The organism is Streptomyces nodosus, from assembly GCF_008704995.1.
Taxonomy (GTDB): Bacteria; Actinomycetota; Actinomycetes; order Streptomycetales; family Streptomycetaceae; genus Streptomyces; species Streptomyces nodosus.
In genome coordinates this window covers 114,799-570,153 of sequence record NZ_CP023747.1, presented here as the reverse complement: position 1 = coordinate 570,153, position 455,355 = coordinate 114,799, and the positions used below count along the sequence as shown (strand labels likewise).

The following is a 455,355-nucleotide window of genomic DNA, read 5'->3' as shown; positions in this document are numbered from 1 at the left end:
ATCCTGAAGAACCGCAGAGCAGGCGATACCCACACGGCGTGGAATCTGCCCCATCTGCAAAGTGCCGAGTCGCTGACCCTCACCAGCAGGCACTTCGGCGACGGGGACCCCCTTCCGCTGGAGCACTGCCTCAAGAACATCGGCGGCGACAACCTGTCCCCCCACCTGGCCTGGACCCCGCCGCCGGCCGGCACCGCCCAACTCCTCCTGGTCATGGAGGACATCGACGTCCCCATAGCCAAGCCCGCCGTTCACTGCGTCGCCCTGATCGACCCGGCAGCCCGAGAGCTGGTGCCCGGTGCCCTCGACGCACGGCAGCCGGCCGCCGGAGTTCAGGTGTTGCGCTCCAGCATCGGTCGCGGATACCACGGCCCCGGACCCATCAAAGGCCACGGGCCGCACCGCTACATCTTCCAGCTGTTCGCCCTCGCCACCCGCGTGGAAAGCACCCCCGGCACAGCGCAACCGAACCGGGTACGGCCCCGCGCCCTCCTGCCCGCCATCACCGCACCCGTCCTCGCCCGCGGCCGACTGACCGGCACCTTCGAACGCTGACCCCGGCCCCGGGCCCGCACCCATGCAGCGTGCCCAGGGCTGGAGACCCAGGCACCCAGGCCATCTCGGCTCATGCCTCGCGGCCGCCCTCATCATCCTCGTCCGGGTGGACGGTCGCCGGGTCACGCAGCGGGCGCGGGCGCGGGCGCCGAACCGTCAGGCGGGCTGGACGGTGACGGTGCAGAGGCGTTTGGTGGCCCGGGTCAGGGCTACGTACAAGTCCCTTTCCCCACCGGGGCGGGCCATGATGATCTCCCCGGGGTTCATGACGACGACCCCGTCGAATTCCAGACCGCGCGCTTCGGACGCCGGCACGACGCGTGCGTGGTGAGCTACGCCCTGGGCCGTCAGTTCGCTCACCCTGGTGTCCGCGCAGATCACTCCCAGAAGCTCACCCGGGTGCGCGGTGCTCTGGGCGCGGAGTTCCTGGACGACGGCGGTGACCAACCCGTCCGGGGGTGTGGTCGTGGTGCGAGGGCTCTCACCGCTTCGCAGCGACCGTGTGGGTTTCTGGTCCGGAGCGATCCGCGTGAGCAGGTCCCGGACGCTCTCCAGGATCGCCTGCGTGGTGCGGTAGCTGACGGTCAGGCTGTGCAGTTTGAACCTCGGTCCGAGGTGCGGGCTCAGTGCTTCCTTCCAGTCGCACGCTGTCGTGACCGGGCCTGCCTGGGCGAAGTCACCCACCAGCGTCATCGCCCTTGCCGGGCAGCGGCGTACGATCATCCGCCACTGCATGGCGGTCAGTTCCTGCGCCTCGTCGACGACGACGTGCCCGTACGTCCGCTCGGGAGGGCCGTCGACCAGGTTCGCCGCCTCGTCCAGCAACGGCACATCGGCATCGGTCCACGGGTCGTCAGGGCCGCGCAGCAGAAGGGACCGCTCCTGCGCGGTCAGGCGGGGCAGGCGCTCGGCGAGAGCGTCGGCGTCCGTCAGGAGCGCCTTCACGAGGTCACCGGGTACCAGCCGCGGCCACAACACCTCGACCGCTCGGTCGACACCGGCGTCGTCGAGGAGATCGGCTCGGATGGCGTCCAGGTCCAGCTCATGGACCGGGTCTGAGTCGGCCGCACCTTCGGCACGGCGCTGGTCGGCGCCCGTGAACCGGTCGAGGTTGATGCCCGTCATCCTTTCGGAATCGGCGTCGATCTGCTCCAGGAGGTCGCCCATGTCTCGTTGCATCGCATCGGTGATGGCGTCGACCAAGAGCTCTTTGAACACCTGGCGCGCGGAGTTGTGTCCCGGTACGGCGGTCACGGCGGCGTCGCGTGCCGTGGCGACTTCCTCGCGGGAGAGGTGAACCAGTTCCTGTCCGACCCGCACGGTGAAGTCACCGGCGGGGGCTTGGTGGACGCGCAGCAGGCCGGCCAAGGCGTCGGCGAGGTCGGAGCTGCCCTTCAGACGCGCCGTATCGAGCGGGCCCGCCGTGTCCGTGGACACTCCGGCCAGTTCCTGGCAGGTCGCCAGGACGACATCGTTCTCGCCGAGCGAGGGAAGGACCTGGGAGATGTAGTCGAGGAAGCGGGCGTTCGGGCCCACCACCAGGACACCCTCCTCCGCGGCGCGCGGGAACGCGTACAGGACGTAGGCCGCCCGGTGCAGGGCGACCACCGTCTTGCCCGTGCCGGGTCCGCCCTGCACCACGGTCACCCCGCGGTGGGCGGAACGGACGATCTCGTCCTGCTCGGCCTGCAGCGTCGCGACGGCCGCGTGCATCCTGCCCGTACGCCGTGCCGACAGAGCCTCGGTCAACGGGCCGTCCCCCACGACGTCCTCGTCGGTCGGGGCGGTCCCGTCCAGCAGTTCGTCGCTCACCGAGACGACCGTGCGCTCCTCGAGGCGCAGGTGCCGACGCCGCCGCAGGTCCATCGGGTGGACCGGTGTCGCCTCGTAGAAGGGCCGCGCCGCGTTCGCGCGCCAGTCCACGAGCAGAGGCAGGTCATCCTCCTCCGTATGCAGTCCGATCCGCCCGATGCGCAGAGCCGTGCCGTCCGTCCAGTCGATGCGCCCGAAGACCAGCCCCTTTTCGGCGCCCTCCAGCCGGCCGATTTCCTTGGCCAGACGCTCGGCGGCGATTTCTCTCTCGTATGCCTCACCGGCGCTGTCCGCCGGGGCCTTCAGCACACTCGCTCGATGCACTCGCGCCTCGGAAAGCCGCTCGGTGAGCAACTCATACAAGGAGGACACATAATCCTGCTCCGATTCAACCGCACGCACAGCGGGATCATTCATTTTCGACAACAGGGGGCTCCTTCGATTCGAGCCACACCATACGGTCAAAGTTCCATAAAGGTAAGTCTTGACTTACTTGTTGAAACTATGTCCCTACGACTGAATCCATGACGGCTGGCCGCCGTATTACGCATCATGCATTCCGCCGTTCCTATATCGCTAATTGCGCTCCCGATGCCCGCCTCCCCTATGGGCGGGCCAGCCCTTGGATGCCGGCGATATTTTCCCGCGCTCGGAAAGTGGGGGGAGATCCGCCGCGACGCCCGGCGACAGGCTTGTCCATGCCCGAACCATCGCCTGCGCGGCCCGGAGCATCCTGATGTGGACGTGACAGCGCCACCCTAGAAAGGTGGCTCCAGGGAGTACCCGTCTTCGCGGAGAAGGGCGGATTCGGGCTTCGATTCGGCGGCCCGCTGCTCAGCCACTGTGGGGTGGGCGGCGATAGCCTCGGCCGCCCTGCCTTGCCGGACCAGGACCTCGAACAGTTCCTCCCGTGCCTCGATCGTGCCGAGGTCCCGCAGTTCAGCGGCGGCGGCAGAGAGGTGGCCGGCGGTGCTGAGGAGGCCGGCCTTGACGATACGGGGGTCGGTCCAGGGGTCCGGGTGGGCTTCGGCCAAGGCGATCGCCTCGTCGGTGCGGCCGAGGCCGGCGAGGGCGAAGGCCCGCCACCAGTGCTGGAACTCTTCGTGACCATGGTGGGGCACGGTAAGGGGGTGCTCCAGGAGGCGGAGCAGTTCCTCAGGGCGGTCGAGGAGCGGGTAGACGAGTGGGGCCAGGAGGTTGGAGCAGTCGTACCAGCTGAAGCCGGGTTCGGCCACGGCGATCGCGTCGTCCAGACGGCCGTCCCGTAGCAAGGCCGAGGAGAGCCAGGCCCGGTACCCGACCCAGTCGTCAGCGGCGATGGCGTCACGCATCACAGTCTCGGCTTCATGGGCCCGGCCGTGGTCGCGAAGGGCGCCGGCGTAGATGTGCAGGACGGTGTGTGCGTCCTGTCCGGTGGCCAGCTCGCGTAGCTCGTCGAGCCGGTGGTGACGTGCCAGCAGTTCGGCATAGGCGGTGAGGGTGTTCAGGGTGAGGTAGGAATTCTCGACTATGTCCTGGCCGAGGATCCGGATCGCCTCGTCGGCGCGGCCTGCGCGCTCAAGCACCCGGGCCTGGAGTTCCTGCGCGTCCGAGCAGGAGTAGTCCCACCGGCCCTCGTCGCGGGCTCGCCGCGCGGCTTCGGCGTGCGGGGCGATCAACTCCAGCACCCGCTCGTCACGGTCCTGACCCTCTGTGATCTCCACCAGGACCGACCGGATCCACGACTCACCGATGTGCGGGACGAGCAGGTCGATGGCCTCGTCGACGCGCCCTGCCTTGGCGAGCAGCTCGGCGAAGTCGCGGTGTTCGGTCCTCGAGGTGCGGCCTGCTTCGTCGGGACGGACCAGATCCCGGGCCTCCTCCGTCCGGCCCGCCCGGAGCAGGATGTCGGCCTTCGCCCACAGGGCGGGCCGCCACCCGGTTATGACGAACGGCTCCATCACCTCCAGCGCCCGTCCGAACTCCCCCGCCCGGCACAGCTCCTCCACCGCGCTCTCCGCGCAGAACCACTCGCCGCGTTCCGCCGCTGCCCGGATCACCAGGTCCAGGTGACCGTGCTCCAGCAGGAGCCCCACCCTTCTCGGAGCAATGCCGCGATTGTTGCTCGCCTGCCAGACAAGATCGTCCATGTCCATGGCCGAAAGCGTAGAAGTAGCCACTGACATGCCGCCGAGGGGCGTTCGACCGGTCGGCTCGACTTACGCGGGGCAACAGCCCCCGTCACCCCGCCCCGGGCGGACGCATGACATTTGACGACAACTCATAGCCGCCTCCTCAACGAGAGCCCACCCGTACCGGGGCCCTACAAACGTTCGCCCGGGACGGCGAGATAGGCCTTCCGGAGTTGGCTGAGCACCGGGTGCTCCGTGGCCATCGGCACATCATCGACGGCGGACAGCGCCCGCACCCCGATCGTCGTGTTGGTGGCGAACGCGGCGTGCATACCCCGGGCTTCCGCGAGAGTCACGGGCATGGTGCGGTGCTCCCCGGACCGCTGGAGCAGCGCCATCGTCACGCCGGGCAGCACGTCGGCCTCCGGCCAGACGACGCCGTCCGCGTCGATGAAGCCCACATTCCATGTCGCGCCCTCCGACACACGGTCGTCCGGCCCGATGAACAGCGCATCGTCGTAGCCGTCCAGCAGCGCCGAACGCCGTGCGTGCAGAGCGCCGAAGAGGCCTGTGTGCTTGACCGCGGGCACATCCCGCTCGTAGCGGACGGACTTCACGCGCAGCGGCGGCATCGGCAGGCGGCCGGCCGGGCGCACGGTCACGAGGACGCCGGGGTGGTCCGCCCTGTCGGGGTGCCCCACCTCCACGGCCGGATCGAAGACGGTCACCCGCACGACGAACGAGCCCGTCAGATCACCGGCGGCCTGGCGCACGTACGCGCGGACCTGCTCCGGGTCCAGCTCCGCGCCCATCACCGTCCGGCAGTCCCTGACGAGGCGTTCAAGATGGAGGCCGAGGCCGCGCACGCGCTGATCGTCCACACGCATCGAGGTGAAGTGGCCGTAGTTCGTCAACGCCAGAGTCAGCAGGGCATCGGGGGTGACAGGTCGTCCGTTCAGCGTCGCCATGGGCATCAGGATGGCAGCAGCCGGCCATCGCGGAGCACGGCGAGGTGTCCCGCCGTGTCGATAGGTTTACTTCCATGAGATCACCCCAGGCAGATGTGCATCATTCGGCTTCGTCCTGGCGGCAGCCCTGTCCTCCGCCGGCCTCCGACGAGCGCAGCATGCTGGTCGAAAAGATCGCCAAGCGCATCCTGGCTCTCGGTGAGGGCCGCCTGCTCGTGGGAGTCGACGGTTTCACCGCCGCCGGGAAGACGAGCTTCGGGCATGAACTGGCCGAGTGGATCAGTGCTGCGGGGCGACCGGTGCTCCGGGCGACCCTGGACGACTTCAAGAAGCCCTGGCGGGACCGGCACCTCTATGACCGGGAATCCGGCGAGGGGTACTACCGCAACGCATACGACCTGTTCGTTGGACGACACACAAATGGCGGCCGGAACTACTGTTGGACCTGATCGAGCAGGCCGGACTGCGCCCGGTTGCCGAGCTTCGGCTGCCTGCGGACGAGCAAAGCGGGCCGGGCCTGGTAATCATGGCCAAACGCCCCGGCTGAGGGCCGGGCACCGGCGGCGGCACAGGGCGCCATACCGGGGTCCGTCACCTGGCGCCTACCGCTATTTTGTGAGTGCTTCCCACTGGTCCCGGGTCGGGCCGTCGTGTTTCGGTGTGAAGTCCGGGTGGGCGGTCAGCCAGGCGGTGATGTGCTGGTCCACCTCGTCGGTGCCGTAGGCCTCCTCGGCTGATCGCAGGAGATGGCGTACCTGGGCCCGGGCTCGCATGACGACGGGATCGTCGAAGGCGCAGGCGGCCCGGGCGGCAGCGCGTCGATCTGCGGGTGGTGCGCCTTCGGCGAGGCGTTGCCCGTCGGCTCGGTCGGCCTTGACCTGCGCGTCGAACCACGGGCGGAGGGCCTTTGTTGTCCACATGTGGTAGCCCATGGGGTCCGCGGCGATCTGGTCGACCTGGCCGGCGAGGTGCTGGGCGGCAAGCAGACAGAGGGCCGCGCCATGACCGAAGGTGGGATTGGTGTGGATGAGGCTGTCCCCGGCGTTGACCAGGCCGGTGACGAGGGGCCCGTCGTCGTCGGCGAGGGCGGTCCAGCGGTTGTCCAGGCCGGCCATCGCCAGCACGGCGGAGCGCGGTTCGGGGGCCAGGCCGAGCCAGGCGGCGGTCGCGGGGAAGCGGCGAGCGACGGCCTCGAACACGGCAGGGTCGGTGAGCGCGCCGCGGGTCGGGTCACCCGTGGAGAGCACCAGGCTCACGGCGAAGGTGCCGTTGTCGGAAGGGAAGACGCCGGCGAGCGCGAACGGCGCGGCCGAACCGGTCTTCACCCGCCCGGGATCGCGTGGACCGTCGGCGCGCAGGCGGTACCAGCGGCACACATAGGCGATCCCGGTGCGGTGGCTGTCGACCACGGGCGGGCGGCAGCCGGCCGCGGCCAGCCAGGCGGGCACCGGCGAGCGCCGACCCGATGCATCCACGACGAGGTCCGCCTGGTGCGTTTCCGAGCCCACCTGCACCCCGGTGACCCGGGCAGGACGGCCCTCCCGGAAGGTGAGGGCGCGCACCCGGCAGCCCTGCCGCACCTCGACGGTGGGTTCGCGCCGCACGGCCGCGGTCAGGGCGGCCTCCAGCACGATGCGGCGGGTGCGCAGGGTCACCAGGTCCTCATCGCCTGCCCTGTGCGGCGGGCGCTCATCGAACCAGTCGAACTCGTGGTACTCCCGTGCTCCCCGGGCCAGCAGGTCCGTGTAGACGTCGGGGGCCTCAGCGCGCAACACGGTGCGGACGGGCGCGAGCAGCGAGTGGGGCTGGACGGACTGCGGGACCCGGGGCCTGTCCCAGTGGAAGAAGTCCCGGTCCAGGTCCTCTCCGGCCCTCCGCGCGTCCTGTTCGAACAATGTGACCCTGTGGCCTCGTCGGCCGAGCATGAGCGCCGTCCCCAGCCCGCTGATACCCCCACCGATCACCGCAACCCGCGCCACCGATCTCCCCTTCGCGTCCTGTTGCGGAACGAGCCTAATGACTGACGATCTCCAGTCCGCAATCGGCGTTGTCGTCCGTGGTGGTGCGGGGGCGGCCCGGTCTCACCGCGGGCGAGCGAATCGGTCGAGGGCTCCGAGGACATGGGCGCGGGTCGTGTCGCTGGCCAGGTGGCCCGCGTCTCCGACGACGACCAGCTCCGCGTCGGGCCACGCCCGGGCGAGTTCCCACGCTGTGTCCAGCGGGCCTCCCATGTCGCGGCTGCCGTGGACCAGTACGCCGGGGATGCCGGTCAGACGGTGGGCGTCGCGGAGCAGGGCGCCTTCCTCCAGCCACGCGCCGTGGGAGAAGAAGTGGGAGCAGATCCGGACCAGGGCCAGTCGCGCGGTCGGAGGGCGGTCACCGAACGGATTGGAGTCGCCGTTCGTCTCACCGGACAGGACCGCGTCCTCCCAGGCGCACCAGTCGGCCGTGGCCTTCTCCCGTACCGCGGCGTCCGGGTGTTCCATGAGACGTGCGTAGGCCGCGACGACGTCACCGTCCCGCGGAGTGCCGGGGGCTCCCGCCAGGAAGCGCTCCCACTGCTCGGGGAAGAAGCGGCCCACGCCCCGGTAGAGCCAGTCGATCTCCGAGCGCCTGGTGGTGGTGACGGCGGCGATGACGATCTCCGACACCCGCTCCGGGTAGGTCTCGGCGTAGGCCAGGAGCAGCGTGGAACCCCATGAGCCGCCGTACAACAACCAGCGGTCGATGCCCAGATGCTCCCGCAGCCGCTCCATGTCGGCGATCAGATGCGGGGTGGTGTTGTGCCGCATGTCGGTCGCCGGGTCGCTCGCGTGAGGGGTGCTGCGGCCACAGCCGCGCTGGTCGAACAGGACGACCCGGTACCGGTCCGGGTCGAAGAACTGGCGCGCCCTGGGCCCGCACCCCGAGCCTGGACCGCCGTGCACGACGAGTGCGGGCTTGCCGTCCGGATTACCGCAGACCTCCCAGTACACGAGGTTGCCGTCGCCGACGTCGAGCATCCCCTTCTCGTACGGCTCGACCGGCGGATACAGCTCACCCATCTCCAGACCTCCCGACAACCGAATTCGCCGACACGGACAAGGACTTGTAGTAGACAGCATGGCCGAGCCGACACCGCCGATCCACCGGAAACCCGAGGCCTCGTCGCTCGCCGGAGCCCCGTTGTCAGTGCCGGGTGAAAGACTGCCTGGCATGATCGAACCGAACCCGAAAGCGGACCTCCTCCGTTACCTTCAGGAGGCCCGGAACGCCCTGCTGTGGAAGCTCGACGGACTCTCGGAGTACGACGTCCGCCGCCCGTTCACCCCCACGGGCACGAACCTGTTGGGGCTGGTCAAACATGTCGCCGGCGTGGAGCTGGGGTATTTCGGTGACACATTCGGACGGCCGTTCTTCGACAAGCAGCCGCCGCACTGGTGGTACACGGAGGACTCGGAACCCAACTCGGACATGTGGGCCACCGCGGACGAGTCGCGTGAGGAGATCGTCGAGCTGTACCACCAGGCGTGGGAACATTCCGACAGTACGATCGCGGCGCTGAGCCTTGACGCGATCGGTCACGTGCCGTGGTGGCCGGAGGACCGCCGCGAGGTGACGCTGCACCACATCCTGGTGCGCGTGACCTCCGACACTCAGAGGCACGCAGGCCACGCCGACATCGTGCGAGAACTCATCGACGGATCCGTCGGCCATACGCGGGGCAAGGACGACATGCCACCAGGGGATCAGGCATGGTGGGAGGGCCACCGGAGCCGACTGGAGCGCGTGGCACGAGAAGTCGGTAACGGCTGACGCGCCATGTCCGACCTCGACAGCCAGGTCCCCTACTGGGATGCCGCCGCGGCCACCAAGACGTTCACCCACCCGCTCCATCTGCCCTGGCTCGACAGGGCCGGCAGGCACGCCGCGATACTCGACTATGGATGCGGCTACGGCCGCATCATGAAGGAACTCGAGCAGCGCGGCTTCAGCGACCTCACGGGCGTCGACGCCTCACCGGCAATGATCAGCCGGGCACGCCGTCTGCACCCCGCCATGCGCTGTGCCGCCCTGGACGCACCACCTGCCACGCCCTACCCGGACGCAAGCTTCGACGCCGTTCTGCTCTTCGCCGTGCTGACCTGCATTCCCGGCGATGAAGCCCAACACCGGTTGATCGCCGAGCTGAACCGCGTCCTCAAGCCCGGTGGGATCCTCTACATCAGTGATCTTCTGCTGCAGGACGACGAACGCAACCGCAGCCGCTACGACCGCCATGCTGATCACTACGGCAGCTATGGCGTGTTCGAAACCGGTGACGGTGCGGTATGCCGCCATCACCCCCGCGAGTGGTTCTCCACCCTGCTCGCCGAGTTCCGGACCACCGACACCCGGACCATCACGGTGTCCACCATGAACGGTCACGAGTCGACGGGGATCCAGATCCTCGCCCGTAAGCTCATATCGGCATGAGCGCAGTGCGGCAGTGGGCTGCTCCTGCCTTCCGCGTACCGCCGGCGGGGACACCGGCTGGGGGTGTCCCCGCCCGACGCCCGGTCACTTCCAGGTCATGTTGATCTCACGCTCGAAACTGACGTACCCGGCGCGCCGGAAGGCGTTCGCCATCGGGACGTTGCCGAGATCCGTGGACGCACGGATGCGGGGGACGCCCTGCCGCGCGAGAACGCGGGTGCCCTCGGCGAGGATGTCGGCGATGTAGCCGTTGCCGCGGTGTGCGGGCAGCACCGCGATATAGGCGATGATCGGGTTGTAGCCGTTGTGGGCCGGGATGACGAATCCCACGGGCTCTCCCTGGGGCAGGGTCGCGATACGCCACCAGTCACGCGGGCTGGTGTAGCGCGCGAGTTCGTCCTCGTAGTGCCTGACGGCCGTCTCATGGGCGGACATCCTGGTCAGGTCGTCACGGCTGTGTGCGTCCAGGGTGCCGTCCAGTACCGAGGTCATCAGGGCCACGAGATCCTGGGCGTCATGGGCCGGCTGGAACACAAGGCGCTCGCCGGGCTCTGGAACCGGGGATTCCGGACGCCATTCCAGGCGTAGTCGCTCGACGAAGAGCTGGGCACCGGTCCGTTCCAGCACCGTCATGCGATCTTCGACGGCTCGTCTGACCGCCGCGTCCTCCCGCCAGTCCGGCGGGACGAAACGGCTGTACTCAGGTGGACGCGCCCCGTTCGGGAGGCCGGCAGCCATTGCGGTGTGCAGAAGCCGCACCCCTATGTCCAAGCGATCGGGTTCCGTGCTGCGGTCGTCGATGTCGACGACGTCGAGGATCTGCGGTGTGTCGCTGCCCGGCCGGCTCCACCAGGCTGCCCTGGCCAGCAGACGGTCACCGCGCAGGGCGACCCACATCCACTCCGGACGTCGGCGACCGTTGGCGAGGTCGTCCGCCAGTTCTTTGTTGAGGACGTAAGGGAGCCGGGAGAACAGGTCGAGTTCTTCGCGTCCGGCGATCGGACGCATGGTCAGTTCGTTCGTTTTCACGGTCGAGTCACGCTCCGGTGAAGGCGCCCGTCCGCTCCGGGGTCAGAGGCGGTCCGTACCTCGGGAGGACACAAGCGCGGTGATCATGGCGATCATGGGCTTATCCCTCCTCTCGCGTCCATGGCCCCTCAACCTTCGTGGCGGGGGTCCCGCAGTAACGTCTATCCAACCGCAGCCCTTGCCCGCAAACCCTTTTCGATCTCCCTGCTCCCGACAGCGCCGAGCACGCCCCAGGTCCGGGCCCGCGGAGCAGTGCCCGGTGCGTGCCCGGCTGTTCGGGCCCGCACCGGGCGGTGTGCGGTGGCGTCAGTTGGGGAGGGCGGCGAGCCAGTCGGTCAGCAGACGGTTGACTTCGGCGGGGCGTTCCTGCTGGATCCAGTGGCCGCAGCCGTCGAGGAGGTGGGAGGAGACAAGGCCCGGCAGTGTGACGGGGTAGGCCTCGATCGCGGCGGCCAGCCAGGTCGTGGAGGCGTCCTGGCCGCCGCCGATGAACAGGGACGGCTGGGTGATGGGGGCGTTGTCGAAGGCGACGAGGTCCTCCCAGTCGCGGTCCATGTTCCGATAGCGGTTGAGTGCCCCGGTCATGCCGGTGCGTTCGAACTCCCCGGCGTAGACGTCGAGGTCCCTTTCGCTGAGCCAGGCGGGCAGCCGGCCGGCGGGGAACCGGTCACGCAGCATCCCGCCCTTGCTGACGAAGTGCGGATCGGGCGCGCCGGGTGCGGGCATGGTGTCGGCGGAGAGGGCCGCGTAGAAGCCGGAGAGCCAGCCGCGGACGTCGGGTTCGATCTCGGCCTCGGCGCGGCCCGGCTCCTGGAAGTACGAGACGTAGATCTCCTCGTCCCCGCCCATGCCGGCGAAGATGTCGCTGGGGCGGGGGCCGCCGCGCGGGGCGTAGGGAACGCTCAGCAGTGCCACGGCCCGGAAGACCTCCGGCCTGAGCAGGGCGGAGTTCGCGGCGATGGTGGCGCCCCAGTCATGGCCGACGATCACCGCCGATTCCTCACCCAGGGCGTGCACCACGGCGACGTTGTCCTCCACCAGGGCGCGCATCCGGTACGCGTCCGTGGCGTCGGGCTTGGAGGAGCGCCCGTAACCACGGACGTCGATGGCGACCGCGCGGTATCCGGCCGCCGCGAGCACCGGCAGCTGGTGGCGCCAGGAGTACCAGGATTCCGGGAACCCGTGGACGAGCAGCACCAGCGGCCCGCTTCCCTGTTCCACGAGGTGGATCCGGCCTCCCGGCGTGGACACCAGCCGGTGTGTGATCTCCGTGGCGTGCTGCGACATGTCTCTGCTCCCAGGGTCGTCGGTCTGCCGGCCGCGCGGACGGCCCGCTTCTGCCGTTCTGCCGGTTCAACGCCGATCCTGCGGAAGAACCTGCCCGGGAGCCGAGTCCATTTGCTGATTCCGCAAGCCCGGCCTTCGGCACCGGCACCGGCACCGGCACCGGCACCGGCACCGGCACCGGCAGCTACGGCGACGGCGACGGCGACGGCCCCCCGCCTCGGCAGGGGGCCGTCGTCGATCCGTTCGCGGTCAGCGGCGGGTCCGTAACCAGATGATCACCAGGGTGACCGCGCCGCTGCCGAGGCTGTACGACGCTCCCCGGATCACCTGCCGGTGAACGGTCCGACCGTACTTTCGCGGCCATTCCCGCAGGTGGTGGGCCATACGGGAGAATGAGGTCTTCAGCTTGCCACTGTGCACTTGGCATCCTTCTCACAAGAGATACGTGGGCTGCTGTGGTGCAGGAGCCCCTTCCGGCGGCCGGCCTCGGAGACCTCAGCGGCGGGTGAAGTCGTGCAGCTGGTCGGCCAATCGGCGGTCGGGGCGCCGGACGATGATGCAGGAGCCGGTCTTGACGGTGGCCAGGCGGTCGACCTCCATCTCAAGGCCCCCGGTCGGGGCGCCGGCCAGGCTGGAGCCGTTCCTGCGGACATACAGCGCGACGGCTTCCAGGATGGCGAGGAAGGCCTCGTCGGGCGCCTCGGCACCGAGGACGTCGTGGGTGACCTCGTGCAGCCAGTGCTGGGCCTCGCGGGTCTCGCCCAGCCCCAGGTGGTGCAGATGGAGGCAGTACGCGGCGGCGCGGTGGCCGGCCCCGGCGGCGAGCTGCCACCAGAACTGGGCGCTTTCGCGGTGGTCGGTCAGATGGAGGAGGCAGGCGAAGACCAGGGCACCGTCGACGTCCAGATGGGGGTCGTCGGCGGGGGCGTCGGGTTCCTGGGCGAGGCGGTCGACGTGTTCGGCGGCGTCGGGCTTGTTCAGGATCCAACGGCACACCTCATATGACCCTCAAAAAACATTACTCTGCGATCTTTTTTGTAAGCGGAACGTGATCACCGAGTTGGGTCAGGAGTCGGGAAACGGGCCCTGAGCTGCAGCGGTGGAGACCGACGCGAAGGTTGTTTTTTCAAGAACCGTCGGACTCGTGGCACACATCACACGATGCCTGACCTTGCCCGGACATCTCGTGAGCGCAAGCCATCACGGACGGCCGGGAACGCGCGAACCCGATCCCCCGTCACCCCGGCGAGCGAAGCAAGGCGTTGAAGGGCTCGCCGGCCGCGCGGAACCGATGGTGCTCACCGCCGGGGCAGCGGGGACAGACGCAGGTCAGGTCTGCCGTCCGGGCCCGGGTGCACGGTGGCCCGGACCCGGTAGACCTGCTCCAGGAGGCGTGGGGTGAGAACCGTGGCGGGAGGGCCGGCCGCGACCACCCGGCCGGCGTCCAGGAGCACCAATCGGTCGCAGTAGCGGGCCGCCAGGTCGAGTTCATGGAGCGCCGCGACGACCGTGGCGTCGGTGCGCGAGAGCAACTCCATGAGGCCGAGCCGGTGGCTGATGTCCAGATGGTTGGTGGGTTCGTCGAGCAGCACCACGGGGGTCTGCTGGGCCAGCGCCCGGGCGATGTTCACCCGTTGCCGTTCGCCGCCGGACAGTCCGGCCCAGGACCGTTCGGCGAGCGCCGTCACCTCCATCGCCGCCATGGCCTGTCCGACCGCCCGGACGTCCTCGTCGGTGGTGGCCGAGCGTCCGCGGTGCGGGGCCCGGCCCAGCATGACGACCTCCGACACGGTCGTGTCGACGTCCGAGGCGGTCTCCTGGGCGACGAAGGCCAGCCGGCGGGCGACCTCACGCCTCTTCAGGGCCGCGACGTCGGATCCGTCCAGCAGGGCGTGCCCGGAGGTGGGGCGGCGCAGCCCGGCGAGCAGACGCAGCACGGTGGACTTGCCCGAGCCGTTCGGCCCGATCAGCCCGGTGAAGCACCCCGGCGGCACGTCGAAGGAGACGTCGTCGACGACCGTGCGGCCGCTTGCCGCCCACTCCAGCGAGCGCGCCGCGCACGCGATCCCCGGGCCCCTCACGGCGCGGCCGTTCGTCTGCGCAGCAACGCCGCGAAGGCCGGAACACCGATGAGCGCGGTGAGCACGCCGACCGGCATCTCCCCGGCACCGAAGGCGCTGCGCGCGGCCGTGTCCGCCCAGATCAGAAAGACCGCCCCGAGCAGTGCCGAGGACGGCAGCAGCACCCGGTGCGGCGCCCTGTTGAGCATCCGCGCCGCGTGCGGGACCAGCAGGCCGACGAACCCGATGGCGCCGCTGGCCGCGACGAGGGAGCCGGTGACGACGGCCGTCGTCCCGTACAGCACCAGCTCGGTGCGGGGCGGCGAGAAGCCCAGGGTCGAGGCGGTCTCCCGGCCGAAGGCGAGTGCGTCGAGACGGCGGGCGTACAGCAGACAGACCAGCAGGCCGGCCGCGGTGGTCGCGGTGCACACGCCCACCGAGGTCCAGTCGGCGGAGGCCAGCGAGCCGAGCAGCCAGAACGTCACCGCCCTGGTGCGTTCGGCGTCGCCGGAGCGGACGACGACAAGGCTGGTGAGCGCGCTGAACAGCTGGGAGGCGACGACACCCGACAGCACCACCTTGGTGGCGGAGCCGAGCGAGCGGCCCAGCAGGAGCAGGACGCAGCCGAAGGCCGCCATCGCGCCGGCGAAGGCCCCGGCGGGCAGGCCGAGGCCACCGAAGCCGAGCACCAGGACCAGTACGGCCCCGGTGGACGCGCCGGCCGACACCCCGAGGAGATAGGGGTCGGCCAGCGGATTGCGGGTCACGGCCTGCAGGACCGTGCCGCACACCGCGAGTCCCGCCCCCACCAGCGCGGCCAGCAGGACGCGCGGCAGCCGCAGGTTCCACACGATGCTGTCCCGCAGCGGAGGCAGCGCCTCCCAGGGCGCTCCGAGATGGGCGCCGATGCTGCGGGCCACGTCCAGCGGCGGTATGTCGGCGCTGCCCGTACCGACGGCGACGAGCATGGACAGCGGCAGCAGAGCACCGCAGCCGACGAGGACGAGCACGCCCCGCCGACGGCCTGCCCCGGTGACGGCAGTGGTCATCGGCGGGCGAACACCACATAGTCGTCGAGGTACTGCCAGACCGTTCCCGCCTCGGTGAAGCCCGCGGTGCGCAGGGCCGACAGATGGAAGTGGAGCGGCGCCGGCGGCTGCGGCGGACGGTCCGCGAACCGCTGCTCTCGTTCGGCGGCGAGCGGGGGCATGCCCGGCTGCGCCACCGCGAGTTCGTACCAGTCGTCCCAGGTGTCGGCACCGGCGGCGAACGTGGTGCGCTGCACCTCGGCGTCGTGCCGCTCGGACAGCGCGCCCAGGGTCTGGTGCTCGGGCCCGTAGCGCAGATGGTCGGCGTTGAGGAAGACCGCGCCCGGCGGCAGCAGGTCGGCCAGCGCGGTGTAGGCACGCAGCAGTTGGGTGGGGGAGAGCCAGTGCAGGGCGGTGGAGGAGACGACGGCGTCGAACCTCTCTCCGGCCAGCGGTTCGGCCCAGTCGGCGCGTACGAGGTCGGTGTCCACGACGGTCGCCCGGTCGCCGTGCTCCGCGAGCACCTCACCGGCTATGCGCAGCAGCACGGGGTCGTAGTCGACGGCCGTGACCCGCGCCCCGGGGAAGGCGCGCAGGACACGGTCGGCCAGGGAGCCGGGGCCGCAGGCGAGGTCCAGCACATGGAACGACTCGGGCAGGGCAAGGCGCAGTACGTCCAGCATCGACTGGAAGCGCAGCTCCCGGTGGGCGACGTAGGCGGATTGCTGGGCGTCCCAGCGCTCCAGGAGAACGCGCGGGGGCAGAGCGGTGGTGTCGGTCATGCAGATGTCCTTCGAACGGGTGGGGACGGGACGGGGGCGGTGTCAGCCGTAGAGGGCGGCCAGTCCCTTGCTGACCTCCTCCGCCAGGCTGACGCTGCGGATGGAGGGGTCCATGGCCGAACCGGGCACCACGATGAAGCGGTTGTGGCGCACGGCGTCGAGCTGCGAGGTGACGGGATGGGAGCGCAGGAACCGCTTCTTCGCCTCGGCGCTGTCCCCGTCCCCTCCGCGGGTCAGATCCGCCAGCACGATGACGTCCGGGTCACGCTCGGCGATCTTCTCCCAGTTGCCCGCCGGCCACTTCTGATGGATGTCGTCGAAGGCGTTGTCCACCCCCACCAGTTCGCTGACCGTCGAGGGCAGCCCGCCGTGCCCGGCGATATAGGGCGTGGTGGTGCCGGAGTAGTACCACATCACCTTCGCACCGGTGTTCTTCGGCGCCTCGCGCACCGCCCGGTCGAGCCGGACGCGCAGATCCTTGACCGTCCTCTCCCCGCGCTTCTCGACGCCGAAGATGGTGGCGATGTCCTCGATCTCGTCGAAGACGGCGTCGAAACGCACCTCGCCGGGCGTCAGTTCGGGTTTCTCGCAGTCATGGGCGGAGAGGTAGGCCGGCACACCGAGCTTCTTCCAGCCGGCGCGGGGGCCCGCCGCCTCGTCGGCGTATGCCGAGGAGAGCGTGGAGTACAGGAAGTCCGGCTCCTCGGCGAGGACGGCCTCATGGCTGGGGTACTGCTTGGCGAGCACCGGAACCTTCCGGTACTCCGCGGCCAGTGAGGGGAGCACGGGATCCGTCTGGTAGGAGGTGCCGGCCATCCGGTCGGCCAGCCCCAGGCTGAGCATGATCTCCGTGGCGTTCTGCTCCAGGGAGACGGCTCGCTCAGGGGGAGCGGGCACCCTCGTGCTGAGACCGCAGCTGGTCGTGACCGTGCCGGAGGGCCGTGCCGCGTCCGGGGTCCCCGGGGAGGCCGTGTTGCTCGCACCGCAGGCGGCGAGTCCGGGGAGCAGCAGGCAGGCGCCGAGCAACCCCTTAATGCGAATGGTTTTCATATTCGAGAAAGATAGCCGCGGCGGCGAGCGTGGCCGGACCGCTCCGGCGGTCCGTCCCCGCAGGTGTCATGGTGTGCGGCATTCCCTGGCTCCCCGTCAGTCGCCCTCCCTCGCAATGGCGTTGATGGAGCGACGCCCCCGTGGCCGGAGCGTGTGCGGCCGGGCCGGCCAGCCGGGATGTGCGCAACGTCACTCGACCTCGGCATGCTTCGGAGGGGTCGGGGGAGGGGTTGGGGTCACCGAACCGGGGTCGCCGACAGTCTTGACGAGTACACGACGGCGACGAAGAATGGCACACCGTTCGTGACAACGTTGTCCGACCCTCCAGGAGGCCATTCCGTCATGAACCGCTCCCGACAGCTTCGTGCCGCGGGGACGATGGTGGCTGCGGCCCTGCTGATGTTCGCCGCGCTCGTCTCTCCCGCGCCCCCGGCAGCCGCCCAGCAGGGTGACCTCGTCGATCTGGTCAATCCGTTCATCGGGACGGAGAACGAGGGCAACACCTTCCCCGGCGCGGCCGTGCCCTTCGGCATGGTGCAGCTCTCGCCGGACACCGGCCACAACACCGGCTACGACTATGCCCAGGACCACATCCGCGGCTTCTCCCTGGTACACCTCTCCGGCGTTGGCTGCGGGCTCGGCGGTGACCTGCCGGTGCTGCCGACCGTCGGTGACGTCACGGAGACGGACTACGCGAAGTACGCGGCCTCCTTCCGCCACGACGACGAGCAGGCGAGCCCCGGCTACTACCGGGTCGGCCTGTCCTCCGGGATCACGGCCGAGCTGACGGCGAGCACCCGCACCGGGGTGCAGCGCTACACCTTCCCGGCCACCGACAAGGCCAACGTCCTGCTGAACGCGGGCCAGGCACTGCACCAGACGCTCTCCACGAAGGTGGAGATCCTGGACAGCCGCACCGTACGCACCGCCATCACCGGCCAGGGCTTCTGCCAGGACACCCGGCCCTACACCGTCTACACGCTCACCCGTTTCGACCGGCCCTTCACCGCGTACGGCACCTGGGACGGCACCAAGGTCACCGCCGGTTCCACGGCCGGCCCCGGCGGCGCCTACCTCCGCTTCGACACCACCAGGAAGCGCACGGTCGAGGCGACGACCGCGCTGTCCTACGTCGACGCCTCCGGTGCGGCGGGCAACCTGCGCGCCGAGGGCGGCCGTTCCTTCGACGTCGTGCGACAGGCGGCGCGGCGGGCCTGGGAGGACCGGCTCGGCGACATACGCGTCCAGGGCGGCGACGCCACCGTACGCCGCACCTTCTACTCGGCGCTGTACCGCTCGTTCCTGGCGCCCAACGTGGGCAGCGACACCGACGGCCGCTACACCGGATGGGACCAGCGCGTCCACCGCACCCAGGGCTTCACGTACTACCAGAACTGGTCGCTGTGGGACACCTACCGCACCCAGGCCCAGTTCCTGGCGCTGCTCGCGCCCGGTGAGGCCCGGGACATGGCCATCTCGGTGATCCGGGTCGCCGAGGAGAGCGGCTGGCTGCCCAAGTGGGGCTACGGCACCGTCGAGACCAACATCATGACCGGCGACCCCGTCACCCCCTACCTGACCAACGCCTACCAGCAGGGCCTGCTCAAGGGGTACGAGGAGCGGGCGTACCAGGCACTGAAGAAGAACGCCGACGGCGTGCCGCCCGCCGGTTCCCCCGCCGTGGGCCGCGAGGCGAACCAGGAGTACCTCCACAACGGCTTCGCCCCCTACCTCGCGAACCGGCCGCACGCGAAGCCCGGTGACTCGGACTACGACCACGGGGCCTCGGCGACCCTGGAGTACGCCCTGTCGGACGCGATGCTCGCCCAGATGGCCCGCTCGCTCGGCCACCGGGCGGACGCCGACCGGTACGCCGCCCGCTCCCGCAACTACCGCAATGTCTTCGACCCCTCGACCGGCTTCTTCCGCGCCCGCGACGCCTCCGGCGCCTTCACCGGACCGGCCGACCCGGCGCAGAGTGTCGGCTTCCACGAGGGCACCTCCTGGCAGTACCAGTGGCTCGTGCCGCAGGACCTGCCCGGCATGACCGACCTCATCGGAGGCAGGCAGGCCGCCAACGACCGCCTCGACGCCTTCTTCGCCTACGACCAGCTTCTGAAGGACCCGGTGAAGACCACCCGCGAGGTGTGGGTCAACGGCGCCTACGACTACTACAACGCCGACAAGTACAACCCGCAGAACGAACCCGACCTCATCGCCCCGTACACCTATCTCTCCACGGGGCAGCCCTGGAAGACCACCGACGTGGTGCACGCCGCGCTCACCCTGTTCACCGACGAGCCGACCGGAATGACCGGCAACGACGACCTGGGCACCATGTCCGCCTGGAACGTGCTGTCCGCCATCGGACTGTTCCCGGTGCAGCCCGGCTACCCCACCTGGGGCCTGACCACGCCCGTCTTCGACCGTGTCGACCTGCGGCTGGACCGCCGCTACCACCCGGGCGGACACCTCACGATCAATGCTCCGGGAACCTCCGACTCCAACCGCTACATCCAGAAGGTCCGCACCGACGCATCGCCCTACGACCGGACCTATCTGACCACCGGCGCACTGCGCGGACTGCGCTCGATCGACTACACGGTCGGTCCCCGGCCCTCGACCTGGGGCACCTCTACACAGGCCGCACCGCCCGCCCTGAAGTGACGACGCCTCACCGACCGTAGGCGCACGCCCCGGCCGATCAGCCGCGGGCGATCCGCCTGGACCCCGGTGCGCACGCCCCGGCCACGACCGATCACCGGTCCCTGGCCGGGGCACCTGCCGGTCCCCGGGCGGCGCTCCGGCGGGCGGGACCGCTCGGGGCGCAGCCCCCGGAGACCATGCCGGAGGGGCCGCGGACGCCGCCGCGGACGCCGTCAGCCTTCCTCCGCACCGCCCGTACGGTCGCTCCTGTGCCGGGGGAGGCGGTGCGCCGTGACCGGCCGGCCGCCGATGAGATGCTCCGACAGGATCGTGACGGCAGCCGCCGCGTCCACCCGCCCGTACCAGACGTCGTCGGGCTGCACACTGACCACCGGCGCCTGGTTGCAGGGGAACTGGCACCCCGTCTGCGTCACCAGGACGTCGTCGTCGCCCAGCCCGTGCTCCGTCAGCCGCCGCACGAGCGCGGCCAGGGTCTCGTCCGCGCCCTTGGCCGTACAGCGCGGCCCGCGGCACACCAGGACCTGGTGCCGGTGGCCGGGGACCTCGTTCCAGGCCGCGGAGGTCAGGCCGGGCTCCGCACCGGTGATCGGCTTGACCTCCGCCGCCACGGTCACGGCGTCCGCGGCGGCGGCGAGCCGGGTGGCGACGAGCAGAGCGGGGCGGTGGCCGACGCGCTCCCGCCACCAGTGCGCCGCGATCCGCCGCAGCCATGAGTGGCCCGGACCCGAGGCTCCCAGACGGATCCCGATCAGTACGACGGTCTCCGTCCCCGCGTCGGCCAGCCTGGTCAGCTCGGCCGACAGGGACGGGTCGCCCTGCTGCAGGAACGCCGTTGTGGCGCCCAGGGGTGCGGCCGCCCCGAGCAGCTCGGCCCTGCGGTCGGCCTCCGTGAGGGACATGCCGACCAGGACCGTGGCCCGGTCCCGGTCGGGCGCCGCGGGGGCGTTCGTACGGTCACGGCTCATGACGCGGCCCTTCGGGAAGCAGTCCGTTCCACCGGATGTGCGGTCTGTCGTGCCGGGGATGCCGCTCCACGGTCGCGTCGACCCGGTAGACACGCGCGATCGTCTCCGAGGTGAGCACCTCGCGCGCGGGCCCATGGGCGACCAGGCGGCCGTCGAACAGCACGGCGATCTCGTCGCAGTACGCCGCGGCCAGTTCGAGGTCGTGCAGGGCCGCGACGGTGGTGATGCCGAGTCCGCGCACGGTTTCCAGGAAGCCGATCTGATGGCGCAGGTCCAGGTGGTTGGTGGGCTCGTCCAGCAGAAGCACCCCGGGTTCCTGCGCCAGGGCCCGCGCGAGCTGGACCCGCTGGCGCTCCCCGCCGGACAGGGACGCCCAGGTCCTGTCGAGCAGCCCGCCGACGGCGACAGTGGTGACGGCGTCGCCGATCACGGACCGCTCGCGGTCGGCGGCGGAGCCCGCGGGGACGGGCCAGCGGCCGCGGTGCGGAGTGCGCCCCAGCTCGATGACCTGACGGGCCGTCAGCGGCAGTGTGGTGTCGGCCTGCTGCTCCATGAACGCCACCCGGCGCGCCCGTCGGCGGGCCGAGAGGGCGTACAGATCACCGCCGTCGAGGAGGACCCGGCCCGTCTGCGGCCGGCGCAGACCGGCGAGGGCCCGCAGCAGCGTCGTCTTGCCGGCACCGTTCGGCCCGAGCAGTCCCGTCGTCCTGCCGGGGGCGAAGCCCAGCCGCACATCCGTCAGCAAGGTGGCGTCGTCGATCCGCACGCCGACGTCCTCGGCCCGCAGCACCACCGGGTCCCTGCCGGTCATGACCGGCCCCCCGCGGTGGACCCGTTGCGTCCCTGGAGCCACAGCAGCCATGCGAAGAACGGCGCGCCCAGTCCGGCGGTGACGATGCCGACCGGTATCTCCCGGTCGCTGAGCACCGAACGCGCCACGATGTCACTGCCCACCAGCAGCGACGCGCCGAGCAGCGCCGACATCGGCAGCAGCAGGGCATGGCGCGGGCCGCAGACCAGGCGGACGACATGCGGTACGACCAGGCCGACGAATCCGATGACCCCGGTGTGGGCGACCAGACACGCGGTCACCAGCGCGGCCGTGGCGATCAGGGCCCAGCGGACACGTTCGACAGGGACGCCGAAGGAGCGGGCCGCGGTCTCACCGAACGCGAACGCGTCCAGGTCCCGGGCGGCCGTGACCATGACCAGCGTGCCGAGGACGGCCACCGCGGTCAGGAAGAGCGCCGTGTGCCACCGCACGCCGGCCACCGAGCCCAGCGTCCACTCCATGACGCCCCGCGCGGCATCGCGGTCGCCGAGGACCAGCACCACGAACGAGGTGTACGCGGCGCACATCTGCCCCACCGCGATACCGGCCAGCACGGTCCGAGCGGCCGGCAGGGACCAGGTGCGCGCACCGGCCAGGGTCAGCACGACGACCACCGCGAGCAGGGCGCCCACGAAGGCGGCCGCCGAGAGCGCGCCGGTGGCCGCGGCGCCGGTGGCTCCGACGCCGAGGACGATCACGGTGACCGCGCCGACGGCCGCCCCGTCGGAGATTCCGAGCAGATAGGGGTCTGCCAGATCGTTCCCCGTCAGGGTCTGCAGCACCGCGCCGCACATCGCGAGGCCCGCGCCCGTCGCCGCGGCCCCCAGGACCCGGGGCAGCCGCAGCTGCCAGACGATCTGGTCGTCCAGCAGCGTGACCGGGGCGCTGCCGAGGCCGAGCCGGCGCAGGACTACGTCGGCCACCACGCCCGGCGGCTCATGGACGGATCCCACGGCGAGGCCGGCCAGGGCGACGGCCGGCAGCAGGACCGCAGCGACGGCCAGGGCCACCGCCGCACGACTCGGGCCTGCCGGCCGTGCGGCGATGCGGTCGGCCGCGGTCATGAACGCGGGTGCACCTTGCTGAGACCGGCCGAGAGCCGGGCGGCGCCGTCGGCGAGCAGTACACCGGGTGTCGTCTCGGAGAACGGCACGACCACGAAGGCATGGTGCCGGACAGCCGTGAGCTTGCTCAGCACAGGATCGTGCTCCAGATAGTCGATCTTGGACTGTGCGGTGTCCCGGTCGGCGTCCGCGAGCACGATGACGTCCGGGTCCGCGGCGATCACCTTCTCCCAGCTCGCGTGCTGCCAGCCACCGGGCAGCGCGCCGAAGACGTTGCGGGCGCCTACGGCGTCGAGCAGCAGCTGGGGGCCGCCGTGGCCGGCACCGACGTAGGGGGTCTTGGTGTCCGAGTCGTACCAGAACACCTTCAGGCCCTTGCCCGCCGCCGTGGCCTCGAGCGCGGAGAGCTGCCGCTTCTGCTCCTTCTGGAGGGCGGCCGCACGCGGCGCGACACCGAAGACCTCGGCGACGTCGGCCAGTTCGTCCCACACCGTCTGGAAGGACGGCGGCGGCGCCTGCTTGCCGCCGGGGCAGCCGAGCCTCGACAGATACGACGCGATGCCCTCGGTTCTCAGCTCCGCCTGAGTGCCCGCCACCTTGTCGGTGAACGCGCTGGAGTAGGAGGCGTAGAGGAAGTCCGGGTGCGCCGCCAGGAGCTTTTCCTTGCTCGGGTACTCCTTGGCCAGCACCGGGACGCTGTCGTAGGCCGCCTTCCACTTCGCCGGGATAGCGTCGTCCAGGTAGGCCGTTCCGGCCATCCGGGACTCCAGGCCGAGTGCCAGGGCCACTTCGGTGGCGCCCTGGTTCAGGGTGACCAGCCGGTTGGGGGGTGCCGCGACGGTCGTGGTGACGCCGCAGCTGCTCACGCTCACCGGCGCGGGCCGGCCGCTCCCGGACGTGGCGGCGGACTCGTCGGCCGCGGGTGCGCCCGTGCAGGCGCCGAGCGCACCGACGAGCAGGAGCGCCGCGGCGGCGAGACCGGAGCGCGCCGAACGCACCGGACGCGTGGGACGCGTGGGACGTATGGACCGTCGAGATCGAAACGGACGCAGGGGACCGCTGGGCACGTGTTCTCCAAAACCCTCGTGGAACATGTCGCGCCGTGACCGGTCTCCTGGCTTCTGCATCGACATTCCACGGCCGGCCTTCCCGGACGGCTCGTTCCCGATCCACCCAGTGGCCCCGACCGCTCCGTGGAGCGGTCGGCGAGGGCCGCGGAACTCCGCAGCTACAGTGGCGAGGGCCGCACCGGCTTTCGACCGGTTTCCCGTACACCACGGCGGCGACACGCTATCAGCCCCGTGCTGCGGCCACCGGATCAGGCGGCCTCCTCCAGGTCGGCCTCGCGCCGCACGGGACGCTCCGGCACCGTCCGGCTCCGGCCCGGCAGCAGCAACAGCCCCATTCCCAGGACGAGACCCAGCGAGGGCAGCACCGGGAAGCGACCCTCGTACGCGAATCCCTGCACGGCGAAGCGGGACAGGGCGGCGACGTTCACGGCGAGGCCGAGCCACAGCGGCCAGGAGCGGCGCAGACCGGCATCCGGGCGGGTCCGTTCGTACAGCGTGGCCAGCTTCCGCTCCAGCGGTCGCAGCGCCGCCGCGAGACCGGCGAGCACAAGCCCGAGCACCAGCAGCCACGGCACCCGCAGCGCCCACCACCCGGCGGACCCGAAGACGGGCTCGGGCGCGAGGTCGGTCAGGTAGAACGCGGCGGCCACGACCAGCACCGGCAGCATGTGCCACAGATACAGCGTCAGGCTCGCACCGCCGACCGGCCGCACCAGACGCCACACCCACGCGCGGTCCAGAAGCCTCCGCACGGCTGGCGCGACCAGCAGACACACGCCGGTCTGGGCCACCACCCACGCCAGCATCGCCAGCGACGGCGGGTCGGTGTTGCTGGGCGTCTGCCCCGTCACAAGGATCAGACTGACCGGGAACGGCCCGAGACCGACCAGCGCCGCGAACGCCGCCCCACCGCCCACCGCCATCGCGGCCGGCACCCGCCGACGACGCGTCAGCAGACCGTCCCGCCAGCAGAAGCCCAACTGATAGGCCACGCCCCACACCAGGACGTAGTTGACCAGACCGGCAAACGGCGCGTGCACCGTCACCACCAGCACCCCGACGGCCGCGGCCCCCATGCCCATGACCACGGCGGCGCGCAGCCCCCAGCGCCGATGTGCCGCATACAGCGGCGGCGTCAGGGCACTGAGCAGCAGGTACACCGGAAGGAACCAGAACTGCATGCCCATCGCCCAGCCCACGAGCGCAAGCGTGCCCGCATCCACACCGACCGCCGCACAGATCCCGACGGCGAGCAGCACAAGACCGCTGTAGGCGCCCGCCGGAAGCAGCAGCCGCAACGACCGCCGTCCCACCCAGCCGGCCGCGGAACCACCCGCCGCGCGCGCCCGCGACCAGGAGCCCCCCGCGGCGTGACCGCCGGCCAGGAAGAACAGCGGCATGATCTGAAAGCCCAGAGTCAGCCACTGCGTCCAAGGGACCGTCGCCAACAACTCGGGCGCGGTGATCCGTCCGTCGCTCTCCCGGACCAGGCCGGTGATCAGCCAGTGGCCGAGCACCACCAGGACGATCGCCCACGCACGCAAGAAGTCGACATAACGGTCTCTGCCCATGCTCGTCATGCTGCCGCACACCCGGGCGGCAGCATGACGAGAACTCCGCACCGCAACCAATCCGTGCCCGCCACGACACCCGGAGGGGTGGCCGACGGCTGTTCGCCGACGACGCCAAGTCCCCTGCCCACGACGGGAATCCACGGGGGGGCGCTCGACGCTTTCTCCCTCGAACCCTGAAGCGGTGAGCCATGGCCGCCTGACAAAGTAATTCCGTCCGCTACGACAGGTACCGAGGAGCTTCCCCCATGACCGCCCGTTTCAAGGACAAGGTCGTCGTCGTCACCGGCGCGGGATCCGGCATCGGCCGGGCCGGCGCCAGGGCTTTCGCCCGTGAGGGCGCCACCGTGGTCGCCGCCGGCGCCCGGCTCGAGTCCATCGAGGAGACCGTGCGACTCGTCGACGAGGAGGACGGCGGCACCGCCGAAGCGGTCGTCGCCGACGTCACCCGGCCCGAGGACATGGAGCGTCTGGTCCGCACCACGGTGGAGCGCCACGGCGGCCTGCATATCGCGCACAACAACGCCGGCGTCTTCGGCAAACCCACCCCGGTCGGCGATCTGGACCTGGCGGTGTGGCACTCCGTGCTGGACGTCAATCTGAACGGTGTCCTGCACAGCATGCAGCAGGAGATCGCCCATATGCGGGCCAACGGCGGCGGCGTCATCGTCAACACCGCGTCCAACATCGGCTATCACGGCCGCCGCCCCGGCATGGCCGCCTACGCCGCCTCCAAGGCCGCCGTGAGCACCCTCACCCGGGTCGCCGCCCTGGACCACATCAAGGACAACGTACGTATCAACGCGGTGAGCCCCGGCGCCACCGACACCGGCATGTCGCTGCGCCCCGGGGAGACCGACACCGACCGCGCGGCCCGACTGGCCACGACAGTGCCGATCGCCCGCGTCGCCACCACCGACGAGATCGTGGCCGCGGTGCTCTGGCTCGCCTCCGACGAGTCCAGCTTCGTCGTCGGCCACGACCTCGTCGTCGACGGCGGCGTCACCAGCTGATCCCGCCACGGCCACGATCGGGACCGACCCTTTGTCCCACCACCTGATCACAGCTTCGGTCAGAGCATCAGCAGCAGCCGTGTGTTCGGTACGAGCTTCCGGTTCACGCTGGTGCTCTGCACGAAGATCGTGAAGTCGTCGTTGTGGTCCGGCTTGACGCGGATCTCCACGTCCGGCAGGCCGAGCATGGCTCGGGCCTCGGGCCCCGTGTACACCCGGTCCGACTTCTTCTCCAGCACCGCGATCTGCTTCCGCGCCTGGATCTTCTCCGACTTGCTCAGCTGGTAGAACGCACCACCGGTACGGTAGGTGTGCCCGCACTCGATGACCCAGTCCCGTATCGCCGCGTCGCGAGCCACCGGGATCAGCTGGTACGCCGACGGATTCACCGGGGTGAGGCCGGCCGCCTTGATGGTGTCCTTGTTGACCGTGTCCGCACCCGTGGAGAACACCGCCCGCGAGCCCCGGATGCCCTGTGTGCGGCCCACCATGAAATTCTCGGTGGCCTGCCGGATGACCTGCCCGGCCTCCTCCAGACCCCGTGTGCTCGTGGCGTCCCAGATGGCGATGTTGTCCCTCGGGAAACCGCACTGCATGGCCTCGCGCTTGCCCATCTGGTCCGGCACCAGGACGGCCAGCGTCCAGTTGTCCTGCTGAGTCTCGATCATCTCGGCCACGGCCTTGACCAGGCCGCGTTGATCCCTGGTAGGGGCATCCGGGGAGCGATGACTCGCGTTCTCCTGCCCGTCGGTGAGCACGAACGTCAAAAAGCTGTGGTCGCCGTACAGTTGAGCCGTCTGCGCCAGCTCCCGCTGCGACTTCAGCGCGGCCGCCAGCAGAGCCGTCATTCCACCGACCCGGTACAGCTGCTTCAGCGACGGCATCCGCAGCACGTCCTTGTCGTAGATGACGCACTCCACCGTGTCCGCGAAGACGTACACCGTGACGCGGGTCTCCTGGTCCAGCTCCCTGGACCGGCGGGCAAGGTAGGCGATCTGCTGGTCGGCGACTTCGACGACCTTGCGGCTCAGATGCGACATGGACGAACTGGCGTCCAGCACAAGAGCGACGTGATTGATGTAGTTCTGGTATCCGGACATGACAGCGCCCCCTCTTTCCGACTCGATGCTTCTACCGTCTCACCCACCACTGACAATCGATCAGGACCGCTCCCCACTCACGATCGACGAGCGTCGCGGAGTAGAGGAGGGCGATCCCCTGTACTTCGACTACGTCCTGATCACCACAGGGCCTGTCCGCTGACCTGAGCTCGGCGGTGCTTCAGGCCGGAGGGCGGCGGGTAGATGCCGGCACGGGTGCCGCCGAGGACCGGGGGCGGGCCGGGCACGGTGGACGAAGGGGGAGCTCATGTCCGACGAGCTGGTGCGGTTCGAGCTGGGGGAGGGCTCGGCCGGGGTCTATGTGGAACTGGCGGAGGACGACTCCGGGGTGGAACGGGTACGGCGGCGCAGCGGCGCGCGGTCGGACGCGGTGGACGGGTTCGAGAACGGCCTGGACCAGATCCGTGACGTGGCGGCCCGCACACTGCGGCGGATCACCTCGATGCCGGCCGCACCGTCGACGGTGGAGCTGGAGTTCGGGGTGAAGTTCAGCGTGGAGGCGGGCGCGGTCATCGCCCGGACCGGCGTCGAGGGGCACCTGAAGGTGAAGGTGGTCTGGGAGAACGCCGCTCTGCGACGGCGGGCGGGGCAGGACGAGGACGACGAGGACGACGAGGACGACGAGGACGACGAGGGCGGTGAGACGACCGGGGCGGGGGACGCCACCGGGGCGGCGCACGCGACCGGAAACAGCGCCGGAGCCGGCACCGGAGTCTGATTCGGCTCCCGGCGTCGTCTCGCCGTCGGAGTCGGCGTCCGACCCGGCGCGGGGTCACTTCGCCGTCGATGGCGGCGACTGCCCCCGCGGCACGGTCACTTCGGCATCGGATCCGTCGGTTTGACCGCCACCGGGTCCGCACCGGCCGGCTTCCGGCGCATGGGAGCCACCCTCGTGTGCGGTGCCGGTGCCGTCACGACCTCAGGGGGCGTCGCCTCCTCCACCGGACTCGGCCCGGCCCCGATCCGTTCCAGCTGGCTCCGGTACAGCGTCGTGCGGCCGGTGACGGACTGCGCGCACAGCACCGCCAGGATGCCGGGGCCGAGGAGCGAGGCGTCGCCCAGCATCTCCGCCACCATCACCAGGACCCCGAGCGGAGCATGGGCCACGGAGCCCAGACAGGCCGCCATCCCCACCGCCACCGGGACGAGCGGACTGTGGGGAGCGATGCCGAGCGGCTCTGCCAGCCGCCACAACGCCGCGCCCACACCGGCGCCCACCACCATGCCCGGACCGAAGATGCCGCCCGACCCGCCGGAGCCGACCGTCAGCGCCGTACCCACGATCTTCGCCAGCGGCAGCGCGAGTACCACGGCCAGCGGCAGACCCAGCAGCAACTGCCGTTGTGTCACCGCCTCCATCAGGCCGTACCCGGTGCCCAGCACCCCCGGCACCAGCAACCCCAGCCCGCCCACCAGCAGCGCCCCGACCGTCGGCGCCGCGATCCGGGTGAGCAGCCCGCGCGCCCGTTTCTCCACCCGTGTGTGCACCGCGTAGAAACACGCCGTGAACAGTCGCCCGGCGCCGCCCGCGACCACGCCCACCACCGCCACCACGGCGAACTCGCCCACAGTGCTGACCGCCTGGCCCGGGTGGCTGCCCAGTACCGGGGTGAATCCGAAGCAGGCGCCGAACACCAGCCAGCCCGCGACGGAGGCGATGAGCGCCTTCGGCAGCACCTTGGCGTCCATGCCCCTGCGGTACAGCAGCTCCGCCCCGAGCAGTGCCCCGCCGAGCGGAGCCCGGAAGATCGCGCCCACTCCCGAGGCGAGCCCGATCACCAGTGCCGTACGAGCCTGCTCCCGCGACATACCGGTGCGCCGGGCGATGACGGAGCCGAACGCCGCCGAGATCTGCGCGGCCGGTCCCTCCGTGCCCCCCGAGCCGCCGGAGCCGAGGGTCAGGGCCGACGCCACGAGCTTCACCACCGTCACCCGGCCGCGCATGCCCGTCGGGTCGTGGTGGGCGGCAGCGATGGCGGCGTCCGTGCCGTGACCGCGCGCCTCGGGCGCCAGCCAGAGGGCGAACACCGTGGCGGTCAGGGCACCGCCCGCCGCCACCAGCGGCACCAGCCACGGCCGGTCGGAGCCCGCCAGCGTACGGAACCCGCCCTCCGCCGACGTCCGGTAGGGCCGGTAACCGGCCACGGATTCCAGCAGCCAGCCGGTGCACAGATGCAGCAGCCCGAACAGTGCCGCGGCGCCCAGCCCCGCCACGGCGCCGATGAGGACGGCGGGCACCACCCAGCGTGCCGTCGAGTCGTCCCTGTCGTCGCCGGGCAGCAGTCGAGCGCCCCAGGACCGTAACGACCGGCGCCATGACCGCACTGCCGCACCACGCGCCCCCGTCTCCACCTGAGCACTCCCGCCGGCCGACATCGTCACCACCTCAGAGGGTGACGGTCGGCCGGTGTCAAGGTCAACCTCCCCGCCCGGATGGGGGATGACGGCGCGTCAGGATGACGACAACCCCTCGCACAACCGTCCAATACCGCCCGAAGGAACCCATGGGCCGCGCCCGAATCACGGGCTGACCTGCCCACGTTCCTCTGGTTATCCTCAAAGTGGGTGCAACGGACAGTCATGGTGTGGCGGCGACCTATGGGGGGCTGAGAGCGATGCCGAGCGGGGCGGGTGAGAGCACGGCGGACATGCCGGATCTGACGGGACTGCCCCTGGAGGAGATCCTGGACGGCACCGATTCGGCGCTGTCCGAGGCGTTGCGCCGCGTGCTGCGCCAACTGGCCGGCGAGGAGGCCCCGGTGGCCGCCTACGACTCCGGAGGCGACACCGCGGAAGGTCCCGGACGAGTCACCACCCCGGCCCCGTGAAGCCGGCCGACGGCGCCGACCCCGGCCGGTGGCCCGACGACCTCCTCGACGTCGCGGCCCTGCGCACGTCCGGCACGCGCCCGCTGCCCTTCCGGGAGTTCGTCGTCAAGGTGCACAGCCGCTGCAACCTCGCCTGCACCTACTGCTATGTCTACGAGGCCGCCGACCAACTCTGGCGGGCCCAGCCGCACACCATGTCGCCGCGCACCGCCGAACAGGTGTGCAGTCGCATCGCCGAACACGCCGAACGCCACCGGCCCGCCTCCGTGCGGGTCATCCTGCACGGAGGCGAACCGCTGCTGGCCGGCGTCCCGCTGCTCCGTGAGATGACCCGCACCCTGCGCAGGCTCATGCCCGGCGGCACCGAGACGGACGTCGTCATCCAGACCAACGGCACCCTGCTCGACACGGACGTGCTGCGTCTGTGCCACGAGGAGGACATCAGGATCGCGGTCAGCCTCGACGGCACCGCCGAGGTCCACGACCGCACCCGCCGTGACCACGCCGGACGCGGCAGCCACGCCCGGGTCGCCGGCGCGCTGCGGCGGCTGGCCGCGCCCGAGCACCGCCGCGTGTGGGCCGGCGTACTGTGCACCGTCGACGTCACCGCCGACCCGCTCGCCACCTATGAGCACCTGCTGTCGTACGACCCGCCGTCCGTCCGTCTCCTGCTGCCCCTCGGCAACTGGACGAACCGCCCACCGGGCCGCCCCGAGGACCCCACCGAGACTCCTTACGGCCAGTGGCTCGCCACCGTCTTCGACCGCTGGTACACGGCCCCCGGACCACCGGTGCGCATCGCGTTCTTCGAGTCGGTCCTCGACCTCCTGCTCGGCGGCGTCACCCGCACCGAGACCATCGGCGGGGCCCCCTCCCAGCTCGCCGTGGTCGACACGGACGGCGCGCTCACCCTCTCCGACCAGCTGAAATCGGCGTACGAAGGGGCCGACCGCAGTGGCCTGGACGTCTACCGCCACACGTTCGACGCGCTGCTGGACCACCCCGGGGTGGTGGCCCGGCAACTGGCGGCGAACGGGCTGGCCGCACAGTGCCGGGCCTGCCCGGTCGGCGCGGTCTGCGGCGGCGGCCACTACCCGCACCGCTACCGCGCCGACAACGGCTACCTCAACCCGTCCGTGTACTGCCCGGACCTGATGGCGCTGATCCGGCATGTGGCCGATGTCCTCCGGGCCGACCTCGACCGAGCCGGCGGAGTGCGCCCTTGACGCCCGGCCGCCCGGCCGCAGCAGCGGCCCCACCCGCATTGACGCTGCCCCACGACCTGTGGCGGCAGATCGCCCGTGGGACACCGGACGCCGACACCCTGCGCCTGCTGCGCACCGCCCGCGCCGGCCGCAATCTGCTGCTGTTGCGGGCCGTGCACCACGCCTCCCGTGCTGCCCCGGGCCGGGCGGGCCGGGACTCCGGCACCGCCACGGCCCTCCTCGCCGCCGTACGCCGCCGGGCACCCGCCGTCTTCGACACACTCGTCATGGACCCCGCCGCCGGGATCGTGCTCGCCGAAGCCGTACGCAACGGCCACGGCGATCCGGTGGCCGTGCTCGCGGCGGTCGCCGGACACCGGGCGGGCCTTCCCTTCCGGCTGGAGGTTCCGGTGCGCCACGGCACCGTCGAACTGCCCGGCCTGGGCCGCGCCGGCCTGGATCCCGGCGCGAGCACCGCGCGTCTGGAGCGCGGCCCGCACGGCCCGACCACCGTGACCGCCCCCGGCACGCCCGGCGCGGTCCTGATACCCGACCCGCCGGCGGAGCGCGCGCCCGGCTGGGAGCCGGTGCCACGCGTCCGTCTCACGGCGCCGCGCCCGGACGCGGCGCCGGTGATACGCCTCGATTCCCACGATTCCCTGGACCTCGGCGTCCCCCGCGCCCTCGGCCCGCAGGAACTGGCGCGCTGGCGTGACCGGCTCGGCGCGGCCTGGGAGGTGCTCGCCGTCCGCCATCCCGAGCGCGCGGACGCGGTACGCGCCACCGTGCGCGCCGTCGTGCCCCTCGATCCGCGGCGGCCCCGCGGCACACGCGGCGCCTGGCTGAGCGCCTCCTTCAGCGACGCCTTCGGTCTCGTCGCCCTCGCCCCGCTGGACGACCCGGCCGAACTCGCCGCCGCGCTCGTCCATGAGACACAGCACTCCCTGCTGTACGCCCTCCAGGACCTCACCCGGCTGCTCCACGCCCGCCCCGGTGCGCGCGGGCCCGCGCCCTGGAGCGACCGGCCCCGCCCGCCGTCGGCACTGCTCCAGGGCGCCGTCGCGTTCCTGGTGACCGCCGCGTTCTGGCGCCGGGAGGCCGCTCTCGGCGATCGGGCGGCCGCCGCGCCGTACGAGCGGTGGCGGCGCACCGCCCACCTGGCCTGCGACGAACTGGAGCGCGGCGGCTGGCTCACCGAGCACGGACACCGGCTCCTGGACGCCCTGCGGGACGTGCTCGCCGATTGGGCGGCCATGCCCGCACGCGGAGGGTGACGAGAGGACCCGGCGCCCCGGAATCAGATCGGCGGCGGCTCGATGTCGCACTCGGCGCGGATGCCGGCCGCGGCGCCCCGGCTCTCCGGATGGTCCGGGCCGAGCGTCGCGAGATAGCGCCGCTGCACCGAGGCGAGCAGCTCCTCACCCGCCTCCGCCGCGTCCGTCGCGATCATGTCCAGGGCCACATTGGTCAGCGCGGCCAGTGTCCCCGGGTGCCGGTCCCCGTAACGGGCCCGGAGTTTTTGGGCGCACTCCTCGCCCAGCGCCCGCGCCGCCGCCGGGTCGCCGCCCAGTGCCAGGTCGGTGGCGAGGTTCACCCGGGCGAGCAGCAGCCAGGGGTGATCGTCCGGGAGCGCGGAGGCGAGGGCCGCCACCGTCTCCTCGTCGACCCGGCGGGCCTCGGCGTGCCGCTGGGCGGCGCGCAGGGCCGCCCCGTGATCGACGCCCGCCACGCCCGTCAGCGGGTGCCGTGGGCCGAGCACCGCCCGGTAGCGGTGCAGGGCCTCGGCGCTGTGCTCGAGCGCCCGCTCCGGGGCGCCGGTCAGCCGCAGGTCGTTGGAGATGTTCGTCAGTGCCGCCAGGGTGTCGATGTGGTCCGGGCCGAAATGCAGGCGGTACTGCTCCAGCGACTCCCGCGCCAGGGCGAGCCCCTGCTCCAGCTCGCCCGCCTTGCGGCAGGTCACCGACATGTTCTTGATGGCGCGCAGCGTGTGCGGGTGCTGGTCGCCGTACTGTTCGCGATACCGGGCCAGCGTGCTCGTCTGGAGGATCAGCGCGTCCGCGTACCGGCCGCACTCGCGCAGGTCGCGGGCGACGTTGTTGATCGAGAACAGCGTCGAGCGGGCCGTGGGACCCAGGAGTTCCAGGCGGGCGTCGTGGATGCGCTGGTCGAGCGCGAGCGCCTCCTCGTACAGGCCGTTGACGCGCAGGCTGACGCTGTAGTTGTGACCGACGGTCAGGACGTGCGGGCTCTGGTCGCCATGGCGTCCGACACTGCGGTCGTAGGCCTCGCGGTCGAGGGCCAGCGCCTCGGTGAAGCGGCCCGCAGCGCGCAGATCGGCGGCCCTGGCACCGGCCACGGTGAGGGTGAACTCGTCGTTCTCGCCCAGGGTGGCGCGCAGCCGCCTGAGCACCTCCTCGTTGATCCGCCGCGACTCGTCGAACTCGGCCAGCTGCCAGTGGGCGCTCGCCTGCTGACGGCGCGCCCAGAGGGTCTGGACGTGATCGGGGCCCAGCGTGGTGTGCCAGACCTCGGCGACCCGGCGGGCCAGCTGGGCGGCGCCCTGGAAGTCACCGCGGGCGATGACGTAGCCGAGGATGTTCAGCGCCGTGTCGCGGGCCTCGGCGTCCCCGCAGTGCAGCAGGCCGGACGGTTCGAGGTGGGGCAGGATGTCGGCATAGTTGCGCCAGTTCTGCGGGCGCTGGGAGTCCCCGGGGTCGTGTGCGCCGATGATCTGATGGACCAGATGACGCAGCCGGGTGGCCTCGTCGGCGGACAGCTCGTCGCGCAGGACGCCGCCGAGCAGCCGGTGCACCTGGAGCGTGCCGGTGGCGGGGTTGACGGTCAGCAGCGAGTACTGGTTGATGGCCCGGATCGCCCGGCCCCGGGCCAGCTCGTCGCGGGCGACGGGGGCGAGGTCGTCGGGCAGGTTCAGCAGCCGGGCGTCGCGCAGGAAGGACTGGGCGATGGGCTCCGGGCCGAAGAAGGCGAGCAGCCGCAGTAGTTCGAGCGCCTGCGGGTGCCGCGCGCGCAGCAGGTCCACCGAGGTGCGCCAGGTGGCCGCGACGGGCCGGACGCCGGACGCCGAGGGTTCCTCCAGCACCTCCCTGCGGCGGTGCTCCAGCAGGTCCAGATAGGAGGCGGTGTCGATGCCGGAGTGGGCCAGTGCCGCGACCGAGTGCTCGAGCGCCAGCGGCAGGTCGCCCAGCGCCTCGGCGAGCCGTTCCGCCTCCTCACGACTGGTCCACGGGGTGCGCCGGCGCAGGAACCCGATGCTCTCCTCCCGGCTGAACACGTCCATCTGCAGGGCGTGGACCCGCTCGGCCCAGCCGGAGTGCCGGGACGTCACCAGTACATGGCCCGCCCCGTCCGGCACGCCGAGCAGCGAGGGGATGTACGGCACCACGTCCTCGGGCGCTCCGGCGTTGTCCATCACCAGCAGCCAGCGCCTGAACGGGGTGCCGGTGGACATCGCCGCCAGCACCCGGTCCACGGGGTCACCGGGACCGTCGGCCGCCACGCCGAAGTCCGGTACCAGGGAGGCGAGTTGCTCTCGGATCACGGCGGGCTGCTCGGCGTCGATCCACCAGATCCGCTCGTACTCGGTGTGGTGGCGGTGGACGTACTCCACGGCAAGCCGGGTCTTGCCGACCCCGCCCATCCCGTACAGGGCGTACGGCAGCACGGCCACCCGGTCGTCCGAGTTCAGCACGGCCCGCAGCCGGTCGAGCTCCTCCTCCCGGCCGGTGAAGTAGGAGGCCTGCGGCAGCGGCATGGTCCGCGGCAGCCGGGCAGGCAGCGGCGGCCGTGCCGGGGCGCCGCTTCCGTGCTCATCCGGCCGATCGACGCCCGGAGCCGGGTGCGTCGTACGGGACGAGGCGGGATCCATCGACACGACCTCCATGTGCTGAGCCGATTCCCTGAAGGGAGGAGTGGCGGCCGCCTCCGGAGCGCCCGGTGCGGCGGACCGACGCCCGCTTTCCTCCCCGTCACCCGCCGTCGCCAAAGACGAGTGCGCCCGTACGCGGGCCAGTGCGCCTCCGTAGGCCGGTCCGAGCGCCGCCAGGGCCGGCGCCGCCGCCGACAGCAGTTCGTGGTCGGCGGCGCCCAGGGCGGCCCCGTCCAGTTCGCCGGGCGCGGCCACCAGAGTGCCGAGGAGACCGGAGCGCGCGCCCATCGCCCGTCCGGCGACGGCCGACACCTGCTGAAGCGTACGCAGCGTCTCGGTCCGTCCCAGGCCGTGCAGGAGCCGCTCGCGCACGCCGTCCAGGAACTCGTAGCGCGGGCCGCCGCCGCCCGTGCCGGCGTGCGCCGCCAGCAGGCCGCCGAGCAGGATCTCCGCGAACGGCAGCGGTCCGGCCGCCCGGCCCAGCAGGCGCTGCACCGCACCCACCACCTCCGGCCGCAGCGGCACCATCGCGAGCTGTGCGGCCAGCCGTCGCGCCTGGGGGGAGGCGTTGCGCAGGAAACGGCGTACCGCCTGCTCGGCGGAGACCGGCCGCGGCCGGTGGTCCGGGGCGAGCGGCGGCAGACACTCCGGTGCCAGTCCCTGCCCGTCCACGAGCAGGGCGGTCACATCGCTGTGCGCCCGGGCCTCGCCCGTCACCATGCGCGCCCAGCCCGCGAACCAGGCGGTCTCCAGCTCCAGCACCGGTACCGGCAGCGCGTCGGGGTGCACCCAGCGTTTGTTGTGGTGCAGCAGGAGGAGAGCGTTGGGCAGCCCGGGCGCCACGGCGCGCACCCGCAGGTCGCGGGGGACCGCCTCGCACAGGTCCCACAGCCGGCTGGGCAGCGGCTGGAGCACCGCCACGGGCGCGTGCCGTGCCCAGCGGTGGAGCAGCCGGGGCACGCTGCCGGACGCCCAGGCGTCGCCCACGCAGTCGCTCATCAGCAGCACCAGCCGGCGCCCCTGCGGGTGGAGCAGTTCGCCGGGGTCGCGGGCGGGGCCGCCCCGCTCCGAGCGCAGCCGCGCCGACTTCCCGCCACGGGTGTCCAGCCACCAGATCCGTACGTCGGCGAAGGCGCCCTGGCGGCGCAGGAGTTCGGCGAGCTCCTGCGCGACGCCCCGCCACAGTGCCATCGACACGCTGTGCTCGACGACCAGGGCGACCTCGAACCACCGGTCCGGCACATCCACCAGCACCGGGCTCCACCGGCCCAGCTCGGCCGACCTGACCGCGGTCCGCTCCTCGTCCAGGGCGTGGCGGAGACGTGAGGGGACCCGGCGGTTGAACGGGCGCAGGGTCCGGGCGAAACGGAGGGGGTCGCGCAGGACGCCGGGGCGGGTGTCGGTGTCGAACAGCAGTGGGACACCGGTCGTCGAGCCGACCGGGGAACCCATGTCGTGCAGCGGCCCGCGGTTCAGGCGCGCGGCGGCCGTCCCGAGCAGGGAAGCCGAGGCGAGCGCGTCTGCCGCGTCACGCCGGGGCCGCACCGGCTCCGACCCGCCGGATCCGTCCGGTCCGTCCGGTCCGTCGGGGCGGGGCGGCGTGTCGACCGCCGGGGGCTCAGGGGCGGGTCCCGGCGCATCGGACAGGACAGGCCAGGGGGGCGCCCCCGACGGCAGATCGTCGACCGCCGGGGGAGTGCCCGCGGTCTCCGGGGCGCTCGTGGTGTCCGCGGCGCCCGGCATGCCCGGAGCACTCCCGGCGCTCGCCGTCGACGCATCAGCCGGCGCACCGTGCTCCGACAGCACGCCCCCGGCCGCCCCGATGCGGTCCGTCAGCCAGAGCGCCTCCGCCCACTCACGTGCCGTCGGCGCCCGGCCCGCCCGGCCGGTCATGGCGAGGAGTCCGTCGCCAGGCTGCGCCACAGCGCGGCCCGTAACTGCGTCCAGGACGCCTCGTCGGCGTCGGCGGCGCCGTTCGTCAGCATGTGCACGGTGTTCAGGAGCTGGTCGGCGGCGAGTGAGCCTTCGCCGCGCTCCTTCAGGAATGAGCGGACCAATTGCCGGGTGCGCGGATCCGGTTGCGACCCGAAGTGCGCCTCGACCATCGCGGCCAGCCGTTCCTCGTCCGGAACGGCGAGCTCGACCTCCAGGCACCTGCGGCGGAAGGCGGGGGAGAAGGCCCGTTCCCCGTTGCTCGTGATCACCACGATCGGGAACTCCGAGCAGCGCACCCGGCCGTCGCGCACCACGACCGGCGAGCCGTGGTCGGCCGTGCCGACACGCGCCTCACGGCGGGACTGACCCAGCCGCTCCAGCTCCCTGATGCGGAACTCGCCCTCCTCGAAGATGTGCAGCAGGTCGTTGGGCAGGTCGATGTCGCTCTTGTCCAGCTCGTCCACGAGCAGCACGCGCGGCCGCTTCCAGGGCAGCAGCGCCGTGCCGAGCGGACCGAGCGTCAGATAGCGGCCCACATCGGGCAGCGGCCCGCGCTCCGTGCCGGGAGCCGCCGCCACGGGTGTGTCCTGCACCCGGCCGATCGCGTCGTAGTCGTACAGCCCGTCGCGCAGGGTGGTGCGGCTGACCACCGGCCACCACAGCACCCGGCCCAGGCCCAGTTCGGCGGCGATCTGGTGGGCCAGGCTGGACTTCCCGGTGCCCGGCTGCCCGGTGACCAGCAGCGGACGGCGCAGCTGGATCGCGGCGTTGATGACGTCGACGACGGCGTGGTCCAGGGTGCCGGCCCGGCGTGAGCCCAGCTTGCGCTCGACGTCCGTGTGGTCGCCCGGGGCGGGGATGTCGAGCGGCGGGATGTCGGTGTCCGGCCTGAAGCGTCGCCACGGCGGCGGGGAAGGCAACCGGGGCAGCGGATCGGACGGCGCGTGCTGCGCGCCGGTGTCCCGGAACACCCACCAGGCCGGAGGACGGGGATGCCGCGCCTCACGCTGGTCGGTCGACTCCCCGGTCATGGTGGCCACCCCCGGTCCGCGGATGCCCGAGCGCGGCCTCCGCCCCCTCCAGTCCGTCTTGGCTGTCCCACACTAGGGTGACGTGGCGATGCAGGTCCAGCGTCACCGCTGACCCGTAGCCGCTTGGACCGACGCCCCGCAGATGTCGTACCCGGTCCGGCAGCGCATCCAACCTTCCGGCCAGCACTTTCCACAACTGCGGCCCGGCTTCCGCGTGATGGCCCCGTCGGCGCAGCGCGACGATGGCGGGGATGCCGACTTCGAGCAGGACGTACACCGGGTCCGCTGCCAGGTCGCCGTCCCACTGCGGGGGCTCCAGCAGCACGAAGCAGAACGGGGTCTCGCCGTCGCGCAACTCGGTGAGCAGGTCGTACGGGGCGAGAACGCCGTCCGGCGCGACATACCGCACGGCGGGTGCCTCGAAGCCCCCGTCCGGGTTCGACCGCAGCCACGCCAGGCGCCGGTGCAGCGCGGGCCACCAGTACCGCTTGTGGAACCGGTCCCGACTGCGCACCAGCACCGTGTGATCGGCTCCGATCGGCCGCGCCACCGAACCCGCCGGGCGCACCGGGAACTGATCCACGTCCAGCCACAGCAGCGGCCTGGGCAGCAGGAACTCCACGCGCAGCCCCGCGCTCAGCTCACCCAGCCGCTCCAGCACGCTCTCGTGCAGCGCGGCGACCGTCTCCTCCAGCGCGCCGCGCGAGGTCACCCGGCAGTCGGCCAGCAGCGAGCTCGGCCCCTCCCGGGTGGCCAGCAGCCAGCCCCGTAGGTGGTACACGTCGGGGGCGGCCGGGTGCGCCACGATCTCCACCAGCAGGCGGGAGGGGGCGAAGGGCCGCCCCACACGTGCCGCCTCCCGGGCCCGGACCTGCTGGAGCGCCTCCTGCGGGCAGCCGATGTGATGCGCCACCTTGTCGCTCCAGGCTCGCAACTCCGCCTCCAGCAAAGACTGTTGGGTCACGGCGACGGCCTCGACGAAGGACAGCAGCGGGTGCGCCTCGGCCGCCGGTACGAGCGCGTCCTCCAGCGCGTCGAGCAGCGCCTCCAGCGCCTCGGGTCCGTCGGTGTCCCCGTCGACCGGTGGCAGGAACGGCAGGAAGGGCAGGGCGAGGGGCCCGAGACGGGTGCCGGGAGCGCGCGCCCCGAGCAGGGTGCGCAACTCGTCGCGCTCGCCGGGCGTGAGCAGCCTCTCCGGGTACAGCCGCAGATACATCTGCTCGACCGCGGCCCATGCCAGGGTGCCGGTACGCCCGCTGCCGAGCGTGTCGAGATAGAAGCGCAGGCCCTCCGGGTAGCGGTCGCACTCCCGCAGCGTCGCATAGAGGTCCTCCCGGGGGATTCCCGACGGCCTCTCGGACTCCAGCGGCCCGAACCGCTCGGTGAACGCCTCCGCGGACCGCCGCAGCGGACGCGGGTGGGCGAGTCCTGGGATGTGGGTGATGAGACCGGCCAGCTCCCAGAACAGATCCGCACGCGGGGTGTAGGCACCCGTCATGACGTCGGCCCGGGTGCGCCGCGCAGCCGCAGGACGACCCGCTCGAAATCCCGCATGGGCAGCGAGCCTCGCTCGTACCAGCGCAGCGCGGCGGCGAGCCGGTCGATGCCGTCCGCGTACTGCAGGCACAGCTCGACGACCCCGCGCACATCCTCGATCAGCACCGGAGACCGCTCGGCGAGATCGAAGATCTCGTCGCCGGTGTCACGCAGCACGCTCTCGCGGCGCTGCGGGTCGCGCATGCTCGGCACCTTGACCAGGGCGGTGGTCAGTTCGCGATCGGCGCCCGGCGGCCAGCCGGGCACGGGCGCGGGATCGCCGTGCAGGGCGTCGCCCAGCAGCGGGCAGTAGCGCACGACGGCCTCGACCGGGATCATCCAGGCGACACGCGATGCGGCGGGGCGACGAGCGGCCACGACGATGCCGATGACGTCCCCGTGCTCGTCGACGACACCCGCCCCGCTGTATCCGCCGCGCACCTGCCCGTCCGCCTGGTCCGGGCTGTCCAGCTGGACCCAGTCCGGGCTCAGCCCGCCCGCCCCGAGCAGCCGGGCGGCCACCCAGATGCCGGGACCGGCGGACGAGGCCTGACCGAAGACCCGCACACCCCGGCCCCGGGCGGGACCGCACGGCCGCAGCCGCGCCGGGACGCAGTCGGCCGGCGCCGGACCGCCCAGTGCGAGCACCGCGACGTCCGCGCGTTCCCGGTCGGGCGGCGCCCAGCCCTGCGGCAGCACCCAGCCGTACGACACATCAGCGGTCAGGGATCCCGGGTGGTCGACGACGAGGCGCCGTCCCCCCGGACTCTCCTGTTCCGCCAGTCCCAGTGCTTCCTGCACGACATGAGCACATGTCAGCACCCGTCCCCCGTCCACCAGAACACCCGATCCCACCGGTGTGTTGTCCGCGCCGAGAATCCGGACACGCCATGAGTCCTCGATCGACTGCGACACCCCGCGCCCCGTTCGCTCCGTCTTTGCACGATGTTGACAGACAACCGCTACTGGTAACAGTTGTGCGCCCGAATCCGGCATCCGGTCTCCAGGCACTCGGAGAAGCGCCGCCGCATGCGACGAGCACAGCCCCGTCCCGGTGTGGTGCCCCGTGACGGGACCGCCCACGCACCCGCGGCGCCCCGCCCGCTGCGGTCAATGTGCGGAGAAGCCCCGTCGACCCGCTGTGGGCGCAGCCGGGGGAGGGTTGGGCGTCTGCCCGTGGAAGCAGCGTCGTCATCCTGGAAGGTACTGGCCGGCCGAACCGTGAGGCTGTGGACCCGGCTCGTCGGTGGCGGTCGCCCTGATCTCAGGCGGGAGCCGCGGATGCCGCGAGGCCGCGGACATGGTCGAGGAACCCGGCGAGGGCCAGATCGAACGCCGCGTCGGCACGGCGCCCGCCGCCGACGGCGGCAAGCGCACGCTCGAGCAGGGGAGTCGACCCGTCCGGAGCGGGCTGCCACATGCTCTCCGGCGCGGCGAGATCCAGCGCCGAGCCCAGCACCAGGTTGTCCAGAGCGGTGATCACCGGCATCACGTCCGCCATCGCGAAGCCGGCCTCGATCAGCAGTTCCACGGCCCGCTCGTACTGCACCAGCACCTCGGGCGAGGCCACCTGAGACATCGTCAGCAGCGGGATCGAGCGGGGGTGTTCGGCGAAGGCGGCGCGGTAGGACCGGGCCCATGCCTCCAGCGCGCGGTCCCAGGGGCGCAGTTCGAGTGTGGAGGCGTCGATCGTCTCGGCGATACGGCTCCGCAGCAACTCGATGATTCCGGCGCGCCCCTCCACATGGTGGTACACGGAGGCGGTCTGGACCCCGAGGGCCCGGGCGATCTGGGGCACGCTGAAGTCGCCGTGGCTGTCGACCAACGCCAGTGCCGTTGCGCCGATCCGGTCCCTGTCGAGAAGGGCCTTGCTGGGCCGCGGCATCGCCGGTCCTCTCTCATGATCAGAAAAAAGGGTCTTCTCAGAGCGTAGCCGTGCGGGCTACAGTGCCGAAACCATCAGCCTTTAGGTTTACGGCTCGAGTGCCGGACCTGCCCCGGCCGCCGCAGAAGGGCACCTTTATGACAACCACCCCCGCGCCCGCAGCGGCCCCGGCACCGACCCTGCGTTCCGGCACGCTCGGCACCGCCGACATCGCCTTCTTCGTCGTCTCCGCCGCGGCGCCGCTCACGGTCATGGCCGGAGTGGCGCCGCTGGGCCTGCTCATCGGCGGCATCGGTGCGCCCGCGGGATATCTGGTGGCCGGCATCACCCTGACGATCTTCGCGGTGGGCTTCACCACCATGAGCCGTCATGTGCGCAACGGCGGCGGCTTCTACGCCTACATATCCCGGGGGCTGGGCCGCCCCGCCGGTTTCGGCGCGGCACTGCTCGCCCTGCTCGGCTACCTGGCCATGAACATCGGCGTCTACGGCCTGCTCGGCTCGGCGACGCACGACACCCTGCTGTCGCTCTTCGGCGTCGACGTGCCCTGGCCGGTCATCGCCCTGCTCGGGGTCGTGGTCATCTGGTACGGCGGTTTCCGCTCCATCGACTTCGGCGCCAAAGTGCTGGGCGTGCTGCTGCTGGGGGAGACCGCCATCCTGTTCCTGCTCGCCGTGGCGGTGCTGGCCAGAGGCGGCGCGCACGGCCTGTCCCTGCACTCCTTCGCCCCCGGCAACCTGACCACCGGTGGCATGCCCGGAGTCCTGTCCATGGCCTTCGCCGCCTTCACCGGATTCGAGTCCACCGTCATCTACCGCCGTGAGGCGAAGCACGCCGACCGGACCATTCCCCGTGCCACCTATGCCGCCGTCGCCTTCCTCGGCCTGTTCTACACGTTCATCGTGTGGATGATCATCCAGGCGTTCGGTGACAAGCAGGTCATCGCGACCGCGGCCAAGGACCCGACGGGACTGTTCTTCTCCGCGATCACCACCTATGTCGGCCCCTGGGCCGCCGACGCGATGCATGTGATGATCGTGACCAGCCTGATCGCCTCGTTGCTGGCCTTCCACAACGCCACCAACCGATACGGCCTGGCCATGGCGGAGGAAGGCGTGCTGCCCCGCTCGCTCGGCCGGATCCACTTTCGGCACCGCTCCCCTTACATCGCCGGTATCGCACAGAGCGTGCTCGCCGTCGTCGTGGTCGCCGGCTTCGCCGCCGCCGGAGCCGATCCGTACACGCGGCTCCTGCTGTGGGTGAACACCCCTGGCGTTCTCGGCCTGATCACGCTGCAACTGCTGGCCGCGCTCGCGGTGCCCCTCTTCTTCCGCCGCATCACACACGGCGAGGGCACCCTGCGCACCGTCGTCGCCCCGGCCCTGGCCACCCTGCTGCTGGGCGCCGCGCTCTGCCTGGTCATCGCCCACATCGACCTGCTGACCGGGGCCTCCGACTCCGTCAACCTGGTGCTGATCCTGCTGATCCCGGCGGTCTTCGTGGCCGGCCTCGGCTACGCCCTGCGGGTCCGCTCGCGCCGGCCGCACATCTACGCCGCCTTCGCCGCGGACCCGGCCGAGGACCCCGGCGCCCGTGCCGACAGCCGGAACGCGGGGCCCGCGGACTCCGTGCTGCCGGCCACCACGCCCTGACGGCGCCACTCCACGCGGACCGGCTCCGAACGAACCGCATTCACCTCCCCATCCGTACTCCCGCTAGGAACCCCCATGTCCGTCGCCCCGGATGTCATCGTCCTCGCCTCCCGAATCCACACCCTCGACCCCGGCCGGCCGCAGGCCACCGCCGTGGCCGTGCGGGACGGATTGATCACCGCGGTGGGCGACGAGGCCGAGGCACGGCACTGGCGCGGACCGGGCACCGAGGTGGTGGACCTCGGTGACGCCACCGTCGTTCCCGGACTCGTCGACGGACACAGCCACCCCGTGCTCGGTCTCGACCTCGCCACCGGAACCGACCTGTCCGGGGTGCGCGACCTCGACGGGCTGCGCACCGCACTCGCCGGCGCCGAGCGCATCGACGGCTGGATCCTCGGCTGGGGACTGGACCACAACGCCTTCGGCGGCCACCCGGTCCACCGCGACATCCTCGAGGCCGCCCTCGGTCCCGACACTCCCGTCTTCATCCGCCTCTACGACGGCCACTCCGCACTGGCCAGCGGTGCCGCCCTGCGCGCCGCCGGCGTGACCGGGGCGCGCTCCTTCGCCCAGCGCGCCACCGTGGTCTGCGACCCCGACGGCATCCCCACCGGACACCTGATCGAGCACGCCGCGATGGACCTGGTCGTCGCCGTGATGCCGAGGCGGCCCTTTGCCGAGCGTCGTGACGCGCTCCATGCGCTGCTGTCCGACATGGCCGCGTCCGGACTGACGGGTGCGCATGTGATGGACGCCGCCGGCGATGTGCTCGATCTGCTGTGCGCCGTCGAGGAGCGCCACGGGCAGGTCCCGCTGCGGCTGCGACTGCACCCCTGGTGCATGCCGGGCATCGACAAGGACGGCCTGGACGAACTGGTCGCCCTACAGGCCACGGCCGGACGCAACTGGCTGGTCGGCGGCGTCAAGTTCTTCATCGACGGCACCGTCGAGGGCGGCTCCGCCTGGCTGGAGCACCCCGACTGCCACGGACAGAGCCGCGACGCGCTCTGGCTCGACCCCGCCGACTACACCGCGGCCGTCCACCATCTGCACGCGGCGGGGGTCCGCACCGCCACCCACGCCATCGGCGACGCGGGCGTGCGCCATGTCCTCGACACCGTCGCCGCGCTCGGCGCCGACGCCCGGATGCGGCACCGGATCGAGCACATCGAGACGCTTCCCTACGAACAAGCGGCCCGCTTCGCCGAGTTGGGCGTCATCGCATCGATGCAGCCCACGCATTCCGCCTACACCCGGGCGGACCACACCGACGAATGGTCCACCAGGGTCGGCGCCGAGCGCGCCCGGCGGGCCTGGATCTGCCGTACCCTGCGCGACACCGGCGTGGTGCTGGCCCTCGGCTCCGACTGGCCGATCGCCCGCTTCGACGCCCGCGAGATCCTCGCCTACGCCCAGCTGCGCCGTCACCCCGGTACCGACATCACGCCCGTCTGCCCGGAACAGGCGCTCACCCCGCTCATGGCGTTGGAGGGTTACACCACCCATGCCGCGATAGCGGCCGGAGAAGCGCACCGCGCCGGACGCATCGCGCGCGGCCTGCGGGCCGATCTCACCGCGTTCGCCCTGGACCCGCTCATCACCCCGTCGGACGACATCGCGCAGAGCCCGGTCCCGCTCACCATGTCGAACGGCCGTATCACCCACCGCGCCTGACGCCGGCACAGGACCCGACGTCGCACCCGCTCCGTCCGGGTCGCCCTCCACGCTCGTCACCGGCCCGACCGGAGGTGCTGCGTGAGCCGGTCCACACCGTGCGTGCGCCGGGTGCGGCCCATGGACGGTGTGAGGCCGGCGTCGTTCTCACCCGACTGATCGCCCGTCTCACGGAGACAGCATTGTGTCGCCCGTCACAATAATGCATTATTATTGGAGTTCGGGACGGGGCGGCGAGAGCGTGAGGCGGCGGGAGCGGCAATGGACGAGCAGAGGGAGCGCATCCTGCGTGCGGCGGCCGAGGTGCTGGCTGAACGAGGCTTCGACGCAGGCCGGTTGCGCGACGTCGCCACGACGTCCGGTGTGTCCATCGGCGCGCTGCAGCACTACTTCGAGACCCGTGACACCCTCTTCCGCGAAGCCTTCGCCTGGTCGATCGACGATCTGATCCAGCGCTGGCGGGCGGCGGCCGCCGACGCGAGCAGTGCCTGGCGCCGCCTGGAACTGCTTGTCACGGCACTCACCACCGATCCCACCCTCACCCGGCGCTGCGCCACCTGGACCGAGTTCTGCGCGAGCGCCTCCCGGCGCGAGGAGCTGCGCGCGGGCGTGCACCGGGTTCATACCGAGTGGCAGGCGCTGGTCCGCGAGATCGTCCACCAAGGCGTGCAGAACGAGGAGTTCCACCCCGCCGTCCCCGCCGACCTCGCCGTCGGGTCGCTGGTGGCCCTGGTCGACGGCTGCGACATGGCGGTGGCGTCCGGATCCGGGCTCACCGCCGAACGCTACGCCGAGCTGATCCTCGGCACCGCCCGCGTCCTGCTCGGCGTACGCGCCTAGGTTCCGGAGAGGACATTCCATGGGAGTGCGGTTCCCCCACCTGTTCAGCCCGCTTCGGATAGGCCAGGTGACGGTGCGCAACCGGATCCTGTCCTCGGGCCACGACACGGTCCTGGTCAGGGACGGCGAGGTCACCGAGGAACTGATCGCCTACCACGAAGCCCGCGCGGAAGGCGGCGTCGGCCTGATCGTGCTCCAGGTCTCGGGTGTGCACGAGTCCGCCCGCTACACCACCCATGTGCTCATGGCCACGGACGACGCGTGTGTCCCCGGGTATGCCAGGCTCGCGCAGGCGGTGCACCGGCACGGAGCGAAGGTCTTCGGCCAGCTCTTCCACCCCGGCCGGGAGATCCTGGAGTCCGAGGACGGCAGCGCACCGGTCGCCTGGGCGCCCTCCGCGACGCCGAGCGAGCGCTTCCATGTCATGCCGCGCGCCATGACCGAGGCCGAGATCCGCGAAGTCCTCGACGGCTACGGCCAGGCGGCCCGCCGACTGCGGGAGGCCGGGCTGGACGGCGTGGAGATCGTCGCCAGCCATGGCTACCTGCCGGCGCAGTTCCTCAATCCCGAGGTGAACCTCCGCGACGACGGCTGGGGCGGGGACCGGCAGGGCCGGATACGTTTCCTGCGCGAGGCGCTGCGCAGCGCCCGGAAGGGAGCAGGAGACGGCTTCGTGGTCGGCCTGCGCATCTCCGGCGACGAACTGAGCCACGACGGCCTCGGCAGTGAACTGGTGCTCCAGTCCGTCGCCGAACTCGACGCCGAAGGACTTGTCGACTATGTCTCGGTGTGTGCGGGCAGCTCGTCCAGCCTGTCCGGGGCCCAGCACATCGCCCCGCCCATGTTCCAGCCCGCCGGCTACACCGCGCCGCTCGCCGCCCGGGTGCGCGCCGTCGTCGGCGTCCCCGTGATGGTGGCCGGGCGGATCAACCAGCCGCAGGAAGCAGAGCAGATCGTCGCAGCGGGGCAGGCGGACGCCTGCGCGATGACCAGGGCCCTGATCTGCGACCCGGATCTGCCGGCCAAGGCCGCGGACGACCGCGCCGAGGAGATCCGCGCCTGCATCGGCTGCAACCAGGCCTGCATCGGCCACTTCCAGCTCGGCTACCCGATCTCCTGCATCCAGCACCCGGAGACCGGCCGGGAGCGCCGCTTCGGAGTACTGCCGACGATCACACGGCGCAAGAAGGTGCTGGTGGTCGGCGGCGGACCCGCCGGTCTGAAGGCCGCGGCCGTGGCCGCGGCACGCGGTCACGAGGTGGAACTGCATGAGGCAGGACGACGCCTCGGGGGTCAGGTGCTCCTCGCGCAACTGCTGCCCGGCCGCGCCGAGTTCGGCGGCGCGGTCACCAATCTCGAGGGTGAGGCGCGACGCGCGGGAGCCCGCATCCTGGTGGGCTCACGGATGGACGGACCGGCCCTTGCCGCTGCGGCACCGGACGCCGTGGTGCTCGCGACCGGCGCACGCCCCCGCCACCCACGGCTGGAGTTGATCGACGATCCCGTGGTGCTCGACGCATGGTCGGTGATCCGCGGCGGCGAGGTGCCGCGCGGACGGATCGTGGTGGCGGACTGGCGTGGCGACTGGATCGGCCTGGGCGTCGCTCTCCAACTCGCAAGCAGGCGCAGGAAGGTGACGCTGTGCGTCACGGGCTTCGCGGCCGGCGAGCACCTGCAGCAGTACGTACGTGGGGCCATGCTGGCCCAGGCGGTACGGGCGCGGATCGAGATCGTGCCCAATGTACGGCTCTACGGAGCCGACAGCGACACCGTGTACCTCCAGCACACCCTCACCGAGGAGCCGGTGCTGCTCGAAGGGGTCGCGGGTACCGTCCTCGCACAGGGGCACGACCCGGTCAACGACCTCGACCCCGTCGCCTCCGGTGTCCCGGCCGATCGTGTCTTCGCCGCAGGGGACTGCCTCACCCCTCGCACCGTGGAGGAAGCAGTACTGGAGGGCCTGACGGTGGCCGCCGGGCTCTGACGCCCTCGTGCCCGTGAACAGTGCCCTCGCGTGCATCGACCGCCGGTGAATGCTCAGCGCGCTCGAGCCGTCCCCGTCCGTGCCCGCCGGTCGGCTGCCCCGAGGTGATCGACTTCGCGCTCGGGCGGCGGGTCCGGGCAGGGCTCCGGCGCCGTCGCCGACATGCCTGCGCCAAGAGCGCCCCCGACACCGTCCGTGATCCATTCGTCGGCCCGGCGCGGAAGGCCGCATAGTGGAAGAGAGCAGCCGGGTGGGAGCGCCATGCGCCATTCCGAAGTATTCAGCCAGGGGTTCGACCCAGCTCGGGTGCATTCCGGCGGACTGTGGCCGGACGAATTGCTGGTGGCCGGGGTGCGGGTGGACGCCTTGGGCCGTATCGCCCACTGGGACGCTGCGGCGGAGGCGCTGCTCGGCTATCCCGCGTCGGAGGTGCTGGGCAGCCGGGGCGAGATGCTCGCCCCGACGTCCCGCTTCCCCCGCGTCGAGTCACTGATGGAGCGGATCACCACCGGGCCTGCCACGACGGGCCCGTGCACGGCGCGGCACCGGGACGGGCGGCCGGTGGAGCTCGCGGCATGGACCTACCGGGTTCCGGAGACCCCCGGCGCCGGCGGTGATGTGTTCGCGTTCCTCGTGGCTGTCTCCGCAGTGCTGGAGATGCGGGTGTCGCGTGCCCTCCTGGACGGTCTGTGCGGCCAATCGCCCATCGGGCTGGCCGCCTTCGACAGCGATCTGCGCTATCTGCAGGTCAACACCGCCCTGGAAGCGATCAACGGCGTGCCCGAGGCCGAGCACCTCGGTAAGCGGCTGCATGAAGTGTTGCCGGACATCAACTGCGCCGAGATGGAGACCGTGATGCGGCGGGTGCTGGACACCGGCGAGTCCGCGGTCGACTTCCGTGTGACGGGCCGCACCCCGGCGACCGGGCTCGAGGACCGGGTGTGGTCCTGCTCCCACTTCCGGCTGGAAGACACCCGGAAACGCCCGTTCGGCGTCGCCATCTCGGTGGTCGACATCACCGCACGGGTCAGGGCCGAGCAGGCTGCCGCGGAGAGCCACCGGCGGCTCGACCTGCTCAACGAGGCCGCGGCGAGTATCGGCACCACCCTGGACATGCGGCGGACCGCGCAGGAACTGGCCGATGTGGCGCTGCGCGGTTTCGCCGACATCGCCACCGTGGACCTGATGGTGACGGCCGCCGACGATGCCGCTGCGACGTTCGGCAGTGATCCGGCCGGCGGCATCGCGGTACGGCGGCTCGGCAAAGCCCCGGCCCGGGGATCGCCGGAGGCCGATGTCCTCGCCCCGCTGGGCGCGACCCTGCACTATCCGCCGGACGCACCGTATGTGCAGGCCATCAGGCGCCGGGACCCCTTCGTGGTCGCCGAGGTGGACGAGCGGGCCATCACCGCCTCCTCCTGCCACACCGGCGCCGTCCGGCAGCTGCGCGAGCTGGGGGTGCACTCCCTGCTGATGGTTCCGTTGCTCGCCCGTGGCAAGGTGCTGGGAGCGACCACCTTCTACCGCGCGGCCCCCGCCCGGTCCTTCTCACCCGACGATGTCGCCCTCGCCCGCGACATGGCCTCCCGCGCGGCCGTCTATCTGGACAACGCCCGCCTGTACACCCGCGAGCACGACACGGCGGTGACGCTGCAACGCAGCCTGCTGCCCCACCGGCTGGCGCCCCCGCCCGGCATCGAGGTCGCCCACTGCTACCGGCCCGCGAGCGACATCAACGAGGTCGGCGGTGACTGGTACGACGTCGTCGGGATGAGCGGCGGACGGGCGGCCCTGGTCGTCGGGGACGTCATGGGACACGGCATCACGGCCGCGGCGGTGATGGGGCAGCTGCGCAGCGCCGTGCGGACGCTCGCCCGACTGGCGCTGCCCCCGGAGCAGCTGCTCCGCGAGCTCGACGCCGGCATGGCGGACCTTCCTGGCGCGCCCCTGGCCACCTGCACCTATGCGGTCTGCGACCCGGCAGCCGGCTCCTGCTCGATCACCCGGGCCGGCCATCCTCCACCGGCCGTCATCCACCCCGACGGCACCGCCGAACTGCTGGAACTGCCCGCCGGGGCGCCGCTGGGAGTCGGCGGCATCGACTTCGTCCCGATCGAGCTGCCGCTGCCCCCGGGCAGCATCCTCATCCTCTACACCGACGGCCTCGTGGAGGCCCGCTGCGCGGACCTCGACCAGCGACTGACCCAGCTCCGCGACGTACTGACCGCCCACTCCACGCTGCCCCTGGACAGTCTCAGCCGGACCGTGATGAACCGGCTGGCCCCCGCACCCGACGACGACGTGGCCCTGCTGCTCGCCCGGATCAGCCCATGGGAGCCGTACAGGTGAGCGGCCGGAGGCGACGGTGGCCGCCTCCGTGTCGCGCCGCCGGGTACCCGGGCGGAGGTCCGCGGAGCTCAGGCCGGTCGGTCAGGACATCTCGTGCATCCGGCTGATCTCACTGGTCTGCTGTGCGATCACCTCGGTCGCCATCTCCTCGACCTGCACATTGTTGCCGTTCGACAGCACCGAGGTGGCCATGGTGATCGCGCCCTCATGGTGCGTGATCATGAGTTTCAGGAACAGCTCGTCGAAGGCCGCCCCCCGCGCCGCGCGCAGTTGCCCCAGTTGTGCCTCGGTCGCCATGCCGGGCATCGCGGCGTGGTCGTGGTGGTGGTGATCCGAGCCCGTGCCGCCACTCGGGTCCGCCGTCCCACCGTGGTTCTTCAACCACCCCTTCATGGCGTCGATTTCAGGACCCTGACCTGCCGCGATGCGTGAGGCGATGCGCTTCACACCGCCCGACTTCGCCTGGTGCGCGGCGAGTTCGGTCATCACCAGGGCCTGGCCGTGGTGCGTGATCATCATCTGGACGTACTCGAAGTCCGCCGCGTCGGGGGAGTCGTCGGGCAGTTCGTCCGCGGCCTCCTCGGCGGAAAGGGTCCGGGCGGGCTCACCGGGCTTGCCGGGCGCGATCACCGAGGGGCCCGGCGCGCTCCTCGTCGCCGGGGCGTCCGCGCCCGACTCGCACCCGCTGACGGCGAGGGCGACCAGGGCGAGCGTGGCGATCGCCCGCCACCTGACAAGACCAAAGACTTTCGCGCCGACTGCATTGCCATCTTTTGATCTGTACATGGAAAGTACGATACTGCCGGTGTCGGTGAACCGTTCCCTTGTGAACGGAGACCAGGGAGGAAACAGTGATCCTGTTGAACAGTCCCCGAACACGGCCGAGACACCTGGCAGTCGTGACGGCCGCCATCGGCCTGCTGGCCGCGCTGCTCACGGCCGCTCCGGCCGTCGCGACGCCCGACCCCGGCGACGCAGGCACCGCGCCTCAGCGTGTGTCCAAGAGCGCTGCGGCCGAGACCAGAACGGCCGTCTCCACGGGCGAGATACCGGCCCAGGACGAGATCGTCCACTCCGACAACATCAAACACCTCGTCAACATCCCCAAGGACGCCCTGCCGGACATCAACTCCGACCTCGCCTTCCAGGGCAAGTACGCATTCGCCGGCAACTACGACGGCTTCCGCATCTTCGACATCAGCAACCCGAAGGCGCCCAGGACGGTCTCCCAGGTGCTGTGCCCGGGGTCGCAGAACGACGTCTCCGTCTCCGGGAACCTGCTGTTCCTGTCCACCGACTCCTCACGCAGCGACAACTCCTGCTCGAGCACGGCGCAGCCCGCGACCGAGAAGTCGTCGTGGGAGGGCATGAAGATCTTCGACATCAGCGACAAGAAGAACCCGAAGTACGTCGCGGCCGTCGAGACCAACTGCGGCTCACACACCCATTCCCTCGTCCCGCACGGCCGCAACGTCTACATCTACGTCTCCTCGTACTCGCCGAGCCCGTCGTTCCCCGACTGCGGGCCCCCGCACGACGGCATCTCGATCGTCAAGGTGCCGCGCGACGCCCCCCAGAAGGCCGCGGTCGTCAACTTCGCGGTCCTCTTCCCGGGTGACGGCCCCGACGGCGGGGGCAACCCCGGCGCGCCCACCAACCCGGGTGTCTCCAAGACGACCGGCTGCCACGACATCACCGTGCTGCCGTCGCAGGACCTGGCCGCCGGTGCCTGCATGGGCGACGGCATCCTGATGTCCATCAAGGACCCGGAGCACCCGAAGGTCATCGACCAGGTCCAGGACAACGTCAACTTCGCGTTCTGGCACTCGGCGACCTTCAACCAGACCGCGAAGAAGGTCGTCTTCACCGACGAACTCGGCGGCGGAGGCGCCGCGACCTGCAACGCGGCCACCGGCCCGAACCGCGGAGCCGACGGCATCTACGACATCGTCGGCAAGGGCGACCACCGCAAGCTCGTCTTCCGCGGCTACTTCAAGATCCCCCGGTACCAGGCGGACACCGAGAACTGTGTCGCCCACAACGGCTCGCTGATCCCGGTCAAGGGCCGCGACATCATGGTCCAGGCCTGGTACCAGGGCGGCGTCTCGGTCTGGGACTTCACCGACTCCACGAAGCCGAAGGAGATCGGCTACTTCGAGCGCGGCCCGCTCAGCACGGACACGCTGGCCGTGGGCGGCTCCTGGTCCGCGTACTACTACAACGGCTACATCTACTCGAACGACATCGCCAAGGGCTTCGATGTGCTCAAGCTCAGCGACCGGCGCACCGACCCGGCCGGAAAGATCCACCTGGACCAGCTGAACGTCCAGACCCAGCCCGACTACTTCGACTGACCCGGCAAGGCTCCGCCGGTCTCCGGGCCCAGGAACCCGGAGGCCGGCTCAGGCACCAGGGCACCGGTCCCGCCGGGCGACTCGTCGCCCGGCGGGACTCCCGGCTCCCGGCCCGGACTCCGCCGTGGCCCACAGGCACCGCGTACGCCGAGGTCAGTACAGCGGGATACTCCCCACGTGGGACGCGGGCCCATCCGGCCGTCCGGCACCGTGTTGCCGGTGAAAGCAAGCCGCTCTGCACGCCGTGCCTTCCTCGTGGTCCATGTGGTCGCCTCCGCCAGTTGGCTCGGCCTCACCCTCGGGCTGCTCGCACTGGGGATCAACGCGACCGTCATACGGTCCGCCGTGACCGTGGAGGGTTCGGTCCGCGCCATGAAGCTCTTCGCCGACTGGCTAGTGCTCCCCGTCGCGGTGCTTACCCTTCTCAGCGGCCTGGTGCTGTCCCTGGCCACCCCATGGGGGCTGGCGCGGCACCGCTGGGTCTACACCAAGTTCTGGCTGACCCTGGCCACGATCACCGCCACGGTCCTCGCGCTGCGCCCCGGAGTGAACTCGGCCGTCGAGGCCGTCGCCCTCGGCGGGCAACTGCCCGGCGCCCGCGGAGTTCTGATGGGTCCGATCGTCTCCCTGACCGCATATGTCTTCATGACGGTGATCTCGGTCCTGAAACCCTGGGGCCTGACCCGCCGCGGCCGACGGCAACGCGCGGCTGCTCGCCCCCATCGGGATCACCCGGTACGAGTGGCCACCAGGGACACGCGGGTTGCCGGTCGCTGAGCCGCGCTCCTGGCCTGAGGTGATGGTCGGCCTCGGTGTCCGTCTCGCCCTCACCGGGAACGACATGTGACCACGGATACGCGACACGCAGCGTGGTGATCTCAGGCGGTCTCGGGGGCGAGCCGCCGGGACCGGTGCAGGGCGGTAGCCGCGGACAACACGACCGGGGTCGCGGCAAGTGCGAAGCACAAGGGCAGCGGGAAGCGGCCCACCAAGAGCCCAGTGGCGGCGGTGGCCCCCGACGAACCGGCGTTGACACCGGTGTTGACCCATGCGCCCGCCTTGGTGCGGGTGGCCGGACCGGCGCACTCATCGGCGATCAGATAGGCGGTGGTGATGGCCGGGGCGACGAACAGTCCGCCGAGCGCCGCCCACCCGATGAGCACGTAGGGATGGGGCGAAAGCCCCGTCATGGCCAGGGTCAGCCCCATGCCCGCTGCGAGGAATGCCAGCCGCAGCCTGCTCGGGGCGCGCCAGGGGACGGCGCCGTAGACCAGGCCGCCGATCGCACTGCCCCCGGAGAGCGCGGCCAGGGCCCAGGCGACCGCCTCAGGGTATTGGTGTTCGTCGGCGAAGGCGATCACCAGGAGATCGAACGCTCCCAGACACATGCCCACCGCGGCTGCGACGACGATCGCCTGACGCAGCCCGGGTCCGCCTCGCAGCGGCTGCACATCGGAGACGAGTCCCTCTGACGGCGCGGGCCCGGCGGGAGCCTTCTCGGGACCGACCCAGCCGCGGACCGCCGGAGACGAGATCAGGGCGAGTGAGCCGGTCAGTACGAGTGCGGCGCTCACCGCAAGACCGACCGATGGCGCCGCGACCTGCACCAGCAGTCCCACCAGCAGCGGTCCGGTGACAAAGAGGAGTTCCTCGGCGACCGCGTCCAGACTGTACGCACGCTGCAACAGCCGCCGGTCGGGAACCAAGCCGCTCCACAACGTCCGCATCACCGGGCCGAGCGGCGGCGTACACGCGCCGGCAGACACCGCCAAGCCGCCCAGCAGAATGCCTGAGGCACCGGGCCACGAGGTCGCGAAAGCCAGCACGGTCAGCAACAGCGCGTAGACGGCGGCCATGGGGGGCAGAACTCGGCGCGGCCCGTACCGGTCGACCAGCCCGGCACGGGCCGGCGAGAGAAAGACACTGGTCAGCCCGAACAGAGCCATGACGGTGCCGGACACGGCATAGGAGCCGGTGGCCTCTTTGACCGCCAGCACCAGCGACAAAGAGACCATTCCATAGGAAAGCCGGCCCAGCAACGCCGCACCGAATGTGCGGCAGGCGTGGCGGATGCGCAGCACAGCCGCATACGAAGGGGCCGCGGAAGACAAAGACAAGATCATGTTCCTTGGAGACAGCGCCGGACTGAGGGCGCTCACACGTACATGGGCAGCGAGAGCCGCGCCCGGTGGGCGCAGCCGGCACTGGCTCCTATGCACGGAAGAGGAACATGCGGGCACCGTAGCAGACCATGGGGCAGGCCGGGCAGCTCGCGTCCGCACAGGGCGCGGGCTGCAGAGAGCACATCACAGTGCCGCGGTCCAGCCGCCGTCGACGGTCAGGGTGTGGCCGGTGACGTAGGAGGACGCCGGGGAGGCGAGGAAGACGACTGCGCCGCTGAGGTCGTCCGGTTCGCCGACTCTGCCGAGGGGGATGTGGCCGTCCACGATCCGCGCCTCTGTCTCCGGGGTGGGGAGCAGGTCGGAGGTCATGGTGGTGCGCATATAGCCGGGGGCGATGGAGTTGACGCGGATGCCGTACGGGCCCCACTCGTAGGCCATGTTCCTGGTGACATGGACGACGGCTGCCTTGGAGGCGTCGTACACCGAGGAGCGCTCACCGTCCACGACCAGGCCGCCGATGGAGGAGAGGTTGATGATGCGTCCGTGACCACGCCGGCGCATGGCCCGGGCGGCGCGCTGCGCGGTGAAGTAGGTGCCGCGGAGGTTGATCGAGAGGGTGGTGTCGAACTCCTCCGGGGTGGCCTCCAGCGCGCTGTTGCGCAGGGAGACGCCCGCGTTGTTGACGAGGATGTCGGGGCTGTCGCCGCCCGCTTCCAGTGTGTCGAAGGCGGCGTCGATACTCGCCTTGGAGGTGACGTCGAGTGCCAGCGGCACGCAGTCCAGGCCGTGTTCTCGCAGCTGGTCGCAGGCGGTCACGGCGGCCTCGTGGCTGATGTCCGAGGCGACGAGGCGGGCTCCGGCCCGGCCGAGCGCCAGGGCCTGGGCCAGGCCGAGGCCACCGGCCGCGCCGGTGACCAGGGCGGTCCGGCCGGTGAGGGAGAAGAGGGAGTGCACGGTGGCGTCGCTGCCCCGCATGGGCGGGTCCTTCCTGGAGGAGCCTAGAGGCCGTAGTCGGTGAGGATGGTGACGACCTGCTGGGAGTCGTGCAGTACGTGCTCGCGGATATGCGCGTCGGCGGTGGCGGCGTCGCCGTCGGCGATGGCCGCGGCGAGCGGGCGGTGGTCGACGCCGGTCCAGTCGGGGGTCTGCACCACCTTGGAGCAGAAGTACCACTGGCGCAGTGCGAGATTGAAGTGGATCTCGGCGCTGGTGATCAGGTAGTCGTTGCGTGTCATCCGGTAGAGGCTGCGGTGGAACGCCGCGTCCAGATCGATGCATTCCTGGAGGTCGGTGGTGCGGAACTGCCGCTCGGCCAGGGCGGCCAGGTCCTCCTTCTCCGCCCTGGAGCCGCGGGTGCAGGCCAAGGTGGCCGCCAGGCCCTCGAGTTGCAGCCTCAGCTCCATGACGGAGCGGGAGTCCTTCAGCGCGATCTCGGTGGCGAACGTTCCGCTGCGCGGGAAGATCACGACAAGCTGCTCGAACTCCAGTCGCCGGATCGCCTCCCGTACCGGCGAGGCGCCGAGCTGGAGGCTGCTGCGCAGTTCCGCCTCGCTGAGCCGCTCGCCGGGCATGATCTCGCATCTGACCAGCCGCGAGCGCAGGGCCGCGTGGGCCGACTCGCTGAGCAGGTTCGGAGCTCCGGCCTCGGCTTTGGCCGCATGCTTGCCAGGGACGTACGCAGGACGCACAGTGTCCAACCCTCTCTGTGGACGGCGCCGCCGGACAGGCCGGCGGCACCACCAAATGGATGACGGGGAAAGGCTATTCGCCGGCGGTGGAGGCCCGCAGTGGCTGCCCTTCGGGGCGGTCGGCCAGCAGGTCGTCGATCACTGTCGAAATGCCGTTCTCCACGGTGCAGGCGTAGTCGCCGACGGAGTACTCGCCGCCGAGCACCTCGACCACCTCGAGCTGCACACCGTTGACACTGAGTGCGGATCCCAGCTCGAGCCGGGCCGGGCCGAAGCACTTGTTCCGCAGGACGAAGTCCTTGGAGGTGTCGCGGGAGACGATCTCGAAGGTCTTGAACCCCGGGCCGTTGGCCTCCGGGAGGGCGTGTACCTGGAGGTGCGGGTAGAGCGCCATGTCGGCCCACGCCTCGTTGGAGTATCCGTCCTGGGGCTCCATCGAGATGCCGAAGATCTGCTGGCCCGCGCGGCGCACGCTTCCGGCCACCCGGCTTGTGGAGTCGGTGAGTTGGATCTCCCCGTAGTGCTTGGGGTAGCCCCACACCTCCCGTCCGAAGGCGACGCTCCAGGGCTGGTCCTCGTACTCGAAGTAGTAGTTCACCCCGGTGTGGTCCCCGTAGCGGACCGGGATGACGACCCCGGAGTCGTAGAAGGAACCCGGAGTCGCGTTGGCGAAGTCCGCGATCTGCACCACAAAACGGTCGTCGGCCAGCTCGAAGGGGGTCGGCTCCAGCAGTTCCCGGAGGTTGTCGGCGTCGCCCTTGCAGTACACCGAGAGGCTGCGCAGGTTCTCCGACCAGTAGGGCTGATCGCCGCTGGGGTATCCGAGGTAGGTGAAGAAGTCCCGGACGTCGTAGTTCTGCTTCATCGTCAACTCCAATAGAAAAAAGGGTCAGTCCCGGCCGGCTTCATGGATCCGGCGGAGGAACGTCTTCAACTCCGGGGTGGCGGGCTCGTCGAAGATCTGCTCCGGGCGTCCCTCCTCCAGGATCGATCCCTGGTGGAGGAAGCAGATCTTGGAGGAGATCTCCCGGGCGAAGGACATCTCGTGGGTGGTCATCATCATGGTGATGCCGTCAGCGGCCAGTTCGCGGACCAGGTTCAGCACCTCGATCACCAGCTCCGGGTCGAGCGCGGAGGTGATCTCGTCCAGCAGCAGTACCTCGGGACGCATCAGCATGGCGCGGGCGATGGCCACCCGCTGCTGCTGGCCGCCCGAGAGCTGGTCGGGGTAGGCCTCGGCCTTCTCCCGGAGCCCGACCCGCTCCAGCATCGCCCGGGCGTCGGCCTCCGCCTGCTCCTTGGAGGCGATGCCGGCCCTGACGGGGGTGAGGGTGCAGTTGCGCAGGACCGTCATGTGCGGGAAGAGGTTGTAGCTCTGGAAGACGATGCCCACCCGGCGGCGCAGCCCGACCAGGTCCACGCCCTCGCCCGAGATGACGTCCCCGGCGAGCGAGATGTGTCCGCCCTGGATCGGCTCGAGGCCGTTGACGCAGCGCAGCAGGGTGGACTTGCCGGAGCCGGAGGCCCCGATGAGCGTGACCACGTCGTGCCGGGCGACGGCGAGGTCCACCTCGTCGAGCACGGTGTGGTCGCCGTATCTCTTGGTGACGTGGTCCAGCAGGACAAAGGGTTCTGTCATGGCTCAGACTCTCTTCAGCTTTGTGCCGGAGCGTGCCAGCAGGTAGTCGACGAAGCGGGTCTGCGGGATGGTGATGAGCACGAAGACGAAGCACACCGCGGTCACCGCGGAGAGGTTGAAGTCGTTCGCCGAGTAGATCTTGGCCTGGCTGAACGCGTCGATGATCCCGACGACGATCACCAGGGCTGTGTCCTTCTGCAGGCCGATGAACTGGCTCAGCATCGGCGCGGCGATGTTCCTGGCCATCTGCGGAAGGATCACGAACCGGTAGACGTCGGGCTGGGAGAGTCCCATGGAGAGCGCCGCGGAGGTCTGCCCCTTGTTGATGGACTCGATGCCGGCCCGGTACAGCTCGGCGTTGTAGGCGCTGTACGTCATGGCCAGCGCGACGATCGCATAGACGATCGGGTCGCCCTTGCTGAGCACCGGCACATCGGTGAGCGGCAGGCCGAAGCAGACCAGGTAGATCAGCACGACCGAGGGGATACCGCGGAAGACGTCGATATAGGCGATGCACAGCGCCCGGACCGGCCAGAACCCCTTTCCGGGAAGCAGCCGCCCGACGGCCAGCAGCAGCCCGAAGAGCATGGCGAGCAGCTGGGCCCCGACCGCGATCTCGATGTTGATGACCAGCGCCCCGAAGATGTCGCCGAGGCTCTTGGTCATATAGGAGACGTTGAAGAAGGTCTTCTGCACGGCGCCGTCGTTGGTGAAGACCAGAAGCCCCGCCAGGGCGGCGACGGCGACGAAGCCGGTCAGTCCCAGCGAGGAGACCGACGCGTCCCGCGACCGGGAGGCGGCGACCCGCGCCTCGGCGTACCGTCCCTCCGCCCACTCCCGCTCCGACTGCTTGCTGCGGCTGTAGGAGAGGAGGAAGGGCCCGCCCAGCACCAGCACCGGGAGTACGACGCCGAGCAGCAGGTGCAGCGGCTGGGAGCGGCTGACCGCGGCGCCCGTGAACTGGTAGCACAGCACGGTCGCCAGCAGGGCGAGGACCCCGGCGGCGCCCAGATAACCGGAGGTGGCCAGCGGGGCGGCGGGCGTGGGCTCCGCGGCGGTGGTCTGCGATCTCATGGCCCCGGCCTTCGTGCCGGGCGCTCTGGTGGCCATGATCACGCGCTCCAGTCCGGCAGCCCGTGGGGGTCGCCGCCCAGGATCGGGTTGAGCCACTTCTTCATGATCGCGTCGAGGGTGCCGTCCTTCTTCATGTCGGCGAGGATCTGGTCCACGACCTTCACATTGGGTGAGCCCTTGGAGAAGAGCGCCGCCACATTGCCGCCGACCGGGTACTTGCCGATCACTTCGAGCTTGCCGTCCGAGTTCGCGGCCCTCGGCATGACGGTGGCGGTGTCGTTGAGCGCCGCGTCGATCTGGCCCGCCAGCACGGCGTTGAAGAGGTCGTCGTTGGAGTTGAACACCCGCACCTGCTTGGGCTTGAGGGTGCTGTTCACATAGTTCAGCTGCACCGACCCGGCGAGCACCCCGACCGTCGCGTTCTTGATCGAGGACGGGGTGAGGGAGGAGCCCTTCTTGACCAGGACGCCCGTCTCATAGGTGTTGTACGGGGCGGAGAAATCCACCGCCCGGCGCCGTTCGGGGGTGTCGTAGATGTCCCAGAGGGCGAAATCGAAGTTGGACGTCTTGGCGGTCACCAGAGCTTCGAAGGAGGCGTTGACGAGCTTGATCTTCTTGAGCCCGGCCCGGTTGGCGATCTCCGCGTCCAGGCAGTACATATAGCCGCCGTCGACGGAGTCGAGCGTGTTCCCGCGGTAGCCGGCCGGGTAGGGGAGCGATGCGGCCACGGTCAGCGCACCGCTCTCCCGGGTGTCCATCTTGTGTACCTTCGGGTTCTTTGTGATCGCGCAGTCCCCGAAGGGATGGTCCCCCTGCGCGCTCCCCGAACCCTGCGTGCTGGAGCAGCCGGTGAGGGCGAGCAGCCCCGCGGCCACCGCGGCGGCGCTGCCGCGCCAAAGCGACTTCTTCACTAGAACCTCGTCTCGTGGGGCCGTTTCCGGCGACATCGGAGCAACCGACGCCAAGCCCCCGACGTCAGTGGAATTTCACTGACATGTCAGTGAACTGGGCGTGACGCTACCGAACACCTCTTCCGCTTGACCAGACCCGCGCGACGACTTTTTGCCTTGAGCGGACCGAAGCCTTTCGGTGGCCCCTCGTACGCAATGCCTTGTTCTGCTGTGCCGCACTTCGGCGGCCGAACCCCGGAACCGGCCTGACGCACCGTCAATTCCTGATCGGAAAAGGCCAGTTCCGCGAGGGGCGGTCCGCCGCCCCGCTAGCGCGCCGCAGCCTCCAGTGCCGCGATCCGGCGGTCGTGGAAGCGGCTGAGCACCAGCACCGAGACGGTGGCCCCGATCAGCGCGCAGAACATGTCCCACTGGGTGTCCCACACATCGCCCTGAGTGGCGAGGAACGCGTCCGCGTCATGGCCGCCGATCACGGCCGCCGCCCACTCGAACAGCTCGAAGAGCGCGCTGAACGCGAGACATGCGCACACCGTGAGCGGCGCCAGCCAGCGGCTGCCGCGGAGCGGTGAGGTACGGCTGAGCAGTTCCCGTACCAGCACGGCGGGCACGAACCCCTGCATCAGATGGCCCAGCCGGTCGTACGGATTGCGGTGGAGGCCGAAGACGTCCCGGATCCAGTCGCCGAGGGGTACCTGCGCGTAGGTGTAGTGGCCGCCCGTCGCCAGCACCAGCGCATGCACGACGAGCAGACAGCACAGCAGGTCGGTGAGCGGGAAACGCCGCCAGGCCAGCACGACCAGCGGCAGCCCGACGATCACCCACACGGTCTCCAGCAGCCAGGTGACGCGGTCCCGCGGGGCCCAGCCCGACACGATCAGCCCGGCCACCACGATCCCGGCGAGCAGGACGGGCGGAACGCGCCAGGGGGTGGAGCGTGCCGGGGCGGACGGGGCGGGTGCGGACAGGGTCGGGTCGGACACGGGCGGACTCCTCGCCGTAGGGCGCTCCTCACCACAGGAGCGTGACAGGACCCTCATCCTGATGCGGCGCCGGTACGGCGGCATGAGTACCGCTACTCAACCCGTTCTGGGGGCCCGACGCCGGACCCCGCCGGACAGAACCTAGGCGAGCCCCTCCGCCACGACGGCCAGGGCCGAGCGCACGGTCGCTGTCAGCCCGTCCCGGGCCGTGGCCGGATCGGCGGGTTCGTCGACGGTGCGCCAGGCGTGGTGCTCGACCGCCGCGCGCAGGGCCGCGTTGAACATCGCTGCCTGGATGGCCGGCCGTAGGGCGTCGGCAGGCAGCCCGGCACGTTCGGCGAGGGCGCGGGCGAACGCCGGCTCGGCCTCGTCGTAGGTCTGCAGCCAGACCGCGCGCAGATCGGGTTCGGTGCGGGTCAGCCGTACCAGCGCACCGACGGTGTCGCGGTCGGGGTCGCCGAGAAGGCTCTCGCGGTTCGCGAGCTCCCGATCGAAGACCTCGCCGAGGGGTTCACCGGGGCGCCACTGCCGCAGACAGGCGACGATGGCATCGATGCCTGCCGAGAACAGCGGCCGTACACAACTCTCCTTGTTCGGGAAGTAGCGCCAGACCTTCCGCGCGGACACGCCGGCCGCCGTCCCGATCTGCTCCCCCGTGGTCGCCGCCACGCCTTGGGCCACGAACAGGCCGACGGCGGCCCGGGCGATCTCCAGACGCACTTCGGCCCTGCGTGCCTCGGTCAGCGGCGGTCGTCCCGTACGGCCGTGGGGTGCGCTCATCTGTCCCTCCGGATCAGGCGATCGCTCTCGGACCGCACGTCCTGAATTCTCCTCCATGACTTAATGTCACTGACAGACAATAAGTCGTAGGGTGTGGAGACGCATCGGGCAGTCGCCCGGTCACCACGGTCATGAGCAGGAGCACTTCATGGACAGCGGGCTCGACGGGCGCAGCGTCATCGTCACCGGGGCGGGATCGGGCATCGGGCGTGCGGCGGCTGTGATGTTCGCCGCGGAGGGGGCGCGGGTCGTGGTCGCCGACCTTGATGCCGAGGGCGCGCGGAAGGTCGTCCGGGAGATCGAAGGGGCGGGCGGCACCGCTGTCGCCGTGGTGGGCGATCTGAGTGATCAGGCGGTCGTCGACCAGGTGGTGAGGGAGGCCGTCGAGCGCTTCGGCGGTGTGGACGTGCTGGTGAACAACGCCGGCGTCATGGACCGCATGTCGGCGCCGGCGGACGTCAGCGACGACGAGTGGGAGCGTGTGATCCGGGTCAACCTGACCGCTCCCTTCCTGCTCACACGGGCGGTGCTGCCGCACATGCTGAAGGCGGGGAGGGGCGCCATCGTGAACACCGCCTCCGAGGCCGGCCTGCGCGGCAGCGCCGCGGGCGCCGCGTACACCGCGTCGAAGCACGCAGTGGTGGGCCTGACGAAGAACCTTGCGGTCATGTACCGCAAGCAGGGTGTCCGCGCCAACGCCATCGCCCCGGGCGGCACCCGGACCGGTATCACGGTGGACGCCGAGCCGGGTGCCCACGGGCCGGCGGCCATCAGCCCGTACTTCGTCAACACGGGCAGGGTGGCCGAGGCCGACGAACAGGCGGCCGCCATGGTGTTCCTCGCCTCGGACGCCGCGAGCAACATCAATGGTGTGATCCTGCCGGTCGACGACGGCTGGTCGGCGGTCTGACATGCCGCGCAGCCGGTGCGGCCCCGGCGCCGGGACGCCTCCGGACCCGCCCTTGAGGCTGCGGAGGCGTGGAGACGGCGGCCTTCATCGAGATCGCCCCGCCCGCGGAGGCAGATCAGCGGCGAATGACCGGAAGCGTGAGACTGCTCGGATGTTCCGGCCCGTGGTGCACGGTGTTGACCGCCGACACCATGTCCGCCGCGCTCTCGGCGGAGATCTCCCCACCGGTGTTGGTGTTGCGGTCATAGCGCGGGAAGTTGCTGCTGGACACCTCGAGGCGGATGCGGTGGCCCGGCAGGAACACATTCGATGTGGCGGCCATCTCGATCGTGACCTCGTAAACCGTGCCCGGCTCCATCAGGCGCGGAGCTTCGAGTGACTCTCGGTACCGCATGCGCTGGATGCCCTCGCACAACAGGATCGCCCGGCCGTCGGGATGGACGTCGACGAGCTTTCCGGTGAAGTCGGTGTCCCGTGCGGAGGACGAGACATGGAGCGTCACGGACACATGTCCCGTGACCTCGATCGGCTCGTCGAGTACCGGACCCGTGAAACAGAGGACGTCCTCGCGCGCCTCGACAGTGGACTGGTCGGAGGGACCGGCGTGGACCGTCTGGTCGAGGGCGAGGATGGCACCGCCCACGCTGGGAACGGGGCGCAGCGGGTTGTAGAGATAGGAGTCGCGCTGCTCCGCCGGCGCCGGGGACAGGGCCAGCGTGCCCCCGCCGGCGGCGGTGTTCGCAGGACCGTCCGCCGACAGATGGAAGTCCGTGTAGGCGGTGTCCGGCAGCGGCCACGCGGTCTCGTCGCGCCACTGGTCGATGCCCATGACGAAAATGCGCACCGGAGGGATGCCGTCCAGGGCGGTCGTGTCCCCCTTGACCCAGTGGTCGAGGAACGCGCGATGCGCCGTCGTCAGGTCGGCGTAGCGCATGCCGGCGGCGGGCCCGAACTGCCGGTCGGGGAAGTCACCGGTGACGAATTCCGGGGCGTGCCCCCAGGGGCCGATGATGAGCCGCTGTCCGTCACGGGCATCGGCATGTGCGGCGCGCGAGCGCATGCCGGTATGGGCGCGAAGCGTCTCGGTGAGAAAGGTGTCGTACCAGCCGGCGATGCTCAGGGCCGGGACTTCCACCCGCTCGAGGCGTTCGAGCGGTGAATACGCCTTCCAGTAGTCGTCGCGCGAGGGGTGGGCGAAAACCTCGGCGAGCCACGGCGCATGTCTGTGCAGCACGGGGTGGTACGAGGTGGGCAGGACCTCTGTCAGCGCCGACCCCGACGCGAGAATCCTCGCCACCTCCTCCAGATCCGAGAGGACGGACAGGTCCCCGTCGGCGAGATCACGCCTGAGCTTGTTGAACACGATGAGGCTGACCCAGCACAGCGACGTGTCCAGGGACATCGCGCCGCCGGGCGAGTACCAGTGCGCGCGATAGAAGTCAGCCGACGCCTGCGCCGTCGCGATGGCTTTCAGACCTTCGACCCCGGTCGCCGCAACCGCCCACTGCACCATCCCCATATAGGACTGGCCCCACATGCCGACGTCACCGTTGCACCAGGGCTGTTCGCGGAGCCAGCGGATCGTGTCGGCACCGTCCTCCCCATCTCCGGCATACGGATAAAACATGTCCTCCGAATGGAAGGTGCCCCGCGTCTCCTGCCGAACGATCGCATATCCCGCCTCCAGGAATGAGTACATGTTCGGATCGCTCGAGTAGATCAGCTGGCTGTCATCCTTTCCGTAGGGCGTACGGATGAGAATGACGGGCACCGGCTCCTCATGACGAGGGCGCCAGATGTTGGCGCTGAGCCGGGTGCCGTCACGCACGGGGATCTGTGCGTCGATTTCCAGGGTGTACGACGGTGCCATGGAGGAATTCCTGTGGGAGAAAGGGCGGTCAGGAGAGAAAGAAGGTCGGTTCAGCGCGGCGAGCGAACAGCCATGTCGACATGGCGACCGTCGTGCGTCGGGCCGTCGTCCATGCCGTACCGTGCCGCGTGCGCTGTGCGACCTCGCAAAGACTCGGGGCTCCCCGTGGGGGAGGGTCAAGGCCGCCCAACCCGTTGTTTCCCCCCTCAGGGGAGGGGCTCGCACGGTCCGTCCCTCTCTCTTCCGCCCCGTGCGACAGCCGTGTCCCGCTTCCGGATCAGGAGGACGTGTGACCCGGATCCATGCCGCTCCGGGTGTGGAAGACGGGCCAGCCGATCTCGGTGACCCAGGCGTCCTCGTCGTTGGTGTCGGCCGGACCGGTCAGATAGGTCTCCCGGATCGGGCCCGGTGTGGAGATCTCATGACGTGCGACATGCGAACCCAGCGCGGCATAGGCGCGGTCGATCGAGGAGTGCCCGCCCTGGTGGGTGACCACGCACAGTTCGGCGGTGGGGCACAGCAGCGGGACGACACGCCCCAGCGGTCGGATCCGGTCGGTGGTCGGGACGAACACCGTCGCCTGGCCGGCACCTTCGGTGAAGATGCCGTCCTCGTACAGCCCGACCACCGGCCCCTGCACCGCGGCGCCCGCGGCGCGCAACGCGGCCGTCAGCTCCGCGGTCGCCCCCCGGAACCATGGTGTGACGGTGGCGGTGTCGACCTCGGCCTGGATCGCGGCCCCGGCGGCCGCGCGAGCGACACGGAACCGCACCCGGCTCGTGTCCGGATCCGGCTTCAGCAGAGCGGTGAGGCTCGCCGCCGCGGCCTGCATCCGCTGAAGATCACCGATCAGCCGGGACAGATGCTCCTGGAGCAGTGCCGTGCGCCTCTCCACGCTGGGCGCGTCCAGCAGAGCGCGAATGTGATCCAGAGGGAGGTCGAGATCTCGGAACCGCTTGATCAGAAGCGCGTCGCCGATCTGCTCCACCCTGTATCTGCGGTACCCGGTCACCTCGTCCACCTCGGCCGGTACCAGCAGCCCGACCCGGTGATAGTGCCGCAGCGCCTTGACGCCGAGGTGGGTGGCCCGGGAAAAATCACCGATGGTCAAGGTGCTCATACCGTGCAGTATGCGCCCTCCCCCGGGGGAGGGTTTCGACGTGCGTGGGACTTGAGGTCGCCCGGACGGTCATCCGGAGGATTCAGATGTCGCCGGCCTCCGGCAGCGCGACATACCGGCAGACCACAGAAAGGACCTCCCCCCATGACAGCCTCGCTTCTCACCGGCGTGCTCGCGGAGAACTTCCGTGCGACCAACGCCCTCGACCTCGACGCGATCGTCGACACCTTCGCGGACGACGCCTTCATCACCGACGCCTCCCGGGAGATCACCGGGAAGGCGGCCATCCGCGCCTTCCTGGCCAAGGAGATCGTGGGCGACAAGGTCACCTACGAGGTCACCGAGGTGCGCGAGCACCATGGACAGATCATCGTGCGCGCCGTCACCGACGGCACCTTCGACAAGTCCCGGCTGCCCGACCCGGTGATCCTCACCCACTACTTCCAGGTGCGCGACGACCAGATCACCTCACAGATCACCGTCCTGCTCAAGCCCTCCCAGTACTGACCGACCCATGGAAACGACCGTATGAGCACCACATCTCCTCAGCCCTCCCGCTACGCCCTCGACCCCGAACTCGCCGACGCCTTCAGCGCACCCCGCCCGGCCGTCGCCCGCGGGGACTGGGCAAAGCTGCGTGAACTCGGCACAGCGGGCCAGGCGTACATGGCCACCCTGGACCCGGCCTCCACCGGCGTCACCCGCACCCGCCACAGCACCCCCGCCGCCGACGGCGCCGCACTCGAACTGCGCTGGTACCGCCCCCGTGAGGCCACCCCCGGCCCGGCCGTGCTCTATGTGCACGGCGGGGGCATGATCCTCGGCAGCCTGGACGCCTACGACCGACTGCTCGGCTGGTACGCCGAGCAGTCCCGGGTGCCCTTTCTCTCCGTCGGCTACCGGCCCGCACCCGAGTCCACCGGCACCGCACTGGCCGAAGACGTCTACACCGGACTGCGCTGGCTGAACCAGCACGCCCCCGAACTGGACGTCGACCCCCATCGGATCGCCGTCATGGCCGACAGCGGGGGCGGCGCCCCGGCCGCGGGCGCCACCCTGCTCGCCCGCGAACGGAAGCTGCCCATCGCCCGGCAGATCCTCATCTATCCGATGCTCGACGACCGCACCGTGAACCCCGACCCGGCGCTCGACGCGGTCGCGCCCTGGAAGTACGACAACAACGCGACCGCCTGGGGCGCCGTCCTCGGCGACCGAGCCGGGACCGACCGGGTCTCACCCGTCGAGGCACCCGCCCGGCTCACCGACGCGACGGCCCTCCCGGCCGCCTACCTCGAGACCGGCGATCTGGACATCTTCCGCACGGAAGTCATCCGCTACGCTGCCACGCTCGCCGCCGCGGGAGTACCGGTCGAACTCCATGTCCACCCCGGCGCGCCCCATGGCTTCGACCGCCTCGCCCCCGACGCCGCGGTGACCCGCCGCGCCCACCGGGACCGGCTCCGGGTGATCGCCACGCTGTAGCCGCCGCTGCCACCATCCGCGGCGGGCCTGGCGCGGATGGTGGCGGGGCCAAGCAGACCCAGGCAGGTCGGCTGCACCTGGTGCGGCTGCCGTTGTACCGGCGAGCTGCGAACGCGATGAATTGCATCTGACGCAACACTGCCGCACTGTTCACTCTCGCGACCGAACTCCCCGCCGTCATCCTCGCCCGGACACTCGGTGTCCACATCAAGGTCGCCGTCCAGTGGCAGCAGGCATCCACCGGGGGGCTGGGCCGCCTACGCCGCCGACGTCAGTCGACGGACGAGGCCGACATGACACCAGAGGAGGGCCAGTCCAGAACAGTCAACTCAGGCCACTGCTCTCGCCACCGCGCTGCCTTGGCCTCATAAACTGCCCGCGGAGCCAGCACCGGGTTCGGCCGAACGACCAGGTTGAACACGTCCGAAAGACCATGCGGCGCATACACGCGCCACCGGCCGTCAGTCTCCAACCGGACTCCCAGACAGCACGTCGTCGCAGCGAAACTGTCGATCGCCGCCTCAGTGGAGTCATATGGCGGACACGCCACTGCGAACTTGTCCTCATACCAGAGGTGAACCCGGGCCTCGTTCCGGATCTCAACCTCTGCCGGGAGGTCGGCGAAGACCTCCTTGCCGGTCTTGATCACGACATCTTCTGCTTCCCAGGACAGATCGTTGGCATCGAAGTAGAAGACGTCGTAGTCCTTGATGCCGCTGGTCGGTGGTCTGTCCGTGGCCACGTTCCACACGGTCTGAAACAGGCATCCAGCGGTCACATACCACCCAGGCAGACCCAACGTGGCAGTCCGCGCCAGCACCTCCGTCAACACGTCGTTACGCGATAGCACCACATGCAGGGACTCGAGCTGCTCGTCGAGAGGGAGTCGGCTGATCACCATCCCTGCCTACCACAACTCGCCCAGGGCCACGGCCGATCCACTTCGCGCAACCCCTCCCTGCTGTTTCGACGACTTCGTCGATCCCACCGAAAAACTCAGGCGTCACGAGCAAAACCAGCTGGGAGGCTGTTTTCATGATGGACAAAGCGTGTCCGACGCAACACCGCGCAGGCGCAGGAGACTTCGGTGTCCGCTGATCGCTGCCCCGGAAAGGCGGCCGTGTCCTCCTCGAGGACGACCGGGCTGCACCGGCCCGTTATCATCCCGGGATGACGCAGCAACCCCTCCCGGCCGAGCGGCGGCGCCCGAACGAGGGGCCGAAGGCTGCCGCCCGCAATCGGGCCGCCCTCATCGCTGCCGCTCGGGAGATCTACGCGGAGTCGGGCCTGCAGGCTCCGCTGTCCGCGATCGCACGCCGGGCCGGCGTCGGTCAGGGCGTCCTGTACCGGCACTTCCCCGACCGGGCGGCCGTGGCGATCGCCGTACTGGAGGAGAACGTCCGGCAGATCGAACAGGCGGCGGCTGCGGACGGCGCGGACATCGCTCAGATGCTCGGTGTGCTGACCTGGCACCAGACGGAGTCGACCGCTTTCGTCAGTGTTCTGCACACCGACGGTGCGGGCGGTCGCTCCGGCACCCCCGCCTATGCCTCGGCCCTGTCCCGCCGGGTCGAGCAGGCCTTGCGGAGACATCTGCCGGACGGGCATCGGCTGGCTGCCCGGCCCGAGGATCTCATGATCGCCGTAGGCATGGTCTCCGGTGCCGCTCTCGGCCCCACCCGGGAGCAGCGGGAGCGCCGGGCGCTGGCGGCTTGGCGGCTGCTGGGTGTCGAGGTGGGACCGGTGCGGCCCTTCGAAGGGTGAACGGAGGCGGTGTCAACCGCCGTTGGACTGCCGAATCCCCTTCGCCAGGGCGTCGAAGGTGTACAGATAGCCGCCCGCAGGCCCGCTGACGGTCATATAGGCCTGGGTGCCGCCGGGAGTGATGGCCACATTGGTCGCCGATGTGAGTCCTTCCGCGGCACGGGCGGGCACCTCGACGGTCGCCAGGCGCTCACCGTTCTTGCTGTACACCGCCATCGCGGGCCGGCCGTGCAGGGCCTGGTAGAGGTTCCCGCGCGCGTCCACGGCGATCGAGTCGGTCTGCGCGATCCCGCCGTCGACCCGGATGGCGATATGCCGGGAGACCGCTCGGCCCTTGCCGTCGAGGAGGAGATAGGAGATGCGGTTCTGCGTCAGCTCGCTGAACCACAGGCCCCGGTAGTCCACGTCGAACGAGATGCCGTTCGGCGCCGCCAGTCCGTCCGCCAGGACGGTGGCGTCCTTCCCGTCGCGGTCGATGCGCACCACACGGCCCTTCGCCACGCCCTCGGACATACCGCGTGAGTCGCTGATGTAGAGGTTGCCCTCCTGGTCGAAGGCGAGGTCGTCGGGGTTCATCGGCGCTCCGTCGACCTCGCCGGAGAAGAAGGTCCGTGGATCGCTGCCGTCCGGGGCCAGACTCACGATGTCCCCGTGGGAGAAGTCGGTCAGATAGACACGCCCGTCGTGCGGGCTGAACTGGGCCGAGGTGTAGGTGCCGCGGTCGTCGGTGTGAAACTCCCGCGAGGTCTTCCTGCGGATGTCGACGCGCAGCACCTTCGGCTCGCCGGCGGGCGCGGTGACGTCGACGACGAGCAGTTTGCCGTCCTCGTCGAAGACCGGCCCCTCCAGCAGGGTCATCCCGGTCTTCGGGTGCACCGTGGTCAGTTGCATCACCTGCCGCGCGCGGATGGTCCTCTCCCCGCCGGCGCCGGCTGCCGTGTCCACGGCGGAACCCACGGTCTTCGCACCGCACCCGGTGAGGGCCAGCAGGCCGATCGCGGTGAGCCCGGCGAGGGAACGGATCGGGAGTCGTCGCATCAAGTCACTCTTCCTGTCCGAAGGTGTGCGGACGGAAACCCCGCACCAACCGGACAGCGTTGTCCGGTCCTTGTTACCGTAGTGCATGCCTGCTCAAATCCGTTGCCTCCCTGGGCAGTTCACGGACGAGACGGCCCCTTTGCAGCGAACCGGAAGGAACAAGGTCCCCCCACATGGCGAATTCACAGGAGTGGTCGGTCGAGGCGCTCGCCGACCTGCGGGAGCGTTACCGGGCCGAACGGGAGCGGCGGGTACGGCCCGACGGCGTCCGGCAGTATCTCGCCGCCGCGGAGTTCGGTTACTACGCCGATGACCCGTACGCAGGAGAGACGGCCGAACGCGAGCCGCTGCGGGACAGGGTGGACGTCGCGGTCGTCGGCGGAGGCTTCGGCGGCATCCTCGCCGGGGCACGGCTGCGCCGGCAGGGGGTCGAGCGCGTCCGCGTCATCGAGACGGGCGGCGACTTCGGAGGGACCTGGTACTGGAACCGCTACCCCGGCATCCACTGCGACATCGAGTCGCACGTATATCTGCCGATGCTCGACGAAACGGGGTACGTCCCGGAGTGGAAGTACGCTCCCGGTGAGGAGATCCGCCGCCACGCGGTACGGATCGCGGAGCAGTTCGACCTTTACCGGGACGCCCTGTTCTCCACCGCGGTCACGGCTCTGACCTGGGACGACGCCACCGAGACATGGATCGTCACGACCGACCGGGGCGACGAGTTCCGGGCGACGTACGTCGTCACGGCCACCGGAACCCTGTCCGAACTGAAGCTCCCCGGCATCCCCGGTATCGAGAGCTTCAAGGGCCACACCTTCCACACCTCACGCTGGGACTACGCCTACACCGGCGGCACCCCGGACGGCGGTCTCGCCCGCCTCGCGGACAAACGCGTGGGCGTCGTGGGCACCGGCGCCACCGGCATCCAGGTCGTCCCGAAGCTCGCCGAGGGCGCCCAGCACCTCTATGTCTTTCAGCGCACCCCCTCCACCGTGGATGTGCGAGCCAACCGGCGCACCACCGCGCAGGACGTCGGCGCCGACCACGACGGCTGGGCGCGCGAGCGCCGCGACAACTTCCTGCGCATCGTCTCCGGCGAAGCCGCCGAGGCCGACCTCGTGGCCGACCAGTGGACCCGGTCGGCCGGCCTCCTGGAGAAGCTCCTGCCGAGCTTCCGCCGACACGGCGACCGGGCGGCCTTCGAAGCGGCCTACGAGGCCGCGGACGCCGCCAAGATGAACGACATCCGCGCCCGGGTCGAGCAGATCGTCACCGACCCGGGGACGGCGGAGAAGCTCAAGCCCTGGTACCGGTACGCCTGCAAGCGCCCCACCTTCTCCGATCTGTACCTCCAGGCGTTCAACCGCGACAACGTCACCCTGGTCGACACCGCGGACTCCCACGGCATCGAGCGGGTGACCGAGCGCGGTGTCGTCGTCGGCGACACCGAGTACGAACTCGACTGCCTGGTCTTCGCCACCGGCTTCTCCGTGGGCGCGTCCGGCATCCACTCGGGCAGACTGCCCGTCCACGGCCGGAACGGCGTCCAACTCCAGGACGTGTGGCGGAAACGGGGGCCGCGCACCCTGCACGGTCTCACCAGCAACGGCTTCCCGAACCTGATCCAGCTGGGCGGCGTCCAGAGCACCAGCAGCGTCAATTACACGCATGTACTGGACGAGCACGCCGTCCACGCGGCGGCCCTGATCGCCGCCGCCGAGGCCGAGGGCGCCCTGGTCGAGCCGTCCTGCGAGGCCGAGGACGCCTGGGTCACCGCCCTGGCCGAGGGCGCGGCCGACCATGAGTGGTTCCACGCCGAGTGCACCCCCGGCTACTACAACGCCGAGGGACGCGGCCGTCCGAACGGTCCGACCGCCTACCCCCACGGTGCGTTCGCCTTCCACGACCTGCTGAGGAAGTGGCGGGCGGCGTCCCTGGGCGAGATCCTCCACACCAGGACCGTCGCCCTCGACTAGTGGTAGTGCCCCGGCAGGCGACGTTCGCCCCGTCACGACGTCGGCATGCCCCCTGCTCGACTGCGCTCGCGCGGGGGCCCCACGACGCCGCTCCTTGACGGGCGACGTTGCCTGCCGCGGCGCCAGGGGACATCCTCGCCTTCCCCCTGCCCGCGCTGTTTCCGCTCAGGATCCGTCCCATATCCCCAGACGCTTGAGCCTGCGCTGCCGGAGCCGCTCCGACGCTGCCACGAGGCCGAAGACGAGTCCCATGACCAGCCCGCCGATCACGGGGAACAGGAGATTGTCAGGCTCCTCCTCGTCCGACACCAGCCAGAAGAAGAAGGTGAAGAAGAGCGTGGGAGGCAGGGCCGTGTACAGACCGGCCTTGATCGGGTGCCGGCCCACCCACTTCTGGAACCGAGTCGGACGCCGTTGCCCGCCCAGAACCCGATCCAGAGCCCAGAACGCACGCGCCAGAGACCGCCACCATTTCCCCACGGCAGAAGGATAGGGCAGCCGATCTGCTGTTCGAACCGGTGCACAGACGCCACCGTTCGAAGCGAACGAGGCCGCGCAGCCGGGCCATCAGCCGAACGGCTGGGCCATGGGCTTCGCGTCGGAGTCGTAGACCAGTTCAGCAAGCTGGATGAGGAAGCCGTATTTCGCCAGACGCCCCTGGATGCGAAGGAAGTATGACCGGCTGGAGCATATGAAGATCTCTCGACGGCGCACCTTCCACAAGCTGTCCTCATAGGTGTTCACCGCATACCGGAGAGCCGCCTCCGCTTCTTCCGCGCTGCCTTCGAACTCCGCAATGGTCCGCGCGTCACAATTCAGCTCTCCGACACCTTCGACAGGCACGGCCAGCACGATCCACCGGGGCATCCCGCGACCAGTTCCTTCCCCCTCGGCGCCGCTCTGCCGCGACACGCACAGGTCAGTGTGACAGGCGAGAAGTGAGGCTGGACCGCCACCACTCAGCCGGGCGGGCGGCGGCGGGTGTGCAGCGCCAGTACCAGGCAAGCGGTGGTCGCGATGATGGCGAGTGCGGCGGGCAGCCGTGCATAGGAGGTACCCGCGACCGGCGCCTGGGCGGCCAACAGCACCACCGCCGTCGCGGCGGCGGCCGCCAGTGCGGGGGTCGCCCGCGGCTGGCCGGTCGGGGCGGTGACACCGGCTGTCCATGTGTCGGTGACGAGCAGATAGGCGAGCAGCAGGGCGGCGATGCAGACGACCAGCCAGACCGCGGGTCCGGTGGCCGCCGCGACCGCGATCGCCGCGGCAGGCAGCACGGTCGTCCTGCGGCGGGCCGCGACGGTCCGCCAGCGCATGGAGGTCTGGACGGGGCGCGCGTCGACCATCGGAGCGGCCCACCACGCGGCCGCCGCCGCCCCGAGCATCAGCACCCTGACCGGCGGCGGTGCGTGCAGGACGGCCGGCGGATTGCAGGCGGCGACCGCGAGGGCCGTTCCCAGCAGTCGGTCGGTGATGCGCGAGGTGAGCCGTGCCATGAGCCGGCCGGCTCGGCTGTCGTCGGCGCGCGGGCCCGGCCGGGCGAACCGGGCGGAGGCGTCGGTCATCGGGCCCCTCCGTGGATGCGGGTGCGCAGCAGTGGCGCAAGGGCGAGGTCGAGGGTCTCGCCGGGCCGGTGGGCCACGACCGCGATGCCGCGTTCCACGAGGGCGAAGCGCATGGCGTCGCGGTCGGCCCGCCACAGCCGCAGCGCGAGTCCGCTCTCGGTGTCGCCGGGTTCCACGATCGGGTCGCCGGTGGGGATCTCGACCACGATCATCGGGTTGGCCCGCCCGCGCACCTGGTGCAGGACGTCGAAGATCCGCTGGTCGGTCAGCGGTGTGATGACATACACCAGCGCGCCTTCGGGCAACGCGGGCGGTGGGAGCCGGCTGAGGCCCGCCGTGCGGTACGCGCGGTCCTTGCGGCACTCGAGCACGCTCTCGACGATGCGGTAGAAGTACCCCTGGCCGCTGCCCGGTTGCAGCCAGCGGGTGGCGCCACCGACCGACACCACGCCGACCCGGTCGTGGGTGCGCAGATAGGCGCGGACCAGCCCGGCAGCGGCCCGGAAGGTCTCGTCGAGCGAGGACGCGCCGGTGACCGGATCGACCACGTCGGTGAGCACGTCCAGCAGCACCACGGTGTCGGCGGTGCGCTCCGCGGCGAACTGGTGGACCTGCAGGGTGCCGCGGCGGGTGGTGGCCGGCCAGTGGATCCGGCGCTGCCGTTCGCCGCGCACATACGGGTGCACGCCGGTGACCTCGACGCCCTCGCCGCGCTGCACGGCGGTGTGCTCGCCGAGCCGCTGCGGCAGCCGGACCGGGATGGGCGTGAGGCCGGCGTGTTCGGGCACCGGGAAGACGGCGATCTCGCCGAGTTCGGCCCGCACACTGAGGCGCGCCAGGCCGCCGCGGTCGTAGAGGTCGACGTCGACCGTGCCGAGCGTCCAGCGGCCCCAGCGCTGCGCGGTCAGGACGAGATCGACGCGGTGCGGGCCGACCGCGAGGTGGTCGAGCCGGACCCCGTGACCGAGAGTGACGCCGGGGTCCAGGCGGCCGGCCTCACCGTCGTAGGCCACCGCGATCCGCACCGTCACCTGCTCGCCCTCGAAGCACCGCCGCGGCGCCACCTCGACCTCGGCCGTCACCGCGTCCGGGCGCCGCCCGCTCGGCAGGGCGAGGGCGAGCAGCACCAGGGGCCCGGCGGCGAGAGCAAGCACCCAGGGCCGCCCGGTGACCAGCGCGGCGGACAGCGCGACAACGGCCAATGTGCCCAGCCGCAACGCGCGTTCACCGGGGCGCCAGCCGGGCGGGGGCGGCGGCGGGGGTTCGGCGGTCACCTCCTGGCGGCCGTCCAGGGCCCGTCGGACGGCGGCGGCCGCTCTGGAGGCCGGCACGGGCTTCGTCATGATGCGACCGGCGTGCGCGGCAGGGTCTGCGGGGCGGGCACGGACTGCGTGATCTCGCGGATCACGTCGTCGCCGTCGATCTGCCGGACCCACAGCTCCGGCTTGAGGGTGACACGGTGTGCGAGGGCCGGCACCGCCACGGACTTGACGTCCTCCGGGGTCGCATAGTCCCGCAGGTCAAGGACGGCACGGGCACGGGCGAGCTGCACCAGGGCCAGGCCGCCGCGCGGCGAGGCACCGACCTGGATGTGCGGGTGGGACCGGGTGGCGCCGACCAGCGCGACGACATACTCCAGCAGGTCGTCGTCCACCTCGACGCGTTCGACGGCGGCCCGCATGGCCAGCACCTCGCCCGGCCCGCTGAGCGTGCGCAGCACCGCCTCGGGCGCTGCCCGATCGACCCGCGCGCGCAGCAGGCCGGCCTCCTGGGACGCCGTCAGATAGCCCATCCGCACCCGCAGCAGGAACCGGTCGAGCTGGGCCTCCGGCAGGGTGTATGTGCCCTCGTACTCGATGGGGTTGGCGGTGGCGACGACCACGAAGGGCTCCGGCAGCGACCGGGTGCTTCCGTCGATGGACACCTGGGACTCGGCCATCGCCTCCAGCAGCGCGGCCTGGGTCTTGGGCGGGGTGCGGTTGATCTCGTCGGCGAGCAGCAGATGGGTGAAGACCGGTCCGGGCCGGAAGACCATGTCGGCGGTCCGCTGGTCGTAGAACGGGGCGCCGGTGACATCGGAGGGCAGCAGATCGGGGGTGAACTGGATGCGGCGGAAGTCCAGGCCGAGGGTGGTGGCGAAGGAGCGGGCCAGCAGCGTCTTCCCGAGACCCGGCAGATCCTCGATGAGGACATGGCCACCGGCGAGGATGCCGAGCATGACCAGCTCCAGTGGTTCCGGCTTGCCGACCACCGCCGTGCGGATCTCGTCGAGCACGGCCGCGGCCCGTTCGCCCGCCTGTCGCGGCGTCAGGGTGTCGTGGTCCGGGGTGGGCTGCGGGCTGGTCACGGTCGGATCCTCACGGGGTGGGGTCGGAATGTGCGGGCCGCGGGGTCGGCCGCGGCGCCACCGGTCACAGCGCTTCCAGGCGATCGAGCAGGGAGCGCAGGACGGGCTCGGGGAGAGTGGGCCCCGGAGCGGTCGCCTCCGGATCGATCCACGGCCATAGCTCGGCGCCGACCAATGCCTGGGCCCGCTGCGGGTCGCGGTACATCGCCACGCCGTGCCGTTCGGCCAGCCGGGCGGCGAACAGCCGCTGCAACTGCGGCCGCATGACGGTGCGGAGGTGCGCCTCGCCGTCGTCCCCGAGGGTGCCGGCCACGATGCGATGCCACTCACCGAGCGCCGGGGCCCGGCCGGCCAGCAGGCGCACCGGCCTGCGGTGTCCGCTGTCCTGGGCGGCACCGCCCGCGGCATAGCGCCCCAGGGCCAGCGCGACAGCGGTGATCAGGGCGAGGCCGGTGGCGGCCGCGGCGACACCGTCGGCCAGGGCGAGCAGCACTTCGGACGCGACGGCGACGGTGCCCAGTACGGCCAGCGAGTGCCGTACCGAACCGGGTGCCCGCAGCACGGAGTTGACCGAGTTCCGGATCCATGTGGGCGCCCTCACGTGGCATCCGCCACGGCTTCGGGACCATGCGCCCCCGAGCGCAGGCCGTGAGCGATCTCGTCGAGCGCGGCCGCTGCCCGGTCACGGTGGCCGCCGTCCATCGGGTGCGTGGAGTAACGGGCCTCGCGGAACAGGGCGGTGAGTTCGGCGGCGGCCGCCCGCGCGGGCAGGCCACCGGCGACGGCCCGCTCCAGCAGGTCCTGCGGGCTGTCCGAGGCGCGCCGGGCCACACCGGAGTCGGCGAGCGACTCCTCCATCGCGGCGTAGCAGGCGATGACGGCTGCGCGGGTGTCGGTTCCGTCCAGCAGGGCGCGTTGCCCGGAGTCCACGGCCTGGGCCAGGCGTTCCTGCTCGTCGTCGAGCGTCGCGTACGTCGCCGTGACCTCGGGTGCCGTCGGCCGGGTCAGATATCGCCACAGGTACAGCCCGGCGAGCACGACGGTCACGGCGAGCAGGGCGATGCCGAGACCGAGCAGAATGCGCGTCAGCCCGAAGTGCACGTTGTGGCCGCTGTGTTCGAAACCCGGTGTGGGCGGCGAGGTGAACCCCTGGCCCTGCTGTGCGGGGGGAAGCCGGAAGGGCCCGTCGCCGTCCCCGTCGTGGCTGCCGGACGAACCGAACCGGTGCAGGAACAGGATGAGCAGCGGGACGATCAGCGATGCGGCCAGCAGGAATCGGCCCATGCTGTCCACCAACCGCTGTTCCACCGGGTTGAGTTCCTGGCGGGCGCCGACCTGCTCCAGGTACTTCCCGCGCAGTGCGATGCCGCCGAGGAGTGACAGCAGGGCGAGGCCGACCACCAGGACGGGGTTGCCGCCGAGCGGCCCGCGGCCCTTGACGAACAGATCCGTGCCGGGGTGCAGCAGCAGTGCTCCCAGGGCGGCTCCACCCACGACCAGAACGCTCAACGAGGCCTGTGCGGCGCCGATCCTGCCGTGTCGCCGTCGCCCACCCGCCGTGCGCTCCCGCCCCACCACCGCCCCCTCCCAGCGACCGGCAGCTTCGCACACCCGTCTTCGGCGATCAAGAAGATCAAAACGCAACCCCACGGACGATCCGGATCCGAACTGCTCCGCAAGATGATTTTCCGTCAGCGACCCTTCTTTCCTCGTCACAGGCTCGAATGATGCATTCATGCTGGTCGTGTGACCGAGTGGTGAAAACGAGTCTCTGTCGCTCCCCGGTGAACTTTTTGCCGCCACCGCATCGTTGATGATGGGTGATCGGAAAGCGCCCGGGGGCGTACCCCGGGAGGCACACTCAGGCACGAAGAAGGATCATGAACACGGTCACTGCCAGCGACAACTACACCGTCTCGGTCTTGCAACGGCTCTCGGAGAGAGGCGATCGTGACGCGATCGTCGCGGGGGAGCGGCGGATCAGCGGTGCCGAGGCCGTCAGCACGGCCCTGCGCTTCGCCGCGGCTTTACGGGGCAGCGGTCTGGTGGAGGGAGACGGAGTAGCGCTGTTCGTGGAGAACACCCCGGAAGCGCTGCTGTTCCAGCTGGCCATTCATTTCTCGGGCTGTCGACTGGTCTTCGTCCCGCCGGAGCCCGGCAACGGCGAACTGGAAGCCTTGATCCAGCGCGCTGACGTCAAGATGCTCCTGTTCGACCCGGTCTTCGAGGAGCGGACCCGGCGGATCACCGGCCGGATCGACATTCCGCATGTTCTCAGCATCGGCGCATGCTCGAGTGCGTCCGACTTCCTGGCGGCAGCGTCCAGCATCGCCGGCTGCTCGCTCGGTGAGGCCGCCGACGGCCGCCATATCGCGACGCTTCTCTACACGGGCGGTACCACCGGACTGCCCAAGCTGGTCGTCCACCGCAACGGCTACTACGGCCTCTACGCACAGGCCGCGACCGCGTACGCCGCCGATGCCTCGGCCGACGACGCGTTGCTGATATGCACGCTGGTGACACACACCAGCGGCCATGGCGCCTTCCTGGTGGGCGTACTGAGCGGCCATACCGTCGTGCTGCTGAGGACGTTCGACGCCGGCGCGGCCCTGGCCGCGATGGAGAGCGAGCGTGTCACCAGGATGATGGTGGTGACACCCATGCTGTACGAGCTGCTCGACCACCCGGACTGCCGCGCCGGGCGATTCCCGGCGCTGTCGACCCTCCACTACACCGGGGCGGCCGCTTCCCCCGCACGTCTGAGGCAGGCGATCGAACGCTTCGGTCCGGTACTGCACCAGATCTATGGAGCGTCCGAGAACGGGCTTGTCAGCGAGCTGACCCCGCAGGAGCACGATCTCCGACGGCCCGAGTCCCTGACCAGCTGCGGGCGTCCAGGGCCCGGAGTCGAGGTGGAGCTGCGGAACGACGAGGGCAAGCCGGTGGCCCGAGGAGAGGTCGGCGAGCTGTATGTGCGCAGCCGTACGGTCATGGAGGGCTACTGGAACGACCCGGAACGTACCGCGGAGGTGCTCGACGCGGAGGGCTGGTTCCGCAGTGGAGACCTCGGGCGCCAGGACGAGGACGGCTATCTGTACCTGGTCGACCGGGCGCGGGACATCATCGTGACGGGCAGTACCGCCGACAACGTCTATTCCCGGCTGCTCGACGACTTCCTCACCGCACAGCCCGCCGTCAAGGAGGCCGCGGCCATCGGTCTGCCCGGCGACGACGACAAGGAGGCCGTGCATGTCGTCCTGGTGCCCGATGACCCTGCCGACGCCCCGGACCTCTCCGAGCTGACGCGCGAGATCGTCGACGCCCTCGGAGACCTCTATGCGCCCGCCTCCTACTCGATCACCGACTCCCTCCCCCGGACGACCGTGGGCAAGACCGACAAGAAGGCCCTCCGCGCGACCCTGCTGAAGACCCGCGCGTAGCCCCCCGACGGCCTCGCCCGAAGCCGCCGTCGCCGGGCCCCCGCGCCGGGCGACGGCAGCTTCGGGCACGGGGCTCGGTGCCCGTGAACAGACTGATCGCGGAGTAGTTTGTTCATGGACACCGAGCCGGGCTCCACCACCTTGGGATCGTGCGCATGAGCGATATCTATCCGTTCCTGGCGGTCGACGATGTCGACGCCGCCGTCGAGTTCTACGCGCAGGCGTTCGGCGCCATCGAGGAGGGCGAGCGCGTGCGTGCTCCTGACGGGCCGCAGGTGGCAGTCCTCTCCATCGCAGGCAATCGCCTCGGCGTGGCGACCGAGGCGCCGGAGCTCGGCACCCCGAGCCCGCAGACGCTGGGAGCGACGACGGTACGGATCTCCCTCGACGTCGATGATCCCGACACGGTCGCCGCGCAGGCGGTCGCCGCCGGCGCGCGCGAGATGTTCCCGGTCGCCGACCAGCCGTACGGGATGCGCCAGGGCCGTGTGGTCGACCCGTTCGGCCACCACTGGCTCATCGGCCGCCACCTCTGAGCGGTCACCCGCCGGGCGACCATGGCTGCGGTGGGCGGCGCGCTGATCTGCAGGCGACGCCCGAAGCCGTTCCGGCAGGGGTTTTCTACTCGAAGAACTTCAGGCCCCATCCGGTGTCGGTGTTCGGCCCGGGGACGTTGGCCCGGCTGTAGGTGACGCCGCCCCACCAGCAGAAGGTGCCCGTGTACCAGTAGCGGTTGTCCCACGTGTACGGCGTTCCCTTCGGGACCGCGTGAAACATCAGGGGGAACGTCGGGCCTGCGGGCGGGCTGGTGGCGATGTCGCCGTCGAGCAGGACGAAACTGTGGTGTCCTGGGCCGTTGACGTACAGGGTGGGGTCCCAGCCGGGCATCATCGTCGCGGCGTCGGAGCCGAACAGGCAGCCGTTCGACTTGTACCAGTCCCATACGTAGGTGGGGTCACCGCCGGACCGCAGCCTCAGGTCGGCCAGACAGTACCGGTCGCTCCAACTGCCGTTGGCGGAGTACACGATGTGCAACCGGCCGTCGGGATCCTTGATGGCTTCCGGGCCCTCGTTGATGAACGGGTTGCCGACCACCCGCTCCCAGCTCTCCCGCGGCTGCGAGATGATGTACCGCGCCCCGGTCGGCGTGGTCGGGCTGCTCATCCGGGCGATGTAGAGGTTCTGCTCGACATCGGTGTCGCCCTCCCATCCCGACCAGACGAACCAGCGCTGCCCGGAGAAGGTGAACATGGTCCCGTCGATCGCCCATTTGTCGTCCGGCAGGGCGAGTTGCGTCTCGGCCGTGTACCCGCTGTCCGGGGAGGCGGAGCTGATGACGAACATCCGGTGGTTCGCTCCGACCCCGGCCGTGAAGTAGATGTAGTAGCGGCCACCGTCCCTCACCAGCTCCGGAGCCCAGACCTCTCCGCGGCCACGGGTGTCCGACCAGACCTGCCGGGCGGGCGCCGCCGCGAGCGTGTCCGTCGACGCGGCCTGCCGGACGGCGATGCCCGCGCCGGTCGACTGCACGGATACATAGGTGCTTCCGACACGGATCACACTCGGGTCCGCCGCACGCAGCGCCGTCTGGCTCGCCCGGGCCGGCCCGACGGAGGTCAGTGAGATCGCGGCAGCCAGGACCGCGGCCAGGGCGAAGACCACGGCGCTGTACAGACCTCGGAGAGCCTTCATGCTCCTCTTCCCCTGCTCGGCCTCAGCCTCGGCTTCGGAGTGGACCCGGTACGAGCGGTCTACGGCGCCGCGTCGAGCAGGTCGAGGGCGCTCTGCTGGCGTGCCGCGTCCAGCTTGTCGACCGGTCCCGACCAGCGCAGTCCGTACTGGTCGAGGGCGTTCCGGTCGCTCGTGTGGGCTCGGTCCGCCTGGCGTCGCAGATAGGTGGTGTACGGATGGTCCGGCAGCGCCGCGTTGAGCTTGCCCAGACCGCGCACATGGGCCCCCTTGAAGGACGGCCCGTCGCCGCCGCAGTCGCCGCTCTCGCACGGGTCCCGCAGGATGCCGTCGGCGGTGTGCAGGGAGGAGTTCGTGGTCGCGGCGTCGGCGATCTGCCGAGCGCGGGTGAGCAGCGCACCGTCGCCCGTCGCCCGGTTCAGCTCGGTGAGCGCACCGAGCAGCACACCCTGGTTGTACGACCACACGGGCTGGCCGTTGTTGCGGCAGGTGGACAGGTCTATGCCGTCGTTGACCAGGTTGGAGCCGTTGATCATGCCGGTGCCCTGGAACCAGGACCAGCCGGCGCGGGCCCGGTCGAGATAGGTGGTGTCACCCGGGACGCGATTGTGCAGGGCGGCGCTGAGCTGGATGTAGAGGGAGTTGGCGATGGCGTTCTTGTATGTCTTCGCCGTACTCCACCACACTCCGCCGCCACAGGTGCCGTCCCAGTAGGCGGCCATATGGTCGGCGTCGGCGCGGGCGGTGTTCAGGTAGCGGCTGTCACCGGTCAGGTCGTACGCGGCGATCCACGCGAGCCCCCACCAGCCGGTGTCGTCGATGTACTCGTTGCGGAACTGCCCGCCCTGTGCGTTCAGATTCCGGTCGTATGTGCGGGAGATCGCGTACGAGTAACTGCCCATCCCTGACACACGGATGTTGTCGATGACGGCGGTCAGGGCGTTCGCGGAGTTCCACCAGCCGGTGGTGTCGAACAAGCCGGTCGAGTTGTTGTAGAAGGCCATCAGACCGGTGGCCGCCGCGGTACGCCGGTCGCCGGCGTTCCATGTGACGCGGGCCCATGCCGTGCAGGCGATCTCGGCGCGGTCACCGGCCTTGCCGCAGGCGCGCAGCGCACCGACGCCCTGATTGTTCCAGTCGTCGACGTTGTACATGAGGGTGCGCCAGCCCCGTTGCCCGGAAGGGACGGTGGTGTCACCGAGCTTGCTGCCGGAACTCCAGGTGCGGCCGCCGTCGAAGGAGCGGTCGAGCCAGACCTCGTCGCCCGGGTCGCCGTTGTCGATGGACGCCCAGCCCATCGCGTCGTTGTCGTCGAGGTGGAGGGCGATCGACCGCCCGTAGAGGGCCGCGGTGACCGGGACGCGGTCGCCGGGGGAGAGGGCGGGATCACGCGCGTCGCAGTATCTGTTGCAGACGGTCGCGGTGACAGCGGTGCCTGCGGCGGACGCCGACTGCGGGGCGAGGCCTGCGAGAAGCGCGAGGGCGAACGCCGCCGCCCCGCCGGCGAGAAGCCTCGCCCTTCGGGACCTTCGTACTGGAGTCATGGGGCCTCCGCGTCGACGCAAGGTGTGAGAGCGCTCTCAGAAACTAGTGAAGCGGAGCGGGGGCGTCAATGGGTTTGTCATGTACGGGAGTTGAGGATCGGGCGTGCGGTGTTCGAGTGCCGGACTTCCGGGTGCCTATGCGAGGCCACCGTTGCTCATCAGCAGCTGACCGTTGATCCACCCGCCTTCCTTGGAACACAGGAAGGCCACCAGATGCGCGGTGTCCTGCGGAGTGCCCAGCCGGCCGAGCGGGGTGCTGCGGACGCAGTGCTCACGGACCTCTTCGAGCATCCAGCCGGTGTCGACCGGCCCGGGATTGATCACGTTGGCGGTCACGCCGAGGTGGGCGAGTTCATGGGCGGCGGCCAGTGTGATGCGGTCCAGAGCCCCCTTGCTCGCCCCGTAGGGCAGGTTGCCGACGGTGTGATCACTCGTGAGGCTGACGATCCGACCGGTTCCCCGTTCTGCGGCGAAGCGGCGTCCGAACTCGCGGATGAGCAGCCAGGTGGCGCGCGCGTTGACGGCGAAGTGCCGGTCGAAACTCTCGACGGTGGTGTCGAGCAGCCCGGAGTCGACGGACTCGCAGTGGCTCATCACCAGCGCGGTGACCCTGCCCATCCGCTGTCCGACCTCGTCGAAGACGCGTGCCGGGGTGTCCGGGTCGGCGAGATCCGCCTCGATCGCGATGGTGGACGCACCGTGCTCGGCCAGAGCTCGGCCGATCGCTTCGGTCGCGCCGGGCTCACTGCCCCAGCTCATACGGTCGTCGTAGGGGGTCCAGTAGGTGAAGGCGATGTCCCAGCCCGCTGCGGCCAGCCGACCAGCGATGCCGGCACCGATGCCGACGGTGCGGCCCACCCCGGTGATCAGCGCGAGCGGGCGGCCAGCCGGAGAACCCGGTCCGCAGGCGGGCTGGTCATGATCGGCGTTCGTCGTCACGGTCCGGAATGGTCCACCAACGGCACCGCAGCGTCAATCGTTTTCCTACGACGCCGCGGCAGACGACAGCGACAGGCGGCACATGCTGCCCAGCCCGGAGGAACAGCGATCACACGAGTGTCCGGTCAGCGGCGGATGAGGCCGAGTTCGGTGGCGGTGGCGACGGCGGCGGTGCGGGAGTCGACGTCGAGTTTGACGTAGATGCGGGCCAGATGGGACTTGACCGTTCCTTCGGTCAGATGGAGGCGGTTGCCGACGGCCTGGTTGGACAGGCCCTCGGCGACCAGGGCGAGCACCTCGGTCTCGCGCCGGGTCAGGGAGGTGCCAGGGGTGCGCAGCCGGTTCATCAGTCGGTCCGCGACGGTGGGTGCCAGTGTGGTGCGGCCTGCCGCAGCGGTGCGTACCGCGGTGGCCAGGTCTTCGGGCGGGGCGTCCTTGAGGAGGTAGCCGGTGGCGCCGGCCTCGATGGCCGGGAGGGTGTCGGCGTCGGTGTCGTAGGTGGTGACGATCAGTACGCGGGGGGCGTGCGATCGGGCGGTGATCCGGGCGGTGGCTTCGGCGCCGCCCATGCCCTTGCCGAACTGGAGGTCCATGAGGACGACGTCGATGTCGCCTTCGGCGGCGCGGGTGACGGCGTCCTCGGCGGTGGCGGCTTCGGCCACGACGACGAGGCCGGGCTCGGTTTCCAGTACGGCGCGCAGTCCGGCCCGTACGACGGGGTGGTCGTCGGCCAGGAGCAGACGGATGGGGGCGTCGGTCACGGGCGGGCCTCGGGCTCGGTCTCGGCGGGCGGGATGAGGGGAATCCGGGCTGCCAGGGCGGCGCCCTGGCCGGGGGCGGATGTGACGAAGAGGGTGCCGCCGAGGGCACGCATGCGGGCACGCATGGCGGGCAGCCCGAACCCGCCGGTCTCGGGGCCGGGGGCGGGCAGGCGGTCAGGGTCGAAGCCGCGTCCGTCGTCGACGACGTCGAGGGTGACCTGGTCGCCGAGGTAGCCGAGTGTGACCTCGGCGGTGGTGGCCTCGGCATGGCGGACGGTGTTCGCCAGGGCGGACTGGGCGATGCGCAGCAGCGCGACCTCGTGCGTGGTCGCAAGCGGTGCGGGGTCGCCGGTGAGGTGGAAGCGTGCGGTGAGCCGGTGCCGGGCGGACGTGGTGGCGCACAGGCGTTCCAGGGCGTCGGCCAGGGTGGTGCCTTCCAGGGCGGGTGGAGTGAGGGCGGCGACGAAGCGGCGGGCCTCGGCGAGGTCGTCGACGGCGGCCTGCCGTGCCTGGTCGACATAGCGGGCCGCGTTCTCCGGGGCGTGGGGCAGAGATCGTTCGGCGGCGCGCAGCAGCAGCTGGATGCTGGACAGCCCCTGGGCGAGGGTGTCGTGGATCTCGCGGGCCAGGCGTTCGCGTTCGGCCAGCACCCCGGCGGTGTGCTGGGCGGCGGCCAGGTCGGCACGGGCGGCGGTGAGTTCCTCGATCAGTCTGCGGCGGTGTTCGCTTTCCCGGTACAGGGCCTGGTAGCCCCACACCACCGCGACCGCCACGGCGGCCCCGAGCGCGGGGCCGATGGCCATGGCGGGGCTGAAGGAGTGCTGGTGGGCGGCGAAACCGGCGATGGCCGCCGCTGCGGTGGCGGCCACGGCGGCCAGGCCGACGCGGCGGGGCAGCAGGTGGAGCTGGAGGAAGTACAGCGGGAAGGCCACCCAGACGGCGTCGGGGGACAGGGCCAGCAGTACCAGCCACACGGCCCCCACGGCGGCCAGCCACCAGGCGGCGGCAGGCCGGGAGGAGCGGATGCGGGGGAGGAGCGGTCCGGCTGCGTACACCAGTCCGCACGCCGTCGCCACCGCGACGATCACCCCGGCATCGGGCCGGCCGGCGGTCAGGGCACGGCCGGCAGCCAGGGCGAGCAGACCGATGACCAGCAGGTGCAGGCACCAGGCAAGGGCCCGGGTGGTGGGGGTCAGAACGGGGGCAGCGGTGTTCACAGTGCCTCCCAGGCTACGGAGGCAGGATCCTCGGCGCCTCCATCGAAAGTTAGAACCCGTGCGCCGTCTTTCGGCCCGCGAAGTGCCGTCCTGAGCCGGACGCGCACGCAGGGGGCCGGCCGCGACGGTGGAGCCATACCGCCTCCACCGCTGGAAAGGACGGGCAAGGCCGTGTTTGTCGCCTGGAGAGATCTGAAGTTCGCCAAGGGGCGCTTCACCCTGATGGGAACCGTCATCGTACTGATCACCCTGCTGGTCGGTCTGCTGTCCGGACTGACGGCCGGACTGGCTCGGCAGAACGTCTCCGCGATCACGGGACTGCCCGCCGACAAGATCGCCTTCCAGGCTCCCAGCGGCGGTCAGGACCTGTCGTACACCGATTCCACCGTCACCGAGCAGCAGTGGCAGCAGTGGTCCAGGACCCCCGGTGTCGAAGGCGCCGAACCGCTGGGGATCAGCACCGTCAAGGCCACCGCCGGAGACAAGGGCACCGCCGTCTCCGCCTTCGGCGTCCGGCCAGGCTCCCGCCTCGCCCCGGCAAGCGGCACGATCGACAACGCGTCGGTGGTGCTGTCCACCGGGGCCGCCGCCGGCCTCGGCGTCAAAGCCGGCGACATGCTCACCCTGGCCGGGCAGCGAGTGAAGGTGGCCGCCGTGCGGGGCGACGCCTGGTTCAGCCACACCCCGGTCGTCTGGACCAGCCTGCACACCTGGCAGAAGACGGCGCCGCCCACCGATGGCAAAGAGGGCCCGACCGCCACGGTCATCGCCCTGAACATCACCTCCGAGGCCGATGCGGCGGCGGCCGACCAGCAGGCCGGCACCAGGACCCTCTCCATCGACGACTCGCTGTCCGCGATCGGCTCCTACACCTCCGAGAACGGCTCGCTGCAACTGATGCGCGGCTTCCTGTTCGCCATCTCCGCACTCGTCATCGGGGCCTTCTTCACGGTGTGGACCATCCAGCGCAGCAGTGATGTCGCCGTCCTCAAGGCACTCGGCGCCTCCACCGCCAACCTCCTCAAGGACGCCCTCGGCCAGGCCGTCGTGCTGCTCGCCGGCGGCACCCTGGTCGGCACCGGCATCGCCGCAGCCGTCGGAGCACTGGTGGCCGGCTCAGCCGTTCCGTTCCTCCTCACCCCCGCCACCGTCCTGCTCCCGGCCGCCGTGACGATCACCCTCGGTGCTCTCGGAGCCGCCCTCTCCATCCGCCGCATCACCTCCGTCGACCCGCTGACCGCCCTGGGGAGCGCCCGATGAGCCTGGACCTGACCGACATCACCCTCACCTACCCCGACGGCGACACCCGCCTGACCGCTCTCGACAGGGTCAGCCTGAAGGTCCCCAAGGGCAGCCTGACCGCCGTGGTCGGCCCCTCCGGCTCCGGCAAGTCCAGCCTCCTGGCCGTCGCCGCCACCCTGATCACTCCCGACGCCGGCACCGTCACCCTCGACGGCACTTCCACCACCGGTCTGAGCCGAGGCGAGCTCACCGACCTGCGCCGTCACAAGATCGGCATCGTCTTCCAGCAGCCCAATCTCATCGCCTCGCTCACCGCGGCCGAACAACTGCAGGTCATGGCACAGCTCGACGGCCGAAAGCCTCGCACCGCCCGCAACCGGGCCCTGGAACTCCTTGAATCGGTCGGACTGGCAGACCAGGCCGACCGCCGGCCCCACCAGCTCTCCGGCGGCCAGCGCCAGCGCGTCAACATCGCCCGCGCCCTCATGAACGGCCCCACCGTCCTGCTGGTGGACGAACCCACCAGCGCCCTCGACCATGAACGCGGCGCCGCCGTCATCGACCTGATCACCCGCCTCACCCACCAGCAGTGCGCCGCCACCGTCCTCGTCACCCACGACCGCACCCACCTCACCGCCGTCGACCGGATCGCCGAGGTTCACGACGGAAGGCTCAGCCTCCCGGCGGCCGTGGCGACCTGACGGTGGAGAAGGACGCCTGCGCGCCGGCACGGGGCGGCGAAGCGGCGAGGGGGTCAGGCGCCGGGCCGCGGGACCGGCGACAGGGGTGGGCGGTGGTCGCGGAAGAACTCGGTGATGTCGTGGGCCAGCAGGCCGGGTTCTTCGTGGGCGGCGAAGTGTCCGCCCCGGGGCATTCCCGTGTAGCGCGTGACGTTGTATGTGCGCTCGGCCCAGCTCCGCGGCGGCCGGCTCAGGTCGGCGGGGAACAGGGCGACGGCGGTAGGCACGTCCACCCGTTCCACTCGCCGGGTCAGGCCGCGCGCGTACTCGTAGTAGGGGCGGAACGACGTGGAGATCGTGCCGGTGAACCAGTAGAGGGAGGCCTGGGTCAGCAGGAAGTCGTCGCTGAAGCGGGCGGACAGGTCGCCTCCGCAGTCGCTCCACGCGCGGTACTTCTCGACGAGCCAGGCGAGCAGGCCGGTAGGTGAGTCGGCCAGGCCCTGGCTCAAGGTGAGGGGGCGGGTGCTCTGCTGGTGCTGGTAGCCGCCCTCCTGCGCCAGCCAGGCTGCCACGGAGTCGAGGTGGTCCTGCTCTTGCGGGGTGAGGCCGGCCGCGTCATAGGCGGCCGGGGCGGCCACGGCCGTCAGATGGATGCCGACGAGCGCCTCGGGGTGGGCCTCGGCGAGCCGGGAGGTGACACCGGCGCCCAGGTCCCCGCCGTGCGCCGCGTACCGCTCGAAGCCGAGTTCGTCGTGCATCAGCCGGTGCCAGAGGTCATGGGTCTGCTCGGCGTCGGTGAGCGCGGGCCGCTGGGGCGAGAACGCGAATCCGGGCAGCGAGGGGACGATCACGGTGAAGGCGTCCTCGGCTGCTCCTCCGTACCGGGAAGGGGTGGCCAACCGGTCGGCGAGGGCGGTGAGCTCGAGGAAGGAGCTGGGCCAGCCGTGGGTGAGGACGATCGGTAGCGCGTCCGGGTGTTCGCCGTCGAACCGGAGGTAGTGCACGGGTGTTCCGCCGAGGTCGGAGAAGCGGGAGGGAAGGGCGTTGATGGCGGCCTCGTGGGCTCGCCAGTCGTAGCCGTCGGCCCAGTACGCGGCGAGACGGCGGAGTTCCCCCGGGTCGGTCCCGGCCTCCCAGCCGCTGACCGGCCAGGGCTCGGCCCATCGAGTGGCCCTCAACCGAGCGCGGAGCTCATTGAGTTCGTCGTCACTCACCGCGATCACGGGCGGGCTGCTCGGCATGAGGTCTCCTTGGTGTGCTGCTGGAACGGCGTCGTTGTGGGGACCCACGGGAACTCCCCGTGAGAGCCTCGCGGGCACGGAGCAAGCGCGGCAACCGCGTTCAGGTGTCCCGACCGGTGAGCGGAGGGAGGGCCTGCGCGATCGCGGCATGTGTGGCCTCCCGCGGCTCCGGCTCCGTCGCGAGGAGCGCATGCATGATCAGCCCTTCGAGCAGGGCGTCCAGACGGCCCGCGATCTCCGGCCCGGTGAAGCGGGACAGAACGGCCCGGCTGTCCCTGGTCCACTTCTGTGTGAGCGCGCGCAGAGCGGGATCACGCAGAGCCGCCAGGTGCAGTTCGAAGCCCAGGACCGCACTGCGGCGCCGGGACGGACCTCCCTGTACGAGTTCCACCAGGACCTCGATCAGGTCCTCGCGCGCTTCCACCTCCGTGAAGAGGCTCTCGAACTCCGCAGTTCGCTGCTCGACGTACCAGTCGAATGCCTGCGCCTGAAGCTCGGCCAGGCTCGAGAAGTGGTAGGTGACCGACCCCAAGGGCACATCCGCGCGTGCGGCGACCTTCCGGTGTGTGATGCCGGCCGCCCCCTCCGCCACGAGGACATCGAGAGCGGCGTCCAGAATGCGCGTCCTGCGCTCCGGATCATGTCGACGAACCCGCCTCGCGCCGGAGGTCTCCCCAAGTTCCACCTCGTTCATAAGAACAAATGTACACCGCTAAAGAACGGATGTACTTATCCGGCCTGCGAGAGCAATCTCATCGTTCGCGCCTCGGACGCGACGGGGTGCACGGGGGCGTGGTGTGTACACGACCGGGGACTCGCCGGTGTGCGGTTCAGGGGCCGCAAGTTCATCTGGTCTCCACGTGATCGTCGGGCGTACGTCCGACCCGTTGTACAAAGTGCCGTTTCGACGCCGTGTCATCGAGCGCCGGCACTCACGGACCCACGAAAGAACCGCACCGTGTCCCTGCACATCCTTGCCCGTTCGAGGGCTCAGGTCCGGCCGACGCCGGGCACCTTGCTGGCAGGGGCGGCGCTGGCGGTCTTCATCGCCTTCGCGGGGCCCGTGCCTTCCGCGGCCGCGCACCCGTTCGGTCCGCCGTCCACGGCCGAAGTCAGCGTCCAGGGTTCTCGTCTTCTGCTCGCCTGGAACACCGACAAGCTGGACTGGGTGACGCTCGGCCAGTCACTCGGGATCTTCAAGGGTCAGGGTGGCAGCGGGAGTTCCCCGGGGCTGTCGTTCGAGCAGAGACTGCAACGGTCCCCGGCTGTCCGGGCCTATCTGCTCGAGCACATCGCGGTCGCTCAGGCAGGCCGGCCCTGCCGGGGGACCGTGGTCGGGGAGATGAAGGACTTCCTTGCCCAAGGGGCTCAGCTCGCCTTCGACTGCCCGGCCCCCGGGGTCGAGGTGGACGTCACGATCAGCGCCCTCACGGACCTCCACCCGGCGTATCGGACCATGCTCACCTCACAGGGCCCGGCCGAGCCGCAGCAGGCGCTGTTCACCTCTGCCGAGCCCACCACACACATACGGTTCACGGCCTCCGGCGGAGGCGTTCGCAGGACGGTCGCGGTCTTCTCCGTCGGCACTCTCGCCGCCGCCCTGGCCATCGGCGGGTGGGTCTTTTGGCGCTCACGGCGCCGGACGGCTGCCCCCTCCGGCGACACCACCATCACGGGACACGGCTTCCCCGCCGTGTCCCCGGCAACCCCGAACGGCCCGGGCGGCGAAGCCGTGACGACCGCCGACACCGGCACAGGCACCAGGAGTAACGCATGACAGGCGTCGGGAGTCTCGACAACCACCTGATAGCCCTTTTCGACGGACACGCGCTCTTCTGGGTCGCCTTGGTCGTCGCGCTCGGCGTCGGCGCCGCTCATGCCGTCGCCCCCGGCCACGGCAAGAGCATCACCGCCGCATACCTGGTGGGAACACGGGGGCGATACAAGGACGCGGCGCGCCTCGGCGTGATCGTCGCCACCATGCACACCTTCTCGGTGCTGGTGCTCGCGCTGCTGTGGGTGGGCGTCAGCAGCACGGCGATCAGCACCAAGACCGCCACCGCATGGATGCAGGCCGCGGCGGGCGCGATCGTGGCGATCGTGGGGGTGGGCCTGATCTACCGGCATCTCCGCGGCCGTGGACATGCCCACGGACACAGCCACGACCATGCGCACGGTCACGGCCACTCCCATGGGCATTCCCACGGGCATGGCCATGAGCATGGGCACTCCCACGGACACCACGACCACGAGCACGGGCATGGGCACTCCCACGCACACCACGACCACGACCACGAGCATGGGCATGGGCATGGGGATTCCCCCGCACACCACGACCACGAGACGACGGCGCAGGATGGCACCGCCCACGCCCACCACCACGTGGAGCAGCTGACGAATCCATGGTCCCGCCAGGGCCTGGTGGCGCTGGCGCTCTCGGGCGGGCTGCTGCCGTCGCCGTCGGCATTCCTGATCTTTGTGAGTGGTCTGCTGACGGGCCGTGCACTCGGCGCCCTGGCCATCGTGATCACGTTCGGTGTCGGGATGGCGCTGACCCTCACGGGCGTCGGGGTGGCCACCATCCGCGGTTTCACCCTCATGGAGAGACAGTTCCGTGGCCGGACGGCCGCTGCCAGGCTCAGGTCCTGGACCCCGCTTCTGGCCGGTCTGGCGGTGGTGACGGCGGGGTGTCTCTATGTCTTCGCCGCGGTGTCCACCCTGACGGACGACGGGGACGACCTGGCTCCGGCCTCCAGCACGGCGACGCTGCCATAGCGCTCGGCTCGACCGACTCGGCTCGACCGGGTCGGGGGTGAACAGGCCTCGTCCGCTGTCATCGGACAGGCGCGGACCCCGGCCCGCGCGGCAGCAGAGCCACGGTCAGGGCCGGCACGGTGGCGAGGATCAGCCACGGGACGGCGGGCGGGAGCCCCATGCCGAGCAGGGACCCGGTGGCCGAGCTGCCGAGGAGCACGATCAGGCCGGAGACGGAGGACAGCGCCCCCGTGTAGAGCCCGATGCGCCCCTCCTTCGCCAGGTCGGGCACCCACGCCCGGGCGGCGGGCACGATCAGCATCTGGCCGAGCGTGAGCAGGACGACGTACCCGGCGGCGGGCAGCAGACCCGCGAGACCCGTCCAGCCCGCCGGTCGCGCGGCCGCCACGACCGCGAACCCGGCAGCGACCAGCAGCAGCCCGGCGGCCATGGAGCGGCGCAGGTCGAGCCGGTCGCTCGCCCATCTGGCGACCGGGAGCTGCGCGAACACGACCAGCAGGGACGACAGGGCGAACAGCCAGGCCAGCGGAGCCTGCGAACCCGTCGCTCGTTCGACCTCGTCCGGCAGGGCGAGATAGAGCTGGTTGTAGGCGAGCAGATAGCTTCCGTAGGCGCAGCACAGCGCCAGGAAGCGGCGGTGGCGCAGCAGTTCGCGCACTCCGCTCCCTTCCCGCGACCGCGTTCGGCCGGGGATGTGCCGCGGCATCAGCCACGCGTGACCGGCGAGGACGAGCACGAAGACCCCGGCACCGGCGAGGCACGCGGTGCGGAAGTCCACGGCGAGCAGCAGGCCGCCGAGCAAGGGACCCACGAAGGCACCGGCCTGGCCCGCGGCGGAGAACAGGGCCAGGACGCGGGTCCGTGAGCCATTGCCCTCTTCTTCCCACACCACCGCCTGCCGTGCCACTTCCGACTCCACGGCCGGGGAGAACAGTGCGGCGGCGAAACCGATCAGCAGCACCGCGCCGATCACCGCCCAGGTCTCCTTCGCGAGCCCCAGCCAGAGGAACCCGGCGATCCGCAGCACACAGCCGCCCAGGACGGCCGGCCGCACGCCGTACCGGTCGATGAGCCGGCCTCCGACCACGAACAGGCCCTGCTGGCTGAAGGTTCTGAGGCCCAGCACCAGGCCGACCGTCCAGCCCGCCATGCCGATCGCCGTGCCCAGATGGTCGGCGAGAAACGGCAGCACGGCGAAGAAGCCGATGTTGAAGGCGAGTTGGGTCAGGATCAGCAGCCGCAGCAGTGGCGAGAGGTGCTTCCAGATGGGTTTGTGCGGCGGTCTGCGGCGGCCGGTGCCGGGGCGCTTGGTCAGGAGGCGGGAGAACACGTCGGCCATCAACAGGTCAGATCCGTCGGGGGGTGCCGGTGGGAGAGGAGGTCAGGGCGGTGTGCCGGGTCGGCTCGGGCTGCGGCGCGGCGGGTCCGGGCCCGCCGCGCCGCACGGGCCGCCGTTTCGGCCACGGTCGGGGCCGGGGCAGCCGTGCCCCGCCCGCCGCCGTGACAGCCAGCGCGCCCAGCAGGGCGAGCACGGTGGCGGGCGCCAGGACCGTCCAGGGGGCGCGCTCGACATAGGGCTGGTTCTCGGCGAGCAACAGGCCCCACTCGGGGGAGGGCGGCTGGGAGCCCAGGCCCAGGAAGCCGAGCGCGGCGAGGCTCAGGGCGATTCCGGGCAGTCGGAGCAGGGCGTGACGGACGACGGGCGGCAGGACGGCGGGGAGCAGTTCGTGCCAGAACAGGTATCCCGGTCCCGCGCCGAACGCACGCGTCGCGGTCAGGTGAACGGTCGCGCGCTCCTGTTGCAGAAGGGCGGAGGTGTGCGCGGCCAGCGGCGACCAGGCGACGACGGCCACGGCCAGCGCCGGTGTCCACGGTCCGCCGCCCGCGACCCCGGTGACGAGCAGAGCGGCCAGTACGGGCGGTACGGAGTTGACCGTGTCGACCAGCGGCCCGGACAACCGGGGCAGCAGGCCGAAGAGTACGCCGCCCACCAGGGCGACCGCACTCACGGCGAGGGCGATGCCGAGCGTGTTCGGCGCGCCGTGCGCGATACGGGCCAGCACATCCCGGCCGAGGGCGTCGGTGCCGAACGGATGTGCGGCGGACGGGGCCTGGAGGCGGGCGGTGGTGTCCAGGGCGAGCGGGTCGCGGGGCAGGCCGAGAGCGATCACGGCGGCGAGCAGCAGCCCGTAGACGAGGGGAGTGAAACGTGGCGCGGGCTGGGTGGGCCGGTGCAGGGAGTGCAGGGCGCCGTCGCGCAGCGCGGGCCCGATCAGCCCTCGCATCCCCGTGCGTGCCAGCAGAGTGGCCGCGGTCGCGAGGATCATGAGCATCAGCGTGCCGGTCTGCAGTACGGGCAGATCCTGCGCGAGGGCGGCACGCAGGGTGAGCCGCCCGAGTCCCGGGATGTCGAAGATCTGCTCCACGGCGACCGATCCCCCGGTCAAACCGACCATGAACAGCCCCAGGTTGGGCAGCAGCGCGGGCGCACAGCGGCGCAGTGCCTTGCGGACCAACGATGTCGGCGGCACCCCGCGGGCGGCGGCGGCCAGGGCCCACGGTTCGGTGAACGCGGCGGGCAGCAGGTCGTCCAGCATCCGTCCGAGGACCGCGCCCACGGGCAGACCGAGGGCCAGCGAGGGCAGCAGCATCCACCGGGGGCCGTACCAGCCGAGCGCGGGCAGCCAGCCCAGCTGTACGCCGATGACGGAGGCCAGCACGGAGGCGACGAGGAACTCGGGCAGTGCGGCCAGCATCGCGGATCCGGTGCCGCCGGGCCGGCGCCCGCCGAGCTGTCCCCGTGAGCCCGGCCGGAGGGTGCGCGCACACACCACGCCCACCGTGACGGCGGCGACGACGAGGGCGCCGGCCATCAGCAGCAGGGACGCTCCCAGAGCCTGGAGCACGGCCGGAAGCACCTCGGTGTCCGACACCCAGGACCGTCCGGCGTCCGCGTGCAGCAGCCCGCCCAGCCAGTGTCCGAGCAGCGCCGACGGGCCGTCGTCCAGGCCGAGGCCCTCCCGGATGGCGCGCAGTGTCTCGGGGGTCGGGTCCCGCTCGACCGAGCGGGCCTTGAGCACGGTCAGGGCGGGGTCGGTGCGCGAGAGCCAGGGCAGCAGACCGATCGCGCACACCAGGGCGGCCATGAGCACGGCTCGCCACAGCAGCGTGAGGCCGCCGCCCCGCACGAGCGTGCGCAGGGCGGCGGTGACTCGGTTCCTGACGGGAGTGGTCGCGGACCTCAGAGCCGGGTCCCGATGCCGACGAGATCACGTTCGTAGGGGTCGAGCAGGGTGCCCTTGACGGATGCGCCGACGCCGGTGACGACCTTCAGATGCACCAGCGGGATCACCGCGTCCGTGCCGAGGATCGCGGCTTCCGCCTTCATCGCCGCGTCCTGCCGCTTGACGGGGTCGGACTCGGTCTGGGCGGCGGCGACCAGCCGGTCCACGCTCTTGTCGCACAGGCGCGACAGGTTGTACGAGCCTTCGCAGGTGTAGTCACCGGCCAGGACGGTGACCGGGTCACCGGTGTCGAGCATCATGTTGCGGGAGGCGACGGAGGCGTCGAACTTCCCGGCCAGCAGGTCGCTTTCGAGACGCGCGTAGGCCCGCACCTCCAGCTTCACCGTGAACCCGGCCTTCTTCAGCTGCTGCTGGAGGACCTGGGCGGCCTCGGGCAGCTCGGGCCGGTCGTTGTAGGTGGCGAGGGTGATGCTCCTGCCCTGGGGGTCGGCGGCCTTCGCCCGGCCGGTCGGCTCGGTCCGCTTCCCGGCCGCCCAGCTCAGGGCGGGGCCGTAGAGACCCTGGGCGGGCTCGGCGTATCCCTCGTACACACCCTCGGCGACCGCGGAGGCGTCGACGGCCTTGCGCGCGGCGGCCCGCAGCCCCGCGTCCTTGAAGACGCCTGTCCTGGTGTTGAGGTACAGGCTGGTGTTCCGTGCGGTGTCGACCTCGTGGACGGTGTTCTTGTCCAGAGCGGTCACCTGTGCGACGGGGATCGCCTCGGCGATGTCCACATCACCGGTGCGCAGCGCGTTGGCGCGGGCGGTGCCGTCGGAGACGAACTTCGCGTCGACACCGGACGCCTGGGCACGGCCGCCCCAGTAGTCGTCGAAGCGGTCCAGGGAGGCCGCCGTGGCACCGGTGATCCTGGTGAGCTCGAAGGGGCCGGTGGCGGTGCCGACCGGGTTCACCTTGCCGTCCTTGCCGTACGCCTTCGAGGAGAACACCGCGAGACTGGGGTTGCTCAGCCGCAGCGGCAGCACCGGATCGGCCTCGGCGGTGCTGACCTCGACCCGGTTGTCGCCGACGGCCTCGGCGGTCAGCTTCACTCCGGAGACGGCGGACGGCGCCGGGTCGGCCCCGGCGGTGTGGGTGAGGGCGGAGGCGACGGCTTCGGCGGTGACATCGGTGCCGTCCTGGAACTTCGCGTCCCGCAGCGTGAACACCCAGTTCTTGCCGCTCTTGTCGCTGCTCCAGGACTCGGCGAGCCCGGGTACGGCGCTGCCGTTGGCGTCCAGCCTGGTCAGCCCCTCGGTGACGCCGAGCCGCGAGAGGTCGAAGGCGTCCTGGCCGTACGGGGAGTAGTTCTCCGCCGGCGGGAACGCGAGGGCGACGCGCAGACGTCGTTCCTTGCCGGAGTCACGGGAGTCCGAGGACGAGTCGTTGCCGGCGGAGGAGAAGCAGCCGGAGAGCAAGGGGGCGAGCAACAGCCCGGCTATCAGCCGTGGACGGGGAGATCTCATGTTCCTGGTTCTTGTCTTTCCTGGGAGCCCGGCTGTCGACCGACCGCCAGTCCATCCGATATGAATATCATATTCACTTAGTGAAAGGGATCTCGAAGTGCACGACGCCGCTGCCGCCGCCGGGCACCTCCTCCCGCTCGTCGCACACGACCTTGCCCAGCGTCTGCCACAGGCCCATGGCGCCGGGTGAGTGCGGATAGGTGTGCAGATACACGGACCGGTAGCCGCCGTCCGCCCGGGCGAAGTCCATCAGCCCGTCCACTAGTCGCCGGGCCAGCCCGCGTCGGCGGTGCTCCGGGCGTATGTACACCCGCCGCAGCTGAGCGGTCTCGCCCGACGGATACCGCTCGGCCAGCCACCGCGGGTTCGGTGGATGCTCGGGCCCGCGCGCATCGAGCGCGGCCGTGCCGACCACCGTCCCGTCCCGCTCGTCCACCGCGACCAGCAGGGTGTGCCGGGACGAGGTGAGATAGAAGGACTCCGGGTCGATGATGTCGGCGTGCCATCGCGGCACATATCCGGTGCCGAAGTCGCGATAAACCGTGTCGAGCATCACGGCCCGCGCCCCGTCGAGGTCTGCGGCCGTGGCTGTTCTGATGCAGTAGGAGCGCACCTGCGCATCATATGCAGTAATTTCCGGGTCGCCGGTGGTCTGCATATGACGGTGAGATGAAGCTGTCGGACCCGACGGGGCAGTGGGGCCCTCGACTTTCAGGCGTGATCGACCAGTTGGGCGTGTCCGTGCCGACGTGCGCAGTGGGCGCAGCAGAAGAACTGGCCGTCCGTCGCTTGAAGGCCGTGGCCGAGGATGCGGCATCCGCAGTTGTCGCAGGTGGGAGCGATCCGCTGGGCCGCACACTCGAGGCTGTCGAAGGTATGGGTGCCGTCGGCCGTCCTCACTTCGAACGCCATCTCGTAGTCGTTGCTGCAGACCTCGCAAACTGCCATGAACCTTCGCTCCTTGCTGTGCCGTGCCGGTGGGCCCGGTCGCCGGGTGGGTGGCGGCTGCTTCCTGCTGTGTTCCACCTGGCACCCGCCCGGGATCGGGCGGCCCCCGGGAATCACTCCGACAGACCCACGCCGCCCCGGCCGGCAGCCCCGGTCCATGACGGCCGGGTACGGTTCCGGTGGTCTCTGCGCACCCTGGTCGGAGCGCTGCCGGGACGGAGGCGGCTGATGGACGGTTGCCGCTTTCGTCCTGTGACCACAAGGTGCACGACCGGCAGAACGAGAACTCGGGGTTCAAGGAGCAAGGGTGAACGTTGGTGTGCAGCGTGGTGCGATCGCTGCCGTGCAAGTGCTCGGCCTCGCTGTGTGGTTTTCCATATCGGCGGTGGTGCCGAGCCTGCGGATCGACTGGGGGCTCACGGCCGGCGGCGCGGTGTGGCTGACAGCCTCCGTTCAGTTCGGGTTCGTCGCCGGGGCCCTGGCATCGACAGCCCTGAACCTGGCCGACCGGATCCCGCCCCAGCGTCTGCTCGCCGCCAGTGCCGCGGCGGCCGCAGCATGCACCGTGGTGCTGGCTCTTTTCGTCGATCAGCTCGCCGCCGCCGTCCCGCTGCGTTTCCTGACCGGCATGTTCCTGGCCGGGGTCTACCCGATCGGTATGAAACTCATGGCCTCCTGGGCCGGCAGCGCCGGGCGGGGCATGACCATGGGCGTCCTCATCGCCGCCCTCACCCTTGGCTCCACCTTTCCCCACCTCATCGCCGGGATGGGCGTACTGCCGTGGCGCGGCGTTCTGCTCGCCGCCGCAGGAGCCGGACTTCTGGGTTCCGTCACCGCCTTGGCGTTCGTCCGGCTCGGCCCCCATGCGGCGCCGTCCGCCCCCGTTCGCAACGCCCGTTACGCGCTCACCATGTTCACCGAGCGTGGGCCGCGCCTGGCCAGCCTCGGCTACTTCGGGCACATGTGGGAGCTCTACGCCCTGTGGACCTGGATCCCGTCCTTCCTCCTGGCGACCGACGCTGCCGAAGGACTCCCCGTTTCGGTGGAGACGGCGGTGTTCCTCACGATGGGTCTCGGCGGAGTGATCGGCTGTCTGCTCGGCGGCTGGGGCGCCGACCGCTTCGGCCGTCCTTCCGCCGCCCTGACGGCACTTGTTCTCAGCGGCCTGTGCTGCCTGCTCTCTCCCTTCCTCTTCCACGCCTCGCCGGCGATCCTGCTGGCCTTCTGCACACTGTGGGGCGCCGCCGTGATCGCGGACTCCGGGGTGTTCTCGACCTCCCTCAGCGAAGTCGCCGATCAGCGTTATGTCGGAACGGCCCTCACCGCCCAGACCGCGATCGGGTTCGCCCTCACCGCCGTCAGTATCCAACTCACCCCCTTGGTCGCCGAGGCCACCGGCTGGCGTTACGCCTTCCTCCTTCTGGCACCCGGTCCCCTGGCGGGCGCCCTCGCCATGCGCGCCCTTGGCAGCCGTGCCAGACCCATGGTTCTCTCCCCGCAGGGCAACGCCTGACGCCCGGCGTTCGGACGCGCTCCCGGATGACGGGTACCGGGCGCCTTCGCAGTGAGGAGACGGGCGGGCAGCGCGCCTCGACTGCGGCCGGGGGTGTCAACGGCTGAGCACGTCGTCCCAGACGTTCCCACGGTTGGCCCAGGTCCACAGCCATCGCCGCAGTGAGTGGGACGCATGGCGCAGGCCGTCGTGGGGACGCCGACCCCATGTGGGATCCCAGCCCCCGGCGTCGTGGAGCAGCACCGGGTTGCCGACGGCGAGCAGCGAGACGTACCACTCCATCGAGCAGCCGCCTGAGGTCAGATGGAGCCACGACGCCGGCAGCCCTTGCAGGCGTTGGCGTTCGTGGGTGCGAACTGCGGAGGGCCAGTCGACCGGGTGGAACGGTGTGCGATTGCCGTCGGTCAAGGAGGCAAGACCGCTCTCGGGTCCGAAGCCCCCGTTGCCGACCTCGGTGTAGAGGCGCCGGAGCAAACCGGGCAGCGGTCGCCCGATGCGGCTCTCGGCGTGCTCAACCTCCGTCAGGGTGATCGCATGAACCGGGACCCTACCGAGAGGCTCAGTCCGTCCTCCGAAGCCGTCGAAGGCAGATGAGAGCAGGCCAGTCAGCAACGCCGTACAACCCCCAACGCCCCTTGATCGTCAAGGGGGTGTGGCCCGGCGTGGGCCGCTGACCGGCGACCACGCCGACCGCGTGACCTGACCGTCTCTCACCTGGAGATGACATGAGAGCTGACTCCGTCCGCCGCGCACTGCGGCTCGGAGCCTGTACGACGCTCGCCGCCGGACTCGTCACCCTGGGGCTCACCACCGCTCCCGCGTTCGCCGAGACCGAGCCGGAGACCGACCAACTCTGGATCACCGCCCCGTACGAGCCGACCCTGCCGCTCGGCATCGACGGCGGGGCACCGCTGATCCGCACGCTCGATGTCAGGCTCAACCACGACAACGACCACATCAGGGTGACCGACGGCCGGCTCACCGTGGACGCCTCCGGCATCGCCGGGGTCGCCGAGATCACCTGGCCGGACAACTGCACGCCGAGCGGCGCGACCGCGGTCTGCGACGTGCCCGAGGTGCCGGTGACCGGAAACACCGGCGGCGAGGTGCGTCTCAAGGTCCGCGCGGCCGACGGAGCGGCCGTCGGGGCGCGGGGCCGCATAACCTTCGAGGCGACGGCCACCGGCGGCTCGGACGGTACGCTCACCGCCCCCCGGGACAGCTTCGGCACCACGGTCACGGTCGCGTCGGGACCCGACCTCGCGCTCACGGCCGGCGACGACATCGAGCACGCCCGGCCCGGCAGCAGGCAGACGCTCCCGTTCACGCTCACCAACCACGGCAACGAGACCGCGCACGGCTTCACCATCAGGGTGACGGCCTCGTACGGGGTGCGGTACGTCAACCGGTACGACGCCTGCGTCTACACGACGTCGAGCGGGGACGCGTACGCCCCGATGTCGTACGCGAACTGCACCTTCGACCAGGATCTGGCCCCGGGAGCCTCCTTCGAACTGCCCGAGCCGCTGCGAATCGCGCTCAACCGGCACGCGCTACAGGAGCGGGTGGACATCTTGGCGCAGCCGGTCGGCGCGACCGACCTGGGGGGTTACGACGACTACGTGGCCCTGCAGATCGGCGCCGACAACACCGCCGACTTCTCGGTGACCGGCGCGGCGGTCACGGGCGCCGCGGGCGAGACGGTCACCGCGTCGCTCACCTTCAGGAACAACGGGCCCGGCTGGCTGGGCAATCCCGTCTCCGGGGACCCGGTCGCCGTGGTCCGGCTGATCGTTCCGCCCGGCACCACGGTCACGGGCGTGCCGGAGGGCTGCCTCCCGCGAGCCCTGTCCGGCGACGCCTACTACCAGGGCCGTACGGGCGCCCCGCGCTACGATTGCCGGCTGCCGTACTGGGTGCTGGAGAACACGGAGCACTCCTTCGCCTTCAAGCTCCGGATCGACACGGTGGTGCCCTCAGCGACAGGTGAGGTCAGCATCCATCCCCCGTTCGGCGAGTTCCGCCACGACCCGGACCTGACGAACAACACGGCCGTCCTCACCGTGAACTAGCGTCCGCCGGCGCCCGAAGGCACCTCTGCCTCAGCGCGCCGCACGGGTCACCTCCGCGAACTGGCCACCGCCTACGCGATCTCTCCGCGTCGATGGCCGGTTCGCGGAACATTCCACTGCGGGCCGAGCAGCCCGTCAATCAGCGGGCACGGCAACCACTTCAAACCGCGCACCCTAGCCGAGCTTCCGCAGCACCTCGGCGATGTTGGCCCGGTACGTCCGCAGCGCCGCGCCCGTACGGCGTGCCAGAGCTCAACCGTACGGTGACGGCGCTTGCAGGTGACGTCTGCGACGGCGGTGGCCCGCTCCCGCTGCGAATGACGGGTGTTGCCGTCGCTGTCCCGCTGCCAGGCGTCGTCCGTGTAGGCCGCGGCGGGGCCGGGGTAGCGGGCGAATCCCTGTGCTGCCACACAGCGGGACCAGACATCCCAGGCCTCACGGACGCGCGGGTCGCGCTTGACCGCCCTGTCGACCTCGGTCGCCCGTCTGCCGGCGTAGAGCCAGTCCCGCGTGACGTCGATGCCACGCATCAGCCGCCGGGTCGCGTCGGCGTTGCAGGTGGGCCAATCCGCATATTCGGCGCACGACACCCAGCCGCCACCCCCGCCACCCCATGGCCAGGGATGCTAGCGGGCAACGCGCACACGGTCGGCCCAGCCCCCGCAACTGATCGGCTCCGGCGCCGGGCACGCGCACGAAGCGGGCCCTGGTACTTCCTCCGCCGCTGCATCCCCTGAACCGACCGCTACGAAATGCAAGCAGATGATTAAGGAATGGAGGGTCCGATGGGCGAACTCCGGACCTTCGGACGGCCCACTGCACCCTGACCGGTGTCGGGGGGAGGCGGACGTCGCCGTCGCCGTATCCATGCATACGGTGGAGGAGTCCTGTGCATGCAGCATGCTGCCGCCTCCGCGGTGGCAGGACCGGGGACGGGGGAGGCCGGGGCTCACCTGGTCGGTCGGACCGTCGGCGAGGCCGTGCGGTCGGCGGAGGGCGCCCCGTGCCCCGGGCCGTGACCGCCCGCCTGCTCGGCCGTGCGGGCGATGTTGCGGGCCATGCCGCCGAAGACGACGGCGTGGAAGGGGGAGACGCTCCACCAGTAGGCCTGGCCGAGCAGTCCGTGCGGGTGGAACAGGGCGCGCTGGCGGTAGCGGGTCCGCCCCCTGTCGTCGACGCCGGCGCGCATCTCCAGCCAGGCCAGTCCGGGCAGCCGCATTTCCGCGCGCAGCCGCAGCAGCCGGCCCGGCTCGATCTCCTCCACCCGCCAGAAGTCCACCGAGTCGCCCACGCGCAGCCGGTGCGCGTCCCGGCGTCCGCGGCGCATTCCCACGCCTCCCACGAGCCGGTCGGCGATGCCCCGCACGGACCAGGCCAGAGGGAAGGAGTACCAGCCGTTCTCCCCGCCGATGCCCTCGATCACCCGCCACAGGGCCTCGGGTGGGGCGTCGACCGTGCGTTCCCGTAGGTCGGTGTAGAGGCTTCCGCCCGCCCAGTCGGGGTCGGTGGGTAGCGGGTCGCTGGGGGCGCCGGGTACCGAGGCGGAGGACCAGCGGGTGGCGACTTCCGCATCCTGTACGCGCTTGAGCGCAAGCCGTACCGCCTCGTCGAAACCGATGGGGTGGCCGGGCGGGTCGGGAACGTACCGGGTGATGTCGTTCTCCCGGCACACCACCTCGTGCCGCAGCGACTCCGTCAGCGGCCGGGCGATGGACGCGGGGACCGGGGTGACCAGACCGACCCAGTAGCTGGACAGGCGGGGGGTCAGCACCGGCACCGGCAGGATGACCCGGCGGGGCAGCCCGGCGACCGCCGCGTAGCGGACCATCATGTCCTGGTACGTCAGCACGTCGGGCCCGCCGACATCGAAGGTGCGGTTCACATCCGAAGGCATCTGGGCGCTGCCCACCAGCAGGCGCAGCACGTCCCGGACCGCCACCGGCTGGATGCGGGTGCGCACCCAGGTCGGTGTGACCATCACCGGCAGCCGCTCGGTCAGGTAGCGCAGCATCTCGAAGGACGCCGAGCCTGAGCCGATGATCACTGCGGCGCGCAGCACCGTCGTGGGCACCCCGCTCTCCAACAGGATGCGCCCGACCTCGGACCGGGAGCGCAGATGAGGCGACAGTTCCCGCTCGGGTACCCCGGCCGGGGCCAGCCCGCCGAGGTAGACGATGCGGCGCACGCCGGTGTCGGCGGCCTGCGCGCCGAAGACACGGGCGCTCTCGCGGTCCGTGTCCTCGAAGCCGCGTCCGGTGCCGATCGCGTGCACCAGGTAGTAGGCCACGGCGACCTCCCGCATCGCGGCCCCGACCGAGGCGGGGTCGGTGACGTCCCCACGGACCACCTCCACCTGGTCGGCCCAGGGGTGGTCGCGCAGTTTCCCGGGAGAGCGGGCCAGGCAGCGAACCCGGAATCCGGCGGCGAGCAGTTCGGGCACCAGCCGCCCGCCGATATAGCCGCTGGCCCCGGTCACCAGGCACAGCGGCCGGTCGGCCGTCGTCTCCATGGCCTCTCCTCTCCCGGGGGACATTCGGCCGTCGCACCGCACGTGGATGCGGCCCGGCCGCGACCTGCGAGTACCCCGGTACGAGCTGCTCGCGCGTCGCCCTGACCGCCGTCCTGGCAGCCGTCCTGGTCGTCCCCGGCGAATGCCCTCCCCGCCGGACCTCAAGCGCGATCCCGGGCCTGCTTGAAGCGGGCCAAGCCCTCCGCCAGGGACACCACCGGCTCGGGGTAACCGGTCCTCGAGCGCTCCTGCGCCGGAAGTCTCCACGGCTCGTGCACGACGGCCCCCTTCACGTCCGCCAGTTCCTCCACCCAGCGCCGCACATAGGATCCGTCCGGGTCGTATCGCTTGCCCTGGGCGACGGGGTTGAGCACCCGGTTGGGCCGGGTGTCGGTGCCCGTACCGGCCATCCACTGCCAGTTCAGCTGATTGTTCGCCACGTCGCCGTCGACCAGCAGGTCCAGGAAGTGCCGGGCGCCCACCCGCCAGTCGATGTACAGCGTCTTGGTGAGGAAGCTCGCCGCCAGCAGCCGGCCCCGGTTGTGCATCCAGCCCTCCTGGCGCAGCTGCCGCATCGCCGCGTCCACCACCGGATAGCCGGTGCGGCCATCCCGCCACGCCTCGGCATCCGCCTCCGCCCGCTTCCCCCGGCGCCACCGGTCGTGGCGGGTGCGGTAGTCGCGTACGGCGGCGTCGGGGCGTGCGGCGAGCACCTGACGGTTGAAGTCGCGCCAGGCGATCTGCCGTACGAACGCCTCCGCCCCCGCGCCGCCGGCCCTGCCGGCCCGGTACACCACCTCGACCGGCGACAGTGTGCCGAAGTGAAGGTGGGGGGAGAGCCGGGAGGTGGCGTCGCCCGCCAGGTCGTCGTGCCGTTCCGCATAGGCGTCCACGCCGGAGCGCAGCCACGCGGCGAGCCTGCGCCGCCCCTCCGTCTCGCCGCCCGCGCACAGCCCCGGCGACACGCCGCTCACCTCGCCGCGCTCCGGCAGCGAAGCGGAGCCCACCTCCTCCGGCACGGTGATCGCGCGCGGTGCGTCCAGCACGTCCCGCAGGCCCTGGGCGGACCAGCGCCGGTAGTACGGGGTGAACACCGCGAAGTGGTCGGAGGAGGCCGGCGTCACCGCGCCCGGCGCCACGGCGGTGCTCACCGTGTCGTGCACATACAGACGCCGCCCCTCGGCCTCCAGCGCCCGGCGCAGCCGCCGTTCGCGCGCGATCGCGAAGGCACTCACATCGCCCGCCATGTGCACCTCCTCGGCGTCCGCCTCGGTGGCCACCCGGCACACCTCCATGACCGTTTCGCCCTCGCGTAGCACCAGTCGGCCGCCCCGTTGCCGTAGCCGCGCGTCCAGGTCCCCCAGGCAGTCGGCGAGGAAGGCGAGCCGGTTCGGCGCGGCGAAACCCGCTGCGTCCACGGACCGGTCACGTACGAACAGCGGTACCACCCGGCGTCCTCCCCGCAGGGCCGCGCGCAGCGGCGGGTGGTCCGACAGTCGCAGATCGCAGGTGAACACGACGATCGAGGTCCGCATGGGGCTCCCGCTTCCGGTGGGGTCACCCTCGGATGGTTTCGCGCCGTCGGCCGGTGCCGGGTGCGACGGGCCGCCGATGGTCCCCCATTCGGGTGCCCGGGGGCCGAGGCCGAGCGGAAGCCGGGTCACGGCGGACGCAGCGGTGCGGTGGATGTGTTAGGTGAGGGGCGTGACGGGGCCCGCCTGGCGGAAACAGAGGTGCAGGCGTCGCAGGTACCCGTCGAAGGACTCTTCCGCAGGCCAGGTCTGATAGGCGGTGATCGTGGCGGCCAGCGCGAGGTTCAGCTGCAGGATGGGAGTCAGGTCGTCGGAGCCGGTGACGCGGGACTCCACCCAGTGCCTCAGATCATTGAAGAACTGCTCGCCGAACCTCTGGGCCGACTGTGCGAAGGCGGGCGACTGCGCCTTGAGACGACGCTGCAGCGGCATGCGGTCGCGCAGGCTCTCGCAGAACCCCGTCAGGATCGCGGTGAGCGAGTCCCAGAGTGGTTCGTCCGCAGGACGGTCGTCCATCAGGGCCTGCCAGTTGAGCCGCTCCTCGGGATCCTGATCCAGGACCGCGGCATCCTTGCCGGCGAAGTAGTTGAAGAAGGTGGCGCGCGAGACATTCGCCGCTGCCGCGATCTGCTCGACCGTCGTGGCCTCGTAGCCCTGCTCGTCGAAGAGCCGTAGGGCGGCGGACCGGATGGCGCGCCAGGTCGCCAGTTTTTTGCGCTCGCGCAGGTTCATGGTTCCTCCCACGAGCCCATCGTACGTCCCACTTCCTGGACGAGTGCATTTTTGGATCCGTCTAACTTTCATGGTTAGAGTGAATGCGGCGCCACGGACCTGAACCTGCACCCTCTACTACCTGGAGTCTGCCCGTGAAAGTCGTCCTCTTCGGTGCGTCCGGCATGGTCGGACAGGGCGTACTGCGCGCCTGTCTCCTCGACCCCGCCGTCACGCGTGTCCTGGTGGTGGTCCGCAACCCGCTGGGCGTCAGCCATCCCAAGCTGCAGGAAGTCATCCATCAGGACTTCACCGACCTGTCCGCCATCTCCGAACAACTGGCCGGTCACGACGCCTGCTTCTACTGCCTCGGCATCTCCTCCGCCGGCCGTAGCGAGGCCGAGTACACCCGCATCACCTACGACTACGCCCTCGCCGCCGCACGTGCCGTGTCCGTGTCCAACCCCGGACTGACCTTCACCTACGTCTCGGGAGAGGGCACCGACAGCAGCGAACAGGGCCGGACCATGTGGGGCCGCGTCAAGGGCCGCACCGAGAACGCCCTGCTGGCCATGCCGATGGACGCGTACATGTTCCGCCCCGCCTATATCCGCCCCCACCACGGAGCAGTCTCCAGGACGCCGTCGTACCGGGTGCTCTACGCCCTCACCTCCTGGCTCTACCCGCTGCTGCACCGCCTCGCTCCCCGCCACACCACAACGACCGAACACATCGGCCGCGCCATGCTCGCCGTCACCCGTCCCGGAGCGGTCGAGCAGCGGATCCTGTACAGCCCGGACATCAACCGGCTGGGCGGCGGGAGCGGGACCGCCGAGAAGGCCGGGTGATCGACCGTCTCACCATCACGGCGACACGACCCATGTATGCACTCGTCACACAATCACCTGAGGAAGAACGACATGGCTTCTCATTCCGCTGTCTCCCCCCAGGAAGCCGCCGACCGGCTGGCCATCCGTGAACTGATCGACGCCTACGCCCATTGCGCGGACCGCCGCGACGCGAAGGGCCAGATGGCGCTCTTCACCCCCGACACCCGCTTCCTCGTGTTCATGGACGCCACGGCTGCCGAGCCGACTCAGGAGCTGCACGGCCGCGACTCGCTGGCCCCGGTCTTCGACAATCTGAACACGTACGAGACCACCACTCACTTCAACGGGCAGAGCACGGTCTCGCTGGACGGAGCCCGGGCGACGGCCGAGAGCTATTGCCTGGCGCATCACCTGTCGGTGGGTGAGGACGGGCAGCGTAGGCTGATGATCGCCTCTATCCGCTATCTCGACGAACTCGTCAAGCAGGACGGCGGGTGGCTGTTCGCGGTACGCAGACTGATGGTCGACTGGACCGAGACCCGACCCTCCGCCGCCTGACCCGGTCGAGCCCCGGCCGCCGAGTTCGTGCCGTCGAAGTCCGCTCGTAGGATGAGGTGTCTTGACGGCGGGTGCACGGTAGGGAGGCTGTGGATGCTGGCAGCTGTTGCCGATTCGCCCGGACCACTCGCCGAGGTCCTGGCCCTACGTGATGTGGACGGGCCTGCGGCTCCCGGTAGGGGTGAGGTCGTGGTGCGTATGGTCGCGTCGACCGTCAACCCGTCGGACGAGGTCACTGTCTCGGGTGCCTACGGGTCGCGGACGTCGTTTCCCATGGTCCCGGGGTTCGAGGGCGTCGGTGTGATCGACGCTGCCGGTCCGGGGGTGCCTGCTGCGGCAGTGGGCCGGCGAGTCCTGCCGCTGGGGTCCCCCGGGGCCTGGCAGCAGTACAAGCGACTCCACTACTCCTGGTGTGTTCCTGTACCGGACGACCTTCCCGATGAGGTGGCCTGCTTCGCCTACATCAACCCCTTGACGGCCGTGACGATGATCGAGCGGTTCTGCCCACCGGGCGTGCGGAATGTGGTGGTCACAGCGGCGACATCGGCCATCGCCCGGCACCTGGCGGAACTCCTGACCGATCGTGGTGTCACACCCGTCGGGGTCGTGCGGGGAACGCCGGGGCGGAGGGTGGCCGAGCCGTCCCGGTGGCGGGCCGTGATCCGGACCAACGAGCCCGGGTGGCGCGAACGGCTGCGGGCAGTGATCGGTCCTGAAGGGGTCGACGTGGCCTTCGACTGTGTCGGTGGCGGCGTAGGCGAGGAGGTGTTCACGCTGACGGCCGCCGACGGCGTGTTCGTCCACTACGGCCTGCTGTCGGGAACGCCGCTCTCGGTGGAGTGCCTCACCGGCCGGAGGGACGTACGGGTGGAGCTCTTCCGTCTGCGTGACACCGTCCACAAGGACGGCGGGCAGCACCTGTCCGGGCTGTTCGCACCGGTCTTCGAGGGGCTGCGCCACGGACGCCTGCGCACGGCCGTCGGAAAACGCGTCGGGCTCAGCGACCTCACGGGTCACCTGACAAACCCGGCAGCCGGACATGCGGGGAAGATCCTCATCGACCTGCAGAGCTGACCACCGGGAGCCCGAGTCACGGCAACGAGCGTGTGAGCCACACCACTTCACCACTGGTGTCGTCCGGCGTTGAATCTCATCGTGCCAGGCGTGGCGTCATTGCCGACGTCAGCTGACGGGCACTCAGGGGGACCTGTAAATGAACTAACGTTTAGCCCCCATGTTCTGATCAATGCGAGGCGGAGAGTGACCACCGTGAATCGGTTCATACTTCCCGATGAGTCCGTGCTTCGGGCCCGGGAGAAGCTCGTTCTCGACCACTTCCGTGACGAGGTCGCACAGGACTGGGACGCCACTCTGTCCACTTTTCCGCACCCGCACTACGAACTCATCGCATCGATGCAGGTACACGACGGCGATGCCGAAGTGCGCGCGTACTACGACGAAACGCGCGTCGCGTTTCCTGATCAACGTCACGAAATCATCGCGTTCCGTCATAGCGTCGACGCCGTCATTGTGGAGTTCTGGCTTCTGGGCACACACCTCGGCCCCCTCGGTAAGATCCCGCCGACCGGCGCCACTCATCGCACGCGCATGAACGCGTACTTCATCTTCGACGAGAACGAGAACCTCGTGACCGAGCGGATCTACTTCGATCAGCTGAGCGTTCTCAAGCAATTGGTCGCGGGGGTGGACAGGCGCAGGCCGAGCGGTCTGCTCAAGCTCGTCCGGATGCTCAGGGGTGTCCTTTCCGCGACCGGTGGAAGTGCTGACCCGCGGCTTACCGACACGACAGAGCCCGACTTCGTCGCAAGGCTCTAGGAGTGCGCCCGGCCCGCACACGAGTCCGAACCGAGATCGTACGGAACTCGACTCCTCCCCAGGCAGACCCAACCCTAGAGGTCAGCATCCGAGGGGGAGCCGGAATGAGACGTGTGGGCGGGGCGGTGTGCCTGGCGTTGGGTCTCACCATGGTGAGTGGGTGCAGCCCTCCCGACCTGCCGCTCGTGGCGGTGCGAAACGGGGGCCACAGGCAGTCGGTGGCCGAACTACGGCCGTGTGACGGGGGCGAGACGCTTTCTGGGATGCGTCTGGGGAGCTGGACACCTGAAGAAGGCGAAGCCGCGCTCGAAGACGACAGCGGATGGGAGGCATGGGGAGCGACAAACCGTGGAGGTGTCGTCTTCCCGATCTTCTTCCCACCACCCGAATGGCGCGTGCAAACCTTCGGCAGACAGGCACTGCTGCCCGGACGGACCTATGCGCTGGCCTTCCACGGGTCCGGCGGTTACATGGCACATGTCTACTTCACCGCCGATGACCTCGCCTCCCTCCGGCCGGGCCAGGTCTGGGCCGACGGCCGGGCCATGAGCACCAAGGACTTCGACGAACTCGTCGACGACAAGTGCTGACGGGCATCACGGTCGTCACCGTCACTTCGACAGCAAGCTTGCCTTGAATCCAGGTTCCAGAAAGTGGACGGCTCTTGGTGGAGAACGGCGGCTGCTGTATAACAGCCCCATGAATCACAAGCCTTTGGTGCGACGCCTGGTCATCGACCTGTGCCGACGCCCGGCTTCGTGTTGTCGCTGATCGCTGATCGCTTGATCCCGCGTCGCTGACGCGCCCCACCAGCCGGTGTCGTCTTTCGACGGCGCCGTCTCCTGTCGCACCCTTGGGTGCTTCCTCTGGGCTGTCCGGCCTTTGCCGACCCCAACTGCTCGTCTCCCGGTGCCTTCTGGAGCCTGCCCCGTGTCCACGACACCCTCCGTGCCAGAAACCGATCCCACCACCCCGACAACTGACAGACCTTCCGTACGGCGTCGTTCCCGCGTCCCGGAACGCGTCGCCCATGTCGCCCTGCCACTCGGCTCGCTTCTGCTGTTTCTCCTCCTGTGGCAGGCGCTGGCGGCGAGCGGAGCGTGGAGCGAGACGCTGGTTCCGCCGCCCACGAAGGTGTGGGACGCGTTCGTCGACCTGTCCACGACGCACCACGGCGTACGGGGCTACAACGGCACCACGCTCATCGAGCACCTGGGTATCAGCCTGCGGCGCATCGCGCTCGGCGCCGGGATCGGCATCGCCGCCGGGCTGGTCTTCGGACTGCTCATGGGCACCGTCGGCTGGGTGCGCTCGTTGTTCGAGCCCTGGATCACCTTCCTGCGGACGCTGCCACCGCTGGCGTATTTCTCGCTCCTCATCATCTGGCTGGGCATCGACGAGGAGCCGAAGATCACGCTGCTCGCGGTGGCCGCCTTCCCGCCGGTGGCCGTGTCCACCACGACCGCCGTGGCCGCCGTACCGACGAGCCTGGTCGAGGCGGCCCGCGCGCTCGGCGGGTCGCGATGGGACGTGGTCAGGGACGTCATCGTGCCGTCCGCGCTGCCGGAGACGCTCACCGGTGTCCGGCTGGCGGTCGGCGTCGCCTACTCCTCCCTCGTCGCCGCCGAACTGGTCAACGGGCTGCCCGGCATCGGCGGCATGGTGAAGGACGCCGCCAACTACAACAACACTCCCGTGGTGCTCGTCGGCATCATCGCCATCGGTGTCTCCGGCCTGGTCATCGACGCACTGCTGCTGCGGCTGGAACGTACGGTCGTTCCGTGGCGCGGTCGCGCATAACCGCACCCCCTGCCCTCACACAGAAACGGCCCCGCCATGTCCCGTCCCTCCCGCCGCCTGCTGCTCGCGGGTGCCCTCGCCGCCGCCTCCGCCGCCGTCACCGGCTGCTCCTCCGGCAGCGAGGGGTCCTCGTCCGACGGCTCCAGGAGACTCCGCATCGGATACTTCGCCTTTCCCAGCGGCGACCTGATCGTGAAGCACAAGAGGCTGCTGGAGAAGGCCTTGCCGGACCACAAGATCTCGTGGATCAAGTTCGACTCCGGAGCAGGCGTCAACCAGGCCTTCATCGGCAACTCCCTCGACATCGCCGCCCTGGGGTCGAGCCCGTTCGCCCGTGGGGTGTCCGGGAGTTCGCCCATCCCGTACAAGGTCGCGTGGATCCTGGACGTGGCAGGCGAGAACGAGGCGCTCGTGGCACGCAAGGGCACCGGGATAACCGATGTGGCAGGTCTCAAGGGGAAGAAGATCGCCACCCCGTTCGCGTCCACCTCGCACTACAGCCTGCTGGCGGCGCTGGAGAAGGCGGGCCTCAAGCCGGCCGACGTCCAGCTCGTCGACCTCCAGCCGCAGCCGATTCTCGCCGCGTGGCAGCGCGGTGACATCGACGCCGCGTACGTCTGGCTGCCCACTCTCGACGAACTCCGCAAGACCGGAACGCAGGTGACCAGCAGCAAGGAGATCGGTGCGGCCGGGAAGCCCACCCTCGACCTGGCCGTAGTGTCGGACGAACTGATCTCCCGGGATCCGCAGGCGATCGACGCCTGGCGCAAGGCAGAGGCTGAGGCGTTGCGGCTGCTGAAGTCCGACCCCGACGGCTCGGTCAAGGCCGTCTCGTCCGAACTGAACATCAGCGAGGCGGACGCCAAGGCGCAGCTCGCGCAAGGGGTGTTTCTCACCCCGCAGCAGGTGGCCTCCGCGGATTGGCTGGGCACCGGATCCGACTCCGACCCGGGCAGATTGCTGACCTACGTCACTGACACGGCCCGGTTCCTGGCCGATCAGAGACAGATCGACACCGCGCCGTCCGCGGCTGTCGTCCGTAAGGCGTTCTATCTTGAGGGGCTTTCCGATGTCCTCAAGTGAGATCACGAAGACAGCCGAGGACCCCCGGACCTCGCAGTCCGCTTCCATCCGGATCGAGCACGTCACTCATGCGTACGGCGGCGTCACCGCCGTCGGCCCCGTCGATCTGACCGTCCGGCCCGGTGAGTTCCTCGTCCTGGTGGGCGCCTCCGGCTGCGGCAAGAGCACCCTGCTGCGGCTGATCGCCGGATTCGAGCAGCCCACCCACGGCTCGGTGCGGGTGTCCGGCACCGCACCACGGCCCGGCAAGTCGGCCGGGGTCGTGTTCCAGACACCGCGGCTGTTCCCGTGGCGGACCGTGCGGGGCAACCTCGACCTGGCGCTGCGGTACGCGGGCGTCGACTGGGCCCAAAGGCCCACGCGGCGCGCCGAGTTGCTGGCGCGGGTCGGTCTGGAGGGCACCGCGGAACGGCGCATCTGGGAGATCTCCGGTGGCCAGCAGCAGCGTGTTGCCATAGCCCGGGCGCTGGCCGCCGAGAACCCGCTGTTCCTGCTCGACGAGCCGTTCGCCGCGCTGGACGCGCTGACCCGGGAACGGCTTCAGGAGGACCTCCGCCGGGTGACCGCGCAGACCGGGCGGACCACGGTGTTCGTGACGCACTCGGCCGACGAGGCGGTGTTCCTCGGCTCCCGAGTCGTCGTACTGACCAAGGGCCCCGGGACCGTGGCACTGGAACTGCCGATCACCCTGCCGCGCGACGACGTCGACGCCGACGAGCTGCGCGAGTCAAGGGAGTTCAACGAACTGCGGGTGCGGGTCGCCCACGCCGTGAAGACCGCCGCCGCAGCCTGACACCCGTAGGACGGACTGAGAAAGGACACCCACATGAGCATCTTCGGAGACCAGCCGACACTGACACGGCTGCCGATCACCGAGCTCGGCCCGCGCTTCGGCGCCGAGATCCACGGCATCGACCTCGGCAGCCTCGACGACGAACAGGTCCTCGCGCTCCGGGAGGCACTCGTCAGATACAAGGTGCTCTTCGTCCGCGGCCAGGACGGGTTCGACGACGCCGCGCAGATCGAGTTCGGCCGGCGGCTGGGCGAGGTCACCGTGGGACACCCGGTCCATGACTCCGGCGACGTGGCCCCCGAGGTGTACTCCCTGGACAGCCAGGACAACGGATTCGCCGATGTGTGGCACACGGATGTGACGTTCGTGGAGCGGCCGCCGGCGATCTCGGTGCTGCGGGCCGTGGTGCTGCCGCCCAGCGGCGGCGACACCAACTGGGCCGACAGCCAGCTCGCCTACGAGTCACTGTCACCGGGCCTGCGGACGCACCTCGACACCCTCACCGCCGTCCACGACGGCACCCGCGAGTTCGGCTACTACCTGGCCCAGCGCCGACAGGGCCGAGGCAATCTATGGGAAGGCGAGGTGTTCACCGAGCTGAAGCCGGTGGAGCACCCGGTCGTGCGGGTACATCCCGAGAGCGGACGCAAGGGCCTGTTCGTGAACCCCGGCTTCACCTCGCACATCGTCGGCGTCTCGGAGCACGAGAGCCGGGGCATCCTCGACATCCTCTACGCCCATCTCACCAAGCCCGAACACGTCGTACGCCATCGCTGGCGGCCCGGGGACGTCGCCCTGTGGGACAACCGGAGCACGTCCCACTACGCCAACCGCGACTACGGCGACCAGCACCGCGTCATGCACCGCATCACACTGCGCGGGGACACCCCGGTGGGCCCCGGCACCACCCGTCATGTGAAAGCCGAGAGGGTGTCAATCTAACCGGCTCTCCCGGCGGTTGAGCGGCCACCGCCGCGCGCGCTCGTCCCCCATCGGTGATCACCCCGGCCGCGTCCCCGGGGTGTGGCCCCCGAGGGCGACACCCTCGCCTTCCAGGTGACCGCGGGCAGCGAGGGGCCCTCGGCCTTCTCCATGGGCGCCAGCGACTTCAGCGAGCACGCGGCGCGAGGACTGCGCCCGGGGGACCTGGCGATGGTCGCCGTACCGGCCAGTGCCTCGACGCACCGCTACGTCCCCCGGCTGCTGCGAGCGCTCGGCGACCCCGGCGTCGTGGTGCCCGTGCACCGGGACGACTTCGAGAGGTCGCTGGACCTGCCGCCGAGCCCCGACCCGTCGGCGGACGTCGAGGCTTTCATCGCGCAGGTCCGCCGCGAGTCCCCCGTGGCGCGCGTCGTCGTCCCCGACTACCGCACCGTCTACGGCGCGGACATGCGTCCGACGTCCTGACCGCGCCCGAGGGCGGTCGGGCCCCACGGTGCCGTCGACGCCCCCGCACAGGAGGTCCGCGTGGACCGTACAGGCGTGCGCGCACCGTGTACCCGGACTGGGACGGGGTCGCCGACGAGCAGGTCGCTGCCCTCAAACAGGGGCCGGGGCAGACCGACGTCCATGTCAGTGCGCTGATGGACGAGTTGACGGTGTCCTCCGGGGAACCGTTCGCCGCCCGCCTGCGGACGCTGCCGGGGTTGCCACGGGCGAACGCGATGGTGCGCACGGTCCATCCGCAGGTGGGAGAAGTACTGTTGGCGTACGAAACGCTCGGCCTGCCCGCCGACGACGACCAGCAACTCGTCGTCCACCTGTCGGCCGACGGCGCGAGCGCCGCCGCACTTGACCGCCTCACCGGCCGCCGTCCCGGCGTTCTGCGGGCGGTCTGAACCGTACTGCCGACGCGTGCCGCCGACGAGCCGCACCCCGCCGCCGTCGACCGGTCCCGAAGAGGGGAACCGCGGTTTCCCGTACGGCGGCGGGCGCACGCCCGAGTCCCCCGACTCGCGAGCCGGCCCTGGAGCCTGCCATGGGGAGACCGTGACCTGCCGGACGCCGGATACCGGCGCACGAGCCGCACCCTGCGGCGGCCGACGCCGCTCTTCGGGGTGTCGAGGTCGGCCGCCGACCGCGGCACCGGCCACCTCGCGGCGCCGCTCGCGCTCCACCCGCGCAAGCGGTTCCGCAAGGACATCGTGCTGAAGGTGAACGGCACCCCGCTCCCGACCCGCGACCACACCGTCACCGAGCAGCCGAAGAACCATCGGGTCAGGTACGGTCCCGGACCGGTCGGCGAACCGCTCTCACGATGTGCGGTCGAGGAGGAAACCGACAAGTAGCTCCAACTCCCGTACCGCCACCGGGTCCAGCCGTATGCCGTCCAGGCAGGCCCGGGCCGCGTTCAGTTGCTCCCGCGCCTCCGCACGAGCCGCGGCCCGCCCGCCGGCCTCGTCGACGAGCAGGGCCGCCCGGGACGCGGCCGCCCCTTCCAACGGCTCGGTACCCTCCAGCAGTACGGCCAGTTCACGGGCGGCCGGGCCGTTCCCGGTGAGCGCGGCGAGTACCGGATAAGTCTTCTTCCGTTGCCGCAGATCACTGTGGACGGGTTTGCCGGTCACCTGCGGATCGCCCCAGATGCCGAGCAGGTCGTCCACGATCTGGAAGGCGATCCCCAGGTGCCGGCCGGCCCGGTCGAGTGCCGTGACCGTCTCCGCGGGGGCTTCGCCCAGTTCGGCGCCGAGTGCGGCGGCGCACCCGAGGAGGGAGCCGGTCTTGTGCTCGACCATGACCCGGTAGCCTGCCGGTCCCACCGCGGTGGGACCGCTCCAGGGCAGGGACTCGAAGCGCAGATCGTCGGCCTGGCCCCGTACCAGCAGGGTGAGGGCCAGACACAGCCGCCGTACCGCCGAGGGCGCCCGGTCTCCCGGCGTCTCGGCGAGGCTGCGCACGGCGAGGGCGTGCAGGGCGTCCCCGGCCAGCACCGCGGGCCCGACGCCGTAGGAGCGCCACACCGCGGCGCGCCGGCGTCGTACCGGGTCGCCGTCCATGATGTCGTCGTGCACCAGGGAGAAGGCGTGCACCAGTTCCACGGCGACCGCCGCGGGCCCCGCCACCTTCCCGTCCGCGCCGACCGCCTCGGCCGAGAGCACGGCGAGGGCCTGCCGTAACCCCTTCCCCTCGGACGCCGCAGGATCGGGATCGCCGTTCGTGTCGCGCCAGCCCAGGGCGTACGCCGCCATCTCACCGGTCCACGGGTCGAGCCGCCCGACCGCCTCCACCAGCCCTGGACGTACCAACTCCCGGCAACGCGCCAGCACTTCCACCGCAGACCCCGCCACCGCGGAAGCCGGCCCCGCGCCCTTGCCGGGCGGCACAGCCACCCGCACCGGCCCTACGGTCGCGGTACCCGAGGCGCGGGCGGCCGGCGCCCGCAACGCGCCGCTCACCGCAGACCCGCCACATCGGCCACCGCAAGCGCCTCCGCACGCGATGCGGAGAATCCCGCCGCCCCCGCACGCCCCCGCTCCTCGGGCAAAGGTCCCACACCCAGTTCGGCGGCGGCCTTCTCCACCATCTCCCGTGCGTGACGCAGCCCTATGCCCGCCAGCAGACCCCGCAGCTCCACAAGATCCGCCTCCGTCTGCGCGGACCCACGCCCGAGCCGGGCAAGCGTTTTGGTGAGCCCGAGCCGGGACAGCGCCGTGCCCCGCGGCTCCGTCATGTCGCCGAACTCCTTTAAAGCCCGCGCGTACCACTCACGGGCCTCCTCGTAACGCCCCGCCCGGTACAGGACGTTGCCGCGCATCTTGTGGTTGAAGGCCAGGGCACCGCGAAGGTTCATCGCCGTACAGGCATCCTCGGCCCGGGACAGCAGTGACAGGGCGTACTCCACCTTCCCGTCACGCACGGAGACCACATCGGCCATGCCCCGCAGCGCCCACGCCCAGCCGCGCATGTCCTCGGCCCGCTCGGCGATCCCGGCGGCCTCCTCGAACAAAGTCAGGGCCCGGTCGTAGGCACCGTTGTTCCGGTGCATCTGCGCGATCCCCTCCAGCGCCCACACCGTGTGCCGGGCCTCACCCCGTCGTCGAGCTTCGGCCAGCAGTTGCTCGTGCAGTTCCTCCACCGCCGCGTAGTCACCCTGGATACGCCCCGTCTCCGCGAGCCCGGCCAGCGAATACCCGCGTACGACGACATCACCGCCCTGCTCACCCCACTCGGCCGCCAGCCGCAGCAGCCGGTACGCCAGCCGGAACGCGCCCCGCTGCCGGGCCAGGGTGCCGCCGCTCCACAACGCCCATGCCATCGCCCCCGCATGGTTCGCCGCGCGGGCGGCGCGATAGCTGGCCTTCCACGCCCGGTCGGCCTCCGCCGTCCGCCCCAGCCGCCGGTACGCCTCGGCGACCGCGAGTCCGCAACGCGCCGTCTCCCGCAGATCACCGGCCTCCTCGGCGGCCCGCAGTTCCTCCAGCCCCCGGGCGAGGACGTCCGGCAAAGGCGCGTTGACCGACAGGGACCCCAGCGCCCCCTGGTACTCCGCGGCCGACGCCTTCGCCCGGCCGCCTTCCTCCGCTGCTGCCACGACTCCGACTGCCGCCTGGTCTGCCCGACCCGGCATACGCCCACCTCCGGACCGCTCGTTGTTGATCACGACAACCGTCAAGACGCCCCCGGGGACGGGGGGTTCCGGAAACGGAGCGATGTCGTCCGACAGACGGGCGCCGCGTCGTCCTCAAGTGCCGTCCGCCCCCGCCCGGTCCCCCTGCAGAGGGACCGGACAGCGAGCCTTCCGGCTGACGGGAGCCCTCACGGCCTTGGGAACGCGCCGATTCCCCGATAGGGGCGGGGCGTTGAAGGCGGCCGCTCAGCGTCGGGCCGCACGACGAACCCGACGACGGCTCGACGAAGCAGCCCCGAAGTGCTCCGAGGCCGCCGACGGCACCGAGGTCATGGACCTGGTCGACCGGCATCGCCCCGACCTCGTACTGATGGACATCCGCATGCCGCGGATGGACGGACTGGCCACCACCGAGGTCCTGCGCCGGCGTCTTGACCCACCGCAGGTACTGATCCTGACCACGTTCACCACGGACGGCTACATCCTGCGCGCCCCGGCCGCCGGCGCCGTTCTCTACCGACTGACCGAGTCCGGTCTGGAACTGGAGCCGGTCCTGAAGGCGCTCGGGCTGTGGGGGCTCCGGTTCATGGCCGAGGAACGGCCGGACGACGCCTTCCGGGCGCAGTGGCTGGCCTACGCCCCGGCGTGGTTCACCACCGACGACGAGCCGGACGCCCCGCCCGTGGTCATCCAACTCGTCGCGTCCGGCGAGTCGGCCGTCATCGAGCTGCGGAACGGCCGGGTCCACACCAGGCTCGGCCGCGCCACCGACCCGGACCTCGTCCTGGACGGACCGCCCCGTGCCGTCCTCGGTCTGCTCAGCGGTCTGATCGATCTCGAACGCGCTGGTCGGCTCGGCATGTCCGCCACCGGCCGACGGGACCTGCTCACCCGCCTCTGTCCGGTCGCACAGGACCGGGCGCATGCTGAGGATGACGTCCTCGGCTGAGCCCCGACGCGTAGTCAGGCCTCAGGTCTCGGATCGAGGTCCGGGGCGGCCGGGCCCTACGCGGGCTCGGGGGCGGTGCGGGCCCGCAGGATTCCCTCGACGCCGTCCAGGAACGTCTCGGAGATCAGCTGCGGATCGAAGAGGCAGCCGGCCGCCATCGCGCCGTCTCTGAGCATGACGAACTGCCGGCCGGCGGCCTCGGCGGGTGCGTCGCCGGTCTGCGCGAGCAGGTCGGTGACGGTGTCCAGGAACCACTGACGGTGGGCGAGTACCGCCCGGTGGACGGGGTGGTCGCGATCGGGATACTCGGCCACCGCGTTGAGGAACGCGCATCCGCGGAACCCGGGTGACCGGATGCCCTCCACGATGGACCGGGCGACGTCACGGACTCGATCGGCCGGGGGTCGTCCGCCCGCTCGGGCGATGGCGTCCACCTGCCCACGGATCGCCCGGTCGACCTGGTCGAGGTAGGCGAGGATGAGGCTTTCCTTGCCGGAGAAGTGCCGGTACAGCGTGGCGCGGGTCACCTGCGCCTCCGAGGTGATCCGGTCGATGCCGACGGAGTGGATCCCCTCCGAGTAGAAGATCTCGGTCGCCTTGCCGAGCAGACGCGACCGCGCCTCGGAGGTGCTGCCGCCTTCTGTGCTCCCACTCATGCGGATCAGCATACCAAGCCCCTGAGGGAGAACGTTCGGTCTTGACAGTGACGCGGCCGGTCGTCTTGAGTGTGAAGCAGACCGAACGTTCTCCCTCATGGATTGCGCTACTCCACCGCGCCCGAAAGGCACACCCGTGAAAACCCTGGAAGCTCGCACCGTCACGGCCTCTTTGGCTCTGCGCAAGCTGTACTTCGCCCGCTTCGCCTTCGCCGCCGTATGGGCGGCCCTGCTGTTCGCGACGGCCTCGGCGCTGCGTCCGCCGAGCGTGGCGCTTCTGGTGATCTACCCCCTGTTCGATGTGACCGCCGCCATCGTCGATGTCCGTACCGCAAGGACGAAGGGCGGCGCGGTCACCGGCCTGTACACCAACATCGTGATCAGCTCGCTGGCGGGCATAGGCCTGGCGGTCGCCGTCACGTCCGGTATCCCGGCCGTCCTGCGGGTGTGGGGACTGTGGGCGATCACCGCTGGACTCGTGCAACTGGCCGTAGGGGCGGTCCGCCGCCGACTGGGAGGGCAGTGGCCGATGATTGCCAGCGGGGCCATCTCTGCCGTGGCGGGCACGTCGTTCGTCGTCCAGGCCGGCAAGGAGAACGCCTCCCTGGGGGGCCTCGCGGGCTATGCGTTCCTGGGTGGCGTCTTCTTTCTGATCTCCGCACTGCGTCTGAAGGGCGCGGACGGGGAGGGATGACCGGGCGCCACGAACGCGACGCGCGACGCCTCAGTCACCTCGGCCCAGCTGTCGCCCCGGCACCGAGTGAGCGCGGCATGGCCTGAGGCCGGAGGGCGGGGACCGCAGCGTCGCGCATACGCCGTCGACGCTGCGGGCTTCGCGGCGGTCCCGGGGTCGGGAAACCGGTCGGAAGTACGGTCACGGACTGCGCGGACCTTGCTTCGGGCCGGTGCCGGGAACAGCGTGGAACTCCAGGCTGGGGACATGCCGGACGAAGACCTCCCGCCGACGCTTCATGTAGCGGGCCTGACCGAGAAATACGGTCGCCGCGGCAAGTCGGCCCTGGCCTGCGGGCTCAGTGAGCCGACAGCCGGCTCGCGCCGGTCCCACACCGTTACGGTCACACCGTTCTGTTGCGATGCATCGTATTGAGCAAATACAGTGTATCGACATGAGACATCGTATCGCCGTGGTCGGAAGCGGCCCTGCGGGCCTTACCCTCGCCCGTGTCCTGCACCGCCATGGCTACCCCGTCACCGTCCTCGAACGCGATCCCGCTCCTGACGCCCGCCCCCCTGGCGGCACGCTGGACCTGCACGAAGGGCTGGGCCAACGCGCGCTGGACAAGGCGGGGCTGCTGGCGGAGTTCCAGGCGCTGTCCCGCCCCGAGGGGCAGGCCATGCGCATCCTGGACCCGCACGGGACCGTCCTTCGCGACTGGCGACCCCGTCCGGACGACCGGGCCCATCCCGAGATCGACCGCGGGCAACTCCGTGACCTGCTGCTCGGCCCCCTCGATGTCCAGTGGGGTCGGGGAGTGGCACAGGTGCTACCGGGGACCCGGGACGGCGCACTGGTCCATTTCGCGGACGGGCGGCAGGAGGCCTTCGACCTCGTGGTCGGCGCGGACGGCGCCTGGTCCCGGGTCCGCCCTGCGGTCTCGTCGGTGACGCCGCACTACACCGGCGTCACCTTGGTCGAGACCTCCCTCGACGATGTCGACACCCGCCACCCTGACCTCGCCCGGTTGATCGGCGACGGTTCCATGGCCGTGTACGGCGTGAACCGAGCTCTTGTCGCCCAGCGCAACAGCGGCGGCCACGTCAAGGTGTACGTTCAGCTCCGCGCGCCGCTGGACTGGCACACGAACCTGGATCTGACCGACGTCGAGGCCGTGCGCTCGAGCCTGCTGGCTCGGTTCGACGGCTGGGCTGCCCCCGTCCTCGGCCTCCTCCGGCACGGCACCGCCTTCGTCCACCGCCCCCTCTTCGTGTTGCCCGTGTCCCACACCTGGACCCACGTCCCCGGGGTGACGCTCCTGGGCGACGCCGCCCATCTGATGCCCCCGTTGGGGGCGGGCGCGAACCTCGCGATGCTGGAAGGCGCCGAACTCGCCGAGTCCATCGCCACCGGCCCTGGAGATCTGGACGAGGCCGTCCTCGCCTTCGAGGAACAGATGTGGGCACGGGCCGGCCAATGGGCGAAGATGACGATGGCCGGCCTGGAACGCCTGGTGAGCCCGGACCCCGCCGAAGCCCTCGCCCTCTTCGACCAAGTCCAGCCATCCTGACCGCCGTTCTTACTCGCGGTTGAGCTCGTGGTACGCGCGAAAGTCGAAGAAGCGTAGGCCGTTGTCGAGTGCTCCAGACCTGATCTCTTGCAAGGTCCAGGGGTGGCCGGAACAGTCGTCGGTCGCCACGCCTCCGTGCTCTAGCAACAGCTCGACCAGTTGGTGAACCTCTGTGGTGCCGTCGATCCGTCCGGAGATGTCAATCTGCACTGCCCAGGCGGGGCGATGCCCGACGGCCGCTTCGAGGGCCGTCACGTCGTCGGGATCCCAGTCGGAGAAGAGGCGGCCGGTCTGCTCATCGTCGACCTCGAGGTAGAGGTCGCCCTCCAGAGTCCAGGGATCGCGCTGCCCGGGCAGATGCCGATCGAGCGACGCGACGGCCTCGGCACGCTCACCCGCAGGGAACACGAACACACTGCGCATGGAGTGGATCGTAGGCGTGCAACTCCTCAGCGACCACGGACATTGACTGGGCATTGGTCACGAGATCAACGGTCGGTCCACGATCGTTGAGTGCACCTCGTCTGAAGGCGTTGTCCTCATCGGCGTCATGCCAAATGAGTTGGAGCACGTACTCACCGCCCTGAAGCGGGGCTGGAGTCAGCGGGCGGGCAGCTGCTGCTCTGCCCAGATGGCCTTGCCGTGGCTGGTGTAGCGACTTCCCCAGCGCTGTGCGAGTTGTGCGACGAGGAACAGCCCGCGGCCTCCTTCGTCGGTCAGCAGGGCCCTGCGCAGCCGCGGCTGAGTCTGGCTCGGGTCGGAGATCTCGCAGATCAGCGTCTTGTCCCTGATCAGCCGCAGGCCCACCGGGCCGCCCGCGTAGCGGATGGAGTTGGTCACCAGCTCGCTGACGACCAGCTCGGTGGTGAACGCGAGTTCGTCCAGCTGCCAGGCGGCCAGCTGGATGGTGACCGCGTCCCTCGCTCGGCTCACCGCCTCCGGGTCGGCCGGGAACTCCCAGGCGGCGGTGGACCCCAGGGGCAGGCCGTACAGCCGGGCGACCAGCAGGGCCACCTCGTGCTCGGCTGCCTGGGGCAGCAGTTGCCGCAGCACAGCGTGCCCGGTCTGCGCCGGTGACCGGTCCTCACGCGCGGCGGCCTGCACCTGGTCGCGGAGCTGCCGCATTCGCTCCTCGGTGCCGTCCTCGCGATGGGCCAGCAGCTTGTCGGTGTAGAAGGCCAGCAGCATCCCCGGCTCCATCACCTGTTCCACCGACTCGAACGGCGGGCCGCCCACCCCCAGCGGCGGTCCCGGCTTGACCTGCGCGAAGCAGGCCGGCTGTCCGGGGACGGACAGCACCGGCGGCGGGTGACCGGCGCTGGCGATCGTGCACAGTCCGGTGATCGGGTCGTGCACCGCGTAGACGCAGGTGGCGCCGAGGACGCTGCCGAGCCTGCGCCCCGCGGGCGGGACCGACGCCGCCCGCCCTGCCTGCGACAGCCGGGTGACCAGGTCGTCGAGGTGGGTCAGCAGTTCGTCAGGAGGCAGGTCCATGTCGGACAGGGTCTGTATGGCGGTGCGCAACTGCCCCATGGCCGCCGCCGCCTCCACGCCGTGCCCCGGCACGTCGCCCACCACGAACGCCACCCGGCACGAGGACAGTGGGATCACGTCGAACCAGGTCCCGCCGATCCCCGTCGCGGTGTTGGCCGGCACATAGGTCCCGGCCGCGTCCGCCGCGCTGACCTGGACGTCTGCTTGCGGCAGCAGGCTCCGCTGCAGGATCTCGGCAGTACGGCGCTCGCGGGTGTAACGCCTGGCGTTGTCCAGACTGAACGCGGCCCGGGCGCCGATCTGGGCCCCCAGCGTCGCATCGTCCCGGCCGAAACGCGCCCGGGTGCCACACCGCCACAGCACCGCCGCGCCCAGCAGCCGCCCGCGAGCCTGCAGTGGCATGATCAGCAGCGATGTCGCCGCGTCCGGCAGCACCTGGCGACATCCCTCGGCGTCGTCGGCCAGCGCGGCCCGCAGCTCGGACAGATCCGGCACGGCCACCGCGTGGCGATGGTAGACCGGCTCGCGCCCCGGACCCCGGACCCGCAGCAAGGCCCCGGCCGGCAGCAGCTCGGCCGGCCAGGAACCGGCCACTGCGGCCCGCCGCAGCGGCTCCCCGAGGGTGAAGTCACCGGGTTCCTCACCCAGCAGCGCCGCCTCCGCCAGGTCGATCGCCGCCAGATCCCCGTACTCGGGTACCAGCACCCTGGCCAGCCCCTCGGCGGTGGCGACGATGTCCAGCGGACCCAGCAGCAGCTTCTCGGCCCCGTCGACCAGAGCCTGCCGGCGTTGCGCCTGGTGGCGTTCGGTGACGTCACGGAAGAGGACCGCGACGCCGGTGCAGCGGCCGTCGCGGTCCTCCAGCCGCAGCGCCGACAGGGAGATGATGCGCTCCTGCTCGGGAGCCGTGCGGTAGCGGGCCCGGAGCACCTGGTCGGTCACCGGCACCCCGGTCTGCGCGACCCACCGCAACTGCTTCTCGACGGCCCCGGCGTCCTGCGGGACCAGCACCTCGTCCAGGGCGGCCCCCGGCGGTCCGGCGCCGGCGTCGGCGGGCCGACCGACGGCACCCGGAGGGTGGTTGCTTCGCACGATCCGCAGATCCGGGTCGTGCAGCACCAGCCCGATCGCGGTCTGCCCGGACAGTGCGCGCACCAGCTCCTGGTCCTGCTCCCGCTCCGTGGCCACCGCCTCCGGCACCGCCCACACCAGACACTGAGCCCCCAGACCGCCGCCCAGCGGCAGCACCTTCAGGCGCACTTTCACCGCCGGGCCGCCACTGCGGCGAAGCATCGCCCGGCCGTCGCGCGAGAGCATCCCGCGGCCCGACCCGGCGGCGAGAAAGTCGGTGAGCGGCCTGCCGATCAGATCCTTGCCCTGCGCGCCGAGCAGCTCACCGACGCCCGGCGTGCACGCCAGCACCGTCCCGTAGCTGTCCAGCATCAGCGCCGCGCCGTCGTCCGGTGGCCGCCCGGCCACATCGGGCACAGGCTTCGTACTCGTACGCCTCACCCCCTGCACAGGTGGTGGTCTCCTTTCATTGAACCCGCCCGCGCCTGTCACCGGCATCCCGAGAACGGAGCGCCGTGACCATGGCCCGGAAGCGTCATCAGCACCGCGTGTCCATGCGCAGGAGCGTGGAGTGTCATGCGTACCGGGGACGGCCCTGAGGACTGCCGCCGGCGCGGTCACGTCAGTGGCCTCACCGCGGACATGGCCCGCCGTCCGGCGTTCACTTCACAGGTTGCCGATGGAGGGGAGCTGCACCTCCGTCCACGCCGATCACACGATCACGTCATGGTCAGGAGCGAACCGGAGTCGGGTCGACCGGCGACAGCTCGGTACGCGAGTTCACTCGCTCCCGGGCTTCGGGGGGCAGATCCGGGCGAGCAACAGGGCCACGTCGTCGTCGGGCGCGGGGGCGAGCCCGTCCATCACGGCCTGGCTGAGGCCGTCCAGCGGCAGCCCGGCGTTGGCGCTCAGCACGTCCAGGAGCTGGGTCAGACGCTGGTCGATGTCCGCGCAGCGGGCCTCGACGAGGCCGTCGGTGTAGAGAACGAGCATGCTGCCCGGGGGCAGCGTCAGCTCGGTCGGGACGAAGTCGATGCCGCCGACTCCCAGCGGCGCCCCGGCCGGCAGTTCCAGCAGTTCGGCGGTGCCGTCGTCCCGGACGACGGCCGGTGGCAGATGACCTGCCCGAGTGATCGAGCAGGAGCCGGCCGCCGGGTCGCAGACCGCGTAGGTGCAGGTGGCCAGGGCCGCGTCGGGAAGGTCCGCCAGACCGGTGTCGAGCTGCCGCAGCAACTGTCCAGGGGGCAGGGCAAGACGGGCGAGCGCCTGCATCGCGCTGCGCAGCTGACCCATCGTGGCCGCGGCTGCGATCCCGTGTCCCATGACGTCTCCGACAGCCAGGGCGGCCCGGCCTTCGGGCATCGCCACGACGTCGTACCAGTCGCCGCCGACTTCGTTGACGTCGCTCGCGGGCCGGTAGCAGTGGGCGACCTCGATCCCGGGCGGGGGAGTCAGCTGTTGCGGCAGCAGGCTGCGCTGCAGCGTCACCGCCGTCTCGTGTTCGCGGGCGTACAGGTGGGCGTTGTCGAGGTGGACTGCCGCGCGGGACGCTATGTCGCGGGCGAGCGTCACGTCATCGGACGAGAAACGCCTGGCCGGGAACTCCCGGAAGAGCGTGGTCACCCCCAGTACCCTGCCGCGGGCGAGCAGCGGCACCATCAACAGGGAGTACACCCCCAGCTCGCGAAGCTGCCGGACCGCGGAGGTGTGGCAGGAGGGGGCGGTGATGGTGTGCTCGTCCACCTCGGCGACCACGAAGGGTTCCCGACGCGCTACGGCCTGCGCGTACGGTGCATCCGCCGGATAGTGCAGGATCGCGCCCAGCGGGGCGAGGGCCCGGGCCGCAGGCGAGCCCCGGGCCGGGGCCTTGCCGAGCCGCTGCACCACGATGCCGCCGGTCAGGTCCCTGTCGGATTCCGCGGTGGCGTCGTCGACGACACCCGCTATCAGGTCCACGGTGGCGATGTCGGCGAGCCCGCGCAGCACCACGTCGGCCAGCTCCTGTGCGGTCTGTCGCATGTCCAGGGTGGTGCCGACGCGGGTGCTGGCCTCGTTGAGCAGGTCGAGTCGCCGGCGGCTCGCTGCGGCCGCCTGCTCGGCCCGGAGCCGTGCGGTGATGTCGACAACCGAGGCGCCGACGCCGAAGGGGTGCCCCCAAGCGTCCTCCAGACGGAAGTAGGAGCAGGACCACATCCGGTCCTCGTACGGGGTCGCCGGGGTGCGGCCCGTCGCGCGGAAGTCGACCACGGGCTCGCCGGTGTCCAGCACCCGCTCCATCACGGACTCCACCTCGGCGCCGTTCACCTCGGGCAGCACCTCGGACAGCCGCCGACCGAGGTGCCTGACCTCGGGCACGCCGTTGATCGTCTCCAGGGCGGTGTTGACATGCAGATAGCGCAGTTCGCTGTCGAAGGCGGACAGTCCGATCGGCGAGTGGCGGAACAACCCGTCCAGGACGGCGTGGGGCACCCGCGTCCTCAACACCGCGGAGACGTCCACAAGGAACGCGAGTACGTCGCCGCTGTCCGGGACCCGGTAGGTCCACACCGCGAGCTCCACCAGATGCCCGTCCCGGTGCCGCGCCGTACACCGCCCCGTCGTGGCACCGCCGACGGCGACCCGCTCCAGCAGCGACGCGGCCCCGGAGCCGCCTTCCGCTCGGACGAGCAGCTCACCCCGGCTGCCCAGCACCTCCGACGCCGGGTAGCCGAGCAGGGCCTCGGCCGCCGCATCCCAGCGGACGATGCGGCCCAAGGCGTCCAGCTGCATTCCGGCTACCGGCAGTTCGTCCGGCTGCGAACCACTCGGGCACACCTGCGCCGGGGCGGCCGCCTCGTCGAATTTCTCGGGATGGCGCATGGGGGCTCCTCCCGGACAGCTCTCCATCCACTATGCAACTTTTCGCGCAATGGCCGCGATGTGATGGATGCCCCTGGCGGACGAGGGCGAGGTCATCCGGGTGTCGGCGCGGACCAGGGGAGATCCGGTGCCGTGCCTGGGCGGCGCGGGGACGGCCAGGTGCCGACCGAGCCGCTCGGCTACCGCCACCACCTCGTCGCCGTCCCCGACCTCCGCCAGAGTCGACGGCTGAACCCGCTCCAGCAGCATCGCGAACCGCTCGTCATCGCGCCCATGCAGCAGCACAGCATCGCACCCGCCCCACGCAACGAACGCCCGCCCGCGCAGCGGCTGCCGAGGCTGGCTGTCGATCCCAAGGGGTGTGTGGGAGATCCCGCCTACGATGGCGGCACGCTGCTGAAGTCCCGCGCGCTGACGCTCCTTGGAGCGGATGACCTGCGCAAGGCTGTCCACCGCGTCCTGGACGTCTTCTCCGAGGCTGCGGAACTCGATCGTCACAGCATGGATCCCGCCCGGTGGCGGAATGCGTCGGGTGCCGAGCGACGGAACTCAGTGGGTGGAAACCGGCTCGGACGACGGCTGCCACTCCCGCCTGAGCAGCCCGTAGACCCACGAGTCGGAGACGTCGCCGTTGACGACGCAGTCCTCCCGCAACGTCCCCTCACGCACGAAGCCGAGCTTCTCCAGCACGCGGGCAGAAGCCACATTGCGCGTATCGGCCTCGGCTTGGACGCGATTCAGGTCCAGCGTGTCGAACGCCCACCCCAGCAGAGCGCGCGCGGCCTCGGTCGCGTAGCCCTGGCCCCACGCTGCATCGTCGTAGCAGTAGCCGAGTGACGCACTGCGGAAGTCCGGATTCCAACTGTTCAGGGTGCACCAGCCGATGAATGCCCCGTCGGAGATACGATCCACGGCCAACCGTGCCCCGGTGCCCTCCTGTTCCATCCGCCGGCAAGCGGTGATGAACACCTCGGCGCGCGAGCGTTCGGTCCATGGTGGCGAGTCCCAGTAGCGCAGGATGTGGGCGCTGCTCTGCAGTGCGAAGAGGCCGTTCGCATCCGCGTCTTCGAAGGCACGCAGTCGAAGACGAGCGGTGCGCAACGAGGGGGTGGGCAGCGACGCCCTCATGTTCCCTCCCTGGTCGGTGGCCGACCAATCAGACATCCGATGCGGGTCACTCGCAACGGGTTTTCCCGGCGGGCCGGCAGACGTGTCCGCTCATCGGCGCGACCGAGCGCCCCCAGGGGGTGGCAGCTGAGGTGGTGTGCCGCTTGAGCTTCAGACGGACGTTGTTGATGTTGCTGGGAGCGACTCCGGCACCCCGGCCGGGTCACGGCGTGCGATGACCTGGGTGGCTTGTGTCTGGATCAGCATGACGGGGCTCCCGTTGCCTTCATGCCGTTCAGGCTAGGAAGCCGGGGGAGTGGTGTGCACCGGCCGAAAGTACGGAGAATCCTTGGGCGACTTCAGCCGTACGCGCCTGAGGGGTTGGGGGTGATCCCGGCTGCGGCCAGGGCCTCACGTAAGTCGCGTGAGCGGTAGCAGGGCCGTTCATCTCGGCGCAGCCATTGACTTGACAACGAGACCCGTCCGCGGAGCCGATCAGCCGGACGGCGTGAGTGAAGACCACATCCCGAACCACTGCTCGGCGCCCCACGCCTCGAACCGTTCCAGCTCGGTGAACCCCAGCTTGGCCGCGAGGCGCATCGAGCGGGCGTTCGCGGTCTGGGTGTAGAGCACCACCGGCTCACCGGGCAGCGCGCCGGCAAACCAGTCCAGTGCCGCTGTGCACGCCTCGGTTGCGTAGCCGTGTCCCCACGTCTCGGGCAGGAACAGGTAGCCGAGTTCGGTTTCCCCGGCCTCCGGCAGGCGGTTACTCGGGCGCTCGGGGGTGTGCGGTTTGAGCTGGACCGTGCCGATCATTGCTCCGTCGAGCTCGACCACGAACCAGCCACGGCGCTGCCCAGGCACCTCGGGCACCGTGCGTTCAAGCTCGGCGCGCGGTCGAGGGCCGCCAAGATAGGTGTTCACCTCTGGCGAAGCGTTCAGCTCGATGACCGCCGCGCGGTCCCGGGCCTCGGACTCGCGGAGTACGAGCCGCTCGGTCTTGATCGGAGCAGGTGGCCAGGCGAGGGCTCGGTGGTCGGTCATGCCGGCCAACCTAACGAGCAGGCTCAGAAGCGATCAAGACTCCCCGACCGATCAACCCACCGACCCGGGCCTCGCCCGCACCGACGGCGCCGGGCCCTACAGGCCATGTCTGAGGTTCGCTGACGTCGGTTTTCGTTCACGAGGTGGGGACAGTGTCCGCCGCTCCGTGGAAGGGCTGTCGATATGGTCCGCGGAGTGCGGCTGTCGTCCGCGTGCGCGGCGGTTGGGTGCGGGGGTCGTGAGGGCGGCGAGGCAGGCGACGACGAGGGCGATGCCCAACCAGCCGACGGTGGGGAGGCGTTCCCCGACGACCAGGACGGCGAGGACGGCCGCGACGGCCGGTTCGAGCAGCGACAGGGTGGTGGCGGTGCTGGCAGGTACGTGGGCGAGGCCCCAGCCGAAGAGGAGGTAGCCGGCGAACATGGGGACGAGCGCCATGTAGAGGCCGACGGAGGTGTTGGCCCAGGAGGAGAGGAGCGGTGCGCCCGTGACGAGGAGGACGGGAGAAAGGAGCAGTCCGCCGAGTCCGAAGACTGCGCCCATCGCGGCCCGGGAGGCGATCTCGCGGGTGATGAGCCGGTGGGCGGCCCAGGAGTAGAGGGCGTACGTCGCTGCTGCGACCAGGCCGAGGCCGATGCCCAGCAGCGTGCCGGTCGTGGAGCTGTGGCTGGTGCCATCGGTAGCCTGGGCGGCTTCGGCGACGCAGAGCAGGGCCGTGCCGAGCAGGCCGAGGGCGGCAGCTAGCAGCCACCGGGGCGTGAGCCGGCGGCCGTCCACGACGCGCTCGATCAGGGCCGAGGCCAGCGGGGCGGTGCCGATGGATACAACCGTGCCGACGGCGACTCCGGCCAGGCGCATGGAGCTGTAGAAGGCCAGGGGGTAGACCGCCACCGAGACGGCACCGAGCAGCACCGTGCCGCGCCGGTCCCGCAACCGGGAGGCGTGATGGCGGATCTGAGGGGCGGCGATCAGGGCCTGGAGCAGTCCACCGAGGCCCATGGCGACGGCCCCGATCGCGAGCGGGCCGACGTCCGGGGCGAAGGTGGCGGCCGTACCGGTCGTGCCCCAGAGCACAGAGGCGGCCAGCACGCACAGGGCCCCCGTTCCCGTGGATTTGCCGCGAGTGGTGCCCGTCACAGTCGGTCCAGCAGGACCGCGGCCATCGAGCGGGCGTGCTGAAGGCGCTCGCCGTCGCCTTCCAGGCCGGCACGGGCCATCGCGCCCTCGAGCAGGAAGGAGAGATGCTCGGCCGTCGCGCGGGCCTTGTCGGGCCGGCCGGGCAGCAGTTGTTCCAGGTGGCCGACGATCAGGTGCTCCACCTGCTCCTTGTGCGCGCGAACCACGGCGCGGCCCTCGTCCCCGGCGGGAAGCTCGGCGGCGGCGTTGAGCAGCCCGCAGCCGCGGAAGCCGTGCTCGTACGCGAAGGCCGCATGATCGGCGTACGCGTCGAACACCGCCAGCACACCCTCGCGCGGGCCGTCGGCGGACTCCAGGCGCGCCCGGTACAGGCCGAGCCACTCCTCGTGCCGGGCGTCCAGGTAGGCCCGGACGAGGTCGGCCTTGGAGGAGAAGTTGTTGTACAGGCTCATCTTCGCCACGCCGGCCTCGGCCGTGATCGTGTCGATACCGGTCGCTGCCACACCGTCGGCGTAGAAGCGCCGGGCCGCCGCCGCCAGGAGCCGTTCCCTGGCAGGCCGCCGCCGTCCACTCTCCAGAGCGCTCACGTCAGTGCCACCGCCACACTCCAAACTAGGTAGGTCGGTCTACCTAGATTAGGTGACGTGCGGGCATCGTGGAAGCCGGAGCGCCGAGTTCCCGTGGAGAATCCACGCGCGCGGCGGGAGCCGTCGACGGCCGCGCCCCCGTCGGGCGGTCGGCGCCCGCGCAGGCCCGCATTACCCGCGCAGGCCCGCGCGCACGATGCGGCAGCGCGCGCGTCTGTCTCAGCGCTCGCCCTGCACGTCCCCGAGCGTGGACGCGGCGACCGTGTCGCCGTGGGCGAAGTCGCCCGGCGGAATGCCCGGGTGGTGCGCGTCGGGCGGCGGGGCCGGTGCCGAGTCGGCCCCGAGCGTGAGACGGGAGACGATCCGGTAGCGGTCGCCGCGGTAGAGCGAGTGGACGTATTCCACCGGACGTCCGTGCGTATCGGTGGTCAGACGCTCGAAGAGCAGCGCGGGGGAGAGCTCCGGCACATCGAGCACCTCCGCCTCGGCGCGGGTCACCACCGTGGGCTCGATCGCCTGGGTCGCCTCGCTCACATGGACTCCGTGGTGGCTGCGCAGATGCTCGTACAGGTCGCCGTTCTCCAGTTCCCGGGCGGTGAGACCGGGGACCAGGGCAGCCGGGATGTGCAGATGCTCGATCGCCATCGGGGAGCCGTCCACCAGGCGCAGCCGGGCCACATAGACGATCTCCGCGGCGGGGGAGAGGCGCAGCCTGCGGCCCACCCGGGCTCCCGCCGGCACCGTCGTGAACTCCAGCAGCCGGCTCGACCAGGCGCCCGCGGCCTGCGGCACGCTCAGCGAGTGGTGGCCCGGCACCAGTTCCTGGGTGATCTTGTCCGGGGCGACGAACACACCGCGCCCGTGCTCCCGGACGAGGACACCGGCGGTGACCAGTTCGTCCACTGCGGCCCGCAGGGTGGGCCGGGACACCTCGAGTTGCGCGCACAGGGTCCGCTCCGAGGGGATCGCGTCCCCCGGTCGGCGTTCCTCGACCATCTCCAGTACGGCGTCGCGGACCCGCTCCCGCTTGAGCACACCGCCGGACGGTTCTCTGTCGCCCATCGCGTCGTCCCCCTTCCGGCCGCCCATGCGGCGCTCGCAGATGACCAGTTGCCGTTATGCCGCTCCCAACATCGCACTGGTCAAGACGATTTTACGTCCACTGGTCAAGTGATGGACGGGGCTGCGGCCCGCTCATCGCCGGAAACTCCTTTGTTTGCAGGGGACTTGACGGCCCGACCGGGCCATGCCAACTTTTCATCACCAAGAGGTGACCTGTCCAGTTGTCAACTGGTTATGAGCCCGCCAGGCTGGTTGGTTCCCTGCTCCATGCCCTCCACGAGTCCTCCGAGGTGAACCGTGAAGTTCCGCTTGCTGGCCGGTGCGTCCGTCCTCACCGCTGCCCTCGCCCTCAGCGGCTGCTCCGGCGGCTCCGACGACGCGTCCGGCGACGGCAAGTCCGAGCTGACCGTCTGGCTGATGCGCGACAGCGTCTCCGCCGCCTTCCAGAAGGAGTTCACCACCGCGTTCGCCGCGGCCCATCCCGACATCGCCCTGAAGATCCAGATCCAGGAGTGGGACGGCATCGGCCAGAAGGTCACCGCCGCTCTGGCCAGCAACGACGCACCCGATGTCATCGAGGTCGGCAACACCCAGGTCGCCCAGTACGCCCAGAGCGGTGGGCTGGCCGACCTCACCGAGAAGAAGACCGACCTGGACGGCGGCACCTGGCTCAAGGGACTGGCCGAGCCCGGCTCCTGGGAGGGCAGGCAGTACGGCATCCCGTACTACGCGGCCAACCGCGTGGTGGTGTACCGCAAGGACCTCTTCCAGCAGGCCGGCATCGACCCGGCCGCGATCAGGACCCGGGACCAGTGGATCGCCGCGACGCGGAAGCTGGACAAGGGCGACCAGCAGGGCATCTACCTCACCGGTCAGACCTGGTACGCCCTGGCCGGGTTCATCTGGGACGAGGGCGGCGACCTGGCGGTGCGGGACGGCGACAAGTGGAAGGGTGCCCTCGACACCCCGCAGGCACTGGCCGGGATGGAGTTCTACAAGAAGCTCCAGGCGCTCGGCAAGGGTCCCAAGGATGCCGACGAGGCCAACCCGCCGCAGGCCGAGGTCATGGCCAAGGGCAAGGTCGCCCAGATCGTCGCCGTCCCCGGCAACGCCAAGGTCGTCGTCGAGCAGAACCCCGCGCTCAAGGGCAAGCTCGGCTTCTTCCCGATCCCGGGCAAGACTGCCGACAAGCCCGGCGCGGTCTTCACCGGCGGCTCCGACCTCGTCGTCCCGGTCGCCTCCCGGCACCAGGACGCCGCCTACACCTTCGTGAAGGAACTGACCGGCGACACCTGGCAGAAGAAGCTCGCCCTCGCCATGAGCTATGTGCCGAACAAGACCTCCCTCGCCTCCGCCGTGGCCTCCGACCCCGGCGCCGCCGCCATGGCCGTGGGCGCCGCCGAGGGCCACGCCACGCCCAACACGCCTGGCTGGGCCGCCGTCGAGGCCGAGAACCCCGTCAAGGACTACATGACCGCCACCCTCACCGGCCACGACATGAAGCGGGAGGCGACGAAGGCGTCCGAGGAGATGACCCGGGCGATGAACAGCGCCTCCTGACCCCGCCCGCCGCCCGCCGCCCGGCCCTCGGCGCCGCCCGGCCCGTACGAGAGGAGGAGCCGTGTCAGCCGTTCGAGAACGTGCCGTTCCCCGGTCCGCCCGGCCCCACCGGCCCCGGGCGGACGGCCGACCGCCGGCCGCCCGCCGCGCCGCCCGCGAGCGCGGCGGCCCCTGGCCCTACCTGCTGGTGGCACCCGCCGTCCTCGGTATGCTCTATCTGCTGGTCTACCCGCTCGCCCGGGCCGTGCTGATCTCCTTCCAGGACTTCCGCCTGCGCCAGCTCATCATGGGCGACGCCGAGTTCGTCGGCTTCGCCAACTACCGGACACTGCTGACCGATCCGCGCTTCTGGACGGTGGTGCGCCGCACGTTCCTCTTCATGGCCGTCAACGTCGTCCTCATCATGGTGATCGGCCTGCTCGTCGCGCTGATGACCCAGCGGCTCGGCCGCCTGTGGCGCGTGGCCGTACTCAGCTCGCTCGTCCTGGCCTGGGCGATGCCCGTGGTCGCGGCCACCACTGTCTTCCAGTGGCTCTTCCACTCCGAGTTCGGCGTCGTCAACTGGGCACTGACCTCCCTGGGTTTCGGCTCCTTCGAGCGGTACCCGTGGTTCGCCCACGGCACGGCGGCCTTCGCCATCCTCGTCCTGCTCGTGGTGTGGCAGTCGGTGCCGTTCGCCGCCATCACCCTGTACTCGGCGCTCACCACCGTCCCCGCCGAACTGCACGAGTCCGCCCGCATCGACGGCGCCGGCGCCTTCCGCGTCCTCAGGTCGGTCACCCTCCCGATGATCCGGCCGATCGTGATGCTCGTCCTGTGCCTGGAGGTGATCTGGACCTTCAAGGCGTTCGTGCAGATCTGGGTGATGACCCGGGGCGGACCCGGCGACGCCACCACCATCCTGCCCGTCTACGCGGTACAGACCGCCCTGTCCAGCCAGCGCTACGACCTCGGCTCGGCGGCCTCGATGGTCACCGTCATCCTCATGTCGGGCGTCCTGGCCCTGTACCTCCGCCAGATGTTCCGCCAGGAGGACGAGCTGTGAGTGCCGTCGGCCGCCCCGGTGCGGCGCCCCGCCGCGAAGCCACCCGCCGGCTGCGCCGCCTGCCGCTCCACGCGGGCGCCGCGCTCACCGTGGCGATCTGTCTGTTCCCCGTCTACTGGATGGTCACCACCGCCTTCAAACCGTCCCGCGACATCCAGTCCACCGACCCGCAGTTCCTCCCGCGCACCTGGACACTGGAGCACTTCCGCACCGCCGTCCAGGCCGACGGCTTCGCCCAGTTCTGGCGCAACAGCCTCCTGGTCACCGCCGGCGCGGTCCTGCTCTCTCTGGTCGTCGCCCTGGCCGCGGCGTTCGCCGTCGCCCGTATGCGCTGGCGCGGACGCCGGCAGTTCGTCCTGGCCGTCTTCATCGCCCAGATGGCGCCGTGGGAATCGCTGATCATCCCGATCTACATCATCGCCCGCGACACCGGCATGCTCGACCGGCTCCTCACCCTCACCCTGGTCTACTTCATGATCACGCTGCCGTTCACCGTCATCGTGCTGCGCGGCTTCATGACCACCATCCCGCCGGAACTGGAGGAGGCCGCCCAGGTCGACGGCTGCAACCGGTTCCAGGCGTTCCGGCGCATCGCCTTCCCCCTGCTCGCCCCAGGACTGATGGCCACCTCCCTCTTCGGATTCATCACCGCCTGGAACGAGTTCGCCTACGCCAACTTCCTCATCATCAAGAACCAGGACCAGCGCACCCTGCCCGTCTGGCTCTCCTCCTTCCAGGACACCTTCGGCACCGACTGGGGCGCCACCATGGCCGCCTCCACCCTCTTCGCCCTGCCCGCCCTCGTCATCTTCCTGGCCCTCCAGCGCCACGTCACCTCCGGCCTCGCCTCCGGCGCCGTCAAGGGCTGAGCGCCCCGCGCCACCCCGTCGGCCACGCCCTCCCGCCGGCCGGGGACCCGCCCGTGCACCGCACCCGCCCGCGCCCCCTCCCTCCCGGAAGGCCGCTCACCCGTGCCCTCATCCCGTCGTGAACAGGCTCTCCTGCCCCGGCCCACCCGGATCGCCCCGCGCTCCGGCCACTTCGCCCTCGACGCCCGTACCACCGTGCGCGCCCCCGGCGAGGCCGAGGGCGCCGCCGACCTGCTGCGCACCCTGCTGACCCCCACCACCGGCCTGCCCCTGGCCCCCTCGCCGTCCGGCGCCATCACCCTCTCCGTCGACCCGACCCTCGCCGGCCTCGGAGCGGAGGGGTACGGACTGACCGTCTCCCCGCACTGCGTGCTGCTGCGCGCCGCCACCCCCGCGGGACTGCTGCACGGCGTGCAGACCCTGCGCCAGCTCCTGCCGGCCGAGGTGCTCGATCCGGCCGCCGTCCGCCGGGAGTACTGGGAACTGCCCTGCGTGGAGATCACCGACGTACCCCGCCACTCCTGGCGCGGCCTCATGATCGATGTGGCCCGCCACTTCCACGACGCCGCCACCCTGCGCCGCCACGTCGACCTGCTCGCCCTGCACAAGCTCAACGTCCTCCATCTGCACCTCACCGACGACCAGGGCTGGCGGATGCCCGTCGCCTCCCACCCCCGCCTCACCACCGTCGGCGCCCACCGCGCCGAGACGGTCAACGGGCCCGATGTCTCCACCGGCTTCGACGGCCGCCCCCACGGCGGCGCGTACACCCGCGCCGAACTCACCGGCCTCGTCGCCTACGCGGCCCGGCGCGGAGTCTGCGTGGTCCCGGAGATAGAGATGCCCGGCCATGTCCGCGCCGCCCTCGCCGCCTACCCGCACCTCGGCAACCACCCCGACCGCACCCTCGACGTGTGGACCCGCTGGGGGGTGTGCGACAGCGTCCTCGGCGTCCACGACGAAGTGCTCGACTTCTGCCGGGCCGTACTCGCCGAGGTGATGGAGGTCTTCCCCTCGCCCTATATCCACCTCGGCGGGGACGAGTGCCCCACCACCGAATGGGAGCACAGCCCCGCCGCCCGTGCCCGCGCCGCCGCGGAAGGGCTGCCCGGCCCCGCCGCACTCCACGGCTGGCTGCTGGGCCAGGCCGGCGCCTTCCTCAGCCGGCACGGCCGGCGCCCCGTCGCCTGGGCCGAGGAGGGAACGTCCCTGCCGCCCGGCTTCACGGCGATGAGCTGGCGCGACCCCGCCCACGCCAACGACGCCCTGCGCCGCGGCCACGACGTCGTCCTCACCCACCACCGCACCACCTACCTCGACTACGCCCAGGACGACGCCCCCGACGGACCGCCCGCCCAGCCGGGCCCCGTCGTCGACCTGCGTGCCGTCCACCGCGGCGACCCCGCACCGGAGCCGCCCGCCATGAACGGCGGCCGGATCCTCGGCACCCAGGCGCAGATCTGGACGGAGTTCGCCCCCACCGCCGCCGACCTGGACCGGCTCGCCTACCCACGGCTGTGCGCCCTGGCCGACCGCGCCTGGACCGGACCCACCGACTGGCCGGACTTCACCACCCGGCTCACCGCGCACCTCGCCCGGCTGGCCGCCCTCGGCGTCCGCCACCACCCCCTCACCACGCCGCGCACGACGGCGGCGCCCGCCGGTACAGCGCCCTCCGCACGACCCCCCGCACGACCCTCCGTATGACATCCACCCGATCGCACCCGGAGAGGATCCCCGTGACCAGCAACGAGAACCGGCCGACCGGACCACGCCGCGCCCGGCTGCGCACCGCCGCGGCCGCCGTCGCCACCCTCCTCGGCGCCACCGCCCTGGCCACCCTGCCCGGCACCGCCGGCGCCGCCGGCGAACTGACGGTGCAGTACCGCACCAGCGCCACCGGAGCCACCGCCGACCAGAGCGAACCCTGGCTGAAGGTGAAGAACACCGGCCCCGCCGCCCTGCCGCTCAGCGAGATCAGACTGCGCTACTACTTCAAGTCCGACTCGGCCGCCGCCTCCTACACCTACGCCTGTTCCTGGGCGGTGAAGGGCTGCGCCAACATCACCGGCACCTTCGGCACCCTCGCCAACCCCACCGACACCGCCGACCGCTACCTGGAGATCGGCTTCACCTCCGGCGCAGGATCCCTCGCCCCCGGCACCGACACCGGAGACATGCAGCTGCGCTTCTACCAGTCCAGCTGGCAGCCCCTGCGGCAGAGCGACGACTACTCCTTCAGCGCCACCCAGACCTCCTACGGCGACTGGACCAAGGTCACCGCCACCCGCTCCGGCTCCCTGGTCTGGGGCGACGCCCCCGCAGGCAACACGCCCACCGACCCGCCGACCACCGAGCCGCCCACCGACCCGCCGGGCGGCTCGGGCACCCTGTGGGACGACTTCAGCTACGGCTCCTACACCGACCCCGCGATCTCCGCCCACGGCTGGTCGGTCCGCTCCAACTCCGGCGGACCCGGAGTCCCCGGCGCCACCTGGGATCCGGCCGACGTCACCTTCCCGAGCAGCGGCGGCACCACCGTCATGAACCTGAAGACCTCCACCAACGGCACCGCCTCCGGCACCAAGCAGACCGAGGTGCTCACCAAGGCCACCAAGTTCAAGAACGGCACCTACGCGGCCCGCGTCAAGTTCGCCGACGCCCCCACCTCCGGCCCCGACGGCGACCACCTGGTCCAGACGTTCTTCACCATCAACGACCTCAAGGCGCCGATGGCCGACGACTACTCCGAGTACGACTTCGAGTATCTGCCCAACGGCGGCTGGGGCGAGCCGTCCAGCATCCTGTACACCACCTCCTGGGAGACCTACAACCCCGACCCGTGGGTGGCGGTCAACCAGCACACCGAGGGCCGGCAGAGCTACGACGGCTGGCACGATCTGATGCTGACCATCGACAACCGCGCCATCACGTACTACGTCGACGGGCAGCTGTTCGGCACGCACGACGCCGCATACCTGCCCGAGCGCCCGATGTCGATCAACTTCAACCAGTGGCTGATCGACCTGGACGGCCAGACGTCCACCACCCCGCGGGCCTACCAGGAGCAGGTCGACTACGTCCTGCACGCCAAGGACCAGGTACTCACCCCCGCACAGGTCAGCGCCAAGGTCGCCGCCTACCGGTCGGCCGGCACCGCTTTCGAGGACACGGTCCCCGCGAGCTGAACCCGCCCCGTCGGGCCGGCCGCACCACCCGGACACGGCCGGCCCGCGCATCGCCACCGCCCCGACCCCGCACCGGTACTTCGGCGTGTGTGTGGGGGACTGGCTTGAACAGGCATTCCTGTCAGTAGGCGTCCGGTTCGTCGGATTCATCGAGTAGCCGGGCTGCGAGATCGTCGGACCATTCCAGGGCCCATGCTCGGAGAGCGGAGATCGCGGCGTCGTCGAGACCGTAGGCGGCGAAGGCTTCGTCGTCGGTCCACTCGGCTCCGGCGAGGTTCGCCTGCAGATCTTCGAGCTCGAAGCGGCCGCGGGCGTGCCTGCGGCCGAATTCTTCGAGATCGGTGGTGTTCCAGCGGCGGGACGCCGCGAACACATCGATGAGGTCGCGCGGCGCTCCACGGTCGGCAAGCGCACGTACCTTGGTCCCGATCACATCTTCCTCCGCCAGGACGGGCCCGTATCGGCTCTGGGCGACCGGCCGCCAGAAGACCTCCTTGAGGATGTCGACCTCGCACTCCTGCCCGGTGGCCGGGTCGGACACTGTGAAGCGGGCGGACAAGGGGGCGGTCTCCAGCGCCTGCACGTTCCAGCCGCGGGCCTCCAGGCCGGCGCGGACCACGGCAGCGATGTCGGTCATGGGTGCCGGGTTCTCGGTGGCGACATCGAGGTCCTGGCTCGGGCGGTTCACGAGGCGGTGCGCCCGTACGGCGTACCCGCCGGTGAGAACCAGGGGATACGGGGAGCCGAGCGCGATCACATCCGCCAGGAGCCGCGTGTGCAGCTCCGGCATGTCCGTCACGCGGCTGCCCGGGTGCGGGAGGCGAGCTGGGGGAAGGCGTCCTCCCACACGGCGCGCACGGTGCGGCCGACGAGGGTGCGCAGTACCGGCCACAGCTGGAGGAGCAGGTCCTGGTTGAGGTAGCGGGGCAGGTCGTCGCGCAGGCCCTCGTGCAGGACGGTGCGGTACAGGCCCATGCGCTGGCGAGGATTGCCCAGGTCGTACGAGGTCATCCCCGACCAGGCCATGTGCAGGGGCAGCTCGACGACCCCCTGGGTGGGGCCGTGCAGCTCGTCCAGCGACTCCGGCAGACGCAGTCGGAACTTCTGCCGGTACAGCGCGAGGTCCTCGGCGACCGGGCCCGCGAGGTCCGGCGTGGGTGCGGCGTGCTGAGTGCTGGAGGACATGAGTCCATTATGGCCGCCGGAGAAGCGGTGAGGGCCACGATGCGCGAGTCCGGCGGGGCGATGTGCCGGCGCCGGGCAGGGGCGTCGGGTTCGGCCTGTCGATCATCCCGGCAATGACCGCCGCCTACCGTGCGCTGCCACCGAACAAGATCCCCGACGCCACCCCGCAACTCAACGCCCTCCAACGCGTTGACGGAGCGATCGGCACCGCCGTGCTCACCGTCGTCCTCGACGATCAACTCCGCCACCGTCCCACGCCCGCCGGGGAGGTCGGCCGATTCGGGATCACGTTCCTCCGGGCGCTCGCGATCACGATCGCCGCCGCCATCCCGGCCATCCTGCTCGCCCACACCGAACGCCGCGTCCTCCGCCGCGCCCACGCGTCCAAGCCCGGGGAGGCCGCCGACACCAGCCACTGACCCCCCAGCTCATGTGGGTGGTAGTGATCACGTGGAACGATCGTCACATGGTCACGCGCCGCCTGCGGTAGCGCGCCGTGCCACGAACACGAACTCCCTGCCCGGCCGGTCGGGTGCGTCGCGTACGTCCTCGACGACGAAGCCGTGCTCGTGCAAGTCCCGCTCGATCTCTGTACGTTCGCGGAAGCGCAGTGTCGATTCCGAGATCAGTACGTCCCCGTCCGCAGCGAACACGTGCGTACCGCGGAAGCTCACCAGCGGCAGGCTGACGTCCGTCAGCTCGGCCCAGGTCTCGACGTGGCCGACGCCCGGGATGTCCGTCATGCGGTACGTGGTCTCGCGTGTCCACTCCGCCCATTCCTCCCACACGCGCCGCGCCGGATCGCGTGTCTCGAAGACAAGCCGCCCGCCGGGCCGCAGTGCCTGGTACGCGCCGCGCAGCGTCGTGCGCCACGCCTGCGGATCGGCGATCGCCTGGGCGACGTTCCCGGTCATCGTCACCAGGTCGATCTGCAGGGGCGGCAGGTCCCCCGCGTCGCCGTCGAGCCAGCGCACCCGCTCCGCGCCCGGCTTGCCGCGCGCGACGTCGACGGACGCCCGCGCGGGATCGATCCCGGTGACCGTGATCCCGCGCTCGGCGAGCAGCAGCGCGAACACGCCCGTACCGCACCCGATGTCCAGCACGGACCGTGCCCCGAACTCCTCCGCCATCGCGAGGTACGCGTCGAGGTCGCTGCGGTCCGGGTCGAGTGGGTCGTAGAGGGCGGCGAGGCGCGGATGCCCGAAAGCTGCGTCAACCATGGAGGCGAACATATGTGGCCTCAAGCCCGCGCGGCCACTGCTTTTCGGGTCACGGCGCCAGGCGGGCGCGGCGAAGTGCGCCACTGAAAAGGACGCTTGCTAGTGGGGCGGCTCAGTGTTCGAGACATCGACGTCGTCGAAGAGCGCCAGCATCCGACCCAGCACCCGGAGGCAGGCGGCGACATCCGTGTCGGTGAGGTCGCCGGCCGCCCGGCGCAGCAGGGCGTGCTCGCGGGCGGCTATGGCCGTGATCGCCGCGTGGCCGTCGTCAGTCAGCCGGATCAGCGAGGAACGCTGATGCGCGGGGTTCGGGATGCTCTCGACGAGCTTCCTCGCGGCGGCGTCATTGACCATCCGCTGCACGAACTGGCGGCTCAGCGACTGGGCTCGGCCCATCTGGGGGACGGTCATGGGCCCGTGCTCGCGCAGCAGGTCCAGCACGGCGCGTACGCCGACGGAGAGCCCCTGGGTGGCGTCCAGCTCGATCTTTCGCTGGACGCGACGGTAGAGCGGTCCGACGAGGGCGAAGACCTCCATCAGCCGTTCCGGGAGCTCTTCGGGAGAGAGGGCGCGGTCGGTCTCGGTCACTGAACCATGATGACACCCCGGTTGCCATACTGGCGACAGATGTGACACCTTGGTTGTCATGAGTGAGATGTCGATATCCCCGTCGGCCACCGCCTCCACGTCCATGTTCGACACCTACGCGTCAGAGGACGGCCCCCTCGCCTATCGGGACGTCGGCCCTCGCGACGGCCGGCCGGTGGTGCTGCTGCACAGCGGCTTCGCGGACCACACACAGTTCGAGAACCTGATCCCCGGCCTGGCGGCCGCGGGCTTCCGGGTCATCGCCCCCGACGCCCGCGGCCATGGCTTCTCCGCGAACGCGAGCAGACCCTTCCGGCAGGCCGACGACCTTGCCGCGCTGCTGCGGCACCTCGGTCGCGGCACTCCGGCAACCCTGGTCGGCGTCTCCATGGGCGGGCTCATCGCCATCGACACCGCGATCGAGCACCCCGGACTTGTCCGAGCTCTTGTCGTCAGCGGCCGCGGCGTCGGCGAACCCGACATCAGCGACCCGTGGTGTGCCGCACACCAGGAGGCCCAGGCCAACGCCCTTGCCGCGGGCGACATCCCCGGCTGGCTGGCGAGCGTCACCCAGTGGGTACCGGGCCCCTCCCGCACGCTCCACGACGTCGACCCCGAAATCGTGCGTCACGTACGGGAGATGGCGATGCGCACTCTTATGAAGCACACTCCGGACGAGCCGAACCACTGCCTTCCGGTCGAAGACGTGGCTTCCCGCGCCAGAGACATCACCGTCCCGGTCCTGGCCGTCAACGGCGCCCTGGACGCACGCGGTTGCCTCAGCACCGTCACTGCCCTGATGGAGACCGTCCCTGACGGTCGCAGCACGCGGCTGGACGGTGCCGCCCACTACACGACTATGGAGCAGCCGGAGGAATTCACCCGGATCCTCCTGGACTTCCTGCGGGAGGTATACGCCTCGGAGTGCTAGCTGTCGCTGGCCATGACGTTGGTGGCGCTGTTGCGGAGGCGTGAGGCCGGAGGAGGGTCGCCGACGGCGGTCCGAGGCCGGTGGCTGGCGCGCCTGGGCATCGATCACCGCCGGTTCCTCGACCCCGACGGCTCTGCCCATCGGCACCCGACGAAACGGATCGTGCCCCGCTGTCCGGGTCACGTGGTCCACCTGGACGCCAAGAAGGTCGGGCGCGCCCCCGACGGCGGCGGACGGCGGGCTCACGGACGCAACTCCGAACAGCTCGGAGTCGGGCCGGGTGAGGGCGATCTCCACGCCTCGCTTGCCCGCCTTCCGGCAGTTGGCGAGGTCGACGGGGGAGAGGGAGTTCGAGGGAGTGCTGTCGCAGAGTGACGTGCCGTTGCCGCATCACCGCGTGATCCCGTTTTTAAGTTAATTAGCAATTAATATTGACAGGTCTGAGGGGTCTGGGCACAGTTTCCGCCGTGGCACCAGCGCCCGGCCGACCGGAGCGAGGTGCCCCCTACCCCCAACTCCCGGGAGAACTCAGTGGCTTCGCATCGTGCAGGGATGGCGCGAGTGCGGCGGACCGCGGTGGCGCTCGGCGCCGTGGTACTGGTCGGGTCGATGGTCCCGGCGGCACACGCCGCGGACGACCAGGGCGCGCCGCAGTACTACGACAGCGGCCTCGCCCCCACGCCGTACATGGGATGGAACACCTACTACGGGCTCGGCGCCCCGACGGAGGACCAGGTCAAGAAGGTCGCCGACCACCTCGTCAGCAGCGGGCTGCGCGACAGCGGTTACGACATCGTCTGGCTGGACGGCGGCTGGCAGGCGGACCAGCCGCGCGACCCGAGGACGGGCCAGCTGGTCGCCCACCCCACACGCTTCCCGTCCGGCATCCCCGCCCTGGTGACGTACCTTCACCGGCGCGGCCTCAAGGCCGGTATCTACACCGACGCGGGTGAGTACGACGGCGGCACCTGGTGCGGCCTGGGCAGCCGCGGCCACTACGAGCAGGACGCCCGCCAGTTCGCCGGGTGGAAGGTCGACGCCATCAAGGTGGACTTCCTGTGCGGCATCGGCGCCGGGCTCGACCCGGGCCCGGCCTTCAAGGAGTTCAGCGACGCCGTCGCCAGGTCGGGGCGGAAGATGCTGCTCAACCTGTGCAATCCGCTCACCGACGACTGGGGCATGCCGCACACCCCCGAGCAGGACGCACACAACACCTATGTCCACGGCCCGACCACCGCCGACTCCTGGCGCACCGGCACCGACATCGCCTGGGGCACCCCGACGGCGGGGGAGTGGCCGAACGTCCTGCGCAACATGGACGCCAACGCCTGGCACCCCGAGGCGCAGGGCCCCGGCCACTGGAACGACCCGGACTACCTCATCCCCATGCGCAAGCTCGCCGAGGGCGGCCATGAGCTGACGCAGGAGGAGTCCACCACGCAGTTCGTGATGTGGGCCGAGATGGCTTCGCCGCTGATGCTCGGCAGCGACCCGCGCACCCTTCCGCAGTCGATGATCGACACCCTGCGCAACCCCGAGATCATCGCCGTCGACCAGGACCCCCTGGGCATCCAGGGCGTCCGCGTGGCGACGGACTCCACCGGCGACGTCTACAGCAAGGTGCTCCAGGGCGCGGGCAGGCGGGCGGTCGTCCTCCTCAACCGCTCCGACCAGGCGCGGCAGCGCACGGTGACCTTCGCCGACGCCGGGCTGACCGGCGAGGTCGCGGTGCGCGACCTGAGGGCCCGCACCTCGCGCGGCACCTTCAGCGGCTCGTACTCGGTAAGCGTCCCGGCGCACGGCACCGCCCTCCTGGAGCTGACCGGCACCGACGACGCCCCGGGCGCCCGGCTGCCCGGCCGCTCGTCGGCAAGCCCCGCGCTGGTACGGGACGGTGACACCCTGACCGTCTTCACCCGCGGCACGGACGGGACCCTGCGCGCGGTGACCGCACACGGCGGTGACTGGTCCAGGGCCCGGACCACCGACCTGGGCGGCCCGACGCGGGGCCGTGTCCTCGGCCAGCCCGCCGCGTACGCCTCTGCCGGCGGCCGGATCGACGTCTTCGTCCGCGGCACCGACGACACCGCCTACCGGCGTGTGTACGCGAACGGGCGCTGGGGCCGCTGGCAGAGCCTCGGCGGCACGCTGACGGACGCGCCGACCGCGGCCTTCGCGGGGCCGGACGACTGGACGCTGTTCGCACGCGGCGCGGACGGCACGCTGCGGTCCCGCGGCCCGGCCACCGGCTGGAGCTCGCTGGGCGCGCCGCAGGACCGCCCGTTCCACGGGCGCCCTTCGGCGGTCGTGGACGACGCCGGGCGGCTGCATGTGGCCGTGCGCACCGCCGACGACGCGGTGTGGTGGCGGTTCCGCGACACCTCCGGCGGATGGTCGCGGTGGACGGCCCTGGGCGGCACGGTCAGCGGCAGCCCGACGCTGGTGGCCTCCGGCGGCACGGTGCATCTGTACGCCCGCGCCGGTGACTACACGCTCTGGACGCGCAGATGGACCGCGTCCGGCGACTGGGCCGGCTGGAGCAGGAACGGCGACTTCGCCAGCGGTGCCTTCGACGGCGCTCTCGGCGGCGTCGCGGCACCAGACGGCGGTGTACTCGTCGCCTTCCGCGGGGTGGACGGCCGCGTCCACCAGACCGGGTTCTGAGCCCGCGCGATCACCTCGTTCCACCCGGCATCGACGGGTGCGCCTCCGGGCCTGGCCGGGCCAGAGACTCACCTTCCGGAAATAAATTAGTAATTATTCTTGACGGTGTCCGGACCCTGCGGCAGGCTGTGCCTGCCGCAGCCCGGAGCCGGGCCGTCAGGGGGCCTCAGCTCCGTTCCATGGGCACTTAGGGAGCGCACAGATGACCGCCTTCAACGCCACCCGCCGCGGATTCCTCACCGGGGCGGGCGCAATCGGCGCCGGCGCGCTGCTCAGCGGCTGCGTCACCCAGACCCCGTCCGCCTCCGCAGGAAAGTCCGGCGGGCCGGTGACCCTCCAGTCCAACCTCTCCTCCCCGCAGGCGAAGACCGCGATGCAGGCGATCGTCGCCGCCTTCGACAAGCGCGGCGACGCCAGGGCGGAGCTCAACACCGTCGCCTCGGAGACGTTCCGCACCCAGCTGCCGACCTACCTCACCTCCGCCAACCCCCCGGACGTCTACACCTGGTACCCCGGCTCCGTCGCCGAGTCCTACGCCGAGAAGGACCTGTTGCTCGGCCTCGACGACATCTGGGAGAAGCCGGAGCTCTCCGGTTACTCCGACGCGCTGAAGACCCTGTGCACCTCGCCCTCCAGCAGCAAGAAGGTCTTCGTGCCCACCAGTTACTACTGGTGGGGCATGTTCTACCGGAAGTCCAACTTCGCGAAGTGGGACGTGCGGGAGCCCAGGACCTGGGACGAGTTCCTCGACCTGTGCGACAAGCTCAAGAGCAAGGGCGTCGCCCCGATCGGCCTCGGTGCCGGAGGCGACACCCCGTGGGTCGCCTCCGCCTGGTTCGACTACCTCGACATCCGCGTCAACGGCGCCACCTACCACCGCGAACTCCTCGCAGGCAAGCACCGTTTCGACGACCCCGAGATCCGCAAGGTCTTCGACAAGTGGGACGAGGTCCGGCCCTACTTCGACCCCGACGGCACGGCCATCCCCTTCCAGGACGCCACCACCGCCCTGCTCCAGGGCCGCACCGGCATGATGCTCATCGGCACCTTCTTCGCCGACGCCGCCCCCAAGAACGCCCTGGACGACCTGGACTTCTTCCAGTTCCCCATCATCGACCCGAAGGTGCCGGTCGCCGAAGAGGCCCCCACCGACGGCTACTTCGCCAGCGCCCGCACCAAGCGCGCCGACGACGCCAAGGAACTGCTGCGTTACCTGGCCACCGCCGAGGCACAGGAGCTCTACCTCAAGAGCTCCTCCGGCACCACGCTGCCCACGCACCCCGACGCCAAGGACGCCGGCACCCCACTGGTCCTCAAGGGCCGAAAGCTCATCGAGGGCGCCGCCGACCTCACCCAGTTCTTCAACCGCGACTCCAGCGACGCCCTCCAGCCGACCGCCGACACGGCGCTGGTGCACTACCTGGCCAAGCCCAAGGAGATCGGCTCGATCCTCACCACCTGGCAGCGCGGCGCGCAGAAGATCTGGAGCCGGTGACGATGGCGCCGACCGGCTCCGCACGACGGCCCGGAGCCACCCGGGTGCCCCCGGTGGTCCTGGCCTTCGTCCTCGTCCCGCTGCTCGCCGAGGCGTTCTGGGTGTTCTGGCCGGCCCTCCAGGGCTTCTCCCTCTCCCTGACGTCCTGGGACGGCCTGTCGGCACCGACCTTCGTCGGCCTCGGCAACTTCAGCGAGATGCTGCACGACACGGTCTTCCGCACCGCCGCGATCAACACGGTGCTGTGGCTGCTGCTCTTCGGCGGGCTCTCCGCCGCCCTCGGCCTCGGCGCCGCGCTGCTGCTCCAGCAGGAGCGGCGCGGCATCGGGTTCTACCGGGCGGCGCTCTTCCTGCCCGTGGTCTTCTCACTGGTCGCCACCGCGCTGGTGTGGCAGGCCATGTACCAGCCGGACGGCCTGATCAACCATGTGCTCCAGGCCGTCGGTCTCGGCGGCTGGAAGCACGCCTGGCTCGCCGACCAGGACACCGCCTTCTACGCGGTCATCGTGCCCGCGCTGTGGCGCCAGGTCGGCTATGTCATGGTGCTGTATCTGGCCGGCCTCAAGGGCATCGACCCCGTACTGTACGAGGCGGCCAAGGTCGACGGCGCCACCCGCGTCCAGCAGTTCCGGCACATCACACTGCCGCAGCTGCGCAGCGTCAACGCGGTCGTCCTGTCGGTCATTGTCATCGACTCGCTGCGCTCGTTCGACGTGGTGTGGGCGCTCACCCGCGGCGGCCCGTACCACTCCTCCGAACTGCTGAGCACCTATATGTACTCCACCGCGTTCCAGTCGCTGCGCCTGGGATACGGCTCCGCGCTCGCCGTCGTCATCTTCGTGCTGGCCTTCGGCGTCATCGTGAGCTACCTCGTGCGCGCCTTCCGGGAGGCCGACTGATGACCGCCACCCGCACCACGGCGCACATCGAGACCACCGAGGCCGCGGCACCCCACCGCCCCGCGCCCCGCGGCCGCGCCCTGCGCACCACCGGCTTCCATCTGACCGCCGGACTGCTGTCCGCGCTGTGGCTGCTGCCGATCGTCCTGGTGCTCCTCACCAGCACCCGCACGTTCGACGACATCGCCGCACACGGTGTCGGCAGCCGGCCGCACTCGTTCACCCTCGACGGCTTCCGGCAGGCGTGGGTGGACGGCGGCCAACAGCGCGCCCTCATCAACAGCATGCTGGTCACCGTCCCCACCGTGCTGCTCTCGCTCGGCCTTGCCTCCATGGCGGCCTTCGCGCTCAGCCGCTACGCCCTGCCCTTCCGGCGCGTCCTGCTGCTGCTCATGCTCGGCGGCAATCTGCTGCCCCCGCAGATCCTGCTGATCCCGGTCTCCAAACTCAGCGAACTGCTCGGCATCTACGACCGGTTGTACGCCCTGATCGGCGTGCAGGTCGGCTTCGGCGTAGGCTTCTACGTCTTCGTCCTGCACGGGTTCATGAGGGCCATCCCCGCAGAGATCCAGCAGGCCGCCGTCATCGACGGCGCGAACCCGTGGCAGATCTACCGGCGGGTCGTTCTGCCGCTGGCCCGCCCGGCGCTGGCCGCGCTGAGCGCGCTGTCGTTCACCTGGATCTTCAACGACCTGCTGTGGGCCATCACGGTGCTGCGCACCGAGGACCGGATGCCCGTCACCGCCTCGCTGATCGGACTCCAGGGCCAGTACGTGTCCATGTGGAACGTCATCGCGGCCGGCTCGGTGATCGCCGCCGCCCCGACGGTGGCCGTCTTCCTCCGCTTCCAGCGCCACTTCGTGGCCGGACTCAACCTCGGAGCCGTCAAGTGACCGCGCACGACGACCGGTGGCTGCTGCGCACCGACACCACCACCTACGCCGTCACCCTCGGCGGCGACGGCCGCTGGGCCGAGCTCGCCGCCTGGGGGCCGCACGGCGCCGAGGACGGGCCCTCGCCCCTGGAACGGTCCCGCCGCACCCACTTCATCACCCCCGCGGACACCGCCCCGGCCGAGTACATCCCCTACGGGCTGCGACCGTTCACCGGCGCCGACCTGATCGCCTCCCGTCCCGGCGGCGACCGCGGCAGCTGGTGGCGCTTCACCGGGGCCGCACAGGACCAGGACCGGGCACTGCGCCTGGAGTTCACCGACGACCTCCTCGGCCTGCGCACGACCCTCCACTACCGGACGGTGCCCGGCACCGATGTCGTCCTGCGCTGGACGGAGCTCACCTGCACCGGCGAAACCGAGGTGCGCCTGGAACGCTTCGACTCCGCGGCCGTCAACGTCCCCGTCCAGGGCGGCGCGCGGCTGACCTACCTGGCCGGACAGTGGTCGCAGGAGTTCCAGCTCAAGGACGTGCGCCTGGAGCGTGGCCGCTTCGAGACGGAGAGCACCCAGGGCTCGGCCGGGCACGCCTATCACCCCTGGCTCGCGATCCAGGACGCCGCCGCCCCCGCCGAGGGCGCCACCCCCACCTACGGGATCGCCCTGGAATGGTCCGGCAACTGGCGGATCACCGCCGACGCCGAGCCCGGCGGCTCCGTACGGGTGCGCGCCGGCCGCGTACCCCATGAGGGCGCGGTCCGCCTCGCCCCCGGAGCCACCCTCGTCACCCCCCGGCTCGCCTGCGCCTTCAGCCCCGACGGGCTCGGCGGGCTGGCCCGAGTGTGGCACCGCTACGAGCGGCACCTCACCGGCGCGCGCATCGACCGGCCCCGCAAGGTCCTCTACAACTCATGGGAGGCCACCGGCTTCGACGTGGACGCCGCCGGCCAACTGGAGCTCGCCAGGACCGCCGCAGAACTGGGCGCCGAGCTCTTCGTCGTCGACGACGGCTGGTTCACCGGACGCCCCGACGACCGCGGAGGGCTCGGCGACTGGGACCCGGACCCGGCCGAATTCCCCGGCGGCTTCGACCGGTTCGTCGAGGACGTCCGCGCCCTCGGCCTGGACTTCGGCCTGTGGGTGGAACCCGAGGGCATCAGCCCCCGCTCCGGGCTCTACGCCGAGCACCCCGAGTGGGTGTACCGGATCGACGGCCGCCCCGCCACGCTGGTCCGCAACCAGCTCCTGCTCGACCTCGGCCGCGAGGACGTCCAGGACTTCGTGACCGGCACCCTCGACCGGCTGCTGGACTCCCATGCCGTCAGCTACCTCAAGTGGGACATGAACCGGCCGCCCACCGAGCGCGGCCGCCCCGGCCACCCGGCCGGGCCCGACCCCGAACTCCACGACCTCGACGCCGCCCATGTCGCCGGCTACCTCCGCGTCCTGGACCATCTGCGCACCGCCCACCCGCACGTCACCGTCGAGGGCTGCGCCGGCGGCGGCGCCCGCGTCGAACACGCCACCCTCGCCCGCACCGACGTGGTGTGGCCCAGCGACAACACCGCGCCCCTGGACCGGCTGCGCATCCAGTACGGCTACCTCCACGCCCATGCCCCGCACACCATGAGCTCCTGGGTCACCGACGCCCCCGGCATCTTCGACCCCCGGCCCCGCTCGCTGGCCTTCCGCTTCGTCAGCTCCCTCACCGGCGTCCTCGGCATCGGCGCCGACATCCGCCGCTGGACGCCGGAGCAGCGCGCCGAGGCGGCACGCTGGATCGCCCGCTACAAGGAGATCCGCGACGTCGTCCACCACGGCGAGGTCCATCTGCTGGGCAGCCCCGAAGACCCGACGTGCGGCATCCAGTACGAGGAACCGGGCAGCGCCCGCCTGGTGGTGGCCGCATGGAACACCGGCCCGCTCGACGGCGCGCCCCTGGTGCCCGGCCGGGCCGCCCGGCTGCGTCTGCGCGGACTGCGGCCGGACGCCGTCTACGCCGACACCGCCACCGGCATCCGCTACAGCGGCGCCCATCTGCTGCACTCCGGGCTGCCGTTCGCCTGGACCGCCGAACGGGACGCGGAGCTGACCGTCCTGGCCCGGCAGTGACACCGGCGGCCGCCCCCGCACCCCGCTGCCCTCGGACATTCCCACCCCCGGACAGGAGACGATCCACCCCATGAACCCAGCCGCCCGCTTCACCAACCGCGTCGCCGTCGTCACCGGCGCCGCATCGGGCATCGGCGCGGCCACCGCAGCACGCCTCGCCGCGGAGGGCGCGGCCGTCGTCCTCGCCGACATCGACGCCGAACACGGCGAGGTGACCGCCGAAGGGCTGCGCGAGGACGGGGCCCGCGCCCTGTTCGTCGCCGCCGACGTCGCGAGCGAGGACGACTGGCGGCGCGTGATCACCGCCGCCCACCGCTTCGGGCCCGTGGGCGTCCTGGTCAGCAACGCGTACACGGTGGCCGTCGCCCCGGCCCACGAGACCAGCCTCCCGGCCTGGGAACGGCAGCTCTCCGTCAACCTCACCGGCGCCTTCCTGGGCGTCCGGGCGACACTTCCCGACCTGCGCGAGCAGCAGGGCGCCGTGGTGCTGGTCTCCTCCGTCCACGCCCACCGGGGCATCCCCGGCCACCCGGCGTACGCGGCCAGCAAGGGGGCCCTGCTGTCGCTGTGCGGCCAGCTCGCCGTCGAGTACGGGCCGCTCGTCCGCGTCAACGCGGTGCTGCCGGGACCCGTCCTGACCGCCGCCTGGGACCGGGTACCGCAGGCCGACCGCGACCTCAGCGTCGCAGGGACCGCCGCCCGCCGCTTCGGCACTCCCGAGGAGGTCGCCGCCGCCGTCGCCTTCCTCGCCGCCGACGAAGCCTCCTACATCACCGGATCGAGTCTGCTCGTGGACGGCGGCTGGAGCGTCTCCAAGGACTCCGCCTGACGGAACCGACCACTCCCGCCCCGACCGACCAGCAAGAAAGGCACACACATGACGCCCTACGCGCGCCGCGGAGTGCACGGCCAGACCGTGGAGACCCTCGCCCGCCGGGTGCTCAGCGGCGAGATCCCCGAGGGAGCGACACTCGACATGGCGGCCCTGCAGAGCGAACTGGACGTCAGCCTGACGGCCCTGCGTGAATCGCTCAAGGTGCTCGCGGCCAAGGGCATGGTCGACGCCCGGCAGAAACGCGGCACCTTCGTCCGGCCCCGCTCCGACTGGAACCTGCTCGACGCCGACGTGCTGCGCTGGCAGTTCTCCGAGCCGAGCGGCACCGACGCCGACGCCGCACTGCTCCGCAACCTGGGCGAGGTCCGCGACATCATCGAACCCGCCGCCGTGCGGCTGGCCGCGACCCGCCGCACCGACGCCGACCTCGAGGCACTTCAGGCGGCACTGACCGCGATGGGCCAGGAGGGCGGCGCCGGCGACGCCGTCAAGGCCGACCTCACCTTCCACCGGGCTCTCCTCGCGGCCACCCACAACGAACTGCTGGAACGTATGGAGATGGTCATCGAGTCGGGCCTGGCCCATCGCGACCGGCTCGTGCACAGCGCCCCCCACAGCGAGGATCCCGTCCCCAGCCACCGGGCCGTCCTCGACGCCGTGCGCGACCGGGACCCCGACGCCGCGGAACACGCCATGCGCGCCCTGCTCGACCAGGCGACGCGCGACCTCGACAAGCTCAGCGACCCCTCCGCGCCCGGGGGAGCGGACCGCACGGCCGAGAAGAAGGACGGACCGTCACAGTGAAGATCGCGCGTGTCGAGACCTTCCTCGTCCCGCCCCGCTGGCTGTTCTGCCGCATCGAGACCGACGACGGCGTCGTCGGCTGGGGCGAACCCGTGGTGGAGGGCCGGGCCGAGGTGGTCAGATCAGCCGTCGAGGTGCTGGCGGAGTATCTGGTGGGAAAGGACCCCCTGCGCATCCAGGACCACTGGCAGGTGCTCAGCAAGGGCGGCTTCTACCGGGGCGGCCCGGTCCTCTCCAGCGCCGTCGCCGGCATCGACCAGGCCCTGTGGGACATCACGGGCCGTGCGCTCGGGGTGCCGGTGCACACCCTGCTCGGCGGTCCGGTCCGCGACACCGTACGCGTGTACGCCTGGGTCGGCGGCGACGAACCCGAGCGGCTCAAGGAGGAGGTCACCGCCCAGGTGGAGGCCGGCTTCAGCGCCGTCAAGATGAACGCCGCCGGGCGCACCCCGCCGATCGGCAGCCCCGCCGAGACGGCCGCGGTCGTCGAGCGGGTGGCCGCCGCCCGCGAGGCCCTGGGCCCGCACCGCGATGTCGCCGTCGACTTCCACGGCCGCTTCAGCGCCGCCAACACCCGGCGCGTGCTCCATGAAATAGCCCCGCTGCACCCGCTGTTCGCCGAGGAACCCGTGCTGCCCGAGCAGGCACACCTGCTGCCAGGGCTGGTCGCCACCTCGTCGGTGCCGCTGGCCACCGGCGAACGGCTGTACGGGCGTGCCGACTTCCTCCCGGTGCTGACCGCGGGCATCGCCGTGGCCCAGCCGGACCTGTCGCACGCCGGCGGGATATCGGAGGTCACCCGGATCGCCTCGCTCGCCGAGACCTTCGGGGCCCATCTGGCGCCGCACTGCCCGCTCGGCCCCATCGCGCTGGCCGCCAGCCTCCAGGTCGCCTTCGCCACACCCAACTTCCTGATCCAGGAGCAGAGCCGGGGCATCCACTACAACAAGGACGCCGACCTGCTGTCGTACCTGGTCGACACCGAGCCCTTCCGCTTCGCCGACGGCCAGGCGCACCGCACCGCACTGCCCGGACTCGGCATCGCCGTCGACGAGAGCGCCGTTCGCGCCGCCGACCGGTCCGGACACGCCTGGCGCAACCCCGTGTGGCGGCACGCCGACGGCTCCTTCGCCGAATGGTGACCGGCACCCGGCTCCCGGTCCGCGTGGTCACCGATCCGGACCACGGCGGACGCTGGACCTCGCTGACCGCGGGCGGCCGCGAATGGCTGTGGCACCGCGACGAGCCCCGCCGCCCCCTGGCCGGGCCCGGCGACCCCTTCGCCGACGCCGGCGGCCTCGAGGAGTGCGTACCCACGGTGCGCGGGCTGCCCGATCACGGGGACGCCTGGTCACGGCCCTGGCTCAGGGACGGGGAGGAGGACGTCGTACAGTGCCCCGACTTCCGCCTGACCCGGCGCCTTCGTGCGGAGTCCGGAGCCGCCGTCGCCGACTACACGCTCACCGCGGAGCCCGGCTACCGCTTCCTCTGGGCCGCCCACGCCCTGCTCGACCTCTCCCCGGCCGCGCGGATCGCCATCGACACACCCGCGAAGACCCGGCTCCACCCGGACGAGGGCGCGCACCGGGTCACCGGCGACTGGCCGCGCGTCCAGGGCATACCGCTCGACCGGCTGGGCCCGGACGACGGGACCGCCGTCGGCGCGATCGTCCTCACCCCGGTGGCCGCCGTGCACGACGGACCCGACACGCTGCATCTGTCCGTCGAGGCCACCGGACAGCCCGTCGCGGTCGCCCTGTGGCGCAACCTGGGCGGCTTCCCCTGCCACGCCCCGTACCGCTCGATCGGCGTGGAGCCGATGCTCGGCCGCGTCTTCGACCGCACGGGGGCGGACGACGGCGACACGGCTGTCGTCCCGCCCTCCGGCGAGGTCACCTGGCGGCTCACCGTGACCGCGACCCGCCGCCCCTGAACCCCGCCACCAGAGAGGAAGCCGATGGACCTGCTCGCCGCGCTGCGCGCCCAGCGACTGCTCGCCATCGTTCGCGGCAGCGACCCGGACGCCGCGCTGACCACCGTGCTCGCCCTCGCCGAGGAAGGCGTCACCCTCGTCGAGGTCTCCCTCAGCGGACGCGACGCGCTGGACGTCATCGCGCGGGCCCGCGCCGCGCTCGGCCCGGACGCGACGCTCGGAGCCGGAACCGTCCTCAGCGCCGACGACGCACGAGCCGCCCACAACGCCGGGGCGGCCTTCCTCGTCACCCCGGCGGTCAGCGACGGCATCGCCACCGGGCGGGAACTCGGACTCCCGGTGCTCGCCGGGGTGATGACCCCCACCGACATCCTCCAGGCACTGCGCCTCGGCGCCGACGCCCTCAAGCTCTTCCCGGCCGGCAGCGCCGGTGGCCCCGGCTATCTGCGGGACCTGCGCGGCCCCTTCCCCGATCTGCCCTTCGTGCCCGTCGGAGGAGTGGACGCCCAGGCCGCCGCCGCATATCTCCATGGCGGCGCCATCGCCGTCGGCGTCGGATCGCCTCTGATCGGGGACGCCGCCGACGGCGGCAGCGGCACCGCCCTGCGCCGACGGGCCCGCACCTTCCTGGACGTCGTCCGCGCGGAGGACCACTCATGACCGCGACCTCGACCCCCATGGTTCTCGGCACCGACCGCCTCGAACTCGGCGAAGGCATCCGCTGGACGGACGACCACGCCGTGCTGACCGACATCCTCAGCGGCCGGCTCCTCGCCGCTCCCGACGACCCCACCGCGCCACACACCCCGATCGCCCGACTGCCCTGTCCGCTGGGCGCGGTGGCACCGGTCGAGGGCCGCCCCGGCCACTGGATCGCCGCCGCGGGCACCGGCGTCTGCCGCGTCGACCCCGCCGGCCGAGCCGAATGGATCGCGCGCCCCGAGGACGACGCCCCGGTACCGATGCGGATGAACGACGGCGTCGCCGACCCCCAAGGTCGCTTCTGGGCGGGCAGCATGGCCCATGACGCGACCGGGGACGCGGGCTCCCTCTACCGCCTGGACCGCGACGGCCGCGTCACCCGCGTGCTGCGGGACATCACGGTCCCCAACGGCCCGGCCTTCACCGCCGACGGCACCCTCATGTATCTCGCGGACAGCGCCCGGGGCGTCATCCGGCGCTACCGGGTCGACCCCGCGAGCGGCGACCTGGGCACACCCGAGCCCTTCGTCACCCTCGCCTCCGGCAGCCCCGACGGGATGACCACCGACACCGAGGGCGGGCTGTGGACCGCCGTCTGGGGCCTCGGACAGGTCCACCGCTACCACCCCGACGGCGCCCTCGACCGGATCATCGACCTGCCCGCCGCACAGCCCGCCGGACTCTGCCTCGGCGGCACCGACGGCCGCACGCTCCTCGTCACCAGCGCACACATCGGCCTGCCCGCCCCGGGGCCCTTCGACGGCGCCGTCTTCGCCGTCCGCGTGGACGTGCCCGGCACCCCCGCCTCCCCCTACCGCCCGACGGTCCCCTCCGCCCCGGCGCCGACCGACCGCGCCGACACACCCTAGGACCCCCACCATGAGCCTCCACCGGCCACTGCGCCCGGGCCCCGTGGTCTGCGTCGGCGAGACCATGGCCGCCCTCGCCCCCGATCCCCTCGGCCCCCTGGACGACACCGACCTGCTGCGCGTCGACATCGCGGGCGCCGAGTCCAACGTCGCCCTCTACCTCGCCGACCACGGCATCCCCGCCCGCTGGGTCTCCGCCGTCGGCGACGACCCCTTCGGCCGCCGTGTCCGCGCCCGGATCGCCGCGGGCGGCGTCGACATCAGCGGCGTACGCACCGACCCGGAACGTCCCACCGGACTCCTGCTCAAGGACCCGGGCCCGCACGGCACCCGCGTCCACTACCACCGGGCCGGATCGGCCGCCTCGGCCCTCACCCCCGAGGTGCTCGACGATCCGGCGGTGAAGGGTGCCGCACTCGTCCACCTCAGCGGCATCACCCCCGCCCTGTCCCCGCACTGCCACGCCCTCGTCGAACACGCGCTGCGCCCCGACCGCCCATGGCCCGTCAGCTTCGACGTCAACCACCGCCCCGCCCTGTGGGCCGGCCGCTCCGCCGCCCACGTACTGCGGCCGCTCGCCGACCGGGCCGACATCGCCCTCGTGGGTCTCGACGAGGCCCAGACCCTGTGGGGGGACGGGATCACCGACGCCGAACGCGTCCGCGACCTCCTGCCCGGCCCGCGCGTCCTCGTGGTGAAGGACGGGGGCCGCGCCGCGACCGCCTTCGTCGGCGCCACAGCCCACCGCGTGCCCGCCCTGACCGTGCCCGTCACCGAACCGGTCGGCGCCGGGGACGCGTTCGCCGCCGGATTCCTCGGCGGACTGCTGCGCCGGCTGCCCATGGACCGCGCCCTGCGGCTGGGCCATCTGACCGCGGCCTCGGCCCTGAGGACCACCGCGGACCACGCCCCGCTACCGGAACCCTCCCTGATCACGGCGCTCCTGGACGCCGATGAGAAGACCTGGCGGGCCGCCGTGATCGACTGATCCCTCGAACGCGGCACGAACCTGTGGGAGCCCTTCCACGCTCCAGCGGTCCCGCATCGGTTCCCCGCCGTCAGGCTCGGCGGGCGTGGGACGCGAGGCGATCGGCGAGCGCGGTGACGAGGTCGCGCAGTTCATCGGGGCGCTCGACGACGAACGGCCGGTCGAGTGAGGCGAGTACCGGAGGCAACCAGTCGAGCCGCTCCACCCGCAGTTCGACGCGCAGCCAGCGCTCGGCCGCCCGGTCCTCGCCTGCCGCGGGCTCGTGCTCCTCCAGGCTCGCGACGCCGGCGGGAAGGCGGGCGCGGATCTGCTCGACCGTCCCATGGATCCGCAAGATCACCTCATGCCGGTACTCGGCCGTGGCGAACCCCGACAGCACGCGCTGTGCCGGACCGGGACCCGTCGGCGCTTCGAACGAGCCGGGCAGGGGCCTCGCGTCTGCGATGCGATCGAGCCGGAAGGTCCGGTCCTCGCCGATCCGGGCGTCCTTGCCGGTGACGTACCAACGGCCCGCATGGGCGACGATCCCGTACGCGTGCAGCGTGCGTTCGCTGCGCCGTCCGTCGCGGTCGGTGTAGCGGATCGAGAGCGGTCGGCGGTGACGCACCGCATCGGCGACGGTGAGCAGGATCTCAGCGTCCGGGGTGTCGAACTCGCCGGGCTGATCCGTGAAGGCGAGAGCTTCCAGGAGCGTGTCGAGCCGACGGGCGACGTGCCGGGGCAGCACCCGCCGGATCTTCGCCGATGCCGTCTCACCCGCCGTGTGCTCCGTCGTCGTCAAGCCCGCTCGGCGGCCGGCTGCCAGACCGAGCAGCACGGCCAGCGCCTCGTCCTCGCTGAGCATGAGCGGAGGCAAGCGGTACCCGGGGGCGAGCCGGTACCCGCCGTAGCGGCCGCGCACCGATTCCACGGGCACGTCCAGGTCGATCAGCTGGTCCACATACCGCCGCACGGTGCGCCCCTCGACGCCGAGCCTGTCGGCGAGTTCGGCCACCGTCCGGGTGCCGCCCGACTGCAGCAGCTCCAGGAGCGTCAGCACGCGGGCAGTGGGTCGAGGCATGTTCCGCAGCCTAACGCGAATACCGGACCGATTCTGTCCACTATTTCTCCTAGCCTGCGACGTGCACGCCTCCAGCACAGCCAAGGAGATTTCCATGGAGTTCGTCTCGATCCGCATCATCACCGGCGACGTCGCACGCCTCGTCGAGTTCTACGAGCGAGCCACCGGGGCGCGGGCGACGTGGGCCACCGAGGACTTCGCCGAACTCAGGACCCCGGGCGCCACCCTCGCGATCGCCGGCACCCGCACCGTCCCGCTGTTCGCCCCGGGCTCCGCCCGCCCGGCGGACAACCACAGCGTGATCACCGAGTTCCTCGTCGACGACGTGGACCGCGTTCACCAGAACCTGACCGGTTTCGTCACCGACTTCGTCAACGGGCCCACCACGATGCCCTGGGGCAACCGGTCGCTGCTGTTCCGCGACCCCGATGGCAACCTCGTCAACTTCTTCACCCCCGTCACCCCGGCAGCCATCGAAAAGTTCGCACGCTGACAGCACGCACAGCCGCTCACGGGGGCGCGCGCACGCCGAGAGAAGGGATCGCGAGATGTAAAGCTAGTGCTCTGACCGGGAAGGTTCACCGAGTTGCCGTTCGCGGTTCGGGCCTTGCGCGCGGTTGGATGTGCCGACATCCAATCTGTGCGGGGAGGCGCGATGGCAGAGCCGGTCAAGGTCCGCAGACTGACCGACCAGGAGGGACAGCGGCTGCAGCAGATCGTGCGCCGGGGCAGCACCAGCGCGGTGCGCTACCGGCGGGCGATGATGATCCTGGCATCGGCCGGAGGCGACCGTGTGCCGGTGATCGCCCGGCTGGTCCAGGCCGACGAGGACACCGTCCGCGATGTGATCCATCGGTTCAACGAGATCGGCCTGGCCCGCCTGGACCCTCAGTGGGCGGGAGGCCGTCCCCGCCTGCTCAGCCCTGACGACGAGGACTTCGTCATCCAGACGGCCACCACCCGTCCCACCAAGCTCGGGCAGCCCTTCACCCGCTGGTCCATCCGCAAACTCGCCGCCTTTCTACGCAAAGTCCACGGCAGGGTGATCCACATCGGCCGTGAGGCCCTGCGGATGCTGCTGGCCCGCCGTGGGGTCACCTTCCAGCGCACCAAGACGTGGAAGGAGTCCACCGACCCCGACCGCGACGCCAAGCTCGACCGGATCGAGCACGTCCTGGAGCACTTCGCGGACCGCGCATTCGCCTTCGACGAGTTCCGCCCGCTGGGCATCCGGCCCACCGCAGGATCCTGCTGGGCCGAGCAGGGTCGCCCCGGCCAGCTGCCGGCGACCTACCACCGCCCCCACGGCCGTCACCTACTTCCACGGCTGCTACTCCGTCGGCGACGACACCCTGTGAGGCGTCAACCGCCGCCGCAAAGGCACGGCCAACACCCTGGCGGCCCTGAAGTCGATCCGGGCCGCCCGTCCCGACGGCGCTCCGATCTACATCATCTTGGACAACCTCTCTGCCCACACGGGCGACAAGATCCGCCGCTGGGCGAAGAAGAACAAGGTCGAGCTGTGTTTCACCCCGACCAACGCCTCCTGGGCCAATGCGATCGAGGCGCACTTCGGGCCGCTGCGGCAGTTCACCCTCGCCAACTCCCGCCACCCCAACCACACCGTCCAGACCCGTGAGCTGCACCGTTACCTGCGCTGGCGCAACACCAACGCCCGCCACCGCGACGTGCTGGCCGCCCAACGCCGCGAACGCGCCCGGATCCGCAGCGAGAAGGGCATCCGCTGGGGCGGACGGCCCCCGGCAGCAGCGGCCTGACTCGTCCCGGCGTTGTGGTCACAGCGGCAGACAGCCAGGCCGTCGATCACCCGACCTGCGCGGCGATGGCCCGCGCGCACTCCATCGCCTCGGTATGCGTGGTGTCCACCTCCAGGTCATAGACCACGCCCCGGTGGACCACTTCCGCCTGGGAGGCGGCCATCCCGATGGTCCGATCGCCTCGCGCGACCTCACGGCCTGCGGCCACCGCACTGTCACACCGGACGCCGACCCACAGCACCCGCAGGCCACCCAAGGCCTTCTGCCACCGCTGCTGCGAGTCCGCTCCGCCGAGGAAGACCTCATCGACGATGACCCGGGCGCCCGCACGGGCCATCGCGGCGACCCCCTCGATCCATGCCGCTTCCAGCGTCCGGAACTCCGGACCGACGATCACCGCTCCGTCCGGAGCGAACTCGATTCCCGCATCTGACACCTGCATGGACGCGGGCATCGCGTCAACCAGCGTGTCGGTCCCGAGAGCCAGCCACGGATCCGGCAGAACCGTCTGCAGACACCGGGCGATCCCGGACTTCCCCGAGCTGGAACCACCGTTGAGAACGATCACCTCAGTCATCACCGCGCCACAGTAGAGGCACCCCAGCAATCCCTGAAACGGATTTCCGCGGAAGCTGCCCGCCTCCTACAACACGGTGAACCTTCCCGGTCAGAGCACTAGCTTGACGTCGAGAGGGAGCGCCATCTGCCGTCGCTTCCGCTCGCGTTCCGCATCGCACGGTTCTTCGGGCAGACCGTGGACGCCATGTTCGACCCTGACAGCGAGGAGCTGACATCATGACCGGCCCCGTTCCCCCGCGCCTGCGCGCGCCCCTCGTCATCATCGGCGCCTGCCTCGCCACGGGCCTCGCGGACGTCACCGTGCGCGGCTGGGCGACCACTCCGGTGGTCACCTCGCTGCCACCGTCGGGCTCGCGGCCATCGGTTACTGGTTCGTCGGCGGGCGGGACACCGACCGCGCCGCCCTGATCCGCCGCGAGCCGGACGAGCGCCAGGCCCAGCAGCGATTGCAGGTGCAGGCTCTGGTCGGAAAGGCCATGACCCTTGCAGCCGCCGTCGCCTTCGCTACCGCTGTCGCTCTCGATGCCACCCTGTGGCCGTTCGCGATCGCTCTCGCTCTGCCGGTCCTGACGGCCGCCGTCGGATGGGCCCGTTACGGCGACCGGCAGAGGTGACCGCGCGGACCCCGGGAGAGCAGGCGGCTCGACTCGCCGCGGCTGGCGAGAGCCTGCCTGCCCGCCCCTCGAACCCACCGTGAGGTGGCCCGGCTGTCGCAGGGGGCCAGGGCCGCTGACGACTGCTGCGATGTGGGCGGACCCCGGCAGTTCGGTGCTCGTCTCAGGCCGCACCGATGAGTTCTTGCGGGCTGTCGGGTCAGTAGAGACATGACTGCACCGAACACGCCGCCGGTCGTCTCCCGCCGGGAGTGGCTGGCCGCCATCGACACCCTGCGCGTCCGGGAGAAGGCGCACACCCGGGAGGGCGATGCGATCGCCGCCGCCCGCAGACGACTGCCCATGACCGAGGTGGACCCGTCGACTCCGCTCGTGGGAGGCGACGGAGAGGTCCCGCTGATCGACGTCTTCGAGGGCCGTACCCAGTTGTTCGTGTCGTATCACATGTGGCACGACGGCCAACCCGCCGCCGGCCAGTGCGAGGGCTGCACCTTCTTCACCGGCCAGGTCCGCGAGCTGTCCTATCTGCACCAGCGTGACGTCACCTTCGCCGTCTTTTGTCAGGGCCCCTTCGAGGAGTCCGACCGCTACCGCCGTTTCATGGGCTGGGACATGCCCTGGTACTCCGTGCCCGCCGAGTCGCACGAACGGCTCCTCGCCGGCCGCCACTTCGGCATGAAAGCGGCCTACCTCCGCGACGGGGACCGCGTCTTCGAGACGTACTGGACCACCGGACGAGGCGTCGAACCCATGGCACCCTCCTACGGCATCCTCGACATGACCGTCCGCGGACGGCAGGAGACCTGGGAAGACTCCCCACCCGGCTGGCCACATCCGTACGAGACACGCGGCCAGCAGTTCCGCAAGAACGGACGACCGACCGCCCAATGGCCACGGATCACCGCCGGACACGACGACAACCTCCATGGCACACCATCCCGCACGGGCGGCTCGGGCTGTTGCCCGTGAGCGGTGGGAGAAGGAAACGGCACGGCCCTGCGCCGCCCCGGGCCGGCGGGGGGCCGCTGCCGCTGGCTGGAGCGCTCCAACCTGGCCGTCACTACCGGCCCGGTAGGCCGGCCGAGGCGTGCAGTAACAGCACTGCAGACCCGTGGCGTGCGCTGCGGCGATCATGGTGGTCGTGGCCGTCTCTCCGGCCGTCGGGGCTGGTGACCTCGATACCGAAACCCCCATGTGTGGGCCAGGTGCGTACCCACCCGGCCTGACAGCTCGGGATGAGCCGGATCTCCAGCCGGGTGCCGTCGGCTGCCGTACGCGAACCCACCGTTAAAGGATTTTCCCACGCAGTGGCCAGCGGATCACAGTCCTCGCAGGAGCGCAGTCGGTAGAGGGGCGTGCGCGCGGCGGCAGCCGGGCCGGTTTCATAGGAGGCGTGGATGATCGCGGCGGGTGTGAGCGATCCTGCGGGTCGTCCAGGCCGATACCGAAGGCCCTGGGCAGCCTAAAGGCTGTCCCGCAACACTAGATGATCGATTCCAAGGGGGGTGCCTCTATGTTCTTCATTAAGCGTGTGGGCAGCTTCGGCCCGAGGTTCGATCTTCTTCGTGGGGCATGAGACTGTCTGGTCGTGCCAGAGATGAGGAGTGGGTTGGAGGCGGCCTTGGCTGAGGCGTCGTCTCCTTCGTGGACGCGACGTGTTCGTGCCGGGCGTGACCATCGCGGCAGGATCCATCATGTTCAGCACACCTGCTGCGTCGGCCGCCACGTACTGCAGCAATGGTGGCTACACCGCCACCGGCGAGCCCATGTCGCGGTGCACCGAGCTGGACAACGGCATTCTGTACGTTCACCAGGCTGGCAACGGCAACGTCACCACCGGGTACGACAAGACGGGCGGAAGTGCTATATCCGCCCAGCTTGGTTACTCGCGCGGGGGGACCAGCCACTACGTCAGTGCCGTCTCCATCAGTTCGGGCCAGAATAAGAGCCACACCTGGGCGCTGGCGGAGAGCGCCTACTGCACGAGCACAATCGGCCTGCTTAAGTACACCGGCGGCTCGTACCAGACGCCTGCCTCGCACTGCTGAACCACAGCCCCAAAGGCCCCGCCTACCAAGGCGGGGCCTTCCCTCTCCCGGACCTGCTCTCCTCGACATAACCACACAAGGAACCGCGCCGTGTTTTCCGCCATCTTTCAACACCATGTCGGCTATCTGGCCGTGTGCACACTGATCGGCCTCATCCTCGGCGGCGCAGCCTGGACGCTCGTCCGCAAGCGGGGAAAGCCTCACGGGGCATGGTGGGCCGGTCTCGCCTTCACTCTCACCGGCGTGCTCGGCGTCACATTCATGGACGGTGGCCCGGCCAGCGGCGTGTGCGTCCTCAACCATCAATTCGCCGAGCCCTTCCACACCACGCAAGGGTTGTGGAACCTCGCCATGATGGTGCCCGTCGGCGCCTGTGCACTCCTGGCCATCCGCCGCCCGCTGCCTGTCCTCGTCGGCGTCATCGCGCTGCCCCTGGCCATCGAATTCACCCAGGCCACCGTCAACGGCCTGGGGCGCGTGTGTGACAGCTCGGACGCCCAGATGAACATCATCGGCGGGTTGATCGGGCTCTCCGTTGTCGCGGTTGTGCTCACAATTCGCCACTCGCTCGCCTGGCAGGCGAGCAGCAAGGGCGCCCTGATCACTTTCGCGGCGCTGCTCCTCCTGGGCTCGGGAGTGGCGCGTCCGATGCTCGCCTTCACGAATGTGGATGGCACCGGCCTCTCCGACGCAAGTTCCGGCCAGACGCAGGCCGTTGAGGCCGCCGTCAAGGAGGCGTTCGGTGACCGCTACAAGATCGGCCGGCAGTACGCGCAGCCGTGCGCGGGTGCCCCCTGCACCAACATCATCTTCATCCTGCACAGCCGTGAAAAGGGGCACTCCGAAGACTTCGGTTCCGGTAGCCTTTCCTGGCCGGACAAGAAGCACCTGAACGTACTGCTGGAGGACAGTGATCGGCCCACTGTCATGGGATACCCAGTGGGAGGCGTGAAAGCCCCGTCTACCGATACAGCAGCCTCTGGAATTGCGAAGTCGTACGCCCAGCGACGGTATCCGTGGGCAATGGGTGCGACCATGAGTGAAACGTCCGCTGTGGGCGCAAAGGCCGAACTTGGCTGGATTACGAGCTGGAGGTGGATTCAAAACGACGTTCTGATGCCCAGGATGCTGGACGTCCAGGTAGACAGGGCCGGGCGTGTGTCTCAGATTGACGTCACCCTTGGTCCGACCCGGGTGAAGCTTCCCGAAGCCAAGGTTGACGCGGGTCAAGCCGAAAAGGAAGTAAACAAGGCGGTAGCGGTACAACTCCAAGGCAATGGAAACACTGGCGCAGAATTTCATAGCAAAGCAGTTACTGTAAAAGCGGTCGAGCAAGACGGTGATTGGCAGCCGAACTGGCTTGTGAACGTGACGTGGCCCATTAGCGGAAAGAGCGATGATCCGCAGGAGCAGGCACCGGTTGAGATGTACCACGTGAACGCCCTGACAGGGAAGGTGTACGACGCAGCCGGACAGCCCCTCAGAACCAAATGAAGCAGACCGATCTGTGGGGGCTGACTGCCGGAGTGGTGGTGGCCAGGGTCGGTCTTGCTGGAGCTGCGGCGGGTCGGCCGGCAGACCGTCGTGACGACGGCGCAACCGGTCGGAGTTGACGGATCCGGCTCGACCGGCATCGCCGCGCTCGCCTCCGGTCGTCCCTTCATCGGCATCGAGGGCTCTGAGCAGATCGCCGCCACGGCGCGCTCCCGACTCGCTGCAGCCGCCTAGCGGGACTGTCGTACATTCGTGCCACACTGGCCTACGCGATCACATCCCGAGTCGGGACGCTTCACGCACGAACGGCCCACCGCGCCCTTGTCGCGGGGGGCCGTTCCTGTTCCTGCTGGACAGTTCGTGTTCCTGCTGGACAAGATCGCCACTTAGCGTCAACATGAGGCCAGTACCAGACGTGTGCCCACTGACTGGACCACCACCGGGAATCATGGCTACGCCACGGTGTAGAAGTTCCCGTCAGACCGCATGACGCCAGGGCGCACACGTCCGCTTCGCCAAGACCAGCTGCGTCCTCGCGGATCTTGCCGGCGGCCATGCGGACCGCACCTGGGAGAAACGGATCCGCGAGCTCGTCCGCCCCGACGTCCTCATCCTCGGCGACTTCGCGATGCGCCAGATGTCCGCAGCCCAGGCCGATGACCTCTACGAACTCGTCTCCGAGCGGCAGGGCAGGTCTCTGATCATCACCAGCAACCGGGCGCCCAACGACTGGTATCCCCTCTTCCCTAACCCCGTTGTCGCCGAGTCGCTCCTCGACCGGCTCATCAACACCAGCCATCAGGTCATCATGAACGGCCCCAGCTACCGCCCGAACAAGCGGCCCAAGAACCCACCGGCAAGCCCGTCAAGCCACTCACCTGACGACCCGACCGGTCAGGATCCGGCATCGGCAGGCCGCTGATGCCCGCACGGCGCCGGATCGCCGTTCTTGTCGAAAACCTCGGCGTCACTTCCCGAGTTCACCCACACCGTGATGCCCTGATCATGAACGACGACGTTGAACGGCGACTCCTCGGGCTCCGCCTCGGTCACGACGGTGAACTCCTCACCCGGACGCATCCAGTGATCAGTTCCCCACGGCTCCACCCAGAGGCAGAGCAGGCTGCCTGTCTCGTTGCTCACGCTCGTCTTCGACACGCGGGCACTCTAACGAGCGGCGTCAACGGCCCGAGACGCCTGGACCACACCGGGCGCTTGGGGAATTACGTGAACTTCTGCCCGGGGAATTGCCTGAACGTTCACATCAGTCACGCCCCGAACGTACGGATGCGCCGCAAGGCAGACAAGACCGCACACGCGTGCCCACCGCCAGGGACGCCGCCGGCAGACAAGGGCTCTTGTCTAAGCCTGGCCAGCGCCGGTTCGACTCCGGAACGGCGGCGCTCCCCGATCTCCAAACAGGGAGGTGTCGCGCATGGCCAACGGCACCCTCTACAACGGCACCCAGGCCGCCGAACTCGCCACCCGATGGCGCCGCATGCTCAGCGCCGACGCTGCCGCTGTCACCCGCTCCGCCGTCTGCAAGTGGCGCGCCCGCGGCCATCTCCCCGTCGCGGGTCTCGACGAAAACGGTCGCCCGCTGTACGCCCTCGCCGACCTTGCCCAAGCCGAGAAAGCCACCCGCGGCCGCGCTCTGCGCCTGGTCGGCATCGGCACCCAGTAACCCCCGCTGCCCGACGAGGGCGCAGCGGGCCCACAGACCACCTGTGGCAGGGTGGCGGGGAGGACGCCGCCCGGATGCCTGACCATCCGGGCGGCACCCCCAACCTCACCCCTCAGGGCAGAGCTTCTGTCCCGCGTCCAGCCACTCCCCGTACGCGCCCGCATCCTTCATGTCTCACAACAAGAGGCCCGCGTTGCCCTTCACGAACCCCAGCCGCGCGATTGTCCCCGTCAACAGGTAGTTCTCACCGTCCGCCGCGGCGAGGTACTCACCCCCGTTGAGCGCATCGCTGCACGCCATCACCACATCGCTGGTCCTCCACGGCCAGCCCTTGCCCCACGACGCCCGCGTAGCGATCACACTCCCATTGCCCTGCCTCACCGTGTGCCCCGGGAACAACGCAGACCCCGCGGCCGCCGTACGCGACGGCGACGGCCTCGGCGCGTGGCTGGGCGGCGCCTCCGTAGGAGTCGGCTTCGGCTTCGACGTTTCCACCGTCGGCGTCGGTGTCGGTGCGGACGGGGACGTCGCCGGCGGCTCAGACGTCGTCTCATTTGGGGTGATCGGTAGTCTGGGCTTGTGCTGATCGTGGAGCGCTTGGTGCCGGACGAGTTGTACGACCTCTTCCAGCGTGTGGTGCCTCCCGTCCCCACACGCCCACAGGGCGGGGGTCGGCGACGGCACGGTGACCGTGAGGTCCTCGCGGCGATCATCTTCGTCGCCACGACGGGTTGCACCTGGCGGCAGTTGCCGCCGGTCTTCGGCCCGTCGGGACCGACCGCGCACCGGCGTTTCACCGAGTGGTCCGCGGCTCGGGTGTGGGCCAAGCTGCACCGGCTGGTCCTCGACGAGTTGGGCTCACGCGGCGACTTGGACTGGTCCCGTTGCGCGATCGACTCGGTGAACATGCGGGCCCTGAAAGGGGGGAGCTGACAGGTCCGAATCCTGTAGACCGAGGCAAGAAGGGCTCGAAGATCCACTTGAACGCCGAGCGGACCGGATTGCCCCTGTCCATCGGCATCTCCGGTGCGAACCTCCACGACAGCCAGGCGCTCGAGCCCCTCGTACGCGGGATCCCGCCGATCCGCTCCCGCCGCGGCCCGCGCAGGCGACGGCCCGCCAAGCTCCACGCGGACAAGGGGTACGACTACGACCACCTGCGCCGATGGCTCCGCATGCGCGGTATCCGGCACCGCATCGCCCGCAGAGGCATCGAGTCCTCCACACGACTCGGCCGGCACCGTTGGACGATCGAACGCACCATGTCCTGGCTCGCCGGCTGCCGTCGCCTGCACCGCCGCTACGAGCGCAAAGCGGAGCACTTCCTGGCCTTCACCGCGATCGCCTGCACCCTCATTTGCTACCGCAGACTCACCAAATGAGACGACTTCTAACTCGACCATCGTCGGACAAGGGGGAATAAGGCGCCCGCCCGTCCGCATTCCTGTCAGGGGAAGCAGCCGGGCGGGCTCCGCGGGCCACACGCTTGCGGCCGCCGCGGACCACGGTCCACACCTGTGCACCACTCCGGCCCAGGACACCCGCGAAACGTCACCCGATCGAGGGCGGGGCCAAAACAACTCGGCGCAGTGGGGCCAAAACTGGGGTCTGGCACAAGTTCCGTGAGCCAGTCACCCGTTGTAGTTGTTGATCTTCTTTCAGTGGGTGTGGGAATCGCCTTGAAATCGTCCCTCGTGCGGGTGGCACGGCCGACATTCGCTGGCTGTGAACGAGGTGTTGTCCTGGGAGTTGTTGTTCCCGTCGGTCCCCGGGGTCGCCGTCGTGGCTGTAGACGTGCATGGGGCGAGGTGATACGCGTCGAGGCCGGTGCACGCCCGCGGGGCCGCCTGTTCCGACTGCGCCCACTGGACGGAACGGGTCCACAGCTCCTACGTGCGGTTTCCGGCAGATCTGCCTGCTGCCGTCCGATGGGCACAGCTCGCGTTGCGGGTTCGGTGATTCTTCTGCACGGCCTCGGCCTGCGGCCGACGGACGTTCGTGGAGCAGGCGTCGGGACTGACCCGCCGCCACGGCCGGGTCACCGAGCGGCTGCGCCGGGCGATGAGTGAGATCGGGCTGGCCCTGGCGGGCCGGGCCGGTGCCCGCCTCGCGCGGGTCATGGGCATGGCGACCAGCCGCACCACGCTGCTGCGGCGGGTGATGGACCTGCCCGACCCGGCAGCGACGCAGCCCCGCGCCGTCGGCGTGGACGACTTCGCGCTCCGGCGCGGCCACGTCTACGGAACGGTCGTGATCGACGCCGAGACCCACCAGGTCCTCGACCTGCTGCCCGAGCGTGACGCCGCCACCCTCCCCCGTGGCTCGTGGCCCACCCCGAAATCGAGGTCATCTGCCCCGACCGCGCCGGCGCCTATGCCGAGGCCGCCGACACCGCCGCCCCCCAGGCCCTGCAGGTCGCCGACCGATTCCATCTCTGGCAGAACCTTGCCTCTGCGGTCGAGAAGACCGTCGCTGACCATCGCTCCTGCCTGTGAGACCTGCCGCCGCTCACCCCAGAACCCGAGCCCGTATGGGAGACGCCCGCCGGGGCGGCACCCGGTCACGAGGCCGAGCTGGATGACCCGACCGGCAAGTTCGCCGAACGGGCCCGCGCCCACCACGCCCTTGTCCACGACCTCCTCGCCCAGGGCATGAGTCTGCGGGGCGTTGCCCACTACCTGGGCTGGGGACGGCACACCGTGCAGAGATACGCCCGCGCCGCCCGCTGGCAAGATCTGGTCACGGGCCGCAAGCGACAACTCCCCAGCAAAATACACCCGTTCAAGACCTACCTGGCCCACCGCTGGGCCGAGACCGAAGGGAACATGACCGTTCTCGATCTCCACCGGGAGATCATTGAACGTGGATTCCACGGCCGCTCCTCCACCGTGCGCGACTGGATCCGGCGCGACCTGCCGCAGCGGGAAGGCTTCAGACCCGCACCGCCACCGCCGTCGGTTCGGCAGGTGACCGGCTGGCTCACCCGCCACCCCGCCACCCTGACCGAAGAGGAGAATCTGCACCGCACGGCCGTGCTCGACCGCTGCCCGGAACTTGCGTCTGCCGCAGAGCTGACCAGCTCGTTTGCAGAGATGCTCACCACTCTCAGCGGTGACTGCCTGCCCGACTGGATCACCGAGGCCATGGGCACCAACCTGGCTGGCATCGGCAGCTTCGCCTCCGGACTGAACAACGATCTCGACGCGGTGACCGCAGGGCTGACCACTGACTGGAACTCCGGCCCGGTCGAAGGAGCAGCCAATCGGATCATGATGCTCAAGCGCCAGATGTTCGGCCGCGCCGGTTTCAACCTGCTACGCAAGCGCGTATTGCTGGCCACCTGATCAACCGCCCGGCTCACGGTGATAGGACTTCCCTCTACAGAAAGATGATGAGGGGGTGACAGCGTGGACGCAGTAGTAGCGGTCAGCCTGATCCGCATGGCCGCTGCAGACTTGACCATGGCCCCCTGGCAGCGCCCCTCGGACGCTTATCTGGTCCAGTTGGGCCTGGACGCCCTGATGGCCGACATCGAGGCTCCCTCGCTTCCCCTGCTGGCTGGACTCGCGCGCGGTGAGTACCCCCAGGCCCGCGAGCTGTTCGACCTTGTGCTGGAAGAGTCGGGTCTGCTGCCGCTGGCCTCGGAAGATCTTGCCAAGGCGCGATGGACCGCGGCCCGCTGGTGGGCCGACCAGATCGTGGCGTGCCAGCTCGATCCCGTACAGGGAGCCAAGCTGATCTATCAGGAGTCTGCAGCCGAACTCGACTACCCCGACGCGCTGCAACCCATCGTTGATCTGGCGAGAGCACTCGACCTACGGAACGATCAACTGGACCAGCAGCGCATCCGCGACCAGGTCACCGCCTCGGCGCGAGACTTTCTCGCCACAGAAACGCACCAGAACCACAGCCTTTGAACTACGTCGCATGACCCACCGTGACCGGTTCATGGAAAGTGAGCCAGAACCCAAAACTGCCCGGCGAAAACACTATAGGACGTCAAATCTCACCATCGGCGGAGTGGTCGACGTATATGCATGGGCGCCCTGTGCTCGGCCGGAGCGACTCGATGCGCGCCTGCGCGGACGACAGCTCGCTTGCGCCCACACGACCTGGAAGACCATCAAGGTCGGCCGCTCCTGAGCAGGTCTGCCGCGTGAGACGGCTCCGGTGAGGGCGAGCACGCATTGCTCCGCCCTCACCGCCCGTTCCGGGTCGTGACGGGTGAGGACGACGGGCGCCAGGCCGGCGGTGGTGGACGGTGGCATGGTGGTGCCGGGCCGAGCGGTGGTCCGCGCCCCGGCGCTCGGCGAATCGGCCCCGGAGCGTACTGGCCTGAGTCGCGGGCGGGAACACGGCACTGCCGTTGCCGCGTAGGCGGGGCCGCGTAATCTGACGGAGCGTGCTGCCGAATGCGGCTGGAGAACCATGGCGGGCCCACTCCTTGGACGTTCAGACGACTGTGCCGGCAGTCTCGCGGCGACGTCGGGAAGCTGCCGGGAAAAGGTCGAAGGCGCGCTGACCCAGAGCCTCGACCTCGTGGCGCGCGAGAACGCCCGAGTCCTGGAGACTCCGGATGTCTGCGGCCCATGCTGTCCTCGTTCGAGCAGGGCACTTCGGCATCGCCGCCGTAGACGAGGTGGTCACGCGGCACCATGGTCACTGCCGAGGCCAGGTTGGCGTCGGTGCCGGTCGCGGCGGTGTCGAGGTAGAGCCTCGCGAGGTCGGCGCGGATCTCTTCAGCGGTGATGCCCAGGGGGTTGGGCGCCCAGGATTCCGCGCCGAGCAGCCCGAGCCGGCTGGAGAGCGCCGGCAGTGAGCCGCCGTAGTGGGCGAGGACAACCTTGAACAGGACCGCTTCACGGCGGTCGAGTTCCTCCCACCCCGGCGCCAGACCTGGATCCCCGAGCGGCATGCCCGCTCGCGGCCGCGCGGCGTGTGCGGGACCCCGCGAACTGGCACTTGAGCTTCAAGTCGGCGATCGTTCGTTATAGTGAACCTACAGTTCATTCATTCAGCTTTCCTGGTGAGGGTGTCATGCAGGTTTCCGCCTACTACGCAGATACGTATGAGGCACAGGCCCAGACCCGAGTGGCCGCCATAGGCGAGCGTGACGGCGCACCGTGGGTGGCGGTCGAGCACTGTCTGTTTCATCCGCAGGGCGGCGGGCAGCCCGCCGACCGTGGGTGGGTGGACGGCCACGAGATCACCCCCGTACGCGATCACGACTCCGGGCTCGTCGTGGCCATGGCCTGCAGCGGAGACACGCTGCCTGAACTTTCGCTGGGACAGCCGGTCGAGGTCCGCATCGACCTGCCGCTGCGTACCGCGCATGCCGCGCTGCACACGGCCGGCCACCTGATCGAGGCGGCCGGACGGGCCCAGGGCTGGGTCCTGGCCGCGAACAACCACTTCCCCGGCCAGGCACGGATCGAGTTCACCGCGCCGACGCCCGACGCCCGCCTGGACACCCCCGAGGGCCGGGAGGAGGCCACCGAGGCGCTCCGAGTCGAGGTTGCCGAGGCCATCGCGCAGGATTGGCCGGTGACCTGGGAGAACGATGCCGAGGGGCGGCGCATCGTGCATCTGTCCGATCTGCACTCGGCGCCGTGCGGGGGGACCCACGTGCGCAGTCTCGGCGACCTCGCCGACGTCGTGCTGCCGACGCTGAAGGTCAAGAAGGGGCGGATCCGCGTCTCCTACAGTGCCGCCCACCGGGAGAAGTCATGACACCGCCGGGGGAGCGCCGGCCTGCCAGCAGCACCGCGATCGCGGTCGGCGCGCAGATCCGCCGGCGGCGGGAACAGCGCGGCATGAGCAGTGCCGAGCTGGCCCGCCGGGCGGGCCTGAGCAAAGCGACGCTTTCGCAGCTGGAGGCCGGGCGGGGCAACCCGACCATCGAGACCCTCGACGCCCTCGCGATCGCCCTGCGCATCCCACTGACCGACCTCCTCGCCCGCGACATCGACCCGGGACCGGTGTTCGTGCCCGGCACCGACCTGGCCGACGGAGAAGTGGGACGCGAACTGCTGCGCCGCATCAGCAGCGGCAACAGCCTGGAGATCTGGCGGCTGCGCATGCCCCCCGGCACCCATCTGGACGGCGTGCCGCACGCCACCGGCACCATCGAGCACCTGCTCGTCTCGTCCGGCCACCTCACCGCCGGACCCACCGACGCCCCCACCGACCTGCACCCCGGTGACCTGCTCGCCTTCGCCGGAGACGCCCCGCACATCTACCGCACCGGCCCCGAAGCGGCCGATGTCACCGTCGTCATCGCCTCCCCCATCATCAGCTGAAAGACACCCCTGAACATGAGCACCACCGCCCCACCCCGTGCCCGGCACCCAGCGAATATTCGGCTCCTAGGAGCGCGTCTCAGTAACCGGCAACTGACCGGGTGGTCGTGATCGGCGGGACCGCTCGCGGTCGCTGGCCGGTGTCCCGCGGCGATCGGTGGCCGGTCCTGCCGGTCTGGAGATCGGCCCGGACAGGGCCGGTGGCGCCGGTCAGGCAATCGCCGCGGCGAGTCCTGCGGTTCCGGCGTGCCGGAAGGCTTTGCGAAAGTCGTGGCAGGCGGCCAGCAGCCGCCACTCTCCTCGGGCTCCGTCCTCGCCGCGCGGGAGAAGCCGGCGGCCGTTCTGGCAGGTCATGATCTGGCCGAAGACGGGTTTGACGATGGCTTTGCGGCGGCGGTAGGCGGCCTTGCCGGGCTTGGTCCGCAGTTTGCGGGCCAAGCACTCCTTGAGGGTGGCTCTGACGGGGATGCGTCCGCGGGGTGCGGGCGAGTCCTGTTCGTCGTGGCCGAGTAGGCCGGTGACCATGAACGTGACGGTGCCGCAGGCGAGTTGGCGCTCTTGAGCGGCCTCCAGATTGGTCTCGGAGCAGTAGCCGGCGTCGACGAGGGCCTGCTGGGGGTGGGCGCCGGTGTTCTGCGCGGACTGGTCGAGCATCGGCGTGTAGTTCAGTGCGTCCGAGGCGTTGGTGGTGATGTCGGCGGCTGTGATGACCTGGTACTTTTCGTCGACGACGGCTTAGGCGTTGTATGCCTGGATGTAGGCGCCGTCGCTGTTCTTCATGATCCGCGAGTCGGGGTCGGTGAAGTTGGCCCGGGCCTTCGGCTTGGGCCGGGCCTTGACTGCTGCATGCTCGCCCGCCTCGGCGACGGCTTGCTCGTCGCTGATCCCAACGCGCTCCTGGCGGCGGCGTTCCTTGTCCTCGGCGTGAGCACGGGCCTTGTCTGCGGCCTCAGCCTCTATCTGCGCGCGAGCGGCCTGCAGCCTGGCCAGGCGCTTCTCACGCCGGTCCAGCTCGGCGGGCAGGTCGGCCTCTTTGCCGTCCACGCCGAACCGGGCATCTTCGGCCTTATCGACCGCTTCGGCGTCGTCCAGCAGCGACCGGGCCGTGGTCTCCAGGGCGGCGATCTCCGGTTCCTGGCCGCCGACCAATCAGTCAGGATCGGCGACAGGTCGAGCACCTCGTCGACCAGGTCGGCTACCAACCAGGCCAGATGGTCCTCGGGCAGCCAGTCGTCCAGCGGCGGCGGCAGCAGCAGGACCTGGTGCGGGTCGAACGCCCGGAACGTCTTGTCCACCGCCGCCGGACGAACCTCGGCTGCTTCTTCCCGGTCGGCTCGATCTCGAACAGTCCATCCCGATCACGCATACCGAGACCATCCCGCACGAATGATCACCATACCCACCAGGGTTGTCGCGTACTGACCTCCGCTCCTAACCTGACGGCATGTTGGGTATCGGGCACTTCTGGGCTTTCCTCGCCGTGGTCGCTGTGTTGATCGCTGTTCCGGGGCCGAGCGTGGTGTTCGTGGTCGGGCGCGGGGTGGCGCTTGGACGCCGGGCGGCGCTGGCCACGGCGGTCGGCAACAACGGCGGGGTGCTGATCCAGGCCGTCTTGGTGGCCTTCGGGTTGGGAACCGTGGTCGCGCAGTCGATCGTGGTGTTTTCGGTGCTGAAGTTGGCGGGCGCGCTGTATCTGGTCCACCTCGGCGTCCAGACGTGGCGGCATCGCGGGAAACTGGCCGTTACGGACGTGCAGCAGCGGCCACCCGCGAACGTGCGGCGCATCGTCCGGCAGGGTTTCGTTGTCGGGGTGAGTAACCCGAAGGGCTTCCTGATCTTCTCGGCGGTGCTGCCCCAGTTCGTCAACCGCTCGGCGGGGCAGGTGACGCTGCAACTTCTGATCCTCGGCATCGTCTGCGCCGCTGTCGCTCTGGTTTCCGACTCGGCCTGGGGGCTCCTCGCTGGGACGGCGCGTGGCTGGTTCCGCGGGTCGCCCCGCCGCCTGTCCGCGATTGGCACAGCGTCCGGGGCGGTGATGGTCGGCCTCGGCGTCCGTCTGGCTCTCACCGGGAATGAGGTGTGACAACGCACCCGGTTCTCGAAACGTTGTGCAGGTCGCCGGTTACTGAGACACGCTCCTAGCCTGAGAACGTTCAGACCGTCACCGCCGCGCCCGCCGACCAAGACCCGCCACGACCGCGCCGAACGCCACACGAGCCGTGTTTATGCCCGCTTCGCCGAGACCGTCGATCGCGACATCGAAGTCTCGCCCGTCTCCACCAGGTTCGTGGCCAACGCCCTGAGCCTGGCCGCCCTCACCTCGCCCTGGGGCAGCATGCTGTGCCACCGCGACAGCCGCATCACACCGATGAGTGCGGCGCCCCGGAGTTCTTCACCAGCGGGGCCCGGCCAAGCTCGTCTCAGGCGCGGCAGGCGCGAGTCGGTGAGGAGTTCGCCGTCGGCGCCGCCCCACGGGTCTTCTCCCGTTCCCCGGCGAGATGGCGCACCAGGTCGCCGACGCCCGACGTCCTCTGCGCCAGGTGTCCACGTGCAACGTGAGTCCCCTACCGCGCCGGCGCGGTAGGGGACTCAGTGATCTTGCTTGACTCGGCGCCTACTGGCCCACCGTAAGCGACCAGCGGACAGATGACGGCGCGGTCACGGACACAACGCCCTGCTCTCTGGGCTGCTTGAGATGCAGTTCGTTGTATGTGGTGTTGACCTTGCTCGCCACGCACTCCAATGGGAAGCGGAGCCCCATCGGTCGAACCTCGACCGTCAGAGTGCCCTTGCCCTGACAGTTCACCAACACGGACAGTGGCTGGGCGGTGATGTGCCCCAGTTCAAGTTCGCCATTACCCTTGACGGATGCTGCTTGAGCCAAGGCGACCCCAGACGGCAGCTTGGGGGGATTGGTGACACTTTCTCCCGCGATGTGTTCAGTCTGACCGGAGCTCGTCCCTGATGCCGCGGACATCGTCGTAGCAGGCGCGGCGCTTCTGTCGGCGCTGTCCGCCTGATTGCTTCCTGAGCAGCCAGTGAGCGCGAAGCCGCCCAGAACCGTGCAGATCACAACGAAACTCGAGCGATGGGGCGATCGGGCAGTTGTGGGCATCAACCCTCCCAGAGGTACCAGCCGACTGAGCTTCGCGGACACGTTCACGTCGAACTTGCCGTCGTTCTTGGCGAGCAGCGTGCCAGCGTGCTGACGCTCACCTGCCAGCCGGCCGAGACGCTGACCCCGCCTTCACCGGTCACTTCTGAGGTGAAGGTGGAAGTGGCGGTTCGGGACGTGCCGTTGTAACTCGACGACGTGGGACCAACCCGCTCATGGTACTTGCTGCCCTGAGTCTGCGATGCGTAGTAGCCGTCCGGCGGGCCGCAACAGTCGCTCTCCCGTCAATCCTTGGGGGGCCGGAGTCATGGCGTCAGTTCGGGTTGTCGCCGTGGGTGAGGGTCTCCCAGGCCACGAACAGGTTGTTACTGCCGGCCGGGCGCTGCTGCTGGGTCAGCGTCTGGGTGTTGCTCATGGCGATGCCGAGGCGGTTGTGCAAGGCGTTGTAGCCGACCTCGGTGACCGGGCCGAGACCCAGGTTGAGGCTGCCACCGCACAGCCAGCTGGGGACGGCCGTGCCCAACTGGTACTTGGACTGGAAGCCGAGCGCCTGCCGCAGCCGTTCGCCGACGTCGGTTCCGTAGAGGTCCTGGCCCTGGATGCGGCTGGTCTCGGCGACATGAGAGATCGCGGAGATGCCGTAGCCGGTGTGGGTGAAGTCCCGGCAGGTCTCCTGGGTAAGGCCGGTGACGAAGGTGGACTGCCCCTGCCAGTAGGAGACGATCTTGGCGGTGGTGTCCAGGTTCTGACTGGGCACGGTCTTGGGCATCGAGCCGTCGGAGTCCAGGTAGACATAGGCAGCCGTGCGGGTGCGGAACTTGGCCATCGCGGTGTCGTAGGACGTCTTGTCCTCCAGGAAGACGGAGATGCCGACGGCGGCCTCCATCATCGACAGCTCCCAATTGCCGTTGGAGTTGGAGCCCTTGATCACGACGGGGAGGTAGACGTTGCGCAGCATGGTGGCGAAGCGGCCGGAGTTCGCCCAGGCGCCCGTGTACGTGTACTTGATGATCTCGGCGGCCTTGGGCCAGGAAGAGCCGGCCCAGCCGGTCTGGAGGGGCGCGTTGCTGTTGGTGTGACTGGTGATCGTGCCGGACCAGGCGTCCATGATCTGGATCGCCTTCTGGGCGTAGCGTGAGTCCCGAGTCATGTACCAGGCAAGTGCGTCGGTGTATGCGGCGATCGCGTCTTCGCGCTCGTCGGTACAGCCGTAGTTGGGGTCGGAGTACGAGCCGCACTCCACGGTCGCCCGGGGCTTGGGAGTCCGGTTCAGGTCGGCGTACTTGCTCGCGATCATCTGGTCGTAAGCGCCCTTCCAGGGCTGGGCGCCGGCATTGACCTTGGTGCGCGCGAAGTCCAACTGAGCCTGGGAGACGGTGACTCCGGGGTGCGCGAACTTTGCGGGTGCTGCCTGGGCCTGGTTCGCGACGGGGCGCAGGATCACGGTGGCGCCCACCAGCACAGTGGTGAGCAGGACAAGCAGCGTGAGGCGGGGGAGGCGACGGCGAATGAGGGGGGTTGTCATGCGAAGGCAATCCGTTCTCGTACGGGAACGATGAACGCTTACATGAACACTTACATTGGTCCGGACCATAAACACAGGGCAGGTACGCGTCAAGAGGCCGGGCAAACGCAGCCGCCGCCTACTCCTGCTGTTCCTCTTCCTCGACCGCGTCGATCTGGACTCTCGTCCAAGTGGCATCCGGCGCTGCGGGCGCTGCGTCAGGCGGCCCGGAACCGTCGGGGGTCCGTGGGTGAGCTGTTCCCCGTTTCCCTGTGCATGGAGTGGGGGGTTCTTCACTCAACGTGCCCGCCGACTGCCGTTGTTCAGGACGAAGACCCCCGTCTGTGGCTGTCAGCCACGGGAGCGGGCCGCTTGGCGAGCCGCCTCGCGGATGGCCTCGGCGTACGGCGCGTCCGCGGCGAGCGTCTCCGGGCTGAGGTCGGCGCAGGGGACCAGGCCGTCGTGCGAGCTGTCGATCGTCTGCATCCACGCGGACCACGCGTCGTGGACGTCCTCCTCGGAGACCTGTTCCCCCTTGGCTTTCAGCAGCACCGCGTGGAGTCGGAACAAGTCGTCGGACTCCGCGGGAGGTTTGGCGCCCGGAGGCAGGCAGGACCGGATCAGATCAGCGAAGTGCGCGGCTGACCCCGGCGGCCCTATCGGGTCCGGCCGTACCGCAGCGAACCTCCGCCCCGGTACCGAGGCTCATGGAGGCCGGGCGGACGGCCGACAGCCGGTCCCGTCTACGCTTCTCTGGACCTGACGTGGATAGGGAGACACGGAGAAGTGCCAAGTGAACGTCGTGATGAGCGGCGACAGCACGGCGAGCTTGTCGCTGATGTGCTGGCTGTGTTGTGGGAGTCCGATGAGCCGATGACGGCGCAGCAGGTGAACGCCGCGCTCGACAGGGGGCTGGCCAGGACAACGGTGGCCACCATCCTGAGCCGGCTCTACGAGAAGGGCACGCTGCGCCGGGTTCCGGTGCTACGCGGTTTCGCCTACGAGCCGATGGAGGACGCTGCTGGGCTCGTGGCGAGCCGGATGCGCCGTGAGTTGGAGAGCGACCCTCGGCGGGATCTGGTTCTGAAGCGATTTGTGTCGTCCTTGTCGGAGAGCGACGAGGAAACGCTGCGGAGTCTTCTTCGTGAGGCTGAGGACGGCCCTGAGTGACGTACGCGCTGATGATGGTCGTTCTGGCCCTCGCTTTCCCGTGGGGCGGGGCGGCGATCGCTAGACGCCTCGCTCGTGTGCTCCCTCCTCGCTGGGCGTGCCGGGTGCTGACGGGCGCGGCAGTCCTCCTGGCCGGCGGCACGGTCGCCGCGTTGGTCGCCCTGTTTCATGTGCCCTTCCTTGCCTCGCTGGAGCAACTGTCTTTGAGACAGGTGCTGGAGGTGTGGCCGGCGGCTGTCCCGTTCGCCTGTGTGGCCGGTGCGGTGATGTCGGTGCAACTGGTGTTGCTGGTGTGGCGATGGGTTCAGCACCGTTCGCTGCTCAAGCGCGCTTGGCTGTCGGCGGACGAGGGCACGGGGGACGGGGACGTGCTGGTGGTCCCGGGAAGCGATGTGGATGCTTTCGCGCTTCCCCCTTACCGGGGGCGCAGCGGCCGGGTCGTGGTGACGTCTGGGATGGTGCGGTCGCTGGGGGAAGGCGAGCGTGAGGTCCTCCTGGCGCACGAGCGGGCGCACCTGGCAGGACGGCATCATGTGCTCTCGGCGGTGGCCGATCTTGCTGTAGTGGTGCACCCTGCGCTTCGGAGCCTGCGGGAGGCATTGATCTTCCACTTGGAGCGGTGGGCGGATGAGGACGCGGCCAGGGCCGTGGGGAATCGGCGGGTAGCGGCTGCGGCTATCGCCCGGGCGGCGCTGGCCGGGGCGTCTCACGGGCGTGCCGCCGGATACCCGCTGCTGTCGGCGATGAGCGGGCCGGTGCCGCAGCGCGTCGAGGCTCTCCTTCTGCCTGAGCCGGCGGCTCCCCACGGTGGTGCCCGGCGCGCGGGTGTCACTGCGCTGGCGGGGACGGTGGTCGTCGCGGCGGTGGCGGCTCTCGCGCTGGCGTACGGGCTGCACGAGTACGTGGAGTACGCGGCACGGCATCTGATCGGCGCACCTGAGCGCTCGAGTTTCTGGGACGCGTTGTACGGGTTGCTGGGGACCGGTGCTTCCTAGTGTTCGTGGCCCCTTCCTCGGCCCGTTTGTGGTGGCGGGTTGTGGAAGGGGCCATGGCACTTGGTGATCAGGCTGTTGCGTGGGACGGCTGAGTCCGGGTGGCGGCGAGCGCGGTGTCGTAGCGGCGGAGGAGAAGCAGCGCGGTGGCGGCGAGGCCGGTGAGGAGGCCGAGCCAGATGCCGACGGTGTCGAGGCCGAGGGCGTAGGCGAAGAGCCAGGCGGCGGGCAGCCCGATGGCCCAGTAGCCGATCAGGGTGATGCGGAAGCCGCTCTTGGTGTCGTCCAGTCCGCGCAGGAGGCCGACGCCGATGTTCTGGCTGCAGTCGAAGAACTGCAGGAACGCGGTGACCATGAGCAGGTGGGTGGCGATGCTGAGGGCTTCGGCGGAGCCGGATTCCATGAACGGGGCCAAGACGAGACGAGGCAGCGTCAGGTACACGATGCCGACCAGCGTCATGACGGTTCCGGCGCAGGCCAGGGCGGTGTTCTTGATGCGGCGGGCACCGTCTTGGTTGCCGAGGGCGAGTTCGCGGCTGACGTTGATGGAGGCGGCGTGGGAGAGTCCGACGGCGACCTGGAAGACGATGTAGACGAGTTGGTTGACGGCGGTGTGCGCGGCGAGCGCGTCGGGGCCGAAGGAGCCGGCCATGAGCGCGGTGACGGAGAAGAACCCGGCTTCGGAGCCGTAGGTGGCCGCGATGGGGATGCCCAGGCTCAGGAGGCGTTTGACGGTGGCGGCCTCGGCGCGGGTGATGTCCAGGGTGAGGAGCGGCGCCAGTTCGCCGTCGCGCTTCGCGGCCAGGTGGAGGGCGAGGAAGGACAGCAGGTAGACGCTGGAGGTGGCGATGCCGACGCCGGTCAGGCCGAGGTGGGGCAGGCCGAAGGTGCCGTGGATGAGGACCCAGTTGAGTCCGGCGTTCACGGCGATGGAGGCGAGGGTGATCTGGAGGAGCGCTTGGGGGCGGCGCATGCCGACGGTGAACTGGCGGATCGCCTGGAACCACAGACAGGGCAGCAGGCCGGGGGCGAGGGCGTAGAGCATCGCCTGGGCGAGGTCGACGACGTCGGCGTCCTGGCCGAGCAGGGGCAGGGCCTGCCCGATGAGGACCATGACGAGCGCCCCGGCGACACCGGCCAGTGTGGCGACGGCCATGCCGGCGCGGACGATGCTGCGGACATCCTCCGTGCTGTCGTCGTCCGCGCTTGTGGTCGCTTGTTCGGCTCGAGCGGCTGCCGCGGCGATCTGGTTGCCGACGGAGGTGACCAGGCCGACGCCCATGGTGCGGATCTGGTTGAAGATCACGATGGCGAGGCCGCCGGCGGCGAGTTCGGTGGTGCCCAGCAGGCCCATCATCACGGTGTCGGTGGTCGTCAGGGCGACCTGCGCGAGCTGGGTGAGGATGAGGGGGACGGCGAGGGCTCCGAGCGCGCGGCTGTCACGGAGGAGGGTGGTCAGCATCAGGGGTTACCGGTTCCTGCGGAGCTTGGTGAGCCGTTCTTCGACTTCGCGTTCGAGGGTGGGGTCGAGGAGGTTGCGCTCGGCCATCCAGTTGTCGTTGAAGACGGTGTCCATGTACTTCTCCCCTCCGTCGTTGATCAGGGCGACCATAGTGGCCCCCGGCGGCAGCAGGGGCAGGCGGGTCAGGGCCTCGTGGACGACGCCGCCGGCGGAGCCGCCGATGAGCAGCCCGGTCCTGGCGACGGCGCGGCAGGTGGCGAAGGCTTCGATGTCGCCGACCTTGACGCCTTCGTCGATGAGGTCGAAGTCGACCAGGGCGCCGATCTCGGCGCCTTCGGGAGTGCCGGTGCCGGACTGGTGGTAGTCGTGGGCGGGCCCGCCGAACGCGATCGATCCCTTGGGTTCGACGCCGATGGTGGTGAAGCCGGTGATGAGCTTGGAGAGTTCGCGGCCGGTACCGCAGAGGCCGCCACCGGTGCCGACGGCGCCGATGAGGATGTCGATACGGCCGTCGAGGGCTTCGGCCAGTTCGTGCGCGACGGGGAAGTAGCCGACGCCGTTGGCAGGGTTGTTGTGCTGCTCGGTGAAGATGGTGTTGTCCTGATCCCGGGCCATGTCCTCGGCGAGTTCCTCGCGGGCCGCGGTGTGGAGTTCCTCACCCGGGCTGTCGTCGTCGACGTAGACGAGTTCGGCGCCCAGAACCTTCATGGTGCGCAGCTTGTCGGCGGCGGCATGGTGGTCGACGACGGCGGTGAAGGTGTAGCCCCGTTCGGCGGCGATGACGGACAGGCCGAGTCCGGTGTTGCCGGACGTGGATTCGATGATCCGTCCGCCGGAGCGCAGTTCGCCGGCGGCTTCGGCGGCGTCGATCATGGCGCGGGCCATGCGGATCTTCGCGGTGCCGGTGGGGTTGAACATCTCCAGCTTCAGCAGCAGGCGGTTGCCGGTCTCGGTAGTGGCCAGTTCCAGCAGGGGGGTGTAGCCGATCAGGTCGGATATGCGGGAGACCACGGCGGGCCGCTGAAGGACTCCGGGCATCAGAAGACTCCTGTGAGGGGGACGGCGAAGCGACGGGTGTGCCGGTGTCGGTGGTCAGGTGAAGTGGCGGTCGAGGCGCCAGCGTGGCCGGGGGCGGTCGATGCGGTCGATGACGACTTTGGGCGGCAGCGGCAGGTCGTGGAAGGGAGATTCGTTGGAGTCCATCTGGTAGCCGGCCGTGTTCGGGTAGAGCAGCAGGTCCCCTACGCGTGGCGGGTGCGGGAAGGCGATCTTGCGCCAGGTGAGCATGTCCGATTCCAGGCAGGTCGCGGCGCCCACGCTGGCCGGGAACACCCCGGCGGGCGCAGGGGCGGGCTGGTCCTGGGGGATGAGCTGAGGGTCGGGCAGGTATTCGCTGTTGAACCACTGCTCGGACAGGCTCAGGCTGGTGCCGTCGACGGTCACGATCCGGTAGCTGTCCCGGTCCTTGACGCCCTGGACGCGGAAGACGGTGGCGCCGGTCTGGTCGAGCAGGGCGCGGCCGGGTTCGAGGAGCAGCTCGATCCCCGCGTCCCCGATCAGGTCCGCCAGCGTGCTGTCGGTGTTCTCCGGGTGGCTCGCCAGGAGGGCCGCCAGGGCGTCCGCGCCGGACACGGGCGAGTGATACGGGTAGAAGTCGCCGGTCCGGAAGGTTTTGCGGGCGTGGTAGTGGGCGGGACGCTGGGCGGCGAGGAAGGTGTGCCAGCTGCCGGCGTCGGTGTAACTGACGGGCAGGCCACCGCCGATGGAGATCCGGCCGGCCTCCAGCCCTTGGAGCCGGGCGGTCAGGCACAGGTCGACGAGGCGGGCGGCGAGGTCCGCGCGGGGCTGCAGGTCGTAGCCGGACAGGTGGAAGCTGAAGCCCTCCATGCGGATCGCGTCCCCGGCCTGAAGGCACCGCTTGAGGGCGGTGGTCAGTTCGCCTTCGTTCATCCCGAACCGGGAGTGCGGCTGGGTGCCGGGCAGGACGCGCAGCAGCACGCGGGCCGGACGCACGCGGCCCGTGAGGGCCAGGGAGATCACCCGGTCCAACTCGTCGAGAGCGTCCACGGCGATGGTCGCGCTGTGGGTGACGGCCAGGCGCAGCAGAGCGGGGTCCTTGGCCGGGCCGGTCACCATGAGGTGTTCGCCGCGTACCCCGTGGCCGAGGGCTTCACGCAGTTCGGCGACGGAGGCGACATCGACGCCGGCTCCGCCGGCGGCGGCGCGTTCGACGAAGACGGCGGCCTTGTTGGCCTTCTTCGCGTAATAGACGAACCCGTCCACCCCTGCCTGGGTGAGGGCATCCTGCATCGCGACGAGATTGGCGGTGAACGCGTCGGGCAGCAGGAAGTGGAACGGGCCGCCCAGCGCGTAGGCGAGTTCGGCCGCAAGTCCGCTGGCGACGACCGGAGTCGTGGCCGGGCTGGGCAGGGCGCGAAGCGTCGGCCAGGAGGCGGCAGTGTCTACTTCCACAGCGATATCTCCGTTCCCAGGCCCTGGTCGAGGGCGAGCTGCGCGAAGCGGTGCCCCAGGGCGATGTCGGTCACGACCAGGCCGCTGTTGTAGGCGAAGATGCGCTGATCGGCCGCGGTGCGCGCCCTGGAGACGCCGGAGACGACGGCCGGCAGCTCCAGGTCCACGGCGGGCAGTTTGCCGTCGGCGTCCGCCATGTCGGTGCCGGTGACCTGCATCTGGGCCTCGCTGGTGGCGATGACCCGGTCGGCGTGGTGCAGGGTGGAGGGAGCCAGGCCGTGGCCGACGAGGATCGCCGTCGCGCCGGGCCGCAGCCAGTCGGCTTCGACGGCGGCGAGCGTGTGCGCGCCGGCGGTCGCGACGACCACGTCGGCGTCACGGGCGGCGGCCTTCAGGTCGGTGACCAGTTCCACCTGCCGGTCGGGGAAGTGGCGGGCGAGTTCGGCGCGGACGGCTGCGATGCCGTCGGGGTGGGTTCCGGACAGCAGCAGGCGGTCCAGCTTCGGCAGGGTGGTCAGCAGGAACGGCAGCGCGAGACGGCCCTGGGTGCCGGTGCCGATCACCAGCGCGGTCGAGGCATCCGGGGCGGCGCATTCGCGGGCCAGGAGCGCGGAGACGGCGGGAGTGCGCAGGGAACCGATGCGGGAGCAGTCCATCATCGCGACCGGCAGGCCGGTGACGTCGTCGTAGATGGTCAGGGTCGTGTAGTAATGCTGCTGTTCGCGGCTCTCGCGCAGCCCATGCTTGTACGAGGTCTTGATCGCGACAACATCGCGGACGCCGTCGCGGCCGAGCATCGCGTACGCGACGGAGTGACCGTCGGCTGGCTTGACGGTGAGCTTGCGTGGGTTGTCCGACTTGCCTGCCGCCAGGGTGCGGTAAGCCTGCTCGACGGTGTCGACGACGTCGGTCAGGGAGATGTCCAGACCGGCAAGATCGCTGGTGGACAGTACGCGCAGGGTGGTGTCGTCCCGGTCCATGAAGGGCCCCTTCGAAAGTGGTTCAGCGTCGGATGGAACAGGCCGGTGAGGCGGTCCAGGCGGTCAGAGCCGTCTGCCCGTAGCCGTGCTCGTCACGCTCGGCCGATGGACGGGTCGGGCGGTCCTCGACGCGGACGGAGGCGCGCTTGAGCCAGCGGTCGGTGCCGTCGTAGCGCGCCGTGAAGGGAACCCGCCCGTGGACGACGATGTCGTTGTCCACGACCAGGACGTCGCCCGGCTCCAGACTCACCGCCACCGAGACACGGGCCAACTCGTCCTCCAGCCGCCGGTACGCCTCGCGCCACTCGGCGTCCGCCTCGGCCAGCGGGGTGTAGGCGGGGTCGAACCGCAGAGTCAGACCCTCGGGGGTGTCGAACAGGGCCGGCACCGGGGCGGGACGGCCGGCGTACCGCTGCGCTTCCTCGTAGGCGTCGTCGGGCAGGATCGGCACGGCCGGCCGCTCGAGCTGTTCCACGTCCGCCGGCGCGAGGGCGGTGCGGCGGATGCTGGCCGCGGTGGTGGCGATGTGGTCGTGGTTGCGCATGCAGCACAGCAGGAGCAGGTGGGCGCGGCCCGGGTGGAAGGCGTCCTCGGTGTGCGGGGTGAGCAGCACGTCGCTGGAGGCGCCGGTCTGCTCGCTCTCATGGCCGGGCGAGGGAACGATGTTGTGGACGAACCGGCCGTCCTGCTGGCCCTCCCAGGCGATCGGGGTGCCCATCAGCGAGGAGACGAGCAGCAGGACCACGTCCCACAGGGCGCCGGCGTCGCCGACGCTCGACCAGTGGCCGGGCGTCGGGCCGAGCGCGGCGTCGTCCGGGTGCAGACCACGCAGGACGAACAGCCCGTCGGGGGTGTCCACCGGACGCAGTGCGTGGCGCACCGAGTCGGAGAGCCGTGCGCACGCCTCGGGCAGGGCGGCGAGCAGTTCGAGGGAGGTCGCACGGCTGTGATCGGCCAGCAACTTGGCTGCGGTGGTGGTCAGTTCGGCTGCGGCGGCATCGTCGAGAGGGCGTACCGGGGCAGGGCAGGTGGGCACGGTGGCACCTTCCAGGGCATGACGAATCGAAGCGCGGGCATGCGGCATCGCCGCACCGGCTCGAAAGCGGGGGGGGGGGGGAAGCGGGGGGAAGCGAACGCAAAAAGGTCGGGCACTGCGCGGCTCGGGGCGCCGCCGGACACCAGGAACGTAACAAGGCCGTTCTGGTAAGGCAACCCTAACCAGTGTGATTGACTACATCAACGTAGTCCCGTTTTGAGGCGATCCCACCATGTCCTGAGTGCCCGTCAAGTATGGCTCTGACCAGGCAAATCGGGGACGCCGCAGCCGGTTCCGGCGGCCTTTGGAGACGGTGAGGGTGGCTTGCGAAGTCTGGCTGACTTCGGTTAGGTAACCCTAAGAACGACCAACTGCTTACCTGAGACGAGGATCAGACGTGAGCGTCACCAGACGACAGCTGCTGTGGGCCGGCACCGGCATCGGAGTGGCTGGGCTTCTCGCGGCCTGCAGCGGCGGCAGTGAGGACTCCGAGGCGACCGGAGGCTCTGGTGCGGCCGGCAAACCGCGCACCGGAGGCACGCTGCGTGTCGGGGCACTGGGGCACGCGAGCGCGATCACGCGTGACCCGCACGGGACCCAGGCCAACGAGAGCGACTATCTGATCCTCGCGCTCCTCTTCGACACCCTCACGATCCCGGGCGCCGAGACCAACACCGCTCCGCGGCTCGCCGCCTCATGGGAGCCGTCGGCGGACCTGAAGACATGGACGTTCAAGATAGCCAAGGGCGCGGCGTTCCACGACGGCACACCGGTGACGGCTGACGACGTGGTGTGGTCGCTCAAACGGCTGCGCAACACTCCCTCCGGCGCTGCCCGTCTGCCCGGCATCCAGGCCAAGAACATCAGCGCCAAGGGCACGGACGCGGTCGTGGTCGTCTCCGACTACGCCAACGCCGACTTCCCCCTCATGACCCGCTTCTCCTCCTTCGTGATGAAGAAGGACACCAAAGACGCGGACATCGACAAGGCGCCCGGCACCGGCCCGTTCAAACTGGACTGGTTCCGGGGCGGCAACGCCCGCCTGGTGCGCAACGACAAGTGGTACGGGCCCGACGTGCATCTCGACGCGATCGAGGTCACGATGTTCGAGACCCCCCAGGCGATGACGAACGCCCTGCTGGCCGGGCAGATCGACCTCGCCTCCAACGCCGGCGCGGTGGCCGCCCGCACCGCCGAGTCCCGCAAGGATGTCCAGGTGCTGCGCCGCCCCGACGACATGGCGATGCCGATTGTCATGCGCACCGCGAAGGGCAGCCCGTTCGCGGACGAGCGGGTGCGAGAAGCGATGCGCCTGGTCGTGGACCGTGAGGCGATGGTCAAGCAGGTCCTGTCCGGATACGGCACGGTCGCCAACGACATCCTGGGCACCGGTGACCCGGACTACGCCAAGGACATTCCGCAGCGCAAGCGCGACCTCACCAAGGCCAAGCAACTGCTGAGGGACGCGGGCTTCGACCTGTCCAAGACCTACGAGCTGGTCACCACCGAGGACATCTCCGGGCTCGCCGACTCCGCCACCCTGTTCGCCAACCAGGCCCGCGAGGCCGGCATCAAGATCAAGGTCGTCAAGCAGGAGTCCGGCGCGTTCTGGGAGAAGACCTGGAAGGCCGGCGACTTCTACACCACCTACTGGGGGACGAACGACTCGGTCGTGTTCTTCGCCTCCAAGACCATGGTGAGCGAGGCGGGCCAGAACGAGGCCGGATGGGACGATGCCGGGTTCGACGCCGCCTACCGCAAGGTCATCGGCAGCAGTGACCCGAAGAAGCGTGCCGCGGCGCTGAAGGAACTCCAGCAGATCGAGCACGACCGCTCCGGATACCTGCTGTGGGGCATGGCCGACGGTATCGACCTGGCAGCGGCCAAGGTGCAGAACCTGCCCAGGCTGCCCGGCTACGGCCGCGTCCAGCTCGAAGGCGTGTGGCTGCGTTGAGCCAGACGGCCAGGACCGGCCCGGTGACCGCCCCCAGCGCGGGGGCGGTCACCGCGCGCCGGGCCGGGAACATCGCCTGGCGTGTCGTGGGGACCGTCGCGCGCCGGGCGCTGATGCTCATCGCGTTGCTCGCACTGGTGTTTGCGGCCGTCGAGCTGCTGCCGGGCGACGCGGCCAGCGCCTCCTCCGAACGCGGGGAGAGCGCCGCCGACCTCGCCGAGCGCCGTCATCTGCTGGGCCTGGACCGGCCGGTGTGGGCACGGTTCGCCCACTGGATGACCGCGCTGCCAGCCGGAGACCTCGGCACCTCCGCCCGCGGGCAGAAGGTCACCGAACTGCTCGCCGACCCGCTGCCCAACACCCTGGTCCTCGCGGTCAGCGCCTTCGTGATCACCGTCGTGCTGTCCCTGCTCCTGGGGTGCTGGGCCGCCTCACGCCCCGGGCGCCTGACCGACCGCATCATCTCCCACACCTCGACTGCCGCGTTCGCGGTGCCGGAATTCGTGGTCTCGGCCGTGCTGCTGCTGGTGCTGTCCCTGTGGACGGGCTGGCTGCCCGCGGTCACCGTGACCGGAGGGGACGGCAGGCCCGCGACCTGGACCATGCTGATCATGCCGGTCCTCGCCCTGGTCATCCCGCAGACCGGCTGGAACAGCCGCGTCGTGCGCGGCGCACTGGCCGACCAGGCATCCACCCCGCACGTCGAAGCCGCGCACTTCGACGGACTGCCGCCGCGCCGGATCCTGCTGCGCCACCAGCTGCCCGGCGCGATCCCGGCCATCGCCACCGGTATCGCCACCTCCACCGGCCTGCTCTTCGGCGGGGCGGTCGTGGTGGAGACCCTGTTCAACTACCCCGGCATCGGTAGCCTCCTGGCCGGCGCGGTCGCCGCACGGGACACCCCGCTGATCGCCGGAGTCGTCATGTGCGCGGGCGCCGTCATCAGCCTCGTGCTGCTGGCCGCCGACCTCATCCGCCACGCCACCCTGGGAGTCCGCGCATGACCGCCGCCCTGCCCGTGGCCGCACGCCGGCCCTCCCGCCGGGCCAGGACCACCGCCCTTGTGCTCGTCGCCGTCCTGCCGCTGCTGCTCGCGCTCGCCGGACCGCTGATCGCCCCGCACACCGTCGACACCCCCGTCACCGCACCGTTCGCCACCTCCGGCGACGGCGCCCTGCTGGGCGGAGACCAACTCGGCCGCGATGTGCTGAGCCGCGTCTTGCACGGTGGAACCCTCCTGATAGCCGGCGCCCTGCTGGTCGCCGTCGTCACCACCGCGTGCGCCACGCTCATCGGCTGCCTCGCCGTGCTGCGCCCCGTGCTGGGGCGCGTGGTCGAACGCAGCGCGGACGTGGCGATCCTCCTGCCGCCCCTGCTGGGCATCATGCTCATCGCGCTCGCGTGGCCCGGCGGCGGGCGCTGGGCGGTGATCGCCGCCGCCATCGTCCTCGGCACCCCGTACGCGGTGCGGGTCGTCGCCGCTGCCGCATCCCCCCTCGCCACGGCCGGCTACGTCGAAGCAGCCCTGGTCCGCGGGGAGTCCACCGCCTACATCGCGCTGCGCGAGATCCTGCCCAACCTCCGCGCCACCGTCCTCACCCTGTTCGGACTCCGGTTCGTCGAGGCCGTCTACGTCATCTCCATGGCCGGATTCCTCCAGATCGGACCCCAGCCGCCCGCCTCGGACTGGTCGTTGATGGTCCGCGAGAACGCCTCCGGCATCCTCCTCAACCCCTGGGCCGTGATCGCCCCCAGCCTGGCCATCGCCCTGCTGGCCATCACCGTCAACCTGGTCACGCTCTCCCTGGCCCCCGGCACCACAGCGAAGGCGGTGACCCGCTCATGAGCGACCTCGCCCCGGCCCACCCCGCCGCCCCCACCTCGAAGACCGTGTCCTCGGCGCCCCTCATCGCCGTGTCCGGCCTTCACATACGACTGCCCGACGGCCCCGTCCTCCTGCCCGAGACCACCGCACAGATACACGCCGGACAGGTCACCACCCTCATGGGCGCATCCGGCTCCGGCAAGACGACCCTGCTGCGCGCACTCATCGGCCACCTTCCCCAAGGCGCCGCCGTCACCGGCAGCCTCGACGTCCTCGGCCGCACCCCGCACCGGCTGCCCGCCGACGAACTGCGCACACTGCGCCGCACCACGGTCGCCTACGTCGGCCAGGACCCCGGCTCCGCCCTCAACCCGCGCATGACCGCGCGCCGCCTGGTCGCCGAACTCGCCACCGATTCCAGCGAGGACAAGGTCCTGGAGCTGCTGGCCGAGTGCCGCCTGCCCGTGGACACCGGGATCGCCGGCCGCAGGCCCACCGCCCTGTCCGGCGGCCAGCAACGCCGCGTCGCCCTCGCCCGCGCCCTCGCCCGCACGCCCAGGATCCTGCTCCTGGACGAGCCCACCGCCGGACTCGACGACACGGTGCGCGACGAGATCGCCCACCTGCTGCGCCACCTCGCCACCAGCCGCGATCTCGCCGTCGTCATCGCCACGCACGACCCGCAGTTGGTCGAAACCTGCGCCGACCACACCATCCGCCTCACCCCCAAGACGCCCCCCGTACCGCGTACCCGTGCAGGCGAGCCCACCGGCGTGGCAAGCGGCTCGGACAGCCCTCCGGCAGGTGACGGCATCGCCGCCCGGGCAATCGACGCCTTCTTCCGCAACGGCCATCGGCAGCATGCCGTCCTGAGCGGGGTCGAGTTGACCGCAGCGCCCGGTTCGGCGACCGCCGTCATCGGGCCCTCGGGCTCCGGCAAGACCACACTGCTGCGCGTGGTGGCCGGTCTCCACCCCGCCCACACGGGGCATCTCACTCTCGACGGCCACCGCCTGGCGCCCCGCGTACAGCGCCGCACCCGGGAACAGCAACGCCGCATCCAGCTCGTCCCGCAGAATCCGCTGGCCGCACTCAACCCCCGGCACACCGTCGGCCAGCAGCTCACCCGCCCCCTGCGCCTGCACGGGGACCTGCCCAAGCACGCGCGCCCCGAACGCGTCACCGAACTCCTCGCGCAGGTCGACCTCCCCGCCGACCACGCCGACCGCTATCCCGGAGAACTGTCCGGCGGCCAGCGCCAGCGGGTCTCCATCGCCCGTGCTCTCGCTGCCCGGCCGGACATCCTGCTCTGCGACGAGGTCACCTCCGCCCTCGACGCCGACACGGCCTTCGGCATCATGGACCTCCTCACCCGCCTGCGCACCGAACACCGGATGACCCTGGTCGTGGTGTCCCACGAACACCACCTGGTCGCCCGCTACACCGACACGGTCCACCTCCTGGAAGCCGGCAGGATCACCGCCGACGGGCCCACTGCCGTCATCCTCGGCCGGTTCACCGGCAAGACCCTCGCCGACGACCACGATCAGCCGATGCCGCCCGGCTGACAGCACCTGGTGAGCATGTCGGCTTCCTAGCCGCGGTGGACGTCATGGCCTGGGCGCGAGCGACCGCTGACGCCCGCGGGCCGTCGGTCACAGGCCGAGATCATGGTCATCCACCCTTTGCAGCTTCCAGGCCGGCTCTGCTTGGATCTGGGGCCGCCGCTTGCAGACGTAGTCGTGCGTGGTCGGCAGCGACACTGCTTCGAACCCCGCCTCGTCAGCCAGGCGTTGCAGGACCTGCCGGTCCGTCAGCCGTGAACCTTCGCCCACGGCCTCCTGCCGCAGCATGCCGTCACTGACCCCATCAACCGGTTCGAGCAGCCGCGGACGGCGTGGGCGTGGACGCACCGGTGCGGGCTCGGGGAGAGAAGGCCGAGCGCGCACCGGAGCCCGGAAGCAGAGCCGGCTCACGCGCCACGTGCCGGGACGCTGGTCTGGAGGATCGGGGTGGTGCAGCGCCCGCGCCCCGCGGCACCCGATGCGTCTACGTAATTGTGGACAATGGGGAGGGGTGGGCGGTCGAGCAGCCTTCCCCGCGGGCAGAGCCCGTAGGCGCCGCCGCGGAGATCTGCGCCTCAAGTCTCATCGCGCTGCACGAGCCTGTACCTGTTGGACGAAGCAGCGCGTCCGGGCTTGCCGGGCCGGTAGGACGGCGGTACGTATGTCTTGGGCCTGCGTGGCCTTGCACGCCGCGCAGCGTCCACCAGCGCCACCAGCGCGGCAGACGACCGCCACATCTGACGGAGTTTCGAGCTTCCGATGCCAGCGATCTGGGTGGCCTCCTCCCAGGAGTGGCCCCTGCTCATGGCAAGGATCACGACACGGATCACTGCTGGTGTTGTTGCGCCGCCGGGCTCAAATCCGTGTGCTGCGGCCAGGGTTGCGGCTGCCTGAACGGCGGCGGCGAAGTCCTTGTCCTGCGCCAGCCACTTCTGGACGAGGTGTTCGGGAACCCTTGCCCACACTGCGGCTGCCCGCAGTCCGAGCCCGAGCGCGGTGGCCTGAAGTATGTCGCCCATCCGTGCCATGCGATCGTCGCGTTCGCTCGGCAGCCCATCCAACGGGGCACGGAAGGCTTGTTCGGCCTCGTCACGGCCGGTCAACCAGGTAAGGGCGCGTTCGGCTTGTGGCGCTGCCTGTTCGACCATGTCGGCTTCGGGCCTGCGGCTTTCGTACATCAGCGCCCTCCCGGAGTAGAGGCCAGCGGCGCCCGGAGCCGCCGGGCGGTCATGACACGAGGCCTTTGGACGATGCGCCGTCGCGTCGCGTGCGCAAGAAAATCCATGGCCGGTGGGGTGCCGCGGCGGGGGGCCGTGAGGCGACAGCGGGCGACCAGTTCGAGGGTGGCGGCGACCGCGAGGGCCTGGACGGCCATGAGGGCAACGAGGACGAAGAGTTGTACGGCTCCCGCGGTGAGCGCGTCGGCGCCACCCAGGAGCATGCCGACGAACGCCCCCGGCAGGGTGACCAGCCCGACGGTGCGGGTCTGGACGAGACCGGGGACCAGGGCGTCGGAGGCGGCGGCTGGGAGGACGCCGGCCGTGATGGGGAGGGCCCCGGCGACCATGACCTTCTGCCGGATGCCGTTGCCTTGCATACCGGGCTTGCACGCGATCTCGTAGTCGCCTGCCTTGAGTTCCGCGACGAGTTCGGCCCGGGAGACCTCGCACTGCGAGTTCGATGCCGTCACCGTGCCCCCGCCGTCCCCGCTCGTCGCCTTCCACGTGCGGCCCGACAGGGTGAGGGCTACGCCTATCGCGGTGCCGGCGACGGTGAGCGGACGGGGTCTGGCGGACATGGGTGCCTCAATTCACGCACGCGGGCCGACGGCGCGGGCATGCAACGCGCCAGGCCGTAGGGGAGTCTACGCAAATGTAGACAGTGAGGGAAGGTTGCCCTTATCTCACGGTGGCTGAGGGGCTGTTCCGAGGGGTGCTCGCCCCAGGCGGTCTCGACGCCACGGCGCAGTCAGAGCGAGCTGACCGCAGAACTCCAGGTCCTTGACTGGGACGTACGCCATGGGATGCTGACAGGCCGCCAGCTTGCTCCTGACGACGAACGCACCGGATCACACCGGCTCCACCAGTGCAGCCGAACTGGTCATCGCCCGCGACGGCGGGTACGTCTACACCTCCAACCGTGGCGACAACGCCCTGGTCGTCTTCTCGGCCGCCCGAAGGACCGGCCTGCTCACCGAGGTCCAGCGCGTCTTCTGCGGGGGTGTCACCCCATGGAGCATGTGCCTGCGCTCCAGCGGTCGGTGGCTGTTCGTGGCGAACGAGGCGAGCAGCACCGTCAACCTCTTCCGCGTCCACCCGAGGTCCGGCCGACTCACAGACACCGATCCTCTGCTCGAATTCCGGGGGTGACCTCGCTGGGCAGGCCCGTGCTGTGGGTCGTTTCACACCCGTCCATGAGACGTGGTGGCAGTGGCGAAGGCCGCCCACCGCCTACCGGGCGGGGGCTCTGACGCGGTTGCTCTGGAGGCCCGCAAGCTCCTCGAGGTCTGTCACGAGAAGTCGGTAGCCGACGTCTAGTGTTTCGCGGTCGAGCAGGTCAGCATGGCGTTCGTGCCAGAGGCCGGAAGACAGGTCGTTGGACAGCCGGGTCAGGCCCGGGCGGAGGGCCTCCTCGCCGGTTTGGGCGAGCATCGACATGCCGGCTCGTACCTCCGGATCGAGGTATGCCTCGGGTCGGCGCCAGAAGGCAGCACCGAATCCGTCGGTGCAGTCGTGCGGGATCAGGACCTTTTCGATGCGGGCGCTTCCGAGCAGCGCGACCAGCCGGTCGATCCGGATGGCGCGTGTGTCGTCGAACGCGGCTACCTCTGGCAGGTACTCGTCCAGCAGCCAGAACCTGCGGAAAATGGCCTGGTCCCACGTGAAGATGAGGACGCGCCGCCGGGCGATCCGGAGGAGTTCCCCGATCCCGGCTTCCAGGTTCGTCCAGTGGTGCACGGTCAGCAGGGCCATCGCCGCATCAGCCGAGTCGTCGGCGATGGGGATCGACTCCGCGGATGCCTGCAGGGCCCGCGCGGATCCGGCCGGACGTTGGGCGATCATCACTGCACTGGGTTCAACCGCCAGCACCGTTTGCGGCGGTTCGTAGGAGCCGGTACCAGCACCGACGTTGATGACGGTGCCGGCGTCGCCGAGCGCCTCGTGGATCTTGAGGCCGATCCGGTGGTCGGGTCGTCGTGTGTGATGGTACGTCGCACCGATGCGGTCATACGTCGTCACGACGGACAGTATGTCTCGTCACTCACGACCGACCATTGCAGATGAGCCATCCACAAGAACCGACACTCAGATCCGCGATCGCCTCGCCGCCGCCGGCGATCACCACCGTGAGGTCGGCCGAGAGCCGTCGGGGCCGTACCCGGTCCCGCACGCCCGACGGGGCCTGGGTGGTGGCAACGCCCCTGTACCAGCGCTCTACTTGTCCGCCGTAGCGGTACGGATCACCGACCCCTGTTCAAGACTCCTCAAGCTTGCAGTTAGACTGCAAGTGGCGCAGATCGAGAGCCGATGTGGAAGCAGCCGCGAGGCTTGCTGCCCTACGCCGGAAAGGCAGGCCGTTGTGAGCGGCGGAGAGACTAAGAACGGTGTGCCGGTGGAGGTCCGAGAAGTAGAAGACCGGGGCAAATTGCTCGCATCCCACCTCGCCCACGACGCGTCGGTCACAATTACATCTAGAATGTTTCTACGTGTTCGCGCCTACATTGTTTTGACAAAGTCGCGAGTTATGGAGCTCCTGCTTGTCGCGACTGCGCCGACCATGATTCTGGCTCATGGCGTGATTGCTGAATTTGTCGCTCGTTGTGGTGACGCTCATCGGTGGAGCGGCAAGCTCGGGCAGCGCTTCGGCTTTCAATATGTACCTGGACCGAGACATGGATGCCCAGATGAAACGCACATCTGGCCGTCCTTTGGTAACCGGAGAGGTGACACCGCGGTCTGGTCTGGTCTTCGCCTGGATCCTGGCGGTCTCCTCGACGATCTGGTTCTGTTGCCTGGTGAATTACCTGACCGCAGTACTGTCCGTCTGTGCGATTCTATGGTATGTCGTCGTGTACACAATGATCCTCAAGCGTCGCACCGAGCAAAACATCGTGTGGGGCGGAATCGCTGGCTGTTTCCCTGTGATCATTGGCTGGGCAGCAGTGACGGGGACCGTGTCATGGCCGGCGGTAACGCTTTTTGCTGTAATTTTCTTTTGGACCCCGGCGCATTATTGGCCTCTGTCCGTCAAGTACGGTGAGGACTACCGTCGTGTCAACGTCCCAATGCTCGGTGCAATCCGAAAAATCGAATACGTGGCAAAGAGGGTAACCCTATACGCCGTGGCGACCGTCATAACCTCGATTCTCCTCATTCCCATTGCTGGAATGAGTTGGATTTATTCAACGATAGCTGTAGCCGGTGGGGGATGGTTTGTATGGGAGGCTCTTCGGTTTCAGGCCGTCGCCAGTCGAGCGGCAGCCTCCCCTCGACCAATGCGACTGTTTGTAGCATCAAATGTGTATCTCGCAATGTTGTTCGCCGCAGTAGCTGCCGATCCACTCCTAAGACTCTGAGGCTCGCTGCGAAGACCTGGCCCCCACAACGGGCACCGATGTCGTCGAGTCCTTGACTCCCTTGCGCGCTTTCCACTGTCACGACGGGCAAAATGACCAATCCAACCCGCATTGGTCTTCCCGATTCTCCAAGCGATGGCAAGGGTGGGAAGCAACCCAACCGCGATGGTCGCTGCCGGAACGATCACTCAACGCCTACGATGACGAGTCCTTACGCTCGCGACACAACGCTTCCCCAAGACGAGTAAGCGCCCTACCCAGGTCCTTCCACTCTTCCTCCGCGAACACCTCTTGGTCGTGCTCCGCGATCAACTGCGTTGCCCGCTCAAGCATCCTCACGCCACGGTCCGTCAGCTCGATGACCGCTGCGCGGCCCTGCCCAACACCGCCGATCGTGGTGACGTATCCCTCGGAGATCAGCGCTTCGATGATCGGATGCAGGCTCTGTACCTTGATTCCTGCTCGCCGCGCCAGTGCGCTGAACGAGATGCCTGGGTCCTGTCGCAGGTGCCCCAAGAGGCCAAGTCGACGCAAGGACAGGCCGATGCCTTTCAGCGAGTCCTCCACCTGTGCCTCCAAAGAACGCCCCTGGAGGATCATGATCATCGTTGGACTCAGTGGGTATCGCGCCGAGCTAGCGTCCCCCGCGTCTGCCATTCAAGTCTTCCTTCCCTGCTATCCGAGCATCCCACCGTATCGGAATTAGCAGGTCACCTGTGTGGCGTCGCCGCCCTCATGCGTACCGGCCCATCGGCGAGCGACTCGTGGCTGAGTCGGCAGTGCTGCGGGAGGCACTCGGGCCCGAGCTGTACGAGGCCGTACTGGCCGTCCGCCGTGCGGAGGCGGGAGCTGTTCGCGATGTTCACCGACGCGGACGTCATCGAGGCCGTCCGCTGGCGGTATTGACAGGCTACTCCTCGGGCTCCCAGGCGATCAGCTGCTCGAACACCTGCTGGTCGCCCTTGATCTTCAGGTCGCTCAGCGTGAGGCGGCCCCAGACGAAGAGGAGCAGTTGCTCGGCCGTGCCCGTGGCCGAAGCGGAGGCGGGTGCGGCGTCGTCCGTGAGGGGTGCGGGCCAGGCGCCGGTGCCGTCCAGCGCGAGGAGCCAGGAGCGGCCCTCGATGGCGTGGTAGTGGATGGTGGCGGCCTCGTGCGGCCAGGCCGCCGGGGTGGAGTTGCAGGTGTCGAGAAACTCGGCCACGCCGTCGATCGCGACGTCCGCCGGCATCGGCTGCACGGCGCCTGCGGCGAGCTGGGCGTCGTAGGTGTGCACCAGCACCTCGTGCACCCGGCGCCGGGCAACGCCCCAGGCATTCGCCGGCGACACGCCGGAGGCCCACCACGCCCAGCACTCGCGCTCCGGGCCAGCATCGCGCAGTGCACTCAGTAGCAGTTCGTTCGACTCGGCGTACCAGGCCAGCAGCGTCTCGAGCTCGCGCGGCACCTCTGCGGCATCCTTGGCCGGCGGAGCCTCGGCCGGGCCGGCCGCGACGATCGCGGCCCACCAGCGCTGGCCCCTACCCAGGTGCTGCACCAGATCGAACAACGTCCACTCGGGGCAGGACGGCACCGGCGCGTCAAGGCTGGGCGCGGCGGCAACCGCACTCCGGAACGCGGCCGACCGCTCGTCGATCAGTTGCAGCAGGGCGGAATACTCGAGACTCTCTGTCACGTCGCTTGCTTATCACCCCGGCTCAGCCGACCGCACCCTATTTTCCAGGCCGTCGGCTGCGGGAGTCAGAGCACCATATAGAAAGCCTGACCGTAGCCATATCCCCTTCCTGGCTGGCTCGTTGAACGAGTCATGGGGAAGCGGGACGGTCCTCCGTGGATGGTGCCCGATGACCTGTAGGGGCGGATCGAGCCGTTGCTGCCGGTCAGGCAGAGGCGTCCGCCCCACCCGGCCGACTGCCACTGGACGACCGTGGTTGACTGCAGGGCATCCTGTTCGTGCTGCACACCGGGATCGCCGGGAAGCTGGACTGGTCCCAGGCGGTGATCGACGGCTCCCACCACCAGGCCCGTCGAGGCGGCCCAGTGGTTGATCAGCTTGAGGAACACTGTGCGGATGAGATCCACGGCCTCCCAGACATCACAGGAAGGGGCCCTTGGCCATGTCGCGGAACTGGCGTCGGGCCGTCCGGTGGACTCGACGCTGCGGGTGACCCTCAACTTCCCCCCAGACCGACTGCTGCACGGCAAGCCGATCCCGGATGCCATGGCCGAGGACGGTGTCTACCGCTCGCAGTTCGTCACGGGGACCAGCAACGGCGGCCTGACCGCATATCCCGGCGGTGACCGGTGGCGCTGGGAGAGCCGGACCTTCGACGGGGCCTACGACGAAGCGCCCGCTCATGAGCGGCCGGTCTATGGGGCGTTGAACTTCCGTCGCAAGCGCGCCAGCGGGGCACCGCGGTTCGGCTCTGCCCACTTCCGGCTGACGGCCAAAACGCTGGCGCGGACCACATTCTGCTACCCTGACAGTTTCCTTGAACCCGCGGATTTCGGTGTTGCGGCCCGCATGGGGCTCATCGAGCTTGCCCTCGCCGATCGTCAGGACGACCTCGACGACTTCGTCGCCACCTCGGGATGTACCTGGCGGCAGTTGCGGTCGGTCTTCGGCACGTTGTGACAGACCGCCCACAGACGATTCTCCGAGACCTCCGCTGCACGGGTGCGGGCGAAGCTCCATCGCCTGGCGCTGGACGAACTCGGCATCCGGGGAGATCTGGACTGGTCGCGGTGCGCGAGGGACTCCGTGAACATGCGAGCCAAAAAGGGGGGAGCTGACAATTCCGAATCCTGTCGATCGCGGCAAGAAGCGATCGAAGATCCACTCGATCGCGGAGCGGACCGGTCTGCCTCTCTATCGGTGTCTCTGCCGTCAAACCCACGATAGCCAGGCTCTCGAACCCCTCGTTCGTGGCACACCGCCCATCCGATCTCGCCGTGGACCACGTCGATGCCCCCGCCAACAGCACGGGGCCCGCCTTTTGCGACGTCGAGGCACTCCCTGCGGGGTGTATCAGTGACGCCCGATCGTCCCCTTGCCCGTACCCACGCTGTCTGGCGCGGCACGTGACCGACGGTTTCGCCGTACAAGCTGGAGCAGTCCACGCCTTCCTCGGGATCGAGGAAGGCACCAAGTGCCGAGCTGCGGATCGTTTCGGGTCTCATGCGACCAGTGAAGAGGTACCGACGGCTCTGGAACGAGTTCGGGAGCGCAACACCCGGACCCTTGACTGTGGGACGGCCCTTAAACCCGTTCGGGAAAGCGCGAGGCTAACGGCGCCGCTGTCGACCGGAAGCTAGTATTTCGGCTGCGTCGCGACGTTTTGTGTAATGCCGTAGCCCTGACAACTGGGAGGCAGACTCCGTGGTCGAGTCGCAGTCGGTGCTTGCCCCACCGGCCAAGGCCGCCGTATTTCTCGTATGCAGCATCGCGCCGGGTGGTGAGGCCGTCGTTCGTGACCTGCTCCAAGACGTGCCAGGGCTGAAAAGGTCGGTCGGTTTCCGGTCTCCGGATGTCGGGCTCACCTGTGTGGTCGGGATCGGCTCCGCCGCGTGGGACCGGCTCTTCAACGGGCCGCGCCCTCGCGATCTGCATCCTTTCATCCCGTTGGCGGGCTCCCGCCACTGTGCCCCGTCTACCCCTGGTGACCTGCTCTTCCATGTGCGGGCCCGCCGTATGGACCTGTGTTTCGAACTGGCCCAACTGATCGGCGAACGCCTCCATGGAGCGGCCACCGTGGTCGACGAGGTCCACGGTTTTAAGTCCTTCGACGAGCGTGATCTGCTCGGTTTCGTCGACGGCACGGAGAATCCGGAGGGCGCACTCGCGGACGAATCGGTGTTCATCGGTAACGAAGACCGGAACTTCGCAGGCGGCAGTTATGTCATCGTCCAGAAATACCTACACGACCTCACGGCCTGGAAGGCATTGTCAATCGAAGAGCAGGAGAAGGTCATCGGGCGGACCAAGCTGGACAACGTGGAACTGCCTGACGACGTCAAGCCCGCTGACTCCCATGTCGCCCTCAATACAATCACCGACGCCAATGGAACCGAGCGTAAGATCGTACGCGACAACATGCCGTTCGGCCGTATCGGGGACGGAGAGTTCGGCACCTACTTCATCGGCTACGCGCGCACGCCCGAGGTGATCGAGCACATGTTGCGGAACATGTTCCTCGGTGACCGGCCCCACATCCACGACCGTATCCTCGACTTCTCCACGGCGGTCACCGGATCCCTCTTCTGCGTGCCCACTGCCGACTTCCTTGACGATCTGCCCGCTCCGCCCACGGGCGTCACCACAGCCGAAGGCTGCCTGGGTATCGGAAGCCTCAAAGGAGTCTGATCAGATGTCCACGTCCACCGGTATGAACAACCTCCACCGCGAACTCGCCCCCATCACACCCCAGGCGTGGGCACAGATCGAGGACGAGGCCCGTCGCACCTTCCAGCGCAACGTCGGGGGCCGCCGGGTCGTGGACGTGACCGGACCCGATGGACCCACGCTGGCGGCAGCCGGCACCGGTCATCTCACCGCCATCGATGCTCCCGCACAGGGCGTCTTCGCGCGACTGCGTCAGGTGCAACCTCTGGTCGAACTCCGCGTCCCCTTCAAGGTCACCCGCGACGCGGTGGACAACGTCGAGCGCGGTGCTCAGGACTCCGACTGGCAGCCCGTCAAGGACGCGGTGCGCGCCATGGCCTTCGCCGAGGACCGGGCCGTCTTCGAAGGATACGCGGCAGCGGGCATCGACGGGCTACGGCGGCGCACCTCCAATCCCGTGGTCAGCCTCCCGACCGAGCCCCGCAATTACCCGGATGCCGTCAGCCGGGCTCTGACGACGCTGCGCCTGGCCGGGGTCGCCGGCCCCTACTCGCTGGTGCTGGGCGCCGATGCGTACACCGCGGTGAGCGAGACGTCCGACCACGGCTATCCCATCGCCGAGCATCTCGGTCGCTTGCTGGACGGGCCGCCCGTCTGGGCACCCGCGATCGACGGCGCCTTCCTTCTGTCCACCCGGGGCGGCGACTTCGAACTGCGCCTCGGTGAGGACCTCGCGATCGGCTACACCGCCTACGATGCGAACCAGATCGAGATGTACTTCCGTCAGACTTTGACTTTCCTGGTGTACACGGATGAGGCCGTGGTGGCATTCACCTCCTGACCAGGGCCGGAGACACGTAGTCACGCCTGACTGCGGCGCCCGGCCAGCGGACGGGGCGGCTGCGATGTGCATGGCACTGAAGCTGGGAGGGGTCGCGGCCCTGAAGGAGAGCCTGCGGCACATCAACGAGAAGAAGAAGCAGGACGACCGCCTTCGGGGGCAGGCCGAGCACGGTGAGAACGGACCCGGCTTCCTCAGCTGAGCAATCACATTGACCAGCGTGGGCGAGACAGAGATCGTGAGCGCATGATGGACAGCACCTGGCTCAACAACGATCACCAGCTCATCCCCGGCAAGGAGCTCTTCCGCAGCGAGCGCAGGTTTCACCTCTTGGCCTACGCGGCGAGCCACGGCCAACTCCTGATGCGGAGCATCGGCCAGCCCGGCACACCCGGCGAACCCGAGACAACGATCGACCTGCTGTTCAAGCCCGCCGCGGTGGTGAAGATCCGTGACGACTACCGCGGTTTGTCGATCAGGTGCGCGACCGCTGCCGAGAGTGAGCAGGTCAAGGCCGAGTACGCCAGCGTGTCCTTCGGCCGGGGCGATCGTGTCTTCGTTCTGCAGAGCCAGGACGAGGCCGACTACGTGGTCGCCATGGCCGTCGGCTGGAAGGAAGGAATCCTCAGTCGAACGCGCCAAAGCTTCTTCAACGACTTCCACCCCGACAGACCGATATGGCCCAGCCAGCCTCTCTCCGGGGTTGACGCCGGCCTCAACATCGCCTCGGCCCAGGAACTCATCGACGCACTGTCGGCCGAAGGGAATGCCACGATCCGCCGGGAGCGTCACCGCTGGGTCTACGTCGTCATGACACGGGTGATCCGCACGGATGGGCCTGACGTCACCGGGGCGGGCGTTTTCCTGACCAGGGCCGACGCCGAGGACGCCCAGAGCGTGATCGCCGCGAAGTCAGTCGACTGCTGGATCGAGGAGCTCCCGATCGCACTCTGACCAGGAACCGCTCAGGCCCCGTCGATAGTGCCGAGAAGGCCGAAGACGTGGTCCGCGACGTCGTGACCGATGGCCAGCACGGCTCAGGTCGAGCTGAACAGCGCCAGCGTTGCGAACTTTCGCGACCTGCTCGATCGTCGTCACCAGGCGCCTCCAGCCGCCCCCAGGATGCCGTGGTCCAGAATCAGGGCATGGATGTCCCGAAGCTGCTGGAAGCTGCCTTTCTGCTGGTCCCCGAAGAGATCGCCACCGAGAACGACATCACGGTCACGGATGTCTGGGAGTACCTCACCCAGGACGAGTGGGAAGTGGCCCTCGGGCTGCTGGAGGAGCTCGGCGACGTCCATGCGCTTCCGCTCAGTTTTTGGGAGGCCCTGGCCAACGCCGCGGAGCAGATGCGGCTCGAGAGGAGCGCGGCCTGGTGTCATTGCCGCTGTTACGAGACCCGCAACGGCATCATCCGAGCCGACCTCACCCTCCGACCGGCCAGCGAGAGTCGTCGGCAGACGCCATTCTCCGGAGCCGGCGTCCTGCGACTGATGTGGAACATCGGTAACCGAACCCCAACCGGCGAACCGACCCTCAACATAGCGGCGCTCTGGGTGGAGTTCACGCCTTTCCTGGGGCCCGGCGAGCGGTCCTGGGCGCGACTTGCCCCTCTCGATCCCTCGCAGTGGCGGCATCTTCGGCCCGGCCAAGTGATCACGATGCACGAAGACCGAACCGTTGCTGGAACGGCTGTCGTCCTTGAGGCTCTGCCCCCGGCAGCTACGCCCTTCGCATAGCAACTGGCCTCCCATACTCTTGCCGTTGGTGCAGAGAAGCATCTTCGCCTCGGCGGGCCAGCAGGCGTTCTTCGAGGGCCACGTCCACGCTCTCAACGTGCTGGGCGGAGTGTCGACCGGGAGAGCCCACTACGACGATCTCAGGGCCGCCGTCGCCCAGGTACTGGGCCTTTCCCGTCGCCGGGTGGAAGCCGAACGCTGGACTGCCTTTCGTTCGCACTACGGTCTGGACGCCTTCGACTGCCAGCCGGGCATTGGCGGCGCCGATGAGAAGGGCGGAGTCGAGGGACAGACCGGCTGGTTCCACCGCAACCACCTCGTCCCCGTCCCCGAAGTGGACATGCTTGCCACGAGCAACGCGATGATCGAAAGGTGGGACCAGGAGGACGACGCCCGTCGCATCAGGTCCCGTCCCCGCACGATCGGCGTGTGTTTTGCGGCCGAGCAGCCATGGTTGGTGCCCCTGCCGGAGGAACCGTTCGAGACCGGGCGGCTCTTCACCCCACGGGTCTATCGCTACAGCCAGAACTGTGTCCGGATGAACCGCTGCTCGGTGCCGGGCCGCCTGATCGGGTGGACCGTTCGGGTCATACTGCCTGCCTCCGCTTTGGTGGCCTACGACGGCCGCGAGGAAGGCGCCCGGCACGAACGGCTCATCACCCGCGACGCCACCCGCCTCGAACTGTCCTCTCCTGCTACCTCCAGGCCGCCACCCGGCCCCGCCTACCAGTCGACGCTTCGTTCGCTTCGTTGAGGCGCGCATGCTGCAACTGTCCTCTTCCAGCAGCACGGTGGTGGCGCCGAGCGGGTCGGGGTGGTTCGGCTCGATGAGGGTGAAGGCGGAGCCGACAGGTCGGCCGCCCCACCGCCGAACCGGTCGCCGCAGTACCGGCCGGACAAGCCGGTGTGTGGGGCGGACCAGGGGGCTGGTGACACGGACGGCGCGGCCCGCGAACCGTGGCGTCCGGCCGCCGGGCCGTCCGGTCTCCGGCTGCGGCCCGGTCCGGCAGTCTGATCAGGACTCATCGGCACAACGGCGTCCGTGGCCTCACCCGGTGAAGAGCTGTTTGGCCTTCAGGACGAGTTCGTAGAGGCCGTAGCACAGGGGCGCTCCAACCCACAGCCAGGAGAGGGCGATCAGTGCCCGCCGGTCAGGCGTGCTGCTGGTGTCGGCCATCGGCGGCCTCCTTCGGTGCGGGAATGTGGTGACGCGGGTGGACGGGCCGTACGAACTCGTTGGCGATGAACCCGATGACGAGCAGCCCGATCATGATCATGAACGAGAGACCGTAGAGGGCCGATCCGTGCTTGCCGGCCTCCTCCTGGCGGTCGGCGATCCAGTTCACGATCAGCGGGCCGAGGACACCCGCGGTCGACCAGGCGGTGAGCAGCCGGCCGTGGATCGCGCCGACCTCATTGGTCCCGAACAGGTCCTTGAGGTAGGCGGGGATCGTCGCGAATCCGCCTCCGTAGAAGGAGAGGATCACGAGCGCGCACAGGACGAACAGGGGCTTGGACGAGTCGCCGAACGACGCGATCAGCAGATACATCAGCGCCCCGACGCCCAGATAGACGCGGTAGATGTTCTTGCGCCCGATCAGGTCCGAGGTCGAGGACCAGCCGATGCGGCCCGCCATGTTGGCCGCCGACAGCAGAGCGACGAAGCCGGCGGCCGCGAACGCCGACACCGGGGTGGAGGTGTCCGCGAAGAAGTCCGCGATCATCGGGGCGGCCTTCTCCAGGATGCCGATGCCGGCGGTCACGTTCATGCAGAGCACGAGCCACAGGCACCAGAACTGGGGGGTGCGCACAGCGCTGCGGGCGGATACCTGAACGCCGGCGAAGGCGCTCTGCCCGCTCCCGACCGGTTCCTTGGCGCGCGGCACCCGCACCAGCAGGACACCCAGGGACATGAAAACGGCGTACGACAACCCGTGCACGAGGAAGGCGAGGGCGATCCCCGAGTGGTCGGCGCCGAACGAATCCAGCATCTGCGCCGACCAGGGTGAGGCGATCAGCGCGCCGCCGCCGAAGCCCATGATGGCGATGCCGGTGGCCATGCCGGGTCGGTCTGGGAACCACTTGATCAAGGTGGAGACGGGCGATATGTAGCCGATGCCCAGTCCGATGCCGCCGACGAACCCGTAGCCCAGGACGATCAGCCAGTAGTGCTCGGTCTGCGCACCCAGTGCGGCGATCAGGAATCCGGAGGAGAAACAGACCAGGGCGACGGTCATCGCCCAGCGCGGTCCGTTGCGCTCCACGAGCGTGCCGCCGAACGCGGCGGACAGACCGAGCATCACGATGGCCAGTTGGAACGGCAGCGCGCTTTCGGTGCCGTCGAGGTGGAGCGCGGACTCCAGGGGCGGTTTGAACACGCTCCAGGCGTAGGCCTGGCCGATGGACAGGTGGACCGACAGAGCGGCGGGCGGAATCAGCCAGCGGCTCCATCCCGGGGGAGCAACAGGAGCACTCATGATCCCGGACGGTATGAATCCGGTGCCTGGTTGAACACCATCCGGTCGACCGTCTGCGGTGAGCGGTATCCCTCGTGCGACGAACGGTCGTACGCGCCGGTTGCCCCCGCCGGAGAGGCCACCGCCAGTGGGGTTGTGGCGGCACCTGCGGTGGCCGGCCCTCGCCCCGGTGTACCGCGTCCCGCGGTTGAGCGGCGTTGCCCGCTCCACGGGACGCTTGTTGGGGGTGCGCAGCCACTCGGCCGGCCTGGCAGGGCGTATGCGCGTGCGCATCAGAGAAGCTGTAGGTGACCACGGCGCGGGCCGGGAAGCGGAGGGAGCCGCGGACGGCGGGCGGGCGCTCTTTCTTTCCGGGGGATGCCCCCTCGATGAACGGCCCGTAGCCCGAACGTCCGGTGAAGTCGGTACGTCGGAGTACCTGCCTCGGCCGCGGCTGTCTCCGTCGGCCGGGGCTCAAGCGGAGGCGGTTCCTCCCTGTCGGGTGGTGGGTGCCGGTGTCCTGGCCTCGGGGGTGGTTGTGGGTGGTCTTGACTGGTTGGCTTTCGCTGTTTTAGTTTCAGCAGAATATTTCTTGCAGGATGTCGAAACTTTCGTTCGTTCGAGTGGTGAACGCCTCGCGTGTGGGCGGTGTGTGTCCGATGGAACGTATTGGTTCTGTGTGACGATCACCTAATCCTGGGGTGGGGGGGCGCATTTGAACGGCGGCGGGCCTGCGGGGGTGCACGCGGGTGGCGGTTCGGAGCGCCTGGCCTTGTTGGGCGGGGCGGAGTTGGTGGATTGCCCTGTCGAGCGTTTGTCGCCGGCCTTGTTGGCGGGTGGGGTTGTTGTGCGTACGGCGGGGGAGGACGTGTCGCATGTCCGGCTTCTGGCCGGGCTGGAATCGGAACTCCCGCCTATTGTCGTGCACCGTTCGACGATGAGGGTCATTGACGGGATGCACCGTGTGCGGGCTGCGGAGATGCGCGGGGACACGGTGATTTTGGTGCAGTTCTTCGACGGTGACGAGGAGGACGCATTCCTTTTGTCGGTCGCTGTGAACATGAGGCACGGCCTTCCGCTGACGCGTGCGGACCGGACCGCGGCCGTGGAGCGGATCCTCGGCGTGCATCCGGAATGGTCCGACCGGGCTCTGGCCTCCTTCGCGGGGGTTTCGGCCCGCAGGGTTGCGGACATCCGCGGTGGTCTGCGCGCCGGTGGTACTGGGCTGGAGGCGCGGGACGACACCCACGACCTCACCGTCGGAGCAGGCATCGCCGACATGGCGCAGACAATCCTGACCGGCGGACAGCCCTTCCTGTCGGCCGACTTCTCCTTGCACATCCTCGATGTCAGCCTGCGGCTGGCCGAGGGCCGAGGCATCACCGAGACCGTGCCCCTCGTCCACACCGACGACACCAAACTCACCCGCGGCCGGACGACCACGCTCGGCCACAGGAGCTGAGGGGTGCGCCGATGGCTGGCCGGCCCCGGCACCGAGGCCACACCGGCCGCGATCGCGGCACTGGGCGCGCTCATGGCCGCCACATTCTGCATCGTGACCACGGAGAACCTACCGGCCGGCCTGCTCCCACAGATCTCCTCCGGCCTCGGAGTATCACTGTCGGCCACAGGCCAACTCGTCACCGGGTACGCCCTGACCGTGACACTGCTCACCGTCCCACTGACCTACGCCACCCGCCGAATACCACGCCGCCCACTCCTGCTGGGCCTGATGACACTGTTCGTGCTGGCTGGCCTGAGCTCGGCCGCCGCCCCGAACTTCGCCCTGCTGCTGGCTTCCCGGGCTGTGACGGCACTGGTGCACGCCGTCTTCTGGGCAGTGGTCACGGTCACCGCCACAGGCCTGTTCCCGCCGTCGGTACGAGGCCGGATCGTCGCCATGGTGTACGGGGCCGGCTCGATGGCGACGATCCTCGGCGTCCCCGCCGGAAGCTGGATCGGCCAGCAGGCAGGGTGGCGCGCGGCGTTCGTGGCGCTGAGCGGGATCGGCCTGATCGCACTGGTCACCGTCGTCGTCTTCCTGCCCTCCACCGCCGTCACGCAGACGCCTGCCTCCCACACCACCGCCCCGGACACACCCCGTTACACCGTGCTGCTCGTGACGATCGTGCTGGCCATGACAGGCCTGTCGATGGCGTTCACCTACACGGTGCCCTTCCTCACGGACGTCAGCGGGTTCTCCATGCAGGCGGTCAGCCCCCTGCTGCTGTTGCGCGGTGCGGTCGGCATCGCCTCGGTGGCCGTCGCCGGCCACCTCGCGGACCATCACCCGAGGCTGGCCACGACGGTGCCGGTGGCTCTGCTGTCCGTGTCACTGATCGGCATGTATCTGGTGGGGACGGTGCCGCTCCTTGCGGCCGTGCTGATGGCGGTTTCAGGCGTCGCACTGTTCACCATGATCACTACGCTGACCAGCGAACTCCTGGCCGTCGCCCCCGGCAACCTCTATATCGCCTCCGCCGGCGGTAACGCGGTGTTCAACGCGGGGACGGCCGCCGGAGCCGTGCTCGGCGGCCTGGTCCTGTCCGATTTCGGCGTCCGCAGCGTCACGCTCGCCGGCGGCCTGCTGGCCGCCGCGGCGTTGGCCGTCCTCCTGGCCGACCAGCTGATCGGACGGGTCCCGCGCAGCTCGCGCGAGACGGTCACCGACAGCTCATAACGCGGTGACGCGCACCGGCACGGTGAGAACCCGGTCCAAGCCCACGACCCGATCTGGGCCGTCGAGGACGAACGACCCACGCAGGGGGAGGTCCACACTCGACCGCCCCACCTCGACGTGGATCAGACCGGGTTCCACCTTGCGCCGCAGGTCCTGCCCGGTGAAGGACACCCGGTCGGCGTGGACGGTGAACTCCACCCTGGCGGCACACCCCGGTTCGAGCCGCACCCGCGCCCAGCCGGCGAGCCAGCGAACCGGCCGCACCACCGAGGCCACCGGATCGGAAAGTTACAGCTGCACCACCTCGGTGCCCGCCCGCTGCCCCTCGTTACACACGGTGGCACTGATCCGTACGGTCCCATCGGTAGGGATGACATCGGCATCCAGCGCCAGATCCTCGTACCCGAAAGTCGTCCACGTGAGCCCGTGCCCGAACGCGTACAGCGGCGTGGGATCAGTGGCACTCACCTCGGTGGCGCCGGCCATCGGCGGATGCAGGTAGCTCCCCAGCGCGGCACCCGCGTGGCCAGGCATGCTCACCGGCAGCCGTCCCGACGGCTCGACCCGGCCGGACACACCCCCGCGATCGCGGTCGCCCCCTCCTCACCGGGAAAGAACGTCTGCACGACGGCCGCAGCACGCCCGGCCACATCCCCCAGTGCGTAAGGGCGCCCTGAGATCAGCACGACGACCGTGGGCGTACCGGTGTCCAGGACCGCCTGCGCGAGTTCGGCCTGCCGGCCCGGCAGCGCCAGGGTCTGGGCATCGCACCCCTCACCGGAGGTGCCCAGGCCGAACAGCCCGGCCCGGTCACCGAGCGTCAGGACGCAGACGTCGGCGTCACGCGCCGCAGCCACCGCGGCCGCCTCCCCGCGTGAATCCACCACCCCGTGCTTGTTCTTGAGGTTCCAGACCGCCAAATAGTCGGCCAGGACAAGGCCGGTGAAGCCGAGTTCGCCGCGGAGCACATCGGTCAGCAGATGCTGGTCCGCGATGGTGGGAACCCCGTCGACATCGGTCTGCGACGCCATGACGGCACGCGCCCCGCCGTCACGCAGCCCGGCCACGAACGGCTCCAGGATGACATCGGTGAACTCGCGGGGGCCGCACGCCACAGGAGCCATGTTGCGCCCGCCCGCCGAGGCCGAGTACCCGGCGAAGTGCTTGACCGTGGCCGCCACACCCGCGCCCTCCAGACCGCGGACATAGGCGGCGCCCAGGGTCGCGACCAGATGGGGATCGTCACCGATGGTCTCCTCCGTGCAGCCCCACCGGTAGTCGCGCGTCACATCGAGGACGGGCGCCGGACCCAGGTGGACGCCGAGCCTGCGCAGACTGTCCCCGATGGCCGCGGCCATTTTCTCCACCAAGCCCGGATCGAAGGACGGGCCCAAGGCGAGCGGTGTGGGGAAGACCGTGGCAGTCAACGACAGAAGTCCGGTGAGGCACTCCTCGTGCACGAGTGCCGGGATCCTGACCGGTTCGCCGCAACGACGGTCCGCCGCAGCAGGCGCAGCCGCTCCAGCCCCGCTGCCGGCGCCACGGGCGCGGTGCCGTAGACCCTCGTGAGCTGGCCCAGGCCGGCCGCCGCCTCCGCCAGCCGAGCTGCCCGATCTTCTCCGCCAGAGTCATACGCTCAGCAGATCGGCCACCCGATCGCTTACCGGCGAGGACGGATCCGCCACGGATGGCGGACCGACTCGTCGGCACCGGCCTGCGTGAGCCGTTCGGTCACTCGACTTCACCCCCTCGTTCAGAGCATGCCGATTCGCCCTCCGTGGAACAGGGAGCAAAGTGAGGGGAGACAAGGCCGCGTTCATGGGAACGGCCGCCGAAGGCTATCCCTCACGGCCTGGTCCGGGAATGGTGCACAGCCCGCGCCGAACGCCTTGACCTCTGGTGTTTCTCAGGGCCTGCCACATAGGGTGCCGTGGTGACAGGTGCGCTGTACCCACGACTGGCGGATGTGTTCCCAGCACTTGCTACCGAGATCGCCGAACTGCTGCGTGCCGAGGGTGAACCGCTGGCCGGGGCGGTCGCTGGCCTGCCCTACCACGGCCCGTGCACCTGTACCGCAACTTGCATCAACCTGCTGACCGCGCCGCCCGGTTCGTCGGGTTCCTCGGTGATCCAACTTGAACGCGACGGCATGGATGTCATCTGGCTGAGCTTGGATCCTTCCCGCACCACCATCACCGACATTGAAGTTCTGGACGGACGCGATCTCCGCCCAAGTGCCAGCGGTCTGGTTAACCACGTACCTTCCACTGTCCGCCCGACGTCCGAGCGACGCGGAGCTGATCACATGATGGCCTCGAACGATGCCGCGAACGTGATCATTCTGGCTTCAGGGCACACGCCTCGGCCCTCTCGGTGAGATCCCGCCGACAGACGCCACTCATCGCACGCGCATGACCGCGCACTTCGTCTTCGACGAGAACGAGGGCGGCCTTGACCATCCGGACGAGCTTGAGCAGCTTGCTCGGCTTGCTCCTGTCCACCTCCATGGCCGGTGGCAGTCCCGACCCGCGCCTCACCGACACGGTCGCGCCCGGCTTCGTCGAGCCTGTCAAGCGAACGGTGTGACCAGGGTGATGCCCTCCCCGTGCAGCCGCAGCCCCTCGCTGCGGCCCGGTCCACGAGGTCAGTCGGGTGCAGGACCAGGCCGCCGGCAGCGGCGGCACCACGTCACGTCCGCACTGTCAGGCGGTGAGGTCGTCCGCGGAGCGGATGGCCGGGTCGAGCAGGTCGGGCGGGAATGAGCGAGGGGGACAGGTGTCCCGTTTCGGGTGGCGAGCCGGTGCGGGCCTCTCCGGGGAGAAGCGTGAGCAGGGACTGGTCCACCACCAGGTCGTGTGGGGCCAGGCCCAGTGACGTGGCCAGCCGGTCGGGGAAGACGGCCAGATCGCGCAGCAGGGTGCGCGCGGTGACGGTCAGGTGCAGGGCGCCGTCCACCATGGAGGTACTGACTGCGCGGCAGTCCAGGGCGATGCAGCCACTCGGACCCCGGGCCGCCAGTCCTCGGCGGTGTCGTTCGTGAGCCACGGCTCAACCTGTCACCCCGCAGGTCGGCGGCCCCATCTCTGCACGATCTGATGAGACGGGACAGCGTCTGTGTCTCGTTCTTGTTGAACGCCTGCGTCTGGAAGGTCGAGCGGCCGTCCCGGGAACAGATGGTCCGGCCGGCGCGGTTGCATCGACTGAGGGACCGGCGCCGCACGGGCGGGGAACACGGAGACCACAAGGCGTCCGTCCCACCAGGGTCCGGGCCCCAAGATCGCGGTACGCCCGCCGCGCACGGGGACCAGGACGTATCTCTGCAGGAGGACTGTTTCATGACTGACCGGCCCTTGACGCTCATGGCAGTACATGCCCACCCCGACGACGAGGCCACGGGCACCGGAGGGGTCCTCGCGCGGTACGCGGCGGAGGGCATCCGCACGGTTCTCGTGACGTGTACGGACGGCGGTTGCGGTGACGGACCGGGTGGTGTCAAGCCGGGCGATCCCGGGCACGATCCGGCGGCGGTCGCCTTGATGCGCCGTCAAGAACTTGACGCGAGCTGTGACGTCCTGAAGATCAGCGATCTTGAGATGCTGGACTACGCGGACTCCGGGATGATGGGCTGGCCGAGCAATGACGCCCCCGGATCCTTCTGGCAGACCCCCGTGCAGGAAGGCGCGGCCCGACTCGCGGATATCATGCGGCACTACCGACCCGATGTGGTCGTCACCTACGACGAGAACGGCTTCTACGGCCACCCGGACCACATCCAGGCCCACCGCATCACGATGGCGGCGCTGGAGATGACCGGGCTGACACCGAAGGTGTACTGGACCACGATGCCCCGCTCGATGATGCAGCGGTTCGGCGAAATCATGCGCGAGTTTCATGAGGACATGCCGGAGCCGGATCCTGCCGAGGCCGCCGCGATGGCCGAGATCGGCCTCCCGGACGACGAGATCACCACATGGGTGGACACCATCGCGTTCAGCGGTCAGAAGTTCGACGCGTTGGCCGCGCACGCCAGTCAGGGTGAGAACATCTTCTTCCTCAAGATGGGCAAGGAGAGGTTCGGCGAGCTGATGGGCATGGAGACCTTCGTACGTGTCCAGGACGCCACCGGTGCGACCATGCCCGAGAACGATCTCTTCGCCGGACTGCGCTGATCCGCCCGTCCGACCGGCCGCGAAAACGGGGACTGTACATCGTTCGGTGTAACTCCCGATCATGGAAGATGCATCGATGACCAGTGGGAACGTGGCCGAGCACGAGGCTGTCGAGTCGGCGGCGGCTGTGTCGGCGAAGGCCGTGGACGACCGGCTGATCGACGAGTTGGTGAGCCGGGCCCAGGCCGAGGGCCTGTAGCTCACCTGCGAGGGCGGGCTGCTCCAGCAGCTGACCGAACGGCTGCTGGAGTCCGCCCTGGAAGGCGAGATCACCGACCACCCCGCCACGGCTATGGCAAGCACGATCCGGCGGGCAAGAACGGCGGCAACTCCCGCAACGGCAAGCGCTCCAAGACCGCGCTGACCGACGTGGGACCGGCGGAGATCGCCATGCCCGCGACCGGGACGGCTGCTTCGAACCGAAGATCGTCAAGAAGCGGCAGAAGCGCCTGACCGGCGTCGACGAGATGGTCATCTCGCTGGCTGCCAAGGGTCTGACCACCGGTGAGGTCCAGGCCGTCGGCTCCGACGGCGAGGTCACCCCCGTGGCCGAGGCGGGTTCGACGACATCGGGACGGTCGACGAACTGGCCGCCAAGGCCGACGAGGCGAAGTAGCGCCACAACAACGGCGTGGAGCAGGGGACCCCCTGCTCCACGCCGTTCGCCTTCAGAGTGTCATCCTCAATGCCTTGAGTACGCCCGCGCTCAAGGCGACACCCTCGTGAGTGATGTCGACGTGGCGGCCGCGGGCGATACCGGTTCCCCGGCCGGGGATCCGCTGGCACTGGCCGGTCTGTTCGCCGGTGGCGGTGAGCCGTGGCTGCCGCTGCTCGGATCGGTGATCGAGGCGCAGCCGGGAGTCGCCGACTTCATCGGCCCGAAGCGCAGCCCGGAGGTCGTTCCGGTGCGCGAGCTGACGTTCCAGGCGTTGAAGCCTCATCCGCCGGAGAAGTGGAAGGTGGTCGTCCTCGGACAGAAGTCGGGTTCGAGACGCTTCGACAGGCGCACGGATCACGGCTGGCGACGCTTGCTGGCAGGCGGCTGACGAGGTTCGCCGTGGTCCGTTTCATCGAGGACGGGGACTGGTTCGCCGACTGCCCGGTGGTGCTGGACTTCGACGGCGTCCAGGTGGAGGTCTGCCACCGGAAGCTCGACGAGCTCTCGATCGGCTGGGACACGATCGACGCCGCGGCGGACATCGCCGGGTGGGAGTGGTTCGAGCTGACCCCTCAGTGGTCTCAGCGCGATGAGCGCCTCGAACCGTTTGTCGGCCAGGAGCTGCGGGAGGTCGCGCTCCTTGAGTGGCGGCCGGCAGGCCATGACCTGGCTGCTGGAACGGTGGCGGTGGAGTTTGCCTTCGCTGGGGGCTGTCTGCGGATCGTCAACGGACTCGACGAGAACCGCATCGAGGTAGGCGCGGCCCAGCCGGACTACGTTCGGCATCGGCTGGGCTGATGAGGCCTGCTGACCTGTTGGTTTCCGGTTGATCTCAATGACCGGCAGCAAGGTGGCCCGAGCGGGGATGCCGATCTGCCGGGGAGTCGGCCCGGCCGGAGCAGGGCCGTCGGTGAGTCGCTCCAGTAGCTGGTCAAGGGCGCCTTGGCCGTCGTCCACCGCGGCGTGCTCGTCGTCCGTCAGAGGGATGGCGGCGAGCATCTTCTACAGGTTCTCCTCGGCCTCCAGGGGTTGGCCCTTGCTGGATGTTTTCGGGGTGTAGAAGTCGCAGCGTGCGCAGGCCATGTGGTGCTGGCATTGCTCGACGAGGGTGTAGGCGCACCAGCCGTGGCCGAGGTCGTAGTGCTTGCCAGGGCTCGCCGTTCGCGGCGGCCCCGGAGGCGACGGCGTCGCGGTCGACGAGGACTTCGACGGTGCGGACGTTGCGGGCGAAGTAGCCGGCGTCCGAGCCACTCCTGGAGCTCGAACAGGGGCATGGGCTCCTTTCTCCGCGCACATGCGTGTGCCTTTTGTAACCCGTTCTATTCTGACGCAGGATGGTGTTGCGAACAAATAGTAAGTAGGGAGAAGAGATGCGTATCGAGATGTGGTCGGACATCATCTGCCCGATCTGCGGGGTGACCCAACTTCAGCTCCGCAACGCGGTGCAGCGGTTCGCTCATGGGGACGAGGTGGAGATCGTCCACCGCTCCTTCCAGGTCCACCCCGGCCTCCCTGAGAAGGGCATCACCCAGACCCGGCTCAGCCTCAACGCAGGCATGAGCATCGAGCAGATGGAGCAGGTGCTACGCCCGGTCGAGCGCCGCGCCGACGCTGAGGGCTTCGGCGGCTACCACGCCATCGACCGCACGCTCGGGCCGACCGCTCTGACCCATGAGCTCCTTGCCTACGCGAGTGACCAGGGCAAGCACGAAGAGGCCTGGACCGGCATGTTCCACGCGCACTTTCACGAGAGCCGTCAGCTGTGGACGATGGACCAGCTCGTGGAGTTCGCCGGCGAGATCGGGCTCGATCAGGAGGAGGCCCGGGCGGTGCTCACCTCCCGCCGGTACAAGAGTCGGGTGGACGCCGAGCAGGCCCGCGCGCAGCGGATGGGCGCACACGGCACCCCCTTCATCGTGATCGACGAGAAGTACGGCGTCGGCGGCGGCGTCGACACGCCCACACTGGTCGGCGCCATCGAGCGTGCGTGGAGCGAGAGCTACCCCGCTCGTGTGCTGACCTCGCTCGGCGAGGGCGACCGGTGCGGCCCTGACGGAGTCTGCGCGATCTGAGCGACTGCGCTGCCGGCCTCGGAACGCCCCGTGGGCGGGCAGTCGTCCGCCCACGGGGCGTCGCCGCATCGGCAATGCGCCGCAGGTCAGCGAGGGAGAGGTCCGAGGAGTCGGTGGGGCTCGGTGCCGCGGGTGGGGGTGTAGGCGGGTTCGAGGTCGACGGGTCGGGGCTGACGGTCGACGTCGCGGGCAGCGGGAACGACCTGGCAACGCTCGCAGTATCCGGTGTCGTCGAGGCTCGTGCCGCACTGGTGGTGTGTGAAGTCCTGCCGGAACTTCGGCTCGAGGTAATTCTTGTTGCCGAATTGCGCGAGCCCGGAAACGACGGGCCAGAGGGTCTCTCCCCTGGGGGTGAGCTCGTACTCGTCGTGGGCTCCGGCGCCGGGGACGCGGGCCACGATGCCTTCCTCGACGAGGCCGTTCAACCGCTGAGTGAGCACGGCGGGTGAGATGCCGAGGCGTTTGCGGATGTCGCTGTAGCGGCGAAGTCCGAAGAACAGGTAGCTGATGATCAGCAGCGTCCATCGTTCGCCCACGACGTCGAGCGTGCGGGCGATCGCGCAGTCGTCCATCCGATAGCCAGTACCGAGTGCCATGGCCTCATCGTAGCAGTTGGTTTGATGACAGAACCGTCCAGTGCTATCGTCACCGATGTGATTAATGGTTCTATGACCGAAGCAACTGTGTCGAGGGGGCGGCGTTGGCCGTCCGTTCCGTCCGGCGTCGGGTTCGCCGGAGTGTCGGCGGCGATGGTCGCCATCCTGGTCGCGGCGGGCGCCCCCACGCCGCTGCTGCCGATCTACGAACACGAATGGGGTTTCCCGGCGTGGATGCTCACCCTCGCGTTCGGCGTGTACGCGATCGCGCTGCTGGTGTCGATCCTCGTGATCGGGTCGCTGTCAGATCACATCGGGCGCCGACCGCTGATGATCTTCGCCCTGGGGCTGGAACTGGTGAGCATGCTGGTGTTCCTGTTCGCCCCGTCGGTCGGCTGGCTGATCGTGGCCCGGATCGTTCAGGGCATCGCGACGGGAGCCGCGTCCAGCTCGCTCAGCGCCGCCGTCGTCGAGCTGGCGCCCGCGAACCGGAAGAAGCTCGGGGCGCTCATGAGCGGCCTCGCACCCCTGGCCGGTCTCGCGATCGGCGCACTCTTCGCGGGACTCCTGGCCCAGTACGCCACTGATCCTTATGCGGTCGTCTGGCTGGTCCTGGTCCTCGTGACGGTGGCCGGCACCGTGTTCGTCCTCTTCGTCCCGGAGACCGTGACCCGCAAGCCCGGCGCGGTGGCCTCACTGACCCCGCGGGTGTCGCTGCCGGCGCAGGTCCGCGGCCTGTTCGCCGCGTCGCTTGCGGGATCATCAGCGCGTTCATGATGATGTCGCTGTTCCTGGGCCTGGTCCCCATCGTGCTGGTCGGCGCGTTCGCCGTGACGGCCCCGATCGTCGGGGCGTCGGCTGCGTTCGTGGCCTTCGGTGTCGGAACCGTCGTCTCGGTCCTCACCGGCAACGCCCGCCCGCACAGCCTGCGCTCCCTCGGCTCGGCAGCACTGGTCGTCGGCTCGGTCATGTTCATCGGCGCCGTCGGTGCCGATGCGCTCCCGCTGCTCTGGATCGCGGCCGTGTTCGGCGGCGCAGGGCTCGGTGCGGTGTTCTCCGGCATCACGCGCGGTCTCGTTCCGGAGGTCGCCCCGCATGAGCGGGCGGCGCTGTTCGCGACGATCTATCTCGTCGCCTACCTCTCCATGGGCCTGTCCGCGATCGTCGCCGGCCCGTTCGTCGATGTCGTCGGCATCGGCACGGTGGCTGTCTCGTTCGGGATCGTCACCGCCGTCGTCGCCCTGGTCTCGGTGTTCACCACCACTACCCACACCACCCGCCGCAAGAAGGCGATCGCTCCGCGGCAGGCCGCCCGGACGCAGCCTGCCCGGTGATCTGACTGCACGAGCATCAGCCCCGATCCGTGCAGGATCGGTCGATTCAAGAATCCAAGGAGAAGAACAATGACTCTGCTCAAGGACTCCACCGTCCTCGTCACCGGTGCGAACGGCGGGATTGGCGCCGCCCTCGTGCAGGCCGCTCTCGATCGCGGTGCTCGCCGCGTGTACGCGGCCGCCCGCACCGAAAAGCAGTGGGACGACGAGCGTGTGGTCCCGCTCCACCTCGACCTCACCGATGCCGTGTCGATCGAGCAGGCTGCGGCTACGGCTTCGGACACCACGGTCCTGATCAACAATGCCGCGATCTTCCCGCACGGCGATCTGCTGACCGCCCCGTGGGAGCAAGTCACCGAGGTGATCGAGATCAACCTCACCGCCCCCATCCGTCTCACCCGAGCCCTCGCTCCAGCTCTGCGCTCAGCGAAGGGCGCCCTGGTGAACGTGAACTCCGTGCTCAGCTGGTTCGCCGTCGGCAAGGCACACAGCGTCTCCAAGGCCGGGCTCTGGATGGCCACCAACGCCTTCCGCCTCGAACTCGCGCCCGACGGTGTGCAGGTGCTCGGCGTGTACCCCGGACCGACCGACACGCCCATGCAGGCCGGCAAGGACCCCGCAGGGATGAACAAGCCTGCGGATGTCGCCACCGCGATCTACGACGCGCTCGAAGCCGGTGAACACGAGCTCCTCGTCGACGACATGACTCGAAAGGTCCACTCCGCGCTCTCCGCGCCCGTCACCGCCCTCTACCCGGCACTCGCCCAGTAGCCCCAGACCGGCCTGGTGCGGTCGAGGCCCCTGACGCGACCGCACCAGGCCTTCGCTCCACACTCTCCCCGCCGCGCACGACCATGTCCGAGCAGCGGAGCGGTGCCAGGGCCCGCGAGCCCGGCATGCTCCAAACGGGTCAGTACACCTAGGCCGCGGGGGACAGGTCCGCGGCGTGGCGGCGGGCCAGGTCGTGGGCCCGGGCCAGCGAGGTCTCGTAGAGCGGGACCAGGTGCCGCAGCGGCTGCATGATCGGCGCATACGTGAGCTCGGGAGTGATGGTGCGGACGTCGAGGCCCAGCGTGTCGCCGAGGATGGTCTCCAGAGCGGGAACGACGAAGTCCTTGCCGTATTGCGGGCTGCCGGGACCGTAGCCGCCGCCGCGGGCGGAGACGAGGACGGCGGGGCGCCCGGAGGCGGGGGCGGTGCCGCCCGTTCCGAAGGTCCTCCCGACGATCATGATGTGGTCGAGCCATGCCTTGAACACCGAGGGCATCGAGTAGTTGTACATCGGGACCGCGAACAGGTAGGCGCTCGCGCCCAGGAACTCCTCGACGAGTTCATCCTGCAGTGCCGCTGCTTCCTGCTGCTCGGGGGTCTGCTCGTGGGCAGGGGTCGTACGGACGGTGATGCCGGCGGCGTCCAGGTGACCGAGCGGGTTGAGGGCGAGGTCGCGGGTGACGACGTCTCCGCTCCAGTCCTTGGCGAAGGTGTCGGCGACCTGCCGGGAGTGCGAGGCGTCGCCGGAGGCGGAGGAGTCGATACGGAGAAGGTAGGACATGGTCGCGCTCTCTGTGTCGGGGGATCTCGGGATCTCCGAAATCTCAGGGTCCGGGAGAAGCCGGGGGCAGCGGTGCCTCCCGAACCTCACTTCTTGTTCGTAACCCGACTGTGCATTAGTTTTGCAGGCGCTGCAAAAGGCACACTCATGTGCGCGATCGGCGAGAAGAGGCGGCAGTCATGAGCTCGAGCAAGATCGGCGCGGCGCGTGTCGACGTACTGCGAGATGTGCGGCGAAAGCCGGGCCCGTGCGCCCAGTGGGACAGCCAGGAGACGGACTTCATCCGCGAGATTCTCGACCTGGTCGGTGACAAGTGGAGCGTGCTGATCATCGGCACGCTTGCCGACGGCCCTGTGCGCTATTCCGAGCTCGCGGACGCGATTCCCGGCATCTCCCAGCGCATGCTCACCCTCACCCTGAAGCACCTCCAGCGCAGCGGGCTCGTGAACCGCACCGCGTACCCGGAGGTCCCGCCCCGTGTCGAGTACTCCCTGACCGGCCTGGGCACCTCGCTGCTGTCCACGGTTCTGGATCTGGCCGCCTGGTCCGCCGGCCATCACCGTGAAATCCGCGGCCATCAGCGCGCGTTCGACGCCGAGGTGACACCGACGAAGCGGTGATGGGCGGCTGGGACACGGCACGGACGGTCGCCACGTCGGTGGCGGTCAGGCGCGGGCCGGGCGGCTGGAGAGATCGTGCCGCCCGGCCAGCCGCCTCTCAGCTCGCCGAAGGCGTGGGTGCCGGCGGGGTCCCGAGCCGGGTGATCTCCGGCGTTCGGAGGATGCGGGGGTTCGGCACCGTCGAGCCGTGCCGCAGCAAGCATCGCGCGCCCGAGATGCCCGGTACTGGTCATATGTCTGGGTGCGACCGGACCACGCCCACCTGGCGCGGGTGACCGCGTGGGCATCCCGACTACCCGGCTCCTGAAGCGGATTCGACGCACGCGAGCAAGAGCTCAGCACCACCGCGGAACAACTCCGCAGATCGACGAGCTCATCGCGCGCCTGGGCGAACTCGACGACGAGATCGAGAATCTGGCAGTGACCCGCAAGGTACTCCTCGCTCCACCGCCGACCACCCCGGAACCGACCGGCCCGCCGCCCGCCCCGTCGGCCTCCCCGGCCTGTCAGCAGATCCTCGACGCATTCGCCGACGCCGCCGGGCTGATGCGCGCCGACGACCTGTGCGAGCGCCTCGACCTCGCCTTGACGCCGAAGAACATCGAGAGCACCCGGCACAAGCTCAAACGCCTGGTCAACCTCGGTATGCTCGCCGAGCCCGAACCCGGCTTGTTCACCCAGCGCCGTCCGTAGCGGCCCTCCGCTGCGTCGCCCGCCCGTCACAAGCGGTCCGTCACCGGACTGGGGCGTGATCGCTGACGGCCCGCCGGAGCTCTGCTCATGACGCTCGGCGCGGCCCTGCCCTCCACTGCGCACAGTTCCGCCACGCTGTTCAGCGGGCAGGCCGTCCCAGGACTTGGCGCCGTCGCTCCCCGGCCGCAGCTCGTGGACCATGTCGTTGAACGCGCTCAGCCTGCCACCCCGGTCAAGCCGCACATGACACGTGTCCACAGGCTGGCCTGATGTGGGAATCTGGCCGCGTGAGCATATTGGAGACCCGCGAGATGGAGTGCTTCGTCGCTGTGGCGGAGTCCCTCCATTTCGGGGCAGCGGCCGAACGACTCGGCACCACGCAGCCTGCTGTGTCCCGGACCGTGGCTCGACTGGAGCGCCGCCTGGGAGTACGCCTGCTGGATCGGACCACCCGGCAGGTGGCCTTGACGCCTGTCGGTGAAACTTTCCTTGCCGACTGCCGCGCGATCCTGGTGAGTGTTGAGCGGGCGGCGCGGCAGGCGCGGAGGTCCGGACAGTCCGGGCGGCTCGTGGTGGCCGTGCGGCCGGGCACCGCACAAGGGGCCTTTGCTGACGTTCTTGCTTCCTACCGTGCCCGTCCCGGCAGCATCCCGGTGGATGTCGTCTTCACACATATGCAGGAGGCCGCACTGCGCGACGGTACCGCCGATGTCGCACTGCTGTGCCAGACGGACCCGTTGCCCGAGGACCTGGGAAGGATGGAAGTCGGATGGGAAGAACCGGTGGCGCTGCTACCGGTAGGCCATCCCCTGGCCGCGCGCAGCGCGCTGAAGCTGGCCGACCTGCTCGCCCTCGGGAACTTCACCGAGCGGCTGCCGCTTGAGAGCTTGGAATCCGTCATCGACCGGGTGGCGCTCGCGGACCTCGTGGTGATCACCGGGCACACCGCCCGGCGCCGGCTCGGTCCGACGGTGACCGCCGTCCCGGTGCTGGACTCGCCGAGTGCTCACCTGCACCTCACCTGGCTGCCGACGGTGCAGAACCCGGAGCGTGACGTGCTGCTGCGCAGGGCGGGGCACGTCCTCGATGCCGTGAGGAGCCGGCAGCCGGTCCATTGATGCGGCTGAGGCATCAGCGCATGCCCAGGCAGTCATTGCTCCCGGGCCGGCGGCCCGCTGAGATTGACGAAGGGGCCGAACGGCCTCGGATGCCGGAAGCGAAGGGCGCATCACGATGTCAATGACCGCAGACACATCGGTGGCAGAACTTGGTGGCAAGCACGCCATCGTCACGGGCGCCAGCCGGGGTATCGGCGCCGCCATCAGTCGAGCCTTGGCCGGTGCCGGGGCCCGTGTCCTGCTGGTCGGGCGGTCGGAGGAGACGCTTGCGAGGGTGGCTGCCGAGTTGCCGAACGACCCGGTCGTCATGGCTGTCGATCTCACTCGCCCCGATGCTCACCAGACTGTCATGAACCGTGCCGAGGAGGTGTTCGGGACGGTTGACGTACTGGTGAACAACGCCGGCGGCGGCGGTGCTCACGGCCCGCTGCACACCGTGCCGCTGGCCGACGCGGACACCAGTTGGGACCTCTATCTACGGGCACCGCTCTTTCTCAGCGCACTCGCCGCCATGAACATGGCCGGACACGGCGGAGGAAGCATCGTCAACATCTCATCTGGGCTTGGGCAGCAGGGAATGGCGGGCACAAGTGTGTACAGCGCCCTGCGTGCGGGGATCGAGGGCGCCACCCGGGCACTGGCCGCGGAATGGGGAGCACAACAGGTGCGAGTCAATGCTGTGTGTCCGGGTGTGACCCGCACGACCCTCGGCTCCTGGGTCACCGCAGACGCTGCGACCTTCAACCGCTATCTCGGCAAGGTGCCGCTCGGACGCATCGGTGAACCTGAAGACATCGCCGCTGCGGTGCTCTTCTTGAGCACGGCCCGCAGTTCCTACATCACTGGCCAGACTCTGAACGTGGACGGCGGCTGGGCCACCTCAGTCCCCAATCCGGCAGCCCATTAAAGATCATTGCCACCCCGCGTGGCTTCCGATGCCCTGACTGACGCGTTCGTGAGGCAGGGCGTAAGGGACGCGTCGACCGGGCGCTGGGCCACGTGCCCGGTCATCCGGTGGATCGCTGCCTCGTGCCGTGGCTCCAGGAACAGGAAGTACGTGGTCAGAGCCTGTGTGTCGGCAAGCCGGGTTCCGCTTGGCGAGCTTCACAGGACTTTTTCGAAGTATGCGTCGGTGTCGGTCGGCTCCGTGTCCCACAGCGGCCCGCCGGACCAGGCCCGCATGTGGTCGAGGTGCCCGGCGTCCAGCATCGGACAGCCCCTATCCGCCTGCCCTGAGCCGGCTCACGGTGGAGCATCGCGGCATCGACCGCCTGGCCGATGTGACCGACCACGATCTCGACCTGTATCTGGATCACGTCCGCTCCATCCAGGCCAGCACGAGCGCGCGCCGTCAGCTGTTGGGCGCCGTACGTGTCATCTGGGCCCACGCACCCCGCCTTCCTGTGGAACACCGCATGCCCGTCGCCGAACGCGGATGGTCGAAGACATCGGCCCGGATGTCCGCGACGCCTGGCGGGAGTTCCGGCAGCTCTATACGGGAACCCACCCCAGCCAGGCCCGGTTCGCCGGACTGCCGCGAGGTGAACGGTTGGTCAGGCGATGCGGTCTGCCTGCTGTTCTGCGGGTGTGAGATGGGCCAGGCACAGCGAGGGCTCGACGAACGGCTCCAGCCGGTCCACGCTCAGGGGAGCGCGCACTTCCTTCAGGGCGCCTCGCATGAGTCCCAGGTGCAGGGAGCACACCACGTCGCGGTGTTCCTCGGCGACTTCCCTGAACGGGCAGTGGCGCAGTGGGATGGCTGTGTCCGGTCGGTCGTGGACGGAGCCGGGGGCGAAGCCGACGTCCGTGAGTACTCGGGTCAGTCGCCGGATGGCCTCGTCGGTGTCGATGCGCTGGGCCGGAGAGGGGGTGTCGGCAAGGTAGCGGCCCCATGCCTCGCCGGCGGTGGCCGCGGCCTGTGCCGGCTGAGGCAGTGCCTCGGTGATGAGGCCGGTGAGCATCTGGGCGAGCAGCTGGTAGCTGCGCCGGCCTGCCGGCGCCGGGGAAGCGGCGGCGCGGTAGACGGCGCGGGGCCTGCCCGGCCGGCCGCCTCCTTCGGTGCTGCGCTCGGCGAGCCCCTCCTTGACCAGCGTGTCGAGGTGGAAGCGGGCCGTGTTGGAGTGCAGGCCCGTCTGTTCGGCGATCTCCCGTACGCCCACGGCTTCGGGCGTGGCGCGCAGGACGTCGAGTACATGGGCCCGGCTCTCGCCCACGGCGGGAGGGCCGGCCGGATCATGCAACGTCTGCTCACTCATTTCGCCAATTTTACCCAGTGTGCGTCGTAGAAACGAGTGAAAAGTGTCGCCTGCGTCCGTTGGCTGGCTTCGTCATTCGTCGTCGGGGTCGTCGAGTCGGGCCAGCCAGGTGGCGAGGCGGTCGGTGGGGATCTCGAATTCCGGGTTGAGGTCGACGAAGTACTGCGGCTGGTCGGCGAGCCAAGCCAAGCTCACGGTTTCCTTGCCTCGACGGTCCAGGAGTTCATCGATCGCCTGGTCGGTGACGTGCATCGCTCACTCTCTCGTGCGCCGTGCTGGTGGCATGGGCCGTGGGGCCGTTGCCGGGGTCGGATCGGAGCGGCGGCGGATCTGCATGCCGGGGCGGCGGCGGTGCACCGTCACGTAGGCCAAGCCGCCAGGCCCTGCGATGATGCTGCGCGTCGAACCGTGCGGCAGCCACAGGAGTACTCCTGCCGTCAGCGGCAGCGCCCCTTCGGGGGTGTCCATCACGCCGTCGCCGGTGACGACGAGTATCAGGACGTCCAGGTCGGGCTCGGCGTGGGTGGCGATGTGGTCCCCTGCGAGCAGCCGGATCAGGTTGGCATCGAGTTGGCGTCCGGACTCGGCCAGTTTCCACAGCACGCTGGAGGATTCTGGGGATTTGCCGGTGAGGGCCTGGACATCGCACAGCATGCGTGCCACGGCAGGCTCCTCCGGCTGCCCGCTGCTCCGCCTCTCAGGCATCGTCGTCCACCCGTGTGATGCGGATCTGCCACTGCTCGGGCCCGGACTCGAGGTACTCCCAGGTGAAGCGGCCGGGGTGGGTGGCCTCGAACTCGCGGCGCAGCGGCTTGGGGTCGTGGTTGTTGACCAGGACGAAGGACTCCCCGCCCGCGAGGCGGGCGAATCGGGTGAAGATGCGCGGGTGACGCTGGCCATGCGGGATCTCGCGGACGTCGACGATCTCCGGATCTTCCAGCCGGCCACCCGCCAGGACGGTGCTGAAGTCGCCGACGAGGGCGGACACGTCGGCTCCCGGCAGCGCCGCCAAGGCGGGCAGCAGCACAGTCCGCTCCACGCCGAGATGGACGGTGAGCATGCCCGCGAGGGTACGTGCTGCTCCCGCACGTTCAGTGCTGTCGGTTACGGCGGTCAGCGAGTCCGTGTGCCGGCCGATGATCTCGGCGGTAACACGCAGGGCGCGGACCAGCAGCCTGGTTTCGGCCGCCCCGGACGCGGCGGCGTACAGCGTCTGCTCGGTGGCTGTCAGCAGGCGGTGCAGCTGATCGGTGAACGCGGTGGTGAGTTCCTGGTGGGGCTCGGTCAGCGCGACCAGCTGTTCCAGCAGTTGCCGGTGGGTCTCCTCGACGACGGCCCGCGCCCGGACGTCCGGGTCGGTGTCGGTTGCCTGGATGAATACCTCTGCAGCGGGTGACATGCGTGATCCTCATTCCTCTCGCGGGGCCGCGTGCGCCTGCATCGAGATTATTACATGTGGTTTCGTAAAAATTAGGCCGAGGTGAACGGCGCTCGCGTGGTGTCGTGATCGCCCAGCAGCATTCGACATGCCGGACCGACCAGGACTCCGGCGCGTTCGGTGGGCGGTGTGGCGGCGAAGGTTTCGGCGTACCGGGCCGGTGCAGAAGCGGTCAGCGTCGCCAGGGCGGTCTCCCGGGCGTCCGTGCTCAGTTCCAGTTCGGTCAGCAGGGCGACCTTCGGTTGCAGGTCGGCGAGCAGCCGCTGGTGAGCCGCGCGGACCACGACCCGCGCCTGGACGGCAGGGTCGCTCTCGCCGGCCTGGATGAAGACCTCAGACGTCGGCGTCACGGCTGTGGTCCCTCTCCTGCAGCGCCCCGAACGGGCACCATCAATTAGTACATGTAGTATTCGTAGAAACCTGGTGCTGGAAACCTCTGAGACGAGAGGGGAGGCGCGCCGATGACCTACGTGATCGCGCAGCCGTGTGTGGATGTGAAGGACAGGGCGTGCGTCGAGGAATGCCCGGTGGACTGCATCTACGAGGGGCAGCGGTCGCTGTACATCCATCCGGACGAATGCGTGGACTGCGGTGCGTGCGAGCCGGTCTGCCCGGTCGAGGCGATCTTCTACGAGGAGGACGTACCGGCCCAGTGGTCGCAGTACACCCGGGTGAACGCCGAGTTCTTCGACGCGCTCGGATCGCCCGGCGGCGCCGCCAAGCTGGGATTGATCGAGCGTGACCACCCGCTCATCGTCGCTCTTCCGCCACAGGGTCGGTGACGGCCCCGGAAGCCGCCACGGCCGTGCACCGGGCCCGGTACCCGTCCGGCTCGCCGGAGCGTGTCGAAACCGATCGGCCCGGGCCTGCCCCACGCCTCATGACCGCATAGCGAGGAAGGAACATCATGCACATCGCCGAGATCGCCACCTCCCCCCGCCGCCGCGCGCCCGTGCCCGGCGGCCCGACCGCGGCCCTGCTCACCACCGCGGAAACCTCCGACCAGGTCGCCGTCCTCCACGTGGAACTGCCCGCGGGCGCCGCCATGCCCGAACACGACCACGGCGCCTCGCAGATCGTCCTCATTCCGCTGTCCGGATCCGTCGAGCTGCACCACAACGGTCAGGCTCGGACGCTGACGGCCGGTACGGCCGCTGCCCACATCGCCCGCGGCGAGCGTGTCAGCCTGACCAACCCCGGTGACCAGTCAGCCTCGCTCATGGTCGTGGCATCGCCCCCGGAGTTCGCGGACCGCCTCGCGTCCTGGCCGCCGGCGTGATCCACCCCACCCGACAGCCGTCCCTTGGCGCGGCAGAGAGGCAACGCATCGATGAACACCACGTCGGCCGCGATCGCGGGCGCGGTCGTCTTCCTCTGGCTCGGAATGGTGCTGGCGATCTCCTTCCTGGAAGCGCCGCTGAAGTTCCGCGCGCCCGGGGTGACCATCCCCATCGGACTGGGCATCGGCCGGATGGTCTTCCGTGCGCTGAATCTCGTCGAGGCCGTCCTGGCCGCCGCCGTCGTCGCGTCGGTGGCCGTCGGCGGCTCCCCTTCGGCGGCCGTCGTGGTGCTCACCGTCGCCGTGGCGGTGCTGCTCGCCGTACAACTGGGCGTGGTTCGCCCTCGGTTGAACCGCCGGTCGGACCGGGTTCTTGCCGGAGAGGAGCTGCCCCGCTCGCGTGGGCACGTCTACTACGTGGCCTTGGAGATCGCCAAGGTCATCGCCCTGACGGCGCTGGGGATCAGCCTGCTGGCGCGGTAGCCCGCCTGCCGGGCCGGGTCTCTACGAGCAGTACAGGGAGGCCGGCCTTCGCGGAATGGGCCTGGAAGCCACGACTCACTCTCTTTTGGGTGCCGCATGGCGTGGCATGCCGTTGTCGGGGCATCCGTGCCCCGTGGACGTCACTGACAGCGTGGTCGGGGTCACTGCCTGGGACAATGAGCTGGCGCTGCCGCTCGGTGCACGTGTCGCCGGATTCAACGCGTCTGTGCTCTGGAAGGTCACGCAGGGGCCGCCCGCTTCACGGTCCTGATCGGTGATCTTGGATCGCCGATCTGAGTTGTATCCGAGACCTTCGCTCACCTGCGGCCAGCAGTTCCGGCCTCGACGCCAGGTTCCCGAAGCCGGCCCCGTCGGGATATGCCGAGGTCAGGCGGACTTGGCGACGGTCAGTAGTGCCGCGGCGTCTTCGAGGGCCTGAAGGCTGTGGCGGGCGGGCGGTACCAGGAGCAGGTCACCTGCCATGCCCTCCCACACATCGTCGCCGCTGTGCAGCCGTACCCGGCCATGCAGTACGAGGACGGTGGCCTCACCGGGGTTTTCGTGTTCGGCCAGGGTGGTGCCGGCGGTCAGGGCGATGAGTGTCTGGCGCAGGGTGTGCTCGTGGCCGCCGTAGAGGGTCTCGGCGCTGCGGCCGGTGGACGAAGCCGCGGCCCGTTCCAGGTGCTCGCGGGCCTTCGCGTCGAGGGAGAGCTTCTGCATGGCGCGGTTACCGTTTCTCTGTCGGAGAGCTTGACTAGCTCGGGTCAGTAGCGGACGCCGATGCGGCGCCAGCGGCGCCCGCTGGTGCCCGGTTCGGTGGGATGGGCGGCGGTGCGGGAGCGGTAGAGAATGAACGGCCGCCACAAGTACCACAGCGGGACGCTCCAGGCGTGGACCAGCCGAGTGAAGGGCCACACCGCGAGAATGGCCCACGCGGCGGTGGCATGGACCTGGTAGATCAGCGGAGCGTGGGAGATCGCGGCCACGTCCGGGTTGCCGGCGAACAGGCCGCGGAACCACAACGCCACGCTCTGACGGTAGTCGTAGCCGGCACCGAGGAGGTTGATGCCCATGGTGGGGATGATGCCGAGCACGATGACGACGGCGAGCAGGAGGAGGGCCACCCAGTCGACGGGGCTGGTGGTGGCACGGACCTTGGGCACGGTGGTCCGGCGGAAGGCGAGGATCACCACGCCGAAGATGACGGCGAGTGCGGCGATGGTGCCGCCGATGGAGGAGAACCAGCGGTAGGCGCCCTCGGGGATGCCGAGCCACCGGGTGAACGATTCGGGGATGAGGATGCCCATGATGTGGCCGGCGATGGCCGCGAAGGTGCCGTAGTGGAAGAGCGGCCCGCCCCATTTCAGCAGGCGGCGCTCCTGGAGTTGGGTGGAGCGGCTGGTCCAGCCGAACCGGTCGTAGCGCCAGCGCCAGACGTGGCCGACGACGAAGGTGACAAGGGCGAGGTAGGGCAGGATGACCCACCACCACAGGTCCCAGGAACTCACCGGCCCTCCTTTGCGCTCAGGAACGCTCGGTGCGTCGGGTAGGCGGATGGTGTCGGGCGTCCGGGCGGGGCGATCGGGTCCAGTCCGGTCTGCTCCGGTGGGCCGAAGGGCTCCAGGCCGACGTGTTCGCCCGGTGGTCCTTCGGCGGCCAGCCGTCGCCACGTGTCGCGCTCGTGGCGGGCTGGTTGGGGCAGCCGGCCGCAGAGGGTGTCGAGGACGGCGGCGTAGGGGGTGGAGTGCTTGTGAAGCGCCTGCCGGAGGAGTTCGAGTCCGGCCCGGCATTGCAGCAGGATGCGGTGGCCGGGTTCGGGGGCGAGGGCGGCGAACTCCAGGATCAGCGGCAGGAAGTCCGGCAGCTCCGCCTCGGGCGGTTCGTGTCCGGCCTGGCGGTAGGTGTGTTTGAGGGCGAGCAGGGCCATGCCGCGGGCGCGGGTGTCGCCGTGCCGGTAGTAGGTCAGGTGCAGGCTGCGGCGGCGGGTGTGGTCGAAGGTGTCGACGTACTGCTGGGCGGTCTCGGTGGGGGGCAGGCGCAGCAGGTGGTCGCAGGCGGCGGCGAGCCGGGTGCGGTCGGCCGGGTCGGCGATTGCGGGGAGTGCGGTGGTGATGTCCTCGAGGCAGGCGAGCATCGTGTCGTCCGGGTAGCGCAGGAGGACCGAGGCGATGCGGTGCACCAGCGGCGTGTCGGCTGACGGGTGGCGGGCGCGGCGGCGGGGGATCACTGGCTGCTCCCGTCGCCGAAGATGCCGGGGGCGGGGCCGGTGCCGTTCCAGCCGAGGAGGTTGAAGCGGACCTTTCCGTCGCTGTCGCGGAACTGGCTGCCGCCGCCTGACGGGTTCAGGCCGGGCAGGGGTGGCGGGGCGGGGGTGAGCTGGTCTTCGTCGTGGGCGGCGAGGTCAGACACGCCGCCGGGGTGGTCGAGGGAGCAGTGCTGGGCCATGAGGGCGCCGGAGCCCTCGGCGTGCACCCGGGGGATGACGTAGCGGTCGTCGTACTTGGCGATGGCCAGCAGCCGGTACAGGTCCTCGATGTCCTGGGCGTTTGCGCCGACCTGGCCGAGGAGGTCCTGGTCGGGCGGGTCGCCGAGCTGCTGGGCACGCATGTGGGCGCGCATCGCGGTCAGTTTGCGCAGGACGCCCTCCACCACGGTGGTGTCACCGGCGGTGAAGAGGTTGGCCAGGTACTCCATGGGGATGCGCAGGGCGTCGATGGCGGCGAACACACGGTCGGGGTCGTCGTCGTGGTAGCCGGTGGCGTGCATGGCGTCCGTGACCGGGGACAGGGGCGGGACGTACCAGACCATGGGCATGGTCCGGTACTCCGGGTGCAGCGGCAGCGCCACCCGGTGCTTCTTGATCAGCGCGTACACCGGGGAACGTCGGGCGGCCTCGATCCAGTCGTGGGCGATGCCGTCACGCTCGGCCGCAGCGACCACGTCCGGGTCGTGCGGGTCGAGGAAGACCGACAGTTGCGCCTCGTACAGGTCCTTGTCGTCCTTGACGGAGGCGGCCTGGAGGACGGCGTCGGCGTCGTACAGCATCACGCCGAGGTGGCGCAGCCGGCCCACGCAGGTCTCGGAGCAGATGGTGGGCTGACCGGCTTCGATGCGCGGGTAGCAGAAGGTGCACTTCTCGGCCTTGCCGGTGCGGTGGTTGAAGTACACCTTCTTATACGGGCATCCGGAGACGCAGAACCGCCAGCCGCGGCAGCGGTCCTGGTCGACCAGGACGATGCCGTCCTCCTCGCGCTTGTACATTGCCCCCGAGGGGCAGGAGGCGACGCAGGAGGGGTTGAGGCAGTGCTCGCAGATCCGCGGGAGGTAGAACATGAACGCGTGCTCGAACTCCATGCGCACCCGTTCTGCCATGCCTTTCAGGTTCGCGTCGGCGCCTGCGTACTCGGCGGCTCCGGCGAGGTCGTCGTCCCAGTTCGGGCCGTGCGCGGGGCGCATATCGCGGCCGGTGAGCTGGGATTTGGGGCGGGTGCTGGTGAACCTGTCGGACAGCGGGGCGGTGGTCAGGCTCTGGTAGTCGTAGGTCCACGGTTCGTAGAAGTCGTCGAGCGAGGGGAGTTCGGGGTTGTAGAAGATGGTGGCCAGTTTGCGCAGCCGGCCGCCGGCCTTGAGTTTCAGCTTGCCGCGGCGGTTCAGGGTCCAGCCGCCCTTCCACTTCTCCTGGTCCTCATACCGGCGCGGGTAGCCGGCGCCCGGTTTGGTCTCGACGTTGTTGAACCAGACGTACTCCGATCCGGGCCGGTTGGTCCAGGTCTGCTTGCAGGTGACCGAGCAGGTGTGGCAGCCGATGCACTTGTCGAGGTTCATCACCATCGCCACCTGCGCCATGACCCTCATCAGAAGTCCACCTCCTGGCTGCGCCGCCGGATGACGGTGATCTCGTCCCTTTGGTTGCCGGTGGGGCCGATGTAGTTGAAGCCGTAGGAGAACTGCGCGTAGCCACCGATCAGATGGGTGGGTTTGATCAGCAGGCGGGTGAGGGAGTTGTCGCCGCCGCCGTGCAGGCCGGAGCTCTCCGTCTTCGGCACGTTCAGGTGCCGGTCCATGGTGTGGTACATGTACACCGTGCCCTCGGGCATGCGGTGGGTGACCACCGCGCGGCAGGCCACGACCCCGTTGCGGTTGTACGCCTCGATCCAGTCGTTGTCGGCTACGCCGATCTTCTCCGCGTCCAGTGGGCTCATCCAGATCACCGGCCCGCCGCGGAAGAGGGTGAGCATGTGCAGGTTCTCCTGGTACTCGGAGTGGATCGACCACTTCGAGTGCGGAGTCAGGTAGCGCACCACGAGTTCCGGGTGACCGTCCGGTGAGCGGGTCGGGTCGCCGAAATGGGCCAGCATGGTCAACGGTGGCCGGTAGACGGGCAGTTGTTCGCCGAACTCGGCCATCCAATCGTGGTCGAGAAAGAAGTGCTGCCGGCCGGTCAGGGTGTGCCAGGGCTTGAGGCGCTCGACGTTGACGGTGAACGGCGAGTAGCGGCGGCCGCCGGACTCGGTGCCGGACCACTCCGCCGAGGTGATCACCGCACGCGGCTGGGTACAGGTGTCCTCGAAGGTGATCCGGTCGCCGGAGCGTTCCTCGGCCAGGTCGGTCAGGTCCACGCCGGTGCGCTCCTCCAGCGCGCGCAACGACTGAACGGCCAAGCGGCCGTTCGTGGTTCCGGACAGAGCCAGGATCGCCTCGCAGAACTGGTCGTCGCGAGCGATTGAGGGACGCCCCTCGGCGACGCCGCCCCGCACGGTGCCGTTGCGTGAGCGCAGGTAGTCGATCTCGTGCTCGGGCTTCCAGGTCAGGCCCTTGGTGGTGGTGCCCAGACTGTCCAGCAGCGGCCCGACGGCGGCCATCTTCTCGGCCACCGCCGTGTAGTCGCGCTTCACCACGATCAGCTTCGGCATCGTCCTGCCCGGTACCGGCTCGCACTCGCCGGCCTTCCAGTCGCGCACCCGCCCGTGCGGCTGCGCCAACTCGTCCGCCGTGTCGTGGGCCAGCGGCGCGGCGATCACGTCCCGCCGCACACCCAGATGGACGGCGGCGAGCTTGGAGAACTCCGCGGCGATGGTGTGGAAGATGTCGAAGTCGGTGCGGGTCTGCCACGGGGGTGCGATCGCCGGGCTGAAGGCGTGCACGAAGGGGTGCATGTCGGTGGAGGACAGGTCGTACTTCTCGTACCAGGTCGCGGCGGGCAGCACCACGTCGGAGAACAGGCAGGTGCTGGTCATGCGGAAGTCGACGGCCACCGACAGGTCGAGCTTGCCGACCGGGGCCTGCTCCCGCCAGGTGACGTCCCTGGGCCGCACCTCCGGCGGGGTCTCGGCCGCGGTGACGGCGTCGTCGGTGCCGAGCAGATGCCGCAGCATGTACTCGTGGCCCTTCATCGACGATGCGAACAGGTTCGCCCGCCAGATGAGCAGCACCCGGGGGAAGTTGGCCGGATCGCCCGGGTCCTCGGCGGCGAACCGCAGCCTGCCGGCCTTCAGCTCCTCGACGATGTACTCCGGTACGTTTTTGCCGGCCCGTTCGGCCTCGTCGCAGATGTCGAGGGGGTTGCGGTCGAAGGCGGGGTGGGAGGGCATCCAGCCCAGCCGGGCGGCCAGCGCGTTGCAGTCTGGCAGGGTACGTCCCGTCAGTTGGCCCTGCCCGAGGGGGCTGGCCAGCGTGTCGGCGGGGAACGCCTCGTAGCGCCACTGGTCGGTGGCCAGCCAGAACAGCGGTGTGCCCACCATGTGCCGAGTGGGGCGCTGCCAGTCCAGGCCGAATGCGAGGTGGAACCAGCCCGTGAACGGGCGTACTTTCTCCTGGCCGACGTAGTGCGCCCAGCCGCCGCCGTTGACGCCCTGGCTGCCGGTGAGCATCACCAGCGACAGGAACGCGCGGTAGATCTGGTCGGAGTGGAACCAGTGGTTGGTGCCCGCTCCCATCGCGATCATCGAACGGCCGCCGGTGCGTTCGGCGTTACGGGCGAACTCCCGCGCCACCCGGGCAGCCGCCTTCGCCGGGACCGAGGTGATCGTCTCCTGCCAGGCCGGGGTGCAGGGGCTGTCCGCGTCGTCGTAACCGGCCGGCCAATGGCCGGGCAGGCCCTCGCGGGCCACGCCGTACTGGGCCATCACCAGGTCGAAGACCGTGGTCACCAGGTGCCCGCCGACCCGCATCGCCGGCACACCGCGCCGCAGCACGGCGCCGGACTCGCCGGGCCCCGCGTCGAAGCGCGGCAGGTCGACGGCCACCGCCTCGCCCTCCGACCGCCCGTTCAAGGACAGCAGCGGGTCGGCGCCGTCCAGTCGCAGGTTCCAGTGACCCTGGTTCGACTCGGACCAGCGAAAGCCCAACGACCCGTTCGGCACCACTGGCTCCCCGGTGCGCCCGTCCAGCAGCACCGTTTTGAACTCGGCGGCCTCCTCCCCGTCGTCCCGGCCGGGCAGGTCGGCGGCGGTGAGGAACTTGTCCGGCACGTACCCGCCGCCGTCGCGCTCGCGCAGCCGCACCAGGAACGGCAGGTCCGTGTACGTCTTCGCGTACTCGGTGAAGTACGGCACTCGGCGGTCGCGGTAGAACTCGGTCAGGATGACGTGCCCCATGGCCATCGCCAACGCGCCGTCCGTGCCCGGAGCGGCCGCGAGCCAGTCGTCGGCGAACTTGGTGTGGTCACCGTAGTCCGGGGAGACCACCACGACCTTCTGCCCCCTGTAGCGGGCCTCGGTCATGAAGTGCGCGTCCGGGGTGCGGGTGATCGGCAGATTGGTGCCCCACACGATCAGGTAGCCGGCGTTCCACCAGTCGCCGGACTCCGGCACGTCCGTCTGGTCACCGAACACCTGCGGCGAGGCCATCGGCAGGTCGGCGTACCAGTCGTAGAACGAGGAGATCGTGCCGCCGATCATCGACAGGTAGCGGGTGCCCGCCGCGTAGGACGCCATGGACATCGCCGGAATCGGGGAGAACCCCACGATGCGGTCCGGGCCGTACTGCTTCACGGTGTGAACCTGTGCCGCAGCCACCAGTTCCGTCACCTCGCGCCAGTCGCAGCGCACGAAGCCGCCCTTGCCGCGGGCCCGCTTGTAGGCGGCGCGCCGCTCCGGGCCCGCGGTCAGCCACTCCCACGCCTCGACCGGATCCGCGTGCCGTGCCTTCGCCTGCCGCCACAGCTCAAGCAGCGGGCCACGCACGTACGGGTATCGGATCCGGGTGGGCGAGTAGGTGTACCAGGAGAACGACGCCCCACGCGGGCAGCCCCGCGGCTCGTACTCCGGGGAGTCGGGTCCCACGGAGGGGTAGTCGGTCGCCTGCATCTCCCAGGTGATCAACCCGTCCTTGACGAACACCCGCCACGAGCACGACCCCGTGCAGTTCACCCCGTGCGTGGAGCGCACCTCCCGGTCATGGCGCCACCGCTCCCGGTAGAACTCCTCCGCCGCCCGGCCGCCCTCGCGATACAGCATCCGCCGGTCGGGTGACTGGGTGCCGGGGAAGAAGTACTGCGCCGTACGCATCAGCCGCTCGGCCGCCGCATCGGCCCGGTCGGTGCTCACACCACGCCTCCTCGGACGCTGCAGTTGCCTACCCGTACCCTTGCCTCGCGTGACCGGCCGCAGGGGTGGTCACCACCATGCTCTTCGGATGGCCGAACCGAACAGGTCCGACACACCGTCAGTCGATATACATGGCAGAGCGGACGATTGAAGGGGTGAAGCACGGCGGCCCGTGTGCAGGCCAGGCGTCGGGACGGTGCGCAGGGGACGGGCCAGTGAGTCGTACCGTCGCTGCCGTGACCACCGGGTCACCCCCTCTCCGTCCGCCCACACACCCACGGGCTCTCCGCCCCGCTGCGGACGGCGCGGTACGGGGTCGGCGTCGGGATCCGGACACGGTCGGTCTTGGGGCCTACTCCCCGAACGGCAACCGGCCAATCGCACAAGCAGCCTTACGTACATCCCGTCACTTTGCTCCCGGCCGCCGGGAGTGCCGGAGGGCGCCGGCCGGTACGGCGAGCATCCCGGCGAAGACCGCTGCCCATACCGCCAGGGCCGCCCACGCCTCGCCCGCGCCGGTCGAGGCCATCCAGCCCCAGCCTGCGGTCTGGCCCAGTTCCCGGGTCGCCACCCCGTGCTGCCGGGTGTGCCGCCATCGAGTATGTGAACGCAGCCGTGAGCGATGAAGGTGAGCAGGCCCCCCGAGCACCCGCCGCTCCGGCGCATCCGGTGGTGGCGGGTTACGACGGATCCACGGTGAGCAGCCGCGCGCCGGCGTGGGCGACCGGACTGGCCCGCCGGACCGGACGGCCGCTGCTCGTCGCCTACATCACCCCGGTACCCATGTCGTACGACCCCGGGGACGGTCGTCGTTCCTGTGGCCGAGCAGGCCGCCCGCCTGGCCACAGCCCCGCTGGAGGAACTGTGCGACACCTTGATCAGCCGGAGCCGCCAGGTGTTCGACGACGACGTCGCCCTGCTCGCCCTGCGCACCCCATCAGCGGCCTGGCACGGTGAGACATGAATCCTGCCTTCTGGCGTGCCGGGCATCGCGGGCGGTCGTCCTGACGGGGTGGCGGTCAGGATGGCAGCAGGGTGCGCAGGGCGTAGGGCAGGATGCCGCCGTGGCAGTAGTAGTCGGCCTCGGTGGGGATGTCGATGCGTACCCGCGCGGTGAACCGGATGGTGCCGGCGGGGCCGTCGGCGATGACGGTGACCTCGCGCGGCAGTCCCTCGGCCTCGGTGCCTGTCAGGCCGCGGACGGTGTAGATCTCCTTGCCGGTCAGACCGAGGGATTCGCGGGTCTGGCCCGGCTGGAATTGCAGGGGCAGGACACCCAGGCCGATGAGGTTGGAGCGGCGGATGCGCTCGTAGGACTCGGCGAGTACAGCCTTCACGCCCAGCAGGGCGGTGCCCTTGGCGGCCCAGTCGCGCGAGGAGCCCGAGCCGTACTCCTTCCCGGCGATCACCAACAGCGGGACGCGCTCGTCGGCGTAGCGCATGGCGGCGTCGAAGATCGTGGTCTGCTCCCCGTCGGGCAGGTGGCGGGTGACGCCGCCCTCGGTGCCGGGGCGACCAGGTTGCGCAGCCGGATGTTGGCGAACGTGCCGCGGAAAACCGAGCTGATTTAAGCCCCGGCGGTCCTGGAAGACGCTCTCCCAGGCCGAGCTGGCCACCGCCGAGTGGGTCGACTGGTACAACCACCGGCGGCTCCACGGTGAGATAGGGCACGTCCCACCCGTCGAATACGAAACCAGCTACTACACCGAACTCACGAAACCCCAGGTCACAACCACAATCTGAGATCTTTACCGAACCCGGGGCAGTTCACCGGTGCTGGTCAGCCCCGGCTGGTACGTCAGTTGCAGAACGCCGTGACGGACCGCAGCGCGACGTCGATCGAGGCGTGGAGGTCGTCGCGTTCGGCACCGGCCGCGGCGTGGACCGCGAAGCCCTCGGTGAGGACCATCACGAACCTCGCCAGCGCTCGGGCGTCCGCCTCTGCTCGAAGATCACCGTCCTGAATGGCTCGAGCCAGCCGCTGTGCGAGCGAGCACTCCGTAGCGGCCCGGCCGGCAGCGAGGGTTTCGGGGACACCGGCGTTCTGCGGTGAGCAGGCCAGGCCGCCCTGAACGGAGAGGCAGCCGCGGGGGTGGTCGCCGGCCGTGAGGGCGTCGGCGCTGCTACGCAGGAAACTTTCGATGACTGCGTACGCGGTCGGTTGCTCGAAGGTGTCGGCGACATAGGCCACCTTGGTCTTGCGGTAGCGGTCGAAGGCACGCTGGAAGAGCTGTTCCTTGCTGCCGAAAGCGGCGTAGAGGCTGGGCCGGTTGATGCCCATGGCGCTGGTGAGGTCGCTCATCGACGTCCCCTCGTAGCCCTGCTTCCAGAAGACCTCGACAGCGCGGTCGAGGACCGTTTCCTCGTCGAAGCCGCGTGGTCGGCCCGTGCTCGGCGTGTCTGTCGTCATTCCACCATTCTACCGATCGGTACAGTTTCCGGAACACCCAGCCAACCGATCGGTACAAAACCTGTTACGGTGGCCCAACCGAACGGTACAAAAGGAGGGTGGAGGCCGTGGCCACGATCGGAATCATCGGGGCGGGAGAGGTCGGCAGCCAGATTGCTCGGGCGGCCCTGGCGAACGGATACGAGGTGGTCCTGGCGAACTCCCGGGCACCGGAGACCCTGGCTCCCCTCATCGCGCGGCTCGGACCGGGAGCGTCCGCCGCATGGGCAGCGGACGCGGCTGCTGCCGGCGACTTCGCCGTCGTGGCGATGCCTCTCACCGCCGCAGACCAGCTACCGGTCGAGGAACTGGCCGACAAGGTCGTTCTGGATACGAACAACTACATGGCGTGGCGCGACGGCCGTATCCCGGTGATCGACTCAGGCGAGAAGACCGAGCACGAGCTCCGCCAGGAACAGCTGCCGAGGTCCAGGGTCGCTAAAGCCTTCACCCACATCCAGGCGCCGGTCCTGCTCACCACCGGGCGGCCGACCGGTGATCCCGGCCGTCTGGCGCTCTCGGTCTCCAGCGACTTTCCCGACGCCGTCGCGCTGGTGACCCGGCTCTACGACCAGTTCGGCTTCGACACCGTGGACAACAGTCCGCTGAGCGAGTCCTGGCGCACCGCACCGGGCCAACCCGCCTGGAACCACCACGACCGCCAAACGCGTGCCGAACTGGCCCGCAACCTGCGCGACGCCCGTTTCATTTCCCACGCGCGCCCGTGATCACGGGTGTCCCGACTCAACTCCACAACACGAAGAGGAAGACCCATGACCGCACGACCGCTTGAGGGCAAGACCGCGCTGGTGACCGGAGGATCCCGGGGAGTCGGCGCCGGCATCGTCGCCCGCCTGGCAGCCGACGGCGCGGCAGTGGCGTTCACCTACGCCCGGTCCGCCGAGCGCGCCGACGCCGTGGCGGCCGCGGCCGTCGCATCGGGAGGCGCCGTGTTCCCGATCCACGCCGACAGCATGCACGAGGAGGACGTCGAAACCGCCGTCGCGCGGACCGTCGAGCGGTTCGGCGGCCTGGACATTCTCGTGAACAACGTCGCAGTGGCGTCCTTCGCACCGATCACCGACCTGAAGATGGACGAGATCGATGCCATGCTCACGATCAACGTGCGGTCCACTGTCGTCGCGATCCGACAGTCGCTGGCTCACATGGACACAGGCGGGCGGATCATCAACATCGGCAGCATCAACGCCGACCGTACGCCGTTCCCCGACCAGTCGATCTACGCACTGACAAAGGGCGCGCTGGCGAGCCTCACCCGGGGCCTCGCGCGTGAACTGGCACCGCGCCACATCACCATCAACAACATCCAGCCCGGACCGATCGACACCGACGCCAACCCCGCCGACGGACCCGCCGCCCAGGCCATGCTCGGTGTCATGGCGGCCGACCGCTACGGCACCGCTGCCGAGATCGGTGCTTTCGTCTCGTATCTTGCTGGACCTGACGCCGACTACATCACCGGCTCCAGCCTGAACATCGACGGCGGCTTCACCGCCTGACGGCCGAGCGAAGCCTTTCCAGGGCCTGAGCCAGCGGAGGACCCCGGCGTGATCGCCGGAGTTCTCCGCTGCGCATGGAGGGCCACCGCCGGTCCGGGATCGGAGCCGAACTCATCGCCGAGGCCGCCCGGCAAGCCCGCGAAGCCGGATGCGATGGCTTCACGTCGACTTCGAGGACGCTCTACGGTCGTTCTACTTCGACGCCTGCGGGTTCAAACCGACATTGGCAGGTCTCATCCCGCTCTGAGCCGGCCTCGACGCATGATGCCCTGGCCGTGCGCAGCCGTGAAGCCCCTGGTAGGACAGGTCTCACCACAAGATCATGTCCGTAGCTACCAGAGGCTTCACGTTGGTCACCTATGTAGCCACGCTAGTAGGGCTTGGTCAGCTTCACTCGTGAGTGGCGTGTCCGGTGGCGTCGGGGTGTCGTTGTGGGGGTGTGACACCTGGGGAGATGACCGAGGTCCGGGAGGACCTGGAGGCGTTCACGGCGGAGTTGTTCGACGGGTTCTTCCGCGCGGACCAGCGGCGCTGGGGGCAGGCGTATGTACGAGGGCTGCTGCTGGACGGGCGGCGCAAGTCGGTGGAACCGATGGCTGCCCGTCTCGGCGAGGACGGCAACCGCCAGGCGCTGGCGCACTTCATCACCTCCAGTCCGTGGAATGCGGCCCATGTGCGGGCCCGGCTGGCCTGGAGGATGTATGAAGCGATCGGTCCGGAGGCACTGATCGTCGACGACACCGGCTTCCTCAAGGACGGTAACGCCTCTGCATGCGTATCCCGGCAGTACACCGGCACCGCGGGCAAGGTCACCAACTGCCAGGTAGGCGTGTCGCTGCACCTGGCCAACGACCGTGCCTCGGCCGCGATCGACTGGCGGCTGTTCCTGCCCGCTTCCTGGGATCCCGCCTCGCCGGAGACGGATGCGGCCAAGGTCGCCCGCCGTCAGCGTTGCGGCGTCCCCGCCGACGCCGGCCATGTGGAGAAGTGGCAGTTGGCCCTGGACATGATCGACGAGGCCCGCAGTTGGGGCGTGGACGTTCCGCTGGTCGTCGCGGACGCCGGATACGGCGACGCCACCGCCTTCCGCCTGGCCCTGGAAGAACGGAAACTGGCTTACGCCGTCGGCGTCTCCTCCCGGCTCACTGCTCACCCTGAACATGCGCAGCCGGTTACCCCGCCTTATCAGGGCATTGGCCGACCGCCGGTGGCGACGTATCCGGACAAGCCGATGACGGTGAAGGAACTGGTCATCGAGGCCGGCCGGCAGGCGGCCCGGCCGGTGTCCTGGCGCGAGGGTTCCCGGCCGGGAAAGGGGCGCAGTGGCTTCAAACGCATGTACTCGCGCTTCGTCGTCCTGCGCATCCGGCCCGCCGGACGCGAGATCCGCCAGGCCACCAAGGGCGCGGGGCTGCCCGAGCGATGGCTGCTGGCCGAATGGCCCGCCACCGAGCCGGAACCGGTGCAGTTCTGGCTGTCCAGTCTGCCCTCCGGCATGCCCCTGGCCTCGCTGGTCCGACTGGCCAAGCTCCGCTGGCGCATCGAGCACGACTACCGCGAGATGAAACAAGCCCTCGGACTGGCCCATTTCGAAGGCCGCACCTGGAACGGCTGGCACCACCACGTCACCCTCGTCTCGGCTGCCCACGCCTTCTGCACCCTGCAACGGCTGGCACACGACCCAAAAGACGCGGCGCAGGACTGAGCCTTTACCAAGTAGTCCGCGAGATGCAGACACTCCTCGCCCTCTGGATCGGCACCTGCCCCACCTGTCACCGCGACATACCCACCCCGATACCAACCTGACCAAGCCCTACTAGTGCTGTGGCCGGGAAGGTTCACCGGCTCGCGACGCCCGGCGCGGCTCCCCCACGCTCGGCTGCGCTCGCGCGGGAGGTGCCCCCACCGCCGCGTTGTCGCACCACCCGAGTACATCCAGTACGCGGGTAATGCTCCGCCTTGCGATGCTCCCCCACTGCCTGAAGGGCGTGGGAGGTGCCCCCCAGCACCGGACGCCGCGAGCTTTCCGGCAAACCTTCCCGGTCACAGCACTAGACGAGGACGACGACGAGGGCAGCGGCGAATGCCGCGGCGTTAGGGCGTGTATCGGGTCGTGCTCGATGAGCATCGCACTTCCGGGGCGGGTGCCTGCTTGAGCTACGGGGCCCCGCAATCTGCGGCTGCGGCGTATGGGCGCGAGTGACCGGAGGCGATGCCGCAGGCCGACGGCGGGGACCGAGGACCTCGGCTGTCTGCCTGCCGGGATGGTGGGTCAGACGATGGCGAGCCGGTCCACCAGCAGCTCCACCCTCCGCTCGGCATCCCCCGGCAGCAGTCGTCCCGCCCGGGTCAGGGTCGCCAGCCCGTGCAGGGCCGCCCAGAACACCTCGGTGAACAGCCCCGGGTGGACGCCGTCTCCGGCGACTTCACCCAGGCTCTCCAACAGTGCGGCGAAGGCGTCCTTCAGCGGCTCGGGGGTGTCCTCCTGTGCGTACGCGAGGCCGCCGTCGAGCTGGAAGAGGGCGTCGTAGACGGCCGGGTTGCGTGCGGCGAAGTCGAGGTAGGCGCGGGCGAGGGCGTACACCCGGGTGCGTGGGCCTTCCGCGGCAGCGGTTGCGGCCCGTACCTCCGCGGCCATCTCGGTGGCGCCCTGGAGGGCGACGGCGCCGACGATCTCGCGTTTGCCGCGGAAGTGGCTGTAGAGGACGGGCTGGCTGTACTCGATGCGCTCGGCCAGCCGGCGGGTGGTGACCGCGTCCCAGCCCTGCTGCTCGGCGAGTTCGCGGGCCGTCGCCACGATGAGGCGTTCGCGGCCCGCCCTCTCACGCTCCTTGCGTTCCTGTACCGACATGATCCGACTCTAGCACTGCTAGACAGGCGAGCGGCAGCAGTACTAGCGTTGCCTCGTCACCTAGCGGCGCTAGATCTCGGAGGGGTCGTCATGCTCAACGCACTCGAGGTGTTCACCACCGTGGTCGTCGGCTTGATGGTGGGGGTGGAGTTCTCCGTCGCCTTCGTCATCAACCGGATCCTCGACGCACTCCCCGAGGACAGTGGCCAACTCGGCCGCGCCCACGGGGGCCGGATGCTCGGCGCCGTGATGCCGGTCTGGTACATCGGCTCGCTCGTCCTCGTCGCGATCTGGGCCGTCGCCGGATGGCACCACCACGGCGTCGGCCTCGTCGTCACCGCCGGCGCGCTGCTGATCCTCAGCGTGATCATGTCGATCCTGCTGCTCGTCCCGATCAACAACCGGGGCAAGACGTGGACCCCGGACAACCGGCCCGCCGACTGGAAGGAGCAGATGAACCGCTGGGACCGCTTCCACTACGTCCGCGTCGCCGTCATCGTCGCCGCCTTCGCCCTGCTGGTCGCCGCCCTCGTCTGAGCCCACGGGCTCACCCGGCCGGTCGTCAGCCGCAACCGCTCGGCCGTGTGCCCGACGTGCGGCACCGCTACCTCCGAGAAGGCCGTACCGGCCTGGGTGTGCGGCACCCACCCGTGGCCGGTCTGATCCGCCTTGTGTCTGGATGGCACCGTTGCCCTGCCCGGTGTCGTCGCACCCGGATGCCACGGGCCTGTGTCCGTGGCTGTAGAGGATTTGCTCCAGGAGAAGGAAGTCATGCGTTCTGTTCAACCCAGCGCACCCGCAGTGTCCGCTCGGGCACCGCGTCCGCGTGTTGCCGTCACCCCGGAGCGGCGCTCTCCTCCGAGCGCCTTCGGGGAGTTCCTGCGTGCCGGCCGTTCCCGGCTGGAGCCCGCTGACGTCGCATTGCCCGCCGGTGTCGGCAGCCGCCGTGTGAAGGGTCTGCGCCGCGAGGAGGTCGCCGTCCTGGCGGGTGTCAGTGCCGACTACTACATTCGTCTCGAGCAGGGGCGCGAGACCAACCCCTCGCCGCAGGTCGTCGCGGCACTCGCTCACGCTCTGCGGCTTGCTCCCGACGCCCGCGACCACCTGTTCCGGCTGGCGGGCACCACCCCGCGTCTGAGGGCCGACGCCCTGCGAGACCAGGTGCACCCCGACCTGCTGCGCCTCCTTGACGCCTTTCCCTCGGCGGCTGCCTATGTTCTGGGGCCGGCCTTGGACGTTCTGGCCGGCAACGCTCTGGCCCGGGCCCTGCTGTCCCCCTTCGGCGGCGAGAGCAGTATGCCGCGGATCCTGTTCACCCACCCGCGCGCCGACGAGGTCTTCCCGGAGCGTCCTCTCGTTGCCGGAGCCGCCGTCCACGCCTTGCGTCTGAATGCCGCCCGGTTCACCGACGCCCCCGAGATCGACGACCTGATCACCGAACTGCACGACGGGTCGGCCGAGTTCCGCTCTCTGTGGGCCGACCAGAACGTCAAGGCACTGACCCGGGCCCGCAAGGTCTTCGTGCACCCTCAGGCGGGCCGTATCGAACTCACCTATCAGAGTTTCGACGTGCGTGACGCCCGCGGTCAGGAACTCCTGGTCGGCTCCGCCCTACCCTCCAGCCCAAGTGAAGAGGCCCTCACGTGCCTGGCCTCCATGGCCGCACCCGACAGGCCGCACTGACGGGCGTCCCCTGTGGGGTCGATGCGGGGACGACATGGCTGAGCGGGGCATGCCGGAGGCTGCCCCGCCGCACCGGCTCACCATCGCAGTCGTCAACGCCGTGATCGTCGCACGCTCAGAGTCTGCGGCTCGGTGAACTCCAGTAGGCCGGCCAGGCCGCTCTCGACCCCGATTCCTGACTGTTTCCTGCCGCCGAACGGGACCAGCGGATCCAGGTGCATCACCTCGTTCACCCACACCGTGCCCGCCTCCAGCTGCGCGGCCACCTCCTGCCCGGCCTCCGGATCACCGGCCCACACCGACGCGCCCAGCGCATACTCGCCGGCGTTCGCCCGCTGCACCGCGTCGTCCATGTCCCGGTACTTCAGCAGCGGCAGCACCGGCCCGAACTGCTCCTCGCGCACGATCCGCGAAGACTCGGGCGGGTCGTCCACCAGCGTCGGCGCCACGAACCAGCCCCCGCCCCCGTCCTCGGGCAGCCCGCCCGTCAGGAACCGGTAGCCGCGGTCCCGGCAGTCGCGCAGCAGCGAGACCACCGTCTCGTACTGCCGCCGGTTGGACACCGGCCCGAGGTCGACCTCGCTCTCGGACGGGTCACCGACCCGCGCCTGCTCGGCCAGCCGCACCAGCTCACACGCCAGGTCGTCGTACACGTCCTCGTGCACATACAGCCGCTTGGTCGCCAGGCAGATCTGCCCGCTGTTGGCGAACGCCGCCCAGAACAGCTGGGGCGCCACCTCCTTCACGTCCACGTCCGGCAGTACGATCGCCGCGTCGTTCCCCCCGAGTTCGAGGGTGACCCGGGCCAGGCGCTGTGCCGCGCTCGCCATCACCTTGCGGCCGGTCTGCGTCGACCCCGTGAAGCTGATCTTGTCGAAGCCCGGGTGCCCGGTCACCCACGAGCCCAGGCTCCCGCTGCCGGCCACCACGTTCATCACGCCGGCCGGCAGCAGGTCCCGCCACACCTCGCCCAGCCGCAGGTTCGCCAGCGGTGTGAACGCCGACGGCTTGAGCACCACGGTGTTGCCCGCCAGCAGCGCCGGACCGACCTTGAACGACGCCTGCCCGACCGGGTAGTTCCACGGCGTGATCGCCGCCACCACGCCCAGCGGCAGACGCCGGGTCACCGACCAGCGCTCCCCGTCGTCCTGGTTCACCGTCTCCGGCAGTTCCAGCCCAGCGGTCTGCCGCAGCCACAGCGCCAGCCCGGCGACCTCCGCGACGGCGACCGGCCTGGGTTTGCCCTGCTCCAGCACGACCAGGCCCGCCAGTTCCTGTGTGTGTTCGTCCACTGCGTCCGCCATCGACACCAGGAGCCGCCGACGCTCCGCCACGGCGAGGGCGGCCCAGGCGGGGAACGCGGCCCGCGCGGCCGTGACCGCCTCGTCCAGCTGCTCACGCGTGCAGTCAGGGGCGGCCGCCACGACCCGGCCGGTCGCCGGGTTGATGACATCGAAGGTCGGCCCACCGGCCACCGGACGGCCACCGATCGTCAGCGTGAACGCCCAGGGGGCGCCGGGATTGTGTGACATGTGAACTCCGTGTTCAGGCCTCCGCACCCGGCCGGGCACGGAGGAAAGAGAAGAGAGAAGACAATTCGGCGCCGGCGGCATGACATCCGCGTCGTCGGCCAACACGTCGATCCGGCCGCGGCGCGCCATCGCACCCTGCGCGACCCAGGCCATGCTCCCGCGGTCCGTCACCTCCAGCCCAGTGAACTCCGCGCAGCGCCCAGCCGCCTCAAGTTGCCTCACCAGCAGCGCAAGCCGGTCCGTGCGACGGGGCCCCGGGGACCACGTGATGACCGTCAGCTGCCAGACGCCGTACGGAGGCCTCACCGATACCACCGGATGCTCCGCTGATCAGGACCATCTTGCGGTTGGCGACGATGAGAGATGTACCCATGGAATCACCCCCGGGATGATCAGACTTGCCGACGGTTGCCGACGAATCGAGTCTTCATCCCCGGGAATCAGGCAAGAAGACCGCGCGAACATGGGTGCACCGCGCCCCCTCTGGCACTGCCGCGAACAGACGCCGCCCAGGGGGCCGACCGGCCGCGACACCAGACGCCGGCCGAGCGACAGTCAGGGAAGAGATCGGACCGGCAGCCCGGTACCGGGTATGCGGATGCGGGAGTGTCCAGCGTGCGCCCCACGATAGGTGCGTCCAGGGAAGCGGTGTGCGGGTTTGACTTGATCCGAGGGTTTGCTCCGGCACCGGGACGGTGCCCGCATGGATGAGCGGCCACCGGCTGATCTTCGAAGTGTCGAAGCCTCGAAGGAGATCAGCGAGGTTTGCCGAGGGATGGGTGGGACGCGGCTGGCGCCAGTGGCGGTGGGGCTTCATCTGGCGGGCGATGAACACCCGCCAGGTGACCCGTCGGCGGTTGGTCCAGGCCGCGGACTCCCGCTGGCAAGCGGCCGAGAGCCCGGTCCTAGCCTGGAGTCGTGATGACAACCTCGTCGATCCTTGGGCAGTTCGATCTCTGCGCGGACAAGGCAGAGTTCCCGGACCTGGCCAACGGCTACTACTACCCGGTCGATGCGCGGATCCACTTGTTCGGCGACAGTACGCGTTGGGCCGTGGTCGCTGAGCTGCTGGGTTACAGCCCGCGCAGCGGCAACCTCATCGACGTCGTCCACTGCCTCGGCAACTGTCTGCCGCATGGCGAGCCCGGATTCAGCGACTTCCTGGCGCGGGTGGACAACATGGAGGAGATCGGCCCCGACGTCGCCGAGGTCTATGCAGGAGGAGTTCCGGTAGTCGTCCGCGGTACCGCGCTGACAGTCGACGCCGCCGCCGGCACCCCGCTGCAGGACGTGTTCCGCCTGCTGGCGCCTGCGAACACGGGGCTTCTGCTGGCCGACGAGACGGAGTTGCGGGCCGGCATTCCCACCGACCTGCCGGAACTGCTGCGGCTTGACGAGTGGAACCAACCGGAGGACTTCTGCGATGTCATGCCCAGTGAGCACGAGACCTTCCAGGTGATTGCCGAAGTATTGGACTCCGGGGACCTGGCCCGGTACCGGCCGACACTTCCGGCGAACACCCACTGGTCCCACTGGCCGGACGCAGGAACCTTGTAACGGCCGTGCCCGCGTGTCTGCGCCCTGTCACGGTTACGCGGCATCACCAACAGTCCGCTGCGGTGGACGAACTCAGATCGCCCGATGACAGACTGCTACCAGTGAGACGTCGCGCAGGAAGTGGACGCGGCATCTTTGGAGCCGGCGTCGAACATGAATTTGCGCACGGCCCTGACCAGGCTGCTGTGGTGGTCGTCGACGCTGCGGGTGGACACTCCGTGGACGTATTCCTCGACGATGACGGCGTTCAGGGCCCGGTCGATGCGGCGCCGGCGTTCCAGCAGGCTGGGGAAGAAGCTGCCGGTGCGGACCTTGGGGATCGCCAGGTCCAGGTCTCCGGCCTGCGTGGTCAGCGCCTTGTCGCGTTGTCGCGGTGACCGTTGCGCCATGTCGTGCGGGTCTCGGCATGCTCGCCGGGCTCCACGCCGATGCGGGCGGTGGCCTCGGCCTCGATGAGCTCCTGCACGATCCGCTGGGCCAGGACCCTGACCAACTCGATTCAGTCCGCCGTACGCAGTGACTCCATCAGCCGGAGTAAGTCCCGCTGGGACGCGGCCATCGTGTCACCTCTCTCAACGAGCTTCTCTACTCGGAGAGTTGCGCGAAGGCCGCCTCATGACCAGGGGCTGTGCAGAGATCGCTGCTACACCACTTGGCGGGACACCATCCGGCGCTTCGCCGCGGCTTTACGGGCAGCGGCCTGGTGGAGGGAGACGGGGTAGCGCTGTTCGTGGAGAACACTCCGGAAACGCTGTGATGCCGGTCGTGGCGGAGCGCGCTACGGTCCCGTGCCTCGTGGCGCTGAGGGGGTGACAAGTGTCGACCTTCGAGTGGACTGAAGTTCTGCCGTGCGCAGCGCAGTTGGTGGATCCGGCGCCGGTGGTGACCTCGGCGGCCGTCCATGTTCAGGTTGGAGTGGCCCCCTGTGCAGGGCTGAGCCCTTCGACGGAGAGGCGGAAGAGGCGGTCGGCCTGTGCCATGGGCCTGACGTGGTGCTCGGTGGCCAGCGCGATGCCGACGCTGAGGGTGAGCAGATCGTGGAAGGTGACGTCGGGCCTGACCGCGCCGTCGCGGATGGCCTGCCGGAGCAGGGGTGTGGCGGCCTCCTCGAGTGCGTTGCCGCAGGAGTGCGGGGCGGGCTCGTCCGTGGGGGGCTCATAGGCGAGGGCGTCGGCGAGTCCGCGGGCGGAGACGGCGTACTCGACGAGGGCGTGGAGCCAGTCCAGGAGTGCGGCGCGGCTGTCGCCGGTTCCGGTCAGCCGGTGGGCGCGCTCGCAGAGGTTCTCGATGCGCTCCTGGAAGACGGCTTCGAGCAGGGCCTGGCGGGTGGGGAAGTGGCGGCGCACGGTGGCCGATCCGACGCCGGCGGTGCGGGCGATCTGTTCGAGTGAGGCATCGGCGCCGTGTGCGGCGACCTCGGCCTCGGCCACGATGAGGATGCGCCGGTAGTTGCGGCGGGCGTCCGATCGCTGACCTGTCATCGTCTCCTCATTGCTAAACGGCGGGCCCCGCCATATCGTAGCCGACAGGAATCGGCGGGGCCCGCCGTTTTATTTCCGGGCTGTGAGGAGCGAGAACCATGACCACCGACGACACCGAACCCGTCCTCGTCACCGGGGCCACCGGCCGCCAGGGCGGGGCCACCGTCCGCGCCCTCCTGGCCGCCGGCACACCGGTGCGTGCCCTCGTGCGCGACCCGCACTCGGAGCCTGCCCGGGCCGTCGAGGCGCTGGGTGCCGAACTGGTGAAGGCGGATCTTTCCGATCGGACCTCCCTGGACGCGGCTGTCGAAGGGGCCCGCGCGGTGTTCTCGGTGCAGATGCCGCCCATGACCGAGACCGCCGTCGACTTCGCGGGAGAGCTGGCGCAGGCCACCCACTTGATCGACGCGGCGAGATCAGCGGGAGTACGGCAGTTCGTACAGTCCTCGACCAGTGGGGTCGGCGAGCACACCCGGGCCCCCGGCTGGACCGAAGGCCGCTGGGCGGCGATGGAAGGCTACTTCGGCACCAAGCAGGCGATCCTGGAGGCGGTGCGCGGTGCGGGCTTCGACCGCTGGACAGTGATCAAGCCCGCGTTCTTCATTGAGAACATCCCCCAGTTGATGCCCGACGGGCCCGGCGGCGGCCTGGCCACGGTGCTGAACCCCGACGCGCAACTGGCACTGGTGTCGCGTGCGGACATCGGCGCGGCCGCCGCGCACGCCTTCGCCGCCCCCGACCGGTTCCACGAGGTGGAGCTGGAGCTGGCAGGCGACCTGCTCACGATGACGCAGATCGCGCAGACGCTGTCCGAGCTGTGGGGCGTGCCCGTCGTCGCGCCGTCCATGAGCGTGGAAGAGGCGCTCGCGGCGGGCATGCCGACATGGGGCGCCGGGCACGAGTGGAACAACGCGGTCATCCAGCCGGCACGGCCCGAGTTCGCCCGAGCGCTGGGAATCCCGCTGACCACGTTCGCCGACTGGGCACGTGAGCATCTGACGGCCGCGTGACGTAGGCCGGAACGCGGCTCGGTCACTCCGTCGCCGGCGAGTGCTCGGTCCAGATGGTCCTGCCTCCGGGGTGGTAGCGGCTGCCCCGGCGATGGGTGAGCCGGGCGACCAGGAAACGGCCCCGGCCGCCCTCATCGGACAGCTGGGCCCGGCGCAGACAGGGCTGCGACGGGCGGGGGTCGGAGACCTCGCAGACCAGAACGCGGTGCCCGATCAGCCGCAGCCCGATGGGGCCGCCGGGCAACGACGACCGTGACTTCATCCATGGCGACCGGTGTCCGCGACCAGTGTCCCGGAAAGCCGGCCGTGGCTTGTGGGCGTCTCAGGCCTGGGGCATTCCGTGACCGATGGCATCCAACTCGGCCAAGTCCTGATGAGAGAGGGAGAGTCCCGCTCCGGCGACGTTCTCGCGCAGGTGCGCCGTCGACGACGTTCCGGGGATGAGCAGGATGTTCGGTGATCGCTGCAGCAGCCAGGCCAGCGCCACGGACATCTGTGTCGCCTCCAGTCGGGCGGCGACCGTCGAGAGCGCCGAGGACTGAAGCGGGGTAAAGCCTCCGAGGGGGAAGAAGGGCACGTACGCGACGCCGTCGGTGGCCAGTCGGTCGATGAGCTTGTCGTCGTGGCGGTGGGCGAGGTTGTACATGTTCTGTACGCACAGGATCGGCGCGATGCTCTGTGCCTCGGCGACCTGCTCCTCGGTGGCGTTGCTGACCCCGAGGTGGCGGATCAGGCCCTGCTGCTGGAGTTCGACGAGCGTCTCGAATGCCTCGGCGAGCGAGCCGGGCTGGAGACCTTCGGCGTTGCCGAGCCGGAGGTTGACCAGGTCGAGTACCTCGAGCCGGAGCGACCTGAGGTTGTCGTGGACCTGGCGGCGCAGATCGTCGGGCCGCCGGGCCGTGGGCCAGCCGCCCTGTTCATCACGGTTCGCGCCCACCTTGGTCACGATGTGCAGCGACTCGGGATAGGGGTGCAGCGCCTCGCGGATCAACTCGTTGGTGATGCGCGGCCCGTAGGCGTCACTGGTGTCGATGTGGGTGATGCCGAGGTCGACCGCTTGACGCAGAACGGCCAGGGCACCCTCGTGATCGGCGGGCGGCCCCATGACCCACCGGCCGGCCAGTTGCATGGCGCCGTAACCGAACCGGGTGACGGTCAGCCCGCCCAGCGCCCAGGTGCCGCCGGGAAGAGAGGGGGAGGGGGTGCTCATCTTGTCGCCTTTCGTCGTGCGCTTGGGGGTGGCGCCTGCTGCATCCCTCCATCAGCATGGGAGAGAAACTTCCTGTCGGGAAGTAGGCACTCTGGAGTGCGTAACCCACCCATGGGAGAGAGGTGTGATCGGTGGCGACGATGAAGGCGGCCCAGAAGAAGGCTCAGGCCAAGGTGGAGTACAACGCGTTCCTGGCAGCGTGCCCCAGCCGGCAGTTGCTCGACCGGATCTCGGACAAGTGGGTCGTCCTGATCCTGTGTGCCCTGGGCGGCGACCACGGCCCTGACGGGCCCGGTGCGGCACACGCAGACGCTCCGAAGGCGATGCGTTACTCCGAGATCTCTCGTCTTCTCGCCGGGGTCAGCCAGAAGATGCTGACCCAGACGCTACGGTCGCTGGAGCGCGACGGCCTGCTCACCCGCACCGTGACGCCGACCGTCCCTGTCACCGTCTCCTACGAGCTGACCGACCTCGGCCTCTCGCTGCACCACCTGACGCGCGGGCTCAGAGACTGGGCCCAGACGCACATGGCCGAGGTCCTCGCAAACCGCGAGAACCACGACGCTCGCACCCCCTGACGGGCGCGCTCAGCCTCGGAAGGAGGGGACGACGAGCGACGCAACCCCGAGCCCGTGACCCCTGGCGGCGCAACCCTTCGTGGTGTGGAACCTCCGACCCGTGGGGTCTGGGAGACCAGCCAGGCCGGCCCGACCTCTACGGGTACTTGGCGCCGTTCTCGGCGATCTGGCCGACCTCCGGTGCGACGCGGGCCGGGCCGGCCTACTCCCTTCCGTAATCGGCACCGCATCCCCGGTCCGCATCTTCATCCTCGCGCGACGTGCCGTTCCGAACCCCGCCGGCCTCGGACTCCGCCCGGGCGGCGAGACGCTGGCGCAGGCCAATGCGCGACTGCTTCGCGTCCTCCGTGATCAGGCCATCCAAAAGGGCAACGAACACGCCGGCGTCACGCCACGCGGAACCGGCCGATAGTCCACCGTCAAGCGGAAGCCCCCTCGTACCACGGTCGCCGTACGGCTCCATCATGCGGTGCCCTGCCGCGCTCCGCCCATCCGCGGCGCCGGACGGTTCCCGTCCCACCGGGCCTGCCATGGGTCGCCGCGCACCGGCCTTGACCGAGCTCAGCTAATCGGAGTAGCTTTTTAGCTATTGAAATTAGCTAAGGAGGTCGGCATGACTGAGTTCCTGAACGTGGAAGGCGGCACCCTCGCCTACGAGGTGACCGGCTCCGGGCCGCTGATGGTGCTTGCGCACGGGATCGGCCAGAGCCGCGACGCCTATCGGTTCATGGTCCCGGAGCTGGTGGGAGCCGGATACCGGGTCGCGGCCGTGGACCTGCGAGGCAGCGGCGAGTCGACTGCGACATGGCCGTCCTACACCCGGACCGACATGGCCGGCGACCTGATCGCACTGATCCAGCACCTCGGCGGTCCCGCGGTGCTGATCGGTCACTCCATCTCCGGCGGTGCCGCGACGATCGTCGCTGCCAAGGCGCCGACGCTCGTGAGCGCCGTCGTCGAACTGGCGCCGTTCACCCGCAAGGTGGAGTACTCGCTGAGCGCCCTGGGCCTGTCCCGCTACCGCAGGGGCGCGACGGCGATCTCGGCCGTCGCGATGCTCGGCAGCCACAACCAGTGGCGGAAGTACCTGGAGATCGCGACCCCGGAGCCCCGCCCGGCGGACTGGGCCGCGAGCCTGGAGCGCATCGACGCGATGCTGCGCGAGCCGGGCCGGATGAAGGCCCTGCAGAAGCAGATGAACAGCGCCGCCGACGCCGGTGCCCAACTCGGCAACGTGCACTGCCCGGTCCTGGTCGTCATGGGCACCCTCGATCCCGACTGGGGTGACCCGAAGGCCGAGGGCGAGGCCATCGTGGCCGCGCTGCCGGAGGGCGTCGGCCGGCTCGAGATGCTCCCGGGGGCGGGTCACTACCCGCACGTCCAGTTCCCGTCCGAAGTGGTCGGCCTGGTGCGCTCGTTCCTGGAGACGGCCCGTGCCTAGGGCCGGACTCGACCGGGCCACGGTCATCGCGGCCGCGTCGGAACTCGCCGACGAGGTCGGCTTCGCCGGCCTGACCATGGGCCTGCTGGCCGAGCGGGTCGGCGTGCGGACACCGTCGCTGTACAAGCACGTCGATTCGCTGGACGCCCTCCAGCGGGGCGTCGGCCTCCAGGCCATCCGCGACATCGGCGCCGTCCTGACCCGGGCCGCCGTCGGCCGGTCCGGTCCGGACGCGGTCCGCGCGATCGCCGAGACGTACCGGAAGTGGGCCCTCGACCACCCCGGCCGGTACGCCGCCAGCGTCCGCGCCCCGCGCCCCGCGGACGAGGAATACCAGGCCGTGGCCCACGAATCGGTGCAGATCCTGTTCGACGCGGTCGCCGGCTTCGGCCTGACCGACGAGCGCGCCATCGACGCGGTCCGAGCCCTGCGCACCGTCATCCACGGCTTCGTCGGCCTCGAAGGCGACGATGCCTTCCAGATGGAGCGCGGCCCCGCCGACAGCTACCGGTTCGTCGTCGACACGCTCATCAACGGCATGCGGGCCGAGGCCGCCATCGGCGGGCCCGGCACCGGGCCGCTCCACGCCGGGGAGGGATCATGACCCAGGCCGCTGACTCCCCGAACCGCACCAACGCCGCTTCCAGGCTGCGGTTCCTGACCGAACTGATCGGCTGGACGGCCACCCCGTGGGCGCTGCACCGGGTCGACTGGGCGCTCGCGATCACCGCGCTGGTCCTGCTGATCGGACTGCCGGCAGTCGTCGGCACACCCGGCGACCGCCCCTTCGACCCGCCGGTGGCGATCCCCGGCGCTGCGATGCTCCTGCTCGTGCTCCTCGAAGTGGCCGCCGCGGCGGTGGCCCCGTGGTTCGCGTGGCCCACGGGGGCGGCGGTCGTCGCGACCGCACTGGTCGCGACGTCGGTCGTGCTCGAACAACCCCGCTGGCGTTGGCTGTTGCGCCACTAGATCACGACTCGATACGCACCCTGTGTCTGGTCGCTCCTGTGCGGCGCGGCCCGATGGAACATTCGGCCTGCACCGATCCGGACCACCTCATCCGCACCCTCTCCCGAGGGCTCAGACACATCCAGCACCGCCCCGCCTCATCGAAACCGGCCTGGCCATGGCCATCACCACACCGACCCCGACCCGAAAACCTCAGTAACCGTCTGAGAGCACGTTGCCCCCGACCTGTTCGGCAAGCACTGCGTGCTGATCCGCTCACAGGACCGGCAGGGCTTGGTCGGGTTCAGCTTCGCAGCGAGGACAGAGCGGCGGCGACCCGTTCGGACACCTCCGGCGGGGTGGAGGCGTGCGGGGAGAGCCTGAGGGAGTCGCTGCGTACGGTAGGAGTGACCTTCTCGGCGTGCAGAGACTTCGCCACGAGGGACGGATCGTGGTCCGGCATCGTGAAGGAGAGGATGCCCGCGCGCCGCGCCGGATCGGTGGGGGAGAGGATGTGGCCGCCGCAGCCCCTGACGACCTCGGTGAGTTCGGTGATCCGGGTGGCGATCGCGGCCTCGATCGCCGCCACGGTGTGGCGCTCGACGAGGTTCAGCGCGGCCGCGAACGCGGCGGCCGTCACCGGGCTGAGATGGGTGATCGACCACCGTCGCGCGTCCGGGGCGGGCGGGTGCTCCGCCCCGTCGAAGAGGCCGACGCCCTCGACGCCCGTCCAGCCGGTGAGGACCGGCTCCAGGAATTCCAGCGCCTGGTCGGACAGTGCTGCGAAGCCGGTTCCCCATCCCGCGCGCAGCCATTTCTGACCGCCGGTGACCACCACGTCGGCCGCCTCCCAGGGCATCTCCACAGCGCCGAACGCCTGGATGGCGTCCACGATCAGCAGCCGGCCCGGTCCGATCGCCTCGCGCAGCGCCGCCAGGTCGGCACGGAAGCCGGTACGGAAGTCCACGGCGCTCACGGACAGGGCGACGACATCGTCGGTCAGTGCGGCGCGCACCAGGTCGGGGGTGACCCCGCTGTCAGGCTTCGGAGAGAGCCAGCGCGGCTCGGCCCGGCCCAGGCGCCGGGTGCGATGCCACGGATAGTGGTTGGCCGGGAAGTCGGTGCGCGCGGCGAGGACCACGCCCTCCCGGATACCGAGAGCGGCATGGAACAGACCGGTGGACGCATTCGGGAGCAGTACGGTGTGCTCGGCGTCGGTGCCCGTGAGGCGCGCGGCCGCGCTCCGCGCCGCGCCTTCTGCCCGCATCAGTGCGTCCACCGTGACATGGTCGGCACGGGCCGAATCCTCCATGGCCCGCGCGGTGGCGGCCACGGCGTCCTGCGACGGCGGACCGAACCGTGCGAAGTCGAGGTAACCGGCCGGTGTGTCGAAGCGGGTCGCGTACGACGTGAGCACGGAGTTCGTCCTTTCGGGACCGTTCGGGCGGGCGGTGTGGTGACGGGCGCGCGCTGAGTCGCGAGTACAACCGCTTTCTGCTCATGGTCGGCAGACCGCCGTGTCGGGCGGCTGCTTCCGGACGGGCGTCTTCAGCGACCGCCGTTCGGCTCCGAAGCCTCGCACGGCCGGCCATCGTGGCGCGCGGCGGGGTACAGATGGTGACCCCGTGCCCGCTTCCGGTGGTTCGCGGCTTGTACTTTGTCCTCTGGCGTTCCTGGAGTGGTGCGGGCAGAGTGGGCGGCGTGACGGACCATTCCGACTCTCTTCCCGCGGATATAGATGATCGCCAGGCCATGGAGCACATCCTCGGTCGTCCCTTGAGCCAGAGATGGCCGACGGGTGCATGGGCACCGGGAACCCGGGTCACGGTCGTTCGGGACCCGGGATGGGACGGCCCTTGGCAGGCCGAGTTCGCCGGCACGATCGATGCCATGGGTGCACCCGAACCCAACGAACATGCACAGGCACTCGATGGTGAGTTGCTGTACTGGGTCACCTTCGACACGCCGCAGTACGACACCGGCGGGGACGGTCCCTATCGCAAGGCCCAGATCTGGGGCCGCTACCTCAGGACCGAGCTCTGACCGCTCGGCGCGACGAGTTGTTCGAGCTGGCGGACGCGGCGCTGTGTGCGGACGGTGCGGTGAAGTCCCCGATGGACCTGACGCTGCTGCCCAAGCATCGTCGTGAGCACGGCGCGATGTACGGCGGCCTGAACCACGGCCGGATCGACGTCGGCCGGCTGCGGGCGGTGCCGGCCGGGCTGTCGCTGCCGCGTTTCGACGGCGGGCGCCTCGCCGGCGCGGATGCACGGTGTCGACGGCCGGCCGACCGGCAAGTCCGGCGGCGGTGGCGTGAACTACGGGCCCCACCGGAGAGGAGGAGGTCAGCACGCGGGGGTGTTGTAGTTGGCGATCCCCTCCACCATGAGAGCGACCGCACCGGCCAACGGATTGGTCGTTCCCGTGCCCACGACGTCGGGCAGCTTGTGCGCCTCGCTCTCGGTGACGGCCACCATGCCCCAGAACGCGTTGAAGCCCGAGGGATCCGTCGGCTTGTCGGTGGCAGCCCCCACGGTCAGGGCGCCGTCCGCCTCGGTGACGACCAAAGCGCCCATCTGCCGGAGCGTGTCGTGATCCCGCTCCTCAGCGGCCACCACGCTCCAGCCCGCCACGTCCACCTGCCGCAAGGCGTGAAGGAGCTTGCCAGGCGTGTCCACCCCCGAGACAACGATGTCGGGCAGTACGAGGACCACCGGCCCCTGTGTCATCGGCAGAGCGGACCGGATCGCCCCGTCGAGACCAGGTCCGAACGACTCGTCCTGGTAGACGAAGACCATCTGGAAGGTGTCGGCATAGCGAGCGAGGTAACTCACGGTGCCCAGCTTGTGTGTTCCGAACACGACGACCAGGCGTACATTGAGCCCGCTCTTGGCGAGTTCGACGACGGATTCCAGGCTGCGGTCCAACACGGTCACCCCGGGAGCCAGACAGTGCAGCTCCTTCGGGTAGGGCGACCCGAAACGTGTTCCGTGTCCGGCGCAGGGCAGGATGACCGAAACATCAGGTACGGGTGTGGGCGGACTCTGCATCGAGTGGCACTCCGGTCGTGTGGACGATGGGGGAACTTGCACACCTCGCCGAGCACAGACTGCCCAGAGCCAACCGACACCGAACCTCCGGCCCCACATGCACCTGTAGGCACAAGTCCGCTGCGGAACAGTCGAGTTGACCGATGTCACCGAGCGGATGCTGCGAGGCGACCTTCCCTTGCCCTGGCCGGCACGCGGCCTACACTGCTGCCGATTATTCCTGACGACCACACAGACGCATGGAAGACCCCACGAAAGAGGACGCTGAATGCGGGTGCTGTTGTCTACATACGGGACACGTGGCGACGTCGAACCGCTGGTGGCACTCGCGGTGCGGCTACGGGCGCTCGGCGCGGAGGTGCGGATGTGCGCTCCGCCGGACGAGGAGTTCGCCGAGCGGCTCGCGGGTATCGGAGTGCCACTGGTGCCGGTCGGCCCACCTGTCAGGGAGTTGATGCGGGGGACGACCCTGCCCTCGGCGAAGGACCTGGCCCGCTACCGGAACGAGTTGGTCGAGACACAGTTCGACACCTTTCCTGCGGCGTTCGACGGATGCGACGTGGTGGTGGCGGCAGGTCTGGGGCAGGTCGCCGCGCGATCCGTGGCCGAGGCCGCGGGTATTTCCTATGTGTATGTGAGCTATGCGGCGGTCCACCTGCCGTCGCCGTACCACGCGCCGCCGCCGCGGCCGGGCTGGCCGGAGCCCGAGGCCGCCGACAACCGGACGCTGTGGGAGTCGGACGCCCAGAACGTCAACGCGCAGTTCGGCCAGGCACTCAACAGTCACCGGGCAGCGCTCGGTCTGCCGCTGGTGGACAATGTGCGCGACCACATCCTCACCGACCGTCCGTGGTTGGCGGCGGACCTGGTCCTGGGAGCGTGGCGGGAGACCTCCGGCCTCGACGTCGTACAGACCGGCGCCTGGACCCTCGCGGACGAACGGCCCCTCCCCGCGGACCTGGCGAGGTTCCTGGACGCGGGTGCCCCACCGGTCTATGTCGGCTTCGGCAGCATGTCCCCGGCCGAAGGCATCGGAGGCATGGCCGTCGAGGCGATCCGCGCCCAGGGGCACCGCGTGCTCGTGTCCCGTGGTTGGGCGGACCTGGATCTCGTGGACGACGGGGACGACTGCTTCGCCATCGGCGAGGTCAGCCATCAGAACCTGTTCGGCAGGGTGGCCGCCGTGGTCCACCACGGCGGCGCGGGTACGACGCTGACGGCGGCCCGCGCGGGCGCGCCGCAAGTGGTCGTACCTCTCCAGCTGTCGGACAACCCTTACTGGGCCGGCCGGGTGGCCGCACTCGACCTCGGTGCGGCCCTCGACGCTCCGACCACCACCGTCGATTCCCTGGGCATCGCGCTCAAGAGCGCCCTGTCACCCGAGACCCGAGCGCGTGCGAAGTCCCTGGGTAGCCGGCTCCGCACGGACGGCGCGGAGGTGGCCGCGCGCCGGTTGGTCGACGAGTCCCGGTGAACGGTGCCGGCCCGTAGTGCTCGGGCCGGTCCGGGCGAAGAGGCCCCGGGCGTGGTGAACCCGTCCGGGGTTTCGGCAAGTGGCAACTGTGACCCCGCGATCGATCGTGCTGTGGCCGACCCCGGTTGCTAGCGTTCGGGATCATGGATGACGGCGTGTACGTGGGCAATGCGGGCAAGGACGCGACAGCGAACCGGGGATGGCTGCTGGGCCACTTCATGGAGCAGGGCGATCCCCGCCACAGTGACGCCGTCGAGGTGAAATGGGGTGTCCATCCACGCGGTGAGCAACGAGCACAGTGGGTGCAGGGTGAGGTGCGGACAGCTCTGCTGGTTCTCATCACCGGACGCTTCCGCATGGAGTTCCCCGGCCGCAGCGTGCTGCTGGAGCGGCAGGGCGACTACGTCGTCTGGGGCCAGGGAGTGGACCACTCCTGGTTCGCCGAGGAGGACTCCGTGGTCATGACCTTGCGATGGCCTTCCGTCCCCGGGTACGCCGTGACCTGATGCGGCAGCTGACAGGTCGACAGGGAGGCCGGTCGACACCGGCCGTCGACGGAGCTTGGCTATTACCTTCCGCGCCTTCTGTAGCTGAGCAATGGTGAGGGCGAGCTCCGCATCCGCCTCGGCGAGATCCTCCTCAAAAGCTGCGGCTCGTCCTGCACGTCCGGGATCCGCGCGAGCGGGATGCCGAGTTCCGTGAGGCGACGGATCTGAATAAGTCACACAAGGTGTTCGGTCCGATACTTTTTGTAGCCGTTCGGTTGTCGTTCCGGCAGGTCGAGGAGGCCGACCTCGTGATAGTGCCGGACAGCGCGCAGAGTCGTACCGGCGAGTTGCGCAACTTCTCGTGTGCTCCAGCCCATGTATTCCTGGCCTTTCCGCTGCTCACGACCATCTCGGCTTGACCGTGCCGCTGGGTTCACGTCCGACGGCGTGAGGGCTCGCGTGTGGTGGCGGATGCCGGCGCTCGCGGCACGGAGGTAGGGGTGCGCGTCGTCCGGGGGCGTGCGATAGGTCAAGGGTGGTGGTCCTTCCTGCCGGGAGGCAGGGGCAGCGACGGGTGGTCCGTCGCGGATGAGCGAAGAACAGCGGGCCAGGGTGCCGGCCGGTGGGGACGGGCCCGGCTCACAGGGCGGTGCGGGCGAGGGGGAGCGCACTGAGGGCGAAGGCGTCCGGCTGCTGGTAGTTGAGCCGTCGCAGGTCGACGCCGGAGGTGACGGCGTGGGTCTCGATCTGTGCGCAGGCGGCGTCCAGGAGGGCATCGGTCTCGGCGGTGACGGTGACCAGGCCGGTCAGGGCCACGTCCGCGTGCCCGGCGATGAGCTGGCGCTCACGCTGCTTGACGTCGGCGTACTCGACGGAATCCTCTTCGGAATCGACCTGCCCGCGGCGGGCGCGCTCGTTGGCGTCGGCGATGATCGCAGCCTTCTTCCGCTGGGACGTCCCGCAGCGCGGACTCGAGCCCCTGGGGCACGTATATAAGGGAGAGGCTGCGCCGCACGCCAGCTGAGAACATCAGCCCGTGCAGGAACCCGGCATGCGACTCCGGCCGGGGCCAGTTCTCCACCCAGTACGTCGCGTGCCGGGCGCTGTCGGTGGCGAGGCGGTCGTGCTCCTCGACCTGGACGACGGGCCCGGCAGCGGCCGGGTCGGCCTCGGCGCGGCCGGTCTCGGACCATTGCTGCAGGGCGGCGAGCGCACCTGGGTCGTAGGCGGTGTGGATGACGGCGGCGATCTCCCGCGCGCTCAGCCACCCGGTGACCTGGAGGCCGGCGTTGCGCGCAGCCTGCGCGATGGACGCGGTGGTCTGCTCCATGACGGTGAACGCCCCAGGGAGACCGCCGCTGGTCTGCGAGATCAGGCGCCGGGCGGCCTTGAGATCGAGGGAAATGGCGAGGTAGGTCTCGTGCGGGGCGGCAGCGGGCCCGGCCGAGGCGACCAGCTTGGAGTAGATCTGTCCGGCCACCGGCGCCTGCGGCTGCCCGTTCTGGGTCCAATGGCGGGTGAGGGTGTCGCCACTGCCGGGGACGGTGCGCTCCAGCACCTGCACCGCGGCGATGTGCCCGCTGCGGGCGACACCCGCCAGTGCACGACCCCAACTGCTCACCTGGTGGTTCTGGGTGGCAGGGTCCAGGAGGGCGAAGGCGCGGGAGGTGACGCGGGCGATGGCGGTCAGGGTTTGCTGGTGAGGGTCATGGATGGCCGCGGCGCCGTTGGCGGAGTCGCCGGGGGTGACCACTTTGAGGGAGGCGGCGGTGCCGGGCAGGTGGAGAATGCCGTCCTGCCGGGGCCGGGTGACGGGCCGGGCAAGCCAGAGGGTCTGGCCGGTACGGCGACGGTGGGCGTATCGGGCGGTGATCGGCGCCCAGTCGATCAGGGAGCGTCCGTGCCGGCGGATGGCGACGAGCGCACTGGACGCCGCCCACAGCGGTGCGAGGACGACGGCGCCGAGCAGCCCGGTGGAGATCACCGTTATCAGCAGCAGCGCCAGCGTGCACGAGATGAGGACGAGTTGGGGCAGGGAGAGGCCGAGGAGGATGCCGCGGCGGGACCGGTGCGGGAACTTCACCGTGACCGGGGCGACGGAGAGATCAGTCAAGGGACGGGTCCTGGTGGCACGGGTGGAACCCGGGGGCGGGGCCTGTGCGTCCCGCCCCCGGTAGACGGACAGGGGATCAGAGACCGGACGGAGGCGGGGGCGGTCCGCCCGCCCTGCTGGACGTGGCGTTCTGCGAACCGGAGGACGGCGGTGGGCCCTGCGGCGGCGGGGTCGTGGTCGGCGGGGTGGACTGCCGTCTACTCTGCCCCGGGCTGCCGCCCACCTGGCCGCTGGTGTCGTCGGACATGCTGGTCGGCGCGGGCTGGACAGCGGTCTCCAGGCCGGACTTGACTGTGCCGCCACCGGGCGAGACGTCCGTTCCACCAGTTGGCAAACCTTCCCTGCCTCCGCCGGTCGGGTTGGCGGCGACATCGCCGGGGAATCCCCCGCCAGTGGCATCGGGGCCCTGCGGGGCGGCACCCGCTGCGGCGACGCCGCCGGTTCCGGCGGTGGCTGCAGCCGCGGCGGCCTTGCGGGCGGCCTTCTCGGCATGCGCCCTGGCGATCTGTGCTCCGGCACCGCCGGCACGGTGGATGGACTCGCCGTCGGTCTCGTCGGCGGCCCAGTGCACGAACTTGAAGACCGCGTACGGGCACAGCAGCACCAGGACCGTGATCACGATGCCGGACATGACGTCGGCCAGAGCGGCGATGCCGTCCTCGGCCTCGGTCCTGCCCATGGCGGCGATGCCGAGCACAAAGATCACGGTCATCAGCAGCTTGGAGACCACAAGGGTGGCGGTGGCTTCGATCCAACCCTTGCGCCAGCGCCGTGCGACCTCCCAGCCGCCGCCGGCGGAGGCGAAGATGGCCAGCGTGACCAGAACGAGGATGCCGACCTTGCGGACCATCATCACGCACCAGTAGAGGAAGGCCCCGATGGCGGCGCCGAGGCCGGCGACGACCGGGACGAGCCAGCCCAGGCCGGACAGAGCCGCGATCTGGTTGACCTTCACGATGCGGCGCATGGCCGACGCGATGTTCAGGTGCGCGGCTTGTCCGTCGCGCCGGATGGCCGCCCGGACCAGCTGTGCGCAGAACGTGGCGACCAGGACCAAGCCGAGCGGCAACAGCATCTCGTAGTTGTCGCGGAACCATCTGGCGTTCAGGTCGACCCTTGTGGTGGTGTCGACGGCCTTGGCCGCCAGGTCGGCTGCTGCAGCCGCCAGTTCACCGGCGGACTTCGCCATCCAGTCACCGATGGCCTTGCCCGGATTCGAGGCGAAGTCGACCGCATCGCCGACGGCGCACAGCTTGTCCGCCAGGGGGTAATCACAGAAACCCACAGGGAACCACTCCTCCCCTTTCGCGTCAGGCGCGGGTCACTGCGTGACGCTCGGGGCGATGGCGGCCAGAGCGCAGTCATGGGAGGGACGGCACTGCACGGCGAGGGTCACGGCCCGTTCCTCGGCTCCGGCGCCGCCCTTCTTCCAGACGATCTGCTGCTTGCCGTTGACGGTGACGACGTAGATGTATGCCTCGGTGATCGCCGTGGGGTCCTCGGCGAGGGCCTGTTTGAACGCGCCGGGGTAGTGACCTTCGATGACGATGGCGGTGGCGTGCTGGTCCTGGTCGGCCATCCGCGATCACAGCACCGGATCGGGCACCCGGCCAGAGACCGACGCCCAGTCGGCGTACTTGGCCTCCGAGGTCATCCAGACGCGCATACCGGCGAGCAGTTGGCTGCGGCCGGTGTCGCGGGTGTCGTAGGACCACAGCATCTGCGCGACTGCCTTGGCGTAGGCGACCGGCTCGGCGATCTGCGGAGGCTTGGGCACCGACCCGGACCCGGAGGAAGGCTTCGGGGCGGCCTCCGCTGACGCCGGGCTGTTCGCCGGGGCAGGCGCGGCAGTCTCAGGAGCCTGGTGGCCGTACCCGCCGCCGGTCAGCACAGCCACGATCCCGGCGATGCCGAGCAGGACGGCGACAGCGGCGGCGACGATCGCGATGCGCCGGTTGGCCGACCAGCCCGCGCCGTAGGAGGACAGCGAGAAGGCGGGGAGTCGATTCTGCATCAGTGGACCTGCGACCCCAGGCCGGAGAAGAAGGCCACGATGCCGTTCGCGGCGCCCAGTCCGAGGGCGGCGCCTGCAGTGACGACCGTGCCCTTCTTGCCGTTGGCCTCGGCCTGGTGGCCACCGGTGTGGTGACCCCAGGCCCATACGCCGAGCGAGACGGCGAGGGCGCCGACGACGGCGATGATTCCGAACAGGTTGATCGAGTTGACGACGTTCTTCAGCACGCTCAGGCCCGGTAGTCCGCCGCCCTTGGGCGAGATGCCTGGGCCTCTATGTCCGTTCCTCTCGCAGACCGCGTCATCCGGCTCGCCTACGGGCGGGGCTCCTTGCGTACACGGGCCAGGCGAGGGCCGGCGGGAAAGGGGGGAAGGGGGAAGCGGAGGGGCAGGTGCGCTCGGGGCGCGGAAATAGCGGCGGCGGCGCGCCCGCACGGGTGCCGGGTGTAGGTTCCGATTTGACTTTTCGGTCGGTGGAAACGTGACCTGGTGTTTCGGAATCCTGTCCAGGCATCTTGTCGAGGATTCGTCCGACAGGTCTGTCGGTTTCCTCAGACCGCGGTGTGGTGTTGGGTTTCGCGCCGGGCGGCTCGGTAGCCCTCGGTTGTGAAGGTGTAGTAGGTGCGGCGTTTGCCGGGGGCAGCGGCCTGGGGTGCATTGCTTCGAGCCGCTTGGGCCGGGGGGACGGACAGTTCCTGGATTGAGTTCGGGGTGATCGGAAATCGCTTGTGGTGATCCGATGGGGCGTCGTACGGTCGCCTCCGATGAACGAGACGCCCGAGGTTCTGCCGTTGCCGGATCGGAAACCAGTCGACGCCGCGGTGGCGGGCAGGTTGATCGCCGCGCAGTTCCCGCAGTGGTCCGACCTTGAGGTTCGGCCGGTCGATGCGCAGGGTTGGGACAACTGCACCTTTCGCCTCGGTGACGAGATGCTAGTACGGCTACCGACCGCCGAGGAGTACGCGCTGGCGGTTGAGAAGGAACACCGGTGGCTGCCGGTGCTCGCACCCGCGTTGCCGTTGGAGGTCCCGGTTCCGCTGGCCAGAGGCGTACCCGATGAGAGCTTTCCGCACAACTGGTCGGTCTATCGGTGGATCGGTGGCGAGCCTGCGGCCCGCGCCGTCGTCGAGGACATGACGGAGTTCGCCACCCACCTTGCGAAGTTCCTCGTGTCCCTGCAGCGGATCGACCCCACAGGCGGACCGGGCCCGGGACTGCACAATTGGTTCCGGGGCGGACCACTGACGACCTACGACGGGTGGGCCCGGGCAGCCCTGGAGACGTTGGACGGCCTGATCCGGACCGAGACCGCCGAGGAGATCTGGGAACAGGCGTTGCGAGCCTCGTGGGACGGTAAGCCAGCCTGGTTCCACGGTGACATGGCCTCAGGGAACCTTCTGGTGAAGGACGGTGCGCTCGCGGCGGTCATCGACTTCGGCACCTGCGGAGTCGGAGACCCGGCCTGCGATCTGTCGATCGCCTGGACGATGCTGACCGGCAAGAGCCGGGCCGAGTTCCGCGATCGGCTAGGGGTGGACAAGGAGACCTGGGAGCGTGGACGAGGCTGGGCGCTTTGGAAGGCCCTGGTCGTCTGCGCCGGAGCGGTTCGCGATGGCGACGGCCTGCCGACGAATGCGTCATTCGTTCTGGAGGAGATCCTCGCCGCCCATTAGCGGCTGGACCGAACGACAAGTTGATGACAAATCACTTGGACAACGACATCTCTAATCGGAATCTACACCGGGCGGAGGCGGTGTCAGAGGACGCGGCGGGCGGCGAGGATCGTCCAGTCCTTGATCGGGGTGATCCGGACCGGCTTGGTGGTGCGGGGTGCCTCGATCACGAGGCCCTCGCCCATGTACATGCCGACATGCTCGGGCCGGACGGCGGTGCCGCGGCTGAAGATCAGGTCACCGGGCTTGAGGTTTTTCGCTGAGACGGCCTTGCCCTCGTTGACCTGCCTGTACGTCGTGCGGGTGAGCGTGACGTCGGCATGCGCGTACGCCTGCTGCATCAGCGAGCTGCAGTCGCAGCGGCCCATGGGGTCAGGACCGTGCGAGTTCATACAGGAGCCGCCCCACTGGCAAAGCGTGCCGAGCTGCTGCATCGCCCAGGCAATGGCCCTACGCGCCTTCGGATCAGCGTCCTTGGGGATCGAGTAACCCTTCGGGACGCTCCCCTCGGGGATGCGGCCGAACCCGGAACCGTCCTGGCCCGACGCACAGCCGGTTGCACTGGTCGATGGCTCCTCGCCCCGGTCCGCCTCCTTGCCGTCCATGTCACCGCCGCCGGGGAAGGTCTTGGCGATGACGGCCTGCAGCGCGGCGGCAAGGGTTTCCCACTGCGCGTACGCGTCAGGCAGGCCGGACTTCTGCACGGCTTGGGCGGCCTGGGTGACGGTCATCTGCTGCCAGCTGTCCACCTTGAGCAAGTGCTGGTAGAACTGCTCGCTCGGGTAGAGCGGATCGTGGATCTGCTGGCGCTGCCCCATCCCTGGGACGGACGCTGCTGGAACAAGCCGAGCGAGTCGCGGTCTCCAGAGCCGAGGTTGCGCAGCCGGCCCTCCTGCATCGCCGTGGCGAGCGCGATGATCTGCCCCTTCTTGGGAACATCGAGGGAGAGCCCGACGGCCCCGATCGTCGCCGCGCTGGGGACCTGCTCGGCAGGCAGGTCCAGACCCTCGACGTGGACATCCTTGCCGGACGCGCCGTCGAGAATTCTGCTGACCTGCTTGGCGACCTTGTCCGTGTCGATGTCGGTCAGACAACTGCCGAAGGAGCCGCTGCCCTGCACGGCGTCGGCGGAGGAGGCCAGCACCATGCCGGTGCCAGCGATCAGGATCGGGGAGAGGAAGACGACGCCGATCCCGGCGACGAGCCCCTTCAACCCGAGCGGACCGCTCGGGGCTCAGCGGCTTCGGGCAGGGGTGGGCAGCGAGACGTCATGAACGTGTCCTTCGGGGGAGTGGTGTCCGGCGTGCCGCGTGCGCGAGGCGTGATGGAAGGGCGCGGCGGTCGGGGTGGGCGATCAAGGCGGGCCGGTGCGGGCGAGTTGCCGCTCGCTGCGCGTGGCCGGGCCGTGAGCTAGGTGTGCCGGGGCAGGAGGTACTTCCGTGAGGAGTGACAGGCGGTAGCCAGCGACGGTATGCGCCGGGCGGTTCAAAAACAGTAGGCGCGGATCGGCAGTTGACCAAAAAGTCGGTGTGAGGTGCCGGAATCCGGTGCTGTCATCGGCTGACCTCTGCCCGGCCGTGTCAGCCGGGTCGAACAGGGCGGCGAACTCCACTCGTTCCACGCGCTGGAACGCGGTCGCCGTCGTCAGCGCCGCGAACGTCGCAGCGCCAGCCTGCCAGTGCCCCATGACGAGGGTGGGACGTCGCGCCAGATCAGCCGTGACGATCGCGGTGGGACCCAGATTATCCACTTTGCGAACGATGCCGACATGCGCGGAACCGGCCCGCAGCGTGGCGCGCAGCAGTTCGTCAGCCGGGTCCTGTACTGCAGCCACCACGAGGTCGACCGGCCCTGCGGCAGCAAGGCCGGCCTCGGCGTCGGCTGTGTCGATGCGAGCGAGGTGCGCGCCGCACTCCTCGGCCAACGCCGCACCCTATGACGAGGCGGTGGCCATGGCTCCGTCACACCGCCAACGCCGACGGCGCCCGCACACCTTGACGGGTGCGGGCGCCGATGCGGGGTGGACGCGAGGGGCGCCGCCTCCGCATGCGGCCATCCACCCCGGCTTCCGGCCCTTACTGTCTACTGCCCGGGAAGGCCATGGCTCTCTAGCCCACGGTCTCCGGCAGGCCGACGCCCAGCTTCGCGGCACGGTCCGTCAGGTCACGCCATACCTTGGGTGTCACGGGGATGCCGTTCTCCTCGCGGTCGGCGGCGACCGCGGCGCTGCGTTCGCCGGGGTAGAAGACCCCCGCGGCGTCGTCCGTCGGCGGCAGGCCCTTGACCGTGCTCAGGGTGGATTCGACGGCGGCGGCGAAGGAGTCCGCGCCGCCGAAGGCAGCCGGATCGAGGGCGATCAGCAGGGCGTTCTGACGGTGCCTGCGCCCGGAGGGGTCGTCCGAGTGGAAGGAGGCCAGGATCGGAGCGCCCACGAGCACACTGGTGAGCAGTTCGAAGGCAAGTGACATCCCGGATCCCTTGGGGCCCCCGAGCGGCAGTGGCATGACCGCCTTGTCCGGGTCGGTGGTGGGGGTGCCGTCCGCGTCGGCCGCGGCGCCCTCGGGCAGTGGGGTGCCGCTCGCCCTCGCCTGCCGGATCCGGCCCAGGGCGATGGTGGCGGTCGCCATGTCGAGGAGCAGTGGCGCACGGCTCGATCCGGTGGCGGGTACGGCGATGGCGAGCGGGCTGGTGGCCACCGCGGGGCCCTTGACGCCGGTGTAGCCCATGTTGGGCATGCCGGCCACGAACCCGATACCGACGAGGCCCTGGTCGGCGATCCTGGACACGTAATAGCCGATGGCGCCGGTGTGGACGGTGCGGCGTACCCCCACGGCCGCCACGCCGCTGGTCCTGGCGCGAGCCACGGCTTCGTCGGCGGCCGCGGTCAGCACCACCGGTCCGGGGGCGTGGTCGGCGTCGAGCAGGGCCGTGGCCGGCGCCCCGGACTCCACCTTGATCTCGGCGGCCGCGTTGGCCACGCCCTTGTCGAGCAGGTCGAGATAGGCGGGGACGCGGGCGATACCGTGGGAGTCGACGCCGCGCAGGGCGGCCCACACGAACACGTCGGCTGTGGTGCGGGCGTGCTCGGTGTCGAGACCGCTCTTCTCCAACAGTGCGGCGGCGAAGGCGCGCAGGTCCTCGGCGGGGACCAGGACCTTGCCCTGCTTGGTCGTCGGGGTGTCGGGCATGGTGGCGGATGCCTCCTGGTTCAGCGGGTGACGAGGACGTCGACGACGGCGGTGGTGCCGTCCGACACGGCCTTGAGCGCGCGCTCCAAGGCGGGGGCGAGGCCGGCGGGCGTGTCGACGGTCTCGGTGTGCATCCCGAACGGTTCGGCGAACGCCGCGAGCCGGGGCAGCCGGTGCAGATCGGTGCCGAGCCACTCACCGGTCTGCGCGGCGGCACCGTCGGGGTAGAAGCGGCGGTGGTTGAGGTTCATCGACCGGTAGACACGGTTGTTGAAGACCACGATCAGCACCGGCAGGCCGTACGTCTTCGAGGCGTCGTACGAGGGGATGACCGGGTTGTAGGTGAACGCGCCGTCCCCGATGGTGAGCACCACCGGCCGCTCGCGGGCGGCGAGTTTGACGCCGAGCGCGACCGCGATGCCCTGTCCGAGGCCGCCCTGGACGTAGAAGTACGAGTCGGGGTCGACCTGTTGCAGGTGACGCTTGACGATCCTGCTGTGGGTGATGGTCTCGTCGACGACGACCGCGTCCTGACCGTCGAGCAGCCGGCGCAGAGTGGCGGCGACCAGTACCGGGTCGACGCCCCCGGCCTCCGCTGTTCCTGTCGCGGCCTTCGCCTCGGCGCTCGCGATCGCGTTCGACTCGGCGGCGTGGCACCGCTGTTGAGCGGTGCGGCGGACGGTGACGGCGTCCCCGTCCAGGTCTTTGGCGCGCTTGGTGAGCTGGCGCAGTGTGTTGACGACGCCGCCCTCCAGGTACTGGTCGGCGAAGAGCACCTGGTACACCACGTGCGGGCGCTGGGGCACCTCGTCGATGACGACGACGCGCGCCTTGGCGGGCCTGCGGCTCGGCGGGTAGAACGGGGCCCGGCAGTTGACCAGGAGGATCAGGTCGGCCTCGTCGATCCAGGGTCCGACGTCCGAGCCGGCGTGCAGCGGGTGGGTGCGCGGGAAGTTGCCGCACACCGCCGAGTCCGGCTCGACGACGGGGATGTTCCAGGCCTCGGCGAAGGCCACCAGGGCCTCGAAGCCGCCCGCCTCGCGGCCCGCGGTCTCGGTGACGATCACTGGATTGTGGGACTCGCGGATCAACCGGGCGACCGCGTCGGCCTCCTCGGGCGAGGAGTGCGTGGAGCCCGGCGGGACGACCGGCTTGGCCTCGCGGCCGTCCCAGTCCTCCAACAGGATCTCCAGGGGGATGTTGAGGTAGGCGGGGCCGGCCGGGGCCCGCCAGGCCAGTTCCGCCGCCCGGGTGACCATGGTGGGCAGGGTGTGCAGGCTGGCGGCCTCGTTCGCCCACTTGGTGAACGGCTGGGCGACGTGGTGCGGGCCGCCCACGACGGACAGGTTGCGGTACCACTGCCCGCCCGGGTCCTGGCCGGGGCCGTCGCCGTACGTGGTCGACTCCGAGGAGGCGACCACCATCGGCACGCCGGCCAGCAGTGCGCCGTGCACGGCCATGGAGCCCTGGAGCAGACCGGGGGCGGCGTGCAGCAGCACCCCCTGGGGGCGTCGTGTGAGGAGTCCGTATCCCGTGGCCATGCCGACGGCGACGGTCTCGTGCGTGAGGTCGAGGTATTCCGGGGCGGGCTCGCCGTCGCGGTGGCGGCGGGCCAGGGACTCCCACACCGGGGCCCACTCGGACCCCGAGGAGCAGAAGAGGTAGTCGGCGCCGACGGCGTTGAAGGCGGCCACAAGCGCGTCACCGCCGTCAGGGCCCCGGACGGCCTTGGTGTCGGTCATCGCAGGTTCTTCCCTCAGCCCTTGAGCGGCCAGTCGAGGACCTCGCAGATGCCCCGGCCCATCATCCAGTCGAGCTCCTCGGGGGTGAAGTCCCAGTGCTTGGTGAACTGTTCGATGGTGTCGGTGTAGGTGATGCCGTGGCCGAGCAGGCGGGTGATGTCGGTGCCGTAGAAGCAGCGCTCCGGGCCCATCTTGTCGACCATCTCGCGCACGTACTTCTGGATGTTGTTGTTCGGGAAGGGCTGTGTGGAGTAGCCGGGCAGCGCCGAGACCTTCACATAGATGTTCGGGTGGACGTGCAGGTCGGCGGTCTCCTGGACCCAGTAGCCGATCGCGTCGTCGACGCAGCGGGCCATGATGCCCATATGGTCGATGATGATCTTCAGCTCGGGGTGCCTGGCGGCGATCTCGCCCAGTTCCTTCTTCCAGATCGGGGCGTGCACCATCGTCGGGATGCGCAGTTCCTCGGCGATCGGCCAGTACCAGTCGTTGGTGCCGTCGATCATCCAGTTGCGGTCGATCGGCCGGTGGAAGGTGAGGCGCGTCCCCTTGATGTGCGGGTTCTGGGCGAAGTCCTTGAGCATGGCCTTGCCCTCTTCGGGCTTGTTCTGCGGGATGCGGGCCATGATGCCGAAGCGGTCCGGGTGCGCCTCGCATGCCTCGAGGGCGTAGTCGATGCGGTCGCCCTCCCACGACGGCGGCAGGATCAGTGCCCGGTTGACGCCGGCCTCGTCCATCAGCTCCAGTGCCTCCTCGTAGGAGAATGCCTCCTCGCGATGCCCGTTGAGGCGGATCCGTTCGCGGGCACCGGGGACCCAGGGGCGGTCCGGGGTCTCTTCCTTCCAGATGTGGATCTGGGTGTCGACAACGAACATGACGGCTCTTCTCTCTCGTTGAAGGAGGGGGTGAGGTGGTACGGACGGAACGCTAGGCGGGCTGGGAGCCCTTGCGTCAGTCCTGGGAGCGCAAGCTGTTGTTGCGCTCGAGCGCCCTGTGTGCAGGGCGTTTTACCGGAGTGCCCAGTCGGGGTAGGCGTCGTCGAGGACGACATCGGCGATGTGCTCGGCGATCGCCATGGAGGCGGTGGCGGCGGGTGAGGGAGCGTTGCGCACGGCGGTGACCCGTCCGGCCCGGTGGATGCGGAAGTCGTCCACGAGGGTGCCGTCGCGGTCCAATGCCTGGGCCCGTACGCCGGCCCCGCCGCGCACCACGTCCTCGGGACCCACCCCGGGGACGTAGAGCCCTGCGTCCTTCATGAAGGCCGCCGTGGACAGTGAGCCGCGATACTCCCTGAGCCCGGTCCGCCAGTGCCGGGCGGCCATCCGCCATGTGCCGGGGTAGGCGGCGAGCCCGAGCAGGTCGCGGGGCGAGATCCGGCTGCGCCGGTAGCCCTCCCTGGCCAGTGCCAGGACAGCATTGGGACCGACCTCCACCGAGCCGTCCACGCGTGGGGTGAAGTGCACACCCAGGAACGGGTAGCGCGGGTCAGGCACCGGGTAGATCAGCCCGTTCACCAGATTCGTCCGCTCGGGCTTGAGGAGTTTGTACTCGCCGCGGAACGGTATGATCCGCGGTTCGGTCCCGTCCTCCGCGAGCCGGCTCACAGAGTCGGAGTGCAGTCCGGCGCAGAGCACCAGCTGGTCGACACGGACGCGTTCCTCGCCGGAGCCCACCTCGACACCGCCCGGGAGACGGGTGAGGGAGGTGACGTCGAAGCCGAGCCGTACCTCGCCGCCGGAGTCCTCGACGTCCTTGGCGAACTCCCTGGCGACCGCCGGGTAGTCGGTGATCGCGGTGCACGGGGAGTGCAGGGCGGCGATGCCGCCCGCGTGCGGCTCGATCTCGCGGATCTCCTCGCGGGAGATCCGGCGCAGGTCGGGCACATGGTTGTTCCTGGCGCGCTCGTAGAGGTTGTCCATACGGCCCAGTTCGTCCTTCCGGACGGCCACCACAAGCTTGCCGATCTCTCGGTACGGGATGTCCCGGTCCTGGCAGTACTCACGCAGCAGCGGGACGCCCCGTACGCACAGGTCCGCTTTGAGGCTGCCCGGTGCGTAGTAGATGCCTGCGTGGACGACTCCCGAGTTGTGGCCGGTCTGGTGGCGGGCGACCTGCGGCTCCTTGTCGAACACCACGACCCGGCTGCCGGGGCGGCGCCGGGCGATCTCGCGGGCCGTGGCCAGGCCGACGATGCCGGCGCCGACGATGCCGATCGTCTCGTCAGCCATCGGCATCCTCCTCTCTTCCGAAATGGACGGGCGCTCAGCCGCCGAAGTGGACGGCGACGGTCTTGACCCGGGTGGAGAAGCGCAGGACCTCCTCGCCCTGCTCCTTGTAGGCCGTGCCGGAGTCGCGGAAGCCCCCGAAGGGCAGATGCACGTCCCAGCCGGTGGTGGTGGTGTTCACCGCGACCTGCCCGCACTCGGCCTCGTCCACGAACCGGTACGCACGCCCCAGGTCACGGGTGAAGACGGCGGCGGCCAGCCCGAAGGCGGAGTCGTTGACCGCCTCGACGGCAGCGGCGAAGTCGTCGACCGCGCGCACGGCGAGCACCGGGCCGAAGACCTCCTCGCGCCAGATCGCCGACTCGGGGCTGACATCGGCGAGTACGGTGGGCCGCACATAGCAGCCGTGCGCGCGCTGCCCCTCGGTGTCGGCCGAACCGCCGGTCAGTACGGTGGCACCCTGTTCGACCGCGCGGGCGAGGTCGGCGAGGACCATGTCGCGCTGCCGGGGGCTGGACAGGGGACACAGGGTGGTGGCGGGGTCGCTCCCCGGGCCGGTCGTGAGGGCCTCGACCTCGGCGACCAGCAGGCGGGTGAACTCCTCGTACACGGGACGCTCGACGACGACCCGGCTGGTGGCGGTGCAGCGTTGTCCGGCCTGTCCGAAGGCCGCGGCGGTGACGGCCTTCGCTGCGGCCGGAAGGTCGGCGTCGGCCAGCACGGCGGAGGCGTTCTTGCCGCCGAGCTCGCCCTGGAAGCGGACGTTGCGGTCGGCGAGACGGCGGCGGATGCGGTTGCCCACGCTGTTGGAGCCGGTGAAGGTGATGCCGGCGATGCGCGGGTCGTCTAGGAGCGCCTGCTCGATCTCGGAGGTACGGCCGGTGACGACGTTCAGCACCCCGTCCGGCAGGCCCGCGTCGTGCAGGGCGCGGGCGAAGTGCAGCCCGGACAGCGGGGTATCGGTGGCCGGCTTGAAGACGGCCGCGTTTCCGGCCGCGAGCAGCGGGGCCAGCTTGCGGGCCGGGGTGATCAGCGGGTCGTTCCAGGGGCTGATCACCAGGATCACGCCGATGGGTTCGCGCTGGGTGTGGGTGCGGGTGTCGGGGCGGGCGTCGTGCAGCAGGGTGCCGTAGCCCTGGCGGGCCAGGCCCGCGTAGTAGTCGAGGAAGTCGGCGGCTTTGCCCGTCTCACCGCGGGCCTCGGCGAGCGTCTTGCCGTTCTCGGCGGTGACGTCGGCGGCGATCTCGTCGAGGCGGGCACGGATCAGGGCGGCGGCCTCGGTGAGGATGCGGGAGCGTTCGAAGGGGCTGGTGCGCTTCCAGCGGGCGAAGCCGCGCTCGGCATGGTCGTAGGCGCGGGTGACGTCCTTGGCGCCGAGGGCCGGGATGCGGGCGATCGGGGCGCGGACGTCGGCCGGGTCGTGGACGTCGATCCACTCGCCGGTCGTCACCCACTCCCCGCCGCAGAGGGTTTCCAGGGTTCGCATGCAGGTCGCTTCTCTCGTCGGCCGCGGTGCGGTCCGCGGTTTCACCGGATGGGGCGGCCAGGGGCCGGAACGACAACACACGAGAGCGGGGTGGTGGGACCAGTCCCTCGGCGGCAGACATAGGTTTCGCCTCGGGCGCCCCGTCCACCTGGGGTTTCGTGCTGAAATCGGCGCACACCAACCGCCTTTGGAGATCCGGAGGAAGACCATGGCGTTCACCGTCTTCGCCCATTACCACTGCGCCCCCGCCGACGCACCCGCCGTGCGCGAGGCATTGCTGGGGATGCGTGAGGCGACCCCGGCCGAGCCCGCGAACCTCGCCTACGAGGTGCACGCGGAGATCGACCGGCCGGGGTCGTTCGTGCTGTACGAGCGGTACACCGACCGCGCAGGTTTCGAGGCCCACAAGGAGACGGACCACTTCGCCGAACTGATCGGGCGGACGGTGTTCCCGCTCCTCACGGAGCGGACCGTGACCTTCGCCGAAGTCCTGTGACCCGGTGCCGTGACCGGAAGGCTTCACCGGCTTGCGGCGAACCCTTCCGGTCACGGCACCGGCAGCAGGGTCAGAACTCGTTGCCCCAGCAGTAGCGGGCGATCGTCTCCACCAGGACCAGCTTGCGACGCTGGTCCTCGGCGGACAGCAGCGGCCGGGTGGCCACGTCGGCGAAGCCGCGGGACGGAGACACGGCCGCGTCCTCGATGTCCTTGAACTCGCCGGCGGCGTCGATGCGGGCCATGACGGTGTCGATGTCCTCGAGTTCCGGGGTGGTCGCGTCGACCACGCCCAGACACACGTCCAGGTCCTCCGGCAGGGCCTTCACCAGCTCCAGTTCGGCGTCGGTGCCCTGGTCGAAGGGGAGGATCCAGCGGTCCGCGGGAACCTCGGCGTACAGCCGCTCGGCCCGGGCCCGGTCCACCGCTCCGGGTGCCTCCCAGCCGGGCGAGACGCCGATCCGTACGCCCTCGGGACGCTCGTCGAGCCGCGTGGCCAGGGCGTCGACGGCCAGCGCGTCCGCGAAGGACAGCGCGCCGCCGGACGCCGGATCGGTGGCCAACTGGCCCAGCAGCAGCGGGTTGTCGAGCTGGATCAGGCGTACCCCGCGGGAGACCAGCAGCTCGATCTCCGCGTGGACGATCTCCGCCAGCGCCTCGCCCAGCTCGCGCGCGGAGGACGGTCCGAGACCGGCCTCGAAGGTGGTCGCGGCCAGATACGCCGGGGAGGGCAGCGCGACCTTGGGAGCTATCACCGTGAGCTCGGCGAGCTTGCCGGCCCAGTCGGCCACCAGCGGGCCATTGGCCTTGGGCAGGGCCTCGGCGACCCAGCGCACCAGCCCGTCGGGGCCCACCGCGTCCGTACGGCGCAATCCGGAGACGTTCTCCAGGACGGCGCCGCGGAAGTCGTCGCGGGGGAAGTCGCCGTCGGTGACCACGGTCGAGCGCAGTCCGCGCTGGAGGACGACGGCCTCCTGCACCGCCTTGAGTTCCGCCGCGGCCTGCTCCTCGGGGTCGCCGGCCGTACGGGCGGCGAGGAGTTCGGCGGGGCGGACCAGGCTTCCGTGGTGGTCGATTCGGTAGTTGAACGTGTCCGCCATGGGGTCATATGTCCTTTCCGTGGTCGGCGGTGGGTGCGCCCGCGACTCCCCAGGCGGCGAACTCCAGTTCGTAGCCCAGCGAGGCGAGCACGTCCTCGGCGATCTGCTGGTCCTCGTCGGCGGTGCCGCCCGCGATCCCCAGACCGCCGATGATCTCGCCGTTCTTCTTGATGGTGAGGCTGCCCTCCGTCGCGAGGATCGGCAGAGCGGCGCCGGGCAGTTGGGAGAGCTGGGAGAAGAAGACGGGCTGGCTCTCCTGCCACTTCTTCAGCATCTTGCCGGGTCGCTGCATCACGGCGGCGGTGTAGGCCTTGGCCCGGGCGATGTCCGGGGTGAGCGGGCGGGCGCCGTCGGCCCGGCGGATGGCGACGGGGAAGCCGCCAGCGTCCACGACGGCGACGCTCACCGCCTTCCCGACTGCCTGTGCGTGTTCGTGGGCGGCGCCGATGATCTCCTCGGCGCCGCCAAGGGTGATGTTGCTCATGCGGTTTCCTTCGGGGCGGTCAGGGTGCGGCGCAGCCGGGCGATCACCGTGTTGTAGGCCTGGGGCGTCTCCCAGTACATGGAGTGCGGGGCGCCCGGGACGATCTCCAACTGCGAGCCGGGCAGCAGTTCGTGGGCGCGGGTGACGGTGCGGACGGCGAGCACGGCGTCCTTCTCACCGGCCAGGAACGCGACCTTGACACCCGACTTCCCGATGTCCTCCAGGGAGGGCCCGTCGGTGTCGAGGTTGCGCAGGTCGGCCATCCTTGCGACGTTGAACGTGCCCATCTGCTGGAAGAGGAAGGTCAGGTCGGCCCGCTCCCGCTGGAACTCCTTGGTGAGCAGGCGGTCGATGACGGGCAGCTTGACGGCCTCGGCGCGGTCGGCGGCGGCGAGTTCCCTCAGTTCGGGATGGTTGATGCCGCCCAGGGAGTGGCCGAGGACGACCGAGCTGACCCGTTCGGGGCGCAGCAGTCCGGCGCGCAGGGCGGCGACCGAGCCGATGGACTGGCCGACCAGCATGACGTCGGTCAGGTCCTCGGTATCGAGGACGGCGGCGACGTCGCCGGGGAAGTCCTGGCCGTCGAACTCGGCCATGGACGAGTCGGAGTTGCCGAAGCCGCGCAGGTCCACGGTGATGACCGTGAACTCCTCGCGCAGTGCCGCCGCTTGCTGCCACCAGGCGGTGTGGTGGCCGCCGCTGCCGTGCACGAACAGGATCGCGGGGCCGCTGCCGTGGCGTTCGTAGTAGATGGAGGTGCCGTCGGAGTCGGCGAGGGGCATGGGGTGAACTCCCGTCAGCGGTGGCCTAGTGGGGGCGGCGGTGGTGGTAGACCAGCTCGATCATGGTGTGGTCGGGGTCGTGGATGTAGCAGAACTTGGACTGGTTCTCCGGGCGTTCGATCGGCCGGGTGTGCCGGATGCCCAGCTCCTTGAGGTGGGCGAGGAACTCGTCCCAGTCGTCGACCTCCACTGCGAAGTGGTAGGGCGCCATGCGCTCCATCTCCTCGACCGGAGTGAAGTGCAGGTCGAAGTGGCCCTTGGTCATCAGCACCACGCGGGTGTTGGACTTGGGCTGGATGCGCTTCATCCCGAAGACCCGCCCGTACCACTCGGCGGTGCGGTCGGGGTCGGTGGTGGGGAAGTTGACGTGGTGGATGTAGCGGGGTTCCCTGCTCATGCGTGTTTCCCTTCTGGAGGTTCCCCTTCGCGGCGGACGGGGTTGGACAGGACGCCGATGCCGCTGATCTCGATGTCCACGGTGTCGCCCGGCGCCAGTTGGCAGGTGGACTCGGCACCCATCCACAGCACGTCGCCGGGATGCATGGTGTTGTGCCTGGTGATCTCGACGATGTAGTCGTACGGATCGAAGACCATGTCGCCGGTGGCGAAGGAGGCGCGCATCTCGCCGTTCACCCGGAGCGTGGTGGTCTGGGCGAGGGCGTCGACGTCGGTCTCGATCCACGGGCCCATCGGTTTGAAGGTGTCGGCGTTCTTGCTGCGCCAGAATGTGCGGTCCTGGTGCTGCCAGGTACGGGCGCTGACGTCGTTGCCGATGGTCCAGCCGAAGACAGCCGCGCGGGCCTCCTCGCGGGTCGCGTACCGCAGGGTGCGGCCGATGACCGCGACCAGCTCGGGCTCGGCCTCGAAGCGGCCGGTGACATCGGCCGGCTTGACGATCGGTGAGCGGTGGCCGGTGAGCGCGTTGTTGGCTCGGTAGCCCACCTCCGGGCGGTCCGGCATCACGGCCGCGGGGTTGCCGAGCCGGGCGGCGTGCTCGATGTGCCGCGGGTAGTTCATGCCGACGGCGTAGAACACGGCCGGCACGACCGGGGGGAGCCAGACGGCGTCGGCGCGGGCCACCGAGCCGATGGGCGTGGGGTCGCCGTCCAGCGGGGACTCCGACAGGAGTTCGATGTCGGTCTTTCCCACGCGGCCCCAGACCGCGCGTCCGCCGACGGACACTCGGGTGTATCTCACGGGGTGCCTCAGTCCGCCAGCAGATGGGAGACGCGCTTGGTGATCAGGTACGCGTCCAGGGCCTCGGGGCCGCCCTCACGGCCGTAGCCGCTGTCCTTGACTCCGCCGGAGGGTGCCTCGTGGACCGAGCCGCCGCAGTGGTTGAGGGAGAGGATGCCGGCCTCCAGTCCGTCCGACAGCTTCTCGGCGGTGGCGGAGGACCGGGTGAAACCGTAGGCGGCCAGTCCGTACGGCAGCGAGTTGGCGATGCCCAGGGCCTCGTCCAGGTCGGTGAAAGGCAGGATCGGCGCGAGCGGACCGAACGGCTCCTCGGACAGCAGCGCGGCGTCGGCCGGTACGCCGGTGAGGACGGTCGGGGCGTAGAAGTAGCCGGGACGGTCAAGGCGTTCGCCGCCGGTACGGACCGTGGCACCGCGCCCGACCGCGTCGGCGGTCAGCCGCTCGACCGCCTCGATGCGACGCTCGTTGGCCAGCGGGCCCATCGTCGTGCCCTGCGCCAGGCCGTCGCCGACGGTGAGCGCCTCGGCGGCCTTGACGAACTCGGCGGTGAACTCCTCGACCAGGCTCTCGTGGACGAGGAAGCGGCTGGGCGAGGTGCACACCTGGCCGGCGTTGAAGAACTTGGCCTGGGCGGCGCGGCGGGCGTCCCGGCCCGGGTCGGCGTCCTCACAGACGATGACCGGGGCATGGCCGCCGAGCTCCATCAGGGACGGCTTCATGACCTTGCCTGCCTCGGCGGCCAGCAGCTTGCCGACGGGGACGGAACCGGTGAAGGCGATCAGGCGGGTGACCGGCGAGGCGATCAAATGGGCGGAGACCTGGGCCGGTTCACCGAAGACCAGGTTGAGCACTCCGGCCGGCAGCCCGGCGTCGGCGTAGCAGGCCACCAGGGCGGCGGCGGTGGCGGGGGTCTCCTCAGAGGCCTTGATGACGAGGGAGCAGCCGGCCGCCAGCGCGGAGGAGATCTTCCGGTTGGGACCACCCACCGGGAAGTTCCACGGGGTGAAGGCGGCGACCGGGCCGATGGGCTCGCGGCGCACGGTGAGGACGGTGCCGGGGGCCGAGGGAATGATCCGGCCGTAGGCGCGGCGGGCGTCGTCGGTGTGCCAGCGCAGGGTGTCGGCGGTGCGACGGGCCTCTCCGGTGGACTCGGCGAGCGGCTTGCCCTGCTCCAGGGTCATGATGCGGCCGATCTCGGCGGCGCGCTCGCCGATCAGGTCGGCGGCGGCGTGCAGCACGGCGGTGCGCCGGGCGATCGACGTCTCGCGCCAGATCCTGGCGCCGCGCGCGGCGGCGTCGAGCGCACGGTCCAGATCGTCGCCGGTGGCCAGGGGGACTTCTCCGATCACCTCCTCGGTGGCCGGATCGATGACGGGGGCGGTGTTTCCGGTTCCGCCCTGGCACCACTCGCCCGCTATGTACATGCGGATGGCGGGATAGCCGTGGTCGGTGGTCATGGGTGGGTGCCCTCTCAGGCTGGCGAGCGAAGCGAAACGGAATATCCGGGCGGTGTGCCGGGGCGGGTCAGGAGGTTTCCTGGTCGCGGTTGGTGCGCAGGGCCCAGATGTGGTGGGGCGGGGTGGTCCCGTGGACGCGGGTCTCGTAGGAGGCGTCGACCCGGTCCATGTCGGCGGCGTACTCGACGCGGCCGCCGCAGGGGGCGTGCAGGAAGCGGAAGACGTTGGAGCCGATGGTGTGGCGGCCGAGGCGGCGGGCCTCTCGCCAGCCGCGTTCGATCATGTGGTTGCCACCCTCCACCACGTCGTCGAAACCGGGGACCTCGTAGGCGATGTGGTTGACGCCGGCCTTGTCGGGGCGGTGGCACAGGAGCATGGTGTGCTGGTCGTCGTCACCGGCGGCCTGCATGAAGACGCCCATCGGTTCGACCACGTCGGTCGCCCGGAAATCCAGCCGGTCGAGGTAGAAGGCGAGGGCCTCGTCCTTGCCCCGCTTGGGGATGTTCAGGGCGACATGGCACATGCGCAACGGGCGCACCCGGTCGATGGGCTGAAGGAAGCTGTTCCAGCGGGTGACGTTGCCGAGTGCGTTGGCGGGGCGGGGGACGACGGTGACGGGCCGGGGTCTGGCGAGGGCCAGGCCGACCCCGAAGCCGGTCTCGTCGATGCAGTGGTGCACTCCGTCGACGCTCTCGAAGACCGTACGGTCGCGGCCCACCGCGGCCACCAGGCGCTCCAGTTCGGCGGCGGTGTCGACGCCCCAGACCACCTCGCGCAGGGTGGGGCCCGGCTCCACCGGGGGCGGCAGCTGCGGGCCGGGCCGGCTGTCCAGGTGCAGGGTCTGCCCGGTCAGGGTCTCGAACACCGCGTGCTCTTCGGTCTTTTCCACCAGGAGCAGTCCGAAGTCCTCGAAGAAGCGGACACATTCGTCGAGGTCGTCGATACCGTACGTGGCCGATTCGATTCTCTGGATTCCCATGGATTCCTCGTCTCCTTCTCGCTCGGCGAGCGTAGGTTTCGAATCGTGCGGGCCTCAACGCCCCGAGCTCCGCTGAATACGCAATCGTTTCTTGCGGCTACGGGCGGGCGGCTGGATCCGGTGACCGCCGGCGGATGTCGGGAATGGGATTCTGAGAGAACCATCCGCCGAGGAAGTCGAGGAACACGCTGATCTTGCGCGGGGTGGCCTGCCCGGGTCCGTAGATCGCGAACAGCGGGCGGTCGGGTACGGGGAGTTCGGGCAGCAGGACCTCCAGGGCACCGCCGACGAGGTCGTCGTAGGCGGAGCGCTGGGGCAGCAGGGCGAGCCCGCGGCCGTGCACGGCCGCCTTCTGCAGGGCGAGGTAGGAGTTGGACGAGAACGCGATGTTGCGGATCTTGTGCAGGGTGGAGTTGTGGCCGTGCCCGAGCCGCCAGACAGGATCGTTGACGTGGACCAGGCAGTCGTGGTGGGCGATTCCGTTCGGGTCGGTGAGCGGTCCGCTGCGGTCCAGGTACTCCTTGGACGCGCAGAGCACGAAGGGCAACGAAGCGATCTTCTTCAGCCGGACGCTCGAGTCGCGGAGATCCCGCGTGTGGAAAGCCACGTCGAAGCCGCTGTCCAGGAAGTCGTAGGTGCGGTCGGACATTCCGCCCAGCTCGAACCGGACCTGGATCTTCGGGTGGGCGGCGGAGAACGCCGCGATGGCGTCCCCGAGGTCCAGACTTCCTATCCACTTGGGGCAGATGATGCTGAGCGTGCCCTCGGCGCGGTCGTGGAGCCGGGCCACACCGGCGTCCATGGAGTCGATCTCCTCCAGGATGCGGGCCGCGAACTCGGCGTACCGCCGGCCCGGCTCGGTGAGGCTCACCGAGCGGGCCGTGCGGTTGACCAGACGGACCCCCACCTGCCGCTCCAGTTCGGCGACATGCCGGGACACCAACGACCCCGACGACCCCAGTCTTTTGGCCGCTCCGCTGAAGCTCCCGACCTGGGCCACGGTGACGAAGCTGTGCATGAGGAGCAAGCGGTCCATTTTTCCTCCGAAGCCTGCGCTCTTTACTTGGGGCAGTACTGGGGCGCGTCGTTCAGGTTGTCCTTGGTGACCAAGACAAGGGGAATGTTGGCGATCTTGTCAACACTGGCCTTTTTGCTGAGCAGCCCGAGCACGTTCTTCACCGCGGTGTCACCGATGGTCATCGCCGAATTGGCGACGGTCGCGCCGAACCTGCCGTCCTTGACCGCGGCCACGCCCTCCGGGGTGCCGTTGACGGTCACGATCGTGACGTCCTTGTGGCCGGCCGCGTCGAAGGCCTTGCGGGCGGCGAAGGCCATCTCCTCATTGGCGACGAAGACATAGCTCAGCTTCGGATGGGCCTGGATCATGTTCTCGGCGACGTCCTGCGCCTTGACCGGGTTGAACATGGCGGGCTGGTCGGCGACCACCGTGGCGTTGGCCGGCAGGGCGTCCTTGAACCCGCCGACGAGCAGGTCGGAGGCGGCGCCGGGGGCGCCCGCGATGATGCCGACCTCGGCCTTCTTGCCGCCCGCGTCCTTGGCGACCCACTCGGCGTCGAGCGCCCCGGCCTTCTTCAGGTCGACCACGGCCGCGCCGAGGACGTCGTCCATGTCGCTGGTGGCCACCGAGGTCAGATAGAGGGGCACACCCGCGGCCTTGGCCTTGGCGATGTCCCCCTTGAGCGCGTCGACGTTGACCGTCTGCACGATCAGCGCGCTGACGTTGCGGGAGGTCATGTCCTCGATGTTGGACAGCTCGGCGCTGGAGTCCTGGTGGGAGTTGGCCGTGTAGATCTTGGCGCCCTCTTGCTTCGCGGTCTGCTCGACGGCCTTCTGCAGACAGGTGTGGAACTCGGTGTCGGCACCGTTGACGAACCCGAGGGTCACGCCGCCGGTGGACGAGTTCGCGTCGTCGTTGTCCTTGCCGCAGCCGCTGAGCACCAGGGTGGCGCCGATGGCGGCGGCGAACAGCGCCTGACGGGAGCGAACGTTGAGTCTCATGTGACGTGCCTTTCACACAGGGATGCGAGTGGCCTGTGAATTTTGTGAGCAGATGGTGAACTTCGAGGGTGCGGGGCACCGCTGCGCCGGACAACGGTCCGGTGGGCTACGACCGGATGGGCGCCGGGGTCAGCGGCGTGCTGACCGTGCCTTGTGGAACTCGTTGGCGATGGCCGCGATCAGGAGCACGGCGCCCACGGAGACCGGCTGGAAGTTGCTGGAGACCTGGATCAGGTTCAAAGCGTTGGCCACCACCCCGAGCAGCACCACGCCGAGCGCAGTGCCGATCACGGTGCCGTGGCCGCCGGCCAGCGAGGTCCCGCCGATCACCACCGCGGCGACGGCGGTGAGCTGGAGCGAGAGCCCACCCGTGCCGGGGCTGCTGGAACCCAGCCGGGACAGCAGCATCAGGCCGGCAAGTCCGGACAGCGCGCCGGTGATGCCGTACAGGGCGAGTTTGCGGGCGGCGACGTTGATGCCGCTGAGGCGGGCCACGTGCTCGTTGCCGCCGATGGCGAAGGCGTCCCGGCCGAACACCGTGAAGCGCATGACGAGCGCGGTGACCAGCAGCACGACGATCGCCACGATGAGCAGATACGGAACGCCGAGCACCTTGTCGTTGCCGAAGGCGAACATTTTGTCGCCGATGGAGACGCTGACGCTGTTGAGGATCAGCAGCGCCACGCCGTCGAGCAGAGTGGCCGTCGCCAGCGTCGCCACGAAGGGCGCCACCTTGGTGAAGGTGACGACCAGACCGTTGACCAGTCCGATGGCCGTGGCCAGCAGAATCGAGGCCACGACCGTGAAGCCGGTGGAATGGCCGTGCGACAGCAGTTGCGCGCCCAGCGCGGTGGTCACGGCGACATTGCCGCCCATGGAGAAGTCCATGCCGCCCGCGGTCATCAGCAGCGTCAGCCCCGCGGCGATCACGGCGGTGACGCTCACCTGGCGCAGCACGTTGACGATGTTGGCCTGGGTGGCGAAGGAGTCGGTCTGGAGCACGGTGGCGACCACCACGACGACCAGGACCGCCACCAGGCCGGCGTGCGGCACGTGCAGCAGGTTGCCGGGGGTGAACCGTTTACGGGGCGTCCCGGACGGGCCGGCGACGTCCGGCGCGTCGGGAAGTGTCTTGACGCTCACTGCGGTTGACCTCCGAGAGCGGTGGCGACGAGTTCGTCGCGGGTGATGGCGTTGATGTCGTGTTCGGCGACTGTGCGGCCGGCGCTGACCACCACGACACGGTCGGCAAGGCGCATGACCTCCTCGGGTGAGGAGGAAGCCATCAGCACCGCCACACCGCGCGACGCGAGATCGTCGACCAGGGCATGGATGTCGGCCATGGCCGCGACGTCCACCCCGTTGGTGGGGTCCTCGAGGAAGCAGGCGACCGGTTCGGTCTGGAGCCACTTGGCCAGCAGCACCTTCTGCTGGTTGCCGCCGGACAGCGTGCTCACCGGCGGGTTGCCGGCCGGCGCGACCACCCCGTAGGTCTCGCGCAGCGGCGCGGCGCGCCGGGCCAGGGCTCCGAGGCGATGCAGACGGCGGCGGGCGAACCGGTCCCCTGCCAGCATCAGGTTCTCGTCCACGCTGAGCCCGGCGATCAGACCGAGTGCCCGCCGGTCGCCCGTGACACAGCGCAGCCCTCCGGCGAGCGAGGCCCGGACCCGGCCGAAGGGTACGGCGGTGCCGTCGACGTGCAGGTGCCCGGCCCGTGGGCGGCGTCGGCCGGACAGCAGGTCGAACAGGCGCGACTGGGCGTCCCCGGCCGGTCCGAGCACCGCGACGATCTCACCTTTGCGTACCTCCACGGTGAAGTCGCGGATGGCCCGTCCGTCGCTCAGGGCCCGTACGGCGAGCCCGATCTCGTCCTTGGGGGCGGGCCGTTGCCCACGCCGGGAGACCACGTCCCGGCCGACCATGGCGCGCACCAGGGAGGCGGCGTCGAGATCGGCGGCCGGTGCGCTGCGGACGAGGGCCCCGTCGCGGAGCACGGTGACGCGGTCCGCGACGGCCATCACCTCGTCGATGTAGTGCGAGATGTAGACCACGGCCACGCCGTCGTCGCGCAGGGTGCGCACCAGGTCGCGGATCTGCTGGGCGTCCTTGGCGCTCAGACAGGCGGTGGGTTCGTCGAGGATCAGGATCCGTCCGCCGCGGCGGACCTCCCGGGCCACCTCCACCATCGTCTGCTCGGCGACGGTGAGCGAGCCCGCGGTCCGGGTGACATCGATGCCGATGCCCAGGCCGGCGAGTGCCTCGCGTGCCTCGGCCCGCAGCGTCCGCCAGCGCACGGCGCCGCCGGTGGCGGGCAAGTCGCCGAGCATGATGTTCTCCGCGACGGTCAGACCCATGGCCAGCTCCCGGCGCTGCGGCACCGAGGCGATGCCGAGGCGGCGGGCCCGGCGCACGGTGAGTCCCGGGTAGGCGTGTCCGCCCGTCTCGACGGTTCCGCCGTCGGGCTGGTGCACGCCGGAGAGGACCTGCACCAGAGTCGACTTGCCGGCGCCGTTCATGCCCATCAGCGCGTGCACCTCGCCCGGATACAGGTCGAGATCGACGCCCTTGAGCGCGGCCGCCCCGCCGAAGCTCTTGGTGACACCACGGACGCGGAGCAGGGGCACAGGGCCGGCGGGCGGTTCTGCCGAGGTCATGACGGCACCTCCCCGGGCTTTCCCGGCCGCTTTCACGGCCGGGGCCCGTCCCCGCCGGCCGCGGCCGGCCGGGTGTAGCCGCGTACATCTGGGAAGGGCGGCTCGCGGTCGGGCTGGAGGTCGACCTGGAAGGTGTTCAGGCACATGCCGAGCATGGTGAAGTTGCCGAGGGCGCCGATGGTATCGACCAGCCCCTTGGCACCGAAGTGCTCCAGCGCGCGGGCGAAGGTCTCGTCGGAGACGAAGTGCTCCTCCAGGACCTCGCGGCAGAACTGGTAGAAGGCCTGGTCCGTCTCGTTGTCGAAGTCCGCCGCACGCCTTTCGGCGATGGCCTTGACCGCGGCCTCCGGGATGCCGGCCTCGATCGCCTGGTGCACATGGGCGTTCCAGGAGTACTGCGCGTCCCAGTTGCGGGCCGCCATGAGCAAGGTGAGCTCGCGCAGGTGGTTGGGAAGGCCGCAGTCGAAGCGGGCGAAGGCACCGAGCGACTCGGCACGCTCACACATCTCCGGGCTGTGCAGCCAGACGCGGAACGGGCCGCGCACCGCGCCGCGGCGACCGGCGATCCGGGCGGCCAGCTCCAGTTGGCGCGGGTCCATGTCGTCTTCGCTGAGAACGGGGAGTCTCATGTGGCCGATACCTGCCTTTTCAGTCCAGCACGCTTCCGGCACGGGTCGTGACCACGTGCGATGCCAGGTGACGGTACAGGCGGTGTCAGGAAGTGCACCCTTCCCGGAGCGCAAGGTAAAACTGCGCGCCGGATCTCACCCGTTCACGTCCACGCGACCTAACGTCGATCCGCGCAGTGCCGCGAACACCCACCAGTGACAAGAAGGAACTCCGGATGACCACCATCATCAAGGCCGCATCGGTCCCCCTGCTCGACCGTGGCGGATCCGTCGTGACGACGCCGCTGATCACGACGCCCTCGGCAGGCGGGGAGAACCGCATCACCAGCGGAATGAGCGTGTACCCGGTCGGCTCCGGGGCACCGCTGCACTCCCACAACTGCGACGAGCATGTGACGATCCTGGAGGGCGAGGCGGAGGTGTGGGTCCAGGGCGAGGTGACGAAGCTGGAGCGCTTCGACACCACCTACATCCCTTCCCCCATACCCCATTTGTTCCGCAACACAGGCGACCGCCCGCTGCGGATCCTGTGGGTGTACTCGTCGGGCCATGTCACACGGACGTTCACCGCGACCGGCCGCGTGGTCGAACACCTGTCGGCCGAGGACCAGATGGGCTGAGGCCGCCGGTTCCCGAGTCGCCGAGGGCGATGCCGAGTTCGAGGGCTGCTCGTTCCCCGCCATGCGAGACGCCTGCGGGGTGCCGGCGGCTCTCGGTGAAAGCGCTTCGGTCTCTCGCGGGACAATCACGGGCCGGGGACGCGGGTCAGACCGACTGGCGGTCCACGACCCGGGCCGGCGGTGGCCGCAGGTCTCCGGTGCCGAGGCCCAGAGCGAGCCGGGCGCTGAGCCGTCCGTGGGCTTCGGCGTTGATGTGGATCGTCGTCAGTGCGGGGGTGACGTATGCGCCGTACCCGTTGTCGTCGAAGCCGATCACGGCGATCTCGTCCGGGACGGCGCGGCCGAGATCGCGCAGGGCCGCGAGCACGCGCAGGGCGACATCGTCGTTGAAGCAGGCGATCGCGGTCACTTCGGGGGCGTCGGCGAGGAACGCCGCGACGGTATCCGCGCAGGCCGCCCGGTCCCGCGGGGCGGCGAACGACGCTGGTACGGGGATACCCGCGTTCGTGGCGGCGTGGCCGGTGAACTTCAACCTGGTGGCGGTGAGCGGGGACTTGGTATCCGGAAGGGCCAGGGCGATGTGGGTGTGGCCGTGCTCCACCAGGTGGCGGATCTGCAGGGCTGTGTGGGCGGCGAGACCGTCGCGCCATCCGCCTCCCGCGTCGTCGAGTTCGCGACCGGTGAGGTACGTCCCGCCGAAGTGGATCACCGCGCGGGGGGCGATGGCGTCCAGTACCTGTTGGGTGGATTGCGGGGTGTGATGGCCGTGTCGTACGAGGAGGACGTACTCATGGGCCGCCAGTTCCGCGTCGAGCCCGTGGACGTAGCTGCGGGAGTACTCGCCCTCCAGGCCGGCGTCGATGTTCAGCACGACGATGCGGGAGGACCCCTCGCGCAGTGCCCGTGCGACACCGTGCGGCACATAGCCCAGATCCCGCGCGGCCTGCTTCACCCGGTCCCGGGTGGCGGCGGAGATCGTCTGGTGGGGGTCGTCGTTGAGGACGAAGCTGACGGTGGCGCGGGAGACTCCGCTGGCCGCCGCCACGTCGTTCAGCGTGACTCTTCTGGAAGCGCCCATCAGCCCTGCCCCGATGCGGTTGCGTGCCCCGTCCCTCGCTGGGACGGCGCTCACTCATTCTAGGAATGATGTCCAGGGCTGGAGGGCGAGGTGTCGCACCCTGCAGGCCGCGCCGTATGCGGTTCGACGGCCGGACATCCGCGACAAGGGCTAGAACGATTAAGTGATCCGCTGTAACGTGTGGGCCGAGACATGGGCCCCCGTCGTGGGCTTCGCCGAGCACGCCGCCACGACCGGGAACTCCTGGCGCACTTGCACGCGTTGTGGAACACCGGTTTCCGTGCCGACCGGAAGTCCGTCGCCGGACTTCCGGGAAATGGGCCGCAAGCGTCTCACCGGACGCGATAGCCCTCGGCGGCTCGCGTCAGACCGCTCAGCAAGATCAATTCACGAAGTCGGCCGCGCCGGTTCTCGGAATCACTAGATCGATCTAGTAGACGGATGCTCTTGAGAGGAGCCGTATGACAACCCTCAGCCTTCAGGACGGCATCGACGAAGCCGGCTCGCCCGTCGGCCTGCTGTGGAAGCCGGGCGCGGAGCCATGGACGCCCGAGGTGGTCGCGCGCGAGTACGTCGGCTGGCGCAGGGAGCAGGCGGCCTGGCACGAAGGGGTCGCCCTCCTGAACCTGTCGCACCACATGTACGACATGTGGATCGAGGGGCCCGACGCCACCCGGGTCCTGGCGGACTACGGTGCCAACGACTTCGAGAGGTTCGCCGTCGGCCAGGCCAAGCAGTATGTGCCGGTGACCCGGCACGGGAACATCGTCACTGACGGCATCCTTTCCCGGGAGGGCGAGGAGGCGTACATACTCAGCGGCGTACCGGCCAGCCAGCACTGGGTGCAATACCACGCTGAGAGGGGCGGCTACGACGTCTCCTTCGTCACCGACCCGTCCTCCGCGTTCCGACCCGGTGGGGGAGACCCGAAGCTGTTCCGCTATCAGATCCAGGGTCCGCTCGCGCTGGAGCTGATCGCACGGGTCTTCGGCGGCCCGATACCGGAGACGAAGTTCTTCCACTCCACCCCGGTCACCTTGGACGGCCGTGCCTTCAAGGCGTTGCGTCACGGTATGGCAGGCCAGGCCGGCTACGAGTTCATCGGGCCCTGGGAGCACGCGGGCCACGTCCACGAGGCGTTCCTCAAGGCCGGTGAGCCGCTCGGGCTGGTCCAGGTCGGCGCCCTGGCGTATGCGACGCCGAGCGTGGAGAGCGGCTGGGTGCCCTCGCCGGTCCCCGGCATCTACAGCGACCCCGACCTGGCGGAGTACCGCACGTGGCTGCCGCTGTTCGGTATCGAGGGCAAGCGGCCGCTGAACGGCAGCTTCTTCTCGGAGAACATCGACGACTACTACGTATCTCCGTACGAGTTGGGCTACGGGAAGATGATCCACTTCGGCCATGACTTCCAGGGACGTGACGCCCTGCTCAAGGCGAAGGGGGACGGAGGCCTGCGCAGGAAGGTGACCCTCGTCCTCGACCCCGACGACGTGCGGCGCGTGGTGGGCGGGGGAGAGGACCCGGGCTTTGTGCTGAGCTACGCCCGCCAGCGAGTGGAGACCTCTGCGGGGCTGGCCGGCGTCACCATGCAGACGGCGTCGATCGACCCCGTCGGCGCCGTTCTGTCCCAGGCGCTGATCGACGCCGCGCACGCTGAGCCCGGCACGGAGGTGGTGGTGGTCTGGGGCGAGCACCCCGGTCCCGGTACCGACCCCGAAGCCGACCTCGGGTTCCCCCGCATCCGCGCCACCGTGCAGCCCAGCCCGTTCGACCGGCACGCCCGCACCGAGTACCGCCGCAACGCCTGACCTGTCCCGGCGCCGCCCGGTCTCTCCGGGCAGCAGCGCCGGGGGACAAGGAGCACGATGAACCCCCTCAGCACAGCCGCGGCGGCGGTCGGTACGTCGCTGCTGCAGGACTTCTCCCTGGAGATGACCGCCAAGGACGTGCCCAGCTTGGAAGCGGCCCGCGGCTCGATCCCCCAGGGCACCCGTATCAACGTCACGTTCCTCGGTAACGAGGACCTGGAGATGCGGCTTGGAGCCGCCCGGGCCGTGAAACGCCACGGGTTCGTGCCGGTACCGCACATCTCCGCTCGACGCCTCGGCTCGCGAGCCGACTTCGAGCGGTACCTCAGCGGGCTCCAGTCCGACGGAACCGGCGAGAACGTCTTCACCGTCGGCGGCGACCCGGCCCAGCCCGAAGGCCCTTACCCGGACTCCCTCTCTCTCATCGACTCGGGTCTGCTCCAGGCATACGGCGTCCGGCACGTCGGCATCAGCGGATACCCGGAGGGCCACCCGGACATCGCGGAGGACGTGCTGTGGTCCGCGCTCCGCGAGAAGAGCACATCGCTGGCTGCCCAGGGTGTGGACGCCGACGTGATCACACAGTTCGGCTTCGACGTCGACCCGGTGCTTGCCTGGATCGAACGGGTCCGCGGCGAAGGGATCGCGCACCCTGTCCGCATCGGTGTCCCGGGGCCCGCCGGTGTACGGCGCCTGATGTCGTACGCCACCCGGTTCGGTGTGGGCACCAGCGCCACCATCGCCAAGAAGTACGGTCTGTCCCTCACCAACCTCATGGGGACCGCGGGTCCGGACCGGTTCCTGCATGCCCTGGCAGAGGCGTACGACCCGCTCCGGCACGGCCAGGTGAAGATCCATTTCTACACTTTCGGTGGTCTGGGGGCCACCTCCGAATGGATCGTGCGGTTCAGGAAGGAAGCACTCGCATGACAGTCACTCAGGCCTCACCGGCCGCCGCCACCAAGAAGAACAAGGGGATGGACCACCAGGCCGCGCTGATCGTCCAGGGTGCCGACGCCACCGGCATCGTCGCGGCGGTGACCGGCGTCCTCAGCCGGCACGGCGCGAACATCGTCTCCCTCGACCAGTACTCCGACAACCCGGAGGGCGGTGCGTTCTTCCAGCGCACCGTTTTCGGCCTGGCGGGCCTGCATGCCGCTCTCCCCGGGCTGCGTGCCGAGTTCGACGACGAGCTGGTGAAGAAGTACGGCCTCACCTGTAACCTGCGCGACATGTCGGTGCCCAAGCGGGTCGCGATCTTCGCGTCCAAGTCGGACCACTGCCTGCTCGACCTGCTCTGGCGCCACCGTCAGGGGCAGCTGCCCGTCAGTATCGCCATGGTCGTCGCCAACCACCCCGACACCGCCGGGGCGGTGCGCAGCTTCGGCATCCCTTTCTTCCACGTTCCCTCCACGGGACCGGACAAGTCCGCGGCGGAGGCCGAACACCTGCGGTTGCTCGAGGACAACGTCGACTTCGTCGTCCTGGCCCGTTACATGCAGATCCTGTCGGCCGACTTCATCGACACGGCAGGCGTGCCGATCATCAACATCCACCACTCCTTCCTTCCCGCGTTCGTCGGTGCCGGCCCCTACGCCAAGGCGAAGGAACGCGGTGTGAAGCTGGTGGGCGCCACCGCGCACTACGTCACCGAGGACCTCGACGAGGGCCCGATCATCGAGCAGGACGTCGTCCGGGTGAGCCACGCCGACACGGCCGCCGACCTCGCCCGACGCGGCGCCGACGTGGAACGGGCCGTCCTCTCCCGCGCAGTGCTCTGGCACGCGGAGGACCGGGTCATCCGCAACGGCAACCACACCATCGTTTTCGCCTGACTCTCGCCCAGAAACGCGCCTCGACAGGGAACCCGCCCGGACAGGGCGGGCGGTCCTGCCGCGTGCCGGATTCCCACTCCTGGGCGCCGGCGAAGGAACGATACGACCTCTACGCGGGATTGCCCGCCGGCACCCGGCTTCCGGTGTCGTGCAACCTCGGCTTGTCGGCCGCGGTCGCGCACGAGTTCTCCTCGCCGGGCGGATCGTCCGCCGACAGAAAGCGATTTGCCAGCATGACACTCACCATCAATGGCACGGAGATCGCCCGGAGCATCCGAAGCCGGGTTGCCCAGCGGGTGGCTGAGACGGCTGCCACCGGAAAGCGGCCCGGACTCGCGACGATCCTCGTCGGCGACGACCCGGCGAGCGCTGTCTATGTAGCCGCCAAACGCCGTGCCATTCGCCAGGCGGGCATGCGTGACTTCCACCGTCATCTGCCCCGGCACGCCAGCCGGGGCGAGGTGGCCGCCGTCATCGACGAACTGGCCGCCGACCCCGATGTCTCCGGCATTCTGCTCCAACTCCCCCTTCCGGCACAGCTCGACGCCGGGCCCCTGATCGACCGCATACCCGTCACCAAGGATGTCGACGGTCTTACCACGGCCAGCGTCGGCCGACTGGCCCGCGACGAGAAGGGCTTGCGCCCCTGTACGCCGAGCGGCGTCATCGAACTGCTCGACGCCGAGGGCATCGAGCTCAAGGGTGCCTGCGCCGCCGTCGTCGGCTGGGGCGCCCTGGTGGGCCGGCCTCTGGCTCAGCTGCTGCTTCGGAGAGGCGCGACGGTGAGCATCGCCCACGAGTTCACCGCCGACCTCGCCTCCGTCACTCGCACCGCCGATATCGTCGTCGTGGCCACCGGCGTCCGCGGCCTCATAGGTTCCGAACACGTCAAATCAGGTGCCACCGTCATCGACGTCGGCATCCACCGCACTCCCGACGGCTTGGTCGGCGACGTCCGCGCCGCAGAACTTGACGGCATCGCCGGCCGTATCACTCCCGTACCCGGCGGCGTGGGCCCGATGACCATTGCCATGCTGCTGGTCAACACACTCCGGGCCGCAGAGTGGGACTCCGCGCGGGCGGCGTTATCCGTGTAGGAACCTCGTGCTCGGCGCGGTCACACGGCGGCCGCCTTGTGGTCCGTCGCGTCGAAGGAGCACAAGACGGCCGCCTCAGGTCACTGGGCAAGCACGCTCTGCGGGAGGTAGAGCGGCATGGAATCCTCCCACTGACTGTCGGTCAGCAGCTGTTTCCCGGAGCCGTCCGCGTTCATGGCCATGATCTGGCCGTAGGGTTGGAAGGTGTCGTCGTACAGCGCCGCTTCCTCCCGGAAGCCGTACATCCCGCTGTTGTAGAGGATCCGTCCGTCGTAGTTCCACACGGCGTGCCCGTCGTTCGCGCCGCTGGTGGTCAGGACCCGCAGATTGCCGCCGTCGGGCTGGATGGTGCACACGTCGAAGTTGGTCGGGCCGGTCTTGCGGGTGAACAGGATGAGCTTGCCGTCCGCGGACCAGTCCGGCAGGTTGTCGGACTCGGTGGTGAGCACGCTCGTCGTCCTGCTGGCGAGGTCGAGGACGCGCAGGCCGCTCTCCTTGCCCCACACACGGTAGACGATCTTGCTTCCGTCGGCCGAATAGCTGGGGAAACCGGCGTTGGTGGAGTTGTCCGTGAGCGCCTCCGCTCCGGTGCCGTCGCTGCGCACTCGCCAGATCGCGGCTGCCATGGCGGCGCGTTCCTGGAACCAGCCGCCCAGACCGAAGGCGATCCATCCGCCGTCCGGTGACCAGGTGGGCCGGAAGGCGCCGGCCAGTCCCTCGGCGAGGAGCGTCGGATCCAGGCCGCTGTCGGCGGTGTTGAAGACGACCTTGAGATCGGAGCCGTCGGGTTTCAGGGTGACGATCGAGGAGTTGGCGAGCCCGGTCTGTTTTTCGGTGATGGCGAGTCGGCCCTGCCGTGACAGGACCGGGAACACGTCGCAGAAGCGGTAGTCCCAGTCCGCGTCCCAACTGTAGAGCGTGTCGTCGAGCGCTCGGCTGGTGAAGTCCTGCTTCTCGTAGATCACCGACTTCCCGTCCGGCGACCATGCGGGTGAGCGCAGCGACCGTTTGACGGCCGGCCTGCCCGATGTGTAGGCCAGGCCCTCGTCGGGCCCGCCCTTGATGAGATAGCCGATCTCGGTGTTGGTCACGTACTGGGGCGAGACCTTCAGGTTGGGCCCGGAGGTGTGCACGACGCGGTTGGTACCCGTTGCGACGTCGACGGAGACGATCTGGGACTCGACGATCCCGATGTCCTCCGGACGATGGGCGCCCCAGGTCCCTTCGGTGGTGATTTCGTAGTAGACGATCCGCTGACCGTCCGGCGACCACTTCGGCGAGCCCAGGCAGTATCCGGGTTTGGTCGCCAGTTGACGGAATCCGGTGCCGTCCGGCCGGATGACATAGATGCTCAGTTCCTGGGTGTGCTCCCAGCCCCTGCCGTCGTCGTGGCCGCGCCAGGCCGTGTTGCGGTCGCTGGAGAAGGCGATCCACTGTCCGTCTGGCGACCAGACGGGCCGGAAATGGCCGTCAGGGCTGCTGGGGTCACCGGCGAGCGCGGGCGTGCCGGTCAGGTTGGTCAGCGCCCCGGTCTTCATGTCCATCAGCCATATCCGCGACAGATGGTCTGCCGAGCGCGTGGAGGAGAAGACCAGAGTCCTCTTGTCCGGCGACAGGGCAGCGCAGTCGTTCACCGACGGCCCGGTCACCAGAGGCTGGACGCCGACCACTTGGCCCGCACCGTTCAGACTGCCCCAGTAGACGTCGGAGTTGCCGTCGCCCGTCCGTTCCGATGTGAAGAACACGTTCTTGCCGTCGGGGGAGAAGCCCGGGTGGCGGTCGAACGCCGCGCTCTTGCTGTCCAGCAGCCTGCGCTCGTTCGAGCCGTCGGTGTTGGCGATGTACAGGGTGGACGACGACGGTGCGATGCGGTTCATCAGCATCACACCCTTCTTGCCGGCACCGGCAGCCGCCACGGCGAAGGAGGTCGGCAGTAAGTTGGTGGCCGCGGCAGCGCCAACTGCCGCGCCGACTGCCAGAAATGCTCTGCGGTTGAGTTGGGGTGACATCGCTGTATCAGGTCCCTTCGCGGTCGGCGGACACGCAACCGCAGGGGGAAGTTGTCGCCCGGTGGCGACCAGTTGCCCTGCTGGTTCGTGGTATCAGCCGACCGTGTCCGACGGTCCCTCGGCTGGTTGCGTCAGTCGGCCTGTCGGCTGCGGCTCAGCTGACGTCCGAGTGACGGGTTGATTCATACAGCCACACGCGTCCGCCGAGTAGATTGTCGAACAACTCGCGATGGACCGTAACACCGCCGCATGGCTCCAACAAGAAGTGTGCACGAAAATCGATGCCGGTGGTGTCCTGGCGTTCAGGAGCGCTTGAGATTGTTGGACAAACAGGGTGGGTTGATGATGGTGTTGGCGGCGTTGCCGGGGCTGCTGCGCGCTGGCCGTAAGGCGGTTGTGGTGGTGAGCGCCAACACGGGGAGCGCCTCGGCTGCCGAACATACTGCTCAGCAAGTCGGTGCCCACTCTTCAGGAACCATAGGTGATCACATGGACCCCAGATTTCGCGACAAGACGGGCGAATCCGATAACGCGACGCCGACCCGGCACAGTCAGGCTTACGAAGGTCTGCGTTCAGCGCTGCTCTCGGGAAGCTTCGAACCGGGCACCCGGCTCACCGAGGCGGATCTGACTCAGCGGTTCGGCGTCTCGCGGAGCACCATGCGAGCCGTACTGGTCCAGCTGGCTCAGGAGGGCTACGTCACCAGCGAGGTCAACCGTGGCGTCCGTACGCGGGACTTCTCCGTCGAGGAAGCCATGGACATCCTGGAGGCACGCGAAACTCTGGAATCGGCCCTGGCGGGCAAGGCCGCCGAACGTGCGAGCGATGAGGAAATCCGCGAACTGCGCCGCACACTGGAGAGCATGGCGGACTGCCAGGCTCGCGGCGACGAGAAGGGATACTCCCAAGGCAACCGAACCTTCCACCAGCAGGTCAAACGTGCCGCTCACCAGCAGACCCTCGCCCGCGCCCACGACACACTGCTCTATCCCCTCGTGATGCGGCAGTACCGTGACCTCTCCGCACCGCATCCGCGAGCCGGGTCACTCGAAGAGCATCAGGCCATCCTCTTGGCCATCCTCACTCGCAACCCGGACGCAGCCATTGCCGCGATGCGCCATCACGTCGGCTCCGCCCGCCGGGCCCTGCTGTTGCGATCCGGCCGCAACGATGCGACGCCCTCGGCCACGGAGAACGACCCCAGGGCCGCCTCCGCCAAGGCTGTCGCCGATCGGTCGGCGGATCCCGATCCCGCAGGAGCGTAGACCCACCCTGGTGGTGCGTCCGCCGACTGACCCTTCCGGGCATGGAACTCCGCTGCGCCGTGCGTTCCGTCGGGCCGTCCTCCGAGCCGAGCTTGTGGCCGCACCTGTGGTCCGGACGGAGGACGGGTCTGCCCGGAGGGACGGCCGATATCTGCTGCGGATGCGCCGCGCACTTGTGTCTTGATGGCCTCGGCGCCTTCGTGACCGCGGTGATCTTCCTCGCTCTGATCGGTGTACGCGTTCGTACAGCCCACGGTGCCGGCGTGACGGCAGCGGCGACCTCCGGGCCGTGAGCAGTACGTCCGGGTGCTGCTCTATCGGGTGTCGACCCTTCGAGCCCTCAAGGATTGTCCAACAATAGTTGACCGGATTGAAGTTTAACCTCGCCCTGGTCCTGGTTTTTCTTGCAGGAGTCTTGCCGTTGTGGGTCGAGCGCGTTACGTTCCCTGCAGTTCTTGTCGGACAATCCAGATACGCCACCGTATGAACGATGGGCCAGGCCGCCCTTCTCGAGGGGCAGGCCGAGGAGACGAAGATGTCGACCAAACAGCGCGCCCCGCAGACGGAAGCACTTCGCTTCGAGAACGTGACCCTGGAGTTCCCGGGGAGCCATCGACCCGCCATCAGGGACGTGTCCTTCCAGATCGACCGCGGCACGTGCGTCGCCGTGATCGGTCCCAGCGGGTGCGGGAAGAGCACCCTTCTCAATCTGGCCGCCGGACTGCTCTCTCCGACCGACGGCCGGGTCTACTTCGGCGGCGAGGAGGTCGACGCCGTCAACTCGGAGGCGGCGTACGTGACTCAGCAGACGGACCTGCTGCCGTGGCTGAGCGTGAAGGCCAACATCGGCCTGGCCCTGAAGTTCCGCAAGGTCCCGAAGGCGGAGCGCGAGGCACGCATCGCTCACTGGGTCGACGTCGTCGGGCTCACCGGATTCGAGAACCACTACCCCCGCGAGCTGTCCGGCGGTATGCGCAAGCGCTGCGCGATCGCGCGGGCACTGATCTACGACCCGTCCATCGTGCTGATGGACGAGCCCTTCGGGCCGCTGGACGCCATCACACGGCTGAAGCTCCAGCAGGAACTCCTCAACTTGTGGCAGGAGCAGAAGGGCACCCTCGTCTTCGTCACCCACGACCTCAACGAGGCCCTCTACCTCGCCGACGAGGTGGTCGTGATGTCCGAGGGACCGGGCACAGTCCGCCGCGTCCTCCCCGTTCCCTTCGGGCGCCCCCGCACCATCGGCTCCCTCATCGAGTCGCACGAGTTCTCCGAGCTCTACAACGACCTGTGGAGCCTGTTCAAGTCCGACGCGAAGGCGACCGACGCCGCCCAGCGGTCATGAAGCGAGGTCCACACCCTTGATATCCATCGCCGAAAAGATCGACGTGCCGAGCCCGCCGGCACGGGTCTGGGAGACCATCTCCGACCCCTCCGCAGTCGTGTCCTGCATCGGCGGCGCCGAGTTGGGCGAGTCCCACGACGACGGTTCCTTCGACGGTGTCCTCGTCGTCAGGTTCGGTGGCATCCGGGTCAGGTTCGCCGCCCGCATCACCCTGGAACTGGACCAGGACGAGCGGGAAGGCCGACTGACCGCGCGGGGCCGGGACGGCCAGGGTGCCACCCGGTTCAGCGGTGGTGCCGTCTTCCGGGTGAGCGAGAACCCGGCCACCGACGGCACACAGGTGGCCATGACCGGTGAGATGAACCTCTCCGGGAAGCTCGCCCCGCTCATCGAATCGGGCGCTGGTGTCGTGGTGTCCAGGATGACCCGGGAGTTCTCGGCGGCACTCGTCGAACGCTGCGCCCTCCCTGATGCCACCGCGTCCGAGTCCACCACCGACGAGTCCGACGCCGTTGCCGTGCCCGACGACACCGCCGCCCCCGCGGTGCGCCCCGGCTGGTGGCGACGTGTCCGCGACCGGCTCGCCCGCCTGTTCGGCCGTGGACGCTCCCGCCCGCCGGCCGACGCCGCATCCGCAGGCACGTCCGCACCCGCCCCGTTTCGAGGAGGCCGTCCGTGACAGCCCGGCTCAACAAGGTCATCGCCCGTCTCGCCCAGGGCCGGCACGTCTTCGCCTCGTTCGCGCTGGCCGACCCCCTTGCCGCGCTCGACTTCGTCACCACCTCCTACGACGCGCTCGTCTTCGAGACGGAGCACAAGCCGTGGGACGCCGTCGCTCTGCGCGACAGCTTCCAGTACCTGCTCGACCGGCGTCAGATCCGGACCTCGGACGAGCCGGGTCCGGCGCTCACCCCTCTCGTGCGGATCCCCGTCAACGGTGCCGAGAAGGCGCAGTGGCACGCGAAGCAGGCCCTCGACCTCGGTGCCTTCGGTATCGTGTGGCCGCATATCTCCACCGTGGAGGAGGCCCGCAACGCGGTGGCCGCCTGCCGGTATCCCTCGCTGCCGGGGGAGCCCCGCCACGAGCCGGCCGGACTGCGCGGCGACAGCCCGAGCGCCGCCGCCCGCTACTGGGGCGTCTCCAACCAGGAGTACTACCGGCGCAGCGACGTCTGGCCGCTCGACCCGGACGGAGAGATCCTCGTCGGCCTCATGATCGAGGACCAGCAGGGCATCGAGAACCTGCCGGGCATGCTCGACGAGGTGCCGGGCATCGGTCTCGTCGTCATCGGTGAGGGCGACATGAGCCAGGAGCTCGGCATCCCGCGCCAGTACGACCACCCCCGGATGCTCGAGTGTAAGCGGCGCGTGCTCGACATCTGCAACGCGCGCGGCGTCCCTGTTGGGCACCCGCACGTCACCGCCGACAACGTCAAGCAGGTCCTCGACGACGGCTACCGCTTCCTGATGACCGCACCCGTGCGCACCTACCCGGGCCTGGAGCTGGGCCGCTCCCTCGCCGGCCGCGCCTGACCGCCGGCCGGGTCCGGCCTCCGACCGTCACCCTCCCCGCAAGGAGCTGCCATGCTCATCGACTGTCACGGCCACTTCACCACCGCCCCTCCCGCTCTCGGCCGGTGGCGGGAGAAACAGATCCGCGCCTTCGAGGACTCCGGCGTACGCGTCCCACCCGACGAACTGTGCATCAGCGACGACGAGATCCGCTCCGCCATCGAGCAGGGCCAGCTCAAGCTCCAGAACGAACGCGGCACCGATGTCACGCTGTTCTCACCCGGCGCCGGGAAGATGGCCCACCATCACGGTGACGCGCAGACGAGCCTGGACTGGTCCCGCGTCACCAACGACCTGATCTCCCGGGTGTGCGGGCTGTTCCCCGGCAGGTTCGTCGGCGTCTGCCAGCTCCCCCAGTCGCCCGGGGACGCGCTCGAGGAATCCATCTACAACAGCGTCGCCGAACTGGAACGCTGCGTGAGGGAGCTGGGCTTCGTCGGCGCCCTGCTGAACCCGGACCCCTCCGACGGCAACTGGCAGGCCCCACCGGTCACCGACAGGGTGTACTACCCGCTCTACGAGAAGATGGTGGAGCTGGACGTCCCGGCCATGCTGCATGTGGCCATGTCCCGCAACCCCGCGCTGCAGGGCACCTGCGCCCACTACCTGGCCGGCGACACCGCCGTGTTCATGCAGCTGTGCCAGTCGGACCTGTTCCGGGACTTCCCCGGTCTGAAGGTCGTCATCCCGCACGGCGGCGGCGCCGTCCCATACCACTGGGGCCGCTACCGGGGCGTCATGCAGGACCAGGGCCGACCTCCGCTCGAGGAACTGGTCCTGAACAACGTCTACTTCGACACCTGCGTGTACCACCCGCGCGGCATGCAACTGCTGGTGGACGTGCTACCGGCCGAGAACGTGCTCTTCGCCTCGGAGATGATCGGTGCCGTCCGTGGTATCGACCCCGAGACGGGACACCACTTCGACGACACCAAGAGCATCCTCGACTCCGTCACCGGCCTGTCCGACGAGGACCGTCGGCTCATCGAGTCCGGCAACGCCCTGCGTGTGTTCCCACGCCTGAAGAACCACAAGCACCTGGCGAATGCGGAGGCGACGGCCCGATGAAGGTCTATGAAGCCATGGCCGAGGCGTTCGTCCAGGAAGGCACCCGGGACGTCTTCGGCATGATGGGCGACGCCAACATGCACTGGATGAACGCCCTCGCCGAGCGCGGAGCGCGGCTGTTCGAAGTGCGGCACGAGGGTTCCGGCCTCGGTATGGCAGACGGCTGGGCGCGAGCATCCGGCCGGCCCGGAGTGATCACGACGACCAGTGGTCCGGGCGTCTCGCAGCTCGCCACCTCGATGATCGTCGCGGCGCGGGCCCGTACCCCGCTGGTCGCGCTCTGCGGCGAGACCGCCTGGGGCGACAAGGCTGCCGCGCAGTACCTCGACCAGGGCCGCTTCGCCGCCGCCATCGAGTGCGCCTACGTCCACCTCGACCGCGCGGACCAGGCACAGGAGGTCGTGCAGCGCGCCTTCCACCTCGCCCGTACCGAGTCGCGCCCGGTCATGATCAGCGCGCCGATGGACATCCAGACCCATGAATTCGGCGACGCCCTGGACCTGCCGTATGTGCCGTCGACCCAACTGATCGACCGGCAGCGGCCACTGCCCGACCCCGAGCGGATCACGCGCGCCGCCGACATCGTGCAGGCGAGCAAGCAGGTCGTGATCATCGCGGGTCGCGGCGCGCGCCAGGCCGACGCCGGTGAGGGCGTGCTGCGGCTCCAGGAACGGACAGGGGCACTGCTCGCCACCACGCTGCAGGCGAAGAACTGGCTGCGGGAGCGGACCGAGCACCACGTGGGCATCTCCGGCCTGTTCGGCAACCGGGTGGCGATGGAGCTGCTGCAGGAAGCCGACTGCGTGATCGCGGTCGGGGCCAGCCTCAACCACTACACGACCGAGGCCGGTTATCTCTTCCCCGAGGCGAAATACGTCCAGATCGACACCGCCGAGCATCTGGTGATGGGAAACGGGGCCGCCGCCGACGTCTATGTCCGCGCCGACGCGGTGACCGCGCTGGACGCGCTGGACCAGGAGCTCGCCCGCCGTTCCGTACGGATCGATGGCTTCCACACCGCGGAAGTCCGCGGCCGGCTGTCCGCCCCACTGGTCGACCCCGCCGACTTCGTGCGGGAGCCGGGCCGGATCGACCCGCGTGAGGCGATCACGGTGCTGGACGAAGAGCTTCCCGGCGAGATCGACCTGGTCCTCGGCAGCGGCCACCAGACGGACTTCGGAACCATGCTGTTCCAGCGCTCCCGCGAGATCGTCTCCAACTACGGCATGTTCGGAGCGATCGGGCAGGCCCCGATGCTGACCATCGGCAAGATCGTCGCGGACGGCGGACGGCCGTCGTTCGTGGTCGAGGGCGACGCGAGCTTCCTGATGCACCTGCCCGAGTTCGAGACCGCGTGCCGGTACGGCGTGCCACTGCTGGCCGTCGTCATGAACGACGAGGGCCTCGGCGCCGAATACCACAAGTCCGCAGCGAAGGGGCTCGACCCGGAGCTCGCGATCATCCCGACACCGGAACTCGGCGCGGTGGCGGTGGCCCTCGGCGGGTCCGGCGCGACCGTCCGCACCACGGACGAGCTGCGCGCGGCACTCGCCGCGTACGTCCGTGAGCCCCGCCCGACCGTCATCGACGTCCGCATCACGCGCAAGGTGCTCAGCCCGCCCTACCGGCGCCTCTGGTACGGCGAGGACGTGTGAGCCGGACGAGGAGCAAGGAGACCACAGCCGTGAACATCCCCTCCGCAGCAGACGGGGCACTGGACGTCCTGCTCGGGGACTACCCGCACACCCGCGTACTCAGGGACGGCACGATCCCCGTGGAGGACGTCGAGTGCCGCTTCCTGACAGCCTCACCGCTGCACTCCGCCTTCCCACGCATGGTCCGCGGTCTGGAGTTCGACGTCTGCGAGATGCCGGTCGCCACCTATCTGCTGGCCCGTGACGCGGGCGTGCCGGTCACCCTGCTTCCGGCCGTGCTGATCGGCGCCACGCACCACCACTCGCTGACCCGACTCCCCGACGGCCCCGACCTCGACCCGCGGCGCCTCGCGGGCCACCGGATCGGAGTGCGGTCCTACGGACAGACCACCGGGATGTGGGTACGGGGGATCCTGCGCGAGGACTACGGCGTCGACGCGTCGGACGTCACCTGGGTCACCACCGAGGACGCGCACGTCGCCAGTTATGTGAACCCCCCGAACGTCGAACGGTCGCCCACCGGCGCCGTCGCGGCCCTCCTACAGGCCGGGGACGTGGACGCCGCAGTGCTGGGGCCGCGCGCCATCGGTGTCCAGGGCATCCCCCTGGTCCCGGTGATCAAGGACGCGGAGGAAGCGGCCGCGGCATGGACGGAACGCCACGGGACCGTGCCGGCGAACCATCTGCTGGTCGTCCGTGACGACGTCCTGCGCTCCCGGCCCGACGCGGTCACCGCCCTGTTCCGGGCGCTTGCCCGGGGCATCGACGAGACCGCCGCCGAGCGGGACCTCACCACCGCGGCGGGCCGGGCGGTCACCGCCGGATGGAGCGACACACTCGCCCGGGGTCTGGAGGTCGCGGCCCGCTACGCCCTGGAACAGGGACTCGTCAGTGCCCCCGTCGACCTGGCCCGCATCCAGAAGGACATGGCGTTCCTCGAAGGCTGAGCGGACCGGCGACCACCACCAGAAGGAGAAGAGGCGATGGAAGGCATGGACGACTCGGAACTGCGGGTGCGGCCCTCGGCCCCCACCCGCAAACCGGAACTCTGGACACCGGAACTGCTCGCCAAGATCGACTGGCGCCGCGAAGCGGCCGACGAGCCGCTGCGCGGGGTGGTCACGTCCGACGGACCGGTCCCGGATCTGTACCCGCTGAACGCAACGGGGGCCGACACCAACCGGATCCGCGAGGCGACCGCCGCCTACCTGCGCGCACTCACCCCCAACGAACTGCACGACGCGCGTTTCCCGATGCGGGACGTGACCTGGCGCCACTGGAACAACGGGGCACGCTACTTCCTGCGCCACGGCCTGTGCCTGGAGGAACTGGACGACATCAAGCGGCAGCTCGCCCTGGACGTCCTCCACGCCGGCCTCAGCGACGCCGGGTACCGCCAGGTCGTCGACCTGATGCACCTCAACCTGACCATCGGAGAGATCCGCGGCGAGACCGACAAGCTCAACGAGTGGCTGTACTGGTTCAGCGTCTACGGCGACCCGCTCGGCGAGGGCCCGTTCGGCTGGCAGCTCGACGGCCACCATGTGAACGTCAACTGCGCCCTGGTCGGCGACCACATGGTCCTCACCCCGACGTTCCTGGGCGCCGAACCCGAGACCGCCCACGGCGGCAAGTACGCCGGGACGACCGCCTTCCGCGCCGAGGAGGCCGCGGGGCAGCAGCTGTTCGCCGGACTGTCGGCGCCCCAGCGACAGCGGGCCACGATCGCCGACGAACTGCCGAACGAGCTGTTCGTCGGCGCCTTCCGGGACAACTGGGAGCTGGACTTCGCAGGCCTGCCGCTCAGCGGCCTGACCGGTGACCAGCGGCGCGCGGCGCTCGAGCTGATCGCCCTGTACACCGACCGGGCCGACCCCGGGCATGCCAAGGTCCGGATGAACGAGGTCCTGGCGCACGAGGGCAACACCTGGTTCGGGTGGGTCGGCGACCCGGACGGCGTCTTCTACTACCGCCTGCACAGCCCGGTGATCCTGGTCGAGTTCGAGCACATGCCGGGCGTGATGTACGCCAACGATCACCCGACCCGCCGGCACATTCACACCATCGTGCGCACCCCGAACGGGGGCGACTACGGCGCCGACCTGCTGCGTCAGCACCACGCACGGCATCCCCACAACGGACCGAGGAGAAAATGATGAAGGTGGTTCTGGGCCGCGACGACCTGGCCGCGGCGGCCGGGACGGCCGTCGAGGAGACCGGGACACGGTTCGAACGGCTGGGCACCAGGCCGATCCACAAGGCCTCCCGTGGCTTCGTCGACGGCACCGGCGCCGATGTGTGCGAGCTCGCGATCGTGACCCTGCTGCAGGCGGTCGCCCAAGGCCGTGACGTACTGCTGCTGCCGATCACGGCCCTCGGCCGGGACCAGCACCAGACGCTGGTCACGATGGGCCGGCTGACGGTGCAGGCCATCGAGGGGCACAGCGTCGGGGTGCGCGCCTGGAGCCAGACCACGGGTGTCTGGGTGCGCGGCTTCCTGACCGAGAGCTACGGCGTCGACCTGCGCAAGATCGACTGGCGGACCTACGAGGGCGCCCACGTCGACGGCTGCGAGGACCCCTCCTGGGTCACCCGTGCGCCCGAGGGCGCCGAACTGCCGGCCGACTTCCTGGACGGACGGGTCGAGTTCGGGATCATGGGCAACGAGCTTCCCTCGGACGACCGGATCCGCACCGCCATCACCGACGCGCGCAAGGTGGCCGCCGAGTGGGCGGCAAGCACCGGCTTCACTCCCGTCAACCACGTCGTCGGCATGACCGGGGCGGCGGCCCGCGAGCACTCCCCGGCGATCCTCGCCGCGTTCGACGCGATGCGTGCGGCGGCGGCCACGGCGCCGACCGCCGCGATCGACCCGGTCGGCTTCGCGGGTCTGCGCGGCCCGTTCACCAGGGCCGCCGCCTACGCCCTGGAGCAGGAGGTCGTCCCGCGGGCCGTGGAGTTCGACGCCATCGTCGACCGCACCTGCGCGGCCCTGGGTGTCCCGGCGTCCCGCCTCGGCGGCTGATCCCGGCGGCCGATCCGCACGGCTCGCCGGACCCGGCGGCCGGTTGGCGTCGGAGCGCCCCACCGAATGACAGACGAAAGGCAGGAAATGGAGAAGCTCTCCACCGCCCTCGGGGACTACGCGCACGCGCGTGACATCCCCGCCCCGGTGACCGACACGGCCACGTACGCCGTCGAGGAGATAGCGGTCAGGCCGGTCATCGGCGCCTACCGACGGATGATCCGGGACCTCGAGTTCGACGTGTGCGAACTGGCACCGGTGTCCTACCTGATGGCCCGCCAGGCCGGCATTCCCCTCACCGCGATCCCGGTCTTCCTCAACCGCCGCTTCCACCACGGCGACATCCAGTGCGGCGCCCGCTCCGGCATCCGGGTGCCGCGCGACCTGGAGAGCCGCCGAGTGGGCGTGCGCGCCTACTCGGTCAGCACCGGAGTATGGGCGCGCGGCGTCCTCACGTCGGAGTACGGCGTCGACATCCGCAAGATCACCTGGGTGGTGGACGACGACGACCACGTCGAGGGCCGAGTGCCGCCCAACGTGGAGCGCGTCACCGACGGCCGCTCGCTCGGCGAGCTGCTCCGCGCCGGTGAGATCGACGCCGCGTTCACCGGCAACGCCGGCACCGGCCGCGCGGGAGCGCCGCGCAGCGGCTGGACCGCGACAGCCGAACCACGGGCGAGCGACGGTGACACCCCGTACCCGCTGTTCCCGGAGGCCGACATCGTCGCCTCGGACCACCACCTGCGCACCGGCGTCTACCCGTTGCACTCCCTCATCGCCCTGCGCGCGGACCTCGTCGCCCGCGACCCCTCGCTGGCCACCGCGCTGTACGCGGCGTTCGCCGAGGCCAAGCGGCGGCAGCTGGCCATCGACCCGGACTGGACCGAGCTGCCGCGGTTCGCCCGCCAAGCCGCACAGACGGGCGGCGATCCCGTGCCCTACGGAGTGGCCGCCAACGAGCCGAGCCTGGCCGCTCTGGTGCGCTACTCGCGTGACCAGGGCCTGCTGGACGCGGACTTCGCCGACGACCCACGTGCGCTGTTCGCCGACGGCGACTACCCCGACGTCTGACAGGAGCGAAGATCCATGGACATCATCGACACGCACTGCCACGTCATCGCCCAGGACCAGAACCGGTATCCGTGGTCGCCCATCGGCGGGAAGCCGTCCGCCTGGGCCACCTCCCGGCCGGTGACCGCCGAAGGCATGCTCGCCCGCATGGACGAGGCAGGCATCCGGCAGTCCGTCCTGGTCCAGGCCACGACCGCCTACGGCTACCGCAACTCCTACGTCCTCGACAGCGTCGCCGTCCACCCGGAACGGCTCCTCGCGGTCGGCACCTTCGACCCGCTCACCCTCGACGCCCCGGCGCGACTGGCCTCGGCCGTCGACGTGCGGGGTCTCGCCGGGGTCCGGCTGTTCACCAGCGGCAGCACCGTGCCCACCCAGGGAGAGTGGTTCGCCGCACCCGAGGCGGACCCGTTCTGGCACGCCGCCGGAGAACTCGACGTCACCGTCTGCCTCCAGATGCGGCTGGGTGCGGCCACCGGACAGCTCGTGGACGTACTGGAGCGGTTCCCCACCGTCCGGGTGCTCCTGGACCACATCGGATACCCCGACATCGCAGCCGGTCCGGAACGTGCCGGCAAAGAGGTCGCCGAGCTGGCCGGCCATCCGGGTCTGTATCTGAAGCTCACCCACCGCAACCTGGAGCCGCTGCACGCGGCGGGGGAAAGGGCCATCGAGTTCCTCACGCCCGTGATCGAGTCCTTCGGCGCCGGGCGCATCGCCTGGGGATCGAACCTTCCCGCGGCCGAACAGCCGTTGACCGAGCTCGTCGACCTGGCGCGCACCGTGCTGGCACCACTGCCCGCGGCGGCCCGGCAGGAGATCTTCGCGGGAACCGCACGCCGCCTCTACCCCTCACTGGCCGGGTAGGAACCCGCCCCCCCGTGCAGCCGGCCGGGTGCACACCTCGGCTCTCAACCCCGCGGAACGAAAGGGCGCTCGAGGTGGACCACGACGGTGACGCTGCCGCACCCGAGGCGAGAACATCGGGCACCAGGCAGAGTCAGACCTACGACGGGCTTCGCTCCCTGCTGCTGTCGGGGAGCATCGCCCCCGGCACGCGGCTGACCGAGGCGGACCTGACCCGGATGTTCGACGTGTCTCGGAGCACCATGCGATCCGTGCTGGTACGGCTGACGCAGGAAGGCTACGCCACCAGTGAGGTCAACCGCGGGGTGCGGACCCGCAGCTTCTCAGTGGAGGAGGCGGCGGACATCCTGGAGGCCCGCGAGACGCTGGAGTCCGCTCTGGCCGGCAAGGCGGCCGAACGCGCCACCCCCGGGGAGATCGAGGACATGCGCCGCACCCTCCAGGACATGGAGGAGGTGAAGACCCGTGGGGACCAGGACGCCTACTCGGGCGGCAACCGGCGCTTCCACCAGCAGATCAAACAGGCCTCGCACCAGACGACCCTGGCCCGTGCCTACGACACGCTGCTCTACCCGCTGGTGATGCGCCAGTACCGCAACCTGTCCGCGCAGCACCCGAGGTCCGGGTCGTTGGAGGAACACCAGGCCATCTTTCTCGCCATCGTCACGCGTAATCCCGATGCGGCCGTCGCGGCGATGCGCCATCACGTCGGCTCCGCCCGAAGGGCGTTGCTGCTGGACACGTCCCCGGTGTCGCGAGTCGTCTGACGACCGGCCGGGGTGGGAAGGACGTCATGCGTCACACCGTGGACACCGAGGCCGGGCCCGTCGAGGGAGTACCGTGCCGGGACCGGTCCGTCACCGTCTTCCGCGGCATCCCCTACGCCGCCCCGCCGGTAGGTGACCTGCGCTGGCAGGCGCCGCAGCCGCCGCGACGCTGGGAGGGTGTACGGCGGACCGGCCGGTTCGGGCCCATGTGCCCGCAGGCGCCGACCGACGCGGCCGCGACCGGTGTCGACGTCCCCATGAGCGAGGACTGCCTGAACCTGAACATCTGGACGGGCGCACCCTCCACCGCGGAACTCCGCCCGGTCCTCGTGTGGATCTACGGCGGCGGCTTCCGCGAGGGCACCGGGGCACATCCGCGTTATGACGGCGAGAAGCTGGCACGAAAGGGCCTTGTCGTCGTCACCTTCAACTACCGTCTGGGCGCCTTCGGTTTCCTCGCCACCGCCGAGTTGAGCGGGGAGTCCGGACACGGCTCCTCCGGCAACTACGGGCTGCTCGACTGCGTCGCCGCCCTGCGCTGGGTACGTGACAACATCGCATGCTTCGGCGGCGATCCTGGCAGGGTCACCGTCGCCGGCCAGTCCGCGGGCGCCGGCATGGCCAACTTCCTGGCCATGTCCCCACTCGCCAAGGGGCTCTTCCACCGGGCTGTCGCGCAGAGCCACGCGCGCTACGCGCGAGACCCCGAACTGCGCTACCTCTCCACTTCCTACCGCCTTCCCGCCGACGCCGAGACGGCAGGAGACCGCTACGCACGGGTGCACGGCGCACAGACCGCGCGCGAGCTGCGGAGCCTGCACTGGCGCAAGCTGGTCGACGGCCGTCATCCCGTCGACACGACCGTAGAGACCGGCGGCACGGCAGGACCCCCTCTCTTCCGTCCCGTCGTCGACGGCTGGGCGATCCCCGCCGGCTACGACGAGACATACGCCAAGGGCGCGCAGAACGACGTCGACTACCTCACCGGGAACAACCTCGACGAGAGCGGCGCCGTACCCCAGACGATGGTCGCCGCACTGCGTGCCGGACGGCGCACGGTCCGCCCCGGATCGCCGCCGGTCCACGTGACGCTGGAGCAGCATGTCACGGCGGCCCGGCGCAAGTTCGGGCCGCTGGCCGAGGAGTTCCTGCGGCTCTACCCGGCCACGACGGACGACGAGGCCGCCGCGGCCGGCAGCCGGGCGGCACGGGACAACTCCCGTCTGTCGACCTACCTGTGGGGCACGGACTGGACCTGCCACACCACCGGCAGCCTGCACACCTACTTCTGGACCCACCGCACCCAGGTGCCGGGTGGCGGCCCGAGCCGGGCGTCCCACGGCTCCGAGATCGACTACGTCTTCGGCAACCCCGCCGACGGCACCACGTCGTGGACCGAAAAGGATCACGACATCGCCCGAACCCTCTCCTCCTACTGGATCAACTTCGCCGCCACCGGCGACCCCAACGGCAGCGGCCTACCGCACTGGCCCGCATTCGCCGCCGACGCCGGCTCCGTCATGGAGATCGGCGCGCGGTTCCAGTCCATCCATGTCGCGGACCCGGTGCGCACCGATTTCTGGATCCGCTTCTTCAGCACCCGACAGGCCTGGTGAACAGGTGAACAAAGGAGTTCCCATGAGACCCCGTACGACTGCCCGCTACCTGGCCTCCGCCACCGCCGCGATCCTCGGCGCCGCGCTGCTGACCGCGTGCGGCGACGACGGCTCGACCTCGGTCGGTGCGGACGGCACGACCACCGTCTCGGTGGGTGTCAGCGGCAACGTCTTCGACCTGTCCATCCGGCTGGCGGATGCGAACGGCTACTTCGCCAAGCACAAGATCAAGGTCAAGTATGTGACGCTGACCGCCTCGACGGGTACCTCTGCCCTGGAGTCGGGCTCGGTGCAGTTCCTCAACTCCAGCCCGACCGGGTTCCTGGCCGCCCTCTCCAAGAAGCTCCCGGAGATCTCGGTCGCCACGAACGGCGGCGGCAACCCGCTCGGCGTGGTCGTCAGCGACGAGTTCGCCAAGAAGCACACGCTCACCGCCGACACCCCGGCGGACCAGGTGGCCAAGGCCCTGGCCGACTCGACGGCCGGAGCCAGCTCCGCCAACACCAAGGCCGAGGCGGGCATCTTCCTCAAGGCCCACGGTGTCGACCCGGCCAAGCTGAGGTGGGTCTCCCTGCCGAGCCCGGCCGCGGACAAGGCCGCACTCACCAAAGGCGAGGTCGACTGGTTCATCACCTCCGAGCCGATACCGCTCCAGGTCCAGCACCAGGGCGACGGCGTCGTGGTGGCCGACTCGGCCAAGGTGCCCGAGTGGGCCTATGAGCAGGCCGGATACGGCCAGGTCGTGGTGACGAAGAAGAGCTACGCGCAATCCAACGAGACCGTCGTGCGGGGATTCGCCACCGCTGTCCAGGAGGCGACGGCCTACCTCAGCTCGCATCCGTCCAGCGACGAGAAGGTGCTGGCCGCGGCACGTGCGACCCTGCCGGGCACCCCTGACGACGTGCTGAGCGCCTCGGTCAGCCAGGTGAAGTGGCCGGCCAGCGCCCGACAGGACGACGACGACTGGAAGAAGACCCTTGCCTTTGTCAGGGACGGCATCGGCGCGGTGCCCGACGCATCCGTCTCTTCCGACAACTGGACCAACACCTACCTGCCGTGACGCGGCCGAACACACATGGAAAGGAGCAGAGCATGGCAACCGTCACCGACAAAGCCATGACCAGGCCCGACCCCGGCACGGCGGCTCCGGCCGCCACGAGGGCGCGCGCCCGTCTGCAGGGCACCGGCTCCATCATCGTGCTGCGCGTCCTGGTGATCCTCGTCGCGCTCGTCCTGTGGCAGGTGATGAGCGGGCCCGTCGTGCCGGAGTACGCGGTCAGCAAGCCCACCGACGTGTACGACGCGCTGACCGACATGCTCGGCTCGGCGACCGGTTGGACCGATATCAAGGTCACCACCATCGAGGTCCTGGCAGGCTTCGGCCTCGGCGTCGCCGCCGGAACGGTGATGGGTCTGGTGCTGGGCTCCTTCCCGCTTCTGGGAAGGGTGCTCGAACCCCTTGTCGCGGCCGTCAACGGCATCCCGAAGATCGCACTCGCCCCACTGTTCCTGCTGTTCTTCGGCATCGGCTCCTGGTCGAAGATCACCATCGCCATGACCGGTGTCGCCTTCGTGGTCTTCTACAACGTCTACCTGGGGCTGCGGCTGAGGGAACGCGAACTGGTCGAAGTCGTCCAGGTGATGGGCGGGCGCAGACACCACGTCCTGGGCTACGTGACCCTCCCGACGCTCGCCGCGCCGTTCTTCGCCGCACTCAAGACCGGCGGGCCGCTGGCCATCCTCGGCGTCATCGGCGGTGAGTTCATCGCCTCCTCCGAGGGCGTGGGCCACGAACTGTTCACCGCGGCCCAGAACCTCGACGCCGCCGCCGAGTTCGCCGGCCTGATCGTCCTCGTCGCGCTGACCCTCGCCCTCAACGGCGTACTGACCGCCTTGGACGCCTACGCCCTCAAACGCCTGGGCCTCGCGGCCCGCCGTCGGCCGCGGCCCAGGAGCTGACCTCCAGGCCTCAGCACAAGAAAAGGGACCATCCTGATGAACGAATCCCCGCCTCCGCCACCGTACGCCGGCCGCGGTGACCGGTCACCGCTGCGGCCTTCACGAAGAGCCGTGCTCACCGCCGTCACCGCCGCCTCGGCCCTACCGCTGCTGTCGGCCGTCCCGTCCGCCGCCGCTCCCGGCTCCCGGGGCCACGATCTGCTGTACATCGGCACCTGGGGCCAGAACCAGGTGCACGCGGTCAGGTTCGACCCCGTCGGCGGCACCATGACCCCGCTCGGGCGGGTCGCGGAGATCAGCTCCAGCTGGGTCGCGGTACACCCCCACCGCCCGGTCCTCTACGTCGCCGGCGCCGAACAGGGCGGGTTCATCCGCTCCTTCCGCATCGACGACAGCACGGGAGCAGTGCGGCAGACCGGGGAGATCGAGACAGAGCCCGCCCCGACCGGCAGCGGCGGACTGTCGTACATCGCACCCACCGCGGACGCCGGCGCCCTGCTGGTCGCCGACTTCGCGGCGGGCTCCGCGGTGACCGTCTCCCTCACCGGGGACGGCGGACTCGGCGCTGTGGCCTCCAGCGTGCAGGACGCGGGCTCCGGCCCCGACCCGCGGCAAGCCGGGCCGCATCCGCACCATGTGGTCATCGACCCGAGCGGCAGGTTCGCCCTGGTCGTGGACTTCGGCGCCGACCGGGCGTTCGTCTACGACTACGACCGGGCCGCACACCAGTTGTCCGCCGGATCCGCCGGGCCCGGCTCCTTCGCCACCGCACCGGGGTCGGGCCCGCGACGCCTGGCCTTCCATCCGGACGGGCGAACGGTCTACCTGCTGAGCGAGCTGACCGCAGAACTCCAGGTCCTTGACTGGGACGTACGCCATGGGATGCTGACGAGCCGCCAGCTCCTGACGACGAACGCACCGGATCACACCGGCTCCACCAGTGCAGCCGAACTGGTCATCGCCCGCGACGGCGGGTACGTCTACACCTCCAACCGTGGCGACAACGCCCTGGTCGTCTTCTCGGCCGCCCGGAGGACCGGCCTGCTCACGGAGGTCCAGCGCGTCCCCTGCGGGGGTGTCACCCCATGGAGCATGTGCCTGCACTCCAGCGGTCGGTGGCTGTTCGTGGCGAACGAGGCGAGCAGCACCGTCAACCTCTTCCGCGTCCACCCGAGGTCCGGCCGACTCACGGACACCGGTAGGTCCGTGGCCGTGCCCAACCCCGCCAGCATCAGTGTCCGCCACCCTGATGTCGGCGCCGCGGGTTCACCCACTTCTGACCACAGGACACCGCCAGCTGCTGCCAGTCACCCGGCAGCGCCGGCGGATCTTCTGCTCGGATTCCGGGGGTGACCTCGCTGGGGCAGGCCCGTGCTGCGGGTCGTTTCACGTCCGTCCATGAGAACTGGTGGCAGCGGCGAAGGCCGCCCACTGTCTACCGGGCGGGGGCTTGGCCGCGGTTGCTCTGGAGGCCCCGTGCCTCCGGGCCGAGGTATGCCTCGGGTCGGCGCCAGTAGGCGGCACCGAATCGGTCGGTGCAGTCATACGGGATCAGGATCTTCTCGATGCGGGCGCCTCCCCGCAGCGCAACCAGCCGGTGCGTCAGTCAGGCGAGCATGTCTCGAACACCGCACGGGGTGCTGCGTGATGAACGCGGCATCTCGCCGGTTCCGCAGTGGCGATGAGGTCGACGGATATGGCCACTGTTCCGCCTTGAGTTCTTCGGGACGGACACCGGTCGGTGGCACCGGCGACCGCCACCCGACCGCTCTGGGCGGCGAACATGACTTACGTCCGCACTTGGAGGGCTGGGGCCACGTCGCGTTCTGTCCTGGACGTCGTCTCCCGGACGAATGTCAGCTGGTAGGCACTGAACCGCATGCGGATTCGAGCTCCGCCGGAGATAACGCTCTGGCGGAGACAGATCAGGACCGATTCCGGCCTTATCCGTTCCCAACGACCGCGGCTCGCAAGGCGCTTGCAACCAGTCCACCGACCGGCTCGTCGGCATCGGTGCCGCCGCTTCGGTCGGCTCCGTTGCGGACTCGTACGACGACGCGAAGGCCGAGTCGAGCGACGGCACGGGGCATGGCGGGACTTCGACCAGGCCATCTTTCAGTGAGCTTCTTCAGTCTGGCCACTGATCCGGGGATGGCTGAGGGTGCGCGACAGACGAGGCCCTCGGGTTGTTGATGGGCCCGGCGGTCTCGAGCTGAACGGCCTCACCGAAGACAGTGCACTGGGTTCTGTCCGGCGGATCACCAGCATGCCCGAGGGACTGCTCCAGCCGCAGAAAATCGGTGGAGCTATCCGGGCAGACAGTGCAACGGTCCCAGTATGTCAAGCGCGGTGGAGTTGTCAGAGTCCTTTATGTCGTTCGAGTCTTTTGATGGGACTGCCGTCACGTGCCGACGGATCGGATCCGGAGCGCCGGTCGTCATGGTTCATGGTTCCGGTGGTGGGTTGCATTCCTGGCAGCCAGTGGCTGAACGGTTGGCCGACCGGTTCGAGCTGTGGACACCGGCCCGGCGCGGGTATGCCCCCAGCGGGCCAGGCCGGTCGCCGAAACACTTTGCCGATGAGGTGGGGGATCTAGGGGCGCTGATCGACAAGATCGGCCGCCCCGTGCACCTGGCCGGCATGTCCTACGGCGCCACCGTGGCTCTGCACGCTGCAGCAGCCGGGCTTCCGGTCCGCTCGCTGGTGCTGTGGGAGCCGCCGTTGTATGCGGCGGGCGAGGAACTGGCACCCGTCCTGGCCCGGTTCGAGGAGCTGACCGCGCGCGGTGACCGGAGGCAGGCCGACCGCCTCCTGGCGGAGGTCGTGGCCCGCGTTCCGGCTGTACTGCTGAACCTCATGGACGCAGGCAAGCCAGCCGGCGAGGAGCCCGACGATGCGCACGGCTGGTGCCGCGATCTCGAATCGATGGCCGCGGACACGGCGGATGTGGAGCGGTGGTCCGCCGCCACCGTCCCGACGCTGCTGATGCGAGGGGCCGACACCTGGCCGCCGATGCCGCAAACCCTGGACCGGCTCGCGAGCGTACTGCCCCACGTCACACTCACGACGTTCCCCGGCCAAATGCACTTCGCACCGTCGGCGATTCCGGACACCGTGGCAGCGGAGATCGCCCGCTTCCTGCCACGATCCTGAAGCCGCCCGAGGATCGATCCTCCGCCCGAAGCGGACTCGATCCACACGGACCGCACGAGCCGCGCCCTCACATGACCAACTGCCGTCGGCCGGTCTCGGAATTCAGCCTGGCCTGCCAGCAGATGCTCGTGCGGCGACCGGACGCAGCCCCGCTCAGACGAGAAGGAGGACGCCTCGGGGAGGTTGGTCATGTCACGGTTTGAGTCAGAGGCGGATCGAGGCTACGACGATGGTGCCATGGAAGACATAGGCGCGCTTGTCCTGACGCGTGGACACGGCGCGGGAGTGCTTGAGCCGGACGAGGCGTGTGCTGTCATCGCTGTCCGTGAGGTGGGACTCGTCTCGGAACCGGCCACGCCGGTGGCGTGTGTGACTCTTGGTGTTGGCGGTACCCGACACGAACGGGTCCTGTCGGCAAGGCCGTTCCTCAAGCCGCCCCGTGCCTCTGCCCTTTTGGACTCCGGATGTGTGCGCCGGCCGGGAGGCTCGCCCGCCGTTGGTCGCATCTCGGGGGGATTCGCTGGAGCGCTGCTTACCGCCGAGCCAGCCGTAGCGAGTGGCCCTGATGTCGCCCTGCGGGTTGCCGTACTCGTCGTAGGCGAGTGCGGTCGGGGTCTGGCTGGTGTCCAGGGGGAGCTCCACGGTGACGTCGCCGTGGATGTCCGTCAGCTGGAGCACGGTGTCGCCCGTGGCGCTGGTGACGGCGTCGAGGTCCCCGCCGATGTCCTGGACGTTGCGGCTGATCGTGGAGTTGGTCTCCTGGATCCAGTCGGGGCTGTCCCCGTCGGAGTCGTAGTGGTTGGTCTTGGATTCGGTCTGGGTCCAGGCGCCGTCGCTGCCCTGGGTTTCGGTGGTCCAGGCGGCGAGGCGGCCGGCCGCGTCCAGGCTCCAGGTCTGCCTGCTGGTGCCGGAGGTCTACTGGCGGACGAGGTCGTTGGCGTAGTAGCCGATGGTTGTGCCGGGCGCCTGGGTGGTGGTGCGGCCTAGAGCGTCGTCGACCGTGCCGGTGACGACAAGCCGGTCGGCGCTGTCGTACGAGTACGACGTCGTCGTCGCGCCCGTGCTGGTGCAGGGCGCGCCCACATCACCGGTCGACGTGGCCAGGGCGGTGCGGTTGGTGTTGGCGTCGTAGGTGTAGGCCTGGTCGCGCGTGCCGCCGGTGGTGCCGGTGTCACGGATGGTCTGGCCGTGGACGCTCTGCTGGGTGGCGTCGGCGGCGATGGCCTCGCCGTCGCTGTCGCGGGTGTAGTGGTGTCGGGTCGGCCTCGGGTGCCGGACCGGCAGGCGTTGTGCGGGATCCTGTTCGTGCTGCATACCGGGATCCAGTGGGAGTACCTGCCGCAGGAGTTGGGCTTCGGCTCGGGTATGACCTGCTGGCGGCGCCTGGCGGCATGGAACGAGGCCGGCGTCTGGGACCGGTTGCATGTGCTGCTGCTGAAGAAGCTGCGGACGGCGAAGAAGCTGGACTGGTCGCGGGCGGTGATCGACTCGTCCCACGTCCGGGCGGCCCGGCGGGGCCCAAAAGCGGGCCCAGCCCGGTCGACCGAGCACGGCCGGGCAGCAGGCACCACGTCCTGACCGACGGCCAGGGCATCCCGCTCGCCGTGTCGCTGACCGGAGGCAACCGCAACGACGTCACCCAACTGCTGCCCCTGATCGACAAAGTCCCGTCCGTCGCCGGTGCCGTCGGCAGACCACGTCGGCGGCCGGACGCCCTGCTCGCCGACCGCGGCTACGACCACGACAAATACCGTCGCCTGCTCTGGCAGCGCGGCATCCGCCCGGTCATCGCCCAACGAGGACAGGAACACGGCTCCGGCCTTGGCGCCTTCCGGTACGTGGTCGAAAGAACGATCGCCTGGCTCCACGGCTTCCGTCGTCTACGCATCCGATGGGAACGACGCGACGACATCCACGAGGCCTTCCTCGGCCTCGCCACCTGCCTGATCACCCACCGACACGTCCAACGCCTTTGTTAGGACCTCTAAGGGCTGTCCCGCAAGTGCTGTTCACCTCCAACGGGCGACAGCCCGCGGCAGTCAACAGAAGATGAGCTCGACCTCCTTCTCCAAGCAGTACTTCATGACGGTGACCAGTTGGCGCACGTCGTCGATGCGTCGCTCAAGGACGGGGTCCCCATCCTGGTGTTCCCGCTGGTCGGTGATTGCTTCCAGCCTGGGCAGCATGGCCGCGCATTGAGCGGGCGCGAGAGAGCCCTCGTCGTCTGGATGGTCGAGGAGCGGCGCCAGCGTGGTGGAGATGCTGCTCCACATGCGGTCGCCACCGAGTCCGTCCATCTCCGCAAGGGTGAACCCCTCTGCCTGAGCCAGCCACTGCCTGAACATGTTGAAGCCGGTGTAGGACCAGGAGACGTCTGGGCTGGTCACGTCGTCGTCTCCGGGGGAGAGCATGAGCCCCATCCTGTTCCTCCTTGCTTACCCGGGGCCCAGGATCAGCCGCGGGGAGACGTGTCGGCAACTGAAATGATCTGTCGTATGGCTGGTGTGATCACGGCGTCGGAGTCCTCGTGGATAGCCCCGTTCACCGGGCTGAGCCCGCGTGCCTTTGCCGAACTGGTGACGGTTCTGCGGCGCGAGGGTGCGGACGCGGTCCGCAGGGGCCGGCCGTGGAGCCTGTCGTTGGAGGACCGGGCCCCGCTGGTCGCGACGTATTGGCGCACAAACTTGACCATGCGCCAACTGGCGCCGCTCTTCGGGGTTTCCAAATCGGCGGCGGATAGAATCTCGATCACCTCGGGCCGATGCTCGCCCTCCAGCCCCGCAAGCGGTTCGCGAAGGACACCGTGCCGATTGTCGACGGCACCCTGGCGCCCACCCGGGATCACGCTGTTGCCGAGCAGTCGATGAACTACCAGTACTCCACCAACCACCAGGTCGTCATCGACGCCGACACCCGCCTCTTCGTGGCCGTCGGCCGGCCCCTGCCCGACAACTGAAATGACTGCAAGGCATGGGAGGAGTCCGGCGCGAAGGACGCTGTCGGCACGACCATAACCATCGCCGATGGCGGCTATCCGGACACCGGGTTCGTGATGCCCCACCGGCGCCGCAAGGGCGAGGAGCTGCCCGGCTGGAAGCAGGCCCACAACAATTCCCACAAGCAGGTTCGCGCCCGCGTCGAGCACGTCTTCGCCCGCATGAAGACCTGGAAGATCCTCCGCGACTGCCGCCTCAAAGGCGACGGCGTCCACCACGCCATGCTCGGGATCGCACGGATACACAACCTCGCCCTCGCCGGATAGTTCTTCGCTACCGGCCCACTTTCCAGCCTTCGCCGACAGCCCTGCCTGATCGGAACCCGGCCAGCCCTTCTGGCCTGGGTACCACGGTGCCAGGACACCCGGTACCGCAGTACCGGCCCAGAGGACCAGGACAGTACTCGGGTACCAGTGGCGGACTGCCCCGGATCCCTACCTTGGTGAGGACACAGGCCAGTTCGGATCCGGCCTATCGGACGTGAGGAAGCTCGATGATCGACGTACAGCACCTGACCAAACGGTATGGGGACAAGACGGCTGTGGACCGGCTGGACTTCACGGTCAGTCCCGGTACGGTCACTGGCTTCCTGGGCCCGAACGGCGCGGGCAAGTCGACGACGATGCGGATGATCGTCGGCCTGGACGCCCCGACCAGCGGGTCGGTCACCGTCGCCGGCCGCCGCTACGCCAGGCACTCCGCGCCGCTGCAGGAGGTCGGCGCGCTGCTGGAGGCGAAGTCGATGCACCCAGGCCGCTCCGCCTTCCACCACCTGATGGCGCAGGCGCACACGCATGGCATCCCGCGCCGCCGGGTGGAGGAGGTTATCGAGATGACGGGCCTGCAGGCCGTCGCGAAGAAGCGCGCGGGGGCCTTTTCGCTCGGTATGGGCCAGCGCCTGGGCATCGCTTCGGCCCTGCTTGGCGACCCTGCGACGGTCATGCTGGACGAGCCGGTCAACGGCCTGGACCCGGAGGGGGTGCTGTGGATCCGCAACCTGCTCATCGGCTTGGCCGCCGAGGGCCGCACTGTCTTCGTCTCCTCGCACCTGATGAGCGAGATGGCACTCGTCGCCGACCACCTGATCATCGTCGGGCGGGGCCGACTGCTGGCCGACACCTCCGTGCAGGATCTGGTCCGCCAGGCCGGCGGCGACACCGTGAAGGTGGCCACGGCGAGCCCGGCCCGCCTGCGTGACCTCCTGGTGGGTCCGGGAGTCGAGATTACCGGACGTGCGGGATCAGAGGAGCTGCAGGTCACCGGCCTGTCGGCGCGCGCCATCGGGGTCAAGGCCGCGGAGGCCGGGATCGCACTCTTCGAGCTGACCTCTGCGAGTGTGTCGCTGGAGGAGGCGTTCATGGCACTGACCGGCGACTCCGTCGAGTACCACGGTCGTACCAGCCCTGAGACGGCTGATGCGGCCTCCGAGGAAAAGATCGGGAGCGCGGCATGAGCACAATGACGACTGAGTCCCCGGTCGCCGCCCCCACGAAGCCAGCGCGCCCCACCTACAGGGTGACCGTTCGAGGGGTCCTGCGCTCGGAGTGGACCAAGCTCTGGTCGTTGCGCTCCACCTGGATCATGCTGGGGCTGGCGCTGCTGCTGCTTGTGGGTTTCGGCGTGTTCGCCGCGGTCCGCTACCGCTCGCAGGTCGACGCGGGGCAGTCGGCGTCGGGGCCTTTCTCCGGTGCCTTCTCGGACGCAAGCGCCGTGAGCCTGTCCGTCTTCGGGATCAACCTCGGCCAACTGATCATGGGCACGGTGGGCGTCCTGGTCATGGCCGCCGAGTACTCGACGGGCATGATCTCGTCCACGCTGGCGGCGGTTCCACGGCGCTTGCCCGTCCTGTGGTCCAAGGCCGCGATCTACGCGACGGTCTCCTTCGCCGTGGGCAGCGCCGGGGCGCTCGCAGCGTTCCTGATCGGCAGGCCTTTGCTGTCCGGGACGCCCGCGGCGCTGTCGCCATCAGACGCGGGGGTGCTGCGCAGCCTGCTGGGGAGCGGGCTCTACCTTGCCCTGGTTGGCGTGATCGGCATTTCCCTGGGCGCCCTGCTGCGCTCGGTGGCCGGAGGCATCACGGTCCTGGTCGTGCTGCTGCTCACCGTCCGGGGGCTGACCACGCTGCTGCCCGCGTCCTGGGACCAGCACATCAGCCCGTATCTGCCCAGTAATGCAGGGGCGTCCATGTACACACTGGCACTGACCCACGACGCGCTGTCCCCCGGCGGCGGGCTCGCCGTGCTGCTGGGATGGACCGCGCTGGCGCTCGTCGGCGCCGCCATCCGTCTGAAGCGCAGCGACGCCTGACGCAGGCGGGACGGGGAACGCAGGGGGGGCGTCACCAGGCACGGGCCTGGGGCGTCGCCCGCGCTGGCCGCCGATGATGGAGGAGTGAGTGTGACGACGCAGAGCCCGATGTGGAGCCATCCACAGGCCGAACGGTGGGTCGGTGCCGGACGACGACTGCGGCACGCCGACCGAAGACGGCCGTGGGTGCTGGACGTCTGCGTCGTGCTGGTCGTCCTGCTGGCCATCGGCATCCCGGACCTGATCTCCGAGGCTGCCTTCGCCAGGAAGGCGGGGCTGCCCACGACCGGGATCATTGGCCTGCAACTGGGCCTCACGCTTCCTTTGCTGTGGCGGCGCAAGAAGCCCTCCGCCGCCCTCGCCGCCGTGCTGGCGGTCTTCCTGATCCAGTGGCCACTCGACGTCCTGCTGAACACGGACATCGCAGTGTTCGTCGCCCTCTACAGCCTGGCCCGGCACGGTCGCCTGCGGCACCTCGCAGTCGGCGGCGCGTGGGTGCTCGCCGCCCTCGTACAGGCGGCGCTGCGGGTCCCCGACGCCATTTCCCCGATCGGCGCACTGTTCTTCCTCTGGAGCACCGCCACCGCTGCCATGGCATTGGGACTGGGCCTACGGGTCAACCAGGACTATCTGGCGGCACTACGACGGAGCGCAGCACAGCTGGAGATCGAACGCGAACAGCGCGACCGACTGGCCGTCGCCGCGGAACGCACCCGCATCGCCCGCGACATGCACGACATTGTGGGTCACCACCTCTCCGTCATGATCGGACTCGCCGACGGAGGCGCCCAGGCGATCGGGGCGGCCCCGGAACGCAGCAGACAGGCCCTGCAGCTGATCAGCGGCAGCGGCCGCCAGGCCCTCAGCGAACTGCGCCGCACGCTGACCGTACTGCACGACGAACAAGACCAGGACGCCGCAGAGCAGCCGGCCCTCCACCCCCAGCCGGGCCTCTCGGACCTTGCCTCCCTGTGTGACCGCGTCCGCGCCGCCGGCCCGGAGATCACCCTCACCACCACCGGAGGACTGGTGACACTGGACACCGGAACCCAACTCGCCGCCTACCGGATCGTGCAGGAGGCGCTCACCAACATGCTGAAACACGCGGGCAAGAAGACCCAGGCATCGGTCACCGTGTCACGGGACGCCGACGCCCTGCACATCCGTATCGAGGACACAGGACCCCCCACCGCTTCCACTCAGTCCCAGCCATCGCGTGAGAAAGAGGCCAGTGGCGCTGGGCACGGCATTGTGGGCATGAAGGAACGCGCCGCCGTGTACGAGGGGACGGTCACCGCTGGGCCACGCCCGGGTGGTGGTTGGACCGTACACGCCGCGCTCCGCGTGCCCCCCGCTCTCACGTCGCGAGGACGAACGGCCGAAACGGCATGACGACTGTACTGATCGCCGACGATCAACCACTGCAACGCCTGGCCTTCCGGATGCTCCTGGAAACCACACCTGGCTTCCAGGTCATCGGCGAGGCCGCCCATGGCGCCGAGGCGGTGCGCCGAGTCGCCGAACTGCGCCCGGACGTGGTCCTCATGGACGTGCGGATGCCCGGCATGGACGGAATCGAGGCCACCCGCCGCATCGCCGCCACCGGCGGCCGCTCCCACATCCTGGTCCTCACCACCTTCGACCTGGACGAATACGCACACTCCGCACTACGCGCCGGAGCCAGCGGCTTCCTGCTCAAGGACGCCCTGCCCGAAGAGCTGCTCGCCGGAATCCGAGCCGTCGCCTCGGGCGACGCGGTCATCGCCCCCAGCCTGACCCGCCGTCTCCTGGACACCTATGCCCACCGACTCCCCAGGCACCCGCAGGACGGGCAAGCCGAAAGCGATCCGAGGATCCGCTCCCTGACCGAACGAGAGCATGAGGTGCTTCTCTCCATCGGCCGAGGCTGGACCAACACCGAGATAGCCGAAGCCCTGTCCCTGTCCGAGTCCACCGTCAAAACCCACGTTGGAAAAGTCCTCGCCAAGATCGGAGCCCGGGACCGGATCCAGGCCGTGATCCTCGCCTACGACCTCGGACTCGCCCGCCCCAGCGATCCCGCCTGACACGGACCGCTCTGCAGGTGCCCTGGTGTCCATCTTTCGTGGTGGTCTGCCAACCGATCGGGGGACCTCGGCAGCGTGTAGCACGGGTGCCCCTGTCGCCAGAGCCGCTTGCTGCAGATTCTTCTGCGGCAAAGGGCCAGCGCGTTCACTGCTTAGTACTCCAGCTGAGTCGGTGCACAGGGACGCTGGCGTGGTCGTGCTACGTGCACAATCTCGTACACGTTCGGCGCGGTGTCCGGGGTGCGGAAGGCGGTCCGGCCGAATACACGGTCGGTACGAACGGCGGCTCGCGGACGTGCCGTTGGGCCGGCTGCCGGTGGTGATCGTGGTGCTGACACGGCGGTTCAAGTGTCTGACGGCCGAGTGTTCGTCGGTCACCTTCGCCGAGCAGATTCCGGGACTGACCCGGCCGCACGCACGGTACACGCCCGTCCTGCGAGACCTCCTCGGCAGCGTTGCTCAGGCGCTGGCCGGACGGCCCGGCGCACGGCTCGCCCGAAGGCTAGGCATGACCGCGGCGAAGGACATCCTGCTGAGGCTGCTGCGGACCACCGTGCTGACCGGACCGGGGCCCGTCCGGGTCCTGGGCATCGACGACTTCGCCCTACTCAAGGGCCACACCTATGCCACGCTGCTGGTCGATCTGGAGACCCGTCGACCGATCGGCCGCGAGGCCGCACCGGTGGCCCGCTGGCTGGCCGGCCACCCCGAGGTTCAGATCATCTGCCGAGATCGCGCCTCCGCCTACGCGGAAGCCGCCAGAACGGCCGCCCCTCAGGCCGTCCAGGTCGCCGACGCCTGGCACCTGTGGAACAACCTCGCCAAGGCCGTGGAGAAAACCGTCACCAGCCACGACGACTGCCTCCGCACCACCCACCAGGCCAAGCACCAGCCCGGAGACCCGCAGCCACCGGCGGAACCGGACGGCATGCTCGACGTCCGCGGCCGGCCCCGCCAGATCGTTGCCACGATCCGCGAACGCCACCGCGGCCCCCAGGAACTCCTCACCCAGGGCCGATCCCTTCGCGGAATCAGCCGTGACCTGGACCTGGATTACTACGCCGTCCGCCGATACTCCCGGACCGCGAACGTCGACGAGCTACTGGTGAAGGTCACCCAGCGCCGGACACTGCTGGACGACTATGTACGCGACCAGGGCTTTTCCGGAGACAGGAGCGTGGTCAACTCCCACGTCCGCCTGCTCAAGCAGGGCACCATCACAGCGCCGCCGCCCCCGGCACTGCCGAAACCCAGAAGAGCCCTGCGCTGGATCATGACCCGCCCCGAGCGCCTTCGCTCCAAGGAGGCCGTAGGCCTGAAGGAGATCCGGGCGGCCTGCCCCGAACTCGACGCCGCCGTCGGCCACGTCCGAGCCTTCGCCGTGCTCATGCACGAGCACCGCGGCGAAGACCTCAACGAATGGATCGAACAGGTCAGACAGCACGATCTACCCGCCCTGCGGCAGTTCGCCAACGGCCTCCTCCATGACCGAGATGCGGTCGTCGCCGGCCTGTCAAGCACCTGGAGCTCCGGCCAGGTCGAAGGCCAGGTCACGAGGGTGAAGCTGATCAAACGCGCAGGCTACGGCCGGGCCAAGCTCGATCTCCTCCGCACCCGCATTCTCCTCCGGCTTTGAGACGGGTAGGAATCCTTCCCCACATCGCCGCAGGTGGGCAAAGATCTCTTCATGGACGACCTCCTGAAATTCCTCCACGCCCGCTATGAGGCGGACAACCACGCCTATGCCGATGTGGCCTACCGTTCCGGGGCCAACGCCCTCCTCGACAGCCACCTGCCGATGCTCGACCTCGTCGACATGCTGGCCCGGGATTACGCGGCAATGGATCCGTCCGACGCGCGCTTCGCCGGTCTCGGACATGCTCTTCGCGTGCTGGCACAGTCGTACGCCGAGCACCCCGACTACCGGGAGAATTGGCGACCATAGAACCTGGCCCAGGTGGGTCCCGGAGCGTCACAAGATCAGCGCCAGAGCCGGTGAACCTGCTCAGTCGCCTGTCCGTCAACACCGTGTCGAGTCCCCCTCTCGCGGACGCCGCCCCCCGGCCGCCTTCGACGCGGGCAGTGTCCTTCTGACGCGGCGCCGGGTCACTGACTAGGCGCGCGTGCCTCCACCGGGAAGAGGGCGTCGAGCCGAGGTGTCCCCGCCCCCGCGGCGCGCCGGGGTATCGCACCCCTCGTCGTGGCCCTCACGGTCTCGTCCCCTTCTTCATACTCCGACCGCGCCTCCTGGACGGCGTCCAGGGCCTCGTAGAACGCGTCCCCGCAGTCGTCCTCCTGGCCGGTCAGCTCGTCGAAGACATCCTGCGCCACGTAGTCGAGATCCTCCCATTCCGGCCAGTCGTCGTCGTGCCACTCTCGAAGGTGCCGCCCCGCCAGGGCCCGCACCTGGGAAACGTCGGCGAGCGCATCCGGATCAGCGAGCACTGCCTCGTACGTCCCTCGCCCCTGCGCCACCAGCCAGAGCGCGAAATAGTCGAAGCCGTCGTCGGAACACGAGCCGCCCTCGATCCGGCTCACCGCCCGCCACAGCGCGCCTGTGGCGACGGCCTCGCACGCGGCCTCCAGGTGCGCCTGGAACTCCACGCCCGCCGCAGCCGTCCAGCGCAGCAACTCCCCGCGCAGCCAATCCAGCCGCTCGCTCCGGTCGCCGGGGCGGCGGCTCAATTCGTCCATGAGCGCCCAGAAGGTCTTCTCGTCCATGCGGCACAGAATCGCAGCCGCCACTGACACACCCGAGAGCTCCATGCGGCAACAGCAGCGATGGGTCTACCACCATGCACAGCAGACTGTTCAGCAAGGTCTTCCCACACCTCACGGACTGAGAGGTGCTTCGAGCGCCCCCGGCTCGCGCTCTGCCCCCACTGCTCGCGCCACCGTGGGTGGTGGCCTGGGCCGGAAACCTCGTTCGGCCAGTACCGCGTGGCCCGTTCTGCTCAGGCTGAAAGGCGGGTGGTCAGCGTGTCGGACCGGATCGGGAACGACACTCTCGAACGTTACGAGCAGATCGTCAAGCAGGCCCGCGAGCTGGTCGATCAGCTCACCGGCTTCCAGTTCAAACTCGGCGACATGGGCCTGGAGATCGAGCCGATGCGGCCGGTGGGCGGCGCTCACGAGGCCGCGGACGAGGTCCTGCACGGCTGCGACTCGCTGGCCCCGGTCTTCGACAATCTGAACACGTACGAGACCACCACTCACTTCAACGGGCAGAGCACGGTCTCGCTGGACGGAGCCCGGGCGACGGCCGAGAGCTATTGCCTGGCGCATCACCTGTCGGTGGGTGAGGACGGGCAGCGCACGCTGATGATCGCCGCTATCCGCTATCTCGACGAACTCGTCAAGCAGGACGGCGGGTGGCTGTTCGCCGAACGCAGACTGCTGGTCGACTGGACCGAGACGCGACCCTCCGCCGCCTGACTGAAGAAGCTGGCCGCGGCCGGGGACGGGGGCGTGCTCAGCCGGTTGCGCGTCGGCCGGGGCCGCTGTGCCCGGCCACTGTCAGCGGGGCGGCGACGAGCGCGCTACACGTAGGGAGTGCAGGGTTGGTCGTGTGGTCGGGAGGACGTCGGCCACCTGGCCGCCTACGCGGGTCTCGTCCCGGCGACCCGGAGCTCGGGCTCCTCGATCCGCGGCGAACAGCCTTCCCCGAGGGGGAACAAGCAGCTCAAACGGGCTTTCTTTGAGCAATGTTGGGAGACCTGTGGATCGGTTCCGGAAGGAATGCGGAAGGCGTACCTTCCCGAACGATGCTTTGATGGTCTCCGAGTAGGCCCGCGTTGCAGCGCGAGTCGGGAAGGCACGCCCGTGTTCAGCGTAGTCACCGACGACGGCTCCACCCAGTCCGGCTCCCTGATCGACGAGATCGTCCGCGAAGGAGCCCGACGCATGCTTGCCGCCGCGCTGGAAGCGGAAGTCAACCAATACATATCCGAGTTGACTGTGGAGAAGGACGAGAACGGGCGTCGCCTGGTGGTCCGCAACGGCCACCACCGGCCACGTTCGGTGGTCATCGAGGCCGGCCCGGTGGAGGTCAGGGCCCCGCGGGTGAACGACCGGCGGGCGGACGAAGAGACCGGCGAGCGCAAGCGGTTCTCCTTGAGGATCCTGGCGCCGTGGTGCCGTAAGTCGCCGAAGATCTCCGAGGTGCTGCCGCTGCTCTGCCTGCACGGACTGTCGTCCGGGGACTTCGTACCAGCCCTGGAGCAGTTCCTCGGCGGCACCGTCGGCCTGTCCCTGGCCACCGTCACCCGGCTGACCGAGCAGTGGAGCGACGACCATACCGTCTTCCAGTCCCGGGACCTGTCCGACCGCGACTACGTCCACGTGTGGGCCGACGGCGTGCATCCCAAGGTCCGTCTCGGCCAGGCCCACTCGTGCGTCCTGGTCCTGCTCGGCGTCCGCCTGGACGGGACCAAGGAGCTCGTCGCGCTCGCCGAGGGCCTGCGGGAATCCACCGAGTCGTGGGTCGACCTGCTTCGAGACTGCCGTCGGGGCGGCATGTGCGACCCCAAGCTGGTGGTCGGAGACGGCGCCATGGGCCTGTGGCGCGCGCTCGCTGAGGTGTTGCCGGCCGCACGTCATCAAAGGTGCTGAGTCCACAAAGCCCGCTACGTCACCAACTGCCTGCCGAAGCCCGCCCAGCCCGGGGCGACGAAGGCGATGCAGGAGATCTACAACGCGGAGGACCGCGGCCACGCCGAGAAGGCGATCGAGGCCTTCGCGCGCGCCTACGGCGCCAAGTTCCCGAAGGCCGTCGCGAAGATCACCGGGGATCGGGACGAACTGCTCGCGTTCTACGACTTCCCGGCCGAGCACTGGATCCGCCTGCGGACCACGAACCCCATCGAGTCGACCTTTTCCACCGTCAAGCTCCGCACCAAGGTCCCCCGCGGTGCGGGCAGCCCGGCCGCGGCCCTGGCCATGGTGTTCAAGCTCGTCGAGTCCGCCCAGGTACGATGGCGCGCGATCACCGGCGCCCACCTGGTGCCCCTGGTCCGCGCCGACACACGCTTCGAGAACGGCGTCCTGGTCAAGCAGTCCGAGGTGACGGCATGAACGCCATGTTTGCGGCACTTGAAGCGCTGACTGACCGCGAGCCGGACCGTCGGGATGTCGCCGCCGACATCCTCGGGGACCTCCTGCGCGGCACCGCTCTCGACGCGGACTCGGCCCGCCTGGTCGTCGGACGCCTGGTCAGCCTGGCCGTCAACGAACCGGTGACCAAGGTGCGCGAATCCGTCCTGAACTCGATCAGCGAGGCGTTCAACCACCACTTCCTGCCCCTGGACCTCGTCGAACCACTGACCGCCGCCATGCCGACGATGGAGCGCGAACTCCTCGAACACGCCCTCTACATCCTCGGCGCCACCCACGCCTCGCAGGCCCGGCCGCTGATCGAGCCCTTCCTCCACCACCCCGACCCAGAGGTGCGCGAAGAAGCCCGGCTCGCAACAGCCGAGATCACCGCAGCCGAGTCGGAGGGCCTCACCCACAACTCTTGACTATTGCTCGATCCGGCCCTGGGCATCGAGTTCGAGGGTGTGAAGACCGCGTGGAACGGGCCCCGCGGCGGCCCACTCGTAGCCGCCACCGCGGGCGCTGCCCACGACGTGCCGCACCCTGGTGCCCTTGCCTGTGTAGGGCAGGACGTCGGAGGCGGTGGTGAGGTAGGCGCCGATGCTGCGGGGGCCCAGGATCTGGAGGTGCGCGGTCATGTCCTCGAATACGGCGTCCGAGGCGAACAGCGCCGCCGCGCGCTCGCCCTCACCCGCCTGCAGGGCTGCCGAGAGCTGCTCGGAGACCTTCCGGATCACCGGCGATGCGGTCTCGCCGACCGTGGACTCCATCCAGTCCGTCGGGAACTGGTCGGCCGGCAGGCGTTCCGCGTCGAGGTTGTCGGTCCCGAAGTGGCGGCCGCCCCAGTAGTCGACCCAGCGGGCGATCTTGCCGCGCTGGAAGTTGACGACACCGGCGGCACGCATCTCCGACGGGCCGAACAGCCCCGTCGTGTTGGTGAAGAACACGACGGCGCTGGTGGCGTCCCCCAGGATCCGGACCGGGGAGGACGTGCCGTCCTTCGGCCACCGGGGCATGTACTGGGCGAACAGGTCATGGATGGCCTGCCAGCCGTAGAAGGGCCGCGACCGCGCCGCCGCCGACGGCGACGCCTCTCAGGATCCCGCGCCGCGAAACAGCGCCCGCCGTTTTGCCTTTGTCATTCATCTCCGGCTCTTTCTGCTGTGGGTGAGGAGCCGCCTGGCCTTGGCCCAGCACCCGAAGGAGTACCGGCGCGGGCGACAGACCCTGATCCGCACCGACTCCGCGGGTGGCACCCATGACGTCGTCGCCTGGCATGCCCGGCGGGGACGGTGGCTGTCCTACTCGGTCGGCATGGTGATCACCGATGCCGATCCATGGGCACGTGCTGAAGGTCCCGGCATCCGCCTGGACGCCGGCCGTCGAGGCGGACGGCGAGATCCGCGACGGCGTTTGGGTCGCTGAACTCACTGGCGACGTCCTGGAGAGTTGGCCACAGGGGATGCGGCTGATCGTTCGGAAGGAAAGGCCTCACCCCGGGGCCCAGTTGAGACTCCCCGACGCGGACTGCATGCGACTGACCTGCTTCGCCACCAACAGCCCCGGCTGGCCAATCGCCGAGCTTAAGCTTCGTCACCAGCTGCGGGCCCGGGCCGAGGACCGCATCCGGGCCGCCCGGGCCACCGGGCTGCGGAACCTGCCCCTGCACCCACACTGCCCAGAACTGCATCTGGCTGGAGATCGTGCAGATCGCGCTGGACCTGCTGGCCTGGATGCCGATGCTCGCGCTGACCGGGAAGGACAGACTCTGGGAGCCCCGCCGCCTGCGGCTCCGCCTGCTCACCGCGGCCGGACAGCTCGTAACCACCGGCCGCCGTCGGGTCCTCCGCCTGGCCCGGCACCGGCCCTGGACCAACTACATCACCGCCGCCCTCGACCGGCTCACCCAGCTGCCGGACTCCGACTGACCGACGGATTCCCCGTCCCTACGACAGCACCTCAACACCCGGAACAGTGGAACCCGGCGCCACCCCGAGGCGACACTCGGGCTTTGGCCCTGACCAGCCTCAGCCCACCGCGGCGGTGGCGCTCACCGTGCTGCTGGCCACCATGGAGGCCAGTTCCGTGCGCAGGCGGGTCATGCGGGCGAGCGGGGACTCGGGGACCTCCTCGTCGAGTTCCACGGTGTCCCCGCCGCTGTCCCGCCCTGCGGCGCTGATGACGCCGGCCGAAGCCGACTGCGGACGCTTGGTCTTGCGGACCGAAGTCAAGGTGCGCCCTGTTCAACGCCGAGTACGCCGATCCCGACCGAGATGCGGAAGGACGTGCGCAGCGGGCGGTGCGGATCGCTCAGGTGCCGTCCCGTGTCGTGATCGGCGCCAAGAAGCCGGAACGGCTGGAGGAGAGCGCACTCAAGTGAGAAGACCATAGGGAAACGGGATCTGACCTGCAGATACGTAATTCCACTCTAGCCGAGGAGAGTGGGATGCCTCGGTCTTGTGGGGTGATGCTGTGCAGGGGACGTCGGCCGATTTTCCGTGACCCGGCCCGTGTGGCGAGCTGGTGCTTATGAGGGGTAGCTCGTTGGGGCGATCGGCCGGCCCTGGTGACGACGACGTCGTTCGCCGCTGCCCCGTCCGAAGACCGGGGCAGCCGTCACATTCAAGAAGACGTTCGGCGTATAGGCCGCAAAGGTCGCCGTCGTCGGCGACGAGGGTCAGCAGGCCGTTGGGGCTGTCGGTCACGGTGTGGTCCTTCACGGCTGGTCCTTGGCGTCCTCATACGGGATGGAAGTTGATCGGGTGACTGCGGGTACTGGACGGCGCACGCCCTCCAGCGGGTGAGGCCGCCGCCCGCGGGGTGCCAGGCAGGCCAACTCCTGTGCACCACGCCGGATGCCGAGGAAGCGGAGCAGTACCTCTGTCGACGGCCGGTCGCCGCCCCGGCGTGACTGAGATTGGGATTGCATCTGAAGTTGAACTCGTGATGTCGGTCGGATCGCGGCGGCGTCACGGTGCGAGACCGCTGGAGGCTGCCGGCAGGTTCACGAGGGTGGCTGCAGCCAGCGCCGCGCCGCGGCAAGATTCACCTCGATGTCATCGCTCCAAGAGCAGACCTCCAGCCATGAGAGGTAGCCACCTTGCGCGAAGACCAGGACCTCGCCAGGGCACTCGCCGGCTTCGGTGAGGAGCTGGATGTCGGCAGCCACGACGGTGCCGAGGCCGGTCGCCGCGGGCTCCACCTGGTCGGTGTCGAGTTCGAAATAGGTGGTCCCGCACCCGCACTTACAGCGAGATTGCACCCTGAGTTGGGGAACCTGCCGTCGGAGGGCGACGTGAAGGGGCTCGTCCGGGTTCAGGACGAGGTCAAGCACGTCGGCTACGTCATCCGGCAGGCTGTCAGTCACACCACCACCGTAGCTGACCAGCAGCTTTGGGCCCTCCGGTCGGTACTGCAGCATCTTCAGCTTGCGCTTCACTGCGCGGGTGATCTGGCCGAGGTCGGCTGCGGCGAAGTTGCCGATGTCGCGCTTGACCAGCGACCAGACGCCCTCGGTCGGGTTGAGGCCCGGGGCATAGGTGGGCAGCTGGAACACGGTGAGCCACTCGGTGTTCGCGTCGATGAACTCCCGCATGCTCGCTGTGAGGTGCAGGCGGACGTTGTCCCAGACGAGCACGATCGGGCCGCCGAGCTGAGTGCGGGCACGGATGATCAGGTCGCGGTACTCGCGGATCGCGTAGATAAGCCGGGACCGCTCGCCGGGCTTGTAGCAGGCCATGCCCGCCATCGACACCCGTCCGGAGCCCCGGCCCCTCACCCTCACGACCGGGAGTGCGGCCGATCCGGCCCCAGGTCCTGGCGCGCGGCGGAGTCATCGACTGGCCGGCTTCGTCCTCGAAGACGATCCAGGTGTTGCGCTCCGCCGCGGTGCTCTTACCCGTGGCCAGGTCTCCTTCTTCCACACCTCGACCGCCGAGTCGTCGCGCTCGATCGCCCGCCGAGTGGGCTGCTGCCAGCTCCAGCCGTGCTTCAGCAGCCGCCAGGTGCCCTCGACCGTGTAGGAGACATGGAACAGCCGGCCGATCAGCGTCCTGATCCGCGCCAGCGTCCACCGCTGGTCCGCCCAGCCATGAGCCAGTGGACCACGCTCCAACTCCCTTTCCAACCTGGCAATCTGGGCTTCACTGAGCCGGGAACGTCCTGGCGACCCCTTTGACAGGACTCCCGCTTCGCCCAGCTCGCGCCAGGCCCGGCGCCACCGCTCGACCAACCGCACGCTGATCCGCAGGACAGCGGCAATCTCCACGTTCGTCTGCCCGCCCTCGAAACGCCCCGCGGCCTGCAGCCGTAACTGCTCCCGCGTGGTCCTCTCGGCGTCGGTCAGCCCGCCACCCTGTGCGTACCTCACACCCCAGGGCTACCGGTGCCGACCACCAACTGTCAGGCGAACGGCACCGACATCACCCAATCAAGTTCAGTCGCTGACCCATCACAAGATCACGCAGCTGTGACAGCAATCTGAAGCATGGCCTTGCGCTACCGCAGGGACGTAATTTCGAGTTCATACTCCGATGCCCGCCGGTCATTAGGAACACGGGCTTGGACCACCTTCAGGAGGGGAATGTGTTCTCAGCGAAGAAGCGACTGAAAGCAGGCGGCGCTGCCGCGCTTGCAGGGGCCGCCATCATGACACTATTCGGACCGGTGACGAACGCCTCCGCCGGTGAACTTCCCTGCGGCAATCACACTGACTATCTGAAGATCCAAGTTCACAATGCCTCGTCTGATGACTGGAATGGTACACGCTGTTTTGCGGGCCCGCAGACAGTCGGAAGGGTGGAGGGCTGGCTGGACGAAATCTCCACCGGAAACAACGACTGCGAAACTTGGGGCGGAAAGTGGACCGGCACCGGACCGGCCGCGGGCTACGAGGAGCTTCTGCAATTTCCAAGGTGGACCTGGACCGTATTCCCGAACCGTCCGCCTCTGGTTCACTACGTGATAATCATCTGAACAAGGGCGACCAAGGGAATATTTCCGCCATGGGGTGACCTCGCCGGAGCCGCGTGAATCTAAGCAATCACGCTGTCGCCCCTTGCCGGCCAGCATTCGATGAAGATTTGGCTGGCTGCGACCCTTCGCGTGGGTCTCGGCCAGCCTATTTTCAATATCCGAGTCCAGAAGTATCTGCTCGGACATCCGGACGCCCAGTCCGGCGATTTGCGGATACGATTGATCTTTCGGCGTTACCGTTTACGGTGTTTGATTTACCGCGCGGTTCGTTGCGAAAGATTCTCCTTTTTGTGCTTTTAAGCGTCACGGGGTTTCCCGCCATCAATACGGAATGCGGGCCGGGCGTTATGGCTGTCTGTGAGCAAATGCGAGCCCGGTCAACCTGTTGCACTCCCCGAAGAGGTATTTCCGCATGCTATCCAACCGAGATTTGGCCATCGCACAGCGAGGAGGAAGAGGGCTTGCCGTTACGGCGACGATTGCGGGCTTCGGTCTGCTGGCCACCGCCTGCTCTTCGAATCACGCGATCAGCGACGACGTCACGCCGCCGGCCCTTACAGTCTCGCCAACAGCGCCCGTCAGCGGGTATGACGGACTGTCACGAGCCCCACTGTCCTCCTATGGCACCTCCGAGCAAGACAGCGACCTGCTATTCGAGACGCGAAAAGCTCTGATCATCCGCTGCATGAAAGGCCGAGGAAACGAAGCCTACTCGGGTCAGAACATTATCCGTGTCGCCGTGAAGGGCAGCAAAGAGGCGTTGAGGCCGGCCGGAGCCTGGGGTTACATCGGTCGCGGAACAGCCGAGCATAAAGGCTTTCACACTGCGATTGCAGCTCCAGACCGTGTAGGGGGCGGAAGCGGGTATTCGCAGAAGGACTTCCAAGCCTGCTCTGTCGAGACAAACAAGCTACTACCCACTCTGGCAGAAACTGACGGCTGGAAGCTCACCCAGGCCTTGTTCAATCAGTCATTCCAGCAGACGGCTGCGGACAAGCGAGTGGTCAGCGCCCGCAACCGCTGGGCCACTTGCATGGCCGCAGCCGGACATCCCGCCCGCGATCCCGAGGAACTGGCAGCAGGCCCCTGGGACACAGCTCAGCCGACCGCCGATGAGATAGCCGCGGCCACAGCCGCTGAATCCTGCACTGCCTACTCGCATCTGGCCGCAGTCTACTTCGCTGTACTCACCGGGTATCAGCGGCAGTTGATATCGGCCAACTCCGTTGCCCTGAACGTCTATCAGAAGCAGGTTGACGAAAACGTGGGAAAGGCGGCGCTCCTTCTCGTCGAATCTTCCGGTAGCGCGCGCTGACCGGCCGCATCTACAGTGATGAAAAGACTCCTGCCGCCACGATGTCAAAGGCCGTCTCGATACACAGATTCAACGGCTACAGATTCCCTCTACTAAAAGGTCTCCCTTTGCCAGTCCGATGGCCGCACCCCGATCTGACGAAGGAACGTCGCTGAAAAGGAGTTGGGGCCGGTGAATCGACACCACTCAGCGATCTGGTTGATGGTTAGTCTCGCGCTTTCACCACTCGGACAGCCCGCCTCGTGAACGCGCGAGGCTAACCGCCCGTTCGATGACGGCGATGCGAAGGCGAACCGAGGTTGCGTCGGTTGATCTGGTGCTGGGAGAGGAGGCGATTACTGACCTTCAAAGGGCGGTGGCGTAGGGGCTGACGTCTCATGATCCCCGCGGTATGCCGCCTGCATGAGGTACGCGCAGGGCGGTGGACTGACCGATGAACGACGGGCCTTTCGGGAGAGATTGCGGTTGGAGGCGGCCGAGCGGTTTGGGCACGGGGACGAGACCGCAGTCATCGCCCATGACCTGCGGGTCAGCATCCGATCGGTGCAACGCTGGAGGAAGGCCTGGTCGCAGGGTGGGCCGAGAGCTCTGGCATCGAAGGGGCCGGCGTCGCTGCCGTTGCTGAGCGACGAGCTCTTCGCCGTGCTGGAGCGTGAGCTGCTCAAGGGCCCGGTAGCGCACGGTTGGCCGGACCAGACGTGGACTCTGTCGCGGATCAGGACGCTGATCGGGCGCCGGTTCCACAAGAGCTACACCGTCCAAGGTGTCGCCGCGCTGGTCAAGCGGCATGGCTGGAGTTGCCAGGTCCCCGCTCGCCGGGCGATCGAGCGGGACGAGGCGGCGGTGGCTGGCTGGGTGAAGGAGACGTGGCCCCAGGTGGAAGGACCGTGGCGGCGCTCGACGCCTGGCTCGTCTTCGAGGACGAGGCCGGCTTCTCGATGACGCCGCCGACCACCCGAACCTGGTCGCGCCGCGGCCACACCCCCGTCATCCGCGTCAGAGGACGCTCCCGCCGCCGCTTATCGGTGGCTGCCCTTCTCTGCTACAAGGCGGGTGAACCATCCCGGCTGGTCTACCGGCCCTGCCCCGACGCCCGACCGGACGGGCGCAAGAGTTTCTCCTGGAAGGACTACCGCGACCTCATCCAGAATGCCCACCACCAGCTCGGCGGCCCGATCGTGCTGGTCTGGGACAATCTCAACACCCACCTCACCGCCGGGATGCGCCGCTACATCGCCGACCGCGACTGGCTCACCGTCTTCCAACTCCCGCCCTACGCACCCGACCTGAACCCCGTCGAGACCATCTGGTCCATACTCCGGCGCACCAGCCTGGCGAACCGGGCCTTCGCCAACCCCGACGACCTCGTCACCACAGTCCGGAAGGGTCTGCGCCAACTCCAGTACCGCCACGACGTCCTGGATGGCTGCCTCACCGGCACCGGCCTACGCACGCCACCCTGACGACATCACGCATTCAAGGTCAGTAGTGCCGTAACTCGGCTGAGGACGGCCCTGACCGCAGGCCACCCTGCCCTGGATACGGCACACTGGATGGCGCTCTGCAATGACAGGGGGAGGGGACGTAACAGGTTTCTGGACCGGTCCCAGACCAGTGGTCACGCTGAAAAGGGTTGACCACTCTTGGGCGTGTCTTGCCGAGGATCTCACGAGAGCCGCGTCAGAGAGCTACCCGGCGGTGGCCTTACGGTAGGCGGAGGGACGGGCGCCGACTTGGCGCAGGAATGCCGACGACAAGGCGCTAGGTGCAGTGAAGCCGCACCGCCGGGTGATCTCCTCGATGGTGAGGTCGGTTTCCGACAACAGCCGTTGGGCCAACTCGATACGAAGCCGTGTGAGATATCGATATGGCGTTAGACTAGTGGCATCCCTGAAAATTCGGACGAAATGGTACACGCTGAGGTGTACTTCGGCCGCGATCTCGGCGAGGGTGAGCGGTTCGGCCAGGCGGTCCTGCATGAGGGAAATGCCGTTGCGTACTGCGGCGTGCTCGTGCCCGTGCGCGGGCGGTATCCGGCCCCGGGACAGGAGATGCACCGCGAGGAACGCCGCAGCCGACTCGGCGTACAAGTCCCCCGCATCTCGGCTGGCCGGCAGCGAACGGACGATGTGTTCGACGACCGGGTCGCCCGCGCCCAGTCCGGCGGACAACGCCTCGAAGTCCGGACCGCGCTGCCTCAGCCCGTGGGCGGCCTGCTCGATATCAGCCCGTCGGATATGCACCTGGACGGTGGACAGGACCGACGTCGTTGCGTAGCTGCGCACAGTAGCCTGGCCAGGCACCATGAGTTCGAGCCGGCCAGACCTCCAACGACGTCTGGTCGGTGGCCCTCCAGAGCTGACCCGCATTATCGCTTCTCCCCCAGTGCACAGCACGAGATGCAGGTCAGACGTTCCAGGCAGCAGCAAGTCTTCGACTTGGCGAGCATGCACAAAACTCTGCACCAGCAGCGACCGCCAACCCGCATCGCTCCAACTGCAGTAGCCGCGTTGCACATACTGCGTCTCATCAATGCCGGCATACGGCGCCAGATCGAAGTCAGGGGAATCGAACACATGGGATCCAATTGATGTCAGCGGAAGCTCAAAGGACGATTGACGCGGTCCCCGGCGGTACGAGGACGACGGGTGGGCAGTCCGGCGGTGAGGGCGAACGTCCGGTCCGGCTTTGCCGCACCCATGGTCGGCGGCTCAGTGGCGGTAGGGCTTGCCGTTCGCGTCACCGGGGACCCCAGACGGGTTGGGCTTGCCGTTGGTGTCACCGGGGACGCCGGACGGGTGCGGCACGGTGGTGGGAGGGGTGACGGTGGGGCTGGTATGTCGTGCGGGCGGTGTCGGGCGGGGGCGGTCCGGGGTGTTGGGGGACAGCAGGAGGACGACGGCGGCCGCGGCCGCCGCGGTGGCGGCGGCGAGGGACACGACCCGCCGAATCCGACGTGTGCCCCAGGTATTTCCGGTGGGCGGGTGGGCAGGTGACAGGTCGTGGGCGCTGATGAGCTGTCCTCGCGCTTCAAGTGCGGCGCGCAGCCTCTCCTCGAGCGGCGGCGGGGTGGTCATCGGTCCGTCTCCAGGAGTTTTTCCAGCGTGGCGAGCGCGCGGCTCGCTGTCGACTTGACGGTGCCACGGGACACGCCGAGGGTCTCGGCGATCTGCGCCTCGGTCAGGTCGGACCAGTAGCGCAGGACCAGTACCTCGCGCTGGCGCGCGGTGAGTTGCGCCAGCGCGTCGAAGACCTGCCGGTGCTCCTCGGCGAGCAGCAGCAGTTCGTCGACCGGCGCCCCGGGGCCCTGGTACGGCGGGGTGTACGCGCGTGCGGTGCGCCGTCGGCGGAGCACCGAGCGGGCGGCGTTGACGACCGCGGTGTGGAGGTAGGCGTGTGCGTCCTGGAGGTCGTCCAGCCGTTCGCCGTGCCGACGGCAGACGGCGGCGAAGGCGTCCTGGACGACGTCTTCGGCGGTGTGCAGGTCGTCCACCAGGAAGGCCGCCAGGCGGACCATGTCGAGCCGCCGGGTGCGGTACAGGTCGGCGAGTGTGGGGGAGGTTTCTTCACCGTCCCGGTCGGCCGTCGGATGCAGGTGCCGGAATCGTCGGCCGGGGTGGGGCGCGGCTCCCGCCGGGGTGGGGGTGGTGGTCCGGGCGCGGCGCAGTAGCCGGGCCCACCAGGGCAGGGCAGGGGTGAGCTGCATCGGTCTCGTTCACATCAGGGGTGTGGCGGGGTCGGCTCTGGTCCGACCCCGCCACACGCATGGTCGGTGACTCAGTGGCGGTAGGGCTTGCCGTTGGCGTCACCGGGGACCGCGGACGGGTAGGGCTGACCGTTCGCGTCGCCCGGGACCGCGGACGGGTAGGGCTTGCCGTTCGAGTCGCCCGGGACGGGAGTCGGGTCAGTGTGGGTGGAAGTCTGCTTCCCCGGGGTGGAGGGCACGGCGCTCGGGTAGGGCTTGCCGTTCGAGTCGCCCGGGACGGGAGTCGGGTCGGTGTCGGCGGAGGTCTGCTTCGCCGGGGTGGAGGGCACGGGCTTCGGGTCGGCCTCGGTCGACGTGTCCGACTTGACGACCGGGTGCGCGTGGCCGGCGGTGGCCGCCTGAGCGGCGATGCCGCCGCCCACCACCAGGGTGAGACCGGCAGCCGATCCCAGTACCCAGGTACGTAGGGAACGGTTCGACTTCTTGGCGCGGATGTGCCGCATAGGTAACGACTCCAAAGAGTGTGGGGACAACGCTGACAGGTCGGGCAGCGCCGGTACTGAAAATCCCGTACCGGAAACCGCCTTTCACCCCACCAGACGTGCGGCCCCACCTGAGGTTGTCGCAACCCGCAAAAAAACCTGCAGCCTCCCTGGGGCCAGCCGGCCGTCTCGTCGTCCCGGCCAATGCGGCGCCCTCCACAGATCTGTCAAAGACCACCGACGGCGACAACCTGTGCGCAATCCGCGCCTGCACCCTAGACTCGGCCGGCAACCGCACCGCCCTGACCTGACCACAAGCGGAGACTGCAACGGCACCACAACGACCACCTACACCTACGACGCACACAACCGCATCACCACCAGCGGTTACTCATACGACGCCTTCGGCGACACCACCGCCACGGCGGACGGAACCGCATACGACCACTACGCCGACGGCGCACCGCGGCAGATCACCAGCGGAACCGATCGCGAGACCTGGACACTGGACGCCGAGCACCGCATCGGCACCGCCACGACGGCCTCCAGCGCCAGCGGCACCTGGACGACCACTTCTACGCTCACCAGCCACTACAACGGCCTGCGAGCCACGCCCAGCTGGGACACCGACGGCACCGACGTCACCCGGTACGTCACCGCCCCCGACGGCAACCTGCTCGCCTGAATCACCCTCTCTCCTCCTGACCTTGATCAAGATCAGGAGGGACCACCACAGAGAATCAGATTTGATCCGCCGTCAGAGGGTCAGGATTCACCCGTCGCCAAGAGTCCGGCGCCACGCTCGAGGACACCATGGTGCGAGCCGGCCAGTCGTCGGAGAAGGCCGCGCTGATCTATCAGCACTCCGACGACGCGCGGCAGCGAGAGGTCGCCGCAGCCCTCGACGCCACAGTTCGGAAGGCTCGGGCCGAGAAGGCTGAGAGGGGGAGGGACCCGGCAGGCCTTCCGGCACGCGACGAGTGATCACCAGGTGCGGCAACAAGGCCTGGGCCTTTGACGTGGGCCTTCATTCTGGAGCGGGTGACGAGAATCGAACTCGCGCTCTCGGCTTGGGAAGCGATGACGCTTGGACAGGCTCCAGGGGCTCTGACCAGAGCAGATACCTGGCCCTTGAGGTGGTCGCGCGGGGCTGGATCGCACTGCTGTTGACCGGATCCTTCCGTGCCGCAAGCCTTCCCGGTCCATCCCCTCCACACGGCCGAACTCGCCGACGACCGGGCCCGCGCCGGGCACCCCGACGAGGCCGCCGCGGCCGGGCTGCGCGTCCTGGACCTGCTGGACGAGGTCCAGTCGTCCCGGGTGCGGAGGATGCCGGCGGGCATGGCCCGGGTCCTGCTGCCGCACCGCCGCGCCTCGGGGGTGTCGGACTTCCTGGAACGGCACGGTGCGCTGCCCCGGTCGGTCTGAGCCCGACGACGGCTGGCAATCGGGTCCCCGGCCGGGAACGGTTACGCGCTCAGGTGGCCGCAGTCGTTCCAGGTCTCGATCGTGGGCTCTCCGTAGGAGGACCACCCCAGGACCGAGAGGGACGTGGGATTGAGGCGCCCGTGGGCCGCGAAGTCGATGTCCAGGCCGAACCAGCGGGCGCCGATCGTGCGCAGGATGTAGTTGTGGGCGAAGACCAGCACGTCACGCTCCTCGGAGCGGACCCACTCGACCACCGCGTCCGCGCGCGCGGAGACCTCGGCGCGGCTCTCGCCCCCGGGCACACCGTCCCGCCAGATCAGCCAGTCCGGACGTTCGGCCCGGATCTCGTCGGAGGTCATCCCCTCGTACGCTCCGAAGTCCCACTCCGTGAGCGCGTCCCACGGGGTCGCCCGGTCGCCGAAGCCGGCGATCTCGCACGTCTCACGCGCGCGTGCGAGCGGACTCGTACGGATCTCCACCCCGGGGAGGCCGTCCATCGGCGCGCGGTGCAGGCGCTCGCCGAGCAGTTTCGCGCCGAGTCGTCCCTCGTCCAGCAGCGGGATGTCGGACCTGCCGGTGTGTTTGCCGAACAGCGACCATTCCGTCTGTCCATGCCGGGCCAGCAGGATGCGCGATGCCATGAAAGGGCCTTTCCGGGAGACTCGAGCTGCGTGCTTCTTCCTCTGCCAGGCGCGCTTCTTCCGCAGCCACTCGCTCGTGGCCCAGGTCGACGCCTTCATTCTCGAGTACCGACAGCATCAGGGCGGGCGGCGTGCAGTGCGTTACTCGTGCCCTGTGCGATAGCTTCGCGAGACCGTCGCTCGGGTCACTGTCCAGCTCCGAACAGCAGGCCCAGCGTATTCGGGGGCGCAACATCAGTACTCACTTCCGCAGCATGACTGGCGCTCGGCTTCCGGACCAGGCGTTGTCCGTTGCCTCTTTGGCAGGAGACTGTTCCATAGTGCGGCGCCCACACCTACGGCGCCGCCAAAGCAGGGTCTTCGAGTGAGCATTCGATTGAGGAAGATCACCCCTTATGCCCTAGTGGGTTTCTCGCCGGGTGGGTGTGGTCTCGTAGTCGCGGGCCAGGCGGCGGTGAAGCATGATCCAGCCGAGGCTCCGTGCCTGGCGGCGGCGGGAGACCTTCGAGGGGCAGTCGACGTTCCGGGCCTGACCGTGCTGGATAGCTACCAACGCTTGCCTGGACCTGCTCGCCAAGTGCCGCCCGGAGCCTGCGACCAGCGACGAGGTGCTGTGGCTGCGGCCCTGCCCGGACCGGCTGCCCGCTGGCGACCGTCGCCGTCGCGCGGGAGAAGGCCGTTACTGACCTTCAAAGCGTGGTGTCGGCAGGGGCTGACGGCCCATGATCCCTGCGGTATGCCAACTGCGTGCGGTATGTGCAAGGGGGCGGACTGACCGACGAGCGGCGGGTCTTCCGCGAGACGCTGAGGCTGGAGGCGGCCGCGCGGTTCATCCAGGGTGACGAGAACGCGGTCATAGCGCACACTCTGCGGGTCAGCGTCCGGTCGGTACAACGATGGCGCAAGGCCTGGTCCCAGGGCGGGCCGAGAGCCCTGGCCTCCAAAGGGCCGGCATCATTACCGCTGCTCAGTGACGAGCTGTTCACCGTGCTGGAGCAGGAGCTGACCAAGGGGCCGGTGGCACACGGCTGGCCGGACCAGACCTGGACCCTGTCACGGATCAAGACGCTCATTGGACGTCGGTTTCACAAGAGCTACACGGTGCAGGGCGTTGCCGCGCTGCTCAAGCGGCATGGCTGGAGCTGCCAGGTACCGGCCCGCCGAGCGGCGGAGTGCGACGAGGCGGCGGTGGCTGGCTGGGTGAAGGAGACCTGGCCCCAGGTGGAAGGACCGTGGCGGTGCTCGGTGCCTGGCTCGTCTTCGAGGACGAGGCCGGCTTCTCGATGACGCCGCCGACCACCTGCACCTGGTCCCGCCGCGGCCACACTCCCGTCGTGCGCGTGCGGGGACGCTCCCGCCGCCGGCTGTCCGTCGCCGCCCTGGTCTGCTACAAACCCGGCGAACGCTCCCGGCTGATCTGCCGGCCCTGCCCGGACGCCCGACCCGACGGACGCAAAAGCTTCTTCTGGAAGGACTACCGCGATCTGATCCAGACCGCGCACCAGCAGCTCGGCGGCCCGATCGTGCCGATCTGGGACAACTTGAACACCCACCTGACGGCCGGGATGCGCCGCTACATCGCCGAACGGGACTGGCTCACCGTCTACCAACTCCCGCCCTACGCTCCGGACCTCAACCCGGCCGAGGGCATCTGGTCGGTACTGCGGCGCACCACCACGGCCAACCGTGCTTTCGCCGACCCACAAGACCTGATCAACGCCGCCCGGCGGGGGCTTACGTCAACTCCAGTACCGCCGCGACGTTCTCGACGGCTGCTTCACCGGAACCGGACTGGTGCCCGCCCCACCATGACGACATCACGCATTCAAGGCCAGTAGGCGTAGATGCGGACGATCGGCAAGGCCAATCTGGTGTTACCCGTTGCTTCTATGGTGGGCAACGGACAACGTCTTGAGACGAAGAGCTGCTAGCTACCACAGTTGCTTCATGACTTTGCACCCTGCCGTGACACCGGTTACGCCAGTTCCCCCCGGCCTCTGCTGCCCCGGTGGGCGTTGCCGAGGGAAGACGTACCCCTTACTGACGCTGTAGCCGGAGAGGTTCACCGGAAGCCCGCGGCGTCCGGTGCAAGGGACCTCTCCCACGCCCCTCGAACGGGGAGGGAGCATTACAAGGCGGAGAATCGCGTACCCGGGCGACCTTTCCGGGCACAGTGATTTCAGACGGCCTGACCGCGGACGCCGAGTCGCTGGGATCCTTGGCGGCGAGCGTGCAGCACATCACCGAGGACGTGCAGGGCACGGTGGCCGTCAAGGTGGGCTGCCTGGTGCGCCGGCGACGTTGCCGAAGCCGGGACGGTAACGGATCGACTCGCCAAGCGCCCGGACAGCATTGACGACTTCCGGGTCGGTCTCGGCTTTCGAGGTGACGACCTCTCTGCCCACGCCTGTGGAATCGGTCAGTTCGTCCTGGGTGGTGACCCGACAGATGTCTTTACGCCGCAGAACCGGCAGGTGAACGGTTTTCTGGGTAGGGCGGTCATCGCTGCCGGTGCAGCAACCCAACGTCATGCTATGGGAGGGGCATTGAGCATGGATCAACCCGAAAGAGCGTGTGTCGTACCGGAATGGCTGAGTCGGGAGGGGCGCAAGCGGGAAACCTACGCGGTCGACCCCTACTACCGAGACGCCTGGGACGACCTGGCCGACCTCCTCGGCACCGAACGGACTGTAGCCGATCAGCTCCATCGCGTCGCCCCAATGGTTCTGAAGCCGGACGTTGTTGCCGTCCGGGGCGGAGCGAGGCTACTGACCGCGGTCCGCGCCGCGGGCTTTGTTCCAGTTGCATGGAGAAAAGTCCGGTTCGACCGTCATACCAGTCGCGAACTGTGGCGATACCAGTTGAACGTCGCGACCCGCGAGCGCATCGATTTGATGGACATGATCATGCCGATAGGGGAGTCGCTGTACATCCTGCTCCGAGACACGACGGAATCAGAGATACCGGCTACCGCCAGACTGAGCGACATGAAGGGACCGACTCGCCCTGAGGATCGGGAGGCATACCACCTGAGGCGGATCGCGGGAGCAGCCCAGGCCTCGGCGCTCACGTACATTCATGTCGCGGACGAACCCGCCGACATTCTGAGGGAGTTGGGAGTCTTCTTCGAGAGGTCGGAGCGGAAGCGCCTCCTCGCTGTCCTCGACAGCCGTCGGGATGTTACGCAGCAGGTGCTGGCGGCCCTGACGGAAGTCGAGGCATGCACCGAAGCGTCCGACCTGTTCTGGAAACCAGCGTTGGACAGACTGGACGCGCAGCTGTCCAGCCATCCGAACAGCGCGGAATTGGCCGTGCTGCTCCAACAGGTGCGATCCGGCCGGAGCAAGGACTGGCAGTCGCTTCTCGCCTTGGCGGACAGGTTTGGGATGCAGTGGTCGCGTTGGGACCGGATATCAGTGGCAGCCCAACTGGGCGCCCGGCATCTGGCGGCCGAACCAGTAATTCCTGACGTGAGCCGGTCCGCTTGGTCGGTCGACTCCTGATCTCCCAGGGGGGATCGGGTAACGGCTGTGACAGGCAGTGCAGGAAACAGAGAGGGGACCAGTATGCGCAGGTCCAGGGTGGTGTCGTTGTTCGCGGCGATCTCGCGGCAGTTTCCGACTGACCTCAGCCGGCCGGCGAAGGCAGCCGCATCATGACAATCGATCGGATTTACTTACCGGATCGGCTGTTCCGCCCATCGGGCCGATCGCGGCGGTGAGGTAGCCATGGCCGTTCACTCTGGAAGCCGTAGGAACTCTTGAAAGGCAGGACAGCATGACTTCGCAGATCGCTCCGGTCTCGGTCGAACCGGACACACGTGATGACGTGCGTGACGCTCTCGGTCAGCACTACACAATCAGGTCGTCCCGGGTGATCGATCTCAACTTGTTCAAGGTTCGCGTCTCCAGCAACGTCGCGGACTTCGCCGGGTACGCCTTCTACACTCGGTACGCCTCTCCCGAGACGGCCTGCGCATACGAACTCGTCTTTGTAGATCTGAACCGAGACCCGATCGATGCGGCGCTGATCGAGCCCCTTGTGGACCAGGGATACCGCGCCGACCGGTTTCGCGGAGGCTCCTACATCACCCACCATTTCGGTCCGCCCGCCTATCTGGTGACTCGTGGTGATCGAATCTATGTCTTCGGTCGCGAGCTGGAGCGCACCCTCTGGCCGTACTTCACCAAACGTCTGCTCACCGACTTTGCTATCGATCATGGTCTCGTGCACCTCAAAGCCGCAGCTTTAGTCCAGCCGCAGGGTGCCACCCTGCTGTTCGGCCGCCAGAAAGCCGGGAAGACCGTCTTCCTTACACAGGCCTGTGCCGCGGGTGCGCGGTTCTTGAGCAATACGCATGTGCTGACAGACGGAGAAACCGTGCATGGCGTACCTTCCGCGATGCGGGTCCGGAAGGGCCCGGGCTTCGACCAGCTCATTGGTTCGGGCCAGCTGGAGAAACACCTGGAAGCATCTGAATATCGGCTTGATCCCGATCTCATCTTCGGTAGCGAGGCGATCGCCGAAGCCACGGTCCGCAACCTGTGCATCATCGATTACAACCCGGACCGGCCCCCCTGCTTCGATGAAATTGACGCGGAGCCTTTCACGGCGTTCTTGGACCTCTTTGCCTGCGCGCCCGGTGCCTACGGATTGAAGGACGACATGTTCGCCCATCTGGACAACGACTTCTACCGATACAGTGCCGCCTTCACAGAAATGAAGCGGCGCATGAGCGACCTTGTCGGAGGAGCACGGCGCTTCTATATAAACGCGGACATGCTCGATCCCACGGTTCGGGACCGCACGCTGGCGCGTCTCGCGGAGCAGTGAACGAAATGTCCATCCTGAACGAGGCCCCGATTCCCGCGTACGCAGCCGGTGTTGTCCTTGTAGAAAGGCCGGGCTATGGCCACTGAAGCCGAACGCAGTGCACCTTTACTGACGGGCTGTCAGAGGCGTGCTTCCGGTACTCCCTTGCGCGGCCCCGCGTTTTCCTCGTACGCCCCCGAGGATGTCGGCTGGCTGCTTAAGGACCTCTCTGGAGTGGCCCTTGAGACCACCCCCACGGAGGAGCGCGAGGAAGCCGTCCTGGGCGGCGGCGCCCGCTACCGCGAGGCGCTGCCCATCGAGTACCAGCCGGATGCGTCGTACCTGGACCTCTACCGGGCCGCGCTCGAGGATTCCGCGGTCCGTACCGCCCGTGCCATCGGTGTCGTCACCGAGACCGTGCTCAGCGAGCGGTCACCCCGCCCCGTCCTCGTTTCGCTCCTCCGCGCCGGCACCCCCGTAGGCGTGCTGATGCGCCATTGGGCACGGCATGCGCACGGTCTCGACCTGCCGCACTACGCGCTCTCCATGATCTTCGGCCGCGGCATCGACACCACCGCCCTGCAGTGGCTGGCCGACCACCACGACCCGGCCGATGTCGTCTTCGTCGACGGCTGGACCGGTAAGGGCTCCGTCACCCGCCAACTGGCCGAGGAACTGCGCGGCACCCCCTTCGACCCGCGCCTCACGGTCCTCGCCGACCCCGGCTCGTGCGTGGAGACCTATGGCTCGCGCGACGACATCCTCATCCCCTCCGCCTGTCTCAACTCCACCGTTGCCGGGCTGATATCGCGGAGTGTTCTCCGTGCCGACCTCGTCGGCCCGCACGATTTCCACGGAGCCAAGTTCTACCGTGAGCTCGCCGACGCCGACGTCTCCCGCGAATTCCTCGACACGGTCTCCGCCCGTTTCCCGGACGTCGAGGCCGACGTCGCCGCCGACGCCAAGGAACTGGCCGCCGCCGACCGTACGCCCACATGGTGGGGGTGGGCAGCCGTCGAGCGGATCAGCGAGGAGTACGGCATCCACAACACCAGGTTCGTCAAGCCCGGCGTCAGCGAGACCATCCGCGTACTGCTGCGCCGCGTCCCGTGGCGGATCCTGGTCCGGCGCGGGGCGAGCGCCGACCTCGACCTTGTGCGGCTGCTCGCCAAGCAGCGCGACGTGCCTGTGGAGGAGGTCGACGAACTGCCGTACTCCAGCGTGGGCCTGGTCCGGGTTCGCGGCGCGAACGCGGCGTCGCACAGGTAGACCAGGACTTTCTCGTTGCCGCGGATTCACCAGCCCGAGGTCTTGTGAAGGGGCGCCAGGAGGTTGCCCACGAAGGCGTTGCGTTCGGTCTTGTCGGCCAGGCGGCTGAACAGGACCGGCTCGCCGACCGTCTTGCGCCGGCCATTCCTCTCGCCGTGCCGCAGCGTACGCGCGACATCGTCCGCAGACACGCCCGGTGCGGTCAGGAGCCGGCGGGTGGATCCGGGCGACGTGGAACACCGCACTCAACGCGGCGACTCGCGGGACGCCGTGCGCAGGCGGCAGATCTGAGTGGTGGGGGCGAACCGATGGCGTGACCGGGAGGACGACCTGCCCGCGGATCTCGAGGGCAATGGGGACGTGCACGCCGCGCTGGGCCAGCCACCGGACGCCGGAGAGTTCATCACCGCTCTCCAGACCAAGCACTGTACGTCGCTGGACCGCTTGGAGCAGGCGCCGGCGGAGGGCACCACGCGCGGGGTGGCGATCCCCACGCCAACTGCCGGATCCAGTCAGCAGGTTGGAAAAGGTTCCCAGTGCCACCAGCCTGGTACGGTGCAGCGCCTGGAGGGTGTTGAGCGCAAGCCCTCGTACTGGATGTACTTGGGCTGGTGCCCGGTGCGGCGAGTGGGGGCACCTCCCAGGCCCTTGAGGCAGTGGGGGAGCGTGCCGGGCGTCGCGACGGGGCGAACGTCGGCTGTCGGGGCGCTAAGACCGTGTTCTGCGTGGTGAGGCGGTCGTTGGTCCGTCCATGGGGCGGGGCATGTGGAGTTGGATTGTTCCGGACGGGCTGTGGGAGATCGCGAAGCCGCTGATCCCTCCGTCGAAGGTGCGGCCGCAGGGCGGAGGGAGCAGGACACACCTGATGAGACGCTGTTCGCGGCGATCGTCTACGTGCTGGTCAGCGGCTGCGCCTGGCGGGCTTTGCCGCCCTGTTTCGGCATATCGAAGTCGACCGCGCACCGCAGGTTCCTGATCTGGTCGAGAGCCGGGGTCTGGGGCCGTCTGCACGAGGCCGTGCTGCACCGACTGGACGACGCCGGCCTCATCGACGTCACCCGCGTCGTCCTGGACACCGCCCATGTCCGCGCTAAAAAGGGGGCGAACACACAGGTCCGAGTCCCGTGGACCGGGGCAAGCCGGGTTCCAGGATGCACGTCCTGTCGGACGCCAACGGCCTGCCCCTCCTCGTCGGCGTCTCCGCCGGCAACACCCACGACAGCGAAGGGCTGAAGCCGATGGTCGAGGGCCACCAAACGAGACACGATCCTCACCGCGGCCGCCGTTTCAAGCCCCGGCGCCTCCACGCGGACAAAGCGTACGACCGCGCGGACCTGCACAGATGGCTGCGATGGAAACGCATCGGGGTGCGTATCGCACGCAAAGGCATCGAGTCCAGTGAACGCTTAGGGCGGCGCCGCTGGGTCATCGAACGGACCATGTCGTGGCTGTCCGGCTACCGTCGGCTGAGCCCCCGCTACGAGCGCAATCCCCGCAACAACCTGGCATTTCTCGGACTCGCCGCAGCCCTTTGCTGCTACAGGCGACTGATCCGCCTCACCACGTAGGACACGGTCTAAGGGCTGTCCCGTGACTGCTGGTCATCTCCGACGGGAGACTGCCTGCGGCGGTCATCCGAAGATGAGCTCGACGTCCTTGTCCAAGCAGTACTTCATGACGGTGACCAGTTGACGGGCGTCGTCGACGCGTCGCTGGCGAACGGGGTAGCCGTCCTCGTGTTGGAGCTGATCGATGATCGCCTCCAGCCTGGGCAGCATGGCTGCGCAATGAACGGGCGTGAGAGAGCCGTCATCGTCTGGATGGTCGAGCAGCGGTGCCAGCGTGGTGGAGATGCTGCTCCACATGCGGTCGCCACCGAATCCATTCATCTCAGCAAGGGTGAGTCCCTCCGTGTGGGCCGGCCACTCCTTGAACATGTTGAAGCCGGTGTAGGACCAGGAGACGTCCGGGCTGGTCACGTCGCCGTCTCCTGGGAAGAGCATGAGCCCCATCCTGTTCCTCCTTGCTTACCCGGGGCCCAGGATCAGCCGCAGGGAGACGTGTCGGCAACTGAAATGATCTGCCGCATGGCTGGTGTGATCACGGCGTCGGAGTCGTCATGGATAGCCCCGTTTGCTGGGCTGAGCCCGCGACAGTTCGACAAGCTGGTCACCGCGCTGCGGCGTGAAGGCGCGGACCTGGCGCGCAGGGGCAGACCTGGCGCGCAGGGGCAGACCGTGGAGCCTGCCTCTGGAGGACCGTGTCCTGCTGGTCGCCGCGTACTGGCGGACGAACCTGACCCTGCGGCAGCCGGCGCCGCTGTTCGGAGTCTCGAAGTCCGCGGCTGACCGGATCATCGACCACCTCGGGCCGTCGCTGGCACTGCAGCCCCGCAAGCGGTTCCGTAAGGACACCGTGCTGATCGTGGACGGCACGCTGGACCCCACCCGCGACCACATCACGACACGACACGCGCTAGAAGTGGTCGGTCCGACCAGTGCGTCTGCTGCGGTTCAGGAACATCGTGAACATCACGTCCGCCGCGACAAGCCAGCCGACGCCCAGCACGGCGGCCGCGCCGGCGGCGGCCAGGGCGGTGGTTCCGTCGTTGGCCAGAACCGCGCGCACCGCCCGCAGGGTCCAAGTGGGCGGTAGCGCGAGCGCGACGACGCGCACGACCGCGGGCCAGCGTTCCACCGGGATCTGCACGCCGCAGATGATCATCATGGTGAGCGACACGCCGTTCGCCACCAGGTTGCGGGCCCCATTCGCGTTGAGTACGAGGGCCGCGAGCAGCAGGCCGAAGCAGTAGGTGGACAGCGAGGTCAGCACGATGAGGCCAACCAGCGCGGGGACCTGGCTCGGCCGCCAGGCCACGCCGAACAGCGGGCCGACGGTGAACATCGATACGAGCGTGGTCACGCTGGCGCTGGCCGGCCACTGGAGGCTGCGCCCGAAGAACACCCAGACCGGGCGGCTCGGGGCTGCGGCGAGGAACTCCAGCGTGCCGGCGGCGCGCTCCCAAGTCGTCGACGGAATCACAGCCATGCACTCGATCACACTGCTCATGAGGCAGCTGCCGACCGCGAGGTACTCGGTATGGGACAGGCTGCCGGCGGAGCGCCCCAGGAGAGTGAAGAAGACGGCCTGCGCCAGCATCCGGCCCAGCCAGCCGAACAACCAGATGCGCCAGGTATAGATGGCACGCATGTCGGCCGCAGCGTTGGCCGCGCTGTAGGTGACCACCCGCAACGTGCGGCTCATGTCAGCACCACGGTGCCCTCCCGGCATGCTCGGTCGATCATCCGGCGCATCAGGACCGTTCCGATGAGGAAACCCGCGGCGCCGAGTGCCACGATCGCCAGCAGCCGCAAGGGGGCGGCGGTGACGGCAGCCGGGGCGAGACTGGCTCGCATCAGGTCCGCGGACCAGGTCAGGAAGATCAAGTGCGTCACGGTCCGCAGCCACCAGGGGAACATGGTCAGGGGTACCGCCAGGCCGCCGAGCAGGTAGAGCGGATAGCTCAGGGTGTTCTGCAGGACCCGGGCGGAAGGCAACAGCACGTAGAGCGGCGCGAGCAGGGTGGTCGTGCCTGCGGCGGCCAAGCTGCTGGTGACCAGGCAACAGATCAGCACCACCGGGTGCGGCACCGGCATCCAGCCGGTGCCGCCCAGCAGGCTGACTGTGGTCCAGGCCTCGGCAAACGCGACCAGCCCGATGAGCGCGACCGAGCACATCCGCCCGAACAGCGTGACGGCCAGCGGCGCCGGGGCGCCGAGCTGCGCCTCCAACGTGCCGAGGAGCCGGTCCTCGGTGATCGCGTTGCCGGCCACCGACAGGGCGAGCATCCACAGTGCCATCAGCGTGGGCGCGACCACGGCGTTGCCGATCTGCGTCTGGTGCCCGGTCCACCGGTCCACGGTGACGATGAACGTGGTGAACAGTGGGGTGGTGACGCAGATCAGATAGGAATCGGGGGTGGCGGCGGACAGCCGGAGCTGGAGGGTGACCGCGGCCCAGAACTGCCGTGTCACCGGACCGCCATCCCACGGTCCTCTATGAGGCTGAGGTACACGTCGGCCAGCGTCGGGCCGGGGGTGTTCAGCTGGCTCACGCCGGCCTCCAGCAGGAAGGTCAGCACCGCTCGGGTCGTTGTCTCGCTGTCGGTCAGCACCCGGATCGAGTCGTCCGCCGCCTGTTCGACAGCGCGCACGCCGGAAACTCCGCGGAGGCCGACCACGATGTCGGGGGGCACCTGCCGCGCTTCGACGGCGTCGACACGGGCGACGAGATTTCGTATTCCGATGGTGTTCTCGGTAGCGATCACCCGGCCGCGGTCGATGAAGGTGACCCGGTCGCACAGGGCCTCCGCCTCGGTCATGTCGTGCGTGGCCAGGATGATGGTGTGGCCGCTGCCGCGCAGGTCGGTGACCAGGGCGCGGAAGTCGCGGGCGGAGATCGGGTCTAGGCCGGCGGTGGGTTCGTCGAAGATGAGCAGCGGCGGATCGGCGACCATCCCGCGCGCGATGTGCAGCCGCTGCTTCATGCCCCGGGACATCGTGTCGACGCGATCGTCCGCCCGGTTCGCCAGTCCCGTGCGCTCCAGCAGCTCGTCGACGCGCGCCCGCAGGGCGGAGCCGTGCAGCCCGTACAGCGCCGCCCAGAAACGCAGGTTCTGCTTGCAGGTGAGCCGCCCGTACAGCCCACGCTCGCCGCCGAACACCACACCGACGATCCGCCGGACCTCGTTGGGCGCGATGTCCACGTCGTGCCCGAACACTCGCGCGGTGCCGGAGGTCGGGCACAGCACCGTGGACAGGATGCGGCACAGCGTCGTCTTGCCGGCGCCGTTGGGCCCGAGCAGCCCGTGCACCTCGCCTTCGTCGATCCTCAGGTCGACGTGGTCCAGGGCGACGAACGGCGTCGCATCCGAACGCTTGCCCGGATACGACCGGGTCAGCGCTTCCGTGACGACGGCGTTCATGACACGGTCACCCCGCACTGGCGGTACCAGAGCGCGTGATCGGGATTCCATCCCTGAGTGATCAGCTTCGCGACGATGCGGTCGCCGTGCCCGTCCCCGCCATCAGTGACGGAATGTACGACATTGCCGATCAGTGGAGCCCCGGCCTTGGTGGCCTGCCGAACGCACGCACGGGTGAGCGTGTCGGTGGCCGCGCGCCGAACCTCGTCGTCGGCCTCGACGAGCACGTCGAACAGTTCGACGTACGCCTCACCGGTGACCTCGTCCCGCTCCGCGCAGAGCAGGGTCGCGTGGCCGATGGCGGTTGCGTCGCGTTCGGCCACGAAACTCTGTCGCCCGGGGAGGGCCAGCAGTCCGGCCGCGATCTCCTCGGTGTCGCCGAGGGTTCCGGCCGGTCCGTGGGCGGCCCCGTTGACCAGCGCTTGGCCGACCCAGCGCCGCAGGGTGGCCTCGTCCTCCGGCACCGCCCGCCGCACCGTGATCATGTCCGATGTGGACGGTGTGTCCGCGGCCGGTCCGCCGGCGTGGCGGAGGTAGCTGGTGTGGCGGATCCACGGCCGCGGCGGGGCGCCGTCGGTGTGGTGCAGGCGCACGAGAATGGCGTCCGGCGCGTCGACGAGGTCGGTGGCGATCCTTGGCAGCGCTGCCCACCAGTCCGCGTTCGTGGCCAGGGCAGCCGGGCAGTAGGTGACCAGCAGGCGGCGCTCGCCGCTCACTGGGTCGGTCTGCTCGTCGGCCACGAACCGACTGCCTTCGAAATCTCGCAGCACGTCGGCCTGACCGGCCATCTCCAGGTAGTCCGTCACAGTCATCGCATGGGCTCCGGACGTACAGTCACCACGAGATCCCGCAGTATGTGCTGAGCGGCCTGGGCGACGTCGTCCGCGGTGACAGCGCGGAGCTGCGCCATGTCCACGTCGGCGGAGAACGGCGCACCGGCCACCGCGCCGGCGGCGAGCCGGCGGGCGTGTTCGAGTGGGTCCTCGGTGTCGAACACAAGCGCGCTGCACACCTGTCGATGGGCCGCGTCGAGGTCCTCGTCGGACGGACCGCGCTCCGCCAGGTTGCGCAGTATGGCGGTCACCACCTGCACGACGTCCGGGCCGCGATCGGGGTCTGTGCCGATCAGCACCCGCCAGGCACCGGCCTCCGCGTACCCGCGGTGCCAGGACTGGAATGAGTAGGCCAGACCATGCTCGTTGCGCAGCGCGCGGTACAGCGGCGAGAACGGACTCGCACCGCACAGTGCCGCCAGGATCTCGAAGCGGCTGCGCTCCGGCGTGCCTGCCGCAGCCGATCGGCCGCCGATGCTGACCCAGGAGTACTCCTCGGGCCAGCGGATCTCCTGGTGTTGTACCGCGCCGAGCGGGACGAGCGGCCGCGCGACCGGCAGATCGGCCGCGAGCGCGGACCGGGCCTGGTCGATGTCGGGCGCCTTCGGCCCGACGACCGAGAGCGCCAGCCGGCGGCCGCCGAACATCAGGGTGTGGTGGTCTCGTACGACCTGTGGGTCGATGCTGCGCACACTGTCCGGCGTGCCGCCGACCGGGCGGCCGAGTGGATGGTCGGGAAAGAGCGCGGCCAGGAATGCGTCCTGCACCGTGTCCGCGGGATCGGCCGCGGCGGCGTCCAGTTCACGCAGTACCACCGCGCGTTCGGCTGCCAGGATGTTGTCGTCGTATTCGGGCGCAATCGTGGCGCGGATCAGCAGATCGGCGACCTCGGCGAGATCCTCCGCGAGCACCTGGCACTGGAACAGCATCCGGTCCAGCCCAGTCTCCGCGTTCGCCCGGCCGCCGGTGCGTTCCACGTACTCGGCCAACGAGGGTTCGTCCCGGACCGGAGAAGCCATCAACAGATGTTCGAGCAGATGAGCGACGCCGGACGCTGCCCCGGGATCGTCGCGTGAGCCCATGTCCACGGCCAGGCAGATACTGGCGGTGCGCATATCGCTCCGAATAACCGAATTAATCGCTTCCTGTACGAGCACGGCATTCTCCTGGACCAGATTTCCATAATAGTGGGCGCCACCGAACAGCGGTGACGCCCACCCGTGCGACCTGTTCGGTCAGTGCTTCTTGATCTTGCTGATCTTGTCGAGACGCGGGCGCATGGCTGCGGCGTGCTTGCGCATTGGGTCACTCCTTTCAAGTTTGCGGCCAACGCACGTACGGCTTGTACGTAGTCGGCCGCTGGCTGCTGACTTTGACAAGTCTGGCGTGGCGACCTCGCCGCGAGCCAGACGTTGTCCGTTGTCTGCTCAGCAGGAAACCCGGCAACGCATGGTCAAGCAATAGGTGCCGACATGGCGTCGGAACTCCGGAAAGCGGAGATTCCCGAATGAGCGCTGCCGTCAGGGGGAATGCCGTTGGGTGCGGAATTCGGAATGATTGCGCCCCGCGACGGACGTTCCAGCCCTGGTGTCCGGTTCGAACGGAACTGGGTGAGCCCGCCGGCACCCGGTCGCGGTGTCGCAACAGCAGCCTGTCGCACGCTGTCCCGATGGGCGCTGACGGCCACCCCGATCGTGGATGGTCCTGGTCGCGGCGACTGAGAATGTCGCCTCGCAACGGGTGGCGGAACAGCGCGGCTTCGTCTCCGAGGGCACCGCGCGGTCGGGCGGGAGCCCGTTCGCGGGCCGCACCGACTCCGGGTGTACTCCCTGTCGCGCGCGGACCTGCCGGCGTTTCCTGCTGAGCAGGCAACGGACAACAGCTGGCCCGTGCCGAACCGGCGGTGGAAGGTGATCAGGTGAGTACTGACACCGTAACGGTCCCACACGTCACCGCACCCGAGATCACACTGGACCTGCTGTTCGGGCTGCTGGACTGCGATCCGAGCGACGGCCTCGCCAAGCTGGTGCACAACGCGCGGGTGGCGCACTACACGCTGCCCGCGCTGGTGCTCTCGGTGCTGGAGAACGAGGGCGTCGACCTGGGTATCACCGCCGGCGCCGAGCTGCGCCGGGCCCGGCACCGCGCCGCCAGGTATGCCGGTGTGCTCGCCGACCTGCCCGACGACGGCGAGGTCGTCCCGCTGAAGGGACCCTCGCTGGCGCAGCTGTACCCGCCAGGAGTGTTGCGCTCGCAGGGCGATGTCGATCTGCTCGCGCGGGACGAGAGCCGGCTGTGGCAGACGGTCACCCGGTTGGCCGCGGACGAGTCGAGCCAGATCTGGGTGACCGTGATGGGCGTGGAGCCAGCGTGGAACGTGCTGGTCACCATGGTCTGGCAAGCCGACGAGCCGATCGTGGAACACGAGTACCGGGTCGAGCTGACCACCGCCGCGCTACTCGGCGACTTCGACAGGGTGAGGGTGCGGACGACCCTGCCGACCGATCCCGTCCTGGCAGCGCTGGTGTGCCTCACCGAGGAGGGGCTCCAGCGTCCGTTCCACCCCAGAGACGCCCTCGACCTGTACGTGCTGCAGCCGCGGTTGCCGGCCGCCGCGGACATCGCCGCGGTCGTCGAGGAGTTCCACCTGGCACCCGAGCTGCTCGAACTTGGCCGGTACACCTCCCGCGTGCTGCCGCAATGCGACGTCGCCGAGCTGATGCGTGTGCTGGCCGAGCCCGCTCGGCGTGAACTCGACCGCCGGGAGAACCTGCCGGCCGCCGTCGCTCCCGTCGAGCTCCGCGACGTGGTCCGGTGTGGACAGCCGGCGCAAGGCCTGCTGCTGCGCCGCCGGATCCGCACCGACCTGGCCACGGCCCGCACGCACTGGAGCGGCGACCAGGCAGTGCTGCACACGCCCGTGGGCGACTACCTGTTGGTGGCGGGCAAGCTGGTGGCCGAAGAGGACTTCGAGTCGGCCCTCGCAGTGCTGCACACGTGTGACGAGAGTGCGGCTTGCTGACCAAGCCCAGACCGCTGCCGGTCGCCTCCGGCGGCTCTGGTGATGTGATCTCCGCGTGGGCGCCGGCCAGGTCGCGCGGCTACCAGGCGCCCGTGATTGCCGCGCCCCCTGTGTGAGGGCGTGATTCTCGACCCACGTCCCGGTCCACGGGGCGTGGGTGACCTCGATCATGTGGACCGGACGCCCGGGGCGCGCTGCGCCGACCAACTCGAACCGGTCGACGCAGGCGGCGACATCATCGCCCGGGGTGACGAACCCGGTCTGGTCCAGCCCAGCGCTCGACCCGCTGCTGCTCTCCGCGGCGGAGATCTGCGGCATTCCGGGCACGGTGACAGGTGGTTAAAAGCGACGCGCCCGGAGCAGGACGCTGCCGGCACTGCCCGGTGCCATCGGCGAACGCGGCATCCGGGCAGCTTCCAGCGCAAGTTCAACGGGTTCAGCGGCCCCGCCTACCTGGACCGGTTCGGCGCTTACTGCTGGTTCTGGAATGTCAGGGCGGTGTCGCCGAGGACCCCGTCCTGGTTGCGCACAGGCGGTTGCGGCGCACGGGAGTCCGGCAGGCGGCGCACCTGGGAGTGGAAGCCGTCGGGCGCCGGCCGGAGCGGTCGGGTCTCGTTCAGCTCGGCGGAGAAGGCCGCGGTGAGCTGGTCGAGACGATAGGCGCCGGGCGCGACCTGGTGCAGCAGATGAATCTCCGCCAGAGCGTCCAGCAGCGCGTGGGCTTCGTTCACCCCGGTGCCGAGCAGGTCGGCCGCGGTCGCCGGTGAGACGGTCTCACCGCCGGTGACCGCCAGGCGTTGCAACGCATTCGCCGCAGCAGGCGCCAACTTGCGGTAGGACCACGACAGAACAGTCCGCAATGTGGTCGCCTCGTCCGACCCGCCGCCGAGGCCGTCGAATGGCGACTGATGCCACCCGGCGATGTTCTCGGCGGCGACACGCAAGGCCAGCGGGACATAACCACAGGATTGCGCGATGTCTGGCGCGGCTGATCGGTCGAACCACGGTCTAGCAACGGCTTCGAGCAGCCGTACTGCCTCGTCCTTGGTCATCGGTGGCACCGTGACTCGCTCCGCGCCGTCCCGTACGACCAGCCCGGACAGCCGGTCCCGGCTTGTCACCAACACGTGGCACCCACCGGCCGCCGGCAGCAGTGGCCTGACCTGTCCCGGGTCGGCCGCATTGTCCAGCATGATCAGCACGCGCCTGCCGGTCATCAGGCTGCGGTACCGGGCTGCGAGGTGTTCGGCAGGCACCTCCGCGTCCACCTGTCCGCCGAGGGACGTCATGAAGTGGCGCAGGACATCGGCAGTGTCGGCCGGCGCGCCGGGGCCGAAGCCGCCCAGATCGGCGAACAGGACGCCGTCGGGGAACTGGCGCGCCACACTGTGGGCCCAGTTCAGCGCTGTGCTGGTCTTGCCGATTCCCGCCTGCCCGTCGACAACGACGACGGTGCACTCTGCCGAGTCGCGACGCGCGCCCGGCAGATGAAGAGTGCGGTCCAATGCGGACATGGTTGCTGCCCGCCCGACCAGGCCGGGCACCGCCCTGGGTAACTGGTTGAGCGACGGGCCGCGGCGGCCGGACCTGCCGGCGTCGACGAGACCACTCAGCAGGCCATCGGTGCGCAGTACCTCGTCACACCGCCGGGCGAGCATGTCGGTCGGCGCCTTGCCCTCGGTCTCCACCCTGCTGAGATGGCTCTTGCTGTAGTTGACCAGCTGGGCCAGCTGTCCGAGTGAGAGCCCCCGGTCGCGTCGTGCGGCTCTCAAAGCGGACCCGAACGACCGCGTGGGGGTCGTGTTGATGGCTATTCGCGACTGCTCCGGTTCTATCCGGTCAGCTGGTCGACTGGTCATGAATGTGCTCCTCGTGGTGAACAGGGCTCCGAAGGAGACCGGTCCGAAGGGGACCGGGCCGAAGAAGATCGAGCCGCTCCATCACTGTGGTTTTCGCCCTGTCCTGGAAAGGCGTCGGGAACGGGTGGGTGTCTGAATCCCCGTGATGCGTGTCCTGCGGACACGTAGCGGGGAACAGCATGACGACCGAGCAGGCGTCGCCGCCGGTGTTCTTGAGGCTGACTATGAGGTCGCCCTCGGCCATGCCGTGGGAGGTGCTGAAGTCGAGGTCCGCCGTCTTGCAGGGCCCGTGATGATCTTTCCGTTACCGCTGCCCTGCGCGGTGGCTGGTCCGCCGCCGGTGACCGTGGCGTTCTCGTCGGATGCGCCGCTGCCGCCGGAGGCGCCGGCCGAGGAGGACGCGCTCGAGGACACGGGGGAGGCCGCGGAGTCGTTCGAGTTCGCGGCGGAGTCCTCGTTCCCCTGGCAGGCGGTGAGCGAGAGACCCGCCGCGAGGGTCAGGGCGGCAACGGTGACCTCTGAACGCGCATTGTTTCTTCCTCTGCGGTCGGTGCCGTGCGCTCGCTGCGAGCGAGCGTTACTGATCATCGAGACCCACTCGGCCTGTGGAACGTTCCACCCGCCGCCTCCTCATACATGCCTGTTACACGAATGCGGGTGCACGGGTGGCGCCACCGCCGGGCGCGCACCGCCCGAGTCCGGCTGCGCACCCCGGCCCAGCACCGCCGTCCGGCCCGGGAAATGGGGCCCGAGCGTCATGTGGGGTGCCGCGTCGATGCCGTGCTGCCACTCTTGGACCGCCGGTTTCCGCCATCCGCACCGTGAACCTCCACGGCCGCCGACCGCTGGGACAGATCCCTGACCGTCCGGCCATTGAACTCATGTGCCACCGCGGACTCACCAGATGGGATGAGGCTGAGGGCCGCCTCCCACGTGGGTCTTTTCAGGCCGTCGGGGGCCGGTGCAGGCGGCGGATCTCTGCCCAGTCCTCCACAGGGTCAGATTTGATCCGCCGTCAGAGGCCAGGATTCACCCGTCGCCGAGAGTGGTGGCTGCCTGAGCCGCGATGTCGCCGCCCACCACCAGGGTGAGACCGGCAGCCGACCCCAGCACCCAGGTGCGCAGGGGACGGTTCGACTTCTTGGCGCGGATGTGCTGCATAGAAAACGACTCCAAAGAGTGTGAGGACAATGCTGGCAGGTCGGGCAGCGCCGGTACTGAAAATCCCGTACCGGAAACCGCCTCTCACGCCACCAGACGTGCGGCCCCACCTGAGGTTGTCGCAACCCGCAAAAAAACCTGCAGCCTCCCTGGGGCCAGCCGGCCGTCTCGTCGTCCCGGCCAATGCGGCGCCCTCCAGGAATGGGCGGCATGGGCCGCGGCCGGGGATCGGGGCGCCGCTCAGCCGCTTGCGCGTCGTCCTCACGCCCGTGCCGTGTCAGCGCGACGGCGACGTCAGGGCGGGGGACATCGGCGGGGGAGTGAAGTACCCAATGCCGCCCTGAACTGTGCGACACAGGGCGTCTGGGCGCAATCAGGGTGCGATGTCAGTGGGCTGCACTACGGTCGGGGTGCCGAGGGGAGTGCGCTGTTCTCGTCTGGCCGGTAAGGACGGCCAGACGAGAACAGAGCTGCTCGCTCCCCAACTTCTCGGCACGGGAGCGAGCCCTTCCGGATGGGAAGGCCGACACCAGAGGCGCCTACTTCCATTGACGTTCTTAGCCTCCCGGATTGCAAGGCAAACCGGGAACTTCCATGCATGCGGCGTACGACGTGCCGTTTTCTGCTCACTGAGCGGTAGTCAGTAGTCACTGAGCGCCGGTCGTTGACCATCACGAGTCCGACATTGTTCCGTGATTTCATGATCACGTGGCGTTACAACTCCTGGTGTGGCCATGCTGGTTGACCTCCTCGGCAGGCGGCGTCGGCACCCGCCTCCCCGGGGACCCGCCGGTCTCCGGATGGGCCGACGGGCTTGAGAAGGCCACTTGGAGGTTCCATGGAACGAAAGCAGATATGGCTGATCACGGCCACGCTCACGGTGTTCACCTGGAGCGTGGTCATGGTCGCCATGGGGCAGGTCACGGCCATCGTCGTGCTCGCGCCCGCGCTTGGCCTGACGGTGCAGCAGATCACGCGTACTGCCCGCTCCCACAATGCCCCGGCCTCCGGCCACCGCGTGACCGTCCTCCCTCACGAGAAGGAGGACGACATACCGTGACCGCACCCTCCGTTCCGCCGGACGAGCCCGACCCGTCCAGCCGCCGCTCCACCAGCAAACCGGCGCCGCCGTCCCCGCAGACACGGCAGGCCCGGCCCGCTGGCCCGGCTCGCGTCTCGGCCTCCTCCGGCAAGGGCCGCCCCGGCCGCCCCCTGGGGCAGATCACCGCCGACTGCACCAGCACCCACCGGGCCTGGCTACAGCCTGTACGCGAGGCCTACCTGAAGTCCGGACTGACCATGAGCCAGCTCGGGAGCCGGCTCCACATCTCCAAATCCAAGATCTCCGAGCTGATGAGCGGCCGCATGTACCCGCGCTGGGAGGTCCTCTACCCCCTCGCCGTCGAACTGAGCATCCCCTACTCGCCCCTGTACCGGCTGTGGGCAAACGCAGCGCTGGAGACACACAACAAGTCCCCCGCCTGGGTGGAGGGCTCCGCCGCACGCGTGACCGTGACCACCCGGCCCACCGCCCCGCCCCTGGACTACAAGGCCTTTCGCGACCTCACCCAAGACGGCTACCGCGAGTACGCCAGCGTCTTCCTCCCCTACGAAGGGTGCGACACAGCCCTCGACCACGCCTACGACCAGCTCTGGCTGTCCTGGCCCAACGCCCTCGCCAGCCCCGACGCCCGCCGCTACGCCTGGAAAGTCGTACGCGCCACCATCATGTCCCGCACGCCCCATGTCGACGGACGCCCCGAGTTCCTCCACGCCGCCTTCGAGACCGAGGTCCTGCAGAAGCTCACTGACGAGGACGCGGCCATGAAGCAACTCCACGAGACGCTGGCCCTGCTCAAGGCGATGAGCCGGCTGCCCCACCCCCAGTTCGACGTCATCGTCCTGCACAGGCTGTGCGGCATGCCCATCGAGACCGTCTCCGACTTGATGGGCGCCCCGCTGGCCACCGTCCGCTCCGACGAACGGCATGCCACCCGCTTCCTCGACATCGCCCTGACCACCGAGCCCGACTCCGAAGGGAACCATCCGTGACCCGAATCGAAGGCATCCTCTCAAGGGCCCTACTGGCCCGAGACCGCACAGTGCCCCGCGACATCGTCTCCACCATGGGCGCCGGCGCCCCCTACCTGCCGCCGTCCCCCACCGACGACACCGACACCACCACGCCTGTCGACACCGACGGCACGACCGGGTCTGTCAATGAGGCTGCCGAAGACCTGCGGGCCCTGTGCGAGACGTTCGTCTCCCACACCCCAGCTACCGACGTCGTCGACTTCGTCACCGAGCAAGTCCCCGAACCCCGCAGCGCCCTGGTGCTCGCCTGCGTCCTGCAACTCACCGACACCGACGACGGCGCGCGTTTCTGGTGGCAGTACGCCGCCGGCGGCGGCGAAGCCGCAGCCGCCTACTGCCTCTACCTCCACCACCTCGCTCAAGGAGAGAACACCACCGCCAACTGGTGGCACCAGCAGACCGACGACGTCCAGCCCGCACCAGACAGCCCAGCTCCCGCCACCACGGAGTGGGCACCGGGCTTCAACCAGGTCGACAGCATCTCCACCACCACGATCCTGCGGCTCCTGCGACACCTGGCCAAAGACACCGTCCGCCCCCGCACCACAGCGGTCACCCGTCTCATGGCCTACATCCCCACCGCCGTGACCATCGGCTACCTTCGCGAACCCGACATGGAACTGCCCCTGCCCGGCCCCGACTTCGCCCGCCGCGTCCGCGATGTCCTCACCGCCGCCAACCGCCCCGACGTCTCCGACACCCTCCCCGCCCGCCACTCGCACGAGGACTGCTCACTCCAGGAGAGCATCAGCCGCTGACCCCCTGCCAGCTCTCCAGCTACTGCGGCACCGCTCCACGAGGCAGCGAAGAAGGTGAACAAGGTCAGCGACACAGCGGGCGGTCAAGCGCAGCCGGACGTCGCCGCACCGCTCATCCAGCAGACCGACAGGGCAGCGGCGACCAGGCTCCCGCAGAGAGCGACCGGCGCCTCCGAAACTGGGGCGACGGCCGGGTTTTCCACTTCGGGAAGCCGGCCGTCGCCCGCCTACACGCTGCGCGGCCGACCCCACCAGCCCGGCCTGGACGAACAGATCGTGCAGAGCGCCGTCGACGACTACACCCGCCCGGCCGGCCGACGGATGATGACCGCCGACCTCCGCACGCTGTACCCGCGCGACACCAAGGACCAGGCCGTGCTGCGCCCGCTGGACCGACGTCGCCATGGTGGAACAGCCTTGCCGGATGTTCGAGGCCGCCGCCGCCAAGATGGCCGCCAGGCTCCAGACGGCATCCGGACCGCGCCGTCGCCCACGGCCCCCGACCACAGCCCGCCCCGGCGATGTCCCCGCCGCCGCGCATCTCGCAGCCCGGCGCCCAGCACGCACCGGGCCGGACCACAGGAGGAGTCGCGTGAGCACACCGGAACCCAGCCGCGAGGACGCCCCCGCTCGCGCACGCGAAGCCGCCCAGGAGCGGGCTGCCGTGTTCGACGAGCCTCCGCCGTGGGAGCCGATCTGGAAGCGGCCCCGGATACCGAAGAACGACCGGGCGAAGAAACGGGAGCTGCGCAAGCAGCGCAGGCGGCTCCAAGACGCCGGTCACCGCCGCTTCGTCGCCGGGCAGTCGCGCCGGCCCCGGTCCCGGCAGAACTGGATCGGCAATGCGGCCGTGCGCCGGCACTCCACCGCCTGGCTGTGGTGACGATGCCGGGCATCGTCCACCGAGTGGACCGCACGTTGTTCTGCATCCGGTGCACGGCACGACATCGGATGCTAGGCATCGAACGAGCAGGGCGCGCAGGAGATGGGTGGCGCGGGCGGGGTCGGTGCGGAGCTTGGCGAGGATCCGCCAGTTCTTGAGGTGGGCGAAGCCGTGCTCGACCGGTGCACGTCCGACGGCGAGGAAGCGGTTGGCATCCTTCTGGCCCGGGGTGAGCTTGTGAGCGCGGCTGGCTGTGAAGCCGGTGACGACCACGGGGTCACGTACGCGTTGTCCAGGCCGCGGAAGCCGAGGCCGGCGAGGGCGCCGAGACCGGCTGCTCGCGCCGGCGGCACCGTCGGCGCCCGCCGCACACCAGGGGGAGGGTGCTGCTTCCACTGCTGATGGGGCTTCTTGAATCTGGCTCTGTCCGCAGTTCCGTGAAAGCGGAGGTCAGCGACGGGAAGACGCCATCCGTCCCTGGGTGTCCGTACCGTCGCGATTAATGCGCTCGGGGACGTAGGAACAGTGGTCGGCTGTTTTGTGGTGATCGACGGCTCGGCCGGTTCATGCCTGGAACTCGGTGAGGTCGATGGCGTGAACGCGCATCGGGTAGCCGTACACCGGGTGTGTCGTCTCCCGCTCGGGTGTCATGCCGAGCTTGCGGATGACGTTCTCGGAGGCGTTGTCACCCACCCGGTTGATGCTGATGACGCGGCCCAGGCCTCGGTCCTGGAGAGCGAACTCCAGTGTGGCGTGGGCGGCTTCGGACGCGTATCCCTGGCCCCAGAACTGTGAGCCGATCCGCCAGCTGATCGCCACGGCGGGCATCACCTCCGGCAGGAACTCGGGCACGGACAGTCCCGTGAAGCCGATCAGTTCGCCCGAGGCCAGCAGCTCGACAGCGAACAGTCCGAAGCCCTCCTCGTCCCACTCCTCCTCCCACCGCTCGATGTCCTCGGCCGTGTGGTCCAGGTCGCGCACCGAGCCGTCGTCGATCCAGCGCATGACCCTTGGGTCTGCGTTGATGTCCGCCATCGGCGTGAGGTCGTCTTCGTGCCAGGTACGGAGGAGGAGGCGGGGTGTGCGGATCTCGGTCATGCGCCCATCCTGCCGAAGGCAAGGGCCTCATCCGTAATCTGGCGCTCGCCCGGGCTGCCGCTGAGCTCAGGCGCTGTCGTCTTCACGGGTGGCGAGAAGGGGGACGACGTCAGCGTCCGCATGAACACGTTGGGCATACTCGATGCTGCGTGTCTGGTCGGAGGCGTAGCTCAGCCGTTCCCGCTGCTTGCGCAGCCGTTCTTCACACGCGTCGGTGATCGCTCGCCAGGTGATGGTACGGATGGTCACCCGGACGTCGTTCTTGACGTATCCGTCGCGGTACTGCTACTGCACCACGTCATCGATGGAGTTGCCGACCAGCCAGAACTCCCAACAGGTTTCTTCATCGTGGCGGTAGCGCTCGTCTGTAGTGACGGCGTAGGCGTAGCTGTTGATCTGGGCCACTTCTGCCTCGGACAGCACCGTGCGCGGTCGCTTGAGCTCAACGACCAGTTGCTGCTTCGTACGGCCGGAACCTGACACAGAGGAGAGTAGGAGATCGAGTCGCCCGCTCGTTCCGTTGTGCAGTTGGTCTCTCTGCTGGGGCACAGTCCTGCCCTCCAGGCGGGGGAGGTGCCGGTTGAGCGCCTTCGCCAGCCCGATCTCGGACACGGCGTGGCTGTACTCATCGCCGAAGATCCACAGCTCTTTCTCCAGCATGCGATGCAGCTGGTCCTTCTCTCGCAGGGTGTACCGAGACTCGAACTCGAACAGCAGCTCGCGCAACGTGTTCAGGGCGTCAATGCGGTCGACCGTCTCCGCATTGGCGGCGATCAGGTTCGCCAGCGGAGTGCGATCGACCAGGTCCTCCAGCCGCTCCTTCTGCGGTCCCGACAGGCCGAACAGCTCATCGAGGACCTTCGGCATCGCGGTGGGCTGGCGCCGCAGCGCCTCTCGTAGCAGCACCATCTGCGCGGAAGCGTCCGTAGCCGTGGCGGCCATGCAGCTGCCGGCCGCTCTCGGTGCCCGGCGTGGTCCGCTTCCACGATCCGCCCATTCCCTTGAAGGTGGACTCCACAGTCGCTGCTGGAAATGCCGTGCCCGTTGTCGCTGACGATCACCGCCTGGACACCACCGAAGTCATCGAGCTCCAACTCGACACGGACCTCGGTGGCGTTAGCATCCAGACTGTTACAGACCAGCTCCTCCACGGCTCCCAGTGGGTCTGTACGGCGGGCAACCTTCTCGATGAAGTCGGGACGCACTTCTACAGGAATCCGCATACGCGATGCATGCCACCCGTTCCGGGCACTCATCTACCGGGCAACCATGCCGGAGTCGGCGGTAGTTGAAGGCTCCCCATCGACGGGACCACGAAGTCCCGGGGATCAGCCATGACATCCCCGGGGCCTGGTGTGCGGAGTTGCGCTTTTCAACGACGCCGCGAGTCGCCGTCACTCGGTGGCCTGCAACATAGGACTCCGGCGTAAGTTCCTGTCGTCGCGGGCCCAAAAGGGCCACGGGATGATCTTGAAGCGGGGCCAGCAGGTCAGGTCGTGCGGCGGCGCCACTGCGCGGAAAATGCGCCACCGGGCGAACGTCTTCGAGTCACGTGATTGGGATGCCCCGCAGGTTGAACTGGTCCGGGAGGACCATCTGGGAGGAGACGAAGGGACGGCCGACCAGGGCCTGGCACGAGGAAGCTCAGCGCGGTGCCAAGCCGCAGGGCTGGGGGGAGAGATCCGTGGAGAAGGTCTTCGACAGCAACGACGTCCCGGCGCGGGATGCTCTTTCAGCGTGGGAGAACGTCACCGCGGATGCGCTGATGCCGACATCGTTCAAGCTGATCGGTACAGATGTCTTCTGCGGGTGGTTCAGCACGATGCCGCTGGGAGCGGTCCAGGTGTCAGCGATGGCGTACTCGTCCTTCCTCACACGGAGGACCCCGAAGCTGATCCGCGCCTCGGACCCGGAAATCCTTGCCTTCGGCGTCACGAACTCCGGCCCACATGCGATCGAGCAGAGTCGCAATCGCGCTGCGCTCCGACCGGGTGAACTCCTGCTCTTCGAAAGCTCGCGCCCCTTCGATACCTACGCTGACGGCGGCAACATCCTCATTCAGTTTCCCCGGACGTTGCTCCCCTTAGCAGCCCGCCACGTCGATCACCTCATCTGCCGTCCCCTTCCTGGAGATCAGGGCATCGGACGCCTGCTGACAAATTTCCTCACCCACCTGACAGACGGCAGCACCAGCTACACGCCGCATGACGCCGCGCGGCTCGGCACCGTCGGCCTGGACTTGGTCACGGCTGCACTGGCGCACTTCCTGGAGCGTGAGAACGACATTCCCTGCGAATCCCGTCAACGCGTCCTGTACATGCGCATCACCTCGTTCATCGAGCGTCACCTGGGCGACACCACCCTCACTGCGGGTGAGATAGCAGCCGCCCACCACATCTCGGTTCGCTCACTGCACAGGCTTTTCCAGCAGCACGGTGTGACTGTCCGTTCCTGGATACGTGGCCAACGCCTCGAACGCTGCCGCCGAGACCTTGCTGACCCTTTGAAGCGTCACGTACCCATCCAGGCCATCGCAGCACGCTGGGGATTTGCCCACCCCGCGGACTTCACCCGCGCCTTCCGTACTCTGCACGGCATCACCCCCAGCGGGTACAGGGACCAAGCGCACCACCACAGCACCCTGACTGGCACACAAAGCCAAGTACCTGGCGCACCTCGCTAAGGCACTGCGGATGGCCTCCCGAGATGATCGGGTAGCCGCAGCCAACTTGGCGGCGATGACCTTCCCGCTTGGGAGCGCCGCAGGCACTCGTTCAATGGCAGGTGCTGGATCAACCAGTGCCAGCAAAGTACGGCCCACGAAGAACGACACCATCCGACGAGTAGGCGCGGAGCCTGCCGCCAGCGGCCCCTCCGCGCAGAATGGACCATCATGACACTCAAGCGCATGGCAGTTACCGCACTGTTGGGGGTCGCTGCCCTCGGGGGTGCTGTCGTGGCGCCCACCGCCGCAAGCGCCGCTCCCTCCGACTGCCCCTCCACCTACCTGTGCGCCTACTGGCTGCCCAGCTACACCAACGCCTCGGGCCACGGGGTCCAGAAAGTCAGGGAGGACAACCCCGACCTGACGATGTACGCCAATTTCTACAACGCCCAGGGGGGCTCGCTGTACAACAACGGCGGCAGCTGCAACGTGACGGTGTACGGTGCCAAGAACTACGGCGCCCCCGCGTACAACTTGAACCGGGGCACGGGCTGGACCACTATCGGCTCGAACCTGCCGCACATCGAGTCGAACAAGTGGTGCACCTACTGACCGCGGCGATGGGGCCCAGGAAACGCCTCGCGACGGCGGGGCTGCTCCTTGGACTGTGCGCCGCCGGATGCCAAGCATCCGGCGGCGCCGGTCCAGCGGAGCCACCATCCCGCCCGTTCGGTGGGGTCACCTATTTCAACGCGCAGCAGCGGGCCCTTCTGCATACAGCGGAGGAGCAATTCGTTGCACAGTGCATGAGGTCGCGTGGGTTCGACTACGGCCCTCAGCCGCTGGCGTCGGGTTCCCACGTACTGGACGCAAATCCCTATGGTCTGCTCACACCAACGCAGGCCAAAACCGACGGGTTCGGCCTGACCAGTTCGGCGCTCAACGAAGCGACGGCAGGACAAGCGGACCGGAACGTGAAGGACGCATCCGTTCCGGGTTGGCACACAGCCTTGCTCGGAAGCACGAGCCATAGGGTGTATGTCCCGCTGCCAGCGCACCAGGAGTACTACTACAACACCGATTCGTGTGTATCCCGTGCTGAGATCCAGCTGTACGGCGCCGACTACGAGCGTCTGTACAACACCTTTCAGGTGCTGACCAACGAAGTCGTGCTCGAGGTCAGGAAGGATAACCGGTACCTGTCGGCTCAGGACGCCTGGCGTGAGTGCATGCGCAGCGCCGGGTCACCCGAGCAAGCACTCGACAGCCCACCCCAGACCATCAACAGCGAACTGGCAGGAATCGAGAACAACTCGGCGATACCGCGCAGGCTGATCGGCCGGGAACTCAGCCTGGCCAAAACCGATGCTGACTGCCAGCAGAAGATCGGGATCGGGCACACCGTCTCCGCAGTGCAGGCCGACGTGGAACGTACCGTGTTGCAAGGCCGAACGAACCAATTGTCGGCCCTGCAGCGGCTGCGCGCGGGGGCACTTGCGGCAGCCGCCTTTCCGGCCTCTCCGGACGCCGGGGGGAGCCCTTCGCCGACAGCGCCGTCGCGACCGCGATGATCGATCGCCTCGTCCACACGAAAGCACGTCCGATTCTGAGGCTGCCGGGTCACGGCAACGTGATCCGGCTACCCGACCACTCAGGGGTGTCCGTCTTCGATGTAGTTACGACATTGGCAAGGCTCTGAGCTGCAGTGTTCGAAGTGCAGAGTCATCATGTGATCGACACCTGGTACGGGTGTTGGCCTGCCATGGTTCCTTCAGCCGACATCTCGATCTCTAACGAGTTCGTGCACGGTAGGCAGTGAGGCGTCGAGGGCTTCGGTGAGGCTCGGTGTTCACACCTGCCGTGCCGGGATCAGGTCCGCGGTCTGTTGGTGGGAGAGCAGGACGGCGACGGCCTGGACGGTGTCGCTGATGTGCTCGCGGCGGCCGAGGTGGCTGGCCAGGGCCCGCCAGTTCTTCAGGTGGGCGATGCCGTGCTCGACCCGGATACGGCGTGAGGAATGTGCCTTGCGCTGCCGTTCGTACATCTCCTCGTACCAGTCGGGGGCGTTCTTCTTGAAGTTGCGGTGCGGTGGTGTCACCACCCGCCCGCCGGTCTGGGCACCCAGCCCTTGGTAGCCGGCATCGGCGAGGAACGCCGGCCGGCCGTCCTGCTGACGGCCGGCCAGCGCCACGACGGCATCTGCGCACGCCCACTCCTCGAACGGATCCGAGTGCCCCGCATCGGTCGGGGCCGACCGCGCTGCCGACCGGACCACGTGGTCGCAGACAAGGCCTACGCCTCCCGCGCCTACCTCCGCAAGCGCGGCATCGGCCACACCATTCCCGAGAAGCGGGACCAGCAACGCCACCGTCGTAACCGGGGCCGTGACGGCGGCCGCCCGCCGCGGTTCGACCGAGAGATCTACCGTCGGCGCAACACCGTCGAACGCTGCTTCAACCGGCTCAAGAGCTTCCGCGGCATCGCCACCCGATACGACAAGACCGCCACCTCCTACGAAGCAGCGGTCTCTCTCGCCTCATTCCTGCTCTGGGCAAGATCCGTTTGAAGACGGACCCTAGTGCTGTGACTGCGCACATCACGGTGCGCGGCGATGCCGGCGCGTCGACACCGCCGCCGACCCGCGCGCCATCCCCCTCGACGGCTTCGCCGACAACGTCATCACCCTGTTCGAAACCCAGCCGGACGCGCACGAGATCCTCGTCGAACAGGTGAAGCTCCAGCGCTACGCCGAACGACGCGGCGAGTACGACAAGGTCTTCGCCTTGTGGAACTCACTCCGGGAGTCCTGCGGTGGCCACAAGCGACGCTGAAGGGAAGCTCAGAGGCTGCCCAGTTGGTTACAGCCCGATCGGGTTGAGGTAGGTGGCCGGGTGGGTGGCGCCGTCCTGCTTGAGGAGCTGGCCGCCAAACGGCCACTTCAGGGTGAAGTGCTCCTTCTCGTTCGGCGCGGTGACCAGGAACTTCGCCGGAACGAACTTCTCTTTCTGAGGCGTCGACTTGGCGACCGGGAGCAGTTTGATGCTGAAGTCCACCGCGTCCCCCTGGTCCAGTGTCATCTTCGGGGGCTTCTTGGAGGAGCGGGCCAGCGACCAGGTGCCGTCGGTTTTCTGAGCGCCGATCATGTCGACACCGGCGAAGCCGGACAGGGTGCAGGTCCGCTTGCTCTTGTTGGTGAACCAGATGTACGCCTGGGTCTGCTTCTTGGTCTGCTTCATCTCCGGCTTCGCGTCATCCCCCATGGCGAAGCCGGCCTTCATGTCAGCAGTGTGGCAGCGGGTCGGCTTGGCCTTGGCCGGGGCGCCCGAGGCCGGGACGGCGGTAGCGGCAGTGCCGGCGACGACGACGGCCGCAAGGGCCAATGCAGTCAGCTTGCTCTTCATGAAGTTTCGGGTTCTCCTCGAATACGAATCAGCGCGCGAGGTCAGTGCGCGCCTACGCACCTGAAGATGTGGAATGCCTGGGGGAGGTTCGGTGTGCCGGAGAATTTCCTTCCGACAGCCGGGCTCCCGACCGTGGCCCGAGGATCGCCATCCAGGGCGGCTACACGCACGACGCACCACTCCCCTCCCGGGTCAGCCGAAGATGTCGTAGGTGCGCCGGTAGATGGCATCGGTGTGACCGTGCACCTCACGGTGCACCTTCTCCAGGCGCCGGTAGAGATGGTGGTGGGCCTGGCTCGGCAGGAAGATCTCGCCGGGGCGAACCATGGCCGCGACCGCCTCGCCGAAGTCGGCGTACGCGCCCAGGCCCACGGCCGCGCAGATCGCCGAGCCCAGTCCGGCCGCGCTCGAGGCCTCCGCTCGCCGGGCCGGGATGCCGTGCACGTCCGCGTGGATCTGCATCATCAGGTCCGAATGCGCGCCACCGCCGGAGACGATGACTTCCCGGTACTCGGTGCCCAGTTCCGCCGTCATCCGCGTCGCGGTGTCGTGGATGGTCATGGCGAGCGATTCGAGGATCGAGCGATAGATGTGGAAGCGGCCGTGGCGTCCGTCGAAGCCGAGCAGGCTGCCCTTGCGAAACGGAGCCTCGTCGGGGGCGAGCCAGTCGAGCACCGTCATCAGGCCGTCGGAGCCCGGCGGCACTTTGCTCGCCTCGGCGTTGAGGTAGTCCTCGGCGGACAGGTCGAGCTGCCGGGCGTGCCCGGACGCCTCCTCACCGAGCAGGTCCCGGTACCAGCTGACCGTCCACATGCCGCGCCGCACACCGCCCGACTCGTAGAGGTAGGCGTACGGTTGAGAGGCGTAATTGGTCCAGAAGCCGGAGGGGTTGGCGATGTGGCGCGGGCCGGTGGCCATGCCTGCGACGTACGTACCGAGCGAGACGAGCAGCGTGTCGGGGGTGCGCAGGCCGCATCCCAGGGCCTCAACTGCCTTGTCGTTGGCGGTCGCTACGACGGGGACACCCGCCGGGATGCCGGTGTGCGCGGACGCCGATTCCGTCACCGGGCCGAGGATGTCGCCAGGCTGCACGAGATCGAAGAGCATCGAGCGCGGGATGCCGCACTTCGCGTACGCCGCCTCGTCGTCCGTCCAGTGCATGTTCTTCGGGTCGAGCGGCCACATGCCCGCGTAATTGGCAGCCGTGTCCCGGAAGTTGCCGGTCATGCGGTGGCTGATGTAGCCGGAGGAGGTCGTGACGTACGCGGCCTCAGGGTTGGTCGGCGCGTACGGCCTGCCGACCCGGTCGTCCATCCAGCTCATCACCTGCTGGGCGAGGGTGCCGTCGGCCTTGAGGACGGCTCGGCAGAAGCGGATCGTGCACAGACCCACACCCACGATGTCCGCCACGTCCCCGTCGAAGGCAGCCATCGCGGCGCGGCTCGCCTCGCCGATCGACGTCCACAGGTCGTCGTCGGGATGCTCCACCACACCGGGGCGCGGAGTGTCGTACGGGCGCAGCTCGGCCCGTCCCACGCTCACAGCTCGGCCTCGGGCATCGAACACGGTCACCTTCGACGACTGGGAGCCGTTGTCGATGCCGATGAAGTAGCGGGGACGGGTGCTGGTCATGCCCACTCCGGAGAAGTCGCGAGGCGAAGAAGGTCGGGGGTGCCGGCGCGGTCGGCAACTCAGGGCCGACCGGCCGCGCGGAATTAAAGGAGAGGCATCAGCCTTCGATCGGGAAGATCGTGCCCTTGTTCATGATCCCGTTGGGGTCGAACGTCTCCTTGAGCTTGGTCAGGATCGCGTACGCGCTGCCGTGCTCCTCGGCGGCCCACGGGGCGCGGTACTTGCCGATGCCGTGGTGGTGGACGATCGAGCCGTGGGCCTTCAGGGCCTCCTCGACGATGATCGCGTTGAGCGGGATGTGATACTTGTGGATCTCTTCGCGGGGCTCACAGTTGATCTTGTAGCCGTAGACGAAGTACAGGTTCGTGCCCGTCTGGTACGAGTGCGAGGAGTGGGCGCCGAGCATTGTCAGGTCGGCGGCGTGCGGGTATTCGTTCCGGATCCGGCCCATGACGTTGTCGTACAGCTCGACCGTGCGCGACCAGTCGACCGACACCTCGGTGGTGTAACCGAGCTCGGCCTGGGCGAGCATGACCTGCTTCTCGGCCTCGATCTTGTCCTGGCCCCAGTTGAGATTGTCGAACCAGTTCTCGATGCGCTTCGGGTCGACCTTGACATGCGGGTACTGGTCGATGACGCGCGTGATCTCCTCGGACGTCGCTTTGACGATGCTCTTGGGGCCCTCGGCGACGAAGACGACGACGACCTTGTTGTCGTAGAAGTCGGCGAAGTGCTGGCGGGCGTCCTCGGGCGAGTACACGCGGACCACGGACGGATTGAAGCCGTTGGTGACGACCTCACGAATCACCGAGATACCGGTGGTCATGTCGTCGACGAGGAAGCCGTGGAACTCGTTGTTCCCCGGCATGTACTTGAAGATTTTGACGGTGACCTCGGTGATGTAGCAGAGGGCACCCTCGTTGCCGATGACGATGTGGCGGATGTCCGGGCCGGCCGAGCGGCGCGGGACGCTCTTGATGCGGGTGACCGAACCGTCGGCGAAGACCGCCTCCAGGCCGACGACCATGTCCTCGATGGCTCCGTAGAGGGTGGAGAACTGGCCGATCGAGCGGGTGGAGACCAGGCCGCCGTACTGGGCGAGCGGCTTGGACTGCGGCGAGTGACCGGTCGTCAGTCCCTGCTTGCGCAGCTCGTCCTCAAGGACCTGGAGCTGGACACCGCAGCCGACCGTGGCCTGCATGTTCTCGATGTCGATCTCGAAGATCTCGTTGATGCCGGAGCCGTCGAGCACGATGGTGTCCTCGATGGCGGTCTCCAGGCCGCCTTCGGTGCCGGTGCGGCCGGTGCGGGCGACGACATTGATCTTGTTGTCGTTGGCGAAGGCGAGAACCTTCTGTACGTCCTCGGTGGAGCGAGCGTTGACGATCGCGGCCGGGATCGGGCCGTCGAAGATGCCGTGAACCGACTGGTACTTCTTGAAGCGGTCGACACTCGCCTCCTTGAGCTGCTGCTCGTCGACGACGATCTGGTCGCCGGCCACGAGCCCCTTCAGCTGCTCGACGATGTCCGGACGGGCGAGCTTCGAGAGCGACTTGGGCATGGAATTACCTCTGCCTTCGGCGTGGTGCGTGTGGTCGGGTGGGTGGTGCGGTCTTCGGTGTCAGCGGACCAGATAGCCTCCGTCGACCGGGAGAACGTGGCCGTTGACGTATTCCGATGCGCGGGACGCGAGGAATACCGTCGTGCCCATCAGTTCGGCTACGTCGCCCCAGCGGCCCGCCGGGATGTGGTCCAGGACGCGCTGGTTGGTCTCGGGGTCGGCCCTCGTCTGCTCGGTGATCTTCGTGGCGAAGTAGCCGGGTGCGATCGCGTTGACCTGGATGTTGTACTGGGCGAGCTCGTCGCAGTACGCCTTGGTGAAGCCGGCGATGCCGTGCTTGGTGGCGGCGTAGGCCGGGGACCACTGACCACCGAGAAAAGAGAACATCGACGCGATATTGATGATCTTGCCGGAGCGCTGCGGGATCAGATGGCGGATCGCCTCACGGCTCAGCTCGAACGCAGCTGTGAGGTTGAGGGCCACCATCGGGTCCCACTGTTCGCGGCCGAATTCCTGCACCTCGCGGTTGATGCACATGCCGGCGGAGTTCACGAGGATGTCGAGCGAGCCGAGACGCTCCACGCAGGTGTCGATGACCTGCTTGGCCGCGCCGGGCTTGGTCAGGTCGGTCTCGAGGAACTCGTATCGCACGCCCTCGCCCTCGATGAGCTTGCGGGTGGTGCCGTCGTCGTCGGCGATGGAAGGGACGAAGACATTGGCGCCCGCCTTGGCGAGGGCCAGCGCGAAGGCCTGGCCCAGGCCGGTGTTACCTCCGGTGACGATGGCGTTCTTCCCGTCGAGGGAGAAGAAGTCGCGGTTGAACTCGGTGATTTCCATGGGGAGCGGACTCTTTCCTTGCGTGTACGACGATGTACGGCAGCGAGGTCGGGCGGCGGCCGGCGCGGGCACGGTCTCGGCGGCGGGCTTGCGGAACTCCCGTTCCCGCTCCCGGGCGCGGATGGTGAGCATGGCGAGGACCGAGCCGATCAACGCCATGACAGGAAGGCGAACATTGCGGGTTTTTGGTCACCTGCCACCTCCTCGTAGAGCAACGGGCGATCCGTGCAAAGTGGACATTGATGCGCAAAAAAAGAACAGCAAACTTCCGTGAAAATTCGGAAGGTTACTGTTCTCTGGTCTCTAGTAACTGCCCGGGAATATGAGCGCAGCACTCATCTCCCGCGGGCCGATATGTGGTTGTCCATCGAGTGCGGTCACCATCGCGCCGCTCAGCAAAAGTAGGCCCGGAAGATCACGACTGTCAATACCGGGTTTACATGGCCCACACGTCATGGTTCGACGAGGCGATGGCGCTCGCACCCGCCTTCAGCGCGGCGAACACGTCGTCGCGGTCGCAGACCAGGCCCCCGGCGATCAGTGGTACGTCGATGTCGGCGACCACCCACGAGATCACCCGGGGCATGCAGCCCGGCAGGATCTCGACACAGTCCGCTTTCGACTGCCTGACCTGCGGGGCCAGATTGCGGTACGACATCGAGTCGATGAGGAAGAACCGGTGCACCGCGAAGAGCCCCAGCTCGCGGGCGGCGCGCACCATGAACGCCTTGGAGCTGAGGATGCCGTCGGCATCGGTGCGCTCCTTGATGTAACGGACGACTATCTCCTTGCCGGCGAACCCCTCCAGCAGATCGACGTTGACCAGGACGATCCGCCCTGCGTCCTTCAGCCTGTGCACAACCGCCGGCAGGTCGAGGACGGTGCCGTACAGCAGGAAGACAATCTTGCAGTCCGCGCGCAGCACGGCCTGAAGGTCCGCCTCGTTCTTCACGCTGGCGGCGACCGGGTGCTCCTCCAGGAGCGCGGGCAGGGACGGGGTGTCCAAAGGAGCCAAAGGGGACCTCCAGGAACGGCATGAGGCTGTGCGGTACAGATTGTTCCGCACAGCCTACGGCGGGTGTCAGTGGACCGTGCGTGCGGAATGCGCAAGGTCCATATCGGTGGTCTCCGGTGCGAGGAAGTGCGAGACCACGCCGCCGATCGCGAGGACGCCGGCGCCGAGCAGGAGCACGAAGCTCGCGCCGAAGTGCTCGAGGCCCATCGGCAGCAGGAAGGTACCGATGGCCGCGCCGACACGGCTCATCGCGGCGGCGAAGCCGACGCCGGTGGTGCGTAGCGAGGTCGGGAAGACCTCCAGGGGGTAGACGGCGGTCAGGGCGCTGGAAGCGGCGTTGAGGAAGATGAAGAACAGGAAGCCGCCCACCACGACCGGCGTCACGTCGGGGAACAGCGCGACCAGGGCGAGCGCGGCGGCAGTGATCCAGAACGGCGGGATCAGCAGCTTGCGGCGACCGATCCGGTCGACGACCAGACAGCCCAGGCTCACTCCGGCGACGGCCGTGAACGAGTACAGCAGGAGCGCGGCGACCGCGTTGTCGCCCATGCGCAGGGCTTCGAAGACCTCGCCCCAGAAGGAACCGATCGCGAAGTACGGCAGGACGAGCGCGGCCCAGAAGACGCTGGCGAAGACGGTGGCCCGCAGGTGTGCGCGACTGAACAGGGCGCGGAATCCGGGCTTCGCGACGCCGTCGGCCAGTTCGGCGTCGGCGTCGACCTCGATCCCGTACCGGTCTATGAGTACCTGTGCCTCGTTGGTACGTCCCCTGCTGAGCAGCCAGCGGGCCGACTCGGGGACGCCGCCGCGGAGCAGGATGCACACGAGGGCGAGCACGGCGCCGCTGGACAGGGACCAGCGCCAGCCGCCGTCGACGGAGGCGAACACGGCGCCGACGACGGTGGCCAGGGCATACCCCGCATACCAGCTGATCTCCAGGGTGGACAGCAGTCGGCCGCGGCCCTTGCTGGGGGCGTACTCGGACAGCAGGGGCGCTCCGACCGCGTATTCACCTCCGATCGCGAGGCCCATGACCAGGCGGATCACAAAGAGTTGGGCGCCGTCGGCGACGAAGAACTGCAGGATGGAGACGACGAGGAAGATCAGCATGTCGACCATGAACACCGGGCGGCGGCCGAAGCGGTCCGCGCACCAGCCGAAGAACGGGCCGCCGAAGAAGATGCCGATCAGCGGTGACGCCCCGACCAGCCCCTGCTCGAGCGTACTCAGGCCGAGGTCGGCGGTGAGCGCGCTCATCGCCACGCCGATGCCGCCGATGACGTACCCGTCCAGGCCCTGACCGATCTGGGTCGCCGCTTTCAGCCGCAAGTGCAGCCTGGCCCGCTCTCGGGCGGCGGTCGCCTGGGGCGACGCGTCGGGACCGTCGGTGACTGGCGTCATTGCCATGGGGGTTCCTTCCGGGGGCGGGGCAGGACAGGGTCGGGGGCAGACAGGGACGTCGGGCCTGGCGGGGCCCACGGGTCAGACTGCGGGCCACTCCAGGGCGACGTACTTGGTTTCCAGGAACGCCTCGATGCCCTCGCGGCCGCCCTCACGCCCGATGCCGGACTGCTTGACGCCGCCGAACGGGGCCGCCGGGTCGGAGATCAGACCGCGGTTGAGGCCGACCATGCCCGCCTCCAGGCGTTCGGCGAGGCGCAGGCCGCGGGTCAGGTCGCGGGTGAAGACGTACGAGGCGAGGCCGTACGCCGTGGCGTTGGCGGCGGCAACCATCTCGTTCTCGTCGGTGAACGTGACGAGGGGCGCCACCGGGCCGAAGACCTCGGTGTGCAGCATCTCGGCGTCGGCCGGGACGTCGGTGAGGACGGTGGCCGGGTAGTACCAGCCGCCGCCTTGCGGGATCTCGCCCTGAGCGGTGACCCTCGCGCCCTTGGTGACGGCGTCGGCGACGAGCGCGGAGATCTTCTCGACGGCCGCCGGGTTGATCATCGGTCCGAGCGTGACACCCTCGGCCAGACCGGGGCCCGCTTTGACGGCTCGCATCGCGGCGCCGAACTTCTCGGTGAACTCTGCGGCGACGGACTCATGGACGTAGAACCGGTTGGCGGCGATGCACACCTCACCACCTCCGCGCATCTTGGCATCCATGGCTCCGCGTACGGCGGCGTCGATGTCGGCATCGTCGAGGACGACGAAGGGCGCGTTGCCGCCGAGTTCCATGGTCACGTTGACGACGTTGCCGGCGGCCTGCGCGAGCAGAGCGCGACCGGTGGCGGTGGAGCCGGTGAAGGAGAACTTGCGGACCCGCTCGTCGGTCAGCCAGGGGGCCACGGTTTCGGGGGCGCGGTCCGTCGGCAGGACGTTGAGCAGGCCGGCCGGCAGGCCCGCCTCGTGGAGGAGGGCGGCGACGGCGAGCGCGGTGAGCGGGGTCTCGGGGGCGGGCTTGAGGAGGACCGGGCAGCCGGCCGCGAGCGCAGGGGCGATCTTGCGCGTGGCCATCGCCGCGGGGAAGTTCCACGGCGTGACGAAGGCGGTCACACCGACCGGTTGCTTGATCACGACGTGCCGGTAGCCGCCCGCCGGTGCCTGTCCGAAGGATGAGCCGATGCGCACGGCCTCCTCGGCGAACCAGCGGAAGAACTCGGCGGCGTAAGCCACTTCGGCGGCGGCGTCACGGTAGGCCTTGCCGTTCTCCAGGGTGATGAGGCGAGCGAGGGCGTCCTGGTGCTGGTGCATCAGCGCGAAGGCGCGCATCAGCACATCGGCGCGGGCCCGCGGAGCGGTGCGATGCCAGGCGTCGGCCACGGCCTGTGCGGCGTCGACCGCGTCCCGGGCGTCCTGTTCACCGGCTGCGCCGACCTCGCGCACGACCTGCCCGGTGGCCGGGTCGTGCACCGGGTACGTACGGCCGTCGGCGGCCGGGCGCCACTGGCCGCCGATCAACAAGTCACCTTCTCCGTAGGGGGATTTGGCAATGGTGCCGACAGAGACGGCAAGTGTGTTGTCGTTGACCACGAGAAGCTCTTTCAGCCGTGCCGCGGACGCATTCGGGCAGCCTGCGGCGTCAGATGAGGGACGAGGACCGGCGGGGGGTGGGCCGGCGAAGGACGGGCACGGGAACGGGTGCGCCAAAAAAGCGGAACCGGTCCCGGCGGATCGATGCGCGGCTTCTCTGGCGTCTCTGGCGCCGCGTCAGGGCCGGGACGCGAGGAATGTACGAGTCGTTCACGCGCCTGAACAAGACGCGAAAGGCGATCGCAACAAGGGTTGCGCTCAGGGCAACCCCGGCCGGGCCTGTCGCGGGCTACCGAGAGCCGCCCGGGTCCCACCCGAGCTGGGCGGAGATCGTCGCCGCGGCCTGCGCGGTGGTACGTCCCGCGTGGTCGAGGCGGGTTTCGAAACGGTCGGCGGGGGCGGTCACGTTCAATGCGGCGATCACCCGGCCGCGGAAATCGTGCACCGGCGCGGAGACGCCCACCAGGCCCGGCTCGAACTCCTCGATCTCCCGTGCGAATCCCTCGACCTGAGCCTGGCGGACCCGGGCCCACAGCGCGGGCACGGACACCTCGTCGGTCGCACCGAAGCGGACGTACAACTCGTCGGGGGTCGCCCCTTGCAGCAGCACAGGCCCGGCCGAACTGGTCCATGCGGGCACCCCGCGCCCCTCCCACTCGCGCAGCCGGTAGGAATGCCCTGAGACCGACAGCAGGGTGCGCACCTCCTGGTCGTGCAGAACGCACAGGTGACTGGTCTCCTCCAGGTCCACGGACAGCCGGTGCATCACGGCGCCCGCCACGCGCACGAGCCGACTCTCCGAGGTCCGTGCGACCAGCGAGAACAGCCGCCAGCCCAGCCGATACTCGAGCGTGTCGGGGTCGCGCTCCACCAGGCCCTCCTGCGCGAGTGCCTTCAGCGCGCGGGAGACCTGGCTCTTCTCCCGCCCCACCAGCTGGGCAATGCGATTCACGCCGAGGCCGCCAAAGTGGTGTGCCTCGGGCGAGCCCAGGGCTTCGAGCAGGGCTATGTCCCGGCGCAGACCGTGGCCCTGAGTGCGGGCGACCGGGGCGTCTTCGGAGGTGTTCACGTCCGCATCGTAAGCGCGTCGCACCATGACTACGGAAGAATCACCTGGTCAGGAATGCGGTTGCGCGCAGAGCAACACCGGTTTCGATTCCGGGGACGGACTTGCCCGCCCCGGGACGGGCACCTTAGGTTCCGGGACAAGCCGACGCAGCCGGACGGGAACTCGGCCCCGCTGCCGGCCACCGGGAACGGATCCATCACGCCCATCAACGCCCGAATCACATAAGGCTGTTGGACTCCCACCCACCTGCGCTTTCACCTTCACCTTCACGCTAACGCGCGTGCCGTCTTCCCACCCACGTCTGGTCCACCCCAGCCCTCGCACGGGAGTATCTCCATGCCCTCTACTGCCCCTTCTGCACCTTGTGCCGTGAGCACCCTCATCGGCGAGTCCTTCGTCGGTGACGGCGCGAACGCCGCGCACACCAATGTCGTCCTCGGCCGCAAGGGCGGCCCGGTCGAGACCGCGTGGGCGACAGCACTCGCCACTCCCAGCGCGGGCCACGTCCCGTTCATGGCGGTGATGCGCCCGTCCGTGCCGGTGAAGCCGCTCACCTTGTTCGTCAACAAGGCCCCTGTCGATGGAGAGTTGCACGAGCGAGCCACCTGGGGCTCGGCCCAGGCCGGGCTCGCGCAGGGTGTCGCCGATGCGGTGGCCGACGGGGTGATCCCCGCGGAGGACACGGACGACCTACTGATCATCGCCGCGGTGTGGGTCAACCCCGCGGTGCACGACCTCGACGAGTCCTTCCGTAATCAACGGACCGCCGCATACCAGGCGCTGCGCGCCGCCGTCGAGGGCAAACCGACGGCCGACGACGTCCTCGAGGCGGCGAAGCAGGGTGTCACGAACCCCTTCTACACCCCGTCCGACGAGCAGCTCGCCGCCTCGACACCGCAGGCCTGAACCATCCCCCAACTCCCTTTCCATGCGTACCACTTACACAGTTGCAGCGAGGACCACCATGAGGATCGGTTTCATCGGCCTGGGCAACATGGGCCGCCACATGGCCCGTCATCTGATTCAGGCCGGGCACCAGGTGACCGTGCACGACTCCCGCCCGGAGGCCGCGGCCGAGCATGTCACGCTCGGCGCCGTCTGGGCCGAGACCCCCGCGCAGTGCGCGAGTGACGCCGAGGTCCTCGTGACGATGCTGCCGAACCCGCGCACCGTCGAGGACGTGCTGCTGCGCGGCGGCGGCGCGGAGGCTCTGCCCCCCGGCGCCCTGTGGATCGATATGTCGACGTCCACTCCGGCCGCCGCCGACCGGGTCGCCGCCGAAGTACTCGACCGGCGCGGGGTGCGCCGCCTCGACGCCCCGGTGAGCGGCATGGCGCGTGGCGCCGAGGCCGGCACGCTGCAGATCTTCGCCGGCGGCAGCGACGACGACTTCCGCACCGCCCTGCCTGTGCTGCGGGTCATGGGAGACGCCGAACGCATCCTGCACGTAGGCCCGTTGGGCGCGGGCTACACCGTCAAACTCATGATCAACCTGCTCTGGTTCAGCCACCTGACGGCGTCGTCCGAGGTGCTCGCCATGGGGGTGAAGGCGGGTGTCGACCTCGGGATGCTGCGCGACGCACTGCTCGCCAGCCCCGCCGCGTCCAACTTCTTGGAGCACGACATCCTGTGTGTCCTCGACGACGGTGACTACGACGACTCGTTCGCCATGGCGCTCGCCTGCAAGGACCTGGGGCTCGCCGTCGACCTCGGCCGCGACCTCGGCGTCTCCACCGAACTGTCGGCGCTCGTCGAGCAGATCTACCGACGCTCCAAGTCCCAACACGGGGAGCTAGCCGGCGAGATGAGCCCCATGCGACTGTACGAGGAGCTGGCGGGGCAGGAGTTCCGGCTGCGCGAAGGCCGGTCGGCGGCGACGGAAGCCGCCACCACCCTCTGACGAGAGCTACCTGGGATGGGCCGCCGTGCGCGACCCGTCCCAGATAGGTCATCCGCGACGGCCTTCTCAACACATCGTCATCCACGAGCGGATCCTGACACGCTCACACGCATGGCCACTGAACCTCTGACCTGCCGCGACCTACCAAACGCACTCACCAGGACCAAGTGTTCCTCAAGGTCGCGGAGTGCCGAGAGACCGGTTGTCAGTAGGCGAGTCGGACGGTCACGTCGATCGTGCCGGCGTGGGGGACCTTCAGGATGTGCATCCTTCGGGTGCCGCCCAGGTATTTGATCGAGGCCGCCGCGATGGTGGCGGGATGGGGCTCGCCCCAGCGGATGTGTACGACGCCGGGGCCGCGGTGCAGGTCGACGCCGGTCGCGGTGGCGGAGGCCGAGCCGCCCAACGGCACGATGGTGCCGTTGGAGAAGACCACCCGGTCGGACTCCTTGAGGATCAGCGGCATCGTCTCCGTCGCGGACGAGACGGCCCGCACCGAGCGCTCCACCAGGCCGTCGCCGACCCTCACGTCGGTGACGGCCGATCCGCTGGGGGTGGAGAAGCGGAAGGCGTAGGGCTCGCCGCCGAAGAACTGGCCGGTCTGCGGGCCGTCGGAGTCCGGAATCTGGCCGGGCAGCACGGTGGACCACAGGCCGTAGTCGTTGTCGTTGAGGGACTGGATGAGCGTTCCCGCCACCGGGAACGGGTAGAGCCCGCCCATCAGCTTCTCCAGGTCGACGTTCTCGTACCCGGCGGGAGGACCGGCGTCCCGCGGAAGATCCCATCGGCCGGCGAGTGCGGCCAGCCGGAATGCGGCCGCCCACCGGGTCACACACGTCAGGGGACACCACAACGGCTCGTCGTCGTAAGGCGGTTCACCGACGGCCGGCACCATGGTGACCTTCAGGACGTCGTCCACGATCTTCCGCTCCAGCGCGGTGGGTCTCCAGCAGCCGCTCACGAGAGCGTCCTCGCCCGCCCTTTACCAGGCGACGACGAATTCTTCGAGGGCTTCGTACCGGTCGGCTTCTGTCATGTTGCTCCTGATGTCGGACGTGGATCGCCGGTGATCACACTAATAGGCCTGACATGGGCTTGTCCGCCGTGTGCCGCCGTGCGGTAGGCGCTGGGTGTCATGCCGTATGTATGTGTGAAGTAGCTTGTGAGGTGGGCCTGGTCGGCAAAGCCGGTCTCGGCCGCCGTCGACGACGGTGCTGTGCCGCCGGCCAGCAGAGCCCTGGCACGACGCAGTCTCAAGTCGCGTTGGTACTCGCTCGGTGCGAAGCCGTAGGCGGTGCGGAAACAGCGGTACAGGACATAGCGGCTGCATCCGGCAACCTGCGCCAGTTCACCGATGCTGAGGTCCTCGGCGAAGCGTTCCCGCAGTAGTGTCGGGGCGGTCAGCACCGATATGGACACCCACGGCCGCGCCGGGCGCGCGCGGCGTCCAGGTCGACGACGACCGCCATCACGCGACCTTCGCCGACTCGGACTGGAGGTTGGTCGCCTTGAGCAGCAGGCCACGCATCACGACCACCAGCATCATGAATGCGGCCCCCACCGCCGTCGCCACCGTCGCGGCGCCCAGCGCGCTGATCACGTCCATGCCATCGCCGGGGGAGGGGATGTCGGCCAGCGCGACATGCGCGCTCACCCCGGCCATCAGCAGGGTCGCCACCAGCGCCGCGCCGATGACGGTGTCGACCAGGCGGAAGGCGCGCCAGGTGAAGATCGCGTCCCGTTCGACCATGGTGAGCAGCATCCACACCGCGCCGAGCGCGACCTGGACACAGAGGACGAGGGCTATCGCGACCGTCACATAGGGCGCCGCGAAGGGTTCGTAGGGCGGGAAGCGGTCGACCTCGTCGGTAGCCGTCGTCGGGATGACCACGATCTGGCCGAAGAGTCCGAGCAGCATGGCCGCGGCGATGCCGACCCGGAGCATGGCGATGAAGATGCTGTGCATGTGCGGATTGTTGCTGGGTATCGATCGGAAATCAGTCGACCGCGTGGAGGCGTGCGGAGTTGTGACAATGCGCTGAGGGCCGTGGCGGTACCGCGAGGAGCGAGCCGGTGCCGGCCCACCCCTCGGGGTCGGTGACGAGGACCCTCACATCCGGTAGACGGCGATCTCCGTCCATCGTCCGTCTGTACTGCTCCGTCGAGTCTTCCCGATGAGCGCCGCCCGCAGCGTCGAGCGAGGCCGGAGGTGGCCCGGGTGTTCCGCGGTCAGGTGCTTCTGCTGGACCCGTGCACCGGAGAGCCTGTGTGTGCCAGGGCCGCAGGCGGTTTCCCCAGACGGCGTCGCCGACCGCGTCGGTGCACCCGTCCACGAGGTCGGCGCGGGCGCCGGACCGGGAGCGTGGATCGTGCAGGGGAAGCGAAGGCGTATCTGAGGGGTACAAAGGCGTTTCCGGGCCTTTGTGTTCCGCCCGGGCCACGAGGTGGCGACACATCGCGACGATGTGAACGCCGGTCCGAGGTCGGGCAGTTCGTCGATTTCCTCGTCGGGTACGGGGCGCAGTGGAGCGTCGGTGGCGGCGACGACCGGGGTCGTGCGTGCCAGGAGTCCACTGCCGCGGCCGGGTCACGGCTTCCGCGACGGCGTGGGCGGGGTCCCCGGTGCCGACGGCGACGATTCCGTGTCCCCGTGGGGTGCGGAGGGACAGCTCGGCGGGCCAGGCAACCTTTCTCATCGGCGGTGACCGGTGCACAAGACGCTGCGGCTTCTGCCAGGCCGGGCAGCAGTGCATCGCGTGAGCTGAAGGCGGCCGTCGCGGGTGCGCCCCGAGCTCGAGGTGGGGTACGCCGATCTCGGCCTCGACCTGCGCCCCGAGACCGTGGGCTGCGTCGCCGACAGCACGGGGCAGGAGGTCCGCGACGCACGGGTGGCCGCCCTTGAGAGGGTGCTGCCGATCGCCGACCCGCTGGTCAGGTAAGACAGCGGGTTCTGGCTCAGCTTCCGTGCCGCAGCAGCTTTGGACGCGCAACGGTGCGTGACCTGCGCGGCTTCGAACGGTCGGCACCCGCCCAGCAGCAATGCCGGGATGACCTGGGAAGACCAGGAGACGGTGCCATCAGGGCCGGACGCGGCGCAGCGCGGCCGGCCCGTCGATGAATGCGTTTGACCGGAGATCAAGCGACGGGCGGCGTACGGTCGGCCAACGCCCGTGCTGCCGCGACGAGTTCGGCGTTGTCCCGGGCGGTCGTGCCGTCCGGGAGCAGAGTGCCGTCCTCGAAGCCGATCCGGGCCTGGTGGCCGTCGGCGAGCGCGGCTCGCAGCACCGGCCAGGTGGAGTCCGCCTCACCGTGGTACAGCAACGGGCACACCACACCCGCGGCCCGGATCATCGCCGCCATCTCCCGTGCGTGGTCCACGGCCGTGCCGGGGTCCTCGTCCATCGGCTCGATGAGGATCCGCACGTTGTCCGCGAGGGTGGGCGAGGCCAGCAGCGCGGGCACGTCATCGACGCTCCACACCGCGCTCTCCAGCGTCATGCCCCGGGCCAGAACCAGCTCCGCCGTCTCCGCCGCGCCGATCTCGCTGAACGCGACCGACGCGAAGTCCGGCAGGAATTCCCAGGACTCGACCAGGCCGTAACGTTCCTCGGGGTTCGAGCAGGTCCACAGTCCCGTGGTCGTCCCGACGATCGCGCCCGGCGCCGTCGAGCGCACGGCGCGCAGCACCTCCGCGAGAGCGTCGGGTGCGATGGTCTGCCCCCCGTCAGGTGTGCGGACGTGCAGATGGACGACATCGGCGCCGGCCGTGAGAACGGCCCTGGTGTCGGCGGCGATCTGCCGCGCCGTGACCGGTACTGCCGGGTGCTCGGCGCGGGTTCGGCCACCGTTGACGGCTGCCTTGAGGAACATGGATGTGCTTCCTTGCGGGTCGGGTGCGTGCGTGGCCGGGACGGCTCGGGTCACGCGGTGGTGGGGGTGGGGCCGCGGAGCCCGGCTATCGTGCGGGTCGCCCCGGTGAGGGTGCCCAGGGGGTGCCCCCCGTGCAGTTCGGCGATGAGGTCGGGTTCCTCGGCGTCGTCGGCCAGTGCCTCCTCGACGACGGCGGCGAGGTGCGCGGCGGGCGCGATCAGCAGACCGTTCTCGTCGCCGAGGACGAGGTCACCCGCCCGCACCGGAACGCCCCCGCAGTGCACGGGCGCGTTGAGGGAGCCGTCGGCGATGCCGTGCAGCTTGGTGGTCAGCAGCGAGGTGCCGTACGCGAACACGGGGAGTCCCACGTCCCGCAGGGCGCCGATGTCGGTGCACACGCCGTCCACGACGGCACCGGCCGCCCCCCGGGCGGCCAGCGCGTGCACCACGACCTCACCGAGCGGCGCGTGCCTGCGGTCGCCGCCGCAGTCGACGACCACCACGTCACCCGGACCGACGAGCCCCGCCGCATGGTGCAGCAGCGTCGAGTCGGTGGCGGTGATCCGCACGGTGACCGCCCGGCCGACGAGCCGGCCGCCAGCCAAGCGCCGCAGCGCCGGATCGCAGAACCCCTCCTCCAGGTAGTGCCCGAGGGTGGGGAAATCCACCCTGGCCAGACGTGCCGCCAGCGCATCGTCCAGGGGCGGCACTTCGGTCAGTTCACGGATGTCCAGCGGCATGATGGTCACCTCGGGCCGATGATGATGCGACGGTTGCGGAGCACGGGCAACACCGTGCGGGCGCGGTCGATACGCTGCTTGTCCGCCTCGACGACGAGCAGCGACCGCTCCTCCTCGCCGAGCGCGGCACGCACCACGCCCAGCGGGTCGACGGCCATGCTCATCCCGATGCAGTCGGGCGTCGTCAGCGACGACGCCACCACCCAGCAGGTGTTCTCGATCGCACGGGTGCGCAGCAGAGTCGTCCAGTGGTCTTCCTTGAGCGGGCCGCGCACCCAGGCCGCCGACACCGACAGTAGATCGGCACCCATCTCGACCAGCGTCCGTGTGAACTCGGGGAAGCGCAGGTCGTAGCAGTTGACCAGACCGACGTTGAATTCGCCGATCCGGACCACGACCGGGCCCTCGTCACCGCGCTGCACTTCACGTGACTCACGGTAGTCGAAGGCGTCGTACAGGTGCATCTTGCGGTAGCGGCCGAGAAGTTCACCGTCCGCGGAGACGGCCGCGATGGTGTTGTAGGGAAGCGAGCCGCCGCTCGGCTCGTAGCCGCCGGCGACGACCGCGGCACCGTGCTCGGTGGCGATCCGGGAGAGCCCGGCGAGGAAGCCGGGCCAGTGGGCCTCGGCCGCCGAGTGCAGCGGCTTGCCCGCGGCCTCGGCGGGGACCATCGCCTCCTCGGGGAAGACGACGAGTTTGGCGCCGGCGTCCGCCGCCTCAGCGGTCATCGACTCGATGACCTCGAGGTTGGCGCCGACGTCGGCGGTGGGGGCGTACTGGGCAGCGGCGACCTTCACGGCCGTATCTCCTTGCTGAGGTGGTGGGTCGGTACGGGACAGCGGTGCGTCAGGGGCACCCGCCCGGGAACGGTTATTCGGCGAGCACCCGGGAGGCCTCGGGCCGCCAGTGGGCCCACACCGGGCCGTCGGCATGCAGACCTCCCGAGGCGGAGGCGGAGGTCTCGGCGACGAAAACGGTGCCGTCGGCCAGCGTGAGATGGTGGCGCACGGCGTTGCCGAGGTACACGGACTGCCGGAGGGTGCCCCGGAGGACGGCATGACCGGTGGGCAGCAGGTTCTCGTCGGCACACAGCCCGACGTTCTCCGGACGCACCGACAGATGGGCCTGCCCGCTGATGTCCGTGCCGGGGACCGGCAGGACGCCAAGCCCCCCGACATCGATGACACGGCCGTCGGACGTGCCGGTGAGGAAGTTCGAGGTGCCGATGAAGGAGGCGACGAACCGGCTGCCCGGCCGCTCGTAGACACCCTCGGGAGTGTCGACCTGTACCACCCGCCCACCGTTCATCACGGCGATCCGGTCCGACATGGTCAGCGCCTCCTCCTGGTCGTGGGTAACCGTCACAAAGGTCACCCCGACCTCGCGCTGGATCTTCTTCAGCTCCAGTTGCATCTCGGCGCGCAGCTTTTTGTCCAGCGCGCCCAGCGGCTCGTCGAGCAGCAGCAGCGAGGGCCGGGCGATCAACGCGCGGGCGATCGCCACGCGCTGCCGCTGGCCGCCCGAGAGCTGGGAGACGGCACGGTCTCCGTACTCCTCCAGCCGGACCAGGGCAAGCGCCTCTGCGACCGCGCCCTTGATCTCCGCCTTCGGGCGCAGCTTGCGGACCTTCAGCTCGAAGGCGACGTTGTCGGCGACACTCAGGTGCGGGAAGAGGGCGTAGCTCTGGAAGAGCATGTTGAGGTCCCGTTTGTGGGCCGCCACTCCGGCCGTCGGTACACCGCCGAGCTCGATCGTGCCCTCGGACGGCTCCTCGAAGCCGGTGATCATCCGCATGAGGGTGGTCTTGCCGCAGCCCGAGGGGCCGAGGATCGAGAAGAACTCGTTCTGCCGGATGTCGAGGGTGACGTCACGCACCGCGTGCTGGGCGCCGAAGACCTTCCCGACACCGCTGAGCCGGACGGCGGGGACTGCTGGGTCGGTGCTCATGTCAGGACGCCTTCACCTTGGTCCAGCCCTGCTGGAAGTACTGCATCGCGGTGCCCGGGTCGAGCAGGAAGTCGGCGTTCTCGATGGCCGAGTCGGGGGCGTAGATCGCCGGGTTGTTCAGCGCGTCCTTGTCCTTGATGTGCGTGCGCGCTGCCTGGTTGGTGCTGGCGGAGGAGCCGTCGTCGGTGGCCGTCGCCGCCACCTCGGGCCGCAGCAGGTAGCTGATGAACTTATACGCCGACGTCAGATTCTTGGCGCCCTTGGGGATGGCCAGCCCGTCGGTCCAGATCGAGCCGCCCTCTTCGGGGATGACATAGTGGACGTGCTTGTTCGACTGCACGACCTTTGCCATCGCCGTACCGCTCCACGCCTCCGCCGCGCACGCCTGGCCGGTCGACAGCAGCTGCGGGTAGTTGGTGGAGTTGTATCCGGCGAGGATCTTCTTCTGCTTCTGCAGGGCGGCGGTCGCCTCGGCGATCTCGTCCTTGTCGGTGCTGGTGGCGCGGTGCCCGGTCACCTGGAGGCCGGCGATGTAGGCGGCCAGCATGTTGTCGAGCATGTACAGCTTGCCCTTGTACTTGCCGTCGAACAGGGTCTTCCAGCTGGTCGCCGACTTCATGCAGGTGTCGTTGTAGGCGAACCCGGTGGTGCCCCAGATCCACGGCACGCTGTACTTGTTGCCCTTGTCGTACGACGGGTCACGGAACTTCGCCGCCAGGTTGTCCAGGCCCTCGATCTTCGTGTGGTCCAGCGGTTCGATGAGCTGCTGACCTATGAGCTGCTGCACGGTGTACTGGCTGGGTTCCACCAGGTCGTAGCCGGACGATCCGGAGTTGAGCTTGGCGGTCATGGTCTCGTTGCTGTCGAAAGTGTCGACGGTGACCTTGATGCCGGTCTCCTTCTCGAAGCCCTTGACCACGGAGTCGGGGACCTCTCCCGCCCAGGCGTAGACGTGGAGTTCCTTGCCGCCGCCGGAGGAGGCGGCCGTGGTGGAGCCGGAGCCGCCGCAGGCGGTGGCGACCAGCGCGGTGACGGTCAGCACCGAGGTGGTCACAAGCGTTCTGGAAACGGTGGTACGAGACATGGCATGGCCTTTCGGGGACGTACCAGGGCATACGGGCAGGACGGACGTACGGCGCAGTGGGTGCAGGCAGGGAAAGACGGGGCCGAGCCGACGGTCAGCCCGAGTCGTCGCCGACCAGGACCCGGCGCATCTGCCGCAGCCCGGCGCCCAGGATGATCACGAAGGTGAACAGCACCAGCAGGGTGCCCAGAGCATTGATCTCGGGGGTCAGCCCGGTCTTGAGGAGCGAGTACACGCGCAACGGGAGGGTGGTGGTGCCGACCCCGCTGGTGAAGGTGGACATCACGATGTTGCCGAAGGAGATGGTGAAGCACAGCAGCCAGGAGGCGAGCAGCGCCTGCTTGAGCAGCGGCACGGTCACCAGCCTGAACCGCTGCCAGACCCCGCAGCCCAGGTCGGCGGCGGCCTCGTCCAGCGCGGGGTCGAGCGCCCGGTGCGCGCCGAGCACGATCAGCGCCGCGTACGGCAGCGTCACCACCAGATGGCCCAGGACCAGCGTCCCCAGGCCCAGGGTCGCCTTCAGCATGCCGAACACCGACAGCAGAGCCACGCCGAGCACGATCTCCGGGATCACCAGAGGCAGGAACAGCCCGCCGGAGAACAGGGCCCGGCCGCGCGGACCCAGCCGTGCCATGCCCATCGCGGCGAAGAGCCCGCCGAAGGTGGCCAGCGTGGCCGAGATCACCCCGGCCTCGGCGCTCACCCGCAGCGCGGACAGCAGATCGGTGTCCTGGGCGAGCGTCCCGTACCAGCGGGTGCTGAACCCCGCCCACTTGTAGGTGACGTCGGAGTCGTTGAACGACAGGACCACGACGGCCACGATCGGGACGTAGAGGAAGACGATGACGCCCCGGGCCAGCCAGGCGGTGACCGCGTCGGGCAGACGCCCGGGTATCCGGGTGCGGCCGCTCATGATGCCTTCCTCCTCAGCCGACTCGCCGCAGTGCCCAGCACTGCCGCCGACACGATCATCAGGACGAGCAGGGCGACCGAGGCCGCCGCGCCCATCGGCTGATTGCGGAACTCGGTGTACAGCGTGACGATCAGGTTTCCGACCAGCTGGTTCTTGCCACCGCCGAGCAGCACCGGGATCACGAACACACCGAGCGTCGGGACGAAGGTGAGCAGCGCGGCGGCCAGCAGCCCCGGCCGCACCAGTGGCAGCAGCACCCGGATGTGCACCCGCCACCAGCCGCAGCCCAGGTCCCGGGCCGCCTCCCCGAGCGAAGGGTCCACTCCGCGCAGCGTCGCGTAGATCGGGAAGATCGCGGTCGGCAGGAACGCGTAGACCAGGCCCACGAAGGACGCTCCCTGGCTCGGGATCCACTGCACCTGCCCGTCGGTGAGCCCCACCGCGTCGGTGAGCGCGTTGACCGGGCCGCCCGGGCTGAGCAGGTTGATCCAGGCGAACGTCCGCACCAGGAAGTCGGTCCAGAACGGCACGATGAGCAGGAGCAGGAGCAGGCCCTGTCGCTGCGGCGGACGGCCGGCCAGGTAGTACGAGACCACGTAGCCGAGCAGCAGACAGACGGCCGTGTTGAGCGCCGCCATGCCGAGGCTGTAGCCGAAGACCTTCAGATAGACGGGGTCGAGCAGCTCGTGATAGTTGGAGAAGGTGAAGCCACCCCGGATGCCGCCGTAGGGGTCCGGCCGTGCGAAGCTGTTGCGCACGACGAGGACCAGCGGCACGAGCACCAACGCCACGACGGTCAGTCCTGCGGGGGCCAGCAGGGCCACGGTGACCGCGTGGTGCCGTATCCGGTCGGTGCGCGCGGCGGGCGACACCGTGCCGGTCGGCGGTGGCGCGGCAGCGACGGTCACTGCGGCCACCGGCCGACGGACGATGACGGTGCATGCATGTGCTGGGCCTCCCCGGATCGGTCTGCGCACGTCCGGAAGATCGTCCGTTCGTGCCGTGGTCCTTAGCTTCCGCCGCGGACGGGCCCCTGACCAGGGCTGTTGAAATCGAATCCAGTGGAAACCGAGGCCGGATTCCACTCATCTCGCAACAGGCGCAAAAAGACGCGAGGTGAAGATGCGGAGAGAAGGAAGAGAGGTGCCGGTGTGATCGACGACCTGGACCGGCAGATCATCGACCAGCTGCGGGTCGACGGACGCAAGTCCTTCGGCGAGGTCGGACGCTCCATCGGACTGTCCGAGGCCTCGGTGCGCTCCCGCTTCCAGCGGCTCAAGCGGCGCGGCGCGATTCAGGTCGTGGGCATGACGGACGCCGTACGCGTGGGCGAGATGGAGGTTCACCTCGCCGTGCGGGTGCAGCACATCCCGGTGGTTCTGGTGGCCCGGGAGCTGTCCCGGATGCCCGAGGTGCGCTACGTCGCCTCCTGTGTCGGCCCCTACGACCTGATCCTCGACGTCCGCTGCCGGGACCTGGAACACCTGTCGGAGCTGCTCACCGAGCGGGTCCGCCGGGTCAACGGCGTGGCCCATGCCGAGGCGTTCACCGTGCTCGACGTGGTCAAAGACAGCTATCTGTGGGCAGGGTTCCGGGACGTGCCGGCCGGGCCGGAGCAGCGGATCCTGCCCCCGTGATCAAGGTCCGGAACACTCAGCCGTCCGCGACGGCCTGTCCGACCGAGCTGTTGAGGCCGTTCCACGAGTAGTCCTTGAACAGCTCCAGAAGCAGCAGCACCTGCACCCGGGAAACCCCGGGCAGCATACGGATCTCGTCCAGCAACTGCACCAGCTGCGCCTGATCGCGGCAGGTGCCCTCCAGGAAGATGTCTTGGCTGCCCGCGACCAGCGCCACATGGTTGATCATCGGCATGTCGGCCAGGCTCTTGGCGACCGCGCGGGGCGTGAGATCCCGCACCCTGATCATCAGCCGCACCGACTGGTGGCCCAGAGTGAGGGGGTTGCACAGCGCGACGATGCGCAGCGCACCGCTCACCTGCAACCGCGACACCCGCTGTCGTACGGTCGCCTCCGACACGGCCAGTTGACGGGCCAGCGTGGTGTACGGAGTGCGCCCGTCCCGGGCGAGGGCGCTCATGATGGCGCGGTCCAGATCGTCGATCAATGGGAACCTCCTCCTCGCCGACCGTACGCGACGGGCGGATATCACCACAATCGGCCTTCGGGCCGGGGTACCGCGGCCCGGCTCGGCCGATCCAGCCGCGAAGCCCATGTCGTCCGCGTCGGACCGGGCGACGGCCCGGCAGGGATGACGTCGAGCGCGGCATCGGGCCTCGGCCCACGGTCCGCATGGTGGTGGCCGGCTGCCGGCTCGACGTGCGCCGCCCGTACCGCGCGACGGTGGTCGCCGACCACAGCCGTCGGCGCCGGGTGCGCAGGTCCTGTCGCTGTGACGCGAGGCACGTCGGAGACTGGGACTCGATGACGATCCGCCCAGGAGCACAGGGACAGCACGTTGATGACAGGCGACCGCACATCTCTGGTCCGCTGGAGTCGATGGCCTCGTCTCCTGCCTGTCGCGGTGCTCCTCGTCGCCATCGTCATCGCCGTACTCACCCCGCCGAGCTTCAGTGTGTTTCCGCTGCTGGCGGCCGTTCCCGTGCTGGCAGCCCCCGTGTACTCACTGTCGGGCACGATCGCCGCCGGCGTGGTGACCGAAGCGGTCGGGATGGCCCTGGCGTACACGGAGGAGAACGTCACCGCCACCGAACACCTCGTCCGGTCCTCGAGCGTCGTGGTCCTGACCGTGCTGGCCGCGATCCTCAACCGGGTGATGGCCAAAGACCGGAAGCAGTTGAAGGACGCCCGCGAGGTGGCTGAGGCCGTCCAGCGGGCGGTGCTCCCCGCCCCGCCCGCCCGGGTCGGTCCGCTGGCCGTGGCCTCCCGGTACCGGGCCGCCGCCGAGGAGGCGGCCATCGGTGGTGACCTCTACGCCGTCCATGCCACACCCGGCAGTGTGCGGATGATGATCGCCGATGTGCGAGGGAAGGGACTGGGCGCGGTCCGAACCGTCAACAGGCTGCTCGGCGCCTTCTACGAGGCCGCGGCTCACATCCCCGATCTGACGGGCGTGGTCGACCGTCTGGAGGAGCTCATGCAGTGGGCGGGTGCCGAGGAGGAGTACGGCCCTGAGTCCTTCGCCACCGCCGTCCTCATCGACGTCCCCGACGACGGCTCCGCCATATACGTGATCAATCTGGGACATCCGGCGCCGCTCCTGGTTCACCGGGGCCGCGCGAGCCCGCTGGAGCCGTCCGCCCCGTCGCTGCCCCTGGGTCTGGGCGACCTGGGCCGCACCCGGGTACCGGTCGATCGGTACACCCTGCCGCACGACGCGACCCTGGTGCTGTTCACCGACGGCCTGGTGGAGGCACGCGACCGCCACGGCGCCTTCTACGATCCCGTGCCGGTCCTGTCCCGTCCCCTCTCGACGGACCCCGGTGCGATCCTGGACGCTCTCCTCGCCGATCTGACCCGGCACACCGAAGGACGCCTGGACGACGATGCCGCCCTGATGGCCGTCACCCGCCTGCCGGACGCGTCCGGCGGCACGGGTACGAGCACAAGCGCTCCTTGACGTCGGCCTCCGCGGCGTCTCCGCGTCAGAAGCCGCGCCGGCGGGCCGTCGGCGCAGGCTCTGGGTGATGCCGGAGAACAGGCGGGGTTCGCTCCTCCGGAGTCGGTGGTGATCAGCAGCCGGATTGCGTCGGGGTGGCCTGCCGCCCTGGTGGGCTCACCAGCCTGCCGGGGCGAAGCCGCTGTCGTCATCGGGGTGTTGGGCATCGGGATCCCGCCGGCCGTCGCCCCGATCACCATGGACATGAAAGTGGAGGCATGGAGAAAGACCTCCGATTTCGTAAGGGAACTGGGGTCACCACGGACGATTGGACCAACAAGTACCTCCGGTGACGGGCACGGCGAAAGGCGGCTGGCCGCGAGTCCCCGCTCGGCGCCCTCGGCGAGCACCTCATCCCAGGCCGAGCAAGCTCGAAGGTTCATCACCGCGATCGCGTCGCTCGGCGACGTCCGTGAAAGCCCTCTCACCCGAGTTCCCCGGCCATGCGGACCTCGACCATGGGGGAGAGGAGCCCGAGTACATGCAGGGTTTCCTCGTGGTAGTCGTCGCCGACGCCCGCACAGGCGTCGGCGACAACGGTGACTTCCCGACCGGCGTCCGCTGCGGCCAGCACGGTGGCCAGGACGCAGCAATCCGTGGCAACTCCACACATCACCAGCGGGGCACCGTCGGTGATACGGTCCAGCTCGCCTCCCCACTTACCGAAGGTGGGGAGCGAAACCACGGGGGTGCTGTCGGGGACGGGGAACGTCACGTCCCACAGTGGATCGTCGGCGGGAGCTCGCATGGTGGGCCACCGAGCGTAGTAGCGGGCCCACTGGCCAGGTTCGGCTGGGTCGGGCACGAAGCGGGTGACGACGACCCGCCCCTCGAAGCCGTCGCACAGCCGCTTGACGACGGGCTCGATCTCCGAGTAGCGCGGCACCGCCCAGGCACTGCCTGGGTCGGCGAAGGCCACCTGCATGTCGATGACGACCAGCCAGGGCGCGCCGGCCTCGCGGCCTCCTGACTCAGGCGCGCTATCACGCAGTATGTGCTCGTGTCCGGCATCGGTGGCCATGGCCATGTACCGCCTCCTCAAGTCTCTGTTCAGGTGCCGGGATCCCGCGATGTGCAGCGCGTCACCGATGGTGCGAAGCCACCGCCCTGGAGCGATCGGGTTCGCCTGAAGAGTGGCGTGTTTCGCCCGCGTCCCTCATCCAGAGCGGTTTGAGCCGGTAGGTCAGCAAGTACAGGACCGCGCCTGCTCCGGTTGCGACGAACATGCTGAGGTCGCCGGCGCCCGGATGGGCCACCGAGAACGGTCCGGTGTAGAAGTCGGACTGCCAGAACGGCACGGAGGCCGCGACCCCGCCCGCCCACGCGACGAAGCCCCAGTCCAGTACGCGTGAGCGATCGTAGAGTTCGGGGATGCGGCTCGGGTCGGAGCGGCCGCCCAGGTAGTAGTCGAGCAGCAGCACGGCGACGAACGGGGCGATGAAGTACGCGGTGAGGTTGAGGAAGACCTTGAACTTGGCCTCGGTGCCGGACTCGCCCCACAGGCTGAGGGCGTATGCCAGGACGCAGATGCCGATGACGGCCTGGGCGCGGGTGACGGGCACCTTCAGGGTCTGGATGGAGATGGCGCCGCCGTAGACGTTGAGGAAGTTCTGTGCCAGTGCCGAGAGGCCGACCGCGAGCAGGGCGGGAAGAGCGAAGGGGCCGGCGAGCTGGTGCAGGGCGGTGATCGAGTCGGAACTGGTCGCGCTGCCGCCGACGACCACGCCCAGGATGCCGAGCCAGCAGATGGTGACGAAATTGCCGAGGCCGGTGTACCAGGCGGTGCGCGTGACGACTTCGGGGGTGTCCGGCAGGTAGCGGGAGTAGTCCGAGGCGAAGGGCGCCCAGGCCACCAGGAAGGACAGGAACCAGGCGCCGAAGGTGACCAGGCCGCCGGTGGAGCCGATGTACCCCTGTGCATGGGGGTTGGCGTGGAAGACGCTTCCGCCGCGCACGGCGGCTACCACGGTGATCAGCGCGAACAGGGGCGTCAGGACGTACGTCAGCGCCTTCTGCAGGAAGTTGATCATGTTGTAGCCGAAGACCGCGACGACCATCTCGACCAGTGTCAGCACCCCTGCGCACAGCCAGAACGGCAGGTGGGTCAGTCCCGCGAACGCCTTGCCGCCGAGGATGACGGTCACGGACGCCCAGCCGATGCCGGCGAAGACGTTGATGTAGGCGACAGGCAGGAAGTTGCCGAAGAAGCCGAGCGGTCCGCGGGCCTGGATCTGCTGCGGCACACCGAGCCGTACGCCCATCCGGGACATCACGGCCATGAGCAGGGAGCCCAGGGCCGCTCCGATGACGATGGCGGTGACAGCGGCCGGGAAGCTCAGTCCGAACCAGGCCGCACTGAAACCGAGCATGATGATGGGAAAGTTCAAGCCGGCGGCGAACCAGACGAAGAACTGCGAACTGGGCTTGCCATGCCGCTCGCTGTCGGGGATGTGGTCGACCCCGAAGGGTTCGACTTTTGCTATCGCGCTGCCGTACACCGGCGCCGAGGCGTCGTGGGTCATGGCGTGCTCCTGGAGACCGAGGAAGGAGGCTGCTTCAGTGGGTGGTGGGGGGCGACTGCGGGGCTCTCACCATGTCGGGGGCGTGAGATGCCGGATGAAACCGATGCTGCAGACCAGCGGGAGGGGTGGCGGCTGGTGACGACCCAGCCGGTGAGCGGGGCTGGAACGCCTGGAGCCGCTCACGATCTTCATCTTGAGCCGGGTGCACGACCCGTTCGTCAGGTGTGCGCGGAAGTGGCCTTGTTCAGGCCGGAGGGCGAACTCGTTGGCCATGTGGAAACGGGGCCTCGCCACCTTTGTGACCGAGGTCGCCCGCATCCAGGAGGCGGGCCGGGGCAAGGTCGAACGAGCTGCAGTGCACTCTCTGGTGAACTGAGAGCGTGCGCCTCATTGTTGGACGGCCTTCCTGGGCCGCGGCTCCGACACGGGGTATCGACTTACCGGAACGCCGGGACGACTTCCTTGATGAACAGCTCCAACGACTGGCGCTTCTCCGCGTGCGGCAGGCTGGTGTCGATCCAGAAGCTGTACTCGTCGACGCCGAGTTCCTCGTAGGTGCGCAGCCGTTCGATGATTTCGACAGGGGTGCCGATCATCGCTGTCTTGTGCAACGACTCCGGTTGGAACTCGGGGCGGTCTTCGAACTTCGACTCCGGGCTGGGGGCGAGGAACCCGTTCTGCGGGGTGGTCTTGTTGCCGAACCAGGCGTCGAAGGTCCGGTAGAACCGGCCGATTGCCTCCGCGGCCGGCCTCCACCCGTCGGGCTCGTCGGGGGAGTGGACGTGGGTGTGCCGCAGCACCATCAGCTCGGGACGCGGCACCTCGGGGTGGTTGGCCACCGCGGTGTCGAACTTCCGCTTGAGATCGACGACTTCCTCGTCTCCCTTCATCAGCGGGGTGACCATGACGTTACAGCCCTGAGCGACGGCGAAGTCGTGGGAATCGGGGTCGCGGGCGGCGATCCACATGGGTGGGGTGGGCTGCTGTACCGGCTTGGGCACGCTGGTCGACGTCGGGAACTGCCAGATCTCGCCGTCGTGGGCGTAGTCCCCCTGCCAGAGCGCCCGGACGGCGGGCACAAGCTCACGCAGGTGCTTCCCGCCGTCGCGAGCCGACAGCCCGCCCGCCAGCCGGTCGAACTCGAACTGGTAGGCGCCCCTGGCGAGCCCCACCTCCATCCGGCCGTTACTGATGACGTCGAGCAGCGCGCATTCACCGGCGGCTCGGATCGGGTTCCAGAAGGGCGCGATGATGGTCCCGGCGCCGAGGCGGACGGTCGAGGTCTTCGCGGCCAGGTGGGCGAGCAGCGGCATCGGGCTGGGAGAGATGGTGTACTCCATCGCGTGGTGCTCGCCGATCCACACGGTGCCGAACCCGCCGGCTTCGGCCATCAGGGCCAGCTCGGTGAGATTCTCGAAGAGCTGGCGGTGGCTGACCTCCTCGTCCCAGCGCTCCATGTGCACGAACAACGAAAACCTCATGACTGCTCCTCGTCTGCTCGGGTGACCAGGTGTCGGGTGTTGTCCTGGTCGCTGCGCTCATCGGTGGTCGCGCCGGACTGTCCCGTGCCGGCGGCGTCCATCTCGGTGAGGGTGACGTCGCCGGTGGCCCAGTGCGAGCGGGGAACCTCGGAGACGACGACACGGATGTATTCGGGCCGGGTGTTCGTGGTGCGGAGGACCGCGGCGTGCACTTCGTGCAGCAAGTCCCGGATCTGGGCCGGGGTGCGGCCTTCGGCGAGGGTGATGGCAACCTGTGGCATGTCAGCTCCGCATGATGAACGGGTCGGTCACGGGCTCCTCGCTCGTGTTGATCCACACGCTCTTGAGCCGGGTGTACTCCTTGATGGATTCGGTGCCGTGCTCGACGCCGACGCCGCTGGTCTTGAAGCCCTGCCGGGGGGACATGGGGGACATGGCCCGGTAGGTGTTGACCCAGACGGTCCCGGCGTCGAGGCGTGCCGCCATGCGGTGCGCCCGGGCGAGGTTCGTCGTCCAGACGCCGGCTGCGAGTCCGTAGTCGGTGTCGTTGGCCAGGCGTACGACCTCGTCCTCGGTGTCGAACGGCATGACGGCCAGGACGGGGCCGAAGATTTCCTCACGTACGACGCGCATGCTGTTGTCGACGTCCACGAGGATGGTGGGCTCGTAGAAGTAGCCGCCGAGTCCGCCGTCGGTGGAGTGTCCACCGGTCAGCACCCGGGCGCCTTCGCTGCGTCCGAGATCGACATATCCGGCCACCTTGTCGCGCTGGTCGGCGAAGGCCAGCGGGCCGAGTTCGGTCTGCTCGTCCAGGGGGTCGCCGATACGGATGGTCTTGGCGCGTTCGGCGACGCGCTCGAGCAGCTCGTCGTAGACCGACCGGTGGGCGAAGACGCGGCTGCCTGCGATACAGGTCTGTCCGGCGGCGGCGAAGATGCCGGCGACGACTCCCATCGCTGCGTTCGGGATGTTCGCATCCTCGAACACGATGTTGGGGGATTTACCACCGAGTTCGAGTGTGGAGCCGATGAACCGGCTCGCGGTCGCCACGGCGATGCGGGCGCCGGTGCGGGTGCTGCCGGTGAAGGAGATCTTCGCCAGGTCGTGGTGGTCGACCAGGGCCTGTCCGGCTTCGGCCCCGAATCCGGTGACGACGTTCACCGCCCCTGGCGGGAACCCTGCCTCCAGCGCCAGCTCGGCGAGCTTGAGGACGCTGGCCGAGGTGTGTTCGGAGGGCTTGATCACGACGGTGTTGCCGGCGCAGAGCGCAGGGGCCAGCTTGCTGCTGGTCAGCGTCAGCGGGGAGTTCCAGGGCGTGATGGCTCCGACGACTCCCAGCGGTTCCCGGGCCGTGTAGTTCAGCACCTGGCGGTCGGAGGTGGGGATGACGTCGCCGTGGATCTTGTCGGCGAGTCCTGCGTAGTAGTGGTAGTACTCCGGCAAGGTGGCCAGCTGCCCCCGCATCTCACGCAGCAGCTTGCCGTTGTCCTGCGTCTCCATGCGGGCGAGGTCTTCGGCGTTCTCGGCGATCAGGTCACCGAGGCGGCGCAGCAGGTGGCCCCGCCGCGTCTGGCTGAGGTCGCGCCAGCGCGGGTCCTCAAAGGTCTTCTTCGCAGAGACGACCGCTCGCTCGATGTCGGCGGCGCCTCCACGCGCTGCCCGATAGAGGACCTCGCGCGTGGCAGGGTTGGTGCTCTGGAAGTACTCGCCCGACGCGGGCTCCATCCGCGCGCCCCCGATGAAGTGCTGCAGTGTGGGGAGGTCAGACATGGGAGCACTCTCCAAGGAAGGTGGTGAGGGAGTCGACGAGCGCCTGGGGACGCTCCACGGGCAGCATGTGACGCGCCCGGGGGACGACCACTGCACGGCAGTTTGGAAGTGCCGCGGCGAGCCGATGGGTCATCTCGGGGGTGGAGCCAGGATCGCTCTCTCCCGTCACCGCCAGTGCTCGTACGGCGATGGCGCCAAGGTCCGGCCCGAGTTCGGCATCCGCCGTGGCGAACACGCGATAACAGTTGAGGAACGAGCCGAGGTCATTGGCCAGCAGGGTGGCCTTGGTGCGGGTTACCCAGACCGGATCGACGTCCGTGCCGGCGTACCACCGCTGAAGGGATGCGGCCGTGCTTGTCATGAAGTCGGCCTCCGCGGTGCGCAGCCGGTCGAGGACCAGGGCCCGTTCCTCGGCCGTGCGCTCGCACACCGAGCTGACCGAGGTCAACGTGGCCACCAACTCGGGGCGGTGCAGCGCCACGTGCTGGGCGACCAGCGCACCCAGTGAGAACCCGACCAGGTGTGAGTCGGCCGGGATCTCACCGACCACCCCGTCGGCGAGGTCTGCGAGTGTCACCTCGGCGCTCACCGGTGGGCGAATGCCGTGGCCGGGCAGGTCGGGGGTGATCACGGTGAAGCGGCCGGCGAGGAGCGCGGCGGTGGGCTCCCACATGGAGTGGTCGAGGCCGACGCCGTGCAGCAGGACCACGGTCGGCTTGCTCATGGGCACCTACTGTTCGGTCGAGAGCGGCGCCAGACGCTGCTGGGGGCGTCCCTGAGCGGCGGCGGCAAGCGCGATGACGATCTCGTTCGGGTGCGGAGCGTCGCTGATCCGGACCTCGACGGTCTGGTGGTGCGAACGGATGGTGGCGTCGGTGATGTGCTTCAACGGGATGTCGAAGGCCACGCCCGCGGGCCCACGCTTCTCGACCGCCGGCAGCAAGGTGGTGGCATTGGCTGCCTTGCGGAAGTGGTCGCCGAACCTGAGGGTGTGGATCAGCGCCGAGCCATGCTCGATCTCGCCGTCCAGGCCGACGATGGCGGCCTTGCCGTATGCCTCGGCGGGGGCATCGAGGGCATCGAGGACCGCCGGAGCCAGCAGCGCGCCGAGGTCGGAGGCGTGCGCGTCGATGCCCGGGCTGAGGTCCTCGACGAAGCCCTGACCGGCCCAGGGATTCTCAATCACCGCTGCGACGACGGCAACGCGGGCAGAGCGGTTGACCTCCCGGCCGCCCTCGGTGCGGATCTCTTCGACGACGGTCACGATCTTACGGACGCTCATGAGGGAACAACCTCCAGAGTTTCGGTGGTGACAACGGGGTCGGTCATGCGGTCCCCGATACGGGGGTGCGGTCGTGGCCCCGTCGACGCGGCTGCGATGACGACGATCTCGTCCGCACGCGGCGCGTCGGGTACGCGGGCGCTGATGGTCTGGTAGTGACTGCGCGTTGCGGCATGTGTCTTGTGCCAGAGGGGGACGATCAGCGTCTCTCCGGCCTCGGCACGCGTGTCGGCGAAACAGATGATGGACTCGCCCTGGAGGAACTCTCGCACCAGGTTCCCGAAGTACGGGGTGTGGATGAGTGCCCCGGCGTGCTCGATCTCGCCCGCCGTACCGACGATGGCAGCCTTGCCGAACGCTTCGATCTCGTCCGCACCGCCCACGGAAGTGATGAGCCGGTCGGTCAGCAGCTGCGCGAGTACCGGAGCGATGCGAGCCTGCTCCATCGACAGATCAGCCGAAGGGCCGGAGCCCACCCATGGATTCCGTATGACCGCAGCGACGCTGGCTCGCTGCACGGGCCGCACGACTGCCTCGCCCGCCTCGGTGAAGACGACCTCACGGTAGAGCACGAGCTTGCGGAGACCGATGCTCTCGTCAGATTGTTCCAAGCTCTCTTGCATGGCACAGGACCATAAGCACCCACTCTCAGGCCGGTCAAGGGTCTCGGTCAAACGGTCTTCGCGTGCCTTCCAGATCCTTACGCCGGCAGTCATGAGACCGCATCTGAACTGCCTGTTTTGGCGACTGGTGGGGTTGCGCGGCGATCCGATGCCTCCGGCCTCTTGACGCTCCATCTGGAACATGCCTTACTGCTTCTTGTATGCCAATGCCGCCTGGCGTCAGCCCGGTGGGCGCAGGGGGCTTCGTGTCCGTTCGCCTTTGAACGGGTGCGGAAAAGGCGCCCGCGTAGCCATCGGGAAGCAGAGAAGAACCACCAGGAACGGCACTACCGCAGGCCGCGGCCGAGGGGACAAGCACGGTTCCGCTTCCTCCGCCCGCTCGGCATCTCCAGCAGCGCGCGGGCGCCCCGCCTCTGCCGGCGGGCCGACCGCACCCCGAAGGTCATCACAGTGAAAGGAGAAGAGATGACGCACGGTGACGCCCGGCGAGATCTCATCGAGAAGGTATGGGCCGAGGCCTGGGGGCAGGGCGACGTCGATGCCCTCGACGCGTTGCTGAGCCGGGCTTACCTGCGCCACGGGACGGACCCGCACCCGCAGAACCTGGACGCCTTCAAGGCGGCCATCCTCTCCACCCGAGCGGCTTTCCCGGACCTGACCACCACCATCGACGACATCGTGGTCGAAGGCGACAGGGCCGCGGTCCGCTGGCACAGCAGCGGAACCCACGTGAACTCGTTCCTCGGTGTACCGCCCACCAAGCGGCGCGTCGAAGTCAGCGGTGCCACGTTCGCCCGCTTCGAGTCGGACCGGGTCGTCGAGGAGCACGTGACGTGGGACCCCCGGTCGCTGCTCTCGGCGCTAGGCATCATCAGCGTGGGACAGGACTGACGATCAAGATGACAAGGAGCCCTTCCATGGCCGCGCTCGCCTCGACTCCCGACATCGACGTGATGAAGCGGGTCAACCGGCAGTTCGTCACCGGTGTCACGGTTGTGACCGCGATGGATGAAGAGACCCCCAAAGGGCTGGCCGTCAACGCGTTCTCGAGCATCTCGCTCGACCCGCCCACCGTCATGGTGTGCGTCCAGCGCACCTCGCACACCCATGACTGTCTGTACCGGGCGGACCACCTTGCGATCAACATCCTGTCCACCGACCAACTCGACGTCGTCGGCACGTTCGCAAGCAAAGCCGCTGACAAGTTCAAGGAACTCGACTGGGAGAGCGGACCGTTCGGCAGCCCGCTGATCGCTCGGAGCAGCGTGCAGATGGAGGTGCAGATCCGTGAGCGGCTCCAGGCCAGCACCCACACCATTTTCATCTGCCGAGTAGTCCACGCTGCGGTCGCCGAACGGCATCCTATGGTCTACAGCGCGGGCAAGTTCTTCGACGGCGGCGCCCTCACGTCTCTGGGATGATCCAGCGGGCGGCACGGGAGATGGAGGAGTACTCGGTGAATCGCGCGAAGAGCGAACCGAAGAACGGATCGATGCAGGCCACGGTGATCGCCGAAATGCGCAGGCGTATCATCAAGGGCGACATCGAACCCGGAGCTCCGCTCTCGGAGCTCGCCCTCGCGGACGAGTTCGGCGTGAGTCGTACGCCTGTGCGCGAAGCCCTCAAACAGTTGCAGACCGAAGGGCTGGTCGAGATCCGGCCCCGCGTCGGGACGTTCGTCACCATCCCCTCCCGCCGTGAGATCACGGAACTCTTCGAGATGAAGGAACTCCTCGAGGGCGCGGCCGCCCGCCTCCTCGCCCAGCGCGGCCGTGTCCCGGAGATCGACTCGCTCGAACGGAACCTGCGCGAGGCCGATGAAGCGGTGGAGCGGGACGACCGAGAGCGGTACGCAGAGTTGGTCCATGAGTTCCACGACCTGCTCGTAGCCGGCGCCGACAACACCAAGTTGCAGGCCCACTACCGGATGTTGATGAATCAGTTGGCGTACTCCCGGCTGGTGAACACCTCGCTGAGCCAGCCGGGCCGCGCCACCCAGTCCGACCGCGAGCACCACGTCGTCCTGGAGCTGATCCTGGCGAAGGACGGCGACAGCGCCGAGCATGTGATGCGTGAGCATGTCAGGGCCAGTCGGCGCGCTCTGCTGGCGGGCCTGCCCATCGGTGACCGGCACGAGAGATTCGGCGCGACGAACTCCTGACCTTGGGCCTGTCCAACCTCTTCATCGCATCCCCACTGATCGAGCCAGAGCGGGGGTGGGCGCGGTGCCGGTCCCTTCGCGCGTCCTCGGGCCGCGGGGGATGGCCGCTTCCCGGTCCTGGAGCCTTCCGCCGACTCCGCGTACGCCACGCCGGGCCGCGGCTGCCGACTCCAAGCGCGCGGGCATCGCCACGCAAGGCGGCTGGGCGGACAAGCCTCGGCGATGCATGGGAGCAGCGGGGAGCCCGGCTGCTCCGGGTCGGCCCCGCCGGAGCCGAGTCGACGGGGCAGGGTGCCGGCGCAGCGCTCGGCACCCCGCCGCTCGCCCGAACGTGGCCGCGGAAAAACCGAGTTGGGCCGGCCTGCAATGTTTCCGGCGCCGGCAGGGGTACTCCCGTGCCGGCGCAGCTTGTGCGCGCATGCAAGGATCTGGCAGCCGGAGGGTTCGGCCCGGTCACGGCCCTGATGCTGGACGGAACTGGTCCGCCAATTCGCAAGTCTGCCGCCGGGCGCCACCGCCGCCTCGGTTGTCGCGGTCGCCGAGCGGGTCAAGACGCTGCGCGTCGCCACGCTCGACCGGCGCCACTTCACTGTGGTGCGTACTCAGCGCGGGGAGACGTTCACGCTCTACCCGGCGTGGCTGTCACCTCCTGGCCCGACCTGGTCTGGGGTGACTTGACCGAAAGCCCCAACCCTGTTGACACGGACCGAGCTTGGTGACACAGGACTGTCAGTGGCGGGGTTACCTTCGTGGATACGCGCCCCCGGCCGGCGGCGCGTCCGGTTCGATGACCGGAATCTCTCTCTTCCAGAGGGGTGTGCAAGGTACCCCTCATCCCCGACAAGGAGGGGAAAGGCACATGGTGGATTCATTACTGGCGGGCAAGAGCGCGCTCATCACCGGCGCGGCGCAGGGCATCGGCGCCGCGATCGCGCAGTTGTTCGCCGCGCAGGGGGCGAAGGTCGTCGTCGCCGACATCAACGAGGACGGCGGGAAGGAGACGGCCGCCACCATCACCAAGGGCGGCGGGAAGGCACAGTTCGTTCGGGCCGATGTCACCTCGGCGGCCGACCTTGAGGCGGCGGTCCGGGCGACCGTTGCCGCGTACGGCAGGCTGGACGTCGCGATCAACAATGCGGGCATCGAGGAACAGGGCGGCGCGCCGCTGCACGAGCTCACCGAAGAGACCTGGGACAGGCTGGTTTCGGTGAACCTCAAGGGCGTCTGGCTGTCCATGAAGGCCGAGATCACCCAGATGCTGGCCCAGGGCGGGGGCACGATCGTGAACATGGCCTCCATCGCCGGGATGGTCGGCCTGCCGCTGGGCATCGCCGACTACTCGGCGGCGAAGGGGGGCGTGGTCGCGCTGACGCGCACGGCGGCCATCGAGTACGTCAAGCAGAGCATCCGCATCAACGCCGTGTGCCCGGGTGTCGTCCGCACCGCCCTGCTCGACCAGGCGATCAAGGCCGGCATGTTCACCGAAGCGGAGGCGGCCACGCTGCACCCGACCGGTGTGCTGATCAACCCCGAGGACATCGCCCACACGTTCCTCTACCTGGCCTCCGACGTGTCGAAGCACGTCACCGGGCACGCCCTGCCGGTCGACGCGGGCATGGCGGCTGGCTGACGCCTGACCCGGCGCTAGAAATGGACCCTCATGTGGGCCCATTCTGCAGTACGGGGGCCAGTCGTCAATTGGCGACTGGCAGGGGAGTCCTGCTACTTCCTGCCTCGGGCGTTCCCTCCTCCGCCGTACGGGCCCGCCCTCCGCCTCGCGGACCTTGTCTCGGACCTCGTCCAGTTCGTCCCGCAGCTCGGTGTCCAGCCGTCCCGGAGCTGGGCGGCGCTCTTCTCGACGGCGGCCACCCGGACCTCGGCGTCCCGCGTGTCGCGTATGAAGTGCCTCACGAGCCGGGGTGTGTGGTGGTGAGCGGTGGTGTGTCTGCTGCTGTTCGTTCCTGCTGGCGCCAGGTTCCTGGCGGCTGTCCGTGGTGGCGGCGGAAGGCGGCCGCGAACGCGAAGGGTGAGCCGTAGCCGACGGCGTCGGCGATCTGGGCGAGGGTGCGATCGTCGGTTCGCAGGTGGTCGCGGGCGAGGGTCATGCGCCATTCGGTCAGGTACTGCATGGGGGCTTGGCCGAGTGCCTCCCTGAACAGCCGTGCGAATGCGGCGCGGGACAGTCCGCTGATCGCGGCGAGTTCGGGGACCGTCCATGGGTGGGCGGCGTTTTCGTGGATGGCGTGCAGCGCGGCGCCGAATCGGGGGTCCGCGGAGGCCCGGTACCAGCACGGTGCGGTACTGCTGCGGCGGAAGTCCCTGCGGATGGCGAGCACGAGCAGCAGGTCCAGGAGGCGGTCCAGCACGATCTGCTGGGCGGGTTCGGTCTGGACCAGCTCGCGAGACAGCAGGGTGATCACCTCCCGCAGGGGATCGTCGCCGGGGCCCGCCTGGGTGTGGCGTGCCCGAAACTCCTCCGGTTCCAGGCAGTCGGCCCCCGGCTCGTGCCCGATGTAGTGGTTCGGCCCGCCGCGTACCAGCGCAACGGTTCCCGGTGTGAGCTCCACCGGCCGGCCGGGGGTGTCCAGCCAGAGGTAGGCACGTCCGCATACGACGGTGTGCACGGCGAGTTGGATGGAGCCGCCCAGCCGAAGTCCCCACGGTGGTTCGGCGACCGTCCGCGCGAACACCGCGCCGGTGGCGCGCGCCCGCACCAGATGATCAGACAGCAAGTCCATGAAGATCATGGTTGGTCAGGTGAGCGCCAGGGCGAGAGCCTTGCGTAAAAAATCGAGTGATGCACACATGGATCGTCTCGACTCTGGCTTCGATCATGGAGCCATGAACAAGGAAGCACCTACCGCACTCGTCCTGGGCGGCACCGGCCGGACCGGCTCGCTGCTGGCCGGCGCACTCGCTCGCCGAGGAATCACCCCGCGTACCGCCTCGCGCCGCGGAGCCGACGTCCGGTTCGACTGGGACGACCCGGCCACACACCCAGACGCCCTGGCCGGAGTCGACCGCCTCTACCTTGTGACACCGGTCATGCGCATCAGGTACGCAAGCCAGGTCGCCGCCTTCTTTGACCTCGCCGAGACGGCCGGCGTGCGCCACGTCACCTTCCTGAGCACCTATAACGCCGACCAGGCGCCGCGGGAGATCGACATCGCGGCCGTCGAGGCCGACCTCGCCTCCCGACGCGCCATGACGTATTCCGTTCTGCGCCCCGCGTGGGTGATGCAGAACTTCGCCGACGACCACCTCCCGGTCATCGACTCGTTGATCACAGCCCCGAGCAACGGCGGCAGGGAGGCATTCGTCGATGCGCAGGACATCGCGGCGGTCGCGGCCGAGACGCTGATGCATCCCAAGACCCACGCTGGGGCCACCTACTCGCTCGCCGGCCCGCAGGCCCTCACCTTCCGGGATACAGCGGACACCATCGCATCGGTGAGCGGCCGCCCCGTCTTCTACAACGACATCGACCAGGAAGCGTGGATCAGCGGCGCGCTCGCGGCAGGCGTGCCCGCCGACTACGCGGTGATGCTGCGCTGGCTCACCGACGCCATCATCACCGGCGACGGCGCCACGCCCACCGGCGACATCGAAAAGGTCACCGGTCGCCCGGCCACCACTTTCCGCGAGTTCGCCGAGCGCAACGCCCGCGCCTGGGCGCTGGAGGCGTCATGAGCAAGACCGTTGGCGACAACGCTTCCTTCGGGGCGAACAGCCCGTTCTTCCGCATCGTCAAGGAGGGCCTGGACGGGCTGGTCGACGGGGAGGACTACTTCGATCTCCTTGCCGAGGACGTCGTCTTCGAGTACGTGATCTCCGTGCCGGGGTACCCGGGGCGGGTCGAGGGGCGGCGGCAGATCATCGACCTCTACAGCGGCTACGGCGACTACATGAAGCTGCGCAGCGCGGACAATCTCCGCGTCCACCGCGACCCCAGGACTGCCGTGGTGGTCCTGGAGTACGCCCCGGACGCTCGGGGACCGCGCATCCTTGCTCGGCCAGGAGCCTGCGTACCTCTCCGATCGCGCAGGTGACGGTGGAGCGGTCGACACCGAACAGCAGTCCCAGCACCGAGCGCGGCAGGTCATGCCGCAGGTGGATCAGTGTGGCCACCAGCCGGTCGACGAAGACAAGTTGATGGCGGGCGCCCGCACCCTCGGCCCGCTTCCTGGTCCCACCACGTGCCGCATGGCGGCGGCCTTCGACGCCGACCCGCCACGGTACAGCCAACTCCTCGATCAGACGGGCCAGATGACGCCGCGAGATTCCCGTGAACGGCCGGTGCGCGAGAATCGCCCGATTGACCATGATCGCCACGCCGGGATCATGCCACCCACCAACAAACACCCAACCCCAACCCGCTATCACGCACCAACTTGTCAGAGGGCTTCTCGAGACCGTGTGTGGGGCTGGAGGGTGCGGGCGAGCCAGTCGGTGCGGGTCCGGCGTGCTGTGGCCGAGATCTTCGCCTGCGGGTAGAGCGCGTCGAACCCGTGGAAGCCGCCCGCCCAGACATGGAGTTCGGCTTGGCCGCCGGCCGCCCAGATACGGGTGGCGTAGTCGGTGTCCTCGTCGCGGAAGACCTCGGCGGAGCCGGTGTCGATGTAGGTGGTCGGCAGGCCGGAGAGGTCGTCTGCGACGGCGGGCGAGACGTAGGCGGACACCTCGTCGTCGGTGAGGTCGCCAAGCACGGCGTGCCATGCGAACGCGTTCATCTCGCGGGTCCACACGCACGGCTCGCCGGAGTACTGGCGGCTGGAAGTGGTGGTGTTGCGGTGGTCGAGCATCGGGCAGACGAGCATCTGTGCGGCGATCGCCGGGGTGCCGAGGTCGCGGGCCAGCAGGGTGACTCCGGCGGCGAGGCCGCCGCCCGCGCTGGCGCCGGCGACGACGATCCGGGTGGGGTCGATGCCGAGTTCGACGGCGTGTTCGGCGATCCAGAGCAGCCCCTGGTAGCAGTCGTCGACCAGGGCGGTGCCGGTGGCCTCGGGCGCGAGCCGGTAGTCGACGGTGACCACGACGGCGCCGAACTCTTCGAGCCATTCCAGCGGGATGTCGATCTGCGAGAAGCGGTCGCCCATGAGCATCCCGCCGCCGTGCATCCAGTAGATGCAGGGGGCGCCATCGGTGCGGTCGGGGTGCGCGGGGGTGAAAACCGACAGGGGGAGGGGGGTGCCGTCCTGGGCGGGCACGGTGACCTCGCGTCGGTCGACGTGCCGGTCGGCGAGGAAGGTGTCGACGGGCGTCGAGGGGATCTGGCGCAGGTGCACAAGGACTTCCGCGCTGAGCTGGGACATGAGGGCCATGCCGGCAAGCAGCTCGCGCAGTTCGGGGTCGAGGGCGGGTCGTGTCAGGGTCATTTTCGCTGTCCTTCGGCGAGGCGGCGCCGTCACGGCGCATGGCCGCAGCGGCAGGATGCCGGGGGTGGGGGTGTGCTGTGGTCAGAGGGCGGCCTTACCGCGGACCGGGACGTGGTCGGTGTACTCGGCGTCCTTGCCCAGCAGCGGATCGATCCTCGTCACGATGGCCTGGGCGGCCTCACTGGCGAAGACGCGGTGGTGGTCCTCCTCGCTGGTCCAGCCCTCGATGACGTGGACGATGTCGGGGTCCGAGGCGGAGCGGGAGACGAGGTAGACCAGGCAGTGTTCGCTCGCGCCGGGGCTGCCCTCGTCCAGGCCGGTCAGCAGCAGGTCGACGAGCTGATCACCCATTCCGGGCCTGGCGGTCAGGGTCGCACTGAAGCCGTACTTTGCCATCATGGTTTCCCTCATCCGGTTTGCTGGAGTGACGTTGACCCATTCAAGCCCTCTGACCTGTGCAGATGCTAGAATAATGCTCGCTTGTGCTTGCACGATCCTCGCCGACACGGGAGTCACCGTGCGGATGGTGGTGCAATGGACGCATGAGCCTCGACGAGTTCCGCACCCTGCTGGCCCGGCACGTCCGCCCCGACTGGACCACCGCCATCGACGGCGTCCTCATCTCCAAGGTCGACCGCCCCGATCCGCCGGCGCCTTCCATGTCCGGCACGGTCCTCGCGGTGATCGCCCAGGGAGCCAAACGCCTCGCCCTGGGGGAGAGGGTCTTCGAGTACGGGCCCGGGCAGTACCTGGTCGCATCCGTCGACCTGCCGGTGACCGGGCAGTTCACCCAGGCCGAAGCCGAGGAGCCGGCGCTGGGATTCGGCCTCACGCTGGAACCGTCCGCCGTCGCCGAACTGCTGCTCCAGGCAGGCCCCGGCGACACCCCCCGCGCCGGTGGGGGCACGCCCTCGGGGATCGCCGTCAGTGACGCCCCACCTGCCCTGCTCGACGCGGTGGTCCGGATGCTGCGCCTGCTCGACGAACCCCGCGACCGCGCCGTACTCGCCCCCTTGTTCAAACGCGAGATCCTGTGGCGGCTGATCACCAGCGAGCAGGGAGCGACGGTGCGCCAGCTCGGTCTCGCCGACAGCAGCCTCAGTCATGTCTCCCGTGCCGTGCGCTGGATCCGCGAGCACTATGCGCAGCCCTTCCGGGTCGAGGACGTGGCACGACAGTCCGGCATGAGCGTCTCCGCCTTCTACCGCAACTTCCAGGCGGTGACCGCGATGAGCCCCATCCAGTTCCAGAAGCAGATCCGGCTCCAGGAGGCCCGGCTGCTGCTCGCCACCCACCCGGGCGACATCACCGCAGTCGGCCACCGCGTCGGCTACGACAACCCGTCCCAGTTCAGCCGCGAGTACCGCCGCCAGTTCGGCGCGCCCCCCAGCAGGGACGCCGCCCGCCTGCAATCCACCTTGCGTACTCCCGCGGGCGCCCTGCCCTGAGCCGGACCGGCCCGGATACGGGGGAGGTCCCGAACGCGCACGTGACACGGGCGCGCACGTCGACCGCGCAGGCAGCGGTACGGGTTGGTCCTCCCACCTCGCACTGTGCGGCCCATACCTGTACAAGTCCGTCCGCGCTCCGGCAGGCTTCGGCCCTCGTGCTCTGAACCACATCAGCAACCGAGGAGGATCGTGCAAGAGGAAGCGAGGATACGTCTACTGAATCCGCAGGTCAGGCCGATTCAATGGAATCACCGCGTCTTCCGCAGTGTAGGAAGACGCCGGCTCATCCGCAGATCCCACCATCTCGCAAGGGGCCCAGCATGAAGACGATTCTGATCACCGGCACCTCCTCCGGCTACGGGCAGGAGACCGCCCTCCACTTCCACGCACAGGGTTGGAACGTCATCGCCACGATGCGCACTCCCCGTACGGACATCCTGCCCGAGTCGGACCGGCTCCGCGTGGTGCCGCTCGACGTGACCGAGCCCGAGTCCATCACCGCCGCCCTCGACATCGCCGGGCCCGTCGACGTCCTGGTCAACAACGCGGGCGTCCCCTCGATCGGCGTGTTCGAGGGCACCCCGATGTCCAAGGTGCGGGAGGTCTTCGAGACCAACACGTTCGGCGTGATGGCGACGACGCAGGCGGTGCTGCCCCAGTTCCGCGAGCGCGGCTCCGGTGTGGTGATCAACGTGACATCCAGCGTCGTGCTGGGTCACATGCCGCTCACGGCCGTCTACAAGGCGAGCAAGATGGCCATCGAAGGATTCACCGCGTCCCTCGCGCTCGAACTCGCGCCCTTCGGCGTACAGGCCAAGACGGTCGAACCGGGCGCCTGCCTGACGACGAACTTCGGCGCAAGGGCGTTGAACGGCAACTCGCCGGACGAGCTGGTCCCGGATCCCTACGCACCCTGGGCGAAGGAGATCCTCGACAGCTTCATGGGTCAGGAAATGCTGACCAAGGAGAGCGACGTCGCCGAGACGATCTGGCGAGCCGTGCACGACACGACCGGCCAACTGCGCTTCCCGGCCGGCCCCGACGCCGTCCTGCTCGACCAGGCCAAATGACCCACCGGTTCCGTGCGTGCTTCTACCGCTGGCGTGACCATGGTCTGGTCAAGGAGCTCCACGGCCGACTGCGCGGACAGGTCCGCGAGTGGCACGCAAGCGCCACGCCATCGTCGACGCCCTCGGCCTGCTTTGGCGGTGACGGCCACGAGTTCCACTGCCTCGGGGTGGTCGCTGGAGACCGAGAGGGCGTGGCGGCCGGGCGTGCACAGGCGCGGTTCGGAAGGGCCCGTGCGGCGCCCAGCGGGTCCAGGACCATGTCCACGCCGTTCCGGAGCGGCCCCCACCACCGAGGAAGAACTGCTCACTCTGCGGAACGCCGGACGCGCCACACTCGCCCGCACCGCCCAGGAGGCCTGATGCCGCCCCGCGCCCGCCGCGCCCGCCGCCTAAACGAGCGACAGCCGAACGAGGCAGCACAGCTCGCCGACCGACTCCAGACGGCCGACTTCAACAAACGGGACATCGCACGGATCATCAACTGCGACCCCTCCCTGGTCTCGCAGTTCTACACCAAGGGCAAAGGCGCAGCCTTCGTCCTCGCCCTCCGCGGAGCCCTCGCGGCCGTCGAGACCGGCGGCATCACCGACCTTCCCGAACTCACCGCCATCGCCGCCCGATACATCACCCGACGCACCACAGCCTCCGGTGTCAGCGCCCGCGTCCGCACCAAAGCAGTCCTGATCACCCCCACGGGCACCGGAACGGGCCGCGTCGGCGCCCTGGCCATCACGTCCGGCTCGACCCGCCTGCGACCCCTGATCGCCGAAGCCGCCCGCCGCGGGCTTCGCCTCGCCTTCACCGTCCGCCTCGCCAAGACCGCCTACGTCCACCCCTCCGGCAGCCGCACCGACTCACCCGGCATCCGCCGCGAGGTCATCCAACGCGCCGACCACACTGAAGAACGCTCCTACGGCTCCGCCCAGACAGGGGGATTCGACGCCGCAGACTTCGCCCGCCGAGCGGACGCCACCAGCGGTGACGTCACCGGTGCCGTCACCCAGCGGCTCGTCGAAACGGCCCTGTTCTCGTATAGCTACGGCAAACGGACATGTAGCGCAGGGTGATGCTCGCGGCTGAGCCTGCCTCTGTGACAGGGCAATGCGGCGCCGTACGAGATCGACATCCATGATCTTCACCGTGAGAGCGTCGCCGACTTCGATGACGTCCTGTGGCGATTGATCCAGTTCGTCGGTGTGCACGAGCCCCTCGAAGCCGTCCTCTCGGTCTTCGATGCAGACGAAGACACCGAACGGCACGATCTTGGTGACCGGCCCTGTGACCACCTGGCCGATCCTCTGCGCTATCTGCGGCCATGGGTCTTCCTGCACTGCTCGAAGCGACAGCGGCACTCGCTCCCTGACCATGTCGACGTCGAGGACCTCAGCTGTCACCTCCTGGCCGACGCTGACGACGTCGGACGGGTGGTTGATCGGACGCCAGGACAGCTCCGGAATGTTGATCACCGCGGTGAAGCCGCCGATGTCCACGAAGGTGACGCCGAAACTGGCGATGGACGTCACCGTGCCGGTGACGACCTGGCCGCGCCGCAGGGTCTTCAGGAACGCCCAGTCCCGGTCGCTGGGTGTCGGCTCGGTCTGCCAGCGCGCGCGGAGTACCCCGTCGCTGTCGAGCAGTACAGCGGTGAACAGCGGGAGATCTTCATCGGCGTACATGGATACGACGCCGACAGCACTCGCGCTGGCAAGCTGGGAGGTCACGTCCTCGAACTGGGTCTCGTCCACGACTGTGCTGGTGATCTGCCCGTCTTCCTTCTCCCAGATGATCTCCACTAGCCCTTCGTCGGGCAGGGCGGCCACGGCCGTGTCGACGTCGGTGAGCAGGTCCGGCCAGACGGACAACTGTGCGCGTGGGGTCAGCTGGGAGCGCACGGTCTTGATGTTGTCGCGGCTCAGGCGGTGCCATCGGGAGGCGTTGAGGGCGAAGGTCTCCTCCAGGAACGTGGCGCGGTGGGCGCTGACGGTCCAGCCAAGGCGGGCCCAGAAGTCGGCGTCGGCAGGGCGCTGCACGTATGCGGGGTCGTCGGGGGCGAAGTCGTACGGCGATGCGTCCAGGCGTTGCGTGAACAGGCCGAGTACTCGGGTGCGGGTCAGCGCGGCTTCGCAGGGCCGGCTGCTGCTGAGGTAGAGGTACTGGTCCCAGCCGACGTGCACTGTGAACTCTCCCTCCGCTTCCAGGCGGCACCAGGCGCCGTTGTCGCGGAGCATCGCTCGGACGAGTTCCAAGCCGACACCGATCGGCACCAGTGCCCCGTCGTGGAACCCGGCAGGGCCGGCGGGGAAGAGGCCGGCCAGGCCGTAGCCGTCGACTGGTGGTTCCAGGCCGAAGTGGGCGAAGCCTCCGAGCTGCGGCTCGCGGATGGCCAGCTGGTCGACGCCGCTGTCTTCGGCGAAGGCGGCGACGGCCTGCAGGTAGGCGGTTTCGACCGGCCCGTGGTCGCTGGTCGTGTCCTCAGTGCCGGCGTAGTGGCCGTGCTGGTCGCGGTCGGCGGGGTCGTACTTGGTGACCTGATAGACGTAGGGCAGCACGTCACTGCCCACCGGGAGTCGACGGCGTGGCTGCGTTCTGGTGGCGTTCAAGGACGCGGTAGACCGTGGCGCGGCTGACGGAGAAGAGCTCGGCGAGGTCGGCGATGGTGTGTTCGCCGGATTGGTGCTGCTGGACCAGGTGGCTCTGCTGGCGGGCGGTGAGCTTGGGCTGCTTCCCCTTGAGCTTGCCCTTGGCCCGCGCCACCGCCATGCCTTCACGGGTGTACATGCGCAGGAGATCGGCCTCGAACTCGGCGAAGGTGGCCAGGATGTTGAAGAACATCTTGCCCATCGGGTCGGCGGGGTCGTAGAGCGTGCCGCCGAGCGAGAGCTTGACGCCGCGGGCGGTGAGGGAGTCGCCGATGTCGCGGGCGTCGGGTACCGAGCGCGCAAGGCGGTCGAGCTTGGGGACGACGAGGGTGTCGCCGGCGCGGACCGCCGCGAGGGCCTGGGCCAGGCCGGGCCGGTCGCGGTTCGTTCCGGTCAGACCGTGGTCCGGTAGATCCGGTCCTCCGGGATGTCCAGACCGAGCAGGATCCCGCCCTGGGCGGTGAGGTCCTGCTTGTCCAGACTGCATCTCGCGTAGCCGACGCGTTCGCTCATGCCGGGAGCGTACGGTAAGCCCCCGCTCAGCGTACAGATCACCGGACACCCTAAATGAGACGCCGTCAGCGCAGGTAGCTCTCTCCCGCCAGGCAAGATCATCATTGTTCGTTGAGGGTTCCCCCGGGGCGCGCCACCGCTTCACCGGCAGCGCCCGGCGGAGCCTCCTTCATGTTCCGGCTCACCATCGTCGCCCCCAACAGCGTCAACGTGTGGATGACCGTGTTGCCGTGGCGGTGACTGGTGATGAGGCCCGCGTCGCGCAGGGCTGTGGTGTGGTACGTGGCCGTGGCCGGGGTCACGCCCGCGCGGTGGGCGGCTTCGGTGGTGGTGGCGCCCGCGGCGGTGGCGCGCAGGACCGTGGCCCGGGCCCGGCCCAGGAGGACCTCCAGGGAGGGGGAGCCGGGCGCCGGGCGGGGTGGCTCGTGGTGGACGGAGTAGGCGAGCACGGGAGGCAGGGCGGGATCGGCGAGGGAGACCGGGCCCTTCCAGCAGAAGTAGGACGGGATGAGGAGCAGGCCCCGGCCCTCCAGACGGACGTCCTGGCGCGTCGGGTACGCACCGATCTCCAGTCGGGGATGGTGCCAGCGCACCGCCGGGCCGAGTCCCCCGAGCAGGCCCTCGGTGCCGCCGTCGAGCAGATGCCGCCCCAGGCGTACGCGTTCGGCGTGGACGCTCTCGTGCATCCACTCCTCGTGGGGCTCGATCACCGCGCGGTGGTAGGCCCGCAGCACGCTCACCAGCTCGGCGCGGGCCCCCCGCTCCGGCAGCCGGGCCAGGTGCGGCGGGACGCGTCTGGTCCGTGCCAGGGTGGCCAGTTCCGCCGTCACCCGCTCCGGAGGCGTCGCCAGAATCGCCCCCAGTCCTGCCTCCAGGCCGGACACGCCCTCCAGCGGAGTGAGGAAGTCCGGCCAGTACGACGCGCGGGGAAAGAGGGGGAGCAGGAGCTGCCGTACCGCGCTCTCCAGCCCCGCCTCCCGTAACCGCTCGCGGGCCGTGCGGTACCAGTGCGCGTAGGCCCAGCGGCCGGCCGGGGTCTGGAAGCGGTGGAGGCTGGCGGTGATCTCCCACAGCGGATGCGGGGCGGCGGCAACCCGGGTCCGGGCCAGATCCTCAGCCGAGAAATGGAAGCGAAGCACGCTCAACACCCTCTCCACCGCTGTCATTTCACCCTGTTCGAATGAGCATGACAGCCGACAGCGCACACCGGAGCATGAACTCGCTCAGCCGCACCGTTCCCCGAGGCGCCACCCGCGCCCTTCCGCATGTCCCCGGCCCGCCGAACGAGCCCGCAACCCGCGCCCATGGAACGAACGGACACCGAAGGAACCCGATGGCGAAGATCCTCACCTACCCGGCCGCCGCGGCGGTCCTGCTTGCGGCCCTCGCCGTCTCGGCACCGGCCACCGCGTCGGCCGCCCCCGCCAACACCTCGTCGACGGCCACCAGTTGCTACGGCGGCGCCGTCACCGTGAACTACGGGGACGCCGCCGAGTTCGGGCCCTACACCACGACGTCGCGCTGTGCCGACATCAACCTCCGCATGGTGAGCGGCGACGCCGAATTCGTCTGGGCCTGTGTGAAGTTCACCCGCGTCGGCGAGTGCAACTACTGGACCCGGGTCGGCCGGAGCTGGAAGACCATCGCCACCGACGTCAAGGACGGCAGCACGTTCACCGTGCCCCTCGGCGTGGACCTCGAAGGCTCCTCCGCACGCGTCCAGATCGCCTTCTGACCCGCCCAGGGCACCAACTCCCGCTTCCCCCCAAATGATTCGGAGTTCCGATGACCCGCACCCGGAGAACGGCGGCCGTACTCGCCGCCACCACCGCGCTCCTCGCCGCCGGCGCCACCGCGCCCGCCGCCGCCCAGCCCCAGAACACAGCGGCCTCCTGCTACGGCGGCGCCGTGCCGCTCACGTACCACTACTCCGCCGCCGCGGTCGAGTTCGGCACCTACACCACCACCTCGCGCTGCTCCGACATCAACATCAAGCTCAGCAGCTCGGCCACCGGCTTCCTGGACGCCTGCGTCGTCTTCGTGGACCACACCTCGCTGTGCAACCACGACAACACCTACTCGACGTTCGGCCCCCAGTGGGCGACCGTCGCCACCGACGTCAAGGACGGCACCCGCTTCAAGCTGCGTGTGCACGCCTACGACACCGACGCCCAGGTCGTGCCGTTCCAACTCGCCTTCTGACCGCTCGCACAAGGGAGTTCACGATGACCTTCTCTCCGGACCGCCGCACCGTCCTGCGCGGCACCCTCGCCGTCACCGCGGGCGTCATCGCCGGGCCCGTCCTGCTGTCGGGCAGCGCGCAGGCGTACAACTGGACGCGCACCATGAACCAGGGCGCCACCGGCGCCGATGTGACGGAGCTTCAGATCCGGGTGGCCGGCTGGGCGGCGGATTCCGCCTCGCAGTCGCGGGTGAGCATCGACGGCGACTTCGGACCCGGTACGGCCGCCGCAGTACGCCGCTTCCAGGCCGCGTACGGGCTCTCGGTCGACGGCAGCGCCGGGCCCGCGACCCAGGCGCAGCTCAACGCCCTTGAGCAGTCGGACGGTTCGACCGTGCACTTCAACTGGAGCGAGTTCTATGACCGTTCGAGCGGAAACTTCAACGGCGGCAAGGTGAGCGCGGCCGCCGTCAAGGAGAACGTCCGCCGGGCCATGTACAAGCTGGAGGCGCTGCGCAAGAAGCTCGGCAACGTGCCGATCACCGTCAACTCCGGCTTCCGCAGCATCGCGCACAACGCCGAGATCGGCGGCGCCAGCGACAGCATGCACCTCTACGGCACCGCCGCCGACCTCGACGTGCCCGGCGTCGCCAACCGCACCGTCTACCAGAAGGCCGAGACCTGCGGCTTCTCCGGCCTGGAGCGGTACGACGTGGACCACCAGCACGTCGACAGCCGCGCCGACCTCGGCCGCTCCTGGTGGTGGGAGAGCGGCACCATCTGAGCCGCCGCAGCCCGGGGCCGGGGACCGCACGAGGTCCCCGGCCCCCGCGCCCCCACCCGGAAGCGCCCCCACCCGGAAGGTCACACCCCATGCCCCGCATGTCCCTGGGCCGCGCGGCCCTCGCCGGCCTCGGCACTCTGGCCATGGTCGCCGCCGCCGTGTAGCCCGCTGGCGCCGCGCCCCGTACCGCGAGAGCCGAGGGCCCCGTCGCCCACGCCTTCAGCAGCGCCGCGGCCGAGTACGGCGTCCCGCGCGACCTCCTGATCGCCCTCGGCTACAGCGAGACCCACCTCGACGGCCACCACGGCCTGCCCAGCCAGGCGGGCGGCTACGGCATGATGCACCTGGTCAGCAACCCCGACCAGCACACCCTGGAGCTGGCGTCCCGGCTGACCGGCGACACCGCCCGCGAGCTGCGCACCGACACCGCCGCCAACATCCGCGGCGGCGCCGCCGTCCTGCGCTTCTACGCCGACCACGCCGGACTGAGTACGGCCGAGCGGCGCGACACCGACACCTGGTACCCGCTCCTCGCCCGGTACGGCGGCGCCACCGACCCCGCCACCGCCCGGCTCTACGCCAACACCGTCTACACCTTCCTGGCCCAGGGCGTCACCGCCCGCGCCGAGGGCGGCGAAAAGCTGACCCTCCCCGCCCGGAAGGTCGCCCCCGAGCGCGGCGCCTACGGGTCGGCCGTGGGCCCGGCCGCGCAGAGCCCCGACTACCCTTCCGCCCTCTGGGTCCCGGCCGACCCGGCCAACTACGCGGTCGGCCGCACGGCCGCGATCAGCAAGGTCGTCATCCACGTCACCGAGGGCTCGTACGCCGGGACCATCAGCTGGTTCCAGAACCCGTCGGCGCAGGTCAGCGCGCACTACGTGGTGCGCTCCTCGGACGGCCAGATCACCCAGACGGTCCGCGAGAAGGACACGGCCTGGCACGCCCGCTCCGGGAACGCCACCGGCATCGGCATCGAGCACGAGGGATACATCGACAACCCGAGCTGGTTCACCGACGCGATGTACCGCTCCTCCGCCGCGCTGACCGCCTCCATCTGCGCCCGGCACGGCATCCCCAAGGACCGGGCCCACATCGTCGGCCACTCCGAGGTGCCCGGCAACGACCACACCGACCCCGGTCCGAACTGGAACTGGACCTACTACATGCAGTTGGTCGGCGGCAGTACCGGCGGCGGCGAGGTCCAGCTCAGCTTCCCGTCGTACGACACCCTGCGCTCCGGCTCCACCGGCGCCCAGGTCTCGGCCGCGCAGTCGCTCCTCAACGCGGAAGGCTTCGACGCGGGCACCGTCGACGGCAGCTTCGGCCCGAAGACGACCTTCGCCGTGACCGCCTTCCAGAAGGCCCGCGGCCTCGCCGCCGACGGCGTGGTGGGCGCCCGTACCTGGACCGCACTCCTCTCCGCCGGCACCACGCCCGCCCTCAGCCAGGGCAGCACCGGCGCCGCCGTCCAGCGCCTCCAGCGGGCCATGACCGCCGCGCTCGGACGGACCGTCACGGCGGACGGCGACTTCGGCTCGGGCACCCAGCAGGCCGTGCGGGACTACCAGACCAGCCGCTCGCTCGGCGTCGACGGCCAGGTCGGACCCGCCACCTGGGGTGCGCTGCAAGCCGGACGCTGATCGACGGTGGCTCCGACTGGGGGAAGGCTCCGCAGCCAGAGGCGGGGTGGGCGGATCGGCAGGATCGCCGTTCCGGATGACAACGCGGTGGCCGGCCCTGCAGCGCGGATGCCTACCTGCGTCGTTTTTCGTGACGATCAGTCATCTTCCAGCGGAGGAACAGCCACTGGGGTCTACGCGGTTGTCCTGACCGAGGTCCGGCGCCGCACGAGTGGGGAATACGCCGCCGCAAGGGTCGTCCGCCCTTCCAGGTGCGGTACGCGCGCCGCATACTCGGACCAGGACTTATTTCCGCAGGAAGACTGTTTCATGACTGACCGGTCCTTGACGCTCATGGCAGTACATGCCCACCCCGACGACGAGGCCACGGGAACCGGAGGGATCCTCGCTCGGTACGCGGCGGAGGGCATCCGCACGGTTCTCGTGACGTGTACGGACGGCGGTTGCGGTGACGGACCGGGGGGTGTCAAGCCGGGCGATCCCGGGCACGATCCGGCGGCGGTCGTCTCGATGCGCCGTCAAGAACTTGAGGCGAGCTGTGACGTCCTGAAGATCAGCGATGTGGAGATGCTGGACTATGCGGACTCCGGGATGATGGGCTGGCCGAGCAACGACGCACCCGGTTCCTTCTGGCAGACCCCGTGCCGGAGGGCGCGGCCCGACTCGCGGATATCATGAGGCACTACCGGCCTGATGTGGTCGTCACCTACGACGAGAACGGCTTCTACGGCCACCCGGACCATATCCAGGCCCATCGCATCACGATGGCGGCGCTGGAGATGACCACGCTGACACCGAAGGTGTACTGGACCACGATGCCCCGCTCGATGATGCAGCGGTTCGGCGAAATCATGCGCGAGTTTCATGAGGACATGCCAGAGCCGGACCCGGCCGAGACCGCTGCGCTGGCCGCAATCGGTCTTCCCGACGACGAGATCACCACGTGGGTGGACACCACCGCGTACAGCGGTCAGAAATTCGAGGCCCTGGCCGCGCACGCCAGCCAGGGCGAGAACATCTTCTTCCTCAGGATGGGCAAGTGACGCTCGGAGGGGAGCTTGTTGGTGCACGGGGCGGGGGCTGGCCTGGCCCTCCCCTTGGGGAAGCGGGTGTCTTCGAACCGGATCGCGTACCGGTCAAACCAGACGGGCGGAGCCCAGTCGACCAGCCACTCCGGCTCGTGGGCGGCCATGCTGTTCAGCGCGGCTCGCAGGGTCTCACCGAGCCGCACCAGTCCGTTGATCTGCCGCGCGGCGGACAGCACGATCGTGGAGTCCGTGCGCGCACGGCCACCGGCCTTGGGTAATCCGTGCTCCGCGGCGGCCTCCTGGAGCCGGTCCAGAAGCCGCATCGCGGCCTCTCCCGCGATCAGTCTGTCCCGGAACTCAGTGAATACCGAGTGGTCGAACCCCGGATCGGCCAGCTCCAGCCCCAGCGGGAGCCGCCCGCGTACCGCGTCCTGACGGTCCGAGAGGCCCTCGGCGAACTGCATGACCGACACCAGTGCCAACCTGCCCGGCGACCACGCCAGCTCCCCCCTGCTCGGGTACAACCCGTCGAAGTCCGCATCCTGGAACAGCTCGCCCAGCTCGCCCAGCTCGTCACGGATCCGCATCGCCAGGCTGCCTTTTGGGAAGGCGGCCCGTGCCACCCGACCGTCTCCTCAGGAACCCCGTCGACCTTCATGGCGTGCAATGACACCGACACCCTCCCCAAACACAACGTCGGCCTTCATGACCACAACGGGTCACGAATGCCGACATCACGTTCAGTCCCCGGATTAGCCAACAGTGTCTTCGAGCTGCCGGGGTCGGGGCGTTTCACATCGTATCCACGGCCGTATCCACCCGGTTCGCTACCCGGGCGGCAACGCGTAGCGAACCGGGTCGCTACGGCTCAGGGGCCTCCGGACTGTCGGCGGGCGCCCGTCAGGCGCGGTGGTGAGTGGACTGGAGGCGCTGGCTCCCCGGGGTCCCTGCCTCTGTCTCTTGCTCCTGGAGTGGCGGTGGTAAACGGGCGGTGGGGGGTTCCCGGGGCCGGACGCCGCTGTGCTTGGCCCCCTTGCGGCCGGGCGGGCAGGGGCGAGAGGGGGCCGCGTCTGGGGGGTGCCTCTATGTCTTTCGTCAAGATAGGCGTGGGGTTCGGGGTTCGTAGAAGGTGCTGTCGCGGAGCATCGCGAACAGGACGTTGATCCTCTGGCGGGCGAGGCGGAGGAGAGCCTGGGTGTGGGTTTTTCCTCGGGCCCGGCATTTGTCGTAGTAGGTGCGGGAGGCGGGATCGTGCAGGGCGGCGAACGCGGACAGGAACATCGCCCGCTTGAGCTGGCGGTTGCCGCCTCTGGGCGCGTGTTCGCCGCGGATCGAGATCCCCGACGACTTGGTCGTCGGTGCCAGGCCGGCGTAGGAGGCGAGGTGGGCGGCGGTGGGGAAGCTGGTGCCGTCGCCGACGGTGACCAGCAGAGTGGCGGCGGTCCTGACCGCGACCCCCGGAATCGAGGTCAGGACCGCGGAAAGAGGGTGAGCCTCCAGCAGCTGTCCGATCTGTGCTTCCAGGGCTCGTCGTTGTTCGTGGACGGCCGCGAGCGAGCGGGCCAGGGACGGGATCACGATGTCGAGGGTGCCGGTGCCCGGGACCACGACGGTCTGCTCGTCGAGCGCGTCGAAGACGTCGTCGATCAGGCGGGCGGCCATGCGCGGGGCCTTGGGCCGGATCACCTCAACGAGCTTGCGTCGACCGGCCTTTCGCAAGCTGGCCGGGGATCCGTGGCGTTCCAGCAACCAGGTCACCGCGGGGTGGTCCAGACGCGGGCCGAGGACGCGTTCCAGGCTGGGGTGGAACTGGGTGAACAGGCCGCGTATCCGGTTGGAGGTGCGGGTGGCCTTGGCCGCGAGGTCCTGGTCGAAGCCGACCAGCACGGTCAGCTCGGCGGTGATCTCGTCGGTCGGTTCCAGCGAGCGCAGGGTGTGCGGCATCGTCCTCGCGGCGTCGGCGATCACGGCCGCGTCGCGGGCGTCGGTCTTCGCCTCGTCCGGGTAGAGATCGGCGATCCGGCGCATGGACAGTCCGGGCAGGTAGGCGACCTTGCAGCCGGCGTCCCGGGCGACGGTCAGGGGCAGGGCTCCGATGGAGGCGGCTGGTCCACGATCACCAGCACGGTGCCGAACTTCGCGGCCAGCTTGTCGAAGACGGCCCGCAGTTTCGGCTCGCTGTTGGGCAGCTGCTTGTCGAAGACCTTCTTGCCGGCCGGGGTGAGGCCGTGCCCGTGATGGGCGCTCTTGCCGACGTCCAGGCCGAGGAAGACGCCTGCGTCGTTGATGTCGTCCAACCCATCCTCCCGAACGGGGTTCGTGCGGTGCTGGCCAGGGCGTTGGCGTCGTATGCGCGCATCAACGTTATGCAGACCTGTCGCCCGTGTGCGGCCGGGCATTGCGCCAGGCCGGGCGGTAGTCGGACCTCTCATCAGCGTCTCCAACGGCGCCTCCCGGGCCCGGTGACACCACCCCCCAGGTCATCCGTTCGACAGGGGGAACAGTCATGCCGGGCCCGGCGGCCAGCGGCCCTCTTGCAGGACCGCAGAAAACATAACGGGCGGTAGGGGAATGTCTCCCCCGGCCCGACTGCTCCGGACCACCGTGTACGAACCCGGCCAGACATCCCCGCCACGGCCGGGGCGGCCGCCGTTGAGGACACGCACCAGTTCACCGTGACGTGCCGCGCACGGGCCGAACACGACCAGCCGGGCCCCGCCGTCCTTCCCGTCGACTGCTGTCACCCGGTGATCGTCCCAGTCGCCCACGGCCCACAGCGGCGGATCACTCCACAGCAGTCGTGCACCCGCGGGAACAGCGGCGGCCGGACCTCCGGGCGCGCAGCCTCCGAACCAACGCATGATCAACCTCCGTTGCCGTCCGACGAAGCGGCGGCCCCCGACCGGGAGCCGTCGCAAGGCGCTGATCCCTGGCCCGCTGCTGGATGCGGGGCTCAGCTGTACGGCGTCTGCTTGGCCTCGACCGAGCTGGACGTGTTGCCCTTCGTCAGCACCGCGGCGTCACCGAGCTCGACGATGTCGGACTCCAGCACGGCCGGCGTCCCGTGCTCGTGGCCCGGGATGGTGTTCTCGTCCATGGCGAATGTCCCTTCCGCTCATGGCCCGGCGTCCGTCCCGCCAGGCTGTGACTGTCAGTCAATGCGCAGACGCGGGGCGTGGACAGCTGCCAGAATGTCTGCCAGAGGTAGGCCAGTTGTGAACCAGGACCGACGATCGGGCCGGACATGACCATCGGCGAACGCATACGCGTGGCCCGCAGGGCACGGCGCCCCAGCTGCAGCCAGGAAAGACTGGCGAACGAGCTGTCGGCGGCACGTTGGGGGAGAGCCGGGTTCCTGGACCGGCAACAGGTCTACCGGTGGGAGACCGGACGCCGGATACCCCGGGTGTGGCTGCCTTTCATCGAACAGGTCCTGGGCATGGATCTCTCCGACAACAATGAGGCCCAGTTCGCCGATACCGTGACCTCGGTCATGCTCCTGGGAGGAAGCGACGTGGACCGACGACAGTTCTTCGGAGTATCCGCCGCTGTCGGTCTGGCCGCGCTCGACCTCCCCGACGCCGAAGCGGTCACCCGCCGCGCCAACCGCCCCGGACCTGTCGCGGTCGGCACAGGTGAGGTGACCGCGCTCCGCACCATGACCACCACCCTCGGGAACGTCGCATCAGAACTCGGAGGCGGGCACGCCCGCCACCTCGCAGTGCGGTACGTGACCGTGGACGTCAAGCGGTGGCTGGACGGCCGATACACCGACCACGTCGGCCGCGAACTGTTCGCCGCCACCAGCGAACTGGTGCACCTGATCGGCTGGATGGCCCGCGACGAGGGCAACCAGGGCCTGAGCCAGAAGTACTACCTGCACAGCATCCGGCTCGCCGCAGAGGCGGGCGAGAACGAACTTGCCGCGACCGCACTGCGCGGACTTGCCGAACAAGCCATCGACCTCGGCCACATCCCCACCGCTGTCAGGCTCGCCCAGGCATGCGAGCAACGCGGCCGGAAGCTGACCAGCCCCAAAGCACTGGCGTACTACCGCAACACCCTCGCCCGCGCCGCGGCCACCGACGCAGACCGCGCCACCGCCACGCAGATGCTCACCGCCGCACAGACCGCCATCGAGCACGCCCCGACTCACCCGGGACAGTCGTGGGCGAGCCACTACAGCCACGGCCGATGGGCCCACGAGTCCGGCATGATCCACGCCAGACTCGGCGACCTCGCCGCCGCCGAGGAGCACCTCCACCTCGCACTCGACATCCACGGACTGGACCGCAAGAGGACGCGTGTCATCGTCCTCGCCGACCTCGGCCATGTCCAGCTCAAACGAGGAGACACCGAGACCGCCCTGGCCACCTGGAACGAATTCCTCCACTGCGCCGACGGCGTGCAGTCCGTCCGCATCAACGACGGCCTGACCAACATCGCCGCCCGCCTCACCATCCTGACACTCCCGCTGCCTCCGAACTCTTCGAGCGCATCGCCGACCGCACGTGAGACCACGTAGGCCAGCACTTGGGCCGTTGCGGTCGGGCGCTGTTCCCAGAGCTGTTCATGGCTGCTGCGTAAGAGTGCGTTGGACGGCCACCAAGGCCAGGTCGTCCTCGAAGTGTCCGTCGCTGTGGGCGAGCAGGTCATGGCCGACGTACTGGAGTAGTTGGGGCGGAGACTCCCACCGCCAGCTGGCGGCTCGGCACAGGAGTGGGTAGAAACCGGTGGCGGGATTCCGGGCTTCGGTGACGCCGTCGGTGTAGAGCAGCAGGGTGTCGCCGGGGTCGAACACATACGTACCCAGTTGATAGAAGTCCGGGCTGGTGCCGGCGAGCCCGAAGGGCGGTGCCGGCCGGAGTCCGTCCAGAACTGTCATCCGGCCGCAGTGTCGGCACAGAGGCAGGGGATGCCCGCAGGTGATGAGCCGGACAACGTAGGCGTCGTCGGGAATCTCGACCAGCAACGCGGTGATGAAGCGCTCGTCGGCCTCGGGGGCGTTGTCGTCCAGTTGCGTCAAATGTCTGCGCACACTGCTTTCCAGGGAGGCGGCCAGTTCGGCAAGCGTGGCGGACCGGTGGGCGGTCTCGCGGAAGGCGGCAAGGAGAGCGGAGGCGTCCCCGATGGCGGGCAGGCCCTTGCCGCGAACGTCGCCGATGAGGAAGCGAGTGGTCCCAGCGGTTCGGTCGGCGGCGTACAGGTCGCCGCCGACCGAGGCGTGCGCCGCGGCGGCCTGGTATGAGCAGGCCACTCGGAGCGGTCCCAGCCGTGTGGGGATGGGACGCAGCAGCACTTGCTGGGCGGCCTCGGACACCGCCCGGACCTGGATGAGTTCGTTCAGATCGCGGTCGTGCCGAGTCCGGGCGACGATGACGAAGGCCGAGACGACCAGCAGGGCCCCGACATGGATGGGCGCGATGGGCATGCCCAGCAGGCCGTCGGGCCAGTCGATGACGACCACTGCCGCGCTGGCGGCCAGCGTGATTCCCGCGGTGAACCGGACGCGGGCGAACGGCGCCGTGGACGTGGGGGCAGCCACCAGCAGCGGGGAGAGGTGGATCGCCGGGGGAACGAGGAAGGCGAACAGCATGACCGTTGCGATGGCGCCCACCGGAGTGCCCCAGAGGTAGACCGGTCTTCTGGGTCTCAGAGGCCCGTCCCGCGGCTGTCTCTCCCGGCGGCTCGAACTTTCCAGGGACGACCAGAGCCTGCAGACTGCCCGCCTGTGCGCCCTAGCAGGAGTATTATCGGCATTCACTCTATAACTCCGATATCGCTATGCGAACGACGCAGATTAGTGCTGCTGTGTTTGGCACGAGCGCTGCCGATCGGCACTTCCTCGCGTTCTGGACTCCAGCGGATCGGATCTGCTGACAATGCAGTAGTGCGACATCGTCGAACTTTGAAGCACCTTACGGTGGGAACCGCACCCACCGGACGGCAGTCGAGCTCACACCTTCAGGTGGCGAGGACGCAAAACCCGACGCGCCTGCAACCTGAACGTCGCCTGGTTTCCGAGCAACTATGGACAGGACGGACTCAAGGCAAAGTCGCGAGATAATTCACAGCTGCTCAGGGTGCGGTCATGCGTTGTTGTGCGGGGGCATCTCGAAGTTGCACTTCCTGATCAATTCTATTCTGGCCCGCCGGTATAAAAGGCGCGGTTGACGTACTCGATCAGCAGATTCCGGTTCACCACCACTTAAGGACTCGGCCCCGTATCGAACAAAGCTTCGAAACTCATCTGCGAAATCACCGCACACCGCCTGTCAGGCTGATCAATAACGACATTTGATGGGGCCCGTAGGGGCAAGTCCCTGCAGAAGGGCCGCTTGTAGCTCGACAGTTACCCGACCGCCCAGGTGTATGCGGCCGCCTTCCAGTAGAGTACGATTAGATCCCATATGTCCTCTATGGGCAAGGGGCTTGCTGCACAGACAAGTAACCCTCCTGGCCTAGCGGAATGGCCGGGGTCAGCAGCAGCTCGCGGCTGGCGAGGCGCGGTCGTATCACCGTGCGGGAGCGGGCGTCAGGCGAGGCGGCCCGACGGGCTGCTGCGGCGCGACCGCTATCCGTCATCGCAAGCCGACGCACCCTGCACCAGAGCGTGTATCCGAGGGGCTCACGAGCGCTGTACCGCATCTGCGGGGCGGGTCGGCGGACTCTTCAGGAGTGCGGCGGCGGGTTCCGGGGGTCGGTGGCCTACGCGCGTGGCGTTCGTCCCCTCGACCGGCACCGGGCCGTCCGGGGCAGACACAGGCTCTTCAGCTGCCCACTCGTCGGCCTGCGCCGCGGCCGGAGAATCGGACAGGCCCGGGGTCGGGGGACGGTGTCGACCGTGTTCAGTAGGTCTACGGCCGCCGACTTTAGCCCCACCGCAACCGGGGTGCCCGGTAGGTTCAGTAGAACATCAGCGGTGCCACGCAGACACGGCTCCGGACCTCGGTCGGCCGCTCCGGCAGGGTGCAGGTCGGGATCCGGCGCGCGTCCCGCAGCAGGCACAGCGCCCGTATGCCCGGCTTGCCTTGCGCGGTCACGGCCGCGGCCAGGACCTCGTCGACTACGGGTGGTTTGTCCTCACTGGCCAGCGGCATCTCATTGCTCACCGATGCACCGTAAAACCCGGTGGCCGACGCCTGGATCGGAACCGATCAGCTAGTAGGGCTTGGTCAGCTTCACTCGTGAGTGGCGTGTCCGGTGGCGTCGGGGTGTCGTTGTGGGGGTGTGACACCTGGGGAGATGACCGAGGTCCGGGAGGACCTGGAGGCGTTCACGGCGGAGTTGTTCGACGGGTTCTTCCGCGCGGACCAGCGGCGCTGGGGGCAGGCGTATGTACGAGGGCTGCTGCTGGACGGGCGGCGCAAGTCGGTGGAACCGATGGCTGCCCGTCTCGGCGAGGACGGCAACCGCCAGGCGCTGGCGCACTTCATCACCTCCAGTCCGTGGAATGCGGCCCATGTGCGGGCCCGGCTGGCCTGGAGGATGTATGAAGCGATCGGTCCGGAGGCACTGATCGTCGACGACACCGGCTTCCTCAAGGACGGTAACGCCTCTGCATGCGTATCCCGGCAGTACACCGGCACCGCGGGCAAGGTCACCAACTGCCAGGTAGGCGTGTCGCTGCACCTGGCCAACGACCGTGCCTCGGCCGCGATCGACTGGCGGCTGTTCCTGCCCGCTTCCTGGGATCCCGCCTCGCCGGAGACGGATGCGGCCAAGGTCGCCCGCCGTCAGCGTTGCGGCGTCCCCGCCGACGCCGGCCATGTGGAGAAGTGGCAGTTGGCCCTGGACATGATCGACGAGGCCCGCAGTTGGGGCGTGGACGTTCCGCTGGTCGTCGCGGACGCCGGATACGGCGACGCCACCGCCTTCCGCCTGGCCCTGGAAGAACGGAAACTGGCTTACGCCGTCGGCGTCTCCTCCCGGCTCACTGCTCACCCTGAACATGCGCAGCCGGTTACCCCGCCTTATCAGGGCATTGGCCGACCGCCGGTGGCGACGTATCCGGACAAGCCGATGACGGTGAAGGAACTGGTCATCGAGGCCGGCCGGCAGGCGGCCCGGCCGGTGTCCTGGCGCGAGGGTTCCCGGCCGGGAAAGGGGCGCAGTGGCTTCAAACGCATGTACTCGCGCTTCGTCGTCCTGCGCATCCGGCCCGCCGGACGCGAGATCCGCCAGGCCGCCAAGGGCGCGGGGCTGCCCGAGCGATGGCTGCTGGCCGAATGGCCCGCCACCGAGCCGGAACCGGTGCAGTTCTGGCTGTCCAGTCTGCCCTCCGGCATGCCCCTGGCCTCGCTGGTCCGACTGGCCAAGCTCCGCTGGCGCATCGAGCACGACTACCGCGAGATGAAACAAGCCCTCGGACTGGCCCATTTCGAAGGCCGCACCTGGAACGGCTGGCACCACCACGTCACCCTCGTCTCGGCTGCCCACGCCTTCTGCACCCTGCAACGGCTGGCACACGACCCAAAAGACGCGGCGCAGGACTGAGCCTTTACCAAGTAGTCCGCGAGATGCAGACACTCCTCGCCCTCTGGATCGGCACCTGCCCCACCTGTCACCGCGACATACCCACCCCGATACCAACCTGACCAAGCCCTACTAGTGCTCTGACCGGGAAGGTTCACCGGTCCGCGGAGGGCTCGGCACGGCAACCCGAGTGTCGTCTCCCGCTTGGCCGGTTGCCCTGGCGGACGGTTCGTTCACGGCCGGCGGTCTCCAGGGCGGTGGGCCATCGGCTCACCAGGCAGGGCGGATCGGTCGCGGCGGTGCAAGAAGTGTCAGGTCGGCGACGAGTTCGCTGAAGCGCGCCTGGCCCAGTACTTCTCGCCACGGTGCGACGGCAGTCCGGGCTGCCTGGTCGGCGGCGCGCGTAGCGGCCCAGCCGGTCTCAGTCAGTCCCAGGAGGCGGGCGCGGGCATCGTGCGGGTGTGGATGCCGCTCCACGTACCCCTTTCGGACCAGTTCCTCGACCAGCTGGGCGGCGGCCTGCTTGGTCACCCCCAGGTGCTCGGCCAGGTCGGCCGTGGTGGCGCCGCCTGCAGAGATGCGGGCGAAGGCGAAGCCGTGTGCGGGTCGTAGGTCCTCGAATCCCTGCTGGGACACGCTGGTGTGGATTTCCTGCACCAGTTGTCCGGAGAGTGCCAGCACGAGTGCGGAGAAGGCCAGGGCGTCGTCCATGGACTTGACTATAACTCGTCAAGGCACTTGTCTATCTAGACAAGAAACTTGTCTAGAGGAAGGCTGAAGCGTGCCGTTCATCCGCAGTGACGAGGCCGTCGTACACGAGATTCACGGTGGCCGTTTCGTTTCCTACGTCCGTCCGGACACCGGCAGCCGGGACCTCGCCGCCTGGCGCGTCGAGATCCCGGCCGCAATGGTGGGGCCAACCCACACGATCAGCGACGAGGAGACCTTCTACGTCCTCTCCGGTCGCCTCCGGCTCACCATCGACGGTGAGAGCGCCGAACTCCGCGCAGGTGACGCGGCAGTGGCACCTGCAGGCTCCGAACTGGCGGTCGCCAACACCACCGACCAGCCCGCCCACATGTGGGTCACCACACGTGTTGGGCTCACCGCCAAACTGGCTGACGGCAACACCATCACACCGCCCTGGGCTCACTAGTGTGCTGATGACCGCGTAGGTTCGCCAGGTCCTTCAGGCTGCGACGGCGAGGGGGCGTCCGCCCGAGCGGGTGCCCTTTTCGCTTCGGATGCGGGCGCGTTCCTTCCGTTCGGCGGCCAGGACGTCGCGGTGGCGGGCGTTGGCGTTGCGCCACCGCAGACAGGCGTGCAGTGCCCGGGTCTGCACGGTGTGGTTGGGATGGTGGGAGTTGGCGATGGTGAACTGCCGCAGCGGTCCGAAGTGGGCCTCGATGGGGTTCACCCACGAGGCGTAAGCCGGGGTGAAGCACGGCTCGACCTTGTTCTTCTTCGCCCAGTGGCGGATGTCGGTGCCCTTGTGGGCGGAGAGGTTGTCCAGGATCACGTAGATCGGGGCGCCGTCGGGACGGGCGGCTCGGATGGACTTCAGACGCGGCCAGTGTGTTGGCGCGCCCTTCTTGCGCCTGTTGACGCCCCATAGCCGGTCGTCGCCGACCGAGTAGCAGCCGTGGAAGTACCGCACGCCGTGGGTGCGGTGGTAGGTGGCGGGCAGCCGGTCGGGGCAACTGCGCGCGGCCCAGCCCGAGCCTGCGGTGGGACGGATGCCGAGCGGGCCCAACTCGTCGAAGGCGAAGACCCGGTCCGGGAAGCGATCAAGGACTTCCTCGATGCGGTCCAGCTTCGCCTCGCGTTCGGGTTCCGGTGATTCCTTCCAGGTCTTGGTGCGCTGGAAGGTGACGCCGCGGCGGGCGAGCAGGCAGCGTAACGCCTCGCGGCCGAGGAGGATCGTCCGGCCGTGTACTTTGCGCAGGCAGGCAACGAGTTTGCGCAGGGACCAGCGGGTGAAGGGCTGGCCGAGCTTGGTGGGGCGGGTGGTGGCTGTCTGGATGACGAAGTCCTCGTCATCAGTAGTGAGCAGGCGGGGACGGCCTCCCGCCCACTGAGGGTTCAGACAGGCCAGGCCGATCTCGTTGAACCGATGAATCACATCACGCACGGTGTCCTCATCGGCCTGCACCAGCTGGGCGACCACCGGAACCCGGTTCCCGCCGGCCGAGGCCAGCAGCATCATCGCGCGCCGATAGCGCACCGAACTGGTGCTGCCCCGGCGCACGATCTGCTACAGCTTTTGCCCTTCCTGGTCGGTCAACCTGCGCACACGGACGGGCTCGGCCATCGCGCCTCCAGCGGTCGGATCGGACGTCACCTCACATCCAACCGTCACGACCGCCAACCCGGCGAACCTATTCGGTCACAGCACTAGTAGGGCTTGGTCAGGTTGGTATCGGGGTGGGTATGTCGCGGTGACAGGTGGGGCAGGTGCCGATCCAGAGGGCGAGGAGTGTCTGCATCTCGCGGACTACTTGGTAAAGGCTCAGTCCTGCGCCGCGTCTTTTGGGTCGTGTGCCAGCCGTTGCAGGGTGCAGAAGGCGTGGGCAGCCGAGACGAGGGTGACGTGGTGGTGCCAGCCGTTCCAGGTGCGGCCTTCGAAATGGGCCAGTCCGAGGGCTTGTTTCATCTCGCGGTAGTCGTGCTCGATGCGCCAGCGGAGCTTGGCCAGTCGGACCAGCGAGGCCAGGGGCATGCCGGAGGGCAGACTGGACAGCCAGAACTGCACCGGTTCCGGCTCGGTGGCGGGCCATTCGGCCAGCAGCCATCGCTCGGGCAGCCCCGCGCCCTTGGCGGCCTGGCGGATCTCGCGTCCGGCGGGCCGGATGCGCAGGACGACGAAGCGCGAGTACATGCGTTTGAAGCCACTGCGCCCCTTTCCCGGCCGGGAACCCTCGCGCCAGGACACCGGCCGGGCCGCCTGCCGGCCGGCCTCGATGACCAGTTCCTTCACCGTCATCGGCTTGTCCGGATACGTCGCCACCGGCGGTCGGCCAATGCCCTGATAAGGCGGGGTAACCGGCTGCGCATGTTCAGGGTGAGCAGTGAGCCGGGAGGAGACGCCGACGGCGTAAGCCAGTTTCCGTTCTTCCAGGGCCAGGCGGAAGGCGGTGGCGTCGCCGTATCCGGCGTCCGCGACGACCAGCGGAACGTCCACGCCCCAACTGCGGGCCTCGTCGATCATGTCCAGGGCCAACTGCCACTTCTCCACATGGCCGGCGTCGGCGGGGACGCCGCAACGCTGACGGCGGGCGACCTTGGCCGCATCCGTCTCCGGCGAGGCGGGATCCCAGGAAGCGGGCAGGAACAGCCGCCAGTCGATCGCGGCCGAGGCACGGTCGTTGGCCAGGTGCAGCGACACGCCTACCTGGCAGTTGGTGACCTTGCCCGCGGTGCCGGTGTACTGCCGGGATACGCATGCAGAGGCGTTACCGTCCTTGAGGAAGCCGGTGTCGTCGACGATCAGTGCCTCCGGACCGATCGCTTCATACATCCTCCAGGCCAGCCGGGCCCGCACATGGGCCGCATTCCACGGACTGGAGGTGATGAAGTGCGCCAGCGCCTGGCGGTTGCCGTCCTCGCCGAGACGGGCAGCCATCGGTTCCACCGACTTGCGCCGCCCGTCCAGCAGCAGCCCTCGTACATACGCCTGCCCCCAGCGCCGCTGGTCCGCGCGGAAGAACCCGTCGAACAACTCCGCCGTGAACGCCTCCAGGTCCTCCCGGACCTCGGTCATCTCCCCAGGTGTCACACCCCCACAACGACACCCCGACGCCACCGGACACGCCACTCACGAGTGAAGCTGACCAAGCCCTACTAGGCATGGAAGCCGACCAACTCCTCGTCGCAGCAGAGCTGATGATGCGCCGAGCCGCGGGATATGCCGATCGTGACGCGAAAGCGCAGATGCGGTGTCACGGGTGGCGGCGGAACTGCTTAACGAGGCGCACGAGTTCTACAAGACCCGTGACGAGGAATGACCCGCCGCGCGTCCTGATCCGCTGCGCCCGCCTCGCCCATGCCCGACCGGTGGCCGGGCTGTCCGGTTCCGGCCCGGCCACTGGCCCGCGGGCTCTACGGTGCACCGGTGAGCAACGAGATGCCGCCGTCCGGTGAGGATGTACTGCCCGTGGTCGACGAGGTTCTCGCCGGGGCTCTGCTGAACCAGGACGTCCAGGGTGCCCGGACGTTGGGGCTGGTGCGGGACACGCACCGGATCCTGTCCGGGGCCAGAGGGCTGGAGCGGCCCGGGGAGATCGTGGAAGCGTGCGTGCGTAGCGCGGCCGACGCCCTGTTGAAGCTGCCCGGGGTCCCGAAGAGCCCGGCCGGTCTGCAGTCCGCGGCAAGGGATCTGCTGGATGCGGTGGACGCCGCCCTTCCCGCCCCAGCTGCCGCCCCCGCTGCGGTGACCGACGCGGGGTGGGAGCGGATACGGGACGCGGCCGAGGTGCTGCGCGGCGAAGTGCACAACCCCGGGGCCCTCGCGGCGGCCCGGGAGCTGCTGGTGCCGCTTCCGCCCGCGCCGAGACGGTCCCCGACCCGTACGGGCAGCCCGACCCGATGTCCCGGGAGGGCTGGAGGCGGGTGCGGGACGGGTCAGGTGGCAGTCCAGTCGCGCAGCTGTCGGGCGATCCGGGCGACGCCGAGAGCTCCCGATCCCGCGTCGCGTACCAAGGCGACGGCTGCCTTGGGCGGGTAGTCGAGGGCGCGCGCGTTGAGGGCCAGGTAGGCCTCCGTCGCGTGCCAGGCGAAGGCCTCGTTCGAGTGTTCCAAGCACGGCAGCTTCGCCAGGGTGTGCAGCAGGGCGGCGGCCTTGAGGTACAGGGATCCGTAGATGTCCCGTTCCATCGCCCGGGCGTTGACCCGGGCGACGGCCGCATACAGCGGCCCGTAGTCGTCAACCTGCGGATCACCGTCGAGCAGCTCGGCGGCGTGCAGCAGGAACGTGACGTCGAGAGGGTGGAGAGGTTCCTGCTCGCTCACGCGGCGCGGCCCCGCTCCTGCTGCTCAAGCTCCCGCAGCACCTCCTGTTCGATAGCCCGCTGCTCCGCGCTGGCGTCGATGCTGCTGGGCTCGGCCGCGAAAACCGCGCCGCTGCGGGCCATGGACGCCTTGAAGCCTTCCAGGAACCGCTGCTCCACCGCGGTCGCCCGGTCATAGGCGGCCGAGAGGATGTACTCCTGCATGCTGACCCCTGCCTGCCTGGCGGCTGCCGCGATGGCGGCCCGCTGCCCGGGGTCGGGGAAGCGCAGATTCATTGCTTTGGGATCCGTCATGACATCCATGGTACCAGCGGTACCATCCGGACCGTCACTGCATCTCGGTGCCGAGTCAGCTCCGGGAAAACGGCGCGGGTGCTTCTACGACCCGGCCTTCCATCCCGCGCCGTACGCCTCGCGAATCCCGCCCCGGCCGGGCGGGCCTGCCCGGCCGGCCATGGCCGCGGCGCAGGAGCGGGCGTGGAGCCGGATCGATGGCGTGGGGATCGATCCCTGACCGTTTCGGCAGGCCCCGGCCGCCTACCGTCACGGTCCTGCGCTCCGAGGACCACGCACTGGGCGGGGAGGCGGTGACCTCCCAGAGCCTCTGCGAAGCGCTCGCCGAAGTCCGCAATGGAGGCGGGATCCATTGCGGGCGATGAGCCGCTCGTGGCGGGCGACTTTTTCGCGGCCGTCGTAGGCCACGGGTTCGGAGGCGTGGAGCATGACGCGGACCGTGCGGCCGATCAGCCGCGCCGGCACCGAGTAGCGGTTCATCCTCACGCAGATCTGGCTGTAGCGGTCGACCCGCGGGGTGGACAGTCGGCCGGTCTCGAACGGCTCCTCCGGCAGTGGCGCGAGCAGCGGCTGCTCGGCCGCGAAGTACTCGCCGATCGTGCGGGGGCGGGAGCGGATGCGGCGGGCGTCGTCCTCCTGGTCCCACCGGTCGATCATCTCGTTGAGCTCGGCGAGCGTGTCCACTTCGCGAACGGGGACCAGATGGTTGCGGCGGAACCAGCCGATTTGGCCCTCGACTCCGCCCTTCTCGTGGGCGCCGCGCAGGCCAGGCTGGCAGTAAGAGCGCATCCAGGCCGTAGTGCGAGCGGAAGGCGGTTCAGCGTTCGGCTTCGATCCTGCGGCGTGAGAGGCCCAACACCTGGGCAACGGCGGCTCTAAGGTTGTCGTAGCGGACCTTCCCGGTCGGCACTCCGCCCAGCACGTTGAGAGCGTGGACGTGGCCCTCGAAGAACGCTTCCTGCCCCGCCGAGGCGAAAATGCGGTGGACGACCTTACTCGAGTACGACAGCCGGAACGCGAACAGGTAGCAGGTCACCAGTTCGCTGGCCAGCCTTACTGTGACGTCGCCAAAGTCGACCTCGGCCTCCGCCCCGGGCCTGTGGGTCTGCGGGACGAACGCGTCCACCACTCCCTTGCCGGCCTGGAGACGGATCTCCTCACGGCGGGCGGCGACGTAGGCGCGGACCATCTGGTAAGAGACATCGACGGCATCATGCTCGTCCATCAGCCGGTCGTAGATCCGCTGACCGTGTGCCGCTGCTTCCGCGGCGCGGTCAGGTCCGCCTTCAGAATGGCGTCGATCACCGGCTTGTAGGGGTCCAGGCGCGTCGTTCGTGGCCTCATCGCCTTCCTCGGCTCCGGCAGAGCCGAGATCAGAGCCCTCTGCACGGTGTTGAAGCCGACCCCGTACTTCCGCATGAGCGCACGCGTCGACATGCCGGTCCTGGCATCACGGCGGATCGCCGCGTACAGATCGGCCTTGGGTTCGGCAGCACCCGGGCCCCTCGTCGTGCAGAGCACAACCATGGTCCCGAGGCAAGCACCGGAGCGTTCTCGAAACTCAGCGACATCACTCTCCCGTGAAACCAGGCGTTCGCAGCGCTGGGCAACAGACGTTCTCGGAACTCACCTACAAAGCCAGGGAGTGGAGGTCCGCCAGGGTGCTCGCGACGATCAGTACAAGCGGAATCGCCACCAGCGCATGGCTCGACTGCCACAGCTGCCGTAGATGGGGGAGGCGCTGTGTGATGTGCATCTTTCCAATGTGGACTATTCGCTCGGAAACCATCCCTGTAGGGACGCGGCAGCTATGGTGGCTACTGCACGCTCCCCGCGGCCGCTCGCAGACATAGGCGAACCCGTGCCACGGCCTTGCCGAGTCCGGTATGACGCTGGTCGTGGTCACCCACGAGATGGACTTCGCGCGCGAGGTCGGCGGCACCTGGTCTTGATGCCCAGGGCAGGTGCTGGACCGGGCTGATAGTGCGGGCCGCTCTCGCCCAAGCCGAGAGTAGGCTTACGGCGATGTGCCGGATGTGCGCGAGTTGGTACTCGAGCCGGGGCGGCTGTCGTAGCGGAGGAAGAAGAGGGCCGTGCTGCCAGATGCGGGCTACCCGGGTTCCTGTTCCAGCCGGTAGCCGTGGCCCCGCAGGGTGGTTATCTGCGGCAGGCGCGCGGGGCGGGGGGACGACTTCGCTGCGGCGGTGAGGCGGCGGCGCAGGCCGGCCATGGTGACGTCGAGGGTCTTGGTGGAGCCGAACCAGTTCTCGTCCCAGACCTTTGCCATGAGTGTTTCTCGGGAGACGGCCTCGCCTGCGTGTCGGCTGAGCAGGGCGAGGAGTTCGAATTCCTTGGGGCGCAGGGGGATGTCGGCGCCGTGGAGGGTGCAACGGCGGGCCGTCTCGTCGAGGACGAGGTGGCCGAGCGTGACCGGTTCCGGTTGCGGGGAGGCGGTGGTCCGGCGGCGCAGGTGGGCGCGGAGCCGGGCGAGGAGCACGGTCAGGCTGAAGGGTTTGACGAGGTAGTCGTCGGCTCCGGCGTCCAGGCCGGCGATGACGTCGATGTCGTCGGTGCGGGCGGTGAGGATGATGATCAGCAGGTCGGGGAAGCGGGCGCGCAGGGTGCGGGCGACGTCGAGGCCGTCCATGTCGGGCAGGCCGAGGTTCAGGAGCAGCACGTCGTATGACGCCTGCGCCGCCTCGGTGAGTGCTCCTGCCCCGGTGCGGAACCAGGCGGTTGCGTAGTCGTTGCTGCGCAGGCCGGTTTCGAGGTGGCGTCCGATGGTGTTGTCGTCCTCCACGATGAGGACGCCGAGACGGCCCCGGTCTGCTGCTGGGGGTGTGCGCATGCTGGGCAGCGTACGGGCAGGGGCCGTTCGGTGTGTTCACAGGTCGCGCAGTTCCTCGACGGCGGGGCGCCGGGCCCGGCGTACGCCGTTGAGGGCGGCGGAGAGTACGGCGGCCATGGCGGCGGCCGCGGTGAGGGTCAGATAGCTGCCGGGGACGGCGAGCGCGTCCGGGGGCGGGTCGAAGACGCCGGTGAGGACTTTGACCAGCATCTCGGACAGTGCCCAGCCGATCAGTGCGCCGCCCGTGAGGCCGCCGACCGTGAGGACGAGCGCCTCGGTGAGGACCATGCCGCGCAGATGGCGGCGTGTGGCGCCCAGCACGGTGGTGATCGCGAAGGTGCGGCGGCGCTCGGCCAGCCCCAGTGCGAGGACCAGGCCGCCGGCTCCGGCGGCGAGCAGGACCGCGAAGGCCAGCTCGATCCGGGTCAGACCGGCCAGGTCGACCGAGGTCAGGCTGGTGCCGACGGTGCCCCGGGTCTGGGTGAGGTCGGTGACGGTGGCACTCGTGCCCAGCTGCCCTCGTAGCCGTGCGGCCACGGCCTTCTGGTTGCTGCCGCCGGTGTCGACCAGGAAGGCGCCGACCGCGTCACTGCCGGTTGCCTTTGCGATGTAGGAGGCGTTGGCGACGAAGAAGCTGTCCTTCGGCGCGGTCGGGAACTCCTTGACGATTCCGGCGTAGTGGAACGACACCGTGCGCAGCGCCTTGGTCTTCGCGTCTTGGATGCGCAGATTGACGGTGTCGCCCAGGGAGAGTTGGAAGTCACTTACCGTTTCCGCGCTGACCAGCAGGTTGTCGGGACGCTGGGCGAGCCGTCGCATGAGCTGATGCGCGGTGCCTCCCGAGAAGTACGCGTCCTGCAGCGAGGTCGCCGAGGTGATCGTGTCCGGGCGCACGCCGTACAGGTCCTGGAGGTCGGAGCCGACGTAGGCGAACCGGTGCTGGAGCGGCTCGACATGGCGGACGCCGGAGACCTTCAGCGCACCGGCCGCGCTCGGCGGGGTCTGCATGCCGGGCGGCTCGGTGACCGTGACGTCGGCGCCGTTGGTCAGGCGGGCGTCCACCTCCGCCTGCTGCTGGTATGTGGAGTTGAAGACCGACGTGGACACGGCGAACGACACCGCGAGCGCCAGCAGCACCATCGAGCGGGCCAGCGGACGGCGGCGCCGGGCGAGGACGGCCGCTGTCGTCCCGGCCAGCGCCGACGTCAGCGGACGCGCGAGCCGGGCCAGCACCGGGCGGCCGCGGGTCAGCGCCAGGAGCGTGAGCCGCCACAGCAGCAGAGCGGCCCCGATCCACAGCAGCGCGGGACCCAGGAACGCCCAGTACGACACGGAGATGCTCGGTACGCCCTCGGGGGCCAGGACGAGCGCGTACTGGTTGCCGGACGAGGCACGGAAGACCAGCCACGAGCCGATCAGCAGCATGAAGTCCAGGCCGATCCGCATCCACCAGGGGGATCCGGTGCGGCGCGCGGTCCTGCGGGTGTCGGCGACCGTCACCGTCCGCAGATCGCGCAGGGCCGGGACGAGCACCGCGCCCGCGGCGACCATGGCGCCGAGGACGAACGCGATGACGTACCAGACGATCCATGTGCCGGCGCTTGCGCCGAACGAGGCCGTACCGAAGGCAAGCCGACCGGTCAGCGCCGCGATGCCGAGGCCGGCGAGTCCGCCGACGACGCCGACGAGCGCTGCCTCCAGGCCCGCAAGGGACACGATCTGCCGGGGGGCGAGGCCGCGTAGCCGTAGCAACGCCTGTTCCTGGCGGCGCCGTTCACCGTCGGCGCCCGCGACTGCGGCGGTCAGCGAGGCGGCGAGCACCGCGCCGGGCACGCCGAGGAAGAGGAAGAGGATCTGTGCGTACAGGGCGTCCTGGCGGGCGGAGTCGAGCGCGGCGCCCAGGTTGTCGCCGACGAGCACCGAACCCGCGCCCTTGGCTTCCAGGTTGTGGGCTGCGCGGGTCACCGCGGTGAACGCGGCGGCTGGATCGTGGGGCAGCGCCGCGTGGCGGGCGACGTGGATCTGCGTGGTGACAGAGGTGGCGCCGCCCGTCAGCGAGGCCAACTGCGCGGCGGGCAGGAGCAGCACGTTGTCGGGTGGCGCGGTGGGCTGTGACTGGGTGGGCGCGCCGACCTTCTGGAACAGCGAGTCGGCCTGTGGGAGGTCGATGACCCCGTCCACTCGGACCTTGCGGGCGTCCGTGGTACCGGGGAGCTTGATGCTGACGGTGGAGCCGGGTGCCGCGTGCAGGTTCGAGGCGGTCTGCTGGGCCAGGAGCACGCCGGTGGGGCTGCCGGTCAGGGAGCGGATCTCGCCGGGAAAGAGGGTGCGGTAGTTGCCGGGGAGGCCGAGGAGCATGCCGGGGCCCGTGGTCTGAGTGCTTCCCTGCACGGTGGCCGTGAAGCCGCTGCTGTGCGCGAGGCTGACCGGGACGGCGGAGCGTACGCCCGGTGTCTTGCGGACCAGCGACAGGGCTGCGTTCGGGTCGGCGCCGGGCTGCACCTCGACCTGCCAGTCCACGGCGACCGAGCGCACCGCGCGCTGTGTCATGGTCGCCTTGGATGCGGTCAGGAAGGAGCCGAGCGCGGCGACGAGTGCGACGGCGAGCGCGATCCCAGTCATGGCGGCGATCAGCCGGCCGGTGCGGTGGCGGGCGAGACCGCTCGCCCATGCGCTGATCATGAAGGCTCTCCAAGGCTGTGGGCGGTGTCCGCATCCGCGCGATCGGTATCCGCGTCGTCCGCGGACGCCAGCCGCCCGTCGCGCATGGCGCGGCGTGCGGTGAGGCGGGCGGCGACCGTGGGGTCGTGGGTGGTGATGACCAATGCCGCGCCCGTCTCGTCGGCCGCGGTCAGCAGTGCGTCCAGGACCCGGCTGCCGGTGGCGTGGTCGAGGCGGCCGGTGGGCTCGTCGGCCAGGATCACCCGCGGTGCCTGGGCCAGCACCCGGGCGGCGGTGACGCGTTGGGCCTGGCCGCCGGAGATCTCCTCCGGCAGCCGGTCGGCCAGTTCGGCCGCGTCGACCAGGGCGAGCGCGGCCAGGGCGGCCGCGCGTGCCCGGTCGTCGGGGATCCCGGTGAGCACCAGCGGCAGCGCGGTGTTCTCGACGACGTCGAGCGCCGGGATGAGGCTGTCGCCCTGAAAGACCAGCCCGATGTCCCGCGGCCCGGTCAGGCCGGGCCAGGTCACGGTGCCGCTCGTGGGCTGTTCGAGTCCGGCCAGCAGATGCAGCAGCGACGACTTGCCCGACCCCGAGCGCCCCACGATCGCGAGCCGGTCCCCGGCGCGGATCCGCAGCCCGGCGCCATGCACGGCGACCACCGCGTTCGGGCCGCGGCCGAAGGTCAGGGCAGCGTCCTGACAGTCAATCAGTATGTCAGCCGGAGACATGGTGCACCTCCGCAGCGGCCCGGCCGAAGCTCTGGTCACCCGTCTCGGCGCCCTCTGTCGTGCGACCGTCGTCGAGCCTGATCACCCGGTCCGCGATTCGTACCGCCTCCGCGCTGTGCGTGACGATCAGCACCGCGCAGCCGTCCTTCGCACGGTCTCGCAGCATCTGCAGGACCAGCCGCTCGGTGCCGCCGTCGAGTTCGCCGGTCGGCTCGTCCGCGAGCAGCACCGCGGGTGAGTTGGCCAGCGCGACGGCCAGCCCGGCGCGGGCCAGTTCCCCGCCGGACAGCTGCCGGGGCAGCGCATGCCGGCGCTCCCCCAGCCCCACCCGGTCCAGTAGCGCCTCCGCGGAGGCAGCGGGCCGGCCGCGGACGGCGCCCTGCGCGAGGCGCACGTTGTCGCGCACGCTCAGATGGGGCAGCAGATTGCGGGTCTGGAGCAGGACGCCGATGTGCCGGGCCCGCAGCCGGGCGCGTTCGGTCTCGGGCCGGTGGCTGATGCGGACGCCGTCCACATGCACCTCGCCGCCCGACGGCTCGTCGAGCCCGGCCAGACAGGACAGCAGCGTGGATTTGCCGGCCCCGGACGGACCGACCACGGCGACCGTCTCGCCGCGCGCCACCCGCAGCGACACACCGCGCAGTGCGAGCGTCTCCTCTGCGCCGGCCCGGAAGAAGCGGTACAGCTCGCGGGCCGTGAGGGCGTCGTCGTACGACCGTACGGGCATCGCGCTCACCGCCAGCCGAAGGAGTCGCTGACGGTGCGCCACGGGTCCACGTTGTCGGCGTTCACCGGACCGGACAGGGTGAGGTCCACCTCGTGGCCCTGCAGGTAGAAGGCGTACCGCTCGAATGCGTCCCGCACGACCTTGCCGGTGACCGGGTCCGCGGCGGAGTCGCCCTGGTAGGTCAGCAGCACGGCGGTGCCCGCCCTGCGCTGCACCACACTCACCTTCGGGTGCGCGAACTTCGATACCTGGCCGCGCAGCTGGGGAACAACCGTGTTGGTGACCGAGCCGACGGTGGGCGCGGTCGTGACGGTCGCGGCGGAGATCTGGATGCGGTTCAGCTTGTCCGTGAACACGGTCGTCGCGCCGTTCGTCGTCCGGGCCCAGCCCTCGGGCACCTTCACCGTGAAACCGGTGAAGCCGCCGGACGGCCGGTAGGCGACGAAAGCCTGGTTATCGGGGATGTCGCCGGGCGGATTGGACTCGGTCGGCGCCGCGGCGTCCGGCGCCGAACCGGCCGACGACGTCCTGTCCGGCGTCGACGCCGAATTGTCCGACGTCGTACCCGAGCCGGACCCGGACCTCGATCCGGATCCGGAACATCCGGCGGTCAACGCCGCGCAGAGCACAAGCCCCACGATGGCGGACGTCCGTACACGTGTCATGGCCACTGCCCTCCAGAAGGTGCCTGGGACCGGACGGTCACCTCCCAGACGCTAGGAGCGGCCCGGTTAACGGCCCGCGCGCCGACGGTTAGGCGACGGTAAAACCGTGGGCCGGGTTTCGTGCCAGCTGGTGGACGGCCCGCATCATGAAGGCATGAGACAGCGTGTGGTGCGGGTGGCCCTTACCGCCGTCCTGGTCGCCCTCGTCCTCCTCGCCGTCCCCCTGGCCCTCGCCATCAGGTCCTCCCTGTACGCCGACCAGCGGGACGCGTTGGAACGGGCGGCCCTGGCCGCCGCCGTCCGGGTGAACCCGGACTACCTCCAGGGGGACCCGGCGGAGCTGCCGACGGCCGCGTCCGGACAGCGCCTCGGCCTGTACGACCCGCAGCTGCGGCTGCGTGCCGGCACCGGGCCCCAGAGCGGCGGCGACGTGGTCCGCCGGGCCCTGGCCGGCAAGGTGACCCGGTCCTCGGCGGGCGGTGAGCTGGTCGCCGCCGTGCCCGTCGCCCATGCCGAGCAGGTGATCGGCGTGGTCCGTGCCTCCTCCGCCGTTGCGCAGGTGAGGGGCCGTGTGTTCGCTGGCTGGGCCGCCCTGGTGGGCGTGGCAGTGGTCGCGCTCACCGTCGCCGTCCTGGTCGCCCGCCGGCAGGCTCGCGCGCTCGCCGTACCGCTGGAGGACCTCTCGCGCCACTGCCGGGCGGTGGCCGAGGGCGATCTCGCCGCGCGGGCCGCGCCCAGCACCATCATCGAGATCGACCAGGTCGCCCGGACACACAACGACATGTTGCACAGCCTGTCCGAACTCCTGCGCCGTGAACGGGACTTCACTGCCAACGCCTCCCACCAGCTGCGCACCCCGCTCACCGGGCTCCAGCTCACCCTGGAAGCCGGACTGGCCCAGGACGACGCGCGGCCGGTGCTTGAGGAGGCACTGGCCGCCACCCGCCGCCTGCACGAGACCGTGGAGGAGGTGCTCAGACTCTCGAGCTCCGCCGGTCTGCCTCGGCGCACCGCGCTGGACCGACCGGTGGGGGAGCTGCTGGCACGGGCCGAGAAACGGTGGCACGCACTCCTCGCCAAAGACGGCAGACGACTGGAGCTCGCCGTCCAGGATGTGCCGGACGACGTACGCATCCCGGGCGGGCCGGCCACCGAGATCCTGGGTGTGCTGCTGGACAATGCCCGCGCCCATGGACGCGGCACCGTGCGCGTCGCCGTCCGGGACCTCGACGACGCACTCGCCTTCGACGTGGCCGACGAGGGCGCCGTGGACGGCGACGGAGTTCGGTTGTTCGAACGCGGTTACTCCGGCGGCGGACCCGGCGCCGCCGGCATCGGCCTCGCCTTCGCCCGCGACTGCTGACTCTCGCTTCCGTGCCACAGGCGATTCTCACTCCGATGTCATCTGAGAGATGCCCATGGCCCGCTAGTTGTAGGGGCGTCATGGGATTGCTTCAGACGCAACATGAGAACTGTTGATGCAGGCATCTGAGAATCGCCTGTTGAGTTCACTGAGAATCACAATACGAAGACGGCTGTGACCTGCTGTTTCACTCTGAAGGCGTAGTGGGATGGTCCCCCCGACCGCGCTCGCGTGTGCTGCACCTGGGCCAGCCGACGATGAGTCACTCCCGCTTGCTCGGGCTCTACTCTGCGCCTCCGTCTTCTTCTACGCCAGCTACGGCATGGAACTGCTGCGCACCAGCCGCTCGTGGAAGCCGCCAGCTCGGTACAGGCCACCACTGTGCCCGCACTGCCTGTTCCTGGACCGCGACGCGCGATCACGTCAGCGGCGGGGCGAAGGCTGCGGTCCCGCACCGTAGCGGAGAACCGGATGCAGGCGCGAGACACGGTCTGGCGCGCTGCGACCGAGTTGGTGCTGGCCTTCCCGCAGCTGACTCAGAAGGTCAGCCGCGGCAGTGCAAAAGACCAGCAGGAAGGCGTCTGGCGTGGCTGGGACAACGTCCCGGGTGGTTTGCAACAGCCTGGTCGCGGCCGCTGCCGCTGGCGACGGCATCGTGGGCGTGACTGTCGGAGAGGCTCAGCTCCTGGTGGACACCGCGCTGCGGGTGGCCGACTGGGACATGGCCCGCATCCGCGACATCGTCGACGCCGCTGGGAGCGCGCCGACGCCGCATACCTGAAGGGGTACGGCCTGATCGAAGACGAAGAGGCCGGGGCGTGGCGCGAGACCGGCGGGGACAGGATGCACGCCGGAGGCCGAGCTGTTTCGCAACGTCCGCGGAGATCCTGGAGCTGCCGTCAGGGCGCCGTGATCCGCGGCTCGGAGTAGCCGCTCTCAAGCGAACAGGCGTGTCGGTGTCAGGCACTTACTCAGAGCAGTGGCGCGGTCAACGACGCGTCGCACTGTGTCTGTCTCCTCTCGTGGTCAGTCGGTTCTCTTTGGCCGGGGCTGTTGCTGGACGACCAGCGAGATCGATGGCACGTCCGGCGGGAGCGCCCATTCGGTGACGTGCAGGCCCGCCAGCTCGATCAGTTCCTCCGGGACTCTCAACAGGTGCAGTGGGGTCCGGCTGTGACGGGTCAGCCAGGCCCGGCGCCGCTGCTGTTCCGCCGGCTCGAGCTGCGCCCACACATCGACCATGACCCCCGGCGGCACGCTGGGCACGGGGCGGGTGCGCCGCCGCACGTAGGGCAGGTTGCCCACGTCGTCGGCGAGCGCGACCAGGCACCAAGCGGTTTCGTAGGGCAGGGTGGGTCCGTGGGCGGCCCGCAGCCGACGGGTGCGCCATTGCCGGCGCGGTGCCAGCAGCCAGCGGACCGTCGTCAGCGACAACTCCCGCTCCTCGGCGCGTGAGGGTTCGGCATGTTCCCTGCCGCCGCTCATTGTGCTGAGCGCTCGTCGCGTGAGGTGCTCTGCTCCAGCTGAATCTCGCGTTTACGCTGTTCTTCTTTGATCGCTTCGACCGTTTCGGCGTAGAGGACGAGTCGAGTGGTCTCCTCCATTTCTTTGTAGTCGCCGAGTTGGAATCCGCTCGCGTTGTAATTCTTCTCGATGTCGTCTGCTGTCGACTGTGAGGTGGTGCCGCGCTCTCGGAATTTGAAGTATCCGGTGACTCCGGCGGAGATGCCGACCAGTGCGCTCAAGGATGAGGTGATGATTGACAGGGCTGCGTTGGATCCTTCGTTCATCGCCGTGAGGGTGGATACAACGATCGACCCGGTGATAATGACCAGCTGGAATGAATTGTGGACGCGTCTGTTGCGGCTCGCCTGTGTCCGGTAGGCGGCGATGACATCGAGCGAGGCCTCCCGGTAGACGCGCAGGCCCGGGGTCGTCTCGAGTGGGAGCTGTGCGGCCGCCGTCTGGCGTTGCTGCAGCGCGTCACGGAACTTGTTCGTCTTTTCCGCCAAGCTTTTGTGATGTCTGTACAGCCAGCATGCGCACGCAATCCATAAGATGTTGACGATGATCAAAGAGAGCCATCGGGTGACGCCGTCGTTCGCCTTCCACAGGCCAACGATGACGGTGTATCCCAGTATGCCTGTCAGGGTTAACGAACCTAACAGGATCAGCCAGCCGATCCTCTGGAGCGCCTTACCTGCCCTCAGGTCCGCTTCTTTCACGCTGAACGCGGCGAATGCTTTTCTGTACTCTTCGTACGGATCAGGTGTCAAGACTCTTCCCCCCCCCGGGATGGAATCTCCAAAGGTAGGAGCGTGGTGAAGGGGTCGCAATGGCGCGTTGTGATCGGCGAGGTTTTATGCGACGTGAGTTACGTGAAGAAACACCTGAGATTCAAGAAATTTCGAGGACTCAGCGGAGGGCGTCTCTGCGGCAGAGACAGGCGGGTTTTGGTCTGCGGCACGCAGTTCCGAGACCGGGGGCATCAGGGAAGTCGCCGGTGGGCATCAGAGGCCGGGTGGCCGCGGTAGCCGCGACCGCGCCGGCACACAGGGTGGCATGACGAGTCTGCGTTTCAGGCGCTGAGTGGTGCGTGGTCGAAGAACCGGTTGTCGGTGTCGACGGGGATCTCGTGGACGCCTGGATAGGGGCGGGGGAGTGGATCGTTGATGGCGGCGATGACCTGACAGGCGTACCCGTCGGACGAAGGGCCGCCAGCGACGTCGATGAGGGTGTCGACCAGCCGCAGTCCGGTGGCCTGGTCCACGGCTCCGGGGTCGGCGAGCGGCGAGTGCGGTCGTCGAAGAGACGATCACCGTCGAGTCACTCCCGCTCGCGCGGGCTGAACCGCCCCCTGCCCGGCCGGCCCAGCAGGGTCGCGAGTTACGTCCGCCCGCGCAAGCGCTACCTGGTGTTCAGCCCGTTCAGCAGGTACGTGTACGAGTCATCCCCGCTCGCGCGGGCTCTGCAACGCTGCGGTCACCGTCCTGGACAGGAAGTCTGGATCACCCCTGCTCCCGCAGGCTCCAGTGCATCGTCGAAACTACGGAGCGCACTTCGGCGACCGTAACGAGGGCGACGGGTCACACCCGCTCGCGCGGGCTTACGCGGCGCAGAAGAATCTGCGTACCGTCATGACTGGGTCACTCCCGCTTGCGCGGGCTTTACGCGGCGAACGGACCGAGCAAGGCGCGGCAGGCTGGGGCACTCCCGCTCGCGCGGGCACTACACAAAAGACACCCCGGTCGGCTGCGGAGCAGCTCGTTGCCTTCGCGCAGGCTCTACCCCGAGATGATCGTCGTTGACCGGGGCAAGGTTACTCCCGCTTGCACGGGCTCTGCCGGTGGAGATGCAAGGCGATGGTGGTCAGCGTCGGGTCACTCCTGCTCGCGCAGGCTCTGCGTCCACCACAACTCCCACGACGTTCGCCAGATCGAGTCGCTTCCGCTTGCGCGGGCGCGCCACGAAAGAGGGACGATGCCGAGCCGCTGGTCGCGTCACGTCCCCTCGCGCTGGCTATACAACGGCCGCTCCCGTCCCAACTGTCGTTCGAGGCGTCAGTCCTCGCTCGCGCAGGCTCTACCCCAGACAATCGTCGTCGACCGGGGCAAGGTCGGGTCACTCCCGCTTGCGCGGGCTTTACGCGGCGAACGGACCGAGCAAGGCGCAGCAGGCTGGGGCGCTCCCGCTCGCGCGGGCGCTGCCGGCAGATGCCCACCGGTGAGCCGCAGTGGAAGGAGACACCCCCGCTCGCGCGGGCCAACCCGGCCAGGTGCTTCGAGTTCGCTTGCTCGGGCGCACATGATCACGGCCGCCGCGTGCGCGCTGGAGTGTGAGTCACTCCCGCTCGCGCGGACTCTACGTGGCCAGGCGGCGGGCGATGCCCAGGCCCATCGGATCACTCCCGCTTGCGCGGACTCTACGACCGTGCAACTCCCACGTCCTGCAAGGACGACGGATCACTCCCGCTCGCGCGGGCTTTGCGACCTGGCGCGGCCGCTGTAGTGGCAGCGCCATGAATCACTCCCGCTTGCGCGGGTCCTGCCCGGTGGTGCTCTTGGGCAGGCCGTTGCGTGACGGGTCACTCCCGCTCGCGCGGACTCTACGGCAGAAAGGGCCGCGGCAGTCGCCTGCGTGCCGGGTCATTCCCGCTCGCGCGGACTCTACGGTGTCGGCCTGGATGTGGATGCCGCTGCGCTCGGGTCACTCCCGCTCTCGCGGACTCTACCCTTCTTGACCTCGGCTTTCTGAGGCAGTTTGCCGGTCGCTTGCTCGTGCTGGTTGGGGGAATGATGCCACACGGGCTGGAGGTGGGTCTGGATGTTCCGTCTTTCTGGCGATCATGTTTTCGTGAGGTCTGTGGGGGTGGCAGCGTTGGGGGATGGGAGTTATTGAGGACGGGCGGTACGACGGTGTTGACCGTCGTCCGTGGGGGAAGCTCGAGTTCGATCGTGCGACGCTGAGGATGTACTCGCTGCTGTTCCACTTGATCGATGTGGGGGCAGTGGCCGGGGTGCTGTGGGACCGGTTTCTGACCCCGAGCCAGCACAAGGTCATCAGTGCGGGGCTCAACGTGCCGCAGAGACAGGCGCGTTCACTGGTGTGTTTCCTGGCTGCCATGCACGACATCGGAAAGCTGATCCCGTACTTCCAGTCCTCCGAGCCGTTGGCCTACGTGCGGCTGGGCGAGGAACTGCTGGCGGACACGGGCCCCGTGGTGCATGTGCCGCACGCGCGTGCGTCGATGCATGTGGGGCTGCATCTGCTGAGCGAGCTGGGATTTGCCGTTGGCGGTAACGATAGCCCCGCTGTTCGTGCTGCTCAGTGTCTGGGCGGGCATCACGGCCGGTTTCTGCAGCTCGACGTGGACGGGGCGGCGTCTGTCCAGCGAGTGGAGGCCACTCTGGGCGGGCCCGCGTGGCAGGATCTGCGCCGCCGCTACACCCGGCTGCTGTGGCACCTGTTCGGTGTCGACGAGGCGCCGGGGCGGGTGTCGGTGGAGGCTGCGGTGCTGATCACGGGACTGACGATGGTCGCTGACCGGGTCGCGAGCCAGCGCCGGTACTGGGTGCCCAACGCGGACACACCGTCCTTCGGTGCCGCCGAGCACCACAGTCGCGCCCGCCGCCAGGCCGAGAAGGAAGTCGAGCGGCTCGGCCTTGCCCGCTTCGCACTGGACCGGGTCCCGTTCACCACCGCGCACCCGGGACTTGAGGAACCCAATGCTCTGCAGCGTTCCGTGATGGAGGAGTTGCCGCATCTGGTTGCCGAGCGGGGGAGCGGTATCGCGGTGGTCACGGACGCGATGGGCACGGGCAAGAGCGTGACCGCTCTGGAGATGGCGCGGATCTTCAACGAGCACTGCGGTACCCAGGGGGTGATGTGGCTGCTGACGGCGACGGCCGCCGCCGACCAGGCCTACGAGGTCCTGGACCGGTACGTGCGCGCCCACCGGCCCGAGTACGCACCGGTGACGCTGGTGCACCACCACAGCGACCTCAACGAGGCATACACCGGCCGGTGCCTGTCCCCGGCGGACACCTCCGTCCTGGACGGGCCGCCCGACGACCCGTTCACCGACGACCAGGACGACTCCTTTGCCGACGACGAGACCGAGTACGGTCCGGGCGCCGCGGGGCCCGACCGGTGGCTGCGCGGACGGGACAACGCGCTCCTGGCCCAGTACACCGTCTCCACCACTGACCAGGCGCAGATGGCCGTCCTCCCCGTCCGCCACAGTGCGCTGCGCATGCTGGCCCTGTCGGGCAAGACCGTCGTGATCGACGAAGCCCATGCACTGGACCCGTTCAGCCAGCTCCAGCTGCTGCGCCTGCTGCAGTGGCTGGGAGCCCTGTCCTGCCCGGTCGTCGTGCTGTCGGCGACGATGCCCGCGTCCACCGCCACCGAGCTGGTGCGGGCCTACCTGTCCGGAGCCGGCCGTACCGGTCTGAACGGTGTGTCGTTCGCTCCCGGCTACCCCGGGTGGCTGTTCGCGGACGCGGCGACCGCCGGCGTCCACCGCATGTCCGAGCCGGCCCGGGTTCAGCAGCGGGCCGCCCAGCGCAGGTCCGCTCGCATCCGCGTCCGCCCGGTCACCTACCGGCGCCTTGGGCAGGCCGACCGCAGCGTCGAAGCGGGGGAGCGCCTGGCCACGATCGCCGAGGTGCTCCAGCCGGTCATCCGCCACGGTGGATGCGCGGCCGTGGTCTGCGCGACCGTCGCCGACGCGCAGGACACTTACGCGTACCTGCGCCGCATGTGGACCGGCCCCCCTGACGACCTGGTCCTCGTCCACGCCCGGGTGAGGGGGCGGCGACGGCAGAGCACGCTGGGAGACCTCCGTCACCAGCTGGGGCCGACGGGTCCGCGCCCGGGCCGGCGCGTCTTCGTCACCACCAGCCTCCTCGACGTGAGCCTGGACATCGACGTCGACCTGATGGTCAGTGACCTCGCTTCTCTGGCACGTCTGCTGCAGCGTCTGGGCCGCCTGGGCCGCTTCACACACCTGTGGACGGGACAGGACCGCCGGCCCGCCTGGTGGGACGGTGACAACAGCCCGGCACTGACGGTGCTGCACCCGGTCAACTCCCGTGGTGCGACCGCCCTGCCGCCCGGCTGGGGCACGGTCGAGCCTGCTGTCGCTCTCCATGAAACCGCCCGGCTCCTGCCGGCCCTGGAGAAAGAACCGCTCATCGTCCCCGACGATGTCCAGGCTCTCGTCGAACAGGTCCACGGCGTCACCTCCGGTTTCGCGGCAGAGACGACGCGCCTGCAGCAGATGGCCGTCGCACACCAGACCCGCACCAGCCGCCAGGAGCAGCTCAGCGCCATCCACTTGGTGCCCCCGGCTAAACGGGTCTCTTCCCTGGCCGACCTGCACCGCCAGCACCTCACCACCGCCCAGGCAGCCACCCGGCCCGGTCTCCTGCCCCGACGGCTGCTGCCCTGCCACCGCAGAGCCGACGGCACCCTGACTCTCGACGCAGCAGGCATGCTTCCGCTCCCGGACCAAGAACACCTCAGCCGGCGCCACTTGCGCAGCATCCTCGAACACTCACTGTCCGTCCCGGCCGCCTGGGTTGCCCGCACATCCGCCCGGCACCACCCGCCCGCCAGCTGGAAGCAGCACCCCCTTCTCGCCGACATCGTGTTGCTGCCCACCGATTCCGTAACCCGTGAGAGTGAACATCGTTTCGGCCATCACTGGCTCCGCATGGACGAAGAACTCGGCCTCCAGCACCGCAAGCAGCAGTAATCACGTTGTGTGAGGCCCGGCGCCAGAAGTATTACGCCATTTCTCGACCGTCGGACTTTCTCACCGGTCGTGAGGCGCGGCGGCGGCATGATTCGCTGTGCTCGCAACCCCTCGAACTCCCGGCCGCACATCGCACATCACCCCCGCCCCACAAGGGCGTGGTGATGGCCCCCGGCGCAGCACCCGGCCACGCGCGGCACGTGCTGCGGCCCTGCTCCAACAGCAACAGGCCGCCTGAGAACACCCCCGGCCCTGGCTGACCGCACCCTCAGAGCCCCTCACCGCACCTTCCGGCCCCCCGGTTCTCCGAAAGACACGCCCTTGTCCCCGTTACCCCCGTCCACCACCACGTTCAGTGCAGCCGACGACCCCTGGATCGACGTCCGCACCGGCCGCCGCTACGACCAGGTGGGCCTGCGCGCCCTCTTCCTGGACGCCCACCGCATCGACGACCTCGCCCTGCCCCACCCCCCGGCAGCCTCAGCACTCCTGCGGATCGCGGTCGCCGTCACGGCCCGCATCACCGGCCTCGACGACCCCGAGCTCACCGCCTCCCAGTGGAACGCCCTGCGCCGCAGCCGCCTGGCTGAAGGTCGCTTCGACCCGGACGCCGTCCATGCCTACTTCGACCAGCACGCCTGGAACGTCTTCGACCCCCTCCGGCCCTGGCTCCAGGACCCCTCACTGCGCACCCAGTGCGACCACAGCACCGGCATCAACGCCTTCGTGCCCGGCCGTCCCGCCGGCAACAACCTCGCCTGGTTCAGCCCGCACGGCCACCACACCGCCGAGCCGGTCCCCACCGCCGAGGCCCTGCAGATCCTGCTCATCCACCACTACTACGGGCGTGCCGGCACCGGAACCCCCCGCACCCTGGACGGTGTCACCAGCAAGAAGCAGACCAGCGGCCCCCTGCGTTCCAGCGTGTCCTTCCACCCCCTGGGCCGCACCCTTCACGAAACGCTTCTGGCCGGTGTACCGGCCTTCACCGGCGACGACCAGCCACCAGACGCGGACGCCTGCCCCTGGGAAAAGGCCGCACCACCCGGCCCGCAGGGCACCTCCCACCGTCCGGTGACCTGGCCCGGCGGGCAACTGACCGGACTGAGCCGGCACGCGATCCTCCTCGTGCCCGGCCATGACGGCACCACCGTCACCGACGCCTACATCACCTGGGCCACCCAGCAGCCCAAGCCGATCACCACCGACCCCTATCTCGCCTACCGCTTCACCCCCAAGCGCAAGAACGTCGCCCGGCGCCGCAGCATCCACCGCGCCGACGCATCGCGCGCGTGGTGGCGTGATCTGGAGACGCTGCTCCTGGCCCCGGACGAACACGGCACACACCGCCGGCCGGCCATCTTCGACACCCTCAACGACCTTCCCGAACCCGCGCGACGCAGCCTGCGGATCCGCGTCCACGGATTCGACCAGGACAGCAGCAAGGCCGTAGACCGGCAGTGGTACACCGCCATCACCCCGCCCCTGCTGAACTGGACCCAGGAGCACGACCCGGTCAAAGCCCAGCGCATCGCCGAGTGCTGCCGGGAAGCCGAACAGGTCGCACAGCAGCTGGCGACCGTCGCCAAACAAGCCTGGGACACCGCCACCCACAGCCGCACCACACAGCCCCCCTGGGCGAACAGGGCACTGACCCGGTACTGGCCGAAGGCCGAGACGGTGTTCCGGCGGCTCCTGGAGGAACCCGACACCGCAGCCCCCACCGCCTTCGCAGACGCCGCCGCGGCCGCTCTGCGCGAGAGCACCGAAGCCGCCCGGATCCACCACACCTCCGCGGCCCGCGCCGTTGCCCACGCCGTCAGGGACCTCTACCGCCGGCCCACCACACCCCGGAAGACCGCCTGATGCCCACCGCAGCCGAACACCGCGCCTCCTGCGACGCGTTCGTCGCCCACATCCACCTCCTGTGCGCCGAACCCGGCGTCCGCGCCCGCCTCAGCCGGGGGAGAGGCCGGCCCGTAGAGGAATGCGCCCCCATGGACCGCTACCTCTCCCGGCGCACCGCGCACCGCAGCGGACGCCGCGCCTACTACACCATCGCAAGCCTCATCGCGATGGCCGGACCCCAGTCCCACACACCGGGCGTCCGCCCCGACAACGACCCCGGCCCGCCCAGCCCGGAAAACGACCCCGCCAGCCTCCTCGTCGCCCCCGCCGATTCCGCCCCGCCGCCGGCGGCACCGGACCCGGCGGCCTGGTTCGCCCGGCCGAACCTCGGCGCCACCCTCGCCACCGCCGTACACCGGGCAGGCCACGGACCCGAGCGCACCGAGAGCCTCCTCCACATCCTGACCCGCATCAGCGACGACCAACTCCACCGCCGACTGCCCGCACCCGTCACGCGGCTCCTGAGGGACGGCATCACCCCTGACTGGGGAGTCCTCCTCCACGACCTGGTGCAGCGCCCCTACCGCCGTGACCGGGTCGGACTGCGCTGGCGCGACGCCTTCTACCTCGCCGCCCCCGAACCCCGGCGCACCTGAAGCACGAGGGGGCTTAAGGCCACCCGGCCAGCACCCCACGTCCCGCAGCGGCCGGCGCCCCGGCGCCCGCCCGACCACAACACTGCCCGACGGCAGGTGACTTGCCGGCCGCCAGCACCTTGCCGCCCCGCCTTCCCACCCCTTGTCCCGGCAGCCCTGCCCGCGGGCTGCACCAGCGGCATGCCCGCCGCCCCACCGCGAAAGAGCCCCTCATGTACACCCCAGCACGCTTCCTCGACCTGCACGTCCTCCAGCCCGTGACCGCGGCGAACCTCAACCGCGACGCGGACAACGACCCCAAGACCATCTCCTTCGGGAACACGACCCGGGCCTTCGTCTCGCCCCAGGCGTGGAAGCGCCCCATCCGCCTCAACGTCGAGCAGGACCTGGGCGAGCACGCCGCCCGCACCCGCATGGTGCCGCCCCTCGTCGCCCGGAAACTGCAGGAAGCCCAGTGGCCCGAGGAACTCGCCACGTTCGCCTCGGCCCAGATCGTCCACTCGGCCAAGAAGGACGGCCTGCAGCACAACGACCAGGAGGGCTACCGCACCCAGGCCATGCTCTACCTCCCGACGGACGTCATCGACGACCTCGTCGCCCTATGCGAAAAGCACCGCACCGAACTCGAAGAAGCACTCGCCGCCCACACCCCAAAGAAGAAGATCGCACCAGTCCTGCCCACCAAAGACCTGGCCGCCCACCTGACCCGCCGCACCGCAAGCATCAACCTGTTCGGACGGATGCTCGCCGAACTGCCCGCCGGCCACGTCGAAGCAGCCGTGCAGATGGCCCCCGCCTTCTCCGCGCACCAAAGCGACCCGCAGCCGGACTTCTTCACCGCAGTAGAGGATCTGCCCCAAGACGGGGACTTCGGCAGCGCCCACCTCCAGACCGCGTTCCTGACCACCAGCCTCTTCTACCGTTTCGCGACCATCAACATCACCGACCTCCACCACAACCTCGGACCCGCCGCCACCGCCGACACGGTCAACGCTCTCGTCGAACTCTTCGTCCAGCACTTCATCCTGAGCATGCCCGGAGGCAAGAAGACCTCCACCGCACCCCACACCGTGCCCGACGTCGTCCACTACGCCGTCCGCGACCGCCGCTCCGTCTCCTACGGCGCCGCCTTCGAACAGCCCGTCACCGCTGCCCCCCAGGGCGGCTACACCGCCCCCGCCCGCCAGGCGCTCGCCGACTACGCCGCCACCATCAGCCGCCTGCTCGGCACCCGCCACCTCGTCGCCCACGGACACACCGGCACCTCCGCCAAGCCCATCAAAAACCTCGGTGCCCACCATGCGTCCTTCGACGACCTCGCCGCCGCCTGCGCCGCCGCCGCGACCGCCGACCTCACCCCCGCGGGCCGGCCGTGACCGGCCTCATCCTGCGCCTGGCAGGCCTGCTGCAGTCCTCCGGCGAACGCGGCGTCTTCCACTACCGCGACACCTGCGCCTTCCCCACCCGCTCCTCACTCATCGGCATGTTCGCCGCCGCCCAGGGCCGCCCCCGCGAACACGCCCTCGACCCCTACCCCCACCTGAAGGCACCGGGCGACACCACCGCCCCGAGCCACCGCGACCTGACCATCACCATCCGCATTGACCAGCCCGGCACCCTCTACCGCGACTTCCACACCGTCGGCGGCGGCCGCCCCCGCGAGCAGAGCCTCCGCACCGGCGACGGCACCCGGCGAAAGCCCTCCGCCTCCACCCTCGTCTCCCACCGCGACTACCTCACCGACGCCGTCTTCACCCTCGCCGTCACCGGACCCGCCCCCCTCACCAGGCACATCGCCGAAACCCTCGAACGGCCCCGCTTCGGCCTGTTCCTCGGCCGCCGCGCCTGCCTGCCCGACGAACCCCTCGTCCTCAACCCAGACAGCCCCGACCCCGTCCAGGAACTCCTCACCCGCACCCCCCTCACCCGCGACCGGCCCCCCGGCCCCACCGACACACACCTGCCCACCACCTTCGTCTGGGAACACCCACCCCCCGACACCGACCCCACCACCCCACCCGACCGGGAAAGCACCAGCGAACCCACCAACCTCACCCGCCACGCCCGACGCCACCTACCACGCCCCCTGTGGATGACCACCGAACCCCTGCCCGCCCACCTCTACGCAGGCCCCCGACCCATCCACGCCCTCACCACGTACATGCACGGAGAACCCGCATGACCAGCCTCACTCGCATCGTCCCCGACCCCCATCACACAGCAGTCAGAGCCGACCTCGCCGACGTCGACAGCCTCCACAAGACCCTCATGCGCCTGGTCCCCGACCACATCGGCCCCACCCCCCGGGCCACCGCCGGCCTGCTGTTCCGCACCGAACCCGGACCCGACACCGCCCTCCTCGTACAGACGGCCCACACACCCGACCTCGCCGCCCTTCCCACCCACTACGGCACAGCCCGCACCATCGACCTCACCCCACTGCTGAACGCCCTCACCCCCGGGCGCACCATGCGCTACCGCATCACCGCCGCCCCCACCGTCGCACGCTCCGCAGGCAACCCCACCCGCCACCCCGTCACCGGGAAACGCCGCGGCAAGATCACCCACCTCACCGGCGACGACGCCATCGCCTGGTGGCAGCGCCGCGCCACGGCCGCCGGACTCGAACCCGTCACCGTCTCCTCCCTCCCCCGTCCCTTTCCCCGCACCCACCTCGCACGCTCCGCCCCCTACTTCACGCTGACCCAGTTCGACGGCCTCGCCCGCATCACCGACACCACCCACCTCACCCACGCCCTGAAGAACGGCATCGGCAGGGCAAAAAGCTACGGAGCCGGCCTTCTCTCACTCGCCCCCGCCTGACCCCCGACCAGAAAGCACAGCCCCTGATGCAACACCCGCCCGATCACAACGCCCTGCGCGCTGCCGCCATCCACCGGCTCTACACCCTCGAGCAGTCAGAACAGCTCACCCGCACCCGAATCATCGGCGTCGCCGACGCCTTCGGCGTCGACCCCCGCACCGTCGACCGCTGGCTGGCCAACGCCCGAGCCAACAACGGCACCTACCAACCCCAAGGCCGCACCAGCTTCGTCCTCACCCCGCACATGCTCGACGCCGTGACCCGCTGGCGCGGCAACGCCACCGCCGCCTGGAAAGAACTACGCGCCGAAGGCCACCCCGTCCCGTCCCTGCCCACCTTCCACCGCGCCACCAACAGAGCCCTCACACCCGGCATGCGGGCCGGCCTCCGAGCCGGTGAAAAAGCCCGCCGACGCTACGACGTGGCCGGTGAACGCGAACGCCACCACCGCAACTACGCCTGGGAAACCGACCACGTCGAAGCCAGCGTCAAAGTCCGCATCGAAGGCCACATCCGCAAACCATGGATCACCTTCTTCGTCGACTGCGCCACCTCAGCCATCTGCGGCCTCGCCATCAGCCCCCAACGCCCCAGCCGCGAAGGAGTCCTCGTCGCCATCCGTGACGCCATCCTGATCGACGAACACCACGGGCCGTTCGGCGGCATCCCCATGTACGTGCGCGTCGACGGCGGCAAAGAATTCCTGTGCACCACGGTCACCCAAGCACTCGGCGTCCTGGGAACCGAAATCATCGCCCTGCCCCCCTTCACCCCCGAAGGCAAAGGCAACGTCGAAGCAGTCAACGGAGCCATCAAAATAACCCTCTTCGCCGGCATGCCCGGCTACACCCACGCCCCCACCCTCCGCGGAGGCAAACCCGTCGACCCTAACCAGCCGCTGCTCCACTTCGAAGCGTTCGTCGACCAGGTCCTCACCTGGGTCCACCACTGGAACTACGAGAACACCCCCAAGAGCCTGGGAGGCCAAACTCCCCGCCAAGCCTGGGACGCCGACCCCGCGCTCATCGACACCGTCACCGCCGACGACCTCCACACGTACACCCTCGAACGCCACGGCACGCCCCTGACCATCAACAACTGCGGCGTCCGCTGGCGCAAGCGCAACTACATCGCCGACTGGATGCACGGCCGCGTCGGCGAGAAAGTACACCTGCGCTACCTCCCACACCACAATCACCGCGTCGAGCTCTACGACCCGCACACCGGCCGCCACCTCGGCCCCGCCGTCATGGCCGGACAAGCCACCCGGGCACAAACTCTCAGCCTCAAACAAGCCCGGCGCCGCGAAGCCGACCGCCTGCGCGCCCGGCTACAGAAGGCCGAGAAGAATCGCAACGAACGCTTCGCAGCCGCAACCCGCCCTGCACCGCCCGTACCCCTGGACGCGATGCCCGAGGAAGAAGCCCTCGAGCACCTGCGCACCCTCGACGGCTTCGACCCGACCGCAGAAGCCCTGCCCGACCTCATCCAACTGCCCGAACCCGACGCCGGACTGACCCAGCCCCTCGACCCCAATACCGCGCCGCCACCCCACCCCGCCACACACCCCAAGGACCAGCCGTGAGCACCACCCCCACCACCGTGCCCCGCCCCAGCCAGCTCCCGCCACCCAGCCAGGACCACTACCTGGGCCTCACCGGAGCCAACGCCATGGCCACCAAAGCCATAGCCGAAACCAAAACCCGCATCCTCAAGGCCATCAAGCACAACGCCATCGTCTGCATCCATGGACACGTCGGCCTCGGCAAAACCTTCGCCGTCCACAACGTCCTGCGCCGGCACGCCCCCGAAACCACCGTGCGACTGCGCTACAACAACGGCGCCAACATGAACGAAATCCGAACCCAGCTCTGGCGCCACCTCGACCTGCCAGGACAACCCCCGCAGTCCGTCGGCCCCTGCGACCAGCAGATCCAAGACGCACTCGAAGCAGACCCACGCGTCCTGCTCATCGACGAAGTACAAGGACTCGGGACCAAGGCCCTGGAGTACTTCCGCACCCTGTGGGGCGACGACGCGCGCCGAGCCGCCATCGTCCTCGTCGGCAGCGGCAACGCCCGGCAGAAGATCCTCAACAACCCCGCCCTGCACTCCCGAATCCTCGACTGGTACCAGTTCAGCCCCCTCACCCCCACCGAAGTCGAATCCATCATCCCCGCCTACCAGCGGATCTGGTCCGGTGCACAGCCCGAACTGATCCTGTACACCGACGACATGGCGGGACACGGATCGTTCCGGAACTGGGCAAGAATCACCCTCCTCCTCCACGACGCCCTTGAGGACAACCCCAACCTCACCCTCAGCAAGGACCTCATCCGCTGGGCACTCAGCCGCATCGACCCCACCACTCGCCACACCCCACAACGCGGATGACCGCACCAGCGGCGCCCGGCTGGAGCAGGCCCGCCCGTGCGCAGGTCCACGCGGCGTCCCTGGGAAACGCGTCCTTATAGCTCACGCTCCGGTGAAGTCAACTCGTCGCATGAGAGGACTCACGCAGAGTAATGATCTTCTTTCGTGCTCGCCATGCCTATGGGCTCGCAGAGAATCAAGGTGTTGCTTCGCGTGATGCGGCTCGTTGTTGTGATACGGGCGTCTCCGATGCGGTTCGTGGCCAACTCGCTTTGCCGCATCTGGACGAGCGGCAGCGGCGTCTGGCGATGGGGCCGAAGCCGGGTCCTGGGGCACGGCAGTGTCCGGGCGGTCGCGCGGGCGGCCCAGGTCAGTGAGACGACGGTCCGCAAGGGCGTGGCCGAGTTGGAAGCCGGCGAGGCGCCTCTGGGCCGGATCGGCAGGCCCGGTGGCGGCCGGAAGAGGGCCGTGGACCTTGATCCGGGTCTGAGGCCCGCGCTGCTGGCCCTGGTGGAGCCGTTACCCTGCGCCGCTTTGAGCGGAATATGAGGTTCCAATGAGGCAGGTATCAGTCATTCCGCTTGAGGTGCGCGCTTCCGTTGGTACGGATCAGTCCCAAATTTCCCTCGGTCGCTAGATCAATAGAGTCATATGTCCGCTCTGCCCATCTCGATGGTTCTAGGCCGCGCGGTCAGCATGATCTAGCAGGAGGGCAAACCCAGGGTTACTGTCCTGCTGCCACCGGAACCGATCCGGGGGTGCAGGCGCTACCCGACGCACTTGGTTTCCAGGCCGTCAGTGTGCGTCGTAGGCAGCGCCCGCACCGACTTACCCGAAGGGCCACGATAGTGAATCGCCGCCACCGAACAAAGCCCCCATCCTCTTCCCGTCGCATCACCGTGCACATGGTGTGCATGACGGCGCTCCTCGCCGGTAGCATTGCCGTGCCGACCGCCTTCTCGGCACCCACGGCGCAGGCCGCCGAAGCGTGCAGGAGTGGCATCCCGACATATGTCCATGACGTCAGCGGCGAATCAGGCGGCGTGCTGCGGAAGTACCTGGACTGGGACCCCCTGACAGGCAACGCCGCCGGTGCGCTCCTCGACACGGGGGAAACGGCCCCTCTCGAGACGTACAGCGAGTTCTTCACTGGCGGTCGCGGCATCATCTACGTGAAAACGCCTGAAGGTGCACTGAAAACGTACAAGGACAACTCCGCCACCGGTGGAAGCATGCTGACCCCTGTCCGGGATTACGGGGGCAACTGGAATGCGTACGAGCGCATGTGGTCCACTGGCGACAACCGGATCTTCGCTCTGCATCAGGACGGTGTGCTGGACGTCTACGCCGTCGCCAACCCGTCATCCGGGTCCGGGGACATCACGAAGGTCAGGACTGTTCCCCGCAACGATCCGGCCGTCGTCGCGATCGCACAGGCCGATGACGTGTGGTCCGCGGGGCAGGTCGTCTACACGCTGAGGCGCGGTGTGGTCGACCGGTACGGCGAGGTGAAGGCGTGGCGCTACTCCGAAATTGGATTTGGATCACCTTTCCCCAACGGATCCACCACTGTTGTCACGGGCGTCGACATCAAGACCAGGGTCGGGTGGAGCCCCGGTCCGGGCACCATCTACACGGTGGGAGATAACCCCGACTACACGGGGATCGCCACGAGCTACACCGGGGCGGCGATCATGAGCGTTGCCAATCCCGACGTGGGCGCCGGTATATACGGTGATGTTCACGCCGACATTGCCTCCTGCTTGGCGAGCCCCTCCCCTGAGATCAAGCCCTCTGTCAGACCTGTGCCTCCGGAGACGGAGACTCCACCTAAAGCGGTGACCGACGGGTCTCCCGACCCGTCACCTCAGGATCCCACCCAGTTCTCCGGTGAGTTCGTTCTGGGCGACGGCAGTCCTGCCGCAGGACTGCCGGTCAGGGTCGAGGCCCTCGACGTCACGAGTGGCAGCAGCGACGACGAGGTGCAGTTGATCACGCTGGGCACCACCGTGACGGCACCGGACGGCACCTGGACGGTGCCCCTGCCGCCCATACTGCCCGCAATTGTGAAGAGGGCCGCCGCTGGCAACGGAGGCATCGTCAACGCCATGGCCAGTGTCAACGGCAAGACATCCTCAGGTCACATGATGCGCGGCACTCACATGGTGACCGCCGCTCCGGCGGCAGCTCCTGCGACGGCCCGCGCGCTCGTGGCAGCCGCTGCGGAAGACGGCAGTGAGCCCTCCAAGATGCGTCCTGTCACTGACGACATGCGCAAGGAACAGGCTCAGCCGACCGTCGCACAGACAAACCTGAGCTGGGCCTCGAAGGATGAGGAGGTCTCGGTCGACCTGCTCGGAGACAAGCCGCTGCCTGAATACCAGAGCGATACAGCACAGGGACCGCAGGGGGATCCCTACGTCATCGACGGCGTTGACACCAAGTCCCTGGCCGTCACGCCCATGGACGGTGGTTGCGACAAGACCAGCGAGAAGATCATCGGCAACCAGATTAAGTACACGACCGTCGCCGAGGGCCACGCGTACTGGGATGCGAAGGCGACCGTGGACTACGACTCCAAACTGTCCTCAAGCGTGGAGGTCGCGGTCAAGACTGGAACCAAATGGACGATCGAAGGCTCCGTGGCGCTCGGTTCGGCCATGTCCGACGCCAGCGGCTATACGAACAAGGGTCCTTACTTCGCCAAGCAGTGGAAGGTTCCGATCGAGTACACGAAGATCAGGGAGAAGTGGACCTGCAACTACGGGCGTGACACGTTCTACCGTTACAAGATCATGGGCGGTAAGTACAAGGTTCCTTTCGGCGGGGCCGTCGGCAAATCTGGCAAGGACGTGAGCAACAGGGACGGCAGCGTCAATTACAGCAACTCACCCAAGACGCACCGTGCCTGGGTGGAAGCGGGATCCTACTTCCAGATCTCCAAGAACCGCAGCACCAAATGGTCCGGGTCGGTCAGCGCGTTCGGCGTCAAACTGGGAGCATCCACCCAGTATGACCGGGACCACAAGCAGCGAATAACGGCTGGTAACAAGAAGAACGCGCGGCACGACATCTGGGGAAAGAATGACAGGATTTCGGGCAAGCCCGGCGTCTTCTACTCGTACTAGGGCGCTTGCCTTCCTCGCCGCCTTCATGCTGGCCGGATGCTCGCCGGCGCAGGAGGCCGTACAGGCAGAACCAGGAAGCGCCCTCGCGACCGACGGCGCCCAGTCGAGTGGCACCGTAGGCAACGAGCACACCCGTGTGGGGGAGATCTGGTACTTCGCCCTCCCGGTGCCGTACAACACCTCCTCGAAACCCATCGAGATAACGAAGGCCGCTGTCGAGCACATTCCTTCCGGCATCAAGGTCCTGGAGTACGGCGCGTACGACCTGAACGAAACCGAAGGTCTCCCGGTTCTGGCCAAGGAAGGCGGGCCGTACACGCCTGAATTTGCGAAGCTGAAGAACTACGCAGCAAAGCCTGTCAAGGTTCCAGCCGGGAAAGAAAGCACCGTCTTCTACCTGGCCAAAATGAAAATCACCGCACCACCGAAAGAGACGGCGCGTAAGTGCCGCTTCGAATATGAGCAGGGTGGCCGGGCGTACATCCAGACACTGGACTGCGAACTCGACCTCAAAGTAGCCGAGTAGGAGCTTTCGCAGGACGCATCTGTTCGGCCAGGCCGATCGGCTGGGCTCCCTCCGCACGACACGGGAGCCCAGCCCGTGCCCCTCCCTCAATCGCACAACTCTCGCCCAGCCTGTCGCGGCAGTCGAACGACAGCCGCACGGTTGCTGTCCGCACCAACGGAGGAAAAATGAGACGTTTTCACATGACTGCACTGGTCGCGTCGGCATGCCTCTCCGCCGCCACCCTTGCTGCCACGAGTACCACCGCGGCAGCGCAGACCGACGCGGCTGAGTGCCGCCGACTCGCTTACGGGACCGGGACCGGGCTCAGTGGCAGCATGAATCAGTGCACTTGGGACGACGGCCGCATCCGAGTTTTCGGCACCCTGCGCGACACCACGCCCAGCGACGGCGCCACACTCTTTACCGTGCGGATCGGGTTGTACTCCCGTCAGTGGCTCGTCTGCGCCAGCGACACCCCGATCGACACTGACTACCAGGACGGCGGCATAGTCGGCTTGACGTACCGGGCGGTCACCGCGGACCACTGCTGAACAAGATCCCCCGCCCCGGGGACGGGTACGGTCCGTCCGCTGAGCACGGGTGAGCATGTGCACCTGGGCCCGCCACCGAACTGCGCCGGTGGCGAGCCCAGGCGGTGGTGTACGCGCTGGCCCGGAACTGACGGCCTGCTGCGATACAGAGCTACGCAGGTTCTTTGGTATGGCCGGGGACTTCGTTTGCGTGCCGATACTACGGCTGAGCTAAGGGCTTGCAGATCAATAACACGTCGTCTTGATCTCGTTGGAGTCGTCGTTCTGGGCACGGACCCGATCTTGGAGGACGGTGAGGGTGGCGTACGAGGTGGCCGCTGGCGGGATGACGACGCCGTGTGTGTTGAGCAATCTCCTGATCCTCAGCAGGGTGCGGTGCATGGCGGTGCGGCTGCTGCCGAACAGCACAACGAGGGGTTCTGCGGCTTAGAGGTCGTCTCATTTGGTGAGTCTGCGGTAGCAAATGAGGGTGCAGGCGATCGCGGTGAAGGCCAGGAAGTGCTCCGCTTTGCGCTCGTAGCGGCGGTGCAGGCGGCGGCAGCCGGCGAGCCAGGACATGGTGCGTTCGATCGTCCAACGGTGCCGGCCGAGTCGTGTGGAGGACTCGATGC

The 455,355-nt window shown here is 69.4% G+C and carries 422 protein-coding genes, 44 pseudogenes and 1 riboswitch (2 of these 467 cut by a window edge); of the genes and pseudogenes, 227 read left to right on the top strand and 239 right to left on the bottom strand.

All coding sequences use genetic code 11. The features are described from left to right. Positions 1-555, top strand: partial view of a YbhB/YbcL family Raf kinase inhibitor-like protein gene (locus CP978_RS02900; protein WP_043437252.1) — the 3' portion only. Its footprint begins 18 nt before the window's first position; the window shows 555 of its 573 coding nt (coding positions 19-573); its start codon lies off the left edge, out of view; its stop codon occupies positions 553-555. 156 nt (positions 556-711) lie between these two features. Here the strand turns inward: CP978_RS02900 and CP978_RS02895 are convergent, their stop codons facing one another. The 3 genes from CP978_RS02895 to CP978_RS02885 form a co-directional block, all read right to left on the bottom strand. After that, the gene (locus CP978_RS02895; RefSeq protein WP_174498600.1) at positions 712-2,739 is read right to left on the bottom strand and encodes a HelD family protein; all 2,028 of its coding nucleotides are present in this window, start codon (positions 2,737-2,739) and stop codon (positions 712-714) included. A 386-nt stretch (positions 2,740-3,125) separates the two neighbouring features. Beyond that, positions 3,126-4,502, bottom strand: coding sequence for a tetratricopeptide repeat protein (locus CP978_RS02890; RefSeq protein ID WP_150478130.1), 1,377 nt, complete (start codon positions 4,500-4,502; stop codon positions 3,126-3,128). Between the two features lie 167 nt (positions 4,503-4,669). Further along, the gene (locus CP978_RS02885; RefSeq protein ID WP_150478129.1) at positions 4,670-5,446 is read right to left on the bottom strand and encodes an aminotransferase class IV family protein; all 777 of its coding nucleotides are present in this window, start codon (positions 5,444-5,446) and stop codon (positions 4,670-4,672) included. A gap of 158 nt (positions 5,447-5,604) precedes the next feature. On the opposite strand from CP978_RS02885, the gene CP978_RS02880 reads away from it, so the two are divergent. Then, positions 5,605-5,895 (top strand): nucleoside/nucleotide kinase family protein, encoded by a 291-nt coding sequence (locus CP978_RS02880; protein WP_227745301.1) that lies wholly within the window; start codon positions 5,605-5,607, stop codon positions 5,893-5,895. A 159-nt stretch (positions 5,896-6,054) separates the two neighbouring features. Here the strand turns inward: CP978_RS02880 and CP978_RS02870 are convergent, their stop codons facing one another. Beyond that, positions 6,055-7,425, bottom strand: a complete 1,371-nt coding sequence (locus tag CP978_RS02870; RefSeq protein ID WP_043437250.1) for an FAD-dependent oxidoreductase — start codon at positions 7,423-7,425, stop codon at positions 6,055-6,057. Between the two features lie 102 nt (positions 7,426-7,527). Beyond that, complete coding sequence (gene pip / locus CP978_RS02865) at positions 7,528-8,490, bottom strand: prolyl aminopeptidase (RefSeq protein WP_043437249.1); 963 nt, start codon at positions 8,488-8,490, stop codon at positions 7,528-7,530. A 151-nt stretch (positions 8,491-8,641) separates the two neighbouring features. Between pip and CP978_RS02860 the strand changes: the two genes are divergently transcribed. Beyond that, complete coding sequence (locus CP978_RS02860; protein WP_043437248.1) at positions 8,642-9,241, top strand: DinB family protein; 600 nt, start codon at positions 8,642-8,644, stop codon at positions 9,239-9,241. 6 nt (positions 9,242-9,247) lie between these two features. Further along, positions 9,248-9,901 carry a class I SAM-dependent methyltransferase gene (locus CP978_RS02855; protein WP_043437246.1) on the top strand — a complete coding sequence of 218 codons (654 nt, stop codon included), beginning with the start codon at positions 9,248-9,250 and terminating at the stop codon, positions 9,899-9,901. Positions 9,902-9,985: 84 nt separating this feature from the next. Here the strand turns inward: CP978_RS02855 and CP978_RS02850 are convergent, their stop codons facing one another. From CP978_RS02850 to CP978_RS02820, 7 genes are all read right to left on the bottom strand, one after another. After that, entirely contained in the window at positions 9,986-10,909 is a 924-nt protein-coding gene (locus CP978_RS02850) for a GNAT family N-acetyltransferase (protein WP_043437245.1), read from the bottom strand. A 327-nt stretch (positions 10,910-11,236) separates the two neighbouring features. Further along, positions 11,237-12,217, bottom strand: a complete 981-nt coding sequence (locus tag CP978_RS02845; protein ID WP_043437243.1) for an alpha/beta fold hydrolase — start codon at positions 12,215-12,217, stop codon at positions 11,237-11,239. 495 nt (positions 12,218-12,712) lie between these two features. Then, on the bottom strand, positions 12,713-13,213 hold the full coding sequence (locus tag CP978_RS02840) for a hypothetical protein (RefSeq protein ID WP_227745300.1): 501 nt from the start codon (positions 13,211-13,213) through the stop codon (positions 12,713-12,715). A 302-nt stretch (positions 13,214-13,515) separates the two neighbouring features. Beyond that, entirely contained in the window at positions 13,516-14,298 is a 783-nt protein-coding gene (locus tag CP978_RS02835) for an ABC transporter ATP-binding protein (protein WP_043437240.1), read from the bottom strand. Then, positions 14,295-15,326, bottom strand: coding sequence for a FecCD family ABC transporter permease (locus CP978_RS02830; protein ID WP_043437239.1), 1,032 nt, complete (start codon positions 15,324-15,326; stop codon positions 14,295-14,297). Before CP978_RS02830 ends, CP978_RS02835 begins: the two co-directional genes overlap by 4 nt. After that, a complete protein-coding gene (locus CP978_RS02825; protein ID WP_043437238.1) occupies positions 15,323-16,087 on the bottom strand; it encodes a class I SAM-dependent methyltransferase in 765 nt (254 codons plus the stop codon). Before CP978_RS02825 ends, CP978_RS02830 begins: the two co-directional genes overlap by 4 nt. A 42-nt stretch (positions 16,088-16,129) precedes the next feature. After that, entirely contained in the window at positions 16,130-17,137 is a 1,008-nt protein-coding gene (locus tag CP978_RS02820; protein WP_043437233.1) for an ABC transporter substrate-binding protein, read from the bottom strand. A 399-nt stretch (positions 17,138-17,536) separates the two neighbouring features. On the opposite strand from CP978_RS02820, the gene CP978_RS02815 reads away from it, so the two are divergent. Further along, positions 17,537-19,804: a GH92 family glycosyl hydrolase gene (locus tag CP978_RS02815; RefSeq protein WP_227745603.1), complete on the top strand. Its 2,268-nt coding sequence runs from the start codon at positions 17,537-17,539 to the stop codon at positions 19,802-19,804. A 212-nt stretch (positions 19,805-20,016) separates the two neighbouring features. Here CP978_RS02815 and CP978_RS02810 read toward each other — a convergent pair whose 3' ends face one another. From CP978_RS02810 to CP978_RS02790, 5 genes are all read right to left on the bottom strand, one after another. Then, a complete protein-coding gene (locus CP978_RS02810; RefSeq protein ID WP_107070335.1) occupies positions 20,017-20,769 on the bottom strand; it encodes a (2Fe-2S) ferredoxin domain-containing protein in 753 nt (250 codons plus the stop codon). Next, on the bottom strand, positions 20,759-21,580 hold the full coding sequence (locus CP978_RS02805) for an ABC transporter ATP-binding protein (protein ID WP_079161976.1): 822 nt from the start codon (positions 21,578-21,580) through the stop codon (positions 20,759-20,761). Before CP978_RS02805 ends, CP978_RS02810 begins: the two co-directional genes overlap by 11 nt. After that, the gene (locus CP978_RS02800) at positions 21,577-22,665 is read right to left on the bottom strand and encodes a FecCD family ABC transporter permease (protein ID WP_079161975.1); all 1,089 of its coding nucleotides are present in this window, start codon (positions 22,663-22,665) and stop codon (positions 21,577-21,579) included. The genes CP978_RS02805 and CP978_RS02800 overlap by 4 nt, the downstream gene beginning before the upstream one ends. After that, the gene (locus CP978_RS02795; protein ID WP_043437229.1) at positions 22,662-23,663 is read right to left on the bottom strand and encodes an ABC transporter substrate-binding protein; all 1,002 of its coding nucleotides are present in this window, start codon (positions 23,661-23,663) and stop codon (positions 22,662-22,664) included. The genes CP978_RS02800 and CP978_RS02795 overlap by 4 nt, the downstream gene beginning before the upstream one ends. 90 nt (positions 23,664-23,753) lie before the next feature. Beyond that, a riboswitch (cobalamin riboswitch) is annotated at positions 23,754-23,959 on the bottom strand. Between the two features lie 24 nt (positions 23,960-23,983). Further along, the gene (locus CP978_RS02790; RefSeq protein ID WP_043437228.1) at positions 23,984-25,306 is read right to left on the bottom strand and encodes an acyltransferase family protein; all 1,323 of its coding nucleotides are present in this window, start codon (positions 25,304-25,306) and stop codon (positions 23,984-23,986) included. Between the two features lie 248 nt (positions 25,307-25,554). On the opposite strand from CP978_RS02790, the gene CP978_RS02785 reads away from it, so the two are divergent. Beyond that, positions 25,555-26,319 (top strand): SDR family NAD(P)-dependent oxidoreductase, encoded by a 765-nt coding sequence (locus CP978_RS02785; protein ID WP_043437227.1) that lies wholly within the window; start codon positions 25,555-25,557, stop codon positions 26,317-26,319. Between the two features lie 59 nt (positions 26,320-26,378). Here the strand turns inward: CP978_RS02785 and CP978_RS02780 are convergent, their stop codons facing one another. Continuing rightward, on the bottom strand, positions 26,379-27,419 hold the full coding sequence (locus CP978_RS02780) for a vWA domain-containing protein (RefSeq protein ID WP_043437226.1): 1,041 nt from the start codon (positions 27,417-27,419) through the stop codon (positions 26,379-26,381). 268 nt (positions 27,420-27,687) lie between these two features. Here CP978_RS02780 and CP978_RS34745 point away from each other — a divergent pair, with 268 nt between their 5' ends. Continuing rightward, positions 27,688-28,158, top strand: a complete 471-nt coding sequence (locus CP978_RS34745) for a CU044_2847 family protein (RefSeq protein ID WP_063839036.1) — start codon at positions 27,688-27,690, stop codon at positions 28,156-28,158. Between the two features lie 95 nt (positions 28,159-28,253). Here the strand turns inward: CP978_RS34745 and CP978_RS02770 are convergent, their stop codons facing one another. Next, positions 28,254-29,816, bottom strand: coding sequence for a chloride channel protein (locus tag CP978_RS02770; protein ID WP_079161971.1), 1,563 nt, complete (start codon positions 29,814-29,816; stop codon positions 28,254-28,256). A 209-nt stretch (positions 29,817-30,025) separates the two neighbouring features. Here CP978_RS02770 and fxsA point away from each other — a divergent pair, with 209 nt between their 5' ends. From fxsA to CP978_RS02755, 3 genes are read left to right on the top strand one after another with little or no spacing between them, the layout of a single operon-like run. Next, positions 30,026-30,268: an FxSxx-COOH cyclophane-containing RiPP peptide gene (gene fxsA, locus CP978_RS02765; protein ID WP_144401428.1), complete on the top strand. Its 243-nt coding sequence runs from the start codon at positions 30,026-30,028 to the stop codon at positions 30,266-30,268. Then, entirely contained in the window at positions 30,265-31,494 is a 1,230-nt protein-coding gene (locus CP978_RS02760) for an FxsB family cyclophane-forming radical SAM/SPASM peptide maturase (protein ID WP_043437224.1), read from the top strand. Before fxsA ends, CP978_RS02760 begins: the two co-directional genes overlap by 4 nt. Then, complete coding sequence (locus CP978_RS02755; protein WP_158508313.1) at positions 31,491-32,747, top strand: aKG-HExxH-type peptide beta-hydroxylase; 1,257 nt, start codon at positions 31,491-31,493, stop codon at positions 32,745-32,747. Before CP978_RS02760 ends, CP978_RS02755 begins: the two co-directional genes overlap by 4 nt. Positions 32,748-32,770: 23 nt before the next feature. Here CP978_RS02755 and fxsT read toward each other — a convergent pair whose 3' ends face one another. From fxsT to CP978_RS02730, 5 genes are all read right to left on the bottom strand, one after another. Then, positions 32,771-37,282 carry an FxSxx-COOH system tetratricopeptide repeat protein gene (gene fxsT, locus CP978_RS02750; RefSeq protein WP_144401427.1) on the bottom strand — a complete coding sequence of 1,504 codons (4,512 nt, stop codon included), beginning with the start codon at positions 37,280-37,282 and terminating at the stop codon, positions 32,771-32,773. Beyond that, on the bottom strand, positions 37,249-38,325 hold the full coding sequence (locus CP978_RS02745; protein ID WP_052453966.1) for an AAA family ATPase: 1,077 nt from the start codon (positions 38,323-38,325) through the stop codon (positions 37,249-37,251). Before CP978_RS02745 ends, fxsT begins: the two co-directional genes overlap by 34 nt. Continuing rightward, positions 38,297-39,823, bottom strand: coding sequence for a VMAP-C domain-containing protein (locus CP978_RS02740; RefSeq protein ID WP_043437219.1), 1,527 nt, complete (start codon positions 39,821-39,823; stop codon positions 38,297-38,299). Before CP978_RS02740 ends, CP978_RS02745 begins: the two co-directional genes overlap by 29 nt. Then, positions 39,820-40,857 (bottom strand): effector-associated domain 2-containing protein, encoded by a 1,038-nt coding sequence (locus CP978_RS02735; protein WP_079161969.1) that lies wholly within the window; start codon positions 40,855-40,857, stop codon positions 39,820-39,822. Before CP978_RS02735 ends, CP978_RS02740 begins: the two co-directional genes overlap by 4 nt. A gap of 268 nt (positions 40,858-41,125) precedes the next feature. After that, the gene (locus CP978_RS02730) at positions 41,126-41,746 is read right to left on the bottom strand and encodes a TetR/AcrR family transcriptional regulator (protein WP_043437218.1); all 621 of its coding nucleotides are present in this window, start codon (positions 41,744-41,746) and stop codon (positions 41,126-41,128) included. Positions 41,747-41,883: 137 nt separating this feature from the next. Here CP978_RS02730 and CP978_RS02725 point away from each other — a divergent pair, with 137 nt between their 5' ends. From CP978_RS02725 to CP978_RS02705, 5 genes are all read left to right on the top strand, one after another. Continuing rightward, a complete protein-coding gene (locus CP978_RS02725; protein ID WP_052453964.1) occupies positions 41,884-43,398 on the top strand; it encodes an APC family permease in 1,515 nt (504 codons plus the stop codon). 75 nt (positions 43,399-43,473) lie between these two features. Next, the gene (locus tag CP978_RS02720) at positions 43,474-45,075 is read left to right on the top strand and encodes an amidohydrolase (RefSeq protein ID WP_043437216.1); all 1,602 of its coding nucleotides are present in this window, start codon (positions 43,474-43,476) and stop codon (positions 45,073-45,075) included. 261 nt (positions 45,076-45,336) lie between these two features. Then, positions 45,337-45,915, top strand: coding sequence for a TetR/AcrR family transcriptional regulator (locus tag CP978_RS02715; protein ID WP_043437215.1), 579 nt, complete (start codon positions 45,337-45,339; stop codon positions 45,913-45,915). Positions 45,916-45,934: 19 nt separating this feature from the next. Continuing rightward, positions 45,935-47,899, top strand: a complete 1,965-nt coding sequence (locus CP978_RS02710; RefSeq protein ID WP_043437214.1) for an oxidoreductase — start codon at positions 45,935-45,937, stop codon at positions 47,897-47,899. 261 nt (positions 47,900-48,160) lie between these two features. Beyond that, on the top strand, positions 48,161-50,248 hold the full coding sequence (locus tag CP978_RS02705; protein ID WP_043437212.1) for a SpoIIE family protein phosphatase: 2,088 nt from the start codon (positions 48,161-48,163) through the stop codon (positions 50,246-50,248). Positions 50,249-50,329: 81 nt separating this feature from the next. Here CP978_RS02705 and CP978_RS02700 read toward each other — a convergent pair whose 3' ends face one another. Beyond that, positions 50,330-51,034 carry a DUF305 domain-containing protein gene (locus tag CP978_RS02700; protein ID WP_052453963.1) on the bottom strand — a complete coding sequence of 235 codons (705 nt, stop codon included), beginning with the start codon at positions 51,032-51,034 and terminating at the stop codon, positions 50,330-50,332. 65 nt (positions 51,035-51,099) lie between these two features. On the opposite strand from CP978_RS02700, the gene CP978_RS02695 reads away from it, so the two are divergent. Together CP978_RS02695 and CP978_RS02690 are read left to right on the top strand one after the other, a co-directional pair. Next, a complete protein-coding gene (locus CP978_RS02695; protein ID WP_043437210.1) occupies positions 51,100-52,602 on the top strand; it encodes an LVIVD repeat-containing protein in 1,503 nt (500 codons plus the stop codon). Positions 52,603-52,821: 219 nt separating this feature from the next. Next, complete coding sequence (locus tag CP978_RS02690; protein ID WP_043447988.1) at positions 52,822-53,379, top strand: hypothetical protein; 558 nt, start codon at positions 52,822-52,824, stop codon at positions 53,377-53,379. A gap of 101 nt (positions 53,380-53,480) precedes the next feature. On the opposite strand, the gene CP978_RS02685 is transcribed toward CP978_RS02690, so the two are convergent. The 9 genes from CP978_RS02685 to CP978_RS02645 form a co-directional block, all read right to left on the bottom strand. Continuing rightward, the gene (locus CP978_RS02685) at positions 53,481-54,683 is read right to left on the bottom strand and encodes an MFS transporter (protein WP_043437208.1); all 1,203 of its coding nucleotides are present in this window, start codon (positions 54,681-54,683) and stop codon (positions 53,481-53,483) included. Between the two features lie 225 nt (positions 54,684-54,908). Then, a complete protein-coding gene (locus tag CP978_RS02680; protein WP_043437206.1) occupies positions 54,909-55,700 on the bottom strand; it encodes an SDR family NAD(P)-dependent oxidoreductase in 792 nt (263 codons plus the stop codon). 23 nt (positions 55,701-55,723) lie between these two features. Beyond that, on the bottom strand, positions 55,724-56,413 hold the full coding sequence (locus CP978_RS02675; protein ID WP_144401426.1) for a GntR family transcriptional regulator: 690 nt from the start codon (positions 56,411-56,413) through the stop codon (positions 55,724-55,726). A gap of 73 nt (positions 56,414-56,486) precedes the next feature. Further along, positions 56,487-57,278: an acetoacetate decarboxylase family protein gene (locus CP978_RS02670; protein WP_144401425.1), complete on the bottom strand. Its 792-nt coding sequence runs from the start codon at positions 57,276-57,278 to the stop codon at positions 56,487-56,489. 24 nt (positions 57,279-57,302) lie between these two features. Further along, the gene (locus CP978_RS02665) at positions 57,303-58,052 is read right to left on the bottom strand and encodes an amino acid ABC transporter ATP-binding protein (protein ID WP_043437203.1); all 750 of its coding nucleotides are present in this window, start codon (positions 58,050-58,052) and stop codon (positions 57,303-57,305) included. Positions 58,053-58,055: 3 nt separating this feature from the next. Beyond that, complete coding sequence (locus CP978_RS02660; RefSeq protein WP_207312932.1) at positions 58,056-59,126, bottom strand: amino acid ABC transporter permease; 1,071 nt, start codon at positions 59,124-59,126, stop codon at positions 58,056-58,058. A 38-nt stretch (positions 59,127-59,164) separates the two neighbouring features. Continuing rightward, the gene (locus tag CP978_RS02655) at positions 59,165-60,037 is read right to left on the bottom strand and encodes an ABC transporter substrate-binding protein (RefSeq protein ID WP_052453960.1); all 873 of its coding nucleotides are present in this window, start codon (positions 60,035-60,037) and stop codon (positions 59,165-59,167) included. 308 nt (positions 60,038-60,345) lie between these two features. Then, positions 60,346-61,002: a DUF2238 domain-containing protein gene (locus CP978_RS02650; protein ID WP_052454509.1), complete on the bottom strand. Its 657-nt coding sequence runs from the start codon at positions 61,000-61,002 to the stop codon at positions 60,346-60,348. 156 nt (positions 61,003-61,158) lie between these two features. Beyond that, complete coding sequence (locus tag CP978_RS02645) at positions 61,159-61,797, bottom strand: TetR/AcrR family transcriptional regulator (RefSeq protein ID WP_043437200.1); 639 nt, start codon at positions 61,795-61,797, stop codon at positions 61,159-61,161. A gap of 148 nt (positions 61,798-61,945) precedes the next feature. On the opposite strand from CP978_RS02645, the gene CP978_RS02640 reads away from it, so the two are divergent. Continuing rightward, positions 61,946-62,707 (top strand): SDR family NAD(P)-dependent oxidoreductase, encoded by a 762-nt coding sequence (locus CP978_RS02640; protein WP_043437199.1) that lies wholly within the window; start codon positions 61,946-61,948, stop codon positions 62,705-62,707. A gap of 115 nt (positions 62,708-62,822) precedes the next feature. Here the strand turns inward: CP978_RS02640 and CP978_RS02635 are convergent, their stop codons facing one another. Continuing rightward, a complete protein-coding gene (locus CP978_RS02635) occupies positions 62,823-64,577 on the bottom strand; it encodes a CocE/NonD family hydrolase (protein ID WP_174498599.1) in 1,755 nt (584 codons plus the stop codon). Between the two features lie 277 nt (positions 64,578-64,854). Next, positions 64,855-65,697 carry a MerR family transcriptional regulator gene (locus tag CP978_RS02630; protein WP_043437198.1) on the bottom strand — a complete coding sequence of 281 codons (843 nt, stop codon included), beginning with the start codon at positions 65,695-65,697 and terminating at the stop codon, positions 64,855-64,857. Positions 65,698-65,841: 144 nt separating this feature from the next. On the opposite strand from CP978_RS02630, the gene CP978_RS02625 reads away from it, so the two are divergent. Further along, positions 65,842-66,204, top strand: a complete 363-nt coding sequence (locus tag CP978_RS02625) for a nuclear transport factor 2 family protein (protein WP_043437197.1) — start codon at positions 65,842-65,844, stop codon at positions 66,202-66,204. 21 nt (positions 66,205-66,225) lie between these two features. After that, on the top strand, positions 66,226-67,179 hold the full coding sequence (locus CP978_RS02620) for an alpha/beta hydrolase (protein ID WP_043437196.1): 954 nt from the start codon (positions 66,226-66,228) through the stop codon (positions 67,177-67,179). A 271-nt stretch (positions 67,180-67,450) separates the two neighbouring features. On the opposite strand, the gene CP978_RS02615 is transcribed toward CP978_RS02620, so the two are convergent. After that, entirely contained in the window at positions 67,451-68,077 is a 627-nt protein-coding gene (locus CP978_RS02615) for a nucleotidyltransferase family protein (protein ID WP_043447979.1), read from the bottom strand. A gap of 272 nt (positions 68,078-68,349) precedes the next feature. On the opposite strand from CP978_RS02615, the gene CP978_RS02610 reads away from it, so the two are divergent. Next, entirely contained in the window at positions 68,350-68,943 is a 594-nt protein-coding gene (locus tag CP978_RS02610) for a helix-turn-helix domain-containing protein (protein WP_043437195.1), read from the top strand. A 12-nt stretch (positions 68,944-68,955) separates the two neighbouring features. Here the strand turns inward: CP978_RS02610 and CP978_RS02605 are convergent, their stop codons facing one another. Further along, positions 68,956-69,981: an SMP-30/gluconolactonase/LRE family protein gene (locus tag CP978_RS02605; RefSeq protein WP_043437193.1), complete on the bottom strand. Its 1,026-nt coding sequence runs from the start codon at positions 69,979-69,981 to the stop codon at positions 68,956-68,958. Between the two features lie 173 nt (positions 69,982-70,154). On the opposite strand from CP978_RS02605, the gene CP978_RS02600 reads away from it, so the two are divergent. Beyond that, the gene (locus tag CP978_RS02600) at positions 70,155-71,960 is read left to right on the top strand and encodes a flavin-containing monooxygenase (RefSeq protein WP_043437192.1); all 1,806 of its coding nucleotides are present in this window, start codon (positions 70,155-70,157) and stop codon (positions 71,958-71,960) included. A 165-nt stretch (positions 71,961-72,125) separates the two neighbouring features. On the opposite strand, the gene CP978_RS02595 is transcribed toward CP978_RS02600, so the two are convergent. The 7 genes from CP978_RS02595 to CP978_RS02565 form a co-directional block, all read right to left on the bottom strand. After that, positions 72,126-72,347 (bottom strand): hypothetical protein, encoded by a 222-nt coding sequence (locus tag CP978_RS02595; RefSeq protein WP_227745299.1) that lies wholly within the window; start codon positions 72,345-72,347, stop codon positions 72,126-72,128. Positions 72,348-72,527: 180 nt separating this feature from the next. Further along, positions 72,528-72,827, bottom strand: coding sequence for a hypothetical protein (locus CP978_RS02590; RefSeq protein WP_043437187.1), 300 nt, complete (start codon positions 72,825-72,827; stop codon positions 72,528-72,530). A 92-nt stretch (positions 72,828-72,919) separates the two neighbouring features. Then, complete coding sequence (locus CP978_RS02585; protein WP_043437185.1) at positions 72,920-73,522, bottom strand: hypothetical protein; 603 nt, start codon at positions 73,520-73,522, stop codon at positions 72,920-72,922. Next, positions 73,519-74,865: a DUF58 domain-containing protein gene (locus CP978_RS02580; protein WP_052453959.1), complete on the bottom strand. Its 1,347-nt coding sequence runs from the start codon at positions 74,863-74,865 to the stop codon at positions 73,519-73,521. The genes CP978_RS02585 and CP978_RS02580 overlap by 4 nt, the downstream gene beginning before the upstream one ends. Then, the gene (locus CP978_RS02575; RefSeq protein ID WP_052453958.1) at positions 74,862-75,869 is read right to left on the bottom strand and encodes an AAA family ATPase; all 1,008 of its coding nucleotides are present in this window, start codon (positions 75,867-75,869) and stop codon (positions 74,862-74,864) included. Before CP978_RS02575 ends, CP978_RS02580 begins: the two co-directional genes overlap by 4 nt. Before the next feature lie 64 nt (positions 75,870-75,933). Next, complete coding sequence (locus CP978_RS02570; RefSeq protein WP_043437183.1) at positions 75,934-76,470, bottom strand: hypothetical protein; 537 nt, start codon at positions 76,468-76,470, stop codon at positions 75,934-75,936. Then, the gene (locus tag CP978_RS02565; RefSeq protein ID WP_227745298.1) at positions 76,467-77,363 is read right to left on the bottom strand and encodes a DUF4129 domain-containing protein; all 897 of its coding nucleotides are present in this window, start codon (positions 77,361-77,363) and stop codon (positions 76,467-76,469) included. The genes CP978_RS02570 and CP978_RS02565 overlap by 4 nt, the downstream gene beginning before the upstream one ends. 386 nt (positions 77,364-77,749) lie before the next feature. Between CP978_RS02565 and CP978_RS02560 the strand changes: the two genes are divergently transcribed. Together CP978_RS02560 and CP978_RS02555 are read left to right on the top strand one after the other, a co-directional pair. Next, positions 77,750-79,309, top strand: a complete 1,560-nt coding sequence (locus tag CP978_RS02560) for an AMP-binding protein (protein WP_043437179.1) — start codon at positions 77,750-77,752, stop codon at positions 79,307-79,309. Between the two features lie 155 nt (positions 79,310-79,464). Then, positions 79,465-79,845: a VOC family protein gene (locus CP978_RS02555; RefSeq protein ID WP_043437177.1), complete on the top strand. Its 381-nt coding sequence runs from the start codon at positions 79,465-79,467 to the stop codon at positions 79,843-79,845. 85 nt (positions 79,846-79,930) lie between these two features. Here the strand turns inward: CP978_RS02555 and CP978_RS02550 are convergent, their stop codons facing one another. The 5 genes from CP978_RS02550 to CP978_RS02530 form a co-directional block, all read right to left on the bottom strand. After that, positions 79,931-81,001 carry a glycoside hydrolase family 43 protein gene (locus CP978_RS02550; protein WP_043437175.1) on the bottom strand — a complete coding sequence of 357 codons (1,071 nt, stop codon included), beginning with the start codon at positions 80,999-81,001 and terminating at the stop codon, positions 79,931-79,933. A gap of 59 nt (positions 81,002-81,060) precedes the next feature. Further along, positions 81,061-82,542, bottom strand: a complete 1,482-nt coding sequence (locus tag CP978_RS02545; RefSeq protein WP_043437173.1) for a glycoside hydrolase family 76 protein — start codon at positions 82,540-82,542, stop codon at positions 81,061-81,063. Between the two features lie 135 nt (positions 82,543-82,677). Next, entirely contained in the window at positions 82,678-83,481 is an 804-nt protein-coding gene (locus tag CP978_RS02540; protein ID WP_043437172.1) for an SDR family oxidoreductase, read from the bottom strand. 125 nt (positions 83,482-83,606) lie between these two features. Next, the gene (locus tag CP978_RS02535) at positions 83,607-84,242 is read right to left on the bottom strand and encodes a response regulator (RefSeq protein ID WP_043437171.1); all 636 of its coding nucleotides are present in this window, start codon (positions 84,240-84,242) and stop codon (positions 83,607-83,609) included. Further along, positions 84,239-85,459, bottom strand: coding sequence for a sensor histidine kinase (locus CP978_RS02530; protein WP_043437169.1), 1,221 nt, complete (start codon positions 85,457-85,459; stop codon positions 84,239-84,241). Before CP978_RS02530 ends, CP978_RS02535 begins: the two co-directional genes overlap by 4 nt. Before the next feature lie 171 nt (positions 85,460-85,630). On the opposite strand from CP978_RS02530, the gene CP978_RS02525 reads away from it, so the two are divergent. Continuing rightward, positions 85,631-86,719, top strand: a complete 1,089-nt coding sequence (locus tag CP978_RS02525; RefSeq protein ID WP_043437168.1) for an ABC transporter permease — start codon at positions 85,631-85,633, stop codon at positions 86,717-86,719. Then, on the top strand, positions 86,716-87,402 hold the full coding sequence (locus CP978_RS02520; RefSeq protein ID WP_043437167.1) for an ABC transporter ATP-binding protein: 687 nt from the start codon (positions 86,716-86,718) through the stop codon (positions 87,400-87,402). The genes CP978_RS02525 and CP978_RS02520 overlap by 4 nt, the downstream gene beginning before the upstream one ends. Positions 87,403-87,455: 53 nt before the next feature. On the opposite strand, the gene CP978_RS02515 is transcribed toward CP978_RS02520, so the two are convergent. Both CP978_RS02515 and CP978_RS02510 read right to left on the bottom strand, forming a co-directional pair. Next, a complete protein-coding gene (locus CP978_RS02515; RefSeq protein WP_174498598.1) occupies positions 87,456-88,622 on the bottom strand; it encodes an epoxide hydrolase family protein in 1,167 nt (388 codons plus the stop codon). A 100-nt stretch (positions 88,623-88,722) separates the two neighbouring features. Continuing rightward, entirely contained in the window at positions 88,723-89,316 is a 594-nt protein-coding gene (locus CP978_RS02510; protein ID WP_043437165.1) for a TetR/AcrR family transcriptional regulator, read from the bottom strand. Between the two features lie 264 nt (positions 89,317-89,580). Between CP978_RS02510 and CP978_RS02505 the strand changes: the two genes are divergently transcribed. Together CP978_RS02505 and CP978_RS02500 are read left to right on the top strand one after the other, a co-directional pair. Beyond that, positions 89,581-90,399, top strand: a complete 819-nt coding sequence (locus CP978_RS02505; RefSeq protein WP_043437163.1) for a hypothetical protein — start codon at positions 89,581-89,583, stop codon at positions 90,397-90,399. Next, complete coding sequence (locus tag CP978_RS02500) at positions 90,396-91,397, top strand: HoxN/HupN/NixA family nickel/cobalt transporter (protein ID WP_052453957.1); 1,002 nt, start codon at positions 90,396-90,398, stop codon at positions 91,395-91,397. The genes CP978_RS02505 and CP978_RS02500 overlap by 4 nt, the downstream gene beginning before the upstream one ends. Before the next feature lie 58 nt (positions 91,398-91,455). On the opposite strand, the gene CP978_RS02495 is transcribed toward CP978_RS02500, so the two are convergent. From CP978_RS02495 to CP978_RS02475, 5 genes are all read right to left on the bottom strand, one after another. After that, positions 91,456-92,736 (bottom strand): MDR family MFS transporter, encoded by a 1,281-nt coding sequence (locus CP978_RS02495; RefSeq protein WP_043437161.1) that lies wholly within the window; start codon positions 92,734-92,736, stop codon positions 91,456-91,458. A 7-nt stretch (positions 92,737-92,743) separates the two neighbouring features. Next, complete coding sequence (locus tag CP978_RS02490) at positions 92,744-94,543, bottom strand: ABC transporter permease subunit (protein WP_052454506.1); 1,800 nt, start codon at positions 94,541-94,543, stop codon at positions 92,744-92,746. A 95-nt stretch (positions 94,544-94,638) separates the two neighbouring features. Next, the gene (locus CP978_RS02485) at positions 94,639-96,144 is read right to left on the bottom strand and encodes an ABC transporter substrate-binding protein (protein WP_043437159.1); all 1,506 of its coding nucleotides are present in this window, start codon (positions 96,142-96,144) and stop codon (positions 94,639-94,641) included. A gap of 73 nt (positions 96,145-96,217) precedes the next feature. Continuing rightward, on the bottom strand, positions 96,218-96,757 hold the full coding sequence (locus CP978_RS02480; RefSeq protein WP_043437158.1) for a GNAT family N-acetyltransferase: 540 nt from the start codon (positions 96,755-96,757) through the stop codon (positions 96,218-96,220). Between the two features lie 98 nt (positions 96,758-96,855). Beyond that, positions 96,856-97,092, bottom strand: coding sequence for a hypothetical protein (locus CP978_RS02475; RefSeq protein WP_043437155.1), 237 nt, complete (start codon positions 97,090-97,092; stop codon positions 96,856-96,858). Positions 97,093-97,399: 307 nt separating this feature from the next. Between CP978_RS02475 and CP978_RS02470 the strand changes: the two genes are divergently transcribed. Then, entirely contained in the window at positions 97,400-98,605 is a 1,206-nt protein-coding gene (locus CP978_RS02470; protein WP_043437153.1) for an MFS transporter, read from the top strand. A 96-nt stretch (positions 98,606-98,701) separates the two neighbouring features. Here the strand turns inward: CP978_RS02470 and CP978_RS02465 are convergent, their stop codons facing one another. After that, the gene (locus tag CP978_RS02465; RefSeq protein ID WP_052453955.1) at positions 98,702-99,079 is read right to left on the bottom strand and encodes a hypothetical protein; all 378 of its coding nucleotides are present in this window, start codon (positions 99,077-99,079) and stop codon (positions 98,702-98,704) included. Between the two features lie 251 nt (positions 99,080-99,330). On the opposite strand from CP978_RS02465, the gene CP978_RS02460 reads away from it, so the two are divergent. After that, on the top strand, positions 99,331-100,677 hold the full coding sequence (locus tag CP978_RS02460) for a COG1361 family protein (protein ID WP_043437152.1): 1,347 nt from the start codon (positions 99,331-99,333) through the stop codon (positions 100,675-100,677). A 949-nt stretch (positions 100,678-101,626) separates the two neighbouring features. On the opposite strand, the gene CP978_RS02450 is transcribed toward CP978_RS02460, so the two are convergent. The 3 genes from CP978_RS02450 to CP978_RS02440 all read right to left on the bottom strand — a co-directional run bounded on the left by CP978_RS02450 (position 101,627) and on the right by CP978_RS02440 (position 105,450). Continuing rightward, entirely contained in the window at positions 101,627-103,186 is a 1,560-nt protein-coding gene (locus CP978_RS02450) for an SDR family oxidoreductase (protein ID WP_052453954.1), read from the bottom strand. 161 nt (positions 103,187-103,347) lie between these two features. Then, positions 103,348-104,721 carry a cryptochrome/photolyase family protein gene (locus CP978_RS02445; RefSeq protein ID WP_043437148.1) on the bottom strand — a complete coding sequence of 458 codons (1,374 nt, stop codon included), beginning with the start codon at positions 104,719-104,721 and terminating at the stop codon, positions 103,348-103,350. A 156-nt stretch (positions 104,722-104,877) separates the two neighbouring features. Continuing rightward, a complete protein-coding gene (locus CP978_RS02440) occupies positions 104,878-105,450 on the bottom strand; it encodes a TetR/AcrR family transcriptional regulator (protein ID WP_052453953.1) in 573 nt (190 codons plus the stop codon). Between the two features lie 134 nt (positions 105,451-105,584). Here CP978_RS02440 and CP978_RS02435 point away from each other — a divergent pair, with 134 nt between their 5' ends. The 12 genes and pseudogenes from CP978_RS02435 to CP978_RS35450 all read left to right on the top strand — a co-directional run. Then, positions 105,585-106,277, top strand: coding sequence for an NAD(P)H-binding protein (locus CP978_RS02435; RefSeq protein WP_043437146.1), 693 nt, complete (start codon positions 105,585-105,587; stop codon positions 106,275-106,277). Positions 106,278-106,349: 72 nt separating this feature from the next. After that, on the top strand, positions 106,350-106,817 hold the full coding sequence (locus CP978_RS02430) for a nuclear transport factor 2 family protein (RefSeq protein WP_052453952.1): 468 nt from the start codon (positions 106,350-106,352) through the stop codon (positions 106,815-106,817). A gap of 93 nt (positions 106,818-106,910) precedes the next feature. After that, positions 106,911-107,891, top strand: coding sequence for a zinc-dependent alcohol dehydrogenase family protein (locus CP978_RS02425; protein WP_043437144.1), 981 nt, complete (start codon positions 106,911-106,913; stop codon positions 107,889-107,891). A 195-nt stretch (positions 107,892-108,086) separates the two neighbouring features. Continuing rightward, entirely contained in the window at positions 108,087-108,653 is a 567-nt protein-coding gene (locus CP978_RS02420) for an ester cyclase (RefSeq protein ID WP_043447952.1), read from the top strand. Positions 108,654-109,048: 395 nt separating this feature from the next. Next, complete coding sequence (locus CP978_RS02415) at positions 109,049-109,243, top strand: hypothetical protein (protein ID WP_052453951.1); 195 nt, start codon at positions 109,049-109,051, stop codon at positions 109,241-109,243. 448 nt (positions 109,244-109,691) lie between these two features. Continuing rightward, the gene (locus CP978_RS02410) at positions 109,692-110,453 is read left to right on the top strand and encodes an ABC transporter permease (RefSeq protein WP_043447951.1); all 762 of its coding nucleotides are present in this window, start codon (positions 109,692-109,694) and stop codon (positions 110,451-110,453) included. Between the two features lie 36 nt (positions 110,454-110,489). Continuing rightward, entirely contained in the window at positions 110,490-111,536 is a 1,047-nt protein-coding gene (locus CP978_RS02405; protein WP_043437140.1) for a taurine ABC transporter substrate-binding protein, read from the top strand. Further along, a complete protein-coding gene (locus tag CP978_RS02400) occupies positions 111,523-112,329 on the top strand; it encodes an ABC transporter ATP-binding protein (RefSeq protein ID WP_043437138.1) in 807 nt (268 codons plus the stop codon). Before CP978_RS02405 ends, CP978_RS02400 begins: the two co-directional genes overlap by 14 nt. A 33-nt stretch (positions 112,330-112,362) precedes the next feature. Beyond that, positions 112,363-113,271: a TauD/TfdA dioxygenase family protein gene (locus CP978_RS02395; RefSeq protein ID WP_043437136.1), complete on the top strand. Its 909-nt coding sequence runs from the start codon at positions 112,363-112,365 to the stop codon at positions 113,269-113,271. Positions 113,272-113,355: 84 nt separating this feature from the next. Further along, a pseudogene (locus CP978_RS02390) lies at positions 113,356-113,736 on the top strand (MBL fold metallo-hydrolase); the annotation flags it as partial. Between the two features lie 86 nt (positions 113,737-113,822). Continuing rightward, the gene (locus CP978_RS02385; protein ID WP_227745297.1) at positions 113,823-114,167 is read left to right on the top strand and encodes an MmyB family transcriptional regulator; all 345 of its coding nucleotides are present in this window, start codon (positions 113,823-113,825) and stop codon (positions 114,165-114,167) included. A gap of 120 nt (positions 114,168-114,287) precedes the next feature. Next, a pseudogene (locus CP978_RS35450) lies at positions 114,288-114,545 on the top strand (IS5/IS1182 family transposase); the annotation flags it as partial. Between the two features lie 36 nt (positions 114,546-114,581). On the opposite strand, the gene CP978_RS02375 reads toward CP978_RS35450, so the two are convergent. Then, positions 114,582-115,664 (bottom strand): polyprenyl synthetase family protein, encoded by a 1,083-nt coding sequence (locus CP978_RS02375; protein ID WP_376697904.1) that lies wholly within the window; start codon positions 115,662-115,664, stop codon positions 114,582-114,584. Positions 115,665-115,720: 56 nt separating this feature from the next. After that, positions 115,721-116,896, bottom strand: a complete 1,176-nt coding sequence (locus CP978_RS02370) for a tetratricopeptide repeat protein (RefSeq protein WP_052453949.1) — start codon at positions 116,894-116,896, stop codon at positions 115,721-115,723. Between the two features lie 232 nt (positions 116,897-117,128). On the opposite strand from CP978_RS02370, the gene CP978_RS02365 reads away from it, so the two are divergent. Next, complete coding sequence (locus tag CP978_RS02365; protein WP_079161965.1) at positions 117,129-117,845, top strand: response regulator; 717 nt, start codon at positions 117,129-117,131, stop codon at positions 117,843-117,845. Between the two features lie 56 nt (positions 117,846-117,901). On the opposite strand, the gene CP978_RS02360 is transcribed toward CP978_RS02365, so the two are convergent. After that, a complete protein-coding gene (locus CP978_RS02360) occupies positions 117,902-118,501 on the bottom strand; it encodes a TetR/AcrR family transcriptional regulator (RefSeq protein ID WP_043447940.1) in 600 nt (199 codons plus the stop codon). A 97-nt stretch (positions 118,502-118,598) separates the two neighbouring features. Here CP978_RS02360 and CP978_RS02355 point away from each other — a divergent pair, with 97 nt between their 5' ends. Together CP978_RS02355 and CP978_RS02350 are read left to right on the top strand one after the other, a co-directional pair. Continuing rightward, a complete protein-coding gene (locus CP978_RS02355) occupies positions 118,599-119,195 on the top strand; it encodes a hypothetical protein (RefSeq protein ID WP_376697903.1) in 597 nt (198 codons plus the stop codon). Positions 119,196-119,628: 433 nt separating this feature from the next. Next, positions 119,629-120,747, top strand: coding sequence for an FAD-dependent oxidoreductase (locus CP978_RS02350; RefSeq protein WP_043437134.1), 1,119 nt, complete (start codon positions 119,629-119,631; stop codon positions 120,745-120,747). A 9-nt stretch (positions 120,748-120,756) separates the two neighbouring features. Here CP978_RS02350 and CP978_RS02345 read toward each other — a convergent pair whose 3' ends face one another. The 4 genes and pseudogenes from CP978_RS02345 to CP978_RS02330 all read right to left on the bottom strand — a co-directional run. Next, positions 120,757-121,170, bottom strand: a complete 414-nt coding sequence (locus CP978_RS02345; protein WP_052453947.1) for a hypothetical protein — start codon at positions 121,168-121,170, stop codon at positions 120,757-120,759. A 177-nt stretch (positions 121,171-121,347) separates the two neighbouring features. Then, entirely contained in the window at positions 121,348-123,729 is a 2,382-nt protein-coding gene (locus CP978_RS02340) for a SpoIIE family protein phosphatase (RefSeq protein WP_043437132.1), read from the bottom strand. Between the two features lie 363 nt (positions 123,730-124,092). Then, positions 124,093-126,171, bottom strand: coding sequence for a SpoIIE family protein phosphatase (locus CP978_RS02335; protein ID WP_052453946.1), 2,079 nt, complete (start codon positions 126,169-126,171; stop codon positions 124,093-124,095). A gap of 129 nt (positions 126,172-126,300) precedes the next feature. Further along, positions 126,301-126,486, bottom strand: a pseudogene (locus CP978_RS02330) (aminoglycoside phosphotransferase family protein); the annotation flags it as partial. 6 nt (positions 126,487-126,492) lie between these two features. Here CP978_RS02330 and CP978_RS02325 point away from each other — a divergent pair. After that, positions 126,493-126,705: pseudogene (locus tag CP978_RS02325) on the top strand (aminoglycoside phosphotransferase family protein); the annotation flags it as partial. Between the two features lie 15 nt (positions 126,706-126,720). Here CP978_RS02325 and CP978_RS02320 read toward each other — a convergent pair. The 5 genes from CP978_RS02320 to CP978_RS02300 form a co-directional block, all read right to left on the bottom strand. After that, a complete protein-coding gene (locus CP978_RS02320; RefSeq protein ID WP_043437128.1) occupies positions 126,721-127,299 on the bottom strand; it encodes a GNAT family N-acetyltransferase in 579 nt (192 codons plus the stop codon). A 474-nt stretch (positions 127,300-127,773) separates the two neighbouring features. Beyond that, positions 127,774-128,322 carry a GNAT family N-acetyltransferase gene (locus CP978_RS02315; RefSeq protein WP_043447933.1) on the bottom strand — a complete coding sequence of 183 codons (549 nt, stop codon included), beginning with the start codon at positions 128,320-128,322 and terminating at the stop codon, positions 127,774-127,776. Positions 128,323-128,418: 96 nt separating this feature from the next. Next, the gene (locus CP978_RS02310) at positions 128,419-129,459 is read right to left on the bottom strand and encodes a DMT family transporter (protein ID WP_265104024.1); all 1,041 of its coding nucleotides are present in this window, start codon (positions 129,457-129,459) and stop codon (positions 128,419-128,421) included. Continuing rightward, positions 129,456-130,046: a TetR/AcrR family transcriptional regulator gene (locus CP978_RS02305; protein ID WP_043437123.1), complete on the bottom strand. Its 591-nt coding sequence runs from the start codon at positions 130,044-130,046 to the stop codon at positions 129,456-129,458. Before CP978_RS02305 ends, CP978_RS02310 begins: the two co-directional genes overlap by 4 nt. Before the next feature lie 219 nt (positions 130,047-130,265). Further along, the gene (locus CP978_RS02300) at positions 130,266-131,108 is read right to left on the bottom strand and encodes a GntR family transcriptional regulator (protein ID WP_043447931.1); all 843 of its coding nucleotides are present in this window, start codon (positions 131,106-131,108) and stop codon (positions 130,266-130,268) included. Positions 131,109-131,405: 297 nt separating this feature from the next. Here CP978_RS02300 and CP978_RS02295 point away from each other — a divergent pair, with 297 nt between their 5' ends. The 5 genes from CP978_RS02295 (at position 131,406) to CP978_RS02275 (ending at position 137,770) form a co-directional block, all read left to right on the top strand. Then, positions 131,406-132,668 carry an extracellular solute-binding protein gene (locus CP978_RS02295; RefSeq protein WP_043437121.1) on the top strand — a complete coding sequence of 421 codons (1,263 nt, stop codon included), beginning with the start codon at positions 131,406-131,408 and terminating at the stop codon, positions 132,666-132,668. A 61-nt stretch (positions 132,669-132,729) separates the two neighbouring features. Further along, positions 132,730-133,713: a carbohydrate ABC transporter permease gene (locus CP978_RS02290; RefSeq protein WP_150478128.1), complete on the top strand. Its 984-nt coding sequence runs from the start codon at positions 132,730-132,732 to the stop codon at positions 133,711-133,713. Beyond that, entirely contained in the window at positions 133,710-134,582 is an 873-nt protein-coding gene (locus CP978_RS02285) for a carbohydrate ABC transporter permease (RefSeq protein ID WP_052453943.1), read from the top strand. Before CP978_RS02290 ends, CP978_RS02285 begins: the two co-directional genes overlap by 4 nt. Positions 134,583-134,684: 102 nt before the next feature. After that, positions 134,685-136,289, top strand: a complete 1,605-nt coding sequence (locus tag CP978_RS02280) for a beta-N-acetylhexosaminidase (protein ID WP_043437119.1) — start codon at positions 134,685-134,687, stop codon at positions 136,287-136,289. Further along, positions 136,286-137,770, top strand: a complete 1,485-nt coding sequence (locus tag CP978_RS02275; RefSeq protein ID WP_052453942.1) for a cellulose binding domain-containing protein — start codon at positions 136,286-136,288, stop codon at positions 137,768-137,770. The genes CP978_RS02280 and CP978_RS02275 overlap by 4 nt, the downstream gene beginning before the upstream one ends. Before the next feature lie 121 nt (positions 137,771-137,891). On the opposite strand, the gene CP978_RS02270 is transcribed toward CP978_RS02275, so the two are convergent. Both CP978_RS02270 and CP978_RS02265 read right to left on the bottom strand, forming a co-directional pair. Then, positions 137,892-138,560, bottom strand: a complete 669-nt coding sequence (locus tag CP978_RS02270; protein ID WP_043437114.1) for a nucleotidyl transferase AbiEii/AbiGii toxin family protein — start codon at positions 138,558-138,560, stop codon at positions 137,892-137,894. A 5-nt stretch (positions 138,561-138,565) separates the two neighbouring features. Further along, positions 138,566-138,955: a hypothetical protein gene (locus tag CP978_RS02265; RefSeq protein WP_043437112.1), complete on the bottom strand. Its 390-nt coding sequence runs from the start codon at positions 138,953-138,955 to the stop codon at positions 138,566-138,568. A gap of 113 nt (positions 138,956-139,068) precedes the next feature. Between CP978_RS02265 and CP978_RS02260 the strand changes: the two genes are divergently transcribed. Continuing rightward, entirely contained in the window at positions 139,069-139,374 is a 306-nt protein-coding gene (locus tag CP978_RS02260; RefSeq protein WP_207312933.1) for a hypothetical protein, read from the top strand. 51 nt (positions 139,375-139,425) lie between these two features. On the opposite strand, the gene CP978_RS02255 is transcribed toward CP978_RS02260, so the two are convergent. Then, a complete protein-coding gene (locus CP978_RS02255; RefSeq protein WP_043447927.1) occupies positions 139,426-140,175 on the bottom strand; it encodes a class I SAM-dependent methyltransferase in 750 nt (249 codons plus the stop codon). Positions 140,176-140,274: 99 nt separating this feature from the next. Next, a complete protein-coding gene (locus tag CP978_RS02250) occupies positions 140,275-140,763 on the bottom strand; it encodes a MarR family winged helix-turn-helix transcriptional regulator (RefSeq protein ID WP_043437108.1) in 489 nt (162 codons plus the stop codon). A 58-nt stretch (positions 140,764-140,821) separates the two neighbouring features. Between CP978_RS02250 and CP978_RS02245 the strand changes: the two genes are divergently transcribed. The 14 genes and pseudogenes from CP978_RS02245 to CP978_RS02180 all read left to right on the top strand — a co-directional run bounded on the left by CP978_RS02245 (position 140,822) and on the right by CP978_RS02180 (position 155,887). Continuing rightward, positions 140,822-141,694, top strand: coding sequence for an alpha/beta fold hydrolase (locus tag CP978_RS02245; protein WP_227745296.1), 873 nt, complete (start codon positions 140,822-140,824; stop codon positions 141,692-141,694). Positions 141,695-141,868: 174 nt separating this feature from the next. Beyond that, a pseudogene (locus CP978_RS36330) lies at positions 141,869-142,051 on the top strand (hypothetical protein); the annotation flags it as partial. 195 nt (positions 142,052-142,246) lie between these two features. Beyond that, positions 142,247-144,358, top strand: a complete 2,112-nt coding sequence (locus CP978_RS02235) for a DUF8189 domain-containing protein (RefSeq protein WP_043437106.1) — start codon at positions 142,247-142,249, stop codon at positions 144,356-144,358. Positions 144,359-144,560: 202 nt separating this feature from the next. Next, entirely contained in the window at positions 144,561-145,853 is a 1,293-nt protein-coding gene (locus tag CP978_RS02230) for an ABC transporter substrate-binding protein (RefSeq protein WP_043437104.1), read from the top strand. A 2-nt stretch (positions 145,854-145,855) separates the two neighbouring features. Then, complete coding sequence (locus CP978_RS02225) at positions 145,856-146,752, top strand: carbohydrate ABC transporter permease (RefSeq protein ID WP_052453940.1); 897 nt, start codon at positions 145,856-145,858, stop codon at positions 146,750-146,752. Then, positions 146,752-147,645 carry a carbohydrate ABC transporter permease gene (locus CP978_RS02220; protein WP_043437100.1) on the top strand — a complete coding sequence of 298 codons (894 nt, stop codon included), beginning with the start codon at positions 146,752-146,754 and terminating at the stop codon, positions 147,643-147,645. The genes CP978_RS02225 and CP978_RS02220 overlap by 1 nt, the downstream gene beginning before the upstream one ends. Continuing rightward, entirely contained in the window at positions 147,642-149,756 is a 2,115-nt protein-coding gene (locus CP978_RS02215; RefSeq protein WP_043437097.1) for an alpha-galactosidase, read from the top strand. Before CP978_RS02220 ends, CP978_RS02215 begins: the two co-directional genes overlap by 4 nt. A 70-nt stretch (positions 149,757-149,826) precedes the next feature. Further along, on the top strand, positions 149,827-150,585 hold the full coding sequence (locus tag CP978_RS02210) for an SDR family NAD(P)-dependent oxidoreductase (protein WP_043437095.1): 759 nt from the start codon (positions 149,827-149,829) through the stop codon (positions 150,583-150,585). A 48-nt stretch (positions 150,586-150,633) separates the two neighbouring features. Next, positions 150,634-151,395 carry a FadR/GntR family transcriptional regulator gene (locus CP978_RS02205; protein ID WP_043437092.1) on the top strand — a complete coding sequence of 254 codons (762 nt, stop codon included), beginning with the start codon at positions 150,634-150,636 and terminating at the stop codon, positions 151,393-151,395. After that, a complete protein-coding gene (gene dgoD, locus CP978_RS02200) occupies positions 151,392-152,537 on the top strand; it encodes a galactonate dehydratase (RefSeq protein ID WP_043437089.1) in 1,146 nt (381 codons plus the stop codon). Before CP978_RS02205 ends, dgoD begins: the two co-directional genes overlap by 4 nt. After that, a complete protein-coding gene (locus tag CP978_RS02195) occupies positions 152,531-153,328 on the top strand; it encodes an aldose 1-epimerase (RefSeq protein ID WP_043437086.1) in 798 nt (265 codons plus the stop codon). The genes dgoD and CP978_RS02195 overlap by 7 nt, the downstream gene beginning before the upstream one ends. Before the next feature lie 24 nt (positions 153,329-153,352). Continuing rightward, positions 153,353-153,988 (top strand): bifunctional 4-hydroxy-2-oxoglutarate aldolase/2-dehydro-3-deoxy-phosphogluconate aldolase, encoded by a 636-nt coding sequence (locus tag CP978_RS02190; RefSeq protein WP_043437084.1) that lies wholly within the window; start codon positions 153,353-153,355, stop codon positions 153,986-153,988. Then, positions 153,985-154,899: an SMP-30/gluconolactonase/LRE family protein gene (locus CP978_RS02185; RefSeq protein WP_063839035.1), complete on the top strand. Its 915-nt coding sequence runs from the start codon at positions 153,985-153,987 to the stop codon at positions 154,897-154,899. Before CP978_RS02190 ends, CP978_RS02185 begins: the two co-directional genes overlap by 4 nt. A gap of 10 nt (positions 154,900-154,909) precedes the next feature. After that, the gene (locus CP978_RS02180) at positions 154,910-155,887 is read left to right on the top strand and encodes a sugar kinase (RefSeq protein ID WP_043437081.1); all 978 of its coding nucleotides are present in this window, start codon (positions 154,910-154,912) and stop codon (positions 155,885-155,887) included. Between the two features lie 70 nt (positions 155,888-155,957). On the opposite strand, the gene CP978_RS02175 is transcribed toward CP978_RS02180, so the two are convergent. Next, the gene (locus CP978_RS02175) at positions 155,958-156,947 is read right to left on the bottom strand and encodes a helix-turn-helix transcriptional regulator (protein ID WP_043437080.1); all 990 of its coding nucleotides are present in this window, start codon (positions 156,945-156,947) and stop codon (positions 155,958-155,960) included. A 94-nt stretch (positions 156,948-157,041) separates the two neighbouring features. On the opposite strand from CP978_RS02175, the gene CP978_RS02170 reads away from it, so the two are divergent. Then, positions 157,042-157,440, top strand: coding sequence for a VOC family protein (locus CP978_RS02170; protein WP_043437076.1), 399 nt, complete (start codon positions 157,042-157,044; stop codon positions 157,438-157,440). A gap of 162 nt (positions 157,441-157,602) precedes the next feature. Further along, a pseudogene (locus CP978_RS02165) lies at positions 157,603-158,725 on the top strand (IS630 family transposase). A 46-nt stretch (positions 158,726-158,771) separates the two neighbouring features. On the opposite strand, the gene cpt reads toward CP978_RS02165, so the two are convergent. After that, the gene (gene cpt, locus CP978_RS02160) at positions 158,772-159,302 is read right to left on the bottom strand and encodes a chloramphenicol phosphotransferase CPT (RefSeq protein WP_043447920.1); all 531 of its coding nucleotides are present in this window, start codon (positions 159,300-159,302) and stop codon (positions 158,772-158,774) included. A 218-nt stretch (positions 159,303-159,520) separates the two neighbouring features. Here cpt and CP978_RS02155 point away from each other — a divergent pair, with 218 nt between their 5' ends. The 7 genes and pseudogenes from CP978_RS02155 to CP978_RS02120 all read left to right on the top strand — a co-directional run. Next, complete coding sequence (locus CP978_RS02155) at positions 159,521-159,712, top strand: hypothetical protein (protein ID WP_144401424.1); 192 nt, start codon at positions 159,521-159,523, stop codon at positions 159,710-159,712. A gap of 68 nt (positions 159,713-159,780) precedes the next feature. Continuing rightward, a complete protein-coding gene (locus CP978_RS34740; protein ID WP_158508311.1) occupies positions 159,781-159,918 on the top strand; it encodes a hypothetical protein in 138 nt (45 codons plus the stop codon). Positions 159,919-160,128: 210 nt separating this feature from the next. Then, the gene (locus CP978_RS02150; RefSeq protein ID WP_043437074.1) at positions 160,129-160,887 is read left to right on the top strand and encodes a DUF899 domain-containing protein; all 759 of its coding nucleotides are present in this window, start codon (positions 160,129-160,131) and stop codon (positions 160,885-160,887) included. Between the two features lie 686 nt (positions 160,888-161,573). After that, on the top strand, positions 161,574-161,966 hold the full coding sequence (locus CP978_RS35445; RefSeq protein WP_221500838.1) for a hypothetical protein: 393 nt from the start codon (positions 161,574-161,576) through the stop codon (positions 161,964-161,966). A 90-nt stretch (positions 161,967-162,056) separates the two neighbouring features. Next, positions 162,057-163,460, top strand: coding sequence for a VanZ family protein (locus CP978_RS02130; protein ID WP_043437073.1), 1,404 nt, complete (start codon positions 162,057-162,059; stop codon positions 163,458-163,460). Positions 163,461-163,514: 54 nt separating this feature from the next. Beyond that, a complete protein-coding gene (locus CP978_RS02125; protein WP_043437071.1) occupies positions 163,515-163,694 on the top strand; it encodes a hypothetical protein in 180 nt (59 codons plus the stop codon). A 256-nt stretch (positions 163,695-163,950) separates the two neighbouring features. Beyond that, positions 163,951-164,382 (top strand): annotated as a pseudogene (locus CP978_RS02120) (ATP-binding protein); the annotation flags it as partial. Here the strand turns inward: CP978_RS02120 and CP978_RS02115 are convergent. Next, complete coding sequence (locus tag CP978_RS02115; RefSeq protein ID WP_150478127.1) at positions 164,355-164,618, bottom strand: hypothetical protein; 264 nt, start codon at positions 164,616-164,618, stop codon at positions 164,355-164,357. The pseudogene CP978_RS02120 and the gene CP978_RS02115 sit on opposite strands and share 28 nt — an antisense overlap. A gap of 277 nt (positions 164,619-164,895) precedes the next feature. Here CP978_RS02115 and CP978_RS02110 point away from each other — a divergent pair, with 277 nt between their 5' ends. Then, positions 164,896-165,144, top strand: coding sequence for a hypothetical protein (locus CP978_RS02110; RefSeq protein ID WP_043437067.1), 249 nt, complete (start codon positions 164,896-164,898; stop codon positions 165,142-165,144). A 174-nt stretch (positions 165,145-165,318) separates the two neighbouring features. On the opposite strand, the gene CP978_RS35180 is transcribed toward CP978_RS02110, so the two are convergent. Continuing rightward, positions 165,319-165,504: a hypothetical protein gene (locus CP978_RS35180; protein WP_144401422.1), complete on the bottom strand. Its 186-nt coding sequence runs from the start codon at positions 165,502-165,504 to the stop codon at positions 165,319-165,321. Between the two features lie 228 nt (positions 165,505-165,732). Between CP978_RS35180 and CP978_RS02105 the strand changes: the two genes are divergently transcribed. The 6 genes from CP978_RS02105 to CP978_RS02080 all read left to right on the top strand — a co-directional run bounded on the left by CP978_RS02105 (position 165,733) and on the right by CP978_RS02080 (position 171,443). Further along, a protein-coding gene (locus CP978_RS02105) for an IS5 family transposase (RefSeq protein ID WP_227745601.1) occupies positions 165,733-166,526 on the top strand; the annotation gives its coding sequence in 2 pieces (ribosomal slippage) (positions 165,733-166,065 and positions 166,068-166,526; 792 coding nt in all). 942 nt (positions 166,527-167,468) lie between these two features. Continuing rightward, a complete protein-coding gene (locus CP978_RS36030; RefSeq protein WP_265104023.1) occupies positions 167,469-167,639 on the top strand; it encodes a transposase in 171 nt (56 codons plus the stop codon). Positions 167,640-167,795: 156 nt separating this feature from the next. Next, positions 167,796-168,488 carry a transposase gene (locus tag CP978_RS35435; RefSeq protein WP_052453938.1) on the top strand — a complete coding sequence of 231 codons (693 nt, stop codon included), beginning with the start codon at positions 167,796-167,798 and terminating at the stop codon, positions 168,486-168,488. Between the two features lie 96 nt (positions 168,489-168,584). Beyond that, a complete protein-coding gene (locus CP978_RS02095; protein ID WP_144401421.1) occupies positions 168,585-169,061 on the top strand; it encodes a hypothetical protein in 477 nt (158 codons plus the stop codon). 1,120 nt (positions 169,062-170,181) lie between these two features. After that, on the top strand, positions 170,182-170,874 hold the full coding sequence (locus tag CP978_RS02085) for an alanyl-tRNA editing protein (protein ID WP_043437055.1): 693 nt from the start codon (positions 170,182-170,184) through the stop codon (positions 170,872-170,874). Beyond that, positions 170,871-171,443, top strand: coding sequence for a helix-turn-helix domain-containing protein (locus tag CP978_RS02080; RefSeq protein WP_043437052.1), 573 nt, complete (start codon positions 170,871-170,873; stop codon positions 171,441-171,443). The genes CP978_RS02085 and CP978_RS02080 overlap by 4 nt, the downstream gene beginning before the upstream one ends. Positions 171,444-171,653: 210 nt before the next feature. Here the strand turns inward: CP978_RS02080 and CP978_RS02075 are convergent. Then, a pseudogene (locus CP978_RS02075) lies at positions 171,654-172,738 on the bottom strand (transposase). 149 nt (positions 172,739-172,887) lie between these two features. Here CP978_RS02075 and CP978_RS02070 point away from each other — a divergent pair. Further along, a complete protein-coding gene (locus CP978_RS02070) occupies positions 172,888-173,526 on the top strand; it encodes a LysE family translocator (protein WP_043437050.1) in 639 nt (212 codons plus the stop codon). A 531-nt stretch (positions 173,527-174,057) separates the two neighbouring features. On the opposite strand, the gene CP978_RS35430 is transcribed toward CP978_RS02070, so the two are convergent. The 3 genes from CP978_RS35430 to CP978_RS02050 form a co-directional block, all read right to left on the bottom strand. Continuing rightward, entirely contained in the window at positions 174,058-174,516 is a 459-nt protein-coding gene (locus CP978_RS35430; protein ID WP_227745293.1) for a hypothetical protein, read from the bottom strand. 355 nt (positions 174,517-174,871) lie between these two features. Further along, a complete protein-coding gene (locus CP978_RS02055) occupies positions 174,872-176,083 on the bottom strand; it encodes an alginate lyase family protein (protein ID WP_043437047.1) in 1,212 nt (403 codons plus the stop codon). Between the two features lie 330 nt (positions 176,084-176,413). Continuing rightward, entirely contained in the window at positions 176,414-176,686 is a 273-nt protein-coding gene (locus CP978_RS02050; protein WP_221501063.1) for a DUF7701 domain-containing protein, read from the bottom strand. A gap of 162 nt (positions 176,687-176,848) precedes the next feature. On the opposite strand from CP978_RS02050, the gene CP978_RS02045 reads away from it, so the two are divergent. Then, positions 176,849-177,232, top strand: coding sequence for a BlaI/MecI/CopY family transcriptional regulator (locus tag CP978_RS02045; protein ID WP_043437043.1), 384 nt, complete (start codon positions 176,849-176,851; stop codon positions 177,230-177,232). Then, the gene (locus CP978_RS02040) at positions 177,229-178,227 is read left to right on the top strand and encodes a M56 family metallopeptidase (RefSeq protein ID WP_052453934.1); all 999 of its coding nucleotides are present in this window, start codon (positions 177,229-177,231) and stop codon (positions 178,225-178,227) included. Before CP978_RS02045 ends, CP978_RS02040 begins: the two co-directional genes overlap by 4 nt. 67 nt (positions 178,228-178,294) lie before the next feature. Here the strand turns inward: CP978_RS02040 and CP978_RS02035 are convergent, their stop codons facing one another. From CP978_RS02035 to CP978_RS02015, 5 genes are read right to left on the bottom strand one after another with little or no spacing between them, the layout of a single operon-like run. Continuing rightward, positions 178,295-179,686, bottom strand: coding sequence for an MATE family efflux transporter (locus tag CP978_RS02035; RefSeq protein WP_043437041.1), 1,392 nt, complete (start codon positions 179,684-179,686; stop codon positions 178,295-178,297). Positions 179,687-179,692: 6 nt separating this feature from the next. Then, positions 179,693-180,724 carry a cysteine synthase family protein gene (locus CP978_RS02030; protein WP_043437038.1) on the bottom strand — a complete coding sequence of 344 codons (1,032 nt, stop codon included), beginning with the start codon at positions 180,722-180,724 and terminating at the stop codon, positions 179,693-179,695. Between the two features lie 54 nt (positions 180,725-180,778). Beyond that, positions 180,779-182,158: a type III PLP-dependent enzyme domain-containing protein gene (locus CP978_RS02025; RefSeq protein ID WP_043437036.1), complete on the bottom strand. Its 1,380-nt coding sequence runs from the start codon at positions 182,156-182,158 to the stop codon at positions 180,779-180,781. Then, positions 182,149-183,138: an ornithine cyclodeaminase gene (locus CP978_RS02020; protein ID WP_043437034.1), complete on the bottom strand. Its 990-nt coding sequence runs from the start codon at positions 183,136-183,138 to the stop codon at positions 182,149-182,151. The genes CP978_RS02025 and CP978_RS02020 overlap by 10 nt, the downstream gene beginning before the upstream one ends. Positions 183,139-183,160: 22 nt before the next feature. Further along, positions 183,161-184,174, bottom strand: coding sequence for a TauD/TfdA family dioxygenase (locus CP978_RS02015; protein WP_043437031.1), 1,014 nt, complete (start codon positions 184,172-184,174; stop codon positions 183,161-183,163). Positions 184,175-184,571: 397 nt separating this feature from the next. On the opposite strand from CP978_RS02015, the gene CP978_RS02010 reads away from it, so the two are divergent. The 4 genes from CP978_RS02010 (at position 184,572) to CP978_RS01995 (ending at position 189,521) form a co-directional block, all read left to right on the top strand. Then, positions 184,572-186,128 carry an ABC transporter substrate-binding protein gene (locus tag CP978_RS02010; protein ID WP_043437029.1) on the top strand — a complete coding sequence of 519 codons (1,557 nt, stop codon included), beginning with the start codon at positions 184,572-184,574 and terminating at the stop codon, positions 186,126-186,128. A gap of 113 nt (positions 186,129-186,241) precedes the next feature. After that, positions 186,242-187,132, top strand: a complete 891-nt coding sequence (locus tag CP978_RS02005; protein WP_174498711.1) for an ABC transporter permease — start codon at positions 186,242-186,244, stop codon at positions 187,130-187,132. Further along, positions 187,129-187,974, top strand: a complete 846-nt coding sequence (locus CP978_RS02000) for an ABC transporter permease (RefSeq protein WP_043437025.1) — start codon at positions 187,129-187,131, stop codon at positions 187,972-187,974. Before CP978_RS02005 ends, CP978_RS02000 begins: the two co-directional genes overlap by 4 nt. Then, positions 187,971-189,521: an ABC transporter ATP-binding protein gene (locus CP978_RS01995; RefSeq protein ID WP_052453933.1), complete on the top strand. Its 1,551-nt coding sequence runs from the start codon at positions 187,971-187,973 to the stop codon at positions 189,519-189,521. The genes CP978_RS02000 and CP978_RS01995 overlap by 4 nt, the downstream gene beginning before the upstream one ends. 87 nt (positions 189,522-189,608) lie before the next feature. Here the strand turns inward: CP978_RS01995 and CP978_RS01990 are convergent, their stop codons facing one another. The 3 genes and pseudogenes from CP978_RS01990 to CP978_RS01980 form a co-directional block, all read right to left on the bottom strand. Continuing rightward, positions 189,609-189,806, bottom strand: coding sequence for a hypothetical protein (locus CP978_RS01990; RefSeq protein ID WP_043437023.1), 198 nt, complete (start codon positions 189,804-189,806; stop codon positions 189,609-189,611). 287 nt (positions 189,807-190,093) lie between these two features. Continuing rightward, the gene (locus tag CP978_RS01985; protein ID WP_043437020.1) at positions 190,094-190,696 is read right to left on the bottom strand and encodes a hypothetical protein; all 603 of its coding nucleotides are present in this window, start codon (positions 190,694-190,696) and stop codon (positions 190,094-190,096) included. Further along, positions 190,696-191,040, bottom strand: a pseudogene (locus CP978_RS01980) (ABC transporter permease); the annotation flags it as partial. The pseudogene CP978_RS01980 and the gene CP978_RS01985, both read right to left, overlap by 1 nt. Before the next feature lie 520 nt (positions 191,041-191,560). Here CP978_RS01980 and CP978_RS01975 point away from each other — a divergent pair. Next, positions 191,561-191,887 carry a lactonase family protein gene (locus CP978_RS01975; RefSeq protein ID WP_150478126.1) on the top strand — a complete coding sequence of 109 codons (327 nt, stop codon included), beginning with the start codon at positions 191,561-191,563 and terminating at the stop codon, positions 191,885-191,887. A gap of 81 nt (positions 191,888-191,968) precedes the next feature. On the opposite strand, the gene CP978_RS01970 is transcribed toward CP978_RS01975, so the two are convergent. Further along, positions 191,969-192,757, bottom strand: coding sequence for a class I SAM-dependent methyltransferase (locus CP978_RS01970; RefSeq protein ID WP_150478125.1), 789 nt, complete (start codon positions 192,755-192,757; stop codon positions 191,969-191,971). Positions 192,758-193,341: 584 nt separating this feature from the next. On the opposite strand from CP978_RS01970, the gene CP978_RS01965 reads away from it, so the two are divergent. Next, complete coding sequence (locus tag CP978_RS01965) at positions 193,342-194,094, top strand: heme o synthase (RefSeq protein WP_242647134.1); 753 nt, start codon at positions 193,342-193,344, stop codon at positions 194,092-194,094. A gap of 195 nt (positions 194,095-194,289) precedes the next feature. Here the strand turns inward: CP978_RS01965 and CP978_RS01960 are convergent, their stop codons facing one another. The 3 genes from CP978_RS01960 to CP978_RS01950 form a co-directional block, all read right to left on the bottom strand. Continuing rightward, on the bottom strand, positions 194,290-194,700 hold the full coding sequence (locus CP978_RS01960; RefSeq protein ID WP_043437015.1) for a MarR family winged helix-turn-helix transcriptional regulator: 411 nt from the start codon (positions 194,698-194,700) through the stop codon (positions 194,290-194,292). Between the two features lie 304 nt (positions 194,701-195,004). Continuing rightward, the gene (locus CP978_RS01955; protein ID WP_043437013.1) at positions 195,005-195,766 is read right to left on the bottom strand and encodes a maleylpyruvate isomerase family mycothiol-dependent enzyme; all 762 of its coding nucleotides are present in this window, start codon (positions 195,764-195,766) and stop codon (positions 195,005-195,007) included. A 65-nt stretch (positions 195,767-195,831) separates the two neighbouring features. Further along, positions 195,832-196,173 carry a hypothetical protein gene (locus CP978_RS01950; RefSeq protein WP_144401420.1) on the bottom strand — a complete coding sequence of 114 codons (342 nt, stop codon included), beginning with the start codon at positions 196,171-196,173 and terminating at the stop codon, positions 195,832-195,834. On the opposite strand from CP978_RS01950, the pseudogene CP978_RS01945 reads away from it, so the two are divergent. The 8 genes and pseudogenes from CP978_RS01945 to CP978_RS01920 all read left to right on the top strand — a co-directional run. Beyond that, positions 196,163-196,672, top strand: a pseudogene (locus CP978_RS01945) (DUF3626 domain-containing protein); the annotation flags it as partial. The gene CP978_RS01950 and the pseudogene CP978_RS01945 sit on opposite strands and share 11 nt — an antisense overlap. Then, a pseudogene (locus CP978_RS35425) lies at positions 196,667-197,078 on the top strand (transposase family protein); the annotation flags it as partial. The pseudogenes CP978_RS01945 and CP978_RS35425, both read left to right, overlap by 6 nt. A gap of 392 nt (positions 197,079-197,470) precedes the next feature. Then, positions 197,471-198,454 (top strand): Dyp-type peroxidase, encoded by a 984-nt coding sequence (locus CP978_RS01940; RefSeq protein WP_043437011.1) that lies wholly within the window; start codon positions 197,471-197,473, stop codon positions 198,452-198,454. Between the two features lie 22 nt (positions 198,455-198,476). Further along, a complete protein-coding gene (locus CP978_RS01935) occupies positions 198,477-199,274 on the top strand; it encodes a family 1 encapsulin nanocompartment shell protein (RefSeq protein ID WP_043447910.1) in 798 nt (265 codons plus the stop codon). Between the two features lie 70 nt (positions 199,275-199,344). Then, positions 199,345-199,476 carry a hypothetical protein gene (locus CP978_RS36025; protein WP_260421110.1) on the top strand — a complete coding sequence of 44 codons (132 nt, stop codon included), beginning with the start codon at positions 199,345-199,347 and terminating at the stop codon, positions 199,474-199,476. Between the two features lie 44 nt (positions 199,477-199,520). Further along, the gene (locus CP978_RS01930; RefSeq protein WP_144401419.1) at positions 199,521-200,228 is read left to right on the top strand and encodes a hypothetical protein; all 708 of its coding nucleotides are present in this window, start codon (positions 199,521-199,523) and stop codon (positions 200,226-200,228) included. A gap of 191 nt (positions 200,229-200,419) precedes the next feature. Next, positions 200,420-201,013, top strand: coding sequence for a hypothetical protein (locus CP978_RS01925; protein WP_043447909.1), 594 nt, complete (start codon positions 200,420-200,422; stop codon positions 201,011-201,013). A gap of 28 nt (positions 201,014-201,041) precedes the next feature. Continuing rightward, on the top strand, positions 201,042-201,767 hold the full coding sequence (locus tag CP978_RS01920; protein WP_376697987.1) for a Mu transposase domain-containing protein: 726 nt from the start codon (positions 201,042-201,044) through the stop codon (positions 201,765-201,767). 294 nt (positions 201,768-202,061) lie between these two features. Here CP978_RS01920 and CP978_RS36020 read toward each other — a convergent pair whose 3' ends face one another. Further along, on the bottom strand, positions 202,062-202,190 hold the full coding sequence (locus tag CP978_RS36020; RefSeq protein WP_260421109.1) for an MFS transporter small subunit: 129 nt from the start codon (positions 202,188-202,190) through the stop codon (positions 202,062-202,064). After that, positions 202,165-203,490 carry an OFA family MFS transporter gene (locus tag CP978_RS01915; protein ID WP_043437005.1) on the bottom strand — a complete coding sequence of 442 codons (1,326 nt, stop codon included), beginning with the start codon at positions 203,488-203,490 and terminating at the stop codon, positions 202,165-202,167. The genes CP978_RS36020 and CP978_RS01915 overlap by 26 nt, the downstream gene beginning before the upstream one ends. A gap of 694 nt (positions 203,491-204,184) precedes the next feature. Between CP978_RS01915 and CP978_RS01910 the strand changes: the two genes are divergently transcribed. After that, on the top strand, positions 204,185-204,931 hold the full coding sequence (locus CP978_RS01910; protein WP_221500836.1) for a ParB/RepB/Spo0J family partition protein: 747 nt from the start codon (positions 204,185-204,187) through the stop codon (positions 204,929-204,931). Positions 204,932-204,934: 3 nt separating this feature from the next. Continuing rightward, positions 204,935-206,149, top strand: a complete 1,215-nt coding sequence (locus CP978_RS01905) for an MFS transporter (protein WP_052453930.1) — start codon at positions 204,935-204,937, stop codon at positions 206,147-206,149. On the opposite strand, the pseudogene CP978_RS36325 reads toward CP978_RS01905, so the two are convergent. Continuing rightward, positions 206,144-207,609, bottom strand: a pseudogene (locus CP978_RS36325) (glycoside hydrolase family 3 N-terminal domain-containing protein). The gene CP978_RS01905 and the pseudogene CP978_RS36325 sit on opposite strands and share 6 nt — an antisense overlap. Before the next feature lie 473 nt (positions 207,610-208,082). On the opposite strand from CP978_RS36325, the gene CP978_RS01895 reads away from it, so the two are divergent. Further along, entirely contained in the window at positions 208,083-208,526 is a 444-nt protein-coding gene (locus tag CP978_RS01895; protein ID WP_144401418.1) for a hypothetical protein, read from the top strand. Positions 208,527-208,837: 311 nt separating this feature from the next. Here CP978_RS01895 and CP978_RS01885 read toward each other — a convergent pair whose 3' ends face one another. After that, positions 208,838-209,107, bottom strand: a complete 270-nt coding sequence (locus CP978_RS01885) for a hypothetical protein (protein WP_043437001.1) — start codon at positions 209,105-209,107, stop codon at positions 208,838-208,840. Between the two features lie 377 nt (positions 209,108-209,484). Between CP978_RS01885 and CP978_RS01880 the strand changes: the two genes are divergently transcribed. The 5 genes and pseudogenes from CP978_RS01880 to CP978_RS01855 all read left to right on the top strand — a co-directional run bounded on the left by CP978_RS01880 (position 209,485) and on the right by CP978_RS01855 (position 213,048). Next, a complete protein-coding gene (locus CP978_RS01880) occupies positions 209,485-210,318 on the top strand; it encodes a PIG-L family deacetylase (protein ID WP_043436999.1) in 834 nt (277 codons plus the stop codon). Positions 210,319-210,394: 76 nt separating this feature from the next. After that, positions 210,395-210,836, top strand: a pseudogene (locus tag CP978_RS01875) (transposase); the annotation flags it as partial. A gap of 204 nt (positions 210,837-211,040) precedes the next feature. Further along, positions 211,041-211,364 carry a hypothetical protein gene (locus CP978_RS01870; RefSeq protein WP_227745672.1) on the top strand — a complete coding sequence of 108 codons (324 nt, stop codon included), beginning with the start codon at positions 211,041-211,043 and terminating at the stop codon, positions 211,362-211,364. An 11-nt stretch (positions 211,365-211,375) separates the two neighbouring features. Then, entirely contained in the window at positions 211,376-211,774 is a 399-nt protein-coding gene (locus CP978_RS01865) for a hypothetical protein (RefSeq protein WP_227745289.1), read from the top strand. A gap of 572 nt (positions 211,775-212,346) precedes the next feature. After that, positions 212,347-213,048: a DsbA family oxidoreductase gene (locus CP978_RS01855; protein WP_043436995.1), complete on the top strand. Its 702-nt coding sequence runs from the start codon at positions 212,347-212,349 to the stop codon at positions 213,046-213,048. Positions 213,049-213,134: 86 nt separating this feature from the next. On the opposite strand, the gene CP978_RS01850 is transcribed toward CP978_RS01855, so the two are convergent. Next, positions 213,135-213,644: a winged helix-turn-helix transcriptional regulator gene (locus CP978_RS01850; protein WP_043436994.1), complete on the bottom strand. Its 510-nt coding sequence runs from the start codon at positions 213,642-213,644 to the stop codon at positions 213,135-213,137. 72 nt (positions 213,645-213,716) lie between these two features. Here CP978_RS01850 and CP978_RS01845 point away from each other — a divergent pair, with 72 nt between their 5' ends. The 3 genes from CP978_RS01845 to CP978_RS01835 all read left to right on the top strand — a co-directional run bounded on the left by CP978_RS01845 (position 213,717) and on the right by CP978_RS01835 (position 215,749). Beyond that, positions 213,717-214,421, top strand: coding sequence for an MFS transporter (locus CP978_RS01845; protein WP_158508310.1), 705 nt, complete (start codon positions 213,717-213,719; stop codon positions 214,419-214,421). Further along, entirely contained in the window at positions 214,418-214,978 is a 561-nt protein-coding gene (locus CP978_RS01840; protein ID WP_144401417.1) for a hypothetical protein, read from the top strand. Before CP978_RS01845 ends, CP978_RS01840 begins: the two co-directional genes overlap by 4 nt. Before the next feature lie 69 nt (positions 214,979-215,047). After that, complete coding sequence (locus CP978_RS01835) at positions 215,048-215,749, top strand: SDR family oxidoreductase (protein WP_043436993.1); 702 nt, start codon at positions 215,048-215,050, stop codon at positions 215,747-215,749. Between the two features lie 148 nt (positions 215,750-215,897). Here the strand turns inward: CP978_RS01835 and CP978_RS01830 are convergent, their stop codons facing one another. Then, positions 215,898-216,530, bottom strand: coding sequence for an FMN-dependent NADH-azoreductase (locus tag CP978_RS01830; protein ID WP_043436991.1), 633 nt, complete (start codon positions 216,528-216,530; stop codon positions 215,898-215,900). A 179-nt stretch (positions 216,531-216,709) separates the two neighbouring features. On the opposite strand from CP978_RS01830, the gene CP978_RS01825 reads away from it, so the two are divergent. From CP978_RS01825 to CP978_RS01810, 4 genes are all read left to right on the top strand, one after another. Next, positions 216,710-217,150: a winged helix-turn-helix transcriptional regulator gene (locus CP978_RS01825; protein WP_079161956.1), complete on the top strand. Its 441-nt coding sequence runs from the start codon at positions 216,710-216,712 to the stop codon at positions 217,148-217,150. 279 nt (positions 217,151-217,429) lie between these two features. Beyond that, entirely contained in the window at positions 217,430-217,843 is a 414-nt protein-coding gene (locus CP978_RS01820) for a hypothetical protein (protein ID WP_063839033.1), read from the top strand. 269 nt (positions 217,844-218,112) lie between these two features. Next, the gene (locus CP978_RS01815) at positions 218,113-218,961 is read left to right on the top strand and encodes a LysR family transcriptional regulator (protein WP_079161955.1); all 849 of its coding nucleotides are present in this window, start codon (positions 218,113-218,115) and stop codon (positions 218,959-218,961) included. A gap of 121 nt (positions 218,962-219,082) precedes the next feature. Continuing rightward, positions 219,083-219,868, top strand: coding sequence for an SDR family NAD(P)-dependent oxidoreductase (locus tag CP978_RS01810; RefSeq protein ID WP_158508308.1), 786 nt, complete (start codon positions 219,083-219,085; stop codon positions 219,866-219,868). Between the two features lie 646 nt (positions 219,869-220,514). Here CP978_RS01810 and CP978_RS01800 read toward each other — a convergent pair. The 5 genes from CP978_RS01800 to CP978_RS01780 all read right to left on the bottom strand — a co-directional run bounded on the left by CP978_RS01800 (position 220,515) and on the right by CP978_RS01780 (position 223,004). After that, the gene (locus tag CP978_RS01800) at positions 220,515-221,216 is read right to left on the bottom strand and encodes a helix-turn-helix transcriptional regulator (protein ID WP_043436988.1); all 702 of its coding nucleotides are present in this window, start codon (positions 221,214-221,216) and stop codon (positions 220,515-220,517) included. A 72-nt stretch (positions 221,217-221,288) separates the two neighbouring features. Next, complete coding sequence (locus CP978_RS01795) at positions 221,289-221,468, bottom strand: DUF6104 family protein (RefSeq protein WP_043436985.1); 180 nt, start codon at positions 221,466-221,468, stop codon at positions 221,289-221,291. Between the two features lie 3 nt (positions 221,469-221,471). After that, positions 221,472-221,870 carry a hypothetical protein gene (locus tag CP978_RS01790; protein WP_227745600.1) on the bottom strand — a complete coding sequence of 133 codons (399 nt, stop codon included), beginning with the start codon at positions 221,868-221,870 and terminating at the stop codon, positions 221,472-221,474. Between the two features lie 43 nt (positions 221,871-221,913). Further along, positions 221,914-222,615 (bottom strand): DUF2249 domain-containing protein, encoded by a 702-nt coding sequence (locus tag CP978_RS01785; RefSeq protein ID WP_043436981.1) that lies wholly within the window; start codon positions 222,613-222,615, stop codon positions 221,914-221,916. 71 nt (positions 222,616-222,686) lie between these two features. Continuing rightward, positions 222,687-223,004, bottom strand: coding sequence for a hypothetical protein (locus CP978_RS01780; protein WP_052453922.1), 318 nt, complete (start codon positions 223,002-223,004; stop codon positions 222,687-222,689). A 111-nt stretch (positions 223,005-223,115) separates the two neighbouring features. Here CP978_RS01780 and fdxA point away from each other — a divergent pair, with 111 nt between their 5' ends. The 3 genes from fdxA to CP978_RS01765 all read left to right on the top strand — a co-directional run bounded on the left by fdxA (position 223,116) and on the right by CP978_RS01765 (position 224,416). After that, complete coding sequence (gene fdxA / locus CP978_RS01775) at positions 223,116-223,436, top strand: ferredoxin (RefSeq protein ID WP_043436979.1); 321 nt, start codon at positions 223,116-223,118, stop codon at positions 223,434-223,436. A 125-nt stretch (positions 223,437-223,561) separates the two neighbouring features. Continuing rightward, a complete protein-coding gene (locus tag CP978_RS01770) occupies positions 223,562-223,933 on the top strand; it encodes a cupin domain-containing protein (protein ID WP_043436978.1) in 372 nt (123 codons plus the stop codon). 51 nt (positions 223,934-223,984) lie between these two features. Then, positions 223,985-224,416, top strand: a complete 432-nt coding sequence (locus tag CP978_RS01765; protein WP_043436977.1) for a hypothetical protein — start codon at positions 223,985-223,987, stop codon at positions 224,414-224,416. A gap of 387 nt (positions 224,417-224,803) precedes the next feature. On the opposite strand, the gene CP978_RS01760 is transcribed toward CP978_RS01765, so the two are convergent. The 6 genes from CP978_RS01760 to CP978_RS01735 form a co-directional block, all read right to left on the bottom strand. Then, positions 224,804-225,136, bottom strand: coding sequence for a cupin domain-containing protein (locus CP978_RS01760; protein ID WP_043436976.1), 333 nt, complete (start codon positions 225,134-225,136; stop codon positions 224,804-224,806). 44 nt (positions 225,137-225,180) lie between these two features. Then, a complete protein-coding gene (narI, locus tag CP978_RS01755; protein WP_043436974.1) occupies positions 225,181-225,924 on the bottom strand; it encodes a respiratory nitrate reductase subunit gamma in 744 nt (247 codons plus the stop codon). Further along, positions 225,921-226,643 (bottom strand): nitrate reductase molybdenum cofactor assembly chaperone, encoded by a 723-nt coding sequence (gene narJ, locus CP978_RS01750; RefSeq protein WP_052453921.1) that lies wholly within the window; start codon positions 226,641-226,643, stop codon positions 225,921-225,923. The genes narI and narJ overlap by 4 nt, the downstream gene beginning before the upstream one ends. Further along, positions 226,640-228,271 (bottom strand): nitrate reductase subunit beta, encoded by a 1,632-nt coding sequence (narH, locus tag CP978_RS01745; RefSeq protein WP_043436972.1) that lies wholly within the window; start codon positions 228,269-228,271, stop codon positions 226,640-226,642. Before narH ends, narJ begins: the two co-directional genes overlap by 4 nt. Next, positions 228,271-231,924, bottom strand: coding sequence for a nitrate reductase subunit alpha (locus tag CP978_RS01740; RefSeq protein WP_052454502.1), 3,654 nt, complete (start codon positions 231,922-231,924; stop codon positions 228,271-228,273). The genes narH and CP978_RS01740 overlap by 1 nt, the downstream gene beginning before the upstream one ends. A 445-nt stretch (positions 231,925-232,369) precedes the next feature. After that, positions 232,370-232,534 carry a hypothetical protein gene (locus tag CP978_RS01735; protein WP_162484961.1) on the bottom strand — a complete coding sequence of 55 codons (165 nt, stop codon included), beginning with the start codon at positions 232,532-232,534 and terminating at the stop codon, positions 232,370-232,372. A gap of 246 nt (positions 232,535-232,780) precedes the next feature. On the opposite strand from CP978_RS01735, the gene CP978_RS34735 reads away from it, so the two are divergent. Next, positions 232,781-232,927, top strand: coding sequence for a hypothetical protein (locus CP978_RS34735; RefSeq protein WP_158508307.1), 147 nt, complete (start codon positions 232,781-232,783; stop codon positions 232,925-232,927). Positions 232,928-232,982: 55 nt separating this feature from the next. On the opposite strand, the pseudogene acnA reads toward CP978_RS34735, so the two are convergent. Next, positions 232,983-233,521 (bottom strand): annotated as a pseudogene (gene acnA / locus CP978_RS01730) (aconitate hydratase); the annotation flags it as partial. Positions 233,522-233,547: 26 nt separating this feature from the next. Here acnA and CP978_RS01725 point away from each other — a divergent pair. Next, a pseudogene (locus tag CP978_RS01725) lies at positions 233,548-233,706 on the top strand (integrase core domain-containing protein); the annotation flags it as partial. A gap of 55 nt (positions 233,707-233,761) precedes the next feature. Here the strand turns inward: CP978_RS01725 and CP978_RS01720 are convergent. After that, complete coding sequence (locus tag CP978_RS01720) at positions 233,762-234,373, bottom strand: TetR/AcrR family transcriptional regulator (protein WP_043436965.1); 612 nt, start codon at positions 234,371-234,373, stop codon at positions 233,762-233,764. Between the two features lie 107 nt (positions 234,374-234,480). Between CP978_RS01720 and CP978_RS01715 the strand changes: the two genes are divergently transcribed. The 4 genes and pseudogenes from CP978_RS01715 to CP978_RS01700 all read left to right on the top strand — a co-directional run bounded on the left by CP978_RS01715 (position 234,481) and on the right by CP978_RS01700 (position 237,637). After that, positions 234,481-235,140: an NADPH-dependent F420 reductase gene (locus tag CP978_RS01715; protein WP_043447900.1), complete on the top strand. Its 660-nt coding sequence runs from the start codon at positions 234,481-234,483 to the stop codon at positions 235,138-235,140. A gap of 45 nt (positions 235,141-235,185) precedes the next feature. Continuing rightward, entirely contained in the window at positions 235,186-235,932 is a 747-nt protein-coding gene (locus tag CP978_RS01710) for an SDR family oxidoreductase (RefSeq protein ID WP_043436963.1), read from the top strand. 86 nt (positions 235,933-236,018) lie between these two features. Then, positions 236,019-236,179 (top strand): annotated as a pseudogene (locus CP978_RS35420) (GNAT family N-acetyltransferase); the annotation flags it as partial. 207 nt (positions 236,180-236,386) lie between these two features. Continuing rightward, positions 236,387-237,637 carry an IS701 family transposase gene (locus CP978_RS01700; RefSeq protein WP_170307423.1) on the top strand — a complete coding sequence of 417 codons (1,251 nt, stop codon included), beginning with the start codon at positions 236,387-236,389 and terminating at the stop codon, positions 237,635-237,637. A gap of 567 nt (positions 237,638-238,204) precedes the next feature. Here the strand turns inward: CP978_RS01700 and CP978_RS01695 are convergent. Beyond that, the gene (locus CP978_RS01695; RefSeq protein WP_043436960.1) at positions 238,205-238,783 is read right to left on the bottom strand and encodes a TetR/AcrR family transcriptional regulator; all 579 of its coding nucleotides are present in this window, start codon (positions 238,781-238,783) and stop codon (positions 238,205-238,207) included. A gap of 90 nt (positions 238,784-238,873) precedes the next feature. Here CP978_RS01695 and CP978_RS01690 point away from each other — a divergent pair, with 90 nt between their 5' ends. Together CP978_RS01690 and CP978_RS01685 are read left to right on the top strand one after the other, a co-directional pair. Next, a complete protein-coding gene (locus tag CP978_RS01690) occupies positions 238,874-239,320 on the top strand; it encodes an anthrone oxygenase family protein (RefSeq protein ID WP_043436957.1) in 447 nt (148 codons plus the stop codon). Positions 239,321-239,554: 234 nt separating this feature from the next. Beyond that, the gene (locus tag CP978_RS01685; protein WP_079161952.1) at positions 239,555-240,466 is read left to right on the top strand and encodes a helix-turn-helix domain-containing protein; all 912 of its coding nucleotides are present in this window, start codon (positions 239,555-239,557) and stop codon (positions 240,464-240,466) included. 92 nt (positions 240,467-240,558) lie between these two features. Here the strand turns inward: CP978_RS01685 and CP978_RS01680 are convergent, their stop codons facing one another. Beyond that, positions 240,559-241,998: an aldehyde dehydrogenase family protein gene (locus tag CP978_RS01680; protein WP_043436954.1), complete on the bottom strand. Its 1,440-nt coding sequence runs from the start codon at positions 241,996-241,998 to the stop codon at positions 240,559-240,561. A gap of 921 nt (positions 241,999-242,919) precedes the next feature. Between CP978_RS01680 and CP978_RS01675 the strand changes: the two genes are divergently transcribed. Continuing rightward, complete coding sequence (locus tag CP978_RS01675; RefSeq protein WP_043436952.1) at positions 242,920-243,555, top strand: DUF7003 family protein; 636 nt, start codon at positions 242,920-242,922, stop codon at positions 243,553-243,555. A gap of 191 nt (positions 243,556-243,746) precedes the next feature. On the opposite strand, the pseudogene CP978_RS01670 reads toward CP978_RS01675, so the two are convergent. Beyond that, positions 243,747-244,054: pseudogene (locus CP978_RS01670) on the bottom strand (transposase); the annotation flags it as partial. Positions 244,055-244,460: 406 nt separating this feature from the next. After that, positions 244,461-245,036 (bottom strand): TetR/AcrR family transcriptional regulator, encoded by a 576-nt coding sequence (locus tag CP978_RS01665; protein ID WP_043436950.1) that lies wholly within the window; start codon positions 245,034-245,036, stop codon positions 244,461-244,463. Between the two features lie 98 nt (positions 245,037-245,134). Here CP978_RS01665 and CP978_RS01660 point away from each other — a divergent pair, with 98 nt between their 5' ends. Further along, positions 245,135-246,046, top strand: coding sequence for an NmrA family NAD(P)-binding protein (locus tag CP978_RS01660; protein WP_043436948.1), 912 nt, complete (start codon positions 245,135-245,137; stop codon positions 246,044-246,046). Between the two features lie 22 nt (positions 246,047-246,068). Here the strand turns inward: CP978_RS01660 and CP978_RS01655 are convergent. Beyond that, positions 246,069-246,284 (bottom strand): annotated as a pseudogene (locus CP978_RS01655) (ATP-binding protein); the annotation flags it as partial. An 84-nt stretch (positions 246,285-246,368) separates the two neighbouring features. Further along, entirely contained in the window at positions 246,369-247,256 is an 888-nt protein-coding gene (locus CP978_RS01650) for an aldo/keto reductase family oxidoreductase (RefSeq protein WP_043436944.1), read from the bottom strand. Between the two features lie 140 nt (positions 247,257-247,396). Here CP978_RS01650 and CP978_RS01645 point away from each other — a divergent pair, with 140 nt between their 5' ends. The 4 genes from CP978_RS01645 (at position 247,397) to CP978_RS01630 (ending at position 250,244) form a co-directional block, all read left to right on the top strand. Then, positions 247,397-247,834 (top strand): winged helix-turn-helix transcriptional regulator, encoded by a 438-nt coding sequence (locus CP978_RS01645; RefSeq protein ID WP_212669262.1) that lies wholly within the window; start codon positions 247,397-247,399, stop codon positions 247,832-247,834. A 613-nt stretch (positions 247,835-248,447) separates the two neighbouring features. Further along, entirely contained in the window at positions 248,448-249,275 is an 828-nt protein-coding gene (locus CP978_RS01640; protein WP_043436937.1) for an alpha/beta fold hydrolase, read from the top strand. After that, complete coding sequence (locus CP978_RS01635; protein WP_063839031.1) at positions 249,268-249,879, top strand: TetR/AcrR family transcriptional regulator; 612 nt, start codon at positions 249,268-249,270, stop codon at positions 249,877-249,879. The genes CP978_RS01640 and CP978_RS01635 overlap by 8 nt, the downstream gene beginning before the upstream one ends. Further along, positions 249,876-250,244, top strand: coding sequence for a hypothetical protein (locus tag CP978_RS01630; protein WP_052453919.1), 369 nt, complete (start codon positions 249,876-249,878; stop codon positions 250,242-250,244). The genes CP978_RS01635 and CP978_RS01630 overlap by 4 nt, the downstream gene beginning before the upstream one ends. 283 nt (positions 250,245-250,527) lie before the next feature. Here CP978_RS01630 and CP978_RS01625 read toward each other — a convergent pair whose 3' ends face one another. Next, positions 250,528-251,640 (bottom strand): aminotransferase class V-fold PLP-dependent enzyme, encoded by a 1,113-nt coding sequence (locus tag CP978_RS01625; protein WP_043436935.1) that lies wholly within the window; start codon positions 251,638-251,640, stop codon positions 250,528-250,530. 473 nt (positions 251,641-252,113) lie between these two features. Between CP978_RS01625 and CP978_RS35415 the strand changes: the two genes are divergently transcribed. After that, on the top strand, positions 252,114-252,266 hold the full coding sequence (locus CP978_RS35415; protein ID WP_227745288.1) for a hypothetical protein: 153 nt from the start codon (positions 252,114-252,116) through the stop codon (positions 252,264-252,266). Continuing rightward, positions 252,236-252,520, top strand: a pseudogene (locus tag CP978_RS01615) (transposase); the annotation flags it as partial. The gene CP978_RS35415 and the pseudogene CP978_RS01615, both read left to right, overlap by 31 nt. 48 nt (positions 252,521-252,568) lie before the next feature. Here CP978_RS01615 and CP978_RS01610 read toward each other — a convergent pair. Further along, positions 252,569-253,159: a hypothetical protein gene (locus CP978_RS01610; RefSeq protein ID WP_346267670.1), complete on the bottom strand. Its 591-nt coding sequence runs from the start codon at positions 253,157-253,159 to the stop codon at positions 252,569-252,571. A 382-nt stretch (positions 253,160-253,541) separates the two neighbouring features. On the opposite strand from CP978_RS01610, the gene CP978_RS01605 reads away from it, so the two are divergent. Further along, positions 253,542-254,747, top strand: coding sequence for a glycosyltransferase (locus tag CP978_RS01605; protein ID WP_043436933.1), 1,206 nt, complete (start codon positions 253,542-253,544; stop codon positions 254,745-254,747). Positions 254,748-254,890: 143 nt separating this feature from the next. Continuing rightward, on the top strand, positions 254,891-255,253 hold the full coding sequence (locus CP978_RS01600) for a cupin domain-containing protein (RefSeq protein ID WP_043436931.1): 363 nt from the start codon (positions 254,891-254,893) through the stop codon (positions 255,251-255,253). A 215-nt stretch (positions 255,254-255,468) separates the two neighbouring features. On the opposite strand, the gene CP978_RS35175 is transcribed toward CP978_RS01600, so the two are convergent. The 5 genes and pseudogenes from CP978_RS35175 to CP978_RS01575 all read right to left on the bottom strand — a co-directional run bounded on the left by CP978_RS35175 (position 255,469) and on the right by CP978_RS01575 (position 259,625). Then, a complete protein-coding gene (locus tag CP978_RS35175; protein ID WP_212669256.1) occupies positions 255,469-255,768 on the bottom strand; it encodes a MerR family transcriptional regulator in 300 nt (99 codons plus the stop codon). A 106-nt stretch (positions 255,769-255,874) separates the two neighbouring features. Next, positions 255,875-257,348: pseudogene (locus tag CP978_RS01590) on the bottom strand (SCO6880 family protein). A gap of 76 nt (positions 257,349-257,424) precedes the next feature. Then, positions 257,425-258,633 (bottom strand): ATP-binding protein, encoded by a 1,209-nt coding sequence (locus CP978_RS01585; protein ID WP_052453917.1) that lies wholly within the window; start codon positions 258,631-258,633, stop codon positions 257,425-257,427. A gap of 36 nt (positions 258,634-258,669) precedes the next feature. Further along, positions 258,670-259,362, bottom strand: a pseudogene (locus CP978_RS01580) (hypothetical protein). Next, positions 259,362-259,625 carry a DUF6112 family protein gene (locus CP978_RS01575; protein WP_052454500.1) on the bottom strand — a complete coding sequence of 88 codons (264 nt, stop codon included), beginning with the start codon at positions 259,623-259,625 and terminating at the stop codon, positions 259,362-259,364. Before CP978_RS01575 ends, CP978_RS01580 begins: the two are co-directional and overlap by 1 nt. 500 nt (positions 259,626-260,125) lie before the next feature. Here CP978_RS01575 and CP978_RS01570 point away from each other — a divergent pair, with 500 nt between their 5' ends. After that, positions 260,126-261,034 carry an aminoglycoside phosphotransferase family protein gene (locus tag CP978_RS01570; protein WP_043436926.1) on the top strand — a complete coding sequence of 303 codons (909 nt, stop codon included), beginning with the start codon at positions 260,126-260,128 and terminating at the stop codon, positions 261,032-261,034. Positions 261,035-261,117: 83 nt separating this feature from the next. Here CP978_RS01570 and CP978_RS01565 read toward each other — a convergent pair. The 7 genes and pseudogenes from CP978_RS01565 to CP978_RS01535 form a co-directional block, all read right to left on the bottom strand. Continuing rightward, positions 261,118-262,247: pseudogene (locus CP978_RS01565) on the bottom strand (C40 family peptidase). Between the two features lie 141 nt (positions 262,248-262,388). Beyond that, positions 262,389-262,958 (bottom strand): hypothetical protein, encoded by a 570-nt coding sequence (locus tag CP978_RS01560; protein ID WP_052453916.1) that lies wholly within the window; start codon positions 262,956-262,958, stop codon positions 262,389-262,391. Positions 262,959-263,142: 184 nt separating this feature from the next. Further along, the gene (locus tag CP978_RS01555) at positions 263,143-264,222 is read right to left on the bottom strand and encodes an Ldh family oxidoreductase (protein WP_043436924.1); all 1,080 of its coding nucleotides are present in this window, start codon (positions 264,220-264,222) and stop codon (positions 263,143-263,145) included. Positions 264,223-264,242: 20 nt separating this feature from the next. Beyond that, positions 264,243-265,964, bottom strand: a complete 1,722-nt coding sequence (locus CP978_RS01550; RefSeq protein WP_043436922.1) for a thiamine pyrophosphate-dependent enzyme — start codon at positions 265,962-265,964, stop codon at positions 264,243-264,245. A 14-nt stretch (positions 265,965-265,978) separates the two neighbouring features. Continuing rightward, a complete protein-coding gene (locus tag CP978_RS01545; protein WP_043436920.1) occupies positions 265,979-266,839 on the bottom strand; it encodes an amidohydrolase family protein in 861 nt (286 codons plus the stop codon). A gap of 132 nt (positions 266,840-266,971) precedes the next feature. Beyond that, positions 266,972-268,192 (bottom strand): L-2-hydroxyglutarate oxidase, encoded by a 1,221-nt coding sequence (gene lhgO / locus CP978_RS01540; RefSeq protein ID WP_043436916.1) that lies wholly within the window; start codon positions 268,190-268,192, stop codon positions 266,972-266,974. 34 nt (positions 268,193-268,226) lie between these two features. Next, positions 268,227-269,675, bottom strand: coding sequence for an aldehyde dehydrogenase family protein (locus CP978_RS01535; RefSeq protein ID WP_043436913.1), 1,449 nt, complete (start codon positions 269,673-269,675; stop codon positions 268,227-268,229). A gap of 208 nt (positions 269,676-269,883) precedes the next feature. Between CP978_RS01535 and CP978_RS01530 the strand changes: the two genes are divergently transcribed. Then, positions 269,884-270,171, top strand: coding sequence for a putative quinol monooxygenase (locus CP978_RS01530; protein ID WP_043436912.1), 288 nt, complete (start codon positions 269,884-269,886; stop codon positions 270,169-270,171). A gap of 70 nt (positions 270,172-270,241) precedes the next feature. On the opposite strand, the gene CP978_RS01525 is transcribed toward CP978_RS01530, so the two are convergent. The 13 genes and pseudogenes from CP978_RS01525 to CP978_RS01470 form a co-directional block, all read right to left on the bottom strand. Next, a complete protein-coding gene (locus tag CP978_RS01525; protein WP_043436910.1) occupies positions 270,242-271,270 on the bottom strand; it encodes a uroporphyrinogen decarboxylase/cobalamine-independent methonine synthase family protein in 1,029 nt (342 codons plus the stop codon). Between the two features lie 4 nt (positions 271,271-271,274). Then, positions 271,275-271,754, bottom strand: coding sequence for a GlcG/HbpS family heme-binding protein (locus CP978_RS01520; RefSeq protein ID WP_043436909.1), 480 nt, complete (start codon positions 271,752-271,754; stop codon positions 271,275-271,277). Then, complete coding sequence (locus CP978_RS01515; RefSeq protein ID WP_043436907.1) at positions 271,751-272,536, bottom strand: alpha/beta fold hydrolase; 786 nt, start codon at positions 272,534-272,536, stop codon at positions 271,751-271,753. The genes CP978_RS01520 and CP978_RS01515 overlap by 4 nt, the downstream gene beginning before the upstream one ends. Positions 272,537-272,561: 25 nt before the next feature. After that, entirely contained in the window at positions 272,562-272,933 is a 372-nt protein-coding gene (locus tag CP978_RS01510) for a VOC family protein (RefSeq protein WP_043436906.1), read from the bottom strand. After that, on the bottom strand, positions 272,930-273,733 hold the full coding sequence (locus CP978_RS01505; protein ID WP_043436903.1) for a fumarylacetoacetate hydrolase family protein: 804 nt from the start codon (positions 273,731-273,733) through the stop codon (positions 272,930-272,932). The genes CP978_RS01510 and CP978_RS01505 overlap by 4 nt, the downstream gene beginning before the upstream one ends. Positions 273,734-273,741: 8 nt before the next feature. Further along, positions 273,742-275,190 (bottom strand): NAD-dependent succinate-semialdehyde dehydrogenase, encoded by a 1,449-nt coding sequence (locus CP978_RS01500; RefSeq protein WP_150478122.1) that lies wholly within the window; start codon positions 275,188-275,190, stop codon positions 273,742-273,744. Between the two features lie 67 nt (positions 275,191-275,257). Beyond that, positions 275,258-276,169: a VOC family protein gene (locus CP978_RS01495; protein WP_043436901.1), complete on the bottom strand. Its 912-nt coding sequence runs from the start codon at positions 276,167-276,169 to the stop codon at positions 275,258-275,260. Positions 276,170-276,266: 97 nt separating this feature from the next. Beyond that, positions 276,267-277,205, bottom strand: coding sequence for a LysR family transcriptional regulator (locus CP978_RS01490; protein ID WP_043436899.1), 939 nt, complete (start codon positions 277,203-277,205; stop codon positions 276,267-276,269). Positions 277,206-277,228: 23 nt separating this feature from the next. Continuing rightward, positions 277,229-278,188, bottom strand: a complete 960-nt coding sequence (locus CP978_RS01485) for a sugar ABC transporter substrate-binding protein (RefSeq protein ID WP_043436896.1) — start codon at positions 278,186-278,188, stop codon at positions 277,229-277,231. A 129-nt stretch (positions 278,189-278,317) separates the two neighbouring features. Beyond that, positions 278,318-279,331 carry an ABC transporter permease gene (locus CP978_RS01480; RefSeq protein WP_052453915.1) on the bottom strand — a complete coding sequence of 338 codons (1,014 nt, stop codon included), beginning with the start codon at positions 279,329-279,331 and terminating at the stop codon, positions 278,318-278,320. Further along, a pseudogene (locus CP978_RS36320) lies at positions 279,328-279,999 on the bottom strand (ATP-binding cassette domain-containing protein); the annotation flags it as partial. The gene CP978_RS01480 and the pseudogene CP978_RS36320, both read right to left, overlap by 4 nt. Before the next feature lie 321 nt (positions 280,000-280,320). After that, positions 280,321-280,842, bottom strand: a pseudogene (locus tag CP978_RS36315) (ATP-binding cassette domain-containing protein); the annotation flags it as partial. A gap of 32 nt (positions 280,843-280,874) precedes the next feature. Beyond that, positions 280,875-281,471 carry a carboxymuconolactone decarboxylase family protein gene (locus tag CP978_RS01470; protein WP_043436890.1) on the bottom strand — a complete coding sequence of 199 codons (597 nt, stop codon included), beginning with the start codon at positions 281,469-281,471 and terminating at the stop codon, positions 280,875-280,877. Positions 281,472-281,686: 215 nt separating this feature from the next. Between CP978_RS01470 and CP978_RS01465 the strand changes: the two genes are divergently transcribed. After that, positions 281,687-282,091: a cupin domain-containing protein gene (locus CP978_RS01465; RefSeq protein ID WP_043436888.1), complete on the top strand. Its 405-nt coding sequence runs from the start codon at positions 281,687-281,689 to the stop codon at positions 282,089-282,091. Positions 282,092-282,236: 145 nt separating this feature from the next. On the opposite strand, the gene CP978_RS01460 is transcribed toward CP978_RS01465, so the two are convergent. Then, complete coding sequence (locus CP978_RS01460) at positions 282,237-283,136, bottom strand: LacI family DNA-binding transcriptional regulator (RefSeq protein WP_249044195.1); 900 nt, start codon at positions 283,134-283,136, stop codon at positions 282,237-282,239. Positions 283,137-283,630: 494 nt separating this feature from the next. Here CP978_RS01460 and CP978_RS01455 point away from each other — a divergent pair, with 494 nt between their 5' ends. The 3 genes from CP978_RS01455 to purU are packed head-to-tail and all read left to right on the top strand — an operon-like array spanning position 283,631 to position 286,812. Further along, positions 283,631-284,977, top strand: coding sequence for an aminomethyltransferase family protein (locus CP978_RS01455; RefSeq protein ID WP_043436884.1), 1,347 nt, complete (start codon positions 283,631-283,633; stop codon positions 284,975-284,977). Positions 284,978-285,034: 57 nt separating this feature from the next. Beyond that, on the top strand, positions 285,035-285,907 hold the full coding sequence (locus tag CP978_RS01450) for a methylenetetrahydrofolate reductase (RefSeq protein ID WP_052453914.1): 873 nt from the start codon (positions 285,035-285,037) through the stop codon (positions 285,905-285,907). Then, entirely contained in the window at positions 285,904-286,812 is a 909-nt protein-coding gene (gene purU, locus CP978_RS01445) for a formyltetrahydrofolate deformylase (protein ID WP_043436881.1), read from the top strand. Before CP978_RS01450 ends, purU begins: the two co-directional genes overlap by 4 nt. Positions 286,813-286,921: 109 nt before the next feature. Here purU and CP978_RS36015 read toward each other — a convergent pair whose 3' ends face one another. Next, the gene (locus CP978_RS36015; protein ID WP_260421107.1) at positions 286,922-287,047 is read right to left on the bottom strand and encodes a hypothetical protein; all 126 of its coding nucleotides are present in this window, start codon (positions 287,045-287,047) and stop codon (positions 286,922-286,924) included. Between CP978_RS36015 and CP978_RS01440 the strand changes: the two genes are divergently transcribed. Continuing rightward, positions 287,046-287,909, top strand: a complete 864-nt coding sequence (locus CP978_RS01440) for a bifunctional 5,10-methylenetetrahydrofolate dehydrogenase/5,10-methenyltetrahydrofolate cyclohydrolase (RefSeq protein WP_043447891.1) — start codon at positions 287,046-287,048, stop codon at positions 287,907-287,909. The genes CP978_RS36015 and CP978_RS01440 overlap by 2 nt on opposite strands. Positions 287,910-287,989: 80 nt before the next feature. Here the strand turns inward: CP978_RS01440 and CP978_RS01435 are convergent, their stop codons facing one another. Then, the gene (locus CP978_RS01435; protein WP_227745285.1) at positions 287,990-289,786 is read right to left on the bottom strand and encodes a hypothetical protein; all 1,797 of its coding nucleotides are present in this window, start codon (positions 289,784-289,786) and stop codon (positions 287,990-287,992) included. A 444-nt stretch (positions 289,787-290,230) separates the two neighbouring features. Between CP978_RS01435 and CP978_RS01430 the strand changes: the two genes are divergently transcribed. The 17 genes from CP978_RS01430 (at position 290,231) to CP978_RS01345 (ending at position 309,282) form a co-directional block, all read left to right on the top strand. Continuing rightward, entirely contained in the window at positions 290,231-291,184 is a 954-nt protein-coding gene (locus CP978_RS01430) for a GntR family transcriptional regulator (RefSeq protein WP_227745284.1), read from the top strand. 490 nt (positions 291,185-291,674) lie between these two features. Then, the gene (locus CP978_RS01425; protein ID WP_227745283.1) at positions 291,675-292,529 is read left to right on the top strand and encodes an ABC transporter ATP-binding protein; all 855 of its coding nucleotides are present in this window, start codon (positions 291,675-291,677) and stop codon (positions 292,527-292,529) included. Between the two features lie 16 nt (positions 292,530-292,545). Then, positions 292,546-293,208: an SRPBCC domain-containing protein gene (locus tag CP978_RS01420; protein WP_052453913.1), complete on the top strand. Its 663-nt coding sequence runs from the start codon at positions 292,546-292,548 to the stop codon at positions 293,206-293,208. Continuing rightward, positions 293,205-294,062, top strand: coding sequence for an HpcH/HpaI aldolase family protein (locus tag CP978_RS01415; RefSeq protein ID WP_043436877.1), 858 nt, complete (start codon positions 293,205-293,207; stop codon positions 294,060-294,062). Before CP978_RS01420 ends, CP978_RS01415 begins: the two co-directional genes overlap by 4 nt. 51 nt (positions 294,063-294,113) lie before the next feature. Next, positions 294,114-295,169, top strand: coding sequence for an amidohydrolase family protein (locus tag CP978_RS01410; RefSeq protein ID WP_043436875.1), 1,056 nt, complete (start codon positions 294,114-294,116; stop codon positions 295,167-295,169). After that, positions 295,166-296,824, top strand: a complete 1,659-nt coding sequence (locus tag CP978_RS01405) for a thiamine pyrophosphate-binding protein (protein WP_043436873.1) — start codon at positions 295,166-295,168, stop codon at positions 296,822-296,824. Before CP978_RS01410 ends, CP978_RS01405 begins: the two co-directional genes overlap by 4 nt. Positions 296,825-296,853: 29 nt before the next feature. Further along, positions 296,854-297,771 carry an ABC transporter substrate-binding protein gene (locus CP978_RS01400; RefSeq protein ID WP_052453912.1) on the top strand — a complete coding sequence of 306 codons (918 nt, stop codon included), beginning with the start codon at positions 296,854-296,856 and terminating at the stop codon, positions 297,769-297,771. A 36-nt stretch (positions 297,772-297,807) separates the two neighbouring features. Continuing rightward, positions 297,808-298,980 carry a DUF3500 domain-containing protein gene (locus CP978_RS01395; protein ID WP_052453911.1) on the top strand — a complete coding sequence of 391 codons (1,173 nt, stop codon included), beginning with the start codon at positions 297,808-297,810 and terminating at the stop codon, positions 298,978-298,980. Continuing rightward, positions 298,977-299,849 carry a hypothetical protein gene (locus tag CP978_RS01390; RefSeq protein ID WP_227745282.1) on the top strand — a complete coding sequence of 291 codons (873 nt, stop codon included), beginning with the start codon at positions 298,977-298,979 and terminating at the stop codon, positions 299,847-299,849. Before CP978_RS01395 ends, CP978_RS01390 begins: the two co-directional genes overlap by 4 nt. 66 nt (positions 299,850-299,915) lie before the next feature. Next, complete coding sequence (locus CP978_RS01385) at positions 299,916-300,920, top strand: substrate-binding domain-containing protein (protein ID WP_227745281.1); 1,005 nt, start codon at positions 299,916-299,918, stop codon at positions 300,918-300,920. Between the two features lie 15 nt (positions 300,921-300,935). Then, entirely contained in the window at positions 300,936-301,787 is an 852-nt protein-coding gene (locus CP978_RS01380) for an amidohydrolase family protein (RefSeq protein ID WP_043436866.1), read from the top strand. Positions 301,788-301,861: 74 nt separating this feature from the next. Beyond that, the gene (locus CP978_RS01375; protein WP_043436862.1) at positions 301,862-302,554 is read left to right on the top strand and encodes a GntR family transcriptional regulator; all 693 of its coding nucleotides are present in this window, start codon (positions 301,862-301,864) and stop codon (positions 302,552-302,554) included. A gap of 26 nt (positions 302,555-302,580) precedes the next feature. Then, complete coding sequence (locus CP978_RS01370; RefSeq protein WP_043436861.1) at positions 302,581-304,170, top strand: carboxylesterase/lipase family protein; 1,590 nt, start codon at positions 302,581-302,583, stop codon at positions 304,168-304,170. 22 nt (positions 304,171-304,192) lie between these two features. Beyond that, positions 304,193-305,230, top strand: a complete 1,038-nt coding sequence (locus tag CP978_RS01365; protein WP_043436859.1) for an ABC transporter substrate-binding protein — start codon at positions 304,193-304,195, stop codon at positions 305,228-305,230. A gap of 32 nt (positions 305,231-305,262) precedes the next feature. Next, positions 305,263-306,129 carry an ABC transporter permease gene (locus CP978_RS01360; RefSeq protein WP_227745280.1) on the top strand — a complete coding sequence of 289 codons (867 nt, stop codon included), beginning with the start codon at positions 305,263-305,265 and terminating at the stop codon, positions 306,127-306,129. Positions 306,130-306,240: 111 nt separating this feature from the next. Then, positions 306,241-307,482 (top strand): lactonase family protein, encoded by a 1,242-nt coding sequence (locus tag CP978_RS01355; protein ID WP_063839030.1) that lies wholly within the window; start codon positions 306,241-306,243, stop codon positions 307,480-307,482. Positions 307,483-308,466: 984 nt separating this feature from the next. Next, complete coding sequence (locus CP978_RS01345) at positions 308,467-309,282, top strand: alpha/beta fold hydrolase (protein ID WP_079161948.1); 816 nt, start codon at positions 308,467-308,469, stop codon at positions 309,280-309,282. 204 nt (positions 309,283-309,486) lie between these two features. Here CP978_RS01345 and CP978_RS35170 read toward each other — a convergent pair whose 3' ends face one another. Together CP978_RS35170 and CP978_RS35165 are read right to left on the bottom strand one after the other, a co-directional pair. Further along, positions 309,487-309,960 (bottom strand): hypothetical protein, encoded by a 474-nt coding sequence (locus tag CP978_RS35170; RefSeq protein WP_043436856.1) that lies wholly within the window; start codon positions 309,958-309,960, stop codon positions 309,487-309,489. A 237-nt stretch (positions 309,961-310,197) separates the two neighbouring features. Beyond that, entirely contained in the window at positions 310,198-310,596 is a 399-nt protein-coding gene (locus tag CP978_RS35165; RefSeq protein WP_174498593.1) for a hypothetical protein, read from the bottom strand. Between CP978_RS35165 and CP978_RS01335 the strand changes: the two genes are divergently transcribed. After that, positions 310,480-311,261 (top strand): IS5 family transposase gene (locus CP978_RS01335; RefSeq protein ID WP_162484966.1). Its coding sequence is split into 2 segments (ribosomal slippage): positions 310,480-310,807 and positions 310,807-311,261, totalling 783 coding nucleotides; the frame shifts between segments, so codons are not numbered across the junction. The two genes, CP978_RS35165 and CP978_RS01335, sit on opposite strands and share 117 nt — an antisense overlap. Before the next feature lie 60 nt (positions 311,262-311,321). Here the strand turns inward: CP978_RS01335 and CP978_RS01330 are convergent. Next, a complete protein-coding gene (locus CP978_RS01330; RefSeq protein WP_043436849.1) occupies positions 311,322-311,702 on the bottom strand; it encodes a hypothetical protein in 381 nt (126 codons plus the stop codon). A 75-nt stretch (positions 311,703-311,777) separates the two neighbouring features. On the opposite strand from CP978_RS01330, the pseudogene CP978_RS01325 reads away from it, so the two are divergent. The 7 genes and pseudogenes from CP978_RS01325 (at position 311,778) to CP978_RS01295 (ending at position 318,596) form a co-directional block, all read left to right on the top strand. Further along, positions 311,778-312,544: pseudogene (locus CP978_RS01325) on the top strand (transposase). 227 nt (positions 312,545-312,771) lie between these two features. Continuing rightward, positions 312,772-313,731, top strand: coding sequence for an ABC transporter ATP-binding protein (locus CP978_RS01320; protein ID WP_043436846.1), 960 nt, complete (start codon positions 312,772-312,774; stop codon positions 313,729-313,731). After that, positions 313,728-314,585 (top strand): ABC transporter permease, encoded by an 858-nt coding sequence (locus CP978_RS01315; protein ID WP_043436843.1) that lies wholly within the window; start codon positions 313,728-313,730, stop codon positions 314,583-314,585. Before CP978_RS01320 ends, CP978_RS01315 begins: the two co-directional genes overlap by 4 nt. Positions 314,586-314,675: 90 nt before the next feature. Continuing rightward, positions 314,676-315,977: a sensor histidine kinase gene (locus tag CP978_RS01310; protein WP_227745278.1), complete on the top strand. Its 1,302-nt coding sequence runs from the start codon at positions 314,676-314,678 to the stop codon at positions 315,975-315,977. Continuing rightward, positions 315,974-316,651 carry a response regulator gene (locus tag CP978_RS01305; RefSeq protein ID WP_043436836.1) on the top strand — a complete coding sequence of 226 codons (678 nt, stop codon included), beginning with the start codon at positions 315,974-315,976 and terminating at the stop codon, positions 316,649-316,651. The genes CP978_RS01310 and CP978_RS01305 overlap by 4 nt, the downstream gene beginning before the upstream one ends. A gap of 25 nt (positions 316,652-316,676) precedes the next feature. Next, a complete protein-coding gene (locus CP978_RS01300) occupies positions 316,677-318,287 on the top strand; it encodes an ISL3 family transposase (RefSeq protein ID WP_311774999.1) in 1,611 nt (536 codons plus the stop codon). Between the two features lie 51 nt (positions 318,288-318,338). Further along, on the top strand, positions 318,339-318,596 hold the full coding sequence (locus CP978_RS01295; protein WP_144401415.1) for a DUF6221 family protein: 258 nt from the start codon (positions 318,339-318,341) through the stop codon (positions 318,594-318,596). A gap of 161 nt (positions 318,597-318,757) precedes the next feature. Here CP978_RS01295 and CP978_RS01290 read toward each other — a convergent pair whose 3' ends face one another. After that, positions 318,758-319,372: a DUF4240 domain-containing protein gene (locus CP978_RS01290; RefSeq protein ID WP_043447881.1), complete on the bottom strand. Its 615-nt coding sequence runs from the start codon at positions 319,370-319,372 to the stop codon at positions 318,758-318,760. A gap of 258 nt (positions 319,373-319,630) precedes the next feature. Between CP978_RS01290 and CP978_RS01285 the strand changes: the two genes are divergently transcribed. The 4 genes and pseudogenes from CP978_RS01285 to CP978_RS01270 all read left to right on the top strand — a co-directional run bounded on the left by CP978_RS01285 (position 319,631) and on the right by CP978_RS01270 (position 322,170). After that, positions 319,631-320,086 (top strand): nuclear transport factor 2 family protein, encoded by a 456-nt coding sequence (locus CP978_RS01285; RefSeq protein WP_227745277.1) that lies wholly within the window; start codon positions 319,631-319,633, stop codon positions 320,084-320,086. A 150-nt stretch (positions 320,087-320,236) separates the two neighbouring features. Further along, positions 320,237-320,350 (top strand): annotated as a pseudogene (locus tag CP978_RS01280) (transposase); the annotation flags it as partial. A gap of 123 nt (positions 320,351-320,473) precedes the next feature. Then, a pseudogene (locus tag CP978_RS01275) lies at positions 320,474-321,724 on the top strand (IS256 family transposase). Beyond that, positions 321,721-322,170 (top strand): HEAT repeat domain-containing protein, encoded by a 450-nt coding sequence (locus CP978_RS01270; RefSeq protein WP_043436831.1) that lies wholly within the window; start codon positions 321,721-321,723, stop codon positions 322,168-322,170. Before CP978_RS01275 ends, CP978_RS01270 begins: the two are co-directional and overlap by 4 nt. Here the strand turns inward: CP978_RS01270 and CP978_RS01265 are convergent, their stop codons facing one another. Continuing rightward, positions 322,171-322,761 carry a sigma-70 family RNA polymerase sigma factor family protein gene (locus CP978_RS01265; protein WP_052453908.1) on the bottom strand — a complete coding sequence of 197 codons (591 nt, stop codon included), beginning with the start codon at positions 322,759-322,761 and terminating at the stop codon, positions 322,171-322,173. A 157-nt stretch (positions 322,762-322,918) separates the two neighbouring features. Between CP978_RS01265 and CP978_RS01260 the strand changes: the two are divergent. Next, positions 322,919-323,673: pseudogene (locus CP978_RS01260) on the top strand (transposase); the annotation flags it as partial. A gap of 99 nt (positions 323,674-323,772) precedes the next feature. Here CP978_RS01260 and CP978_RS01255 read toward each other — a convergent pair. The 3 genes and pseudogenes from CP978_RS01255 to CP978_RS36310 all read right to left on the bottom strand — a co-directional run. Further along, entirely contained in the window at positions 323,773-323,976 is a 204-nt protein-coding gene (locus tag CP978_RS01255) for a hypothetical protein (RefSeq protein WP_043436829.1), read from the bottom strand. Between the two features lie 408 nt (positions 323,977-324,384). After that, a pseudogene (locus CP978_RS35410) lies at positions 324,385-324,465 on the bottom strand (methylated-DNA--[protein]-cysteine S-methyltransferase); the annotation flags it as partial. A gap of 680 nt (positions 324,466-325,145) precedes the next feature. After that, positions 325,146-326,114: pseudogene (locus tag CP978_RS36310) on the bottom strand (IS630 family transposase); the annotation flags it as partial. Positions 326,115-326,329: 215 nt separating this feature from the next. Here CP978_RS36310 and CP978_RS01230 point away from each other — a divergent pair. From CP978_RS01230 to CP978_RS36305, 3 genes are all read left to right on the top strand, one after another. Continuing rightward, positions 326,330-326,719, top strand: a complete 390-nt coding sequence (locus tag CP978_RS01230) for a beta/gamma crystallin domain-containing protein (RefSeq protein ID WP_144401414.1) — start codon at positions 326,330-326,332, stop codon at positions 326,717-326,719. Positions 326,720-327,149: 430 nt separating this feature from the next. Beyond that, on the top strand, positions 327,150-328,034 hold the full coding sequence (locus CP978_RS01225; RefSeq protein WP_150478121.1) for a hypothetical protein: 885 nt from the start codon (positions 327,150-327,152) through the stop codon (positions 328,032-328,034). 402 nt (positions 328,035-328,436) lie between these two features. Beyond that, a protein-coding gene (locus CP978_RS36305; protein ID WP_423218870.1) for an IS630 family transposase occupies positions 328,437-329,497 on the top strand; the annotation gives its coding sequence in 2 pieces (ribosomal slippage) (positions 328,437-328,883 and positions 328,886-329,497; 1,059 coding nt in all). A gap of 225 nt (positions 329,498-329,722) precedes the next feature. On the opposite strand, the gene CP978_RS01210 is transcribed toward CP978_RS36305, so the two are convergent. The 4 genes from CP978_RS01210 to CP978_RS01195 form a co-directional block, all read right to left on the bottom strand. After that, positions 329,723-330,610 carry a helix-turn-helix domain-containing protein gene (locus tag CP978_RS01210; protein ID WP_043436819.1) on the bottom strand — a complete coding sequence of 296 codons (888 nt, stop codon included), beginning with the start codon at positions 330,608-330,610 and terminating at the stop codon, positions 329,723-329,725. A 135-nt stretch (positions 330,611-330,745) separates the two neighbouring features. Then, positions 330,746-331,111 carry a hypothetical protein gene (locus tag CP978_RS01205; RefSeq protein ID WP_052453907.1) on the bottom strand — a complete coding sequence of 122 codons (366 nt, stop codon included), beginning with the start codon at positions 331,109-331,111 and terminating at the stop codon, positions 330,746-330,748. Continuing rightward, positions 331,108-331,740, bottom strand: a complete 633-nt coding sequence (locus CP978_RS01200) for a SigE family RNA polymerase sigma factor (protein ID WP_043436816.1) — start codon at positions 331,738-331,740, stop codon at positions 331,108-331,110. The genes CP978_RS01205 and CP978_RS01200 overlap by 4 nt, the downstream gene beginning before the upstream one ends. A gap of 71 nt (positions 331,741-331,811) precedes the next feature. Then, positions 331,812-332,243 carry a hypothetical protein gene (locus tag CP978_RS01195; protein ID WP_043436815.1) on the bottom strand — a complete coding sequence of 144 codons (432 nt, stop codon included), beginning with the start codon at positions 332,241-332,243 and terminating at the stop codon, positions 331,812-331,814. A gap of 232 nt (positions 332,244-332,475) precedes the next feature. Here CP978_RS01195 and CP978_RS01190 point away from each other — a divergent pair, with 232 nt between their 5' ends. The 3 genes and pseudogenes from CP978_RS01190 to CP978_RS01180 all read left to right on the top strand — a co-directional run. After that, on the top strand, positions 332,476-332,907 hold the full coding sequence (locus CP978_RS01190) for a hypothetical protein (RefSeq protein WP_043436814.1): 432 nt from the start codon (positions 332,476-332,478) through the stop codon (positions 332,905-332,907). A gap of 71 nt (positions 332,908-332,978) precedes the next feature. Next, a pseudogene (locus CP978_RS35405) lies at positions 332,979-333,206 on the top strand (tyrosine-type recombinase/integrase); the annotation flags it as partial. 225 nt (positions 333,207-333,431) lie between these two features. After that, positions 333,432-333,650, top strand: a pseudogene (locus tag CP978_RS01180) (hypothetical protein); the annotation flags it as partial. A gap of 41 nt (positions 333,651-333,691) precedes the next feature. Here the strand turns inward: CP978_RS01180 and CP978_RS01175 are convergent. Further along, on the bottom strand, positions 333,692-334,291 hold the full coding sequence (locus tag CP978_RS01175) for a histidine phosphatase family protein (RefSeq protein ID WP_043436809.1): 600 nt from the start codon (positions 334,289-334,291) through the stop codon (positions 333,692-333,694). Between the two features lie 747 nt (positions 334,292-335,038). Between CP978_RS01175 and CP978_RS36300 the strand changes: the two are divergent. Then, positions 335,039-336,103, top strand: a pseudogene (locus CP978_RS36300) (IS630 family transposase). Positions 336,104-336,561: 458 nt separating this feature from the next. Here the strand turns inward: CP978_RS36300 and CP978_RS01155 are convergent. Further along, positions 336,562-336,822 carry a hypothetical protein gene (locus CP978_RS01155; RefSeq protein ID WP_144401413.1) on the bottom strand — a complete coding sequence of 87 codons (261 nt, stop codon included), beginning with the start codon at positions 336,820-336,822 and terminating at the stop codon, positions 336,562-336,564. Between the two features lie 21 nt (positions 336,823-336,843). Here CP978_RS01155 and CP978_RS01150 point away from each other — a divergent pair, with 21 nt between their 5' ends. From CP978_RS01150 to CP978_RS01140, 3 genes and pseudogenes are all read left to right on the top strand, one after another. Beyond that, a complete protein-coding gene (locus CP978_RS01150; RefSeq protein ID WP_043436805.1) occupies positions 336,844-337,794 on the top strand; it encodes a nucleoside-diphosphate kinase in 951 nt (316 codons plus the stop codon). A gap of 274 nt (positions 337,795-338,068) precedes the next feature. Continuing rightward, positions 338,069-339,124: a FomB family phosphonate monophosphate kinase gene (locus CP978_RS01145; protein ID WP_150478120.1), complete on the top strand. Its 1,056-nt coding sequence runs from the start codon at positions 338,069-338,071 to the stop codon at positions 339,122-339,124. A 141-nt stretch (positions 339,125-339,265) separates the two neighbouring features. Then, a pseudogene (locus CP978_RS01140) lies at positions 339,266-340,372 on the top strand (cysteine protease StiP family protein); the annotation flags it as partial. Between the two features lie 26 nt (positions 340,373-340,398). Here CP978_RS01140 and CP978_RS34730 read toward each other — a convergent pair. Next, positions 340,399-340,563, bottom strand: a complete 165-nt coding sequence (locus tag CP978_RS34730) for a hypothetical protein (protein WP_158508305.1) — start codon at positions 340,561-340,563, stop codon at positions 340,399-340,401. Between the two features lie 560 nt (positions 340,564-341,123). Here CP978_RS34730 and CP978_RS01135 point away from each other — a divergent pair. Further along, a pseudogene (locus tag CP978_RS01135) lies at positions 341,124-341,940 on the top strand (IS5 family transposase). Positions 341,941-342,003: 63 nt separating this feature from the next. On the opposite strand, the gene CP978_RS01130 reads toward CP978_RS01135, so the two are convergent. Continuing rightward, on the bottom strand, positions 342,004-342,384 hold the full coding sequence (locus tag CP978_RS01130; RefSeq protein ID WP_043436802.1) for a hypothetical protein: 381 nt from the start codon (positions 342,382-342,384) through the stop codon (positions 342,004-342,006). A 75-nt stretch (positions 342,385-342,459) separates the two neighbouring features. Between CP978_RS01130 and CP978_RS01125 the strand changes: the two are divergent. Next, positions 342,460-342,829, top strand: a pseudogene (locus CP978_RS01125) (transposase family protein); the annotation flags it as partial. A gap of 18 nt (positions 342,830-342,847) precedes the next feature. Here CP978_RS01125 and CP978_RS01120 read toward each other — a convergent pair. From CP978_RS01120 to CP978_RS01100, 5 genes are read right to left on the bottom strand one after another with little or no spacing between them, the layout of a single operon-like run. Further along, on the bottom strand, positions 342,848-343,636 hold the full coding sequence (locus CP978_RS01120; RefSeq protein WP_158508304.1) for an ABC transporter permease: 789 nt from the start codon (positions 343,634-343,636) through the stop codon (positions 342,848-342,850). Beyond that, a complete protein-coding gene (locus CP978_RS01115) occupies positions 343,633-344,406 on the bottom strand; it encodes an ABC transporter permease (RefSeq protein ID WP_043436799.1) in 774 nt (257 codons plus the stop codon). Before CP978_RS01115 ends, CP978_RS01120 begins: the two co-directional genes overlap by 4 nt. After that, positions 344,403-345,356, bottom strand: coding sequence for an ABC transporter ATP-binding protein (locus CP978_RS01110; protein ID WP_043447862.1), 954 nt, complete (start codon positions 345,354-345,356; stop codon positions 344,403-344,405). The genes CP978_RS01115 and CP978_RS01110 overlap by 4 nt, the downstream gene beginning before the upstream one ends. After that, positions 345,353-346,168 carry a GNAT family N-acetyltransferase gene (locus CP978_RS01105; RefSeq protein WP_144401410.1) on the bottom strand — a complete coding sequence of 272 codons (816 nt, stop codon included), beginning with the start codon at positions 346,166-346,168 and terminating at the stop codon, positions 345,353-345,355. Before CP978_RS01105 ends, CP978_RS01110 begins: the two co-directional genes overlap by 4 nt. Further along, the gene (locus CP978_RS01100) at positions 346,165-347,346 is read right to left on the bottom strand and encodes a M16 family metallopeptidase (protein WP_144401409.1); all 1,182 of its coding nucleotides are present in this window, start codon (positions 347,344-347,346) and stop codon (positions 346,165-346,167) included. Before CP978_RS01100 ends, CP978_RS01105 begins: the two co-directional genes overlap by 4 nt. A gap of 761 nt (positions 347,347-348,107) precedes the next feature. On the opposite strand from CP978_RS01100, the gene CP978_RS01095 reads away from it, so the two are divergent. Continuing rightward, complete coding sequence (locus CP978_RS01095) at positions 348,108-349,211, top strand: hypothetical protein (protein ID WP_052453904.1); 1,104 nt, start codon at positions 348,108-348,110, stop codon at positions 349,209-349,211. Positions 349,212-349,681: 470 nt separating this feature from the next. Here the strand turns inward: CP978_RS01095 and CP978_RS01090 are convergent, their stop codons facing one another. Both CP978_RS01090 and CP978_RS36010 read right to left on the bottom strand, forming a co-directional pair. Next, positions 349,682-351,070 carry a helix-turn-helix domain-containing protein gene (locus CP978_RS01090; RefSeq protein WP_079161940.1) on the bottom strand — a complete coding sequence of 463 codons (1,389 nt, stop codon included), beginning with the start codon at positions 351,068-351,070 and terminating at the stop codon, positions 349,682-349,684. A gap of 1,029 nt (positions 351,071-352,099) precedes the next feature. Continuing rightward, positions 352,100-352,231 (bottom strand): hypothetical protein, encoded by a 132-nt coding sequence (locus CP978_RS36010; RefSeq protein WP_260421106.1) that lies wholly within the window; start codon positions 352,229-352,231, stop codon positions 352,100-352,102. A gap of 838 nt (positions 352,232-353,069) precedes the next feature. Between CP978_RS36010 and CP978_RS01085 the strand changes: the two genes are divergently transcribed. The 4 genes from CP978_RS01085 to CP978_RS01065 all read left to right on the top strand — a co-directional run bounded on the left by CP978_RS01085 (position 353,070) and on the right by CP978_RS01065 (position 355,966). Further along, positions 353,070-353,291: a hypothetical protein gene (locus tag CP978_RS01085; RefSeq protein WP_043436789.1), complete on the top strand. Its 222-nt coding sequence runs from the start codon at positions 353,070-353,072 to the stop codon at positions 353,289-353,291. Next, entirely contained in the window at positions 353,288-354,283 is a 996-nt protein-coding gene (locus CP978_RS01080) for a sigma factor-like helix-turn-helix DNA-binding protein (protein ID WP_107070329.1), read from the top strand. Before CP978_RS01085 ends, CP978_RS01080 begins: the two co-directional genes overlap by 4 nt. Then, on the top strand, positions 354,280-355,083 hold the full coding sequence (locus CP978_RS01075) for a hypothetical protein (RefSeq protein ID WP_052453902.1): 804 nt from the start codon (positions 354,280-354,282) through the stop codon (positions 355,081-355,083). Before CP978_RS01080 ends, CP978_RS01075 begins: the two co-directional genes overlap by 4 nt. Positions 355,084-355,675: 592 nt before the next feature. Further along, complete coding sequence (locus CP978_RS01065; protein ID WP_043436788.1) at positions 355,676-355,966, top strand: hypothetical protein; 291 nt, start codon at positions 355,676-355,678, stop codon at positions 355,964-355,966. 564 nt (positions 355,967-356,530) lie between these two features. Here CP978_RS01065 and CP978_RS01055 read toward each other — a convergent pair. From CP978_RS01055 to CP978_RS35390, 4 genes and pseudogenes are all read right to left on the bottom strand, one after another. Continuing rightward, the gene (locus tag CP978_RS01055) at positions 356,531-357,064 is read right to left on the bottom strand and encodes a GNAT family N-acetyltransferase (RefSeq protein WP_043436786.1); all 534 of its coding nucleotides are present in this window, start codon (positions 357,062-357,064) and stop codon (positions 356,531-356,533) included. A gap of 66 nt (positions 357,065-357,130) precedes the next feature. Further along, positions 357,131-357,313, bottom strand: a complete 183-nt coding sequence (locus CP978_RS35400) for a hypothetical protein (RefSeq protein ID WP_144401408.1) — start codon at positions 357,311-357,313, stop codon at positions 357,131-357,133. A gap of 36 nt (positions 357,314-357,349) precedes the next feature. Next, the gene (locus CP978_RS35395; protein ID WP_227745671.1) at positions 357,350-357,973 is read right to left on the bottom strand and encodes a hypothetical protein; all 624 of its coding nucleotides are present in this window, start codon (positions 357,971-357,973) and stop codon (positions 357,350-357,352) included. Positions 357,974-358,140: 167 nt separating this feature from the next. Further along, positions 358,141-358,287 (bottom strand): annotated as a pseudogene (locus CP978_RS35390) (hypothetical protein); the annotation flags it as partial. Positions 358,288-358,748: 461 nt separating this feature from the next. On the opposite strand from CP978_RS35390, the gene CP978_RS01035 reads away from it, so the two are divergent. The 3 genes from CP978_RS01035 (at position 358,749) to CP978_RS01025 (ending at position 361,300) form a co-directional block, all read left to right on the top strand. After that, positions 358,749-359,747: a helix-turn-helix domain-containing protein gene (locus CP978_RS01035; protein WP_043447851.1), complete on the top strand. Its 999-nt coding sequence runs from the start codon at positions 358,749-358,751 to the stop codon at positions 359,745-359,747. A 225-nt stretch (positions 359,748-359,972) separates the two neighbouring features. Next, positions 359,973-360,341, top strand: a complete 369-nt coding sequence (locus CP978_RS01030; RefSeq protein WP_227745275.1) for a peptidase inhibitor family I36 protein — start codon at positions 359,973-359,975, stop codon at positions 360,339-360,341. Next, complete coding sequence (locus tag CP978_RS01025; RefSeq protein WP_174498596.1) at positions 360,326-361,300, top strand: hypothetical protein; 975 nt, start codon at positions 360,326-360,328, stop codon at positions 361,298-361,300. Before CP978_RS01030 ends, CP978_RS01025 begins: the two co-directional genes overlap by 16 nt. 278 nt (positions 361,301-361,578) lie before the next feature. Here the strand turns inward: CP978_RS01025 and CP978_RS01020 are convergent, their stop codons facing one another. Further along, positions 361,579-361,920 (bottom strand): transposase family protein, encoded by a 342-nt coding sequence (locus CP978_RS01020; RefSeq protein ID WP_043447847.1) that lies wholly within the window; start codon positions 361,918-361,920, stop codon positions 361,579-361,581. Here CP978_RS01020 and CP978_RS01015 point away from each other — a divergent pair. Next, positions 361,813-362,295, top strand: coding sequence for a transposase (locus CP978_RS01015; protein ID WP_170307421.1), 483 nt, complete (start codon positions 361,813-361,815; stop codon positions 362,293-362,295). The two genes, CP978_RS01020 and CP978_RS01015, sit on opposite strands and share 108 nt — an antisense overlap. Before the next feature lie 292 nt (positions 362,296-362,587). On the opposite strand, the gene CP978_RS01005 is transcribed toward CP978_RS01015, so the two are convergent. The 8 genes from CP978_RS01005 to CP978_RS00970 form a co-directional block, all read right to left on the bottom strand. Continuing rightward, positions 362,588-363,130, bottom strand: coding sequence for a DUF4232 domain-containing protein (locus tag CP978_RS01005; RefSeq protein WP_043436784.1), 543 nt, complete (start codon positions 363,128-363,130; stop codon positions 362,588-362,590). Positions 363,131-363,322: 192 nt separating this feature from the next. Beyond that, positions 363,323-364,762: an FGGY-family carbohydrate kinase gene (locus CP978_RS01000; RefSeq protein WP_043436783.1), complete on the bottom strand. Its 1,440-nt coding sequence runs from the start codon at positions 364,760-364,762 to the stop codon at positions 363,323-363,325. 97 nt (positions 364,763-364,859) lie between these two features. Next, complete coding sequence (locus CP978_RS00995; protein ID WP_043436782.1) at positions 364,860-366,323, bottom strand: FAD-binding oxidoreductase; 1,464 nt, start codon at positions 366,321-366,323, stop codon at positions 364,860-364,862. Positions 366,324-366,383: 60 nt separating this feature from the next. Continuing rightward, complete coding sequence (locus CP978_RS00990; protein WP_249044194.1) at positions 366,384-367,319, bottom strand: SDR family NAD(P)-dependent oxidoreductase; 936 nt, start codon at positions 367,317-367,319, stop codon at positions 366,384-366,386. Positions 367,320-367,596: 277 nt separating this feature from the next. After that, positions 367,597-368,175, bottom strand: a complete 579-nt coding sequence (locus CP978_RS00985) for a glycerol-3-phosphate responsive antiterminator (RefSeq protein ID WP_227745274.1) — start codon at positions 368,173-368,175, stop codon at positions 367,597-367,599. Positions 368,176-368,241: 66 nt separating this feature from the next. Continuing rightward, positions 368,242-369,582, bottom strand: a complete 1,341-nt coding sequence (locus tag CP978_RS00980) for an MFS transporter (protein WP_043436778.1) — start codon at positions 369,580-369,582, stop codon at positions 368,242-368,244. Positions 369,583-369,657: 75 nt separating this feature from the next. Continuing rightward, positions 369,658-371,082 (bottom strand): NAD-dependent succinate-semialdehyde dehydrogenase, encoded by a 1,425-nt coding sequence (locus CP978_RS00975; RefSeq protein ID WP_227745273.1) that lies wholly within the window; start codon positions 371,080-371,082, stop codon positions 369,658-369,660. A 358-nt stretch (positions 371,083-371,440) separates the two neighbouring features. Next, positions 371,441-372,220, bottom strand: a complete 780-nt coding sequence (locus CP978_RS00970) for an IclR family transcriptional regulator (RefSeq protein WP_043447841.1) — start codon at positions 372,218-372,220, stop codon at positions 371,441-371,443. A 369-nt stretch (positions 372,221-372,589) separates the two neighbouring features. Here CP978_RS00970 and fae point away from each other — a divergent pair, with 369 nt between their 5' ends. Continuing rightward, a complete protein-coding gene (fae, locus tag CP978_RS00965; RefSeq protein WP_227745272.1) occupies positions 372,590-373,126 on the top strand; it encodes a formaldehyde-activating enzyme in 537 nt (178 codons plus the stop codon). A gap of 58 nt (positions 373,127-373,184) precedes the next feature. Beyond that, positions 373,185-374,120: an NAD(P)-dependent oxidoreductase gene (locus tag CP978_RS00960; protein WP_052453898.1), complete on the top strand. Its 936-nt coding sequence runs from the start codon at positions 373,185-373,187 to the stop codon at positions 374,118-374,120. Positions 374,121-374,325: 205 nt separating this feature from the next. On the opposite strand, the gene CP978_RS00955 is transcribed toward CP978_RS00960, so the two are convergent. From CP978_RS00955 to CP978_RS00945, 3 genes are all read right to left on the bottom strand, one after another. Then, positions 374,326-375,081, bottom strand: a complete 756-nt coding sequence (locus CP978_RS00955) for a hypothetical protein (protein WP_043436774.1) — start codon at positions 375,079-375,081, stop codon at positions 374,326-374,328. Positions 375,082-375,152: 71 nt separating this feature from the next. Then, entirely contained in the window at positions 375,153-375,527 is a 375-nt protein-coding gene (locus tag CP978_RS00950) for a helix-turn-helix domain-containing protein (RefSeq protein WP_227745271.1), read from the bottom strand. A gap of 61 nt (positions 375,528-375,588) precedes the next feature. Then, on the bottom strand, positions 375,589-376,086 hold the full coding sequence (locus CP978_RS00945; RefSeq protein WP_043436772.1) for a DUF2975 domain-containing protein: 498 nt from the start codon (positions 376,084-376,086) through the stop codon (positions 375,589-375,591). Between the two features lie 814 nt (positions 376,087-376,900). On the opposite strand from CP978_RS00945, the gene CP978_RS34725 reads away from it, so the two are divergent. Further along, positions 376,901-377,059 (top strand): hypothetical protein, encoded by a 159-nt coding sequence (locus tag CP978_RS34725; RefSeq protein WP_158508301.1) that lies wholly within the window; start codon positions 376,901-376,903, stop codon positions 377,057-377,059. A gap of 196 nt (positions 377,060-377,255) precedes the next feature. Here CP978_RS34725 and CP978_RS00940 read toward each other — a convergent pair whose 3' ends face one another. The 7 genes from CP978_RS00940 to CP978_RS00910 form a co-directional block, all read right to left on the bottom strand. Beyond that, entirely contained in the window at positions 377,256-377,990 is a 735-nt protein-coding gene (locus CP978_RS00940) for a 3-keto-5-aminohexanoate cleavage protein (RefSeq protein WP_043436769.1), read from the bottom strand. A 50-nt stretch (positions 377,991-378,040) separates the two neighbouring features. Continuing rightward, complete coding sequence (locus CP978_RS00935) at positions 378,041-378,730, bottom strand: RraA family protein (RefSeq protein WP_052453897.1); 690 nt, start codon at positions 378,728-378,730, stop codon at positions 378,041-378,043. Between the two features lie 5 nt (positions 378,731-378,735). Continuing rightward, on the bottom strand, positions 378,736-379,527 hold the full coding sequence (locus CP978_RS00930) for a carbon-nitrogen hydrolase family protein (RefSeq protein ID WP_043436767.1): 792 nt from the start codon (positions 379,525-379,527) through the stop codon (positions 378,736-378,738). 73 nt (positions 379,528-379,600) lie between these two features. After that, positions 379,601-380,677 carry an ABC transporter ATP-binding protein gene (locus tag CP978_RS00925; protein WP_043436765.1) on the bottom strand — a complete coding sequence of 359 codons (1,077 nt, stop codon included), beginning with the start codon at positions 380,675-380,677 and terminating at the stop codon, positions 379,601-379,603. Position 380,678: 1 nt separating this feature from the next. Further along, on the bottom strand, positions 380,679-381,761 hold the full coding sequence (locus tag CP978_RS00920) for an ABC transporter substrate-binding protein (RefSeq protein ID WP_052453896.1): 1,083 nt from the start codon (positions 381,759-381,761) through the stop codon (positions 380,679-380,681). Between the two features lie 94 nt (positions 381,762-381,855). Continuing rightward, the gene (locus CP978_RS00915; protein ID WP_052453895.1) at positions 381,856-382,674 is read right to left on the bottom strand and encodes an ABC transporter permease; all 819 of its coding nucleotides are present in this window, start codon (positions 382,672-382,674) and stop codon (positions 381,856-381,858) included. After that, a complete protein-coding gene (locus CP978_RS00910; RefSeq protein WP_227745270.1) occupies positions 382,671-383,591 on the bottom strand; it encodes an ABC transporter permease in 921 nt (306 codons plus the stop codon). Before CP978_RS00910 ends, CP978_RS00915 begins: the two co-directional genes overlap by 4 nt. A gap of 234 nt (positions 383,592-383,825) precedes the next feature. Here CP978_RS00910 and CP978_RS00905 point away from each other — a divergent pair, with 234 nt between their 5' ends. Further along, on the top strand, positions 383,826-384,311 hold the full coding sequence (locus tag CP978_RS00905) for an Lrp/AsnC family transcriptional regulator (RefSeq protein ID WP_043436761.1): 486 nt from the start codon (positions 383,826-383,828) through the stop codon (positions 384,309-384,311). 16 nt (positions 384,312-384,327) lie between these two features. Here CP978_RS00905 and CP978_RS00900 read toward each other — a convergent pair whose 3' ends face one another. Continuing rightward, complete coding sequence (locus CP978_RS00900) at positions 384,328-384,798, bottom strand: Lrp/AsnC family transcriptional regulator (RefSeq protein ID WP_043436758.1); 471 nt, start codon at positions 384,796-384,798, stop codon at positions 384,328-384,330. 417 nt (positions 384,799-385,215) lie between these two features. Between CP978_RS00900 and CP978_RS00895 the strand changes: the two genes are divergently transcribed. Next, positions 385,216-386,271 (top strand): PP2C family protein-serine/threonine phosphatase, encoded by a 1,056-nt coding sequence (locus CP978_RS00895; RefSeq protein WP_227745269.1) that lies wholly within the window; start codon positions 385,216-385,218, stop codon positions 386,269-386,271. 463 nt (positions 386,272-386,734) lie between these two features. Here CP978_RS00895 and CP978_RS00890 read toward each other — a convergent pair whose 3' ends face one another. The 8 genes from CP978_RS00890 to CP978_RS00855 all read right to left on the bottom strand — a co-directional run bounded on the left by CP978_RS00890 (position 386,735) and on the right by CP978_RS00855 (position 394,171). Beyond that, a complete protein-coding gene (locus tag CP978_RS00890; RefSeq protein ID WP_227745268.1) occupies positions 386,735-387,337 on the bottom strand; it encodes a cysteine hydrolase family protein in 603 nt (200 codons plus the stop codon). A gap of 55 nt (positions 387,338-387,392) precedes the next feature. Continuing rightward, the gene (locus CP978_RS00885; RefSeq protein WP_043436752.1) at positions 387,393-388,832 is read right to left on the bottom strand and encodes a purine-cytosine permease family protein; all 1,440 of its coding nucleotides are present in this window, start codon (positions 388,830-388,832) and stop codon (positions 387,393-387,395) included. 437 nt (positions 388,833-389,269) lie between these two features. Beyond that, positions 389,270-390,313 (bottom strand): LLM class flavin-dependent oxidoreductase, encoded by a 1,044-nt coding sequence (locus tag CP978_RS00880; RefSeq protein WP_043436750.1) that lies wholly within the window; start codon positions 390,311-390,313, stop codon positions 389,270-389,272. Then, on the bottom strand, positions 390,310-390,594 hold the full coding sequence (locus tag CP978_RS00875; protein WP_052453894.1) for a tautomerase family protein: 285 nt from the start codon (positions 390,592-390,594) through the stop codon (positions 390,310-390,312). The genes CP978_RS00880 and CP978_RS00875 overlap by 4 nt, the downstream gene beginning before the upstream one ends. A gap of 1 nt (position 390,595) precedes the next feature. Next, entirely contained in the window at positions 390,596-392,083 is a 1,488-nt protein-coding gene (locus tag CP978_RS00870; RefSeq protein WP_043436748.1) for an aldehyde dehydrogenase, read from the bottom strand. After that, entirely contained in the window at positions 392,076-392,807 is a 732-nt protein-coding gene (locus CP978_RS00865) for an alpha/beta fold hydrolase (RefSeq protein WP_043436746.1), read from the bottom strand. Before CP978_RS00865 ends, CP978_RS00870 begins: the two co-directional genes overlap by 8 nt. A gap of 6 nt (positions 392,808-392,813) precedes the next feature. Then, positions 392,814-393,347 carry an amino acid synthesis family protein gene (locus CP978_RS00860; RefSeq protein WP_249044193.1) on the bottom strand — a complete coding sequence of 178 codons (534 nt, stop codon included), beginning with the start codon at positions 393,345-393,347 and terminating at the stop codon, positions 392,814-392,816. Between the two features lie 14 nt (positions 393,348-393,361). Continuing rightward, a complete protein-coding gene (locus CP978_RS00855; RefSeq protein WP_227745267.1) occupies positions 393,362-394,171 on the bottom strand; it encodes an amino acid synthesis family protein in 810 nt (269 codons plus the stop codon). 282 nt (positions 394,172-394,453) lie between these two features. On the opposite strand from CP978_RS00855, the gene CP978_RS00850 reads away from it, so the two are divergent. The 4 genes from CP978_RS00850 to CP978_RS00830 all read left to right on the top strand — a co-directional run bounded on the left by CP978_RS00850 (position 394,454) and on the right by CP978_RS00830 (position 397,779). Then, positions 394,454-394,879, top strand: coding sequence for an ester cyclase (locus CP978_RS00850; RefSeq protein ID WP_043436739.1), 426 nt, complete (start codon positions 394,454-394,456; stop codon positions 394,877-394,879). A gap of 26 nt (positions 394,880-394,905) precedes the next feature. Continuing rightward, positions 394,906-395,409: a flavin reductase family protein gene (locus tag CP978_RS00845; RefSeq protein WP_107070327.1), complete on the top strand. Its 504-nt coding sequence runs from the start codon at positions 394,906-394,908 to the stop codon at positions 395,407-395,409. Then, entirely contained in the window at positions 395,406-396,149 is a 744-nt protein-coding gene (locus CP978_RS00840; RefSeq protein WP_227745266.1) for a GntR family transcriptional regulator, read from the top strand. Before CP978_RS00845 ends, CP978_RS00840 begins: the two co-directional genes overlap by 4 nt. 859 nt (positions 396,150-397,008) lie before the next feature. Then, complete coding sequence (locus CP978_RS00830; protein ID WP_043436734.1) at positions 397,009-397,779, top strand: glucose 1-dehydrogenase; 771 nt, start codon at positions 397,009-397,011, stop codon at positions 397,777-397,779. A 277-nt stretch (positions 397,780-398,056) separates the two neighbouring features. Here CP978_RS00830 and CP978_RS00825 read toward each other — a convergent pair whose 3' ends face one another. Further along, the gene (locus tag CP978_RS00825) at positions 398,057-398,887 is read right to left on the bottom strand and encodes an AraC family transcriptional regulator (protein ID WP_043447821.1); all 831 of its coding nucleotides are present in this window, start codon (positions 398,885-398,887) and stop codon (positions 398,057-398,059) included. Here CP978_RS00825 and CP978_RS00820 point away from each other — a divergent pair. After that, positions 398,886-399,839: an NmrA family NAD(P)-binding protein gene (locus tag CP978_RS00820; RefSeq protein WP_227745265.1), complete on the top strand. Its 954-nt coding sequence runs from the start codon at positions 398,886-398,888 to the stop codon at positions 399,837-399,839. The genes CP978_RS00825 and CP978_RS00820 overlap by 2 nt on opposite strands. Continuing rightward, on the top strand, positions 399,836-400,198 hold the full coding sequence (locus CP978_RS34720) for a nuclear transport factor 2 family protein (RefSeq protein WP_052453893.1): 363 nt from the start codon (positions 399,836-399,838) through the stop codon (positions 400,196-400,198). The genes CP978_RS00820 and CP978_RS34720 overlap by 4 nt, the downstream gene beginning before the upstream one ends. Here the strand turns inward: CP978_RS34720 and CP978_RS00815 are convergent. From CP978_RS00815 to CP978_RS00805, 3 genes and pseudogenes are all read right to left on the bottom strand, one after another. After that, positions 400,128-400,472 (bottom strand): annotated as a pseudogene (locus tag CP978_RS00815) (helix-turn-helix domain-containing protein); the annotation flags it as partial. The gene CP978_RS34720 and the pseudogene CP978_RS00815 overlap by 71 nt on opposite strands. Before the next feature lie 71 nt (positions 400,473-400,543). Continuing rightward, positions 400,544-401,524 carry an alpha/beta hydrolase gene (locus tag CP978_RS00810; RefSeq protein WP_043436729.1) on the bottom strand — a complete coding sequence of 327 codons (981 nt, stop codon included), beginning with the start codon at positions 401,522-401,524 and terminating at the stop codon, positions 400,544-400,546. Positions 401,525-401,605: 81 nt separating this feature from the next. Then, positions 401,606-401,923, bottom strand: coding sequence for a putative quinol monooxygenase (locus CP978_RS00805; protein WP_043436727.1), 318 nt, complete (start codon positions 401,921-401,923; stop codon positions 401,606-401,608). Positions 401,924-402,066: 143 nt separating this feature from the next. On the opposite strand from CP978_RS00805, the gene CP978_RS00800 reads away from it, so the two are divergent. Both CP978_RS00800 and CP978_RS00795 read left to right on the top strand, forming a co-directional pair. After that, positions 402,067-402,972, top strand: a complete 906-nt coding sequence (locus CP978_RS00800) for an AraC family transcriptional regulator (RefSeq protein WP_043436725.1) — start codon at positions 402,067-402,069, stop codon at positions 402,970-402,972. 323 nt (positions 402,973-403,295) lie between these two features. After that, positions 403,296-404,045 carry an SDR family oxidoreductase gene (locus tag CP978_RS00795; RefSeq protein ID WP_043436723.1) on the top strand — a complete coding sequence of 250 codons (750 nt, stop codon included), beginning with the start codon at positions 403,296-403,298 and terminating at the stop codon, positions 404,043-404,045. 389 nt (positions 404,046-404,434) lie between these two features. Here the strand turns inward: CP978_RS00795 and CP978_RS34715 are convergent, their stop codons facing one another. From CP978_RS34715 to CP978_RS00775, 4 genes are all read right to left on the bottom strand, one after another. Then, positions 404,435-404,878: a hypothetical protein gene (locus CP978_RS34715; protein WP_158508300.1), complete on the bottom strand. Its 444-nt coding sequence runs from the start codon at positions 404,876-404,878 to the stop codon at positions 404,435-404,437. 21 nt (positions 404,879-404,899) lie between these two features. Next, the gene (locus CP978_RS00785) at positions 404,900-406,594 is read right to left on the bottom strand and encodes a S1 RNA-binding domain-containing protein (protein WP_227745264.1); all 1,695 of its coding nucleotides are present in this window, start codon (positions 406,592-406,594) and stop codon (positions 404,900-404,902) included. Position 406,595: 1 nt separating this feature from the next. Further along, positions 406,596-407,051: a recombinase family protein gene (locus CP978_RS00780; protein WP_249044199.1), complete on the bottom strand. Its 456-nt coding sequence runs from the start codon at positions 407,049-407,051 to the stop codon at positions 406,596-406,598. A 247-nt stretch (positions 407,052-407,298) separates the two neighbouring features. Beyond that, entirely contained in the window at positions 407,299-408,336 is a 1,038-nt protein-coding gene (locus tag CP978_RS00775; protein ID WP_043447811.1) for a helix-turn-helix domain-containing protein, read from the bottom strand. 194 nt (positions 408,337-408,530) lie between these two features. On the opposite strand from CP978_RS00775, the gene CP978_RS00770 reads away from it, so the two are divergent. From CP978_RS00770 to CP978_RS00750, 5 genes and pseudogenes are all read left to right on the top strand, one after another. Continuing rightward, on the top strand, positions 408,531-408,932 hold the full coding sequence (locus CP978_RS00770) for a hypothetical protein (RefSeq protein ID WP_043436721.1): 402 nt from the start codon (positions 408,531-408,533) through the stop codon (positions 408,930-408,932). A 50-nt stretch (positions 408,933-408,982) separates the two neighbouring features. After that, positions 408,983-409,399, top strand: a complete 417-nt coding sequence (locus CP978_RS00765) for a hypothetical protein (protein WP_043436719.1) — start codon at positions 408,983-408,985, stop codon at positions 409,397-409,399. A gap of 23 nt (positions 409,400-409,422) precedes the next feature. Beyond that, the gene (locus CP978_RS00760) at positions 409,423-410,163 is read left to right on the top strand and encodes a D-Ala-D-Ala carboxypeptidase family metallohydrolase (RefSeq protein WP_043436716.1); all 741 of its coding nucleotides are present in this window, start codon (positions 409,423-409,425) and stop codon (positions 410,161-410,163) included. 143 nt (positions 410,164-410,306) lie between these two features. Continuing rightward, positions 410,307-411,803 (top strand): annotated as a pseudogene (locus tag CP978_RS00755) (N-acetylmuramoyl-L-alanine amidase). 309 nt (positions 411,804-412,112) lie between these two features. After that, positions 412,113-412,843 (top strand): annotated as a pseudogene (locus CP978_RS00750) (PIG-L family deacetylase); the annotation flags it as partial. A gap of 44 nt (positions 412,844-412,887) precedes the next feature. On the opposite strand, the pseudogene CP978_RS00745 reads toward CP978_RS00750, so the two are convergent. The 3 genes and pseudogenes from CP978_RS00745 to CP978_RS00730 all read right to left on the bottom strand — a co-directional run. Beyond that, a pseudogene (locus tag CP978_RS00745) lies at positions 412,888-413,454 on the bottom strand (transposase); the annotation flags it as partial. Positions 413,455-413,926: 472 nt separating this feature from the next. Continuing rightward, a pseudogene (locus CP978_RS00740) lies at positions 413,927-415,128 on the bottom strand (IS110 family RNA-guided transposase). A gap of 656 nt (positions 415,129-415,784) precedes the next feature. Beyond that, positions 415,785-415,928 carry an albusnodin family lasso peptide gene (locus tag CP978_RS00730; RefSeq protein WP_107070325.1) on the bottom strand — a complete coding sequence of 48 codons (144 nt, stop codon included), beginning with the start codon at positions 415,926-415,928 and terminating at the stop codon, positions 415,785-415,787. Positions 415,929-416,075: 147 nt separating this feature from the next. Between CP978_RS00730 and CP978_RS00725 the strand changes: the two genes are divergently transcribed. Further along, positions 416,076-417,356, top strand: a complete 1,281-nt coding sequence (locus tag CP978_RS00725; protein ID WP_227745263.1) for an NsdA family TPR-like regulatory protein — start codon at positions 416,076-416,078, stop codon at positions 417,354-417,356. A gap of 45 nt (positions 417,357-417,401) precedes the next feature. Here the strand turns inward: CP978_RS00725 and CP978_RS00720 are convergent, their stop codons facing one another. Beyond that, positions 417,402-418,448: a PP2C family protein-serine/threonine phosphatase gene (locus tag CP978_RS00720; protein ID WP_052453890.1), complete on the bottom strand. Its 1,047-nt coding sequence runs from the start codon at positions 418,446-418,448 to the stop codon at positions 417,402-417,404. A 1,288-nt stretch (positions 418,449-419,736) separates the two neighbouring features. Further along, positions 419,737-419,943, bottom strand: coding sequence for a hypothetical protein (locus tag CP978_RS00715; protein WP_144401405.1), 207 nt, complete (start codon positions 419,941-419,943; stop codon positions 419,737-419,739). 133 nt (positions 419,944-420,076) lie between these two features. On the opposite strand from CP978_RS00715, the gene CP978_RS00710 reads away from it, so the two are divergent. Continuing rightward, positions 420,077-421,327 (top strand): IS701 family transposase, encoded by a 1,251-nt coding sequence (locus tag CP978_RS00710; RefSeq protein ID WP_043436707.1) that lies wholly within the window; start codon positions 420,077-420,079, stop codon positions 421,325-421,327. Positions 421,328-421,576: 249 nt separating this feature from the next. Here the strand turns inward: CP978_RS00710 and CP978_RS00705 are convergent, their stop codons facing one another. Continuing rightward, positions 421,577-422,017, bottom strand: a complete 441-nt coding sequence (locus CP978_RS00705) for a MarR family winged helix-turn-helix transcriptional regulator (RefSeq protein ID WP_043436711.1) — start codon at positions 422,015-422,017, stop codon at positions 421,577-421,579. A 70-nt stretch (positions 422,018-422,087) separates the two neighbouring features. Here CP978_RS00705 and CP978_RS00700 point away from each other — a divergent pair, with 70 nt between their 5' ends. Further along, positions 422,088-422,462, top strand: coding sequence for a cupin domain-containing protein (locus CP978_RS00700; protein ID WP_043436708.1), 375 nt, complete (start codon positions 422,088-422,090; stop codon positions 422,460-422,462). Positions 422,463-422,495: 33 nt separating this feature from the next. Here CP978_RS00700 and CP978_RS35155 read toward each other — a convergent pair whose 3' ends face one another. The 13 genes from CP978_RS35155 to CP978_RS00645 all read right to left on the bottom strand — a co-directional run bounded on the left by CP978_RS35155 (position 422,496) and on the right by CP978_RS00645 (position 434,235). After that, positions 422,496-423,557, bottom strand: coding sequence for an IS630 family transposase (locus tag CP978_RS35155; RefSeq protein WP_227745597.1), 1,062 nt, complete (start codon positions 423,555-423,557; stop codon positions 422,496-422,498). A gap of 258 nt (positions 423,558-423,815) precedes the next feature. Further along, on the bottom strand, positions 423,816-425,066 hold the full coding sequence (locus CP978_RS00690) for an IS701 family transposase (protein WP_043436707.1): 1,251 nt from the start codon (positions 425,064-425,066) through the stop codon (positions 423,816-423,818). Between the two features lie 860 nt (positions 425,067-425,926). Continuing rightward, positions 425,927-426,313 (bottom strand): toxin Fic, encoded by a 387-nt coding sequence (locus CP978_RS00685; protein WP_043436704.1) that lies wholly within the window; start codon positions 426,311-426,313, stop codon positions 425,927-425,929. Beyond that, positions 426,310-426,615, bottom strand: coding sequence for a hypothetical protein (locus tag CP978_RS00680; RefSeq protein WP_043436702.1), 306 nt, complete (start codon positions 426,613-426,615; stop codon positions 426,310-426,312). The genes CP978_RS00685 and CP978_RS00680 overlap by 4 nt, the downstream gene beginning before the upstream one ends. 240 nt (positions 426,616-426,855) lie before the next feature. Next, positions 426,856-427,395 carry a Mu transposase domain-containing protein gene (locus tag CP978_RS35385; RefSeq protein WP_227745262.1) on the bottom strand — a complete coding sequence of 180 codons (540 nt, stop codon included), beginning with the start codon at positions 427,393-427,395 and terminating at the stop codon, positions 426,856-426,858. 28 nt (positions 427,396-427,423) lie between these two features. Next, positions 427,424-427,831 carry a hypothetical protein gene (locus tag CP978_RS35380; protein WP_227745261.1) on the bottom strand — a complete coding sequence of 136 codons (408 nt, stop codon included), beginning with the start codon at positions 427,829-427,831 and terminating at the stop codon, positions 427,424-427,426. After that, the gene (locus CP978_RS35375; RefSeq protein WP_043436699.1) at positions 427,831-428,133 is read right to left on the bottom strand and encodes a hypothetical protein; all 303 of its coding nucleotides are present in this window, start codon (positions 428,131-428,133) and stop codon (positions 427,831-427,833) included. Before CP978_RS35375 ends, CP978_RS35380 begins: the two co-directional genes overlap by 1 nt. 103 nt (positions 428,134-428,236) lie before the next feature. Next, complete coding sequence (locus CP978_RS36005; protein ID WP_260421104.1) at positions 428,237-428,362, bottom strand: hypothetical protein; 126 nt, start codon at positions 428,360-428,362, stop codon at positions 428,237-428,239. A gap of 354 nt (positions 428,363-428,716) precedes the next feature. Continuing rightward, the gene (locus CP978_RS00665; protein WP_043436696.1) at positions 428,717-429,454 is read right to left on the bottom strand and encodes a response regulator transcription factor; all 738 of its coding nucleotides are present in this window, start codon (positions 429,452-429,454) and stop codon (positions 428,717-428,719) included. Between the two features lie 36 nt (positions 429,455-429,490). Then, complete coding sequence (locus CP978_RS00660) at positions 429,491-432,136, bottom strand: ABC transporter permease (RefSeq protein WP_043436693.1); 2,646 nt, start codon at positions 432,134-432,136, stop codon at positions 429,491-429,493. Further along, positions 432,133-432,843 carry an ABC transporter ATP-binding protein gene (locus CP978_RS00655; RefSeq protein ID WP_043436691.1) on the bottom strand — a complete coding sequence of 237 codons (711 nt, stop codon included), beginning with the start codon at positions 432,841-432,843 and terminating at the stop codon, positions 432,133-432,135. The genes CP978_RS00660 and CP978_RS00655 overlap by 4 nt, the downstream gene beginning before the upstream one ends. Beyond that, complete coding sequence (locus CP978_RS00650) at positions 432,830-433,570, bottom strand: ABC transporter ATP-binding protein (RefSeq protein WP_052453889.1); 741 nt, start codon at positions 433,568-433,570, stop codon at positions 432,830-432,832. Before CP978_RS00650 ends, CP978_RS00655 begins: the two co-directional genes overlap by 14 nt. A 5-nt stretch (positions 433,571-433,575) precedes the next feature. Beyond that, a complete protein-coding gene (locus CP978_RS00645) occupies positions 433,576-434,235 on the bottom strand; it encodes a hypothetical protein (RefSeq protein ID WP_043436688.1) in 660 nt (219 codons plus the stop codon). A 154-nt stretch (positions 434,236-434,389) separates the two neighbouring features. Between CP978_RS00645 and CP978_RS00640 the strand changes: the two genes are divergently transcribed. Further along, complete coding sequence (locus tag CP978_RS00640) at positions 434,390-435,598, top strand: HAMP domain-containing sensor histidine kinase (protein WP_043447800.1); 1,209 nt, start codon at positions 434,390-434,392, stop codon at positions 435,596-435,598. A 1,026-nt stretch (positions 435,599-436,624) separates the two neighbouring features. Here CP978_RS00640 and CP978_RS00635 read toward each other — a convergent pair. From CP978_RS00635 to CP978_RS00625, 3 genes are all read right to left on the bottom strand, one after another. Continuing rightward, positions 436,625-437,083, bottom strand: coding sequence for a hypothetical protein (locus tag CP978_RS00635; protein ID WP_043436683.1), 459 nt, complete (start codon positions 437,081-437,083; stop codon positions 436,625-436,627). Continuing rightward, on the bottom strand, positions 437,080-437,874 hold the full coding sequence (locus CP978_RS00630; RefSeq protein WP_158508299.1) for a DUF4231 domain-containing protein: 795 nt from the start codon (positions 437,872-437,874) through the stop codon (positions 437,080-437,082). Before CP978_RS00630 ends, CP978_RS00635 begins: the two co-directional genes overlap by 4 nt. 302 nt (positions 437,875-438,176) lie before the next feature. Next, the gene (locus CP978_RS00625) at positions 438,177-438,368 is read right to left on the bottom strand and encodes a hypothetical protein (protein ID WP_043436681.1); all 192 of its coding nucleotides are present in this window, start codon (positions 438,366-438,368) and stop codon (positions 438,177-438,179) included. A 1,614-nt stretch (positions 438,369-439,982) separates the two neighbouring features. Here CP978_RS00625 and CP978_RS00620 point away from each other — a divergent pair. The 12 genes and pseudogenes from CP978_RS00620 (at position 439,983) to CP978_RS00565 (ending at position 454,744) form a co-directional block, all read left to right on the top strand. Continuing rightward, on the top strand, positions 439,983-442,856 hold the full coding sequence (locus CP978_RS00620; protein WP_043436679.1) for a CRISPR-associated endonuclease Cas3'': 2,874 nt from the start codon (positions 439,983-439,985) through the stop codon (positions 442,854-442,856). Positions 442,857-443,177: 321 nt separating this feature from the next. Then, the gene (gene casA, locus CP978_RS00615) at positions 443,178-444,722 is read left to right on the top strand and encodes a type I-E CRISPR-associated protein Cse1/CasA (protein WP_052453888.1); all 1,545 of its coding nucleotides are present in this window, start codon (positions 443,178-443,180) and stop codon (positions 444,720-444,722) included. Continuing rightward, complete coding sequence (gene casB / locus CP978_RS00610) at positions 444,722-445,360, top strand: type I-E CRISPR-associated protein Cse2/CasB (RefSeq protein ID WP_079161935.1); 639 nt, start codon at positions 444,722-444,724, stop codon at positions 445,358-445,360. The genes casA and casB overlap by 1 nt, the downstream gene beginning before the upstream one ends. Positions 445,361-445,572: 212 nt before the next feature. Beyond that, positions 445,573-446,736 carry a type I-E CRISPR-associated protein Cas7/Cse4/CasC gene (gene cas7e, locus CP978_RS00605; protein ID WP_150478119.1) on the top strand — a complete coding sequence of 388 codons (1,164 nt, stop codon included), beginning with the start codon at positions 445,573-445,575 and terminating at the stop codon, positions 446,734-446,736. Next, a complete protein-coding gene (gene cas5e, locus CP978_RS00600; protein ID WP_079162467.1) occupies positions 446,733-447,542 on the top strand; it encodes a type I-E CRISPR-associated protein Cas5/CasD in 810 nt (269 codons plus the stop codon). The genes cas7e and cas5e overlap by 4 nt, the downstream gene beginning before the upstream one ends. Beyond that, the gene (gene cas6e / locus CP978_RS00595; RefSeq protein WP_043436675.1) at positions 447,539-448,183 is read left to right on the top strand and encodes a type I-E CRISPR-associated protein Cas6/Cse3/CasE; all 645 of its coding nucleotides are present in this window, start codon (positions 447,539-447,541) and stop codon (positions 448,181-448,183) included. The genes cas5e and cas6e overlap by 4 nt, the downstream gene beginning before the upstream one ends. Before the next feature lie 26 nt (positions 448,184-448,209). Then, a complete protein-coding gene (locus CP978_RS00590; RefSeq protein WP_043436673.1) occupies positions 448,210-449,769 on the top strand; it encodes a Mu transposase C-terminal domain-containing protein in 1,560 nt (519 codons plus the stop codon). Beyond that, complete coding sequence (locus CP978_RS00585; RefSeq protein ID WP_043436670.1) at positions 449,766-450,578, top strand: AAA family ATPase; 813 nt, start codon at positions 449,766-449,768, stop codon at positions 450,576-450,578. Before CP978_RS00590 ends, CP978_RS00585 begins: the two co-directional genes overlap by 4 nt. 287 nt (positions 450,579-450,865) lie before the next feature. After that, a pseudogene (locus CP978_RS00580) lies at positions 450,866-451,076 on the top strand (ISAzo13 family transposase); the annotation flags it as partial. 395 nt (positions 451,077-451,471) lie between these two features. Further along, positions 451,472-453,685 carry a hypothetical protein gene (locus CP978_RS00575; RefSeq protein WP_144401403.1) on the top strand — a complete coding sequence of 738 codons (2,214 nt, stop codon included), beginning with the start codon at positions 451,472-451,474 and terminating at the stop codon, positions 453,683-453,685. A 25-nt stretch (positions 453,686-453,710) separates the two neighbouring features. After that, positions 453,711-454,211 (top strand): hypothetical protein, encoded by a 501-nt coding sequence (locus CP978_RS00570; protein ID WP_144401402.1) that lies wholly within the window; start codon positions 453,711-453,713, stop codon positions 454,209-454,211. A 317-nt stretch (positions 454,212-454,528) separates the two neighbouring features. Further along, positions 454,529-454,744: a hypothetical protein gene (locus tag CP978_RS00565; RefSeq protein WP_144401401.1), complete on the top strand. Its 216-nt coding sequence runs from the start codon at positions 454,529-454,531 to the stop codon at positions 454,742-454,744. A gap of 225 nt (positions 454,745-454,969) precedes the next feature. Here CP978_RS00565 and CP978_RS00560 read toward each other — a convergent pair. Together CP978_RS00560 and CP978_RS00555 are read right to left on the bottom strand one after the other, a co-directional pair. Further along, positions 454,970-455,170 (bottom strand): annotated as a pseudogene (locus CP978_RS00560) (ISAzo13 family transposase); the annotation flags it as partial. Positions 455,171-455,182: 12 nt separating this feature from the next. Beyond that, positions 455,183-455,355 (bottom strand): IS5 family transposase gene (locus CP978_RS00555; protein WP_227745596.1) (it continues 621 nt past the right edge of the window). Within the gene, positions 455,183-455,355 belong to an annotated coding region that runs on past the window's edge; the region does not span the whole gene.

Excerpts from the sequence above, each read along its gene's own strand:
- CP978_RS01390 (WP_227745282.1), top strand. The coding sequence starts at position 298,977 with ATGATGAAGGTGGTTCTGGGCCGCGACGACCTGGCCGCGGCGGCCGGG.
- CP978_RS00890 (WP_227745268.1), bottom strand. The coding sequence starts at position 387,337 with ATGGCCATGGCCACCGATGCCGGACACGAGCACATACTGCGTGATAGC.
- CP978_RS36015 (WP_260421107.1), bottom strand. The coding sequence starts at position 287,047 with ATGCTGGCAAATCGCTTTCTGTCGGCGGACGATCCGCCCGGCGAGGAG.
- CP978_RS02030 (WP_043437038.1), bottom strand. The coding sequence starts at position 180,724 with ATGCCCGGAGTCCTTCAGCGGCCCGCCGTGGTCTCCCGCATATCCGAC.
- CP978_RS01630 (WP_052453919.1), top strand. The coding sequence starts at position 249,876 with ATGACCCAGGCCGCTGACTCCCCGAACCGCACCAACGCCGCTTCCAGG.
- CP978_RS00665 (WP_043436696.1), bottom strand. The coding sequence starts at position 429,454 with ATGCGCACACCCCCAGCAGCAGACCGGGGCCGTCTCGGCGTCCTCATC.
- CP978_RS01365 (WP_043436859.1), top strand. The coding sequence starts at position 304,193 with ATGAGACCCCGTACGACTGCCCGCTACCTGGCCTCCGCCACCGCCGCG.
- CP978_RS02155 (WP_144401424.1), top strand. The coding sequence starts at position 159,521 with ATGACCGGCCCCGTTCCCCCGCGCCTGCGCGCGCCCCTCGTCATCATC.
- CP978_RS35415 (WP_227745288.1), top strand. The coding sequence starts at position 252,114 with ATGGGTGCACCCGAACCCAACGAACATGCACAGGCACTCGATGGTGAG.
- CP978_RS02320 (WP_043437128.1), bottom strand. The coding sequence starts at position 127,299 with ATGAGGGCGTCGCTGCCCACCCCCTCGTTGCGCACCGCTCGTCTTCGA.
- cas6e (WP_043436675.1), top strand. The coding sequence starts at position 447,539 with ATGACCAGCCTCACTCGCATCGTCCCCGACCCCCATCACACAGCAGTC.
- CP978_RS01525 (WP_043436910.1), bottom strand. The coding sequence starts at position 271,270 with ATGGCGGACACGTTCAACTACCGAATCGACCACCACGGAAGCCTGGTC.
- CP978_RS02190 (WP_043437084.1), top strand. The coding sequence starts at position 153,353 with ATGGACCTGCTCGCCGCGCTGCGCGCCCAGCGACTGCTCGCCATCGTT.
- CP978_RS00805 (WP_043436727.1), bottom strand. The coding sequence starts at position 401,923 with ATGATGGCAAAGTACGGCTTCAGTGCGACCCTGACCGCCAGGCCCGGA.
- CP978_RS02880 (WP_227745301.1), top strand. The coding sequence starts at position 5,605 with ATGCTGGTCGAAAAGATCGCCAAGCGCATCCTGGCTCTCGGTGAGGGC.
- CP978_RS02230 (WP_043437104.1), top strand. The coding sequence starts at position 144,561 with ATGACCGCCTTCAACGCCACCCGCCGCGGATTCCTCACCGGGGCGGGC.
- CP978_RS01930 (WP_144401419.1), top strand. The coding sequence starts at position 199,521 with ATGATGGACAGCACCTGGCTCAACAACGATCACCAGCTCATCCCCGGC.
- cas7e (WP_150478119.1), top strand. The coding sequence starts at position 445,573 with ATGTACACCCCAGCACGCTTCCTCGACCTGCACGTCCTCCAGCCCGTG.
- CP978_RS01645 (WP_212669262.1), top strand. The coding sequence starts at position 247,397 with ATGAAGGCGGCCCAGAAGAAGGCTCAGGCCAAGGTGGAGTACAACGCG.
- CP978_RS01555 (WP_043436924.1), bottom strand. The coding sequence starts at position 264,222 with ATGCCCGACACCCCGACGACCAAGCAGGGCAAGGTCCTGGTCCCCGCC.
- purU (WP_043436881.1), top strand. The coding sequence starts at position 285,904 with ATGACAGTCACTCAGGCCTCACCGGCCGCCGCCACCAAGAAGAACAAG.
- CP978_RS01090 (WP_079161940.1), bottom strand. The coding sequence starts at position 351,070 with ATGACCAGTCGACCAGCTGACCGGATAGAACCGGAGCAGTCGCGAATA.
- narH (WP_043436972.1), bottom strand. The coding sequence starts at position 228,271 with ATGAGGGTCATGGCGCAGGTGGCGATGGTGATGAACCTCGACAAGTGC.
- CP978_RS01435 (WP_227745285.1), bottom strand. The coding sequence starts at position 289,786 with ATGAACCGCATCGCACCGTCGTCGTCCACCCTGTACATCGCCAACACC.
- CP978_RS01880 (WP_043436999.1), top strand. The coding sequence starts at position 209,485 with ATGACTGACCGGCCCTTGACGCTCATGGCAGTACATGCCCACCCCGAC.
- CP978_RS00765 (WP_043436719.1), top strand. The coding sequence starts at position 408,983 with ATGACCCGCACCCGGAGAACGGCGGCCGTACTCGCCGCCACCACCGCG.
- CP978_RS00885 (WP_043436752.1), bottom strand. The coding sequence starts at position 388,832 with ATGACCCACGACGCCTCGGCGCCGGTGTACGGCAGCGCGATAGCAAAA.
- CP978_RS00800 (WP_043436725.1), top strand. The coding sequence starts at position 402,067 with ATGAGCCTCGACGAGTTCCGCACCCTGCTGGCCCGGCACGTCCGCCCC.
- CP978_RS01290 (WP_043447881.1), bottom strand. The coding sequence starts at position 319,372 with ATGGACGAGAAGACCTTCTGGGCGCTCATGGACGAATTGAGCCGCCGC.
- CP978_RS02475 (WP_043437155.1), bottom strand. The coding sequence starts at position 97,092 with ATGGCAGTTTGCGAGGTCTGCAGCAACGACTACGAGATGGCGTTCGAA.
- CP978_RS00725 (WP_227745263.1), top strand. The coding sequence starts at position 416,076 with ATGACCATCGGCGAACGCATACGCGTGGCCCGCAGGGCACGGCGCCCC.
- CP978_RS00870 (WP_043436748.1), bottom strand. The coding sequence starts at position 392,083 with ATGTCTGACCTCCCCACACTGCAGCACTTCATCGGGGGCGCGCGGATG.
- CP978_RS01515 (WP_043436907.1), bottom strand. The coding sequence starts at position 272,536 with ATGCCCCTCGCCGACTCCGACGGCACCTCCATCTACTACGAACGCCAC.
- CP978_RS02095 (WP_144401421.1), top strand. The coding sequence starts at position 168,585 with ATGGCCGCTGCAGACTTGACCATGGCCCCCTGGCAGCGCCCCTCGGAC.
- CP978_RS02660 (WP_207312932.1), bottom strand. The coding sequence starts at position 59,126 with ATGAGATCGCAGACCACCGCCGCGGAGCCCACGCCCGCCGCCCCGCTG.
- CP978_RS02630 (WP_043437198.1), bottom strand. The coding sequence starts at position 65,697 with ATGAGCACCTTGACCATCGGTGATTTTTCCCGGGCCACCCACCTCGGC.
- CP978_RS02195 (WP_043437086.1), top strand. The coding sequence starts at position 152,531 with ATGGTGACCGGCACCCGGCTCCCGGTCCGCGTGGTCACCGATCCGGAC.
- CP978_RS00855 (WP_227745267.1), bottom strand. The coding sequence starts at position 394,171 with ATGTTCCAGATGGAGCGTCAAGAGGCCGGAGGCATCGGATCGCCGCGC.
- CP978_RS01665 (WP_043436950.1), bottom strand. The coding sequence starts at position 245,036 with ATGACAGGTCAGCGATCGGACGCCCGCCGCAACTACCGGCGCATCCTC.
- CP978_RS00655 (WP_043436691.1), bottom strand. The coding sequence starts at position 432,843 with ATGTCTCCGGCTGACATACTGATTGACTGTCAGGACGCTGCCCTGACC.
- CP978_RS02885 (WP_150478129.1), bottom strand. The coding sequence starts at position 5,446 with ATGGCGACGCTGAACGGACGACCTGTCACCCCCGATGCCCTGCTGACT.
- CP978_RS01810 (WP_158508308.1), top strand. The coding sequence starts at position 219,083 with ATGACCGCAGACACATCGGTGGCAGAACTTGGTGGCAAGCACGCCATC.
- CP978_RS00810 (WP_043436729.1), bottom strand. The coding sequence starts at position 401,524 with ATGACCCTGACACGACCCGCCCTCGACCCCGAACTGCGCGAGCTGCTT.
- CP978_RS02430 (WP_052453952.1), top strand. The coding sequence starts at position 106,350 with ATGGCTTCTCATTCCGCTGTCTCCCCCCAGGAAGCCGCCGACCGGCTG.
- CP978_RS01520 (WP_043436909.1), bottom strand. The coding sequence starts at position 271,754 with ATGAGCAACATCACCCTTGGCGGCGCCGAGGAGATCATCGGCGCCGCC.
- CP978_RS01650 (WP_043436944.1), bottom strand. The coding sequence starts at position 247,256 with ATGAGCACCCCCTCCCCCTCTCTTCCCGGCGGCACCTGGGCGCTGGGC.
- CP978_RS01855 (WP_043436995.1), top strand. The coding sequence starts at position 212,347 with ATGCGTATCGAGATGTGGTCGGACATCATCTGCCCGATCTGCGGGGTG.
- CP978_RS00690 (WP_043436707.1), bottom strand. The coding sequence starts at position 425,066 with ATGACCGAGGTCCGGGAGGACCTGGAGGCGTTCACGGCGGAGTTGTTC.
- CP978_RS00650 (WP_052453889.1), bottom strand. The coding sequence starts at position 433,570 with ATGCCCGTACGGTCGTACGACGACGCCCTCACGGCCCGCGAGCTGTAC.
- CP978_RS02350 (WP_043437134.1), top strand. The coding sequence starts at position 119,629 with ATGAGACATCGTATCGCCGTGGTCGGAAGCGGCCCTGCGGGCCTTACC.
- CP978_RS01380 (WP_043436866.1), top strand. The coding sequence starts at position 300,936 with ATGGACATCATCGACACGCACTGCCACGTCATCGCCCAGGACCAGAAC.
- CP978_RS00710 (WP_043436707.1), top strand. The coding sequence starts at position 420,077 with ATGACCGAGGTCCGGGAGGACCTGGAGGCGTTCACGGCGGAGTTGTTC.
- CP978_RS02580 (WP_052453959.1), bottom strand. The coding sequence starts at position 74,865 with ATGACGAAGCCCGTGCCGGCCTCCAGAGCGGCCGCCGCCGTCCGACGG.
- CP978_RS02300 (WP_043447931.1), bottom strand. The coding sequence starts at position 131,108 with ATGGGCGACAGAGAACCGTCCGGCGGTGTGCTCAAGCGGGAGCGGGTC.
- CP978_RS02035 (WP_043437041.1), bottom strand. The coding sequence starts at position 179,686 with ATGCTGACCACCCTCCTCCGTGACAGCCGCGCGCTCGGAGCCCTCGCC.
- CP978_RS00865 (WP_043436746.1), bottom strand. The coding sequence starts at position 392,807 with ATGAGCAAGCCGACCGTGGTCCTGCTGCACGGCGTCGGCCTCGACCAC.
- CP978_RS02400 (WP_043437138.1), top strand. The coding sequence starts at position 111,523 with ATGTCCTCAAGTGAGATCACGAAGACAGCCGAGGACCCCCGGACCTCG.
- CP978_RS01600 (WP_043436931.1), top strand. The coding sequence starts at position 254,891 with ATGGATGACGGCGTGTACGTGGGCAATGCGGGCAAGGACGCGACAGCG.
- cpt (WP_043447920.1), bottom strand. The coding sequence starts at position 159,302 with ATGACTGAGGTGATCGTTCTCAACGGTGGTTCCAGCTCGGGGAAGTCC.
- CP978_RS01765 (WP_043436977.1), top strand. The coding sequence starts at position 223,985 with ATGAACACCACGTCGGCCGCGATCGCGGGCGCGGTCGTCTTCCTCTGG.
- CP978_RS01270 (WP_043436831.1), top strand. The coding sequence starts at position 321,721 with ATGAACGCCATGTTTGCGGCACTTGAAGCGCTGACTGACCGCGAGCCG.
- CP978_RS01370 (WP_043436861.1), top strand. The coding sequence starts at position 302,581 with ATGCGTCACACCGTGGACACCGAGGCCGGGCCCGTCGAGGGAGTACCG.
- CP978_RS02860 (WP_043437248.1), top strand. The coding sequence starts at position 8,642 with ATGATCGAACCGAACCCGAAAGCGGACCTCCTCCGTTACCTTCAGGAG.
- CP978_RS02515 (WP_174498598.1), bottom strand. The coding sequence starts at position 88,622 with ATGCCGAGCAGCCCGCCCGTGATCGCGGTGAGTGACGACGAACTCAAT.
- CP978_RS01845 (WP_158508310.1), top strand. The coding sequence starts at position 213,717 with ATGACCGAAGCAACTGTGTCGAGGGGGCGGCGTTGGCCGTCCGTTCCG.
- CP978_RS02715 (WP_043437215.1), top strand. The coding sequence starts at position 45,337 with ATGGACGAGCAGAGGGAGCGCATCCTGCGTGCGGCGGCCGAGGTGCTG.
- CP978_RS00730 (WP_107070325.1), bottom strand. The coding sequence starts at position 415,928 with ATGGACGAGAACACCATCCCGGGCCACGAGCACGGGACGCCGGCCGTG.
- CP978_RS02645 (WP_043437200.1), bottom strand. The coding sequence starts at position 61,797 with ATGAGCGCACCCCACGGCCGTACGGGACGACCGCCGCTGACCGAGGCA.
- CP978_RS01130 (WP_043436802.1), bottom strand. The coding sequence starts at position 342,384 with ATGGGGCTCATGCTCTTCCCAGGAGACGGCGACGTGACCAGCCCGGAC.
- CP978_RS01885 (WP_043437001.1), bottom strand. The coding sequence starts at position 209,107 with ATGGTGGACGGCGCCCTGCACCTGACCGTCACCGCGCGCACCCTGCTG.
- CP978_RS01330 (WP_043436849.1), bottom strand. The coding sequence starts at position 311,702 with ATGGGGCTCATGCTCTCCCCCGGAGACGACGACGTGACCAGCCCAGAC.
- CP978_RS02080 (WP_043437052.1), top strand. The coding sequence starts at position 170,871 with ATGACACCGCCGGGGGAGCGCCGGCCTGCCAGCAGCACCGCGATCGCG.
- CP978_RS01530 (WP_043436912.1), top strand. The coding sequence starts at position 269,884 with ATGGCGTTCACCGTCTTCGCCCATTACCACTGCGCCCCCGCCGACGCA.
- CP978_RS02605 (WP_043437193.1), bottom strand. The coding sequence starts at position 69,981 with ATGCGACGACTCCCGATCCGTTCCCTCGCCGGGCTCACCGCGATCGGC.
- CP978_RS02850 (WP_043437245.1), bottom strand. The coding sequence starts at position 10,909 with ATGCGTCCGATCGCCGGACGCGAAGAACTCGACCTGTTCTCCCGGCTC.
- CP978_RS01150 (WP_043436805.1), top strand. The coding sequence starts at position 336,844 with ATGGATCAACCCGAAAGAGCGTGTGTCGTACCGGAATGGCTGAGTCGG.
- CP978_RS02180 (WP_043437081.1), top strand. The coding sequence starts at position 154,910 with ATGAGCCTCCACCGGCCACTGCGCCCGGGCCCCGTGGTCTGCGTCGGC.
- CP978_RS01915 (WP_043437005.1), bottom strand. The coding sequence starts at position 203,490 with ATGAGTGCTCCTGTTGCTCCCCCGGGATGGAGCCGCTGGCTGATTCCG.
- CP978_RS01685 (WP_079161952.1), top strand. The coding sequence starts at position 239,555 with ATGCGTTCTGTTCAACCCAGCGCACCCGCAGTGTCCGCTCGGGCACCG.
- CP978_RS00590 (WP_043436673.1), top strand. The coding sequence starts at position 448,210 with ATGCAACACCCGCCCGATCACAACGCCCTGCGCGCTGCCGCCATCCAC.
- CP978_RS01680 (WP_043436954.1), bottom strand. The coding sequence starts at position 241,998 with ATGTCACACAATCCCGGCGCCCCCTGGGCGTTCACGCTGACGATCGGT.
- CP978_RS01510 (WP_043436906.1), bottom strand. The coding sequence starts at position 272,933 with ATGAGCAGGGAACCCCGCTACATCCACCACGTCAACTTCCCCACCACC.
- CP978_RS02780 (WP_043437226.1), bottom strand. The coding sequence starts at position 27,419 with ATGTCCGGATACCAGAACTACATCAATCACGTCGCTCTTGTGCTGGAC.
- CP978_RS36010 (WP_260421106.1), bottom strand. The coding sequence starts at position 352,231 with ATGCAGCACATCCGCGCCAAGAAGTCGAACCGTCCCCTGCGCACCTGG.
- CP978_RS01760 (WP_043436976.1), bottom strand. The coding sequence starts at position 225,136 with ATGCAGAAGCTCTCCCTCGACGCGAAGGCCCGCGAGCACCTGGAACGG.
- CP978_RS00990 (WP_249044194.1), bottom strand. The coding sequence starts at position 367,319 with ATGGCGTTGATCGGCTCGGTCCTCGCCATGCTCACCATCCGCGCCCGG.
- CP978_RS01960 (WP_043437015.1), bottom strand. The coding sequence starts at position 194,700 with ATGATCATGATCCTCCAGGGGCGTTCTTTGGAGGCACAGGTGGAGGAC.
- CP978_RS01200 (WP_043436816.1), bottom strand. The coding sequence starts at position 331,740 with ATGCAGCTCACCCCTGCCCTGCCCTGGTGGGCCCGGCTACTGCGCCGC.
- CP978_RS02825 (WP_043437238.1), bottom strand. The coding sequence starts at position 16,087 with ATGACCGACACCACCGCTCTGCCCCCGCGCGTTCTCCTGGAGCGCTGG.
- CP978_RS01795 (WP_043436985.1), bottom strand. The coding sequence starts at position 221,468 with ATGCACGTCACCGACCAGGCGATCGATGAACTCCTGGACCGTCGAGGC.
- CP978_RS02070 (WP_043437050.1), top strand. The coding sequence starts at position 172,888 with ATGTTGGGTATCGGGCACTTCTGGGCTTTCCTCGCCGTGGTCGCTGTG.
- CP978_RS02560 (WP_043437179.1), top strand. The coding sequence starts at position 77,750 with ATGAACACGGTCACTGCCAGCGACAACTACACCGTCTCGGTCTTGCAA.
- CP978_RS02345 (WP_052453947.1), bottom strand. The coding sequence starts at position 121,170 with ATGCGCAGTGTGTTCGTGTTCCCTGCGGGTGAGCGTGCCGAGGCCGTC.
- CP978_RS02845 (WP_043437243.1), bottom strand. The coding sequence starts at position 12,217 with ATGTCGCAGCACGCCACGGAGATCACACACCGGCTGGTGTCCACGCCG.
- CP978_RS02265 (WP_043437112.1), bottom strand. The coding sequence starts at position 138,955 with ATGTCCTCCAGCACTCAGCACGCCGCACCCACGCCGGACCTCGCGGGC.
- CP978_RS01990 (WP_043437023.1), bottom strand. The coding sequence starts at position 189,806 with ATGCTGCGGCAGGAGGCCGTGGGCGAAGGTTCACGGCTGACGGACCGG.
- CP978_RS01675 (WP_043436952.1), top strand. The coding sequence starts at position 242,920 with ATGACAACCTCGTCGATCCTTGGGCAGTTCGATCTCTGCGCGGACAAG.
- CP978_RS01695 (WP_043436960.1), bottom strand. The coding sequence starts at position 238,783 with ATGTCGGTACAGGAACGCAAGGAGCGTGAGAGGGCGGGCCGCGAACGC.
- CP978_RS02175 (WP_043437080.1), bottom strand. The coding sequence starts at position 156,947 with ATGCCTCGACCCACTGCCCGCGTGCTGACGCTCCTGGAGCTGCTGCAG.
- CP978_RS00915 (WP_052453895.1), bottom strand. The coding sequence starts at position 382,674 with ATGAGCGGCCGCACCCGGATACCCGGGCGTCTGCCCGACGCGGTCACC.
- CP978_RS02490 (WP_052454506.1), bottom strand. The coding sequence starts at position 94,543 with ATGGCCGCCCTGGTGTGCGCGATCGGTCTGCTGCCCTGGCTCTCGCGC.
- CP978_RS02805 (WP_079161976.1), bottom strand. The coding sequence starts at position 21,580 with ATGACCGGCAGGGACCCGGTGGTGCTGCGGGCCGAGGACGTCGGCGTG.
- CP978_RS01770 (WP_043436978.1), top strand. The coding sequence starts at position 223,562 with ATGCACATCGCCGAGATCGCCACCTCCCCCCGCCGCCGCGCGCCCGTG.
- CP978_RS00935 (WP_052453897.1), bottom strand. The coding sequence starts at position 378,730 with ATGCCGCTGGACATCCGTGAACTGACCGAAGTGCCGCCCCTGGACGAT.
- CP978_RS00565 (WP_144401401.1), top strand. The coding sequence starts at position 454,529 with ATGAATCAGTGCACTTGGGACGACGGCCGCATCCGAGTTTTCGGCACC.
- CP978_RS00680 (WP_043436702.1), bottom strand. The coding sequence starts at position 426,615 with ATGGATGTCATGACGGATCCCAAAGCAATGAATCTGCGCTTCCCCGAC.
- CP978_RS02745 (WP_052453966.1), bottom strand. The coding sequence starts at position 38,325 with ATGACCGGGGAGTCGACCGACCAGCGTGAGGCGCGGCATCCCCGTCCT.
- CP978_RS02680 (WP_043437206.1), bottom strand. The coding sequence starts at position 55,700 with ATGCGGGGCAGCGACGCCACCGTGCACTCCCTCTTCTCCCTCACCGGC.
- casB (WP_079161935.1), top strand. The coding sequence starts at position 444,722 with ATGCCCACCGCAGCCGAACACCGCGCCTCCTGCGACGCGTTCGTCGCC.
- CP978_RS36025 (WP_260421110.1), top strand. The coding sequence starts at position 199,345 with ATGGCACTGAAGCTGGGAGGGGTCGCGGCCCTGAAGGAGAGCCTGCGG.
- CP978_RS01690 (WP_043436957.1), top strand. The coding sequence starts at position 238,874 with ATGCTCAACGCACTCGAGGTGTTCACCACCGTGGTCGTCGGCTTGATG.
- CP978_RS02710 (WP_043437214.1), top strand. The coding sequence starts at position 45,935 with ATGGGAGTGCGGTTCCCCCACCTGTTCAGCCCGCTTCGGATAGGCCAG.
- CP978_RS02005 (WP_174498711.1), top strand. The coding sequence starts at position 186,242 with ATGCTCATCGCGTTGCTCGCACTGGTGTTTGCGGCCGTCGAGCTGCTG.
- CP978_RS01155 (WP_144401413.1), bottom strand. The coding sequence starts at position 336,822 with ATGACGTTGGGTTGCTGCACCGGCAGCGATGACCGCCCTACCCAGAAA.
- CP978_RS02600 (WP_043437192.1), top strand. The coding sequence starts at position 70,155 with ATGGCGAATTCACAGGAGTGGTCGGTCGAGGCGCTCGCCGACCTGCGG.
- CP978_RS01195 (WP_043436815.1), bottom strand. The coding sequence starts at position 332,243 with ATGCGGCACATCCGCGCCAAGAAGTCGAACCGTTCCCTACGTACCTGG.
- CP978_RS01985 (WP_043437020.1), bottom strand. The coding sequence starts at position 190,696 with ATGTACGAAAGCCGCAGGCCCGAAGCCGACATGGTCGAACAGGCAGCG.
- CP978_RS02335 (WP_052453946.1), bottom strand. The coding sequence starts at position 126,171 with ATGCGCCATCCCGAGAAATTCGACGAGGCGGCCGCCCCGGCGCAGGTG.
- CP978_RS00645 (WP_043436688.1), bottom strand. The coding sequence starts at position 434,235 with ATGACACGTGTACGGACGTCCGCCATCGTGGGGCTTGTGCTCTGCGCG.
- CP978_RS00770 (WP_043436721.1), top strand. The coding sequence starts at position 408,531 with ATGGCGAAGATCCTCACCTACCCGGCCGCCGCGGCGGTCCTGCTTGCG.
- CP978_RS02555 (WP_043437177.1), top strand. The coding sequence starts at position 79,465 with ATGAGCGATATCTATCCGTTCCTGGCGGTCGACGATGTCGACGCCGCC.
- CP978_RS02725 (WP_052453964.1), top strand. The coding sequence starts at position 41,884 with ATGACAACCACCCCCGCGCCCGCAGCGGCCCCGGCACCGACCCTGCGT.
- CP978_RS01305 (WP_043436836.1), top strand. The coding sequence starts at position 315,974 with ATGACGACTGTACTGATCGCCGACGATCAACCACTGCAACGCCTGGCC.
- CP978_RS02260 (WP_207312933.1), top strand. The coding sequence starts at position 139,069 with ATGACCGCCGCCTACCGTGCGCTGCCACCGAACAAGATCCCCGACGCC.
- CP978_RS02495 (WP_043437161.1), bottom strand. The coding sequence starts at position 92,736 with ATGGCCGACGTGTTCTCCCGCCTCCTGACCAAGCGCCCCGGCACCGGC.
- CP978_RS01145 (WP_150478120.1), top strand. The coding sequence starts at position 338,069 with ATGACTTCGCAGATCGCTCCGGTCTCGGTCGAACCGGACACACGTGAT.
- CP978_RS00660 (WP_043436693.1), bottom strand. The coding sequence starts at position 432,136 with ATGATCAGCGCATGGGCGAGCGGTCTCGCCCGCCACCGCACCGGCCGG.
- CP978_RS01030 (WP_227745275.1), top strand. The coding sequence starts at position 359,973 with ATGGCAGTTACCGCACTGTTGGGGGTCGCTGCCCTCGGGGGTGCTGTC.
- CP978_RS02205 (WP_043437092.1), top strand. The coding sequence starts at position 150,634 with ATGACGCCCTACGCGCGCCGCGGAGTGCACGGCCAGACCGTGGAGACC.
- CP978_RS01000 (WP_043436783.1), bottom strand. The coding sequence starts at position 364,762 with ATGACCAGCACCCGTCCCCGCTACTTCATCGGCATCGACAACGGCTCC.
- CP978_RS00795 (WP_043436723.1), top strand. The coding sequence starts at position 403,296 with ATGAAGACGATTCTGATCACCGGCACCTCCTCCGGCTACGGGCAGGAG.
- CP978_RS01085 (WP_043436789.1), top strand. The coding sequence starts at position 353,070 with ATGGAACGAAAGCAGATATGGCTGATCACGGCCACGCTCACGGTGTTC.
- CP978_RS02150 (WP_043437074.1), top strand. The coding sequence starts at position 160,129 with ATGACTGCACCGAACACGCCGCCGGTCGTCTCCCGCCGGGAGTGGCTG.
- CP978_RS02425 (WP_043437144.1), top strand. The coding sequence starts at position 106,911 with ATGCTGGCAGCTGTTGCCGATTCGCCCGGACCACTCGCCGAGGTCCTG.
- CP978_RS02800 (WP_079161975.1), bottom strand. The coding sequence starts at position 22,665 with ATGACCGCGGCCGACCGCATCGCCGCACGGCCGGCAGGCCCGAGTCGT.
- CP978_RS01485 (WP_043436896.1), bottom strand. The coding sequence starts at position 278,188 with ATGAGACTCAACGTTCGCTCCCGTCAGGCGCTGTTCGCCGCCGCCATC.
- CP978_RS01800 (WP_043436988.1), bottom strand. The coding sequence starts at position 221,216 with ATGAGTGAGCAGACGTTGCATGATCCGGCCGGCCCTCCCGCCGTGGGC.
- lhgO (WP_043436916.1), bottom strand. The coding sequence starts at position 268,192 with ATGGCTGACGAGACGATCGGCATCGTCGGCGCCGGCATCGTCGGCCTG.
- CP978_RS01640 (WP_043436937.1), top strand. The coding sequence starts at position 248,448 with ATGACTGAGTTCCTGAACGTGGAAGGCGGCACCCTCGCCTACGAGGTG.
- CP978_RS35375 (WP_043436699.1), bottom strand. The coding sequence starts at position 428,133 with ATGGTTGTGCTCTGCACGACGAGGGGCCCGGGTGCTGCCGAACCCAAG.
- CP978_RS02620 (WP_043437196.1), top strand. The coding sequence starts at position 66,226 with ATGAGCACCACATCTCCTCAGCCCTCCCGCTACGCCCTCGACCCCGAA.
- CP978_RS02000 (WP_043437025.1), top strand. The coding sequence starts at position 187,129 with ATGACCGCCGCCCTGCCCGTGGCCGCACGCCGGCCCTCCCGCCGGGCC.
- CP978_RS02770 (WP_079161971.1), bottom strand. The coding sequence starts at position 29,816 with ATGTCGGCCGGCGGGAGTGCTCAGGTGGAGACGGGGGCGCGTGGTGCG.
- CP978_RS02545 (WP_043437173.1), bottom strand. The coding sequence starts at position 82,542 with ATGACTCCAGTACGAAGGTCCCGAAGGGCGAGGCTTCTCGCCGGCGGG.
- CP978_RS02170 (WP_043437076.1), top strand. The coding sequence starts at position 157,042 with ATGGAGTTCGTCTCGATCCGCATCATCACCGGCGACGTCGCACGCCTC.
- CP978_RS01570 (WP_043436926.1), top strand. The coding sequence starts at position 260,126 with ATGAACGAGACGCCCGAGGTTCTGCCGTTGCCGGATCGGAAACCAGTC.
- CP978_RS01790 (WP_227745600.1), bottom strand. The coding sequence starts at position 221,870 with ATGCTGTGCGATGTCCAGGCCCTCACCGGCAAATCCCCAGAATCCTCC.
- CP978_RS02485 (WP_043437159.1), bottom strand. The coding sequence starts at position 96,144 with ATGAGATCTCCCCGTCCACGGCTGATAGCCGGGCTGTTGCTCGCCCCC.
- CP978_RS36005 (WP_260421104.1), bottom strand. The coding sequence starts at position 428,362 with ATGCACATCACACAGCGCCTCCCCCATCTACGGCAGCTGTGGCAGTCG.
- CP978_RS02395 (WP_043437136.1), top strand. The coding sequence starts at position 112,363 with ATGAGCATCTTCGGAGACCAGCCGACACTGACACGGCTGCCGATCACC.
- CP978_RS02640 (WP_043437199.1), top strand. The coding sequence starts at position 61,946 with ATGGACAGCGGGCTCGACGGGCGCAGCGTCATCGTCACCGGGGCGGGA.
- CP978_RS02855 (WP_043437246.1), top strand. The coding sequence starts at position 9,248 with ATGTCCGACCTCGACAGCCAGGTCCCCTACTGGGATGCCGCCGCGGCC.
- CP978_RS00850 (WP_043436739.1), top strand. The coding sequence starts at position 394,454 with ATGACGCACGGTGACGCCCGGCGAGATCTCATCGAGAAGGTATGGGCC.
- CP978_RS02085 (WP_043437055.1), top strand. The coding sequence starts at position 170,182 with ATGCAGGTTTCCGCCTACTACGCAGATACGTATGAGGCACAGGCCCAG.
- CP978_RS00945 (WP_043436772.1), bottom strand. The coding sequence starts at position 376,086 with ATGCACAGCATCTTCATCGCCATGCTCCGGGTCGGCATCGCCGCGGCC.
- CP978_RS01995 (WP_052453933.1), top strand. The coding sequence starts at position 187,971 with ATGAGCGACCTCGCCCCGGCCCACCCCGCCGCCCCCACCTCGAAGACC.
- CP978_RS00620 (WP_043436679.1), top strand. The coding sequence starts at position 439,983 with ATGGGAGTTATTGAGGACGGGCGGTACGACGGTGTTGACCGTCGTCCG.
- CP978_RS01055 (WP_043436786.1), bottom strand. The coding sequence starts at position 357,064 with ATGACCGAGATCCGCACACCCCGCCTCCTCCTCCGTACCTGGCACGAA.
- CP978_RS02110 (WP_043437067.1), top strand. The coding sequence starts at position 164,896 with ATGGCCAACGGCACCCTCTACAACGGCACCCAGGCCGCCGAACTCGCC.
- CP978_RS02210 (WP_043437095.1), top strand. The coding sequence starts at position 149,827 with ATGAACCCAGCCGCCCGCTTCACCAACCGCGTCGCCGTCGTCACCGGC.
- CP978_RS02550 (WP_043437175.1), bottom strand. The coding sequence starts at position 81,001 with ATGAAGGCTCTCCGAGGTCTGTACAGCGCCGTGGTCTTCGCCCTGGCC.
- CP978_RS35165 (WP_174498593.1), bottom strand. The coding sequence starts at position 310,596 with ATGCAGCACGAACAGGATCCCGCACAACGCCTGCCGGTCCGGCACCCG.
- CP978_RS00825 (WP_043447821.1), bottom strand. The coding sequence starts at position 398,887 with ATGGACTTGCTGTCTGATCATCTGGTGCGGGCGCGCGCCACCGGCGCG.
- CP978_RS01405 (WP_043436873.1), top strand. The coding sequence starts at position 295,166 with ATGAAGGTCTATGAAGCCATGGCCGAGGCGTTCGTCCAGGAAGGCACC.
- CP978_RS01465 (WP_043436888.1), top strand. The coding sequence starts at position 281,687 with ATGACCACCATCATCAAGGCCGCATCGGTCCCCCTGCTCGACCGTGGC.
- CP978_RS00880 (WP_043436750.1), bottom strand. The coding sequence starts at position 390,313 with ATGAGGTTTTCGTTGTTCGTGCACATGGAGCGCTGGGACGAGGAGGTC.
- CP978_RS02820 (WP_043437233.1), bottom strand. The coding sequence starts at position 17,137 with ATGAAAACCATTCGCATTAAGGGGTTGCTCGGCGCCTGCCTGCTGCTC.
- CP978_RS02830 (WP_043437239.1), bottom strand. The coding sequence starts at position 15,326 with ATGACCACTGCCGTCACCGGGGCAGGCCGTCGGCGGGGCGTGCTCGTC.
- CP978_RS02440 (WP_052453953.1), bottom strand. The coding sequence starts at position 105,450 with ATGAACCTGCGCGAGCGCAAAAAACTGGCGACCTGGCGCGCCATCCGG.
- CP978_RS01935 (WP_043447910.1), top strand. The coding sequence starts at position 198,477 with ATGAACAACCTCCACCGCGAACTCGCCCCCATCACACCCCAGGCGTGG.
- CP978_RS00980 (WP_043436778.1), bottom strand. The coding sequence starts at position 369,582 with ATGGCAATGACGCCAGTCACCGACGGTCCCGACGCGTCGCCCCAGGCG.
- CP978_RS02360 (WP_043447940.1), bottom strand. The coding sequence starts at position 118,501 with ATGAGTGGGAGCACAGAAGGCGGCAGCACCTCCGAGGCGCGGTCGCGT.
- CP978_RS00760 (WP_043436716.1), top strand. The coding sequence starts at position 409,423 with ATGACCTTCTCTCCGGACCGCCGCACCGTCCTGCGCGGCACCCTCGCC.
- CP978_RS01660 (WP_043436948.1), top strand. The coding sequence starts at position 245,135 with ATGACCACCGACGACACCGAACCCGTCCTCGTCACCGGGGCCACCGGC.
- CP978_RS01120 (WP_158508304.1), bottom strand. The coding sequence starts at position 343,636 with ATGAGCCGCACGTTGCGGGTGGTCACCTACAGCGCGGCCAACGCTGCG.
- CP978_RS02785 (WP_043437227.1), top strand. The coding sequence starts at position 25,555 with ATGACCGCCCGTTTCAAGGACAAGGTCGTCGTCGTCACCGGCGCGGGA.
- CP978_RS01500 (WP_150478122.1), bottom strand. The coding sequence starts at position 275,190 with ATGACCACCGACCACGGCTATCCCGCCATCCGCATGTACATAGCGGGC.
- CP978_RS02055 (WP_043437047.1), bottom strand. The coding sequence starts at position 176,083 with ATGACAACCCCCCTCATTCGCCGTCGCCTCCCCCGCCTCACGCTGCTT.
- CP978_RS00875 (WP_052453894.1), bottom strand. The coding sequence starts at position 390,594 with ATGCCACAGGTTGCCATCACCCTCGCCGAAGGCCGCACCCCGGCCCAG.
- CP978_RS01850 (WP_043436994.1), bottom strand. The coding sequence starts at position 213,644 with ATGGCACTCGGTACTGGCTATCGGATGGACGACTGCGCGATCGCCCGC.
- CP978_RS02225 (WP_052453940.1), top strand. The coding sequence starts at position 145,856 with ATGGCGCCGACCGGCTCCGCACGACGGCCCGGAGCCACCCGGGTGCCC.
- CP978_RS02610 (WP_043437195.1), top strand. The coding sequence starts at position 68,350 with ATGACGCAGCAACCCCTCCCGGCCGAGCGGCGGCGCCCGAACGAGGGG.
- CP978_RS02890 (WP_150478130.1), bottom strand. The coding sequence starts at position 4,502 with ATGGACATGGACGATCTTGTCTGGCAGGCGAGCAACAATCGCGGCATT.
- CP978_RS02245 (WP_227745296.1), top strand. The coding sequence starts at position 140,822 with ATGAGTGAGATGTCGATATCCCCGTCGGCCACCGCCTCCACGTCCATG.
- CP978_RS02665 (WP_043437203.1), bottom strand. The coding sequence starts at position 58,052 with ATGACAGAACCCTTTGTCCTGCTGGACCACGTCACCAAGAGATACGGC.
- CP978_RS00635 (WP_043436683.1), bottom strand. The coding sequence starts at position 437,083 with ATGAGCGGCGGCAGGGAACATGCCGAACCCTCACGCGCCGAGGAGCGG.
- CP978_RS01490 (WP_043436899.1), bottom strand. The coding sequence starts at position 277,205 with ATGGACCGCTTGCTCCTCATGCACAGCTTCGTCACCGTGGCCCAGGTC.
- CP978_RS02405 (WP_043437140.1), top strand. The coding sequence starts at position 110,490 with ATGTCCCGTCCCTCCCGCCGCCTGCTGCTCGCGGGTGCCCTCGCCGCC.
- CP978_RS02815 (WP_227745603.1), top strand. The coding sequence starts at position 17,537 with ATGTTCGCCGCGCTCGTCTCTCCCGCGCCCCCGGCAGCCGCCCAGCAG.
- CP978_RS35395 (WP_227745671.1), bottom strand. The coding sequence starts at position 357,973 with ATGGTGCTGCTACGAGAGGCGCTGCGGCGCCAGCCCACCGCGATGCCG.
- pip (WP_043437249.1), bottom strand. The coding sequence starts at position 8,490 with ATGGGTGAGCTGTATCCGCCGGTCGAGCCGTACGAGAAGGGGATGCTC.
- CP978_RS02450 (WP_052453954.1), bottom strand. The coding sequence starts at position 103,186 with ATGGAGACGACGGCCGACCGGCCGCTGTGCCTGGTGACCGGGGCCAGC.
- CP978_RS01360 (WP_227745280.1), top strand. The coding sequence starts at position 305,263 with ATGGCAACCGTCACCGACAAAGCCATGACCAGGCCCGACCCCGGCACG.
- CP978_RS02625 (WP_043437197.1), top strand. The coding sequence starts at position 65,842 with ATGACAGCCTCGCTTCTCACCGGCGTGCTCGCGGAGAACTTCCGTGCG.
- fdxA (WP_043436979.1), top strand. The coding sequence starts at position 223,116 with ATGACCTACGTGATCGCGCAGCCGTGTGTGGATGTGAAGGACAGGGCG.
- CP978_RS01815 (WP_079161955.1), top strand. The coding sequence starts at position 218,113 with ATGTGGGAATCTGGCCGCGTGAGCATATTGGAGACCCGCGAGATGGAG.
- CP978_RS02270 (WP_043437114.1), bottom strand. The coding sequence starts at position 138,560 with ATGCCGGAGCTGCACACGCGGCTCCTGGCGGATGTGATCGCGCTCGGC.
- CP978_RS00705 (WP_043436711.1), bottom strand. The coding sequence starts at position 422,017 with ATGGACGACGCCCTGGCCTTCTCCGCACTCGTGCTGGCACTCTCCGGA.
- CP978_RS00820 (WP_227745265.1), top strand. The coding sequence starts at position 398,886 with ATGAAGATCATGGTTGGTCAGGTGAGCGCCAGGGCGAGAGCCTTGCGT.
- CP978_RS01605 (WP_043436933.1), top strand. The coding sequence starts at position 253,542 with ATGCGGGTGCTGTTGTCTACATACGGGACACGTGGCGACGTCGAACCG.
- CP978_RS02730 (WP_043437218.1), bottom strand. The coding sequence starts at position 41,746 with ATGCCGCGGCCCAGCAAGGCCCTTCTCGACAGGGACCGGATCGGCGCA.
- CP978_RS02585 (WP_043437185.1), bottom strand. The coding sequence starts at position 73,522 with ATGACCGACGCCTCCGCCCGGTTCGCCCGGCCGGGCCCGCGCGCCGAC.
- CP978_RS00920 (WP_052453896.1), bottom strand. The coding sequence starts at position 381,761 with ATGTCTCGTACCACCGTTTCCAGAACGCTTGTGACCACCTCGGTGCTG.
- CP978_RS01105 (WP_144401410.1), bottom strand. The coding sequence starts at position 346,168 with ATGACTGTGACGGACTACCTGGAGATGGCCGGTCAGGCCGACGTGCTG.
- CP978_RS02735 (WP_079161969.1), bottom strand. The coding sequence starts at position 40,857 with ATGCCGGATTCGGGCGCACAACTGTTACCAGTAGCGGTTGTCTGTCAA.
- CP978_RS01175 (WP_043436809.1), bottom strand. The coding sequence starts at position 334,291 with ATGGCATCGCGCATCCTGCTGGCCCGGCATGGACAGACGGAATGGTCG.
- CP978_RS02255 (WP_043447927.1), bottom strand. The coding sequence starts at position 140,175 with ATGGTTGACGCAGCTTTCGGGCATCCGCGCCTCGCCGCCCTCTACGAC.
- CP978_RS01455 (WP_043436884.1), top strand. The coding sequence starts at position 283,631 with ATGACAACCCTCAGCCTTCAGGACGGCATCGACGAAGCCGGCTCGCCC.
- CP978_RS01535 (WP_043436913.1), bottom strand. The coding sequence starts at position 269,675 with ATGCGAACCCTGGAAACCCTCTGCGGCGGGGAGTGGGTGACGACCGGC.
- CP978_RS00640 (WP_043447800.1), top strand. The coding sequence starts at position 434,390 with ATGAGACAGCGTGTGGTGCGGGTGGCCCTTACCGCCGTCCTGGTCGCC.
- CP978_RS01385 (WP_227745281.1), top strand. The coding sequence starts at position 299,916 with ATGACAGACGAAAGGCAGGAAATGGAGAAGCTCTCCACCGCCCTCGGG.
- CP978_RS02275 (WP_052453942.1), top strand. The coding sequence starts at position 136,286 with ATGACATCCACCCGATCGCACCCGGAGAGGATCCCCGTGACCAGCAAC.
- CP978_RS02185 (WP_063839035.1), top strand. The coding sequence starts at position 153,985 with ATGACCGCGACCTCGACCCCCATGGTTCTCGGCACCGACCGCCTCGAA.
- CP978_RS02635 (WP_174498599.1), bottom strand. The coding sequence starts at position 64,577 with ATGGCACCGTCGTACACCCTGGAAATCGACGCACAGATCCCCGTGCGT.
- CP978_RS01005 (WP_043436784.1), bottom strand. The coding sequence starts at position 363,130 with ATGAAGAGCAAGCTGACTGCATTGGCCCTTGCGGCCGTCGTCGTCGCC.
- CP978_RS34720 (WP_052453893.1), top strand. The coding sequence starts at position 399,836 with ATGAGCAAGACCGTTGGCGACAACGCTTCCTTCGGGGCGAACAGCCCG.
- CP978_RS00845 (WP_107070327.1), top strand. The coding sequence starts at position 394,906 with ATGGCCGCGCTCGCCTCGACTCCCGACATCGACGTGATGAAGCGGGTC.
- CP978_RS01450 (WP_052453914.1), top strand. The coding sequence starts at position 285,035 with ATGAACCCCCTCAGCACAGCCGCGGCGGCGGTCGGTACGTCGCTGCTG.
- CP978_RS01495 (WP_043436901.1), bottom strand. The coding sequence starts at position 276,169 with ATGGGAATCCAGAGAATCGAATCGGCCACGTACGGTATCGACGACCTC.
- CP978_RS01425 (WP_227745283.1), top strand. The coding sequence starts at position 291,675 with ATGGGCCAGGCCGCCCTTCTCGAGGGGCAGGCCGAGGAGACGAAGATG.
- CP978_RS02370 (WP_052453949.1), bottom strand. The coding sequence starts at position 116,896 with ATGCCGGGTCGGGCAGACCAGGCGGCAGTCGGAGTCGTGGCAGCAGCG.
- CP978_RS02705 (WP_043437212.1), top strand. The coding sequence starts at position 48,161 with ATGCGCCATTCCGAAGTATTCAGCCAGGGGTTCGACCCAGCTCGGGTG.
- CP978_RS00570 (WP_144401402.1), top strand. The coding sequence starts at position 453,711 with ATGCTGGCCGGATGCTCGCCGGCGCAGGAGGCCGTACAGGCAGAACCA.
- CP978_RS01410 (WP_043436875.1), top strand. The coding sequence starts at position 294,114 with ATGCTCATCGACTGTCACGGCCACTTCACCACCGCCCCTCCCGCTCTC.
- CP978_RS35385 (WP_227745262.1), bottom strand. The coding sequence starts at position 427,395 with ATGCGCTCTTACTGCCAGCCTGGCCTGCGCGGCGCCCACGAGAAGGGC.
- CP978_RS01395 (WP_052453911.1), top strand. The coding sequence starts at position 297,808 with ATGGAAGGCATGGACGACTCGGAACTGCGGGTGCGGCCCTCGGCCCCC.
- CP978_RS02810 (WP_107070335.1), bottom strand. The coding sequence starts at position 20,769 with ATGAGCCGTGACCGTACGAACGCCCCCGCGGCGCCCGACCGGGACCGG.
- CP978_RS01830 (WP_043436991.1), bottom strand. The coding sequence starts at position 216,530 with ATGTCCTACCTTCTCCGTATCGACTCCTCCGCCTCCGGCGACGCCTCG.
- CP978_RS01700 (WP_170307423.1), top strand. The coding sequence starts at position 236,387 with ATGACCGAGGTCCGGGAGGACCTGGAGGCGTTCACGGCGGAGTTGTTC.
- CP978_RS34745 (WP_063839036.1), top strand. The coding sequence starts at position 27,688 with ATGTCCGACGAGCTGGTGCGGTTCGAGCTGGGGGAGGGCTCGGCCGGG.
- CP978_RS02720 (WP_043437216.1), top strand. The coding sequence starts at position 43,474 with ATGTCCGTCGCCCCGGATGTCATCGTCCTCGCCTCCCGAATCCACACC.
- CP978_RS00995 (WP_043436782.1), bottom strand. The coding sequence starts at position 366,323 with ATGCCCAAGTCGCTCTCGAAGCTCGCCCGTCCGGACATCGTCGAGCAG.
- CP978_RS01825 (WP_079161956.1), top strand. The coding sequence starts at position 216,710 with ATGAGCTCGAGCAAGATCGGCGCGGCGCGTGTCGACGTACTGCGAGAT.
- CP978_RS00840 (WP_227745266.1), top strand. The coding sequence starts at position 395,406 with ATGATCCAGCGGGCGGCACGGGAGATGGAGGAGTACTCGGTGAATCGC.
- CP978_RS02020 (WP_043437034.1), bottom strand. The coding sequence starts at position 183,138 with ATGGACCGGGACGACACCACCCTGCGCGTACTGTCCACCAGCGATCTT.
- CP978_RS00925 (WP_043436765.1), bottom strand. The coding sequence starts at position 380,677 with ATGAGCACCGACCCAGCAGTCCCCGCCGTCCGGCTCAGCGGTGTCGGG.
- CP978_RS01545 (WP_043436920.1), bottom strand. The coding sequence starts at position 266,839 with ATGTTCGTTGTCGACACCCAGATCCACATCTGGAAGGAAGAGACCCCG.
- CP978_RS01440 (WP_043447891.1), top strand. The coding sequence starts at position 287,046 with ATGACACTCACCATCAATGGCACGGAGATCGCCCGGAGCATCCGAAGC.
- CP978_RS00960 (WP_052453898.1), top strand. The coding sequence starts at position 373,185 with ATGAGGATCGGTTTCATCGGCCTGGGCAACATGGGCCGCCACATGGCC.
- CP978_RS34740 (WP_158508311.1), top strand. The coding sequence starts at position 159,781 with ATGACCCTTGCAGCCGCCGTCGCCTTCGCTACCGCTGTCGCTCTCGAT.
- CP978_RS00830 (WP_043436734.1), top strand. The coding sequence starts at position 397,009 with ATGGTGGATTCATTACTGGCGGGCAAGAGCGCGCTCATCACCGGCGCG.
- CP978_RS02500 (WP_052453957.1), top strand. The coding sequence starts at position 90,396 with ATGACAGGCGTCGGGAGTCTCGACAACCACCTGATAGCCCTTTTCGAC.
- CP978_RS01110 (WP_043447862.1), bottom strand. The coding sequence starts at position 345,356 with ATGAACGCCGTCGTCACGGAAGCGCTGACCCGGTCGTATCCGGGCAAG.
- CP978_RS35435 (WP_052453938.1), top strand. The coding sequence starts at position 167,796 with ATGAGTCTGCGGGGCGTTGCCCACTACCTGGGCTGGGGACGGCACACC.
- CP978_RS01740 (WP_052454502.1), bottom strand. The coding sequence starts at position 231,924 with ATGCGTACGGCGCAGTACTTCTTCCCCGGCACCCAGTCACCCGACCGG.
- CP978_RS02220 (WP_043437100.1), top strand. The coding sequence starts at position 146,752 with ATGACCGCCACCCGCACCACGGCGCACATCGAGACCACCGAGGCCGCG.
- CP978_RS02235 (WP_043437106.1), top strand. The coding sequence starts at position 142,247 with ATGGCGCGAGTGCGGCGGACCGCGGTGGCGCTCGGCGCCGTGGTACTG.
- CP978_RS01265 (WP_052453908.1), bottom strand. The coding sequence starts at position 322,761 with ATGCCCCGGTGGCCGAAGGACGGCACGTCCTCCCCGGTCCGGATCCTG.
- CP978_RS02445 (WP_043437148.1), bottom strand. The coding sequence starts at position 104,721 with ATGCGGACCTCGATCGTCGTGTTCACCTGCGATCTGCGACTGTCGGAC.
- CP978_RS02740 (WP_043437219.1), bottom strand. The coding sequence starts at position 39,823 with ATGACGGGTGCCTACACCCCGCGTGCGGATCTGTTCTGGGAGCTGGCC.
- CP978_RS02670 (WP_144401425.1), bottom strand. The coding sequence starts at position 57,278 with ATGAAGCAGAACTACGACGTCCGGGACTTCTTCACCTACCTCGGATAC.
- CP978_RS01785 (WP_043436981.1), bottom strand. The coding sequence starts at position 222,615 with ATGTCACCCGCTGCAGAGGTATTCATCCAGGCAACCGACACCGACCCG.
- CP978_RS01345 (WP_079161948.1), top strand. The coding sequence starts at position 308,467 with ATGTCAAGCGCGGTGGAGTTGTCAGAGTCCTTTATGTCGTTCGAGTCT.
- CP978_RS01840 (WP_144401417.1), top strand. The coding sequence starts at position 214,418 with ATGATGATGTCGCTGTTCCTGGGCCTGGTCCCCATCGTGCTGGTCGGC.
- CP978_RS01925 (WP_043447909.1), top strand. The coding sequence starts at position 200,420 with ATGGATGTCCCGAAGCTGCTGGAAGCTGCCTTTCTGCTGGTCCCCGAA.
- CP978_RS01710 (WP_043436963.1), top strand. The coding sequence starts at position 235,186 with ATGACCGCACGACCGCTTGAGGGCAAGACCGCGCTGGTGACCGGAGGA.
- CP978_RS01295 (WP_144401415.1), top strand. The coding sequence starts at position 318,339 with ATGGACGACCTCCTGAAATTCCTCCACGCCCGCTATGAGGCGGACAAC.
- CP978_RS36020 (WP_260421109.1), bottom strand. The coding sequence starts at position 202,190 with ATGGCCGACACCAGCAGCACGCCTGACCGGCGGGCACTGATCGCCCTC.
- CP978_RS02510 (WP_043437165.1), bottom strand. The coding sequence starts at position 89,316 with ATGAACGAGGTGGAACTTGGGGAGACCTCCGGCGCGAGGCGGGTTCGT.
- CP978_RS01315 (WP_043436843.1), top strand. The coding sequence starts at position 313,728 with ATGAGCACAATGACGACTGAGTCCCCGGTCGCCGCCCCCACGAAGCCA.
- CP978_RS02520 (WP_043437167.1), top strand. The coding sequence starts at position 86,716 with ATGAGCCTGGACCTGACCGACATCACCCTCACCTACCCCGACGGCGAC.
- CP978_RS00940 (WP_043436769.1), bottom strand. The coding sequence starts at position 377,990 with ATGTTCCTCAAGGCAGCCGTCAACGGTGGCCGAACCCGCGCCGAGCAC.
- CP978_RS02355 (WP_376697903.1), top strand. The coding sequence starts at position 118,599 with ATGGATTGCGCTACTCCACCGCGCCCGAAAGGCACACCCGTGAAAACC.
- CP978_RS02315 (WP_043447933.1), bottom strand. The coding sequence starts at position 128,322 with ATGACCGACCACCGAGCCCTCGCCTGGCCACCTGCTCCGATCAAGACC.
- CP978_RS01205 (WP_052453907.1), bottom strand. The coding sequence starts at position 331,111 with ATGACCACCCCGCCGCCGCTCGAGGAGAGGCTGCGCGCCGCACTTGAA.
- CP978_RS01320 (WP_043436846.1), top strand. The coding sequence starts at position 312,772 with ATGATCGACGTACAGCACCTGACCAAACGGTATGGGGACAAGACGGCT.
- CP978_RS01550 (WP_043436922.1), bottom strand. The coding sequence starts at position 265,964 with ATGACCGACACCAAGGCCGTCCGGGGCCCTGACGGCGGTGACGCGCTT.
- CP978_RS02460 (WP_043437152.1), top strand. The coding sequence starts at position 99,331 with ATGAGAGCTGACTCCGTCCGCCGCGCACTGCGGCTCGGAGCCTGTACG.
- CP978_RS00575 (WP_144401403.1), top strand. The coding sequence starts at position 451,472 with ATGACGGCGCTCCTCGCCGGTAGCATTGCCGTGCCGACCGCCTTCTCG.
- CP978_RS02700 (WP_052453963.1), bottom strand. The coding sequence starts at position 51,034 with ATGTACAGATCAAAAGATGGCAATGCAGTCGGCGCGAAAGTCTTTGGT.
- CP978_RS02790 (WP_043437228.1), bottom strand. The coding sequence starts at position 25,306 with ATGGGCAGAGACCGTTATGTCGACTTCTTGCGTGCGTGGGCGATCGTC.
- CP978_RS35380 (WP_227745261.1), bottom strand. The coding sequence starts at position 427,831 with ATGGACGAGCATGATGCCGTCGATGTCTCTTACCAGATGGTCCGCGCC.
- CP978_RS01470 (WP_043436890.1), bottom strand. The coding sequence starts at position 281,471 with ATGAGACTCCCCGTTCTCAGCGAAGACGACATGGACCCGCGCCAACTG.
- CP978_RS02590 (WP_043437187.1), bottom strand. The coding sequence starts at position 72,827 with ATGCCCCGGTGGATCGTGCTGGCCGTGCCTGTCGAAGGTGTCGGAGAG.
- CP978_RS01720 (WP_043436965.1), bottom strand. The coding sequence starts at position 234,373 with ATGACGACAGACACGCCGAGCACGGGCCGACCACGCGGCTTCGACGAG.
- CP978_RS01835 (WP_043436993.1), top strand. The coding sequence starts at position 215,048 with ATGACTCTGCTCAAGGACTCCACCGTCCTCGTCACCGGTGCGAACGGC.